The following is a 452,852-nucleotide window of genomic DNA, read 5'->3' as shown; positions in this document are numbered from 1 at the left end:
GTGGATCACCGCGGCGGCTTTGGGGGCGGTGGTGCCCTGTTTGATGGTCCAGGCGCGGACCTCTTTGACCCCGGCGGTGAAGTAGCTCATCAGCCCCAGTTTTTCGAAGCCCTTGCGGATGATCTGATCGAGGCCCGACTCTTCGACGCCCAGGGATTCGAGCATCTCCTGCTTCTCCTCCTCGTCGAACTCCACCATCTCCTCTTCGATCTTGGCGCAGAGCTTGATCACTTCGCGGTTGCGCTCGGCGGCGTAGGCTTTGAGGGCCTGGACATACTCGTTGTCTTCGGCGAGGCCCTCTTCGTTGACGTTGGCGCCGTACATAATCTCTTTGGCCGTCAGGAAACGCAGATCCCGCACCAGCTGTTTGAAGGCGTCGTTCTCCTGATCTTCGAAGGTGGAGACGGGCTGCTCATTTTCGAGGTGTTCCAGAAGTTTCTGGGCCACTTCGAGCTGGGCTTTGGCTTCCCGGTCGTTTCCTTTTGCCCGGCGCTGCAGGGCGGCGATACGTTTTTCCAGGGCATCCATATCGGCCAGGAGCAGTTCGGTCTCGATGATCTCGATATCCCGGACGGGGTCGATGGAGCCTTCGACGTGGGTGATGTTCTCATCTTCGAAACAGCGGACGATCTGGAGGATCACCTCCGTTTCACGGATGTTGGAGAGGAATTTGTTCCCGAGCCCTTCGCCTTTGCTGGCCCCTTTGACCAGCCCGGCGATGTCCACGAAATCCAGCGTGGAGTACTGGATCCGCTCGGGGTTGACGATCCTGGCCAGCTCATCCAGACGCGGGTCGGGGACCGGGACGACGGCTTTGTTGGGTTCGATGGTACAGAAAGGGTAGTTGGCGCTCTCGGCGTTCTGCGCCTTGGTCAGCGCGTTGAAGGTTGTGGATTTGCCCACATTGGGCAGCCCCACCAGTCCGATTCCTAAGCCCATAGTGCTTGTCCTTTGAAAAAATTTTTGAAATTATATCCAAACAGCTTCCGGGAGGCTTCAGCCGAGCTGTCCGGCGATATGATGGAGAAAGAGGGCCAAAAGGGCTAGCAGACTGATGCCGGCGGGCTTGGAGTACATCCGGTTGGCGGTAATGAAGACCAGCATCAGGGTTGCGGCGACCATCGTGGCGATATCGAAGAGATAGTGGTGCAAGTCGACTTTCAGATCGTTGACGAGGGCGGCGCTGCCCAGGACCATCGTGATGTTAGCCATATTGGAGCCGATGATGTTTCCGATGGCCATATCGGCTTTGCCTTTGACGGCGGCGACGATGGAGACGATGAGCTCGGGCATAGAAGTTCCCATCGAAACCAGGACGATCCCGATGATCCACTCACTCACTCCCAGGCTCTTGGCGATGCTCGAGGCGCTTTCGACGGTAAATTCGGCCCCCACGATGACCAGGACAAAGCCCAGTGCCAGCATGAGGAGCACCTTGGGCCATCGGAACGGAGCATGCTCGATCTCTTCGATCTCCTCATCTTCCAGCGTCAACACTTCGCTGCCGTTGTTTTTGAGAAAGAGAAGGTACGCCCCCATCAGAAGCAGCAGCAGCACGCCGTCGAAGCGGGTAAACTCCCCCTCCATCGCCATCACCACGAAGAGCAGCACCGGGAAGAGAGCCCAGGAGCTGTCTTTGGCGAAGAAGTCTCTGTGGGGATCGACCTTTTTGGCCAGGAGGAAGACACTGGCCAGGACGAGGGTGATATTGAGTATATTCGAGCCGATGACGTTGGAGACGGCCAGCTCCGGTTTGTGGTCGAGGCTGGCGGCGATGGAGGCGGCCATCTCCGGCAGGCTGGTCCCCAGGGCGATGAGGGTGGCCCCGATCACATATTCGGAGATATTGAAGCGCAGCGCGATCCGCTCACTCTGGGCGATAAGCACATCGGCTCCCCAGATCAGGGCGGAGAGGGAAATGACAAAGATCAGATAATCCATCATTCGCCTCCTTCGGTTCGGACGATGAGACTCTCGGGGAGTCCGAATCGGCGGATAAGCTCCGCCTCTTTGGCCCGCATCTCCCCGCGGTCGGTCTCGTGGTCATAGCCCAGCAGGTGCAGTAGCCCGTGGATGAAGAGCAAAGCAAGCTCCTCTTCGGGGGCGTGGCCCAGCTCTCCGGCCTTTTGCACTACGTGGTCGAGGGAGATGACCAGGGATCCCAGAGGCTGACCGGGCAGATCCCCCTCCAGAGGGAAACTGAGCACATCGGTGGCTTTGTCTTTATCCCGATGCTCCCTGTTGAGCTCCCTGATCGTCGCATCATCGGTGAGGATCACTTCGATCTCCCGATCGGTCAACGCTTTGGCAATGGGTTCGAGATGCGCCGTCTCGATGGCGGTGTCGGTTTGGTTTTCAAGTAAAATCATGGAGGCCGATTTTACCCAAAAGAGTGTAAAATCATAATAGAAAGAGAATGGGTAGTGAGTAGATTGAAGATTGAATCAATTTTCCATTATCGATAATCAATAGCGAACAATTTATAAAGGAAACGATGTGAAAAAAGCCGTCTGCATTATCTCCGGCGGAATGGATAGCGCCGTGAGTGCCGCCCTGGCGAAGAGGGAAGGGTATGAGATCATCGCCGTGCATTTCAATTATGGACAACGCACGGAGCGCAAAGAGTTGGAGTGTTTCCGGCTGCTCGCTGAGGATCTGGAAGCGGTGGAGCGCTACGAGATCGATCTGCCCTTCTTTACCCAGATCGGCGCTTCGGCTCTGACCGATCCTTCGATCGACGTGCCTACCGAGGGGTTGGAGCCCGGGGTGCCGGTGACCTATGTCCCTTTTCGCAACGGGATCTTCCTCTCCATCGCCGCGGCCATCGCCGAAAAGCATGGAGCCGAAGCGATCGTCATCGGGGTTGTCGAGGAGGACAGCAGCGGATACCCCGATTGCCGGGAGAGTTATATCCGGGCGATGGAAAAGGCGATCAACCTCGGTACCAAAGAGGAGACGAAGATCACGATCAAAATGCCTCTGGTCCATCTGCGCAAATCGGAGATCGTCACCAAGGCGCTGGAGATCGGGGTCGACCTCTCCCACACCTGGAGCTGCTACAAAGAAGAGGAAGCGGCTTGCGGAGTCTGCGACAGTTGCCGGCTGAGGCTGGAGGGGTTCAAACAGGCCGGGGTGGAAGATCCCATTCGCTACGCAGAATCAAAGAACGATTAACGATACCCCGGGATCAATCCGGGTAGCGGATCACCTCGGGGTCGTCGGTGATGTGCTGCCGGAGCTGAGGGGTGGACCGCTCCTGCGACTCATCGAAAAGGGGCCGGTCGGGTGTCCGGATGGTAGAGCTCTTTCGACGCTGACGTGGAACGGGATGGTAGGAGTAGGTGGGATCGTCGCTCCAGTGTTGAGGGCGGCAGACGGTGCGTCCTTTTATCCAGCCCGCCCGATAGTTTGGCGAAGAGGCGGAGAGACGGTAGTCTTTTCGGAAGGTTCCGCTGCCGGTTTTGCAGCCGTCCCGAATGCCCTGCCGCAGAGCCGGATCGTCGACGCGTCCGAAGTCGTGGCCCTGGACACAGAGGTGACCGGCCCTTTGGCTGCCGGGGGAACAGGGGGGCAGAGAAGGGGCACAGCCCTGAATCAGCGGTAACAGCGTGGCAATCAAAGTGCCTGTTTTTATATACTTTCGCATAGGGACTCCCGGAATTTTTATGATATTCTATCGCAGAGACGGAAAATTTCTGTATTAAATTCTATGAATATTCAAAGGTGACCATGCGCTATCTCCTTGCGATTTCTTTGCTCTTTTCGCTTTCTTTGCCGGTGCTCGGCTTCGATCGGGGAGGGGCCAAAGCGGTCAATCTCCTGCGGCGCAGTGCGGGGATGATCCCTCTGAAAAATGATTATACCCTCTCCCGTTCGGCCTACCATCACGCCAAATACCTGGGCCGCCTCCATCGCAAAGGGCATCTGGAACGTCCCGGCTCCGCCTACTATACCGGCCGCACACCTTTTGACCGGATGGTTCAGGCAGGGTATCCCTCCCGGGCCGGTGTGGAGAATATCTCTTACGGCGATTCCACTTATACCCATTCGGTGGGGGTATTGATGTCGACCCTCTACCACCGGCTCGCTTTTCTCGATTTTCGTATCGACAGCCTGGGCAGCAGTGAATACGGCAACCGTCGGGGCCGGATCTATGTCTACGATATGGCCTCTTCGGCGGTGGCGAAACTCTGCCGGGAGCATCCCAAAGGCGGAGGCCGGGAGGTCTACGGAGTCTGCGCCAATGGGCAGGGCTTGCCGCTGGGTCCTTTCCGGCAAGCCCTGGCGGAGGTGGAACGTCGCAATCCCGCCCTGGTCCTCTGGCCGCCGCCGGGAGCCCGGAGGGTGCCGCGCACCTTTATCCGGGAGACACCGGACCCGATTCCGGGGATTTATCACGCGGGCTATCCCGTGACGGTGCAGTTCAACCCGGCCCGCTACCGCCGGGTTCGGATGAAGAGTTTTCGTCTTCTCGACGGAAAGGGCAGAGTGGTTCCTTCCAAGATCCTCACATCACGGAACGATCCCCATCACAAACTCTCCCCTTATGAGTTTGCTTTGATCCCATTGCGCCGCCTTGCGCCTCATACGCGATACACTGCGGTATTTACCGGGACGGCTGACAATAAAAGGATCGAGAAACGGTGGCAATTCACGACAGGGGGCTAAGGGGTTTTTGTGAAAAAGATTGAAGAGTACGGAACCCCTTTTCAGCGCGAAGTCTGGGAAGCTTTACGTTGGATTCCCCAAGGTTTTGTGACGACCTACGGAGCGATCGCGCAGTACCTGGGCCGGCCTCGGGCCGTGCGGGCTGTGGGAACGGCCGTGGGCCGCAATCCCTACGCCCCCGAGGTCCCCTGCCATCGTGTCGTCCGTGCCGACGGGAAGGTCGGGAATTACAGCGGCGGAGAAGGAGTTGCGACCAAGATTGCTCTTTTGGAAAAGGAGGGAGTGGAGATCAGAGAGGGGCGCGTCGTGGATTTCGCGAAACGTCTCTACCGTTTCGACGATCAGCAGGTGACGAGGTCGGAGGGGAGCTGATCCCTCTGGTCGGGGAAGATACTCTCCACGTTGAGCTCGGGGTGGATCAGCTCTCTGAGTTTTTTCTGGATCACCATTTTGGTAGTCATAACGCTCATAGAACAGCCGTTGCAGGTGCCGCCGAGCTCCACATAGGCCGTTCCGTTCTTGACTCCCAGGAATCCCATGGTTCCCTCATGGGATTTGACATACTCTTCGATGGAGGGAAGGTAGTTCTTGATAGCGACACAGAGGTCTTCATCGCTGAAAGGCATCATCGGAGAATCTCCTATATCTGATAAATTTTGTCAGAATATAGCCAAAGATGTTTAAAGGAAGCTAAAAGTGCGTTGTCTCAGTTGTCGAGGTTGGAGTCGTGATGTGATCTGCCCTGTCTGTCGGGAAACGCTGCTGGCCCCGAAGGTCTCCACACGCAGGATCGGCAGTATGGATGTGGTGAGTTTTTTCCGTTATCAGAATATCGATCAGCTGCTTCTGAGTAAGCACAAAGCCCTGGGATATCGGATCTATCGCTTCTTCGGCCGGAGGTATCTACGCCCATTCCTCCAGGCTTTTGCCGAGGGGTTGGAGGCGCCAGCCCATCTCCTCCCCGTGGACGATCTGCCTCAGGGGGGATACTCCCATACAGCGGCTATGGCTCATACCGTCGCCGTAGAGAAGATCCGTCCGCTCTATGGAGCACTTCGTGCCCAAAACCGGGTCCGCTACGCCGGGAAGAGCCTACGCTTCCGGCTGGAGAACCCAAGGGATTTTCACTATTCGGGCCCCAAAGGGGTCGATGTGATCCTCCTCGACGATATCATCACCACCGGCTCGACCCTTTCCGAAGCGAAGCAGGTTCTTACAGCCGGCGGGGTCAATGTACTTTTCGCACTAACGATCGCTGATGCAAGGGAGAACTAGCTGCCTAATGACGCTATAACCTCTTTGAGTTGTTCTGGAATGCGTCGTGGTCGGCCCATTACCACATAGACAAGCAGTACCTTCATCGAGAATATCCTCTCCTCTCCCCGAAAGATCTGCTGTTCAAGTAGGATACTGCTGTGTCGCTCCTCCAAAAGATCGGTACGCACCTCCAATAGATCCCCGAGCTTCGCCATCCCGACAAAGTCCGCTTCGACTCTCCGCACCACAAAACCGATCTCCTCTTCGCCATAGGGCATTATCCCCCGCTGAAAGAAGATTTCGCTTCGGGCACGTTCGCAGTATTTCAGATAGTTAGCGTGATAGACAATGCCGCCGGCGTCCGTATCCTCATAATAGATCCGTATTTTCACTATCTAGCCCCCGTATATTGGGCATTTTAAAGGCTCCCATCTTCGAGTGTGCCCAAAACTGTGCCCATTTTTTTCTATTTTCTTAAGCCGTATCTCGTCATAAAAAATTAATCTTTGCTTATGTTGTCACGTGGAAGGGTTGTCCTGATCTGCTTAGGCATGTAATATCTAAATTGTTTGGGATAGATGAAAAAGTCCACATTTCCACATTGCTCAGAAATGTTGTTCCAGGATTGTATATTCAGATGGAGTTTTAAGACACCGAGGGTCGGAAATTTTCCAATATTATCTTTGACTAAAAAATTAGCCAACTCAGTCAAAGCAGGATTGTGCCCGACTATAAAAATTTTATTATAGTTGTCTTCTTGAAGTGTCAATGTATTCAAAAGTGTTTCAGGGCGTGTGTTATATAGTTCATTCATATAATGAACTTTTCCCGAATAACCGATTTTATCGGCAAGATAATCAGCTGTTATTTGAGCCCTGAGCGCTGGGCTGGAGAGAATCAGATCCGGTTTGATATTTTGTAGCGACATATATGAGCCGATCGTTTTGAGGTCTTTAAAACCTCTTTTTTTCAAGCCTCTCTCAAAGTCACTTAGCTTTCCATCGCTCCAGTCCGATTTTGCATGACGTATTAAATATAAAGTTTTTATATCACATCCCTTGCTTCATTTGATTCTAAACAACTGAGATTGTTTAAAGTTCTTTCATGGCCTGTGACATATTTTTGACCGCTTTTTCCATAATCATTTTGGCAAGAGCAACATTGCCGTCATCTCTAAAAATAGCAAATGTGGTTAGTTTGGAAAAGTTATCTCCAGAAGTATCCCCCGAAGAGTTTACCAAAAAGACATGACCGTCCTCTGTCCTCGCTTCAACCAAAGAAGCCTCGGCAAAACCGACGTCTAATGAGGATTCTGAAATCATTCTAAAGGCATCGTTGAAAATACTTGCGGAATATGCGATATCAACATTCGTATTTTCCTCATCCATGTACAAAGTTTCCCCTGAGAAATTAAGTACGGCTGAACCAAGATATCCGTTTACGGAACGGAGTCGTTTCATTGCTTGATCGAATTCAATCATTTCTTATCCTTTTATTTAAATTTATGCATTAACTATTTTGGATTTTATCCATCACTTCATTAAATGTATCAAATGAAGCACCTTGTTCTTCCAAAAATTCTTCGAGAAGTTTGGCAGAGGCTTCCATACCTCCTTCCTTTTCCGCCTCTAAAAGCTTTTTATAGAGTGGTTCAATTACTGTTCTGGCATTTGGGGATACTGCCTTTCTTGTAGAAACATAATTCCTGAAAGATCCATCAGGATTGGTGGCTACTCTCACATGTGCATAGACCCAGTAGTAAGCCCCATCTTTGGAGAGATTTTTTACGAAGGCTTTAACGTCTTTCCCTGCCTTGATTTGGTCCCAAAGAAATTTGAAGATGATTTTTGGCATATCCGGATGCCTTACTATTGAGTGAGGTTTATCCAATAATTCACCTTGAGTATATCCTGACAGCTTCACAAAAATCGGATTAGCATAAGTAATATTTCCTTCCGCATCACCCTTCGTAACGATAATGTCGACCTTTTTGACTTCATGCTCTATATCGGTTGGTGTCGTGCTCACAAAAACTCCTTCTGTAGAATTGTAAAAATTGTGTTTAATTATAATTTATAATTGGAATTATAGCTTGAAAAGTATATTATACTATATAAAGCTATAGAAGTCATTTAAGATTATTCCTGCCTCAATAATTTTCATATTCGGAGAATATTTTTTTAATATCCATAATTTTAAATGGCTTTTTAACAAATGAATTATAAAGATTCTTCTCCTCTTCTGTCAAAGTAATGTCACCTGTAATGGACACAGAGTATATTGGCTTTATATGTGTATGTTTTGACTCAAGTTCTCTATAATATTTTAATAATTTTGATCCTATTATTTTTGGCATATTTTGGTCTATGAAAACAATATCGTAAGGTTCCCCTTTTTTGAGTGCATTGTACATCATCTTTATTGCATTCTCCGCATCTGTTTCATATGTTGGATCGCAGTATATTCCCTCCAACATAAATTCTAACAATTTTATATTGACTTTATTATCATCTATAATAAGCACTTTCGGTTTTTTCCTTGACGAAACGAAACTATATAAAGTGTCATAATAGTATGAATTTTTAGATATTATAGTAAAATCTTTGAATTTTTCTTTAGAAGAAACGGACAATAATTTCTCTTCAAATATTAAAAGTTTGATTTCTTTCTCTTTGGATAGAGAGACAATCTCATCATTTAATTTATGTTCAAAACATATGAGATGAGTAGTGTTTGTAGCTATCTTGTCGGATATAGTAATTTTATTATCAGGAATCCCTGATTCTTGCAAAAATTTTGATATGTAATAAATATTTGGATCATCGGCGTTGTTTGTATATAATAAAATATTTTTATTAATGTTTGTGAATTTTGGATAAATAGGTTCATAATTTGCGATCTCTATAGGTATATCAAAATAGAAAATACTGCCTCTATCTACTTGACTCTTGAGTTCGAGCCTTCCTCCTAAATCTTTGACATATTTCGAACTGATAGCCAGACCTAGTCCAGTTCCTCCATAGTGAATTTTCGTATCTTCGTCTGCTTGTTTAAAAGCCTCAAAGATCTCCTGTTGTTTATCCTCTGGAATGCCGATACCTTCATCTTCAATAGTAAATTTCATACGTTTCATTCTTTTATCAAATGTAACTTCAAATTTTATACTCTTTCCAGGAGGAGTGAATTTGTATGCATTCCCTATAAGATTTATTAAAATTCTTTTCAGTTTTATGTCAAAAATCCTAATCCCTTTAGGAATATTCGGATCAATAGAGACAATATAGTCGATGCCTTTTTCCGTCATATTGGCAGTAAAAAGGTTTGAGATGTCCGAAAGGTATTTTGAAGTGATAATTTCTGATATTTTTGTATTTTCAGTTTCATTTTTTGATTGTAAATGTTCCAAGATTCCATCTACTAAAGTATTAATGTATTCTGCGCTCTCTTTTGCTCCAGACAAAAGTGATATTAATTTTTTATTATCAAGATGTTCTTCCATCAATTCCAAAAAACCTGAAAGATTATTGGCCGGTGTTCTTATATCATGAATAGTATTGGCCAAAAACATTAAAATATCTTTGGAATCTCCATTGGAATTTTCCTCCTTTTCTTCAACCGCTTCGTTGATTAAATCAACAATCTCGGATTCCTCATATTCAATACCTCCCTTTTTTGTATTCAAGAGAATGGATACCAATTTGATTAAATAAGGGGAAAGTGATTCAAGAAGATCCAGATCTTTTTTTGTATAAGATAGAGAGTTTTTTATACTGCGTGACAACCTCACAATCGCAAGAATATTGTCATTCTCAACGATTGGGTATACGAGTTGAGATCTAATTTTAAAATTTTCAGGGTTATCGATAGATTCCTGGAAATATTTTTCACTCTTTACATGATTATAAAGACCAGGCTTCTTTGTTAAATAGCTTACACCGAGCAGGCCAGTGGGATTGTTCATAGAAATTTCAATAGTTTTATCTCCTATCTCATATAGTGTATTCTTTTCCTTATTCACAATAAAAAACGATACATAATCTGATAAAAACATTTCAGATAATATATTTCTTATTATCTGGTTTATTTCGACAGGGTCTTCAGTTTTGGAGATTTCCTGCATCCCTTTTATAAGTACGTTGATTAAAGCTGTCGCGTTTCTCAAGGTAATCCTTCTTGATTCAGATACTTTAATTCGAAATTATATTATACATAAAACTAATAAAATATGTATATAAATCCAGTATTTCAAGTTTTTTCTGAATAATATATTTTATTATATTCTAGCGTTCGATCGAATACCCTTCCGATTCCCGGTCGATGACCTTTTGCATCTCATCCCGGATCTGTTCATACCAATCTTTTGGGGCTTTGGAGACATCCACCGCCGGGAGATAGATCACTTTGACGGTGCCGTTGTGGGCGGTGCGGTTGTGTTCGTTGAGGACCCATTTGCTGCCGATGATGACGACGGGCTGGACGACGAGTTTCAGCTTCTGGGCGATGAACTTGGGGCCGGGTTTGAAAGGGAGGAGTTTTTGGCCCGAGGCCCGGGTTCCTTCGGGGAAGATGGCGACGGCGCGGTGTTTCTGCTCGATGCATTCCTGGGCATCTTTGAAGAGCTTGACCAGGCCCGCTTTGTTCTGTCGGTCCACGGAGACCATGTCGCCTTTTTGTAGGAGTTTGCCGAACCAGGGGACTTCGAAGAGCTCTTTTTTGGCGACCCAGCACCAGTGGACGTTTTCGATCGCTTCCATCGTGATGATGTCGATGATCCCCTGATGGTTCATCAAAAAGAGGTTGGCCCGGGGGTCCCGCTCTCCCACCTTTTCGATCTTCGCACCGATCAGGAAGAGGATCACCCGGTTGAGCTTGTGCATAATCGTACCCTTGTATTTCGGGAAGAGGTGGATGAGGGGGATCATCCCCAGGCCGACGACCGTCGAGATGACAAACGCCCCCCAGTAAAATCTAATTTTTGCAAAGGTCGTCATTTTTGATCCATCCTGTAATACCGTGTTTGTATTCGACTTTGTAATAGTTTCCGTACCGATGAAGTACCGGCAGCCTGGTCCTCTGCTCGATGGTGGTCCCGACGGTGGAGGTGGAGACCGGCAGGATATACAGGGGTGCCCCCTCTCGGATGCAGATCTTCTTCAGGGGAATGAAGATTAAAACCAGTGCCGCGACGGAGAAAATAAGCAGCAGCAGATAGAATCGATCCCGATAGATCAAGAACATCACGAGAAAGAAGAGGCTCAGGGCGATGAGTGCGTATTTCTTGAGCTTGGTGAAGCCGCTGTCCTTGGGGTTGAGGTCGACCTGGGCCGCCACCTCTTTGTGCCGATAGCTGGTGGAGACGGTGAGGGGGACGAATTGCTGTTTGATGGCGTTGTAGTAACTGAAGGTGATGCGGTCCACATTAGCGGGAATAACGAAATAGTATTCCCCACTCACCAAAGAGCCTTTTCGTTTGAGTTTTTCGATGCCTCCCTCCACGACTCCGGGGATCGCCATATCCTCCAGATTGGCTTCGTGGGCTTCGATGCTCAGGTAGACCAGGTTGTTTTTCTCGTCGAAGGTCGAAACCTGGGAAGTGCGGATTTTGAAGTCCGAAGCGATGACGCCGCAGAAACGATCCTCCGGAGCTGCCTGTAGGGTTTGGACGGGGATGACATAAGAGGGGAGGGTAAAAGTGCGGCTCTCATCGACGATGGTGAGTGCCGGAAGGTGGAAGTCCTGTCTGCCTGCCTTGAAATAGAAAGTATAGAAACGGTCTTTGCCGTTTTGCATAATCAGAGGAGAAAGCTCCAGGGGTTTGGCGGAGGATTTGGGGTCGAAACGGAATTCGGGCGGCCGGGTCGTTTCCGCATCGGTCGCCATAATCGTCACCGGAAAGACTTGCCCGGCATAGAGTTGTTTGGGGACGTAACTGTAGCGATACTCGGTCTGGGCCTCGGCTCCGTGAGTCAGCAGGGTGACGAAAAAGAGCAGACCGAGCAGGAGGGGCTTCATCGATTGGCGAAGCCTTCCAGCATTTTGCTCCCGTCCTCCGAGCCGAGGATATGCTCCATTGCCCGCTCGGGGTGGGGCATCAGGCCGAAGACGTTCTTCTCTTTGTTGCAGATGCCGGCGATCTGGCGCACCGAACCGTTGACGACGGTGGGATTACCCTCGGCATCGCAGTAGCGCAGAAGGATCTGCCCGTTCTTCTCCATATCGTCCAGGGTTTCATCATCGACGAAGTAGTTGCCGTCAGCGTGGGCGATGGGGATATTGAGGATCTCATCCTTTTCGCAAAGGTTCAAAAAGGCGTTGTCGGTCGATACCACTTTGAGATGCTGGAATTTGGAGATGAAGTGGAGGTTGGCGTTGCGTTTGAGGGCCCCGGGAAGCAGGTGGGCCTCGGTGAGGATCTGAAAACCGTTGCAGATCCCCAGTACCCGACCGCCTTCGCCGGCATAGGCCTGGACCGCTTTCATCACCGGAGAGAAGCGGGCGATCGATCCGGCGCGGAGGTAGTCACCGTAGCTGAAGCCTCCGGGGACGACCACCAGGTCGGTCGCTTCGGGAAGAGACTCCTCCTTGTGCCAAACCAGGGTCGTGTCGTGTCCCAGGCGTTTGAAGGCATAGACCGTATCGTATTCGCAGTTGGTACCGGGAAACTGCAAAATGGAGACGTTGAGCTTTTTCATTCGGCGATCTCGATGTCGTAATCTTCGATGACGGTATTGGCCAGGAGGGTTTCAGCCATCTCTTTGAGCTCCTTCATCGCTTTTTCCCGGTCGGTCTCGTCGAGCTCCAGGACGATCTGCTTGCCGATACGGACCTCTTTGACATTATTAAAGCCCAGAGAGCCCAGGGCGTGATGGACAGCTTTGCCCTGGGGATCCAAGACTCCCTCTTTTAGATAGACGTTGATGATCGCTTTCATATTCTCTCCTTGCGTGATTTAGCGGTTTTTGATGCGGTTGAGGACTTCGGCGTAGGCTTCGGCCAGGCCGCCCAGACCCTGACGGAAACGGTCCTTGTCCATCTTTTCGTTGGTTTGGGCGTCCCAGAGGCGGAAATTGTCGGGGCTGAGCTCATCGATGAGGATGATGTTGTCGTTTTTGTCCCGGCCGAACTCCAGTTTGAAATCGACCAGTTTCAGATCCAACTCCCGGTAGAACTCCTGGAGGAAGCGGTTGATCTTGCGGGCCATATAGCGGATGTAGTCCAGCTCGGCAGGCTCTCGGACCAGGTTCAGGATCAGGCAATGCTGGTCATTGAGCTTGGGGTCGCCCAGCTCGTCGTTTTTGTAGTCGAACTCCACCAGGGTGAAAGGGAGTTCGGTCCCTTCGGGGATGCCCAGGTTGCGGCTGAGGCTTCCCGCTGCGATATTGCGGACGATCACTTCGATCTTGATCACCTCGGCCCGCTTGTGGAGCATATGGGTATCGTCGAGGAGCTTCACGAAATGGGTGGGAATCCCCTTCTCGTTGAGATATTCGAAGAGCTCGGCGGAGATTTTATTATTGAGAGCTCCCTTACCCGCCTCTTCAGATTTCTTTTCGCCGTTGAAGGCGGTGAGGGAATCTTTGAACTCGGAGATCAGCAGATCGGGATCTTCGGTCTCCCAGATCTTCTTGGCCTTCCCTTCATAGAGGAGTTTGGTCTTTTTCGGGGTCATCGCTTGCTTCCTTTCACTTACTTGTTGCCGTGGGTGAGAATCAGGGCTTTGAGGACATCGACAGCCGTTTTGAGCTGGAGGTCTTCGTTGATCTTCTCGTCGGTGATCAGGTTTTTGTCCGCTTTGCTGGCATTGTTCTCAGACGAAGCGGTGGCATTGTTCTCGGCCTTGGGCTTTTCGATCTTGAGCAGCTCGGCTTTGAGGTGCTTTTTGAGATCTTTTTCTTTGATGCTGAACTCATCCTCTTTTTTCGTCGTGACCTTGCCGGGGAGGACGATGATGTCCGGAGTGACCCCTTTGTTTTGGATGGTGCGGCCGCTGGGGAGGTAGTAGCGGGCGACGGTCAGTTTGACTCCCTCTTCCTTGCCGACGGGGACGACGACCTGTACGCTTCCCTTGCCGAAGGTCTTTTCTCCGACGATGACGGCCCGGCGGTCATCCTGCAGCGCTCCGCTGACGATTTCGCTGGCACTGGCGCTTCCGCCGTTGACCAGGACCACGATGGGGGTCTTGGTGTCGGTCCCCTTGGCGTGGGCCTTGTAAACCTGGTTCTCCTCTTTGTTGCGTCCTTTCTGACTGACAAGAGGCCCTTTGGCGATAAACATATCGAGCAATCCGACCGCCTGATCGAGCAGGCCGCCGGGGTTGTTGCGCAGGTCGATGATGTAGCCCTTGGCGTGGGGGTGCGCCTTGATCGCCTTTTTGACTTCGTCGACTACGTGGGCGTCGAAAGAGCTGATCTTGAGATAGAGGACTTCTCCCTCTTTACCCAGCTTGATCACCTTGGGTTTGACCGATTTGATCTTGATGATGTCCCGGACGATCTTGACCTTGATCGGTTTGGGCTCGCCTTTGCGCACCAGGGTCAGGGTGATGGGGGTGCCGGGTTTGCCCCGCATCAGGCTGACCGCTTCGTCGATACTCATCCCCAGAGTGGCTTTGTCGTCGATCTTGAGGATGATGTCCCCGGCTTTGACCCCGGCCTTGGCGGCGGGGGTGCCGTCGATGGGGGCGATAACGGTCAGCGCTCCGTTGCGCATCCCCACGACGATTCCCAATCCGCCGAATTCCCCTTTGGTTTGGATATTGAGGTCTTTGAAATCCTTGGCCGTCATAAAGGCGGAGTGGGCATCCAGATTCTGCATCAGCCCTTTGAGGGCTTTGTTGATGAGTGCGGTGGTATTGACCTCGTCGACATACTGGTTCTCGATGAGGTTGAGGATCTGGGTGAATTTGATGTAGGCTTGAAGCTTGCTTTCACGGGTTGAGTCGGAAGAGCCTTTGGCCATAAGTGTCGGTCCGGCGAAGAGCAGGGCGGCTAATAGGGTGAGGCCGAATCCGGCGAAGATCGCTTTGAAATTTTTCTTGTACATAACTGTTTATATCCTTATGATGATGGATTCTGAAGAGCTCCAATGATAACCACCGAAGGTAAACCCCGATTAAAAGTCCTGTATTTTATAGAAAACTCTCTTAGTAAATGCCTCTGTGTTTTGTCTTGGCTCTTCTAGAGTCCATTGAAAGCTCATATATTAAAAAGAAAAATTTCTAGCAAATTTTTTTTAGGATGCAATCTAGGTAGCAAAGGGTTTGAGCCTTCTTGGCTATAGTTACAGACAAGAAACGGGCACTGCCCAGAGACACAGGAGGAAAAACAATGAGTAACATTCTAGAAAGATTGACCCATCAGATGACCGAAACCATCGAGTCGGCGCTCTCCTTGGCGCTGCACAACAAAAACCCGGAGGTAGAGCCGATCCATATGGTATGGGCTCTGCTGACCAACAGTGGTTCGGTCCTGAATCAGGTCCTCAACAAGATGGGAGTCGACAAGGCTGCCATCGAACTGGACGTAGTGAGCCAGGCCAAAAAGCTGCCTACGGTCAGCACCATCACCAAAGAGAACATCAAACTCTCCCAAAACACCGTCCGCTCCCTGCAAAACGCTGAGGGAGTCATGGCGGCCAACGGAGACAAGTATCTCTCCGTCGATACCTGGATCGTGGCCAACCTCAACGAGCCCTATTTCCGTGAGACACTGGGCAAATATGTTGATCTTATGGAGCTGAAAAAAGAGCTCGAGGCGATGCGGGGCGGCAAGCCCATCGAGAGCCAGACCGACGATGAGAAGCTTGAATCTTTGGAGAAATACGGTGTAGATCTGACCCAGAAAGCCCGTAACGGCGAGCTCGATCCTGTGATCGGACGGGACGAGGAGATCCAGCGGGTCATGCAGATCCTGATCCGGAAGACCAAGAACAACCCCATTCTCCTGGGAGAACCCGGAGTCGGTAAAACCGCGATCGTCGAAGGCTTGGCCCAGCGCATCGTGGACAAAGAGGTTCCCCTGAGCCTGCAGAACAAGCGGCTGATCCAGCTGGAGATGAGCTCCCTGATCGCAGGGGCCAAATACCGCGGTGAATTCGAAGACCGGCTCAAAGCCGTCGTCGAAGAGGTACGCAACGATGGAAACATCATCCTCTTCATCGACGAGATCCACACCATTATCGGTGCGGGGGCCAGCGAAGGAAGTATGGATGCCGCGAATATCCTCAAGCCGATGCTGGCCCGGGGTGAGCTGCACACCATCGGTGCGACCACCCTCAAAGAGTACCGCAAGTACTTCGAAAAAGATGCGGCGATGCAGCGGCGCTTCCAGCCTGTAATGGTCGATGAGCCGAGCCAGGACGAAGCCCTGCAGATCCTGCGGGGAATTCGCGAGCGCCTGGAGGCTCACCACAATGTGCAGATCCTCGACAGCGCTCTGGTAGCCGCCGTCAAGCTCTCGACCCGTTATATTACCGACCGCTACCTGCCCGACAAGGCGATCGACCTGATCGACGAGGCGGCGGCCGAGCTGAAGATGCAGATCGAGAGCGAGCCCTTCGAGCTCTCCAAGGTCAAGCGGGAGATCCAGCGCCTGCAGGTCGAAAAAGAGGCGCTCAAAATGGAGCTGACTCCCAAGAATGAAGAACGGATCAAAGAGATCGAAAAAGAGTTGGCCGATCTCGAAGAGAAGAAGCGCCAACTCGAGCAGCAGTTCGAGACCGAAAAGGAGATCTTTAACAAGATCGCCGAGATCAAGCAGAAGATCGAAGAGAAGCGGCGTGAAGCCGAGCTGGCCAAGCGCAACGCCGACTTCAACAAAGCCGCGGAGATCGAATACGGCGAAATTCCCGCGCTGGAGAAAGAGCTCGAAGAGCTCAACGCCAAGTGGGATGAGATGCAAAAGCAGGGCACCCTGCTCAAGAATGCCGTCGACGAGGAGATGATCGCCGAGATCGTCAGCAAGTGGACCGGTATTCCTGTGAGCAAGATGCTCCAGAGCGAGATCGAGAAGATCCTGCATATCGAAGACTACCTCAAAGAGGAGGTCGTCGGCCAGGACGAAGCGATCAAAGCGGTCGCCCGGGCCATCAAGCGGAACAAAGCAGGTCTGAGCGACGTCAACCGCCCCATCGGAAGCTTCCTCTTCCTGGGGCCCACCGGTGTCGGTAAGACCCAGACGGCCAAAGCGCTGGCGAAGTTCCTCTTCGACAGCGAAAAGGCGCTGATCCGTATCGACATGACCGAATATATGGAGAAGCACTCCGTCAGCCGCCTGGTGGGTGCCGCTCCCGGTTATGTGGGCTATGAAGAGGGTGGACAGCTCACCGAAGCGGTGCGCCGCAAGCCCTACAGCGTCGTCCTCTTCGACGAGGTCGAGAAGGCGCATCCGGATGTCTTCAACATCCTGCTCCAGGTCCTGGATGACGGACGGCTGACCGACAACAAAGGGGTGACGGTGGATTTCAAAAACACCATCATCATCCTGACGTCGAACATCGCCTCCGACAAGATCATGGAGTTCAAAGATCCCGTCGATCGGGAGAAGGCGGTCCGGGACGAGTTGAAGAACTACTTCCGTCCCGAGTTCATCAACCGCCTGGACGATCTGATCATCTTCAACCCGCTGGGCGAAGAGCAGATCGTCAAGATCGTGGACGTGCTCTTCCGCACGATCCAGAAGAAGCTCGAGGAGCGCGACATCACCGTCAAGCTCACCGACGCCGCCAAAGCGCTGGTCGCCAAAGCCGGCTTCGACCCGGTTTACGGTGCACGGCCCCTCAAGCGGGCCCTGGCCGAGATCGTCGAAGACCGCCTGGCCGAGATGATTCTCGAAGGCCAGGTCAAAGAGGGCGATACCGTCATCTTCGACGCCCAGGGCGACCAGATCGTCACCCGGGTCGAATAATCCGGCCCGGACCGGGATTCTCGGCGTTTTGCTACGAATCCTGGCTTTTTCTCTCCGAAACAGATATACTGTCACCAATCGCTCATCGGTCTGCGATGATTTACGAATATATTTACCCGCTTATACAGCTTCTGAATATCTCCTGAATCCACCCAAATTTTTTTTCGAGCCTGGACCGAGCATAGAATCTATCTGCAGGCTCCACCCATAAGGTAACTTTTGAACAACACCACGACTACATTCGACACCCTCGGACTCGACCCTGCCATTCTCAAAGCCGTTTCGGCCGAGGGTTACACCACCCCCACCCCCATTCAGGCTCAGGCGATCCCCGCCGTGCTGGAGGGGCACGACGTCCTGGCGGCGGCCCAAACCGGTACCGGCAAGACCGCCGGCTTTACCCTGCCGCTGCTGGAGCGTTTGATCCAAAATCCCCGCCAGATGAAAGCCCGTCAAGTCCGGGCCCTGGTGCTTACCCCCACCCGGGAGCTGGCGGCCCAGGTAGCCGAGAGCGTGCGCACCTACGGCAAAAACCTCAAGATCCGCTCCACCGTCGTCTACGGCGGCGTGGGCATCGAACCCCAGAAGCGGGCCATCGCCCGCGGCTGCGAAATCGTCATCGCCACGCCGGGCCGCCTGCTCGATCTGGCCAATCAGCGCGCCATCGACCTGAGCGCTCTGGAGACCCTGATCCTGGACGAAGCGGACCGTATGCTGGATATGGGCTTCATCCACGATATCAAAAAGATCATCGCCCAGACCCCCAAAGAGCGTCAGACCCTGCTCTTTTCGGCCACTTTCTCCCCCGAGATCAAGCGTCTGGCGGCAGGCATGCTCAAAGATCCGGTCCTGATCGAAGTGGCACGGCAGAATACCACCGCCGAGCAGGTGAGCCAAAAGGTCCACCACGTCGATCGCCACCGCAAACAGGAACTGCTGATCCGGATGATCAAAGAGAAGGGCTGGAAACAGGTCCTGGTTTTCACCCGCACCAAGCACGGAGCCAACAAACTCTCCAAGCAGCTCGACCAGGCCGGCATCCCCTCCGAGGCGATCCACGGCAACAAGACCCAGAACGCCCGGATGAAGGCCCTCAAAAGCTTCAAAGAGAACCGGGTACGCGTCCTGGTGGCTACCGATATCGCCGCCAGAGGTATCGACATCGCCGCGCTGCCCCACGTGGTCAACTTCGAGCTGCCCAACGTAGCGGAGGATTATGTCCACCGCATCGGCCGGACGGGCCGTGCCGGCAGTGAAGGGGAAGCCCTCTCCCTGGTCTGTGTCGATGAGCATCAGCTCCTGCGTAACATCGAGCGCTTCATCAAGGCGGAGATCCCCAAGATCGCCACACCCGGTTTCGAGGTCGATCCCTCCATCCGCCCCGAACCGATCCAGAACGGCCGCAACAACCGCGGCCGGGGAAACAGCCGTGGCCGTCAGAGTGCCGGGCGCTCCTCCGCCGGACGCCGCCGCAGCGCCCGCTAGGGTTCCCCGCTCCACTCTTTCCCCTTTCTGCATCTTTTCCAAACCCTCCATACTCTCAGATTTCACTCCGAAGAAGTGCTAAGATATAAAAACGCTTTTGATGAGGAGTTTCCTATGATCCTGGCCCAGGCGATCATCCATTTGGAACTTCCCGAAGTCCACACCCTCAAAGGGCGTCGAAGCGTCATTAATTCTCTAAAAGATCGGCTCAAAGCGTTTAACATTTCCGTGCTGGATATCAGCGGAAGCTACGCTAAAGAGGCCGATATCGCCCTGGCGTGGCTGGCCCACGACGCAAGACAGTCGGCCCAGATCCGCCAGAGCGTAGAGCGGGTGCTGGAGCGGCACTTCGGCGAATACCTTTGGGATCTGGAGTTCGAAGAGCTCTGATTTGGATAGAATATCACCCATAGAAGAACCCGGCCCCCAATCAGGGCCGCAACAAAGGAGTGAAGATGAAAGTATTACTGATCAAAGATGTAAAGAACGTCGGCAAAGCCGGAGAGATCAAAGAGGTCAAAGACGGCTACGGACAAAACTTCCTGGTAGCCAAGGGGTACGCCAAGATCGCCACGCCCAAGGTGGTCGAAGAGTGGAAGGCGGAGCAGGAGCGCAAAGCGGCCGAGGAGGCTGCAGAGATCGAGCGGCTCACCGCCGAGAAGGCCAAGATCGAAGCGGGCACAATCCGCATCGAGAAGCCTGCCGCCCCCATCGGCATCCGCGGCTCCGTGACCAACAACGACATCGCCAAAGCGATCAAGGAACAGCTGGGCTTCGAGATCGACAAGCATAAGGTCGATCTCAAAAAGCCCATCAAATCCGAAGGGCTGCACACCGTCGAAATCAAACTGGGACACGGGATCAACGCCGCGGCCAAGGTCGACGTCGTCGCTGTCGAGGGCTGAGCCGATGTTCGAGGCGACCACCATCCTGGCTTACCGGGGTGAAAATCATGCCGTCATCGGCGGTGACGGGCAGGTGACCTTCGGCAATACCGTCCTCAAGGGCAACGCCACCAAGATTCGCACCCTCTACCACGACAAGATCCTGGCGGGCTTCGCCGGCAGCACTGCCGACGCTTTCACCCTTTTCGATATGTTCGAAGGGATCCTCAACGAAAAGCGGGGCGACCTGCTCAAATCGGTGATCGAGTTCTCCAAAAAGTGGCGCCAGGACAAGCATCTGCGCCAACTCGAAGCGATGATGCTGGTGCTCAACAAAGAGCACATCTTCATCCTCTCCGGCACCGGCGACGTGGTCGAGCCCGAAGACGGAAAGATCGCTGCCATCGGCAGTGGCGGCAATTTCGCCCTCTCCGCCGCCAGGGCCCTCGACCGCCAAACCGACCTCGATGCCGCCACGCTGGTGCGCGAGAGCCTGCAGATCGCCGGAGAGCTCTGTATCTACACCAACACCAACATCAAACTCCTGGAGTTGAAGCCGTGAGTGAACCGATTATGACCCCCCAAGAGATCGTCGAGTATCTCGACCGATACGTGATCGGCCAGCAGGAAGCCAAAAAGACCATCGCCATCGCCCTGCGCAACCGCTGGCGCCGGATGCAGCTCGACGAAGAGATGCAGCGGGACGTGGTGCCCAAAAATATCCTGATGATCGGAAGCACCGGGGTGGGAAAGACGGAGATCTCCCGCCGCCTGGCAAGGATGATGAAGCTCCCTTTCATCAAGGTCGAAGCGAGCAAGTTCACCGAGGTGGGCTTCGTTGGCCGGGATGTGGAGTCGATCATCCGCGATCTGACCGTCACGGCGCTGCAACTGGTGCGCGAAGAGGAGAATGAGCGCAACAAAGAGAAGATCGAAGCCTATGTGGAGAACAAGATCATCGAAAAGCTCCTGCCGCCGCTGCCTGCCGGTGCCAGTGAGCAGAAGCGCCAGGAGTATGAAGCCTCCTTCGCCCGGATGCAGGCGAGGCTGGAGCGGGGTGAGCTGGATCATCTCAAGATCGAAGTGGAGATGCCCCCTCCGGGCGTCGATCTGAGCGGCGGCAATGTCCCGCCAGAGATGGCCAATGTCCAGGAGTCGATCCTCAAAGTGCTCGGCGGCCTGGGCAAAAAAGGGCAAAAGAAAGAGGTGACCGTCAAGGAGGCCCGGAAGATCCTCGAAGCGGAGGCGAGTCAGGAGCTGCTGGATGAGGAGAAACTCAAAGCCAAGGCGATCGAAAAGGTGGAGCAGGGCGGCATCGTCTTCCTCGACGAGATCGACAAGATCGCCGTTCCTTCCAACGTGACCGGCCGCCAGGACCCCAGCAAAGAGGGGGTCCAGCGCGATCTTCTGCCCATCGTGGAGGGTTCGACCGTGACGACCAAGATCGGCCCGGTCAATACCGACCACATCCTCTTCATCGCCGCGGGTGCTTTTCATCTGAGCAAGCCCAGCGACCTGATTCCCGAGCTGCAGGGGCGTTTCCCCCTACGGGTGGAGCTGAGCAGCCTGGACGAGGAGGCCCTCTACCGCATCCTGACCGAGCCCAAAAACTCTCTGATCAAGCAGTACAAGGCCCTGATGGCGGTGGAGGGAGTGACGCTGGAGTTCGAAGAGTCCGCTTTGAGAGCGATCGCCCGCTACTCCGCCCTGGCCAACGAGAAGACCGAAGATATCGGCGCCCGCCGCCTCCATACGGTGATGGAGCGGATCCTGGAGGATCTGAGTTTCGAAGCCGACAAGCGCAAGGGCGAAACCATCGTCATCGACGTAGCCCACGTGGAGAGCAAGCTCGAAGAGCTGGTCGAGAACGAGGATACGACGCGATACATCCTCTGATTATTGAGAATGGAGAACGGGTGGAGGAGAGAGAAAACGAAGGGATGATCGAGGCGGGAGCACAGCAGTTCATCCACGAGCATCTGATGACTTCCGCCTTGCCAAGCAAAGAGGATTTCGCCCGGATGGCGGCTTTGGGATTTCACACCGTCATCGATCTGGGCACATCCCGAGACAGCGTCAGCCTGCCCGATGAAGACACGTTGGTCGCTGCACAGGGAATGAACTACCTCCATTTGCCGGTGGACTTCTCTGCTCCCACTTTTGAAGATTATGAACTTTTGCGGGACTTGCTCAATGCCCTCTATCCCCGAAAGGTCTGGCTCCACTGTGCGCAGAACAAGCGGGTAAGTGCCCTGATGTTCCTCTACAATATCATCGACCGCTCTATGCCTATCTCCGAAGCGAGAGCCCGTCTCCATCTCGTCTGGCAACCCGATGAAACCTGGCAAGCCTTCCTCGATGAGGCCCTGGAGAAATATGTCTATCAATATATTTAAAGTCGCACGTCGCAAGTACGGGGCTTCGCCCCTCAAGTCGCAAGTTTTTGGGTCATTGGGTTTTATTGTGCTACGTGCTACGTGCTGCGTGTTAAGAATTGATTATTCTCTTACTCTATTTTTCTTAATCCAAAATCCAAAATCCAAAATCCATAATTCGCGATCCTCAAGGATCGCGTTATGATTTGCGTCATCGGCGCCGGGATTGCGGGGATAATGGCGGCCTATTTCCTCCGGGAGGCGGGAGAGGAGGTGCTGCTCATCGACCGCAGCGATGTGCCGGCTTCGGGGGGTAGCGGGGCGGCGGGGGCCTTCATCTCCCCCAAGATCGGCAAGGGCGGTCCGCTGCAGGAGCTTACCAACGAAGCCTTCGCTTTCGCCCACTTTTTCTATCGGGAACGCTTCGCTGAGCATTTTCATGGTGACGGGGTCTTGCGTATTCCCAAAAACCCCGAGGATGAGGAGCGTTTCAAACTCTACGAACCTTTCAACTACCGCCCCTATGAGCGTTGGGATCATGCCAAAGCCGAAGCGGTCGGGTTGCACAACGTGCCGGGAGGCTTCTATTTCCCCGAGGCGGGGGATGCCGATGCCCCGGAGCTCTGTCGGGCCGTCGTCCGGGAGCTTAGGTTGGAGCAAATGGATGTAGAGGCGCTGGAGTACCGGGAGGGGCTTTGGCATATCATCAGTGCGGCCCGCAAGATAAAGGCGGAGCACGTGGTCCTGGCGACAGGGTATGAGAGCGAACTGCTGGACCTTCGCTATATGGGGATCAAAGGGCTCTGGGGCAGCCGGGGGGATTATGCCACCAGGCGGGAGTTTCCCATCAGCCTGCATAAGGATTTCTCCCTCTCTTCCACTCGCAGAGGCCGCATCAAGCTGGGGGCGACCCACGTGAAGCATCCGAACCCCTGTATGGCCTGTGACGGCCGTCCGCTGGCGAGCCTGGAAGCCAAAGCGGCCCAAATCACCGACACTTCGGATTTCCGGCTCATCGAAACTTTCTGCGGGATGCGCTCTACGAGCCGGGACCACTTTCCTCTGGTCGGCCCGGTGGTCGACGTGCCGGCGATGCTGGCCGAGTACCCCGCCATCACCCGGGGGGCCAAGGCTCCGCTGCGGTATCTGCCCAACCTGAGTATCTTCAACGGTCTGGGCGGACGGGGTTTTGTCTTCGCCCCTTTGATGGCCAAGCGCTTGGCCGAGCACATTACGACGGGCACCCCCCTCGATCCGAGGATCCACCCCGACCGGCTCTTTTGGAAGTGGGTGCGAAGGATCGAGAGATATACCCAGAGGGCCTGACTATCCCGATATGAGATAAATCCTACTTTTTCTCCAGAAGCGCTTTGACCTTCAAAAGATCTTCCCACGCCTGCTTTTTGGCCGAAGGATTACGCAGCAGATAACTGGGATGGAAAGTAGGGACCAATGTGTAATGATCGCTTTGGATGATATGCCCCCGGACACGGCTGATCGGCGTTTCGTCGTTGGTGAGGTAGCGGTAGGCGGTGGCGCCGAGGGTCATGATGATCCTGGGACGGATGATCTCGATCTGCTTGAGCAGATAGGGACGGCAGGTGAAAGCTTCGGTGGGGGTGGGGACCCGGTTGCCCGGTGGACGGCATTTAACGATATTGGCGATGTAAACCTCTTCGCGCCTGAGATGCAGGACATTTTCGATCATCCTGGTCAGCAGCTCTCCGGCCCGTCCGACAAAGGGGCGTCCGGTCTGATCCTCGGTCGCACCGGGGCCTTCGCCTACGAACATCAGCCGGGCGTGGGGATCACCTTCGCCGAAGACTACCTTGTGCCGGCTCTTGGCCAGATCGCAGAGATGGCACTGCTCCACCAGGCGGCGAAGCTCCTCCAGATCATCAGGGAGCTGAGCCGGTTCGGGGTCGAGGTCGGAGGGTTTGACATCGGTATAGCGATAGCCCATCTGCTTGAGGAGGGCGAGCTGTTTGAGTTGCAAAGCATTGTGTAATCGTCTCATGGGAGTGATTGTAGCATAGAAGATTAATGGGGAATGAGTGGGTAGTGGGTAGAGAGATAGTGGGTAGATGGAAGATTAATTGAGAATTGAAAATGGAGAATTGAGAATGGGAGATTTTGGATTGAGTGGATTGACGGATATATGAATTAATTGGTGAACGGTTAATCTACAACGTTTAATAACAATGACTAGCGGGGCGAAAGCCCCGTGCTTTAGTCTTCGACGGTGACTTCTACGGGATCGCTTTCCCAGAGGCCATGCTTGGTGCAGTAGCTCATTGCGGTGAGCTTAAGCTTGCTCTTCTGGGGGACGATGTAGAAATCGACTTCGGCATGGGCGCACTGGTTGCCCATGGCGCCGGGCTGCCAGTTGGTCTGAGCCAGGAGGGTTTCTCCGTCCCAGAGCTGAACATAGGCGATGTAGTGGTCGAAATCATCGGGATGGCAATACTCGTTTCCCATCTTTACTTTGACTTTAAACGGCTCACCTTTTTTGGCGGTGCTTTCGCAGTGAACGAAGGGAGAGTGGCGATCGATGTAGTCTTTTTTGGCTTCTCTGTCGATAGTGGAGATGTCGACATAACGGTTGATCTTGGGCATATTAGCTCCTTTTTCTTGATTTATGTCAAGAAGTATAACATAAATTTCCGTTAAATGGGATAATTTTTGTCAGATTTATTATGAGAGTTGAGAGTTGAGAGTTGAGAGTTGAGAGTTGAGAGTTGAGAGTTGAGAGTTGAGAGTTGAGAGTTGAGAGTTGAGAGTTGAGAGTTGAGAGTTGAGAGTTGAGAGTTGAGAGTTGAGAGTTGAGAGTTGAGAGTTGAGAGTTGAGAGTTGAGAGTTGAGAGTTGAGAGTTGAGAGTTGAGAGTTGAGGCAGCGGATAAAAATTACTAGTTACTAGTTACTAGTTACTAGTAACTCGGTTACTCATTACTCGGTTACTCGGTTGCTCGGTTGTACCCCCTACTCCTCGTCCTCTTTGACGTGGGAGAGGGCCCACTTTTTGATCATTTGCCGCTCCTGGGGAGTGAGTTTGGCTTCATCGTGCATCCACAGATAATCTTCCGGAGGCATTTGCCAGTCGATGGACTTGGCGATGTCTTTATAGAGTTTCTGCTTTTTCTCCTCGGAATATTGGTTCCAGATGGAGAAGTTGAGCCAGGCTCTTCCCTCTTTGACATGGGATTTGACCTCCAGGGAGACGGGGGAGATATGGCTGTACCAGGGCCAATCGGTGTGATTGGAGTGGCAGTCGTAGCAGGAGCGTTTCAACAGAGCCATGATCTCTTTGGGGGCTTTGATTTCGTCGCCGGGTTTGGCTTTGGGCGGTTCGGGAACCTTGATCTGGATGAACTGGATCAGCAGCAATCCGGCGATGAGCCACCCCAGAAAGACCTTGAGGGTCTTCACTGCTCTTTATCCTTGCCGAGGATGGTGCACTGGCCCGTGATGACACAGGCGGGGCAGATCCCTATGATTCCCGCGATGAGGGGGATGACCCCCAGATAGAACCATTTGATTCCCGTGTAGTATCCTGCACCGATGAGTGCCAATCCCAGAACGATTCGGAAAGGACGGCAAAACTTTCGCATCTTTTTTGCATTGATAGCCATGATAACTCCTTCTTAAGATTATGATTAGAAAACTTCTCTGGAAGTTTAGCAAAAGATTGAGTTGGGAACCGTTAAGCTTTTCTACTCAAACCGATTTTTGTCGCTTCCAGGAAGAGATACTCCCGACCGGTGATCACGACGCGGTATTTGTGCTGCTGGAGATACTTTTTGATCCAGAAGAGATCCTTGATGACCAGGGAGAGTTCGCTGAAGGGGTAGTTTTTGGGCCGGGCGCCGTAGAGCAACTCCCCGTCGATCCAGCGGGCATTGGGCCAGCCAAGAAGCAGGGCTCCCTTTTGAGTCAGATGCTTTTGCACCAGCTCCATCATCAACGGTTTCATGTCGATGCCGGGGCTCTGGAGGGTGCCGATGGAGAGGATGAGCTCATAGCGCCCCAGATCGAGCTCTTCGAGGCGATTGAGGTCCAGACAGTGGGTAGTGAGGGCCGGGCCGAAACGCTTTTGGGCCAGCGCGAGTGCGTCGGCATCGAGATCGATGCCTGTGACTTTCGCTTCGGGATTGAACCGGAGGATCGGTTCGAGTTCGTCTCCCCGGTTGACGCCCAGGGCGAGGATCCGGGGGCGGTGAAAAATTTCCAGACGCTTCAAGGCCTGGAAGTAGGGGAGATAGTAGGCGGACTCTTCGTTTTTGTGAATGCGGGCGAAGGGAGAACGGGATGAGTATTTGTCACTCTCGTTGTCGGTGTGAAAACTCCGCTCCCTGGTGACGGATTCGAAGGTCAAGCGTAAGCGGGTTTTGTCGTAGCGTTCGGGGGTGAGGAGTCTGTATCCCAAATGGGAAGCGAGGTCGACCCAGGCTTTCCAGGAGCGGCAAATAAGCTTTTGCCCGTTACGGTCGATTCTCTCTCCAGCGTAGTATCCCCGGCAGAGATCCGGATCGGCGATGAGAAAGTTTATCGGAGTTTCGTTTTTGGAATCGTTGTCGAAATAATCGAGAATCTGATGAAGCGGTGCAGCGGAGAAATCGGGAAGATCGTTCATCATCTCTCGCTGTAGCTTTTGAGGATTAAAACTTGGCGATCATAAAGCCGACACTTGCTTTCCAACCCTTTAGGTCATTATCACCGGTCGTTCCCTGAAGATTGAAGGAGAGTTCCGTATCTTTGAAGGCGTCGTCGAAGAGGTGGATCATCGGTCCCACCTTCCAGAGCAAGCCGGCGCCGGCATGGTAGGCGTGGTCAAATCCGGTGACGTCGGAAAGATCGTTGTCGAGAAAGCTTGCCGAGACATAAAAACGGGCCCGCACCGGCAGATCCATCCAGGTGGTGAGGGTGGGGGTATAGGTTCCGACGGCCAGATCGCCGTTCCAGCCGCTGGTGGAAGAGAGGTCGAAGTCATAGTCGATATTCAGATAGTGAAGGGTGAGTTCGGCATAGGGTTTGAAACCGTTGATCTCCATATGGTAGTTGGCGCTGCCGTAGAGATCGTAGAGCGATGTGTCGCTGTCTTTGCCGAAATAGGCTCTCAAGTCGGCATTGTTGCCGTTGTAGTCTCCGTCGCTATGCATCCAGAGGCCGGTCGCACCCAGTGCCAGGCTTAAGTTGGCTGTGGGGTTGTAGTTGATGCCGCCGCCCAGTTTGAGGTAGGTGGAGTCGAGTTCGACATCACCCAGATCCCCGCTGCCCAGATTGACGTGATCCTGCTCGATGTCCGTGAAACCGAATCCTCCGGTGACAAAGGGGCGCCAGGTATCGCCCAGTTGGCCGAAATAGTAACTGCCGACGAAATTGGCATTGCTCAGGTCGGGCTTGTCCCCCGTGCCGTCGCTGCCCAGGTCATACCAGCCGGTCTGGAGATAGAGGTTATTGGACGTAAAGATGCCGGACCCGACCAGGTGGCGGTAGTGATCGGCGGTAGATCCTGCACTCAAAGATGTGGCGGATGCCAGGGCAAGGAAGAGGCCGATTTTCCCGAGCTTTTTCATTGATTCCCTTTCAAGGAGGTCTTTGACTCATTTGATTATAACCTAATCCCTCTTCAGTCGATTTTCAAAGCTTCGGGACTCTCCAGATCTATCACGTTCCAGGGAAGCCCCTGCCTGTTGAGTTCCTCCATAAAGGGGTCGGGATCGAACTCTTCCATATTGTGGACCCCCTCTTCATACCAGACCTTCTGAAGCATCAGTTTCGCTCCGATCATCGCCGGCACGCCCGTGGTGTAGCTGACCCCCTGGCTGAGCACTTCTGCGTAGCAATCCTGGTGGTCTTTGACCTGGTAAATGTAGATGGTCTTCTCTTTGCTGTCCTTGATGCCGTGGACGACGACGCCGATATTGGTCTTGCCTTTGGTGCGGGGCCCGAGGCTGGCGGGATCGGGGAGCAGGGCTTTGAGCACATGCAGGGGGATCACTTCGCAACCGTCCACCTCGATGGGGTCGATGCGGGTGAGGCCCACATTGTCCAGCACCTTCAGGTGGGTCAGGTAGCTTTCACCGAAGGTCATCCAGAAGCGGATCCGCTCCAGGCCGGGGATGTTTTTGACCAGGGACTCCTCCTCTTCGTGGTAGAGGAGGTAGCTGTCTTTGGGGCCGACTTCGGGGTAATCCCAGACCATTTTGATCTCCATCGGTTCGGTCTCTTTCCACTCGCCCTTTTCCCAGTAGCGGCCCTTGGAGTTGACTTCGCGGATGTTGATCTCGGGGTTGAAGTTGGTGGCGAAGGGGTAGCCGTGGTCTCCGGCGTTGCAGTCGAGGATGTCGATAGTTTTGATCTGGTCGAAGTAGTGTTTGAGGGCGTAGGCGACGAAAACGTTGGTGACTCCGGGGTCGAAACCGCTGCCCAGAAGCCCCATGATCCCTGCTTTGCGGAAGGCGTCATCCCGGGCCCACTGCTCCTTGTATTCGAATTTGGCGGTATCGGGGTGTTCATAATTGGCGGTGTCGAGGTAGTCGGTGCCGGTGGCGACGCAGGCGTCCATAATGGTGAGGTCCTGGTAGGGCAGGGCGACATTGATGACGATCTCGGCATCGGTTTTGCGGATGAGGTCGATCACCTCCTCTTTATGGTCGGCATTGACCTGGTCGGTTTTGATGGTGACGCCGGTCCTGGCTTTGACGTTTTCGGCGATGGCGTCACACTTGGATTTGGTCCGGCTGGCGAGGGTGATTTCACCGAAGGTATCGGCATTCATGGCACACTTGAACGCGACGACGTTTCCGACGCCCCCGGCGCCGATGATGAGAGTTTTGTGAGACATCGTTTCCCCTTTTGATGAAAATTATGTGATTATATCAGAGCTTTATTCGTATTAAACCGGCAAGCATTATTCTCATTCCAAGCGGCGCTTTCACTCGATAGCTCTGGCAGTCGCAGACACCTACGGTGCCCCTGCGGGGTTGGGTGCTCCTTTGTCGCCATCGAGTGAAAGTTCCATCACAAATTGTTGGATTACTGAATGCTGGAGTAAGAAAAATGAGTTCTAAGGAAATGGAATGTATTGGCGTCGAAGTCTCAAACTCGTTATGGTCTTGATGATCCTTTTTCTCTTCTTGGGTTCTTTTGTCCGCCTCTACCGGGTCAGCGATATCAGTATGAACGATACGCTGATGGATGGGGATCTGGTCTGGGTGGAGAATCTGACGGCGGGTTTTCATATCCCCTCCTGGGGTTTTTATATCGATCAGCACCTCTGGGATCGGGAGGAGGGGATTCACCGGGGGGATCTGCTGGCCTTCCGGCATCCCCTCGACCGTCGGCTCTACCTCAAGCGCTGTGTTGCTCTGCCGGGAGATAGAGTGATGGAGAAAAACAAGAATTTCTATCTGCAAATCGGAGCCGATCCTGCCAAAACCCGGGCTTTCGCTGCCCGCTACCGTCTGCCTTTGGTCCGCAGTGAAGGATCGCTGTGGCTGCTTAACCCCTATCAGCACTTTTTCAATGTCCGTCACGACCCCACGGTGGTGGGGCCAAAGGAGTTGATTGACTATCCGCCGACGATTATTCCGCCCCACCGCTATTTCTTTATGGGGGATTACCGAGACAATTCTACCGACAGCCGCTTCTTCGGGCCGGTGCCCTATGACTATATCTATTACCGGGTCTTTTGGATTTGGCAACGCCCTCGGAGCCTCGAAGAGATGGCTTCCATCCGCCATTTCGACCCGAAACACCCCAATGTGATCCGCCAAAAATATTAATTACTATTAATGCTTTTTCTGTTATACTCGCTTCTGACGATTCAACGGTTGTAAACCGTAATAGAAGGATAAAAAATGAAAAAGATCCTGCTCGCACTTTGTGCCGTCTGGAGCCTGCAGGCGGCGGATCACGATCTCTATACCCATTCGGTGGAGGCCGTCGGCAACTACTCCTTCAACGATGACGATATGTATCTGAAGGATGGCTGGGGCTGGGGACTTCGCTACAACTATAATTTTTCCACAATCAATTTCTGGGAAGTGGGTGCAATCCAGGCCTCCTTTGATTATCAATTCAACCAGGATTATGTAGGCGGTGGAGACAGTGCCGTCTATCGCTGGGGGGTCAATGCCCTCTGGTATGCCGACAACGCCAGTGAAATGACCCCCTACGCTCTGCTGGGTGTGGGAGCGCAATTCTTCACCCACAACCTTCACGGAACGGATGACGGCCTGTTCGCCGCGATCGGCGGAGGGGTCGAGTACCAGTTACGCGGGGATTTCGCACTCTTTGGCGAAGGGAAATACCTTTACAGCGGCGACGAGAGCAGCCTCGTGACCTCCATCGGTATCAAATACAGCTTCGGTCAATAGACCCCGGCCGTCGTTTTGGAAGATATTCTTCATAATTTAGCCATTTACGGCTATATCATTCTTGCGTTTTACTCTTTCGGCGGAGGGATGGTGGCTCTGGCCGGGGCGGGAATCCTCTCAGCTCTGGGAAAGATGGATATCACCCTTTCGATCGCCGTGGCGACCGTCGCCAACTTCCTCGGGGATACCTTTCTCTTCTATCTCGCTCAGACCAACAAAAAAGAGGTGCTCAAATATCTGAGAAAGCACCGGCGGAAGATCGCCTATACCAATCTTTTGATGCGCAAATACGGCTGGATGGCCGTTTTCCTGCAAAAATACATCTACGGGGTCAAAACCCTGGTGCCCATCGTTATGGGGCTGAGTCGATACGATTTCAAAAAGTTCGTTGTTTTGAATTTCTTCGCTTCGATCGTCTGGGGATTGGTCGTGGGCTTGGGGAGTTATTACTTCTCCGCGGCGGTGCGGAGCTGGTTTTCCTGAAAAGGAACCGGTTTAAAAAGACTCAGCTTCTCAACTCTTTGACGAATTTCTCGATCCGTCTTACCCCTTCGCGAATGGTTACGATATCGGCGGCATAGGAGAAGCGGAAATAACCTTCGCTGCCGAAACCGATACCGGGAACGACCGCCACACCGTACTTTTTCAGAAGCTCCTGGCTGAAGGTCATCGAGTCGATGCCCAGATCTTTGATATTCACGAAGAGGTAGAAGGCCCCCTTGGGGCGCAGAACGCTGATGCCGTCGATGGCGTTGAAGAGTTCCACCGCTTCGTGCATACGCGCTTCGAATGCCTGGCGCATTGTTTCGATCTCGTCATCCACCTCTCCCAGCAGAGGAGGGATGGAGGCGTATTGGGTGATGGTGTTGATGTTGGAGGTGCTTTGCGATTGCAGCGAAATCATCTTTTTGACCAGCTCGGTATCGGGCGTGGCCAGATAGCCCATCCGCCAGCCGGTCATCGCGACCGATTTGCTCAGGCCGTTGACGGTGACGGTCCGTCGGTAGAGGTCTTCGCTGATGGAGGCTGTGGCGACGAACTCCGTCCCGTCGAAGACCAGTTTCTCGTACATTTCGTCGCTGACGACGGTAACAGGGGTTCCCTCGAGGACTTTTCCCAGTGCTTCGAGCTCTTTCCCGTCATAAACGGAGCCGGTGGGATTGGAGGGGGAGGTGAGGATCAGCATCTTGGTGCGGGGGGTTATGGCCGCTTCGAGTTGATCCGGGGTGATTTTGAAGCCGCTGCGGTCGTCGGTGTCGATGATGACGGGTTTGCCGCCGGCATAGCTGACCAGTTCGGGATAGGTGACCCAGTAGGGGGCGGGGATGATCACCTCGTCTCCTTCGTCGATCAGGGCTTGAGTCAGATTGAAGAGGGACTGCTTGGCCCCGTTGCTGACCAGGAGGTGCTCTCTGGCATACTCAAGCCTGTTCTCACGGCGGAATTTTTCACTGATGGCATCCAGGAGCTCGGGGATCCCGGCCACGGAAGTGTATTTGGTATGGCCCTGGCGGATGGCGTCGATCGCCGCCTCCTTGATGCGTTCGGGGGTGTCGAAATCGGGTTCTCCGGCGGAGAAACTGAGGATGTCTTTGCCCTGGGCCTTGAGTTCGCGGGCCAGGGTGGAGACGGCAATGGTCATTGACGGGGAAAGCGATTCAATCCTACGGGAAAAACGTGATGATGCGGACATAGATACCTTTCGACCTGATGGTTTGATACAATTATACCTAGCTCCCCCTTTTACGGATATTGAATTTGGCCGTTCTGGATGAGTTGTGGTGTACCCCCATCACTCAATTAGATTTAAAATAAAATATGTAGAATAGGCTGTTTCGATGTTAAGGCCAAACCCGCCGTGAGACGGGGACGGAAAGCCATGGGTCTAAGGAGAGTGTCTTAGATCGCCAGGTTGCCAGAAAGAATTTTCCACTTTTGCCCTCTGCCTTATATATCTAAGGTAAGAGAAATTGTGGGATATCCTCTGTATCGTTCTCTGTTCCTGTCCCCATTTTACTGCGAGTTTTAAACCTGATTCATGATACAATCTATTAAGTCAGTCTTATACTGATTGATTAATAAGGAGAAGAAATATGAAGCGGATGAGAAAACTCCTTTTCCTCGTGGTGAGCCTTGGTTTATTTACGAGTATGGGATGTGCCATCGAGATCAAAAGTCTCGCCCAGGCAGTCAATGAAGCGGGCCGGCAGCGGATGCTCACTCAGCGGATGCTCAAAGATTACACTATGATCGGTATCGGAGATACCTTTGGCAACCCCAAAGAGGATTTGAAAAAGGTAATGGAGACTTTTGAGGATCATCTTCAGGGATTGACCGCTTTTGCCAAGGACGAAGAGACCAAAAAGAGCCTTGAAGAGCAACGAAAGCTTTGGGAACCGATCAAAAAAATGCTCGCCGAGCCTCCCACCAAAGAGAAGGCGACGGAGTTGCAGGAGAAATTGGACCAGTTGCTCAAAGCAGCTGACCATACTACTAAGCTCTTCGCGAAACAGACGGGCAAAGAGTCCGGAGAGATTATCAATATCTCCGGCCGTCAGCGGATGCTCTCTCAGCGGATGGCGGCACTCTATATGCTCAAAGTCTGGGGCATTAATGATCCGAAATTCAAAGAGAAGATGGATGCGGCGATGAAACTTTTCGGGGATTCCCTGGAGCGTCTTAGAAAATCGGATCTTAACACTGACCAGATCAATCAATTGTTGGATCGTGTCAAGAAAAATTTTATGTTTTTCCAGGTTATGAACAAGTCACAGAACCGTTTCATTCCCTCGTTGATTTACAAGAAGTCCAACGATATCTTGAAGGATATGAACACAGTGACCGGCCTCTATGCGGCTCAAAAAGTGAAATAAGCAACTCAAAAGGAGAGTGGAATGAAAAAGTTGTTCAGGTATGCGGTTTTGGCGCTAGGAGTCATGATTTTTGCCGGTAATGGTTTAAACGCCGTGGAAGGTGGGGAGCAGAAAGTCAATGCTCTGGTCAAAAAGGATGCCATTGAGTTGATTAATGTCGCTGGTAAGCAGCGGATGCTCTCTCAGCGCATCGCCAAGGATTACCTCTATCGGGGAATGAAGATCGCTGTCTCCAAAGCAGACAAGCAACTCAAAGAATCCCTCAAAGAGTTCAAAGCCAACCAGGCAAAATTAAATGAAATGATCAACGATCCCGAGATCAAGAACCTACTTGCCTTTGTCAATATGAGTTTGGACGAATTGGAGGGGATCGTCAAGAAGCCGTTTAACCTTGACAATGCCCAATTGGTCCTGGACCTCAGTGAATCGATGTTGGAGGGGAGTCAATATGTGGTCGATTCCATCAAGAAACTGGCGAACATCAAAGAGTCCAAGGTCATAGCGAGATCCGGTAAAGAACGTATGCTGGCCCAACGGATCGCCAAATACTATATCGCTTATCAGGCAGGGATCAAAGACAAAAATACCGTGGACCAGATGAATGCGGCCGTTAAAGAGTTTGACAAAAATCTCAAATTCCTGATGAACAACAAAGACAATACCGCCAGCATCAATCAAAAACTGGCACAGGTCGACAAACTGTGGAAGATCGTTTACAAGTTCTATCTGAATATCGAGAAGGGAGGCTTGCCCTTCATCGTCTTTACCACGACGGATGAGATCACGAAAAAGATGGACGATGTGACACGGCTCTATGTGAAACTCTATGAGAACAAATAAGCGAGGGAAAGCCTGATGAAAAAACTCCTGTTGATCTGCGCACTGTTATTGGGACTGCTGCCCAATCTGCTCTCGGCTTCCACCCGAGCAGAGGTCAATGTCCTGGAGGCGACGGAGAATATCCGATACCTGAGCCAACACCTCACACGGAACTATCTCTATCTCTATGCCAACCCCAAAAAGGTTGAAATCGAAGAGATTCTGCGCAAGGATCTCGATAAATTGGTGGAGAACATTCGGACCATCTCTTTGACGACCAATGATGAAGATACGAAAAACATTTTGGAATTCCTCACTTACAGCAAGGACCAGATCGAAGAGCTCTTGCAGAAAAAGCCCAACAAAAAAGACGCTTCGCTGATGTTGGATTACAGTGAGACTCTGTTGGAAGGGGCCAACTCCATCGCCAAAGCCCATGCCTATAAATTCAGCGAGAGTGAAAAGATGCTGATGATCAGTAAAAATATGGAATTCCTGGCGGAGCGGAGTGCCAAATATTATCTGGCTCTGGGGATCGGCCTGGGGACGGAGATCAATCGTCGGCAGATGCAAGAGGCGCTCGGCGCCCTGGAAAAGGATCTCAAAATTATCGATCAGTACTCTTATCCTCTTGAGTTACTCAAACAGCGCGAAGCGCTCGGTCGTTTTTGGGAAGTCAGTAAATCTTTATACAAGCGTCTTGACCAATTGTTTGTCTCCAACCTTTTGGTGCTTTCTACCGATCAGTTGGAGACATTGAGTAATCACTTTGTACTCTATCATCGTAAAAATCAGTAAAGGCGGACGGATCAATGAATAAACGATTTCAAAAGAGTATTTTTTCCATCATCCTTTTTCTGCTTGTCCTTTTGATCGGAGGATTGGGTTGGTATGCCTATCAGAGCTATCTCAAATATCATAAAGATCAAACTGTTGCCAAGCAGGTCCACTCGATCGAAAATGGAGATACGTTCATTCAGGCATTGAGCCGTGAGCGTATGCTGAGCAGTGTCTATCTGGCCCGGAAGGACAAGACCACACTCTCAGAGCTCAAAAAGGTACGGGTCAAAGTCGATCAGCTCCTGGAGACGTTGAAAGCGGATGCCAAACAGTTCGGAAACTCCGATCGATATATTCGGACGCTCGGTACCATCGCTTCGGAGATACGGTCAGTACGGTCAAGAGTGGATGCTCTCTCCCAGGAATATGGGGACATCCTGGCCAATGAGTTCGAACAGAGGATTTTCAGACCGGTTGTGTCGGCTTATCAAAAAGTCGCCGCAAGTTTCGTGGAACCCTCTTTGAAATCCTCCTTTGTCCTGGGGGCGCAGTTGAGCTCCGTCTATGCCACAGAGGATCTGGAACGGGATTATCTGCTCTACAAGATCATCACGGGACGCAAGATGAGCAGAGAGGATCTGAAGACCTGGGATCGTCTGATCTCCATCGATGCCCTTCCTCTTTTGGCAGAGATCAAGGATGCCGAGCTTCGTAACAAACTTCTGAATACTCTGCAGCCGCTCCTGTTTGCCGAAGAGATCAATCCTAAACGCGAGAAGCTTCTTTACGGGATCAATGACGGAAAATACCCCCTCGATGCCAAAAACTGGACGGCGGCAACCGACAAGCGGCTCAACAAATTGGCCCTGGCCAGCAGCAACATTTACAAATTGGCTACTGAGCGGATCAATACCCGGCTGGAGACCGAAAAGAGCCGGATGATCCAATATGCGATTGCGGCTGTCTTCTTCCTTATTCTGCTGATGATCCTCGCGGTGATTTTCTATAATGTCACCAAAGAGTCCCGCCTACTCGACGAAACACTCAAAAACATTCAGTTCGAGCTTGATCCGCAGAAAAAGAGAGAGCTGCAGCGCATCGTCGCAAGTCGGGATCTTGCTGCGATCTACAAATTTTTGGGAGAGACCATCGTCGAGGCGAACAAAGCCAAAGACCTCTTCCTGGCCAATATGTCTCACGAGATCCGCACCCCGCTCAACGGTATCGTCGGCTTTACTCAGCTGCTGAAGAATACGCCGTTGAGCCCTGATCAGCAGGAGTTCATCTCGGTGATCGAAAACAGTTCGGACAACCTGTTGAGTATCGTGAACGATATTCTGGACCTCTCCAAGATCAATGCCGACAAGATCGAGTTGGAGCAGATCGCGTTCAATGCCATCGAGAAATTCGAGGATGCTGTCGAATCCTACGGGGCCAAGGCTGCCGAAAAGAATATCGACTTTGGATTGTTTGTCGATCCCAGCATCCCCAAGACCCTGGTCGGAGATCCGACCAAAATTTCCCAGGTCATCGTCAACCTGGTGAGCAACGCGATCAAATTCACCAATTCCAATGGAGATGTCGAAGTTCTCATCGAAAAGACCAACGAAACCGACAAAGACGCGACGATCTATTTCGCGGTGCGCGATACGGGAATCGGGATTACCGAAGAGCAGAAGGCGAAGATCTTTGGCGCCTTTTCCCAGGCAGACGCAGGGACCAGCCGGAAATACGGCGGAACCGGTCTGGGGCTTGCCATCTCCAGCAAACTGGTCGAAAAGATGGGAGGCAAGCTCGATATCGAGAGTGAACCGGGCAAGGGATCGACCTTCTTCTTTACGCTGACACTCCCCAAAGGACCGGATCAGGCGAAAGAGATTCCTGATTTCCACGGTGTCAGTGCAGCAGCCGTTCTCCCTGAAACAGTCAAGGAACGGGTTACAATGCGCAATCTCCAGCGCTATGCGGAATTCCTGGGTATCGATTTCAGGATGCTCTCCTATTCAGAGCTCTTCGCCCTGCCGGCAGAAGAGTTGCCCGACGCTCTCTTTATTGAGCATCAGTACGCCCGTCGTGGTGAAGAATTGAATAAATTTCTGGATCTGGATACCCGTGTGGTCCTGATTACGACTGGTATTCTTAAAAAAGCGGCGGAATCCGTCCGTGATCGGGTTAGCAAAATCATTTACAAGCCTCTGAACTATCATAAGACGGTTCGTGCTATCGAGAGTGCCTTGGAGTGGAAAAAACAGCCCAGGCCCCAGGCAGCCGCACCTCAGAAGGAGGAGGAAGAGGGCTTCAAAGATCTCAAGATCCTGGTCGCCGAGGACAATCCGATCAACCAGAAATTGATCCGGACGACTCTGGAGCAATTCGGTGCCGATGTCACCCTGGCTTCTAACGGAAAAGAGGCGTTTGAACTACGGAAGCAGAATGACTACGATCTGATCTTTATGGATATCCAGATGCCGGTAATGAACGGGATCGAAGCGACGCGGGAGATCCTGCACTATGAGCAGGTGAATCATCTGCCTCATATCCCCATTGTCGCGCTGACTGCCAACGCGCTGACGGGAGATCGGGAACGATATCTCGAAGCTGGACTGGACAATTATATCCCCAAGCCGATCAACATTCCCGAACTGAAACAGATCATCAGCCTCTATTATCAGGAAAAGCCCAAGCACCCGTCTGCGCCCGAGAAATCCGAAAAGGGTAAGGGTATTGAGCGCGAGGCCGCCCACCAGACCAAGCGTACCGAGCAGAGAGAAGAAGCGGCTACGACGCAGGAAAAGGTGGCGGAGAGTGAAACGGCTGTCATAGAGGAGACTCCTAGCCAAGAGCCTCGGGAAAAAGGGAAAGAGGTAGACGTCTTGCTCTATGTCCGTTCTCCGATCCTCGAAAAGATCTATGAGCGGATCTTGCAGAAGCAGGGGTTCAGCGTCGAAGGGGTGAGCGATGAAAACGATCTTATCGAGGCGATGGATCGAAAGCGATACCGTTACATTCTCATCGACAGTGCCAACCTCGATCCGGACGATTCCGAATGTCTGCTGATCGAAACCCTGGTAGAGGCCGGGGTCGAACCCTATATCCTGGTGAACGACGGAGAGAAATTGCCCTATAACTGTGCGGAGACGATCCACGTTCCCCGCTTTGCCGAGGAAATCAGGGAACAATTGCAGAAGGCAAGCTAAACTTTTCTCCAATGCAACCTAGGTAGATTTCTCCGGGCTGTCGGATCGTTATAATTTGAAAAAAAACGGATTCGTCCGGATCCGACCTCAAGGAGAAATGATGTCTACCATTCAAGTCGTATGCCCCCATTGCCTTAAAGTCAACAGACTTCCAAAAAAAGATCATTACAACAAAGCCAACTGCGGTTACTGCAAACAGTCGCTTTTGGACAACAAGCCGATCGAAGCCGATGCGCAGACTTTTCAATATATTCTGGAGAAAAGTGATCTGCCGGTCGTCGTCGATTTCTGGGCGCCTTGGTGCGGTCCCTGCCGTATGATGGCCCCGGCCTTTGCCGAGGCGGCGGCCAAGATGCCGCTGCAGGCCCAGTTCGTCAAAGTCAATACCGAGGAGAATCCCCAGGTGAGCGCCCAGTTCGGTATCCGGGGAATCCCCACGATGATCCTTTTCAAAAACGGCCGGGAAGTGGACCGCATTAGCGGTGCGCTTGGAGCCGATCAGATCATCCAGTGGATCCGCAGCCGTGCTTAGCGCTTAGCGCTGAGAGCTGAGCGTTGAGCATTGAGATTTCTTCTCAAGAGGCACAAAGATTTGGCGGAATTTGAGGCTTTTTCTCCCTGAGAGAATATGCTACAATCTCTCAAACCTCCCCCTAAAGGGCGCCAATGGCATCAAAAAAACTTCTGGTATTGGAAGATGACGCCAATTTGAGTGCAACGCTTTGTGATTATCTGGAGAGTGCCGGATACGAGGTTGTCCCGGCCTATGACGGCGAAGAGGCCCAGGACCGCCTCTATGAACAATCCTTCGACCTGCTGCTGCTGGATGTCAACACGCCGGGGGTCAACGGATTCGATTTTCTCAAAGAGGCCAGAGAGCAGGGGACGGAGACACCGGCGATCTTCATCACGGCACGCCGGAGTGTGGAGGACCTGGAAGAGGGCTTCCGCAGCGGTGCCGACGACTATCTGCGCAAACCTTTTGAACTCAAAGAGCTCAAAATTCGGATCGAGACCCTTCTGCAGCGCCGCGTAAAACACCCCGCCTCTTCAAGGATCTCTCTGGGGAACGGCTGGGAATACGATCCCGCTTCGGGACGGCTTTTCGGCTCCGGGGGTGAAGAGGAGCTGCTGGGGCGCAAAGAGGCCCGCCTATTGGAGCTTTTCGTCACCCATCCCGGGGAAGTGCTCTCCCATGAACGGATTTATGAGCGGCTTTGGGATTATGGGGAGAACCCCAGCGACAGCGCTCTGAGAACCTACATCAAAAACCTGCGTAAACGCATCGGCAAAGAACGGATCGTCAGCCTCAAAAAACAGGGGTATCTCTATCGTGCTGCGGAGTGAACGCAAGAGCCTTCGGCGTTTTCTTTTTCTCTACAGCCTCCTGATGTTCGGACTTTTTGTACTGGGAAGCACCCTCTATTACCGCAATCAAGAGCAGCTGATGCTTCTGCGGACCAAAAGCCGGATGATGGAGTACGCCACGGAGCAGATCCACCGGCTCAGACGCCTCCATGAACATTTTCCGAAAGAAAACCGCTATCCAAGGGACGAGCGTTTCCGAAGCGCCATCTACGACCTGGAGCATGTCAGGATCTTCTCCACGCTGCGCAACCCTCACGTCGATTTCCTGGGAGATATCTACACCGTCGGGGATGTGATCCACTATGTCAAAGTCCTCGACCTCTACTATCTGGGGGCTAAATACCTCTTCATCGAAGTGCCCAGGGATCACTCGTGGATGAACGGGGTTTGGCGACGCATTCTTCTCACCGGTGCCGTTTTGGGATTGGTCTTGGCGCTGCTGGGGTATTATCTGGCCCGTCTTTTTGTGCGGCCTATGCGCCAGTCGATCCGGCTTTTGGACGATTTTATCCACGATACCACCCACGAGCTCAATACCCCCCTCTCTTCGATCCTGGCCAATATCGAGATGATCGATGCCGCCTCGATGCCCCCGGAGGATCGGCGACGCCTGGAGCGTATCGGGGTGGCGGCGCGCACCGTCTCGACCCTCTATGAGGATCTGAAATTCGTGACCCTGGAGCGCCATCGCCCCACCCGGGATGAAAATCTCGATCTGGATCGGCTGCTTGGAGAGCGCCTGGACTATTTCGATCTGCTGCTGCGTTCGAAAAACCTGAAGCTCGAAAGCCATATCCAACCCGTCACGATCCGGGCCGATCGACGACTGCTGGCACGGGTCCTCGACAATCTCCTCTCCAATGCCGTGAAATACAACCGCCGGGGAGGCACGCTCCAAGTCTCTCTCACGCCCGGAGAGTTGAGGGTCGCCGATACGGGCGGGGGGATGGAGCCGGAGGAGGTCGAGCAGATCTTCGAGCGCTACCGGCGTTTCAACGACACTGAGGGGGGCTTCGGCCTGGGGCTCGATATCGTCAAAGGGATCGTCGATCATTACGGCTGGAAGATCGAAGTACATTCACAAAAGGGTAAGGGGACGGAAGTGATCTTGCGATGGGAGGCCAATCGTGAATAGATGGCGGTTCACTCTGGTGCTAGTGCTTGGACTCAGCGGGATGCTCTCGGCGGGAAGCTTCGATCGCAACTGTGTCCCCTGCCACCGTAAAGAAGGGGTCTCCCTGCGCAAGACCTTTATGAATGCCCTCCTGATCTACAGCGGGGAGCACAATATGAAGGCGGGACTCAAATATTTCCTCCGCCACCCTTCCAAAGAGACGTCGGTCATGGGAGAAGAGTATTTCAAAAACCATCGGCTGATGCCCCCAAGCACCCTGTCCGATCGTGAGCTCGAAGAGGCTCTGGATGAGTACTGGGAGCGCTACAAAGTGATCGGTCGGCTCCGTTAAACGGTGAAGCATTACCTCCATTACACAATAACTTCACAATTTTTCTGCTACAATTACCGTTGTAATTAAACACAAGGAGTCAACATGAAGAAAATTGCATTGTCCATGATCGTTGCCGGTGCTGCACTGATGGCAGCCGATGGTGCCGCTCTGTTCGCCAAGTGTGCCGGATGCCACGGCCAGGACGGTAAAACCAAAGCTCTGGGTAAATCCGCTCCCATCGCCGGCAAAGCTGCTGACGAGATCGTCAAAGATCTGCAGGGCTACAAAGCAGGTTCTCTCAACAAGTACGGCATGGGCGGCGTAATGCACGGCCAGGCCGCTGCACTGAGCGACGACGACATGAAAGCCCTGGCTGACTACATCAGCAAACTCGGCAAGTAATGACCCTTTCACCGCTTCGGCGGTGATTCTCTTCTCTTTTTATCTCTCCATATTTTTCCTATTTATCCGTTTTGATTTCCGTGATACAATGCCCTACATTTGTGTAACGGAAGGAAGCTCTTATGCGGTATCACTTTTTGAAATGGGTATTTTTGCTCATCGCTACCCTGGGGTGGATGAGGGCGGAACCCGTCAATGCACTGATCCACGAAGAGTCTCCCTACCTTCAGCAGCACGCCCACAATCCGGTCCATTGGATGCCCTGGGGGAGAGCGGCCTTCGAAAAGGCCAGCCGGGAGCATAAACCGATCTTCCTCTCCATCGGCTACAGCACCTGCCACTGGTGCCATGTGATGGAGCATGAATCCTTCGAGGATCCGGAGGTGGCGGCGGTGCTCAACCGTTATTTCGTCCCGATCAAAGTGGACAGGGAAGAGCATCCCCAGATCGACCGATACTATCAGCAGGTCCACCGGATCATGACCCGCCGCTCCGGAGGCTGGCCCCTGACGATCCTTTTGACCCCGGACCGTAAACCTTTTTTCGCCGCGACCTATATTCCCAGAGAAGAGCGATACGGTCAGCCCGGCCTGCTCGATCTCCTTCAAAAAGCGGCGAAGCTCTGGCAAAAAGAGCCGGGCAGACTCGGGCGTATCGGCGAAGAGATCACGACGCTGATGCAGCAGGTCAGCCAAAGAGAGAGCGCTGAGGATGGAGTGAGGATCAGGGAGGATCTGAGCCGCCGTTTCGTCAAAGCATTGGAGCAAGACTTCGACCGGGAGCACGGCGGATGGGGGAGCCGGCCCAAATTCCCCAGGGCGACGACGCTGACGGCCCTGATCCAGATCCACCGTCTGACGGGGAACAAAGCCGCGCTCGATATGGCGGAAAAGACATTGAAGGCGATGGCCAGGGGAGGGATCTACGACCAGATCGAGGGGGCATTCTTTCGCTACAGTACCGACGGAAAGTGGCGGATCCCCCATTTTGAAAAGATGCTCTATACCAACGCAGAACTCCTGGAAGCCTATGCCCTGGCCGCCGAGCTTACGGGCAAAGCGCTCTACCGGCGTATTGTCGAGGAGACTGTTTCGGTGCTGGAGCGTCACTATCGGGACAGGAACGGCCTTTTCTACGGGGCCAGCGATGCCGACAGCCTCGATCCCGAGACACATAAAAAGGAAGAGGGCTTCTACTTCACCTTCGCTTACGACGAAGCCCTCAAAGCCCTCAAAAAAGCGAAGATCCCCGAGCCGGAGAAGGCACTGGAAGCGTGCGGGATCAGCGAAGATGGGAACAGGGCCGATTTTCGCTCCAACCCCTACCTGAAAGAGGGGGCAGCGTGCCCTGCGTCCGACAAGAGGGTTTTGGCGAAACTCCGCGCCAAGCGTCCCTATCCCTTCATCGACACCAAGCTTCAAGCCTCCTGGAACGCTATGCTGATTCACGGGCTCTTTACGGCGTCAGACCTGAAAAGCAAATACGCTCAAACGGCTCTTGCCACTTTGGAAGCGCTAAAAAGAGAGCTCTACCTCCATGGGCGGCTCTATCACCAGAAACTGCCGGGCCGCACCCCAAAGGTTCCGGGCCTGTTGGAGGATTACAGCTTCACCATCGCCGCGGCGCTGGACGCTTATGAATGGAGTCAGGACCCCGCCTGGCTTGACTGGGCCAAGGCCCTCTATGCACAAGCGAAAAAGGAGTTTTACGAGCGGGGGATCTGGTACGACGCCCAGGGCTCTTTCCGCAATCCTCTGAGCCTGGAAGGAGGCTCCTACCGCAGCCCGCTGGCGGTGATGGCGGATAACCTCCTTCGTCTTGCCGTGTTGACGGAGGATCTGAAGTATCGGCAGGATGCAAGGGAGATCCTGACGCGCCAGAGCCGGGTTTTGGCCCGCTATCCGCAGACGGCACCGATGGGGGTTTTGGTCTGGCTGGCGGATCGCTACGGCTATGTGGTGCTCAAGATCCCCGCAAAAAGGCTTCCCGCTTTGCGGCACGAGATCACGCGCTACACCGCTTATCCCTTTTTGCTTTTCAGGGCGGTCGAGGAGAGCCTCTATCAGGCGTGCCGGGTCGACCGCTGTTTCCTTTACGACCGGGATGAGAAAGGCTTTTTGGAGAAACTGGCACGGAGTTTGAAGGTCAAAAACTAGCCGTCGCTCTTTTCCAGTCGCTCCTTTATCCGCTGGAGGAAGGGTTCCATCGGCGGCAGCTCCAGAGTGCTCTCTCTTTGTTTACTTCCCCACATCGGTTCGGGGAAGTAGCTGTCTTCTTGAAAGCGGGCCATAATGTGCCAATGCTGCCGGGGCAGATAGTTGCCGAAGGAGGCGATGTTGATCTTGTGAGGGCGGTAGTAGGAGAGCATCTCCTCTTCGACGGCGCAGAGCAGATCTATAATCCGAAGGCGCAGCTTCCTGGGGAGTTCGCTGAATTCCCGATAATCCTTCTGGGGATGAAGGATCAGCCAGGGGATTTCACTCTCGTGGAGTTCCAGGCGCAGCGCATCATCCTGCCAAACGATCTTCTCTTTCATCTTTTCTCCTTTCGTTTTTCCCCGGCTTTGATAAAAGGGAACAGCATCGGCACTCTGCGGCGGTAGTCGGCATAGGGCTTGCCCAGGGTACGCATTAGGTCCCGCTCCTCGAAATAGAGGCCGATGAGCACATAGATCGTGAAGCTCAGAGCAAAAAGTAGATGCCCGGTGCTCATCACCGGCGTAGCCCAGAGCCCCAACAGGGTGCCGGCCTGGATGGGGTGGCGGATCCAGCGGTAGAAGCCCCGTTCTGTAAAGGCCGCTTCGGCTTCCCCCAGCCCCAGCCATCCCCGCCACGCCTGATAGAGCCCCAGCATAGCGAAGTGGTTGATCATAAAGGTAGCGATGACCGCCACGCCCCAGCCCAGGAAATAAAGCAGGGTCATCACCCACCAGCCAAAACTCCCCGGCTCGAAGTGCCAGAGTATGCCGGGGAGGGGTCTCCAGCCGACGAGGATCAAAGCCAGGAAAAAAGAGGAGATGAGGGTATAGGTGGGGCGCTGTGCCCCGTAGGAGACATAGCAGTCGAACCAGGCTTTGAAACGGGGACGGACCATCAGGGAGTGCTGCACTCCAAAAAGCAGGATCAACCCCAGATCCCAGAGTAGTGAAGGCAGAAGGGGTCCGGGCTTTGGGCTGTCGATGCTCGTAGGCATCCAGCTCCAGGGATAGACCCAGAAGACCAGATAGAGCAGCGTCCCCAGGCCGATCAGATAGGCGACGATTCCGTAGAGCAGGAACAGATGGCGTTTCATAGGTTTGCGATCCTCTCCATCAGGGCGGAGCCCAGGACTTTGTAGCGGATGGGTGCTTCGAAGCGATCTTCCCAGCGGACCCCTCCGATGAGGGCCACGGGATGGCGGGAGAGTCGGGCGAGCTCCAGGAGGGCTTTGCCGCTGACGCCGGCGTCGGCCTTGGTGGCGGTGGAGCGGTAAGCCCCCAGGCCGATGTAATCAAGGTCCAGAGCGTTGGCTGTTTCGATCTCTTCACGGTTGTGGGTGGAGAGCCCCAGGAGTTTGGAGCCGATCTGCCGACGCACCTTCGATACTGCCGCTTCGGAGTCCGGATCGATGGCGGCCAGGTCCTCCTGCCCCAGATGGAGCCCGTCGGCCAGCCCGGCCAGTCCGAGACGGTCATTGACGATCAGGGTGCCGCTGTAGTAAATTCTTAGCTCCTCCAGGGCCCGGGCGACATCAGCGTCGGAGGCTTCTTTGTCCCGATACTGGGCGATGGGGATCTTCGCCTCTTCGAGGAAACGGCCCACTCTGGCCAGGCTCAGATCGTAGCGTCGGAGCAGCCGGCTGTCGATAAGCGCGTAGATTTCGGTCTCTTGGGGCATAGGATGGCTCCTGGAAGCTCTTTTTCGGCATTATAGCGTCTCAGAGAAACCGGGAGGTGGAAATGGTGATGATCGAATTGGGGCGCTTGGCGCTTATGGCGGTGCCGGTGTGCGGGGTGCTGTGGATCTTTTGGCGCTGGAGCCTGGGCGCGGGCAATGCCCTCTACGCCCTGGGGCGTATGCTGCTGCAACTCTCCCTCATCGGCTATTTGCTGCTCTATATCTTTCAGGCGAAGTCGGGGTGGATCATCCTGGGAGTGCTGGGGGTGATGCTCTTTTTCTCCTCCTGGATCGCGCTGCGGACCGTAGGGGATCGGCGGAGGAAATGGTTTTTTGTGACGCTCATTTCCATCGCCCTGGGAGGAGGGGTGACCCTGGGCTTCGTAAGCTTCGGGGTGCTGGATCTGAAGCCCTGGTATGCGCCGAGGTATTTGATCCCCCTGGCCGGGATGGTCTTCGCCAACGCGATGAACAGCGTCTCGTTAGCGGCGGAGCGCTATCTCAATGAACGGCAGGAAGGCCGCTCTTCGCCCGAAGCCCGCCGTCAGGCGATGAACGCGGCAATGATCCCGGTGCTCAACGCTCTCTTCGCCGTCGGCCTGGTCTCACTGCCGGGGATGATGACGGGGCAGATCCTCTCGGGCGTCTCCCCGCTAATAGCAGCCCGCTATCAGATTATGGTGATGCTGATGATCTTCAGCGCTTCGGGACTTTCGACGGCGCTTTTCCTGCGTTGGGTCTCCGCCAAAAGCTAGTCGAGCTTATTTTTTCTTTTTCACCACAAAGGAGATTTTGGCGACGACACGATAGACGGTGATCTTGTCACCATTGACCTTGGCACTCATATCCTTGATATAGACGGATTTGATGTTGTCGACGCTCTTGGCAACCTCTTTGACGGCATTGGCCGCGGCATCTTCCCAGCTTTTCTTGGATTGGGCGATCACTTCGATCACTTTGACGACACTAGACATTTTTGACTCCTTCTGTGGGAATATTTCATTATAGCGCAATGCCGGAGAGGGATTTATGCTGTTTTTGGGTGGTTTTTGATGGATGATAGGAATATTGAGAAGATTCTTTGAAAGAACTTTTGAGGATTGTAACAGGGTGGGGTTTTGAGGGGTCTTAAAACAAAACTTCAAGCGAAAAGCCGCACCGGGTCATTGTAACAGGGTGGGGTTTTGAGGGGTCTTAAAACAAGTATTTACAGGCAATGTCGAAAGCCCTGATTGTAACAGGGTGGGGTTTTGAGGGGTCTTAAAACACGACACCGACCGCAAGATCCAGGAGATCAATTGTAACAGGGTGGGGTTTTGAGGGGTCTTAAAACAGGATGTCTTTTTTAAGTCGTTTAATCTTGATTGTAACAGGGTGGGGTTTTGAGGGGTCTTAAAACAGTTCAGGAGTGTCAATCTTTAACAATACAATTGTAACAGGGTGGGGTTTTGAGGGGTCTTAAAACAGGGAGAGGGAGGCAAAAAGAGAGAAAAATATTGTAACAGGGTGGGGTTTTGAGGGGTCTTAAAACCAGGTCTTTCGGGATATTCCACTGTCCATTTATTGTAACAGGGTGGGGTTTTGAGGGGTCTTAAAACACATCGTCCCAAACGTGCTTTCTGAATTGGATTGTAACAGGGTGGGGTTTTGAGGGGTCTTAAAACCGGTTGATGTCGATCTGTCCGACGCTACCAATTGTAACAGGGTGGGGTTTTGAGGGGTCTTAAAACTTAGTGGTGAAGGCTATATTCATATAGATAATTGTAACAGGGTGGGGTTTTGAGGGGTCTTAAAACCATTAAAAAATCTCAAAGTTTTTGAAAATTTTGGTGATTTTCATCGAAATTTGCATCTACAGTAAGGTTTTTGCTATAATTTCTAACCGTTGTAACAGGGTAGGGTTTTTTGAGGGGTCTTAAAATCAAGAACTGTTACAACAGTTCCATTCTAGGGCCCATCTTCGGACGGGCCTCAGCCTCTATTTACTACTTCTATTTACAGATCAGAATTTTTCTTCATCAGAAATCGAAAAGTGTCGGTTGTGTGATCTCTTCCTGTGAACTTTGTTCCCCTACGACGATCTCCATCTTCCCAAATTGTGCGTCGGTAAAGAGCAGCATTCTGACATTTCCCTTTTTGACATTGATATGGAGGAATTCTTTCATCCTTTTTTTGCCGTGGTTGGCGGATTGTAGAGAGTTGAAGACTTTGGCATAGACGGAGTATTGCAAACGGATGAAGCCCTGCTTGTCAAGATAGCGGGAGAGCCATCGGTAGCGTTTGCGGTCCTTCTTTGATTGGGTGGGGAGGTCGAACATCACTACCAGCCACATGATCCTAAAAGCACTCACGAAGCGCCCCGAAATCGATGGTGGGGAAATGGAGATTCTCTATTTTTCTGCTACGGACCACCGCTTTGAATCCCTGGATATATCGGGTGGCGACGGTGCGAAGGGTGGAGCGGCCCGCGTCATAGATGAGGTATTCACTGTCGAAGATGGAGATGATGGCTTTTTTGAACTCAGGGGTGAGGTACTCCTCGTCACAGAGCGGCAGGAGGAGATAGACCGCCGCATCGACGATCGGCCGGAAGGGTTCCATCAGGTCGTCGCTGAGGTTGAAGGCATTGTAGCGGTTGTCATGCCAGAGGCCCAGTGCAGGTAAGAATCCCGCTGCGCTGAGGTCGCGGGTGATGAGGCTGCGGAGGATGGCGTAGGCGTAGTTGAGGGCCTGATTGCGTACATCGAGGGAGTCTGCTTCCCGTTTGAGACCGTCGAAGAGCTTATTCCAGTAGAGCCGTGCGCTCTTGGCCTCTGTCCGATAGGGGTCGCCCGGCCGGATCTGTTCGGCGTATCTTTCGAGTTTGGGATTTTTCTTTGCGAAGTGGCTAAGCACGGCCGATTGGTTTAGGATCTTGACCCGGATGATTTCCTGCCAGAGCCGGTCGCGCAGGTCATCGGGGAGGGAGAGCTGGGCCTTGAGGGTCTCTGTAGCCAGGGAGCTCTGGTGATAGGGGTGGAGGATGGCGGTGGGCATATAGTACTCGTCGCAAAAGAGGGTAGCGACCTTATGCCTGCTCAGGGCGGCAAGCACCTTGGCGCTGAGAGTGAATCGGTCTCCCTCGAAGATGATGCTGTCGGTATCGGAGAGGGAGAGTTTGAATCTCACTTTCTCATCCTCGACTACGAGATTACCGTTCTCTATGCTGAGCCGGCAGGGCTTAGTGATGCGGATCGTCTTCCACGCGGCCATAGCCCGACTCCTCTTTGAACCACTCTATGGACCCTTCGGGCAGGGTGCCGAAAACCTCATAACTCCTGACATGCCCGTCGAGATCGAGATGGGCCTTGATGATTCCTGTAGCGCTGCCGATACCTACCTGTTTGATTTTACTGTCTGAAGTAAATTTTGAGGGTTGGGCTTTGGGATTGGCTGGGAATCGCGGGTTGAATAGTGCAATATATTTGGAACCTTGACCTTTCTCCAGATAGCTTCTCAGACAACCATAATGTATCAAGCCTTTTTTGTTGAAAATAAAAAGCATCTCATTGAGATAGCAGAGTATCCCGGACCTCTCTTTTTGGAGTTCATGGGCGTTGTTGACATCCATGCGACGGAAGATGAGCTTCTCATTGGGGCCCTTGGAGATATGGATACCCAGCATATTTTTGTCTGTCTCTACCAGCCCCCGGTCGATCTGCATAGCATTGAGCTTGTCGTAAACGAAACGCATTTTCCTCAACAGTTTTCCGGTCACTTCGATGGGGGAGGTAATGAGCTCTTTGAGCGCCTGCTGAAACTTCTCATCGATCTCCTTGTCGTTCTGGGCATCCATGAGCTGATAACGGGTGAGTATCTGGGCGATTTGAGTCGCCCGTTCCTCTACGGCACGGTAGCTCTCGTCGTTGGTATTGCCGATACGATGCAGCCATAGCTTTTGACGGATCTCCTTATCATAACGTTTCATAAACTCCTCTGTCGTGAGCTTATGGCGGTCTTTGATGACATTGAGGCTGTCAAAAGCCTCGAGGATATTTTTACGCAAAGTAGGGACTTCATGGCGGGATGAATAGACGGTCTCTTTATGGGAGGAGGCGGAGAGGGGTTTCTTGTCCACCCAGTAGGAGATACTGCGGATCGTGTCGAACATGTCTCTGTAAAAGAGGCTTTCTTCCCCTTTGGACATGAAGCGGCGAAACGCTTCGTCGATATAGTCGGCCAGGGTGAGCCCCTCGATGTGAGGCATGTATTTTTTCCAGAGTTCCTTGAGCTCCGCTTCGCTTTTGCCGTAATTGTCTCGCAGCATCCGATGGAGGCGGTTCTGCCAGCCCCTGGTGAGGGTCGAGAGGATGAGGGCATCTTCGGCGTGGTGGAAATTGGTCTCCCGGCTTTTGGATTTGATCCCAAGGAGAGACCGTGTCTTACTGGTGACCTTGCCGGGGATCATTCGGACCCCTATGCCGTTCTTTCTCAGCTCAGGATCCGGAAAAGGATAGTAACGTTTGAGAACCTGGGCGACTAAAGCTTCGAGATAGCTGGTGGCGCGGATCCCCTTGCTATGGGTATTTTCGGTGTAAATCTCGTCGAGGGATTGGGCAAGGAGGTTTTTTCGCTTTTTCCAGTCGATCAACCCCTTCTCAGAGAGCATCCCGATCCGTTCCCGATAGTCGGGATTTCCGGCGAGCCAGTCGCCGGGGAGCCGGTTGCCTTTGGCCGCATTAACACTTTTGAGCGTGACGATGGTATTGTAGTCTGTGCTCAGACCGCCCAGGCTTTGGGGAACGATATGTTCGATATCGGCGCTACCATCGAGAAGCTGGGAAAGGTTGATGACCTTTCCGCTGTAGAGATCGAGTCCTTTTTGGCGCTCCCAGAGCTGGATCTTCCTTGCCAAACGCTTATCGATGGAGGGGAACTCTTTTTTGTATTTGCCGATGATCTTATCGAGAGCTTTCTCCCGTTCTCTCATGGCCTTATCGATCTCCTTGCGGATCTTTTCCGGGAGGGCGTCCCGGGTCGTTTCCAGGATGATCTCATCGAAGGGGCCATAACGCCAACTCAGGTCGGCAATAAGCCCCAACGCCCAGGAGGCGAGGGATTTGACAGCATGGTTGTTGATGGGATTCTCCTCTTTTTCAAAGAGATTCCCCTCCCGTAGGTGTAGATGGCGTAGGGATTTGGGATAACGGGAGTAATCTTCACGATCATCGAATCCAAGGATCCTCTGGACCTCTTTTTCGTCATACCCTTCAAGGAAAAGGGGCAGTGCTTCGAGGATATATCTATGGGAGAGTTCACGTGTTCCGGATCTTTTGTTTTTGAAGAGCTCCAGCAGCTCCCGGTCGTCTGTGTCGATCCCTTTTCCGGCCATCAAGGCACGTAGCCGATCCAGGGCCTCCTGCGGGGTTTTGGAACGCTGGAGGATCTCGGCCAGTTCTCTGAATATCTGCAAGGCATCCGGATGTTTCTGGATACTGGCAAAAAGCTCTTTGAACTTCGCGATATCTGCGAGAAAGAAAAAGGGGACGAAGGTTCGGGGCTCTTTTTTGCCTTTGACAATACGCTCATCTTCCACACCGAAAATTTTTTGCTCAGGGGCGAGTCCGAGGATTTTACGCAGATCCTTATGGGTAATCTTTTTGAGATTTTTCCCTTGGGCTATTTTCTTTTCTACCCATTCAATAACCTTTTCCCGGTCTTCCTGTGTCACTTCATAGCCGTCAATGTTTAAATCGGCAAGTTTTTTGTACAGGCGATAGAGATCGTAGAGATAACTGTATGCCGGAGCAGCAAGTTCATCTTTGTAAAAGGTGCATTTGCCAAAAAGGGATTCATCTATTGTGGGCATCTCCTGGTCGGTTATACAGGCTTTGAGCTCGTCGATGAGCTCGGAAACCTGTTCTTCGGGCAGTCCGAGGGCTCCCAGTTCGGCCTGGCGAAGAAGGACCTTCTCGATCTCCTCTTCGATATCTTCGCGCCGGATCATCTTTTCGTAATCGTCATGGTTTCGATAGGAACGAAGATCACCTGCCTCTACGGCCCGGTGGATCGTCTGGGCGATGGTCTCTCCGCCATATTTTTTACGCAGCTCCTCCAGATGGCGCAGAGCGTTATAGACTTGGCGTCGTTCATCCGCTTTTTTCTCCGACTCTTTTTCCGGGTCGTTGAGACCGAGCTCAAGCTCCAGTTCATAGATGAGATCTTCCGTAGCGATCGATTTGTATCCCCTGTGTTTGGCCATATGGGCGAAGATGGCGAAGAGCTCTTGCGGGCTAAGTGGACGCTTCCAGGCATCCACCGCACGGAGCTGCCATCGGTTTTTGATGGGATTGTTTTTGGGGTCGTTGATCTTCATCGTCTCCGAATAATCAAGAATTCCATAACGTTCCATGGTTTGTGCCACACATCGGATGCGCTTTTTGCGTTTCTCTATGAGGCGACGCATGCTCTTTTGGGTTGAACGTATCGACTGGGACGATTCGCCACTCTTTTCGTCATAGGGGTTGTTGCGCATTACGACAGAATTATCCAGACATCGATATAGATCTTTTCCAGTCTCTTGCAGGATGGCATAACCAAAAGAGGTAATGCCCAGATCAACGCCCAGAATTTTTTTCACGATCCGATCCTCCATTCCCAAATATAATTTTTATATAGTATCAAAATAATATTTCTAAATTAAATTTTATGATTAGTTGTATCTGATTGGATAAAATACGTATGTTTATCATGCCTTTCGGCATTCCCCCTCCAGCCACTCCAAATACCCCGCCGACCCCTCGACGACCGGCAGGGCGATGATCTCCGGTGTCTCGTAGGGATGATGCCGGAGGATCAGGCGTTCCAGGGCGGGGTAGCAGCGGAGGAGGGTCTTGATCTCCAGGCGGTATTCGCCTGCCGATTCGATGGCCCCCTGCCAGCGGTAGAGGCTGTGGATGGGGATGATCTGCACGCAGGTGCCCAGGCGGGCTTCGAGGAGGGTGCGGGCGAGGAATTCGGCGTGTTCTTTCGTCTCGGTGGTGGTCACGACGACCAGGGCATTTGGTGCTTTCATAGCGCTATTCTAGCACGCTTGCCCAAGGTGCTGTTTATCATAACGGGATAGAATATCTTCCATTCAATTCAACAGGAAGCGTAGCGATGACCGATCTGCTGGTGGAGTTTCTCAAAGAGTACAGCTATCCCATTCTTTTTATCTGGAGCATTATGGAGGGGGAGACCGGCCTGGTGATGGCGGGGATCCTTTCCCATACCGGAGATATGAACCTCTGGCTCTCGATCCTCACGGCGGGGTTGGGAGGCTTCACCGGGGATACCATCTACTTTTTCATCGGCCGGTGGAATCGGAAATATGTCTACCGCAAGTTCAAGAACCAGCGGCGCAAATTCGCCCTGGCGCACCTGCTTCTTAAAAAATACGGCTGGCCCATTATCTTCATCCAGCGCTACCTCTACGGGATGCGCACCGTCATTCCCATCGCCATCGGGATGACCCGCTACCCCACATCGAAATTTTTGCTCATCAACTTCCTCAGCGCGATGGTCTGGGCGGCGGTGACGATCCTGCTGGCCTGGACCTTCGGTGAGCATATCCTCCATCTGCTCCACTGGGCCCGCGACTACTGGTACATTGCGCTCCCCTTCGGTGCCCTGATCGCCGGGGGGATCTACTACTACTTCCACAAAGCGACCCAAAAGGTGGAAAAGAAAATTCTCCATAACCCGAAATCCCCAAAGGAGGGCTGAATGCCCCGACCGAAGCTCGTCTATTTCTTCTCCCAGCCCCATCAGCCCTTTTTCGCCTTGGGGCTTTTCAACGCTCTGGCGGTGATGCTCCTCTTCATCCCGGCGTTTAGAGGTATGCTCTCCATCGATGCCCGCCTGCTGCACGCTTACGGAATGATCTTTCTCGTTTTTACCAACTTCTTCTACGGCTTTACCTATACCACCTTCACCCGCTTCAGCGCCCAGCCCCCTATCGAGGAGCGGCGCTATCTGCGGGTCTGGGTTTTGAACCTGTTGGCGGCTTTGAGTTTCTATGTTTCTCTTTGGATGCCGCCTCTTTTCTATGTCGCGGCGCTCTTGATGGCTCTTTCATTCGCCTATACCCTGCGGATCTTTATGGGGATCTACGCCAAAGCCCCCGAGCCCAAAAAGGATCAATACTGGATCATCGTGGGTTTCGGGATGGGGGCTTTGGCGGATCTGCTCTTCCTTTTGGCCCAGATCCCCTGCCGCCACTGCCGTTCGGGGCTCTATTTCGATATGGGGGTGGAGGTCGGGATCTATCTCTATCTGATCTTTCTGCCCGCGGTGATCGCTTTTCGGATGGTGCCCCATTTCAGCCGCTGTATGAACTACCGCAAGAGCCGGGGTTTTGACGGGGTGCTTCTGCTTTTGCTGCTGGCCCACGTGCTGCTCTCCCAAGCCTGGCCGAAGGGGCTCTTCGCCGTGGACCTGCTTGCAGCCCTCTGGCTCGGGCGGGAGCTGTGGCGGATGGAGCTTCCTTTCCCCAATCCCGATCCGCTGCTCTGGGGGCTGCATCTGGCGCTCTTTTGGCTGCCGCTTGGCTTTTTGGCGGGAGCGGCGGTGGAGTTTTTCGAAGCCTGGTTCGGTTACGCTTCCCTTTATCTGCCTTTGCACCTGCTCGTGCTGGGATTTTTGACGACGATTATGATCGCCTTCGGTACCCGGGTGACCCTGGGGCACGGCGGAGCAGTTTTGGGGATGGACCGCTGGGGCGCGTGGCTGCTCTGGATGACCCAGGTGGTGGTACTGGGGCGCCTGGCCCTCTCTCTGGCGGCGGCGCAGGGGAGCATCAGCCCCTGGTTCGACATCAGTGCCACGCTGTGGATAGTGCTCTTTGTGCTCTGGACGGCGAAGTATGGGAAGATCCTCGTCCGCGGAGCACGATAGTTTCGACAAATCTCCAACGGGAGGTGATTGATGACTCAATTGCGCCAGGAAGATTCGAAAGTCGAAGTGAGCGGCTTTGAAGCGAAGTATTACGATACGCTGATGGATCTGATCACTCTGGGCTGGTACCCCTCGTTCATACGCAGGGCGATCGCTGACCTCGGGCTGAAACAGGGCGACCGGGTGCTCGACCTGGGAGCGGGGACGGGGCGCAACGCTCTGCTGATGCGGGAGTATGTCGGAGAGGAGGGGCAGATCGTCGGCCTGGAGATCGGCGAAGAGATGCAGCGCCAATTCCTCCGAAAGACCGGGCCCTATCCCAATATCGTGATGGTGGAGCGGCGTATCGATGAGCCCTTGCCCTACGAAGAGGAGTTCGATCTGGCTTTCATCTCCTTCGTTCTCCACGGTTTTATCCAGGAGAAGCGCGACGCCATCATCGCCAATGCCACTCGGGCCCTGAAACCGGGCGGTACCTTCGCCATTCTCGATTACAACAATTTCGATGTGGACCAAGCCCCGGCCTGGGTCCGTTTTGCCATCCGCAAAGTGGAGTGCCCTTTGGCTGAGGATTTCATCCGCCGGGATACCCGCAAGATGCTCGAAACCCACGGCTTTGGGGACTTTTCCCAGACGGAGTATTTGAAAGGCCACATTCGTCTGCTGCAAGGGAAAAAACTCTGATCAATTCTCTTCGCGCTCTGCGATGATTCTCTCCAGGCGTTCGACACGCTTACGCAGATCGCGGATCTCCTCCATCAGTCGATTGGTTTCGAGAGGATGGAGGGGATGGGCTTGCGGTGCTACTTTTGGCTCTTTTTTGACTTCATCGGAAGGAGTTTCGAGCAGGACATATTGCACCTTTCGGCCGTTTTCTTCGACGGTTTCTCCTTTCAACTCTTCATTGTTGATCTTTTTGATCACTTCAAAGAGGCTCATTCGGTGACGTCTGGCATATTCTCTGACAGGAATTTTTTCCATATTTCGCTCCTCCGAAAAAGATTTTATCGGCGCTATTTTATTACAACTCCCGTGGTGAATCTGCTATGATGAGAACAGTTGATTAAAAGAGGATGCAATGGCCTATTATTTGGCGTTGATGGAATTCATATTCGCTCTGATGGCCCTCTGGCTGCTTTGGCAGGCTTGGCAATGGTACAAAAGAGTGCGCCTGATGAAGTGGATCGAAAAGGAGCCTTTCCCCCAGGAGTGGGAAGCGTGGCTGAAGCGGACACCCCACTATCGGCTGTTGCCGGAGCAAATGCGTAAGCGGGTGAAAAAAAGCCTGCGCTATTTTATGGAGACCAAAGAATTCCGTCCCATAAAGACGGAGCTCGATAATGAGATGAAGGTGATCATCTCTTTCTACGCCTGTCTGATCGTTCTGGGGCGTGAAGGGGAGTGCTACGGGATTTTGCAGACGGTCCTGATATATCCCAATGTGGTTGTCGCCCCCCGCAGGGAGCAAAACGGTTGGATCGTGCGGGAAGAGGAGGCGTTGCTGGAGGGGGAGTCCTCCGGTGACACGGTGGTGATCGCCTGGCACGAGGCACGGCGGGATGCCTATCACACCTGGCCCCATAATGTGATCATCCACGAGTTCACCCACGTGCTCGATTTCGAGGATGGGGCTGCCGACGGGGTGCCTCCGCTGATGCAGCGAAGCCGCAAGGAGTGGCTGCAGGTCGTTTCGCGCCGTTACGAAGAGCTCAGAGAGCGGGCGGAAGAGAACAGAGACTGGGGAGAATACCGGCTGATCGGCGCCTATGCCGCCACCAACGAGGCGGAATTTTTCGCCGTGACGACGGAACTCTTTTTCCAACGTCCGGCTACGCTCAAAAAGCATTTTCCCGACCTCTACGGGGAGTACCGCGCCTACTATCATCTCGATACGGCCGCTCTCTTCGGGGATCTCGATCGCCGGCTGCCCCGTTGGCCGCAGCCGGGGGATTGAGCTTGAGTTAAGATAGAGAGATTATACTTTCACATACATCTGAAAGAAGGAGCGTTTGTGATGAAAAAGGTAGCGATCAACGGATTGGGCAGGATAGGAAAAATGGTTCTGTGGCACTATGTGACCAACAAACCGGAAAATGTGGAGATCGTCGTTGCCAACGGCGGCAGCGGCACCCCGGAGGATCTGGCCTATATGCTCAAGTTCGATTCGATGCACGGCCGTTTCCCCGCAGAGATCAGTTATGACGATACGAGCCTGACCGTAGGAGGGCAGAAGATCGCTATTGTCGACGAGCGTGATCCCGCCAAGCTCCCCTGGGCCGAGATGGGCATCGATATCGTCCTGGAGTGTACCGGCCACTTCACCGACCGTGACGGAGCGGCTAAGCACCTCGAAGCCGGAGCCAAAAAAGTCCTCATCTCCGCTCCCGGCAAGAATGTGGATTTGACGGTGGTTCTGGGGGTCAATCAGGATCAATACGATCCGGCGCAGCATCACATCGTCTCCAACGCCAGCTGCACCACCAACTCTCTGGCCCCGGCCATGAAGGTGCTCGAAGAGCGCTTCGGTGTCGAAGACGCCCACATCACCACCACCCACGCCTATACCTCCAGCCAGGTCACCATCGACAAGAAAAAGCCCGGCAAGCATCGCCGTGGGCGCGCGGCGGCGGTCAACATCATCCCCACTACCACCGGAGCCGCCAAGGCGACCGTGGAAGTCCTGCCCGAGCTTCAGGGCAAGATGACCGCTATGGCCCTGCGGGTGCCCGTAGCCGACGGTGCCATCACCGAGATCGTCGCCAACCTCAAAAAGGAGACCACCGTCGAGGAGCTCAACGCCGCCTTCGAGGAGGCCGCCAAGGGTGAGCTCAAGGGGATTCTGGAGTTCAGCACCGAGGAGCTGGTCTCCAGCGACATCCTGGGCAACCCCCACTCCAGCATCATCGACGGCCTCTCGACGCAGGTGCTCAACGGCAAAATGGTCAAAGTGATGGCCTGGTACGACAACGAGTTCGGATACTCCGGACGCCTCCTTGAATTGGCCGATCTGGTCGCCTCCAAAATGTAAGAAGTGGGGGCTCTCTGCCTCTGCGATTGATATCTTCTTTTTCCCTCTCTTGTTCCCACGCTTGGCGTGGGAATGCATACTGAATGTGACATTACCTGCAAAAGAACTCAAAATGGGAAGAAGCCGCTATAAAATCCAGGAACCGACATATCCTTATTTTATGACGTGTACAGTCTTGCACTGGATTCCTCTTTTTACCCGCAAGGAGAGTGTCGAAATTTTACTGGAGAGCTCCCGTTACCTGTAGAAGCACGATCAATTCAAAATCTATGCTTATGTGATATTGGAAAATCACCTTCATCTCATAGCGCAAAGTGATGATATCGCTCAAAGTATGGCGAAATTCAAACGACATATGGCAAGAGAATTACTCAAACTGCTTCAAGCAAACGGTATAAAGACGATTCTGGATCAGCTGGCCTTCTATAAAAAGGTACATAAGTCCGATAGAGAATATCAAGTATGGCAGGAGGGATTACAGCCGAAATTGATCCATTCAGATGAGATGATGAGAGCCAAGATTGACTACATTCACCAAAACCCTGTAAAACGGGGGGTATGTCGATAAGGCTTCCCATTGGCGCTATTCGAGTGCCAGGGATTATGAAGGGCAAAGAGGGCTTTTGGAGATTGAGCGTTTTGGGCAAGTCGGGCTGAGGTATGCATTCCCACGCCAAGCGTGGGAACGAGGGGGAGTAGAAGGCAGAGCTACTAGCGCAGGCGCCGCAGCAACTCCTGTGTCGGATAGCCGTCGGCGGGAAGACCCAGCTTCTTCTGGAGATCCTTGACCGCCAGGCGGGTCTTTTCGCCGATGATGCCGTCGATCTTGCCTACATCGTAGCCCCGTTTGGCCAGGAGGCGTTGGAGGGTCTGGATCTGGCGTCCGGAGAGGGAGGCGATTTTGGCCCGGTCGGGGCGCATAGCGGGGGCTCCATCTAAGCGGGTGGCGAAGTAGGCCGCCGTTAGGGAGTAGAGCAGGGAATTGTTCCAGGTCAGGTAAGTGTCTTTGAAATTGTCGAAGGCGAGGAAGGCGGGGCCGTCCTTGCCCATCGGCAGGAGGAGTGAAGCGTTGAAGCTGCCGTGCAGGGGGCGTCCGTTGCGGTCGGTGACGCCCAGTTTTCCCCAGTAGGAGAGGGAGTGGCTATGCTCCAGGCCGCTTTCATCCCAGGGCATTTGACGGGGGACGATGACTTCTCGGATCCAGGGCTCTCCGGGCTTCCAGCCCAGATGGCGCAGATAGTTGGCGGTCGAAGCCAAGGCGTCGGCGCTGCTGTGGATGAGGTCCCGGCGTCCGTCCCCGTCGAAATCGACCCCGTATTTGAGATAGTAGCTGGGCAGAAACTGGGTCTGTCCCAGTTCACCGGCCCAGGAACCCCGCATCTGCCGGGGTGTCAAATCCCCTTCATCAATGATTTTAAGTGCAGCGAGGAGCTCTTTTTGGAATTCATCGCTGCGGCGGCAGTCGTAGGCGAGGGTCGCCAGGGAGCGCAGGGTATTGTCCTTGCCCATATAGGCGCCGAAATCACTCTCCAACCCCCAAAAGGCCACGATCACGGGGGCGGGAACCCCGTATCGTTTTTCGATAGCTTTGAAGAGTCGGGCCTTTTTGTGGATCAGCTGCTTGCCTTTGCGCAGGCGGTAGGGGGAGATGATCCGCTTGGCGAAGGTGCGGAAATCGTAGGAGAACTGATGCTGCCTGCGGTCCCGGCGGATGACGGAAGGGTCGTAAGTGATACCGTCGAGAGCCCTATGGACGGTATCGGGGCTGATCCCCTGGGAGACCGCGTAGCGCTCGAAGGCTTTGAGCCATTGGGGGAAAGGTTTGCCCCGGCCGCAATCGAGGGCGCTGAGGGGAGCAAGGAAGCCCAGCGTGAGCAGGAAGGGGAGAAGGAGTCTAAGGAACATCGGTCTATCCTTTCGAATTTTTGAGTCTTTGGAAGTATCTTATCATAGACTCTTTTCGATCAGGGCGAGGAAAAAGCCGTCCATCTCCTCGGTGGGGAGGACACGCCGGGCCCGTTCGAGTTCCGGGGCGAAGCGCTTTTTCTCCCAGCCGACGAGCCCCTCCATCTGATTGTCAATGGGGAGCTCGATCGGCAGAAGCTTCGCGTCGGGGGCTTTGCCCAGGAGATGATCGACGACCGCTTCGTTCTCCTCGGGGGCGAAGGAGCAGGTGGAGTAGAGCAGCCGTCCTCCGGGGCGCAAGCTCTGCCACGCCGAGAGGATGAGGCGCTTCTGGAGGCGCTGGCTCTCCTTGACTTTTCGGGGGCTCCAGTAGGCGTAGCTTTTGGGGTTGAGGGTGGAGAATTTGGCCTCCGAGGAGCAGGGGGCATCCAGCAAAACCCGGTCGAACATCGCCGGACAGGCGCGTCCTACGCTCCGGCCGTCTTTCATATAGGTGTGGACGATTTCGGCGCCGGCGTTCTCGATATTGCGTTTGAGCCGATGGAAACGCTCCTTGACCGGCTCGACGGCGCTGATCCACCCCCGGTTTTCCATCATTCCCGCCATCATCAGGGTCTTGCCCCCCGGGGCGGCGGCCAGGTCGAGGACCTGCTCCTCGGGTCGCGGGGCCAGGATCAGAGGCGCCAGCATGGACGAGAGGTTCTGGATGTAGAGCCGGCCTTCATAGAAGGCTCCGCTCTCGGTCAGGGCCCGGCGCTGATCGGGATCGAGCAGGCGGAAAGCTCCGGGGAGCCAGTCGACCGCTTCAATCTCGAAACCCAGGGACTCCAACTCCTTTTGCAGGCTCGAAGCATCGGTTTTGAGGGGATTGACCCGGAAGGTGGTGGTTTTGGGAGAAGAGAAGCTTTGCAGGACCCTTTCGTAGATATGGGGAGGAAAGAGCCGCTCGAGGCGTTGGGTAAATTCAGGCGGAAGAGTAGCCGGGTCTCGGGACGGGTTCACAGAGTCTCCTTCGGGGATATGATCATCTCTTTTCGTTGTCGCCGCTCTTGCTCTTTGCGGTGCTTCTCTCGATGGACCGAGAGGACCCAGAGACGGTTGATGAGCAGATAGACCAGGTAGCTGATGATGATGGAGTAGAAGGCAGTGCCCACATAGAGGGGCAGGAAGATATCCTCCAGATGGTGTTTGAACCATTCGATGCTCAGCTCCACGTTCTCCAATCCGGGAAGCCCCAGGAACAGATTGCCCGTTTTGTACTCCATATAGTACATCGCCGGCATGGTCAGGGGGTTGGAGAGCCAGACCATACTGATGGCGATGGGGACATTGAAGCGCAGGAGGGGGGTGGTAAAGATCACCGCCAGCATTTGAAAGGGCATGGGGATAAAGCCCCAGAAGAGTCCCACCAGGACACCGCGGGAGACCATCCGGCGGTTGATGGCGAAATACTCTTTGGGGATGTGATACTTCTCGAGGACTTTGCCGAGCTTACTGTCGGGGTCGTGGCTTTTTCTTTTGAAGAGTCTCCGGATCATCGAGGGGAGGGATCACTCCGCAAAGAGGGCGGAACCGATGCGGACCATATTGGAGCCGCACTCGATGGCCAGCTCGAAATCGCCGCTCATACCCATCGAGCAGATCTCGGCGCCTTCGCTTTGAAGCTCGTCGAAGATCCTTCGGGTGGTTTCGAAACTCTTGCGCACCGTCGCCTTGTCGTCGGTATGGGCTCCGATGGTCATGACGCCGCGCAGGTCGATGCGGGAGAAGCGCTCTTTGATCTCACGGTAGACGTCCACCGCCGCTTCCGGGGCGACGCCGGCCTTGCTCTCTTCGCGGGCGCTGTTGATCTGCAGGAGGCACTCCATACGCTTTTCCTTGGCTTCCAGCCGCTTGTCTAGAGCCTCCGCCAGATCCAGGGAATCGAGGGATTGGAGCAGAAAGGGGTCCAGATCGATGAGCTTGTTGATCTTGTTCTTCTGCAGGCGCCCGATCATATGCCACTCCAGGGGCAGATCCTCCAGGGCGTGGACGCGCTCTTCGAGCTGCTGGACCTGATTCTCTCCAAAGGCCCGCTGGCCCAGGTCGTAGAGGGTGGCGATGTTTTCGATCGCCGTGTATTTGCTTACGACCACCATTTTGACGATGTGGTGCTCATCCACTTTGATGCGGGCCGCTTCGATCCGCTGGATCACCGCCTCGAGATTTCGGGCCAGGGTTTCCCGGCTCAGGATTTTATAATCAGCCATGTGTGCCTCCCATTAGTCGTTGAAAATCGTTGAAAAGCCCCAGGAACATAATCCCGCCCAGGAGCACCCAGCCCAGGACCGTCAAACGGTAGTAAGCCACTTCGCTGGGTTCGTGCCGGGTGATCATCTCATAGAGGTTGAACATAATATGCCCGCCGTCCAGAGCCGGGATCGGCAGGAGATTGAGGACGCCGAGGTTCACGGAGATGAGGGCCATGATGAAGAGTAGATAGACGAAGCCCGCCTGGGCGAATTTCATCATAATGTCGAAGATGGTGATGGGTCCTCCCACATTCTCCGTGCCCACTTCCCCGGTGCTCATCTTTTTGACGCCGGTGGCAATGAGGAGTGTGGCCTTTTTGGTCTCGTTCCAGGCGTAGAAGAGGGCTTCGGAGGGGGCGAAGCGGATGATCGTATCCTTGCTGACTTTGGGAGAGATGCCGATGATACGGCGCTTGATTTTCTCTTTGAACTCGTTCTCCCCCTCGACGATCTTGGTGTGGAGCTTGAGGGTGAGCTCTTTGCCGTGGCGCAGGATCGTCACGAGGATCGGCTCTGGGGCTTTCTGGATCGCTTCGCCGATCTGATACCAGTAGCGCACGGGGGTTCCGTCGATCGCCAGGATCCTGTCCCCGGGCTGCAGACCGGCTTTTGCGGCGGGAGTGTCGGGGGCGACCTGGCCCACGACCGGCGGGATGTAATCCCGGGCGGCGATCAGGGGGGCGCCGTGCAGGGCGATAAAGAGGTAGAGGAAAAAGGCCAGCACGAAGTTGGCGCCGGGTCCCGCCAGGAGGATGAGGATCCGTTGCCAGGGTTTTTTGGCATTGTAACTGTCGGGGTCGCTGCTGCGCACGGTGGGGTCGCTGTCATCCTGGCCCTTCATCTTGACATAACCGCCCAGGGGAACGGCACTGAAGGCCCACTCGGTCCCGCAGCACCGCTTTCGGGTGAGGATCTTGCCGAAACCGATGCTGAAACGCTCGATCTTGACCCCCATCAACCTGGCGACGGTGAAGTGGCCCAATTCGTGAAAAAAGACCAGCACCGATAGGGCGAAAAAAGCGACGAATAGATAGAAAATAAGCGACATAACGCTCCTAGATTTTTTTGAGAAATTATATCGAAAACGTCTCGAGGGACTTTAGGATAATTTGTTACAATTGATCGAAGTGACATCAAAGGAGAGAAATGATGGAAAAAGAAGTCGGGAAAAAGGAAGAAGAGGTCGCGGAAGCTACGGAAAATCCGGAAAAAGGTACAGAAGAGGCGGCGTCTGAAGCTGTCAGTAAAGAAGCGGAGACGCCGGCCCCTGAAAAAGTGGAAGCGGGAGCCGAAGAGCAAAGCGGAGCGAATTCCGACTCTGAGGAAAAGGCAGTGGAGTCCGAAAACTTCGAACCGGCCGGGTGTGAAGTGATTATCCCGCCGGCAGAAGGGGATCGCCACACCCGGGCGCAGAAACAGGTGGAGGCTGCCCGTTCCCTGGTGGAGAATGCCGATTCGGAGATCGAAACGTGCCTGGAGAATATCCGCCGGGATCTGGAGGCGTTCGAGCAGTATGAGGAGACGGCCCTCAAACCGGTCGTGGATGAGAGCCGTCGGCTCCTGGCGGAAGTGGGAGTGGAGGGGCTCCCGCCGCTGCCCGAGGCGACTGCGGTGGACCTGGAGGCTCCCGACAAGGAACGGCTGGAGATCCGGGACCTCTCATCGGGGAAAGGGATGGCCTTTTTCTGGGGGCTAGTCGTTACGCTGGCGGCCCTGGCGGGCTGGTGGGTCTACGGGGCACAGAAAGCCGGGCTTCCGATCCTTCCCACCAAGGTCCCCGGTCTGGAAATTCTGGAGAAGATCTCCGGAGCGATCTCCCTGCTGCTCGGACCGGCGGAGAATGCGCCGGTCGGCGCGGCGATTGCGATTGTCTCTTCCCTGGTGCTTGGAGGGCTTGTCTATTGGATCCTGCTGAGTATGCGGGCGGTGAAGAATGAGAAAGTCGCCCAGGAGATCGCCCAGGAGGCGGGCTTCTACTGCCGCAAGAAAGAGGAGTGCAAGGAGAAGATGGCTCAGGTGAGAGAACACTTGAAAGAGCTCAAACGCACGGTCCAGAAGTATCAGGTGCTCCTGGATGAAAAGAATGCGGCGTTGCGGCGGGCCATCTTCATCGAGCAGGCCGATTCCCTGGAGAAGCTCCACGCCAAGAGCCGTCAAACGGTCGAAGAGATTCGGGAACTGCTCCAGCAATTGGAGCGGACTCTGGGAACCCCGATGGCGAGAGAAGGGATGCTCACCGCCGAGAGCGTCGAAGCGCTGCGCCAGGCCAAACGGGTCGTCAACGACCATATCCTCCACCTTTACAACTGATCTTCCCCTTTGAAAAGTACAAAAACCGTCGATCTGGCCATCCTGGGGGCGGGAGCCTCCGGGCTGATGCTGGCCTCCCTTCTCCAAAACAGGAAAAACGTCTGTCTCATTGACGGCAATCCCGCCCCCGGTGCCAAGATCGCCGTCAGCGGAGGGGGACGCTGCAACCTCTGCAACGCCCATCTCGATCCGAGTTATTACCGGGGGGATGCCAAAGTGCTCCGGTCGGTCTTTGGGCGTTATGATCAGCACTGGCTGCTGCGCTGGTTTCACGAGCGCGGGGTCGAGACCCGTCTGGAGAAGGGGTCGCAATATTTCGCCAAAGAGCGGAGCCGGGCGGTGCTCGATGCTCTGCAGCGGGCGGCGCGGGGGGTCGAGACCCTCTACGGTTTCCGCGTCAAAGAGATCCGGAAGGAAGCGGAGGGTTTTTCCCTGATCCCCGAACGGGGCAGGGCTCTGCGCTGCCGGCGCCTGGTGATCGCCAGCGGGGGGCTCAGCTTCCCCAAACTGGGTGCCAGCGGGATCGGGCTGGAGTTTGCCAAAGAGTCGGGCCATCCTGTCGAGCCTACCGCTCCAGCGCTGGTGGGATTTACCCTGCAACCGGCGCAGGCTTTTTTCAAATCGCTCAGCGGCGTGGCCGTGGAGGCGGAAGTGCGGGTCGCCCGTCGCTGCTGGCGGGATCGTCTCCTCTTCGCCCACCGGGGGATCAGCGGCCCGGCGGTGCTCAACGCTTCGCTCTGGTGGGAGCGGGGAGAGATCTCCATCGATTTCCTGCCGGGCTTCGATCTGAATGAGATCCGGAGTGAGCGGAAGAACCTCTCCACACTCCTGCCTCTGCCCAAACGGGCGGCTCTGGCTTTTCTGAAAGTCCTGCAGATCCGGGATCGGCCCTGCCGTCAACTCGGGCGAGCCGAATGGGAGCGCCTGGAGGGTTTGCACGATTATCGCTTTGCCCCGGCGGGGACCTTCGGCTACTCCAAGGCCGAGGTGACCCGGGGAGGGGTGGGCCTTTCCCGGATCGATCCGCTGACGATGGAGAGTCGCCTGGTTCCGGGGCTCTACTTCCTGGGTGAAGTGTTGGATGTCACCGGGGAGCTGGGAGGATACAACTTCCAGTGGGCTTTCAGCTCTGCCGCTGTCTGCGCCGAAGCGCTCAATGAATGAAGCTAAATCTGTTAAAATACAGCAGATTTTTCTCCGGAACCAATCAAATATTTTTTATTCTCAGGACAATCGATGAACTATAGATGGATCAGAGGCCTGTTGGCCGGTGGGATGTTGCTGTGGCTGGCAGGCTGTACGGGCGGCCCGCATTTCGGGGATGCCCAGGGGTGGAGTTCCGATCAGAAACGGGAATTTCTGCATATTCTAGGGACGGACCGCTACGCCTCCCTCTGCGGACTCGAACCGATCTATCAAAAGTATCTGCAGACCCGTGATTCCCGTCTCCTCTCCCGCTTGCTGGTCGGCTATACCAAAAACCTGGCCAACAGCTGCATCGATCTGCCCAGTTTCGAAGCGGCGCAGCGGGAACGTGAAGCCCGCAAGATCCACACCAAGTTCACCCCCTACCTCCAGTCGGTTTCCGCTTCGTCGCTGATGGCGCAGCTACGTGATGGGCGGCGCGTCGAGGATATTCTCAAACCCTACATACCGCCTACGCCCCAGTTCGACCGTCTCCTCTCGGTTTGGCACGGCGGCGGCCTGAGTGAGGCGCAGCGCCGCAAAGTCCGCTTGAGCCTGGAGCGCTCCAAACTGATGGACCCCGATCCTACCCATTGGCAAACCTACTTCCTCGTCAACATCCCGGAGTTTCGGGTCCGTTTCTTCGAGAACGGCCGGCTCGCCTTCGTCAGTGATGTTGTTGTCGGCAAAAAGAGTTGGCAGACACCGATCTTCAGCGCCGCGATGAAATATGTGGTCCTCAACCCCACCTGGAATGTGCCCGACAACATCGCCCGGGCCGAAGAAATCCCCCATCTGCTTCGGGACCCCAACTACTTCAAACACAAGCGTATGATCGTCCTGCGCAGTTACGATCTCGACACCACGCCGGTCAACCCCCGCAGTGTCCCCTGGCGCAAATACCTGCGCCCCGAGTGGAAGAAAAAGGATCTGCCCTACAAACTGATCCAGCTTCCGGCCAAAGGCAATGCCCTGGGGCGGGTCAAGTTCCTCTTCCCCAACGGCAATTCGGTCTATATGCACGATACGCCCGCCAAGAGCCTCTTCAAACGCAAGATCCGCGCTTACAGCCACGGCTGCATCCGTCTCGCCCGCCCCATCGAAATGCTGCGTTATCTGGCACAGCACGGCTATCTGAGCAAAGATTGGACTCAGGTCGAGGAGGAGCTCAAGAGTTGGAAACGCCACAATGTGAGCCTCAAAGAGCCGATCCCGGTACACGTGGGCTACTTTACCGCCTATGTCTCCCAGGGGGGCGGTGTGCAATTCTTTCCCGACATCTACGGCTACGACCAGATCATGCACCTCAAAAAGGCACAATGAGCAATGGCGCTTCGACAGATTCATTACGGCGGCCACAATTACGAGCTCGCCTATACGCTCCAAAATCCCTCCGCAGAGCCCACGATCCTTTTCCTCCACGGCTGGGGGAGCAACAAGGAGCTGATGCAACAGGCTTTCGGCAAGCATCTTCAAGGGTGGCGGCACCTCTACCTGGACCTTCCCGGTTTCGGCCAAAGCCCCAACGACCGCTTTTTGCGCACGAGTGACTATGCGGCCATCGTACGGACCTTTCTTCACGAGCTGGGCATCGAGCCGAGGGCCATCGCCGGCCACTCCTTCGGCGGCAAGGTCGCCACACTGCTGGATCCCGAGTGCCTGGTGCTTCTCTCCTCCGCCGGCATCCAAGTCCCCAAGCCCCTCTCGGTGCGGGTGAAGATCGCCCTCTTCAAGCTCCTCAAGCCTCTGGGGCTCAGTAAACTTCGCACCCTTTTTGTCAGCGAAGATGCCAAGGGGATGAACGAGGGGATGTATGAAACTTTCAAAGCCACCGTCAACGAGGATTTCGAGGCGGAGTTTGCCAAGGTCCACGCAAAAGCGCTGCTCTTTTGGGGCAGGGCGGACACCGCCACCCCCCTCTGGACCGGTGAGCGGATCGCCGAATCGATCCCGCAGGCGACGCTCTATCCTCTCGAAGGAGACCACTACTTCTTCCTCAAACCCGACAACGCAAAATTCGTCGCCGAGACGATTGAGAGAGAGTGCGGCAAGGAGCAGAATCTTGTATAGAAAACGTCATTGGTCATTAGCCATTGGTCATTGGGAGCGGAGATTGCCTTTGGCAATTATATTGATAGGAGCGTTGCGCAGCAGCGCAAACCATAATTCCTCATTCCTCATTCCTCATTCCTCATTCAATAACTCCTCACTCACCCAAAGGGTTCATTCATGCTGACCGTCATCAATCTCATCGCCTACTTCCTGATGCTGGGAATGTTGGGCTACTACATCATCACCACCCTCCAGTGGTACAGTTATCGGCTGGAGCGGGTCGTTTTCCACCATACCAAACCCTGGTGGAACTATCTCTATTTTCTCGTCCCCTTCATCACCTACGATTTCGTTATGGCGGTGACGCAGAAGCGCTACGGCTTTATCGTGGTGCTGCTCTATGCCCCTCTTTTCTATTACTGGTGGCGGGGGATCGACAAGCGGCTGGTCTTCACCGGGCGGGTCAAGCGCTTTTTCGCCGCTTTGGCGCTTTTCGGAGCCTTTTTTGTCTTCGCCCTGCATCTCTACAGCGTCTTCCTGCCCATACTGCTGGCTTGGCTGGTCTCGGCGGGGATCGAAAAGATGCTCTTCGGTGCTTTTCGCCGTCGGGCAATGAAACGTCTGAAGAGCCTACCCGATCTGAAGGTGGTGGGTGTCACCGCCAGCTACGGCAAGACCAGCATCAAAAACTTCATCGCCACGCTGCTGGCTCAGCGCTACCGCACCTATGCCACCCCCCGCTCGGTCAATACCCTGGGCGGGGTGATGAAGGATGTCAACGAGGAGCTGCCCGAAGAGGCCGAAGTCTATGTGGTGGAGATGGGGGCCAGAGGGGAGGGGGATATCGCCGAGATCACCCGCTTCGTGCAGCCCCATTACGCCGTGGTGGGCAAGATCGGCCCGGCCCATATCGAATATTTCAAAACCCTGGAGCGGATCCGAAATACCAAGATGGAGATCCTCCAATCTCCCCGGCTCATCGAAGCCTGGGTACACGAGAGCGCCCGGATCAAGCCAACGGAGATGATCCATATCTTCGGGCCGGAGATCGAGGAGGTGGAGGCGACCCTGGAGGGGACCTGCTTCACCCTGGAGGGGGAGCGCTACTGCGCCAAGATCCTTGGAGCCTTCAACGCGGTGAACCTGGCGGCGGCGATTCACGTGGCGCGGGCGCTGGGGCTCACTCCCGATGAGATCCGCGCCGGGCTCGAGAAGATCGAGCCGGTCCCCCATCGGCTCCAGCGGATCGATGCCGGGGGCAAGGTGATCCTGGACGACAGTTTCAACGGCAACATTGACGGAATGATGGCCTCCTTCGACCTGGCGGCGACCTGGCCGGGCCGCAAAGTGCTCATCACCCCGGGCCTGGTGGAGGCCGACGAGGCGCTCAACCGGCAGGTGGCCGAGCGCGCCGAAGAGATCTTCGACCGGATCATCGTCACCGGAGATTTGAACTATGCCATTTTCAAAGAGATCGTCTCACCGGAAAAGCTGCGTCATTTGGAACGTAAGTCGGAGATGGAGCAGATGCTGGTAGAGGAGACCCGGCCGGGAGATCTGATCCTCTTCGCCAACGATGCTCCGAGCTTCATCTAGGGCAGATTGGAGTTTATTTTTTTCGTTAGCGGGAGTGGGCGAAAATCAGAAAGCGCGTAACGCGCGGTCACTTTCTCTGCTGCCCAGAAGCAGCTTTCCCCCTTTGGCCTTTGCGACCGTTTTGAATTCCGCTTCGACCCCGGAGGCCATAAGTTGCAGGTCGTTATTATCCACCGTGACGACGGGCCGGTCGTCGGCTCCGTTGCCGGAGAAGCGGATAGCTCCCAGATCGATCTGGCTGCCGCGCAGATAGACGAGGGTACTGAGGTTCCCCCGATAATCGCTGAAGGTCACCGGCCGCATCCCGCGCCGGGGATCGGAGATCCAAAGCCGGCAGGCCAGATCCCGGGGGAGTGACAGCGAAAAGCGCGCCCGTCCCACACCGGGAACCTGGCTGGAAGTTTCGTAACTTCTTCCGTCATCACAGGTCAGGAGCAGGGAAACGGGATGGGGTGTGGACCCCTGCAGTGTCGTTCGGTCGGGGCCGCTCTCCTCTGTCTTTGCTGTTGAGCTCTCCTGGCAGCCGACCGCCGCCATCCCTACGATCATAATTCCCAATAATACCGATGCCCTCATCTGATGCTCCCCCTTTCGATAATCTCTATCGAAAGCATAGCGCTTGAGCGTTACTTGAAGATGTCTTCAGAGCCCTTTGAGGATGAGGCGGTAGAGGTAGTCGATCTCCCGATCATCGAGCCAGGTGGTTTTGCCCGTTTCGAAATAGTTTTGTAGCTGGGATCGCGGGATCGCCGGGCCGTAGATACATCCCGGATGGGTCGGCAGCAGAGCGGTCATCAGGGCCACCTCCTCACCCAGGGGTTTTTCGCAGATGTAGCAGTGGGTGGGAGGATGGAGCCGCCCTTCAAACCTGAGCAGCCGATGGGCCGCTTCGCAGATGACCCGCTTGGGGTTTTGCTTCTCCCAGCGGTGGGCGGCGTCGAGCAGGAGATTGAAATAGAAGGGATCCAGACGCTCGGTATCTCTCAGGTGAGGTTCGAAAAGCCGGACGAACTGCTGCCAGAGCATCAGGCGGTTTCGCCGAAAGAGCCAGGGGAATCCCAGATGGCTGACCTTTCTGAGTCGGGGCATATAGCGGCTCTCCTCTTCACTCTCGTAGTCAATGAGATACCCCAGCTGCAGGATCGAGTGGCGCGCTCCGTAGAAGCGGTAGTAGCTGCGCAGGGCGTGCTCTTCCAGCAGAGTGACGATGAGGTCCTCGTCCCGGGCGGGGCGGAGGGAGACGATGAATCCTTTCATTTCCAACTCTCCGCGGAAATGAAAGGGATGGAAGATGGAGGATGGAGGATGGAAGATTTGAACGAGGGTTTATCGTCAGTGGATGAATTATTAGTGGGTAGTGAAAAGTTATGAAATAGAGTGAATGGTGAATGGTGAATGGTGAATGGTTGTGGTTTGCGTTGCAGCGTAATGCAGACTGTTGAAGAAACTTGCGACTTGCGACTTGCGACTTGAGACTTATCGCATTGCGTCTCCCAATGCCCACTGCTCAATGCACGGTATCGAAAATATCGGTTGCTCAGTTGCTCGGTTGCTCGGTTGCTCATTGGTCTTTAATCCGCTTTTCGATAAAATCTAGGGCTTTGTAGGAAAAACAGGACCCTACTAAAATACTCTTTAAGGTTGGCTTATGAGAGATCTTTTTACCGCGTTCAAGGACAACTGCGGCTTCGGTCTGCTGGCGTCCATCGACAATATCCCCTCTCACAAAAATCTCGACGATGCCGTGACGGCTCTTTCACGGATGATGCACCGCGGCGCTATCGCCGCCGACGGTAAGACCGGCGACGGCAGCGGACTGCTGCTCTCGATCCCCCGCAAATTCTTCGCCAAAAAGGCCGAAGAGGAGGGGATCACCCTCCCCGAGACCTACGGTGTGGCGATGATCTTCCACAAAAACCCCTCGGATCTGGAAGTGGTCAAAGAAGTCTGCGAAGCCAACGACCTTCGGGTCTGCTTCCAGCGGGAAGTTCCAGTGGATACCAACGCCCTGGGTGAGCAGGCCCTCGAGACCCTGCCGACGATCACCCAGATCTTCGTCGCGCCCAACTCCCTCATCGGCACCCGCCGCTTCGACGCCCTGATCTACCTCTCCCGCAAGGAGATCGAAGCGCGCCTGAAAGAGGATCCCGATTTCTATATTCCCTCCTTCTCCTCCAGCGTGGTCTCGTATAAAGGGTTGGTGATGCCGACCCATATCAAAGAGTTCTACCGGGATTTACAGGATGAGGACTTTGAAATCGCCTACTGCCTCTTCCACCAGCGCTTCTCCACCAATACACTGCCCCAGTGGAAACTGGCTCAGCCCTTCCGCATGATCGCCCACAACGGGGAGATCAACTCGGTCACCGCCAACCGTTTCAACGCCGAGGCCAAGAGTGAACATCTGATCAGCGATGTCTTCACCCAGGAAGAGCTGGATCGCCTGTTGCCCATCATCCAGTCGGAGATGAGCGACTCGGCGAGCCTGGACAACTTCCTCGAGTTCCTGCGGGTCAACGGCGTGGACTTCTTCAAAGCGGCTCGTGCCGTCATCCCCGCCCCCTGGCAAAACGCTCCCCATATGGATGCCGACCTGCGGGCTTTCTATGAATATACCAGTACCTGCTTCGAGCCCTGGGACGGCCCGGCAGCGGTGAGTATGTGCGACGGCCGCTACATCGGCTGTGCCCTGGACCGTAACGGTCTGCGCCCCTCCAAATACATCATCACCAAAGACAACCGCCTCCTGATCGCCTCCGAATACGGCGTGTTGCAGATCCCCGACGAAGAGATCGTGGAGCGGGGGCGCCTGCAGTCGGGCGAAATGATGGGGGTCGACCTCAAATACGGCATCGTTCTCAAGAACGACGACATCAACGACTACCTCAAACACCGCCAACCCTACAGCCAGTGGCTCAACGCCAATATGGTCTATCTCCAGGAGTATATGAACGACCCCTTCTCCACGGTCGAGACGCCTCCGGCCCCGGTGATGGAGGCACGGCAGCGTTACTTCAACATCACCCTCGAAACCATCGAGCAGGTGATCGAGCCGATGGTCAAAGAGGGCAAGGAAGCCACCGCCTCGATGGGAGACGACACCCCGCTGGCGGCCTTCAGCGAGAAGCAGCGTAACTTCACCGACTTTTTCCGCCAGAAGTTCGCCCAGGTGACCAACCCGCCCATCGACCCGATCCGGGAGCGGGTGGTCATGAGCCTCAACACCGGCTTCGGCGAAGTGCGCAACATCCTCAACGAGGATGCCGAGCACGCCAAGCGTCTCAAGACGGTTTCGCCGATCCTCAGCTACGAGAAACTGATCATCCTCGAAGAGTTCGGTACCGCCACCGATCCCAAATACGATCCCAGCTACAAAGCCAAGCGCTACTACACCGGCTTCAAAAAGGATCTGCGTTCCAGCCTCAACGGCCTGGTGAATCAGATCGTCCGCGAAGTCGCGGAGCAGGGGGTCCGCACCATCATCCTCGATGACCATACCCTCAACGAAGAGACGATGCTGATGCCGATGCTGATGGTGGTCAGCCGGCTCAATCACGCCCTGCTGGATGCCAAGATCCGCCATCTGGTGAGCATCGTCTGTGTCACCGGCGAAGTCTATGATTCCCACGCCGCCGCGGCCCTGATCGCCTTTGGCGCTTCAGCGATCCATCCCTATATGCTCTTCCAGACCGTCGCCCAGATCGAGCGGCGCAAAGATCCCGAAGTGGATCTGGCCCCGGTCCTCAAAAAGGTCCGCAAATCGATCAACGCCGGTCTGCTCAAAATTATGTCCAAAATGGGGATTTCCACCATCTCGAGCTACCGCAACTCTATGCTCTTCGATATCATCGGCCTGGGCAAGGAGATTACCGACGAGTGTTTCCCTAGAGCCAACGTTTTGCTTGGCGGACTGGGCTATGCCGATATCGAGGAGCGGATTCGCCGCTATCACTCCGCGGCCTTCGACAAAGAGACGGGAAATCGGATCTTCCCCCTCAATGTGGGCGGCTTCTACAAATACATCGACGGCACCGAATACCACGATTTCGCTCCCGCTACGGTCCACGCCATCCACAAACTGGCCATCAGCGGCAAAAAAGAGGACTACGCCGTCCTCAAAAACCGCATTGAGAACCGGGATAAGAAGTTCATCCGTGACTTCTTTGAATTCAAGAGTGACCGCCAGCCGATCCTTGTCGATGAGGTCGAGCCCGTCGAAGCGATCTTCAAACGCTTCTGCACCGCGGCGATGAGTCTGGGATCCATCTCACCCGAAGCTCACGAGTGCCTGGCCGAGGCGATGAACCGCATCGGCGGACGGAGCAACTCGGGAGAGGGGGGTGAAGATGCCGCCCGCTTCGGTACGATCAAAAACTCCAAGATCAAGCAGGTCGCTTCCGGGCGCTTCGGTGTGACTCCGGCCTATCTGCGCAGTGCGGAAGAACTCCAGATCAAAGTGGCCCAGGGAGCCAAGCCCGGCGAGGGGGGGCAGCTCCCCGGTCACAAGGTCAATGCCCTGGTGGCCCGGCTGCGCCATACCACCCCGGGCGTGACACTGATCTCTCCTCCGCCCCATCACGATATCTACTCCATCGAGGATCTGGCGCAGCTCATCTTCGACCTCAAGCAGATCAATCCCGACGCCAGGATCGCGGTCAAGCTGGTCTCCACCGCCGGAGTCGGGACCATTGCCGCCGGAGTCGCCAAGGCCTATGCCGACAAGATCATCATCTCCGGAGCCGACGGCGGAACGGGAGCGGCGCCCATCGGCTCCATCAAATTCGCCGGTAACCCCTGGGAACTGGGGCTCGTGGAAGCCCACAACGCCCTCAAGGCCAACAATCTCCGCGGATTCGTGGAACTGGAGACCGACGGAGGGCTCAAGACCGGAATGGACGTCATCAAAGCGGCGATCTTCGGGGCCGAGAGCTACGCCTTCGGTACCGGCGCCCTGACGGTCATCGGCTGTAAAATCCTGCGGATCTGCCACCTCAACCGCTGTACCGTGGGGATCGCCACCCAAGAGAAAAAACTCCGGGAGCACTACGAAGGAAGCGTCGAGCGGGTCATCAACTACTTCACCCTCCTGGCGGAGGATGTGCGGGAGATCCTGGCCTCTCTGGGTTACAAGAGCCTGGGTGAGATTATCGGCCGCACCGACCTGCTGAAGGTGATCGACGACGAGTTGGCCAAGAAGTTCGACCTGGAGAGCCTGCTGGTGCGCCTGGACGGTCCCGATACCTGCCAGGTGCCCAGCAACGAGCCTTTCGACAAGAACGAGTACGAAAAACAGATCCTCAAAGAGGTGATGCCCGCGATCAAAAACCCCTCCGAAGGGATCGTCCTCGAAAAAGAGATCAGCAACCTCAACCGGAGCTTCGGAACCCTGATCTCCGGAGAGATCGCCAAATATTACGGCGACAAAGGCCTGCCCGACAAGACCATCGAGCTGCGGCTCAAGGGGACAACCGGACAATCCCTGGGTGCCTTCCTGAGCAACGGAGTGGCACTCTATGTCCACGGTGCCGGCAACGACTATGTGGGCAAGGGAATGCACGGCGGACGCATCGTCATCACCGGTGACAAGAGCGGCGAAGAGTTCAGCCTGGCGGGGAACACCTGCCTCTACGGCGCCACCGGCGGTAAACTCTACGTAGCCGGCCAGGTGGGCGAGCGTTTCGGGGTGCGCAACTCCGGCGCCATCGCCATCGTGGAAGGAACGGGAGACCATCCCTGCGAATACATGACCGGCGGGGTCGTGGTGATCCTGGGACGCACCGGGGTCAACTTCGGTGCGGGAATGACCGGCGGAGCGGCTTTCGTCTACGATGTGGAGCACGAGTTCATCGAAAACATCAACCAGGAGCTGGTCGAAGCACGCCGCATCGACACCGAGGATACCGACATCGAGCGCTACTACCTCAAGAAGCTGCTCAAAGATTACTACAACGAGACCCGAAGCCCCAAGGCCAAAGAGATCCTGGACAACTTCCGGGTGGAGATCCGCAACTTCTGGCTGGTGCGCCCCAAGGATATGAAGGCGCCCTTTAAGATGATCGTCGAGGAGGGAGAATAAGATGCTGAGATTTTTTGAACTGGAGCGCATCGACGCCGTCAAGCGCAATGTAGTCGAGCGGATCAAGGATTTCGACGAGATTTACGAAATTTTCAAACCCGAAAAGGCCGCCGAGCAGGCCGACCGCTGCATCAACTGCGGCGATCCCTACTGCCACAATGGCTGCCCCCTGCACAACTTCATCCCCCACTGGCTCAAGCGCACGGCGGAGCAGGACCTGGAGTTCGCCTTCAACCTCTCGAATGAATCCTCTCCCTTCCCCGAAGTGATGGGGCGCATCTGCCCCCACGACCGCCTCTGCGAAGGCTCCTGTACCCTCAACGACGGTTACGGCGCCATCACCATCGGTTCCATCGAAACTTTCATCAGCGAAGAGGGTTTCAAACGGGGCATGCGCCCGAAATTCAGCGAAGAGAAGTGTGGCAAGAAGGTCGCCATCGTCGGCGCCGGCCCCGCCGGACTCTCCGCCGCGACTTTCCTGCTGCGCGAAGGGGTCGATGTGGAGCTCTTCGACAGGCAGAATCGCCCCGGTGGACTGCTTACCTACGGGATTCCCGGTTTCAAACTGGATAAAAAAGTGGTCGAGCGTCGGGTCAAACTGCTGGAAAAGGCGGGAGCTGTCTTCCATCAGAACACCGAAGTGGGCAAAGATGTGAGCTTCGAGAACTTGGTCGAAAACTTCGATGCCGTCTTCATCGGCGTCGGGGCCACCAAAGGGCGCCGTCCCGGGATCAACGGCGAAGACGCCAAAGGGTGCTACCTGGCGATGGAGTTCCTGGTCGATATTCAGAAGAAACTCTTCGGCGAGCCGAGAGATAAAAATATCGAAGTCAAAGGCAAAAAAGTGGTCGTCATCGGCGGCGGTGACACGGCGATGGACTGCGTGCGCACCAGTCTGCGGGAGCAGGCGGCGAGCGTGAAGTGCCTCTACCGCCGGGATGCCCACAATATGCCCGGCTCCCGCAAAGAGTACATCAACGCCAAAGAGGAGGGGGTCGAGTTTGAATTCTACTGCGCTCCCAAAGAGATCCTCAAAGACGAGAACGGTGCCGTCGTCGGGGTAGAGATGATCAAGACCCGCCTGGGTGAACCCGACGAGAAGGGCCGCCAGCGGGTCGAAGAGATCCCCGGCAGCGAATTCACCGAGCCCGCCGATGTGGTGATCTTCGCCCTGGGCTTCGATCCCGTGCCCTATCCCTTCCTGGCGGAGAACGGAATCGAGACCGACCGATGGGGCGGGATCCTCGTCGATGAGAATTACGAGACCACCAAGCCCGGCGTCCATGCCGGAGGCGACTGCCAGCGCGGAGCCGACCTGGTCGTCACCGCAGTGCGTGACGGCCGGGAAGCGGCCAAGGCGATTGTCCGCAAGATCCGTGCCGCTCACTGACGCTCGGCGATGAATCCCTTTTACACCGCCGCGCAGCAGGCCGCCCGGAAAGCCTGGGACTTCCTGCGCACACCTCCCCCTCCCGAACTTTTCGAAAAAAACACTCTGATCGGTGCCGGCGGGGACCGCAGCAGCGGCCTCGACCTGGCGCTGGAGCGGATCTTCGTCGATGCCCTGGGCTCTTTCGGGCGGATCGATTCGGAGGAGTCGGGGAGCATCGGAGAAGGGGAGGCGACGATCATCCTCGATCCCCTGGACGGCAGCTCCAACGCCCTGAGCCGTTTCCCCTACTACGGCGTCTCCATCGCCCGGCTCGACGGTCAGGGGATTTTGCGGGAAGCCTTCGTGGCCAACCTGGCCAACGGAGACCTCTATCGTCTGGATGAAGAGGGCGAAGCCCTCAAAGGCTCTCTCTTTGAGAGCGAATGGAAACGCCCCATTCCGTCCCCCCATCCCGAGATCGGCCTTTTCGAAAAGGCTTACGCCCAGCCCGAGATCGTGGCGGCCCTGGACCGGGCGGGGCTCAAGTTCCGTGCCCCCGGTGCGGTGGCCCTCTCCCTGGCTTACGCCCGGAATACCAACTATTTCCTCTTTGTCGGCCCTTTCCGCATTTACGATTTCGCCGCGGGCCTGGCGCTCTGCAAAGGGATGGAGATCGCCGTCGAAGAGGAGTATGTCCTGGTCTCCAAAGACCGGGAGGTCTTCGACAAGATCCGTGATATCCTGAAAGAGTGTGGCCTTTAAACCCTCAGGTCATCTTCCCCCATTTCACTCTCCGGTTCTTGGCAAATCAGGATCCTTCCCGGAGATTTCCCCACCCATTCTTTTATAAGTTTTACAGAACCGGACCAGTCGGTCAAAAATTGACTATAATTGAGAGAACAGAGGTGAGGAGTCCACGATGAAGAGACATTACAAGAGATTTTTTGCAACTTTGCTGTTGGGGGTCGCTCTTTTCGGGCTTTCCGGCTGTGTGGGCCGGCCCCGTCCCGTTCTTCACGATGTGGGAGGGTGTTTTTTCATCGTAGGTGATCCCGACTGTGTGCAGTTCAAGCGGACCAAAAATCCCCGCTATGTTCTCTGTATGGATGCCCAGGGACACGTGAAGGGAAAACGCCGGGCTATGACCAATCAGGAGTTGCTGATGTATACCCACTATCAACAGATGCGGCAACTTCGCAGCATCGAAGCGGAGTTGATGTTTCAGCGGATGACCTACTGGGATCCCTGGTATTGGTAAAAAACTTTTTAAGACAGCGGATATTATTTCCGAATCCAAACTGCGCATTTACTCGATAGCTCTGGCAGTCGCAAAGAGGAGGAGCATATAGCCGACTCAAACTGCTTTGAGTCGGCAGCTCCGCACGACGCTCCGTTTTTGCCTAAGGCAAAGGAGACGGCTAAAGGCGCCCCTTCGGGGTTGGGTGCTCCTTTGTCGCCATCGAGTAAACGCTCCGTAAAACATCAGGTTGATACCTGACGGAGTAATAGTGAACCTATTCGATCTTCGATCTTCCCGTTTGAAAGGGGTGTGATGGCCAGTGGATTTTTCGCACTATTTGACGATATCGCTTCGTTGATGGACGATGTGGCAGTGATGGGCAAAATTTCCGCCAAGCATACGGCGGGGGTCCTGGGGGATGACCTGGCGGTCAATGCCGACAAGGCCGCCGGTTTTCCTCCCTCCCGTGAGCTGCCGGTGCTCTGGGCCATCACCAAGGGCTCCTTTCTCAACAAGCTGATCCTTTTGCCCCTGGCCTTTCTCCTCAGCGCTTTCGCGCCCGGGGTCATTGTGCCGATCCTGATGCTGGGCGGCCTCTATCTGGCTTTCGAGGGAGCGGAAAAGATCATCGAATGGCTTTTTTACCGAGAGGAAAAGCACGAAGAGGAGGAGGAAGAAAACGCAGATCCCTTGGAGGCCGAGCGCAAAAAGATCCGCTCCGCCATCGTCACCGATTTTATCCTCTCCATCGAGATCGTCATCATCGCCCTGGGGACTGTCAGTGACCAGCCTCTGAGCGTACAGATCCCCGTGGTGACCCTGGTGGCCTTCGCCGCCACAATCGGGGTCTACGGCCTGGTGGCGCTGATCGTGCGCCTGGACGATATCGGCGCCTACCTGATCCGAATGAGTGGAGACAAGGGATTCGGGGCAGCATTGGGGCGATTGTTGGTCGCCGCGCTCCCCAAAATCATCAAAGCCCTCTCCATCATCGGAACGCTGGCGATGCTCCTGGTCGCCGGCGGGATTTTCTTGCATCATATCCCCCGGCTTCACGAGCTCTTTCACACCTGGCCCTCTTTGGTAGCGGAACTGCTCATCGGGCTGGCGTTGGGGTTGGTCGTGACGGCACTGCTCTGGCCTATCCAAAAGCTCATCGGCTTTGTTGACAAATCCAACGCAACACGTTAATTTTGTCAAAATCTTGTATAACAGGAAGAGGGATGAAGGCCAAGAATAATTTTAAATCTTTGATCGACAGTGTGTGTGATGAGGCTGAAGAGATCATCGCTACCAAAAACGAGAATAGTGCCGCATTGATTTCCAAGGTTGCCAAGTCGATTGAAGAAGCGAATCGCGGAGATGTCATCGATATCGATACAGCATTTGAAAAGGCGAAAAACATCTATCGTGACTAGGATCGTTTTTACCCGGGAAGCGACGAGAGAGGTTCCCGGAATAAACTCAATATCTTTACATCCAAAGTCTTGAGATTCAAAAAGCCGACGCCTATTTGGAAAGGATGTAATCCTTTATCAAAGAGACGTTGGGAAGCTTTCCCAAAGCAGGACGCCCGGCAGAAGAGTTTGGTAGCGGAGTGAGAAAACTGGTCTATCAGCGCTATTCGATCCTCTATCGCCTGGAATCCAAACAAATCACTATACTTGCAATTTATCGGGAGAATCAGCCCAGGATATAATCACTCAGCGCCACTCTGCCCCCACCGCTTCGCTGATATTGCTGAAACCGTCGGCTTTGAGCAGGCGGATGAGCCCCCGGTTGATGTCGCGGATGAGTTTAGGGCCTTCGTAGATGAGCAGGCTATAAACCTGCACCAGGCTCGCGCCCATGCGGATGCGGCGGTAGGCCTCTTCGGCGCTGTCGATCCCGCCTACGGAGATGAGCAGGGTTTTGTCGTGGAATTCTTTGCCGATGGCGGCGAAGAGCTCTCTCGATTTTTCGGTCAGCAGCGTGCCGCTGATGCCGCCGAACTTTTGGGCGTTGGGGGTGAGGGAGTAGTCGACGGTGGTGTTGGTGGCGATGATGCCCGCCGCACCCGCTTCGACGGCGACGCGGCAGAGCTCCAGGGCCTGTTCGGCACTCATATCGGGAGCGATCTTGAGCAGGATCGGCTTGTCGGTCAATCCCGTGCCGATGCGGAAGACTTCGCGGATGAAGGCTTCGTTTTGCAGGTCCCGCAATCCCGGAGTGTTGGGGGAGGAGATGTTGATGACGATGTAGTCGCTGTAATCCCGGAAGGTTTTGAAGAGGGTTTCATAATCGTTCAGAGTTTCCCGCTCCGGGGTCGTTTTGTTTTTGCCGATGTTGATGCCGACGGGATAGTCGAAAAAGCGGAGCCTCTTGAGGCGCTTGACCATATGGTAAGCCCCCTTATTATTGAAGCCCATAGCGTTTTGCACGGAGCGCTCTTCGACCAGGCGGAAGAGGCGGGGCCTGGGGTTGCCTGGCTGGGGACGGGGGGTCACGGTACCGATCTCGGTAAAGCCGAAGCCCAGGGCCGGCGTGCCTTTGACGTAATCCCCGTTCTTGTCGAATCCCGCCGCCAAGCCTACCGGATTGCGAAAGGTCCGGCCAAAAAGCCGCTGGTGCAGCACGGGATCGTCGACGAAGTAACGATCGATCATACAGTTCCACGCCGGCGGGCAGAGGGGGAGGGCGCGAAGCCCCAGGCCCGCGATGCTGTGGGCGGTTTCGGGATCGAGTTTGAAGAGCAGGGATTTGACGGTTTCATAAGAAAAGAGGGACATAGTAAGAGCTCCTGAATTAGAGGAAAGTTGCGGCAATTATAGCAAGATTGCCACGCTCAAGATTTGCGGTTATGAGGATGATCGTTCTGAGGGGTGGCGACGTTAGTCACCGAGACCAGGCAGTAACTTTAGGGGCTTTTCATTTAATGCGGCTGAAGCCGCATCCCCATTATTCTGTATCGGTTCGCTTAGTTGTAGACATCGCTCATATCGAAATCATCCTCAGGCGGGATCGTCGGCACACTCTCTATTTCCTTGGGCGAAATCTTTTTGTCGCTGAGGTTGTAATCTTTGCCCTCGTAAAAGGCTTTTTCCTTGGCATACTTCTTCTCCCGCTCCTGCTGCTCTTTGATATGCTTGAGGGTGAGGTTTTGCTCAGAGAGAGAAGCGTTGTGCTCCTGGGAAGGGCGAGTTTGATTGCTCTCCCCGGCAATGAGGAACGAGGCGGCGATCAGGATAAAGAGTGGAAACTTTTTCATACTGAACCTTTTATACGATTTTCTGATAAAAATCATAACGTATTTTTTCCTTTTTGCACTCCACTCAAGGGAAACCGGAAAATAATATACTCTCTCCAGACGGAGGTTTCACTCAATAGCTCTGGCAGTCGCAAACACCTACGGTGCCCCTTCGGGGTTGGGTGCTCCTTTGTCGCCATTGAATGAAACCTCCGTAAAATATATCAGATTAATAATTATCGGAGTAATTTAATTTTTATATGTGTATAACTCATTTTCTGGTTACTCGGTTACTCAGTATCCCGTTACTAACCATTCACTCTTTCACCCGATAGACCACCGCATACATCAAGGGCACATAGATGAGATTGAGTACGGTGGCCCAGGCGATGCCGTAGCCGAGGCTGACTGCCATAGGCTGGATGATGAGTGCCTGGCCGCTGGCGAAGAAGATCAGAGTGATGAGCCCCAGGACGGTTGTCAGAGAGGTCAGGAAGATCGGCCGCAGACGCATACCGGCCTTGACGACCATCTCGTCGTAGTCACGGGATCCCCGGATGAAGTCGAGCATAATCAAAGCGTCGTTGACCACCACTCCGGCCAAGCCCACCATCCCCATCACGCCGGGCATTGTGAGATTGATTCCCATCAGCCAGCTCCCGATCAGGGCCCCCAGGATAGAAAGGGGGATGACGGAGATGGTGATCAGGGGCAGGACGAGGGAGTTGAACATCCAGACCAGGGCGATGAAGATGAGGAAGATGGCAATGATAGCTGCTTCGCCCATCTCCCGTTTGACCTGGCGGTTCTCTTTCTCTTCTCCTTTGACGATCACTTTGATCCCCTCTTTTCTGAGCTTTTGAAGTATGGGAGTGATCCGCTCCATCACCTCACTGGGGAGGATGCGCTTTTTGTCGGTGAGGGCGGTGACGGTCCAGACCCGCTCGCCGTTCTCTTTGTAAATCTTGAGCATACTGCGTTTGTAAACGAAGTCGGTGATCTCTTTCAGCAGGACGCTGTGTTGTCCGTCCGGGGTATTCAGGCGCAGGTGGGCGATGTCGAAGTTGCGGTCTTTCCCTTTGGCTTCCAGCCGGATCCGCACCAGGCCCTTTTTGTCAAACATCTTGTCCATCTCCGCTTCGAGGAAGAGCCCGCGAAGGGCTTCGACCAGATTGCCTTCGTTGAAGCCAAGCTTCTGTCCATAGTCGTTGACACGGAGCTTGAGTTCCTGGGGCCCCTCTTTGGCATTGTCGGCGATGTCGAGGACGCCGGGGATCGAGGCGAGCTTCTTTTCGAGCTTGCGCAGGGCGGCGATGGCTTTTTTGTCCTTGTCGGCGGAGAGGCCGATCTCGATATCGTGGCCGACGATCCCCGCCTGGGGGACGAAGGCGGTCAACTCTTCAAAGACCGGTGTCGTGCTTCCTACTTTGAGGTTTTTGAAAGGTTTGAGGACCTGCTGGGCCTTTTTGAGGATCTCCTGGGCGCTGTGGGTCCGTTTCATATCGCTGTCGTCATACTCCAGTGACAACCAGGGGTTGATGTATTTGTCGAAGAAGTTCTGGGGTTTGCGCTCGTGGAGGTTGAGGAAGATATGAAAGAGGTTCTCTCCACTCTCGAAACTCTGATCGGGATTGAATCTAATCCCTACGATGGAGGTGATGGAGGAGACGTCTCCGCTCTCTTTGAAGGCTTTGAGCAGGGCCTTTTCGATCCGCCCCATTGTTTTTTCTGTCTCTTCGAGCTTGCTGTTGACATCGACCTTGCCGCTGATGTAGATCTGGCTGGCGTCGAAGGCGGGGAAGAGTTGGAATTTGCTGATCCTGAGCATCCCCCAAGTTCCCAGGAGTATGGCGCTGACCATCACCAGGAGTGAAAGCTTTTTGTGCCGCAGCAGCCGTAGAAGGAGCCGGCGGTATAGCAGGGCGGCCCTGTCCCAGAAGGGGCTCGGTTCGTGGTGGTCGATCCGGTGGCCGAAGCTGAAGAGCTCTTTGGCGTGCAGGGGAAGGAAGTAAAAGGCTTCAAAGAGGGAGCTAAGCAGCAAAATGGTGATCATCACCGGCAGGACTTTCATAAAGACCCCCAACTGGCCGCTCATGATCAGCAGGGGCAGGAAGGCGAAGACGGTGGTCATCGTGGCGGTGACGACGGCGGGGAACATCTCCACCGCTCCATCCAGGGCCGCCTGTTTTGGGGTTTTGCCCATCTCCAGGTGGCGGTAGATGTTCTCCGCCACGACGATCGCTTCGTCCACGAGCATCCCCAGGGCGATGAGGGCTCCCAGCATCGTCAGCATATTCATACTGTAGCCCAGCATCTCCGCGCCGATGAGGGCGATGAAGAAGCTAGTAGGGATCCCCAAGGCTACCACGGCGGCGATCTTCCAATTGACACTGAGAAAGAGGGCCAAAAAGACCAGGATCAGCCCGAAGAAGATATTGGAGCTGACCAGGTTGATGCGGTTCTTGATCCAGATGGAGGTATCGGTATAGACCTGGAAGATGAGGTCGGGATAGCGTTTGGCGAAGGTGCGTAGGTCTTTGCGGATCTGGCGGCTCAGGGCGATAGCGTTGCCCTCTTTGGTCTTGGTGAGGTTGAGGGAGATGTTGGCTTTGCCATTGAAGTGGGAAATTTCGCCGGGGGTACTGAGCCCGAAGCGGACCCGGGCCACATCCCCCAGGCGGATACGCTTCTCCCCCACGCCCAGGATCGTATCGGCGAGTTTCTTGGCCTCTTTTTCCCCGTTGATGGTCGAGAGGTAGAATTCGTTGCCCCGGCGTTTGAAGGTCCCGGCGGGGTAGATGGAGGCGAGCCCCTGGATCGCCTGGTAGAAAAGGCTTTTGGGGATGCCGTAGACTTCGAGGCGTTTTTCGTCGAGAATGATCTTGACCTCGTGGTCCGCATCGCCGCGGATGTCGATATTGTTGAGGGCTTTGTAGCGGGAGAGATAGCTTTTGAGGGCTTTGGCTGCTTCCAGGAGGCGTGCCTGATCGGTATCGCCGGAGATGGCAATCAGCAGCAGCGGGAAGCGGTGAATCACCACATGGGCGATCGGTTCATCCATATCGGGGGGCAGGTCCCGCTTCACGGTGGTGATGACATCCTTCACATCGCCGAGGACCAGCTGTTTGTCGGCTCCCGGTTTGATGTCGGCGGTGATGGAAAAGGTGCCGTTTTGAATCACCGTGTCGATGTCCCCGAGGTTCTCGACGCTTTTGAGGTCGTCTTCGATGGGCTGGACCGCCATCTTATCCAGCAGGTCGGCGCTGGTTCCGGGGTAGCCGCCTCGGATGGAGATCTTCTCCAGGTCGGCGGGCGGAAAGATCTCCTTGGGGATCTTCTGGTAGGCAAAAAGCGCCAGAACCATCACCAGCAGAAAGAGGATATGGTTGAGTACCGGCCGATCGAGGGCGAAGGCGATGAGACGACGGATCACTGCCGGGCCTCCCCCTTGGGAGCTTCCGGCGCATCGTCATCGAGGCTGAAGAGGGTGTCGGCGATGTTGATCTTGTATTTGAGTTTTTGGACGTGGAGTTTGAGCAGACTGTTCTCCTCTTTGAGTGCGGCCACTTCGGTGCTGAGATTGTTGATGGTGCGGCTCTCGCTGTAGATCCGGTTACTCAGATAGACTTTGACCAATGCCAACATCACGACAATCGTCATAGCGATGAGGGCGATGGCCAGGGTGCCCCCGGTGATCCCCCGGGGCGGTCGTCTTTTCATCGATCGGCTCCCTCGTAAAAGCGGAAACTTCGGAGTTTGGCGCTCCGGCTGCGGGGATTGGAGCGCAGCTCTTCCTTCGAAGCGCTCCGCGGTTTGCGGCTGAGCATCTCTCCCAGGGCGTGGTTGCCCCCGCAGGTGCAGCGGATCGCCTCGGGAGGGCAGATGCATTTTTGGCTCCAGGCACGGAAGCGGTTTTTGACCAGGCGGTCCTCCAGGGAGTGGAAAGTGATCAGCGAAACGATCGCTCCGGCAGGCCGTTTCGCCTCCAGGGTATCGAGGAGGCGCTCGATCTCTCCCAATTCGTCGTTGACTTCGATGCGTATCGCCTGGAACATCTGGGTGGCCGGGTGGGTCTTGCCTTTGCCCCGTAGGACGGTCTTAGCCAATTCCGCCAGCTCCTGAGCCGAGGAGATGGGCGCATTGGCTCTCGCTTTGACGATTGCTGCCGCCAACGCTCCGGCGGGGCGGATCTCCCCGTATTCCCGGAAGAGATACTCTAGCCGCTCGAGGGGATAACCGTTGACCACATCGTAGGCGCGAAGCGGCGCTTCGGGGTTCATCCGCATATCCAGGTTTTCACTGGCGAAGGAGAAGCCCCGCTCTTTCTTGTCCAACTGTAGGGAACTCACTCCGAAATCGGCCAGGATTCCGACGACAGGCTCCTGATCGATCAGAGAAGGAAGCCGTTCCGAGAAAGAACCGTGCTCCAGACGGACCCGATCCCGATAGGGGGCGAGCCTTTGGGCGGAGAACTCCAGGGCTTCGGGATCCCGGTCGATCCCGATCAGCTTCAATTTGGGGTGGGCTTCCAGGAGGGCGGAGCTGTGTCCGGCATATCCGAGGGTGCAATCGATCAGGACTCCCTCATCAAGCGAAGAGAAGCTCTCCATTACTTCGGGAAGGAGTACGGGAATGTGGGGAGTCTGAAGACTCGTTTTGCTGCTGTGTGTGCTCATCGTCTCTTTCGTGGCTGAAAAGTGTCGATATAATACCAAAATATTGAGTCCACAACTTTCTATATTTTTTAACATAAATTATAGAGAGCTATGCTATGATTTCGGAAAGTACGGGGAAAAAACCCTGGGAATTGGGGAGGCTATGGAAGAGATCACCAAACGTTTTGAGATTGTCAGATTGGCGGTTCAGTTGGGAGATGTCCGAACGATCGAAATCCAATGTGATGCACTGCGCAGCCTGAGTCTGAACGAAGAGCTCGATGAGATCATCGAGCTGCTGGAGAGTCGCAATTACCGTCAGGCCCTCTACGAGATGAAACACTACACCGAAAAGGTCAAGGACGAATTTTTCGAAGTGGAGGCGCCGAAGGCACAAAGCCCGAAAGGTGCTCAACGTGCTTCGGATCGGGCGATGGCAGGGCTTTTCGATCTGGAACCGGTCGCTGAAACACCTTCCCGGGAGGAGCGTGTCCTGGATGTTGAAGATCTCCTGCGCCTCTCACGAGAGAACCGGAAGTCCACGGTCAAAGAGTATGTGCCGGCTCCCACTTTCGATCTGGAGACGGAGGAGGTCGAATCGGAAGAGAAAGCGACCGAAACGGCAGCGGCCCCGCAACAGGGATCTGTAGTTTCGGAGAGTGAATCTGACATACAGGTATCGCAGGAAGAGAATGAAAATGTGACGGAAGAGTCGGCGGAGAGCAGGCAAGTCGAGGAGCCTGCTCCGGCCGAGGAGCTGTCGTCGGAAGAACCTGTCGCCTCCCCGATCGTCGAACGGGAAAGTGAAGCGCAGAAGGTTGTCGAAGAGAAAGCCGCATCTATATCATCTTCTCAAACGGCGCCACCGGGCCAGGCGGGAGAAGAGCGCTACGCCCCCATCCCCTATATCGGCCAGAAGTTTCGCAATATGATCCATCAGTTCCCGCCGGTGGAAGAGGCGGAACGCGTCCCCGCCGTGGTGGAGGAGATGCAGAAGAAGATCGCCAGGGAAGGGTACAGCGAATCGGAGATCGAAGCCTTCCTGAATCATTACCGACGTTACAAAGAGGAGGGACGCAAAGGCGAAGCGGCGCTGGTGCTCCTCCTGGCGGCTGCTACGGAGTCTCAGTTCGCACAGTTCCTTTTGGCGCGGGAACTCTTCAAAGGGGAAATCATCGAAGAGGACCACGCCGAAGCCTTTACCCAGATCAATACTTTGGCGGATCAGAATTTCCCCGAGGCGATCTGCGACCTTGCCCAATTCTATGAACACGGAGTCGGCATCGGCAAGGACCGTCAGCTCGCTCTGCTCCTCTACGAAGAGGCGGCCGAGATGGGCGTGGCGAGGGCGGCCCGCCACTATCAACGGCTCAAAAATTCCCGGGGGCTCAAAGGGTTGCTCGGGAAAGTGAAGCTCCCCGATCTTCCCCTGAAACTCCCCAAAAAATCATAAGGCTCCCCGGCCTACGCTTTTCATCCCCTCATAGGCGACCTCCATCATCAAATCGATCTGCTCTTCGGTAATGACGTAGGGAGGCATAAAGTAGATGACATTCCCCAGGGGACGCAAAAGCACCTCGTGCTCCAGCCCGTAGCGGTACACTTCCAGCCCTTTTCGCTCCTGTGCCGGATAATCGATCATTTCGACTGCGGCAATCATTCCGGTTTGGCGGATGGATTTGACGGTGTCAAGCTCCAGGAAACGTTGCAGGTTCTGTGCCATTCTCCGGGCCTTGGTATGGTTGACTTCCAGGGTGTTTTCCCGCTCAAAAAGCTCCAGGGTCGCCAGGGCGGCGGCGCAGGCCAGAGGATTGCCGGTGTAGCTGTGGGAGTGGAGAAAGGCTTTGTATTCGCTGTAGTCGCAGTAGAAAAGCCCATAGATCTCATCCAGGGTCATCACCACGGAGAGGGGCAGATACCCGCCGGTCAAGCCCTTGGAGAGGGTCATGAAATCGGGGGTGATTCCCGCCTGCTCACAGGCGAACATCGTTCCGGTCCGCCCGAATCCGGTCATGATCTCGTCGGCGATGAGGTGCACCCCGTATTTCCGGGTCAACTCCCTGGCTCCTCGGAGATACTCCGCACCGTACATATGCATTCCCCCCGCTCCCTGGACCAGAGGCTCCACGATAAAAGCGGAGATCTCTTTCCCACGCTCGGCGAGCAGGGCTTCCAGCGCTTTCAGAGCTTCGCGGCTCGCTTCGGGGCTCGTGTCCCTGGGGACGGGGGTCTGGATGTTGCGGATGAGCAGGGGTTCGTAGGTCTCTTTGTAAAGCTCCACATCCCCCACGCTGAGGGCTCCGAGGGTTTCACCGTGGTAACTGTTGCTCAGGGAGAGGAAGAGGGAACGCTCCTCTCCCCGGTTGCGGTGGGCGTGGTAACTCATTTTAAGCGCCACCTCCACGGCGCTGGATCCATTGTCGGCGAAAAAGACTTTCTCCAGTCCCCGCGGGGTCAGGTGTGCCAGCTTCTCAGCCAGCTCCACGGCGGGCGCGTGGGTGAATCCGGCGAGGAGTACATGCTCCAACTGCCTTGCCTGGCGGGAAACTGCTTCACTGATATGGGGGTTGGCATGTCCAAAGAGGTTGACCCACCAGCTGCTGATGGCATCAAGATAGCGGCGCCCGTCGAAATCGTAGAGCCAGACGCCTTCTCCCCGTTTGATAGGAATAAGCGGTAGCGTTTCGTGATCTTTCATCTGGGTGCAGGGGTGCCAGATATGCCGCAGATCACGCTCCATCAGTTCCCGGTTTGTCATATCCTTTTCCTCCCCGCTTGACAGGTAATCCACCCTTAATCACATCTTTACTAGAATATGAGGCAAATTCTAACATAAGGCAGAGCGGAATGATCGCATGGATGCAAAAGCACAACAAATATCTGGTGGTGACGATCTGGATCGCCACGATTGCGTTTATCGGAGCGGGCTTCGTCGGCTGGGGAACGTACAAATACGGCTCGAAGGCCAGCTCGATCGCCCAGGTGGGAGACGTCTCCATCACCCAGGAGAAGTTCAATTTCACCTATCAGAATCTCTATCGTGAGTTCGCTCAGAAGCTGGGCGGGAAATTCGACGACGCCAAAGCCAAAGAGATGAAACTGCCCCAACTGGTGTTCAACCGGCTCGTGATGCAAGCCTATCTCCTGAACCTGGCGAAGGAGTATGGGATTATCGTTTCCGACAAAGAGTTGGCGGAGGCGATCGCTTCTCTCCCCTCTTTTCAGTCCGGGGGTGCCTTCGACAAAAAGATCTACGAAACCTTCCTCAGCTCCAGAAGGCTGAGCGCCAAAGCTTTTGAATCGATCCTGCGGGACGATTTGACCATCGAAAAGCTGATGAAGCTTATCAGCAAGGGTTCCGTCCCTTACGAGCGTGAAGTGACGGCAGCCGCGCTCAGCGTCGCCGACAAGATCCGCTATACCGTCCTCAGCCCCTCCGATGTCAACGTGAGTGTTGACACCGCAGCGGTCAAAAAATATTGGGAACAACATAAAGAGAGTTACAAAACACCCCGGCGCTATAAACTGGAGATTCTCTGGACGGATACATCCGCGATCAATCCCGATGAAAAGGAACTCGAAAAGTTTTATCACAAAAACAGTTTCGACTACACCGATGCCCAGGGAAAAGAGCTGAGTTTCGAAGCGGCCAAAGCGCAGGTCCTTAGAGATTACCGGATCAAAGCAGGGAAAAAAGCGGCTCTGCTCGATTACATCGCTTTGAAAAAAGGGAAAAAACAGGCGAGCGAAGTCAAAACTGTTGCAGAGGGCAGCCCCGAGCTTTCTGACGAGCTTTGGAAAGAGATCAAAACCCATTCTTCTGGATCGCTCATCAAGCCCAAGCCTGTCGGTGATCGTTATGCGACCGTCAAGGTTGATCAGGTCATCGAACCGAAGATTATGGATTTTGATACCGCTTCAAAATTGGCAGAAAAAGATTGGTTGGCCCAGGCAAAGCGCGAAGCTTTGAATAAAAAGGTGGAAAATCTGATGAAAAACCCAGCAGCACTCACTCGGCAGAGCGCTTATCTGAGCTTGACAAAAACCGAGGAGCTTCCCCCGCTAAATCTGGGAGAAAGTTTACAGTTTTTACAAAAATTATTTACATCTAATGATAAAAACGGTATCATTGACCTCAATAAAAAGAAGGTGGTCTACGCGATTGTGGATCAAAAATTTGAGAAGGGTGACGAAAACCTAAGTCGAAGTATTAAAGCGACGGCAGATCGGATCAAGAAATCCGAATTCGAAGAGAACCTGCTCAAAGAGCTCTCGGCAAAATATCCCGTGAAGAAATTCGTGAAAGGAATCTGAATTGGCAGAGACGATTCTGGCGATTGACATCGGTTCAACAAAAATTGCCGCTGTCATTGCCGAAGTGGCGGATGACGGCAGTATCACAGTGACCGGGCACGGCGTCGTCCGCTCCCAGGGAGTCAAAAAGGGGATCATCACCAACATCGAGCTGGCATCCAAATCGATCAAAAAGGCGGTCACCGACGCCCGGCGGATCGCCGGAAAAAATATCTCCAACGCCACGGTCTCCATCTCCAACGCCTATGCCCGGAGCCTCAACTCTACCGGCATCGTCAACATTCCCCATCAGGACATCAGCATCAAAGAGATCAAACGGGTGATGGACACGGCGCTTTACAACGCCAACATCCCCAACGAGTTCGAAGTGATCCATGTCCTCCCCTACAACTTCAAAGTCGATGAGCAGGATTTCATCGAGGATCCCTACGGGATGAACGCCAGCCGGATGGAAGTGGATGTCAACATCATCATCACCCAGAAGTCGGCGCTGAGCAATTTGACGAAGGCGGTGCGTTCGGCCGGCCTGGAGATCGACGGGATCGTTCTCAACAGTTACGCTTCGGCTTTGGCGGTGATGGGTGAGGACGAGCGGGAGCTGGGAGTCTGCGTCATCGATATGGGCGGCCAGACCAGCAGCCTGATCGTTCATATCGGCAACTCCATCCGCTACAACGATTTCCTGGCCGTCGGGTCCAACCACATCACCAACGACCTCTCGATGGCACTCCATACGCCGCTGGAGACAGCCGAGAAGGTAAAGATCCGCCATGGGAATCTCTTGGAGAAGTCCAGCGAATCCATCGAATTGCCGGTGATCGGGGACAGCGAAAACCGCAATACCATCTCCCTGGAGATCGCCCACAGCGTGATCCTGGCCCGAGTCGAAGAGGCGTTGATGATCCTTTCCAAATCCCTGGACAAGAGCGCGCTTAGAGAGCAGATCGGTTCAGGGATCGTCCTGACCGGCGGGCTGACAAAGCTCAAAGGGATTCGGGAGCTGGCCCAGGCGATTTTCCACGGGATGCCGGTGCGCATCGGTTACCCGAGAGAGCTCGGGGGGATGTATGAGGAGTTGAAGGATCCTTCCTTCTCGACGGTGATCGGTCTTCTGCTCTATAAAGCGGGAGAGCATACCCAGTACGAGATCGATCACAGCAAAACTCTTCTGCATCACAAAGAGATCCAGACGACCAATGTGACCGACATCGCCGAGTTCGACAAAAAAGAGACGGCTCCCAAAGAGCTGAAGCAGAAGAGAGAGCCTATCGATCTCGGGCTCGACCTGGGTGAAGGGATCCAGCAGAACACTCTGGATCTCGATCAGGAAGGGGATCTCTTTGCCGCAGCCGGCAAAAAACGTGAAGGAAATCCTTTCAGCCGATTCGTCAATTGGGCGAAACAACTATTCTAAAAACCATAAAAAGGGGGAGAGAGACTTATGGAAAACTTTGAAATCGAAGTCGAAACGACAACAGCGGGCAGTTCGGAACTGGAGGGTGCGAAGATCAAAGCCATCGGCGTAGGTGGCGGTGGCGGCAATATGATCAACCATATGATCTCCGAAAATGTCAAGGGGATCGACCTAATCGTTGCCAATACCGATGCCCAGGCCCTCGATTCTTCTATGGCTCCCATCAAGTTGCAGTTGGGATCCAACGCGACCCGTGGGCTGGGTGCCGGTATGAAGCCGGAGATCGGCCGGGAAGCCGCGCTGGAGAGCTTCAGCGAAATCAAAGACACCCTGGCGGGGGCCGATATCGTCTTCATCTCTGCCGGACTCGGCGGCGGTACCGGGACGGGAGCGGCTCCCATCATCGCCCAGGCGGCCAAAGAGGTCGGAGCGCTGACTGTCTCCGTTGTGACCACTCCCTTCAAGTTCGAGGGACGCAAACGCCAGAAACTGGCCAAAGGCGGCCTGGAGGAGCTCAAACGCGAAAGTGATTCCATTATCGTGATCCCCAATGAACGGCTGCTCTCGATCGTGGAGAAAAACCTCGGCATTAAAGAGAGCTTCCGTCTCGTGGACGATGTGCTTTGCCAGGCGGTATCGGGGATCTCCAATGTCATCCTCTCTCACGGCCCCAACGATATCAACCTCGACTTCGCCGACGTCAAGACCGTCATGAGCCATCGCGGCCTCGCCCTGATGGGTTCGGGCAGCAGCACCGGTGCCAACGCCGCCTACGATGCGGCCAAAGCGGCCATCGACTCTCCGTTGCTGGACAACATCTCCATCAACGGGGCCAAAGGAGTCCTGGTCCATTTCCATATCCACCCCGATTATCCCATCCTGCAGATCTCCGAGGCGATGGAGATCATCGAGGAGCATGCCGACGAGGATGCCAGCGTCATCTTCGGTACCACGACCGACTCCAATCTGGAGATCGATCAGGTCAAAATTACCATCATCGCTACCGGCTTCGAAGAGCCCGAAGCGGTCTCCGCTCCCTCCCAGGCGGAGAAGGTGCAGCAAGCCTCCGATCTCCTGGGTTCGCAGAGTGCCAACACCCCCAACCCCTATCATACCTATCAGGGGCGCAAGATCGTCGGAGGAGAACCTCTGGACGAGGATATCCTCGACGTGCCCACCTTCCTGCGCAAGCAGATGGATTGATCGGGCCTCTTTCCCCCTCTCTTCTCTCCCAAATCCCCGTCTCTTTTGCTATCATACTCCCATTCAAGTACCGTACGAAATATATTGACAGAAAATGACAACGAAGGAGATTTATGCGTTACATCAAAAAAGCTTCACAGATCGGTGCCCTGGGGCTGGGTGCACTATTGGCCGTAGGCCTGAGTGCTTGTCAGCAGCGCAATGAAGGGCAGCAGGCGGTCCAGCCGCAGGAGAAGAACGCTTTCGTCGTGATCGAAGAGGTCAAACCGGGCAAGTACAAGATCGCCGAAGAGTTTCCCGCCAAGGAGACCCGCATCATCCTCAAAAAGCTCGACGGGACCGAAAAGGTCCTGACCCGGGCCGAGATGGATGCATTGATCAAAAAGGAGGAGGCCAAGATCGAGAACGGGACCTCACCTTTGACGAGTCCCGAAGGGGCACAGGTGGCCCAACAGGGCGGCTTGAGTCTCGGTGAAGCGATCCTGGCCAGCGCCGCGGGAGCCATCATCGGCTCCTGGATCGGCAGCAAACTCTTCAACAACCCCAATTACCGGCAAAACCGTCGGGCCGGTTACAAGACCCCTTCTGCTTATAACCGCAGTGTCAACAGCTTCAAAAAAGGCTCGACAGCTACACGGCGGAACACGACTCGGCGAAGCGGTTTCTTCGGCGGTCGCAGTGGCCGCAGCGGCCGTAGCGGCTTCTTTGGAGGATGAGATGGTTTCCCTGCTTCCCGTAGAACCCCTCGACAAGGCCTATCTCGAATCCCTGGGTTTTGTCTGGCACACCGACAGCGACGAGACCCCCTACCTGGCCGATGTGCTGGTGCAGGTGAGCCCCGAAGAGGCCGAGGCTTACTACCGGGCCGGCAACGAGCTCTACGATATGTATGTGGCGGCGGGGGAGTATGTCATCGAGCACAACCTCTTCCACGAGATCGGGATCCCCTTCAACCTCGTCGAACTGATCAGGGAGAGTTGGGAGAGTGAAGTACACTGGCACCTCTACGGCCGTTTCGATCTGGCGGGTGGGATCGATGGAAAACCGATCAAGCTCCTGGAATTCAATGCCGATACCCCGACGGCCCTTTTCGAGACCGCCATCGTCCAGTGGGCGATCCTCAAAAAGAACGATTTGGATGAAGCGGCCCAGTTCAATGTCGTCTACGATGCCCTTTTGGAGAATTTCAAGCGAATCGTGACCCTGGAAGAGAGTGTCGAAGCTTTCAAAGAGCGCTACGAAGGATGGCGCTTTCTCTTCACCTCGGTCCGCGGCAATCCCGAAGAGGAGAATACGGTCCGGCTGCTGCAGTACATTGCCGACGAAGCGGGTTTCGAGACGGGGTTTGCCTACATCGACGAGATCGAATTCGATGCCGAGGAGGGGATCTTTTACCGGGATGTCAATTACGAACTCTGGTTCAAACTCATCCCCTGGGAGGATATCGCCCTCGAAGAGCCCGATCTGGCGATGCTGCTGACTCAGATCGTGCGCAATCAAAAGGCGATCATCTTCAATCCCGCCTATACGCTGATGTTCCAGAGCAAGGGGATCCTCAAAGTGCTTTGGGACCTCTATCCCGGACATCCCCTTTTGCTGGAAACTTCGCTCAAACCGATCCCGGGCAAGATGCAGGTGCGCAAACCCCTCTTCGGCAGGGAAGGGGGGAATGTGGCGATCCTCGAGAGTGACGGTGAGACGGTCGTCGCCGATATTCCGGGGGAGTACGGGAACTATCCGATGATCTATCAGGAGTATGTGGATCTTCCACAGGATGTGGAGGGCCATCGCTACCAGGCCGGCCTCTTCTATGCCTATGAATCCTGCGGGCTGGGCTATCGCCGCGGCGGTTTGATCCTCGACAACCTCTCCAAATTCGTAGGGCACATCATCCGATGACGCTACGTTTATTGCTACTCTTCGCTTTCGGCAGTCTGATCTTTGCCGCCGGGCCTTCGGCCTTCAAAGCGGTCTCCGAGACGGTGCAGAGCCTTTCTGTCTCCAAGAAACCCTCGATCCCCAAAGCTCAGAAGGTTCTGATCATCAAATCGGAACGAAAACTCTATCTCTTACGGAATGGCAAGCCCTACCGGGAGTATCATATCGCCCTGGGCAAACATCCCGTCGGGCCCAAGCGCCGGGAACATGACCAGAAGACGCCGGAGGGGAACTATACCCTCGACTTCAAGAAAGCCGACAGCAGCTACTATCGGGCGATTCACGTCAGCTATCCCAACAGTACCGACAAAGCGCGGGCCAAACGGTTGGGGGTCAATCCCGGCGGAGCCATCATGATCCACGGCCAGCCCAACTGGTTCGGCTGGCTCTCCATTATCCGCCAACGCTTCTACTGGACGGCCGGTTGCATCGCGGTGAGCAACGGCGATATGGATGAGATTTGGCAGGCGGTCGACCCCGGCACCCCCATCGAGATCCGCCCTTAGGAGAGACTATGGCCAAACCCTCTGCGATCTACCTGACCCTACCCATCGACTATCCGGCGGAAAAGCGGGAGCGTCTCCTCAGACGCTACGGTATCAAGCCCGGCAACATTTCCCGGACCTGGGAAGCGGACGGGTTTGTCCTCTACCTCCTCAAAAGGGGCCTGGTCCCCAAGGTGCCGCCCGAGTGGATTCCCGATGAGCGGCGGCGTCATCGTATCCGCCGTATCCACGACTACATCGAAGAGTACCGGCAGCTCATCGAGTTGGAGCGGGAGGCGGAGCGGCGTAGCCGTATCGAAGAGATCAAGCGCTTCAGCGGCAGGGAGCTCGAGAGTTTCGGGCGGGCGATCCTGGGTTTGAGGGGGCGACGGGCCGGGACTCTTTTCGATCTGCATCTGGTCCGTTACGGACGGGACCGTAGGATCGAGACGGAGATCTCCGGCGGCGACATCGTCCTGGTGAGCCGGGGCGAACCGCTCAAGAGCGATCTGAGCGCCACGGTGATGGGGGTAGGGCGCAACTACATCGAGCTGGCCTTCAGCCAGGTTCCTCCGAAGTGGGCACTGAAAGAGGAGGTCCGTCTGGATCTCTTCGTCAACGATGTCACCTTCAAGCGTATGGAGAAGAATCTGGAGTCGATGCGCCACCTTCCCGATCCCTATCGGCGCCTTCGGGACATCGTGCTGGAGCTGGAGCCCTGCGGCGAAGCCCCTATGGCAAAGATTGAAGAGGTGGAAGGGCTCAACGAACCCCAGCTCGAAGCCCTTCGGCGCAGTCTGGGGATGGAAGAGCTTTTCCTGATCCACGGGCCTCCGGGTACGGGAAAGACCACGACCCTCACCCGGGTGATCCAAGCCCACGCTTCGAAAGGAATGCATATTTTGGCGACGGCCGATTCCAATGTGGCGGTGGATAATCTTCTGGAGAAGTTGGCAGGCGATGGAGATTTACGCCTGATCCGGGTGGGCCATCCTGCGCGGATCGATTCGAGTCTGGAGCGCTTCAGCCTGATGCGTCAACTGACGGAGGCGCCGGAGTATCAGGAGATCCGGGAGCTTCAGCGCCAGGCGGAAACGGCCGCCCGAGAACGAGCCCGATACAGCAAACCCACCCCGGCGAGGCTGCGGGGGATGAGCCGGGATCGGGTGCTCAAACTGGCCAAAGAGGGACGAAGCTCCCGGGGAGTGAGCGCCGAGACGATCCGCTCTATGGCCCGATGGATCGAAGAGGATAGTAAGACCGAGGAGGCCTTTGAGCGCTTGAGGAGCCTGGAGAGCGCTACGATCAGCCGGCTCCTGGAGGCGGCGGATGTGGTGCTGGCGACCAATTCGATGGTGGGCTCCGACGCTTTGGAGGGGATGAGCTTCGATTTGGCGGTGGTGGACGAGGGGAGTCAACAGATCGAGCCCTCGACCCTGCTGCCGCTCCTGCGTGCGCCGCGCGGCGTCTTGGCGGGGGATCACCGACAGCTCCCTCCCACAGTGTTGAGCGATCTGGAGATCCTGAAACGATCCCTCTTCGAACGCTTGATCTCCCGCAAGCTAGTTCCCGCTACGATGCTACGGGTCCAATACCGGATGCACGAAACGATTATGGATTTCCCCAACCGCTTGATGTATGACGGCGCATTGGTCGCCGATCCTTCGGTGGCCCGACGCACACTTCCCGTCGAAAAGCCCCCCGAAGATCCTTGCCTCGATCCCTCCTTCCCGGTGGTCTTCGCCGATACATCGGAGATGGAAGCCTCCGAACACCTACCGGAGCGTTCCACTTCCTATGAAAATCCCACAGAGGCGGGCCATCTCCTTCGCTGGGTGACTGAGCTTGTCGCCTGCGGGATCGCCCCCGCCCAGATCGGGATCATCACCCCCTATCTGGCCCAGGTCAAACTCCTGCGTCGCCTCCTGGAAGAGTTTCCGGATGTGGAGGTCAAGAGTGTGGACGGCTTTCAGGGGAGGGAGAAGGAGGTGATCCTCATCTCTTTCGTCCGGAGCAATCTGGCCCAAAGTGTCGGCTTCGTCTCCGATCCCAGGCGGCTCAATGTCGCGATGACTCGGGCAAGGAGCAAGCTTCTGATGATCGGAGACCGCTCGACCCTGGAACCCAACGAGCCCTTCGGCAAACTCTTCGAATGGTTGGAGAGCCGGGAGGATGCGAGGATTATCAAACTTGGAACAACCGAGCAATTGAGAAACCGAGCAACCGAGTAACCGATTGGCTAGGTAAGGACTTATTCTCAATTTCAAGATTAGTTCAGGTGAAACTCATAGCTCCGCAGCGCTTTGCGGCGGGCTTTCCAGTCGGGCATCCAGCGCTCGACCAGAGCCCAGAAGGCCGCGGAGTGGTTTTTGTGGCGAATGTGGCAAAGCTCGTGGAGAACCACATACTCCTGAAGCTCGATGGGGCAGAGCAGGAGTCGGGTGTTGAGGCTGAGGTTGTTGCGGGAACTGCAACTCCCCCAGCGGCTCTTGGCCTTCCGGTAGCCCACCTTGGCAGGCACGATCCCGGTGCGGCGGCTCCACTTTTCCACCAGGGGCGGGAGGAGTCTCGGGGCGTGGAGTTTGTAGTAAGCCTCATAGAGAGAACGGATCTCTTCCGTCCCAGGTTCATAGGGGGCTGAGAGCAGGGCCGATTCCTCTGAATCGTCCAGGCGAAGCGTAAGCCGACGCGCCCCTTCTTCGATGGAGATCTTCAGAGGGAGCCTCTCTCCGTTCCAGGGAAATTCTTTGCGATAGTCGAAGCGGGGCGAAGCTTCGGAGAGCTTTTTGAGAATCCAGGGCTCTTTGGCCCTCAGGACTTCATCGATACTCTCCAGAGGTGTTCGCGGCCCGCATCGCACTTCCAGGCGGGGGAGGGGATCGTGACGGATGTAGAGGTAAATGTGTTTGATCCCTCTCCTGCGGGTGAGGGTGAAAAAGATCGTTTGGCCGTCACAGAGGTAGTGGATCAGCTCCCGGGTAGAACTCATTGGGAAGTGTCATCCCCTTCGCTGTAGGGGATATCACGTTCCTCCAGGGCTTGCACGAAGCGATCGTAAGCCTCCTGTACCGCTTTAGGATCCTCTCCACTAAGAGAAATGACGACTCTGGGGCCGTCGCTGTAGAGTTTGGGGAGGCTGGAGAGCTCCACCCCTTCGGGGAGATGCTCCATCACATCGATCAGGGCACTCTCCCGCGTCAGCGCCGTCAGGGTTTTGCGCACACTTTTTTGCTCCTGGTGAGGGAAGAACCGATCCAGCGCCTCCAGGATCATCGGGTGGGCCATCTCCGGAAATCCGGGGACGAAGAAGAAGCGGTCATCGAGATAGAAACCGGGCATTCCGTTGACCGGATTGTTCTTCAAAAGCCGGGCCCCTTCGGGCAGCTCGGCCATCCGCAGAGGATAGCGTTTGTCGGGGACCTCCATCGTTTTGAGGCGTTCCTCGATGATCGCTTTCGCTTCGGGCTGGGTTACGAGCTTGCCGTCTCTGAGGGCCTCGGCGGCGGCCAGGCGGGTATGGTCGTCCGGCGTCGAGCCGATCCCCCCGAAGCTGAAGACCACCGACTCGGGGATCTCGGCGAGAAACTTGAGTGTTTTGACGATCAGTTCCGGATCGTCCTCGATGGTGAAGCTACCGCTGAGTTTGTATCCCCGCTCCAGCAACGCCTGGCTGACGAAATCGAAGTGACGGTCCTGCCGGCGGCGGTTGAGGATTTCGGTCCCGATGATGAGGAAGAAGAATTTCGGTTCGTTGTGCTTCAATTGCTGTTCCTGATAACCAATGACCAAGGACTAATAACCCGAGGAGTGAGCCTTGCCTCACTCCTCGATATAGTTCTTGAGCTTTCTACCCACTTTGGGGTGTTTGAGCTTTTTGATGGCGCTGCTTTCGATCTGGCGGACCCGTTCGCGGGTGACATTGAGCTCTTTGCCGATCTCTTCGAGGGTCCGGTCGCTCATATCTTCGAGCAGGCCGAAGCGCATCCTGATGACCGCCTGCTCCCGCTCGTTGAGCTGACCGAGCACTTCGTCGATCTGCTGGTTGAGGTCGTCGTTGAGGACCGCCTCGGTGGGGCTGATGGAGTTTTTGTCCTCGATGAAATCCCCGAAGCGTCCGTCATCCTCGTCCCCGACCGGGGTCTCCAGGCTCACGGGCTCCTTGGTGATCTTGATAACGTTCTTGACCTTGTCCACGCTCAGGCCCACCTCTTCGGCGATGGTCTCCAGATCGGGCTCTTTGCCGGTCTCCTGGAGGTGTTTGCGGATGATCTTGTTGATCCGGTTGATGGTTTCGATCATATGGATCGGGATCCGGATGGTGCGGGCCTGGTCGGCGATGGCACGGCTGATCGCCTGGCGGATCCACCAGGTGGCGTAGGTGGAGAATTTGTAACCCTTCTGATATTCGAACTTGTCCACCGCCTTCATCAGGCCGATGTTCCCCTCCTGGATCAGATCGAGGAAGGGAAGCCCCCGGTTGGTGTAGCGCTTGGCGATGGAGACCACGAGGCGGAGGTTGGACTTGGCCATCCGGGTTTTGGCCTTTTCGCTTTTGGCTTTGCCGATGCGGATCTGCTCCAGAATCTCTTCGAGCTTCTCGGGAGGGAGGTCGAAACTGTTCTTGCTCGCTTCCCGGGTCTCGAAGAGCTTTTTGATCTGCACGTAGGTGCTCACCATCGTCGTCTCGGGGACCGCCGCGGCGATCTCCTCTTTGGACATATTGACGATGTTCTCCAGAATCTTCCGGTGGTTCTCCCTGAGCTGATCGTTAAAGAGCTGCAGCCGGTACTCCAGGCGTTTGAGCTCCTTTTCGAAGCCGTCGTCGCTCTTGAGGGCCGTCTCCATCGCTTTGACCAGCTCGTTGATCAGTTTGCTGGTGGGCCCCAGGTTGATCAGGGCCTCTTTGAGTTGATGCTTACGGAAGGCGACTTTGAGCCGCTCGTGGAAGATGGTCTCTTCGTCCGCTTCACCTTCCTCCTGGAGTTTGAGGAGTTTATTGCGCTCTTTGAGCCAATCTTTCTTGGCTTTCTCCAGGGCTTTGAAGCTTTCGACGACCTGCTTGACCCTTTTGTCGGCTTTTTTGGCTTTGCCGGCGGCTTCGTCGAGCCCTTCGTCCTCGTCGTCGCTGCTGCTGTCTTCGAAGCTTTTAAAGAGCTCTTTGACCCGGCGCTCCCGATTGAGCAGGGGCTCTTTGTAGTTGAGGATGTAGTCGATGAGGTAGGGGACGGAGCAGATGGCGTCGATGATGATGTCTTCACCCTCTTCGATCTGCTTGCTCAGTTCGATCTCCTCCTCTTTGGTCAGGAGGGGGATCTTGCCCATTTCGCGCAGGTACATCCGCACCGGGGAGTCGGAGCGGCTCCACTCCATCAGCTCCTTCTCCTTGGTGATGTCGAACTCCTCTTCCACTTCACCCTCGCTGAGCCGTTTGAGCCGCTCTTTGCGTTCCTTGGCCTCTACTTCCGTGAGGTGTTTGGCATATTCGGAGGCGGAGACGACCTTGATCCCTTTTTCGTCGGCCATTTTCTTGATCTTCCTGGCCTGGGCGGCGGTGGGGGCTTTGTCGAACTCTTTGGCCAGGTTCTCAAAGGTGACCAGCTCGCCCTTCTTGGTCTTGTCGAAAAGCGCTTCAAGCGTCTTCATCGTCTCTTTTTTCTGTGTCTTCTTGGGGGGCATCTGTCGGAATCTCCTTTGGATATAGGACTGAGGTTTTGGAGGGAAATTAGGGTGGATTATACCGAAAAATCGATCAGGGCTGCTCAAGCCCCATTCCACGGCAACTTTAATTTTAAGCTATAATAATACAAAAAGTGAGGGTATGGGACGGCTCAAAGCGCTTTTTCTCGATCGTGACGGGGTGATCAATATCGACCACGGCTATGTGGGAAGCATCGAAGATTTCCAATTCGTCGAAGGGGTCCTGCCGATGATCCGCTTGGCCCAGGAGGCGGGGTATCTCCCCATCATCGTGACCAATCAGTCGGGGATCGGGAGAGGGTACTACTCCCGGGAAGATTTTGAAAAAGTCACCCGCTTTATGATCGAAAAGATGCGTGAAGCGGGCATAGAGATGAATCGGGAGCAGGTCTTCTTTTGCCCCCATACTCCCGATGAGGGCTGCGCCTGCCGCAAGCCGCGCCCGGGGATGCTTCTGGAAGCAAAAGAGCGTTTCGGTCTCGATATGGAAGCCTCCTGGATGATCGGTGACAAAGCCGGCGACATCGAAGCGGCCCGGGCCGCCGGGGTGGGCCGCCGGGTCCTGGTCCAGCCCAACCAAGCACTAAACTGGAAGGAACTCAATGGATTTTAACCACAAAACGATTCTGATTACCGGAGGGGCCGGATTCATCGGTTCCAATCTGGCCTTCTCTTTTCAGGAGAACTATCCCGAGGCTAACGTCGTGGTCTTCGATCTCTTCCGCACGGGAGAGACCTTCGCCAACGGCAATCTGCGCAGCTTCGGCCACTACAAGAACCTCCAGGGCTTCCGGGGAGAGATCATCACCGGGGACATTACCGATCCGGAGGACCTCAAGCGCCTGAGGGATTTCAACTTCGACTATATCTTTCACGAGGCGGCCATCAGCGATACGACGGTGAACGACCAGAACATTATGATGCGCACCAATCTGAATGTTTTCAAAGATCTCCTGAAAATGGCCAAAGAGATGGACGCGGCGATGATCTACGCCAGCAGCGGAGCCACCTACGGCAACGCCCCGGCGCCCCAGACGGTCGGCAGGGAAGATCCGGCCAATATCTACGGCTTCAGCAAACTGGCGATGGACCATCTGGCCTATGAGTGGATGAAAAAGAGCGATCGGCCCATCGTGGGGCTGCGTTATTTCAACGTCTACGGCCCGAGGGAGTTTTACAAAAACAAAACCGCTTCGATGGTGCTGCAGTTCGGCCATCAAATCCTGGCCGGCAAACGCCCCCGGCTTTTTGAAGGGAGTGACAGGATCCTAAGGGATTTCATCTATATCGACGACATCATCCAGGCCAATGTCAAAGCCTGCGATCCCAAAGAGAGCGGAGTCTACAACGTAGGTACCGGCAAGGCACGCAGCTTCCAGGAGATCGTGGATATTCTCCAGAAGGAGCTGGGCACCGATCTGGAGTGCGAATATATCCCCAACCCCTACGTTGGGCAGTATCAATTCTTCACCCAGGCCGACATCGAACCGACCCGTGAGTATCTGGGCTACGAACCGGAAGTGAGCCTTGAAGAGGGGATTCGGCGCTATGTGCCGGAGATCGAGCGGCTTTATGAGACGGAAGTCAATGAATAATGAGGAATGAGGAATTAGGAATGAGGAATTTCGGTTTGCGTTGCGTTGCAACGCTTTTTTTGAATCTTAGAGATTGTTTCCTATGAAGAACTATCAGCGTTGTCAGCCGAAGATTTTGGTACTCGGTGATCTGATGATCGATCACTATCTCTGGGGCAAGACCGAGCGGATCTCTCCCGAGGCGCCGGTACCGGTTATCGATGTGCGTGAAGAGAGCGAAGTGCTCGGGGGTGCCGGGAATGTGGTGAACAATCTCGTGACCCTGGGGGGCCGGGTCGAGGTGGCTTCGGTCATCGGGGCGGACGGCAATGGGAAGCGCCTCAAAGAGATGCTTGAGGCCCTGGGGGTGGGGAGTGAAGCCTTGATCGAGGAACCGGGGCGCAGCACCACCCGCAAGAGCCGGGTGATCGCTTCCCATCAGCAGGTGGTCCGTTTCGACAGCGAAACGCGACAGCCCATCAGCCGGGAAAGTGAGGAGGAGCTTCTGGAACGGATCGAAGCCCTTTTGGATGAGGGGATCGATACGATCCTGATCTCCGACTACGGCAAGGGGGTCGTGACCGAAGGGCTCACTCAGGGGACGATCGCTCTAGCGAAGCAGCGGGGTATGCGGGTGATGGTGGATCCCAAGGGGAAAGATTATTCCAAATACCGGGGAGCGACCGCCATTACCCCCAACAGGAAAGAGGCGAGCGAAGCGACGGGGATCGCCATTGCGGATGAAGCGAGCCTGAGAGAGGCGGGCTTTCGCCTCAAAGAGGAGCTGGAGTTGGAGCGGGCCATCATCACCCTGAGCGAAGAGGGGATGGCGATCTTCGGGGAAGAGATGCAGATCATTCCCACCGTGGCGAAAGAGGTTTATGATGTCACGGGCGCCGGCGATACGGTGATCGCCACGCTGGGTTTCGTGCGGGCCTGCGGGGGAAGCATCGACGAAGCGGCCCGCATCGCCAACGCCGCCGCCGCCGTGGTGGTGGGCAAACTGGGAAGCGCCACGGCGAGCTGGGAAGAGATCATCGCCTATGAGAAGAGCCTGCACGAGTCGGGGACCGAAGATCGGATCCTGGATCGTGAGGCATTGGCCCGCAGGGTCGAGCGCCTGCGCCGGGAGGGAAAGCGGATCGTCTTTACCAACGGTTGCTTCGATATTCTCCATCTGGGGCACGTGAAGTATCTGCAAAAGGCCGCCTCGTTTGGCGATGTGCTGATCGTGGGGCTCAACAGCGACGATTCGGTCCGCCGGCTCAAAGGCCCGGAGCGCCCCGTCAATCCCCAATACGACCGGGCTTACCTCCTGGCAGCGCTCGAGGCGGTCGATTACGTGACGATCTTCGACGAGGATACCCCCTACGAGCTCATCAGGACCGTCCGGCCCGACGTCCTGGTCAAGGGGGGTGACTACGCCGGCAGGGAGGTCGTCGGCAGCGACATCGCCGGGGAGCTTCGCCTCGTGGAGTTCGTGGAGGGACGGAGCACCACTGCCACCATCGAAAAAATGCGAAAGGAAGCGCAATGAAAGCCCTGATCTACAAGAGCCTGGCGGCCCACCGGGAAGCCCTGGACCTGCTGGAGACCCAAATGCAAGGCAGTATCGAAGCGGCGGGCCGTCTGGCGATCGAGGCCCTCAAAGAGGGGAAGAAGATTCTGCTCTGCGGCAACGGCGGCAGCGCGGCGGATGCCCAGCACATCGCCGCCGAATTTACGGGACGCTTCGTCAAGGAGCGGCGGGGGCTTCCCGCCGTGGCGCTGACCACCGATACCTCTGCCCTGACCGCCATTGGCAACGATTACGGCTTCGAGCGTATTTTCGAGCGTCAGGTTGAAGCGCTGGCGGTGGAGGGGGATCTGCTCATCGCCATCTCCACCAGCGGCAACAGCGCCAATGTCCTACGGGCTTTGGAAAAGGCCAACGATCTGGGCTGCCTGACTCTGGGGCTTAGCGGTCGGGACGGGGGAGCGATGAACGATCTATGCGATTTGAATCTGGCCGTTCCGGTGGAGGAGACGGCTCGCATCCAGGAGATGCATCTCCTCATCGGCCATCTGCTCTGCGCAATGGTGGACGAGAATTTCAATTAAAAGTTAGGTAAGCAAACTTCTCAGCGCTCAGCGCTCAACGCTTAACACTCAATTCCAGATCTTTGAGAAATCGAAGTCGATGACGCAGTCACCAAGCTTGAAGGTGAAATTCTCTTTTTGAGCGTCGAGGGCTTTGATATAGCGCCCCTCACTGAGCTGGAAGATTTTGGCCATTTTTTCGTCGGGATAAACGATCACGTAGTAATCCACGCCTTCTTTTTCATAGAGCGCATATTTGAGGTGTTCGTCTTTGGCGGCGGTGGAGGGGGAGACCACTTCGAAGATGAGGGAAGGGGCTTTGCTGATGTAGCTTCCCTCCGGCTCGTAGCAGAGTACCAGATTATCGGGTTGCACGACGGTATCTTCGGCGATCTTCCAATCGATCGGCAAATAGGCGGAGCATCCAGGACACTCATCTAGGGTTTCATCGAGCTGGCGTGCGATTTTATTACTGACTTTTTGATGTTTTGGTAAAGGAGCCGGGCTCATCGCATAGGCTTCTCCCTCGATGATTTCCCATCGTCCCTCCCAATTTTGATAATCACGGTAGGTATAGTGAGGTTTTAATTCATAAGCTAAGCTCATAGCCTCTCCTTTTATATCGCTCCATAAATTATAACATTTAGGCATTTATCGCAGAATCATTCATGTTTAAAAGCATCTCCTGAGCAGCTTCAATGACTTCCTGAGGGGTGATCTCTTTCATACAGGCGTGATGTTTGAGGTGGCATTGGCGCTTCATGCAGGGAGCGCACTCCAAATCGTGACGTACGATGTGGCTGTGGGGATTCATCCACTGGGAAGTCTCCAGCCATTTGGTGGGGCCGAAGATCGCGACGCTGGGGACTTGATACGCCGCGGCGATATGCATCGGACCGCTGTCGCCCGTGATGAAGAGGTCGAGCCCGGCGATCTGGGAGCAGAGCCGGGGGATGGTCGTTTTTCCCGCCAGGTTTTCCAGGTTTTTTACACCTTTTTCTCGGATCATCCTCTCGATATCCGAAGCGATATCAGTCTCACCCGGCCCTCCGAAAATGACGATATCGAAGCGATCGGCCAATGCAGCGGCGACTTCGGCGAACTTCTCGGGATACCAGCGTTTGGCGCTGCCGTAGGTGGCCCCCGGGTTTATGCCCAGTGTGGGGCGGGGATACTCCGCTTTGGGCCAATAGAGCTTCAGGGGTCCAGGCACGTCTTTTCGGCCGGTGATGCTGTTGATGAAGGCTTGGTAGCGCTGGACATGATGGAGCGTTGAGCGTTGAGCGTTGAGTGTTGAGGGTTTGAATTGATGGATTTTTTTCGATCCGGTGAGGATGAGTAGGAGTTTTGAAGAGAAATGGCTGCGGAACGTGATGGCGAGATTGTGTGGGCCGAGTTCTTTGGCCAGCTTGTAGATATTCAGGGGGCGAAAGCCGCGCGATTTCGTTCTGTCTACGACGACCCGATTGACCCTCGGATGGGCGCGGAGGGCTTCGGTGGATAGATAGGAGCCTGTCAGTGTAATCTGTGCCTTGGGATAGGCGGCAAAGAGATTTTCCAGAGCAGGAGTGCTCATCACGGCATCACCGAGCCAGGTGGGAAGTTCGATGAGAATTTTCATATTTTTCCGATCGTTACCGTGGCGATTTTTGGCATGCTTTCTCTACTTCATTATTTATTGATCGGACTGTTTTTCTTTAAATCCTTCAACAAATTCCAAAAAGAAAGCCAAAAAGACAGAGAGCATCAGGCCAGTAATAAATGCTACAGTAATAATGAGTTTCTTTTTAGGCTTGATAGGATGGTCCAGTACTTCCACTTTTCCGACTATACTACTTTTCTGAATGTTTAAAGGAGAAATAGAAAGGTTTATATTTCTAAGTTGATTTTTCAATTGAAATATCTTATACATGAGAGAATTGAGTTCTGTCTGTTTTTTTCCAATTTCTATAGAATAGATACCAGCCAAAGCGGCATCTTCCTTGGAAATACGCAATAGCTTTTCTTTATAGTCGGCAATATCTTTTTCAATTTGCTTAACTAACGTCTGATATCTTTCTAAATCTCTTTTTATCAAATGTATATTTTCCATTTGTGTTTGGATGTATATATTGAGTTCCTTATTCTGTAACGCAGAAAGATAGGCTACGACCTCTTCCAGTTTTTTCTTTGCAGAAGAATTGCTATATCCATTAGTCGTAATTACAAGAAGGCTTTTTGATTTTTTTGGTAATTCAATGCTTTTTACAATAGGCAGTTCTATTTTTTTATTTTTTTCATTTACATCAAATATGAATTCTAACTTTTCCTTGAGATCATTTGGATTCTTTATTGGTTGTTTATTGATCTGTGCGAGTTCTACAATAGTTTTTGCTTCATAGATTGGTTTGGCTATAAAAACATACATAATTGCAATCAATGTAATGAACCCGGCAATTAGCCATATAAGTTTTCTGCGCTTTTTTAATATAGCAAGTAGTTCGTGTAGATCTATTGTGTCTTCATGTATGCACTGCGCATTATTTTCCAAGACATATTCCTTTCTATTTTCAATAAAAAATGTAGTATTGTCTCATAAAAACACTTTAGTATGCCCCATCCCGTTTGAGCACGACTTTGACAGTCTTTAACAAGATAACAATATCCAACCAAAGTGACCAGTTTGAAACATACCATTTATCAGTTTCTACTCTAAAGTCATAGTCTGTGTCGCTGCGACCGCTGACTTGCCAGAGTCCTGTGATTCCCGGTTTGACCATAAAGTAGTATTCGGCGTCATCTTTATAATATTGTTCTAGTTCTTGCTGAATAACCGGTCTAGGCCCTACAAAATTCATTTCGCCTCTCAAGACATTGAAAATTTGAGGGAGTTCATCCAGAGATGTTTTGCGAAGGATGGCGCCGATCTTCGTCACTCTTGGATCATTTTTGAGTTTAAAATTTTTCTCCCACTCTTCGCGGATCGGCGGATCGGTTTCAAGCAGCTTTTCCAAGCGGTCCTGTGCGTCCTGATACATACTTCTGAATTTTAGAGTGGGAATGAGCTTTCCTTGCTTACCCACTCGCATATGAGCGAAAAATACAGGACCGGGGGATTCCCGTTTGATGAGGATAGCTATGATCCCAATGATCGGAAGCAGTATAGGCAATAGGAGAATAGCAAGTAGGTAGTTGAATGTGATATGGATAATTTCCCTATATTTACTTTTTAGGCGATTTTTATAGACGATAAGATTGGTTCGCGTATTTGATAGTTGATAGATCGTCGACTGGGTCAGATCATACTCGTTGATGAGAGGTATGAAGATCACTTCATCGCTCTTTTTTGTCTTTTCTGCTATGAGCTTATGGAGTTTTTCCACATCGGTATCTACTGAATTGATAAAAACTGTTTTCTCTTTATCTTTGTCAGATTCGGTATATCCGAGATAATAATTGTCAAATATCTCTTTGGTAACAAAAGGATCGTTCCCGTACACAGAAGCTGGCCTCTGCCATAATCCCATATGATAGAGGAGTTTTTTGGTGACAATCTTAAGGAGTGGAATGATCAGCATCATACAGGCAAAGATAAAGATTATCGTCGCCCTGGAGTACTCCTGTATAGACTTGGTCATTGCCAAAAATGCCAGGACGAGAATGAAAGAGAGGATCAACGCTTTGATGATCTGCCTGGTTTCATGCCAAAAATCGTATCTCTTGGTATATATTCCTTCATAGGCGAGCATGGAAAGGGTGGTGATGTAGATGAGAGGAAATTCCAAATACATCGATAGACTATGTCCAAATGTATTTGCAAATGAATCATCCAGGAAAACTCTCAATTGATATCCGACGATAATAGACAAAACAATCGCCAGAGTATCCATCAATATTAATATAATTTTTGAATATAGTTCTTTCATTAATTATCTATCATCTTATAAATTGATATCAAAAAATCAGTCTCGTCTGAAATCATCTTCAATACGAATGATATCATCCTCACCTGTATATTCTCCAACCTGGACTTCTATCAGGACCACCGGAATGATGCCATCATTGGCCAATCTATGGACTTCCCCCATCTTTATATAAGTTGACTCATTGGGGCGTAGGATTTTTGTCTCTTCTCCTATCGTCACTGTCGCTGTACCGCTTATTACGATCCAATGTTCGTTGCGATGGTGGTGTTTTTGTAGACTGAGGCGCTTTCCGGGTTTAACCACGATACGTTTGATCTTATATCCTTCGGCCTCTTCGAGGATGGTATAGGTACCCCAAGGCCTATGTCCGGTAAGATGTATATGGTGAAGTTCCGAATCTTTACGTATTTCTTCGACGACCTTTTTTACTTTTTGTGATGATCCTTTTTTGCTGATGAGAAGTGCATCACCTGTATCTACTACGATAGTGTCTTCTATATCGATCGTAGCGATCTTTCTCTCATTTCCATAGATCAGATTATTTTTGCTATCGATGGAGACAAGGTTTGGATTGAGTGTATTTCCGTGTTTATCTTTTGGCAATTCTTCGTATAGACTGTCAAAACTACCCAAATCTGACCAGCCTATGTCCGAAGCCACCACTTTTACATTACCTGATTTTTCCATAACTGCATAATCGATACTGTTTTCAGGAATGGCAAGCATATCTTCAAGCTTGATTCGAACAAGATCCTTTTTATCGGCATTCTTATATGCCTTTAATGATGCCTTGAAGATATCAGGGGAGTGTTTTTCCAACTCTTCGAGAAACACTCCCGCTTTAAACATAAACATACCGCTGTTCCAATAGTAATTGCCCGCCTCCAGATAGTCGGTAGCAGTATCCAGGTCCGGTTTTTCGTGAAATGCTTTGACGTTTTCCCCGTCAGCTTCAATATATCCAAAGCCTGTTTCAGCAAAGTGAGGCGTGATACCAAATGTCACAAGGTGATCCTCTTCCGCCAACTTTTGAGCTCTCTGTAAAGCTTTCTTATACTCGGTTTCATTTTTGATGAGATGATCACTGGGGCTCACAAGTACCAACTCTTCAGGTGCTAATGCCATACAGGCCAAAGCTATCGCCGGAGCGGTGTTTCTACCAATGGGTTCCAGAATATATGAGTTGTTGTGCTGACCGATTTCCTCAAGTTGATCCAAAGCAAGAAAATATTGCTCTGCATTCGAGACAATCAATTGTTTGTCACATACATTACTGTTTCTTTCTACAGTGAGCTGAAAGAGTGATTTGTTTTCGAACAGTTTGACGAACTGTTTAGGCATCAGTGTCCTGCTGATAGGCCACAGCCTTGTTCCGCTTCCCCCACATAGGATGACGTTTGTCATATTTTATAACCTCTCTTTCAAAAATTCATCATACTTTGCATTGACAAAATTTTCTATCTCTTTTTCAAAACGGACTTTAGAGAATTTCAAAGCATGCTCTCTGATTCTCACAGGATCAAATTTTAATGATTCAAACCTCTCGATAGCTTTCAATAGGTCTTCGACAGTCTGCTCTTTAAAGTGGACCCCGGTCTCTCCATCTATCACGGTTTCTTTTGTACCACCTTTGCCCAAACATATGACAGGGGTACCGCAAGCCTGGGCCTCAACAGGAACTATGCCGAAGTCTTCCTCTGCTGCGAAAACAAAGGCTTTAGCCTTTTGCATATGCTCGAGTAAAACATTATCACTTGCAAAACCAAGAAATTCAATATTTTCACCTGCAAAAGATTTTATCTTTTCCATATCAGGCCCTGTGCCTATAACGATAAGTTTTTTGTCTGTTTTGGAAAAGGCCTCGACAATAAGGTCGATCTTTTTATAGGGGACCATTCTTGAAGCAGTTAAATAAAAGTCCTCTTTGGATTCCTGTAGTTCGAATCTATCGACATCGACAGGAGGGTAGATAACCGTTGACTCCTTCCCATAAATCTTTTTGATTCGTCGTGCTATGTAGTGAGAATTGGCGATGTAATAGTCTACTCGATTGACTGTACTGATGTCCCAGAGACGAATCTTGTGTAAAAAATACTTCGCTAGTTTTCCTTTTAGCCCTCTATCCAAACCACTTTCTCTCAAATACTGATGATAAAGATCCCAGGCATAACGAATGGGTGTATGGACATAGGATATGTGTAGTTGATTAGAATTGGTGAGCACGCCTTTCGCCACTGCATGAGATGAAGATAAAATGAGATCATACTTACTTAAATCAAATTGTTCGATGGCCAGAGGAAATAGTGGTAAATAATTCCTATATTTATCTTTTGCTTTAGGAAGGTTTTGTATGAAGCTAGTTTTTGCTTTCTTCCCATTTAATATTATGTCTCTATCTCCATCGGTCAGGAAATCGATAAGACTGTATACTTCAAAATCGTTCCAAATGTTGGTAAAACTCTCCACGCATTTTTCCGCTCCAGCATATACAGAGAACCAATCATGCACCAACGCTTTTTTCATATTTATTTTAATCCCTCAATGATTTCTATAATTTTGTTCGCAGATTTTTCCCAGCTGAATCTTTTGATATTTTCAAAGCCTTTTCTTCTTAATTCATTCTGTAATTCTTCATTATACAAAACCAGTTCTATTTTATCTTTGATATCCTGCACATTGTATGGATCAAAATATACTACACTATCTGAACAAACCTCTGGAAGGCTCGCAGCATTCGAGCAAATGACAGGGCATCCACAAGCTTGAGCTTCAAGAGGTGGGATGCCGAAACCTTCATATAGAGACGGATACACAAAACATGTTGCATTTGAGTACAACTCAACAAGTTCTTTATCGTCCACCCTACCTTTAAGTATTATATTCTGATTTTTATCTATTTCATCAAGAAGTTTTGTTGAAGCAAAATTCCTATTAATACCACCAACTAAATAAAGTTTTATATTCTTATCAGCAATCTGATTAAAAGCATCTATCATAGAATGAAAATTTTTTTGATTATTCAAAGAAGAAACTCCCAATATATATCTTTGATTGTTTTTAATCTTTATGGGTTTGAATATCTCATTTATAGCGTTGTATACAATATTTATTTTATTAGAATCTATTTTATACAATTCTTCAATTTCTTTTTTTGAAAATTTGCTTACAGTGAAAATATGTATTGATGATTTTAATATATGAGGAATAGCGAATTTATAAAATGTTTTGAACTTCCAGTTAAATGTATCTGGAAATTTTTCGTAAGCTACATCATGAAGTGTACTTGTTTTATTTTTGTAGAAAATCGGTGCAGTATTTCCTAGATTTAAGAGCATAGGTGAATTGTGTTTTCTTAAAAATATAGGTAAATCAATCTGCTCCCATAAATGCCCAGTAAATATGCCAAATTCTATTATATTTAATTCTTTTGCAATATGTGAATGAATGATATTTTTTGGAGCAATAAATTGGACTTTTTCCCCTAGAATACGTTTAAGGCTTCTAGATAACTCGATTGAGAAGCGTTGTACTCCCGTGATTTCCTGTGATAGAAATCTAGAATTAACAAACAGTATATCTTTCATTTATTTAATTTCTCACTTTCTTACTTATATAATTCACATTATTGAAAACTAATAATATGATAAAAATAATTACATATATTACACCTGTAGTAGTTGATAGTAAATATTGATTTGTAAAAGAGCCTAATATCAAAGAAATATATATTGAAAATGTTAGTAATATGGTTCTATTAGTTATATTTTTTAAAAAGAAATATAATATAAAAATATTTAATAAAATAAACGATATGCCAAATTGCATTAAAATAGAGACAAATTGAACTTCATATGAAAAAGGCATGGATCTATCTCTTATAAGTTCTAAGGAATATGCTCCAATTCCTCTTCCTAAAAAAGGTGATTGTGACCAACTATTTAAGAGAGCGTGTGTCATTATAATGCGCCAACTGTCACTATGTTCTTGATTAACAAATCGCTGAAAAATAATCAATGAAATATCTTTATGAAAAACGATGCTAAATAATATACCAATAATAAAAGCTAAAATTATTGTTTTATAGTTTTTATTCAACAAAAATACAATGATTAATAATATAGGGAAAATAATGAATATAAATCTTGAATAAGCTGAAAAAATTGATATAAATAAAATAATTGAATAAAAAAATTCGATAAATAATGGAAATTTAATATAAATTATTTTGTTTCTAAAATAAATATATAAAATGAAAAGGGCAACTGATAAAAAATCCATTGTTACAAATGAGAATCTTGGTGCACCAATAATTATATTTAAACCAACTGGCTTATAATTGATAATTGGAAATATTACGTCTTTCATAAGAGAGTAATCATATAATTTAAAATATATCATTAAAAAAAAATAACTTTTTATAAATAAATATATCATTGATCCATAGATAGTATAAATTATAACATTTCTCAAAAAAAATAGTTTATCATCAACAAATAAATACATAAAATATGTTATTAAAAGCATTAAATATATTCCAAATAGAAATTTAAATTCCAACAAAACTGAAGTGAATTCATAACCATTTATATTTCCAAGCAAAGTGTAAAAACATATTATAAATGTAACAAAGAAAATTACAGAAACATCGTTTTTTTTCATCTTCAATTTAAATAACATTGGAATAGAAAAAATTATTAATAATATAAATATGTATATTTTAATATTAAAATTATAAATTGTACCTGATGGCAACATTGAACATATAAATAAAAAAGATAAATATAATTTTAATAATAATGTTCTATATATGGTAAATGTATTATATTGAATCATATAAAACCTTCAATATCCTATTTGAATGACCTCGTTTTACTCTTTTCATAAAAGCAATCATAATACCAAGCCAAAGGCTGATTCCTCCACCCAAGTACTTTTTGTGAAATTTAATACGATTTTTTAAAATCAAAACATCACTAAAATCATTCTTATTATTTGAGTCTCCGCTTGCTCCAGTGCTATTCCCTTCCTTATGATAAACCTTGCTATCTACACATACTCCAAGTTTAAAATCATTATTTCTAGCATTAAAACAATAATCTGTTTCCTCATAATATAAAAAATACTCCTCAGGTAATAATCCAATTTTGTGTATCACCTTTTTACTTATAAGGAAAGAAGCCCCTACAACATAATCAAGTTTTTTTTCTATTTCATCCTGATCCAGTATATGTTTACTCGTTCCAAAAAATTTATTTATTGTTCCTCCATAGGCTTGTACCATTTTTGGATTATCATAATACAAAAGGGTTGAACCACTTATACCAAGATTATTTTTGGATGCATAATTCACCAACGAGCTTAAACTATTTTCTTCTATAACTGTATCATTATTTAAAAGCCAAATGTACTCAAAGTCATTTTTTGCAAGAGCATATTTAATTCCAATGTTGTTCCCAGCTGCAAAACCACCATTTTCTCCTGCTTGAATTAATATCAATGGATTATTATTTAGCTCCAATTCTTTTTCTTTTTCGCCACCCTTTAGGGCCTCTTCTTTTTTATAATAAATATATTTTAAAGGCTTTAATTCAAACGGTTGGCTCAGATGTCTGAGTTGTGAATTTTCATCATAAACAATTTCTTGTTTACCTTCTGCCCAGTTAATGATATATTCCATTGAATTATTTGGTGAATCATTATCTACAACTATAATTTGATAATTATCATAATCATTTTTCAGAACACTTTCCAAACACTCTATCGTGTCTTCCCAGCCATTGTAATTTAGTAAGACAATATATACTTTTTTAGTCATTTAATTCACCAGTTTTAAGATTTCTCTATAAACTCTCTCACAACTATTGCCATCTTGATATTTATGAAATCTATCTTTTACTTCTTTTCTTTTTTCTTTGTACAACTCAGGATTTTCTTTAAATTTTATAATCCATTCTAAGACTTCATTCCAATTACGGCATTTGGGTCCAGGAGTTACATCATCATATTTATAATAAAGTTCTCTATCTTTGGTAATATATTTTTTGTAATCAAATGGTGCAAAAATTATAGGTCTATCAGTTAGTAAATAATCAATATATAATCCTGAATAGTCACTTATTATGATACTGTAATCTTGCAATATTTCATTTATTTCCATTTTGGATTCTAAGAACCGGATATGTTTTGATTTTACAGAACTCTTAAATTTTTTATCTATTTTATTTGCTGGATGCATTTTTATATCTAAATAAATATTATTCTCTTCTAAGAATTGTAGAACTATATTACTATCAAAACCAAAATCATCGAACAAATTCACTTCATCATCCACCTTATCCCTTAAAGTAGGAGCGTAAAGTATTTTGAACTCTTTAACTTCATAATGATTATTATAAAATACGTCATTCCTCGGATACCCTGTTAATTTTACTTGACTTAAAGCAGCATCAAATGCTGAAGCCATATTAATTCGATCACTTTCAGAAGAAGAAATGATAAGTGAATATTTTTCAATCAAAAAAGGAAATATAAAAAATTTAATTTTGTTTTTTATATTTTGATGATTATACCTATTGTCATCTTTACCTATTTTTTTTATTGGAATCCCATGCCATAATTGGACTACTTTTCTCGTTTTATTATTTATGAACGGGTATAAATCAGTTAAAGTAGAGTGTGATATTAAATAGACTTCTGCAATAATAGAAGTCATGATTGCTTTTAATGAATATTTGTATAAGATAGTTTTATTATTGCATATCGCTTTATCTTTTGTTATCCAAACCACATTAACTTGTGGATTATTTTTTTGAACATATTCAAAAAGAAATCTGGGATTGTCAAAATATTTTTCACCATACCATGCACCAAAAACCCATAGATTTCTTTTAGGAGGAATTAAAAACATAAAATAATATAGAGGCAAATTCATAAAATATATAAAAATCTTTTTTATCATATTGCTACCAAACTGTTTTCAGCTCTTTGAATTTTATCCAAAGAAGATTTTAAAAGTTCCAACTCTTCGTCATAAATACCATAGTCACTAAATACTGTAGATATATTTAGAACTTTTAACATTTCTCTTAGTGGTTTAGAACTGCATTCTCCAAATATTTTGATTAATGCTTCGTCAATAAAATCATATTTACCTATTATATTATCAATCAGCATAGGTAGTGTAAAACTACAAGCTATTCCATGAGGTATATTTTTATGTGCAGTCATATAATAACTCATGGCATGAGCGACAGCCGTCTGTGTATTAGAAAAGGCCAATCCTGCATACATACATGCTTTCATAATATTATCTCTATATTCTAAATTATTTAAATTTTCTAAAAGTAATGGTAAATTATCTACTATCAATTTTGCGGATTTTATAGCGTAATTGATGGTTATTTCATTCGCATTTTTATTCCAAATGGATTCTAGTGCATGTGACAATGTATCAAGTCCTGTTTGAATAGTTACATCTTTTGGAACTGATAAAGTTAAAGAAGGATCATAAATAGCTATTTTACTAAAAAGCTCTGGTAAATATAGAGAATATTTTTTCTTTTCTTCCATATCCCAAATAGTAGCCCAAGGTGTTATTTCACTTCCTGTTCCTGCTGTGGTCGGTACAGAAATAAAAGGTTTTATGAAATAGTCAGTATTAATTTGGTTTTTTATCAATTTTGTTACAAAGGTTTTATCTTTATTATTATTATAAACTGAAAGATATTTAGCACTATCAATTACACTTCCACCACCAATAGCCAGTATGATATCAAAATCTATGTCTAATATAGATTCATAGATGGATTCTAAATTTTTAAATTCAGGATGAGTATCGATATTATCTATTACATGTGTTATATTTACATTTTTAAGTTTATTCAATAAACCTCGTTTTATATGCCCGGCTGATGTCACCAATAAAACTGTTTTATCGTCTATATGCTTTTTAATATCAACTAAGGCTTTTACTTTATATATGATTTTTACAGGCATATAATAATTAATTTTTGTCATTTTTATACCTTGTTTATAGCAACTGCTTCTACAGGCGGTCTTGGAGTGACTTTATCATATCCACATTTTACATGTAAGAAATTCAATCCATTATCCCTAATTGAATTTATCATATCAGATGAATTATAAATAATTTTTTCATAAACATGAAATCCACAATTTTTAGCTATACCAATATAGTTGATATGATTTTGATATGTTGCTTGTCCACCTGTTGATTTATTTGATTCATTATCAAAAAGTATATAATTTAAATCTAAATTTTTGTATCTTCCAGCAGTTGTAAGTCCTCCCATGTGCATTACAAATTCTGCATCCCCACCAAGAACTATCACTTTTTTACCTGCTTTTGCCATGCCAACTCCAACAGATAATGCACCTCCCATATTGCCTACCATATAAAAATTTTTTGTATCTGGCATAAAAGTATACATCTCTCTTGCAGTATTTCCTGTTGTTCCTATAAATATTGTATTGCTATTTTTATACTTTTTATTTAAAGTTTTCAAAAATACACTTCTTGGAATATAATCTAATTTTAATTTATACTCCTCATATAATTCAATATTTGAAAATGTATCTTTTTTTAAAATATTAATCAAAAAATCATTATTTGAATTATTTATTTGAGAAATCATTGTATCTAAATTATTCTGTTCTAGAATTTGATATTTATATCCATATGTTTCTATTAATTTTGGAAGTGCAGTAGCCAAGTGTTTGTGTTGTACCTCACTATCACCTTCTTTATATGTTCTCCAACTTGTAATAATTGGAAAAGTTATACCATAAGGCAATAACATACTTGTAATACAGCTTCCCATATTTGTCAAACCTGAACTTTGTACAACAACTATAGGCTTCTTTCCAGACATTCTAAGTCCAGCAGCTATACTTACTGCAATAGCTTCTGAAGCACTTGGAATATATTCAATATTTTCATTATTAATAATTTCATTTATTAAATTTTTAGCGAAACTACAAGGCACAGCACAAATATGAGTATAGCCATTCTCTATCAAAGAATTGACAAATTTTTTAGTATCTACCATTATTTCGTACCCGGTATAAGCTCTAAAATTTCTTTTATTGAAAGCAAATCTTTTTCCGCTTCTAAACTTCTATCATGTTCTAAAATAGATTTAGCTACATTAATCATGCCTGGATATGCTGCTCTTAGCATATGGTTTGCATAAATAACTATGTTGACTCCCGCTTCGCTTAATTCTGTAGCTGTAATTTGATTATAAGATGTTGGCACAACAGCAATAGGAATATCATTATATTCTTTTCTAAAAATTTTACAAAATTCTAAAATTTCAGTAGGTTCTTTTTGTCTTGAATGTATCATTATCCCATCTGCACCAGCTTCAACATAAGCTTTTGCACGAGTAATAGCATCATCCATACCTTTTTCCAAAATTAAACTTTCAATTCTTGCAATTATCATAAAATCATCTGTAATTTGTGCTCTTTTCCCCATATTAATTTTATGACAAAAATTTTCTATACTATCTTGAGTTTGTGTAACTTCATTACCAAAAAGAGAATTCTTTTTTAAACCTGTCTTATCTTCAATTATAACAGCGCTCACACCAATCCTTTCAAGATTTCTTACTGTAAAAACAAAATGTTCGGCAATTCCTCCAGTGTCGGCATCAAAAATCATAGGTTTTGTTGTAACTTCAAATATTTCATTTACTGTACTTATTCTACTTGTAATATCAACAGCTTCTATATCAGGTTTACCTTTTGCAGTTGAATCTGTTAAACTACTACTCCACATTCCATCAAATTCAATATTGTTAACTTTTATATTTTCAACAATCAATCCACTTAAAGCATTATGAACTTCCATAATCCTTATTGTGTCTTTTGCTTTTATTAATCTTCTAAGTCTTGCCCTTCGTATATCAGGAGTAGTACCAATTTCTTTTAAAGATTGATTCAATTTTGTAGATGAAATTCCTTTAGTATATTCTGGTTCAACTAATTCACCTCCCCATTCTTTTAAAGTCTCTATGACTTGTTCTCTTACCTTTGCCTGAACTCCTTCTCTCCAATCTGTTCCATGAACCACATAGTCTGGTTTTATTTTTCTTAAATTATATCTATAATCTAAAGTCTCTTGCGGAATAACTTTTGAAACTCCTTTTATGTTTTCTAAAACTTCTTTTCTTTGTTCATAATTCATATAAGGAAGTCTTTTATAGCTTGCTATAGCCTCATCAGTTAAAAGACCTATTATTACTTCTCCTAACTTTGATGCTTCTTTTATTATATTCATATGCCCCGGATGAATTAGATCTGCACTCATTCCTACATAAACTTTTTTGTTCACTATTTACTCCTTTTAAATATTAGATTAAATTTTTTTGCATAATAAATTCTGGTTAAAAAAACTGTAGTTTCAGTAATTAAAACCATATACGCAACATTGTAGATTGTAATCATCTTCAATATGGTTAATATGCCTAATCCTATCAAATGTATAATAGAACTTTGGATAACTGTTAGATTTGCATATTTTGGATATCCAAATGCTGCCAAAAGTGGATAACCAAGTAATATGGCTGGTACATGTAAAATAGACGATGTTACAAAAATCAATAAAACGGTATTGACTTCCATACTTTTAATTTTAAAAATTATATCTATTATATCATTTGAAAATAGATATATAAATATTACACCAATTGTATTAATAATAGAAATTATTATAAATAATTTATTATAGAAAAATATATTTTTAGTTTTTGATAAATAAGGATAAATAGTGTTTATAATTGGATGATATATTCCTGACATAGCCTGGTATAACTTTTCTGCTATAGAATAGTAACCAACTAATGTGGTATTTGTAAATAATCCTAATACAAAGGTATTTGCTGATGTATAAATAGATAGAGACACTCTTGACAAAAAGAATTGGGAGCTATCTTTAAAGTACACCATCATAGTTTGAAAACTTTGAATTTTAAATGTTAGATTAAAATATTTATATATCATCCATAAAGAGATTATACCACCTAAGATAAAACCTAAACTATTTAAGACAGGCACAAGTATGTAATCATTTTTATTTCGTATAAATACAAATATAAATATGGTAAATAAAAGTTTTGAAAATACATTGACAATGGTGATATATTTCATCCTCTCCATACCTTGAAAATACCATATTGGGAAAAATGCTTGTCCTATGACAAAAAGAAATGTCAAATAGTAAAGCTTCCAATCATTCGAAAATTTTTCAAAAGTAAAGACTATAATAGAGAGTATAATAAATGACACTACTATAAGAATAAACTTTATTTGCATGACACTACTAAATATCTCTGTGATTTTTTCTTTATTATCTCTATGAATTGCTATCTCTCTCGTGGCTGATAAATTAAATCCATAATCTACCAAAATAGAAAAAAACATGATAAATGATTGTGCAAACATAACTAAACCAAACTTATCTGCTCCCAAAACTCTTACTAGGTAAGGTAACGTAAGAAGAGGTAATATATATGTAAATGCTTGCAATAAAGATAATGAAAGAAAATTTGATAAAAGTCTTTTTTTATCTTCAGTATTGACTATATTTTTTATACGACTAAACAATTATTTAGTAACTCCATATTTCTTCAAATACCAGTCCACTGTTTTTATTATGCCGGACTCGAAATTCTCATCCGCTTTCCAACTAAGTTCACTTTCGATCTTCGTTGCATCGATGGCATAGCGTCTGTCGTGGCCAGCTCTGTCTTCAACGAATGTAACCAACTTCTTATAACTTTCGCCATTTTTTCGAGGAACTTTTTCGTCCAGTATCTTACAAATCCTATTGACGATTTCCAGATTGGTCCTTTCGTTTCTTCCCCCGATATTATAGGTTTCGCCCTTTTTACCGTTATGGTACACAAGATCTATTCCTTTACAGTGATCGAGGACATAGAGCCAGTCTCGGATGTTTTTCCCATCACCGTATATGGGGATTGGATTACCCTGAAGGGCATTTCTTATAATGGTAGGAATCAGTTTTTCGTCATGCTGTTTAGGGCCGTAGTTGTTTGAGCAGTTGGTGATGACGCAGTTCATCCCGAATGTTTCTACATAGGACCTGACGATCATGTCGCTCGATGCCTTGGATGCCGAGTAGGGGGAATTCGGAGCGTAGGGTGTCTCTTCGGTAAAGAGCTCATTTGGATCTTCGCCAAGTGTTCCATAAACCTCGTCGGTCGAGATATGATGGAAACGGCAATTTTGGTAATCATCTTTGTATGTGAACGGTTTTTCCATCCAATGGTTTTTGGTTACGTCGAGGAGTGTATAAGTTCCGTTGACATTGGTCTCGACAAACACACCGGGGTTTTTGATACTATTGTCGACGTGGGATTCAGCCGCAAAATGGATCACGCCTCGAATATCATACTCGTTGAAGATGAAATCTACGAGTTCACGATTACAAATATTTCCTCTTATAAATTTATAGCGTGGGTGGTTTTCGACCTCTTTGAGATTTTCAGGATTGCCTGCATAGGTAAGAAGGTCGAGATTGACTAGATTGTATTCGGGATATTTATCCAGAAAATATGGAATAAAGTTACTGCCTATGAATCCGGCTCCCCCCGTTATCAAAATGGTCTGATTGTCGTTGTCGAACATTTATTTTCTTTCTCCCATGGTCTTCAAGCATTCGTCCAGGCTGTCTTTCCAGTAGGGAATGGTTAGACCGAACTCTTTTTTGATTTTTGATTTGTTGAGCACTGAATAGTGAGGGCGCATAGCCGGTGTCGGATACTCTTTCGTTTCGATCGGCTTGATCGTACAATCGAGTTTCGCCATCCGCATAATCTCTTTTGCGAAATCATACCAGCTGACTACTCCTTCATTGGAATAGTGATATATTTCCACTTTCTCGTTTTCGATGTTTGGCAGTATGCTAAGAATGGTTTTTGCTAAATCTTTTGCATAGGTGGGGGAACCCACCTGGTCAAAAATCACACCAAGATCCTTCTTCTCTTTTCCAAGGCGCAGCATCGTTTTGACGAAATTCGCTCCGTAACCGGAATAGACCCACGATGTCCTGATGATAATGGAGTTTTTGGGATTGATATCACGCATAGCTTCTTCGCCTGCAAGCTTCGTGGCTCCATAGACTCCATTGGGGTTCGTTCTGTCCTCTTCAGTATAGGGCGTGTAGTTTTTCCCGTCGAAGACATAATCCGTGGAGATGTGAAGCAGTTTGATATCTTCTTCCTTTGCAATCTCCGCCAAATAGCGAACGGCCAAATGGTTGACCTTGTCGGCGTTAATTTTATCCTCTTCCGCCTTATCGACGGCGGTATAGGCTGCACAATTGATGATGGTGTCGATAGAGTTGCTTTTTACAAATTGCGTGATCTGCTCTTTATCGGTAATGTCCAGGATATTTTGATCCGTAAAAAAATATATGTAGGGGAAGAGAGATGAAAGTTCCCTTATTTCCGAACCGAGTTGACCGTTGGCACCGGTGACTAAAACGTTAGCCATAGTAATTAATCCCATATTCGAAGAGATCATCTGTATCGCTCAGTTTGGGCTGTGCCTTGTCTTTTGCCGAGAGTATGAGCTTGTCGTGCGGGATCCTCCAATCGATACCGATCTCGGGGTCATCAAAGGCAATGCCCCGGTCGCATTCAGGGGAATAATAGCTGTCGACCTTGTAAGCGAAGACAGTATCGTCTTCAAGCACGAGAAATCCGTGTGCAAAGCCACGTGGGATCAGAAGTTGCTTTTTGTTTTCTTCGCTGAGTTCGACCGCGACATATTGACCGAAGGTCGGTGAGCTTTTTCTGATATCTACGGCTACGTCAAGGACTTTTCCTTTGATGACACGCACTAGCTTGGTTTGTGCGTGGGGCGGGAGTTGATAATGTAATCCGCGAAGGACCCCATAAGAACTTTTTGATTCGTTGTCCTGGCAAAAATTTATTTTATAGCCGAGAAACTCTTCAAGTTTGTCCGCTCTGTATGTTTCTACAAAGTAGCCCCGCTCATCGCCATGGATTTTCGGTTCAACGATGATGACATCCGGGATATCGGTTCTCACAAATTGCATTATCTGCCCATTCCTCTCGGTTGATTGGCCCGCTTGATCAGGTATTGTCCATACTGGTTCTTTTTCAGCGGTTGTGCAAGCTTCAAAAGCTGTTCTTTGGAGATATAGCCCATTTCATACGCTATCTCTTCGATGCACGAAACTTTTAAAGATTGACGTTTCTCGATCGTTTGGATAAATTGGCTCGCTTCCAGCAGTGATTCGTGTGTCCCCGTATCCAGCCAGGCGTAACCGCGGCCCATGAGCTCCACTTTGAGACGCTCTTCTTTGAGGTACATCTCATTGAGTGTCGTAATCTCCAACTCTCCGCGTTCTGAAGGTTTGACCTCTTTGGCTTTTTTTACCACGTCGTTGGGGTAAAAGTAAAGTCCCACTACTGCATAATTGCTTTTGGGGTCTGTCGGTTTTTCTTCGATACTTATGACGTTGCCGTTCGTATCAAATTCCGCCACCCCGTAACGCTGAGGATCATTGACATAATAGCCGAAGACAGTGGCTTTATTCTCATCTTCGGCATTTTTGACGGCCGTAGCAAGCATCTTGGTCAGTCCATGGCCGTAAAAGATGTTATCACCCAGGACGAGGCAGGCATCATCTCCATCGAGGAACTCTTCACCCAATATAAACGCTTGAGCTAATCCATCCGGACTTGGTTGAATGACATATTCAAAACGCATTCCGATCTCATTACCATCACCGAGAAGATTTTTGAAGTTGGCTTGATCCTGGGGTGTGGTGATGATAAGTACTTCTCTGATTCCGGCAAGCATAAGCACGGAAAGAGGATAGTAGATCATCGGTTTGTCATAGATCGGTACCAATTGTTTGGAGACCCCTTTTGTTATCGGGTAGAGTCTAGTACCTGAGCCACCTGCCAGTATGATGCCTTTCATTTAGCAGCCCTTAAATGAGCTGTAAAAATAATTCGTAGCCTCGACAAATCCATCCACCGCTCCACAATCAAAACGTTTGCCTTTGAATTTATAGGCGATGACTCTTCCCTTTTTTGCTTGCTCAAGTAAGGCATCGGTGAGCTGGATCTCTCCGCCTTTACCTGGTCGCGTGTTTCGCAAAATATCGAAAATGTCAGGAGTGAGGATATAGCGTCCGATGATTGCCAGGTTGCTTGGAGCATCTTCAGGATTCGGCTTTTCTACCATATCGTCCACTCTATACGTGTCATCTGTGCCATCGATGAGATTCCCTGCAATGATACCGTATTTGTCTGTCTTGTCTGCAGGTACCTCCTCTATAGCCACCACGGAACAGTGATATTTTTCATAAATAGACACCATTTGCTTAAGCACGGGGGCGTCACCGTCGTTATAACAAAGATCATCAGCAAGAATAACGGCAAAAGATTCTTGACCTATGAGAGTTTCCCCGGTGAGGATGGCATGTCCCAAACCTTTCATTTCAGTTTGTCGGGTATAGGTGAAGGTGCATTGGTTGATGAGTGCACGGATCTCATCGAGCAGAGGCTCTTTACTCGTTCCTTTGATCTGGTGTTCCAACTCGTAAGAGATGTCAAAGTGATCTTCGATGGCACGTTTGCCTCTACCTGTGACGATAGCCATCGTCGTGATACCGGCCTCAACCGCTTCCTCTACACCATATTGGATGAGCGGTTTGGTTAGGACGGGAAGCATCTCTTTTGGCGTTGCTTTGGTTGCTGGGAGGAAGCGGGTTCCATATCCGGCTGCCGGGAATAGACATTTTTTGATCACAAAAATCCTTCTTACTAAAAATTATCTATAATTTATCGTCAATAATTATTGATATTGTAGTCAAATACCATTATCGATATGTGCCTGTAGATCAATAGAGTTTACCTATCTATTTATTGCCGATAATACCTGTCTGACAAGCTCGTCTGAATAATTTTGATTATCTGTTTCTACATAACACCTGAGCTCTGGAGCATTGCCCGATGGCCGCAAATGTATGATGACATCATTGTCCAGTGTCATCCTCACACCATCGGTTCGATCAATTTCAACAACTTTCTGATTAGTCAATCCAAAAGTTTCTATCATCTTATTTGGATTTGAAAGCACTTGCTCTATAAGTGACAAGCTCTGGTTCTTTGGAATATTCTGGATTCTGTCACTGGAAGTAAATCTTCGGGGAAGTCGTACGACAAGTTCCGACAGAGGAATTTTTTCTTTCGCTATGTGACTCGCTAAAACCATGAAGGGTAACAGTGCATCCCTGGTTGGAAGTGAGCGTAGAGTATTCCCGGAATCATTTAGATCCGAGCCTAACAAGAATCCACCATTAGCCTCAAATCCTGCAAATGAATGATAGGTTTTTAATTCTTTGAAGGCCTCTATCACATAGGGTGAACCGATCCTGGTCCTCTTGACCCCCTTAAAAAAACCACTTTTTTCAATAGCGGTATTGCAACTAACAGGAACCGCCAAAGCTTCGATACCAAGCAGTTTCGAGGTGAGTATTCCTACGATATCTCCCCTGAGCCAATTTCCTCTCTCATCAGCTATGAGCGGTCGGTCCCCGTCTCCGTCTGTGGAAAATATGAGATCAAAACCATGCTCTTCTGACCAGGATTTGGCACGTTCCTTATCCAAATCCGATACCGCTTCTGTATCAATGGGTACAAATTCATCGGATCTACCCAGGCACGTCACTTGTGCGCCAAGAGCAGTGAAAAGTTTGGCATACAAATCCCTTCCTGCACTTGAATGTTCATAGATACCTATCTTCAGACCATTCAGGCATTTGTCTCCGAAGTAGTTTTTATATCTATCGTGATAAGTGATTTGGGCAGTATTTTTTGTTTGAGGCAATTTCGGATTTACAGTTATAAACGGGTTTGAGTTATTTAAAATTCCAACTTCATCCTTTTTGCTTATTTCACCGTCTGGTCTATAAAATTTTATGCCGTTTCGATCGAAGGGGATGTGACTGCCCGTAATCATGATAGAGGGCACGTTGTCCATCATGGATTGCAAAGCCAGTGCTGGAGTCGGTAACACTCCATAGAAATCGACATCATAACCGCAAGATTCGATAGCGGCGCAGACAGATGCTGCCATCTCGGGACTACTCGGCCGATTGTCCATGGCGACTGCCACCCTTTGGAAGGTATAGTCTTTTTCAACGGTTTTCAAAAAGGAGATGGTAAAAGCGGCGCAAACGTCAGGTGTGAAATCTGTGACCAAACCTCTTGCACCGCTGGTTCCGAATTTGATACCGCTTTCTCCAATCACATTTTTATTTGTTTTCAAAAGATACCCTTTTGGTTTTTACTGTCATTTCGCGGAGATAATCAAAATATTCCAGAGTAGTTTGTCTGAAATTTATCGGATCCCTTCCGGATTATTGGATTGGAAGTTCCACGTATCTTCACACATTTTTTCCAGGCCGTATTGCGCTTCCCACCCCAGAAGCTCTTTTGCTTTTCCGGGGTTGGCGTAACAGGTGGCGATGTCTCCGGGGCGACGGGTGGTGATGCGGTAGGGGACCTTTTTGCCGGAGGCTTTTTCGAAGGCTTTGACTACATCGAGAACACTGTAACCCTTGCCGGTGCCGAGATTGACGGCTTCGCATTGGGGGGCGCTTTCGAGTGTTTTCAGGGCGGCCAGGTGGCCCCGGGCCAGATCGACGACGTGGATATAGTCGCGGACCCCCGTTCCGTCGTGGGTGTCGTAATCGCCGCCAAAGACTTGCAGCTCATCTCTGCGGCCCACTGCCACCTGGGAGACAAAAGGCATGAGATTGTTGGGGATTCCCCGGGGATCCTCCCCGATCAGGCCGCTTTCGTGCGCTCCGACGGGGTTGAAATAGCGCAGGATCGAGATACGCCAGGAGGAGGGATCGGCACGGTATAGATCACGGAGGATCTCCTCGATCACCAATTTTGTCTGTCCGTAGGGATTGGTGGTCCGGAGAGGGTGTTCCTCGGTCAGGGGGAGGAACTCCGGATCGCCGTAGACGGTAGCCGAAGAGCTGAAGACGATCGCTTTGAGACCGATCTTTTGCATACTCTTTAGCAGAGTGACTGTGCCGCAGACGTTGTTGTCGTAATATTCCAGCGGCTTCTCGACCGATTCACCCACCGCCTTCAAGCCCGCGAAATGGATAACGGCGTCACACCCTTGCATCGCCTCTTCGAGCGTATCGCCATCACGGATATCCCCTTTGACGAAGGTCAAAGGTTTGCCGGTGATCTTCTCGACACGACGCAATACCTCTTTGCTGGCATTGGAGAGATTGTCATAAACGATCACGTCGTATCCCGCATTGAGAAGCTCTACACAGGTATGTGATCCGATATAGCCGGCTCCGCCGGTAACAAATATTTTTTGCAAATATAACCTTTTTGCTTGCACCTCAGCACACTACACATTATTCAATTAGAATTGAAATAAATCTATAAGTCAACATTAGTTTTACTTTTATGTATTATAGGATTCTATACATTAATCAAGGATTATTTTAATGACTATAATAACGCAGGAGGATGAGCCAGGTAGAGGTTGGTGAAGAGTTGCATACCGTTTCAATCGTTTCCGAAGAGATCGCGGGTGTAGACTTTCTCTTTCACATCCTCCAACACTTCACTCATACGATTGGCCACGATGACATCACTGCGCTCTTTGAAACTGTCCAGATCCCGCACCACTTCCGATTGGAAAAAAAACGCTCCTCCTTCAGACTGGGTTCATAGATAATCACTTCGATCCCCTTGGCTTTGAGTCGTTTCATGATTCCCTGAATAGCGCTGGAACGAAAATTGTCACTGCCTTGTTTCATCACCAGCCGGTAGACTCCCACCGTGCCGGCGGGATAACCGAAAGAGTCTTTGGGAAGGCGATCTATGATCCGATCGGCGATGAAATCCTTTCGGGTTCGGTTGGCATCGACGATGGCGCGGATAAGATTGCTCGGTACATTAGCGTAGTTGGCCAGGAGCTGCTTAGTATCTTTGGGTAGGCAATAGCCCCCGTATCCGAAGGAGGGATTGTTGTAGTGCATACCGATCCGGGGATCGAGACCCACCCCCTCGATGACTTGTCGGGTATCCAGGCCGTGGGTTTCGCAGTAGCTGTCGAGCTCGTTGAAATAGGCGACGCGCATCGCCAGATAAGTGTTGGCAAATAGTTTGATTGCCTCGGCTTCGGTGCTGTCGGTCAGAAGGATCGGGACCTCTTTGTCTTCAGCCCCTTCCAGGAGCAGATCGGCAAAACGTTTCGCCCGCTCGCTACGCTCCCCGACTACGATCCTGGAAGGATGCAGATTGTCATAGAGCGCTTTGCCCTTGACCTGCTCCCAAATTCAGATCCAACCCCAGAGTTAGAGTTCGATTGTATATCAGGCGGCATTTTTCCTGCCTGAAACCTTGGTTGGTGGCTGATAACCCAAGGCACTGTGCGGTCGTTCCTGGTTATAGTATTGACGCCATCGTTCAATAATGACTTTTGCCTCTTTTCGGTTATGAAACCATTCCCGGTTAAGGCACTCATCCCTGAACTTTCCATTGAAGCTCTCCACATAGGCATTCTGCCAGGGAGAGCCCGGTTCGATAAAAGAGGGTCCGATCCGATGTTCTTTTAGAGTCCCCCATCGGGGATCCGTAAACCCCACGCCTTTAGGCGGCCGGGATATGGTATGCTTGAAAGATGCAAGAGTATAGAAATGGTGGGCATACAGTATGGGACTGTAAATACCATCTCGTGTGGACGACAAAATACCGTTATCCCGTCTTAAAAGGGGATGTGGGGTACCGATGCCGAGATTTGTTACGTGAGATTGCGATGAGTCGGGAGATGGTGATTTATGCAGGATCCATCAATCGGGATCATGTACATTTGTTGATAGGGATACCGCCAAATATGTCCGTATCAAAGGCAGTGCAATATTTGAAAGGGAAGAGTTCGCATAAATTGATGAGTGAATTTCGGATGCTGAAGAAGCGGTATTGGGGGCAGCATTTGTGGGCGAGAGGATACTGGGTTGCAACGAGTGGAAATGTGACCGATGAAGTCTGGATGGAATATATCAAGAACCAACAACCACCAGAGCTTGATGATGAGTTCCGAGTTGTCTGATCAACCGACGGCCTTCAGGCTGAATGACCGGCTTTCAGCCGTAATCTGAAGCCACCGGCTATTAGCCGGTGGAGACATTCACCCACTCTTTTACCACATTGGCCGTGAACTCCGGACCGTTGTCGCTTCGAATGAACTGAGGTTTCCCGTACAAGGTCATCAATCGGGAGAGGGTCTCGATGAGATGAGGGCTTCGGATGGAAGCGGCTACTTCCAGGGCCAGACACTCCCGGGTGTATTCATCCACGACAACAAGGATCTTGAGCTTCTGGCCGTTGGCGGCCCGGTCACTGACGAAATCATAACTCCAGACCTGATTGGCATGTTCGGATTGGAGTTTGATCGGATCGGAGCCGGGGCGTCTACGTCTGGGCCGTTTCTTTGGCAGTTGGAGATTCAATATCTTCCACAGGCGATAGACTCGTTTTGAATTGACCTTTTCCTTCATCTGTCGGCTCAGCATCACCGTGATACGCCGATAACCGAAACGGGGATACTTCTCGCTGAGTGCTTTGATCGATTCGGCTAGCGGCTTATCTTTGAGAGCTTGTTTCGGTTTATAGCACAGAGTCGATCGGTTCAGACCGATCTCTTTACAGGCCCGCCGCTGCGAAACGTTCCGTTCTTGCATCATCCGCACGGCTCTACGCTTCTGCTCGGGCCTTACCACTTTTTTTCTACCACCTCCTTTAAAGCCTCATTGACGAGCATCTGTTCCGCCAATAGTTTCTTGAGTTTGGCGTTCTCTCTTTCGAGTTCTTTGAGCCGTTTGACTTCAGAGACGCCCATCCCACCATACAGCTTTTTCCAGCGGTAAAAAGTCGTATCGGAAATATTATATTTCCGGATGATCTCCTGGTCTGTCTGGGCCCGTTCTGCTTCCTGCAAGATCCTAACGATCTGCTCCTCGGTAAATCGTTTCTTCATTCTTGGCTCCCTTTGTCAGAAAAATTATATTCTAACTCTGGAAGTGGATTGGATTTTGGGGAGCAGGTCACCCTCTCGAAGGAATTCGGGAGAGAAGATGATGTTATAGGTTTGAAACTTTTCCCGGACTGCTTGAGTGTATCCGACCGGTACGGTAGATTTGATGACCATAACCGCTTCGGGATTGATCGCCAGGACATCGGCGATGACCGATTCGACACTTTTGGTGTTAAAGTAGTTGTTTTGCGGATCATAATCAGTGGGTGTGGCGATAATCACATATTCAGCTTCCCGGTACGCCTCCTCCTTGTCGAGGGTAGCCCGAAAGGAACCTCGCTCAATCATTTGGGGTAAAAAGGCTTTGATCTCCCTATCTTCGATGGGAGAGATTCCCTGATTGATCTTTTCGATCTTCTCGGGAATGATGTCCAGGGCGACGACTTCATTGTGTTGAGCAAGAAGCAGGCCGTTGGAGAGGCCTACATATCCGGTTCCTGCAATGGCGATTTTGGACATGGTTTTCCTGTTTTTAGATTTAGATATTGATGGACTGTAATTTTATCCAAAGTCATTGTAAATAAGTTTCAGGGATTCTCCACTTGAGCTGGATTAGAGAGAATCCAATTTATGCTTTTTCATCGTTTGGTAAATTTGATATAAAGTAACCTATGACTAAGCCGAACAGTCCTGAAGTATAACTACGTAAAGGAACATCGGTGAAAAAAGAGAATAAGAAGATCACGAGAACTCCATAAAAAATACTTCGCTGGTCTTTTCTGAGTTTTTTTGTTTCGAAAAAGAGTGAGATAAGAAAAGCGAGAAATAGAAAAAGGCCGATTATTCCTGTTTGCATAGTGATTTGGAGATATTGATTATGGACATGTAGAACGTTTTGTAAAAAAGAGTATTTTTTGAGAGGTGTTTTGCGAAGAGTTTTTCTAAAAGCTTCTTTGACATCTCCGACTCCATTCCCGATAAACGGATGTTGAGTGATATTTTGTAGAGAGATTTCTATCATCGCAACACGATATCCCCAAGAATTATCGAGTTTTCCCTGCTGGATATTGTGTATATCGCTCAAGCCCTGAGAGATACGATTTTGAAAATTTGGACTAAGCAAATAGGCGCCAGAGAAGACTCCCGCTAGTATAACGAGTGTGAGAGCAAAGGTTTTGATTCTCATACCATAGCGTGTAACAGCAAAGGTAATGACACCAAGAATCATTGCCAATTGTCCGGTTCTCCCGCCATTGATAAAGAGATTTCCGGTGACGGAAAGCAGAAAGAAAAGTTCCAATATCCTGAGCCATTTATGATTTTTTGTATTGAAAATATGTCCCAAAAGGAGAATGATCGTAATTGCCAAAAAAATACTGTAGATGACATGGTGCATAAAAGGGGTGGGGTTTTGCGGACTACCTCGTTTGGTTTGCCACAAGTCGAAATAGATACCGTAGGAGATGACTTCACTGATAAACATAGCTCCCAGAAAAGTGTAGATGATCCAAAAAGAGAATTTTTTGTCAAGAGAGGTATATAGAGTACCCATAACAATGGCAATGGCAAAGTAGTATTTGAGAATATGCATACCGTCATGAATGTTACCGGTCCAGCTTAGAGATAAAAAGGAAAACCCAAGAAAGAGCAGCCACCATACAATAACTTTTTCATTTAATAACATACGAATTTTTTTGGGAAGATTTCCCTCCAATAGCCAAAACAATAGAAGTAGCCAAGGACCTGTATGGGAGCTGAAGGCGTCAGAAAAAGGAAGTAGGGCGGCATAGATAAGGAATAGAATATTTAATAGTAGATGGAAACTTGGATGGAAAGTTTTGAAATAGGAAAAAATATTTGAGAAATAGTTATTCATAAAAGGTTTCCTTGTTAGATATCTTATCTATAAGTGTCATATATTCTTTGGCTACATTTTCAACAGACAAATGAGAGAGACCGAGCTTCGAAATGTCCGGATAATATTCAAGTGCTTTTAGAATGTTTTCGGCTAGAGCGTTGCTGTCTCCTGGAGGTGAGAGATAGGATTGCAAAGAGCCCGTAAGGATCTCTGCCGGGCCGCTGGGGCAATCAGTACTCACGACAGGCGTTCCTGCGATCAATGCCTCAGCCAGAACCCTGCCAAAGCCTTCGAAATCCGATGAGAGGATCAATAATTTAGCACGTTTCATCCAAGCGTATGGATTGGGGCTATGTCCTTGTAAAATCACCTTTCCTGAAAGATTCATTTTATGGATCAGCGTTTGAATCTCTTCTCTATCCTCTCCTTCTCCTACAATATAGAGCTTGAACGCAACAGAGGCTTTTTTGTATGCCTCCAGCAATAGATCGTGACGTTTGCTGCTTATATCCAGTCTGCCTACATGCAAGAGGTAGGGTTCTTTTGGGAGCTCTTCTAAATTTTGCAGAGCTGCGTTTTGAATTGCGTTGATCTCAAAAGGATTATAGATAGTCTGAATCGTTTTAGGGTGGGCGTTGAGATCATCAAGAATATAACGCTGCAATCCCTTGGAGACGGTGATGAGCTTTTTCCCGTTATAAAGCCGGCGATACTTATTCTTTCTTAGAATATCTTTCAGCACTCCTAATGGTCCGGTGTAGTTTTTGGTTTCGGCGCTGTGGACGATATGATAGGCGTTGGGAAGATCGAGAAATGAAAGGATTTTATTTGAAGGTGTTGAATTGGAAAAGATCAGATCGACGGAACCTATCTGATCGATATACTTTTTAAGCGCTTTGGCAAGGGATCTTTTGGGAGCTCTGGGATTGAGAATATGGAGTGAAAGTTCCGGAGGAAGATCATATTCTGTTTTCTCTTCGAGAATAACGATATGGACGGAAACTCCCTCTTCGGCCAAGGCATTGGCTAATGTAATGATGAATTTACCTGCTCCACCTGAGAGATCAATGTTGAAGAGAACTACCTTGTACATCCAAAGACTTTATAAGTATATTTTATGGTACTAATATCATAGTCGGAGGTTAAGAGATTATCAAAGTTTTGTGATTCTCCAACTCTTTTTAATAGTCTTTTTTCTCTAGCTTCCTCATCAGTATGAAGAACCAAAACAATATCAGCCTTATCTATCCTTTTTCCGGGAAAGCTATTTATATAAAAGATTATCTTTTTTCTTTTCGGCAATAATTTCAAAAACGGTGCTAAGTTGTCTGGAGTGGATGAAGGAGACTTCATCTTTGTTCTGATGAGCCCAAACAAATGTTCTCTACTCATTACATCATCATCAATAACAGAGATCTCTGACGGTGAGAAATTCCCAAACCCCTTTTTTCTAACGAACTTTCCAAAGGTACTTTTGCCACATCCCGGTTTGCCTGTGACTAATATAATAATCCTATGTTTTTTCTTCAATAATAATTCTGATTTTGATTCCAATTCTGACAAAAAGTTATAATCCGACTCTTTTATAGTAAATTTTTCATACTTTAAAGTCTTTTCTCTTTTCATAGTTCAATCTTCTGAATGAATTGATAAATTTCATTTTGAATTTTTCTCTGATTCAATTTTATCAGACAGTCACTAACTCCACTATTATTACATCCCTTGGCATCACAGGGGACACAATCCCAATCTTTTTGAATGATTTGATGTTTCCCCATGCGCTGATTGCCCCGGTAGCAGCGATAGCCGTTGTGCATCATTGTATTGTCCCACGGTCCCCAGGCGTAGGGGATACTGGGGCCGAAAAAGGCGAGGGTGGGCGTGTCGTTGGCGGCGCTGATATGCATAATGGCGGTATCGACGCCGATGTAGGCGTGGCTGCGTTTATTGAGCGCGGCCGTCTCTTTGAGGCTCAATTGACCCGATAAATCGATGGGAGTGCTTTGGCAGTGTCTCAAAATGGCTTGCACTTTGTCTCGTTCTTCTTTGATAGGAGCGGCGGTAATGACTACCGGGAGGCTGAGCTCATTTTGGCAAAAATCGATCAAACTTGCGGCCGTCTCGTCTGCGAGGCATTTGAAAAGCCAGCGGGAAACAGGGTGAAAGTGGATGAATTTCTTCTCTTCGAGTTGATGATCTTTTAAAAGTGTGTCGATCTTCTCATCAGTGCTTTCACTCCAAAATATTTCTACTCTTTTGGAGAGAGGTTCTCTATCCAGGACCCTTAGGGCATCGAGGTTGATATCGACCCAGTGCCGGTGGTGCAGCCGCGTAAGGGCTTTGTCTACAAAGCGGTTGAGCCAGGGATTTTTTTCAGAAAGGAAACTGACTATTTCTTTGGCGCCTGAATAGGCGGCGATCATCAAGCCTCGATCTCCCCGGGTCAGGTTGATGAGTAGATCGTAGCGTTCTTTTCGAATTTCCTGAGCATAGGCCAATTCCGCTTTTAATCTCTGAAGAGGTGGAAGTTTTTTGATTTGGCTGCGTCGATAAATATGGAGGCGATTGAGGGCCGGGTGCAATGTGAGCATCTCTTCGGTTCCCTCATTGAGTGCCACATCGATGGAGGCATCGGGGTAGTAGTGCTTTAGATTACTTAAAAGAGGGGTGATGAGCAAAACATCGCCGATGTGCATAAATTTACTGATAAGGATCTTCATCGTTTCTCTTCTGTGATCTTTTTGATTAAGCGGAGAGTTTCATCGATATTATGCTCTATAGTATATCGGCTTGCGATTTGATAGTTGTCCTTTTGAACCTTTTGGCGTATTTGGGGATTGTCGATGAGCTCGCGCAATAGTTCGACGGCATGGGGGTCATCAGATTTATCGAGGAGATAGCGGGAATCGATCAACTCCCCCGCGCCGCATTGACGGGTAGTGATGACCGCGTTTTTATAGTTCATCGCCTCCAATACGACATTGCCGAAGGGCTCGTAACGGGTGGGAAAAAAGAAAATATCACTTGCCGCGTAAAAACGCTCGACATCTTGCCTGGGGCCGGTAAAGCTAATATGCTCCTCGATGCCAAGCTCTCGGCTAAGAAGCCGATAGTATGAAAGTTTGCTCTCTTTGCCGACGACAAAAGCGTGAAAGGGGCGTTGAAGCTTGGACAGAGCCTGGAGAAACTCACGGACTCCTTTGCGCTTGAAACCGCTTCCGACAAAGAGAACGATCGGAAGATCCGCATCGATACCGTATTCGTCAAGAACTTCCCGGCGCATATTTTCAATGGCCCTATCGTCGATCGTTTGGAAAGGGATGCCGTTATAGATCACACTGATTTTCTCGGGAGGGATCTTGTAGTGCCGCAGGATATCATTTTTGACCATTTGAGAAACTGCGATGATGCGGGTGGAGTTTTCAAAGGTCTTTTTTTCCAACCGGAGATAGACGGGATGCAGGGGATTAAGCGTGAAACCTTTGTGTTTGAGGAATTCCCGGTGGACCCCTCCTCCGGCGTTATAAAGTTCCAGGCAACTCAGGCGATCGAGAGAGTAGTAAAAGCGGTCTTCCTTCTTTTTGCAAGCCTGGGCGTTGTAAAGCAGCATTTTTACCCAGGAAGGCAACCAGGAGGGTTGAGAGAATTGAACAATCTCCACATCGGCTCCCCGTTTGCGCAATCCTTCATACAATGTTTGTAAAAAGAGTTCTCCTCCTCCGAAACGGCTAAATTGCCGGCGTACCAACGACAGTTTCATTGGGCACCTCCATCAGGGTCAATAAAGCGGTTTACTCCATCTACGGCAATAGTGCAGCGTCGATTCAGGGTGTGTTGGAGTCTTTTGTCGTTTTCAGCCAAGGAGCGTCGCGTGACTTCAGGATGATAAAGATGCGCGGCCAATGCAGCGAATTTTAGTTCCCGGCGGCGAAGACCACTATGCAACAAACGTGCGGCAAACTCACTATCTTCCCGCCCCCAACCCGTAAAACGGTTGTCAAAACCGTTGACACGGAGAATATCTTTTCGAAAAAGCGAAAAGTTGCACGTGCGAATCCCTTTGAGGGTTTGGGAACCTTTTTGGGCAATGAGCTTTGCGAGTATCGGCAGGCGTAAAGCGTTGAGCCGGTTGGAGATGCCGGGTGAAAAGAGGTGAGGGAAGGGGTTGTCTGTTTCGATCATCTTTTTGGTCTCTTCCGGTGATAGGAGTATCCGCCCTCCTTGCAAAAAAGTCCCCTCACGTGCTAAAAGCAAGTGATCGTGGATAAATTCGGGGTGCAAGAGCATATCGCCGTCGATCATTACCACATAGTCCCCCCGGCTCATAGCGAGTGCCCGGTTTCTTGCCATTGCGGCACGAAAGTCCTCGTCGGGCTGCCAAGCGTGCAAGAGGGGGATGGGGCTTGTTTTTCTCACTGCTTCAATCGTCTTTCTTGTTTCCACTCCACTTCCGTCATCGGCAATAACAATCTCATCAGGCAGGTGGGTCTGTTTGAGCGCGCTTTGAAGAACCCGTTGCAGGGCATCGGGGCGATTGTAGGTACTGATCAACAGGGTACAGGTCACGATCGATCTCTTTGTTTTTCATAAAGTTTGATGTATTTGTAGAAGATACCGTTGGCATTGGAAACGCTAATAAGTAAGCCCTCATAGCCGCACAAAAAGCCCTTTTGCAAAAAATAGTTTTTGAAAAACCCGAAACCGGCCCGAACAAAAGCTTTGAAGGGGCTGGAGGGCTTGGTGTGTTCCCGGGCGTAGAGGGTAGAATAGCGCTGCATCTTCTCGATCAGCTCTTCGGTGCTGTCAAACGGGTAGTGCAAAAGCTCGGCATTGAGGAGCTTCTTATGGGCATCCGGCGGCATAATAAGGCTTTCGTGGACTTGGGCATCGCTAAAGTGGGTAAAGCGTTTGTTGTAAATGCGCGTCACGATATCCGGGGACCAGCCGCAGCAGCGTACTACCTTGCCGCGATAGTGATTGAGGCGGGCAAAGGCGTAAAGATTTTCGATCCGGGAGGGATCGAGTTGCCCGATCTCTTTGATCAGTGCAGGGGGAACGATCTCGTCACTGTCGATGGAGAGGATCCAATCGTGTTTGGCCTTTTGGGCTGCCAGGTTTTTCAAAGGCCCAAAGCCGATAAAAGGGTGCTCAACCAACGTAACATTTGGAAAACTCTTGGCGATTTCGATTGTTGCATCACTCGAGCCGTTGTCAAGAACAAGGACTTCATCAAAAGGGCTCAATGCTTCCAGGGACGCTTTGAGATAACGCTGGGAGTTTTTGGTCAGCATTGTTACACTGATTTGATCAAGCATATTTCGCTCCCAGACTTTCGTAAAGATCAGCCATACGTTCTTTCATCACTGAGCGTGAAAAATACTTCTTGGACAGAAGACGGTTTTTCTCTCCAAGTTTTAGGCGGTATTGGGGGTCGTTTATCAAGGTTTGGAGCACTTCGGTTAGTGCATGGGTATCTTCACTGGGAACCAGCGGGAGATTGTTTTCGGCATTGAGTTCGGCGATGCTGCCTACGTCGGTAGAGACACAGGGCTTGCCCATCATCATCGCCTGCATCAGTGCTTGGGGCACGCCCTCTTTTCTGGAAGGGCAGATATAAAGATCGAGCGCTTCTAAAAAATCTCGGGCATCGGTGTGTCCTAGAAAAAGAATCTTTTCTGCGATCCGGTGCCGGTGTGCCTGTTGCATTAAAGACTCGAGTGCCGACTGATCAATATTGCCTGCGAGCAAAAGTTGAAGGTTCGGATATCCGGGAGACAAAGCTGCAAAAGCCTCCAATAAAAGATCGACCCCTTTTGCCTTGGCAGTTCCGGTCATTGCTCCAAGCAGGAGGGTCGAATCATCGAAGCCTAGATCGAGGCGCATGCGTTGCCGTCGGGAGGGTTCGGGGGAGAAATGTCTCTCGTCCGGATAGCTGGGAATAGAAACGATTTTGGGCTTTTTGATGTTTGAAACCTTGAACTGTTCGGCTACTTTTTCTCCGGTAGTTACTATAGCGTCCACGATGCGATAGATATGTCCAGGCGCTTTGCTCAATTCGCTATGACGGCTTCGCACAACTCTTTTTCCCAAAAGTTTGGCCGGGTAGGTTGCTAAATAACTGTCGATACTGCTGTGGGTATGGACGATGTCGATTTGGCGACGACGGATTAGTTTGAATATCTCTTTTGCCGTAAAAAGATCGGTTCGGCTTTTAAAAGGTAGATCAATGACTTCGATCTCCAGTTTACGGGCCTCCCGGGCGATCCAGTTGGCTCCCTTGCAAGCCAAAATAGGGTGATGCCCCAGTTCCCGTATGATTTTGAGGTCTTCCAGGACTCTCAGCGATTGCCCGCCGATAACTCCCATCTCTTCGGTATGCAAAATCGTCACGTTTTTCTCCCTTGGTAGAGATGGGGATACTGGTTTTTCCATCGTTGATGGAGCCAGAGCCAGGGTTCCGGATGACAACGGATGACTGCTTCGGTCACTTTGGCTTCCCTCTGTACGTGCCGGAGAATGTCTGCGTCGGGGTCATCGCTTTTTTCCATAGGGATCGGATCATAAAAGCTGATCCTGTAACGGCCCCGGCCGATGGGGCGGTCGAAGACGGGGATGACGATGGCGTCGAATTTGCGGGCCAGGATGGCGGCGGAGGGGGTGTGGCGGGCCGGATGACCGAAGAAATCGATCAGGAGTCCCTGTTTGGATGAGGTATTCTGGTCCACTACGAGCCCGAGGGCACCCTTTTGCTTCATTACGCCGATCATCGCTTTCATCGCTTGGCGTTTGGGGATCATCCGCACGCCGAATTGCTCCCGGGTGGCTACGAGGATTTTGTTGGCCCGCTCCCAGTCAAGAGGACGACCCACCACCGAAATGGGCAGGTCGAATTTCGCGGCGATGGCCAGCGTGCCCAGTTCCCAGTTGCCGTAGTGGGCGGTGATGAAGATGATGGGACGGCCGGTGGCTTTCGCCTCCTCGAGGATTGCGGGATTTTCAAACTCTACGAGATCGAGCAGCTTCTCTTTGCTGATCCCCTGGAGAAGGATCGTTTCCATCGCCACGGTGATGAGGTTACGGTAGGCAGAGAGGGTGATGGCCTTTTTCTCTTCGTCAGACTTGCTCGCGCCGAAGGCCATATCGAGATTGACCCGGGCGACTCGGGTATGGCGGCGGTCGAGATGATAGGCCAGACGGGCCAGTCCCGAGGCAAATCTATCACGCCCCTGTGCTCCGAGCATCCGCAAAGTTCCCTGAAGGATGCGGAAAGCGAACGGTAGAGAGCTCGGTTTCGGTTGATCGTAAGAGATTGCCATCGACTCTGTTTCACATCCTTCGTTGATGATTCTTCGGGATTGGAGGGGTTTGGAAGGTAACATTATAGCATCCGCTCCAGCGCTCCAAGAATTTTCCCGGGAGGGATGTTGGCGATGCTCCGGTCGTTTTTGTCGAAGCGGCAGGGGTGGACATCCGCTCCTGAAGTGATCGCGATATTCCGCTCGGTTTCAAACATCATCGTCGGAGGGGTGGAACCGAAGAGCAGGATGGAGGGGCGGTTCATCGCCCAGGCGATATGACTGGGGCCTGTGTCGCCCCCCAGGAGCACCTCGGCACGGGAGACGGCATATTTGAGACCATCCAGATCGAGCGGGGGGAGAAGCCGAGCGGTAGTGGCTTCGGCGATCTTTTCCGCTTCCCGGCGTTCATCTGTGCTGCCTGCTACCAGAAGGATATTGACACCCTCAAGTTCGCGGATCACTTCGATCCACCCCTCTGTGGGGTAGGTTTTGCTCGGCAGGCTGGCGCCGGTGATGATAAGGAGATTGGGCTGACCCGCTTTGAAAAATGTGTCGATCCGGGATTGATCTTTCTCGGGATCGAAGAAGAGATAAGGTTTTTTGCCCGCCATCATTTCACGGCTGATCTCGATTCCCAGCGACTGGGCGATGAGGGAGGCGAAACGCATCGGGGCGATGCCGGCGCAATCGACCCTGTGGCGATGGCGGTAGAGCAGGGAGGCGACCCCTTCCCGGGCGGAGCGGTGATCGAGGCCGTGGAGATCACGCCCCGCCAGACGCCCTACGACGGCCGATTTGACAAGTCCCTGGACATCGATGACACTGTCGAGGGGTCCGGAGGAACGGACGGTTCCGGCAAGGGCTTTGATCTTTCGGAGACTTGCTCCCTTTTTCAGGCTGTGGAGGTTCAGTGCAACGATGCGGTCGATCTGGGGATTGTGCTCCAGGATGGGGGCGAATTTCTCTTCGACGAACCAGGTGAGTTCGCATTGGGGCAGGGCAGCTTTGATGAATTGGACCGAAGCGGCGGTATGGATTACGTCGCCCATCGCGGTGAGGCGGACTAGGGCGATTTTCATGAAAAGTTCCTTTCATGAAAATCGCAGTGAGGAGTGAGGAGTGAGGAGTGAGGAGTTTTATGATGATGAATAGTGAATGGTGAATGATGAATGGTTTTGGTTTGCGTTGTTTGACAACGCTTTTTTAACTGAGCAACCGAGCAACCGAGCAACCGAGCAATTGACCAGTATTTTGTACTTAATTTCGCTTCCTCATTCCTCATTCCTCATTCCTCATTCGCTGACCTTGGTCAGCGTCACGCTTTTTTTAGGAACTCGGTCTTGAGGAAGATGGTGGTGCCGTTGACTTTGCCCTGGATGTGGGTGGGGTCGTCGGTGAGGCGGATGTTGGTGACTTTGGTCCCCTGCTTGGCGGTGAAGCCGGCTCCTTTGACGGGGAGGTCTTTGAGGATGACGACACTGTCGCCGTCGCTGAGGGGATTGCCGTTGGCGTCGCGGACGACCGGGGCTTCTTCGCTTTCGCTCTGAAGACCCTCTTCGGCCCAGGCCTGGACTTCGGGCTCGAGGTAGAGCATATCGAGCATATCCTGGGGCCAACCTTCGCTGGCAATGCTCTTGAGAATACGCCAGGCGGTGACCTGAACGGCGGGAACGGGGCTCCACATACTTTCGTTGAGGCAGTGCCAGTGGTTGGGGTTCTTTTCGGGATTGTCGATGAGCTCATCGCAGGTTTCGCAGACCAGGATGGCGGTTTCGGCGCTGCCGTCGGCAGGGGGGACTTCACGGACTTTCAGGTTCTCTTCGCTGCCGCAGAGTTCACATTTGTTTTCGGCACGTTCACGGAGTTGGGTTTCGAGGCTCATAATTTTCCTTTGACAAAAATTAGAAATCAGGAATTAGAAGATAGGAATTTTTCCGATTCCTCTTTTGGAGTCGGGATTATAGCATTTTCGGTAAAATTGCCTCATTATGAAGATATTTGACGGTAAAAGTCGCCTCTATGGGAGAACGCCGGAGCTTTCTCTTGACAAGTTGCGTGAATGTTTCAAAGACAGGGAGCTGGAAGGGGTCGAATATGCCGTGCTCTTCGGTTCGCGCGCCCGGGAAGATGGGGGAAGCCGGAGCGATTACGACATCGCCGTTTACGGTCACGTGGATTCTCCCTGGGGAATACAGAGTCTCGTCTGGGATGTTTTGACGCGTCGATGCGGCTTGGCCGACTGCGATTTGGACGTCGTGGACTTGCGCCGTGCCGATCGGGCGCTTTTGGGAAGTGTGACGGAAAAATATCTGATGCTGAAGGGAGAGGGAGATGGATTTTCACGACTACTTGGAGAGTTGCGGGGAGACTGCGGAACGGGAGAGTCGACTGCTGGAGGAGTTGGCGGGGAGCGGTGAACTCTCGTTTTTGCAACGCAGGGCGGCTCGAAGCTCTCTTCAGATCCTTATCGAGAATGCGATCGGGAAATCCCGCAGGATACTCAAACATTACAATTGTCCCACGGTGCCCAAAACCGGTCGTGATGCCGCGAGTTTTCTCTATGAGACGGGGGTGATCGATGATGAGCTCTATCGTGAATTGAGTGCCGCGATCGGGTTTCGGAATGCGATGATTCACGACTATATGGACTTCTCTGAAGAGCTCCTGGAGGAGATGGTTCATTCCGGTCGCTGGAGAGTGCTCGTCGATTATCTGAAGTGGGTGCCCGAGTTGACGGAGGTTCAGGTCCATAGAATCGAAGGTTTCCTCCTGTAGGAGAGCATTTCGCTAAAATCCTCTCAATTTATGAACAGGGAGTGTGCTCTTTATGAAAACCATCACCGTCATCGACACCTTCGCCTTTTTCTTTCGGGCCTATTTCGCTCTGCCGCCGCTGAAGAACTCCGAAGGGTTCCCCACCGGGCTGCTGACCGGGTTCGTCAACTTCATCCATCAGCTTCAGAAAGATCACGCTACCGATTACATTGTCTTCGCTATGGACAGCGAGGGGCCGACTTTTCGCAAAGAGATTTACCCTGAATATAAAGCCAACCGTCCCGCGCCCCCGGAGGATCTGATGCAGCAGCTCCCCGTCGCTATCCGCTGGGTGGAGATGATGGGCTTTGCCAACCTGAGCAAAGCCCGCTACGAAGCCGACGATGTGATCGCTACTTTGACCAAATGCGGCAAGGAGCAGGGGATCGTTGCCAAGATCGTCAGCTCCGACAAGGACCTTTACCAACTGCTCGATGACGACCGGGTCTACATCTACGATTGGGTCAAGAAGAAGGCGGTTGATGAGAAGGGGTGTCTGGAGAAATTTGGCGTCCATCCGAGGGATTTCGTCGATTTCCAGGCCCTTATCGGCGACAGCTCCGATAACGTTCCCGGCGTACCCGGCATCGGCCCCAAGACCGCTTCGAAGCTGATCAACGAGTTTCATACCCTGGAGAATCTCTATGCCCATATCGAGGAGGCGGGAACCCCCAGAATCCGAAAGCTCCTGATCGAGCACGAGGAGCAGGCTTTCCTCTCCCGGGAACTGGTGCGCCTGGTGGATGATGTTTTCGACAGTTGCGCGCTGGAGGAGTATGCCTTCGAAGATCGCAACTATCTGGCGGCGCTGAAAGAGGAGTTCGAAAAGTATGAGATGCGCCAAGCTTTGCGCTGGGCTTCACAGGAGGGATCGGGACGTGCCGCTTCCGCCAAAGCTTCGCAGGCCGAGGAGCCCGCTGCTTCTGCGGTTTCGGCTCCGGCCCCTTTCGAGGCGGTGCTGCTGGAGAGCGAAGAGAAGCTGGAAGCGGTCTTTTCTCAGATCCCCGAAGAGGCTGTCGTGGCTTTCGATACCGAGACGACGGGGCTGGATACCCGCAGCGCGAAGATGGTGGGCTTCTCCTTCGCCTTCGAGGAGGAGAAGGCCTACTATGTCCCTGTGGCCCACAGTTATCTGGGGGTGGGGCCCCAGGTCAGCCTCGAAGCGGCCAAGAAGGCGATCGAAAAACTGATGCGTCATCGGATCGTGGGGCAGAACCTCAAATTCGATCTCTCTCTGCTCTACAGCCATCTAGAGATGGAACCCATCGAGCCCGAAGCCGATACGATGATCCTGGCCTGGCTGCTGGATCCCGGCTCCCGGGTGGGGCTCGATATCCTGGCGCAGAAGTTTCTGGGCTATCAGATGAAATCTTTTAAAGAGACGGTCAAGAAGGGAGAGGATTTCTCCAGTGTCGCTCTGGAAGAGGCGGCCTTCTACGCCGCCGAGGATGCCTGGGCGACCCGGCAGCTCTACTTCCGCCTCACAGAGCTTTTCAAGAAAGGAGGGCTGGAGCATCTGCTCAAGGAGGCGAAGGAGGTGGAGTTCCCCTTCATCAATGTGCTTATCGCGATGGAGCGTCTGGGGATCCGGGTGGACACGAAGCATCTGCGCAGCCTCAAAGAGGAGCTCAGCGCCGAGCTGGCTCGATTGACACAGGAGATCCATACCCTGGCCGGCACCGAGTTCAACATCAAATCGACTCAGCAGTTGGGCAATGTGCTCTTCGGCACCCTGGGACTCAAAGGGGGCAAAAAGACCAAAACCGGCTACAGCACCAACGAATCGGTCCTGAGAAATCTCATCGGTGAGCACCCCATCGTGGAGAAGATCCTGGAGTACCGGGAGCATCAAAAGATGCTCAGCACCTATGTCGACCCTCTGCTCAAGCTGGCAGAGAAAGACCCCGAGGGGCGCATCCACACCACCTTCGTCCAGACCGGGACCGCTACGGGGCGCCTGGCCTCCAAAGATCCCAACCTCCAGAATATCCCCGTGCGCAGTGAACTGGGGCGCCGGGTGCGGCGGGCTTTTGTCGCCCAGGAGGGCTTTCGGCTCGCCTCCATCGACTACTCCCAGATCGAGCTGAGGCTTCTGGCCCACTTCAGCGGGGATGCGGCATTGAGGGAAGCCTTCGAAAAAGGTGAAGATATCCATATGGCCACGGCGATCAAGCTTTTCGGCCCCGAGGAGGCGGCGGCCAAACGGAATTTCGCCAAATCCATCAACTTCGGCCTGCTCTACGGAATGGGATCGCGGAAACTGGCCGACGAACTGGGGATCACGACCAAAGAGGCCAAGGAGATCATCGAAGCCTATTTCGCCGCTTTCCCCACCGTACGCAGCTACCTGGAACAGATCCAGCAGCAGGCCAAGGAGCAGGGCTACGTGGAGACGCTGCTGCGGCGTCGGCGGGTCTTCGACTACGAGGGGGCGTCGGGGATGATGAAGGCGGCGATCCTGCGCGAAGCGGTCAACACCGTTTTCCAGGGGAGCGCAGCCGATCTGATCAAGCTGGCGATGCTCGATATCGATACGATGATCCGGGAAGAGGGCCTGGAGGCACGGATGCTACTGCAGATCCACGATGAGCTGATTTTCGAGATCCCGGAGGCACAGGCGGAGGAGACCGCGGCACGTTTCCGGCATACGATGGAGCATATCTATCCTCTGGAGGTTCCCCTGAAGTGTTCGGTGAGCTTGGGCGGAAGCTGGGACGAATTGAAATAGGGAAATCGCACCTTAAAAAGAGCTGTGTGATAATAAAGTTTAATAATGAAAGATGACGATTAAATCTTTCCCGCTACAATTGCCATATTTTTTATCCACAACACTAAAAAGGTGATATAGGCATGTCCAAACTCTTCGACAAACTTTTCTCAATGAAAGTGGCGGTCGCTTTGATGCTGATCTTCGCCATCGCGATCGGAACCGCTACCTTCATCGAGAACGATTACGGAACCCAGACCGCCCGTGCCCTGGTCTACAATGCCAAATGGTTCGAAGTTTTGCTCTTCTATTTCAGCGCGACGATCCTCTACAACATTTTCCGTTACCGGATGTACCGTCGTGAAAAGTGGGGGCAGCTGACCCTTCACATTGCCTTTTTGCTGGTGGCGGTAGGGTCGCTGGTGACCCGCTACGAGGGCTACGAAGGGATTCAGCATATCCGTCAGGGCCAGACCAGTCAAAGTATGGTCAGCGATGTGATGATGCTCAATGTGGCGCTCAAAGATCATAAAAAGATCAGCGAATACACCCGGCCCCTCTATCTCTCCTCGATGACGAAGAATCACCTTTCTGATACACTGGAACTCGACGGGAAAAAGGTCAAGCTGGAGCTGCTGCGTTATCTCCCCGCGGCCCGGCAGGTCGTGCTCCCCGATCCCAAGGGCAAGGGGGTGCTGGAGCTCAAAGTGGCCGCCGGGGCCCAGGGGGAGAATCTCCTCCTTCCCGAAGGAGGCGAAAAGGATATGGGAAGTTTTCTCCTCTCCTTCGAAGGGCGCAGATCGAGTGTCAAACCGACTCTGTATGTCCGGAACAAGGATGGGAATCTGACCCTGGAGACCCCCGTGGCGATGCAGACCCTCAATATGACCGACCGCACAGGAGGCCGGATCGCTCCCGGGGTCCATCCCTTCCAGGCACGGCAACTCTATACCTTTGCCGGTAACTCCATCGTTTTGCGCCAATTCATCCCCCACGGCAAGATCGCCTGGCAGAACACGGCGCTCAAACCCGGCGGACGCACCCCCCAGATGTTGGAGATGAAGGTTTCGCACAATGGAGAGAGCAAGATCGTGCATCTGCTCGGATACCGGGCCCAGCCCGGCACACCCGTCATCGTCAATTTTCCCGACATCGGCGTCAAGCTGAGCTATGGGGCCAAGATTATCCCTCTGCCCTTCGGGATCCGGCTGGATCGTTTCGAATTGGAGCGCTATCCCGGTTCGATGAGTCCCGCTTCTTACTCCAGTTACGTGACGGTCATCGACAAGGAGAAGAATGTCACTATGCCCTATCACATCTATATGAACCACGTGCTGGATTACCGAGGGTTCCGTTTCTTCCAATCCTCCTACGATATGGATGAGAAGGGGACGGTCCTCTCGGTCAACCACGACCCCGGCACCCTCATTACCTATCTGGGCTACCTCTTGATCGCCATAGGTTTCCTCTGGAGTTATCTCAGCCCCAAGGGTCGCTTCCAGGCACTGCGGCGCAAACTCCGCAAACTGGAGCAGCCGGTGGCGGCGCTGATGGTGACGGGACTCCTCTTGTTGGGGGGTTCCCCGCTGCAGGCGGCTTCCATCGACGCTTCCAGTCTCAGTCCCAAAGAGCTCAAAACCATCCGGGGGATTAGCCCGGAGCACGCCCTCAATTTCGGAACTCTGGTGGTCCAGGACAACGGCGGCCGGATGAAACCGGTGGACACCCTGGCTCACGAGGTCCTCTCCAAGATTTCCCGCAAAAACGAGCTTCTTGGAATGAGTGCCGATCAGGTCTTTTTGGGGATGATCATAGAGCCCCAGGTTTATCAAAAATTAAAAATGATCAAGATCGCCCATCCCCTCATCGCCAAAAAACTGGGCTTGCCCAAAACGGCGCGCTACGCCTCCTACAACGACTTTTTCGACAAGAAGAAGGGGACCTATCTCCTGCAGGAGGATGTGCTCAAGGCATCGCGCAAAAAAGCGGCGGAGCGGAACCAATACGACAAAGAGCTGCTCAAAGCGGATGAACGCCTCAATATCACCTATATGATCTTTCAGGGTTCGCTGCTGCGGATCTTCCCCAAACCGGGGGACAAAAACCACACCTGGTACTCCCCTCTCGATGCGATGAAGAAGTTCCCTCCCAAAGAGGGAAAACTGGTTCAACTGCTCACCGCCAACTATTTCAGGAATGTAGAGCAGGGGATCGCGACCCAAAAATGGGAAAAGGCGGACAAGGCTCTGGGGGTGATCAAAAAGTATCAATACTTCTATGGCGGGGAGATCATTCCCTCCCAGAAACATATCGCCTTTGAGATCGCCTACAACAAGTTCAATATTTTCAACCGCCTGGTCCCGGTCTATCTCCTGGCGGGCCTGCTCCTGCTGGTTTTGGCCTTCATACATATCATCAGACCCGCGTTCTCTCTCAAATGGCCGGTACGGATCACGATGGCGGTGCTGATCCTGGCTTTTGCGGCTCATACGGTCGGCCTGGGGCTGCGCTGGTACATCGCCGGGCATGCCCCCTGGTCCAACGCTTACGAATCGATCCTCTACATCTCCTGGGCTACGGTCCTGGCGGGCTTCGTCTTCTCCAAGCGTTCTCCCCTGACGATGGCGGCTACGTCGATCCTCGCGGGGATCTTCCTCTTCGTCGCCCATCTCAATTGGCTCGATCCCCAGATCACCAACCTGGTCCCCGTGCTCCAATCCTACTGGTTGATGGTCCATGTGGCGGTGATCACCGCAAGCTACGGTTTCCTGGGCCTGGGTGCGCTGCTGGGAATGCTGGTGCTGGTGCTCTTCATCATTCGGGGCAAGGGGGGCAACCCCAACATCGACCGGGCGATCAAAGAGTTGACCATCATCAACGAAATGACCCTGCTCATCGGCCTGGGGCTCATCACCGTCGGGAACTTCCTCGGCGGCGTCTGGGCCAACGAATCCTGGGGCCGTTACTGGAGCTGGGACCCCAAAGAGACCTGGGCCGCAGTGACGATCCTGGTCTACGCGGCAGTGGTCCATATGCGCTTTGTCCCGAAGCTGAGGGGCATCTACGCCTTTAATGTGGCGGCGGTACTGGCCTACAGTTCCGTCATCATGACCTACTTCGGGGTCAATTATTATCTCAGCGGGATGCACTCCTACGCCGCGGGAGATCCGGTCCCCATTCCCGGCTGGGTCTGGCCGGCGATCGCCTCAGTCTTCGCTCTGATCCTGCTGGCGGCACGGAATCGGAAGATCTCATGAGGAATGAGCAACCGAGTAACCGAGTAACCGAGTAACCGAGTAATTTTTTTACTTCTTAATAGTCTCTAATGTTTTCTAACGACCGACGACTGATGACTAACGACCAAAACACTTGGGACTTGAGGGGCGAAGCCCCGTGTTCGCGACTTGCGACTCTTTAAGCCCTCGGAGGGTATCATTTCACGCCTCAAAGCCCCCATCGCTTAACAGGATAAAGCAGGGCCCTCCTAAGGCCTAGCTGGAGGTTCGAGTCCTCCTGGGGGTACCATGCTCAACGATTTTCAAAAGATCTTCAGCACTTTTTGGTATAATTCGCGTCCAAAGTCCTGATGAGTCTCTTACCGTCAAAGAGAGTTGTCAGAACTTTTGAAATCATATTCGCAAGGAACAAAAATGACCGTTATCAGACTTACCCGCATGGGACGCAAAAAGAAACCCTTCTACCGCATCGTTGTCACCGACAGCCGCAAGCGCAGAGACGGCGGTTGGATCGAATCCATCGGATACTACAACCCCATCTCCAAAGAGAAAGAGGTCAAGCTGGATGAAGAGCGCCTCAACTACTGGCTCAGCGTCGGTGCTCAAATGAGCCCCACCGTCAAGCGCCTCGCCGGCAAGAAGTAAGACCTCCTATGGTCCGGGATTTTATTCTCTCCTACGCCCGGCTCATTGTCCTCCACCCCGAAAAGCTCCAGATCGAAGAGCGTCCGCTGGACGAGAATTATAATGAGATCGTTCTCTATGCGGACGAGGAAGATGTGGGCAAGCTGATCGGCAAGGAGGGGCGGATGATCAATGCGATCAAAACCGTGATCTCCGGCTGCAAAGCCAAAGGCGGCAAAAGCTACCGTGTCAGCGTTCGCGCCGCGGAGTGAAGCAGTGAAAAAAGAGCGATTTTTCATCGCCCAGGTCGGGCGGATCGTCGGGCTCGGCGGTGATCTCAAATTCCATCTCCACACCGATTTCCCCCAACAGTTCAAACCTGGTATCACCCTTCAGAGCAGCCGCGGCCCTCTCACGATCAGCTCTTACAATCCCAAACGCGGATTGATCCGTTTCGAAGGATACGAGAGCCCCGAGAAGGCCCGGACACTGACCAATACCAAGATCTACAGCGACGAAGAGCAGACGCGGGAGCTCTGTCCCCTCAAAGAGGGAGAACACTTCTGGTTCGAGGTCCTGGGGGCCGAGGTGGAAGAGGAGGGGGAGCCCCTGGGCAAAGTCCGGGACATTCAGCGTATGCTGGATGTGGATTATCTCCAGATCGATACAGATCCGGCGCTCAAAGAGGCCGGATTTCCCTCTTCGTTCCTCCTTCCTTACATTCCCCGTTATATCCTCTCTTTCGATCCTGAGAAGAGGGTGCTCCATACCCGGGACGCCAAAGATGTCCTGGAGGCGAGCTGATGCGCTTTACCTTCGTGACCCTTTTCCCCGAGATTGTCGAGGGGTATTTTGGCGCTTCTATTTTGGGACGGGCTCTGGAGGCGGGGCATATCGCCATCGATTACCGCAATCCCAGAGACTACAGCGCCAGCCGCTACAAAAAAGTGGATGAGCCGATGATCGGAGGTGGAGCGGGGATGCTGATGTCCCCCCAACCCCTGCACGATACCCTCAAAGAGCTCCGCTCCCAATCGCCAAAGGCCCACGTCATCTTTCTCTCCCCGGTCGGCAAACCCTTCCGCCAGAACGATGCCAAACGGCTGGCGGGCAAAGAGCATCTGGTTCTGGTGGCGGGACGCTACGAGGGGATCGACGAGCGGATCATCGAACTGCACGCCGATGAGATTTTCAGCGTGGGCGATGCCGTGCTCACCGGCGGCGAACTGCCGGCGATGATGGTCTGTGACGCGGTGAGCCGTCTGCTGCCGGGGGTCCTGGGAAATCAGGAATCCCTGGAGGTCGAGAGCTTCGAAGCGTCACTCCTGGAAGCACCCTCGTTCACCAAACCGGACGAGTTCGAAAAAAAGCGTGCGATTTCAGAGTTCCTAAAGGGGAATCATAGTAAAATCGCAGCCATTAAAAATCGGATGGCTTTGTGTAAAACGAAGTACTTCCGACCCGATCTATATCAACGAGCGAAGGCAAAAGTATGAAAAACAAATACATCGAGAGCTTTGAAAAAGCCCAGGTCGAAGGGAAGAACATCCCTGAATTCCGCGCCGGTGACACTGTCCGTGTCGCGGTCCGTATCAAAGAGGGCAACAAAGAGCGTGTCCAGAACTTCGAAGGTGTCTGCATCTCCATCCGCGGCGAAGGTACCGGTAAAACCTTTACCGTCCGCAAGATGGGTGCCAACAACGTCGGTGTAGAGCGGATCTTCCCCCTCTATTCCGAGAGTATCGAGAGCATCGAAGTGGTCCGCCGCGGTCGTGTCCGCCGTGCCAAGCTCTTCTATCTGCGTGATCGTAAAGGGAAAGCGGCCCGGATCAAAGAACTCCGCCGGAAGTAATCTTTTGTCCCGCTTTGCCGCATCTTTGCGGGAGCGGTTCAGTCACTTACTTAGTGTAAGCTCCTTTACCACAACCCGCAAATCTACGACAAATCGAAACAAAATCTTTACTTCCGACGTATTTTCTATTATTCATTTATTTACTTTGAGCAAGCTCCTTCGCAACAACCCACAAATCTACAGCAAATCGTAACGAAATATCTACTCAAATTTCACGATCAAGAGTCTTTTTATCAAATTCAGTCACTTACTTAGTGTGAGCTCCTAACCATATTCTACGAATCTACAGCAATTCGAAACAAAGCCTTGATTTCCGTTATACTTGCAAAACATTTTTCTCTCAGGGTTCTTTATGAAAGATCTTCTCTATAAAATTCTTCTTCCCATCCAGTATCTACTCGTTTTTCTCTTCATCGTCTTTGAAGAGTTTATCTGGGAGGGGATCGCCAAGCCTGTGGCTCAGTATCTTGCCTCTTTGGGGATTCTGCAACGCCTGGAGCGACTCATTGCGGGGGTGAACCGCTATGTAATCCTGGTCTTTTTCGTTTTGATCTTCGTGGCGGTCGAGCTGGCGGGGGTCACGGCAGGAGTCTTGATGGTTCAGGGGATGTTTTTGCCGGGATTGATGATCTATGCCCTCAAGATCCCCATCGCGGCGTTTACCTTTTGGCTCTTTCGGGTCAGCCGGGAAAAGCTGATGTCCTTTGCCTGGTTTGCCTGGGCCTATGAACGGTTGGTCTATTGGATCGACCGACTCAAAGCGACGAAAATTTACCGACGTTCATTGGAGATATTCGGAGAAATCAAAATCTTTTTAAAAAAGATCAAAGAAGAGCTCAAGGAGCTTTTCTTCCCGGAGAGTACAGGAGAGGGATTTGTAACCCGGCTTAAGGCCCTCTATCGGAAGCTCAAGGCGGAGATTCGGCGCAATAGGCTCTAATAATCGCGGTTTTTCATCGCCTGGGCGGCTTCCCGCTCCATGGTGCGGCGTTTGAGGGTTTCGCGTTTGTCGTGGAGTTTCTTTCCCTTGGCTAGGGCGATGGAGAGTTTGGCCCGGTTGCGTTCGTTGAAATAGAGCATCAGCGGCACGATGGTGAGCCCTTCGCGACTCACTTTGCCGTAGAGGGAGTGGAGCTGTTTTTTGTGCAGCAGCAGCTTTCTTGGGGCCCGCTCATCTCTGGCGAAGTGGCGGTTGGCGGTATCGAGATGGCCGATATGGGCATTGAGCAGCCAGAGCTCCCCTTTGATGAAGCGGCAGTAGGCATCGTTGATGTTGACCCGCCCCTGGCGCAGGGCCTTGACTTCGCTTCCCTGCAGCTCGATCCCCGCTTCATACTTCTCGAGGATCTCGTATTCGTGTCTGGCTTTTTTGTTCTGTGCGATGATTTTGATGGCCATGGATGCCTTTTATCCTTTGTGACTTTGACGGAATTATAACAGGAAGGGAAAGAGGAGACCACAAAATTTTCTCACTCAAGGCAGAGCTTTGAATAGATAGCTCCATAAAATGTCGGGTTAACACTTTGCGGAGTAATATTGTATTCTGAAATTTATTTTGACTTCGGTCGAAACAGAAGGATAAACAGCGTGGATTTGGAACGGGTGGAGCGGGAATTGAGAAAAAGGCTTGACTACCCCTATCGCTGGGGGAAAAAGCAGTCTGACGATTGGGACAATCGAACCAACTTCATCTATACAACCTACAGCTTCAGAAGATTGTTGGAGAGAACAGCTGCTTTTGATGGAGCCTTAAGGGATTACGCCTTAAACAGATGGTATAACTTTTGGAGCGCGAAGGCGGTTGAATATATCTTTTCCCTGCACGGAAATGTCGAGCCTAATATCAATAAATATGACAAAAGGGTCGATTTTTATATCGAAGGCATTCCCTTTGATCACAAAACCTCGGTTTTTCCGAAAGGTTTCAAGAGGTCCTATGCGTATGCGAGAGCCCACGAAGAGGAGTTGATCTATTGGCTCTATATGAATCAGAGCCAGGAGAAGAGGAAACATTTGAAAAACAGGCTTTTTGTCATCCTCTACGACGGTAAAGATATGCAGCATTGGAAATTAAAAGCGTATATCGGATTTTTGAAACACAAGATAGATACTTATATGGGGCATTTTTCCAAAAATAATTTGCATATTTTCGATTTTGGAGAGGGCAGAGTCTATTCGGATATTTTGTGGGTTTATAGAGATAAATAGTTAGATAAAAAGCGTCAATAAAGATTTGAAATGAATTATATCGGAAGCAAACAGCGGCTCTCTTTATGGATCAAAAGAGAGATAGAGGATGTCGTCGGCGATACAAACGAGAAAATATTTTGCGATATTTTCGCCGGGACCGGCATCGTCGGAAGGATCTTCAAGACAAGTGTAAAAAAGGTAATAGCCAACGATGTCGAATTTTACTCTTTCGTATTGAATAAAAACTATATAGAAAATCACGAACCAATACCGAGGTCTGAAGAGCTCATAACGAAGCTGGATTCTCTAGAGGGCAGAGAGGGGTTTGTTTATAATCATTACTGCCTGGGGAGCGGAAGCGGTCGACAGTATTTCAGTGATGAAAACGGAAAGAAGATCGATGCGATAAGAAGTGAGATCGAAAAGTGGCATCTGTCGGGAGAGATTGATGAGCGTGAATACTATTTTTTACTTGCCAGCCTCCTGGAGAGTGCCGACAAAGTCGCCAACACGGCCAGTGTGTACGGCGCCTTTTTGAAACAGCTGAAAAAAAGTGCCCGGAAGCCTATGACATTGGAACCGGCGCTTTTTGAAACCGGCGATAATGGACACAAGGTCTATCGCGACGATGCCAATCGACTCATCAAAGAGATCGAAGGAGATATCCTCTATCTTGACCCTCCCTACAACCACCGGCAATATGGAGCCAATTATCATATCCTGAACACGATCGCAGAGTATAAACCCTTCGAGCCCAGAGGGAAAAGCGGTCTTCCCGAATATTACAAATCGAACTATTGCAGAAAAAGAGAAGTGGCGAAGAATTTTGACCAATTGATAAGAGATGCGAAGTTCAAATATATCTTCCTCAGTTACAACAACGAGGGGTTGATGAGTGAGAATGAGATAAAAGAGATTATGTCGCAATACGGTCAATACTCTCTGCTCAAACAGGAGTATCAAAGATATAAAGCCGATAACAACCGGGAATATAAAGAGGAAAAAACCTACGAGTATTTACATATTTTGATCAAAGAGTAGGACTTAGGACTTCTTTGCAAGCCTGAAAAAGCTACTTCCGCTACCGCTGAAGAACCATCCCTCCCTGGCATGCTCTTTGAGCCTGGGGCAAGTCAGCAGGGCGGCGGGATAGAGGTCGTTGAGCAGGGCGGGATCGTCGATCCGCTCCAAAAGTCCTTTGGAGGGGAGCTTTTCCCAGCTGGAGAAGGATGCCGGATCGATTCCGGAAAGGAAGTGCTCTTTGAAGGTTCGATAGACTGCCGCAGTGTCGCAGGCGACAGGCGGGGTGTAAATCTCCAGGGGAAGGGGGGCTTCGTCGAAAGGCTCGACGATTTCGCCGAAACCTGAGACATTGGCGCTGGGATAGTCGTGGACGAAAAAAGGGACATCGGCCCCCACGCTCGCCCCGATCCGGGCCAGCTCCTCCAGGGAGATTCTGAGATCGCAGACCCGATGGGTCAGGCGTAAAAAGGCGCCGGCATCGGAGCTGCCGCCTCCCAGACCCGCCTGGGAGGGGATGCGTTTTTCTACGACCACTTTATGATGATAAAAATATTCCAGTAGATCGAGGTCCCCGGTCGCTTCGTTGAGGGCTTTCCAGGCCCGGTAGATGGTATTGGATTCTCTCGGGACCTCGGGGCATCCTTCGATAGTAAACGTGTCGCACTCGGCAGGAACGAAGTAGAGGGTATCGTAAAGATTCTCTACGCGCATAAAACGGGAGAGGATGGTGTGATAGCCCTCTCGGTATCCGGTGATTTTGAGGAAGATGTTGACTTTGGCGTGGGCGTCGATACTCGTCACGGGAGAGTCCCCCGGTGACGAGTATCAACGAGTGAGGAGTGAGGAGTGAGGAGTGAAGAGTTTTTGCGTGCCGCGAAGCGGCAAAATATTATAGGGGTCATTCTTTGCTCTCCTTCATAAACTTCGGCATGCGATTGAGGCGGTATTTGATTTCGCCCTCTTTGAATTCGAGGATGGAGAAGAAATCGTCGGTTTCCACGACATAGAGGCCCTCTTTCTGATTCTCGAAGAAGCGGGGTTGGAGTTTTTTGCCCAGTTCCAGCCATTGGGGATCTCCGAAATAGCGGTTTTTGGGCGGGGCGAGGTACTCCAGGGGATCGAGCGCCTCTTCTTTGCCGATTTGGAATTTCCCTTCGTGAAGGCGCCGCAGGCTGCTCAGGGTCCCCGGAACCCCCAGCACCTCGGCGATCATTTCCCCCAGACTCCGGATGTAGGTGCCTTCACTCACTGTCGCTTCAAAGGTGATGAAGGGATGGCGGTAGTGGAGGAGTTTGAGCTCATAGATTTCCGAGCGCACTTTTCTGAGCTCGATATCCCCACCCCGGCGCATCACGTCGTAGGCCCGCTCTCCGCCGATCTTTTTGGCGCTGTATTTGGGGGGCAGATACTTCAGCTCCCCCTCCAGCGAAGCCAAAATTTCCCACAGTTTCGTTTCATCCACTTTCGCTGTCTCGACGATTCGGGTGATATTCTCGATATCGAGACTCGCCGACTCCGCTCCCAGCCAGAGGGTGGCCCGATAACTTTTGGGCGTTTTTTTCAAATATTGAAAGAGTCGGGTGTATTGCCCCGTAGCCACGATCAGACAGCCGGTGGCGAAAGGGTCCAGCGTGCCGGAGAAGCCCACCTTCTTAGCGCCGTATTTCCGTTTGATGACGTTCATATAGCGGTTGGAGGAGATGAAGATGGGCTTGTCCACCACAAAAAGGCGGTTCACAGGGGGCTCCTCTTCGAGGAGCAATGAGTAATGAGTAATGAGTAATGAGTAATTAAGGTAAGCGTTGTTTTACAACGCTTTTTTATAGAATGGAAGATGGAAGATGGAAGATGGAATGTTAAATCATCGCATCGCAAAGCGATGCCCCATAATTTCTCATTTCTCATTTCTATTTTCTCATTCGCTTACGCTGGTTGGACGAAAGAGCTGAGGATCTCTTTTTTGGTGCCGCCGAAGTTGATTCGGAGTTTGTACTCTTTGCCTGATTTGCTTACCGCCTGGACCCGGCCGATGCCGAAGATTTTGTGTTTGACCAGGTCGCCTTTTTTGTATTCGGCGTTGCGGGTCACTTTGAGGCTGGCGTTTTGGATCAGGCCGGCTTCGCCCAGGAAGCGGCTCTTTTCCAGTTGCTTGCGGCGCCCTTTGTAGAAGCGGCTGTCGCTGTAGCAGAGGGTCAGATGGGTCTTGGCCCGGGTGATGGCGACATAACCGAGCCGGCGCTCCTCTTCCATATTGCACCCGTCGCCCAGCAGGGGGAAGAACTCCTCTTCCATTCCGATGACGTAGAGGTGCTCAAACTCCAGCCCCTTGGCGGCGTGGATGCTCATGATGGTGATGGCGTCTCCCTCCACTTCGTCCTGGTCGCTTTGCAGGGAGATGTCGTTGAGGAACTCGTCGAGGGTGAGCTCAGGGTTTTTCATTACCGAATCCCTCAGGTAACCGTAAAATTCGTCGATGTTAAGGATCCGCTCAAACCCATCGACCATAGAGCCGTAAAAATCCTTTAGGCCAATCTTCTCTTCGAAAAAGTCGACGAAGTTGTAGAGGGATTTTTCCGCCTCATCCTGGAGTTCGTGGATCGTTTCGTTGAGCGTTTTGAGGGTTTTGGCGGCCTTTTTGCTCACCGCGGAGGCGAGCTCCGCTTCGCTGCTGCTCTCGATGGCCTGGTAGAGAGATTGCTGACGCTCGTGGGCCAGGCGCATCAGCTTGTCGATGCTGGTCTTTCCCAGGCCCCGCTTGGGTTTGTTGATGATCCGAAGGAAGGAGAAGTCGTCGTGGGGATTGGAGAGGACACGGAAGTAGCTGATGATGTCCTTGATCTCCGCACGCTCGTAGAAGCGCATCCCGCCGATGAGCTTGAAGGGCAACCCTTCCCGGCTGAATCCCTCTTCGAGGGAACGGGAGAGGGCGTTGATGCGGTAGAGCACGGCAATCTCGTCGGGATCGACCCCCTCGGCGAGCAGGCCCTTGATCTTCTGGGCGATGTTGCGCGCTTCGTGGGCTTCGTCGAGAGAGTGGAGCAGTTCCACCTCGGGTCCGTCGCCTCGGTGGCTGACGAGCTTTTTGCCCAGGCGTTTGCTGTTGTGTTCGATGAGGGCGTTGGCGGCTTCGAGGATGGGCCTGGTGGAGCGGTAGTTGGTCTCCAGCTTGACCACCTTGGTATTGTCGAAGTGCTGGTGAAAATCGAGGATGTTTCGGATGTTGGCTCCTCGCCAACCGTAGATGCTCTGGTCGTCGTCCCCCACGACACAGAGGTTATCGTGTTCGCTGCAGAGTTGGCGCAGGAGTTTATACTGCAATTCGTTGGTATCCTGATACTCGTCGACCATAATGTATTGGTAGCGTTGGCTGGTCTCTTTGCGAAGATCCTCGTTCTCTTCGAGGATGCGGTAGGTGAGCATCAGCAGATCGTCGAAGTCGACGAGGTTGTTCTCTTCGATGTTCTCCTGGTAGAGCTGATAGATCCGGGCGGCTTTTTTGTAGTCGGGGAGCTCCGCCTTGGCGACCACCTCTTCGGGGGTCAGGAGGGTGTTTTTGTATTTGGAGATCTCCGAAGCGAGGAAAGAGAGGTTGAGGTCGATCTTCTGATCTTTGGCGAGAGAACGGATGAGGCGCTTCTTGTCGTCGCTGTCGATGATGACGAATCGGTTGTCCCGTCCCAGGCGTTCGATATGGAATTTGAGAAAGATCAGGCCGAATTTGTGGAAGGTGCAGAGCAGAGGAGGGTAGGCCGCTTTGTCCCCGATCATACGCAAAGCCCGGTCACGCATCTCTGTAGCCGCTTTGTTGGTAAAGGTGAGGGTGAGGGTATTGGCGGGATCGATTCCCACTTCGCCCAGGAGGTAGGCCAGTCGGGTCGTCAGGGTTTTGGTCTTGCCGCTGCCCGCTCCGGCGAGGATCAAAAGCGGGCCGTCGATATGGGTGGCAGCTTCACGTTGAGCGTCGTTCAGTTCATCGAGCATAAAATCATCTTTCGTTTGCCATTTTGATTTTGTGGCCTTAAATTGAAATTATTATATCGTCTGGGCTTTAAATTTTGATGGAGAAGCCGGGTTTTCGGCATTCAAAGTGATTGATGAAAATAAGGATAGACCTCCGAATGGTAATAAGTTTGACTTATGCTTATATTCGTTAGAATGTTAATGGATTTATAAGGCAAGTGACGGAAGGGGGAGTAGAGGGTTATGCTGAAAGATTTTACAAAACTGGAAACGTTTTTGACGGTAGTGAGGGAGCGGAGTTTTTCCCGGGCGTCGGCGAAACTGGGAATTTCCCAGCCCGCGGTGACGCAGCAGATCAAATTCATCGAAAACTATCTCGACACCAAGGTGATCGAGCGGAAGAAAAACGGGATCCGCCTGACCAACGCGGGAGAAGAGCTCTATAAGGTCGCCGTGCAATTGGAAAAGTGCATCCACGAAGCCGATGCCGATATTCTGAGGATTATCAACAAGAAAGTCACCTTCCACCTGGGCGCCTCCTTCACCATCGGAAACTACGTCATCCCGGGCGAGTGTCTCAATACTCTGAGCGAAATGATCAACAACGATGTGAAACTGGATGTCGATGTAAGCAAACATATCGTCAAGGGGGTTAAGGACCACAAGATCGATTTGGGCCTCATCGAGGCGCACATCACCGACGACGACCTGGTGATCCGGGAGTGGCGGGAAGATGAATTGGTGGTCTTCAGCAATGTCCCCATCCCCAAGGTCCTGCGTCCCGAGGATCTCTACGAATTCAAATGGGTGTGCCGGGAAGAGGGGAGCCAGACCCGGAAGGTGGTGCAGGAGGTCTTCGAGGATCTGGGCGTGCGGTGCAAAGACTTCAACGTCCTTTCGGATGTTTCAAGCTCCACGGCGGTTTTGCAAACGGTCAAAAAGAGCAAAAAAGATGCTGAGCATCCCACCGTCTCCATTATTTCCCGTTACGCCATCGCCGATGAGGTGCAGGAGGGGACACTCTATGAGGCGCGGCTTCAGGGGTATACGATGCTCCGGAAATTCTACATCATTTACCACAAAGACAACAAGCACAACGCCTACGTCAACAATACGGTCGACTTCATCCTTTCGGGAAAATGCTGATTGGTCGTTAGTCGTTATGGCAGCGGATAAAAATTACTAATTATTAGTTTCTCGGTTACTCATTACTCGGTTATTCGGTTACTCGATTATTTTTAGGTTTGATGACCGGCTTGCCCAATTCTCTCCATCCATATTCGATGCCCCCTTTGAGCTCATAGACTTTTTTGTAACCCAGTTTTTCGCTCAGCCACTTTCCCAACGCCTTGCTTCGGTTGGCGTGGGCACAATAGAGGATAAAGGGACGGTTTTTGTCCGGGACCAGTTGTGAAAACTTTTCCATCCATTGGCGGATATGGGGATGCCCTTGAGCGTCGAAAAACATGATCAGATGGGCCCCGGGGATGATCCCGCGCTCCTGCCACTCGGCCGGAGTGCGGATGTCGATGAGTGGAACGCCGCTCTTTTGCATTTTGATCACGGTTTCCGCATCGACGGTTCGAAACTCCGCCCAGGCCGCGAAGGTCATTAAAATCAGAATGAAGTAGATTCTTTTCATCGTGTTTCCTTATCGGCGATTTTGACATGTATCCTATCCAATCTCTGTGAAACGATATTATAATAATAGGAAGGAGGGGACAATGATGAGTGGAATTTCCTATCCGGTCGAAGAGCATTTTGTCCTCGACGGGAAGACGAAGGAAGCATTGCGGCAGCGGCCGGTGCGTTTCGGATTCGGAGCGTTCGGTGAAACGGTCTATTATCGTACCTACAGCCGCCTGAAGCCCGATGGGAGCCAGGAGCACTGGCCTGATACGGTGATCCGCGTGATCGAAGGGGTCTTTTCTCTGCGTAGAGAGCATTATCGGAGGAATAATCTTGACTGGGATGAAGAGCATTGGCAGCGCTATGCTTCGAAAATGGCCGAAGCGATGTTCGAAATGCGTTGGCTTCCGCCAGGCCGGGGACTCTGGGCTATGGGGACGAAATTTGTCTACGAGCGGGGGAGTGCGGCGCTCAACAATTGCGGGGCGGTGGATACCACGGATCTGATTGCGGCTGCCGACTGGCTCATGGATATGCTGATGTGCGGGGTGGGTGTAGGCTTCAATACCGCCTGGCCGGGTGAACTCGTACACTTCCCTGAAGGGGCGGAAAAACTTTACCGCATCCCCGACAGCCGGGAGGGTTGGGTTGCCTCGGTGCGACTCTTGATGGAAAGCTATCTGCGGGGAGGGCCCCGCTACCGTTTTGATTATTCACAGATTCGTCCCGAGGGCTCTCCCATCCGAGGCTTCGGCGGAACCGCTGCTGGGCCGGAGCCGCTTAGAGAACTTCACAGTGCGCTTGAGAAGATCTTCCGTAGTTATGCAGCGGGAACGATCGATAGGACCCGCTGTATCGTGGATGTGATGAATTCTATCGGCAAATGCGTGGTCGCCGGCAACATCCGGCGTAGTGCGGAGATGGCTCTGGGCTCTATCGACGACCGAAGCTTCCTGGAACTGAAGGACTATCGCAAACATCCTGACCGGGAGGCGATCGGATGGATTTCCAACAATACGGTGCTCCTGGAGAAAGCAAAAGACTTTGAGAAGCTTCAGCGCGTGGTCCCCGGTATTCTCGACAATGGCGAACCGGGCTTGATCAACCTGATCAACGTGCAACGATACGCCCATTTCGGGGAGGAGTCTCCTGACCGGGCCTGGCTGAGCAATCCCTGTGCGGAGATTCCCCTGGAGAGCTTCGAACTCTGTAATCTTGCCGAGGCCTTTCCCACCCGATGTGATGATGAAGAAAGTTTTTTCCGTGCTTTGGAATTTGCCACTTTTTATGCCTCCACCGTTACGCTGCTGCCGACCCATCGCCCCGAGACCAATGCCGTTGTGGCGCGCAACCGGCGTATCGGTGTGAGTGTTTCGGGGATTGCCGACCTTCTGGACCGGAAGGGTGCAGCGAAACTGATCCGCTTGCTCAAGAAGGGGTACCTTCATGTGCGCCAGCTCAATCAGCAATGGGCGGAGGAGGCGGGAGTTCCCGCCTCGGTACGCGTTACGACCGTCAAGCCTTCCGGGACAATCAGCCAGCTGGCGGGCGTGAGCTCCGGGATGCACTTTCCTCCCTTTCGCTATGCAATCCGCCGAATCAGGATCGGTGATGACAGCAAAATCTCTGCGCTCCTCAAGGAGGCGGGAGTTCCCCATGAACCGGATCGCTACAGTGAGGAGACCAGTGTGTTCGAATTTCCGATCGACCAAGGGGAAACAAGGGAAGTCTCCGAGGTCTCCGCATGGGAGCAGTTTACCCTTCTAGCGACACTTCAGCGGGAGTGGAGCGACAATATGGTCAGCTGCACCATCAGCTTCGATCCCGAAAAAGAGGGGTCACGAATTGAAGAGATGCTGGCCTTTTTCCTTCCGATGATTAAATCGGTTTCGATGCTTCCGAGGCGGGAGGGTGGCACCTATCCCCAGATGCCCTATGAAAGGATCAGCGAAGAGGAGTACCGTCGGCGTATGACTCAAATGCCGCATATCGATTGGAACCGTCTCGGTGGATACGAAGGAACAGGAAGCCGCTACTGTAGTGACGAAGCATGTGAACTCTGATGAGAATGAGAGTAAGTATATAAGTATACGGTCTATTTTCTCTCAGAGTCGCTATTCCCCCCTTTCTTTTTGGGGCTTTTGAGGATCCAGAAGGCTGCCACAAGGATCATTAGCATCAGCCCGCCGTTGATATACTCTCCAAGTAGACTTGTCATAGTCGCTCCTTTCCGAGGCGAAATTGTTTTTATCTCGGTTTGAAATTATCTTTGCTCTTGCAATACTCCGTGAGAAAACAGCGCTCACATTCGGGTTTGACCGCTTTGCAAATGTAGCGTCCGAAGAGGACCATCGCCTGATGGAGGCGATGCAGATCGGTTTTGAATTTGCGGACCAGGTCCTCCTCCGTCCCCTCAGGGGTCGTGGCGTTGCTGAGGCCCAGCCGGTGGGCGACCCGGAAGACATGGGTATCGACCGCCATCAGATTGGCGCCGGTATATTCGATGAGGACCACGTGGGCGGTTTTCTGCCCGACGCCGGGGAGTTTGACCAGTTCCTTTTCATCGAGGGGGATCTCTCCGCCGTACTGCTCCTCCACCATACGGGCCATCGCCACCAGGTTTTTGGCTTTGTTGTTGAAAAAGGAGCAGCTTTTTATCAGCTCTTTGACCTCTTCGACATCGGCTTGGGCCAATGCGTGGATGTCGGGGTATTTTTCAAAGAGGGCGGGGGTGATGATGTTGACCCGTTTGTCGGTGCATTGAGCTGAGAGCATCACGGAGACCAGCAGTTCATAGAGGTTGCGGTAGTGAAGCTCCGTCACACTGTCCGGATAGTGCTCCAGCAAAAGCCGTTTGATCTCTTCGATCTCTTTGCGGGTTGCCAACTTGACCTTCTTGACCTTGCCTTTGGGGAGTGCCACCGTCGCTGTCCTCTTCATAAAATTACCCGAATCTTAGCATAGGATCGGGCAAGAGCGCTAATAACAGTTAATAAATGATTTAATATGAGCCGATATACTTCAAGCAAAGTAAATCAAAAAACAGAAGGATGAATCGATGAAGAGAAAATTGCTGGCAACCGCACTCAGCTTCAGTATGGGAGCGACGCTTTTGAGCGCATCGGATGTCATCGCCGTCGTCAACGGCCACAAGATCACCAAGGCGGAGGTCAATACCTTCCTCCGCCAGAGTATGCCCAATCAACCCATTACCTATGATATGCTCGATCCCAAGACCAAAAAGAAGGTTCTCGACGGCCTCATCGAGACGGAGATCCTGGCCGAAGCGGCCCAGAAGGCCGGGGTGGAGAAGAACCCCGAGTTTCAGCAGATGCTCGATATGGCGAAGAAGAAGCTGATGATCAACGCCTGGGCGAAAGATGAGTTTAAAAAGATTATCGTCAGCGAGAGCGAGGCGAAAGAGTTTTATCAGAAACACCAGGATAAGTTTACACGCCCGGCTCAGGTCCACGCCCGCCATATCCTCGTCAAAAGTGAAAAGAAGGCCCAGGAGATCATCGATCAGCTCAAAGGGCTCAAGGGTGAAGCCCTCCAAAAGAGATTCATCGAGCTGGCCAAGAAGGAATCAACTGGGCCCACAGGCCCCAAAGGGGGAGATCTGGGCTATTTCGGCAAAGATCAGATGGTCCTGCCTTTCTCCAAGGCCGCTTTTGCCTTGAACAAAGGGGAAATCACCACCAAACCGGTCAAGACCCAGTTTGGATGGCACGTGATCTATGTGGAGGATAAAAAGCCGGCCCAGACCATTCCTTTTGATGCGGTCAAGGATCGGGTCATCGCTGCGCTCAAGCAGCAGCGCTTCGCCGAAAAGATGAAAAAAGAGACAGAACTTCTCAAAAAGAAGGCTTCGATTACCATCGAGGGTGCCGAAAAAGCCGCCGAGGAGACCCCTTCCAAATAATGAAACTCAGCCGTATTTTCACGGTTTGAGTTTACAATATCCCCAAGAACCCAATTGCAAAGGAAAGTCAGGATGAAACGAATCGCAGGAATCGCATTGATCGCAGTGACGATGGGCGTGACAGCCCTGTCGGCCCAGGTGATCGCCACAGTTAACGGCTATGAGATCACCAAAAAAGAGGCGGACGCATTTGTCAAGCGTGTGACACACGGAAGAGCCACCTTCAATATGCTCAAGAAAAAGGACCAGAAACGGGTCATCAAAGAGCTGGCGACCCAAAAGCTCCTCACCCGTACCGCCGCCAAAGAGTTGAGCAAAAAGGAGAAACTGGCCATCTGGACCGACCTCTATATCCGCAAACACTACAAAGAGCTTCAGCAGAAGGCGAAAAAAGAGCTGAGCGTTCCTGAGAAATATATGGCCGACGCCGAGCTCTGGGTCCGGAAAAACGCCGCCAAGATTCCTGTAACGGATGAGGAGCTCAAAGCCGAGTATAAAAAACGTAAAAAGCTTTTCAAAGACCCCAAGACCGGAAAAATCCTGCCTTTTGAGAAGGTCAAACCGCTGATCGCCTTTGAAGTCAAAAAGATGAAATTCGTCAAAGAGTTTATGAAAAAGGCCAAGATTAATTACCATCCCAAGGCCAAAACGGCGAAATAGAGCGGCAGAAGTGACGCGAAGAAATAAGTTGAAAGTGTAGGAGGCAAAAACGTATGAGTCAGAAAATTTCCGAGTTGGTACAGCCCGGTGTCGTCACAGGGGACGATCTGCAGAAGATCTTCGAAGTGGCCAAGGCGGAGGAGTTCGCTCTGCCGGCGGTCAATGTGGTGGGAACCGATTCGGTCAATGCCGTGATGGAAGCGGCCGCCAAGGTCAATTCGCCGGTCATCGTGCAGTTTAGCAACGGGGGAGCCTCTTTCTATGCCGGAAAAGGGCTCAGCAACGAGAATGAAAAGGCGGCGATTCTCGGGGCGATCAGTGGAGCCAAGCATGTCCACACCCTGGCCGAAGCCTACGGGATTCCGGTCATTCTCCACACCGATCATGCCGCCCGCAAACTCCTGCCCTGGATCGACGGACTCCTCGAAGCCAGCGAAGAGCATTTCAAGCAGTACGGCAAACCGCTTTTCTCTTCCCATATGATCGACTTGAGCGAAGAGCCCCTGGAGCAGAATCTCGCTACGTGTGAAGAGTATTTGCGTCGGATGGATAAGATGGGAATGACTCTGGAGATCGAACTGGGGATCACCGGGGGAGAAGAGGACGGTGTGGACAATACCAACGTCGACAACGCCGCGCTTTACACCCAGCCCGAAGAGGTCTGCGAAGCTTACGAACGTCTCAGCGCCATCAGCCCCCGCTTCACCATCGCCGCCAGCTTCGGAAACGTCCACGGGGTCTACAAGCCTGGGAATGTCCATCTGGAGCCCAAGATCCTGCGCAACTCCCAGGAGTACATTCAGAAGAAACTCGGCACCGGCCCCAAGCCGGTCAGTTTCGTTTTCCATGGCGGCAGCGGCTCCAGCCCCGAGGAGATCAAAGAGGCGATCAGCTACGGCGTGGTCAAGATGAATATCGATACCGATACCCAGTGGGCCTTCTGGGACGGCGTGCGGGGTTATGTGGCGAAATACCATGACTATCTCCAGAGCCAGATCGGCAATCCCGAAGGGGAGGACAAACCCAACAAGAAGTATTACGACCCCCGCAAATGGCTCCGTGCCGGTGAAGAGTCGATGCGGGACCGGGTGGTCAAAGCTTTTGAAGAGCTCAACTGTATCGATCGGTATTAGCCGCAAGTCCCAGGCACGGGGCTTCGTCCCTCACGTCGCAAGTAATTTCAATCCGGTGTAAAATCGGCAATCAAAAATTCTCCATTTTCAATTCTCGATTAATCTTCAATCTTCTTTTTCTCCAGATATCTATGCGTTTCTGTTCCTTTCTTTCTTCTTTGTTTCGCCCCAAAGAAGAAGAGAAACGAACCCAAAGAAAGAAGAAAGGGCGAGGGACTGATGTCACTGAAGGGCTCCCACTGGAAAAGTTCTCCAGGAAAAAAGGGTGAACTTTTTTAGGCTTTCAGTAAGAAAAAATCTAGATTTTATGAAAGAATGGGAGAGCGAAGAGGCTTTTCCAGCCCCCTGGGATCAGAAGTCGTCCAGGTCGAGGCTGTTTTTGGCGTAGTTGGCTACGTTGCTCTCGAAGAAGTTGCTGCGGACATCGTTCATCTTCAGGTGTTTTTCTACGAGCTTCTGAAGGTAGGTCTGGGGGGTCTCTTCGAAGATGGGTTCCAGGCCGATTTTGTTGAGCCGGTCGTTGGCATAGTTGTAGACAGTCTTTTCCATCAGCTCATCGGTCAAGCCCATAATAGGGTAGTTCTCCAACAGGTATTTCCCGTATTCCAGTTCGATATCCACCGCTTCCTGGATCATCTCATAAGCTTTGTCGACGATGGAAGCGGGGATCTTGTTCTCTTTGTAAATCGTTTTGAAAATGTTGGCAAAAAGCGGCAGGTGAGTGTTGATCTCGTCCCGGGCGATGAATTTGATCATATCCCGGGCGCCGGGGACCTTGTCGCCCAGGACATAGATGTAGCTGAAGCCCAGCAGGAAGTAGATCCCCTCCAGGTTGACGCTGGCCATAGCACTAAGCAGCATCTCTTCGGCGGAGTTGCCGTCGATGTAGCGGGCGAACTGGTTGGCGATGCGCTGGTTTTTGCGGTTGAGGGCCGCATCGTGTTTGTAGAGGTCGAAGACTTCGTCGGAGTTGCCGGCGGCATCGAGGAGGACAGCGTAGCTCTTGGAGTGGTTGACCTCCTGCATAATCTGCAGGCTCAGGGCTGCTTTGACCAGGCGGTTGTTGGCCAGGCGGCGGAAATCGCTTAAGTACTCCTCCTGGGCGCTGTCGTTGAAGCTGAGCTGGGCGAAGGTGAGTTTGTAGATCGCCTGCTCATTGTCGGTGAGCAGGTCGAAGTGTTTCTTCTCGTTGGCGGTGTTGACCTCCGAGGGGAACCATGTATTGGCATTCATCAGGTCGTAGAGGTTGACGCTCCATTTGTAGCGGGGACGGTTGAAATCGACGAAGCCCGTCGGATTTCCACCGTAGATCTTCTCATCGAGGATCGGCTCACCGTTGGGATTGTAATAATGTTCGGGTTTCATCTGTTGCTTATCCTTCTCTTTTATAGTCTGGAAAATGAGGTATTATACGACAGAAATCTAAAGTATAGGTCGGGTCCTTTCATAGTGCCCAGTGTGGGGGGATTTGTATGGAGTTGGAACTTGCTGCACCCACTCCGGTTGAATCGATTGTCATTGAGGGAAAGCATTTCTACCTGAAGCGGGATGATCTGATCCATCCCGATTTTTCCGGGAACAAAGCTCGCAAGTTTCATCACTGGCTCCGGGCCGATCTGCCCCGGATAAAGCGTGTGGTCTCCTACGGCTCCGTACAATCCAACGCGATGTACTCCCTCTCGGTCCTGGCGAAGATGCGGGGTTGGGAATTTCACTACTATGTCGATCACATCCCCGGGTATTTGCGGGAGCATCCCGTGGGGAATTACCGGGCGGCGCTGGAGAACGGAGCAGTTTTTAATGAGAAAATAGAAATGAGAAATGAGAAATTCGGGGAAGAGACACTCTTTGTCGAAGAGGGAGGGCGTCAGCCCGAAGCCGAGGAAGGGATCGCCCTTCTGGCGGGGGAGATATCGCAGTGGCAGCGTGAAAACGGCATTGAAAAGCTGACCGTCTTTCTCCCCTCCGGCACCGGCACCACCGCACTCTATCTCAATAAATCTTTCTCAACGCTCAACACTCAACGCTCAGATCTGACGACGAAAGTCGTCACCGTTCCCTGTGTGGGAGATGCCCGATATCTGCGCAAACAGTTTGCCATGCTTGAGCCGGATGAGGATTTGTGGCCCCGGATCGTTGATCTGCCCAGGAAATATCACTTCGGCAAGCTCTACCGGGAGTTTTACCAACTTTGGCTAGAATTGTATCGACAGACGGGGGTGGTCTTCGACCTGCTCTACGATCCCAAAGGATGGCAGACGTTGTTGCAATACCGTGAGGACCTGGATGGGGCGCTGCTCTATCTCCATCAGGGCGGGCTCAAAGGCAACGAAAGTATGCTGCCGCGCTACCGGAGAAAATTCCCCGATCTTGAAAAAGAAAACTGTGGAGAGAAGTGATGAAGATTTATAACAGCAAGGATGAGCGTTTCCCGGAGATTTTCGAAGAGTTGCTGGGACGCGGAGCCATGGATATCGACCAGGTGACCGAGACGGTGGCCGCTCTGCTCAAAGAGATCCGCGAGGAGGGCAACGCCGCTCTGCGCCGGCATATCGCCCGGTTTGACCGCTGGGAGCCTGCCGACGACGCGGCCTTGCAGGTCGATCCCGCGGAGATGGCTATGGCCTACGAAGCGATCGCCCCCGAGCTTCGCGATGCCCTGCACCTGGCCTATGATCGGATCAAGGCTTATCACGAGAAACTCCTGCCCAAATCCTGGTTCGAGTATGAGAAAAACGGCTCGATGCTGGGGCAGAAGGTCACACCGGTAGACCGGGCAGGGCTCTATATCCCCGGCGGCAAGGCGGCTTATCCCAGCTCTCTGCTGATGAATGCCGTGCCGGCGATCGTGGCGGGGGTCGAAGAGATCGTGGTCTGCACCCCCACACCCGATAACGAGATCAATGTGCTCCTGCTGGCGGCCTGTCATCTCTGCGGCATCAAAAAGGTCTTCAAAGTCGGCGGCGCTTCGGCCATCGGGGCGATGGCTTACGGCACCGAAACCATCCCCAAGGTAGATGTGATCACCGGCCCCGGCAATATCTTCGTGGCGACGGCCAAAAAGCTGGTCTACGGCGAAGTCAATATCGATATGATCGCCGGCCCCAGCGAAATCGGGATCCTGGCCGATGGCAGTGCCCGTCCCGATTGGGTGGCGATGGACCTGCTCAGCCAGGCCGAGCACGACGAGATGGCCAGCTCCATTCTCATCACCGACGATGCGGAGCTGGCCAAGAGGGTCGTGGACGAAGTGGAAAAAGCGCTCTCGAAGCTGGAGCGTGAAGCGATCGCGCGCAAATCGATCGAGGAGCGGGGAGCCATTATCGTCACCTCCGATATGGCCGAAGCCATAGACCTGATGAACCAGATCGCCCCGGAGCACCTGGAGGTGATGACCGCCTCGCCTATGGAGCTTCTGGGGAGCATCAAACACGCCGGCGCCATCTTTCTGGGCCACTACACCCCCGAACCCATCGGCGACTACATCGCCGGGCCCAACCATACCCTGCCCACCGGAGGCACGGCGAAGTTCTATTCACCTCTGAGCGTGGAGCATTTCCTCAAAAAATCCTCTCTGATTATGATGACCGAAGCGGGGGTGCGGGAGCTCGGCGATGCCTGTGCTCTCTTGGCCCATACCGAAGGATTGACGGCTCACGAGGCCAGCGTGCGGATCCGCCTGGAGGAAAAATAGTCCATTCAGATCATTCGTCGGATGCTCCCCGTCCTTTTTGCGGGAGGGGGATCGTCAGAGTAAAGCGTGCTCCCTCCCTCGTATTTTCCACCTTCACACTGCCGCCGTATTTCTCTTCGATGATGGTTTTGACCATGTAGAGACCGACTCCGGTTCCTTTTTCCCGCTTGGTACTGAAATAGGGTTCGAAGATCTTCTCCAGGTGCTCCTCCGGGATCCCTCCTGCATTGTCGGAGAGTTCGATCTTCAGTTCATCCTTTTCACATCGGACCTCGATGCGGATTCGCGGGTCGGGGATCTCCCGCTCCATCAGAGCGTCTCGGGCATTGACAATGAGATTGAGAAAGACCTGGGCGAACTGGGTCATCATTCCGTGAAGCTCGACTCTTTCATTCTCCAGGTACTCTATAGAGATGTTCTTATGCTTCAGGTCATAGCCGACGATCTCCATAACCTTGGTATAAGCCTCTTTGACGCTGAAGTTCTCCGCTTCGGTAGCCGGTCGGTAGAAGTTGCGGAAATTCTCGATGGTGTCGGACATAAAAAAGATCTGTTCGTTGGCGATGCTCAACATTTTTTCGAGCTGCTCTTTGTCCAGGCGGTCTTTTTTGTTGAGCGCTTTGAGATTCTGGAGGATCAGGCTCAGGCGGGTGAGGGGGTGGCGCCACTGGTGGGCGATGTTGCCGATCATCTCTCCCAGCTCGGCCAGGCGGGCCTGGTGGATGATGAGACGGTCTTTGCGGGCATTTTCCTCGGTCTTTTCCCGGACCCGATCTTCGAGGGTGTGGCTGAACTCTTCGAGCTCCTGACGCTGCCGGGCGACGATCTCGAACATATGCTCCGTGGGGCGGGCCAGGAGCCAGGAGAGAGGCAGAGCGAGAAGGATCAGGAGGAGGAGCATAATCCCCGCCGCCTGGTAATCCTCTTTTTTCAGGGTCAGGGCGGTGCCGGGTTTGAGTCGGTAGGCGACATAGAGGGTGCGGGTTCCCATCGGCATCGCTTTGACGTAGAAGCGGTGCTTCTCCGAGAGGTATTCGTCGGAGAGTTTTCGGGGAAGTTTCCCGGGAGGTAGGGGGAGGATCTCTGTGAGCTTTTTGGGTTGGTATTTTCTGTCGTAGAATTTCCCTTCGGCGTAGATGACGTAGCCGTCTTTGTCGAAGATGATCGTATCGAAGATGGGGGAGCTGGTGAAAAGCTCGATGATCTTCTGGGCAAAGGTGTTGATGGTCAGCACCCCTTTGAATTTTCCTTCGAAATAGATGGGAGTGGAGACCCGGAAGACCGGAACGATGGGGTGGACGACTTTGCCGTTCTCGATGTTGTAATCGATCTTGGAGGTATGGATTTCGCCCTCTTTGAGCCTGGCGGTCTCATAGAAATAGTAGCGTTTGGATTTGTCCTGGAGTTTGCCGACTTTGTAGGGGTAGCCCTCCGGACTGTCCCGGTCGAAACGCAGGCGCTCTTTGCCGTCGGCCCCGAGAAAACGCAGCTGCATATAGTCATCGTGCTCGAGCATAATGGTGAGGAAGAGGAACTCCGCCGAGTTGAGGTATTTCGGATCGACGACGTAGCTCATAAAATAGGGATTGTAGGCGATGGAGCGAAGGCTGCGGGAGAGATGGGTCAGGTAGAGATTGAGGAAACGCTCTTTGTTGGCTGCCTCGAGCGTCACCTCGGATCGGAATTTCTCCCGCTCCTTTTTGTCGATGAGCCAGTGGCTGAAAAGGTAGAAACTCAGCATCAGCAGGATGCCGTAGATGAAAAATGAGAGGGCCAGAACGGTCGTGAACTTCCGGCGGCTGATGGGGCGGGGCTCAGGCATGGCGGATCCGGTAGCCGACTCCGCGAAGGTTGTCGATGAAATTCTCTTCCAGCTTGTCGCGCAGTTTTTTCATGGTCGTGCGCAGGGTATTGTCGCAGACCTCCTGATCTTCCCAGAGATAATCTTTGATACGCTCTTTGCTGACGATATGGCCACGGTTTTTGAGCAGGAGATGAAGTAGCTGCCGCTCTTTGCGTCCCAGGGGAACTTCGCGCTCACCGTCGAAAAGACGCTCGTTCTTCATATCGAAGCGGTAGCGCTCGGTGACGGCGATCCAGCGCTCGGTTCGCCCCTTGACCAGGTGTTCGATGCGGATCTCCAGCTCCTCGATGTCGAAGGGTTTGCGGACGTAATCGTTGCAGCCGAAACGGTAAGCCTGCTTGAGGTAATCCAGGTCGCTCATCGCGGTAATGAAGATGGCCGGAGTGTCGATGGAAAGATCCCGGAAGCTTCGGAGCACTTCGATGCCGTTGAGACCCGGGGTGTTGATATCCAGCAGCATGATGTCGTAATGGGCGGGGTTGGCTTCGTCGAGGAGCTGTGCCCCGTCGCTGTAGTGATCGACGCGATGATCGAAGAGCTCGAAATAATTCCGGATCTGTTCGGCGATGATGGGGTCGTCTTCCAAAAGCAAAAGTTTCATGGTTTTTTCACACACTCCAAATATTTTCCGACCAGTTTACTGTAATCGGTCAGGATATAATCCGCCACCGTCGTATTGAGCTCGGTGGCATCGTCGCGCACGCCGTAAACGTGGACGTTCAGAGTGATGTATTTGTCACCGACTTTTTGTCGCACATCTTCAGGCAGCATCCGCAGGATGTATGCCCGGTTGTCATAATCCGCAAACAGGTCTCCGACACTGTCGTTGATGGTATTGAAGGCTTCGCTCTCAGAGAGCTGCCGCGGTTCTTTCAGAAGCAGATGCACGATCGTGATCCCCTCACCGGGGAATTCCACCCGCCAGATACCGGAGCGGTAGGGATACCTCCTGCGGCCGCTTTGGATCATGGCATCGGGCCGCTGGTAAAGGCCGGGTTTGATTCGGACGAGTCCCAGCCGTTTCAGGTCGCTTTTGCTGGGGAGAAAAGGGAGTTTGGCATCGGTGAAATATTCATCGACGAAGTCGAGCAGTTCATCGGAGGCCTCTTCGAAAGAGGCCGGAGTGTAATCGTCCGGGCACTCGCCCCTCCCCCCAGCCTGGAGGAGAAGAGCGCTAATAACAGGTAGGAATGCTCTCCGAATCATTGGCGAACTCCTGCAGAAATTTCAAAAGACGATCATGCTCTTTCCCGAATCGGGGGCTTTTGAGGTATTTGATGACCTCCGTCGTATTCTCTTCACCCTCGTGGAGCTCGATCAGCTCTTTGGCGTGATGGTCCAGGAGTTCTTTCCACTCCGCCTGTGTCGCCATATTGCCGCCGAGCTTGCCGGCACCGTGGCAGGCGGAGCAGGCTTTGAGGTAATACTGTTGCCCGATCTTCTCTTTGACGACATGTGTTCCTCGGGGGCGGGCCTGGGTGATCGTGCCGGTCAGCAAAAGGGCCAGTGACACAGCCGGTAAGAATCGTCCGGCGGGAAAACCCTCAAGGCTTTTCATTGCTTTTCCTCCCATAGCGATCACCGTAGAGTTTGTCAAAACGTTTGAGGGCCTCTTTGCCCCATTTGATCAATTCGTCCGCTTTCCAATATCCGTAAATGATCATGTGTTTTTTCCCTTTGCGGTAGAGTTTCTCCTCCCTGGGGCCCATGAAGACAAAAGCCGGTGTCATCGTCACGATGAAACGCTCAGGCGCCTGGTCGGCGGTCTCCTCTTCAATACTGTCACTTCCGGTGGCGGTATCCAAAGAGAGGAGGATGAAATTCTCTTTCAGGAATTTCTGCAATTGGGGATCGGGGAAAACCTCTTCGATCATCTTGGGACAGTAGAAACAGCGTCGGGAGTGGAGAAAGAGGATGATCGGTTTTTTCTCCTGGAGTGCCAGCTCTTTGGCATCGTCGAGATTGCTCATCCAGGCGAGTTCTCCCCCCTTTGCCACTCCCGTTGCCAGGTAGAGACAGAAGATCAATGCAAACACGATCCGTTTCATTTCACTTTTCCCCCTCTTCCCACAAATTGTAGGTGTTTTTTTTTAAGCGATTCTTAGAACGATCCGGCACTTTGGGGGCACTTTATCAACGTATGATGGCGGGTAGAGGATTCCGTCCTCAAGCCCAAAAGGAGGAAAAGATGGTTGGCAATGTGAAGATCGCGCTGATAGCCGCGATCGCAGGGAGTACGATGATGCTCTCCGCCGCGATGCACGAGAAGGGGACGATGACGCCTCCGAAAAGTGTGTCGGGCGGAGACAGCTGTGTGAAATGTCACCAGGGGATCGAGTCGATCCGCGATCCCAAGTCGGATATGATGAAACAGATCGTGGCCATGGGCAAAGGGATGGGTGACAGCGGCGGATGTGTCGTCTGTCACGGAGGAAATCCCAAGGCCGGCACGGCCGAAGAGGCCCACAAAGGCGCCCCGAAGGCCCATCCGGGCTCGTTGACCGCCTTTGTTCGTGATCCGGGCAGTTATTGGATCATGGACAAGACTTGCGGGATTTGCCACGCCGATACCGTCGCCAATATGAAAAAGGCGTTGATGGCCACCGAGGCCGGAAAGATCCAGGGGAACCTGCATACCTGGGGAACCGAGCCGACGATGAAGGTGAAGTTCGCCAACTATGACATCAAAGACGAGGATGGCAAAAAACCCGCCTGGGGAACCAAGGAGTACAAGAAGTACATGGTCGCGATGATCGACAAGTATCCCGACCAGTTCCCCACGGAGCTCAAGCAGCTCCCCATGCCTCCCAAGAGTGAGGCCGATCTCACCCGGAAACCGGGAGAGAGCGAAGAGGCATATCAGGCCCGGGTGGCTTATCACGCTTCGATCACCTACCAGCGCAGTGACTGTCAGCGCTGCCACATCGGGGTCCGCGGCCGCAAAGGCCGGGGGGACTGGCGCGGCATGGGCTGTTCGGCATGCCATATCCCCTACGGGAACGAGGGGCTCTACGAGGGGGGTGATCCCACCATCGATAAAAAAGAGCACGGCCACCTGCTCGTGCACGAGATCCAGGGAACCCGCAAAGCCAAGGTCCATGTCCCCAGTACCGGGGTGACCTTCAGCGGGATCCATCCCGAGACCTGCAACTCCTGCCACAACCGCGGCAAGCGGATCGGTGTCAGCTATATGGGTCTGATGGAGCAGCCCTACAGTTCGCCGCTGATGCCCGGCGGCAAGGCCCAGCTCAAGACTCACGGCAAGCGCTATAAGCACATCAAGGAGGATCTGCACTTCAAAGCCGGCATGACCTGCCAGGATTGCCACACCTCCATCGATATGCACGGAGACGGCACGCTCTACGGTTCGACCCTCGGACAGGTGGAGATCGAGTGTAGCGACTGCCACGGAACGACCCGCAAGTTCCCCTGGGAGCTGCAGATGGGTTACGGAGAGAAAGAGTTTGCCATGGGCGCCAAGAAAGGCCCTCGCGGACTGAGCAAGAAGCTCCCCGCCTGGATGCGGCAGGGAACGGTCTACAAGCCGATGGACGGCTACCTGCTGACGGCCCGGGGCAACCCCTTCGGCAACGTCGTCAAAAAAGGCAACAAGGTCATCGTCCACCTCGCCAGCGGCAAGGATCTGGAGGTTCCGCTGCTCAAAGAGAAGCATATGAAAAACTCCTACAAGTCCGAGGCCGGCAAGGTCGCCATGGATGAGATCCAGGCGCATATGGACAAGCTGGAGTGCTACAGCTGCCACAGCGATTGGGCGCCCCAGTGCTACGGCTGCCACGTGAAGGTCGACTACACCAAAGGCAAGACCAAGATCGACTGGATCGCCAGCGGCAGTACCCACTTCGCCAACGGTGAGACCAGCGAATCGGTCCTGGGAACCAAAGGGAAGAAGCAGATCGGCAAAGCCCACGAGACCCGCAGCTATCTGCGCTGGGAAGATCCGATCCTTGGAATCAACGGCGAAGGGCTCGTAACGCCGATCATCCCCGGATGCCAGGTGACCTACACCATCATCGGGCCTGACGGCTCCACCGTGACCCTGAACAAGCAGGCACGGGTCAAGGACAATGGCCAGATCGTCGACGCCATCGATATGTCGCCGGTCCAGCCCCACACCACCGGCCGCAAAGCAAGGACCTGTGAGAGCTGCCACAGCAATCCCAAGGCCCTGGGCTACGGGATCCAGGATGGACAGTTCCTGACCGACCAGGACAAGGATCTGAAAGTGGATCTCCAGGATCTGGCGACCGGCAAGTTCGCCTCCAAGCATACGACGATCCAGATCAAGGCGATCCCCGGTATGAACTTCGACTGGTCCAAGGTGGTCGACCGCAAGACCGGCAAGCAGCTGGTCAACGTGGGCTCCCACTGGCCGGCTTCCCGCGCATTGGACAAAGATATACGTGATAATATGGAGCGTACCGGCGTCTGCATGGGCTGCCACAAGAATATGACCAACCGGAAACTCTGGGAGAAGGTCAACAAGACTCCCGGCATCCTGAGCGACAAGCAGCACCAGGAGGTGATGGACAAGCTCCTCCACGCCGGAGCGAAAGCAGGTATGAAGTAACGGGTAGATGTGGAGCCCGGCTCCGCACCGATCCGATTCTTTAGCTATGGGCAGTTCAAACCTCCGCTGCCCAGATTTAAAGGATTGACCCTACAATTTATCCCATTTGAAGAGAAGGATCCAGACCGTGAAAACGATAGCCATCGCCCTTTCCCTATCCGCACTGTTGCTCTCCGGCTGCGGTGAACACAAGAGTGAAGCCAAAGTACTCAAGGAGGCGCCGGCACCGACTCTCCAGGAGCCCGCTATGCCTTCTGAGACGCAGCAAAAGACGTCGCCCAAATCGAAAATGCAAAAGGCGGAGGCTCCCAAAGCCCGGCTCTCGAAGTTCTATCGAATCTTCAAAGACGGGGCCAAGATCGCGCCGGAGGGCAAACCGATGCTGCTGGTTTTCGGCCAGCCTGCCGACCCCTATACGCAGAAGCTCCAGGCAGATGTGGTGGAGCATCCCGAATTGGCCGAAGCGATCCGGGAGGATGTGACCCCGATCTATATCGATGCCCTGGCACAGAAACGGCACAAGTTTATGCACAACGGCGAAGCGATGGAGGTGGATACCAAGACCCTGGTCGGCATCTACCACATCGATGCGACACCGACACTGATCTTCACCGATGAAAAGGGTCGCTCGATCTTCATCGTCCCCGGCTATATGCCTCCCAAGCAGTTCGAAGTGACCCTGCAATTCGTCAAAGAGGGGGCCTGGAAGGGAAAAGACCGAAAAAACGGAGAGGTCTATAAAGCGCTGAAAGCCTATTACGATGCCCACGGCATCAAAGTGGGAGGTCCAAAAAAATGAAAAAGTTCTTCGCACTTCTCTTTCTAGCCTCATCCCTCCTTTTTGCCGGGGGAAGCGAGAGTAACACGACGGCGGCGACTCCGGAAAAATCGGAAGGAATCGTCAAATTCTCCAAGACGATCCCCTATACCGGCCGTCCGATCATGCTGATCTTCGATTCACACACCTGCCCCTACTGCGATAAGATGAAACGGGAGCTCAACGAGGATCCGACGCTGAACAGGATCGCCCAGGATTTCGATATCTACCGCATCCCCCGCGACGATCAATTCGCCTATACGGTCCTCGGCGTTCCCACGACGACCCAAAACCTCCAGATGCTCTACAAGGTCAAAGTGACCCCCTACGTGGTCCTCCTCAACCCCAAAGGCAAAACGATGTGGAAGCTTCCCGGTTACGTCAAACCCTACGTTCTGGGAAAGATTATGGAGTTTGTCGAAGGGGTCGACAAAGGGACGTATAAAAAAGAGCAGTGGAAAGAGTATCTGCGGAAAAATGGAATAATCTGAAGCTCAGAGCCTCAGATTATCTGTTATTGGTTATTCGTGTATTGGTCTATTGGGGAGAGGACTACAATTTCCAATACACTAATAACCAATACACCAATAACAAAAAAGAGTCTTTATGAGACCTGTTTTTAACTTTCTTTTTTCCATCAAGACCACCTTGCTGCTGCTGGCGATCCTCGGGATCGGTGCCGCGGCGGCGACCTTTATCGAGAACGATTACGGGACCTCCACCGCCCGGGTGCTGGTCTACTACAGCTGGTGGTATATCGGGGCGCTCTTTCTGGCCGGGATCAACCTAGCCGGGGTCATCTGGCGCTACAGGATGTGGCGGCATCCGCCCCGTTTTCTCTTCCATTCCGCCTTTTTGCTCATCGGGATCGGGGCGGCGACGACTCACTACTTCGGCCAGGAGGGGATTCTCCACATTCGCGAGGGCAAAAGCGAAAATCGGATGCTGACTGCCGAGCCCTATCTGCAGGTAACGATCCATACACCCAGGGGGAGCTGGTACCAGGAGTTTCAAAAGGATTTCTCCGCTATCGGCGACAACAGTTTCAGGGAGATCATCCTCTTTGACGGGGGCAAAGAGCTGACGGTCCAATTTGTCGACTACAAGTTCGCCAAAAAGGGGCGTGCGACGATGGGGCTGCTGAGCGTGAAGGTCTGCTATGAGGGAGATTGCAAAGTGACCCGGTTGGTGGGGCGGCGGGGAGGCAAAGGTTTTCCCAAGACCCTCGATTTCGGCGACGTGAAGGTAACCGTGGAGTTCGGCTCCAAAGTGGTTCATCTTCCCTTTGCCCTGAAGTTGCGGGATTTTCAGCTGGAGCGCTATCCCGGTTCGATGGCACCCAGCTCCTACGCCAGCGAAGTGACGGTGATCGATCCGAAATCGGGAAATTTCGACTACCGGATCTATATGAACCATACCCTGGACCATCGGGGCTACAAGTTTTTCCAGAGCTCCTACGATCAGGATGAGCGGGGGACGATCCTCAGCGTCAACGACGATCCGGGCAAATGGCCCACCTATCTGGGATACATTCTCCTGGCCCTGGGGCTGCTATGGAACCTCTTCGATCCTACGTCCCGTTTCGGAAAGCTGGTCCGCTACCTGAGAGCGACGGCACCGTTTCTGGCACTTTTGGTGATCCTGGGCACAGGTTTTTTGCCTGTCGAGGCGGCGACTCCGTCCGATTTCGAGCGCTACCTGCCGGGCTATCGTCAGGGCTCCGCGGCGACGGCTGGGAACTTCGGCCGGCTGATCGTCCAGTCCCCTATGGGGAGGATGGAGCCGGTCAACTCCCTCGATACCCAGCTGCTCTACAAACTCCACGGCAGCCTCTCCTGGAAGGGGATGGATCAGGACCAGGTGTTGATGGGGATGCTCAGCCGCCCCGAACTTTGGCGCTACGCCAGACTCCTCAAGGTCAAATCACCGAAACTCCGTAAAGTCCTGGGGCTTCCCGACGGAGAGAAATACGCCGCCTTCGCCGATGCTTTCGAGGGGAAAAAGGGTTACAAACTCAAGAAATATGTGGAAGAGGCCAACCGGATCAAGCCGGGGGAGCGGGGGACCTTCGAGCGGGAAGTGATTGCCTTGGACGAGAAGCTCAACGTCATCTATATGGTCTTTTACGGCAACCTCTACCGGATCTTCCCGATGCCGGGCGATCCCCACAACACCTGGTACAATCCCCTGGAGGCAATGCAGAAATTCGCCGGAAAAGAGCGTGCCACAGTGGAGGCGCTCACCCGCCATTTCATCGACGCTGCGGCAGCGGGGGATTGGCAGGCGGCCGACCGGATGGTCGGGCAGATCCGCCACTACCAGCAGCGCTACGGAGCCTCCCTCATCCCGCCCAAAGAGAAGATTGACGCAGAGCTTCTTTACAACCGGCTCCATCTCTTTCCTCGGCTGGTGGGCCTTTATCTGCTGCTGGGGCTGGTGCTGATCCTGGCGGGCTTCGCCGAGATATTGCGGGAGAACCCCGGACCCTGGTTCCGGAGGATCCGGTTGGGTGCCGGGGCGGTGTTGATCCTTCTCTTTGCCCTGCACACCTTCGGCCTGGGGCTGCGCTGGTACATCGCCGGGCACGCTCCCTGGAGTGATGCCTACGAGTCGCTTCTCTACATCTCCTGGTCGGCGATGCTGGCGGGGCTGATCTTCTTCCGCCATTCGCTGCTGGTATTGGGCGCGACGGTGATGGTGGCGGGGATTTTTCTCTTCACGGCGCATCTGAGCAACATCAATCCCCAGATCACCAACCTCGTCCCGGTGCTCAAATCCTACTGGCTGACGCTCCACGTCTCGGTGATCACCGCCAGCTACGGCTTCCTGGGGCTGGGGGCGCTGGTCGGCTACATCGTGCTCTGGCTTTTTATCCTGCGCAACCCGGCCAAGCGTCCCCAAATCGACCGGGCGATCCGCCGGCTGGTCGCCGTGGATGAGGCCGCGCTGATCCTCGGCCTCTCGATGTTGACGGTGGGCAACTTCATCGGCGGTGTCTGGGCCAACGAATCCTGGGGCCGCTACTGGGGCTGGGACCCCAAGGAGACCTGGGCCTATGTCAGTATCATCGTCTATACCATCGTCGTTCATCTACGCCTGATCCGCCGATGGGACCGTCCCTTTATCCTGGCGACTGCCTCCTTCCTCGCTTTCGCTTCGGTGATCATGACCTATTTCGGGGTTAATTTCTATCTCAGCGGAATGCACTCTTATGCCTCGGGTGAACCGGTGCCCATTCCCGGCTGGGTCTATGCGGTCACCGTTGCCGCCATCGTAACCATCCTGTTGGCCTGGCCCAAAAGGGATCTGGGACCTGTACTGAGGGGAGGGTCGTCTATAAAATCGCCGGAAAGGTTTGGGAAAGAAGTTTAAAGGTTAAGTCAGTAAGTTTAATGAGAGCGGAGGGGCTTAGATGCAGCCCATCTCTTCGTCTTCCTCCGCCTGGGGAGCGGCGGGTTTGGCGGCGGGAGTTGCAGCAGCGGGAGCCGCCTTTGCTTTAGTGCCTTCTGCGGCGCCGTTGTTTGCTGCCGGCGCTGCCGCGACTTTGGGGCAGGAGGCGAGGGCGATCTTTTTGAATTCGCTCAGCGCCTTCTTGTTTTTGGGGTCGACGACCAGGGCCTCTTTGGCATATTTCTCCGCCTTGGAGAGATCCCCGGAGCTGAGAGATTTCTCTGCCAGGGCGACGTACTTCTCTACCGCTTTGGCTTTGGCGGCGACGAGGGCCGCTCCGTTGGTTCCGGTGTAGAAGGCCAGGGCCAGCCCACCGATGAGGATCAGGATGCCGCCGGCGACGGCCACTTTACTTGTAGTCATTATTTCTCTCCTTTGTTGGTCAATGTTTGCAAAAGCATCAGGAAGCCGATGATTCCTGTCTCCAGGGCTACGGTCAGGATGTAGGAGGTGTATTCGTTGCCTCCGAAGAGATCGTGGAGCTTCAGGACACCGAGGTTGCCCGAGCTGACGAAGCCCGAGATCAGGGGATAGAGGAGGAAATAGATGAAAGCTCCTCCAAAGAGACCCAGCAGGAAGACCAGGGCATCGCTCTTGCCGCTTCCCAGGCCTGCGACAGCGGTTCCCGGACAGTACCCCGACATCACCATTCCGAAGCCGAAAATGATGCCGCCCACGACATAGGGCCAGACATAGGTAGAGGGGGTGAAGAGGGCGTTGAGATCGATCCATCCCATCCAGGCGAAGAGGATGAACCAGGTCGTCGCCGTAATGACGGTGACCCCCATGATCTTGGGCACCGCCAGGTTTCTGAAGTAGAAGGTGTCGGCGATGTGCTGGGCGCGGGTGAAGCCGGTGCGCTCCAGGACAAAACCGAAGGCGAAGCCCATGACGATGGCGAAAAAGAAGTTGGCTTCCGGTGTGAGAAAGCCGTTTTTATAGAGAGGAAGGATCAGATCGTTCATCACTCACCTCCCTGGGAATCGTCGACCCATTGTTTGCGGAAAAAGGGTGAGAAGATCAGTGCCGCACCGAAAACGGAGAACATGAAGATCCAGGTCCCTACCGAGAAGGTAGCCATTCCGTCGAGCCCCTGGCCGCTGGTGCAGCCCCGGGTGATCCGGGTGGCGAATTCGATGATCATGCCTCCGACCAGGGCCCAGAGAAAGCGTTTGGCGAGAGGGTAGTTGTGCGCCTTGTCGGGGCGGATCATCAGACGGCCTGCCAGCAGGGCGCTAACAAAACCGCCGAGGAAGATTCCGATAGTCTCCACGACCGTCCAGTTGAGCAGGGCATTGTCTCCGTGGCGGAAGTAGCTGGCGATGTAGGCGTTATGAAGCCAGCTCTTGTCGCTGTCGACCAGCAGCTGGGCCGTCGCCCGGGAAAAGGTCCCGCTGGCGCCGAACCCCTGGGAAGCGATGGCGAAGGTCAGAAAGAGCAGCGTGCCCAGAACGACCCCGCCAAAGTAGGGATTCCAATATTTTTTCTCCATGATAAGGACTCCTTTATTGTATGGCTTATGTAAGTGTAATTCTATTGTATTTATATAAATAAAGCCTTACAATAAATATTATTTATATTTATTAAACTCATCAGTGGAGGTGATCCCGGGCCTCAATCGAGGATCTGTTCTTCCCCGGCGATCCAGACCCGTTCGGCGTTTTGGGTGTGGAGGATGGTTTGAAGGGCCAAATCTTCCATTCGCTCCAAACGCTGGGGGAGACGGATCAGGGCGAAATCGGCAGGGGCATCGGGGGTGATGCGGCCGGCGTCGCTTCGGACGGATCGGGCCGCTTCGGAGGTGACGGCGCGGATCAGAAGCTCCGAGAGTTCACGAAGAGGGGCCTGGTGGTGGAGCATCAACGCCGCGCGCATCTCGTCAAAGAGGCTCAGCGACCAGTTGGAGCTCAGCCCATCGGTAGCCAGGGCCACAGGGACCCGGCGGTCCTCCAGAGGATAGCGGCCGCAACCCAGCAGCCGGTTGGAGCGGGGGCAGTGAGCCACATGGTGCCCCTGTTCGGCCAGGTATCCCCGCTCCTCTTCGGTGGTCTGTACCGCATGGACGAAAAGACTGGGGTAACCGTCGAAATGGGAGAGAAACTCCTCGATACCGGTGACGGGCCGCTCGCTTTTGAGATAGTTTTTGAAGAAGGGTTTGAAGCCCCCTTCCGCTTTTTCGAGCCACTCGCGCTCCTCGGGAGATTCGAGAAAATGGCACGAAAGGGGCAGCCCATCCTCCCTGGCGATCCCGACGGCGCGGCGGACGGCGACGGGGTGGACGGAGTGGGGGGCATGGATCGCTACGGCCGGAGTGATGCGCTCTTCGGGCCGGGTGTCACGGGAGGCGGCCAGACGCTGGAGGAAATCCTCGTAGAGCACGTCGATAGCGGCGGGGTTGGAGCCGATGATCTCGTTGAAATAGACCACCCGCTGGGGAACCCGGCGGCAGACCTCCAGGTCGGTCCCGAAGGTGGAGACCGCCCCGAAAGAGGTGATCCCGTCGCGGAGCATTTGACGGCAGGCGGCTTCCATCAGGGCGTTGTCCGCTTCGTTGACCAGCTCGTCGCGTTCCCGGATCACGCTCTCGAGCCAGCGCATGAATTCCCCGTACTCCAGCCGCGTTTTGTTGGCAGAGTATTCCAGGTGGGTATGGACATTGATGAAGCCGGGATAGAGGATCGTGTCGCTTCCCGCATCGATGAAGGAGGCTTCGGGATAGCGCTCCCGGAGAGCCTGCGGGGTATCGAGCGCCAGGATCTTTTCATCGAAAGCCACCGCCGCCTCTTTGCGGTACCCGTCAGGGGTATAAATGTATTCAGCCTGGAGGATCGTAACCATCAGGGCTCCTTTTGGAAGTTTTGATGCAATTATATCGGCATTGAGCGTTGAGACCGCAGGAAAAAAATTGCTAGTTACTAGTTTCTCGGTTACTCGGTTGTCGAGTCGTTTTCAACGCCGCTTAACCCCATTTCTACTAGAATATTGACCATTTTAGATTTATCGAAAAGGAACGAACAGTATGAAAGTTGTCGTCATTCAAGGTCCCAATCTCAATATGCTCGGTGTCAGAGAGCAGCACATCTACGGTCCCATGAAACTGGAGCAGATCCACGAGCAGATGAAACGTTTCGCCCAGGAGAACGGCCTGGAGATCGAGTTTTTCCAGAGCAATCTCGAAGGGGAAATCGTCGACCGGATCCAGGAATGTATGGGGGATGCCCAGGGGATCATCATCAACCCTGCTGCCTACAGCCACACTTCCATCGCCATCCGTGACGCCCTGGCGGCGGTACAGATCCCGGCGATCGAAGTCCATCTGACCAACATCCACGCCCGCGAAGAGTTCCGCCGCAAGTCGATTACGGCGGAGGTCTGCGCCGGAGTGATCGCCGGTATGGGGCCCTTCGGCTACCATCTGGCTATGATCGGGATCACCCAGATCATGAACGAGATCAAAGCGGCCCAGGAGGCCCAGAAGCAGATGCAGCAGCAGGGCTGAAGCGGTGAAAAACATCCTCCTGCGTGATGAGAGCGCTCTCTACTACGAGTGCGGCTACAGCTGCGACAACGCGATCTATCTGCAGCTGGGGGATGAAGCATGGTTTTTCACCGACGGCCGCTACGGCGTCGAAGCCAGGGAGGCGGTTCGGGGGGCCGAGGTGGTCGTCGCCTGGGATATCCTGGCTGCCGCGGCCAAGCGTTTGAAGAGATCGAAGGTCAAACGCTGTGCCTACGATCCTAAAGAGTGGGATTGCTACGCTTTCGGGCGTCTGCAGGCTGCCGGCGATATCCGCTGGAAAGCCGAGCCGGACTGGTCCCACCGCAAACGGATCATCAAACGCCCCGAAGAGATCGAGCTGCTGGCCAAAGCGGCCCGTCTGGGGGCCAAATCCTTCGACAAAATCGCCAAAGCCTTCAGCAAAGAAGGCTTCGGCGAAGATGAACGGAGCCTCCATTTCCTGGCGGAGCGGATCTTGCGCAAGGAGGGCAAACGGGAGTTGAGCTTCGACCCCATCGTCGCCATCGGCCCCAACGCTGCCAAACCCCACGCCCTGCCCACCAGGCGCAAGCTCAAAAAAGGCGACCTGCTCCTGGTGGACGCCGGGATCAAATACAAGCGCTACTGCTCCGACCGCACCCGGACCGCCCGGGTGGTCAAAGGTTTCGATTTCGGGACCCTCCAGAGATTCAAATCCCGGAAGATGCAAAGGGCTTACGATACGGTCCTCAAAGCCCATGACAAGGCGATTGAAAAGGCCCGCAGCGGGATGGAAGCCCGCAAAGTGGACGCTCTGGCCCGCGACGTGATCGAAAAGGCGGGCTTCGGGGAGTATTTCGTCCACTCCACCGGCCACGGCGTGGGTCTGGATATCCACGAGATGCCCTACATCTCCTCCCGGAGCCGCACCCGGATCGAGGATGGGATGGTTTTTACCGTCGAGCCGGGGATCTACCTGCCCGGAGCGTTCGGGATCCGGATCGAGGATATGGTGGTGATGCGCCACGGCCGGGCGGAGATCCTCTAGGCGATGGCGGTTCTGCGCAAGAGAATCGGCCCCGGGCTGACCCTTTTGCGCACCGAGCTTTTTCCCTGCCGCCTCCCGGCCCAAACGCTCCGCCGCGGTGAACGGGAAGCCTGGATCGGGATCGGGGGGAACCTGGGGGATGTGCCGCGGCGTTTCGAGCATCTCCGGCATGCCCTGGCCCGCTCGTCCGGGATCAGGGTGCTGGAGTGTTCTCCGATTCTGATCAATCCCCCCTTCGGATACCTGGAACAACCCGATTTTTACAATGCGGTGCTGCGCATCGCCACGACGCTGAGCCCGATGGAGCTTCTGCGGCGGCTTCAGGGGATCGAACGCCGTTTCGGACGTGTCCGAACTTTCAAGGATGCGCCGAGGACCCTGGACCTGGATATCCTCTTTTACGGGGAGCAACGGGTCGACCTTCCCGATCTTCAGATCCCCCACCCACACTGGCAGGATCGGGATTCGGTGCGCTTGCCGCTAAGCTGGATGAGAAGCAGGCTCCCCCTGCGAGCGATCAGGAAGCTGAAAAGGAGAAGAGGCGAGGCCGATACGGCCCCCTAGCAGAAAGGAAAAGAGAAGATGGTAGAAGAGACCTTTGAAGCCCCTACCCCCAAAGAGGCTTATGCCCTGGCGAAGGCCAAATATCCCCACTTGGAGCGTCTGGAGCTTCTGCAGGCGCGTCAACGCGAAGACCGTGACGGCAAGCTCTCGGCTGAGATTACGGTCGCCGTGCCCGAAGAGGCTTATCTGGAGAGCCTGGGGATGAGTGAAGAGGAGGAGCTGATCCGGGAGATCCAGGAGCTTCAGGATCAGATGCATCGGATGAAAGCGGCGGCGGGCCTGACGACGGCTGAAGATGAAAAGGTCCAAAAGGTCCTGAGCCTTTTGGAGTCCAAAGGCTTGCGCCGGGAGTGGCTCGAAGCGCATCTGGAGCCGGTGCTGGGGACTCCGGTGGCCGCCGACGAAGCACTGCTGCTGAGCTATCTCCTCGAAGAGATCGACGAGGGCCTGGAGGTGGTCCCCGAAGAGCTTTCGACTCCCCGGGTGATGATGATGGTGGGGCCCACCGGCGTGGGCAAGACCACCACCATCGCCAAACTGGCCGCCCGATACAGTTATTTGCTGGATCGGGAATACAAGGTGGCGCTGATCAACCTGGACACCTGGCGGGCGGGGGCCTATGAACAACTGGACAATTTCGCGAGGATCCTCCACCTGGAGCATCGCAGAGCGGAGCGGATCGAAGAGTTCGCTCAGCATCTCGACGCGTTGAAAGATTACGATGTGGTGCTGGTGGATACGGCGGGGATCTCTCCTTACGATACCGACCGGCTCATCAAAACCATTGAATTTCTCAAAAGTGTGCAGAACCGGGAAATTACGACGAGCCTGGTGATCTCTGCGACGGCCAAGTACGAAGACATCCGGGAGATCTATGAACATTTCAACTTCATCCGGGTAGACAATGCCATCGTCACCAAATTCGACGAGACCCAACGGGTGGGGGATCTCATCGCCTTTTTGACCGAAAAGCATCTGCCGGTGAGTTACATCAGCACGGGGCAGAAGGTCCCCGACGACCTACTTCCGGCGAGCAAAGAGCGGATACTCGAAGCCTTCACGGGGGAGCTCCATGCTTGAGACCCAGGCAAGGCGGCTGAACCGTTCCCGACTCTTGCACAGCAAAGTCCTGGAGCCCTGTCTGGCTCTGGAGCCTCTGAGCCTCAAGGAGAAGCATCTGGCCAAATTGAGGGCGGGGGATTGGATCGATCTGGGGGAGCATCTGCCCAGGCTTCAGATCCGCAGGGCAGGGCGCAGGGTCGCCGAGGTCCGGTGCGAGGGAAGCGAGTGTTTCGTGAGCCGATTGTGTGACGGGGAGGCGGAGATCCCGGAGCGCAAGCGTGTTCTTGTGGAGAGTCGTATCGCGGTAGTGCCCGAAAGTGAAGTTCGGGAAGGGGGGCGCCTGGAGCTTCCCGATCCGGTGCTGGAACAGATCCTCCTCTTCGTGGGCGAAGAGCCTCTGGCGATCGCCCGGCTGGTACGAGGCGGCAACGGGCACTACGCCCTGGAGATCAGGGAGCGGATCGATGGCTGAGAAGAAGGTTCTGGTAGGAATGAGCGGCGGGGTGGACTCCACCGTAGCGGCGCTGCTCCTGCAAAAAGAGGGCTACGAGGTTGTCGGCGTCTATATGAAGCTCCACGACAACGAGGCTTACCACCGGGAGAATTACGCCAAGGCCCGAAGGGTGGGGGAGTATCTGGGCGTGGAGGTCCATTTCCTCGATATCTCGGGTGATTTCCGGCAGGAGGTCTACGACTATTTCGTCGAGGAGTACCGCACCGGCCGCACCCCCAACCCCTGCGTGGTCTGTAACCGTCAGATCAAATTCGGCCGGATGCTGGAGTTCGCCGACTCCCTGGGGATCGAAAAGGTCGCCACGGGTCACTACGTCCGAAGCGACGGCCGCTATATCTATATGGCGAGGGACCGGAGCAAGGATCAGAGCTACTTCCTGGCCCAGGTACGCAAAGAAGTGATCCCTCGACTTCTCTTCCCGCTGGGAGAGTGGCTCAAAGAGGAGGTCAAAGCCTACGCCGCCGAGATCCCGGTGCTGCAGGACCTGGCCACCCAAAAGGAGAGCAGTGAAATCTGTTTCGTCGAGAACGATTACACCGAAGTGCTCCAGCGCCATATGGAGATCGACCGGGAAGGAGAGGTGCTCAACGAAGCGGGTGAAGTGGTGGGCACCCACAAGGGCTATATGCACTACACCATCGGCAAGCGCCGGGGCTTTACCGTGCGGGGGGCTCATGATCCCCACTATGTCCTCTCCGTCGACCCCGAGCGCAACCGCATCGTCGTCGGGACGCGGGAGAAGCTGGAGGAGCGAAGCTTCGAGATTAGTCGGATCAACCTCTTCGAGGATTTGACGGAGTTTGACTGCCAGGTCAAAGTCCGCTACCGCACCCGGGCCATCCCCGCCCACGTCGTTATCGACGGAGAGCGGGGCCGGGTAGAGCTGGGTGAACCGGTCTACGGCTTGGCGAGGGGACAGTTCGCCGTTTTTTATGATGGAGAGAGATTGCTGGGAGGCGGGGAGATTCTCTGAGTCCCGTGTTTCGCAGTTGAAGCACGAGTGTTAGACGCTCGATAAAAATTATGCCTTGTGGACGAAAATCCCTTTTTCACGATCCTTGACGATCCGATCATAGGGAAGGACCAGGCCGTGCATCGCGATAAAGACTCCCGGAGCATCATTGCCAAGCAGCCAGCCGATCGCCGAGGCGAAGTTGGCGGTGGCTTCCACCGGGTCGATGGAGTAGGGGATCATCGCACCGGCAAGTACGATCTGCCGATCGGGGCAGTGCCGGGCTAGATGGGCGCCACTGAGGTCCATTGTGTCGGTGCCGTGGACGATGAGGATCTTTCGCTCCGGCCGCTCTTGAACGGTCTGCGCCAGGAGTCGGCGGTCCTCTTCGTTCATCTCCAGACTGTCCTTGCCGATGATATTGATGAGGGGCGCTTGGCACTTCCAGTGCTTCAAAAGCTCTTGGACGGCTTGGGAGTGGGGATCGACTCTGAGCTCCCCGGCGATCGGATCGTAGATCTTGTTGAAAGTCCCGCCGGTGGAGAGAATGGCGATTCCTTCAAGGGGATTGCTGAGCCGGGGCATTATTTTGCTCCGGGGTAGGCGGCTTCGAGTTTGGCATAGAGCTCTTCGGGCCCGATGCCTCGGTTTTGGGCGAGGATCTCCTGCATCACAACATTGTCTTCACGCCCCTCCCACTCTTTGAGATAGCTTCCCTCTTTGTAGCCGTGATCCTGGCGGAAGCGGTTGAGGATGTTCTTGCCCACGTAGAGGCTGTAGAGTGTATTTAGATCCAGCTCCCCCAACGCCGCCACATCGAAGAAACGGGCGGTAAGTTCCTCGATGGGTGCCTGGGCGAAGAGGGCGGCGACGAAGGATTCGACGGTAGCGATCTGTTTGTAGATATCTTCGGGCCGCTTGAGCGCTCCCCGGGCGAAATCGCAGTAGCTCTCCGTCTCGGCGATGCGTCGGGCCAGTTTGGAGATATCCCCGTCTCCCTCGAGCCGGTTCAAACGCAGCGCTTCACTCATCACAAAGTGCCAAATGTCGACCGCTTCGATGCGGATATTATCGTAATCGGGCGCCGCGTCGATGTTTTTCCAGTGTTTCCAGGGGTAGCTCTCCACCAGCTCCGCCGCTTCGAGCCAGATGCAGCGCCGCCAGTCGATCTTTTTGCCGCGGTTGGTGAGGCCCTCTTCCCAGCCGGGGCCGTTGGTTTCGTCGTTGAGTTGTTGTTGGAGTCGGAGCATGGTTTCGAGCATGGGAATCCTTTGAGTAACTAGAAACTAGAAACTAGTAACTAGGAATTTTGGTTGGCGTCGCCTTGCGACGCTTTCTCTTAAAAGAGGGCGAAGCCCCCACCTTTCCCTAATAACCAATGACCAATGACTAATGACACGCGTGGTACACGCGTTAGAACAACGTTCGCTCTTCCCGCATCTGTTTGAGCATCTCCCGGTCGAGGGAGTAGACGAAGGCGTAGTTGAAGTGGGTGTTTTTGAGGATCTCTCTCGCCTCTTCGGGGGTGTGGAACCAATAGGGGCGCTCCACGTTTTCCACCTTGGTTTTGGGCGGGGTGAGGACGATGCTCCTGGCCCAGCTGCTCTGGTAGCGGACATACTCCCGTGCCTGGACGATGTCGGGGAGATTGTCGACGAAGATTACCACACGGTCGGAGCTTCCCTTGGGGATGCTCTCGAGCTTTCCATCCACGAAGACAGGCTGGAAGTGGCGGGTGTAGTGAATCTTGTCCAGGGAGTAGGGGAGCTCTTCGCGGTCGCAGAAGTCCACCACACGCAGCAGATGGCTCAAATGGAAAGGGGCCATCTCCTTTTGCTGGTAAATGTAGCCGTGGACTTTGAAGGTGGAGCGAAAGAGGGTGTCGCTGATCATCTGCCCCTCGGCCTCCTCTTCCAGGCGTATCGGTTCGGGGGTGATGGTCTCGAGCAGTTCCCGGTCACTGCCGACGAAGAGCCGCTGATCGCTGTTGAGGATCATTTCGAAGGCTTTGGTCCACTCTCTCGGCAGAAAGGCGATGTTGCTCTTGTGGGTGAGGATCATCTTGAGGAAGCTCTCCTCGTGGGGGCGCAGCAGGACCACTTCGGCCTCTTTGCGCAGCATCACGTAGCGCAGGAGCCTGAAGGCCGCCTCTTTGACCGAATCGACTTCGATCCAGGCGATCTCTTCGTCGAGGTCTCTGGGACGCTCTCCCGCGTAGATGACGGCGTAGGCTCCCCGCTCCACCGCCGCGGGGATGTCCTCGTTGCGTGCGGCGAAAAAGAGATCACCTCTTTCGACCTTGGAGGGGAAGACGGTCGCGCTCTCGATCGCCTGGACCTGAGGCTCGTTGTCCAGGGTGCCGCCGGTGATGTTGATGAGGTCGGATATTTTCATTTTCACCCGATCGGTGTGCCAGGTTTTTTGGGCTTTTCGGGGCGGATCAGGGCCAAGCCCTCCTCATCTTTGGCGGCCAGAAGCATCCCCTCCGAGCGCAGGCCCATCAGTTTGGCGGGTTTGAGGTTGGCCACGACGCAGACCTGGGTGCCGACCAGGTCCGCCGGGGCATACCACTCTTTGATCCCGGCGACGATCTGGCGCGGCTGCTCTTCGCCCAGGTCCACCTGGAGAAGCAGGAGCTTTTTGCTCTTGGGGACCTCTTCGGCTTCGAGCACGGTGCCGACTTTGAGGCTGGTTTGGAAAAACTGGTCGATGGTGATGAGCCCCTGGGGCTCTTCGCTCTTGGCCTTCTCTTTTTTGGATGCCTCCTTCTTGGGAGCGGCTTTCTCTTCGGCGGGAGTCGCTTCTTTGAGCAGCTGCTCTTCGATGCGGGGGAAGAGGGGTGGGACCTTTTCGATGGTGAAGTCGCTGAGGAGGTCTTTGCGCTTGATCAGGTCTTCATAGGCGGTCTGGTTGATCGTGAAGCCCAGGGCCCGGGCGATGGTATCGGTGGTCTTGGGCATGACGGGGTGGAGCATCACGGAGACCTTGGCCAGGATGTTGGCGATGAGCCCCAGCAGGGCCAGGGCCTCTTCGGTTTTGCCCTCTTTCATCAGCACCCAGGGTTGGTATTTGTCAATCGATTTGTTGGCGATGGAGAGGGGCTTCCAGAGCTCTTCGAGGTAGCGGTGCAACTGCATTTCAAAGAGCAGCGGCTCTAGCTTGTCCAGGGAGTCGTGGACTTCCGCCAGCTCGTCGCCGTAGAGTTCGGCCACTTTGGCGCTGCTGACGGAGCCTTCGCTGTATTTGCCGCTCATACCGATGAGGCGGTTGAGGAGGTTGCCCAGATCGTTGCCCAGGTCGGAGTTGATCCGGTCGATGAGGGCCTTTTGGCTGAAATCTCCATCACCGCCGAAGGGGACCTCCCGGAGCATAAAGTAGCGGAAGTTCTCCAGGCCATAGGCGTCGGCCACCTCTTTGGGGTTGATGACGTTGCCCTTGGATTTGGACATCTTCTCCCCGTTGCGGGTCCACCAGCCGTGGGCCGCGATGTGCTTGGGCAGGGGCATATCGAGGCTCATCAGAAAAGCGGGCCAGTAGACGGCGTGGAAGCGGAGGATATCCTTGCCGATGAGATGCACGCGGGCGGGCCAGAAATCGAGGAGCTTCTCGTCGGTGCCGTAGCCCAGTGCGGTCAGGTAATTCATCAGCGCATCGAGCCAGACATACATGACGTGTTTGGGGTCGTTGATCTCCGGCGGGAGCTTGACCCCCCAGTCGAAGCTGGTGCGGGTGATGGAGAGGTCATCGAGCCCTCCTTCGACGAAGCGCATCACTTCGTTGCGGCGGGTCTTGGGGAGGATGCACTTTTCATTCTCCCGATACCACTCCAGGAGCTTGTCCTGGTATTTGCTCAGCCGGAAAAAGTAGCTCTCCTCCTCAACGATCTGGGTCGGCTTGCCGCATTCGGGACAGAATTCGCCGTCGACGAGCTGGGTCTCGGTGAAGAAGGCTTCGCAGCTGATGCAGTAGTGGCCCCGGTAGACATCTTTGTAAATGTCCCCCTTCTCATACATCTTTTTAAAAGCCGCCTGGACCCCCAGTTTGTGGTCTTCATCGGTGGTACGGATGAACTTGTCGTAACTGATGTCAAATTCGTCCCAGAGGGCTTTGAAGCGTCCGCTGATCTCGTCGGCATACTCCTTGGGGGATTTGCCCCGCTTTTTGGCGGCCTCTTCGATCTTTTGCCCGTGTTCGTCGGTCCCGGTGAGGAAAAAGGTCTCCAGGCCGGCCATGCGGGAGTAGATCGCCAGGGTATCGGCGATGATGGTGGTATAGGCATGGCCGATGTGGGGAATGTCGTTGACATAATAGATCGGAGTGGTGATATAGGCTTTTTTGCAATGCTCGGACATGGAACGCTTCCTTCGTGGATAGTGTGAAATGAGTTGGAGTTATTTTAGCCAAAAGTTGCTGTCGGAGACGTTTTTTTCAATTGCCGGGCACCGGGCAGTGGGGAGAGAGTTCACCGGAGAGATTTTCGAGTTTGTAGCCCACTCCTCTCATGGCAATGATCAAAGGGGTGGCGATTTTCTTGCGGAGTTTATAGACGAGCACTCTCAGACGGTTTTTATCACCGCCGTAGCCCCAGATATAGTCGATCAGGGTCTCTGCCGAAATAAAGGATCCTCTATAGCGAGCGAGAAGATGGAGGAAAAGACCCTCCTGACGGCTGAGGGTTACCGGGACCTGTCGGTGAGTCAGTTCGTTTTTGTAGAGATCAAAACTGTATCCGTTTCTCAGTGTTACGATTCGGCCACGATCCGGTGTCTCCCACTCGATCCAGAAGGTGAGTTTCATCAAAATCTCTTTATTGGTCACCGGGGGTTTGATGTAATCCGAGCAGCCCGCTTCGAGGCAGTTTCCGATCTTGGAACTGCTGTCGAAATGATCGATGGCAATGATTGGGACCCGACTGCGATATCGGCGGATTTTGCGGATTGTCTCGAGATAATTCTGTACGGTACCCGGCGTTGTCATGGAGACGATGACGGCTTCATACCTGCTTTCCTGCAGGTCCTTTTCTGTCAACTCTTCTCTCTTTTTGATCCGGAAGCGGATGCCCAGCAGAGCCCCCTCTTTCACAAGTGAATTGTAATGGCGACTACTGGAACTCAGTAACAAGACTCTCATACGGATAATTCTATCTTAAAATTTTCAAAAATTAATTTTTAAGACATCTATTAAAGTGACAATAAAATGTATGAGGTGATTGAGTCGTCTGTGAGCAGACCGGTTGCGGAGAAAAGGAGAAAAAAATGTTACAAAGAAATATAATGCTGTCGATGGCGGCGGTGTCGGTTTTGATTTTGAGCGGTTGCGGAGGTGGAGGAAGCGGAGCGAGGAAAAGCGCTCCCGTCGAATCCGGAAACTCTGGGGTCGGCATCAATGCAAATGGAGGAAGCGGAGAAATCGCAGGATCAAAGGGCGGCTCGATAGAGATCGATAGTGGCGTCAATCTGAAGATTACAAAAAGTGGTAAAGTGGATACCACGTTCGAAGTGCCGACACATACCCCCGATTTCGGTCAAATCCCGGCGGAGATCAGCGCAGATACGGTGATCCCCATTCGGGACAGTAATGACAGCCATCTGATCGGTGTTCCTTTCTATTCTCAGGATACAAAGCTGATGGTGAATGTCGGAGAGGATGCCGACACTTCCAACGATCGGAATGCGACCGGCCTTCGCATCGATCACGGTGTTACCGTGCTGGCAGAGGGGGATGACTCGACCCGATACAGCTTCGTTTCGGATGTGGTGATCGATGGTGTGTTGAAGGTTGTGAGGCAGGAAGAAGACGAAGCCGGAAAACTCGTTGCAGAGAATAGGCCCGCTAACCTGAGCATTACAACGGAAGGCGGTTGGATTATTATCAGTGAAGAGGGAAAGATCGATCTCGGAAGCCATGACGTCAGCGATCCACAGGAATCGGGACATCTTGATTTGTATATTGAGGACCAGGAAACTGCAGATACAGACAATAATGAGCAACGGGCTCTGGTAATCGCAGGAACGATCGATGCACGTGGGAAGCATGGAGGACGTCAGGCGGATATTTATTTGAACACAGAGAATCAAGCCGCAATCTACATAACACAGACAGCACGACTGCAGGCAGACGCTCTCAACGGCTATGATGGCGGCGATATCCATATCACCAGTTACGGCGGCCTCTATACAGCCGGGACCATTTCGGCCAACGGGGGTGATATGGCTGATGATGATGCTGGCGATGGCGGTCGAATATATCTCAGCGACAGGGATGGTTTTCCGTTTATCCTCGCAGGGAAAATCACGGCAAATGGCGGGAAGTACCTGAGGGAGGATGTATCAGACGCTCCCGGCACTTTGGGGAAACGGCCTGACTTACGAAGAGGCGGTGATGGTGGATCTATCGCTTTGGGTTTCCGATCTGAGAATGATTTCAAAGGCTTCGCCACGGTAGAAGCCGAAGGTGGGGATGCCCCGGAAGGCCAAGCCGGTCGGGGCGGGGAACTACGGATCGATATCCATGCGATTGGAGATAAGAAAGAGATCGCGCAGTTGGGCGGTCCGCTGAGCGTCAACGGAGGGGACGGCCGTATCGGAGGGGATGGAGGAGAGCTCTCCATCGAACTTTCCTACGAGAATCGGGACGATCCGAGTGCAGTTCCCGATGTTCTTCTGAAGGGCTATACCTATATCGCAGCCAATGGAGGAGCGGGAACAGATGTGGCCGGACGGATCGGAGATGATCACGGCGAGATCGATTTTGACTTCGGCAATAAAAGTGATGTCCCCCAGGTATTCGTCAATGAAGCGGATCTCTACCTTTATGGTGCGGATGCCAATGAAGCGGAAGATCAGGAAGATTTCAGCGGTGCAAAGGGTGGCAATGGAGGATGGCTCTATCTCTATGCCGATGTAGCGATGACCGTTACCAATAGCGGGAATATCTATCTCTATGGCGGAGACTCCTGGGGTGATGCCAACAACAGTGACGGTGGAACGCTCACCTACTGTTTCCATGAAGATGTAGATGGAAACTTCACGTCCAATGTCGATGTCACGCTCTCTCCGGGAACGGGAGGAAGCGGAGCGCCCGGCAGTGCCGGGAGAATTGTGAATGAGTGTGATGGGTAACTGGTGCAACACGCTTCCTGGGTGACACAAAGATGAGCACGATCCTGGATCTCTGGAGCATCGGGGATGCGGAGGAGGTGACCGTGGTGCGTGCCTATGGAGAGGGGGGACACCCGGAATTGCATCTGGAGGGTCTGATGCCGATACTGCAGCTTCTGGATCCTCAAAAATATCCCCGTCGTGTTCTGGTACTTGGCAGTCCTTCTGCCGGTTCGCCCACTCCGGGATTCACTCCCGCCCTGATCTGCAACAGTATATGTGATCCCGACAGCAACCGAGAGGGGCTCGAAGCGGCGGAACGGGTGATCGGGGCTTATCCCGGTGTCCGGGTCGTCAATCCTCCCGGAGCGGTGCGAAACAGCTCCAGGGAACGCCTAGCCTCTCTGGCGGTTGGTATTGCGGGGCTGCGGGTGCCCAAAACGGTGCGGATTGCTCCCCTGTCCTCCGCTGAGCTTCCGGAATGGGTGGAAAAGTATGGCATGGAGTTCCCGGTGTTGTTTCGTCCCGTGGGAGGCCAGGAGGGGAGAGCCCTGATCCGGATCGACAGCGCGGAAGAGTCCGGGAAGCTGGAAGCCTATGCCCTGGACGGACGGGAATTCTATCTGAGTGAATTCGTCGATTTTCGTTCGTCCGACGGATACTACAGAAAGTACCGGTTTTTCATCATCGCAGGGAAGATACTTCCGGGACATGTGATCTATTCCAAACACTGGAAGATCCAGAGAGACACGATCGCAGAGCTCCCGCCGGCCCTGAAGAGAGAGGCCGTCGACTTTCTCTCTTTCAGTGAGGAAGAGGGGGTGGCTTCGCTTGGGGTGCTTGCCGAAAAGATCGGTCTCGATTTTATGGGGGTCGATTGTTCGTTCCTGGCGGACGGGAAGATCCTTCTCTTCGAAGCCAATGCATGTATGAATCCCTTCTCCGAAGAGAAGGAACCCGGCTACTACACCGAAGCTTGGCGGAAGCGGATCGTCACCGCTCTGGAGAGCCTGATGGATGCCAAAATCTCTACAGTAAAAAGTGTCAAACGATGAGGCTTCTGAATCTCGTCGGAATCCCTGACAGCGGCAAGATCCGGGTCCTGCAGAACCGGGGTGATCTCTTTCGGAGTGATTTTCATTTTCCGGGGAATCTTCCTCTCTTGGAGTATCTGGGCCGCACCGGTGCGTTGGAAGTGGTCACGCTGCTGCTGGGCGGGTTGAAAAGCTCGGAGATACGGGTAGGTCCGACGGACCTCATTTTCAATTCCATCTGCGATCCCGACATCAACGCACACGCCTTGAACGTGGCCGCAGAAGTTATCGAAGCGCTGGAGAAGCCGGTGATCAACGATCCCCGCTGGATCGTGCGCAGCGGCAGGGAAAATGTTGTCAGACTTCTGGAGGGTGTGGAAGGGGTGCGCCTTCCGTCAGTGATCAGGACAGTAGCCCGAAGTGCAAACGAGTTGATCGAAGCGGCGGAACGTTCCGTCAGATACCCCTTTCTGGTCCGTGAAGCGGGGAAACACGGGGGAAAAACGTTCCTGAAGATCGACCGTCCTTCCGAGGAGTGGAAACTGCATTGCTTTCCGTTCGATGGGAGAGCCTATTATCTCTCTTCCTTCGTAGAGACCCGGGGAGAGGACGGGTTGTATCGTAAGTACCGGATGGTCTTCATCGACGGAGAGCCCTGGCCGAGGCATATGATCGCTTCGAGAGAGTGGATGGTCCACGTCGGAAGCCGGCGGGAATTGATGGCAAACGTGGCGTCACTGCGCAGAGAAGAGGAGGAGTTCCTGACTGAAGGGTCCGAAAAATTCGCTCATCTGTGTGCGGAGATCGGGCACCGTGTCGGACTTGACTTTTTCGGGCTCGATTTCGGGATCAATCGGGAGGGACAGCTGGTGCCCTTCGAGCTCAATGCCTGTATGAATGTTCTGGGAGGCGGAACCCATCCCGCGCCGTTTGACTATCACAACCGACGGAGCGATGAGATCCGCCAGTCGATCTTTGCGATGATGCGCCGCAGGGCGATCGGTCACTGAGCGGTATAGCCGCCGTCTACGGGAATCCGGGCCCCTGTGATGAATCCCGCTTCCGGAGAAGCGAGGAAGAGCACCATCGCCGCGACCTCCTGCGGAGTCCCGATGCGGCCCAGAGGCTGCTGAAGAGCTGAGTGTCTTTCGGCTTCCCGGAGGTCGCCGCCGTATTCTTCGGCGGCGATCTGTGCAATGGCCTGGCGATAGAGGTCGGTGTCGATGGTCCCGGGACAGACACAATTGACCCGGATCTTTTCCGGGGCGTAATCCAGTGCCAGAGATGCCGCCATCTGGCCGATGGCCCCCTTGGTAGCCCCATAGGCGAAACTACGGCGTTTCCCGATAAAGCTCTGGTCGGAACCGATGAGGGTCATGCAGCCCCCGTGTCGTGCGATGAGATGCGGCAGGGTTGCACGGAGGGTATTGTAGGTTCCGGTGAGATTGATATCGAGGAGTTCCTGCCAAACTTGGGGATCGGTTTCCAAAATGGTGCCGAGCCGGTGAATCCCTGCATTGGAGACAACGAAATCCAATCCGCCAAATCTTTCGACGGCTTCTTCCGCCGCTTCCTCCATCCTCCGGGCATCCCGGGTATCCCCCGCTATGTAGAGCAACCGTTCGGAGTTTCCCTGTTTCCGGAGAAAGGCCTTCGCAGCGGACTCGTCGCGATCGACGAAGCAGACGGAGGCTCCTTTTCCGAGAAAGGCCTGGACGGTCGCTGCACCGATCCCTTTCGCCCCACCGGTGATAAAAAGGGTCTTTCCCTCCCACCAATTCTGTTCCGCACTACCCATCCGCTCTCCTTATGTACCTGCTTTCAAAACCATTGTATCCGGTTTGTTCCGAAGGGACGAAATCGTGGGGGAAAGGAGGTGTGCTATGTCAAATCGCGCAAGGCCAGATCCACCGCCTTTTGGGCGTGGATATGTGTTGTGTCGAAGAGGGGGATGCCGGTATGTTCGGTTTTGACGAGCATACCGATCTCCGTACACCCCTCGATGATCCCTTCGGCCCCCCGGTCGGCAAGTTTGTTTATGATCCGAAGAAATTCGGCCCGCGACTCTTCCCGCACGATCCCGAGGACCAGCTCTTCGTAGATGATGCGGTGGACGATCTCCCGATCCCGCTTCTGGGGGGTCAGTACCTCGAGTCCCCATTTTTGCCGTAAACGTCCGGCATAGAACTCCTCTTCCATCGTAAAGCGGGTTCCCAGCAGCCCAATAGTCCGGGTCCCCCGGTCACGGATCGCTTTGGCGGTGGCATCGGCGATGTGAAGGAGAGGGATGGAGAGGGCCTCTTCGATCCGGGGAGCCACCTTGTGCATCGTGTTGGTGGCGATGAGGAGCAAGTCGGCTCCCGCGGCTTCGATACGCCGGGCGTCAGCGGCCAGCAGTTCCCCCGTGGCATCCCAGTCGCCTCTATGCTGCAGCTTTTCAATCTCCTGGAAATCGACGCTGAGCATTACGCATCGGGCGGAGTGGAGCCCGCCCAGGCGTTTTTTGACCTCTTCATTGATGATCTCATAGTAGAGTGCGCTGCTCTCCCAACTCATCCCGCCGAGTATGCCGATGGTTTTCATGGCATATCCTCCGGTTGGTTATTTTGTGGGCGGATCTTTTGTGAGCCGCTACAGAGATCGCCTTCTTCCGCTCCCCACAGCCACTGCTTCAAAAATCTGATTCTTTCGAGAGTCAGCTCTCTTTTGAACATCGCCTCACACATGGGAAAATCACTGCCATAATAACCGGGTTGGCCTTTATGGGGAAACTTCAGCAGGAGGTCGGCATCTCGTAGTTTTATCCATGTCTGTTGTGCCCTTTTGAGTTTCTCGAGAAAGAGTTTGTCATCTTTGTAAAGAGCCTTTATTCTCTTGTAAACTCTGTTCAATTCCGCATCGGCCTTTCGATAAGACTCGAGTGCGCATCGATTCATCGCTCCCTGGGTCGAGGCTCTCTCCATACAGCTTTTGGGTTTGCTTGCCTGGAGGGAACTCGCAAGGATCAGACTCGCTGCGAGAGCCGTTTTTACCTTGATGTTGAGACGGTTCATCTATCTAGCTCCTTCTTCTTACCGACAGATTCTACTAAATCTTCATAAAAAAGCTTTTGGAACTTCCAGTCCAGTTTGTCGAAGTCCTTGATCTCGGAGAGCGTGATCAGTTGACCCCATTTGATACAGCTCCATCTCTCGATGAACCTTTCGTCTCCGCCTTGTGCGTTTTTGTTGGTATTGATCCGGATGAGTTTCTTTTTTGTCAGGAAATTGATGCTGATAAATTTCTCCACTACGGGGCCATGGTTGATACTTGCGTCGTATCCGATCAGTTCAAAATGCGAATGGTGATAGCGAAAGACATATTGCCAGTATCCATATCGACCGTGGAGATACTCGATGTAGAGTTTCCCCTTTTTGATCTCGATCCACAATTCCGGAGGAAAATAGATTCCGCCTTCTTCGTTTTCGGAACTGAAGCAGTCGGTATTCCTGGCGGCGAGTCTGTAGCCGTTTCTGCTTTTGAAGAGGATGATGATCCCACGCCGATTTCTGTCGACCTTCTGACCGGCGAAATCGGTGACAATGTTTCTTTTGTCGATTCTTTTTATGATCAGTACCAGATCATCCCTCCCGTCACCGTTCAGGTCACCTTTGTACCGCTCAACTTCCCGATAGCCCTTGGGAATAAAATCGCCGGGCTTTGTCTGTGATGTCCATGCGAGGGCTGTGAACATCAGAAAAAAGATCAACTTGGGAAATAGGCGCATCATCGATCCATTTCTTTCGATTTTATCGTGGGGATTATTCCTGCTGACGAGCCTGAAGGTTTTCAGAGAACATTTGGTAATGCAACACCTTCTCTCCAGCAGGAAATTATTATCTTCCGAATAGTATTTTGCCTTTTCGTGATCTTCTACGAAATTTTTATCATCTTTATGATGCCATAAACCGAGAATATGACAAGGGTCAAACAACCCGCATCCGCTCTGTGGTATCATTGAAACAGACAGAAACAAAAGTAGGAAGTTCTATGACTCGCCTGATTCTCATCCTTCCATTCCTTTCTCTCACCATCAACGCCGGCGAAGCCGACCCCCGTATCGCCCGGATCCGCAAGATCTTTCGGCAGATCGAGGCTCAGGTCAAAGATCAGGCATTTCTCTATAAGAAAAAAGAGCGATATGATGGATACGAAGTTTCCCAGGCGGTGATCTACATCGACGAAAAGGGGAGGGTGCGCAAGCTCCATTGCGAAGGCGGCACCGAAGACAGTGCCGGATCGGGAGATTACTACTTCCGCAAGGACGGGACGATCTTTTTCAGTTTCGTCCGGGGAGGGAGCGTTCACGGCTGCGAGAGCGAGGTTCGCAGCTATTTCGATTCTACGGGCAGACTCATCAAACGATTGAGAAAAGACGGCAAGCAGTGCCCGGCGATGTGGTTCTATCCTCTGAAAATCGGTGATCCCGAGAGAGCTTATGCGAACTGTTGCTTTAGGAATTAGAAAGCTGTTTCCATCTCTTTGGCTCGGGGCGGTGATCGCACAGGCAGGGGCCTTGCAGCAGGCCATTGACCGGGTGGAGCCCGGGGCGATGATCGAGCTGGGATCTGGCGTGATCGAAGAGAGCGTCACCATCGACAAGCCGCTGACTCTCAAAGGAGTGGAAGGCAAAACTTTGCTTCAGGGACCCGGCAGGGGAACGGTAGTGACAATCGGCTCTTCTCATGTGCATTTGGAAGGTTTGACGATCCAAGGAAGCGGCCGTCGGAGGGAGAGGCTGGATGCGGCGGTGAAGATGGACGGGGTGTCGGATGTAAGCATCAAAGGGTGCAAAATTGAGAAAAGCCTCTTTGGGATCATCGCGGAGCGGAGTGCCCATCTGGAATTTTCAAGAAATAGTATTCGCTCTTATCCTGAGAAGGTAGTCGATAACCGCGGGGATTTCATCCGGCTCTGGGGCAGCCACGACATCAAAGTGCGGGGCAACCGCTTGGAGCACGGGCGGGATCTCTCCGTAACCCGTTCGCACAATGTCCTCCTTGCCGATAACCGCATCCGAGAAGCCCGCTACGGAATCCTGGCCTCGATGGATACCAACCTCACGGCCCGAGGCAACGATATTCGGAACATTTATGCCGGTTTTTTTATCCGGGGCGGTCGAGACCTCAATGCCACCGGCAATACCGTCTTCGATACCCGCACCGCCACGGGGACGGGTATATTGCTGGCACACGGCAGGAATATCCATATCTCGGACAATCTATTGATGGCCTGTGCCCAGGCTCTCTACATCGACGCTTCGCCCGTGGAGATCGGGATGCGCCGTTACATATACCACAACGCCGTTGTTGACAACGTAACCGCGCTGCACTTTCACGCCGCCCTGCGCAACAATACCATCCGCGACAACGACTTCGTGGGCAATCTCCACGACGTGGAGCGGGACATCCCCAAAGCCAAACGGGAGCACAATGATATCGCTCTGAACTACTGGGACCGTTACGAAGGCTTCGACCGTGATAGAGACGGAGTGGGGGATACCCCCTACCGGGTACTTATCTACGCCGACAAGCTTTGGCAGGATGATCATCGGCTGAAGTTTTTCTACGCAACGCCGATCCTCTCGCTGGTCGATTTCATCGAACGTTTGGCTCCCTTCGACGCGCCGGAGGAGCTGCTCAAAGATCCCCGGCCCCGAATGCAGCGGAATATCCATTCAACGGCAATTGAGGTAAAATGAAATCTTTTCAATTTCGTAGAGTGGATACCGAAGAAGAACTGCATCTGCTTTACGAAATGGTGAAGGAATTGGCAGAGACAGAAGGGCAGACAGAGCTCTTCGTCGCGACCTTCGATCAGTATTTGCAAACCTTTCTCGGAGAGTCTCCTGTGGCGGAAGGCATCGTGATCTATGCCGATAGGGAGCCGATCGGTTTCGCCGTGATCCTGCGCAAGTTCGCTACCTATCTCGGGAGGGAAACGGCTTACATCGAGGATCTCTATCTACGTACGGGATTGTGTCACGGTGAGTCACGTCTCAGGGTCTTATCCGGTCTTTGCGAGAAATTCCGTAGTGAGGGATATGTACGGGTCGAAATGCGTGTGTTGAAACGCTTCAATCTCGGTGAAGAGGTTTTGCAAAAGGCCGGTTTCAATCCGGTCGATAAATGGCAGGTTTGGCGCTGCCCGCTATAATTCTTTTCAAAAAGGGTCCTCTTCCTATGAAACCTTTCTACCTCACCGACCTGGACAAGACCTTTCTGCGCAGCGATCTGAGCATCTCCGCCTACAGCCGGCGGGTCTGGAACGAATCCATCAAGCAGGGGGCCAGGCTCTCCGTCGCCACGGCCCGGAGCTTGACCGGAGTGCGCAAGCTGCTCGAGGGATTGGAACTTCGGGAGCCGCTGATCCTGCTGGACGGGGTGGTGATCGCTACGATCGACGGGAAGCTCATCGACGTGGCGGCGTTGGATCGGGAAATCGGTGACGGGATCATCGAGCTGGCCCGTGAGGAGTTGGATATGGAGCCTTTGTTGGTGGGGATGGAGGCTGATGGGCAGGAGAGCTTCATCTACCCAGCCCATCCCAACCCCTATCAGGAGGAGCTTCTGAGGACTATGCACAATGACCGCCGGGTCAAGGATGTGCCCAGGATGCGGGCGATGGAGCGGAACCTCAAGATCGTCTATATGGAGAGTGAGGCCAAAACGGCCGAACTGGAGCGGCTCCTTCGCCGTCATTTCGGCGATGCCATCGAGATCAAATGCTCCGCCGACCCCTACATCGACTGCTGGTTCCTAACGGTGCTCCACCCCGAAGGGGACAAGGCCCACGCCCTGAGCAAGCTCGAAAGACTCGAAGGGGTGGACAAGGACCACACTACGGTTTTCGGCGACAGTCACAACGATATCGGCCTTTTTGAGATGGCGGGGCGGAGGATCGCTGTGGCCAACGCCATCGAGGAGCTCAAAGAGCTGGCCGATATCGTACTGCCCTACAGCAACGACGAGGATGCCGTCGCCCGCTTTCTCGAAGAGGAGATCCTTCGGCCGTCAAAGCTCTGAAAGGGTACGGGCGTATGCTATAATGGCTTCCAGATTTACCAGAGGGAGGTGTAGGATGGAGATCAAAGAGTGCAGTTCTCTCGAAGAGGCCCGCAAAGAGATCGACAAGCTCGACGATCAGATCGTGGAGCTCATCGCTGCGCGTAACGCGTACATCCGTCAACTGGCCCACTTCAAGGATTCGGTGGATGAGATCAAAGCCGAAGACCGGATCGCCGACGTAATCAACCATGTCCGATCCAAAGCCATCGAACTGGATCTCTCGCCCAATCTCATCAACGACCTCTATCTGCGGATGATCGATGCGATGGTCGATACGGAAGTGGCCGAGTTCAAAAACGCCAAAAATTTTTAATTTACCTTTACAATGCCCGAAAATCGGGCATTCTTTCCCAACTTTTTCCCAAAATAAGACAAATTTCCTCCGATTTAAAACTTTTTCTGCTAAAATGGCTTGACATGGGTGTTTCGCTTAGGCTATAACACCGGAAAAGAGTTGAAAAAGGATTGTCATGGCACAAGAAGAGCTGGACAAAGCGGTCTCGGGCGAGTATGCCCTCGGCTTCGAGATCGATATCGAGGAGGACAAGGTCCCTCCCGGGCTCAGCGAAGAGGTGATCCGTTACATCTCCAAAAAGAAAGACGAGCCCGATTGGATGACGGAGCTTCGCCTCAAAGCCTACCGGAAGTGGCTAGAGATGGAGGAGCCCCACTGGGGGCACCTGGAGTATGAACCGATCGATTATCAATCCATCTCCTACTTCGCCGCGCCCAAGAAGGGGCCTGAGAGCCTGGATGAGGTCGATCCCAAGATTCTGGAGGCTTACGAGAAGCTGGGGATCCCCCTGGAGGAGCAAAAGCAGCTCGCCGGCGTCAAAGTGGCCGTCGATGCCGTCGTCGACTCCGTTTCGGTCAAAACCACCTACCAGGAGGAGCTGGCCGAGAAGGGGATCATCTTCTGCTCCATCTCCGAAGCGATTCGGGATTACCCCGAGCTGATCAAAAAGTATATGTTCAGCGTCGTTCCGATGAATGACAACTACTTCGCGGCGCTGAACTCGGCGGTCTTTACCGACGGAACCTTCGTCTACATCCCCAAGGGGGTCCGCTGCCCGATGGAGCTGAGCACCTATTTTAGGATCAATGCCCTCAATACCGGGCAGTTCGAGCGGACATTGATCGTAGCGGATGAGGGGAGCTATGTCAGCTACAACGAAGGATGCTCCGCGCCGATGCGGGACGAAAACCAGCTTCACGCCGCCGTGGTGGAGCTGATCGCCCTGAAAGATGCGGAGATCAAATACTCCACGATCCAAAACTGGTACCCCGGTGATGAAGAGGGCAAAGGGGGGATCTACAACTTCGTGACCAAGCGCGGGCTTTGCGAAGAGAACGCCAAGATCTCCTGGACCCAGGTGGAGACCGGTTCGGCGATCACCTGGAAATACCCCAGCTGTATCCTCAAAGGGGACAACAGCGTCGGTGAATTCTACTCCGTTGCCGTGACCACTCTGGCCCAGCAGGCCGATACGGGAACCAAGATGATCCACCTGGGCAAAAATACCAGCTCCACGATCATCTCCAAAGGGATCAGCGCCATGAAGGGGCAAAACACCTATCGGGGACTGGTCAAGATCGGCGCCAATGCCGAAGGGGCCCGCAACTACAGCGAATGTGACTCCCTGCTCATCGGCGACAAGTGCGGGGCCCACACCTTCCCCTATCTGGAGAGTAAGGACGCCCACGGACAGGTGGAGCACGAAGCGACGACGACCAAGATCAGCGACGAGCAGCTCTTCTATCTCCGCCAGCGGGGGATCACCGAAGAGGATGCGGTGAGTATGATCGTTCATGGTTTTTGTAAAGAGGTCTTCAGCCAGCTGCCTATGGAGTATGCGGTCGAAGCGAAAGCACTGTTGAATTTGACATTGGAAGGAAGTGTAGGATGAGTAACGTTGTGATGAATATCGAAAATCTCCATGCCCGGATCGGCGAAAAGGAGATTCTCAAGGGATTGAACCTCCAGATGGAGGAGGGGAAGGTCCATGCCATTATGGGGCCCAACGGAGCGGGGAAATCGACCCTCTCCAAGGCGATCACCGGCCATTATGATGTGGAAGTGACTGACGGAGCAATCAATTACAAAGGGCAGGATATCGTCGACTGGGAACCCGAGGATCGGGCGCTGGAGGGGATCTTCCTCAGTTTCCAGAACCCGGTGGAGATCCCCGGCGTCAACAACGCCTACTTCCTGCGCACCGCCGTCAACGCCAAGCGCAAACACCTGGGCCTGCCCGAGCTTAATGCTGCGGAGTTCCTGCGGGAGATGAAGCGCCTGGTGACCGAGCTGGGGATGAAGCCCGAGATGATCAACCGTTCCCTCAACGAAGGCTTCTCCGGCGGAGAGAAGAAGCGCAACGAGATCCTGCAGATGATGATGCTCCAGCCCGATTTGATCATCCTCGACGAGATCGACTCCGGCCTGGATATCGATGCGCTGCGCGCCGTCAGTGAAGGGATCAACAAGATGAAGGACGGCAAGCGCAGCTTCCTGGTCATCACCCACTACAGCCGGATCCTGGATTACATTGAGCCCGACTATATCCACGTCCTCAAAGACGGCAGGATCGTCAAAACCGCCGGCCCCGAGCTGGTCGCCGAGCTCGAGGAGAAGGGTTACGGCGCCATCGAGGAGGCGTGATGAGACCGATGCTGCTGGGGGAGATGAGCCCCGAAACCCTCATCGAGGAGCTGGGAGCCAACCCGACACGGCTTTTGGCGGCCCGCCGATTGGCCGAGCTGGGGATGCCCACCCGTAAAAGCGAAGCCTACCGCTATTTCGACATCGAGCCTTTGATGGAGCACGACTGGGAGGTGGTGCAGATCGCCCCGACAGGGGAGATCGCCCGGAGTCGCAAAGAGATCGTCATCACCGACGGTGTGGTGACCGCTATGCCTGAAAGCGCTGAGATCGTCGTGGGGTGCAGCGATGCCGTAGAGATCGACGGGGACCATTTCGATCCCCTCTATTATCTCGGCCATCTGATGAGCAAGGAGATCATCTCCATCCGCTTCAAACAGGATGCCAAAGTGACGATCGTCCACCGCTTCACCCGGCCGGGCAAATTGCTGGCCTATCGGACAGCCCTCTATGTCGATGCCAATGTCCGGGTGCAGGTCGATGAGCGCTATGAGGGGGCCGAAGCCTGCGGCGCTTTGGTGCTCGGCGGCTATGATGCTTTCATCGCCCGGGATGCCGATCTGAGGCTGATCAAAGATCAGACCCTGAAAGTAGGGGATTACACACCGATCCTCTCCCACCGGATCAAAGTCGATTCCCAGGCCCACTGCGGCCTGCACACCTTCGACTTCGGCCAGGGAAGCGGACTTCAGCTGATCCGGGCCGAACTGCACAAGCATGCTGGCATCGACGCGGATCATCTGCTTTATGCCGCGGACCATGCCCGCCGGGGCACTGTGAGTCAGATCGTCCATATCGGCCAGAGCTCTCTGAGCAATCAGCGGGCCAAGAATATCCTGGCCGAGAAGGCACGGGGGATCTTCGATGCGCTGATCAAGGTGGAGCATACCGGCAAATACACCAAAGCCCACCAAAACTCCAAGGCGATCCTCCTCAACGACGGTGCCTATATGGCCAGCAAGCCCCAGCTGGAGATCTACATCGACGACCTGGAGGCGAGCCACGGTTCCACCACCGGACAGCTCGACGAAGCGCAGCTCTTTTACCTTCGCAGCCGGGGGATCTCCAAGGATGAAGCGCGCAAGATGCTGATTTTGGGCTTTGCTAACGAGCTGATCGACGCGCTGGAAGACGAGGGGCTCAGAGAGCGTATCCACGCCAGCTTCGAGACCGCCTACTGGGGGCAGACGAGTGTGAGCTGTATGGAGACTTGCCACGGTTGCGAAGACGCAGCTGCGTCTTCATAATAATGAGAAAATAGAAATGAGAAATGAGAAATTATGGAGAGCGTTGCGATGCAACGCTTACAATAGTTTCTATTTTCTATCTTCTAATTTCTAATTTTTTCCAAAGGAAAACATTATGGGTTCCATCGACGAAACTCTGGCGCGTTATAAAGAGGATTTCGACCTCTTCGAGACGCCAAATGAAAAATTCGAATACATTTTCGACCTGGGAAAGAAGCATACGACCCTTCCCGAGGGGGAGAAGAACGACGCTACCTTCATCGAAGGGTGCGCCTCTCCCGCCTGGCTGGTGGGAGAGTGCAAAGACGGCAAGCTGATCCTGCGGGGAGAGGGAAGCAGCGAAATGGCCAAGGGGATGCTGACCCTGCTGTTGGACATCTTCAACAACCGTACGCCCGATGAGATCCTCGACTTCGATCCCAAAAAATTGAACGATCTGGGGATCATCGAGCATCTCTCCCCGGTCCGTCAGAAAAGTCTGCAAGCCTTCCTGGAAAAAGTCTATACTTATGCCAAACGATGCAAGGAGCAGAACCAATGAGCAAAGATCCCCGTGAAGTAACTCCCGAAGAGTCGGAAAAGAGATTGATTGAGGAGCTGCAGAAGATCTACGATCCCGAGATCCCCGTGGACATCTACAACCTGGGGCTCATCTACGATGTGAAATGCGAAAAAGACCCTGTCAGCAAGCTCAACAAGTGCAAAGTGGTGATGACCCTGACCTCCGCTACCTGTTCGATGTCGGAAGTGCTCGTCGACCTGGTGAGGACGATCCCCAGCCGCATCGAGGATCACTCCATCGAAGAGGTGGATGTGGAGCTGGTCTTCGATCCCCCCTGGGATCAGTCCAAGATGAGCGACGAAGCCAAATTGCAGCTAGGACTATTGTAAATGAGGAATGAGGAATTAGGAATGAGGAATTGTGGTAAGCGTTGCTGCGCAACGCCATCCATAATTTCTAGTTACTAGTTACTTTATAAAAGGCAATTTCTATGACCATCTCCCTTGACTATCTAGGTGACAATAAATTCAAGGCCAAAACCGGTGAGTATGCCTTTTTGATCAACGCCAATGAGATTACGCCGGTGGAGTATTTCGCGGCGGGGATCCTGGGATGTACGGGGATCGATATCGCCGCTTTTGCCGAGCGGGATGGCTATGAGCTACGCGATTATTCGGTGGAGGGGGAGATTGAGCGGCGGATGGAGCCGCCGGTCAAGTTCGAGTCCCTCCATATCATCTACCGATTCTCCGGCCGCTTCGATCCCGTACGGGCCCGGCGCTATGTGCTCTCTTCGCTGGAGAGCTACTGCACGACGGTCAACTCCATCCGTGACAGCGTCAAAATCAGCTACTCCATCATTTACAACGGTGAGACTATCGTCGAGAAGGAGGAGATCCTCTCCGGCTGCGATACGGAGCGTCCCCATCTGGAAGACGGCTTCGACGGGGTCTGTTGCCGCTCCTGAATGATGAAAAAGCTCAGCTCCAACGATCCCTGCCCCTGCGGCAGCGGGGTCAAGTACAAAAAATGCTGCGCCCGTTTTCACAAAGGGGCCCTGGCTCCCGACGCTCTGAGCCTGATGAAATCCCGCTACAGCGCTTATGCCGTGGGGGATGCCCGCTACATCATCCGCACCACCCATCCGGAAAATCCCGATTACAGTGAAGATCGCAAGGCGTGGCGGGAAGAGATTTTGAATTTTTGCCGGGCCAACGATTTTTTGGGCCTGGAGATCCTGGATTTTTCGTCCATCGATGAGAAGCGCGCGACGGTGGAGTTCGTCGCGACACTCTCAGGCGGGGTGATCCGGGAAAAGAGCCTTTTTCTTATGGAAGATGGCGAATGGCTCTACCACAGCGCTTTGGAGATCAACAACTAAAAAAATCTTCAGAGCACTAACTTCAACATCTTCGCATACTGCTCGGGAATCTCGAAACGCTGCCCTTTGAGAAAATTTTCTGCGACAATATTGATCCACTCTCGGGAAGTGACGATCTCCTGTGCCAGAAGATACCAATGCCCCTTTTCTTCGATCACTTCATATTCGTTCACCGTCACTTGGATCGGTTCTTTCTCCCCTTTGAGCAGGATTTCGAGTTCGATGTTTTTTTGCTTACTGTCGACTTTGAGATTGAGCACTTTTCCGTAGCTCTTTATGCGGCTGTTGATGAGCAGGGTGAGGCCCTGGGAGAGGGTGCTGTCCTTGAGCCGCCGTATCATTTTCGTCTTTTGCGAAACTCGTCGGTATAACGGGGCAGATGGAGCACGGAGACCAGGTCTGTGAGGCGGATGGGATAGCCCAGCTTGTTGAGATAGATGACGTAATTGGTGAGGACTTTTTTGCCGTAGTCGTTTGCCTGATAGTTGGCGACCCGTTCCAGACTGATCCAGGGGTCGTATTTGTTCCGGTTCTCGAAGAGGTCTTTGCGCCGGATCAGGCGCTTGGTGAAGCCGATACCGGCATTGTAGGCGTAGGCGACGAAGAGAGGGTGGTGCAGCCAGCTCGTCAGATAATCCATATGGGTATTGGCGTATTTGAGGGCGGTGATGGGGTCGAAGAGATCGTCATAGTCGATCCGCTCGTGCCGCACCTTTTGGAGATGGTCGACCAAAAAGGGCATAATCTGCATCATCCCCAGGGCGAAGGAGCCGGAGACCGAGGCGGGGACGAAGCGGCTCTCCTGTCTGGCGATGGCATAGAGGATCGCCTGGCGCTTGACGGGAAGCTTTTTCATAAAATCCCGGTAGGGCATCGGGAAGTATTGGGGCTTGTCGTGCCCGGCCTTGGTCATAATGTAGCAGTAGTGGCCGACGGTCTCGTCGGTTTTGAAACGCTGAGCCAGGGCCTCGAGGTCGCTGTGGGGATCGAAGATCTTCTGTTTGAGGCTGTGCCACTGGATCGGGTCGCGGATATCGAATCCGGGGACATGCCCCCGGGGAAGCTCGGGGGTGATCCCCAGGTCGTATTTCATCTTCAGGGCGTCCCGGGCGGCAAGGGTGTAGAGGTTGATATCCCAGCTCTTAGCCAATTTTTTGAGGTAGTCCCGGTCATCGTCCGCTTTCCAGGCCCAGAAGAGGGCCCGGTCGGCCAACTCCCGCTTGCGGGCGCGTCGGGCGGCCTGGGCGAAGTCGTACTCCGCCAGGCTCTCGTCGCCGCGTCGGAGCGCTTCGAAGCTCAGGCGCATCAGATAGTCGTAGCGGAGACGGTTGTCCTGGGCGGGCTTGTAGCGCAGGATGCGGGAGAGCTTTTTGAGCCGGTCGCGGCGCAGATAATAGAGCATCAGGTTGGCATCGGGATAGCGGCTCAGCTCCTGCCACTCTTCTTCGCTTATCTTATAATCAAGGGTGCGGCGCCCCCGGGTTCCGGCGTGCTTGAAGACGAAGAGCTTCATCTCGGGGTCGAGCTTTTGCCAGGCCGAGAGAGGATCGGGGGATCGTAGCACCTGCCGTGCGATCGCCAGTTTGCGCTCCAACTCCTGCTTCTGTCGGGGGCTCAGGCTCGGTTTGGGCCGGGGAGGGATCGGCGGGTTGTGTCCGGTCTTGCGGCGGTAAGCCTTTTTGAGGTTGGGATTGATCCGTGAAGCTTCGCGGATGATTCGCCGCGCCTGGGCCTTGGTGGTACTCTTTTGGCGGATGAAGCGCCAAATGTAGTAATCCTTCTCCACACCCTGGGGGAGGGAATGGACCTGGGCGTAGCTGAAACTCTTGGCCCCCAGGGGGATCAGGAGCAGCAGAAAGAGTGCGAAGAGCGCTCTCATCCGAAGACGAGCCTCAGGAGAAAGACATCGAGAAACTGCAGAGCCAGCAGGATCACGATGGGGGAGAGGTCGATCCCTCCCACGACCACGAAGGGCATCTTGCGCCGAACCCAGGCAAAGGCGGGCTCGGTGAGGCGATAGAGCCCGAAAATGAGGGAGCGGACGGTGGGATTGGCGGGATTGGGCTGGACGAAGCTCAGCACCGCGGCGATGATGATCATCCAAATATAGAGATTGATGACAGTGTGGATTACCTGTACCAGAGCATAGATCAGGGCTGACATTTCGCGACCTCCGTGATGTAGGGATTTATAGTTTCATAGATTTTATCCAGTTTCGGGCCCTTTGGCGAACCGGTGATGAGCAGGCGCAGGGGTGTGCGAAGCTCTTCCCCCTCCAGAGCGCTCTGGGCCGTCAGGTAGGCTTCGAAATCTTCGTAGCTTTCGATCATGGGAGCACGCCGGATCAGCTCCGAGAGCTTCCGCATCCTTTCTCCCTGGGGTCCATCGCATCTTTTTGGGGAAAAGATCGCACTGATGCGTTCATCCAGCTCCTTGACGGTGGCACACTCATCCAGGTAGAGCTTCGCCAGACGCCCGATGTCCCGGTCGGCGAAGCGGAAGATGCGGGAGAGGGCCAGGTCGTCCATTCGCTGCAGATGCTCACGGTTGATGCGCCGAAGCTCTTGTATGTCGAAGCGGGCCGGCTCCGCTATGAGGAGTTTGGGATCGAACCACTCCACCGCTTCGGGGAGGGTGAAGATCTCCCCGGGAGCGTCGATCCCCAGGGTCAGGAGGTAATTGATGATGGCGTCAGGGAGGAAGCCCTCTTCGAGCAGATGGAAGAGGGTTGCGCTCCGGTCGTGGGGGGAGAGCCTTTTGCCCTCCGCATCGCGAAGGGTGGGCGGATGGAGGTAGGCGATCTGACTTTCCATTCCCAATGCTTCACGCAGGTAAATCTCCCGGGCGGTATGGGGGGTCAGATGCCCCTCATCGCGGATCACCAGGGTGACCCCCTCCATCAGATCGTCCACGGCCGTGGCGAAATCCTCCGTGGGGGTTCCGTCAGCACGCTGGAGGAGAAAGTGGTCGACTTCGTGGGGCTCGCTTTGCTGCTCTCCGAGTAAAAGGTCAGTGAATGTGACGGGCCGGGCAGGTTTGCGCAGTCGGATCGTGAAGGGGATTTGTTCCTCTTTGATGCGGGTGATCTCTTCGGGAGGAAGATCCAGGCAGTGCCCTCTGTAGCTATGGGGAAGGTTTTGCCGGGCCGCTTCCCGGCGCTCCTGTTGCAGATCCTCTTCGCGGCAGATACAGAGAAAGGCCTTTTTCGATTCAAGCAACTGAAGGGCCAGACGCTGATAGCGGGCCGGGTGGCCGCTCTGGTAAACCGTTTGATCGGGCTGCAGGGCGAACTTTTGTAGGAGGCGTTCGTGTTCCTGCTCTTTGCCTTCGATGTTCCGGGTTCTGTCCAGATCCTCGAAGCGGAGGATGAAACCCTCATTGCGCTGTCGGGAGACGATATAGTTGATCAGGGCGATCCGCAGATCGTTGACATTGAGATCCCTGTCAAGGGGAGGTGCAAAGCGTAACATCGGTTCTCCGGAGATAAATTTGGCGAATTATAACTTAAGAGCATCTCTTGTGAAAATTCACGTAATATTTAAGACCTGTGCAAGATAAGGAAGGATAGACTTTTTCATAAGATAAATTGACGAGAAGGATCCGTGGTGAGCGATCTGATCGAAGGGTATCTGGGTAAGAGGGCGGATGGGACCAAAAGCCGTATGCCGGCGCTGCTGGACCGGTGGCAGAGTATCACGGGATTGATCCTGGGGCTTTTCATCATCGGGCATATGTTTTTCACGTCGTCGATCCTCCTGGGCAAAGAGGCGATGTACAAAGAGACGAAGCTCTTCGAGGGGAGTCTCTTCCTGGAAAAACCCGAACCGGCACTGGTGTCGATCGCCGCTGCCTTGATCTTTCTCGTTTTCATCGTCCACGCAGGTTTGGCGATGCGCAAATTCCCCTACAAATACCGCGAATACAAGATGCTCAAGACCCACGCCGCCCATATGGGGCATACCGATACGATTCTGTGGATGCTTCAGGCCGGGACAGGTTTCGCTATGTTTTTCCTCGGTTCGGCCCATCTCTGGACGATGGTGGCGATCCCCGACAAGATCGGCCCCTACGCTTCGGCGGACCGGATATACAGTGAACATTACGGAGTGCTTTATGCCCTGCTGATCGCTGCGGTGGTGATCCACGCGATGGTGGGTCTCTACCGCTTGAGCGTCAAATGGGGCATCGCCGTAGGCCCCCGGCCCAGAGCGGGGCGACGACGCAACAAAAAGATGATGTGGGGAGCGATCCTCTTCTTTTCCCTGATGGCCTATGCCGCGCTGGCGACCTATTGGCAGATCGGCCGGGAGCATCGGGGAAGCTACGGAGAGCGTTACACCCCATCCGCGATGCAGAATAGGGGAGATGTATTATGAAGATCCATTACTGTGACGCCCTGGTGATCGGGGGGGGATTGGCAGGGCTGCGGGTGGCGGTGCAGACGCAGGAAAAGGGGCTCAATACCATCGTCCTCTCCCTGGTCCCCGTCAAACGCTCCCACTCCGCCGCCGCGCAGGGGGGAATGCAATCGAGCCTGGCCAATACCGTGATGGGCGAGGGGGACAACGAGGATGTCCACTTCGCCGATACGGTCAAAGGGAGCGACTGGGGCTGCGATCAGGTCGTCGCGCGGATGTTCGTCACCACCGCCCCCAAGGCGACCCGTCAGCTGGCGGAGTGGGGGGTGCCCTGGACCCGGGTGCGCAAAGGCCCCAGGGAAGTGGTCATCAATGCCCAGCGCACTACGATCGTGGAGAAGGAAGAGGCCCACGGCCTGATCAACGCCCGGGATTTCGGCGGGACCAAGAAGTGGCGCACCTGCTATACCGCCGACGCGACGGGGCATACGATGCTCTACGGGGTGGCCAACCGGGCGATCCGGGATGAGGTGGAGATCCACGAGCGCAAGGAACTGCTGCGCCTGATCGTGGAGGAGGGGCGCTGCTACGGAGGGATCGTGAGGGATCTTATCAGCGGGGAGATCGAAGCCTATGTGGCCAAGGCGACCTGCATCGCCACCGGAGGCTGGGGGCGGATCTACCGCACCACCACCAACGCGGTCATCTGTGAGGGGACCGGCCAGGCGGCAGTGCTGGAGACGGGTCTGGCGGCCCTGGGCAACCCCGAGGCGGTGCAGTTTCACCCCACCCCCATCGTCCCGTCGGGCATTCTGCTCACCGAAGGGTGCCGGGGGGACGGCGGGGTGCTGCGGGATGTGGATGGCCACCGCTTTATGCCCGATTACGAACCGGAGAAGAAGGATCTGGCCAGCCGCGATGTGGTGAGTCGGCGGATGATGGAGCATATCCGCAAGGGCAAGGGGGTCTCTTCGCCTTTCGGGGAGCATCTCTGGCTGGATATCTCCATCCTGGGGCGGGAGCATATCGAAAAGAACCTCCGGGATGTCCGGGAGATCGCGATGACCTTCAACGGCATCGACCCCGCCGACCCCGGCCCCAAGGGGTGGCTGCCGGTGCGCCCGGCCCAACACTACAGTATGGGGGGCATCCACACTAAACCCACCGGAGAGAGCCCCGATATCGCCGGGCTCTTCTCCTGCGGGGAAGCGGCCTGCTGGGATCTGCACGGCTTCAACCGCCTGGGGGGCAATTCCGTGGCGGAGACGGTGGTCTCGGGAATGATCGTCGGCAGCTATATGGCCGACTATTGCCGCCGAGAAGAGCTGCGGATCAATACCCGGCTGGTCCGAGAGTCTATGGAGCGGGAAGAGGCGCAGATGCGTTCGATCCTGGCACGCCCGGAGCGGAACGGGATGAGCATCTTCGATATCAAAAGAAGAATGCAGGTCATTATGGATGAAAAAGTGGGGATCTTCCGCAGTGGCGATACGCTCCAAGAGGCGGTGGATGAGCTGCAGGAGCTGCTCAAAATAAGTCAAAAGGTATCGGTGCGTTACAAATGCCCCAAAGCCAATCCCGAGCTGGAACAGGCTTACCGGGTCCCCAGGATGCTCAAGATCGCCATCAGCGTCGCCTACGGAGCGCTGCTGCGCACGGAGAGCCGCGGGGCCCACTACCGGGAGGATTACACCAAGCGTGACGATCTCCATTGGCTCAAACGGACCCTGGTGCGCTGGAGGGATCCCGAAGCGACCCTTCCCGAGGTGGACTATGAAGCTCTGGAGATTATGAAAATGGAGATGCCCCCCGCCTTCCGGGGCTACGGGCGCAAGGGGCAGATCATCGAAAATCCCCTCTCGGCCAAGCGTCAGGAGGAGGTGGAAGCCATCCGCAAGAGACTGGAGGCCGAAGGGAAAGATCGCTTCGAAATTCAGGAGGCGCTGATGCCCTTCGAGCTGCCGGAAGATTACAAAGCCAAAAACGAACGCCTGGGGGTGGGATATGCCTAAGACCAAGATCATAACGAGCGATCAGAGCGAGGGGCGGGAGCTGACCTTTGAAATATTGAAATACAACCCCACCGATCCCGAGTCCAAGCCTCATCTGGCTACCTACAAGATCCGGGAAACCCCCGGGATGACCCTTTTCGTGGCCCTGAATATGATCCGGGAGGATCTGGACCCGGACCTGGCTTTCGACTTTGTCTGCCGGGCGGGCATCTGCGGCAGTTGCGGGATGATGGTCAATGGCAAACCACTGCTCGCCTGCCGGACCCGCACCGCCGACTACCCGGAGGGGAAGATCCGCCTGATGCCGATGCCGGCTTTCGAGCTCATCAAAGATCTCTCGGTGATCACCGGGCAATGGATGGATCGGATGAGCCGCCGGGTGGAGAGCTGGGTCCATAAGCAGGAGGAGCGAAACTACAGTCGCATCGAAGCTCCGGTGGAGCCCGATCGCGCCGATGCCACCTTCGAATTGGACCGCTGTATCGAGTGCGGGATCTGCGTGGCCGCTTGCGCCACGGCGCTGATGCGGCCGGATTTCGTAGGCGCGGTGGGGCTCAATCGGATCGCCCGCTTCGAGGCCGACCCCCACGACGAGCGCAATGATGCAGACTTCTATGAACTGGTGGGGGATGATGCGGGGATCTTCGGCTGTATGAGCCTTCTCTCCTGTGAAGACCACTGTCCGAAGAATCTGCCGCTGCAGGAGAAGATCGCCTATATGCGGCGAAAACTGGCTTCGGTGAAATAGGGGACTCTTTCCCGGAAAAACTACCGTATCGAGGGGCAGCGACTTCAGTCGCTGAAAAACACTTTTTCAATTCAAGGGCTGTTTATTGTACGACTAAAGTCGCCTCACCAGGTTCATATAGCCTTTGTTACTCCTCGTCTTTGCCGCCGCTGACGGTATCGACGACGGCTCCGCCGGCCGCTCCGACCATATGAAAGCCCGCCCCAACGACAGAGCTGGCCACATCGATGGGTGCGGTGACGATACTGGTACACCCCTGCATCCAAAAGAGGCCGGAGCCCAGGAGAATCAATACTTTTCTTTTCATAGATAAAATTCTACCGGAGTGTGGAGATATTCCCTTGAAAGGGTTTGCCGGGGCATCGATTTTCGGCTCCTCGATGGCACGCCCCATCTTCTCGGGAAACGCTTATCGGATAAAAGGGATATCCAGCGTTACCGAATCGGGCTCCAGAAAGGCGGAGATCTGCAGGGAATCGGCCAGCCGCTCTATGTCGGGATCCCCCTCGATGAGACGATGATCTCCCCGGAGGATGAGCCGCAGCACCGGATAGCGCTTGGCGTCGATCCGGATAAATTCCCCCAGGGTCATTTTGAAGGAGCCATCGATCCGCTCCGATTCCCGGAAGCTCTCCAGGACTTTGCGCAGGAGTTTGGAAAAGCCGTTCTGGTCAATGCGGCTCTCGGGAAGCTCCTGATCCACCAGCAGACTCAGGGGCCGGTCATACTCCATACGGAAGATCCCGATGGCCGCTTCGAGCAGGAGGTTGAGGTTGGTCGGAAGAAGCCTGTCGGGGTCGATGTGGCGCTCTTCGTGGGCTTTGGGCCGGTAGTAGAGACGCAGGGCGATCCACTCTTCGGAGTTGTAGGCGACTTGAAAAGCGTAAAAGTTCAACTGGCGGTAGTGAAGCTCCCTCAGGATCGTCTGATGGCCGAAATCTTTGGGGGCGTGGGTGAGTGCCAGCTTGAAGAGCTCCTTGTGGTCGGTGTAACCCAGCAGGATCTCCGCTGCTTCGTTGAGCCAGAGGATGTGCCCCTTGTGATCGAAGACGATTAGGGGGGAGATGTCGCTTTCGAGGATGAATTGCCAATCAATCGATTCGATGCTCATGCAGTTTCTTTCTCAAAGTGTTCCGATTGATCCCCAGGGCCTCGGCGAGTTTGAGCTGGGAGCCGTATTTCCTCAATCCGGCGCGAAGCAGAGGCCGCTCTAGGAGTCCGAGATTCTCCCGATAGGCATTGTTGCCCTCCAGGTTTGTGTCGAAATGGTGTTCCAGAGCCCGCTCCAGCTCCTCGGCATCCAGGGATTGCAGGAGCATATCTCGGTAGATCGAGGCCCGTAGAGATCGGAGGTTCTCGGTAAGGTCGAGATAGGCTTCCCGGGGGGCGATCGCTTCGGAGAGCATCAGATCCCGGCGGGCCTCTTCGGCGAAGTGGCGCGTAAGCACCTCCAGATCCTCCGGCCGCTCACGGAGCGGGGGCATACGGTAGATGAAGGCGAACTTCTCATCCAGAAGAGCCGCTTCGATGCTTTGATCGGCGATGGCGATGATCCGCTTGTTTTGGAAATCGAGCTCCGAGGGGCGGTGGACCGCTTCGAACTCGGTGATGATGAGTGCCTGCTCCCGCTCCAGTGTCGCGAGGAGCCCCTTTTCGTCACGGCCCGATATGGTGGGAAGCTCGGGGAAAAGCTCATAGACCAGGGTGCGCTTGCCGGTATGGGGCTCCCCCCAGAGGATGGATGCGATCTGGAGCTTTTGCGTCAACTCCAAACCGTGCCTTATCTGTTCCACCGCCATACTCCGGCACGGAACTACGGACGATCGACCCATGCGTCTCCTCTGATGCTGTGATGAAATATTATACAGCCTTTGGATTAAATCGTCGGCGTGGTCGTTGGTCGTTGGTCGTTGGTCGTTGGTCGTTGGTCGTTGGTCGTTGGTCGTTGGTCGTTGGTCGTTGGTCGTTGGTCGTTGGTCGTTGGTCGTTGGTCGTTATGGCAGCGGATAAAAATTACTAGTTACTAAATTGCTCGGTTGCTCGGTTACTCGGTTGCTCATTTCTCAAGATCCAAATTCTCCATTCTCCATTCTCAATTTACTCCCCCTTTGTCCCTTTAGCCCCTTTTGAGTAAAATATCCCCACTTTTACCTACGATGCCAAAGGAATCCAATGAGCAGCACCCAAGCCCTGGAAAAGATCGATGAGGTTCTTGCCGCCCACAAGCTGAGCCGGGAAGATTACGAGCATATCAAACAGATCCTCGGACGTGAGCCCAATCTGGTGGAGATCGGGATCTTCAGCGCTATGTGGTCGGAGCACTGCTCCTACAAATCTTCCAAAAAGTATCTCAACGGTTTCCCCACCAAAGCCCCCTGGGTGATCCAGGGGCCGGGTGAGAATGCGGGAGTCATCGATATCGGCGGCGGGATGGCGGCGGTCTTCAAGATGGAGAGCCACAACCACCCCAGCTATATCGAGCCTTTTCAGGGGGCTGCGACCGGAGTCGGCGGAATCCTGCGTGATATCTTTACGATGGGAGCCCGCCCCGTGGCCAATCTCAACTCCCTGCGCTTCGGCGATATCGACGGCGAAGGGGAGACCGAGCGCTACCAGCGCCATCTGGTTCGTGGAGTCGTCGAGGGAATCGGCAGCTATGGCAACTGTATGGGGGTCCCCACCATCGGCGGCGAAATGAGCTTCGAAAGCTGCTACAACGGCAACATCCTGGTCAACGCCTTCAGCCTGGGGCTGGCCAAAGCCGACGAGATCTTCTACGGCAAAGCCGAAGGAGTGGGCAACCCGGTCATCTATGTGGGCTCCAAAACGGGCCGCGACGGCCTGGGCGGGGCGGTGATGAGCTCGGACAGTTTCACCGAAGAGTCCAAAAAGCTGCGCCCCACGGTCCAGGTGGGCGACCCCTTTACCGAGAAGCTCCTGCTCGAGGCGTGCCTGGAGCTCTTCAAGACCGATTACGTCATCGGGATTCAGGATATGGGGGCAGCAGGGCTCACCTCCAGCTCCTTCGAGATGGCGGGGCGAAGCGGCAGCGGGATGATCATGCATCTGGACAAGGTCCCCGCCCGAGAAGAGGGAATGACTCCCTACGAGTTTATGCTCAGCGAATCCCAGGAGCGGATGCTCATCTGTGCCCGCAAAGGGACCGAGGAGAAGATCATGGAGATCTTCGAGAAGTGGGATCTCGACTGCGCCGTGATCGGGGAAGTGACCGATACGGGACGGATGGAGCTCTTCTGGCACGGCGAAAAGGTAGCCGATGTCCCGGTGGACCCCGTCAGTGAAGAGGCGCCGATCCTCGACCGCCCCACCAAGCGCCCCGCCTACCTGGACGAGATCGCCGGAGTTACGATTGACGATTTCGACCGGGTGGAAAACCAGGAAGCTTTCGAGAAGCTCGTCGCCAGCGAAGAGGTGGTGGACAAGGCATGGGTCTACGAGCAGTATGACTCGATGGTCCAGACCAATACCGAGAAGCACCCCGGCAGCCTGGACGCCAGCGTGATCCGGGTCAAAGAGACCGGCGTCGCCCTGGCGATGAGCAGTGACTGCAACCCCCGTTACTGCTATATCGACCCCTTCAAAGGGGCAGCCTTGGCGGTCTTGGAGAGTGGGCGCAACGTCGCGATGAGCGGCGCCAGGCCTCTGGCGATCACCGACTGCCTCAACTTCGGCAACCCCGAGAACCCCGAAGTGATGTGGCAGTTCGCCCAGGCGTGCGAAGGGATCAAAGAGGCGTGCAGCGAGATGGAGACCCCCGTCGTCAGCGGCAACGTCTCTCTCTACAACGAGACCAACGGTGTGAGTGTCTTCCCCACCCCCGCCATCGCGATGGTTGGCGTCAACGACAGCGAATACCGGGTCCTGCCGAGCCATTTCCAGCAGGAGGGCAATACCCTGGTGCTGGTGGGCGAGACCAAAGGGGAATTCGGCGGATCGCTCTATATGAAAGAGGTCTGCGGAGCCATCGCCGGCAGCCTGGCTGATATCGACTACGCCGCTGAAGCGCGGCTCTGGCAGCTGGTGGCCCAGGCCAATAAAGAAGAGCTCCTCAGCGCCGCCAAAGATGTCAACGTCGGCGGCCTGGCGATCGCTCTGGCCAAGATGGCGGCCCGCAGCGGCAAGGGAGCCGATGTGAAGATCGATTTCCCCGACAGCCGCTGGATCTTCGACGAGACCCAGAGCCGGGCGATCCTCGAAGTGGCTCCCGACAAACTTCAGGAGCTCGGTCGTCTGGCGATGGACCTGGGGCTCAAAGTCCAACCCATCGGTACCGTCGGCGGTGAAGAACTGAAGGTCAACGATGTGGTAATGCCTCTGGATAAGCTCAAAGAGGTCTATTTCGGAGAATTCAAGAAAGTGATCGAACAGGATCTTTAATATATTGGTAGGAATTTTCTTCATATCAGGTGGAGCTTTCACTCGATAACTCTGGCAGTCGCAAACAGGAGGAGTGTAAAGCCGACTCAAACTGCTTTGAGTCGGTAGCTCCGCACGACGCTCCGTTTTTGCCGAAGGCAAAGGAGACGGCTAAAAAGTGCCCCTGTGGGGTTGGGTGCTCCTTTGTCGCCATCGAATGAAAGCTCCATAACAAAAATAATGGTCTAATGATTGCTAGAGTAATAAAAGAAGATGAAAGTGGAGCTGATAGCGGGACTCGAACCCGCGACCTCTTGATTACGAATCAAGTGCTCTAGCCAGCTGAGCTATATCAGCGTAGAAGGAGCGCAATTTTACTCCGTTCCTTCGAAAAAATCAAGCATCGGAGCCTAGGTGAAAGAGCGACTTACCCGATTGGTTACTCCCGAACGTCTGGCGCGGATCGAAGCGCTTTTGGCGGCCAAACAACCCTGCCTGCAAATTTTTCTCGATGATGTCCACGACAGCCGCAATATGTCGGCGGTGATCCGCACCGCCGATGCCGTCGGAGTGCTGGATATCTTCTATGCCCGCAACAATCCCCAACATGTCCCCGTCCATACCCTGGTGACCCAGGGGGCCCATCGTTGGCTCCGCCGTCACCGAATCCCTTATGAAGAGCGTGCCGAATTTTTGAGGAAAAAACGGGAGGAGGGGATGCAGATCGTCGTGACCCATCTGGAGGAGGCCAGCCTCGATTTTCGTGATGTCGACTATACCCGTCCCACGATGCTGGTTCTCGGTAACGAGAGGGAAGGGGTCTCTCCCGAAGTTTTGGCGGAGGCCAGCCATTCGGTCATCATCCCTATGCACGGGATGGTCCAGAGCCTCAACATCTCCGTCGCCGCGGCGCTGATCCTCTACGAAGCGGAACGCCAGCGCAAAGCGGCGGGCTATTACGAAGAGGCGCGGATGCCCGAACCGGAGCGCCGGGCGCTCCTGGAGGAGTGGCTCCGAAGGGACACGCTGGTGCGGCGGAGCAAGGGGAGGGTTAGAGTAATTGAATAACCGAGCAACCGAGTAATGAGTAATGAGTAACCGGATAATGGAGAATTGAAAATTGAGAATGGAGAATAGCTGTTCGGGGGAATAGGTAGTTTGGTGGTGCTTACTTGTTTTGGACTTGGGTGAATATCTCTTTCCACTCTTCGAGCATTCTTTGGTAGTGGTCGCCCGGCCAGTAGATGCGCTGGCAATGGGGGCAGGTTTTGAATGTGTGGAAATGTCGGCTGACAAGGGGTGGGACTTTGCCTCTTACTGCATCGGCTTCGATGGGCTGGAGCTCAGTGTTGCAAACCATACAGCGGGTGAAGGGATCGTAGGTATCCGCGAGGTCGAAGGTTTCGGCCAACTCTATTAGCGCGGGGAGAAGCTCTTCGGCCTCGAGGCGATGAAGCCGAACCCCCTTTCCGAGGTGGATCCCCCGGTCACGGGTCAGCAGGATCCGCTCCTGTATTCGTGCCAGGTTCAGCAATTCCCCGTCGGCGATCGAGGGGAAGTAGAGGGTATCCCAACCGCCGAAGCGCAGATGGCGGGCGAGTTTCCCCAGGTGGGCATCGGCGATGAAGGCGGGTTTTGCCCTGCTGACTCTATCATCTCTCATTAAGCTCTTTTCCGATAAAATCCCGTCCATATTTTTCTCCCTCCTCCCCTTTGAGAAGGGATGGAGAAATGACTATTCAAAGGATATCCAAATGAAACGAACCTATCAACCTCACAACACTCCCAGAAAAAGAACCCACGGTTTCCGTGCCCGTATGAAAACCAAGAACGGCCGCAAGGTTATCAATGCCCGCCGCGCCAAAGGTAGAAAAAGATTGGCCGTCTAAACCGATTCCAGCGTATCACGCAGCAGCGTGATTTCGACCGGGTCTACCGACGCGCCGACAAGGTATGGCACACTCCCTGGTTTGTCCTTTTCTACCAAAAGGGCTCGCGATACAGTGTCGCCTTCGTCGCCGGGAAAAAGGTAGGCAAAGCGGTCGCGCGCAACCGTGCCAAACGCCGCCTTAGAGCGCTCTTTCAGGAACGGATCGCCGAGTATCGGCCCGGAAGTTACATTCTGGTGGCCAAAGCGGCGATCCTCGACGTAGAGTACGCAGAGTTGCAACAGGCGTGGAGCAAGGCGTTGGAACGCTCCGGGGCTATTCAGCCTTCAGCGCGACGTGCCGTCCGTTCCTGAATTTCCTCCCACTCTAAAACCCTCCCCATATTTCAGCTTCGATCCTCCATAAAATTGTAATCCAAAAGAGGGTATAATCCCGCCCTATTCGTAAATTACTCTCAAAGGCACTATTTTGGAACAGATGGATATGAATAAGCGGTTGATGATCGCTCTCGTACTCTCCTTCGTCATATTGATAGGCTTCAGCTATCTGATGCCCCAACATAAAGCGACGGTGGATCAAAACGGCACCGCCGCCCCTTCCGCTCAGGCCGCTCAGCACTCTCAGGCTCCCCAGGCCCCGGCACCTGCCGCTTCCGGTACGGCCCCCGAAGCCTCGGCGGGTACCGCACCCGCCGCCCAGACCGCTGCGCCGGTCAGTGTGGACAAAGTCATCAGCACCGTCGAAACCAAAAAATATACGCTGAAATTCGACCAGTTCGGCCGGATCGTCAGTGCCGTGCTCAAAGAGCCCAAATATCGCCAGGATGACGGGAAGCCTCTGGATCTCATCGATCCCAAGCGCACCCGGCCCCTGGAAGTGCGTTTCAAAGACCCTGCGATCAACAAAGCGGCTTTCGAAGTTCCCTACAGCGCTTCTGCCGGCACCCTCGATGCCCGTTCAGGCAAAGCGGTCCTGACTCTGACTCAGAAGCTTCCCCAACTTACCCTTACGAAGACTTTGACCTTCTATCCCGAAGGGCACTATGACCTGAAGGTCGAGCTCAGCCGCAAGGTTCCCTACTTCATCACCACCGGCCACCGCCCCGAAGCCGATCACTCCCGCTATATGATCGTTCGGGGTGTACTGGTCCGTAACTCCAAGGGGGTCATCACGACCGTCGAGGATGGAAAGGCCGATCAGACTGTCAAAATCCCCGATGCGACGATTCTCTCCTCGTTTGATCGTTATTACGCGTCCCTCTTTTTCGATTTTAAAAAGCCTTTTTCCGTCATCATCACTCCCGACGAGAAAAAAGATCCCCTTCCTTTTGTCGTGACAGACTCGAGCCTCCAACTCCACGGCTATGTGGGCCCCAAAGAGTGGAAACTCTTCGAGAGTCTCGATCCCCGTTTGACCGATGCCATCGAGTTCGGCTGGTTTACTTTCCTGGCCAAACCCTTCTTCCGGATCATGCTGGCGATTTACAATTTTGTCGGCAACTGGGGATGGGCGATCGTTCTCTTTACCCTGCTGGTGAAGCTCGTGCTCTTCCCCCTCTCTTACAAAGGGCTCCTCTCGATGCAGAAGCTCAAGGATCTCGCGCCCAAGATGAAAGAGATCAAAGAGAAGTACAAAAGCGATCCCGCCAAAATGAATCAGCAGATGATGGCGCTTTACAAGAAGCACGGTGCCAACCCGATGGGCGGGTGTCTGCCGATGCTGCTGCAGATCCCGGTCTTCTTCGCCCTCTATCGAGTTTTGCTCAATGCTGACGAGCTCCAGGGGGCTCCCTGGATCCTCTGGATCCACGACCTCTCCCGGCAGGATCCCTATTTTATTCTCCCGATCCTGATGGGTGTGACGATGTTTATCCAGCAGCACATTACTCCCAACACGATGACCGATCCGATGCAGCAGAAGATCTTCAAATGGTTCCCGGTCATTATGACCTTCTTCTTCCTGACCTTCCCTGCGGGTCTGGTGCTCTACTGGTTGACCAACAACATCCTCTCCATTGCCCAGCAGTATTACATCAACCGGGTCTACGATAAGCACAAGGCCAAGCTCAAAGCGGCGAAAAAACAGAGTTGAGGAGGCTGTCGTGAAAAAGATCGAAGCCCCCACCCTCGAAGCCGCCTACCGCATTGCCTGTGACACGTTCGGTTGTTCTATGACCGAGTTGAAATATGAGATCGTCCAGTATCCCAGCAAAGGATTTCTGGGACTTTTTTCCAAGCCGGCGATCATCGTCGCGATGGCGGAGCCCCGCGCATCCGAAGCTGCGCCGTACACCGAACCTTCAGTTGTTCCCGAAAAGCAAGAGTCCAAAGCGGCACGGGAAGAGCCGGTAAGTGTGAAGGAGGAGGAAGCCCCTTCGGCCGTCGAAGAGGCGGTAGAAGAGGTCGAGGAGACCGAAGAGGAAGCGAACAGTTCCGAAGAGATCCTCGACCGTTTCTTCTCCGAAGAGTCGGCAGGATCGGCTCAGGAAGCCGGATCCGAGACGGAAAAGAGTGAAGAGGCCCTGGCCCGGGAGATAGAGGAGACGATCCGGGATATGATGGAGCAGAGCTGCTTCGATATCGACACCGTCGAAGTGGATGTGATGGAGGGGACTGCCTACATCTTCCTCGACGGAGAGGATGCGGCGCTGCTCATCGGCAAAGAGGGGTACCGCTACAATGCGCTCTCCTATCTGCTCTACAATTGGATCCACAGCAGCTACGGCCTCTTCGTCAAACTGGAGGTTGCCCAGTTCCTCTCGACCCAGCAGGAGATGATCCGCCATCATATCCAGCCGGTGATCGAGCATGTCCGTCAGGAGGGGTGGGGACGCACCCGCCCTCTGGACGGAATTCTGGTGCAGATCGCCCTGGAGCAGCTGAGAGAGGAGTTCCCCGACAAGTATGTCGCCATCAAACGGCAGCGTGACGGCGGACGCTACGTCCTCATCAACGAATTCAACAGCCGCAGGAAATGAACGACACCATCGCGGCGATCGCCACGGCTCACGGTGTCGCCTCCATCTCCATCATCCGCCTCAGCGGCCCCCAATCCCTCGACATCGCCCGCAAGATCGCTCCCAAAGCTACCTTCACCCCCCGATATGCCCAGCTCTGTGACCTCTTCGATGCCGAAGGGGTTCTGATCGACCGGGGGATCGTCCTGCGTTTTCAGGCTCCCCACTCCTACACCGGGGAGGAGATCGTGGAGTTCCAGGTCCACGGCGGCCTGGTGGTGGCGGAGCAGATCCTGGAGAGCGCGCGTCGTCATGGGGCACGCCTCGCCGAACCGGGAGAGTTCAGCAAGCGGGCTTTTCTCAACGGCAAGATCGACTTGAGCGAAGCGGAAGCCATCGCCAAGATGATCGAAGCCAAGAGTGCCGATGCGGCCCGGATTCTGGCTCGGCAGATCAAAGGGGAGCTGGGGCGTTTTGTCGAGGAGAGCCGCGAAAAGCTTCTGCGGGCCCTGGCCCATTCGGAGGTGATGATCGATTATGCCGAGGAGGATATCCCCGAGGATCTGATCCGGGGCCTGGAGGCGCAGCTCGTGGAGTTGAAGGATTCCCTGGAGCGGATCGTGCAGAGCAGCCGCAGGCGCCGGGGATTGATCGAAGGCTTTCGCGTGGCGATCGTGGGCAAGCCCAATGTGGGCAAGAGTTCTCTGCTCAATGCGATGCTCAGTTACGAGCGGGCGATCGTCAGTGACGTCGCCGGCACGACCCGGGACACCATCGAAGAGCAGATCCGTATCGGTTCGCATATCGTGCGGATCATCGACACCGCAGGCATCCGCCAGACCGAAGACCGGGTGGAGCGCATCGGAGTGGAACGCTCCCTGGCTTCCCTGGAAGAGGCGGAGGTGGTCATCGCCCTCTTCGACGCTTCCCGTCCCTGGGAGAGGGAAGATGAGCGGATTCTCGAGCGGATCGAAGCCCTCCGGGACAAAGAGCTCATCGTGGCTCTGAACAAAACCGACTTGCCCCGGCGTCTGGAGGAGCCGCGTCTGGAGAAGTTTCATCCGCTGGAGATCAGCGCCCGGCGCGACTTCAGCCATTTGATGGAGGAGCTTCAGAGGCGTTTGGACGCGCTGGGGCAGGATGAGGAGCTCATGCTCGCTTCGGAACGCCAGATCGAAGCGGTGGAGGAGTGCGCCCGTCAGATTCGGGAAGCGGTCGCACCGCTGAAACAGGGGGAGTTGGAGTTTTTCAGTTATCACATCCAGGAGGCGGTCCAGGCTATCTCCCGGATCACACGCCCCTACGAGAGTGAACAGATACTTGACCGAATGTTCGGTGAATTCTGTCTGGGGAAGTAGAAATTTCTTTCCATTTATCCCCTCTAATCTTCTTGGGGTATAATTATGCGCATTACACGATCTTGTCAAAAACATAGATTATTATCAATATATTTGAAAAAAAAGGAAAGCCGATGTCAAAAATTCTCAAGAGTCTGGCTGCGCTGTTTTTTGCCTTGGCTCTCAGCGGCTGTGTGCATCAGGAGCTGATCCTTCCCAATTTCAACGGCGAATCGGGAAGTGGCACGCAGCAGAGCACCGTGGATGTTTCGGACCTCAATACGACAGTCCAGAGCGAGGGGACGGTTCCCCGTATCCCCTTTCCCCAGGAAGAGTACAATCGCCTGGCACGCACCGGCAATGCGACGGTCTCCGGGACGATCTATGTCGTGACCGCCTCGGGTCAGCGCATCGTCGGTAAACAGACCCGCCTCTATCTCAATCCGGTCACCAGCTATTCCCGCCAGTGGTATGAGCAGAGTTACCTGGGCGGACGGAAAATGGACAAGGCCGATCCGCGGCTCTTCAATTACCTCCGCTTCACCACTTCCGACGCGACGGGGCACTTCGCCTTCTACGGTGTGCCGGCAGGACGCTACTATCTCATCGGTGTGGTCCGCTGCGGTCAGGAGTGCGGTTATGACACCCCCCAGAATATCCGCGTCGCCAAAGAGATTAGTGTCGGCTCGAGCGGGACGGTCAATGTGGAGCTGAGTAAGCAGCTTTGACTTTTAGCAATAATTTTAGTTTATAAAACCAATTATATTATATTGAATTCACTAAGGTACATTTATGACGAATTTCAAACAAAAAGCTGACCTGATCTGGGATATTGCCGGGTTGTTGCGTGGTGATTATAAACGTTCCGACTATGGTAAAGTGATTCTGCCTCTGACGGTGCTGCGGCGTCTCGATGCAGTACTGGCACCTACGAAAGAAAAGGTACTTGCCGCATTGCCCCGTGTAGAGAAAATGTCTGAGAATGCCAAAGATCTCTATCTCAACAAGATTGCAGGCTACAACTTTCACAATCGAAGCCGTTTTGACTTTGCGAAAATTGTCGCTGACCCCAATAATGTAGCGATGAATCTGCGTAATTATATCAATGGATTTTCTTCCAATGCTCGAGAGATCATCGAGTATTTCAATTTTGACGATCAGATCGATCGGATGGATGACCCAAAATCAGATCTACTCTATCAGGTGGTCAAAGCCTTTGCCGAGATGCCTTTTGACGATGTGGACAGTATGCAGATGGGGTATATTTTTGAGGAGTTGATTCGTAAATTCGCCGAGCAAAGCAACGAGACAGCCGGTGAACACTTCACACCCAGAGAAGTGATTGAACTGATGGTCAATCTACTTTTCAACAGTGATCGGGAGATATTCAAAGAGGGTATCGTCAAGACACTTTACGACCCTGCGTGCGGAACGGGCGGGATGCTTTCTATCGGGGAGAATCACATCAAAAGGCTCAATCCCGATGCCAAGTTGGAGTTGTTCGGGCAGGAGATCAATCCGGAGTCTTATGCCATCTGCAAATCTGATACGTTGATCAAGGGGGAGAATCCATCCAATATCAAATTTGGAAACACTTTTACCGTCGATGGTCTCAGAGACGAGAAGTTTGATTATATGCTTTCCAATCCTCCTTTTGGGGTTGAGTGGAAAAAGGCAGCCAAGACGATTAAAGCCGAGTATGAAAATTTGGGCTTTGCCGGTCGCTTTGGGGCCGGGCTGCCGAGGATCAACGACGGTTCATTGCTCTTTTTACAACATATGATCTCCAAGATGAAGCCTGAAGGCAGCCGTATAGGCATCGTTTTTAACGGTTCGCCGCTCTTTACCGGTCAGGCGGGAAGCGGAGAGAGTAACATCCGCCGATGGATTATCGAGAATGACTGGCTCGAAGCGATCGTGGCATTGCCAGATCAGCTCTTTTACAATACCGGCATTGCAACCTACATCTGGGTGCTAAACAACCAAAAAGATGCAAAGTGCCGAGGAAAGATCCAACTCATCAACGCCACAGGCAGCAAAGATGAAGCACTGATGGAAGAGGGCAAAAGAGACTTCAACCGCTTTTGGGAGAAGATGCCTCGCAGTTTGGGAGACAAGCGAAAGCGGATCCCGACTAATGATGATGAACGGGGGATCAACTACATCACGAAGCTCTACGGTGAGTTTGAGGAAGGAGAGTTTGTCAAGATCTTCCCCAATGACTATTTCGGGTATTGGCGCGTGACGGTAGAGCGACCCTTGCGAGATGAAGCCGGTAATATCGTCACAGATACCAAGGGCAGACCCAAGCCCGACAAAGAGCTGCGAGATACAGAAAACATCCCCTTTTTGCGCGAGGATGAAGAGGGGAACTTGGTGCCTCAGAGCATTGAGGAGTATTTCGAAAGAGAAGTGCTTCCTCATGTGCCCGATGCATGGATCGATGAGAGCAAAACAAAAATAGGCTATGAGATCAACTTCGACAAATATTTCTACGAGTTCAAACCCTTACGCTCACTCGATGCTATCAGGGCTGATATTTTGGCACTGGAGGAGAGTAGTCGAGAACTAGAGAGACAGGTGCTTCAATGAGACTTGATCAGGTCAATGGACTTGACATTAGTGCACTGGTATTGTATAATAGTCTCAACATATCTCCTCCACCTCTTGCCTTTGGCAATGTGCAAATCGGGGAGATTTTATGAAGCTTTCCTATACGAAATCCCCATTAACTTTTTCAGAACAAGTTCACCTGCTCCAAGAGAGAGGGCTGATCGTTCCCAATTCTGCTTACGCTGAATTAAAGCTCGCCCAAATCAATTATTACCGTCTCAGTGCCTATATGCGCTTTTTTCAGGATGATGCATCGCACTGCTTCAGAGAGGGAACGACTTTTGAACAGGTGATACGCCTCTACTATTTTGATAAAAAGCTTCGCAATCTTATCTTTTATGCGATGGAAAAGCTTGAAGTCTATTTCCGTACGACGTATGCCTATCACACAGCGATGGAACCTACTCTGGGAGCCTTTGGCTATACCAAGAGCGCCAAAATGCACGATTTGGAAAAACACGCTTCGATCTTGGAGGCGATACGACGGGATGTGGATCGCTCAAAAGAGGTTTTTGTCACCCATTTTTTCTCGAAATATGATGGAGATTATCTGCCGGTGTGGATGATGGTGGAGGTGATCTCTTTTAGTACGCTTTCTCGGCTTTATGGCAATCTCAGAGCCCCGGTACAACAAAAAATCGCTGATTCGGTGAATCTGAATGCCAAAGTCCTGGCGGGATGGCTGCATTCGCTGACCTATGTGCGCAACCTCTGTGCCCATCATGCCCGTACCTGGAACAAACTCTTGGCGATTCGCCCTATGGTTCCTCGCGGGAACCCTGCTTTTAGCGGACTGAACAACCGCAAAATCTTTTTTGTTCTGAGTATGATCCGCTATCTGCTTGAGGCGATCGATGGAGATGAGTATGATTTTCGCGGTGAGCTGATGCGACTGCTTGCTGCCTATCCTGATGTTCCGCTTTACAATATGGGCTTTCCAGAGGACTGGAAAGCGCGTACGTTGTGGGTAGAGAGCAAAGAGGAGAAGATGTGATGAGTGCTATGACTCGGTACAATCATTACAAAGAGAGCGGCATTCCATGGCTTGGGGAGATACCGGAGCATTGGGTGATTTATAGATTAAAAACCCTGATACCTAAAACAAGTAATGGCGTTTGGGGTTCTGAAGCTCAAAATGATGAAAATGATGTCATTTGTATACGTGTTGCAGATTTTGATATGGAGAGTTTAGGTGTCGACAAAAGCAATTTAACTATAAGAAATATAGATGACAACCAACTTCATTCCAAGGTATTGAACTTTGGGACTTAAAGCGGGTTTTCGGGTTGCTATTTCATTGCTTTTTCTAGGAAATCAGTGATGAGTTTCTTCTTCATAGAGTCTCCAATACCCCGATGGATTTTCAATAAGGATTTCAGCGGTGAGAAAAGTCCACCATCGAGTGCATTGGTCGTATTGGCGATGTCAAGATTAGGGTGGGTTTTGTAGGTGAAGAGATAAGGAAGATTGCGTTCAAGACTTCGATAGGCCGAGCGGAGTCGATCATGGGTGTAATGCCATCCACGTGGAGAATCATCCGGGGTTTTCTCTTCATAGAATTTCCTGTGTCGTAGAAGCCAGGCTTCCAGCATATAGCGAAAACGGCAGAGAGTTGTCTGGCCAAGATAGGAGGCGATACATTTGAGATCCTTGGAGGCTTGATAGGTAGGTTTGCGTGTTAGATAACGGGTCAATATCGCCTGTTGATGGAAATGGCACATTTGAACCGGAAGGTCGGCAAAGAGCCCAAATAATCCCCGTCGCCCATCGACGGTCACTGCCTGAATCACAAAGCCCTGATCGAGAAGGTTTTGCCGGATCATTGCATATTCAAAAAGCGTTTCAGTTTGAATGAAACGATACGCTACCGGTTGGCCACTCAGGACATCCTTGGCCACAAGTACACCAAAGCCTTTGACCCGTTTTCCGAAAAATGTCGCATCGATAACCAGCGTGATCGGTCTGGGACGAGCTAAGCTCTTTCGTGGTTCATAGCTATGAATCTGACGTTGAATCCACACCCGATCTCTATGATAGGTCCGAGATAAGGCTTTGCGCGTTTGGTGTTCATAGAAGTAGGCATTAAAGAGTTGTTTCTGTATTCTGGAGGGACGTCTACTTGAAGAAAAACTATGCCGACAGTTTAGACATAAATAGCGCTGAATTCCAGCTCTTTTCCCATTCTTTTTCGTCTGCCGGGAACCGCATACAGGGCACTTTTTTACAAGCCATCTGTAAAAAAGTCCTTTTTAAAGCCCATATTACCGAAGTTCTGAAAGGTTTTTAGCAACCCGAAAAGCCGCTTTAGCTCAACTTTGGTGATCTTCTTATCGAGAAATCAGGAGGAGGCGAGAAACAAACTGTCGGTCGTGTTATACAAAATGATTTGGATGAAAGAGCAGTTTATTCTAATTTTATAGGAAAACTATTCACCAATAAAAAAATGATCGACAATAGGTTTCTCCTGTATTATTTCACAGCCTTGTATTCTTTTAGGGTTAATACTAGATCTATCAAACAGACAACTGGAATTCAAAATCTTGATATAGGAAGTTATCTTAATGAAAATATTGCAATTCCAACAGATATTAAAGAACAACAAACCATCGCAAAATTTCTTGATCGGAAAACAGTAGAGATCGATACGCTGATCGCCCAGAAAGAGCGTTTGCTTGATCTCTATGAAGAGGAGAAGCGTGCCGTCATTAACTATGCCGTCACCAAAGGAATCGACCCCGATGTTCCGATGAAAAAGAGCGGTATTCCATGGCTTGGGGAGATACCGGAGCATTGGGATGTGAAGCGATTAAAATTTATTGGTGAAGCAATTATTGATTTAACATATAAACCTGAAGAAATTGTATATGATAAATCTGGGAAATTGGTATTAAGATCATCAAATATACAAAATAATAAATTGAGTCTTAAAGATTGTGTTTATGTAGAAACAAGTATTCCAGAAAAATTATTATTGAAAAAAGGGACCTAAAGTAAAGAAACGTGTGTCTAAAAACCTTTAAGAACTTCGGTAATATGGGGTTTAAAAAGGACTTTTTTACAGATGGCTTGTAAAAAAGTGTCCCTATTGCGATTCGAGACACACAAAAAAGTACGGTCACTTCCGTGGAATACAACGCTACTATTGCCTTGAATGCCGTCGGACCTTTTCTTCCTCGAGGCGTCAGAGACGATTGACTCGCCGCCTTTTTGAAGAGTATTTCTATCACCGAAAGACACTCAAGGAACTGGCCAAAGAATATGGGCATTCCCGTGCCTGGATTCAAGAGAGAATCCATCAATACGGACCCTCTGTAAGAGGACGTCATCCCCGACCTGTCGTCCTGGTCATAGATGCCACCTTTTTCGGGAAACGTCAGGATAAATTCGGTGTACTTGTCGCAAAAGATCCCCATAGATCGGAAGTGATCGCATACCGCTTCATCACGTCTGAAACCCTGGAAGAGTACCTACTGCTTCAAAAGAGCATCGAAGCAAAGGGCTATGAGATCAAAGCGGTCGTTACCGATGGGAAACCTGGATTATTTGGGCTCTTTAGAGATATCCCTGTTCAAATGTGCCACTTTCACCAACAAGCCATTCTGACCCGTTATCTGACTCGAAGTCCAAGGATGAAAGCCTCAATAGATCTCAAGAGAATAGGAGGCTATCTGGGAAAGGTCACTCAAAGGAGATTCACTCTTCTTCTGGATGCTTGGCTCAGCAGACATCAGAGCTTTTTCGATGAGAAGGTTCCAGATGATTCCAAACGGGGCTGGCACTACAAACACAAACGGTTACGTTCCGCCTATCGCAGTCTCAGAAGGCATCTTCCTTGGCTTTATACCTACCGGAGATATCCTGAACTCAAAATCCCCAATACTACTAATACACTCGATGGAGGAGTCTTCTCTCCATTGAAAGATCTTCTCAAAGTTCACAGGAGGGGTATCAGTCAGGATCTCAAGAGAAAATTGATCATTGACTATCTGGGAAATGGCCCCAAATAGCCACACGAAACTTTACTTTAACTCAAAAAAGGCGATATTTTAATATGTTCAAGAAATGGTAGCAGAAATCTGATTGGAAAAAATATTACAATCGATGAAAGTATGGTGGGAAATACATTTGGTGCTTTTATGACTGTATTTAGAACTAAGTATTATAAGTTTGTTTCCAAATATTTTAATTCGCAAGTTTTTAATGGCCAATCAGGATTGTTTCTTACGTCCACTGTAAATCAGTTGACAATAAATGTTTTAAATAATTTTTTTATTGCATTACCTCCTCAGAAAGAGATGGATACAATTGTAAAGTTTATTGACGAAAAACTTACCACAATAGACCAAAAAATAGCAAAAACTAAAAAGATCATCGCACTGCAAAAAGAGTATAGAGCTGCTCTGATCAGTGAGGTTGTGACGGGCAAGATCAAGGTTGCGGAGGAGAAGTGAGATGTCGTTGTGCGTTGCGTGGCTTAGAGAAGAAAATGGTAATCAGGAAATGATTTTTGCTACAGACAGCTGCCTGTCTGCAGGAGAAAGATGGCATTATGGTGTTAAATTATTTGAATTGCCTAGAAAAGATTGTTTGATAAGCTTTGCTGGTGATACGAAACGTACATACACACTCATTCTCAATTTAATTTCTTCTATAAAATTTGACAAACATTTATCAAGCCCAAGTACAGATATAGAAGAGATCCTTGAGTATTTAAGTAACCTTTTTACAGATTTGTCTAATTCTATTACAAGTTATGGAACACAATCATTTGATGATGCTGTTGGCAATTTTGAGTTTTTGTTTGGTGGATGGTCATGGAAACAAAATAGGTTTAGGTTGTGGAAACTTGAATATAAGCACGATCTGCACGCTGTTGGACATGATGAGATCACACAGGACACAAAGCTTTTTGCTTTTATTGGTGATGAAATTGAAGTAGCAGAAGATCTTTTGAAAACTGAAATAAGAAACTTGGGTAGAGAATTTTCAAGAGAATTTGACATGGAACCGCTGAAGGTGCTTGTTGAAATGATTAGGAAAGAAGAATATGACTATATTGATGGTGCAATACAGTTCGCCAAAATATATCCACCTGGAGAAACTGAATTTTTTGGAGTAGTTTGGCCATCTATCGATGGTAAAAAAACATTTTTAGGAAAAGATGTTACATATAAAAATAACCCTCATGTAAGATACATTGATCCAGACACTGGAATAGTGCTCAATGAAACAATACCTCAAAAATTAAGTGAATTACCTTCATCGGTAAATAGTTTTGATATGACTTTTATAGAGAAATGTTACATCGGTGATAACTTGAAGTTAAAAGAAGGCGTTTCTATAAGGGAACAGTCTATGCTCAAACAAATTTTTGAAGAGATGTTATACCGAAAATTTTTGGAAGAAAATAATGGTGTAGATGATGAACAATTTAACGACTGAAAATACCTTTGAGTGTGCTATCGTAGATGCACTCTGCAAAGATGGTGGATACCGGCAGATAGAAGGAAGTGACTATAGCGCTGAGATCGGAATGTTCAAAGAGGAGGTGATCGCCTTTTTGCGTGAGACACAGCCTAAACGCTGGGAGAAGATCTCTGCCATTCACGGAGAGGATGTCGAGAAACGTGTCTTGGCGCGCCTCTACAAAGAGCTTGACTTGCGAGGCAGTCTCGATGTCCTGCGCAACGGTTTTACCGACTATGGCGTCAAATTTCGTATGGCCTATTTCGCGCCGGAAAGCCGACTTAATCCCGAGACGATCGCCCTGTATGAACAAAACAGACTTGCCGTTGCAAGACAGGTCTACTTCAGCCGCAAAGACAAAAAGTCGATCGATCTGGTTATCGTTCTCAACGGCATACCGGTATTGACCATAGAACTCAAAAACCATTTTACCGGGCAGAGTACGGACGATGCCAAAAGGCAGTACCGAAACACCCGTGACCCCAAAGAGTTGCTGTTTGCTTTCAAAAAGCGGGCATTGGTGCATTTTGCTCTCGATGACGAAGAGGTCTATATGAGCACCAAAATCGAAGGCAACAAAACCTTCTGGCTCCCTTTTAACAAAGGCTACAACAACGGAGCCGGAAATCCACCAAACGATGACGGATACAAAACGGAGTATTTCTGGAAAGAGATATTACAGCGCGATAGCCTGCTGGAGATCATTGGCAGGTTTATCCACCTGCAAAAAGAGGAGATCACTGTTGAGGGACGCATCTATACCAAGGAGAAGATGATCTTCCCGAGGTACCATCAACTCGATGCTGTACGACTCCTGCGTAACCGTGCACGTAAGGAGGGAGCCGGGCAGAACTATCTCATACAGCACTCTGCCGGATCGGGAAAGAGCAATACCATCGCCTGGCTGGCCTACCGCCTCTCCAGCCTACATGACGAACAGGATGAACGTGTCTTTGACTCGGTGATCGTCATCACCGACAGACGGGTACTGGATAAACAACTACAAGATACCATCTATCAGTTTGAACACAAAACAGGCGTCGTGCGAAAGATCGACAAAGACAGCACTCAGCTAGCCGAATCGATATCGAGAGGTATCCCCATCATCATCACGACACTTCAGAAATTCCCCTATATACTTGAAAAAGTCGGTGACATACCGGGGCGAAACTATGCCGTTTTGATCGACGAGGCTCACAGCTCCCAGGGGGGAGAAGCGAGTAAAAAGATGAAGGAAGTCCTCGGGATGCCTGTACTTGATGAAGTGACGAAAGAGGATGAATATGATGATGAAGATCGTATCAACGACATGGTGGCAAAATCTGCAAAAGCCCGAGGAAAACAGTCCAACCTCTCCTTTTTTGCATTCACTGCCACACCCAAGGAGAAGACGCTATCGATTTTCGGAGAGACAGGGGATGATGGCAAACCAAGGCCGACACATCTCTACTCGATGAGACAGGCGATCGAAGAGGGATTCATCCTCGATGTATTGCAAAACTACACGACTTATGAGCGTTTTGTCAAGATTACAAAAGCGATCGAAGAGGATCCAAAAGTCAACAAAAAAAAGGCGGCTAAAGCGATACGGTCGTTCATCGATCTGCACCCCCATAATATCGCGCAAAAAACAGAAGTGATAATCGAACATTTTCGTAGTGTTGTCGCTCACAAGATCGGCGGTAAAGCCAAGGCGATGGTCGTTACCTCTTCACGGCTTCACGCCAAACGCTATTTTGAAGCTTTTGAAGCATATATCGAAGAAAAAGGGTACGAACAAGAGCTAAAAGTGCTTGTGGCTTTTTCCGGCAAGATTATCGATCCTGAAGATTTGACATACCCTGATGGTGTTTCTGAACCTCAACTGACAGGGTATGGTGAAAAAGAACTCCCCGAAGTTTTCAAAAAAGATGAGTACCGTATCTTGATCGTGGCCGATAAATACCAGACTGGTTTCGACCAGCCACTGCTACATACAATGTATATCGATAAAAAGCTCTCGGGAGTCAAAGCGGTACAAACCCTCTCACGGCTCAACCGTATAGCACCCGGTAAAGAGGATACCTTTGTACTTGACTTCATCAATGATCGAGAGACAATTCTCAAATCGTTTCAAGATTACTATGAAGTCACGTCGATCGAAGAAGACAACGACCCTAACCACCTGTATGATCTCAAAAATACGTTGGATGCTTTTCAGGTATATTGGCCTTCAGAAGTAGAGGCACTGGCACATATCTATTTCGACCCCGCTTATCAGCATAATGCCAGAATGCAATCAAAACTCTATGCACTGATCGATCCCGCAGTAGATAGATTTAATGTTTTGGATGAGGAACAGCAGGATAGTTTCAAAAAATCTCTGAGAACTTGGACAAAACTTTATAGTTATTTTTCACAGGTTATGCCTTTTTGGGATGCGGAGTTTGAGAAATTTTACGCCTATGCCAAACTCCTGCTGAAAAAACTTCCAAAAAAAGAGTTGGGTGAGAGTTTGCAATTTGAAGATGAATTGGCACTGGAGTATTATCGTCTCGAAAAGATTAAGGAGGGTCGTCTGGAGTTACAAAAGGGCGAAGAGGGTGTCTTACAGGGAATTAGTGAAGCAGGACTCCACAGAGAAAAAGATGAGAAAGAGGCACTTTCGGAGATTATCAAGATTCTCAATGAGCGCTTTGGTACAGAATTTGAAGAAGCCGATCGACTTTTCTTTGAACAGATAGAAGAAGATCTCGTTGCCGATGAGACATTGCAAAAACAGGCTAAGGTCAATAAACTGGATACATTCAAATATGCCTTTAATGATATGTTTACAGATAAACTCATAGAACGAATGGATCAAAATCAGGATATATTTGAGAAGATTCTTGAAGATAAGGATTTTGGTGAACTTGTTAAAGGAATGATGATGAAGAGTGTGTATAGAAGGTTGAAAGACATGAAATAATCGATCAGACCCCAATCACAAGCTCCAGAACCTCTCCATAATCAGCTCAAATTGTAATACAATTAGAGAACTTAATCGGATCAAAAAAGGAGTGTGTGTATGGCCAAGATCAAAAAGTGGGTTTGGTAACATAAATATTCCCCCGATTTTCAATTCAATTGCACCGCTCTCGGCCTCTTGATATCGCAGGTTTCCAGAATCAGATCAAACCATCCAGCAGCCTCTTCTCTTCTTCCTTAGTAAGAAAACGCCACTGACCGCTTTCGATATCGAGATCGAAAGTTCCGATGCGGACGCGTTTGAGATCGAGGACCTTTAATGGCGTTGAAAATTTGGGATCTTTCAACGCTCCGAAGAGGCGGCGGATGTGGCGGTTCTTTCCTTCGTCGATGACGACTCGGAGTTTGGTCTTTGCGCCGCCGGTACCAAGCTTCTCAACGGAGAGTGCTTTGAGCAAGCCCTGTTTGCTTTCCACACCCTTTTTGGCTGCCGCGATGTGTTCATCGGTCACATAGCCTCTCACCCAGATCTCATAGACCTTTTTGCAATTTCCGGGCCGGGTGAGGGCATCGCCGATCTTTCCGTCGGTGGTGAAGAGCAAGAGCCCCTTGGAGTCCATATCCAGGCGGCCCACAGGCATCCACCCATTTTCGAACGCCCAATCGGGCAATAGGTCATAGACCGTTTTTCGGCCCAATTCGTCAGAGCGGGTGACCACATAGCCCTTGGGTTTGTGGAGGGCCAGCAATTTTGGCGAATTTTTTAGCGTCCTTTCCATAAAGCCTCTATCGCTCAACCGTTGTCGCGTTTTCGGTAAAACTTCCGTTTGAATTCCGCGAATTTCCCCTCCAGGATCGCTTCGCGCATCTGACGCATCAGGTCGAGATAGTAATAGAGATTGTGGATCGTCGCCAGGCGGAAGTAGGTGAGCTCTTTGGCCCGGAAGAGGTGGCGCAGATAAGCCCGGGAGTAGGTGCGGCAGACGATACAGCCGCACTCCGGGTCGATGGGCTCTTCGTCGGTGGCGTAGCGGGCGGCTTTGATGGTGACCTTGCCGAAGCTGGTGAAGAGGGTCCCGTTGCGGGCGTTGCGGGTGGGCATGACGCAGTCGAACATATCCACACCACGTTCCACATTCTCCACCAGATCCTCCGGCGTGCCCACGCCCATCAGGTAGCGGGGCTTGTCCGTGGGCATAAAAGGCGTCGTCCACTCGACGGTATCGTACATCTCCCGGTTGGCTTCACCGACGCTGAGCCCCCCGATGGCGAAACCGTCGAAGTCCAGGGCGCAGAGCTCCGTTGCAGAGATCTTGCGGAACTCTTTGTCGGTGCCCCCTTGGATGATGGCGAAGATGTTTTGATCGACACCGATGCCCTCCATCTGTTTCCGGCGGTGGTAGTCGATGGAGCGCTGTGCCCAGCGGGTCGTCCGCTCGATGCTCTCCCGGATGCGCTCCCGGGTGGCGGGGAGGGCGACCAGGTCGTCGAGGATCATCATAATGTCACTACCCAGGTTGTACTGGATATCCAGGACTTTCTGCGGGGTGAAGTGGTGTTTCGAGCCGTCGATGTGGCTGCGGAAGGTGATGCCGTCCTCTTCGATCTTGACATTGTCGCTGAGGCTGAAGGCTTGAAACCCTCCGCTGTCGGTCAGGAAGCTTTTGGGGAAGCGGGTGAAGCCGTGCAATCCCCCCATCGCTTTGACGATCTCGTCGCCGGGCCGGAGATAGAGGTGATAGGTGTTGCCCAGAATGATCTGGGGGCTGAGATGGTTTTGCAGGTCCAAAGCATCCAGGGCTTTGACCGCTCCCACGGTGCCTACGGGCATAAAAACCGGTGTCTGGATCACCGAATGGGCTGTCTGGATCGTCGCGGCTCTGGCGGCCCCGTCCTGCGCGTCTATACGGAATTGCATTGTGTTATAATGCTCCCTTTCTAAGCGCCCCTGTGGGGCGGAGTATTGTCGGATTTTAACGTAAAAAGAGTGGAATGAAGCATATCCTTATTCTGGCCCAGGGCTTGGTGGCCGAAGAGTTCGTCCGGATCGTCAACAGCAAACGCATCCCCGATACCGCCTATACCGTCGTCACCCCGGGAGAATTTGCCTTCCCCGCCAAAGCCCAGATCCCTATGGAACGGCTCTCCTTCGATCCCACCAGCTACAGCAAACTCCGCCAACTCTTCAATCGGCAAGATTTCACGATGGTCTTCATCCTCCTCGATACCCTCGAAGAGGCGGGAGAATCCCTCAAAAACATCCGCCGGATCGACGAGCGTATCCGGGTGCTTCTGCTCGATCAGTGGAACGCCTTCGGCAAGCTCAAACAGAACAACACCCAGGTCATCAACAGCAATGAGCTCCTCGCCAATCAGCTCTACAACCATCTTCCCGGTGTCCCGGTCATCGCCCGCAACGTGGGCCTGGGGGAGGGGGAGATCATGGAAGTGCTCGTCCCCTTTGGCAGCTCCTTCGCCTATCGGCATGTCGGTTCGATCCAGCAGATCAAATGGCGTATCGCCGCCCTCTATCGTGACGGCAAACTGATCCTCCCCAACAACGCCACGATGATCCGTCCCCAGGATATTCTCCTCCTGGTGGGGCGTCCCCAGGTCCTGAGCAACCTCTATCAGCGCATCCAACAACGCACCGGAATGTTCCCCGAGCCCTTCGGCCGGCACCTCTATCTCTTCCTGGACCTTTCGCGTGACAAAAATGAAGCGTTGGGTTATTTGGACCAGGCCCTCTATCTTGTGGAGAAGCTCAAAGAGCGGGAATTGATCGTCCGGGTGGTCAATCCCGGGGATTTCGAGCTGATCCGTCAGATCAAAGCCAAAGCCTCCGAGCGGGTCGATCTTCGGATCGACTATACGGCAGAGAATATCTCCGAAGTGCTGACCGGGGATATCCAGCGTTTCGACATCGGCCTGATCTTCCTTTCGACGGCTTCGATCAAGCGGGAAGATCTCTTCGAACAGGTTCACGATCTGAAAAAGCTGGTTTACCTTTTCGGCAGGACACCGCTGCCCGAGCTCAAACGCGCCGTGATCCTGATGGGGAAACAGGAGGAGATGGAAGCGATCTCATCGACGAGTTTCTATGTCGCCGAGACCCTGGAGCTCGAACTCTGCCTTTGCAATTTCGATCCGGAAGGGGACTTCGAAAGAGGCAAGGCGATCGAAGAGCATTTCGAAAACCTCTCCCATATTTTCCACTACCCGGTGAAGATCGAAGAGCAGCAGGTCAACCCCGTGCGTGCCCTGGCCAAAATGGAAGGAGCGCTTCAGATCACCCCCTTCGTGCGGCGCCTGAAACGGCGTTGGCGACTCCCCTTTCTCTCCACGGATGTGGAGCACTATCTTCTCGAAGGGCTCGAACACCCTAAGCTTCTCGTGCCCGTAGAGATGGGTTAAACGATTTTCCGCTAAAATAATTCAAATTTGACCCAAAAGAGCGCCCGTATGATCGTCCCTATTGAGATCCGTCAACCCGAGTTCAAACGCTACGACATCACCATCGACACGCTGCCGAAACTGCACTACGATCGCAAAGTGGCCATCGTAACTAACACCACGGTGGCCCCGCTGCATTTAGCCAGAGTGATGGAGCGGCTCGAAGCTCCGCAGATCGAAGTGATCGAGTTGCCCGACGGCGAAGAGTTCAAGACGATGGAGACGGTGCTGAGCATCCTCGATCGGCTTTTCGAGGCGCGCTACGACCGCAGTTCCCTGCTCATCGCCCTGGGGGGCGGGGTGATCGGGGATATGACCGGTTTCGCCTCCAGCCTCTATCAGCGGGGGATCGGCTTCGTGCAGATGCCCACCACGCTGCTCAGCCAAGTCGATGCCAGTGTCGGGGGCAAGACGGGGGTTAACAACCGCTGGGGCAAGAACCTCGTCGGCGCCTTCTATCAGCCCGAAGCGGTCTACATTGACCCCGCCTTTCTCGAGACACTGCCGGAGCGGGAGTACGCCGCCGGGATCGCTGAAGTGGTCAAGATGGCGGTGATGTTCGATCGGGATTTCTTCGACTTTCTCGAAAAGAGCGACCTCAAAGCGCCCGAGACCGCCGTGGAGATGATCGCCCGATCCGTCTCTCTCAAAGCCGATGTGGTCAACCGTGACGAGAAAGAGGCGGGAGTACGCGCCGTGCTCAACTACGGCCATACCTTCGGCCATGTCATCGAGAATGAGACCGGCTACGCCCGCTACCTGCATGGAGAAGCGGTCGCCATCGGGATGGTGATGGCCAACGAACTGGCCGTGGATCTGGGCCAGCTCAGCCGCGAAGAGGCGGAGCGGATCCGCGTACTGCTGGAGAAATGGGGCTTGCCCACCCGCTACCGGGTCGAGAATCCCGAAGCCTTCTACGAGCACTTTTTCCTGGACAAAAAGAGCCGCAACAACCGGATCAAATTCATTCTTCCCGGCGGGTCGATCGGAAGCTATGTCATGCGGGACGATATTCCCAAAGCCCAGGTCCTCAAAGCCCTGGAACGTTTCAGGGAGTCTTGAGTTATGAAGAGACTCTGGATCGCTCTGCTGCTCACCCTCTCGCTGCTGCAGGCCGAGGACAATGTCAGCACTCAGGCGGAAAGCAATCGCACATCTGCGACATCTCAGAAGGTTCAGGCAAGCTCCCCGGCCCGGTCGGTGAGCCCGGCGGCCCAGGACCGGCTCAATCGTCTCGGAATGCAGCTTCGCACTCTGACGGCTCAGGGGAGTGAAGGGAATGTTTGGACTAAGATCTACAGCAGCTACAAGACATACGAGGCGCTGAGAAAGCGTCAGGATCAGCTCATCCGGGAGATCTTTCGTCTAAAACACAAGCCGACTCTGACCCCCGAGGAGCAGAAAGAGCTGGAAAAAGAGATCCTGGAGCGTCAGACCAATGTAGGAAAACTCCAACTCCTTAGCGAATTCCAGCACGATCCCTTCAAAAAACTCCTGGAGCCCCCGGAGACGGGTGACGTTCCCGTCATCGGCAACCCTTTCGGGATCATTTCTGCCATCAGTTACCTCAAAAAGCTCCAGAGTGACCGGCAACTCTACGAAGAGAATTTCAAAAGCCTTGAAGCGACCATCAATCGTCTGAACCGGGAGCGAAAGATCCTTCGTGAAATGCTCAAATACCGTCCGAAGGACCCGGAGATCACCCGGCGTCTCAAAGAGGTCAGCGAAGCGCTCGACACCCTCCAACCTACCTATGAGATCTTCAAGACCACCCGGGAAGTCTACAACAAAAAGATCGAAGAGATCCGCCTCAAGGTCAACGGCGAAATCCGAAGGGAAGCCGAAAAGGCAGCCACCATCGGAGGGATCATCCTCTTCCTCTTCCTCCTCTTTCTGATTTTCAAGCGGCTGATCCGAAAATATATGGCGGACAAGGAGAGTTTCTATACCGTCAACAAAGTCTCCAACCTTCTCTTCATCACGGTGATTCTTCTGGTCCTCCTCTTCGCCTACATCGAAAATGTCAACTACCTGGTGACGATCCTGGGATTCGCCTCGGCGGGAATCGCCATCGCGATGAAAGATTGGTTCATGTCGATGATGGGATGGTTCGTCATCGTCCTGGGAGGAAGCATCCACGTCGGCGACCGGATCAAAGTGGTGCGCAACGGCACCGAGTATGTAGGGGATGTGGTGGATATCTCCCTGCTGCGCATGACGATCCAGGAGGATATCACCCTGACGACCTATATGCACAACCGGCGGGCGGGGCGGATCATCTTCGTGCCCAACAATTACATCTTCACCGATATGATCGCCAACTACTCCCACGCCGGGCTCAAGACGGTCTGGGACGGGATCGATTTCACCATCACCTTCGATTCCGACGGGGCCAAGGCAGCCTCCATCGCCAAAGAGATCGCCAAAAAGTATTCCAAAGGCTATACCGACATCACCCGCAAGCAGCTCAATAAGCTCCGAAGCTCATATCACTTGAAAAACACCAACGTCGAGCCGCGGGTCTTCACCTTTATGGAGGAGTACGGGATCCGGGTCAGCGTCTGGTACCTGACCAACGCCTTCGCCACCCTGACGCTGCGCAGCACGATCAGCAGCGAAATCCTCCAGCGCATCCGCGAAGAGAAGGAGATCGCTCTGGCCTATCCCACCCAAGCCATCTATATGCAGCATCCCATTCCCCACGCCGTCCGCAGTGAAGAGCCGGAGCCCAAGGCCCCGGCCACAGGGGCTTCCCGGGAGGAGCCGCTATGAGCCGCCAAAAGGTCTATTTCAAAACCTTCGGCTGCCGGACCAATCAGTTCGATACCCAGGTGATGATGAGCCGCCTGAAGGATTTCGAACTCTGTCTGGAAGAGAGCGAAGCGGATGTGGTGGTGGTCAACTCCTGCACCGTCACCAACGGCGCCGACGCCACGGTGCGGGGCTACATCAACGCTCTGCGGCGGCGTCATCCCGAGGTTCGGGTGGTCCTGGCGGGGTGCGGCGCCCACTCCAAAGGAGAAGAGCTTCTCAAACAGGGAAAGGTCCACGGGGTGATGGGCCATTCGGAGAAGGAGCGGATCAACGAGATCCTCCACCGCCCGGAGGGCTTCTACGAGATCGGGGACCTGGAGCATGTCGATTCGACGGTCGTGAGCGAATTCGTGGGCAAGAGCCGGGCCTTTATCAAGATTCAGGAGGGGTGCAATTTCCGCTGTAGCTACTGCATCATCCCCTTCGTGCGGGGCAATGCCCGCAGCCACGACGAGGAGCAGATCCTCGAGCAGGTGCGGCGCCTGGCGGCCAACGGCTTCGGGGAATTCATCCTCACCGGGACCAATGTCGGCAGCTACGGCCGGGACCGGGGCACTTCCCTGGCGAAACTGCTCAAACGGATGAGTCAGATCCGGGGGGTGCGGCGGATCCGGATCGGATCTTTGGAGCCGATCCAGATCGACGCGGAGTTTATGGAGCTGCTTGCTGAACCCTGGATGGCACGGCATCTTCATATCGCCCTGCAGCACACTTCCGATCGGATGCTGGAGCTGATGAACCGGCGCAACCGTTACCCCGAGGATCTGAAGCTCTTCGAAACCCTCGCCGCGAAAGGGTATGCCCTGGGGACCGATTTTATCGTGGGACATCCGGGAGAAGGGGAGGCGGAGTGGCGTGAAGCGATGGAGCGGATCGACGTGCTGCCCCTGACCCACATCCATGCCTTTACCTACTCTCCCAGAGAGGGGACCGCCTCCACGTCTCTGGAGCTTCCCCGTCCCCGGGGCGATGTGGCCAAGGCGCGGCACCGTGAGCTCACCGAGGCGATCAGACAGAAGAACCTCCGCTTCCGGCGCAGCCACAACGAAGGTTTGACGGTCCTCGTCGAGACGCAGCGGCAGGACGGCCTCTATCAGGGCTTCGATCAATATTACAACAAAGTGCTCATCGAGAGCTCCGAAGATTTGAACAACACCTGGGTCTACCTGGCCGAGGTGGAAGCCGGAGAGAGGGAGAACCATGCCCGATTTACGCTCTAAAAACGTCAGAATCATCGCCGCTTTGGTCCTGGTGCTGCTGATCCTGGGGCTTTTTCTGATCCTGCGGGACTCTTCCCGCCTCATTACCGCCGATCAGCTCGACATCCTGGCGCAAAAAAAGCTCATCACCCGCGTAGTCCGGGAAGATCCCTACCTCTATGTGCGGACATCACGGATGCTTTATCGTGTGCCGGTGGATGCGGTCGATTTGAAAAAGCTGGGCCGTGAATTTCCCATCGAGATCCGCCAAAAGTGGAATCTGATCAATCTGGGGTTGATCCTCCTGCTGCTGATGCTGGTCGGTCTGGCGGTGGTGATCTACTACCTCTCCCGCCGAGACCGGTTGGAGTCGACGCTGAGGCAAGGCTCGAAAGAGACGTATACTTCCGCTCCTTCGGAGGAGCCGCTCAAGCCGACGCGATCCAAGGTCCGTTTCGACGACGTGGCCGGCTCCGAGGAGGTCAAAGAGGACCTGCGGGAGATCATCGATTTTCTCCGCCATCCCGCCCGTTACAAAAAATTCGACATTCGCCTCCCCAAAGGGGTCCTCCTGGCAGGGCCTCCCGGCGTGGGCAAGACCCTGATGGCCAAGGCGGTCGCCGGCGAAGCCAAGGTTCCCTTCTTTTACCAGAGCGGGGCCAATATCGTTGAGATCTATGTGGGGATGGGCCCCCGCCGGGTCCACGAGCTCTTCCAGGCGGCCAAAAAAGCGGCGCCCGCCATCATTTTCATCGACGAGATCGATGCGGTGGGCCGGAGCCGGGGCAGTCTGCGCAACGAAGAGCGGGAAGCGACGTTGAATCAACTGCTCACTGAGATGGACGGCTTCGAGAGCGACAGCGGCGTGGTGGTCCTGGCGGCGACCAACCGTATGGAGATGCTCGATCCCGCGCTGCTGCGCCCCGGGCGTTTCGACCGCCGGGTCCATCTCTCCCTGCCCGATCAGCAGGACCGGCGCGCGATCCTGGAGCTCTATCTGAAGCGCAAAGCCCACAATGTCGATCTGGAGGCTCTGGCCCGCTCCACGGTGGGATTCAGCGCCGCGGCCCTCTCGACCCTGGTCAACGAAGCGGCTCTGCACGCCCTGCGCCGGGGGAAAAAGGTGATCGATCAGGAGGATTTCGACGCGGTAAGGGAGACGGTGATCTCCGGCAAGCGCAAGATCCTCAGCTTCAGCGATGAGGAGCGCCGGATCCAGGCGGTGTACCAGTCGGGCAAAGCCCTGGTGGCCACCTGGCTCGATGTCCCTTACGAGCGGATCGGGATCGTGACGACCCGGATGCGCGAGGCGGACCGGGAAATCATCTCCCGCAGCGAAATGCTGGCACGGATCAAAGTGCTTTTGGCGGGCTCGGCCGCCGTGGAGATGATCTTCAAGGAGCAGTACAGCAACGGCGCCGAGGACCGCGCCCTGGCGATCTCGGAAGTACGGCGCCTGGTGAGGGAATTTGGCAGCGGAGAACGCCTCGTCGCCGGGGAGGAGGAGGCGGAGCGCCTGCTTACGGAGCTCTACCGTGAAGTCCGCCTGATGCTAGAGAAGCTCGAAGAGGTCCGCAAAACGATCGAAGCCTGGTTGCTGGAGCACGAGAATATCGGGGAGGAAGAGGCGAGGAGGATCCTGCGTGATCTATTTTAGCGGCTTCGCTCTCCGGGGAGAAGAGCGGCTCTTCGCTCCCTGGCTGATCGAAAGCGACTATGCCGTCGCGGGATTCAGCTATGGGGCGATCAAGGCTTTGGAGTTCGCCCTGAACCATCGGGGACGGCTCGACCGTCTCCTTCTCTTTTCCCCCGCTTTTTTCCAGACACGCCCGAAGCGTTTTGTCAAGATGCAGCTCGAAGCCTTTCACCGGGACCCGGAGCTCTATCGCCGCCGCTTCCTGGAGAATGTCGCCTACCCGGCCAAAATCGATCTGAGCCCTTATCTCCACGGAGGAAGCGAGGAGGAGCTCGAGGAGCTTCTGCGCTATCGTTGGGAAGAGGAGAAATTGAAAAGAATTATGCAACGGGGCACCATTGTGGAAGTCTTTATCGGCGAGCGGGACCGGATCATCGATGCCAAGGGGGCCTTGGAGTTTTTTACCCCTTTGGCGACGGCGACCTATCATTTTCGGGAGGCGGGACACGTTTTGATAACCGAGTAATGAGTAACCGAGTAATGAGCAACCGATGAACTAGTAACTAGGTCTCCAGTTTCACCACGTTGTTGATGGAAGGTGTGAGCTTGGGTTCAATTTGAAATTCAAGAGAGGAGTGATAGGCTGAGACATCTCAGAATAAGGCAAAGGAGAGATGAAACAGCACTATCATTGCAATGCGAGGACCAACTCGCATATACGCCAAAGTATACAGAAATCCAAGGCAAGCAATCAAGAGTTGGCCCGACGTTTCGGTGTCAGTGTTCAGACAATCAGTAAATGGCGGAACCGTCAAGAGACACAAGATCGTAGTAGTAGGCCCCATACGATTCATTATGCGCTAAATGACCTGGAGCGGGAAATTGTACGCATCGTGCGAACCTGTACCTGGATGCCTTTGGATGATCTGGTAGAGATCCTGAGCAGTGTGCTTCCCGGTATCAGTCGTTCTGCCGTGTACCGAACACTCAAGGCACTGAAGATCAGCCGTGTTCCCGAAGAGAATCGGGCCAAGGCAAAGAAGTTCAAAGAGTATGCTCCGGGCTTTGTCCATATGGATGTGACCTATCTGCCAAAGATCGATGGAGTCAAATACTATCTCTTTGTAGCCATCGATCGTGCGACACGCTTGATGTACTACAAGGTCTACCGATGCCGAAGTGCCGGTAGTGCAATGGATTTCCTCGAAGAGTGCCGACGTTTCTTTCCCTTTACGATCACTCATATCCTGACCGATAATGGAATGGAATTTACCGACCGATTCAGTCAGGGACGAAAGGAACCGACCGGAAACCATCGCTTCGACAAGCTCTGCAAAGCGTTAAAGATCACCCATCGTCTCACGGAACCCTTCACTCCACAAACCAACGGAATGGTCGAACGAGCCAATGGTCTGATTAAAGAGCGAACCATCAAAGTACAGAACTATGAAAATGTGAATGTCTCCACCGGCTAATAGCCGGTGGCTTCAGATTACGGCTGAAAGCCGGTCATTCAGCCTGAAGGCCGTCGGTTGATCAGACAACTCGGAACTCATCATCAAGCTCTGGTGGTTGTTGGTTCTTGATATATTCCATCCAGACTTCATCGGTCACATTTCCACTCGTTGCAACCCAGTATCCTCTCGCCCACAAATGCTGCCCCCAATACCGCTTCTTCAGCATCCGAAATTCACTCATCAATTTATGCGAACTCTTCCCTTTCAAATATTGCACTGCCTTTGATACGGACATATTTGGCGGTATCCCTATCAACAAATGTACATGATCCCGATTGATGGATCCTGCATAAATCACCATCTCCCGACTCATCGCAATCTCACGTAACAAATCTCGGCATCGGTACCCCACATCCCCTTTTAAGACGGGATAACGGTATTTTGTCGTCCACACGAGATGGTATTTACAGTCCCATACTGTATGCCCACCATTTCTATACTCTTGCATCTTTCAAGCATACCATATCCCGGCCGCCTAAAGGCGTGGGGTTTACGGATCCCCGATGGGGGACTCTAAAGCAGATGATAATGGATTTGGATAAGTTCCTTCTTTACTATCTCTTTACCAGACGCCACGGAGGACTCAGAAAGGAATTGAAAGTCAAAACACCTTTTGAAGCATTGCGCTACTGGTATAATCTGGAATCTGATCTATTCAGGAAATCTCCTGAGATGTTCAAAGCCGACACACTGCTCTGGCTTCAACAACGTGGTGAAACCTGACAACTAGGTAATAGAAAAAGATCGATGATTTTTATTGTAACACTTAGCACGTAACACGACTCAAATCTTGCGACGTGAGGGGCGAAGCCCCGTGCTTGCGACTTGCGACTACTTAAATGAGGTGACAAAAATGAGTGATGAAACAGTGAAACAAGTACAAAAGAAAGATCAACCCGTCGTGGTGATCACCGGTTGTTCCAGCGGGATCGGGCGGGTGACGGCGGAGTATCTGCGGGAGCGGTTTTGCACGGTCTATCCTACGGCGCGGACCGATGAGGAGGTGCGGGAACTCGAGGAGGCGGGGTTTGAGGGGGCGATGCGTCTGGATGTGCGCAAGCCTGAAGAGATCGCGGCGGTGATCCGGGAAGTGCTCAAACGAGAAGGGCGGATCGATGTCTGGTTCAACAACGCGGGTTACGGTCAGATGGGCGCGGTGGAGGATTTGCCCCTCGAGGCGCTCAGGGAGCAGTTCGAGACCAACGTCATCGGCTTGCACGAGTGTACCCGGCAGATTTTGCAGGTAATGCGGAAGCAGGGCCGGGGCAAGATCATCCAGCACTCTTCGGTACTGGGTCTCGTGGCTCTGCCCTTTCGCGGGGCGTACAACGCCAGCAAATATGCCGTCGAGGGGCTCACCGACACCCTGCGCCTGGAACTGCACGGTAGCGGCATCTATGTCAGCCTGCTCAACACCGGCCCCGTCACCAGCCGATTCCGTGAGAATGCCATTAAAACTCTCTCTAAGATTGATATCGACAAATCACGCTGGCGCAGCACGTATTACAAGGCACTGCGGGGCGAAAGCCGGAAAGTGCCTTTCAATCTGCCCCCGGAGGCGGTGGCTTCGGTGGTCCATCAGATTGTATTGAGCGATCGTCCCGCCCCCCGCTACTACATCACCAAGGCCACCTGGATGCTGGGCATCGCCAAGCGTCTTTTGAACACCCGTTTGCTCGATCGGCTCCTCTTGCGGGTATAATAAAACAAAAACGTCAAGGATACGAAGTATGGATAAGATCAATATCGGAGTCGTCACCACCAGTGACCGGGCCAGCCAGGGGATCTACGAGGATGAATCGGGCAAGGCGATTATGGAGACGATGAAAGAGTATCTCAAAAACGAGATCGAGTTTTACTACCGCTGTGTCCCCGATGAGAAGCACATCATCGAGGAGGCGCTTTTGGACCTCTCCCGGGACAAAAAGTGCGACCTGGTCGTCACCACCGGCGGGACGGGCCCGGCGCCCAGGGATGTGACGGTGGATGCCACACTGACGGTCTGCGACAAGATCCTGCCGGGCTTCGGGGAGCAGATGCGGGCGGTGAGCCTGCAGTATGTCCCCACGGCGATCCTCTCCCGTCAGACGGCGGGGATCTGCTGCAGCACCCTTATTATCAACCTTCCGGGCAAACCCAAGTCGATCCGGGAGTGCCTCGACGCGGTTTTCCCCGCGGTCCCCTATTGCCTCGATCTAATCGGGGCGGGCTATATGGAGGTCAATGAAGAGGTGATCAAGGCGTTCCGACCCAAGGGAAAATAGTTTTTGATGGAAGATTGAAGATGGAAGATTTTGGATTTTGGATAGAAGGGTAGGGCGATATGCAGATTGAGTTTATAGAAGAGAAGTTCAATGAGATTTTTGCGGAACTGGAAAAGGAAGTGATGGAGATTCTTCAGGATCAGAGCCTGGACAAGAAAAATACGAACCTCCGTATGAAGCCGCTCAGCTCTACCAAACAGATTCTCCAGAATGCCCTGGAGAGTATCCGCCTGGTGGACCGGCTCAACAGAGAGGGCCGAGAAGAGGGCAAGGAAGGCTGAGATGCCCGGCGAAGAGCAGGAGGAGAAAAAAATCCGAAAATTTTTTGTCCACGACGGGCCGATCGAGGAGCTCCCCGAAGAACTGCAGACGGGGATCGCCGAGCGGGAGTGGCACTATCTCGACGACAAGGCCTTTTTCCAAAGCCGATTGGGCCCCGAAGACCGTGTGGTGGCCTACGGTTCGCTGAAGTTTTTGAAAGAGGCGATCGTCAAGGCTGAAGCGGAGGGATACTCTCTGGGCCTGATCCCCACACCGAAACAGCGCAAACTGGCGCGGATTCTGGATATAACGGGCTCTTTGCAGGAAAATCTCGATTTTTTGGAAAGGGCAGAACCCCAATCCATCGATCTCCTCTATTGTGAAGAGGAGCTGGTGATCTTCAATGCCCTGGTGGGCGATGCGCCTCCACTCTCCCTGCACAACGCCTTCCTCCACGATGACATCGAGACGAACAAATTCGAGCTTTTCATCGAAGCGATCCGAAAGACCGTATCGCTCAAACGGGTGCGGACCAAAGTGACCACGGCGAAGGGCCAGCAGATCGTCACGGCGATCACGGGATCGCTGATCTTCAACCGAAAAACCAGTACCTTCGCCGCCAACCTCCTGCCCGATAATACCTACAACGACGGGCAACTCCGGGCGATTTTGATTTCACCCCTCTCCATCGTCTCCTACATCTATCACGTCTTTATCACGATCTTCACCCGATATCACAAACAGACTCTGCCCAGTTCCGTCGGCCTCATCAAGTCCCAGGCCCTGACCTTCGAGTGCGATCCTCCACTGCCGATTTCCATCGATGGGGAAGAGAAAGGGACAACCCCGGCGACTTTTCAAATCCATCCCAAAGGGGTCCGTTTCTGTGCCGGCGAAAAGTTTTGGGAGCGCAACAAGCCCACCCAGACCGACAAGGAGACGATCCGGGTCGACCATCTCCCCCAGGGAGACGAGGCGGTGGAATATGCGCAGAAACGCCTGCCGCTTTTGACCCACGCCAGCGAGCAGGAGTACAAAGAGCTCTTCGCCACGCTGCGGGAGGAGGGGAAACTCACCAGCACCTTTATGATCCTGATGATCTTCAGTACGCTGCTGGCGACGGTGGGGCTGTTCCTCAACAGTGCCTCGGTCGTGATCGGTGCGATGCTTCTGGCCCCTCTGATGCAGCCGATCGTCACCTTTTCGATGGGGATGCTTCGTTGGGATAGTACGCTCTCATACGGTTCGCTGCGCACCGTCCTGGTCGGTGTGGGGTTGACGCTTGCCAGTGCCATGAGTGTCGCCTGGCTGCTCCCCTTCCGTCAAGTGACGGCTGAAATGGCGGGCAGACTCCATCCGACGCTTCTGGATCTGATCGTCGCCGTCGTCTCCGGCGCGGCGGCGGCCTATGCCAAAAACAATCCCAAAATCAGCGGCTCCCTCGTCGGGGTCGCCATCGCCGTCGCTTTGGTCCCGCCCCTCTCGACGGCAGGGATCGGCCTGGGCTGGGGCGAACTCTCCATCTTCTATCACGCCTTTCTCCTCTTCCTCACCAACTTCGCCGGCATTGTCCTGGCAGCGGCGTTTATCTTTATGCTGATGGGCTTTTCGCCGATGCACCGGGCCAAAAAAGGTCTGGGGTTCAGTCTGGGGATTGTCGTTATGGTAGCGATCCCCTTGACGCTCTCCTACCGTCAGATGGCCTGGGATGCACAGCTGATTCACCGCCTTCAAAACCAGGAGTTTCATATCGGGAAAAAGGTGGCGACCCTCGACCGTCTGGAGATTCGCCACGCCCGGGGTGATCTACTGATCTGTGATCTGGTCGTTTCCAGTCCGCTTGAAAACGAAGAGATCAAGAAACTCAAAAAGCAAATCGACACGATCGCCGGCAAAAAGATTGAGCTGGAATTCGTCCAGCGCATCCGTCTCAAAGATTGACCCGTCTCAATAGGGTGGATGAGGTGCTTAGGTAGAATAGAGCAAGCCAAAGAAGGAGGAAACTATGGATACCAGCTTTGATATGTTTATCGAAACAGAAGTGCCCGAAAATGAGCTCATCATCTCCCGAACCGATCTCAAAGGCATCATCACCTATGTCAACGAGACCTTCGCCCATATCTCGGGCTACGAGCCCGAAGAGCTCATCGGCAAACCCCACAACATCATCCGTCACCCCGATATGCCCAAATCGGCTTTTGCCGACCTCTGGGCTACGATCAAAGCGGGCAAGACCTGGGAAGGTTATGTGAAGAACCTTCGCAAAGACCGGGGATATTATTGGGTCTACGCACGGGTCTCTCCGATGATCAAAGACGGCAAAGTGGTGGAATACAAATCACTCCGTGAACCTGTCCCGAGAGAAAAACGGATCGAGATGCAGCGGCTCTACGACAAGATGCGTGCCGAAGAAGAGGGGACCAGCCGGGTGGTGATGTATGTGAATAATGAATTTCTCGATGCGCTGAAACAATATGAGCTCTGACAAAATATATTTGTTCATGCATATTTAATTTTTATTTGACATAATTAAATAAATTTTTTAAAAAGAAAGAGATTAAAGAGATTATATGAAAGCAATTGTAGTATCGGTTGTAGTATTGGTGGGATTACTGACGTTGGGGTATGCCGGCGTCGCGACAGAGGTGGTCAAGCACAAGGTTAAAAAAGGCGTCAAAGAGGGCGTCAAAGAAATGGGCAAATCGAGCGTCGAGAAAAAGGTTGACAAAAAGGTCAAAAAAGAGAAGCGTAAAATCGAAGCTGACATTGTGAAAAAGGTACTGTAATGAAGAGACGCGATTTCATAAAAGGTGTCGCGCTGGCTGCCGGAGCGATGAGTGTGGGTCTATCCGCTTCCGAGGCAAAGCCAAACATTTCCGAAACTGCCCGGAGCGTTTCGCTCCAGGATCTGGCCAAAGCGACGAATGCGATGCCGGAGATCACTATCTACACCGCCAAGAAGTTCCTGACCATGGACCCGACGAATCCCGAGGCCAAGGCCGTGGCCGTCGTCAATGACCGTATCCTCGCCGTGGGTTCTCTCGACGAGCTCAAGGCGATGGCCAAGGGCCAGCCCTACCGGGTCAATCACAGTTTCGACGGCAAAATTGTCACTCCCGGCTTTATTGCCCAGCATGTACACCCTTTTCTGGGAGCGCTTGCTCTGGAATCGGCCATCATCTCCATCGAAGATTGGGACTTGCCCGGTGGCTATGTGAAAAAGGCAAGGGGCCACGACGAGTATATCGCTCATTTTAAGGAAGAGTTAGCCAAACTGGACAAGAAGGATCCCGAAAAGAAGCTTCCGCTTTTTACCTGGGGATACCACCAGACTTTTCATGGCAAACTCAACCGCAAGATTATGGACGCGATCGAGAGCAAGCGCCCTATCTTTGTCTGGCATCGTTCCTGCCATGAATTTATCCTCAACTCCGGCGCGATCAAGCTCACCGGGATCACCAAGGAGTTCATCGATACGCTGCGCCCCGAAGCCAGGGCGATGACTGACCTGGAGGACGGCCACTTCTGGGAGACAGGGCTCTTTGGGGTCCTGGGCAAGCTGGCTCCCTATGTGGCGACGACCGATCAGTTCCGGCACGGCCTCAAGACCTTCCGGGATTACCTTCACCGGCAGGGGATCACCTCCGCATCCGAACCGGGTGGGGTCATTTCCAAACCGATGACCGAGATCATCAACTCTATCCTCGGAGACGAGAGTACTCCCTTCCGCTTCTATTTTCTGCCCGACGGCAAGAGCCTGGCGGAGCGCTTTGTCGACGGAGACCTGATCGATGAGACGGAAAAACTGCTCAGTTGGGGCAAAGGAAAATGCTCCTACCAGCCCAAGCAGGTCAAACTCTTCGCCGACGGGGCGATCTACTCCCAGCTGATGCAGCTGCGCGAGGGCTATACCGACGGGCACAAGGGTGAGTGGATGATGACGCCGGAGCTCTATGCCAAAGCCTTCCGGAAATACTGGGATGCGGGCTATATGATCGTCACCCATGTCACAGGGGATGCCGGCTTGGATATGATGCTGGACAATCTGGAACTCAATATGCGCCGCAATCCCCGTTACGACCACCGCACCACGGCGGTTCACTTCGGGGTGGCACAGCCCGACCAGATTAAGAAGATCAAACGTCTGGGTGCCATCGTCAGTGCCAATCCCTATTACGTGACGGCACTGGCCGACAACTACGCCAAGCACGGTATGTCCCCCGAGCGAGTCAAACGGATGGTCCCAGCGGGTGATCTGGAGCGGGCGGGGGTCCACTTCTCCTACCACTCCGATATGCCGATGGCTCCGGCCCAGCCGCTCTTTCTGATGGATTGCGGCGTCAATCGCATCTCCACCTCGGGCAAGGTCTCCGCTCCCGAACAGCGGGTCTCCCGGATGGCCGCGTTGCGTGCGGTCACCATCGAAGGGGCTTACTCCTGGCGGATGGAGAAGGAGTTTGGCAGCATCGAAGCAGGCAAATTGGCCAACTTCACGATCCTGGAGGAGAACCCGCTCACTGTGGAGAGCCGCAAGATCAAGGATATCGCGGTCTGGGGGACCGTGCTCGAAGGCAAGGTGCTCCCCGTTAAGCCCAACGCCAAGCCAAAAAGCGGGAAGGACACGGAAGAGAGCCTGGTTTCGGCGGCTCCTTTCTTCTCTTCCGGTGCTGCGACTTTCGGAAAAGAGGACGACCATTTCATGGAGCATGGTGACTGCGTCTGTGCCCTCAATCATCGATTCGCCCTGGCGATGATGGATGCTGCTCAAAAAAGCAGATGAATCAAGGAAGAGGTATGAAACGTTCACTGCTTATCGGCATACTCTCCCTGGCCGGCCTGGGCCTGACGGCTTGCAATGCGACGGGCGGCTCTCCCTCCGCTGCGGTGGAGGCCCAGCGCCCCGCGAAAGCGGGGGCGGACCGGGATGCGCACGGCTGCATCGCTTCGGCGGGCTACCGCTGGTGCGCCAAGACCCAAAAGTGCGAAAGGCCCTGGGAACTGGCAAAGCGTGAGGGTTTCGCCAAGACCGAAGAGACCTTCGACGATTTCTGCGGAAATCGATAATCTTCGAAAAGGATCCACTTTAGATGAAAAACAGTTCCATGATCCAAAGAGTTCAGGCCTTTCGCCGTATCGGCGCTATCTGCCTGAGCGTGCTCTCCCTACAAGGCTCTCTGATGGCGGGCCAGGCGGGAGCGGCCGCCAATGCTCCGGCACAGGGGAGGCAGACCCACGAAGAGGCGGAACTGGCGAAGCAGCTCGCCAACCCCATCGCCACGCTGATCTCGGTCCCCTTCCAGCTCAATTACGACCGTGGCTTTTTCGGAACGTCCGGCAACGATAGCAACAAGTGGACTCTCAATATCCAGCCGGTCATTCCTTTTTCCCTCAATGAAGATTGGAATGTGATCTCCCGAACCATCCTGCCGGTCATCCGTACCGACAATTATCCCTTGGGAAGCGGGATCGACGGAGGAGTGGGCGATATCGTCCAGAGCGTCTTTTTCTCCCCGAAGGCTCCGAGCGATAGCGGATGGATCTGGGGGGCAGGCCCGGTCTTTCTCTTCCCTTCGGGGACGGAGCAGTCTGCCAAGAAATGGGGGGCAGGTCCCACGGCTGTCGCTCTGAAGCAGCAGGGACCTTGGACTTACGGTATCCTTGCCAACCATATCTGGTCCTATGCCGGGAGCGACGAGAGGGTCGATCGTATCAATCAATCCTTCGTCCAACCCTTTCTCACCTATACGACTCCTAGTGCGCTTTCGGCGACCTTTATGACCGAGTCGACCTATGACTGGACAGCCGAAGGAGGGGAACGCTGGAGTGTGCCCCTCTACCTGACGGTTTCCCAGGTCGGGAAGATCGGCAAACAGCTTGTCAGTTACGGCGGCGGTGTGAAATATTATGCTAAAAGCCCTGACAACGGCCCCAAAGGCTGGGGAGTGAGACTGGTCTTCACTCTTATGTTTCCCAAATAATTCAGCTCAATCAAAAATCAAAGGAGAAAAAATGAAAATCAAACAACACGCCAAAGGATTGGTCACAGCGGCCGCCGCGATTATGTTGCTGGGCTTCAGCCCCGCCGATGCCTGTACCGGCTGCCAGATCAAGACCAAAGACAACGCTGCCATCAACGGTCGGACTGTTGAATTCGGCGTTTTCCTCGATACCAGTGTCGTCGTCGTTCCCCGGGGATATAAGTTTACCGGTACCACGACCCTCGGGCCCGGGAAGCAGTGGACTTCCAAATATGCTTCAGTCGGGATGATCCTCGTTGACAACGAAGTGATCGTCGACGGGATGAATGAAAAGGGCCTGGCGACCGCCAGTTTCTATTTCCCGGGATACGCGAAATATTCGGTGACCACCAAAAAGAACCAGAAGATCTCCCTCTCCTCCTCTGACTTCACCCAGTGGATTCTCTCCCGCTTTGCGACGGTCGACGAGGTCAAAAAGGCGATCGAAAATAACGAAGTGGCGATTTCACCGGTCCTCACCCCCGGCTTCCCTCCCCAGGTACAGCCCTTTCACTTCATCGTCTATGACCGCACGGGCAAGAGCATCGTCATCGAGCCCCTCAATGGCAAATTGAAGATCTATGACAATCCCATCGGTGTCATCACCAATTCCCCGACCTTCGATTGGCATATGACCAATCTGCGAAACTATGCCAACCTGCTGGCCCACACACCGAAGGAGGTCAAACTCTTCGGTATGACGATCAAACCCCTCGGACAGGGGGCGGGTATGCTCGGTCTCCCCGGAGATTTTACTCCTCCTTCCCGTTTCATCAGAGCCGCTGCTTTCGCCGCAACTACCATTCCTGCCAAAACAGCCGAAGAAGGGGTAATGCAGGTCTTCCACATTCTCAACAACTTCGACATCCCTGTCGGTGCGGCCCGGACCATCGAAGACGGCAAAATCTTCTCCGACTATACGATGCTGACACTGGTCAGAGATACCAAAAACCTGCGCTTTTATTACAAGACTTATGACGATCAGAGTATCAAAGTGGTCGATCTGAAGAAGTTCAACCTTGACGGCAAAAAGATTTTGCGGCTGCATACCAAAAGCGATCAGCGCTTCATCGATGTCAGCAAAAAGCTGAAGTGACTCCGGCGATCAAGCACTGCGCTCTTATCGCAAGGCTTTCCGGAGTTCTGTTGCGGTTTTGCCGGCATAGTCTTGACCATTGGCTTGGCTGCTTTGATGATGATCTGTGCAATGATCGGGTGCCTGATTGAAGGCTTTGGCTCAATTCAGATCCAATGACTCCTTTATGAAATCGAGATAGCGACGAATATCATCGAGTTTTTGCAGCGCTTCATCGCAGATGAGAAGATAATCTATTTTCTGACTTAAAGCGGGTTTTCGGGTTGCTATTTCATTGCTTTTTCTAGGAAATCAGTGATGAGTTTCTTCTTCATAGAGTCTCCAATACCCCGATGGATTTTCAATAAAGCTTTCATAGGAGAGAAGAGTCCACCATCCAAAGTATTGGTTGTATTGGCTATGCCAAGATGAGGATGGGTTTTATACGTGAAGAGATAAGGAAGATTGCGTTCAAGACTTCGATAGGCCGAGCGGAGTCGATCATGGGTGTAATGCCATCCACGTGGAGAATCGTCAGGGGTTTTCTCTTCATAGAAATCTTTGTGCCGTTGGAGCCAGGCTTCCAGCATATAGCGGAAACGGCAGGGGGTTGTCTGTCCAAGATAGGAAGCGATACGCTTGAGATCCCTAGAGGCTTGATAGGTAGGTCTGCGCGTCAGATAACGAGTGAGAATGGCTTGTTGATGGAAATGGCACATTTGAACCGGAAGGTCGGCAAAGAGCCCAAACAATCCCCGTCGGCCATCGACGGTGACGGCCTGGATGATAAAGCCCTGATCCAGAAGGCTTTGCCGAAGCATCGCATATTCATTGAGCGTCTCAGTCTGAATGAAACGATACGCTACCAGTTGGCCACTCAGGATATCTTTAGCTACAAGAACACCAAAGCCCTCTCCCCGTTTTCCGAAGAATGTCGCATCGATAACCAAAGTGACCGGTCTGGGATGTGGTGAAGTCTTTGGCGGTTCATAGCTATGAATCTGACGTTGAATCCACTCCCGATCCTTATGATAGGTCCGGGATAAGGCTTTGAGGGTTTGGTGCTCATAGAAGTAGGCAGTAAAGAGTCGTTTTCTGAGGCGGGAGGGACGTCTACGAGAAGAGAAGCTCTGCCGGCAACTTTGGCAAAAAATAGCGCTGAATTCCTGCTCTTTTACCATTCTTTTTCGTCGCTTTTGAACCACAGATAGGGCACTTTTTTACAAGCCATCTGTAAAAAAAGTCCTTTTTAGGCACCATATTACCGAAGGTTTAAAGGATTTTTAGCAACCCGAAAAACCGCTTTAGCTCTATTTTCTCATAATCGTGAGCCAGAAAATTTCTAAATGAGGAGATTTTGGCAAAATCATAGGCAAACTCCCTGGGGATGATCCCTCGTTCTCCCAATGTGTCGATCGCTTCGTAATAGCTCTGCGCCCGGCCGATCTTTAGCTTTTTTAACAACATCTCCACCAGGGAGACAGCCCCATCGCTGACGAGATAAAGATAGTGTAGAAGGGCCCCTTCGAACATCGGATCGCTTCTGAAGCGTTCTTTGCAATCATCCCGGTAACTCTCCAGCAGCTCGAGATAGTATTCGATCCGTTTAATCTTCGCTTCGATTCTATGCCGCATCGATGTATCGCTTGAAGTTTTTGAAATCGATGATTTCATGCCCTTTCAAGACTTCGAAATAGTCTCTCTCCGGGTGATCTTTGACCACGATTCCCTCATCGAGAATCTTTTCGAGCAGATAAATGTTTTTTAGCTCATTGAGGCAGAGAAGATCGACATCACGCCGCAATGCTTTTTCAAGTCTATGGTGAAGCTCCAGTCTTATGTCGAAGCTACACTCTTCGAGATAGACCGCAAGATCCACATCGCTCTTTTCGTCGGCATCTCCCCGAGCATAGGAGCCGAATAGATAGGCGAATCGAACATTTTTATCTCGAGACAGGAGTGTTTTTATCTGGTCAATCATAGAGAGATTATAACCTATGAAATGGAAGTTGTTAGATTTTGGATATTGAATTAAATGGAAATCCTCTACAAAATTCCGTGAAGTGAGAGACGCAGCCCGATGTTCGTGACTTGCGACTCTCAGTAATCCCTCGCCACCTTATACCCCGGATCATCCTCCTCCTGGGTGATGTTGGCCCGGGCGCGTTTGAGGACCGCTTTGCAGTCATCGCTGAGGTGGCGCAGCGTGAGTTTCTTGCCCGCCTTCGCGTATCTTTCCGTCAGTTTTTCGATCGCTTCCACTCCCGATGAGTCCATCACCCGCGCGTTTTTGAAATCGATGACGACCACTTTGGGATCGTTCTCCACGTCGAAGGTGTCGTTGAAGGATTGGACCGAGCCGAAAAAGAGGGGGCCGGAGAGTTCGTAGAGTTTGGCGTTTTTGCCCAGCTCTTTGGTACGGGCGTAGATGCGGGCGTGTTTCCAGGCGAAGACCAGGGCCGAGATGATCACCCCGATAATGACGGCGACGGCCAGGTCGAAAAAGATGGTGATGACCGTTACGACGACCATCACAAAGGCATCTTCGGGCGGCATCTTCTTCAGATGGCCGAAGCTGCTCCACTCAAAGGTCCCGATGCTCACCATAAACATAATCCCCACCAGCACCCCCACGGGGATGATGTTGAGCAGGTCGGTCAGGGAAGCCACCAGCACCATCAATCCGATGGCGGCGGTGGCCGAAGAGAGGCGGCCCAGCCCGCCGGAGGTGAAGTTGATGATCGACTGGCCGATCATGGCACAGCCGGGCATGGCGCCGAAGAAGCCGCAGGTGACGTTGCCTACTCCCTGGGCGACGCACTCCCGGTTGCCGCTGCCCCGGGTACCGCTCATCTCATCCAGCACCGCCAGGGTCAGCAGGGATTCGATGAGACCCACCAGAGCGACGATGAGGGCGTAGGGGGCCACCATCTTGATCGCTTCCCAGCTGAAGAGGGTCGGCGGGATGTGGAAGGATGGCAGCTGCCCTTTGAATTCGCTGAGGTTGGCCAGATCGCCGATGAGCAGGGTATGAATATGCCCGAAATAGACCACGAGGGTCATCACGACGATGGCGACCAGGCCCGCGGGGACCGCCTTGGTATAGCGGGGGAGGTAATACATAATGAGCATGGTGGCGATGACGATGGAGACCATCACCCAGTCCTGACCGTGGAAAAACTTCAGCTGGGAGAGGGCGATGACGATGGCCAGCCCGTTGACGAAGCCGTAGATGGCGGGTAGGGGGACCAGGCGGATAAATTTGCCGAAGCGCAGTACCCCAAAGAGGATCTGGATCAGCCCCGCCAGGATAGCGGTGAGGAAGATATACTGCAGTACTCCAAGCTCCAGGGCGTCACCGCTGAGGCCTGCATGCTTGAGGATCGCCGAGGCGGCCACCGCCAATCCCACCAGGACGACCGCCACCGAACCGGTCGCGCCGCTGATCATCCCCGGCTTTCCCCCGAGGATCGCCGTGACCAATCCCAGGATAAAGGCGGTATAGAGACCGATGATGGGGTTGATGCCGACGATGAAGCTGAAGGCGATCGCTTCCGGCACCAGGGCCACGGCGACCACGAGCCCGGAGAGAAGGTCGTTTTTGAGATTGTCCCGGGCATAGTTGCGCAAGGGGATCATAGGGATTTTCATAGTTGGGATTCCTGTTGTGAGTCTGCTCGAATTGAAAATCCGGAATTCTACCATAAACGAAAGACAAACGGGACGCAGAGGTATAATAGAGGTATCACACAAAAAGGAGTCCAATATGTCCATCGAAATCGATACCCGAGGGGTGAACATCACGATCAAGGCAGACGGAAAGCACGAATATGTGGAGATCCGAATGCAGGGCAAACTCCATCACCGGGACTATCAGGTGATGATCCCCGTTATGGAACATGCCATCGAGGCGGCCCGGGACAAAGAGCTCGATATCCTGGTGGATATGCGTCAATTCGAGGGTTGGAGCTTCGAGGCGGCCTTGGATGATATGAAGTTTGGCCTGAAACTGCGAAACGCCTTCAAAAAAATGGCCATCGTCGGCGATAAAAAGTGGGAGGAGCTCTCTATAGAACTCTTCAAACATTTCAGTAAAGGGGAGATACGTTTCTTTAGCGATTACAACGAAGCGCTTGAGTGGCTGCGTTCCGATTCCTGATCATCGTTACGGGTCAATGAAAAAGCTCGGCCTGTGCCGGAGAGACGCTATGGCCCTATGATATACTGAAATCATCAGTATCCCAGGAGGCAAAAGATGGGCAAAAAGACGATGACTCTGATCGACAACCGCAACGGCAAACACTATGAGTATCCCATCCTCGAAGGGAGCCGGGGGCCCGCGGCGGTGGATATGCGGAGCTTTTACCGTGACAGCGGGATGTTCAGCTACGATCCCGGTTTTACCTCCACGGCGAGCTGCCGCTCCGAGATCACTTTCATCGACGGCGAAAAGGGGGAGCTGCGTTATCGGGGGATCCCCATCGAAGAGTTGGCCACAGGCCACAGCTATCTGGAGGTTTGTCATCTGCTTCTTGAAGGGAAGCTCCCCACCGAGGAGGAGCTGACGGCTCTGGACCTGGAGCTGCGGCACCGGGCCTTTTTGCCCGAAAGCCTGGTGAAGCTTTTCGAGACCATGCCCGACAATGCCCACCCTATGTCGACCCTCAGCGCCGGAGCGACGGCACTTTCGGCTTTTTACTACGAGCACCTGAAGCTCGAGAGTGACGAGGATTACCGCGAGATGGCCCACCGGATCATCGCCAAGATGCCCACTCTGGCAGCCTTCGCCTATCGGCACAGCCTGGGGGCCACCTATATCTATCCCGATATCGACCGGAGCTTCACCGAGAATTTCCTCTATATGCTGCGGGCCTATCCCGGAGGCAAGCTCCACCGCGACCCCTCCGGGCCCAGGGAGATCAAGCCCATCGAAGTCCAGGCCCTCGATACCATCTTCACCCTCCACGCCGACCACGAGCAGAACGCTTCCACGACGGTGGTGCGCAGCGTCGCCTCCACCGGCGCCCACCCCTATGTTGCCATCGCCTCCGGGATCGCGGCGCTCTGGGGGCGGGCCCACGGCGGAGCCAACGAGTCGGTGATCGAGCAGCTCAGGATGATCGGCAGCGTGGAGAATGTGGACAAATTCATCGCCCGGGCCAAAGACCCCAAGGACCCCTTCCGGCTGATGGGCTTCGGCCACCGGGTTTACAAAAACTTCGATCCCAGAGCCCGCATTCTCAAGACGCTCCAGGATCAGCTCGTCGAAGAGCTCGATCTCGATACGGAGCTGATGCGTATTGCCCGGCGGATCGAGGAGATCGCCCTGAGCGACGAATATTTCATCAAGCGCAAGCTCTATCCCAATATCGACTTCTACTCCGGTATCATCCTCACCGCCCTGGGACTGCCCCGCTCTATGTTCACTCCCGTCTTCGTCATCGGACGGACCGTGGGTTGGGTGGCCCAGTGGATCGAATTCCGCAAATCCCCCGAAGCGAAGATCGCACGGCCGAGGCAGCTCTATATAGGGAAATGAGGAATGAGTAACCGAGCAACTGAGCAACCGAGCAACTGAGCAACCGAGCAACCGAGTAACCGAGTAATGAGTAACCGATTAATTGAGAATGGAGAGTTGAGAATTGAGAATTGAGAATTGAGACTTAAAGCGGGTTTTCGGGTTGCTATTTCATTGCTTTTTCTAGGAAATCAGTGATGAGTTTCTTCTTCATAGAGTCTCCAATACCCCGATGGATTTTCAATAAAGCTTTCATAGGAGAGAAGAGTCCACCATCCAAAGTATTGGTTGTATTGGCTATGCCAAGATGAGGATGGGTTTTATACGTGAAGAGATAAGGAAGATTGCGTTCAAGACTTCGATAGGCCGAGCGGAGTCGATCATGGGTGTAATGCCATCCACGTGGAGAATCGTCAGGGGTTTTCTCTTCATAGAAATCTTTGTGCCGTTGGAGCCAGGCTTCCAGCATATAGCGGAAACGGCAGGGGGTTGTCTGTCCAAGATAGGAAGCGATACGCTTGAGATCCCTAGAGGCTTGATAGGTAGGTCTGCGCGTCAGATAACGAGTGAGAATGGCTTGTTGATGGAAATGGCACATTTGAACCGGAAGGTCGGCAAAGAGCCCAAACAATCCCCGTCGGCCATCGACGGTGACGGCCTGGATGATAAAGCCCTGATCCAGAAGGCTTTGCCGAAGCATCGCATATTCATTGAGCGTCTCAGTCTGAATGAAACGATACGCTACCAGTTGGCCACTCAGGATATCTTTAGCTACAAGAACACCAAAGCCCTCTCCCCGTTTTCCGAAGAATGTCGCATCGATAACCAAAGTGACCGGTCTGGGATGTGGTGAAGTCTTTGGCGGTTCATAGCTATGAATCTGACGTTGAATCCACTCCCGATCCTTATGATAGGTCCGGGATAAGGCTTTGAGGGTTTGGTGCTCATAGAAGTAGGCAGTAAAGAGTCGTTTTCTGAGGCGGGAGGGACGTCTACGAGAAGAGAAGCTCTGCCGGCAACTTTGGCAAAAATAGCGCTGAATTCCTGCTCTTTTACCATTCTTTTTCGTCGCTTTTGAACCACAGATAGGGCACTTTTTTACAAGCCATCTGTAAAAAAGTCCTTTTTAGAGTCCCCCATCGGGGATCCGTAAACCCCACGCCTTTAGGCGGCCGGGATATGGTATGCTTGAGAGATGCAAGAGTATAAAAGTGGTGGGCATACAGTATGGGATTGTAAATACCATCTCGTGTGGACGACAAAATACCGTTATCCAGTCTTAAAAGGGGATGTAGGGTATCGATGCCGAGATTTGTTGCGTGAGATTGCGATGAGTCGGGAGATGGTGATTTATGCAGGATCCATCAATCGGGATCATGTACATTTGTTGATAGGGATACCGCCAAATATGTCCGTATCGAAAGCGGTGCAATATTTGAAAGGGAAGAGTTCGCATAAATTGATGAGTGAATTTCGGATGCTGAAGAAGCGGTATTGGGGGCAGCATTTGTGGGCGAGAGGATACTGGGTTGCAACGAGTGGAAATGTGACCGATGAAGTCTGGATGGAATATATCAAGAACCAACAACCACCAGAGCTTGATGATGAGTTCCGAGTTGTCTGATCGACTGACGGCCTTCAGGCTGAATGACCGGCTTTCAGCCGTAATCTGAAGCCACCGGCTATTAGCCGGTGGAGGCATTCACGCACCATATTACCGAAGGTTTAAAGGATTTTTAGCAACCCGAAAAACCGCTTTAGCTCAGAATTGAGTGTTGAGAAACGGGACGGCTAGCAACCAAATTGATACCAACGACTGACGACTAAAAACTTGCGACGTGAGGGCCGAAGGCCCGTGCTTGCGACTTGCGACTTTAACTTAAGTGTTCTCCGATTACCCATTCCGTGAAGGGGAGGGCGCAGGTGAAGGCGGGGGAGACGGCGTTGAGGATATGGAGGCTCTTCTCATCCCCTTCGACGATGAAATCATGGACCAGCTCCAGGCTCTCTTTGTCGAGGAGCTGGGCGCGGATGCCGGGGGTGCTCCAGGTGTCGAAGCGCTCGGGCTCGATCTGCTGCACCATCTCCGCGGCGAGGGCGGCCAAATGTTTTTTGGAGTATTTGCGAAACTCTTCCAGGGCCAGGCGGCGGAAGCCGAAGCTATCACTGAGGAAGAGTTTGGCGTCGTACCAGAGGATTTCGCTCAGCTCATCGGGGCGGAAGCGGCTAAGCCCCTGATAATTCTCCCGCCAAAAGGCGGGGATGGCGGTAGGCCCGATCTTGACCGTGCCGTCGACGGTCACGGTGTAGTGGACTCCGAGAAAGGGATTTTCGAGCTTGGGGACGGGGTAGATGTTGGTGCGCAGCGGCGCGGGGCTGCCGCTGTATTTGAGGTAGATCCCTTTGAAAGGGAGGATCGTATAGCGCTCCCCGAAACCGTAGGCCTGGGCGATGCGGTCGGCGTAGAGCCCGGCGCAGTTGATGATGCGGCCGGCGGTAATGCTGTGGGTGCGGGTGAGGATGTGATTGTTGCCCAGGTTCCCCATCCAGGGATTGCCCAGCATGAGCCGGGTCCCTTCATCGGTAACGATCTCCCGCAATTTCCTCAGCACCGCTTTGGGATCGACAGTCGCCGTAGTGGGGCTGTGGAGGGCCTCCCGGTATGTGCGGCAGTTGGGTTCGATCTCCCTCGCTTCCTCTTCGCTGACGATTCGCACATCCACGCCGTTGGCCTCTCCCCGTCGCAGCAGTTCGTGGAGGGTTTGGCGTTCTGATTCATTGCGGGCGACGACCAGCTTGCCGCATTCGTTGATCGCCAGGCCGTGCTTATGGCAAAACGCCCGCATCGCCGCGTTTCCTTCCCGGGTGAAACGGGCTTTGAGGCTTTCGGCAGTGTAGTAAAACCCGGCGTGGAGCACCCCGCTGTTGCGGCCGCTGGCGTGTCGGCCAAGCTCCGGCTCCTTGTCGATGACGACGATGGAAGCTTCGGGATAGCGTTGGCGCAGGTTGTGGGCCATACTCAGGCCGATGATCCCGGCACCGATGATGAGAAAATCGCAGGTCATACACGATCCTTTGGCAAAAAAGGGGCTTTGAATTCGTGATTATAGCGAAGGAAGGGGAAGAAAAATGGGTGGATGATCGCAAAATACGGGCCCGGAAGGCCCGGTAGGAGAAGCTTAGATTTTGCCGTCGAGGTGATCGGCGAGGCGCTGAAGCTTGGCTTTGTAGGCGTCGAGGTCGAACTCTTTGACCCGGGCGACCCCGTCTTCGACGGCAGCCTGGGCGACGGCGGAGGCGACATAGACCAGAACGCGGCGATCGAAGGGAGAGGGGATGATGTAGTCGGGTCCAAACTCCATCGTTTCACGCCCCTGGGCTTTTTTGACGTGCTCGGGCACGGGCTCTTTGGCCAGGGCGGCCAGGGCTTTGGAGGCGGCCATCTTCATATTTTCGGTGATGCGGGTGGCACGCACGTCGAGGGCTCCGCGGAAGATCTGGGGGAAGCCCAGGACATTGTTGACCTGGTTGGGGTAGTCGCTGCGGCCGGTACCGATGATAATATCGGGGCGTGCCTCTTTGGCCAGTTCGGGCTTGATCTCGGGGTTGGGGTTGGCGCAGGCGAAGATGATGGGGCTCTCTTTGCTCATTGTTTTGACCCACTCGGGTTTGATCAGGTCGGGGCCGGAGAGGCCGAGCACCATATCAGCGCCCTTCATCGCGTCTTCGAGGGTGCGGTCGGGTGTGTCGAAAGCGAACTCCTGCTTGTATTTGTTCAAATCAGTCCGTCCGCTGTGGATGACTCCTTTGGAGTCGAGCATCGTGATGTTTTTGACGCCGAGCTGCTTGTACATACGGGCACAGGCGATTCCGGAGGCGCCGGCACCGATGACGACCACTTTGAGGTCTTCGGGTTTTTTGCCGGTCATCTCCAGGACATTGATGAGGCCGGCGGTGGTGATGACGGCGGTACCGTGCTGGTCGTCGTGGAAGACGGGGACGTTACAGATCTCTTTGAGCCGTGCTTCGATCTCGAAGCAGCGGGGAGCGGAGATGTCTTCCAGGTTGACTCCACCGAAGCTGTCGGCGATGCGGGCGACGGTCTCGATGATCTCATCGGTATCTTTGGTATTGATCTCGATGTCGACGGCATCGACGTTGGCGAAGGTTTTGAAGAGAACGGCTTTCCCTTCCATGACGGGCTTGCCCGCCAGATGGCCGATGTCACCCAGGCCCAGGACTGCGGTTCCGTCACTGATGACGGCGACCAGGTTGCCTTTGTTGGTGTATTCGTAGGCTGCCTCTTCATCCTTCTCGATCTCGAGGCAGGGGTAGGCGACGCCGGGGCTGTATGCCATAGAGAGCTCTTTTTCGGTGTCGCAGGGTTTGGTGATCAGGGTGCCGATCTTCCCGTTGGTATCGAATTCGTTACGTGCTTTATGGTACTGAAGGGATTCTTCTCTGAATTTATCGTTGCTCATGGCATCTCCTGTGATTGTGAAATAGTGATACAGTATCTTACATTGAAGAGCTTTAGAATGGAGGATTCGCTTCCGGGAAAGGGATGGCAAATCGCTGAAGTGTAACGAGATTACGCAGAAGGGAGTGTTGAGAGCTGAGCGTTTCGCTCAACGCTCAATAAGCTTCGCACAGAGCTCGAAACGGTTGTGGGTCATCAGGTGGACCTTGGGGTGCAGGGCCATGATCTCGTCGAAGATCCGTTTGGAGAGGGTGAAGCCAACCTCCTGCTCTTTTTCCACACCGTCCATAGCGGCCAAGTTCATTTCGTCGATGATCCTTTTGGGGACGTGGATGCCGGGGACTTTGTCGTCGATGAAGGTGGCAGTGCGGGCCCGGACGATGGGGAACTGTCCCAGGATCAGCCGGGCTTCTTTGGCCGTTTCGCGGATGCTTTTGCCCTTGGCCTCTTCGAAGATCTCCAGGAGTTCCCGGGCATTGTCCAGGTCGAAGACAGGCTGGGTGATGATGGCCCGGGCGCCGTAGTCGAGCTTTTTGACCATCCGTTTCATCAGCTGCTTCATATCTTTGGCATAGGCGTTGCTCACGGCGAAGGGGTAGATGGGCCTGGGCTTGGGGTCGAGCTCCTGGCCGGAGTAGTCGTAGCCGTTGTTGAGGCGGTAGATGATGCTCAGCAGCAGGGTGCTGTCACGCTCCAGGACCCCTTTGACCTCGGGTTGGTCGGAGAACTTGGCTGGGTCACCCGTCAGGGCCAAAATCAGGCGGATATCGAAGTCGTTGGCCCCAAGCAGCGAGGATTGCAGGGAGAGTTTGTTGCGGTCGCGCATACTCATCGTGGCGATGACGGGCTTGCCGAAACGCTGCTGGACTCGGATGGCGCTGAGGATCGCTGACATTTTGAGGCGGGCAAGGGGATTGTCGGTCACGGAGAAGCCGCTGATTTTTTTTTGCACAAGCCCCGAGGCTTCGATCGCTTCGAGAATGGGGTCCATCGATGCGCCGTGCGGCGGTGTGATCTCCACGGTGATGAAGGGAGAAGTCCCCTGAAGGTTCTGGCAGAAGGTATCGAACATATAGGCGTCTTTCATTCCCGGGCGGGTTGATTTGGCTATAATTCTACCAAATTTGAGCAAAGAGAGCTGATGAAAAGACTGGCCGTATTCGATTTCGATTCGACACTGATGGATGGGGAAACCATCGATTTTCTCGCGGCGGAGCTTGGGCTGGAGAAAGAGGTCGCCGCCATTACCGAGCAGGCGATGGCGGGGAAGCTGGACTTCTTCAAATCCCTTCAGGCCCGAGTGGCGCTGCTGGAGGGGCTGCCCGCCGTTCGGGTCAAAGAGATCTGCGAAGGCCTCCCGCTTATGCCCGGGGCCAAAGAGGCGGTCTCGGGGCTCAAAAAGCGGGGCTACAAAGTGGTCTGCTTCTCCGGAGGCTTCCGCCAGGCGACCCACCACGCCGCGGAGGTCCTGGGTCTCGATGCCGATTTCGCCAATTATCTCCACGATGACGAAGGGATCCTCACCGGCAAGGTGGGGGGCGAAATGATGTTCGGCGACTCCAAGGGACGCATGATCGTGCGGCTGCAGAATCTCCTGGAGGTTCCTGTCGAAGAGACGGTCGTGGTGGGTGACGGGGCCAACGACCTGAGTATGTTCGCCCATGCCGCCACCCGGATTGCCTTTTGCGCCAAGCCGATCCTCAAAGAGGCGGCGACGCATACCATCGAAGAGAAAGATTTGAGTCGGGTCCTGGAGATCGTCGACAGCCTCCAAGGCAACTCCCCCTCGTGACCATGCGCTCCTGCCGGATCGAGGGATTGCTGCGCCGGGCGCTGGAGTACCGTTCGGCATTGATCCGCGGCCACATCGCGGCGGTTTTGGCGACCTTCCTTACCGTAATGATCCCCCTTTTCATCCCCATTCTCGTAGATGAGCTTCTGCTCAAGAAGAGCGATACAATGACCCATTGGGTGGCGACCCATATCCATCCGATGAGTTTGGAGGGGTATGTCTTCTTCTTCCTGGGGGTGGTGATCGTCCTGCGGGGGCTCGGCTTCCTGCTGAATGTCTATCAGGTCAAAACCTTTTTGGGGATTTCCAAGGACCTGGCCTACCGCCTGCGCCGCTCCGCCATCGGGCATCTGGAACACGTCTCTCTCAAAGAGTACGAGACCAGCTCTTCCGGAGCCATCGCTTCGCGGCTGGTGACCGATATCGCGACCGTCGATACCTTTATCGGGACCACGGTGAGCAAATTCGTCATCTCCGTGCTGACCCTGGTGTTGACCGCGGTCGTGCTTCTGATCATCGATTGGAAGCTGGCCCTTTTCATCCTGGTGACCAATCCGGTGGTGGTCTTTTTTACCGCCAAACTGGCCCGAAACGTCGGTCGGCTCAAGCGGGAGGAGAACCGGGCGGTGGAAGCATTTCAATCGGCGCTGACGGAGACTCTGGAGCTTTTTCATCAGATCCGCGCCGCGAATAAAGAGGAGTATTTCTTCTCCCGGATCATCCGGGAAGCCCTGGGGCTTCGGGACCGTTCGGTGGAGTACGGTTACAAGAGCGACCGGGCAATGCGCCTCTCTTTCCTGATCTTCCTCAGCGGTTATGAGCTCTTCCGCTCCGTCAGTATCCTGGCGGTGGCCTACGGCGGGCTGAGCGTGGGCTTGATGCTGGCGGTTTTCGGCTATCTGTGGATCATGATGACCCCCACCCAGGATGTGATCAATTTCCAATACGCCCTGGCATCCGCCCGGGCCGCCTGCAAGCGGATCAATACGATCTTCGAAATGGAACGGGAGCCGGAGGTCGCCGATCCGGTCGATCCCTTCAGCGGGAAGACGACGGTTGCCATCCGCACCGAGAACCTGGGCTTCTCTTATCGGAAAGGCCGAAAGATATTAAAAAATATTACTATGGAGATCCCCGCCGGGACCAAGGTGGCCATCGTAGGGCCCAGCGGCAGCGGCAAGACGACCCTGGCCAACCTGATCGTCGGTTTCTACCCGGTGGAGGAGGGGAGGATCCTCTATGACGAGGTCCCCCACGACCGGATCGCCCTGCCGACGATCCGGGAGCACGTGCATGTGATCCTTCAGCACCCCAAGCTCTTTAATGATACAATGCGGTTTAACCTCACGCTGGGCAGGGACGTGCCCGAAGAGAAGATCGCCGAGGCGATCCGGATCGCCCAGCTGGAGGATCTGATCGAGACCCTGGAAGCGGGGCTCGACACGATGGTCGGACGCGACGGAGTGCGACTCAGCGGCGGTCAGCGTCAGCGGGTAGCCATTGCCCGAATGATTCTGCTCGACCCGGAGGTGGTCATCTTCGATGAATCCACGTCCGCACTGGATGTGCACACCGAAGCGAAGCTTTTTGAAGCGCTGCAGGCTTATCTGGCTCCCAAAACCGTCATCACCATCGCCCACCGCCTCAGCACCATCGAAAAGGCGGAGTACGTCTTCGTCCTTGAAGACGGGCACCTGGCCGACCAGGGGAGACCCGAAGAGTTGATGGCCAAGGAAGAGGGATACTTCGCGAGGATGATTTAGCGAGGCTCTGCCTCGAATGAGGAACGAGGAGTGAGGAGTGAGGAACGCGGGAAGATTTTGGATTGAGAAAATATCCTACATAAAAATCCTGCGACGTGAGGGGCGTAGCCCCGTGCTAGCGACTTGCGATCGGAAAGTGAAAACTTAACACGTAGCACGTAGCACTTAACACAAATTAGAGAGTAAAATGGACTATTTCCAATCAATTATCATCGGAATCATCGAGGGCTTTACCGAGTTTCTACCTATCTCTTCTACGGGGCATATGATCGTGGCGGAGAAGTTTCTGGGGGTGGCTCAGAGCGATTTGACCAAGGCTTTTGACGTCATTATCCAGTTCGCCGCGATCCTGGCGGTGATGCTGGTCTATCGCGAAAAGCTGAGTTTGCGCCATCTCGAATTGTGGAAGAAGTTGATCCTGGCCTTTTTACCTCTGGGGATCGTGGGCTTCATCTTCCGACACCAGATCAAAGCGCTCTTCAGTGTGGAAGTGGTGGCCTGGATGTTCATCATCGGCGGGGTGATCTTTTTGATCGTGGAGTATTTCTACGACGAGGAGTATCCCCACCGGGTGCGGGATGTGGAAAAAGTCAGCTACCGCCAGGCGCTGGCCATCGGCATCGCCCAGGTCTTCGCCCTGATCCCCGGCACCTCCCGGGCGGGAGCGACGATCATCGGCGGGCTGCTTGCGGGGCTTGACCGCAAAGCTTCGGCGGAGTTCTCCTTTTTGCTGGCGATCCCGGTGATGGCGGCGGTGAGCGGTTTCGATCTGCTCAAACACTATCACGAGTTCGCCCAGGCTGATTGGGGGGTCTATCTGGCGGGATTCGTCACCGCCTTTGCGGTCGCCTGGATCACCATCAAACTCTTCCTGGCCTTTCTCTCCCGATTTACCTTCGTTCCCTTCGGCATCTACCGGATACTCTTCGGGGCCTTTTTGCTTTGGTACTTTTAGTGGATGGAGGATTGAGGATTGAGGATGGAAGATGGAGAATTGAGAAACTAGTAACTAGTAACTAGGAAACTAGTAACTAGTTACTAGAAATTTCTATTTAATGCCGTTAATGGTCTATGACTTTGGATTTCTTCAGTCTCTTTAGAGGGATTGAGGAGGTTCAAAAGAATGGAATCACTTCGTGAAGTCTGCTTTTGAACGAAAGAGGGGATCTGCCCCTGAACGAGAAAGGAATGTATATGACATTTAAAGATTTTGACTTGCACCCGGAGGTGGCCAAGGGAGTCCGCATCGCCGGCTTCAAAGAGCCCAGCCCGATCCAGAAAGAGGCGATCCCCATCATCCTGGAGGGGCGTGATCTGGTGGGTCAGGCCCACACCGGGACCGGAAAGACCGCAGCCTTCGGTCTGCCGATCCTCGACCGGATCGCCCGGGGAGAGATCGAGCGGGCTTTGGTAATCACCCCCACGCGGGAGTTGGCGACCCAGGTCAGCGATGAGCTTTACCATTTGGGGCGCTTCGCCGGGATCCGGACTCTGGCGGTCTATGGCGGCGTAGGCTACGGTCGGCAGATCGCTCTGATCCACCGGGGCGTGCAGATCGTCGTGGCAACCCCGGGACGGCTCAAAGACCTCTACCAGAAGGGCAAAATCGATGTCTTTAACCCCGAAGTGGTGGTTTTGGACGAGGCGGACGAGATGCTCGATATGGGCTTTCTCGACGATGTGCGGGAGATCTTCGAATACATCCCCCAAAACCGCCAGACGCTGCTTTTCTCGGCGACGATGCCCGATCCCATCAAAGAGCTCGCCGATACGCTGCTCTATGAGCCGGAGTTCATCTCCGTCGTCGGGGAAGAGACCACCAAAAACGTCGATATCGAGCAGTATTACTATGTCATCAATGAAAATCAGCGCGACGAAGCGATCGTCCGGCTGCTGGAGACGGAGAATTACGACAAAGCCCTGATCTTCTGCCGGATGAAGCGGGAGGTGGACCGCCTGGCCGAAGAACTCAAAGCCCTGGGCTTCAACGCGGCGGGGCTGCACGGCGATATCGACCAGATGGAGCGGGATGCCATCGTCAAATCCTTCCGGCGGGGAGAGACCCGGATCCTCATCGCCACCGACGTCGCGGCCCGGGGACTGGATATCAAAAACGTCACCCACGTCTTCAACTACCATATCCCCTTCGATCCCCAGAGCTATGTCCACCGCATCGGCCGGACGGGCCGGGCGGGCAAGCGGGGCCGGGCCATCACCCTGGCTTCGACGGAAGAGTTCCGGGAGCTTCAGCGCATCCGCAAAGAGGTAGGAGCCGACATGAAGCTGGCGACCCTCCAGGTAGCCGGAAGCGGCAGCATCGGCGACGAGCAGATCGAGATGCTCAGCCAAAAGCTTCAGGAGACCGCGCTGCACCCGATGGTGGACCAGGTCCTGGCCAAAATGTCCGATATGGACCAGAGTACCTTTATCAAAAAAGCGATCAGCTATATCCTGGAGACCGAAGAGTTCGACGAGAGCGATCGGATCGGCTATGACGAAGAGGAGCTCGAAGCGCTGCTCGGGGAGTTCGAAGCAACCCAGCGCCAGAGCAAAAGCGGCAAAAAGCGAAAAAGAAGACGCTAAAGAGATTCCTTAAGAGTCATAAAGGTTAATCTATCCTACAATAACCCATCGCCAACGCAAAGGAGAGGGGATGGAAGTCCATCTCGTCGAGGAGAGTATCAAGTTTATGATACTGGGGATGGGGATCGTCTTTGTCTTTCTCTATATCCTAGTGCTTTTGATGCGCCTCCAGGCTTGGATCATCGAACGCTTTTTCCCGGAAAAATCTTCAAGACAGAAGGCTGCTCCGGCGCTCAAAGCGGACGATGAAGAGGGGGCCCGGGTCGCGGCGATCGTCGCGGCGGTGGCTGAATACCGCAAAGCCCGTGCCGGAAAGGCTTGATCATGGCGAAAAAGTATATCGATGTGATGGATACCAGTTTCCGGGACGGCTTTCAGTCGGTCTTCGGCGGGCGGGTGCTGATGGAAGACTTCTTCCCCGCGGTGGAAGCGGCTCTGGAAGCGGGGATCACCCACTTCGAGTTCGGCGGGGGTGCGCGTTTCCAAACCCTCTACTTCTATCTCCGGGAAGACGCCTTCGAAATGATGGACCGTTTCCGGGAGATGGTGGGCCCCAATGTCAATCTCCAGATCCTCGCTCGGGGAATCAATACGGTGATGCTCGATACCGGCAGCCGGGAGATGATTGACCTCTTCGCCAAACTCTTCGCCAAGCACGGGACCACGACCGTGCGCAACTTCGACGCCCTGAACGATGTGCAGAACCTCCAATACAGCGGCGCCTGCGTCAAAAAGCACGGCATGGCCCACGAAGTGGTGGTGACGATGATGGATCTGCCGCCGGGCTGCAAGGGAGCGCACGATGTAGCCTTCTACGAAAAGGTGCTCCGGGAGATTCTCGAGAGTGACCTGGTCTTCGACAGTGTGGCCTTCAAAGACGCCAGCGGCACTTCCAACCCCCATAAAGTCTACGAGACGATCCGGATGGCACGGCAGCTTCTGGGAGAAGATACCCATATCCGCCTCCATACCCACGAAACGGCCGGAGTGAGTGTCGCCGGCTACCTGGCGGCTCTGGAGGGGGGCGCCAACGGTATCGACCTGGCGGCGGCACCCGTGAGCGGCGGAACTTCCCAGCCCGACATCCTGACCCTGATGCATGCCCTCAAAGGGACCGACTACGATCTGGGCGGCCTCGATCTGAACAAGGTTCGGCGCTATGAAAAGCGCTTTCGGGAGTGCCTGAAAGATTATTTCATCCCGCCCGAAGCGACCCGGGTCAATCCCATCATCCCTTTCGCCCCGATGCCCGGAGGTGCCCTCACTGCCAATACCCAGATGATGCGCGACAGCGGCAACCTCGACAAATTCGACGAAGTGATCGAAGGGATGACCGAGGTGGTGGAGAAGGGGGGCTACGGCACTTCGGTGACGCCGGTGAGTCAATTCTATTGGCAGCAGGCTTACGCCAACGTGATGTTCGGCCCCTGGAAGAAGATTGCCCCCGGATACGGCAAGATGGTGCTGGGCTATTTCGGCCGCACCCCGATGCCTCCCGATCCCGAGATCGTGGAGCTGGCCCGAGAGCAGCTCCATCTGGAACCGACCGAGGAGAATCCCCTGGATATCGCCGACCGGGACGAAAAGAAATCCATCGCCTACTGGAAAGCGGTGCTCCAGGCCGAGGGGATCGAAGCGACGGAGGAGAATATTTTCATCGCGGCGGCCTGTGACAAGAAGGGGATCGCCTACCTCAAAGGGGAATCGCCGCTGATGGTGCGCAAGGGTGCCCAAAACGAAACGAAGCAAAGCGAGGGAGCAGAGATGGCAGGGAATTACACCGTAATCGTCGACGGCAAGAAGTACAGTGTGCAGGTGAGCGAAGGGGAAGGGGAGATCACGGTCCAGCCGGCCGGGGAATCCTCCGCTTCCGCCAAAGAGAGCCCGGAGGCCAAGCCGGCGACTCCCACCGGCGGCAAAGGGACGATCGAAGTGGAGGCCCAAACTCCCGGTACCGTCTGGAAGATCCTCAAAAAACCCGGCGATCATGTCGACGAGGGGGAGCCGATTATGATCCTGGAGGCGATGAAGATGGAGATCGAAGTGGCCGCGCCCATGCAGGGGACCGTCGCCACCATCGATGTGGAACCCAACGAACAGATCGAGGAGGGGCGTCTCCTGGCGACGCTGGCATGACGATGATCCGACATCTCATCTTTCCGTTTTTGATCCTGCTGGGGACGATGCAGGTTTGGGCTTCGGGCTCTTCCGCTCAGCCCGCCGCCGCCTCGGAACTCTCCCAGGCTCCCGCCCGGGAGCTGGCCGTCAAAGAGACCCACGTCTCCAAACCCCTGACTCAGCTGCTGAAAGATTTTTTCAAGACCACCGGCATCTACGCCCTGGTCAAGCCCAAAGAGGGAGCCAAAAACGGCCAGGGGGAGGCGATGAGCCGTTTCGCCCAGAGTTGGGGGCGGATCATTATGTTTCTGGTCGTATTCGTCCTCTTCTATCTGGCGATCGTCAAAAAGTTCGAGCCGCTGCTGCTGCTTCCCATCGGCTTTGGCGGCCTGCTGGCCAACATTCCCGTGGTCAATATGACGGCGCCTGATAACTTTCTGGGCATCATCTACAATATGGGGATCGCCAACGAATTTTTCCCGCTGATCATCTTTATGGGGGTTGGGGCGATGACCGATTTCGGCCCTTTGCTCTCCAACCCGAAGACGGCCCTGCTGGGCGGAGCGGCCCAGTTCGGTATCTTCGGTTCGCTGGTGGGGGCGGCGGCCCTCTCCCAATATACGGGCCTGGTCGATTTTACCCTCAAACAGTGCGCCTCCATCTCGATTATCGGCGGGGCGGACGGGCCGACGTCGATCTTCATCGCTTCGGCGCTCTCTCCGGAGCTGCTGGGAGCCATCGCCGTGGCGGCCTACTCCTATATGGCGCTGGTCCCGGTGATCCAGCCGCCGATTATGAAGGCGCTGACGACCGAAGAGGAACGGCGGATCGTGATGCCGAGATTGCGCAAAGTGAACAAACGGGAAAAACTGATCTTTCCGCTGCTGATCGTGATGCTCTCGGCGATGCTGCTTCCGGAGTCCACCCCGCTGATCGGTGCCTTCGCCTTCGGCAACTTCGCCAAAGAGTCGGGGGTCGTCGATCGTCTCAGCCACGAGATGCAAAACTCCCTCATCAACATCACGACCATCTTTCTGGGCCTGGGTGTGGGGTCCAAGCTCCAGGCAGACAAGTTCCTGGTCCTGGATACGATGGGTATTCTCGTCATCGGGCTGGTCGCCTTCGCGGTGGGAACTGCAGCGGGAGTTTTGTTGGCCAAGCTGATGAACTACTTCAGCAAGGAACCCATCAACCCCCTCATCGGCGCGGCAGGGGTCTCCGCCGTGCCGATGGCGGCGAGGGTCGTCAGCAAAGTCGGCGCCGAGGCCCGCCCCGGCAACGTGCTGCTGATGCATGCCATGGGGCCCAATGTGGCCGGAGTGATCGGTTCGGCTGTGGCCGCCGGCGTACTGTTGTCGATCTTCAATTAAGATACGGCATAATTGCACATCATCTGCAGAGGAGATAAAAATTATCATGCAACCCAACGGATTGGACAAGCTCGACATCGAGAATATCGGGAAAGTGATCTACAACCCTGATTACGCGAAACTCGCCGAAGACGAAAAGGTCAAAGGGGAGTGTGCCTTTACCGACAACGGTACGGCTATGGTCGATACCGGGATCTTTACCGGCCGCAGTCCCAAAGACAAATACTTTGTCGAGCAGCCCCCCTCCAACGAGCATATCGCCTGGGGGTCCATCAACCAGCCTCTGACTCCCGAGATTTACCAGGAGCTTCGTGAGATTACGATGAAGCAACTCTCGGGCAAAGATCTCTACATCATCGACGCCTACGCCGGGGCCAGCCCGAGCAGCCGCAAGGCGATCCGCTTCGTCACCGAGATCGCCTGGCAGGCCCACTTCATCGAAAATATGTTCATCATGCCCAGCGAAGAGGAGCTAAAAAATTTCGAGCCCGACTTCGTGCTCTACAACGCCTGCAAAGCCACCAACCCCAAATTCAAAGAGCAGGGCCTCAACTCCGAAGTCTACGTCGCCTTCAATATCGAGCAGAACGAAGCGATCATCGGCGGTACCTGGTACGGCGGAGAGATCAAGAAGGGGATTTTCACGATGATGAACTATTGGCTCCCCTTGGAGGGCAAGCTCTCCATGCACTGCTCTGCCAACATCGGCAAAGACGATGACGTCTGCCTCTTCTTCGGCCTCTCCGGTACCGGAAAGACTACGCTTTCCACTGACCCCAACCGCCGCCTGATCGGTGACGACGAGCACGGCTGGGACGATGAGGGCGTCTTCAACTTCGAAGGGGGCTGCTACGCCAAGGTCATCAACCTCGACCCCAACAGCGAGCCCGAGATCTACAACGCCATCCGCCCCGGCGCGCTGCTCGAAAACGTCGTCGCCGACGAGCAGGGCCACGTGGACTACTCCGACGACTCCAAGACGGAGAACACCCGGGTCAGCTATCCCATCGAGCACATCGAGAACCACGAGTGCACTCTGATGGGCGGCCATCCCAAAAACATCATCTTCCTCACCGCCGACGCTTTCGGTGTGCTTCCTCCGGTGAGCAAACTGACCAAAGAGCAGGCGATGTACTACTTCCTGAGCGGCTACACCGCCAAAGTCGCCGGAACCGAGCGGGGAATCACCGAGCCGGTAGCCACCTTCAGCGCCTGCTTCGGCGAAGCCTTCCTCCCCCTGCATCCCACGGTCTATGCCGAGCTCCTGGGTAAAAAGATCGACGAGCACGATGTCAATGTCTATCTGGTCAACACCGGCTGGACCGGCGGCCCCTACGGCGTGGGTAAGCGGATGAGCATCAAAGACACCCGCGCCTGCATCAACGGCATCCTCAACGGCTCCATCAACGAAGCCGAGTTCGAAACCCTGCCGGTCTTCGACCTCCAGATCCCCAAAGCCCTCGAAGGCGTTGCCGACAACGCCGTCCTCAATCCCCGCAACACCTGGGAAGACAAAGAGGCTTACGACGAGCAGCTACGCAAACTGGCGGCGATGTTCATCGAGAACTTCAACCGCTACAACGACCGGGGGAGTGAGTTCGATTACTCTTCGGCGGGGCCGAAGCTCTAAGAGAGGGCTTCTTCTCTACTGCGTATCTTTTCTCCTTGCTGGTTCCCACGTTAAACGTGGGAACCACTACGATATTTACAATACATGAGGGCAGGCACGTTCAGCTAACCCTTATAATGTGTTTCTTTATACTTGTTTCTTTCGATTATTCAGAGAGAGATCTACCAATGATGTTTATTAAGAATAGTATATTATAATAAAAATATGAGAATCAAACATGATCCCATACATACTGATATTATATTAACGCCATTAGAGAGCAGGGTGATCAACTCGGGTCTTTTTAATCGTTTGCAATATATTATGCAGACATCAACTTCTTATTTTTCTTTCCCTTCTTTGAAACATAGTCGATATTCTCACAGTGTTGGTACAATGCATGTAGCAGGTGTCATGTTTTGTAATATTGTTAAAAATACTGATGTAGAAACTATTAACACTCTGCTCCAAAAGGTAGAAACTATTATAAACAATCATATATTGGACTCTAGAATTATTCAAGAGTTAAAAACAGGATCTGATAATTTTAAAAAAGAGCTAACAGGTTTTTGTGTCGAAAATACAAAACCTATAAACTGTGAATATTTTTATAAAAGTAACAATTCATATATTTTAAATGAAACATTAAGTATATTTAAATATTCGGATGACAGGAAGTTGTTTCTCTATCAAATTCTTCTGGAGTCTATACGAATTGTAGGGTTGCTACATGATGTTGGGCACATGCCGTTTAGCCATTTATTTGAAAACGTTTTAAAAGAGATATATGGAGACTTAATTGATTTAGATAGGAATAGTGATTTAACAGAGAAACAGAATTATTATTATGAATTACTGAAATCACTTATTGAAAATAATAAAAATAATAAAAAAATACCTATTCATGAGTTTCTTGGAGAAAAGCTTGGTTTATTGATTTTTGATGAGATACTTGATGATTGCATAGAGATAGAAGAAAAAATTATTATTTATATTATAAGAGAATTAGTCTCTATGATTTTTCAAGAAAAGGTTATAGAAGAGTTTAAATTTAAAAAATTGCATCAAATAGTTGATGGAGCCATTGATGCAGATCGTATTGATTATGTTCAAAGAGATGTATTGCATAGCGGGTTGAAAATATTGGCTTTTGATCAAAATAGGATAATTAATAATATAAAATTTGATAATAATTTTAATTTATTATTCCCAAACTTTGTTCTTTCTACTATTGAGAACTTTTTTGTTTCAAGATATGAATCTTATAATGAAATTATTTTCCATCACAAAGTAATTAGAACAAATATGTTATTGGAAGATATATTGATATATCTGATAAAAGACTATCTTGTTCAGCAAAATGACTCTACCGATAAAGCTGGTTCGCGTATTACATATCTTCTTGAAGATAATATTACAGGACTTTTTAATGTACTAGAATATGTTTTGAATAATAATATTTTGGATATGGTAAAAATGGCTTTAATAAATCAATTCGAAGAAAATTGGCTTTTAAGATTATTGAAACACTTTAGATATGAATTAGAAGAAAAAAATACAAGAAGAAATGATATTGAAAACTATTTATTGGATTGTCTAAAAGATGTTTTAGATGATGAAGAAAACTTTATTACTATATGGGATAATAAAGAATTATTCAAAGATGATTTTTTTTCATTAATGAGAAATTATTTTGATGTTAAAAACGATGATTTTATAGACGATTTTTTTTATACTTATGTATCTGTAAATAATTTAAAGGAAGATGATGAAAGTATTAAAGGAATTGTTCATAAAATAAATTCTAAATTATCAGGAAATAAAAGACTATTATACACTATCCGTGATTTCAAACTCGGCACTCCAAATGTGAAAGATAATATTAAAATTGAATATAGTGATAGTATAAGAGACTTCGAAGAGGTATCAACGGTAGATGAAAGACTTAAGAATAGATTTTTAGAAAATATGAAAATATTATTTTTCACTAACGAGGATCATGAAAAAGTTGAGGAATTAAAGAAACAACTTTTAATAGAGCTTGGGTTGCATTTTGTCAGTTTTTATAATAGTACATCTTTAGTGTATTATTTGTTAGATGAATCTATTGAATTTGTCAATGCACGAATAGATAGTGAAAACATTAAAAATACACTAATGCAAGCTATGAGAAAAGTTGAGACTTTAAAACGTTTTTTAGTACGAAAAGAAATCGATGTGACTTCAGAAAGAGGAGAAGATATAATCATGACCCAAGTGGAAAAAGTAAAAGATATAATTAATGGTTTAAGTATTGTTGAACAGATTGAGATATTCAATTTTATGTCTGAAGAAGGCTATAGTGTAATTTTAGTAAAGGAGGAAGATTATGTGTAAGGCATATGATGCTACCGCAAAATTATTTGATGAGATTTTGAGAGTAAATCTTATTAAAAAAAACAACCATTTAAGCTATGATGAATTCATACATATAATAAAAAATAACAGCTATATCAATTATCCATATGACTATTCTACTCGAGAAACAATTTTTGATAGACTGGAGTATTTGAGAGCATCAGGGGAGATTAGCCTTGATGAAGATGGAAAATACTATAGGTCACCAAGAAAACAATTTTTTCGGAAAAGGTCATTTTTTTCAAAAAGAAAAAGAGAGTTTACTTAATAATAGTGTCTCCATCGGAGATGGTTGAAATCCCTCGTTTTCATAAAGATAGAGGGGTCAGGTGATAACTGATAACATCCTTGAAGGAAGAAATATGGGAATCGGTTACTATCCAAATCTTGAAAAGCGAAAAGACTTCAAAAAAGAGGATCCAAAGTTTTCATAACCGTTTGATGAATCTTCTGAAGTAGAGTGAGCTCTATAACCCCGATCTTTTCTACAAAACGATCATCCGAGAAATTTTTAATCTGAAAGCAATCGATTGCTGAGGGCTTTGAGAGGCCGTTGGTGGAACTTGGAGTGATTGGAATCATCCAGGGGTAGTGCTCATATGAGGGCTTCCAATCGGTGACGGGAACGATGGTTTTAAGCGGGAGACGACCGATTGTATCGTGACTGATAATGATGGCCGGACGCAGTTTGGATATATCGCTACCGACTTGAGGGTAGAAACGAACCATCCACACTTCCCCCTGCTTGGCCTCAATACTCATGCAGTGATCCTCCATCTGCACCCAGCTCTTTGTTTAGCGCTTTATATTCCGAATCTTTCAAAGCCATCGAGACGCCTTTTTCCCACTTTTCCAACTCTTTTTCCCGGAGATACTTGGTTATGGCCTCGTTATAGAGACTTGAGAGTGAAACATGAAGCTCATTTTTCAAGGCAAGCAACCTCTCTTTGAGTTCAACCGAGATATTGAATGTTACCTTTTCTGTCTGTTTGCCATATGATTGTGCCATATGATTCTCCTTCCCTATATAGATGGTATATTAATACATTGCCCTGTTTTTGTCAATGCGTAAATTTGATCGGCCGGCAAAAGGCCATTTAAGACTGGTCAAAGATTTCAAAACTGATGTATAATCAAAACACTTTGAGATTCAATGGAGAGAACGGAGGTAAAGGTGGAGAGTTATCGCTTTATCGTTCACGGAAGAGTGCAGGGGGTCTTTTACCGCAAGTTCGTCGCCCAGAAGCTCAGGGCGCTGGGGATCCAGGGCTATGTGCGCAATCTGCCCGATGGGACGGTGGAGGTGGTGGCGCGGCTCAGTGAGGATCAGCTCGATGCGGTGCTGCAAACCCTCAAAGAAGGGTCGCCTATGAGTGAGGTGGAGGATATTACCGTGGAAGTCCTCGACGAGGACGATCTCCTCTACGACGGTTTTGAAATACGCTACGAGTAGGAGGCGAAGATGGCGAGTGGATGGGGATGCCAACATCAGACGACGCACGAGGGGATCGCCGACTGGTGCCGGCTCCTGTCGCACCCCTGCGATCCGGGGTGCAAGGGGTGTGTACTCTATGGACATAGGCTGTTTAGCGTGAGCGATACGCCCTCCAATGCTGCTTTTGAGCGGCGGAAAAAGAAAGAGCGGAGTGATAATCCTTTGGGGGATAGGTGAGCTTTTCGGGAGAGTAAAGATGATATGCTGCTTCTTATCCTCGTTTACTCTTAGGGGTAGCGACTTCAGTCGCTAAAATCAAAGCATCATCCTTCTTTACCAATGCGACTAAAGTCGCATCTGCTGGTTCATTGCACAGTCTTTAGTGCTTGACCTTCTCCGGGAATTTTTCACGTACTTTGAGGACCTTGGGGGCAACGACCACTTGGCAGTAGCCATGATGGGGGTTTTTGGCGAAGTAGTTTTGGTGATACTCTTCGGCGGGGTAGAAGTTTTTGAGGGGCTCGATCCTGGTGACGATCTTTCGCTCCAGCCCTTTTTGCACCTCGGCGGTCACTTCCTCGGCGATCTTTCTCTCTTCTTCGTTTTGGTAGAGGATGGTGGAACGGTATTGACTGCCGAAATCGGCTCCCTGGCGGTTGAGGGTGGTGGGGTCGTGGATGGCGTAGAAGATCTTCAGCAGGTCCCGGTAGCTGATCTTGCTATCGTCGTAGAGTACTTTGACCACTTCGGCGTGGCCGGTGGTGTCGGTGCAGACTTCTTTGTAGGTAGGGTTTGCAACGTGGCCGTTGGCGTAGCCGCTGATCACATCCACTACCCCGTCGACTTGCCGGAAAGCCGCATCGAGACACCAGAAACAGCCTCCGCCCAGGATCGCTTCTCTTATCGCCATTCTTGACTCCTTTTTAGAGTTTCTCCCACTTGGTCCCCTCGGGGGTATCCATCAGGGCGATCCCCTTCTCTTTAAGCTCATCCCGGATGGTGTCGGCTTTGGAGAAGTCTTTGGCCTTTTTGGCCGCGTCGCGTTCGGCGATCTTCGCTTCGATCTCCTGGCGCTCCTCCTCACTGACCCCGTGCTGGAACCAGGCGTAGGGGTCGGAGCCTCCGAAGCCCAGCAGCTCGTCGATGAAGGCGATGTTGCCCAGCAGGGTGCGTTTGAGGACTTTGTCCCTGGGGTTGGCGTCGAGGGCTTCGTTGGCGGCGGAGACCATCTCGTCCACGATGGCCAGGGCTTTGGAAGTGTTCAGGTCGTCGGCCATCGCTTCTTTGAGCGCCTGGACGAAGCCCGCTTCCGCTTCCCCGACCTTGCCGGGAGTGAGGCGTTTTTTGAGACGGTAGAGTTTGTCCAGGCGTTTTTTGGCTGCCTGGAGGTCCACTTCGTTGAAGTTGAAGTCGTTGCGGTAATGAACGCCGATGAGGTAGAAGCGCAGGAGCTCTCCCGGATAGATCGCCAGGGCGTCTTTGAGGAAAAAGCTGTTGCCCAGGCTCTTGGACATTTTTTCCCCGTCGATCTGGACGAAGCCGTTGTGCATCCAGTATTTGGCGATCTCGTGGCCCGTGGCGCAGCGGGTCTGGGCCGCTTCGTTTTCGTGGTGGGGGAAAAGAAGGTCGGCGCCGCCGCCGTGGATGTCGATGGTGTACTCTCCGTTGCCCTGGAAGTGCTTCTCGATCATCGCCGAACATTCGATATGCCAGCCGGGGCGTCCGCTGCCCAGCTCGGTGTCGAAGCAGACATCCCCCTCTCCGGAGCAGGCTTTCCAGAGGGCGAAGTCCCTGGGGTGGCGCTTTTCTCCGGTCTTGATTTCGCAGAGGCGGCTGCGGGCCTCTTCCTCGTCGCCCAGCATATGGGAGATCTCGCCGTAGTGCTCGTCTTTGCACGTATCGAAGTAGACATCCCCGCTCTCGGTGCGGTAGGCGCAGCCCTTTTCGATGAGCCCTTCTACCATCGCCTGAATGGCGTCGAGCGATTCAGTGGCTTTGGGTTCGATGTCGGCCCGGCGTACGCCCAGAGCCGCCATCTCTTCCAGGTAGCGTTGGATGTAGTAGTCGGTGAGCTCTTGGAGGCTTTGGCCCGTTTCGTTGATCTTTTTGATGATCTTGTCGTCGATGTCGGTGAAGTTCTTGGCCAGGGTTACTTTGTAGCCCAGGGACCGCAGGGTTCTCGAGAGCAGGTCGAAGCTCAGGGCGCTGCGGGCGTGGCCCAGGTGGGCTTCGTCGTAGACGGTGGGGCCGCAGACGTAGATAGAGGCTTCGCCGGGACGGATCGGTTCGAAGGGGACTTTGGCTTTTTTGACGGAATCGAAGATTTGCATTTGCATCGGCTGTTCCTGAGGGGAAAGTAATAGGGGGATTATAGCGCATAGGAAGTGGATGGAGGATTGAAGATGGAAGATGGAAAATAGAGTTGAGAGCTGAGCGTTGAGTGTTGAGGGAGATTATATGATTTTTTTCTGGTTCCCACGTTCAACGTGGGAATCCATACGGGAGACAGTGGTACAGTTTTCATATGGCGTCAAGCTTACATAGGCATTCCCACGCACGGCGTGGGAACGAGAGCAGGGCATTATGCTACTTGGGTCGGCTTCTCCGATCCGGGATGTCGCTACAATAAGAGAAAAATTCTATTTCAATAATCAAAAAGGTTTTACCAAAGATGCAAGAGAAGAAAAAACATATCGCAATGCTGATCGACTGCGACAACGCTTCCCCCTATGCCATCAAGGGGATACTCAAAGAGCTTTCCAAATACGGCGAAGTGATCGTGCGGCAAGCCTACGGCAACTGGAACAGCCAGCAGTTGGCACCCTGGATGGAGCGTCTGCTGGAACATTCGATCAAACCGATCCAGCAGTTCGACTATACCAAGGGGAAGAATGCCACCGATATCGCGATGGTGATCGACGCGATGGATATTATGTACACCAAGGATCTCGACGGCTTCGCCCTGGTTACTTCCGACAGCGACTTTACCCCCTTGGCCCAGCGCCTGATGTCCAACGGCTTGACCGTCTACGGGTTTGGGGAAAAAAAGACACCCAAAGCCTTTATCAACTCCTGCAGCCAATTCATCTACACCGAGAACCTGGAAAGAGAGGAGAAGAAGTCCAAGAGCCGCACCGAAGAGGTAGTCAAGAAGAAGCGCATTACCAAAAAGAGCCCCAGCGAAGCCGAGAGTAAAATCGACCGGGTGCTGGAGGATGAGGAGTTTATCGATCTGCTCCTGACCGGCCTGCGCAAGACCGCCGGAGAGAATGGTTGGGTCAATGTCTCGGACCTGGGGCAGTACCTGAGCAACAACTCCGCCTTCAGCCCCGTCAACTACGGCTATGAAAAACTGGGAGCCCTGCTGCGCAACATCCCGTTCCTGGAGAGCAAGTTCGAGAATAACAATTCGATTATGTATGTGAGGGAGAAATGAGTGTTGAGTGCTGAGCGTTGAGGGTTGAGGAAATTTTCAGCTATTCGGTTACTCGGTTGCTCATTACTCCGTTACTCGGTTACTCGGTTATAAAAGGTTATTCCGGCGGTTGGTCGGCGAAGATGGCGATGGCATAGATGACGATCGTTGCGATCAGAATCAGGGGGATGAGGTTGATAGGGTCGCTGAGATCGACCTTGAGCAGTTCACTGATCTTTTCCATTATGACTCCTTGATCTATCATAGCATTTTGACCCGTGCGATAGGTTAGAATATCTCTCAACGCTTGACAAAGGAGTCTTATGACAATCGATTATCAAAAGATCAGTGCCTCTGATCGCTACAAGCTGATGGCCCAGTCGGTTGTGCCCCGGCCTATCGCCTGGATCGTGACCGAAGATGAGGGGGTGCTCAATGTGGCGCCTTTCAGCTACTTCACACCCCTCTCTTCAGAGCCGCCGAGTCTGGTAGTCTCCGTGGGGCATCGTCCCGACGGTACGCCCAAGGATACCCTAGCCAACATCCGCAAGCACGGCCGCTGCACCCTCTGCTTGGTTTCACCGGAGCTGCTGGAACCGATGCACTTCAGCTCCAAGGCCCTGGCTCACGATGAGAGCGAAGCCGAGCACTTTGGGATCGAAATGGAAAAGCGTTTCGAAGGATTCCCCCCGGCGGTCAAAGAGGCTCCCGTCGCCTTTGCCTGCACACTTTTGCAGGAGGTGGACCTCCCCGGTAGCAAGACCCGCCCGCTGATCCTGCAGATCGAAGCGCAGTACCTTGCCGAAGGGTGCGTGAAAGATCCCGAGCGTCTCTATCTCGACTGTAGCGGCTTGGTTGCCAGGATCGGGCCCAACTATGCTTTGATGGGGGAGAAGGTGGCGGCTCCGGAAATAGCGGAATAACCGAGTAACGGAGTAATGAGTAACCGAGGAGTGAGGCGATAATGGCGAAGATCGGGCCTTTTGAGGAGCATACCGAAGCTTACGAGGAGTGGTTTGAGAAGCATCCCGATCTCTATCGCTGGGAGATCGAGGCGATCCGGGAGCTTTTGCCTCCCTTTGAGAAAGGGGTGGAGATTGGGATCGGGACGGGGCGTTTTGCCCTGCCGTTGGGGATAAAATTTGGGATCGAGCCATCACCAAGGATGGCGGCGCTTGCCGGCAAGAAGGGGCTGGAAGTGACCCCCGGTACCGCCGAGGAGATTCCACTGCCCGATGAGAGTGTCGATTTTGTCCTGATGGTGACGACGATCTGCTTCGTGGACGATCCTCTGAAAGCTCTCAAAGAGATTCACCGGATTCTGCGTCCCGGTGGATGGGTGATCGTGGGCTTCGTGGACCGGGATACTCCCCTGGGGCGATTCTATCTGAAGCACCGGAATGAGAGCCGTTTTTACGCGCCGGCAACCTTTTTCAGTGCCGATGAGGTGGCGGAGCTTTTGCGCCGGGCGGGCTTTTCGGAGCTCAAGGCGGTGCAGACCCTCTTCGGCCCTCGGCTGGATGAGATGGAAGGCGGGGTGAAACCCGGTTACGGGGAGGGGGCCTTTGTAGTGATCCGGGGGAGGAAGGAATGAAGATGATAAATTTTGGATTTTGGATTTTGGATTGTTGAGTATGGAGGCTGGATGAGAAAGCATCGGGGGCCGGCGCCGGAGGATGTACTCTTTCGTGACGCATCCCGGCTGAAACGCCTGCGGGAGGCGGTGGCGGATTTGAGCTGGCTGCTGCGCCGGGGTTATTCGGCCAAAGCGGCGTCGGAGCTCGTGGGCAACCGCTATCAGCTCAATGCCAGAGAGCGCCTGGCCCTGAGCCACGCCAGCTGGGACCGAAGCGATCGGCCGGGCCAGGTGGCACCGGAGGAGCTCAAAGGCTCTAGGGTCTGCATCGACGGATTCAACCTCCTCATCACGCTGGAGACCGCCTTGGGGGGCGGGGTGCTGATCCGGGGAGTGGACGGCCGGATAAGGGATCTGGCGGCGGTGCATGGCAATTATGCCCTGAGGGCGGAGACGGAAGAGGCGATCCGCCTGAGCCTGGAGACACTGCAGGAGCTGGGGGTGAAGGAGAGCCTCTGGTATTTCGACCGTCCCGTCTCCAACAGCGGCCGCCTGGCGGCCCTGGTGCGAAGTATCGCCGAGGAGCTGGGTGTCAAAGCGGAGGCACGAGCGGTGGATCGAGTGGATAGCCTTCTGAAGCACTGTGATGGGATCGTCGTCACCGCCGACGCGGCGATCCTCGACAGCGGGGTGCGCTGGTTCGATCTGGCCGGTTATCTCATCGCCGGGAAGATTCCCGGGGCCTGGATCGTCGATCTGGGGAAGGGAGTGGGTAGAGAATAGTGGGTAGTGGGTAGAGGGCTTTGTCGCCTTTGAAGTGATGAATCGGTTTGCGACGTTTTTTGAGACCCTCAAGATTGGTTGCTATCGTCTTTTTTTTGGAAGTCTTTCCAGAGTTTTTGGGCGTTCTCTTTCGGCGGGGCACTTTTGGAACGGTTGTCCGCGGGGGTGACGGTGAGGTTTTTGCGGCCCAGAAGCCAGCTGGGGGGCGGGTTTTTGCTGCCGTTGGCAAAGTTCCATCCCCGGAAACTCCAGATCGGGCCGTGGCCGTTGAAGTGGAGCCGCCCCAGGGGCGTGTCGATCAGATCCCCGTCTCTGCGGGGGCAGACTTCCTGACCGTTATGGGTCAGGAGCCCGAATTTCCCTTCGCTTCGGGTTCCTTTCTGCATATACCAGACCTTTAACTCCCAGCCCCCTTTTTGATATCGGAAGTCGGGTGAGTGTTTGGGGACGGAGTCGTAATAGGGTGGGCAGGCGGCGAAAAGCCAAGCGCCCAGAAGCAGTGTGATCACCGTTACCTTTTGCTGAACATTCATCGCCGATCCTTTCTCGCTTTTTTAGGATCATAACAAATAAGCGTAAAAAGTGCTATGCTTTTTATCATCAACGATGCCAAAGGAAAAGAGAATGAAATTGACGATCCTCTTCGACAATGTCCCTTTCCGGGAAGATATGCAGCCGCTCTGGGGCTTTGCCTGTTGGGTGGAGGATGAGGGGAAGGCTCCCTGGCTCTTCGATACCGGGAGCAACGGCCGGGTGCTGCTGGCCAACGCCCAAAAAGCGGGAGCCGATCTGAGCCGTGCCGCGGCGCTGGTGATCTCCCATCCCCACTGGGATCACGTGGGCGGGATCGATTCGGTCCTGGAGATCAATTCCGGCTTGCACCTCTATCTGCCCGAGAGCCTCTCGAAACACTGGATCGAAGATTTGGAAAAGATGAGCGGCGGAGTGACGGTGGTGGGGGAAGAGCCTCAGCCGCTTTTCGACGGCGTGGTATCGACGGGCATTATGTCAGAAGTGGGAGAGCAGGCGGCGATCATCCACAGCGACAAAGGCCCCGTGGTTCTCACCGGCTGTGCCCATCCGGGGATCGTGGAGATCGTGGCGCGGGCGACGGAGCTTTGCAAAGAGCCGCTGGCCTTACTGATGGGTGGTTTTCACCTCTTTCGCAGCGACGAGGAGGAGATCGCCGAAGTGATCGAAGGGTTGATCGCCCTGGGGGTGAGGCAGGTCTGTCCGACTCACTGCACCGGCGAGCGGGCGACGGCGATGTTCAGGGAAGCCTTCGGTGAGGATTGTCTGCGCGGCGGTGTGGGGGCGGTGGTGGAGCTATAGCCCCTGGCGGTCCATCGCCTTTTTGCTCTTTTGGGTGGGCCGGGCGCTGAGGGGATCTTCGGGCCAGTAGTGTTTGGGATAGCGCCCCCGCATCTCTTTGCGCACTTCGGGATAGATCGCTTGCCAAAAGTTGACCAGATCCCGGGTCACGGCCAGGGGACGCCCGGCGGGGGAGAGGAGCCGCAATGTCAGGGGGAGACTCCCCTCCAGGATTCGTGGGGTCTGTGTCTCTCCCAGCAGCTCCTGCAGTCGCGCTTCCAGGGCGGGGGCCTTGGGCTCGCTGTAGTCGACGGGGGCCCGGGTGCCGGTGGGAAGGGTCCAAAATTCCGGCAAAAGCTTCTCCAGCTCCTGGAACCGTTCCCAGCCCAGATAGCCTTTCAACGCGGCGTTCAGATCCAAGGCTTTCAGCTCATCGAGAGAAGTGACCCCCTCCATCCAGGGCAGCAGCCACTCTTCCAGATTGTCCAGCAGCGCCTCTTCGCTCCAGTCGGGGAAGGCTTCCCCCAATTGCTCCCCGGCACAGCGGACTCGCTCGATGAGCCGGCGGGCTTTGGGGCTCGGGGCGAGAGCTAAGATGCCTTGCCGCCGGATCTCCTGGAGTAGAAGAGGCGCCGCTTTTTCGGATTCGGGTTTGGGAAGGCGTTTCTCTTCGAGGACCAATCGTCCGAAACGCAGCCGCTCCCACGCTTCGATACGGCCGCTCGCTTCGTCGAGTCGGAGTTCCTCTTCCCACTTGAGGGTTTCGGGGTAGAGGGTTTTCAGCTCCTCCAGGCTCAGGGGAGCCGCACGGAGGATCCGTCCGCTTTTCCCAACTGTGCTGCTTTCGGCTAATCCCAGGAGAGGATGGCGCGCCAGGGGATCACCAGGATCGAGGCGCAGGCCCCGGCCCGCGGCGCTGAGATACTCCCCCGCACCCTCTTCCCGACGTGCAGCCACCCGCTCTGGATAAGCCAGGGCGCAGAGGGTTCCAGTGGCCTCAAGATCGGGAGCCTCTTTGGCTTCGATGTCCAGAAGCCGCAGTAGACTCTCGTAGCGGCGCCGGAGCAGGCTGCTTCTTTCGCGTCTGAGCAGCGTGTCGAGGGCTTCGAGTGTTTCGCGCAAATCCGTGCCTTTGCCCAGAGAAGGGCGCTCCGTCAAGAGGAGGGTCAGTAAGATCCCCTCATACCCAAAGCCTAGTTCTACGGCCCGCAGGAGCATATGGGCGATGCGGGGGTGTTCCCCCAGCTTCAGGGCCCGCTCCCCGAGGGGTGTGATGCGCCCCTCTTCATCGAGCATCTCCAGTCTGCGAAGCAGGGCGTTCGCTTCCGCAAGACGTTCCGGCGAAGGGGAGTCGATCCAGGCCAGCTCCTCCGCCTCGGCTCCCCAGCGGGCCAGCTCCAGGCATAGAGGGGTCAAGTCGGCCTGGAGGATCTCCGGTGTGCTGCGGGGCGGGAGGGTTCTGTGTCGGTGCCAGAGGCGGTAGCAGACACCGGGAGCGGTGCGTCCCGCCCGTCCCGCCCGCTGCCGGGCCGAATCGGCGGCGATGGGCCGGGTGCGCATCCGCTCCATTCCCAGAGTCGTATCGTAGAAGACTTCCCGGCGATAGCCGCCGTCGACGACGATGCGGATCCCGTCGATGGTGAGGCTGGTCTCCGCGATGTTGGTAGCGAGGATCACTTTGCGTCGGCCCTCGGCGGCGGGCCGGAGCGCCTGGCGTTGTTGTTCAGGGCTCAGCCCCCCGTAGAGAGGGCAGACTTCGACCGCATCAGGGAGGGATTCCAGCGCCCGGGCACAGCGGTGGATCTCACCGGCTCCCGGCAGAAAGGTCAGGAGGGAGCCTTTATACTTCCTCAGAGCTTTTTTGACGGTGTCAGCGGTAAGCCGGGGAAGGGTCTCGGGGGTGACGAGGGGGGCGGTAGCGTCGAGGTAATGCAGGCTCACTTCGTGGCTTCGCCCTTCGCTTCGGACCAGGGGGGTCTCGGGGCCGAGCAGATGGAGGAGTTCTTCGCTCTGAAGGGTGGCCGACATGATCAAGATCCGCAGATCCTCCCGCAGGAGTTCTTGGCTTTGCAGAGCCAGGGCCAGCCCCAGATCGGCGCTGAGGGAGCGCTCGTGAAACTCGTCGAAGATCAGCAGCCCCACCGCTTCGAGCGCCGGATCCTCTTGCATCAGGCGAACAAGCATCCCCTCGGTGACCACTTCGATGCTGGTCCGGGGCCCGGTGCAAGATTCTCCCCGCATTCGGTAGCCCACCCGCTGCCCTGCCTTTTCATTCAGCGTCTCCGCCATACGGGTCGCCACGGCCCTGGCCGCCAGGCGGCGGGGTTCGAGCATCAGGATCTTTTTCCCCGCCAACCAGGGTTCATCCAGGAGCTCCAGGGGTACGATGGTGCTCTTGCCCGCGCCGGGATCGGCCTGGAGGATGACGCGATTGTGTGCTTTCAGCGCTCTTTTTAGCTCGGGCAGTACCCCGTAAATGGGGAGCAGGGGCTTCATCGGCGTTCGCGCTCCTCCGCTCTGCCGAAGAGTTTGCGCCAGCACTCCCGGGAACGGGGGATCAGAGGAGTGCGGCTGCGATAGCGGCGGTAATCGTCACCGAATTTGGCGATCGCTTCCCGCTCTTCGAGGGTCAAAATCATAATGAGAATGAAAAGCGCCTCCGCCGGAGCGACGAAAAGGATAAAAGTCGGCGAGCCCAAAAGGAGGGCCACGGCCATTGGCAGGGCCATCAATCCGAAGAGCATCGGATGGCGGGTGCAGGCGTAGATGCCGCCAGTGACCAACCGGTTGGTCTCCAGCCTCGGTAGATCGCCCTCTCGGCCGCTTCTAGCCAGCTCCCGCCCTCCGGCTGCTGCGGCGCGGAAAGAGAGGCGCAGGAGCAGGAGCCCGGCAAGGAGAGTCAGCAAATGAAAAGGAATACTGCCAAAAAGTTTGGGGAAACGGTGCAGGTCATTCGTGATGGAAATGTAGGCTCCGCCAAGGAGCATCACAAGCCAAAGCAGGATGCGGATAACGACCGAGGGGGTGGTGGAGATTTTCACCGGCTTAGATCCACTTCTGTTTCTTGAGCCAGCGGAAAATGAGCCAGGCGATGAGAATGTTGACGATCCAGACGGCCAGGTAGCCATATTTCCAGTCGAGTTCGGGCATGTATTTGAAATTCATTCCATAGTTGCCGACGATAAAGGTCAGAGGGAGGAAGATGAGGCTGATGGCCGCCAGGCGCTGCATCGCCTGGTTCATTCTATTGCTCATAAAACCCATAAGCAGGTTCTGCAGGTAGCCTGTGCGGTCGAGGTAACTTTTGGATTCGTTGATGGTGTAGGAGAGGTGCTCCTTGAGGTCGATGAATTCATATTTGAGTTTTTTGCGCACATCGACGGGAAGGTGATTGTAGATTTTGTTGATGACGTCGGTGGACTGTACCGAGAGTTTGGAAATACGGTTGAGGGTGCGCCGGGCGAAGTAGAGGTGCTTCTGGACCTCCTGCTCATCCAAATCGTCGGCGAAGATCCGATCCTCGATTTCCTCAAGCGTATCGTCGATCCGGTCGATGATCCACATCGTGTGGTCGACCATAATATCGATTACGGTATAGGTGATATATGGAAGGCTGTCGCTCTGCCTGTAGCGCCGATAGAGTTTGGCGGTGATGGCTTTGATCACCTTTTCACTGCGAGCCAGGAAGATGAAGGTGTTTTCCGTGACGATAATGACGACATTCTCATCCTGGTAGTGGAGCTCATCCTCCTCATCCCGGATGAAATATTTGAGAATGATGAGCTTGAAACGCTCGTGTTCTTCGTAGGTGATACTCTGTTCCTCACTGCGGATATCCTCGATAAAACTTTCGGGGAAATCGTGTTCACGCAGCCAGTCGAGGATGGTTTGGTTGTTGATGGTGGTGAAGATCACCTGTTTTTTGGAATCGTCGAGGACGATTTCGTCTTTTCGGTAGAGACGATCGGAAAAGAGATACATATCAAGCCTCCTTGGCCGGCAATAATTTACAAAACTCTTCTCGGGGAAGAGGGTGGCCGAAATAATATCCTTGACACATGATATTTGGGCTGATTTCAAGGAGTTTTTGCATTTGAGCTCTGCTCTCGATGCCTTCAGCGACGACCTGGTAACCGAGTTTGGCAGCGATATCGACGATATGGCCTATCAAAAAGGCCGCGTTACTGCTTGTTACCATCGAGGTAATGAAACTTTGATCAATTTTCAGAATGGAGAAGGAGAGCCGTTCGAGATAGGAGAGGGAGGAGTACCCGATCCCGAAGTCATCGATGGCCCATCGAACGCCTGCTTTTTTCAATGTTTCGAAAATTATGTGATAGCGCTCAAAATTGTCGATCAATGAATTTTCGGTAATTTCCAGGACCAGGTTGGATGGATCGAGATCGTATTTCTCCAAAAGATCCAATATTTCTTTTGTAAAGTTGTTGTATCCCAATTCTCGTGCATCTACATTGGTAGAGATGAACTCCAACGGACACCCGTTTTCCCGAAAATAGATGAAGGCTTTACAAGTTTCTTCTCTAATCCAGTGACCGATTTTTTGAATTTCGCCGCTTTCAATTGCCAGAGAGATGAACTCGGCAGGCGTCAAAAGACCCAAAGTGGGATGGTGCCAGCGAATCAGGGCTTCGGCTCCGACAAGCTTGCTGCAACCGAGTGCATGGAGGGGTTGGAAATAGAGCACCAGTTGATTGAGAAAATCGTTACGGGCCATCTCCTGATGTATAAAGAAATTTTTTCTCTGGTTTTCATCCATACTACTGTCATAAAAAGCATATTCGAGATGCCGGCTCTTGGCCTGGTACATAGAGATATCGGCCCGGCGAATAATTTCGTCACTGTTATGCATTTGGGGAGTGATGACGATGATCCCGATACTGGCGTGTATCGAGAGACGATAATCCCCGATGATTAACTTTTTGGAAAGGGTTTTGTTGATTTTTCGGGCAAAAACAGCCCCCCGTTTCCGAGCCTCTTCTTCTGTCGGACAGCATTTGGGATGGAGGATGACAAATTCATCTCCGCCAAGACGAAAGACCATTGCTTCATCCGGAACCAGGGATTTCAACAGACGAGAAACCTCTTTGAGTACCAGGTCTCCAAAATGGTGGCCCAGGGTATCGTTGATAGGTTTAAAGTGGTTGAGATCTAGATAAAAAAGAAGGGAGAGGAGATCTCCCTTCTTTTGTTCATCGACGAGATGCTCAAGGTGCTGAAGAAAACTCCGACGATTGCCCAGCTCGGTCAGAGGGTCGAGTGTGGCCAACTCTTCAAGGTATTCGATACTTTTGATCTCCAGTGTCCTGTCCTGGAAACTGGCGATCCCCCCGATTAATTCTCCTTCGTCATTAAAGAGCGGAGCAATTTTTGCCCGGAGCCAATAATCCTTAGATGTAAAAGTGGAGAAATAGGGGCCGTCATATTCTCTCGGTTCACCACGTTTGAGAACCTCACGCATCATTTCAACCGCTTCCTGGGATTTAAGTTGCGTGAGATCAAAGCCATCCAATGTGGTTTCGGATGATATTTCAAAAAAATCCTGAAATGCTTCATTATATTTTTTGATCTTCAATTCCTTGTCAAAGTAGAAAATCGGTGTGGGAGTCTGTGTAAAAAGTGCATCGAGTTCTTCTTCTTTCATTTGGAGCTGTTTACGTTGTTGATAAACCTCCAGCATATAACTTTGCGTTACTTGAGCAATCGAGGTCAGTACCACGACCAGCATAAATATGGCTAGTGCGCTTATGAAAGCGTAGGTATCCGGCAATGTCAAAAAATAACTTATGAGAGGGAGCGTAATGAAAAGGGTGTAAGTAACTGCGAGCAGGGTACTGGGGAAGAGTGCGGCAGTAGCACCGGCAGCGATACCGATGATGAAAATAATGAGCACGAAATGGAGGAAAACATTATGAATATAAGGGATGAAGAGCGGAATGACCATTCCGAGTAGAATGGAAGTTACAACGGCACTCAGGAAAAAGAGAAGATATTTACGTTGGTTTTGTGCCTGATCGTTCCTTTGCCTGTCCATCTTTTTCAGGGACTGCTTGACATAGACAATCCGTAAAATAATCACGATCAGGATACTTCCCGCCCATAGTAAGAGCGGTAGAGCCGGTACTGATCCAGCCGAGAAGAGGACGATGGCCAGGCTTAGGGTCGAGAGTAATAAAAACCATAGACTCCGACAGGCATGGGTAAAGAGTTGCAGCACCACAAAAGGGAGAATTTCCTTCTGACATATGGGAAGAAATTTGCATAAGGCATTTTTGATATTTCGCTGAGAGGGACCTTTTTTCATAAAGATGATTGTATCAAAAAGTATTTATTATCGCACCAAAGCACCGGCGCGCATCTCGATGGTGATGGGAGTGTTTTTCGTTCTTGATCTAGGCAAATTCTAGAAAACCTCAATAACCTCTATGGCATCAGGCCTGTCTCGGATATCCAAGGCTCTTTTATTTATTCTTGGAGTAAAATATACCCTCAAATTACACTCGCCAAGGGATCGAAATCATGAGTAACTATATGCTCTTCTCCGGCACTGCCAATCCTCCGCTTAGCCAAGCCATCGCCGATTATCTCGAGATGCCTCTCTCCGGAGCCACCATCAACCGTTTCTCCGATGGGGAGATCAATGTTCAAATTGCTGAAAGTGTCCGCGGGAAGGATGTTTTCATCATTCAACCGACCTGTGCTCCCGCCAATGCGAATCTGATGGAGCTGCTGATTATGACCGATGCCCTCAAGCGCTCTTCTGCCAAATCGATTACGGCCGTCGTGCCCTATTACGGTTATGCCCGTCAGGATCGCAAAGCGGCTCCCCGGGTTCCTATCACTGCCAAGCTCGTGGCCGATATGATGGAAAAAGCGGGGATCACCCGAGTCGTCACCGTCGATCTGCACGCTTCCCAAATCCAGGGATTTTTTGATATTCCTGTCGACAATCTCTACGGATCGATTCTTTTCATTGATTACATTCGTTCCAAGAATTTCGCCAATCCCATCATCGCTTCTCCCGACATCGGCGGAGTGGCTAGAGCCCGCTATTTCGCTTCGCGCCTGGGGATGGATATGGTGATTGTGGACAAGCGTCGGGAAAAGGCCAATGTCGCCGAGGTAATGAACATCATCGGTGACGTCAGGGGACGGGATGTGATTTTGATTGACGATATGGTGGATACTGCCGGTACGATGGTCAAAGGGGCCGCCGCTCTCAAGGAAGCCGGGGCTACCAGCGTTATGGCCTGCTGCACCCATCCCGTCCTCTCCGGCCCTGCCATCGACCGGATCCGCGATGGAGCTCTCGATGAATTGGTCGTCTCTGACACGATTCCGCTTAAAGCTGAGTGCAAGAAGATCAAAGTGCTTTCTACCGCTCAGATGCTCGGTGAAGTGATTCGTCGTGTTCAAAACAATGAAAGTGTCAATTCACTCTTCGCCACCACATAAATCCCTGACTGGCAGGGGTTTCCCAATCAAAATATTTACTCTTTAAAATTTTTTCTTCACTTCATAAATATGATAGAATCAGCTTAAAAGGCTAGAGACGCAGTAAAGAGGAGAAAGAGTGAGAACAGAACTATACACTTTTCGTGGAACGTGGAATCGCCCATTGAATTTGGATTTTGATTCGTGTAATACCCTGATTCTTGCTTTTGGGGCGATGGGGAGGGATCATAAAATCGATACCGCCTTGCAAGAGCTTCGAGATACTTTTCCCCGTAGTGTCATAGCCGGATGTTCCAGTGCCGGTGAAATTTATGAAGAGGAACTATTGGAGAATAGTCTCGTTGTAGCGGTTGCCAAGTTTGAGAAGACTGAAATTCGCAAGGTTGAAGAGCCGATTCATACACCGGAGGATTCCCGTAAGATTGGAGAAAAGATCGCTCGGGAACTTTTGGATTCTCGTTTGAAAGGGGTGTTGATTCTCTCAGAAGGTTTGATGATCAATGCCACGGAGTTGACCAGAGGCCTGAACAATGTATTACCCGAAGAGGTGACGGTTGCGGGTGGCCTCGCCGCCGACGGGGCGCGATTCGAAATCACTTTTATCCTGGATGAGAGGGGCAGACCGACACCGGAACTGATTACAGCCGTCGGGTTTTATGGGGAGGAGATACAGTTTCTTTCCAGCTTTCGGGGGGGATGGGACAAATTCGGAATCGAGAGGGAGATTACTTCGGCCCGGGAGAATGTCCTCTATACACTCAATGATGAACCGGCTCTAGCCGTTTATAAAAAATATTTGGGAAAGTACTCCAAGGATCTCCCTGCCAGTGGGCTTCTCTTCCCTCTGGGAATACGGGAGAGTCTGGACTCCGAAGAGATTAAGGTTCGGACCATCCTCGGTGTTGATGAGAAAGAACAGTCCATTACCTTTGCCGGGGAATTGCCTGAGGGAGGATATGCTAGCTTTATGAAAGCCAATGTGGAACGTCTGATCGATGCAGCCTATGAGGCGGGTGAAGATATTTTGCCCGTTTCGAGGCATAAGGGAGAAGCTTTATTAATTGCTGTAAGTTGTGTCGGGAGGAAGCTTCTTTTGAAACAACGGACTGAAGAGGAGCTCGAGGCGATTATGGAGCTGATGCCGGAAGGGGCGCATCAAATAGGCTTTTATGCCTATGGAGAAATTTCTACCAACGAGTCGGGGCGCTGTGATTTGCACAATCAAACTATGACGTTATCATTGATTATGGAAGAGTAAGATGCATCGATTACTTGAACGAATTTTGAGAAAAGAGGGGCTTAGTCCCGAGCGTGCCCCCGATCCGGATAAATGGAGAAGTTTTCTCAAAAAGATAGAACGGTTTTTCATCAGCGCTGATGAAGACCGTTATCTCCTGGAACGCTCCCTGGAGATTTCTTCTCAGGAGATGCAGGAGCTTATCGCTCGCTCGAAGGAGGATTCCCGGCAGCGGATCACTGCATTAGTCAGTGCCATACCCGACTTGATCTTTTACGTGGCGGAAGACGGAAGATACCTTGATATCCTCTCAAGAAATAATGATAGTTTTCTCTATCTTCCTAGAGAACAGATTATCGGAAGAAAAATTTCGGAAATTTTTCCTCAAGGCTATGCTGTTTTTTTTATGAACGCCATCCGGGAAGCGATCCAAAGTAATACCCTTCAAATCATCGAATACAGTATGCCGGTTCAAGGTGAAAAGCAATACTTCGAAGCACGAATTATGCCGACTAATTTGAAAGAGGAGGGTAAAAAGACCGTTGTGGCCATTGTACGTGATATGACGGCATCCAAACGCTCAACAGACTATCTCAATGTAATCAAGAAGATTTTTGAAGATGCGACGGAAGGAATCTTTATCACATCCTATGACGGATCTTATGTCGAGGCGAATGAAGCTTTTTACCACATCCTCGGTCTGGAGGACAAAGCTCTACCCGGTATCAGACTGGATGATTTCCAATCTCTGGTAGATCCCCGGACTTATCAGCATATAGTTCAAAGTCTGGAAATAGATAAATCTTTCCACGGCGAGGTACAGATTCGCAATGAATCGGGGCATGATAAATTGATCTGGTTGACCATTGATACGATTTACAATGAATATGGAGAAGTTGAATATCGTGTGGCGATGTTGACCGATATTTCCGAATTGCAGAGATCCAGAGAAAAACTTCGTTACACCGCCACCCACGATATACTGACGAGGCTTCCCAACCGGGCTCTGCTCTTCGAGCGGTTGGACGAGGTATTAAATCAGAGTCAGAGCAACGGTTCAGAGGGAGCACTCTTTTTTATCGATTTGGACAATTTCAAAATCATTAACGATACGGTCGGTCATGCGGTTGGAGATAAAGTTTTGGTTGAGTGTGTCGAACGCATTATGCGTGTTATAAGAAGGGAAGATATCTTCGGTAGGCTCGGCGGTGATGAATTTTTGTTGATCGTTGAAAATATCAAGGATCATGATGTGCCGATGTATCTTGCACAGAAAATACTTGAGGAAATACGCAAACCGATGGAGTTTGAAGGGGAGAGATTTGAGATTAGCGCCAGCATCGGTATTGCGGTTTTCCCCAAAGACAGTTTGGAGAGAGAAGAGCTTATCCGTTTTGCCGATATGGCAATGTACCGTGCCAAACAAGAGGGGAAAAACCGATTTTGCTACTATTCCACAAAGATGGATCAAGCTATCAGAAAGTACCATCAGATCGAGCGTCAATTGAAAGAGGCCCTCAACTCAGAGGGTTTCTATCTGATCTATCAGCCTCAAGTAGATATTGCATCGGGGAAGATTGTTGGGGTCGAGGCACTTTTGAGGGTTGACGAGTACATCGCTCTCGATTTTAATCCGTCAGAATTTATCCCAATTGCTGAGGAGAGTGAACTGATCAATCGGATCGGTGAGTGGGTCTTTCACGAATCTTGCCGCCAAGTGAGGCATTGGCTCGATGAGTCGGGTACGGCACCTTTGGTGGCAATCAACCTCTCCCGACGTCGACTTTTGGATGAGTATTTCCCTGAAAGATTGACTGAAATTATTGCAGGATACGATCTTGAACCCTGCCACTTTGAATTGGAGATCACCGAGACAATCTTCTCACAGATGAGTGAATCAAATTGTCAAGTGATCTCCCGTTTGCAAGAAATGGGTTTTTTGATTGCCATCGATGATTTCGGCACAGGCTACTCTTCTTTGGCCAATCTGAAACATTTCAATGTCGACAAGCTCAAGGTTGATCGTTCTTTCGTGTCGGACATAGCAAAAAACGAATCGGATCGAGCCATTACCGAAGCCTCGGTTAATTTGGCTCACAGCCTGGGCCTGAAGGTTATCGCTGAGGGGGTTGAGACACGAGAGCAGTTGGAGATTCTGCGTGAGATGGGCTGTGATGAAATGCAGGGACATCTCTTTTCTCCCCCTATACCTCCTGAGAAGATTCAGCAAATGATATTAGAACACTCTTTGGAAAATCTATGGTAAAAACGTGATGGCGTAGAGTCTGAAGGTTTACATATTTACGCTAAAATACCGCCACGATTTTCTGCTCACAAAGGAGCGCTCTTGGCCGCCAAAGTTCCCCAGTCCCATATCCGTAACTTCTCCATCATCGCCCATATCGACCACGGCAAATCGACCCTGGCCGACCGAATCATCCAGGAGTGCGGTGCTGTCACCGATCGGGAGATGAGTGCCCAGCTGATGGATACGATGGATATCGAGCGGGAGCGGGGGATTACTATCAAGGCCCAGTCGGTGCGCCTGGACTATGTCAAAGACGGGGAGCATTATGTTCTCAACCTTATCGATACTCCGGGCCACGTGGACTTCTCCTACGAAGTGAGCCGCTCCCTGGCCTCCTGCGAAGGGGCTCTGCTGGTCGTCGATGCCGCCCAGGGAGTTGAGGCTCAGACTATCGCCAACGTCTACATCGCCATAGAGAACGACCTGGAGCTGATCCCCGTCGTCAACAAGATCGACCTCCCTGCCGCCGATCCCGACCGGGTCTTGACGGAATTGGAAGAGGCGATCGGCATCGACGCCACGGAGCATGCCCTGGTCTCCGCCAAGACGGGCCAGGGGGTCAAAGAGCTCATTGATATGATCGTGGAGAAGATCCCCGCTCCCGCGGGGGATGAAGAGGCCTCGGCCAAGGCGCTGATCTACGACAGCTGGTTCGACAATTACCTGGGGGCCCTGGCGCTGGTCCGGGTCTTCGACGGGACCATCGAGAAGGGCCAGAAGGTCCGGATCATGGGTACCGGCGAAGAACATCAGGTGCTGGATCTGATGTATCCCCACCCCATCAAGCCGATCAAGACCCAGAGCCTCTCTGCCGGAGAGGTTGGGATCGTGGTCACGGGCCTCAAGACCGTCGAAGCCCTGCAGGTGGGGGATACCATCACCGATGCCAAGAACCCCACCGCTGAGCCGATCGGAGGCTTCGAACCCGCCAAACCCTTTGTTTTCGCCGGGATCTACCCCATCGAGACCGACAAATTCGAAGACCTGCGCGACGCGCTGAACAAGCTCAAGCTCAACGACGCCGCATTGACCTTCGAGCCCGAATCCTCCGCGGCCCTGGGGTCGGGATTCCGGGTCGGTTTCCTGGGGATGCTCCATATGGAAGTGGTCAAAGAGCGGCTGGAGCGGGAGTTCGGCCTGGAGCTCATCGCCACCGCTCCCAGCGTCGTCTATAAGGTCAAGCTCACCAACGGCGAGGAGATCACGATCCAGAACCCCTCCGAGATGCCCGACGCTTCCAAGATCGACACCATCTACGAACCCTACGTCAAAGCGACGATTCTGACGCCCAACGACTATGTGGGCAACCTGATCAAGCTCCTCAACGACCGCCGGGGGATTCAGGTCAAGATGGATTATCTCAATGAGAACCGGGTGTTGATGGAGTACGATATTCCGATGAACGAGATCGTGATGGACTTTTACGACCGGCTAAAAACGGTTACCAAAGGCTACGCCAGTTTCGACTACGAGCCCATCGGCTTCCGGCCGGGAGACCTGGTGAAGCTGGATATCCGTGTCGCCGGTGAAGTGGTCGATGCCCTCTCGATCATCGTCCCCAGGGACAAGGCACGCAGCCGGGGCCTGGCCTTCGTGGAGAAGCTCAAAGAGCTGATCCCCCGACAACTCTTCGAAGTGGCGATCCAGGCGAGCATCGGCAACACCGTCATCGCCCGCTCCAACGTCAAATCGATGGGCAAAAACGTCACCGCCAAATGCTACGGCGGCGATATTACCCGGAAGCGAAAGCTCCTGGAGAAGCAGAAAGCCGGTAAGAAGCGGATGAAGGCGATCGGAAAGGTCAATGTGCCCCAGGAGGCCTTTATGGCCGTATTGAAAATCGATGAGGATTAATTAGCATGTTGGTCATTAGTCATTGGTCATTAGTCATTGGTGATTGGAGATTCTCGAAAAACAAATGTCGACTTGTTCATTCTCTATTTCTCCACTATTCGGTTGCTCGGTTACTCGGTTACTCATTACTCATTCCTAATTATTCGTTCCTCATTCCTCATTCCTCATTCAATTCATCGCTTTCCGGAGGAAAACGATGAATTGGCTGACCGAGTGGGCTTTTCACCTTCATCTGCTCATGGCGATCTCCTGGATTGGGGGATCGGTCTTTATGTTCATCCTCGGAGTTACCCTGAGGGATAAAAAGGCACAGCAGTCGGTCTATCCCTATGTGGGCCCGATCTTTGGTTGGTTCGAAGTGGGATCGCTGATCATCCTACTGGCGACCGGGTTCATTCTGGGATACCAATACCACCTTTTCAGTTTGCTGCTCCATCCCAATGGAAGTGAAGTTTCGCAAGCTCTGGTAAAAAAAGCGATCCTGGTGGCGATCCTGACGGTGGCGACGGTGGTCCATTTCGTCATCGCCTACCGCACCAACGGTAAAGAGCGGACGAAATGGCAGCATTTCTTTTCCCGTGGTTCCTCGATGCTTATCTTCTTCCTCAATCTTTTCGTCATGCACTACGCCATCGTGCTACGGGATATTCTCTAGTCGAATCCCTCAGTCGAGATACTTCTCCTTTTTGAGCTCTTTTTCTTTGAAGATCTCTTTGAGGATCATTGCGACGATCCCGATGGCGACGACCGCCACGGCCGCAGTGACGCTGATTTTGAAAAAGAGCTTCCACTCCAGCCACTCGTCCCAGATCTGCCCTACCAGTAAAATGGCGTAGAGCCCGATGATCAGAGCGACCAGGTATCCGGCGATTTGCATAATCTTCACGAGCGTTTCTCCCTTTTCATAATGACGACATACCCTTCACGACTCCAAAAAAGGAGCATCCTGCGTATATCCTTTTCCATCGTCACCACTTCCCACCCGTCCTCGGCATTGGCGTTGAGAAAGGCGCTGAAACGCACCGGATCGATCTTGGACTGTCCCAGCAGGAGGGAACCGAGCATACTCTCTTGATAGAGTACAGCTTTATATTCATACATATCAAACTCCGGAATTTCTCTATTTCAAGGGATTATAGCCAAAGGATTGTGGGTCGATCGTGGAGAGGCTCAGGGGCGCAGGTCGTGGCGCATACGCTCGTAGAGCTCTTTGGGGTTGAACTGGGCGATGCTCTCTCCGGTCAAGCGGTTGGGGATATATTCGAAGAGAAAATAGAAGGCCCAGATCATGGGGTAGAAGACTTTGTACTCCCGGCTAAAGGCTTTGAAGGTGTAGCGTTCCCTGAACCAGCGCACGGCGCTCTCGACCCGGTTGTGGTAGAGGAGCATCTGGATGGCGAAGACCAGGCCCCAGACCAGGTAGGTCATCACGATGACGATGACGCCGGCTTCGACCCCGTAGATCGAAACGGCGATGGCCAAAAAGAGGGCCATAAAGAGGGCAAAGGAGTGAAAACCGAGGGCCGCGACGACCACGACGACCGAAAAGACGAAAAGCAGAGCCCCGAACATCACGATCGCTTCGATATAGCTCTGCTCTTCGGCGAAGGTGGGGCTGGTCCACGCACCGGCGAGCAGGAGGAAAAAGGCGGCGACGACGGCGAGGATGAAATAGAGAGACTCTTTTTTATTCATAGGAAAACCTGGGGAAGGAATGAGGAATGAGTAATGAGTAATGAGTAACCGAGTAACCGAACGATGAGAGAATTGAGAATTCTGGATTTATGATTCTACTTGCGACTTGAGGGGCGAAGCCCCGTGCTTGCGACGTGCGACTGAATTCCATCACTCCATCCCGTAGAGGCGGATCAGGGATTCGAGCCTGGCTTTGCGGCCGAGCCATTGCTGGTAGAGGCTGCTCATCTCTTCGCTGCCGCCGCGGCTGAGAATATGCTCGTAGTAGCCCTGGGCCATTTTCCGGTCGAAATTCCCCTCCGGGTCGAGGCAGGCGAAAAAGGCGTCGGCGCTGAGGACTTCGGCCCATTTGTAGCTGTAGTAGCCCGCGGCGTAGCCTCCGGCGAAGATGTGGGCGAATCCGTGCTGGAAGCGGTTGTAGGCGGGGGGCTTCAGCAGCGCCGTTTTCTCCCGGACCCAGTCGAGGAGCTCCTGGACTTCATCTCCCTGATAGAGGCGCTGGTGAAGCTTGAAATCGAAGAGGGCGAACTCCAGCTGGCGCAGCATCCCCAGTGCCGCCTGGAAATTCTTGGCGGCTTTGATCTTGGCCAGGAGCTCCTCGGGCATCGCTTCACCCGTTTGATAGTGGCGGGCGAAGCGGCGCAGGATCGGCGCTTCGTAGGCAAAATTCTCCAAAAACTGGCTGGGGAACTCCACCACATCCCAGGCGACGCCGTTGATCCCGCTGACGGAGCGCTCGGGAACCCGGCTGAAGAGATGATGGATGGCGTGTCCCATCTCGTGAAAGAGGGTCACCACATCGTCGTGGCGCAGAAGGCTGGGCTGATCCTCGCTTGCGGGTGGGAAGTTGGCCACGACGAAGGCGCTGGGGAGATGGTCCTCCCCCCGGCTGTCTATGAAACGGGTCTCCCAGTCGTGCATCCACGCGCCGCCACGCTTCTCTTTGCGGGCTTCCAGGTCGAAGTAGATACGCCCGGAGAGCTCTTCGGCGCGGTAAATATCGTAGGCTTTGACGCTGGGGTGCCAGCGGGGGACCTCCATCGCTTCGAAGCGCATCCCGAAGAGTTCGCTGACGATCTGCAGAAGCCCGTTCAGGACGGCTTGCTGTTCGAGATAGGGTTTGGTTTCACTCTCGTCGAAGTCGTAGAGGTGCTTTTTGAGCTTTTCGCCGTAGTAGGCGACATCGTAGCTGGCCAGGTCTTCGATCCCGTCGAGTTCCCGGGCAAAACGCCGCAGCTCCTCGAGCTCGGCACGCCCCTGGGGGAGGGAGAGCTCGGTGAGTTTTTCCAAAAAGTCGGTCACTTCCCACTCATCCCGGGCGTCCCGCGTTTGCAGGGCATACTCGGCATAGTTGTCAAAGCCCAGTAACTTGGCTTTCTGCTGCCGCAGCTCCAGGATCCGGTCGATCACCTGGGCATTCTCAGGGGCCCGGGTGGTGTAGGCACGATAGAGCTCTTCTCTCAACTGACGATTGGGGCCGTAGGTCATATAGGCCAGATAGCTGGGGATCTGGAGCGTGAAGCGCCACTGGACCTTGCCATCCTCTTCGAAACGGGCGGCGGCCAGATCGCTCTCGGGGATCCCGGCTACATCCTCGGGATCTTCGATGATGAGCTCATAAGCCTTGGTGGCATCGAGCAGGTTTTGGCTGAAGCGGTTGGAGAGTTCACTCAGCTCCAGGTCGATGCTTTCGAGCTCCTTTTTCTTATCCAGAGGAAGCTCGGCACCGCTGAGGCGAAAGTCCCTGATCTCGTTTTCCAGGACCTTTCGCTGCTCAGGCGTGCGGGCCTGCAGCCGCTTGAGCTTGGTATAGAGGGCTTCGTTCTGGGCAATTTCGCTGTGGAACCGGCTCAGCAGGGGGAGAGAGGCTTCGTAAGCCTTCTGGGTCGCTTCGGAGTTGAGGACACTGTTGAGATGCGAGAGGGGGGTAAAAAAGAGGCTCCGCTCCTCATCCAGATCCTCCATCGGCTTGAGGACCGCTTCGTAGCCGTCGCTCTCGGAGGCCGCCAGGGTATTGATGGCCTCTTTGTGGCGTTTGAGCAGCTCTTCGAGGCGCTGGGGAAAATCGTTGAGTTCCTGATCTTTCAGCGTAAAAGTTTGAAACATAATTCTTCCATTCTTTATAATTTTATGCGTATGGATGATTGAGCGAATTGTAGCACAAATAAAGCGTCAGCTTTTTTCGGGTGTATCGCTCAAAAAGTCCCGAAGCAACGGCCAGAATCGGGGTGAATCGACGATATCGCCGTGGGTAGTGCCCGGAAGGGTTTCGACGAAGACCTTTGCCCCTCTCAATGCCCGGATCAGGCGGCGGCTATGCTTTGGGGGGATGATCGAATCGTGCTCAGCCAGAAGGATTAGAGTAGGGGCATAAACGTCGGGGGCTTCCCGGATCGCTTCGAAGGGGTCCTTGCTGAGCCATCGGACGGGAAAGAGGGGGTAACGCCTCTGACCCAGTGCGGCGATGGAGTCGTAGGGGGTGATCAGCACCAGTCGATGAATTGGTCTATTTGCCGCCAGATGGAGGGCGACGCCGCTGCCAAGGCTCCGTCCGACGACGTCGACGAGGCTGTGACGGGAAGCTATGTGGTCATAGAGGGCCAGTGCGGCTTGGTAGATAGTCTCCTGGGAGGGAGCGCCCTCACTGGCCCCGTAGCCGGGGTAGTGGAGAAAATAGAGGGTAAGGTCGGGCAGGTGTGCGGCGATAGTGTCGGGATCATCCCACCAGTGCTCGGAGTTGCCGGGGAAATAGAGCAGAGCCTTTTCCCGGCCCGAATGGCGGACTTCGACCCAGACTTTTCCACCGGGGAGGCGGAGGAAGAACCCCTTTTGGGGTCGGGTTTCACGGGTGGGGTGGAAGAGGATCCTTCGCTGAAAGAGATAGAGCCAGAGCATTCCGCCGAGATAGAGTGCAAGCAGGAAGAGTGCCAGGAGGCCCGCCGCTCTCATCCTTTGCGCTTCCTGGAGTGTGAAGGTTCGGGTGCCAGAGGGTGCTGGGCCAGCTCTTCGAGCAGGGTGGTGGCATAGGCACCGGGAGGCAGGGTGAATTCCAGCCAAAGCCCGCGGCGCTTTTTGTCGTATTCGCCGCCGACATCCCCGGGCCAGATCCAGGCATCTCTGCGGTCGCCGGGCAGGGCGGTGAGCTCTTCGTCGTCGTAGGGCGCCTCCAGGTGCCGGGCATCCTGCCGGGCCCGCCAGACTTTCGCTCCGGGGAGGAGCCCGGTGACAGTCACTCTCTTCTCTTTGAAGGGCCGGGAGGAGGCCAGCGGGTCTTTGCAGCTAAAGAGCTTTTGGGTCTTCCGGTCCCGAAGGAGATCGCCGCCGAAGAGTTTGAAGAATTGAGGTTGTTTTTTCAACGCTTCGACAAGCTCTAGGGGCCATTGGAGCTTGTGGGAGGCATCACGGATGGAGCGTTCCCGGATAAGTCGGCTAGCGGCGACACGGCGGCTGAGCCACTGGTTGAAAAGCCGGCTTTGCCACGCGGCGACGAGGAGGCGCTCCCGGCTTCCCTTGAGCCGTTTGCCCGAGTGGGCGATGGCGCGTCCCTGTTCCCAGGCCAGGCCGTCTTCTCCAAAACGCTGGTAGCCGAAGTAGTTGGGGAGGCCGAATTCCTCCATTTTTCGAGCCTCATCGAGCAGACGTGCGGCCTCCTTTTCGTCGATCCGATCCAGAAAGATCCTGAAACGGTTGCCGAGCAGGGCCCCGGTCTTGAGGGGATGGCGGGTGCGTTGCTTCTGCAAAAGCTCCACCCGTTCCGTCTTGAGATTTTTGAGCCCCTTTTCATAACGGATGGGGAGGGTGAAATACTGGATGGTGGTGGCGGCCTTGTCTTTGAGGCCGGCGTAGCCGATCTCCCGCTCACTGGCCCCGGTGGCGGCGCTGAGAATGTTGAGCAAGCGGGAAGTGCTCAGATCCTGTTTGCGGAGTTTGAGCAGCAGGTACTCTCCCCGTCCGGTAGCGGGAGCAAGAGGGATCTCTTCGACATAAAAACGCTCAACACTTTGGAAAAAACGAAAGGAAAAAGGGGCAAAATCCCCGGCATAGGTATGATTCATAGGGGGATTATAGCGTTTTGGAGGGAAAGGGGGGCGCTTAGGCCAGATTGGTGTAGACCACCTGGACATCGTCGTCATCTTCGAGTTTGTCCACCAGGTTGGTTACATCGTCCATCTCTTCGTCGCTGAGCTCCAGAGGCGTGCTGGGGATACGCTGGAGCTGGGCTTTGGTCACTTCGATCCCCCGCTCTTCGAGGGCCTTGGAGAGGCTGCCGAAATCTTTGTAATCTCCGTAGAGACGGATGATCTCTTTGTCTTCGCCGTTCTCCTGGGGAATTTTGTCCTCTTCGATCTCTTCCAGACCGTAATCGATGAGATCCAGCTCCAACTCTTCGAGGTCCAGATCGGGCTTTTTGTCGAATTCGAAGACCGCTTTGCGGCTGAACATAAAATCAAGAGAACCGCTGGTGAGCAGCTCCCCACCGTTGCGCACCAGGATCGCTTTGACATTGGCGACGGTACGGGTGGGGTTGTCGGTGGCGCACTCGATATACATCAGGGTGCCGTGGGGCCCCTTGGCTTCGTAGGCGATCTCCTTGATATCGGCCGCATCCTTGTTAAACGCCCGCTTGATCGCCGCTTCGATATTCTCTTTGGGCATATTCTGGGCTTTGGCGTTGGCGATGGCGGTGCGGAGTTTGGCGTTCATCTCCGGGTCGGGAGAGCCCCCTTCTTTGGCGGCGATGGTGATCATACGCCCCAGTTTGGGGAAGATGCGCGACATTTGCCCCCAGCGCTTGAGTTTGGCTGCTTTGCGGTATTCAAAAGCTCGTCCCATTTGGCTTACCTTTGGAGAAATTTTTTGGAATTATACCCTAGTTCCGTTTACCGCGGAGTATTAACGGATCCGCCGGATCCGCTCCTTGCCTAGGCGCAGAATCGGCGAGGGGGGAGCGGGGGTTCCGAGGGGTTCGACGACCACGTCGGCGTTTTGGCGGGCGAAGTTTTCGTCATAAGGGGCTCCGGCTCGGTTGGCCGAGGTGGTGTACGCCCATCCCCCCAGTCGCGCAAGCAAGAGGAGATGACGGGGATCGCGGATCAGGCGAAAAGAGTTCCCGTTGGGGAGGATGAAGGTCGTCCGTTTACGGCGCCGGACGAGGCGACGGTGTTTTGCCGGAACACGGCCCAGACGGCGGAGGGTATGCAGAGAGTCTAGAGCGTGAATGTAGCGTTTATGCCCGGGGCGCCCCTTGATCCGGTCGAGGCGGGAAGTGTCCTGGCTGAGGAAACCCACCGTCGTATCGGTATCGCTGAGAAAAACCAGTTTTCCCAGAGGCGCCTGCGGGAGTTTCATGCCTGGGAAAGGTAGTCCTGCAGGGCCTTGGGTTCGATGGCGCCGGAACTCTTTTTCAACTCCCTAATCGCCAGGGCCGCCGCTTTGGCCGCCGCCAGGGTGGTGAAATAGGCGACATGGTTGGCCAGGACCGACTGGCGGATCTTCTTGGCGTCCTCTTTGGCCGCTTTGTTGTCGGAGGTGTTGATGGCAAGAGCGATCTCTTCGTTGCGGATCATATCGTCGACATTGGGGCGGCCTTCGCTGATCTTGAGCACCTTGGTGCTGGGGACTCCGGCGGCTTCCAGGGCGGCGTGGGTCCCGGAAGTGGCGACGATCTCGAAGCCCAGCTCTGTGAACATCAGGCCGATCTCCCCGGCGTAGGGCTTGTCGGTCTCCGTCAGGGAGAGGAAGACTTTGCCCTCCAGAGGGATCAGGTTCTTCGAGGCGAACTGGCTCTTGGCGAAGCTCATCCCGAAGGTGCCGCTGATCCCCATCACTTCGCCCGTCGATTTCATCTCGGGCCCGAGGATCAGGTCGGAGCCGGGGAGCTTGTTGAAGGGGAAGACCGCCTCTTTGACGGCTATGTGGTTTTTGAGTCTCGGCTCCATCGGCACGGTGTCGTAGTTGACCACTTTAAACGTGTCGTAGAACTCCAGGGCTTCGCGCAGGTCGCCCCTCACCATGACCCGGGTAGCGACCTTGGCCAGGGGGACTCCAGTGGCTTTGGAGACGAAGGGGACGGTCCGGGAGGCGCGGGGATTGACTTCGATCAGGTAGATTTCACCCCGGTGGATGGCGTACTGGATATTAAGCAGGCCCACGACTCCGAGCCCCAGGGCAATCTCCATCGTTTGGCGCTTCACCTCTTCGAGGAGTTCGGCATCCACGGAGACCGGGGGGAGGGAGCAGGCGCTATCTCCCGAGTGGATCCCCGCCTCTTCGATGTGCTGCATCACCGAGCCGATGTAAACCTCTTTGCCGTCACTGATGGCATCGACGTCGAGTTCGACGGCATTGTCGAGGAATTTGTCGATCAGGACGGGAGAGTCGTTGGAGACCTGGACCGCCTCGTCCATATACTCCCGCAGTTCGGCGTCGTTGTAGACCGTGCGCATCGCCCGTCCTCCCAGGACGAAGCTGGGGCGCACCAGGACCGGATAGCCAATGCGGTTGGCGATGGCGATGGCTTCCTCTTTGGCGAAGGCGGTGCCGTTGGCTGGCTGCTTGAGGCCCAGTTTTTCGATGAAGGCGCTGAACTTCTCCCGGTCTTCGGCCAGGTCGATGACCCGGGCGGGGGTTCCTATGATCTTGGCGCCGATGGCGGTGAGGTTTTTGGCCAGTTTCAGGGGTGTTTGGCCTCCGAAGTGGACGATGACCCCATCAGGTTCCTCGGTTTCGATCACTTTACGGACATGCTCGAAGTCGATGGGCTCGAAGTAGAGCACGTCGCTGGTATCGTAATCGGTGGAAACCGTCTCGGGGTTGCAGTTGTACATCAGGGAGTCGATCTTCATATCCTGCAGGGCGAAGGCGGCGTGGACGCAGCAGTAGTCAAATTCGATTCCCTGGCCGATCCGGTTGGGGCCTCCGCCGATGACGAGGACCTTCTTTTTGCCCGCTTCGGGTTTGCGGCCCGCGTCGGGGAGGGGGGTGATGTTGGTGGTGGAGTAGAGGTAGGGGGTGAGGGCTTCGAACTCGGCGGCACAGGTGTCCACCTCGTTGTATTGCTGCTCAACGCCCAGCTTTTTGCGGGCGGTGTAGATATCGTTTTCGGTGAGGCTGAGCCCCTCTTTTCGGTTGAGGACCGCCGCGATCATCGCATCGCTGAAGCCGTCGCATTTGAGGCGGTGGAGCTGTTCGGCGTCGTGGAGGGTCTCCAGGGTGACGGCGGCTTCAGCGGCGGCTAACTCTTCAAACTGATAGAGGAACCAGGGGTCGATGCGGCAGAGCTCGTGGATCTCTTCGACACTCTTGCCCCGGCGCAGGGCTTCGAAAACGTAGCGGAAGCGCTCGGCATTGGGGCGGCGGATCTCCCGCACCAGGGTCTCTTCGTCGCAATCGACGGGGTCGAAACCGATGAGCCCCGTCTCCAGGGAGACCAGGGCCTTTTGGAAAGACTCTTTGAAAGTCCGCCCGATGCTCATCACTTCGCCCACCGATTTCATTGCGGTGGTGAGGGTACTGTCGGCCATGGGGAATTTTTCGAAAGTGAAGCGGGGGATCTTGGTGACGATGTAGTCGATGACCGGCTCGAAACTGGCGGGGGTACCGGTGATGTCGTTACTGATCTCATCGAGGGTGTAGCCCACGGCCAGGAGAGTGGCGACCTTGGCGATGGGGTAGCCGGTGGCCTTGGAAGCCAGGGCCGAGGAGCGGGAGACCCTGGGGTTCATCTCAATGACAATCATACGTCCCGTCTCGGGATTGACGGAGAATTGGACATTCGAGCCGCCGGTATCGACGCCGATCTCCCGCAAAATGGCGAAACTGGCGTCCCGCATACGCTGATACTCTTTGTCGGTCAGGGTCAGGGCCGGTGCGACGGTGATGGAGTCGCCGGTATGGACGCCCATAGGATCCAGGTTTTCGATGGAGCAGACGATGATGCAGTTGTCGGCGCGGTCGCGGATGACCTCCATCTCATACTCTTTCCATCCCAGGAGCGACTCTTCGATAAGGATTTCATTGATGGGGCTGGCTTCAAGCCCACCTTTGGCGATCTCTTTGAACTCGTCCATATTGTAGGCGACGCCGGAACCCCCGCCGGCGAGGGTATAGGAGGCGCGGATGATCAGGGGAAAGCCGATCTCTTTGGCGGCGGCGATCGCTTCATCCATATTGTAGGCGTATTTGGAGATGGGAAGGTCCATCCCGATCTTTTGCATCGCCTCTTTGAAGGCTTGGCGGTCTTCGCCTTTTTTGATCGCCTCGGGATTGGCGCCAAGGAATTCGACCCCGTCGAGCATCCCCCGCTCATACATCTCCATCGCGACGTTGAGGGCGGTTTGGCCTCCCATCGTGGGGAGGATGGCATCGACCTTCTCTTTTTCGATGATGCGGGCGATGATCTCGGGTTCGATGGGTTCGATATAGGTGCGGTGGGCAAACTCGGGATCGGTCATAATGGTCGCCGGGTTGGAGTTGATCAGGACGACCCGGTAGCCGAGCTCCTTGAGGGTCTTGGCGGCCTGGGTACCGGAGTAGTCGAATTCACAGGCTTGGCCGATGACGATGGGGCCGGAGCCGATCAGTAAAATGGTTTGGATATCTTCGCGCTTGGGCATAGAGAGCACCCCTTCGGTTTTAGTTGGATATTATACTCGAAAGTCCCATAGAAGCGTATTAGTTATTTTCAGAGAGCTGAGAGTTGAGAGCTGAGCGTTGAGCGCTGAGAAGATTGGTGCCATTGACTTCCGAATCCCAAATCCATAATCTTCAATCTTCTATCTTCCATCCCACTCAGGGGCGGGTTTCGTTTAGGATGTCGAAGGGGGAGGGATGATGGCGTTTTCGGGGTGCTTTTTTCTCCGGGATGGGTTGCTGTTGGAGCGGTCCCATATTCTCTTTCGGGAGCGTCTGTTGTTGGGTCGGCAGGGTCTTGGCTTTCGGCAGGGTAGAGCTTTTGGGGTGTTTTTTGGGTTTGTTGATCCTCACGGGTTTGGGTTCGGGTTCCTGGGGGATCTCAAACTCCGCGGGATTGATCTCCAACTCTTTGGTCTGGACCGCTTCGGGAATACTGCTGATATTGTGATCGGCCTGGCGGGGTGCCTGGTGGGCATAGGGATACTCTTGCCCGGGGAAGGAACGGTTCTGATCGTAGGAAGAGGCCAGATAGGGCTTGGCATCGGTGATCAGGAAGAAGAGCCTCGGGTGCATCGTATCGGCATAAGGGCGGACGTAGGCGGTTTTGTAACTCCCCTCGATGGCGACGCGGACCACTTCTCCCACGGGGACATAGGCGAAGAAGATCCCGTCGAGCCCGCTGGTCTCGACCCGGTCACCCGGTCGGATTTTAGCCCATTTTGGGATGTATTTGACGGCGATGAGCTTGTCGCCGGTTCCCATAGCGATTCCCGGGTAGCGTTTGGGCCCGGTATAGACGCTGAAACGGCTTTTGGGATTGGTGATTAGATAGCCGTAGAGGATCCCCTTTTTGAGTTGGGCGGTTCCGGCGACCACTTCATCCTGGATCAAGCCATAGACCTTGCCCTCTTCGAGGGGGGTCTTTTTGGGAAGGCTGAGGAGGATTTCGTCGAATTTGTTGAGCTTGACATAGGAGACGGTATCGACAAGGGTGATGTTTCTGTAGGGAAGCTTCTGCAAAGAGGGAAGCTTGTTATAAATACTGGCGATCTGCCGCAGGTAATGGGTTTGGTCGAGGAGGTATTTTCTCAGGACCCGATTTTCCCGGGTGAGCTTCTCGATCTGCTCTTTTTGCATCAGGTAGCTGTGGCTCTTGTCACTGAGATTGCGAAGGATGTTTTTGTATCCCGTTTTGATGGGATTGATGAAACCGATAAGGCTGCTTCGGATTCCCTGCCTGTTTTGACCCAGGAGCACAAAGAGGATCGTCGCCAGGAGCAGGAGGAGAAGGAGACGGGACTTCATTCAGTATCGGAAAACGACGATCAATCGTCGAAAGCGGCCTGCTGGAGAAGATCCAGCTCATCCAGGGCTTTGCCGGTACCTTTGGCGACCGCCAGAAGCGGGTCTTCGGCGATGTAAACCGGAAGCTTGACGATATCGGAGAGGTATTTGTCCAGGCCGCGGATCAGGGCCCCGCCGCCGGTGAGGACCACTCCGTTTTCCACGATATCTCCGGCCAGGTCGGGAGGAGTTTGCTCCAGGACGCTCTTGAGGGCTTCGGCGATCTGCTTGAGCTGTTCAGCCATCGCTTCACGGATATGCTCACTGGTGATCTCTACGGACGTTAGGGTCCCCTCCACCTGGTCACGACCCCGCACAGTGGTGATGAGCTCCTCATCGAGTTTGATGGCGGTCCCGATCTTGATCTTGAGCTCTTCGGCGACCCGATCCCCGATCAGGAGGTTGAATTTCTTTTTGACATAATCGACGATGGAAGCGTCGAGTTTGTCCCCGGCGACTCGGATCGATTTGCTGATGACCAGGCCGCCCAGGGAGATGACGCCGATCTCGGTGGTTCCGCCCCCGATGTCGACGACGAGGTTCCCCTGGGGATCTTTGACCGGCAGGCCGGCCCCGATGGCGGCGGCCATAGGCTCTTCGATCAGGTAGACATAGCGGGCGCCGGCATTGAGGGCGGACTCTTTGACCGCTTTGCGTTCAACCTGGGTCAAACCGTAGGGAACGCAGATGACGACCCGGGGAGAGGAGAAGCTTTTTCGCCCATGAACTTTGCGGATGAAGTATTCGATCATCATCTCGGTGACGTGGAAATCGGCGATGACGCCGTCTTTCATCGGGCGGATCGCTTTGATGTTCCCCGGGGTTTTACCGACCATGTTTTTGGCTTCCTGGCCGACGGCGAGGATGTGCTCCTGGCCGTGCTTGTCCACCTGGATGGCGACGACGGAGGGTTCGTTGATGCTGATCCCCTGGCCTTTGACCAGGACCAGGGTGTTGGCTGTCCCGAGGTCGATGGCCAAGTCTTTGGAGAAGGCCCCGAAAATGTTTTTGACAAATCCGAACATGCTGATCCTTTATGCGCTTTTTTTCTGTTTGAGATAGAGAGGCTGTGCTTTCTTCTCCACGACATCAGGGGTGATGACCACTTCGTACCCTTCCAGCTCAGGTAGTTCGTACATGATATCCAGCAGGATCTCCTCGAGAATGGAGCGTAGACCCCTGGCCCCTGTTTTGCGCTCGATGGCTTTTTGAGCGATCTTCTCCAGGGCTTCGGGCTGGAAGGTCAACTGGACCCCGTCGAGCTCGAAAAGCTTCTGATACTGCTTGACCAGAGCGTTTTTCGGCTCGGTGAGAATGCGGACCATATCCTCCACCGTGATAGGGTTGAGGGTGGCAATGACGTGCAGACGGCCTATGAGCTCGGGGATCAGGCCGTAGTTGACCAGGTCGTCGGGCTCCACGAAACGCAGGAGGTTCTCCTCCTCGTTCTTGCTGTGCTGCTTTTGCCCGAAGCCCATAATGTTTCCACCCAGGCGACGTTTGATCATTTCATTGAGTCCGTCAAAAGCTCCCCCGCAGATAAAGAGGATGTTGGACGTATCGATCTGGATGAAATCCTGGTTGGGGTGTTTGCGTCCTCCCTTGGGCGGGATGTTGACGACGGAGCCTTCGATGATCTTCAGCAGGGCCTGCTGGACCCCTTCACCGGAGACATCCCGGGTGATGGAACGGTTCTCACCCAGGCGGGCGATTTTGTCGATCTCGTCGATGAAGACGATTCCCTTTTCGGCTTTGTCCACGTCTCCGTCGGCGGCCATTAGGAGTTTGGTAAGGATGTTCTCCACATCTTCGCCTACATAACCGGCTTCGGTGAGGTTTGTCGCATCGGCAATGGCGATGGGCACATCGAGGAAGCGGGCGATACTCTGGGCCAGGAGGGTTTTCCCGCTTCCGGTGGGGCCGATGAGCAGGATGTTGGATTTGGAGATCTCGGTATCGTCGTCTTCAATATGCTTGAAGAGGCGCTTGTAATGGTTGTAGACGGCGACGGAGAGGGTCTTTTTCGCTTCCTCCTGACCGATGACGTATTCGTCGAGAAAGTGTTTGAGTTCTTTGGGGGTCAGGAGTTTGGGGTTGAATTCCCTTGCCGGCTGCTGTTCCTCTTCATCGCCGAAGAGGATTTTGTAGGCGGAGATGACACAGTTGGAGCAGATGTAGGCATTGTTGCCCGCAATGAGGGGATTCTCTTCCCGTTCGAGGCTTCCGCAGAAGCTGCATTTTTTTGGTGACATTATTGTTTCCTTTTAAAGGGAATCCCGCGTTGGGATTCCAGAATGAAGCGGCAGAGATTGGCGACGGCGGGATGCTCCGTCGACTTCCGTAGGGATTGGGCCGTCTCTTTGAGCGGCTTGCCGCTTTCGAAAAGTTCCCGGTAGGCCTGCTTGAGTGCGTCGATGGTTTCCCGCTCCATTTTGCGGCGCAGGCCGGTGAGGTTGAGGCCCCGCAGGTGGGCCCGGTTGCCCTCGGCCAGGCAATAAGGAGGGATATCCTGGCTCAGGGCACTGGCCCCGGCGATCATCGCATAGTCGCCGATCCGGACGAACTGGTGGATCGGCGTCATCCCGCCGACAACCACATGGTCTCCCAGCTCCACATGCCCGGCCAGGGTTGCCGCATTGGCGAGGATGCAGCGGTCGCCGATCCGGACATCGTGGGCGATGTGGACATAGCCCATCAGGAGATTCCCGTTGCCGATACGGGTGACTCCGCCGCCCCCTTCGGTCCCCGGGTTGATGAGGGTGAATTCCCGGATGATGTTCTCATCCCCGATCTCCAGGCGTACCTTTTCTCCGTGGTATTTCAGATCCTGGGGGATCGACCCGATCACGGCGTGGGAAAAGATCCGGTTCTTTTTACCGATGCGGGTCGCTCCCTCGATAAGAGTATGACTGCCGATCTCGGTCCCGTCGCCGATGCTGACTTCCGGTCCGATCACGGTGTAGGCTCCGATGCTGACCTCTTCACCGATTCGGGCTTTCGGATCGATCAGTGCGGTAGGATGGATAGAGTTTGCTGACATCACTTGTCCACGATCATCGCTTTGAGCTGGGCTTCCGCCACCAGTTTCTCATCGACGTAGGCTTTACCGTCGAGGAACCAGACGGCGCCTTTGTTTTTGACGACCTCCAGACGGTAGACGAGCTTGTCTCCCGGTGTGACGGGAGCACGGAACTTGGCTTTGTCGATACTCATAAAGTAGACCACCTTGTCCTGGGTCGCTTCCTGCCCCTGGCTGTCCATACTTTTAAACGCGAGCACTCCGCCGGCCTGGGCCATTCCTTCGATGATCATAACGCCCGGATAGATGGGGTGATCGGGGAAATGGCCCTGAAAGACCGGTTCGGAGATGGAGACGTTTTTGTACCCTTCGACCGAGCGTCCCGGCTCCAGGGCCGTAATGCGGTCCACCAGCAGGAAGGGGAAGCGGTGGGGGAGGATCTTCTGAATCTCGATGACGTTGTAGAGCGTTGCTGACACGGATGACCTTTCGGTGGGAATCTGCTCCGGAACACCGTCGGAGCATAATGAGCAATATTTTATCGAAAATAGGTAAAGAAGCCGTTTATCTTTCGAAGGGAAAGATCAGCCGTTCCCGGACATCCTCGAAGAGGCGGGTCTGGAGGGTCAATTCGACCTTGTTCTCGGGGATCGACTCCACGACGAGCAGGGCGCTGAGATCGTAGGGGCCGGGGAGGAGCTGGTGCCGCAGCTCGAGTTCCTCCTCGAAGGTGGGAGGATGGAAGATCAGTTCGGTGACATCACGATAGTTGCGGCCGCTGAGGCGGTTGTAGCTCTCCAGGGTAATGAATTTGACTTCATCCCGGTTCATTATGGCCACTTCGCCGATTAGCTCTTCGATCCGTCCCCGGGTATAGGAGCGTTTGAGGGTGGAATAGGGGAGGATATGGGCGGGGACGGGACTTTTTCGCACCCTGAGCAGCCCGGAGAGCAGCCGCCAGTTGAGGAAACGCTCTCTGACGATGCGGTATTCGAGCCCCTGCGCTTCGAGTTCGAGACGCCGGGTGTAGAGCTCCAGACGCTCTTCGATCGATTCGGGTTGGATCTGCCCCGAGATCGGTACCATCAGCTCATCGGCCAACTTCTCCTGCTGTTGGCGCTGGATGGTCAAGCCGAAGAGGCACCCGCAGTAATCCTGTCGGTAGAGCTGGGCCTCTTTGGCCATAATGTTTTGCTCCTGGGTCCCTGACGCCTTGCGGTAATCGGGGGCGATGAACTCCAGGCCGTAACGTCGGGCCAGGCGTTCTCCCTCTTCGCGGAGTTGCTTGAGGGATTTTTTGGGAGAGGTCAGCAGGGTGGAGGTGAAGCGCCGCTCACCCAATTCGGCTGCTTTGGCGGCAGTCACTTCAAAGCGGCGGTCGAAACAGACGGCGCAGCGCCGCCCCTTCTCCGGTTCATTCTCCAGGCCGCGCACCGCTTCCATCCAGCTTTCGAAATCGTAAGGGCCCTCGATCAGCTCGATCCCGAGTTGACGGCAGCTGCGCTCGACTTCCAGTAGTCGTAAACGATATTCACTATAGGGATGAATGTTCGGGTCATAGAAAAAACCGATGAGCTTCTCTTCGGGGAAATCCTCTCTGAGTTTTTGGAGGAAATAGTGGCTGTCGACGGCGCAGCAGATGTGGACTAGCATAATTTTTCCTTTTGGGAAAAATTATGGAATGAGGAATGAGGAATGAGGAATGAGGAATTTCGGTCTGTGTCGCTTTGCGACACCTTTATTGGAGTTATTCGATCTTTCATTGTCAGCCTTATTCGGTTGCTCAGTTACTCATTACTCGGTTACTAGTTATTAGTGTTATCCCATCTTGAGCCCGGCGAAGAAGCCGGCGACGGAGGAGGTGCCTCCTGCGACTCCGAGGCGGGAGAGGCGCTCTTTGAGGAAGAGGGCGAAATGTTGGAAGAGGGTCGAGCCCTCGGAGACGGTTTGGGTGAGGCCCTCTTCATTGAGGGTGATGAGGTGCTGATGCTCCAGGATGAAAAGCAACGCTACCGCCAGTCCTCCGAAAAAGAGCAGGATTTTGAAGCTCTTTTTGATTACATAGCCGACGGAGAGGCCGATGAGGAAACCGCTCCCCATCTGCAGCCAGGGAAGCCCCGGCAGATGCTCCTGAATGACACGGGTCAGATTCTCATCCATCGCTTATCTCCTCACACTGCTCAGCCAGCGGATCATATCAGTCGAGAGCCGGAAAATGGCCCGGTTGGCCGCTTCGACGAATCCCCGGGCGTCGGTCTGGGTGCAGGGGATGCTGTAGTTGAAGATTTTCGAAGCGATCAGCTTCTTGTCCTCGGTACGGATCAGTCGCAGTCCGATGGAGATTTCGGCCGTGGAGCCCTGGGGGGTGATCTGGTGTTCGAAACGGTAGACGGTGCATTCGAGTTCATAGGGGGCATCGGCCTGGGACGCGTAGTCGAGGACATTGCGCGCGATGCCGCTGCGTTGAAGGGCTTCGATGAGGTTGGCCATCAGGATCCGGTTGAGGGATTTGCTCCACTGGCTGTAGCCGTAGTAGGATTGGGTCAGGTCACTCCGGCTGAAATAGATACGGGTCCCCATCGTATCCTCGATCCCCTTGGGGTAATCGACACGAATGGCACTGAAACGGGGATGGACTCTGGGAAGATTTCCCGCTGCGTCGAGGGTATACATATGGATCGTTTTGCCGCTGCATCCGCCGAGCAGAAAGAAGAGAGCGCCCGCAATAAGCAGAGAGAGTAGATTTTTCATTCACCGGGTCCTTTGGGTGGGCTTCCCGCACCGAAGATCAGGGAGCTGGGATGCCGGCTCAGGTTTTTCAAATCTTCAGCGAGCTCCTGGTAACTGTAGCTGAGCTCTTTGATGTCGATCTGTATGGGACGGATCATTTTGCGCAGATCGTATTCGCCCCGTTTCAGACGACGGTCAATCCCTCTGGCAAGGTCGGCGATATTACGGCCCGCTTCATCCACATGATCCATAAGGGGCGGGAGCTTCTTTTGCAGTGTATCGGTCACCTGGTCGACGGAATCTACCAATTGGGCGCTGCGTCGATCGAAATGGGCCAGGGTACGGTTGAATTCATCGGAGAGAGTGATGAGTCGATTCTCTACGGCGACCGCTTTGCCGGTAGCTTCGGCCGTATTGTTGAGAATCTTCGTCAATTGCTGTTGATTATGTTGACTGAAAAGTTTGTTGAGGCCATCGGCAGTGTGCTGGAGTTTGTCGAGAAATTTCGGAGCGCTTTCGCTAAGCCGGTGCAGAAGTGACGGGTGGGTTGGGATGACCGGGATCTGTCCCTCGGGTGCCGTCAAGCGAGGTGCCCCCTTTTTGCCCCCTTCGATCTGGACATAGGAGAGGCCGGTGATCCCCTGGAGCTTGAGCAGGGCGTACATCCCTTTGACGATGGGGGTTCCCGCTTTGAGGCGGATCTTGACCCGGATCCGCTCGACATTGGTGGGATCAATTTCGATGCGGCTGACCTTGCCCACATCGACCCCCTTGAGTTTGACGGTGGAGTCCATCGTGAGCCCGTCAACAGGTTCGGTGAAATAGAGATAATAGTAGTCGTATTTTTCCTCAAAGCCGTATTTGGCGAGCCAAAAGGCGAAGGCGAACGCCAGGATGGTAAAGAGCAGCACAAAGAGACCGACAAGAGTATAATTAATCTTACTGTACATCGCTGGCTCCGCTCCCGGCTGAATCTTTTGCGTCTATTTTACCCATAAATCGTTTGGAGATGTATTCGTTCTTGAAAAAGCGTTGCACAAAAGGATGATCTGTCGCCATCACTTCCTGGAGGGTCCCCTCGGCGACGACGTGTTTGTCGGCCAGGACCGCCATACGGTCGACAATGGTGAAGATGGAGTCGAGGTCGTGGGTGATCATCACCACGGTGATGTCCAGGGCATCCCTGAGATCGACGATGAGCCGGTCGAAGGCCCGGGCGCCGATGGGGTCCAGTCCCGAAGTGGGCTCGTCGAGGAAGAGGAGCTTGGGGTCCATGGCCAGGGCCCGGGCGAGGGCAGCCCGCTTGATCATCCCACCGCTGAGCTCGGAAGGGTAGAGAGCCGCGGCCCGGCTATGGAGCCCCACCATCTCCAGCTTTTCCCGGACGATCTTCTCCCGCAAATCCTTTGGGATAGAGGTGTACTCTTTCAAAGGCAGAGCGATGTTCTCTGCGACGGTCAGGGAGGTGAAGAGGGCCCCGAATTGAAAAAGCACTCCCCAGCTTCGCCGCAGCTGATGCCGCTCGACGTAGTTGAGATGAGAGAGCTCCTTGCCCAGGACTTTGATCGTGCCGGAGGTAGGCCGTAGCAGCATAATGATCTCTTTGACCAGGACCGATTTTCCCGCGCCGCTCTCTCCGAGGATGCCGTAGATTTCCCCCGGATAGACCGTCAAATTGACCCCGTCGTGAATCACTGTGTCGCCGAAACGGGTGACGATGTTGCGCATTTCGATGATCGGTTCGGCCATGCTCAATATCCCAACTGAGTGTAGATGACGGCAAAAAGAGCGTCGCAGGCAATGACGAAAAAGATCGCGTGAACCACACTGGCGGTGGTTTCGATCCCGATGCTTTCGGTATCTCCGGTCACCCGAAAGCCGTGAAAACACCCTGTCGCGGCGATGATCAGGGCGAAGAAGGGCCCTTTGACGATTCCCAGGATGTAGTGCTTGGCCGCCAGGACTTCCTGCAGTCTTTCGATAAAGAAGGTGAAGGAGAGATCGACCTGGACCTTGGTGGCGATCATTCCTCCCAAAATTCCGATCACATCGGAGAAGAAGATCAGCAGGGGCAAAGCGATCATCATGGCGACAATCCGGGGAATGACCAGGAAGTAGAAGGGATCGAAGCCCAAAGTCTGCATGGCGGCGATCTCTTCGGTGATCTTCATCGTCCCGATCTCCGCGGCATAGGAGGAGGCGCTGCGTCCCGCGATGACGATGGCGGTGATCATGGGCCCCAGCTCCCGGGTAATGGCGATGCCGATCCCGTCGACGACGTAGATATCCGCCCCGAACTGAACCAGCTGCACGAGACTCTCGTAGGCGATGACCAGCCCCACCAGAAAAGAGGTCAGGCCGATGATGAAAAGGGCATTGACGCCGGAGTGCTGGATGTGGTAGACGGTTTCGCGCATACGGAAGTTGGAGGGCTTGAAAAGCAAGCGCAGGAAACTGACGGAGAGTTCCCCCAGGAAATGAAAGAAGTCGCGCACGACTTTGAGCTCTTCGACGGTGGCTTTGCCGATACGCCAGAGCAAACCTTCCCGCCGTTTGGGCAGAGGTTCTTCACCGTATCCCCGCTCGATGAGGTGCAGCATTTTCTCTTTTTTCTCATCGAGACCGGTGATTTCGCACGCTTTGCCCGCCTTTTTCATTCGCTCCCGCAGCTCTAGAAGCAGGAGGATTCCCGCGCTGTCGAAACGCTGCACCTTTCCAAAATCGATCCGGCAGCGTGGAGTCTCGGGGAGGGGGAGGCGGCGGAGCTCCTTTTCGATGAGTCGGGCCTGATCGAGAGTCCAGTCTCCCTGACATTCGATAAGGGTCTCTTCGCCGTTTTTACGGAGTTTCAGCGGGCTTTGATTCATAGGCAGATTATAGCGTCATAGTTTTAATCGGCTTCATTTCCAGGGCTTGCCTATAGGGGAAATCGGCTAGAATCACGCAGCGAAAAGGAGCAAATATGAACCGGCAGATCCTCCGCCTGGCCCTTCCCAATATCCTGGCCAATATTTCCGTTCCTCTCATCAGCTCCGTCGATACGGCGCTTATGGGGCATCTCTCGGCAGCCCATCTGGCGGCGCTGGGGATCGGGGGGATGATCTTTATGTTCCTCTACAGCAGCTTCGGTTTCCTCCGGATGGGCACGACGGGAATGACGGCTCAGGCTTTCGGAGCTGGGGACGGGCACACGCTCAGCGCGACCCTCTATCGGGCGATGATCCTGGCATTGATCCTGGCGCTCCCTATGATCATATTTGAAAATATTATTTTTGGACTCGCCGCTGAGTGGATGAATGTGGAGGCGAGCTACCGCTCTTTGGCCCAGGAGTATTTCTCCATACGAATATGGACGGCGCCCGCGGTGCTGTTGATGTTCGTTCTGACCGGCTTTTTCTTCGGGATGCAGAATTCCCGCTACCCCCTCTATGTCACCGTGCTGGTCAATCTGGTCAATGTGGGGCTCAGTATCTTTCTGGTCCGGGTTTTGGAGTGGGGGATCGCCGGGGCGGCCTGGGGGACGGTGGTGGCTCAATATGCGGGATTGGCCTACGCCTTTTGGCTGCTGGGGCGTTACCGCGCTTCCATACAAAGGGTTCGGCGCAGGGAGCTGCTGCGCTGGGAAGCGCTTTCGAGATTCTTCCACGTCAACCGCAATATCTTTATCCGGACGCTGGCGCTGACCTTTTCTTTGGCTTTTTTCTATGCCCAGGCGGCCAAGGGCGGCGAAGTGACCCTCTCGGTGATGATCCTGCTGCTGCAATTTTTGATCTGGAGCAGCTTCGCCATCGATGGCTTCGCCAATGCCGCAGAGAGCCTGGTGGGCCGATACTACGGAGCGGGGGACCGTCGATCTTTCGCCGCGGCGGTCAAATACTCCCTGCTCTGGGGAGGGGGCCTGGCGATTCTCTTTTCCGTATCCTATGGCCTATGGGGCGGGGCGATCCTGAGGATCTTCACCGACAGTCCTCCGGTCCTCGAAGCGGCCGAGAGGCTCTTGCCTCTGGCTTCGCTGCTGCCTCTGTTGGCTTTCGCCGCCTTCATCTACGATGGGATTTTCATCGGGATGACCGCTGTCAAAGCGATGCGCAACGCCGTCCTGAGCGCCACGGCGATCTACCTGGGGAGTTATTACCTCCTCAAGAGCTTTTTACCTCTGGAGTGGGCGCTTTGGATCTCTTTCTTGGGATTTTTCTTTTATCGTGGGGTATTGCAGTGGTGGATGTTTCGGCGCAAAGGATGGGAGCTGAAGTAGCCTGAGATAATATAGGAAACAGCGTAAGAGAGTGAAGTTTCGATCTTCTGGAATGAAAAAGGGTGGGAACTCGGAATGCAGCTATGCTATAAAATGAATAGGTCAATTGAAAAATGTGTAATTTTATTATTAAAAGAATGTTTGAAGTGATGGCTCCGGATGCTGGAGCGATTACAATTCCCAAAATATGGGCGCTCAACCCAGGGTGTCGGCTACTTTGTCAGTAGCTTTTTTGTTGAATGGGTCAATTTCGCGGCTGATCTTGAGGTGCTGCTCATTGATGAACCGCGCGTAACTCTGCATGATCTGTTGGGCGTTTTTGTGCCCGACGATCTGCGCCAATTCCAGAACCGACAATTCTCCACTCATTAACATGTGGGTGATGAACGTGTGCCGCGTCGTATAGAGATCGCGGTATTCTATTCCCAGCCTCTCCATCAGGTTTTGCCAGTGATACATCACTTTTCGCGCCCCGTTGTAGTGGCCTCCCCTCGGTGACTCGAATAGCCATTCCCCCGCCTGCATAAGCTGGCCCCGGAGGTAGGGCAGCAGCGGATCAAGGATCGGCACGGAGCGCACGGAGTAGGCCGTCTTTGGCGTCGTCACCTTGCCGTGCCGGATGTTCCGCTCGATGCGGATAACCCGGCGCTTCAGGTCGATGTCCTCCGGCTTGATCGCCAGGATTTCCCCAGGTCGTGCGCCGGTGTAGAAGGCGACGGCCAGGTAGTTTCTAAACCACCCGGCAGCACTCTCCAGGATCAGGGCCACCTCTTCGGTGCTGAATGGCGTGCGGTTCCTGGTAGGGGCCGTCTTACCGGGCAGCTTGATCCCTGTGGCCGGATTGACCTGGATTGCTTCATAGTCCTTCGCCATCTCCAGGATGCCGCCAAGGACGTTTACATATTTGCGGGTAGTAGTGGGGCTTATCGTTTTCAGTAGCCCCATTGCCCAGTCTCTTACCATCCCGCGTGTGATCTTGTCCACGTCGGTTGATTTGAACTCGGCTTCCACCCGCTTAACCATCTGCAAGAGTTCCCAATAGGTCTTCAGGTGCTCTTTGCTCTCCAGGTATTTTGCGGCATAATGTGAAAGAGCTTTCGGTATCTCGTCGCGGCGTGCTTCTTCTGCAAGTGCGCCACTTTCGATGCGACGCTCAAGCTCCGGGATCACCCGCTCCCTGAGATACTTCCTATTTGCCGGGGTATCATCCAGCCCCGTGCTCTTCTGTTTTCTTTTCCCGTTCACGGTATATTGCAAGTATAGCCGTGAACCACGTTTGTAAATACTGACCATTTTATATCCTTCTGGTCAGCCGAAAACCGGCTATTCATTATAACAGTTGTCTTTTAAGACACCTTTTTCAGAATGTCTTCTGTCCGCTCGTCGCGTTCTTCGGAGCGCACCCAGGCTTCCATCGCCGCTACGTCCCAGAACGGCTCTCTCTCTGTGGGCGGCTGGTGGTAGTGCTTGCCCTTGATGAAGATTACGTCCTTGTTCTTCTTGATCCAGCGGACGGAGCGGCCAAGGAACTCTGCCATTTGTGATGTTTTGAGGTATTTGGGTTTAGTGTTCATTTTTGTGCATCCCCCCGTTTAGGTTCAAATTTATCACTGTAAAACCACTTGCACATACCGCAAGCAGGGCTATTTTTGTTGTAGTGCTTGCAGTTTTCGCATAGCGGCAATATCTTTTCTTCGCACCCACCGAAAAATGGAGAAATGTTAAAACCCTTTATCCCCCTCTGTTCTCTATATTTCTGATATACGTCATTGTCGATAAGCGCGCAAAACGCGTCATCAAGCGCATCACGAATCGCAATACTGTCATAGCACGTCAAATAGTTGTTTATCCCTTGGGCGGCTTGAAAAAACCGACCTATCGCATACTCCTGCATCCCCTTGTGCGCCCTTGTCTTAGTGCTCATCTTTCTGCCTCCTTATCCGGCATTGAATGACGCACAGATGACGCCAGGCTTCACGTCTCTATCTGTAGTCCCCAAAAACTTTACTTTGATATTCTCCAGCTTATTGGCCCAATCACCTCTTTCCTCCGGCTCTGCGCATTTTTGTTTATGGGGAAGGAAACACCACCCATTATTCACCCAGGCATATGCTCCATCAGGAGATATCTTCCTGGCCTGATCTTCGTCTTCGGCATAGACCACCATCGAATCGTAGGTGTCGTACCCGGTGTTCTCGTCCTGTGAAAGTAGATATATATTCATCTATGCCTCCTTTGCTTTTCATCCCATACCTTTTTGCTGCCACTGTATCTGGCGACAACTCTCTTGCTACCGTCCTTTTGGATGGCGTAAACCTTGTCGTCCACTGCTAGTCCGATGATCCAGCCTTTTGCCATTTCTTTCTCCTCATTCTCGGCCTCTTGAAGTGCCGGGACCCGCTCAGGTCCTTCCGTCGTGTCGTGGCCCGTATGTCACGGATATAGACGCCTCTCGTCATTTCTCCGTTATGTCTTTCCGAGTGCTCAAGGGTGGCACGGAAATAGCCGCCGATCATATTGTCTGTATTCAGGATCACTCTGCCTCCGGCTTCCCTGACGTAACACTCTTCGCCAATGGCTGCGGCGATCTGGTGGAGTCTGCGGAAATGCCGGGGATAGAATTTCTCGATGTGATACTCTTCCCATTGATTGACGAATTTCACATCAAGGAACTCGTCGCCTCGCTCGTCCACCTTCTCAAGCATCTCGATGATCTTGAGTGTCTGCGGCCCCGGGCGGGCGTTGTAAACGATCTCGCTCTCGAACTCCGTGACGTCTATTTCCATCGTGCCTTATCCTGCCTTCTCGAAAAACTCGTGGAACGTGCCTACCAGGACGAAGTGCATCACGCCCCGGTCCCTGATCTTTACGAAGCCGTCAGGGGAGAGGGCCTTGACCTCCACAATCCCGCCATCACCGAAGCGCCTCTTGTAGCGCTCCCCAACTTCCGGGGGCGGGAGCAGGGGAGAATCAGACGGGGATCTCTTCGCCTGCATATCCGGCCTCCTCATTGAATTGCTCGATCAGGGCGCGTGCCGCTCCGTCGTCGGCAAAGAACTCTCGGACGTTTTCGGGGGTCAGCCCGGCCCAGGCGATGAAGGCATCCACGTCGTCAATGTTCAACCCCCTGGCTACGAACATTCCGCGATACCGGGCGAACGCCAGCTTGGGATCAGGTGCGGGAGCGGGAGCCGCTTCGGGTTCCGGTGCGGGCTCCGGCTGCTCTTCTACCTCTGCCTCGGTGAACTCCGGCTCTTCATTCTCCTCGATGCCGTAGTAGTCATTGATATAGCGTTTGATCTCCGCGTCGGTCTGGGTAAAGAACTTCTCTACTTCGGCCTCCTGCATTGCGGTGAAGTCCATATGTTCCGCGAAGTCGCGGAGGTCTTTCTTTTGCACCCCCAGCTCTTCCAAGCGGGGATAGTGCTTGGAGATATACCGGGGCATACGGGAGCGCTTGGGCTTCTCTTCCACTGGAGCTGGCTGCACTTGCTCTTTGGGCTCTTCAGGGACGGGCTCGGCCTCCTGGATGGGCTGTTCTGCTTTTTTTGAAGCCCCTTGGATCAGGGCGGCATTGATGTCGTTCACATTCTGCGGCTCGGCGGGGATGGGCTCGGCCTCAATATCCTCGACCTCTCCCTCGACCTTCATCCCCATCAGCACGTCAGGGGCATAGAGGCGGGCGAACCAGGCGGCGGCGCGGTAGCGTGCCATTTGACCTTTCATTGTTTTCCATTTCGGGTTACTCAGCCATCCCTCCGCCTGGATCAGGGCGTCGTCGATCCAGGGGCCATCGATCTTCTCGCCGTCGATGTAGGTATAAGCCCGAACTCCCCAGGGCTTTTCGCGCTCCTCGAACATAATGGGCTTGTCAAACTTGCCGCTCTGATTCATCAGGGCGATTGCTCCCTGGCCGGAGAGCTGGGGGGTTCCCTTGACGACATAGAGCTGCTGTGCCAGCATTACCATAGGGACATTGAGGCTCCGGCTCATTTCATTCAGGATCAGAATATCTCCGATGTTCTTGTATCTCTGGGGAAGGATATTCGATGTGATGTAGGCTTTCGCCATCCTCTGTTCCAGTTCAAAGCGCTTTGCGATTGCGTCTGCCGTGCTTTCCATTTGTCTTACGATTGCCGTGCTCATTTCTTTCCTCCTTCATTTTCTCCGCTTGCCACCATCGTGGCTCTCTTGATTTCCGTAATCCGCTTCTTGATTTCAGTCAAGCGCCGCCGGGCTCTTTTGGCAGCGCTCTTCTGCCCGTATCCAGCCTTTGCCGCGCTCTCCATGGCTTGCGCCGCCATCTTCAATTCATCCGCGAAGTCAAGGACTTCTTCGATTGCTTTCTCTCTCATTCTTATTTCCTCCTTTGTGAGTTTTTGGGTTTTTCTTCCGAATACAACGTGGTAAAGCACCTCTCCAGGCATCCCCGGCAAGGGGGGGGGATTTCCCAACAACCCGGAGCATCTATTCCTCCTTGAATCCCCAGTCGGGGATTGAAATGGGCTTGACGATATTCGCCACGCCTTTGGTCTTGTAATTGTGATATTGCGCCAGCAGAGTGTTGTAGTTTTCCCGTCCCGCTTCGATGGAAAGAGGCTCGATCTCCCAGATGTCCACCATATAGGGCTTGGACGTTTCGACCGTGATGAAGATGAAGGTCTCTGCGTTATGCCCGGCCATTTGCATTGTGTCGAGATACCAGGCGGCTTGTCGGTGGTAACGGTATTGATAGAGGCTCTTTGCGAAACCCCGCTCGCTTCCGTCTGCCGTAGTCTTGAGATCAATGACGATCCCCAGATCGGGCCGGTAATAGTCCGGGCGGCACTTGCGGCGCACCTCATAAAGCTTGTCGTCAGCAAAGATACTTTGCTCTGCCTTGCCGCCTTGCAGCAGGCCCCCGGCGATCGCCATAACGTTTCGGGCCATCGCTTCGGCCTGCTCCCAGACATTCACCGGGACGACGGTCTTGCCTTGGCACTCTTCCAGAAAGAGGGCGTTGGCCTCCTTGTAGGCTTTGGAGTTTTTGTTCAGCTCACAGCCCTCGAAGTCCTCTTTGACGAACTCGTCACCGAGAGTGTCGGGCTCCAGCACCATTTTGTGAACCAGGGTGCCGAGATTGAATTGCGGCCCCTCCAGCTTGAAAAGCTCTTTGTGCTCGTAATGGAGCGGGGATTTTTCCAGCAGCCGGAAGTCGCTTGCGCTGATCCCTTCGGCGGCGTGGTATTCTGCGTTTGTCATTATCTTTATGCCTCCTTATGTTTGATGTATAGATCAACTTCTACACTCCGAAAGTATGGCACAGATAAACTTAAATTAAAATAAATCTTGTTGATTTTTAGGTCAGAAAGTAAAAAATAGGCATTTTGCCTATTTCTTTAGAGGGATTTGAATACCTTGGTGCAGCGTGCCGTATAGAGTTCAGCAACTCGATCTTTTGGGATGACTATTGGGGTACAGCCTTCGCAAGAGGTATTGTCCGGCAACAGGATCACGGAACCGTCGCTTTGCCTCTTTACCCGTTTGATTCCGCTTTCTCCATCGAAAGTATAGTGGACTACCGAATTATCTGAGGGTGGCCTTTTTGTATCGCATACCACGATCTCACCATCGGCTATTGTGGGCCACATACTATCTCCTGATGCCTTTACTGCGTAGGAACTTGATGCATCGACGCCAGGGGGGACGGCTATGTATTCATCCGATTCATAGAAGGCCCCCGTAGGCACGCCGCAAGATGCTTCGCCGATCAGAGGGATATATCTATTTAGAGGTATCTCCTGCGTTTCGTCGAGCAGATAGTCAACTGTTACATTGAGGTAATTGGCTACAGCTTTTAACTTCGATTTCGGAATTTCCTGTTTCCCGCTCACCCATCTACTGACAAAGCCCTTGTCCTCATTCAGCATTTCAGCGAGCTTTGTCTGAGCACCGCGCCCTTTTTCTCTCAAGAGCATTTTTAGCTTTTCGTGTGTTTTCATTATGTCCTCCTTCCACATCACTTTAACTGGAATTGGCTTATCGGTCAATTAAACAATAATAATGTAAGGATTGATTTATCGGACAACCAATTAATAATTAATTAAGTATATGTGTGAGATAATTGACCTCTGAATCAAAGAAGGAGGCAGAAGTATGGCACAAGAGAAAAAGAAAAAGCGTATAAAGCAGCTTGATATTGTAGAGAAGACTGGGATTGATAAGTCAACTATCAGCAGATATCTCAGCGGAGAAAAGACCCCTTCACTTCGCATTGCAAAATACATTTCTGACAAAACGGGACTGCCGATGGATATTTTCCTGTCGAGGGCCGCACAGCAGATTCATTTAGGAAAAGTTTATCTCAAACACGATGTTTTTATTGGAACAAACAGTAAAGGGGCTAAAAATGTTGAAGGGTGAATGGGCCGAAGCCCGAAGATGTGTCACTTTACGTTGGAGGCATAAAGATAAACACGTGGCAATTATAACACGCCCGGTGTCGAGTGTCAAGACTGGAGGCAGAAGATGATAATCAAAAAACTAAGAAGCGACTACACCCATATCCCGAACGAGATCATTACAGACCCCAATGTGACCGACAAGGCACTTCGCATCTATTGCTACATGATGAGCAAGCCGGATCGGTGGAATTTCTACCGTGACGACATCAAGAAGCAGGTAGGCATCAAAACAAACGAAGCGGTAGCTAAAGCGTTGAAGTGTCTCATCGATGCAGGGTGGATAACCCGGAGCAAGGCTACGCCCAACCTTGCCAAGAAATACGGGTGCAACAACGGCACATACATCTATACGATTTTCGACGTTTGCCGAAAAGTCGGGGAAGCCGAAAATACGGGTGAACCCGAAAATTCGGTTGGACCGAACATTCGGGAAACCCGAACACATAGTAAGACTGATATATCCAGTAAGACTGAATTATCAAGTAAGACTGAAGGGGAGAGCCTGCCTCCTTCGGTGAACAAGAAGGCGTGGGCGGAGTGGATCGCCTACAAGGGCAAAGGCTACAAGGGAGTATCCAAGACCAAGGCAATAAATCTGCTGTCGAAGTTCACATACGAAGAGCAGCAGGAAATGGTCGATACGGCGATAATGAGCGGCTGGAAAGGCATATTTCCGCCGAAACGCCGGCCAAAACAAGAAACCCAGCCGGAGTTGATCCTATGCTGACCGACAATCTTGAGCTGGCCGTATTGTCGTCATTCCTGTTCGCCGGGGAGGACGGAGAGCGTTACGCCTACGAGCTTGAGCCTTCGATGTTCTCCACTCCGTTCCGTCGTCGCGTCGCTGAGCGCATCAACGAAGAAACTGCGGGGGACAGGGCCTATCAGGTGCTCTCCACGATCCTGGAGGAGTCGGTGGACGGGACCAAATACGAGCACGACATGATCGAGATACTGGGGGCCTCTCCGTTTGACCTCAAGTCGTCGAAGCGTATCTACGACGAGATCGTAAGAGCGAGAAAGCTTGAAGCGGCAAGGGGGCTGCTGTGACACCAAAACAGATCAAAGAGCTGGCGGACAAGGCCAACCGGCTGCGGGCTGAATACTCCAAGCTGTATGAGCTGGGTGACACCCATAAAGCCATCGGGCTGGAGCGCGAATATCTCAACCTGCGGCGGCGCGTTATCGACGAAATCTCAAGCGAGGTGAGCCGAAAGCGTGCCGTGCCGTTGGCTGAGGTTAAACGCCGGGTCAGAGAACGGCCAAAGAAGCCGCGATACGCCACAGGGATTGACGTTCTTGACCGGGAGCTTGTCCCCGCCAAAGAGTACAACGGCTACAACGTCGGCGGATTCACTTTGGGCAACCTGATCCAGATCGTCGGGGCCAGGGGCAGCGGGAAATCGTCGATCATGATGAAAATTCACGGGAATATCTCCAGAAGAGAGCCCGTGCTGTGGGTGGACTTCGAGATGGGTGAAGCGCGGGTGGTCGAGAAGATCGAAGACTTCCCCCACGACGAAGAGAATCTGCTGTATTACAACGCCTCCCGTGAGATCGACGACATCATCGACGAGATCAAGATGCAATATGCGTCCGGCTGCCGGAATGTGGTGATCGACTCGGCAATGAAGATCAGGGCCGGCAGACTCCAGGGTTACGAGCGGGCGAGCTTTGTCAGTGACAGGCTTTCTGAGCTGACGAGTACGCTTGAGATCAACATTTTCGTAATCAATCAGCTAAGCCAGAATTCGGAGCACGAGGGCCGGGCGGCCATCAAGCACGGCAACGACGCGGAATATGACGCGGACTTTATCTTCTTCGTCGCCAAGCTCCCCAAAAAGGATACCTCCGGCAAGCCGATGAAGGACGAAATCGGGGCTCCCGTAACCGACGACAGCCGGCGGTTTCTGGTCTGTGCCAAAAACCGCCAAGACGACAGATTATTCAAAGTGCAAATCACAAAAGCCGACATTTTCGGTGGTGGCGCGGCCCGCGCTTCCCCACGCCACGAAGAGGTGGTTTTTGAACCGGGGGACGACGGCACGCTATTTGAATCAATAACAAGACAACGAGAGGAGTTGGAATGAAGCAATATATCGGGACAAAAATCATCAATGCAAAGCCTATGACCTTGGGGGGATACAACAATTTTCGGGGCTGGGAAATTCCGAAAGACGAAGACCCCGCACGGGAGGGGTATTTGGTTGAATACACCGACGGCGGGGAGCCCAATACTGCCGAGTATAAGGGCTATGTGAGTTGGTCGCCCAAGGAGGTATTTGAACGGGCATATCGCCTGAATGGGAACCTGACCTTTGGAGACGCACTTGTTTATCTGAAGGACGGCAAGAAGCTGGCTAGGAGAGGTTGGAATGGCAAGGGGATGTTCATATTCCTTGTCCCCGGAAGTACCTTCAAGGTGAATCGCTCCCCTCTCTTGGGGATTTATCCAGAGGGGACAGAGGTGCAATATCACGCTCATATCGACATGAAAACTGCGCAAGGCTATATCGTGCCCTGGTTGGCATCCCAAGCAGATATGCTGGCCGAAGATTGGGAGGTGGTCGAATGAAAAAGATCGCATTGGTCGTAGGACACCGAAAGAACGCACAGGGAGCCTGGGGAAATGCCGGGGTGAGCGAGTTCAAATATAACTCCCATCTGGCCGAAGCCATCAAGGATAAGCTGGATCAGGTTGGCTTTGGCGGTGAGGTAAAGATTTTCTTCCGGGACGATCTGCCCGGCGGATACGGCGAGAAAATGAAGCGGCTGCATAAACGGATCGACGAATGGGGTGCCGACTATTCGGTCTCGATGCACTTCAACGCGGCGGGGCGGCAGGACGTGAACGGCCACGAAGTCCTCTACTGCTCCAAGACGGGCCGCAAAGTGGCCGAGATTTTCGATGAAGCGCTGGACCACTCCCTGAAAAACAAAGACCGGAAGATCAAGAAAAAGACCCGCAAGGATCGCGGCGGGGGCTTCCTGTGCCGCGGCAAGAGCGTATGCGTGCTGGTGGAGCCCTTCTTTGCGGCGCACCAGAAGGAGTATATGCCCGGTACCCCCGGCTACGACGCGCTCCTGCACGCCTACGCAAACGCGATCATCCGCACGGCGAAAGAGGTGTGACGTGAACACCGTTATCGTGTTGGGGACATTGACTAGCGATGTGGACCTGCGTTTCAGTAAGTCCGGCAACGCTATCGGGAAATTCTCTCTGGCTTACAACAAGAAATATAAGGCCTCCTCCGGGCAGATGGAAGAGAAAGTGAGCTTTTTCGATTGTGTCGCCTTCGGGGGCCGCGCCGAAACGATCCAGCGCTACTTTCAAAAGGGGAGCCGGATACTCATTCAGGGGGAGTTGGAGCAGCAAACTTGGACGACAAACGACGGCGGCAAGCGCAGTAGGGTCGTCATAAACATTCTGGGCTTCGACTTCGTCGACCGCAAAAGCGGCGGGCAGTCCCCCCGACAGCCACAGACACCGCCGGGTGGTCAATACGCCGACATTCCAGATGATGAAATCCCGTATTGAGGTTGGGAATGGAAACGATCAAAGAATATGAATCTTTCAGCACCGACGCCCAGGAGATTGCCAATGAGCTGGTGATCGAGGAAGTGGCAAGCACTCCGATTCTGGTGCTGGTGGACGAGCGCGATTGGCACTTGCTGGAAAACTCCGAGAAAGTCGAAGCGGTTGAAGTACGGGGAGGGCCGAAAATGACAGTCGGTGAGCTGAAGAAGAAAAAGGTCGTCTTCTGCACAATCAAAAAGCAGGACGCACCGCTCATTGACCTGGTGGCGGAAGATTGGGAGAACATTATCGAGGGCGGGGTGGTCAGACTGAAGATCGTCCCGGCCCTCGGATTGATCTAGGAGTGAAAATGCGAAAAGAAATCTTGATTTTCGACATCGTCCCCGTCCCGGCTCCGCGCCCGAGAGTAACGAAAAGCGGCGCGTATATGCCGGAGAGTTACCGTAACTTCAAGCGGATCATCGGCTATCTTGCCCGTCGGCAGCTCAAGGCCCCCTTTACCGGAGCGGTCAAAATGAACATCTTGTTTCAGTTCAAGAAGCCCAAAAGCTGGAGCAAGGCGAAGCGGAAGCGGGCATTTTGGCACACGCAAAAGCCGGACAAGGACAATCTGGAGAAGTCCATAAAAGACGCGCTGGAAGGCATAGCGTACCGTAACGATTCGGCCGTTGCGAGCGGGTCGATACACAAGGTCTGGGGCGACTGTAACCGGATCGTGGTAGAATTGGAGGATTTGAGCGACGAAGAGCGTCCTGAAATGTTTTATCAATATGCAAAGGAGGAAGGAAGATGAAAAGATTTTTAAAGGTGGCCGCCGTTGGTTTGATTTTTGGGGCGGGCTGGGCAAATGCTGGGAATATGGCGCCGCCTGAGATAGAAAAATACAGATTCTCGGATTTTCCATACAAGGGGGCGGAGTGGGTCGATAAAGATCAAAATATCAAGGATTCAAATAAAGTCCCTATGCAAAAAGCGGAGAGTATGGTGATATACCAGGGGCTCTACAAAAATGATCTCTACAAAATGACAGGAGGGGGAGAACCTAAAAGGAAAATAGTAATCAGACAAAAAATCCCCTGTTATGTCGTTCCCAAAAACTGGGCTATTGCTGCTAAGGGTCCTTTCAAGGGTAATCGGAAATTTGGCAGAAGGACAGAGAAGATAGATAGCCATACCGTCGCTGTTTACAAAGAAGGCAATGGGGGGCTCCAAAATACTACTCTTACGGGCCAGCACCGGCGTGGACTGATCGATATGAAACTGAGCGGCGGCACATTGACGGACATCACGCCGAAGAAGCTGAATAAGAGCAATTCGACGATCATTCTCGGAGATAACCTCTCGTGCCTGAATAAGCCTAATGAGGAGACGTGGAACGTATATTGGAAGCTGAACGGTAAGTGGGTGCATATGGCGCGGGAGAAGTTTTATCTAAATCAGTAAATAATGCGTTCTAGCGCTAAAAAATTAACTAATTTAATAAAATATTAAGATTACAACTAGTAATATGCAGATGGCGGCTACCTGAACCGCCTCTCCGAAAAAGCGGCTGATTACCGCTGGAGAGACGGAATGAGGTGCAGCGCTGTGGATTAGCCCCCTCTTGATTGAGTGGCAGGCCCCATTAGTCTCAAAAGAGGCTGGTGGGGCTTTTTTTTTGGAAAATTTTGGGTTGAGGGGTGGGGATCTCAGTTAAGGGGGATCGTATGATAGAGCTAATCCACAGCGTCGTGACACCTCACAGGGTCGCATATGTCGCCATAGCCATCATTTATCTCTACCTTGCTTGGGCTTCCAGGTAGGGTAAGAGATGCGCGGGGGACTCATCACCCCCCGCGTTATTTATTTGAATCAGCAGATAAAGCCCTTCAGCGTGAAGGATTAATTAGAAATTAAGATTTTATAGAGCATACTTGCAGAGGTGGCCCTTGAACACCTACCACCAACCTCGATGAAAACGAGGATCATATCGGGCTGGTTACCCGGTATAGGTATGGTGGCTGGGCAACCGGTGAGTAGCATGTCCCTCATAAGATGGGTTCCCCCGGTCATCCTTGGATGGTCGGGGTTTTTTTTTGGTTGGATTTTGCCGGGATGCGGGGTGGTATCCCAATCTTATGAGGTGCAACATGCATCAATTATTACTTCTACTCACCGGCTTAACCAGCCACCAAGTCGCCTATATCATCGTAGCTTTATGCTACTTGATTATGGTTCTCGTTTATCTATTTCTTGCCTTTCACGGTTAAGGGGTAGATAAGAGCGGCGGCCTAACCAACCGTCGCTTCTCTCTTTATGCCTCCAAACAAATTCACTTAATCAAAGCGTGCGGAAACAGCGTATCTCCCAGCGCAATGAAGTTTCCGCCCTCCTGGGGCTTTTCGTCGAAGAAGCGGGAGAGTGCTTCCAGTTCCCGGACATACGGGCGGCCAATGGTTCCCAGCTCTTTTTCTATCTTGTCCCGAAGTTCCTTGATGCGCCGGCCCAATTCGGGAATGACGCCTTTAATGTAAAGCTTCGCCAGCTTTTCATCCAGTTTGGGAAGCTGGCGGTCGTTGTAGGTGATCCGGTTGATGGAGCGGCGGAGTTCGGTGTTTTCCCGCTGAAGGGCGTAAATCCGCTGCTCCAGCGTGGCGATCCGCTCGGCGGCGAAGGTGTCGGGGGCGGACTTTTTGCTCTTTTGGCGCCAATAGGCGTTGATTACGGCGAAGGTTTCCCTCTGAAATGCTATAATACGGTCTCGTAAATCCTTCCGCACACGGTTAGGGTTTATCGAGTAGAGAAACGCGGGGAGATGGTCAACCGCCAAGCTAAGCATCTCCTGCGTTCCGCCCTTTGTAACAAAAGGGATACACATAAGTGAATACCTTGTATCATTCTTTATCTTTTCCGATTGCCTCCCCCAAGAAAGCCCCATACTTTCTACAATAGGTTTAAGTGCAACGTAGATGACGCCTGTCTTTTCATCTTTCGCTGTTAGTAGATTTGCACCTTGGAAGTCAATCAGCGCGGTTTGAAGGTGTGACATAATCTCTCCTTGTGGTTTAATAGTCGAAGCCGACATTCGAAGTATAGCCGGTCGCACTTGTCAAAAAAAGAACGATTGCTAAATTGTGGCTTCGGGAGGGATTATATCACTAAGATAGTTATTATGTCAAGATATAAATAGCTAAATTAGCTATTTATTGCAGAAGGCTTTTTTTGCCTGTTCATATTTTTTCTCCTTGTGGAGGAGTTCAATCATACGCGGAACCCATCGGGGGGTATCAATAACACCTCTTACCCATTGGCTTACGGTGTTCTCTGCTACCCCGATATTCGCGGCAAACTCTTTCTGAGTCATTCCGAGACTTTTGATCTCTTCTTTCAGGTTGTAATCGTTCATTTTGTTGCTCCTTCAGTAAACATTTGATAGCCTTAAAAGAAAGGATTTCTTATGGCTATGATTGTGGCATTTATTATAAATGCGGCCCTCTTTATTGTTTATGCGGTAGGAACCTATACCTATATCTGGCATAATGTGATCGCTGCCGCCGTCGCTGCGCTTGTTCTTTCCGCCTTGTCGCAAAACATCGTTTTGGCGTTTATCGCTTATCCGCTGCTTGAATATTTTACCGTTGGGCACTTGACGGAGTATAGTGTAATGTCAATCGTACTTAATGCTATACTGGCTATCTACTTGCTTTTGGTTGTGTTGTTTAGAAGGCAGCCGGTTGATGAATGGTGATTTCTATTTACCTATCTTCTCCTTAGTTTGCTGCGTATTCTTGCTTAACCTGTCTTGGGTTAGCTCCATAATTTTGCCAAATACCCAACGCAATCCGTCCCACATATCCCGCAGGAGAGCGAACGGGTAGCGGTTGAGCGGGTAGGGGCGCTTCATACCTCCTCAGCGTAGGTGTTCCAATATTCAAGGAGATCATGGATAGTATGTTCTTCAAACTCTATCCCCTCTACATCATAGAGAGATACTCTTTGGTCCATCCCTACCAATACTTCCATATTGTCATATGTCAGAACATCGCCATTTTTCGTGATTAGCCCGCTGGGGTTATCACCAAGATCGACTTCCTTTACTGCCTTATCCTGGAAGATTAAATCGCCTTCCAGGGCCTTTATTCTGCTAATTTTGATTGCTTCCATTTTATGCCTCCTTGCTTGATTTGTTAATTATAGCCGCTCTCACCGAAAAGAGCGGCATTTTTTCGATTTGAGCTATATACCGGATACACGCTTCCCGGCTGGTTGCTCGAAGAAAGCGGCGCACCTGCTCGCGCTCCTCGATCTTCCCGCGCTTTTTCTCCTGGATCGCACTCACACTCTCCAGGAGATAGCGGGCGGTCGGCTCCCAGCCTGCCGGGGGCTCCTCTTGCCTGATCCGGTAGCGGCTCCCCCTTATGATGATCTCCTGCATCTGCTCGCCTATGAAAGCATTTGCAGGATCACGGCGGCGGCGATGATGTGCCAAAGTCTCAGCGCCCAGCGGATCGCCCAGGCTGCCGCGTCTTTAGCGGCTTGGAGTACTTCGGCTTTCATCTGATCCCCTTGTTTCTCCTGATCCTGGCCCAAAATCGGGCCAACTGTGCGGCTGTCCTGCATCCGGCGGCTATGGCCGTTTTGAGTTGTGCAGCGGTCATTTTCTCGCCTCCTTTTCGTAAAGACTGAGTGCGGTTTTGAACGTGTGCGCCTTTTGTAGGGACTTTTCCCGCATTTCATCCGTCCAAAGCTCACGGTCGGAATCCTCTAGGTGGTATAGGTATTTCTCGCGGGCCTGCTGGCGGGTGTAAAGATTGCCTTCGATCTCCTGGATCACGACTTTCCCTATCTCTCGGTTTATAAAGTCGGAGATTTTCCCGTTGTAGATTAGCTCTTTGTTGTCGGTCCCGATCTCGATCTCTTGCGCGATGATCGTTAATTCCTGGGTGTTGATTGTGTATCTGTATTCTTCGCCACCGGTCACGTCGTCGAGGTCGCAGTTCGTGTAATTTGCCGCGATGAATGCGTTTAGCAGTCGCGCGGACCGCAGTGGCTCCGGGTGCAATAGCTTCACAGCCTCCAGCAGCTTATAAGCCATTCCCTCCGGGTATCCGTCATAGTGGCTATAAATCCTCGTGCCGTCTATTGTGATGATACTTCGTGTTGCCATCTTTACGCCTCCAAAGTTTATTAGTTGACCTGTTAATCAACTGAGCGAAGTATGACACGATATAGCTTAATTAAAAATAAAAGCAGATGAGTTTTCAGTCAATTTCCCGTAATTCGTTTAAGAGTAGCCATAAAATGGGGATTTATTAGGGTGTTGAAATGCGCTATAACTTGGCTCCTGGTGGCCTTCTGCGGCTGTTTTGGCTTATTTTTGGCGGCTTAATTGTAATTCATAGGTCAACTATGATAAAATGGTTTTCAGATATGGGGGGATCAGGGGGGTTAGTATGCGTTCCTGTTGTTTAGGATCGTTCCCCGCGTTTCTGCTTTTCCCCTCTTGGTTACCGGTGTAATAGGTTGTTAAACGTGGAAAGTGTAGCCCGGTGATTATTGAGTCAACCGGGTAAGGAAGGAGTGTTAAGAGTGGAGCCAGTTGTTAGGAGTTTGGCGTTAAGTGGGGAGAGCGGGAGGAGGAGCGGGGCCGGTCTGAGAAAATGCAACGCCTCACGCACACACGCGAGACCGGATCACCTGGAGCCCATCGAGGCACAAAAAAGGGCCGGATTAGCTGACAGTTTAGCCGACACTAGCGCAAGAGTGCCCATTTTACGGGGCTTTGCATCGGATGCCCTATCCGAGACACCGAAAAAGAGGGGATCGAGGGCGGCAGAGAGGGCAACGATCCAGGCACTCCAAAGCAAAACCCACCCCCACCCCCCGCGCGTGGCCGTTTGTCATATATATCACCCCACACCGACCCCGCACCAATTTTCAAGCTCTAAGCAAGTTGGCTTTTCAATCAACTCCGCAAAAAGGTTCGCACTATGAAGATAGCCACACTATTCTCCGGTATCGGTGCTCCTGAAATGGCGGCACGTCACATATTCCCAAGTCACGAGATCGTCTTCTCCTGCGAAATCGACAAGTTCGCGCGAAAGAGTTATGCCGCGATCTACGGTGAAGAGCCTCTTTATCACGATGTGCATAATGTCCCGGCGATCTTCTATCAAGGTCATATCGACCTGCTGGTGGGCGGCTCCCCCTGCCAGAGCTTTTCTGTGGCAGGTATCCGCAAGGGCGTCAATGATCCGCGTGGAGCGCTGATCTATCAGTTCTACCGGGTGGTGGACGAAGCACGGCCCAAAGTATTCCTATTCGAGAACGTCAAGGGCTTCAGGAGTATCGACAAGGGACAGACGCGCGAAGAGTTTGAGCGGGCCTTCCGCTTACTGGGATACACAGTTCATTCCGCCGTGCTGAATACCAAACATTACGGCCTCCCTCAAAACCGGGAACGGTATTTCCTTGTCGGCTTCAAAAGCAAAACCGCCGGGGAGCGGTTCCGGTTTCCGAAAAAAGTCCCCCTGAAGCTCATCCTTTCAGACGTGCTTGAAAATAAGGTGGATGAAAAATACTACCTGACCGACAAGGCTCTTGAGTATATGAATCGTGATACCGGCGACGGGCGGACGAATTGGGATAAGGGGCTGCATTACGACACGGCTAAAAAAATCGGCAGTGCCGTACCCGCCAATATGCACAAGGGACTGCCCTATGCCGTCCTGCTGCAAAGACCCAGAGGGAAGAACGCCGGAGGACTGAAGGCCCTCGATGGGGTATGCCCGACATTGGACAGCTCATATTTCGAGCATAACAACCACATAGTGGAACCGGGTGAGCCGATGATTGAGCGCTGGGCAAACTCGAAAATAGGTTCTGTTTTGGACACTATTGCCCCAACGATCAAAGCCAATTCCATGTATTCGGACATCAGAAACCGTCCGAGGATTCATAAGAATGGACATATCAGAAAGATCACCCCGAAAGAGTGCTGGCGACTGCAAGGCTTCCCGGATTGGGCACACGATTCCGCCAAAGACGCTGGAGTAAGCGATACGCAGCGCTACAAGCAGGCTGGAAACTCTATGAGTGTCCCGGTGATCGAGGCACTGTTTCGCTCAATCGCTATTGCAACGGGCATAAAGTCAGAGGAGGTGGCCTATGCCTAAAACTCCCCCCGCCAAAAACTACCTGACGAAAATGGAAATCCGGTACCTGCATCGCTTCGCGGAGCTTATGGACGAGCGTAAGGCGTTGAGGGAAGTGTTCGGCCCATATACCCCCAGGAAGCGCCACGACGAGATTATGGCGAAGCCCCTGGCGCAAAAGAAGCTGAAGGAGATCGTCGATAACGGGATAGCGGATATGGAAAACGCCGCGTATTCCGCGATGAAGAAGCTGGTGAACATCCAGAATACGAATATCGCCGACATCCTGGACTTGCAAACGGGGCAGATAAGAGAGGACATTGACCCCGCCTATGCCGATGCGATCAAGAGCATCAAGTATGACCCGGAGACAGGGGCCGTGGTGCAGGTCACGCTGGCCGACAAGCTCAAAGCGGTTGAAACGACGCTCAAATTCGCGGGCAAGCTGAACAAGAAGGTCGATATGAACGTCAATGTTTCGATCACCGATCAGCTCAGAAACGCCGAGATCCCCGACGAGGAAGTGGACGGCTTCATCAAGCAGATGCTGGGAGCGCCTGACGACGCCATCGAAGCCGAGGTAGAGGAGGGTGGCGATGAATCCAAGTGAGCTCCAGGCCAGGACTTATCTCTTTTTGGAGTACCTGCGCCACGAGTGCGGGATCAGCTACTCCAAAATGGCGCGCAAGGCCGGCCTTGCCATTCCCCCCGTCGCGAAGCACGAGCTATCGAATAAGAGCTGCTATCGCCTCTGTATGGCCTTCAGGGAATATGTGGACGGCTTCGACGAATACTACGGATGGAGGAAATCGGCGTGACCAAAGAGGACATCCTGATCGTCAAAGCCGGGGCCAAGAGCCTTGAGTTCTTTGTGCGCGTCATACTCAAAGCGAAACCCACAAAGCAGCAGATGAAGGCGATCAGGGCCATAGACCAGGGCAAAAAGAAAATCTCCATACGCTCAGGTCACGGGACTGGGAAAACGACACTACTTGCCTGGATCGTCCTATGGTGGGGGCTGGGGAGGGAAGATGCGAAAATCCCTATGACCGCACCGACCGGACACCAGCTTTACGACCTGCTGATGCCGGAGATCAGGAAATGGCGCGAAAAGATGCCCGTGCAATACCAGAACGAAGTCGAGGTCAAGACGGAAAAGATCGACTTCGCCAACGGAAACTTCGCCGTGCCGCGTACCGCCCGGAAAGATCAGCCCGAAGCACTCCAGGGATTCCACGCTACCAATCTGGCGTTTATCATCGACGAAGCCTCCGGTATCCCCCAGGTGATCTTCGAGGTGGCAGAGGGCGCAATGACCGGGGAGAGCACGCTTGTCATTATGGCGGCCAACCCGACGCGGACAGAGGGCTACTTCTATGACAGCCATCATAAGAACCGCTGGCAATGGGAGTGCTTCCAGTTCAACGCCGAAGAGAGCGAGAACGTATCAAAAGAGTGGATTGAAGAGAAAAAGCGGCAATACGGCGAGGATAGCGACGTTTACCGCGTCCGTATCAAGGGGGAGTTTCCCCGGCAATCCTCAAACGCCGTCTTTTCGCTGCAAGAGGTGGACGACGCGACGACGCGCGAGATCGTGGACGACAGCGGGGCAGAAGTATGGGGCTTGGACGTTGCCGACTTTGGGGACGACAAATCGGTCCTGGCGAAGCGAAAGGGCAAGCACTTCCACGAGATCACCGCCAGAAGCGGCTTGACCCTACCCGATCTTGCCGGATGGCTGATCTACGAATACAACCAGGCCAAGCGTAAACCCGCTGTGATCTTCGTGGATGCCATAGGTATCGGCTCCTCTCTGCCGGCAGTCTGCTTCGAGAAGGGCCTGGACATTGTGATTGGGGTCAAAGGATCGAATAGCGCTTCTAACTCCGAGAAATATCACAACAAGCGCGCAGAGTGGTACTACAACCTCAAAGACCTGCTGGAGGATGGGAAAATCCCCGACGACGACGAGCTAGTCGGAGAGCTTATGGCCCAGAAGTACCAAATCTCATCCACCGGAAAGATCCAGCTAGTAGAGAAGAAAGAGATCAAAAAAGAGCTGGGCCGCTCCCCGGACAAAGCGGACGCCTGCGCCCTGACGTGTGAACGGATGATCTATGTCGAGGAGGAGAACGACGACATCCCGGAAGCCGATATGGAGGATGTGAGTGGAACCTATGGGCTGGGAGGTGCGGCGTGGTAACGAGCCTGGATATTTCAAGACACCAGGTGCGCGAGCTTTGCCGGGGAAATCTGCTGGCGCTTTATAAAGCCGTGCTGCGTCACGGTGATATGCGTATAAGTATTTTCCGGCGATGGGCGATAACACATCTCATAAAGACAATGGCGGAAGCCGGGCTAACCGATACGCAAATCGCCGCCGCTTTGGATATGCGGCCCCGTGCTGTGCGTCTAAGAAAGAACAGCCCAACCCCAAAGGCGTTCCAGAGAACACTAAAACTATTTGGCAACCCCCTATCGGCGCTAAAAGCAAGCCGGGAGTGGGCATGTGAGGTATATGTGTCCCGCCAATTTGTCGAGTATCTGCTGATCGAGGATATGGCCCGCGCCGGATGGACCACGCGGCAGATTGTCGCCGCGACAGGCTTCGGGGAACGGCGCGTCCAGCGGATCGTCAAAAAAATAAGAGAGGAGCAAGAATGACAAAAAAAGAGCTGATACTCAGCATGATCGACGAGGCAAAGAAAGGTTTCGACCTGTACCGGGACGACTTTTCAATCCTTGAAGCGGGATACCTCAACCTCCTGCCGGAGGAAACGGTGAAGTCCCTGCGAAGGCGTCGCAAAAGCCATATCACTCCGAAGATCATCAAGGCCAAGGTCCGCAAGGTGGCAATCTCCGTGATGAAAACATACTTCGAGAACGAGGAGTTTGCCAAGTTGACGCCGCAAGTGCCGACCCCGGAAAGCATCAAGGATGTGCAGAAGCTCCAAAGAGCCTTGGATGAATGGACGACAAAGCGGATCAATCTCTACACCCGCTTCAAACCCTCAGTATTGGACGCATTGATCTACGGCACGCCGATTATGAAAATCTACTGGGCCGACGGGCAGCTCCGTATCGAGCGCGTGAAACTGAAGAATATGTATCTCGACCCCAATGCCTCCAATGTGTTTGACATCCAGTATTGTGTCCACCGGGTCACAACGACCATCGGCAACCTGCGACAGCAGTTTGGGAGGAAGTTCAAGTGGAAAAACTATATCGGCGACAGCGAAGACGGTACCAGTTACCTCTCAAGTGCCGACCTTGGGGATGCAAGCCGCATCGAAGTCCGGGACGTTTACCGCTATCAGAGTGGGAAGTGGTATGTCTCCACCGTTCTCCCGGGCGATGCGTTCGTGCGGCTTGACGAGCCACTGAAAGACGGCCTTCCCTTCATCATCGGGAGCGTCGAGCCTCAGTTTGTCCGCCTGGATGAGAGCAACGCGGTGGAAGCCTACGGTGGAAGTTTCATCGAGCCGATGATTCCCCTCCAGGAGGAATACACCGTCACCCGCAACCAGCAGATCGACGCGATAGCCGAGAGTCTTAGTAAGCGATTTTTGGCGACGAAGACCTCCGGGCTGAACGAGAAAGACCTCTTGAGCAATCGCACGAAGATCAGCGTCTCAAGTCTCAATGAGGTCAAGGAGCTACAGGCTCCGCGTATCGACCCCAGTATCTTCGGCATCGACCGCCTAGATAGTGAGATGCAGGAGGTGAGCGGGATCACCAAATACAACCAGGGCCTCAACGACCCGCACAACCTCAATCAGACGGCCACAGGCGTCTCCATCCTGACCGAAGAGGGCAACGCCGTGATCGCGGACATCGTTCGAGCGCTCAACGAAAGCTTTTTCGAGCCCGCGATCCGGCGGATGGTCCGGCTGATCTACAAGTATGGAGAGAGCCCCATTTTTTACGGCCTTGACCGGACAAAAGACCTGAGATTCTACGTCACGATCAACGCCGGAGTAGGGGCGGTAAACAACGAATTGCTACTCAATAACATCGCTGCGGCAGAGGGCGCCGCCCTCCAGAACGTCAAGCTTGCCGCCGAGCTTCAAGATGCGGAACGTGCCAAGCGGTATATGGACGTACTCGACGAGCTTTTCAAAGAGAAGTTGAAAGCGCTCAAGCTTAGAACACTCATCCCAACACTGAAAGGAGAAACAGACGATGAACGAAGAGACACCGGAGACGGAACAGACGGAGGTACCGGAGGAGCTGGAGCTTCAATCCCTCAAGGGGGAGCTGAAGTCCCTGACGGAGCTGCACAACTCGGCGGCGTTCCAGGCGTACCTGGAGAGGCTGACGGAGAAGTACAACCAGCTCTACCGTGACGCCGTAACCGACCCCAAGATCGACGACCACGTTATGCGCCGGAAGATCGAGCAGCAAAGAGGTGTCGCCTATGCGATCAACCTTGTCCCTATGATGATCGACGATATCAGGGGCGAGATCGAAGCTATTGAATTTGAGGAAAAGGAGTAGACAATGGCACCAAGACCCACTAAAGCAGAAGCAAGCAAGCCCGCTCAAAACGAGACCAAACCCAAAACCGAGGAGGTGAAAGAGGAAGAAGCGAAGATCGAAGATCCCAAACAGAAGACGCCTGAAAATGCTGAAGATACCCCTGTACCGGTTCCTGAACCTACACCCGATGAAGCGACCGAGAAAACAGAAGGGCTGAACATCCTGGAGGCTCTGGAAGCTGCCGGACGCTCCAGAAAGGTTCGGCGTGCCGGATGGCCCAAAGAGCTGAAACACCACTACGTCACCATCTATCGGGGCGAAACGCGCCCCACTATGACCAACGGCAAGAGCGGTAGCCCCTACGCCCCTTCGATTGTGGACGTAATGGCTAAAGACTGGCAAATCATCATCGACTAAAGGAGAACACGATGCAAGAGACACCCCCTATGACCCCTGAAATGTACGCGGAGCTTATGCAGCAGCAAGGACAGCAGCCCGAAGGAGGAGTGCCGCCCCAAGCCCCTGCTACGGACCCCGGCACGATGCAGCCTCCCGCCCAACCCGCACCGGCAGCCCCCGCCGCCCCCCAAGGCGAGCCCTCTCCCGAAGAGATCGAGCAGGCGAGAAAGCTCCTGGGGCTTGACAAGGTGGATCAGATGGAACAGGAGTTCAAGCAGCTCAAAGCCAAGGCCATCAAAGATCAAATGCACGCCAAATTCCCCAACGTCCCGGACGACGTGGTGGAAGAGGAGATCAAAAAGTTTGAGGCGGTAAACCCTCAGCTGGCCGAGGCGATGCGCACGACCCCCGAGGGTATGGAAATGGCGTACAAGGCGGCCCTGGCCTCAATCAGGCCCAACGAGAAACCCGACAACCTGACAAAAGGCAGCGAGACGGGAGAGAACGAAGGCAAGGACGACCTGGCCGAAAAGGTCAAATCCGGCAAGGCCGACGAGGTTGATCTGGGATCCTTTATTCTCGGCGCGTAAAATTCGGGGGATTTCTACTCCCCCGACACTTTTCTATTTCCCCATACACCACAATCCTGAAAAAATGCACGATATACATCAAACTATAAGGATTGTGAAATGGCATTGACCACTTACAACAACACCGTGAATCAGAAACCTTCGGTTCTCGATTCGATCATCCTGCAAGGGCCCAGCCAGGTTCCCTTTCTCAAGTGGTTTGGTCGAGGCGATGTGAACGCCCCCAAGCACGCCTGGATCACCGACCGGCTGCGTGACCCCAAGCCCAACTACAACCTGGAGATCACCGGGCTGGAGGAGGACACCGAAGACACCAAGGTGATGCTGGACAATGTGACCCAGATCGTGAAAAACGAGTTCGGGCTCTCCCGCAAAGAGCGGAGTACCGCCCGTTACGGACAGAAAGAGTGGCCCTACCGCGTCGGAAAAGTCGGCAAGGAACACGCCAAGGACCTTGAATTCAACCTCCTGGGACTGCAAAACGACTCCGTGTTCGACAACTATGTCCCCGGAAGCGACACGACCGAGGCGCGGATGGCCGGGATTTTCCACTTCATCCCCAGCGAGCACCGCAAGGACCTCAAGGACGCCAACGGCAATCCCACCGTGCTGACCTACGACAGCCTCTCCGAGATCATCGAGCCGGTATGGGAACGCGGCGGTATCGAGGATGAGAGCTTCATGTTGATCTGTGGTACCTCCGTCAAGCGGGCGATCAACCGTTTTGCCGGAGATCAGTTCTTCCGCAAAGTGAGCGGTAAAGAGAAGTTCGACCCCACCCTCTTTGAGCTGGAAACCGACTTTGGAACGGTTCAGGTCAAAATTCACCGTCTCTTCAACCAGGAGAAACTGAGAGACAAAATCCTGGTGGGCAAGCTCTCCGAAGCCCGCATTATGTTCCAGACTTCGACCGAGTTCACGGAAGTCCCCACGGACAAGACCGCCAAATTCGGGCGCTACTACACCGACCTGACCCTTGAGGTCAAAAACCCCGACTATTTCGCCTGTGGCGAAGGACTGAAGTAATGACCTACGGGGAAGCCAAAGAGTTTGTCTCCGGCTTCCTGCTGGGGGATAACTCAAACCCTGAGATCAGGCCGCTTCATTTCAAAATGGCGATGACCGAAGTAGGGATGCTGTGCGTTCCCGAAAAGCTCAAGGCCGAATACACCGGGGCGGAAACGGACGTGCTGCGCCTGCTCCCGTCCGAAGAGGTGGAGAGAGACGGCGAATACAAGACGGTTCAGCACTACGTGAAGATGCCGCCGGTGTCGCAAGCCATCGACGACGCCGACTCTATGCCCATCGACGAGCAACTTTCGATGGCGGTGATCTTTTTCGTCTGCTCCTACCTGAGCAAGAAATACACCGACCGCTATGAGAAAAAGGCGGCAGCAGCCGTCAGTCTCTACGTCTCAAACGTATTGGCGGCCTGACACTCTGGCCCCGATATGCCACGGCATATCGTAGCGAGCGTGTCGCTCCAACATACAACCAAAGGATATACAAATGGCAGACAATGTAGTTCAAACCCTGATCGAGCAGATCGGGAAACACTGGGGATGGGAAGTCGGTGACAAGGTTCGCCAGGAGATCAACGCGGTTGTTTCCGCCCAAGATGTGGACATCGACCAGCTTCAGGCCGCGATCCAGACGATCCAGCAACTCCTGGACGCCGACCCTGATACCGAAGAGTTCGATGTAGGGCAGAACATCGTAACCCAACTGAGCGACCATCTGGCGCGTATCACCTCCCTCGAAAGCGATATGGCGACGCTCAAGGGTGATGCGACCACCGTCGGCTCCGTAGCCTACGCCGTCAAACAGGAGCGTGATCGTGCTACCGCAACTGAAGCCGGGCTTCAGTCCGATATCGAGACCCTGAACGGCGATGAGACCGTCGAAGGATCCGTCGCCAAAAAGGTCAAGGACGCCGTGGATTCCGAAGCGGCTGCACGCCAAAGCGCTGACGCCAACCTCCAGTCCCAGATCGACGATCTGACCGGCGGAGCTGAAGGCTCCATCGCTTCCGTCCAGAGTGAAGTCGATGCAATCGAGACCGGCGCTGGCTTGAACGACAACGGAAGCTATACGGCCAAATCCGATGCCAACTATATCGCCGACGCCACAAGCCTGAAAGACGCTGACGACAAACTGGATGCCGCCATCAAGAGCACAAGCGACGCGACCGCCACAGCTCAGGCAAAAGCCGACGCCAACGAAGCCGCCATCAATACCCTCAATGGTGACGAGACGGTAGAAGGCTCCGTAGCCAAAGCCGCCAAAGCCGCCCACGACAGCGCGGTGGCAGATGCTCAAGCCTATGCCGATGCCACCTTCGTAAGCAAGCAGCAGATCGCCAACATCAGCGCCGCTACCCTGGCCTCCATCTTCCGCCAGGCACTCGACTGTGGCTTCGACGGCAAGCCCAAAGACGATGTTCTGAACGGAACGGGTGACTGTGCGACTGCCAGCGGTGACGATGGTGGTGACGGCGCCGTCATCTAAGGGGGACTGAATGGCCCTCTATAAAAAGGAAGTCCTGGTAAGGCCCAATTCTTCGGCCGATTTTGAAGCGGCGATGAATTTCGCGCGAGACTGGTTGATGAATAGCTTTCAGGACAAGCCGGAAAACAAAGACGAGAACGGGAATTACATCGACTACTTTTTTGCGGCGGTCACGTTCGCCAAGGGGCACGCGACAAACGGCGGACAGATTTGGCTGATCTTCGCGCCGCCTTGCGAGCAGAAGTATTCAATGACCCCCGATCCCAATACGGGACGGATCGAGTTCATCACGGCAGACCTTGACGGCGTGAACGCACGCATCGAAGCAGTCGAGCAAACCGTAACCGAGAACAGTAACCAGATCGAAAATCACGAGGTGCGCATCGAAGCACTTGAGAACACTTCCAACGACGAAGTGGAAGCAACAGTAATCTAACAAATAAGGAGAAAGAAAAATGCATACACCTACACCGGGGCAAACAGCCACAAGAGATATGAATGAAATGCTTGCTATGGTTTTCGGATTCACCCCGCGATCAAGGGAGGACGCTCCGCTCACTTATGAGCAGCTTGACGCAAATATGGAGAGCTGCCTTGTCGCAATGGTGTTCAAGGAGCTTGCCCACGATAGCCTGCTTGAACTCCCCGCAATCAACAATGCACAGATGCCACCTAATGATGGCGAGGAGGTTGCTCTCACCCCGATTATGGGGTATGCAGCTATTCTCTTAAATGATCCGCTTGGTGGTGGCTCAAGTTTTTCCGGGACACTGAATTTTAGCGAGGACGTCTCTGGATGGTTCTACTCCCCTGGCTATGAGACGGCCAGAAAATTCTCTGGGCAGTCTGTGTCTTGCAGTGGGGACGACTTTGTTTTGGTGGTAGCAACAGGCAACAACAACGTAACAGTATCCGTTCCTGACGCCAGCGCATCCTAACTAAGTAACTCAGAAAGGAGGTGCACAATGGGGAGATACGAGCAGGCGGAGCATATTGAACCTGGGTATAGCCAAAGCGGGTATGTAGAGGGAGATAGCGCAGGGTTCCTCCCTGATGGAATCTCCGGCGTCTCAATGAGGTTCTTTGTTTCAGATGGGAAGGATAATGGCCCGTCCCCACTTGACACGGTAAAAGGGCTCATTTCGGAACAGCAGGTAGGGCTTTTGCTCTATCCTGAAACTGGTGATATCGTTTTAACGTCGAAAACCGAATCTGCAAAATTTTCCGGTGTTACCGATGATATTAAACAAGCGATAGCCGATTTGCAATCAAGGGCCCCCACAATTCTCCAACCAAGCATCGTGAATGCAGATGGTGAAGAAGTCGCAGGGGCCACAATCACCCAGACAGGAAACAACACCTTTGAGGTAACAGTCCCGGATGATCTGGTCGCTACCGGGTATAGGCTGAAATTTTCGGCTGTGGGGTGATTTAAGATGGCAAACAAGTACATCGAGATAAAAGCTGACGGATCGGTAGTTGTCTCTCAAGGCATCTTGGATGAATACCCAGAAATAAACGCCTATATCGACAACGGGAAGCTCATCGTGGAGAACGTTTGGCACGAAGAGTTTTTAAGGACAATCGGGCCTGGGGTATTCTGGTGCGAGGCACAAGAGTTTGAAAGCTACGGCGTGCTCTTTAGAGATGGGAACAGGGCCGTTGTCGATTCAGTCGATGGGCTTGTCGTACGATATATGAGTCATAACCCCAGCGATCTTGCACTAGAGGGGCCTATTGCGTCAGAGAATATGGAGCGCCTTATTTCCCCCTATGGTGGCATTGCTATCGACATAAGGGGAGAGCTCGAAAAATATGTCAGTGGAGGGCTTTCGCTAGATAGCCTTGCGACAATCGCCGCCGGGAAAATAAGGAGCGGAAAATTCGATTCTGTGCTAGATGGGAATGCAGTCAAGAGCGCAATCGCCGAGAATATTCAAGTGGTCCCCAAAAGCGAGATAAGCAAATTTCTCAACTCTGCTATAGATACGACAGAGATTTTGTCAGGGTTCTCGTCTATGGTGGGAGGAGAAAGATTCTCAATCACCGGATATGGGAACGACGGGTATATTCATATTGACGTGGAATCAGCCGGGAAGATACAGCTTGATTCTGATGATACTCCAAAGGATGTATCGGCGATTGAAAGATACTTGATTGACAACCATTTTTCTTTTTCCGGCGGGATGGGTGCAATACTGAATCCAGTTCCTCTTGGAGTAATAAGGGGGATGAGCGATGGTGGGATTCATACACTCCTTGGAAAGCACATCCAGAACGGAGATATACTTCATCGCATCGTCGTCACAAGCAAGGCTGGGGCAACAATGGACGGCAGTCTCGATAATCCAGCCTTTGACGCAGAAATGCCATACGTTGACCTGAATTATGACGCTGGGGTTACACCAATAGAAACAGTTGCGGAAATGATTGTGCAATTTTTCAGAGCGTATGGTGAAGCACGCGTATTGAGAATCAATGGCGGGGCCGCAGTATACAAGCCAGATACGATAGCCGCCAATGATTCTACTCCCGAAAATCTCACGGTCCTAGGAAACGTCAGGTTTATTATGGGCGCGTTCGCGTTGGCGCTTCAAAGTGGTGCGCCATTGCAATTATCGTCATTGTCTCTAGTCGGTGATCTATACATTCCTGAAAAAATTGCAGGCGGGATTACTCATCTTTATGTGAACGATTCCAGAGGGCAGTATCAATTCGACTACTCTATTTTGCCTGACAACATTGAAATATCCGGCGGGGGGTGGGATATTTCGCCGGGTGGGACACTGACAATAAGCAGCCCAGAAGGAGCGGCTATTCTTAAAAACGGCTCAATCATGTCGCGGGTATCAAACATACATATCCCGTCCCCCAGTACTGGAGATGGGGCATATTTGTGGAATATCGATGATCCCAGTATCCCCGTATCAATCAACGGAATTGAAGAAGTTGGACCACTCCCGGACACAGAAAATGCGCGATTGACAGAAATACAATATGCAAGATACTGTATTTCCACCGGGAAAACATCCTTCAACTGCTTATCTTCTGAAGTCGCTCTAGCAATTGATAGTACAGATGGGTTAACAATCGCCCATCAAAGGGACGATAACACTGAGGCGCTTTTCCTGGTTGGTGCTTTCAAAAAGGCATACGATGGCACAGATGTGAGCGCCGGGATAATTGGCTCCGGTATCCAAGGGTGGAGAACGGCATTGAGGGATGTTTCGGTTAGGGGCGCCAGACTATTGGGTCCTGGACCAGAGTCTAACCCATCCCCCATTGCGGCGGATATGCTGAGAGAAGGATTGTTGTCGGACGGAGATGTTACTTGCCCCCACGCAATCAGGGCAGAGGACAAGGCTATTATCAAGGACATCTTGAACGCCTTGGCTACTGCGTACATAAACAATATCAGATGGGGCGGATATGGCGGCGGATCACAGATACCAGAGGATAAAAGCAAAAACCCCACCAATATTCTGCGCGAGATATATGACAAAATTTTCTCAGATGAAGGCAGAATCGAAGCATTCACACGCGGTGAAACAATAGATTATACGTCACATGATGGGTATGTATCATTGCACATTTCCCGTAACGGGATATTGCAAGACCCGGCAGCGTTAGCGTTTGGGAAATTGATTGTTGATGGTGACAATATATCCCTCACATACGATGATCCCCATGACTTCAAGGCCAGCAACGGGATCATAAGGGCAAGAATGTGGGATACAGGAAGAGCAGACGGTGGTTTTTCTTACGCGGCTGATACTGTCGCAATGACGGAAAAATATGTTTCAGGCATCCATGTTGATCCAGATGGGAGCATTGATGATATCCCGTATATTGATCCGCCACAACCTGGCCCATACAAGCCATCAATAAGAGTTGAATACACGCCCACAAAAAAAGATGACGGGACAATCGTTGTCTCATATGCCGCGTATGATGAAGACGACAACGATATAACCGACCAATTCTCAACCATTACGATAGGTGATGGGTTCCTTCACAAAGAGGAGGTATAGCATGGGACGGCACGTAAACTACGGCGATTACCGATGGGAGTGGGACCCCGACAACCACACCATAACAATCACCCCGAAGCATATTGATAGAGCTGGCAGCACGGGCAAGTTTGGTCTGGGTAACGCTGTAATCGACTTAAATATTGCACATCCTGAGACAAAGCTTACGCAACCAATAACTGGAGAAACAACATCTGACGGCCTAATCCCCCCGGATTTTTCGCACATTAGGCGCTGGCACGCCTATCCAACACAAATGGCAAGCGTAACCAAGGAGCTTACTGGTTACAACGGGTGGAAGCATGAAATGACCTATATGGAAGCCTCGGCTTGCCGCGTTGTAGAGGTCTCCGCGTCAACAGTCCGTGAAGAGGGTTACTCGTGTAAAAGGGCGGGTGGCTGGTACAGGCTGGACAATGGTGGGCTGGCTCAGGGCGGGGTCTTTTACCCTGTCTCCGTTGGGGGAAGTGTCGGTGCCGCCGATCAAGTTGTGAAAGTCGGGGAGGATATATTTTTATTGTCTGGTGGGGCCGTGAAATGGTGCAGAAGAAGCCTAATCTCTGAAACCGGCCTCTCCTCCCCCAGCACAATTAGTGGAACCATGCTCAATCTAATCGAGAGAGAGAAGGGTGGAATGCTGCCCCAGGATTTTGAAATTCTAGAAATCGCAGGTGGTGGCACTTTGAAAGCCAGATGCTCGGATGGGGTAGCATACATTTTCAGCGTAGAAAACCCTAGCAGGCCGGCAATTGTTGGAAGAGTTGACAACGCAGGAAGAGTAACTAGCCACGGAATTTATGTGTACGACAGCATCGGGAAATATTATCGTACAGGTGGTGGAACGGCTCCGCTTGCGCCATACCTAGAAGGGGAAGTCGTGATGGTTAAAGAAGGGGCTCATAGCGATGCCATTATTAGAAAAGATGATGTTGCTGGTGCCAGTTCACCAATCGCCGACAAAATTTCAGACGTAATTGTCACGGGAACACCGGGCGCTTACGCGGTTAGGGGGACACAAGTTGATGCCTATGGGGTGATTGTCCAGAAGAGAGACGCGCTGGGAGAAATAAGGGTCTGGAAGTCTGGCTCTCCTGTAACGCCATCTGATATTTTGCCGCCTTCGCAAGCAGATTACTTTGCTAACAATAGACAAGATTGGAAGACTGAATGGGCTGGTGCGGGGAAAACAGGCAACGTTGTGGGCGAACCGGATACGTGGTATTCCCTCCTCACGGCTCCCCATTCATCCGAAAGGGACATCTCGATGCTGGTTGTTTCGCGCGGCGGAAAACTGTATGACGCCAGCGATAGCACGTGGAAAGAGCTTGAGACCACCACAGAAAAAGGCGCGGACTTGATAAGCTATATCTACGCTCACGATATGAGCAATGTATATGCAATTGATCCAGGTGCCCTAACCGACATAGAGCCCTTTGACGTTGACGGGCTTATCTTCACGTATTCGGACAATAGGTGGGTCGATGTGGACCTCAATCAGCATTAACATAAGAAAGGACAGAATATGAAAACATATCAAGTAAACCAGAACTTTGTGGAAGCACTCAGCACGCGCCGGACACTCTTCGGTGCACCGGCTACGGATTTTGTGGTGTATTACGCACCCCTCGACAATTTGGCCCAGACGACCGTGATCGACGGTGGAATGACCGAGGCGGTGGAGGAGATCGGAACGGCGCACACCGCCACGACTACGGCAGCCTCTCCCTATGGAAGCCGGGTGCTGCATATCGACAGCGCCAACGGCACCCTGGAAGAGGGCGACGTGATCGAGTACGCAAGCGGAAAATACGCCTACATTATGAAGATCGCCGGTGACAAGGTGTATCTCAAAACGAAACTGAGAGCGAACGTCGCAAGCGGCGCAACATTGACGCAGGTGGGGAACACCGGGGAATATGCCAGTGGCACCATCGCTATCCCCGCTGCCGGGGAATACTCCCTGACCATCGAAAGCCCCTCTCACGGAATCGTCGTTACCGACCGCGTGCGGATCACCGAAGAGGTCACGAGCGCACCCGACACCGACGCACCCGAAGAGGACACGGTAGCCGTCGCCTACTAATGCCGGGGGCTTGCTCCGCCCGACACTTTTCTATTTCCTTCTACACCACTCCTTCCCTATCCTCTTTTTATGATTGTGCGCATTGATACTACCAACATTGCCAGGGGCCGGGAGTTTTCTCTTTACGCGAAGAACTCCAATGGTCTCCCCGTAACAGTCCGGGCACTCAAGCCAAGTACCGGAGAGGTGACGGCTATCGAAATGCAGCACGGCACGGCGGGAGGTTTCGACGTTTATACCGGCACGGCACCGATTCTCGATGGCTACCTGATTGCCACAATAGGCAAACAGAAGATCGCAAAGAAGATCGGCCATCCGCTTCCGTCTTTCGTCTTGGGCTACAAGGACGGATATACCGTGCCATATGAAGCCTACGACATCCACGGTAGCGTGATCGCATCAGGCAATCTGACCGACATCGGCGGGGGCTATTACTACACGATGATCCCTCCTGAGACCCTGGTGGTGAAGGCTCTCAAAAAGCATTTTCTGGTGAACAAGAACCTACTCAAGATGGAGTATGAAATCACGATGGAGGGCGGTGCTCTCAATTCGACATTCGACAATGCTCAGATGGACAACCTCACCCTGCCGGATGTGGAGCTGAAAGATGTGACCCTTGGTGACGCCCAACTAGACAGCACTCTGCCAAACGTAACAATCAAGGAGCTTTGATATGAGTATGGACTTACAGCTTTACAAGGACGCCATCGTCCAGACGATGAACGTCATAAACTCCGATCCAGACTCGGTGATGGCGAAAGCCGAAGCCCAGGTAAAACAATACCTGGAGGACAATACATCAATCACCGATAACGAGCGGGCTTCCATCTACGCCCAGTTTGTGACGAACGTTACGACCAATGCTGTTACGCAGGCTATCAGTGCCGCGACGCAAATCGCCATTGAGGGGCCGGTAAGCGAACAGAAAATCCTCAATATGCAGGGTGAGCTTGCCATCGAACAGGCCAAGAGCGATAGTGACATCGCGGTAAACAATCAGAAGATCGCGTCGATGCAGGCTGAGGATACCGCGAGAAAGAACGAAGTCGCGGCAAAAGTAGCCAAAGCGAAGATCGAGATCGAGCAGCTAATCCCTTCCCAAATTGCCATCAACGATAAAGAGCTTGAGATCAAGGGGAAGGAACTCTCCCTCAAGGATAAAGCGATAGAGCAGATGGACGCCGAGATCGCGCTGAAGCAACAGCAGGTGGCGGTAGAGACGAAGAAGGTCTCTATGATGGATCAGGAGATCGCCCTTAAAACCAAGCAGGTCGCCGTCGAGGAAAAGAAAGTGGGGCTTATGGGCGAACAGCTCAACGTCGAGCGGGAGAAGGTACCGCTGATCCGTGCCCAGGCGCAGGTGGAGGCGAAGAAGGTCTCCCTGATGGAGGCCCAGGTGGAGGAGATGCACAAGAAACTCTCCCTGATGGAGAAAGAGATCGCGGTGGAAGCCCAAAAACTTCCGCTTATGCAGGCGCAAACGGAAGTCGAGCAGAAGAAAGTCTCCCTTATGGATCAGCAAATTTCCGTAGAGAAGGAAAAGGTCAATCTGCAACGCGCCGAAGTCGATCTGCGCTATGCCGACATTTACTACAGACAGCAGCAGGCAAAGACCGTCGCAAACAGCCTGATCGTCAACGAGCGCATCGAGAAGATGAAGGCAGAAACCCAGCTCAAGATCGCCACAATCCAGGCGGCTTCAATCTAACGCAAAGGATAGAGAATGACCGTAGATACCGCATTGCAGACGATGCAGAAGATCATCGACAATACCCTGGAGGAGTACAATCAGTCCCCGGACTCCAAGGACGATCAGGGGAACCGTATCCCGCACCCCCTCGACATCGTAGATCAGGATGACGAGTTATTCGCCCTCGACATCTCCCTGAAAGAAGTGGCGCTCAAGGCGGCCCCCGTCTCTCTGCTTGAGACAAGCGGCAGTACAGCTCCTGAGCTTCGGCGTGTATCGACCGACTACTACATTCGTGTCCCGGCGGAACCGCAGACGGGGCAGAACCTCGACATAGACGATGGCCTATCCTATGCCGTCGTCTATCGAGCTTTGGGTAAATTGTGGCGTGAATACAGCGAGTATGAGCAGGAGTCCGAAGCCATTGTGAGCACTTATATCCAGGCTTATCGAACCTATATGGACGCCTTGATCGCCGGAACGGTGCAGAGTGACGCAGAGGCATATATCCGCTTCAGCGCAGACGGCAGCGAGTGGCACGACAGTTACACCCCCGGGGACATCTATATCAGCTTCCGCAAGATCGACACCGATAGCTGGACTCCGGCGATCCGTTTTGTGGGACAGGACGGACACGATGGGGAGGACGGCCAGCCTTGCAGCGATACGCAATTTGTCGCCCTCCAGGATACTCCGTCGGGTTATGATGGAATGGCGGGCAAAGTTGTGGCCGTCAAATCATCGGAAGACGGGGTAGAGTTTATCGACGCTCCAAGTGGCGGTGGCGCATCCAAATTCACCGACCTACAGGATACCCCGTCTGCCTTGACCGCCGACAAGTGGCTCAAGGTCAACGCGGCAGGCGATGCCATCGAGCTTACCGACGCGCCGAGCGGTGGAGGGGCGGTGACGCAATTCGGTGATAAAGTCTTTTACAGTGAAGACAGCGGTGATGTTGAGTTGGACGCTGAGACATATAATAGTTTTTATTTATATCCATCAGACAATACTACATACTCTTTCAAAAAATTCGATGATGACAATGACACGAGCACAGATCAAGTTTCCGGATGGTTTGGAACGACGTACACCCTTGTAATCGTAAGCATCGGAAACGTTGCTGTGTCTTTCGATACAAATGAGCAATTCTATGGGGACGTGAGCGTAGAGCCTGGCAGCAATAGTAATGGGACGAATATCTCGGCTACGGTCCTTGATCTGTATTATGATGGGGCGGGGTGGATAGTAAAAAATAGGGTAGTTATCACAGATTACAACGCATAGCTATGAAAAAATATGAAAAAGTGCCGTACCCGCGCCCAGACTACACCGACCCGGACCTAATCTCGGCAGAGATGGCAAATGGAACATTCGCTAAGGCTGTGCTTGATGATGTATCCCATTTTCGTCCGGTACTCGATAGATACAACGTCACAGAAGACAAGCTGGTGGAGCGGAGTGTGGAGAGTGGCGCAATCAAGCCGGAGGACTATGACCTATCAATGCGTGATGTGACGCTTGCCGGAGTTAACGAAACTGCCTGGCAGCCGTACTATGTTGAGTTGGAGGATCCTGAACCTGAGATAATTTATAACCCGATTGATTTCTACACGATGGTTGAGTGGCACGGCAGGAACAGTACAGAGCTGCCGGGGATCGCTTCGGATGATACGACTGGCTACCACCTGAGCACGATCTGCTATGACGACGAGAAACCAGGTCTCTTCGGCTTCAAAGAGATAAAAGATGAGGACGGCAATATCATAGAGCGTTACGCCGCCTATTACAGCCTGATTACGGAAACGCTCTCCATCCTTGGGAGGCTGCCGGACGGATACGACATCCAAGACGCAACCTACATCGGCTATGTGAGGGGTGCCTACATCCTGAACTTTGCTGGTGGACGATATGTCAGCTTCCTCTTTGACGGATCGGTTCTCCAGGCGGATGGCTACTCCGACCGCTTTGCCCCGCTTGGGGAATATGGATGTTTCGCCGTGACGGACGGGAGTAGCACCTATATTCTGAACACAAGATTTGAAAGACAGCTATTCGCTCCGCCGCTTGACGACCCCGGCGCCGTCCCGACAGACTCGATCCCAGGCGACTTCTGCGCCGCCGCTATGGGGCTATCTTCCGGCCCTACCAAATATCCTTTTGGTATCAGGGTGGGCCGCTCCCTTTACGTGGCGAAGGATAACAACTCTTCATACCGTTATAGGAACACCAAGAGGGGATGGATGGTGGCGACGGTCAACACCCCGGTATGGAAATACGGGAAGATGCTGAAATACGACTACGCGACAGATAATTGGTTCCATTCACCGCTCAAATTGCTACATTACAACATGATAGCTCACGGGATTTTTACCAGGCCGACTGTGCCGCCCCACAACTCGGTGGGAGAAGTCTCTTTCCCAAACTCTGACAGATATGGCGACTTCGCTAAGGTTGGGGATACAGTGTGGCATACCTACGACTTTAAGAAGTGGGAAAAAGTGACGGGAGACGGAGCGGATCAACTCTACGGATGCAGCGGAAGGGTATGGACGAAAGGCAGGAGCGATGGAATAGTGGGGCTTATGCCATACGCTATCGAGATAGTAGATGCGATTGATCCAAAAGGTGGGAGAAAAACCGTCCTTGTGTTTGAGGGCTTTATTTTTAGAGGAGGAGCGTAATGGCCTACTTCATCGACAGACAGAAAGACAAATACCGCCAGGGCATTTCCACCCAGCAGGGAACGAATGGGGTAGCTCAGGGCGGAGAGGGCTGGAAGAGCCAATATGGGCAGCAGACAAACTCCATCATCAATACGCTCACGTCCGCCGCCCCAAAATTCCAGGCACCGGAAATCAAAGATTCCCTTCTTTCTCAAAAAGGGTTCAATCAGGCTCTCGGCGTTGTCCAGGCGCGGAACAATGCGAAGCTGGATATGATGAACCGCCGCAACCTTTCCGGGGTTTTGGGTTCTCTCCTGGGGAATGAGACGAGACGGTACGGCATCGACACCCAGGCCGGAACACAGCGCTACGGAATCGACACGCGGGCAAAGACCCAGCAGGGAATCGCCGCACTCAACGCGAAGACCCGGATAAGGGGGCAGGACCTTGATGCGAAGATGAAAGACAAGGCCCTGCAGGAATCTGCCGCCTATCACAAGATCATGCAAGACTACTACACCGGTCAGCTCACAAATCAGCAGGCAAAACTCCAGCTTGAGCAAGCGAAACTCAATGCCCCCAGGAGAATCAGCCCCATTGATGAGCAGTATAAGCGGGCCAGGATACTCAAGAGCGCCGGGGGGATTGACGCCTTGATCGCAGATGAACACGCAAAGAATTTGACTAACGAGCAAAAAAACTACATCACCGCGCAATACATCCAAAAGGGAACACTCCCCGCCGGGCTAAAGCTGAAAGAAACGCATATTATTGGCAAAGACGACTACGAGCCGGTATATGTTCAGCCTAAGCAGCAAGAACCGGCGCCACAACAGCAGGCCCAACAGCAAGCCCCGGTAGTCACGGGGAAACTCCTGGACTCTCTATCCAAAACTATGGGGGTGGATAGAAGCAAGTTTAGGATAAGCGACGACGGGAGAGGCGTTGTCTTCCCAGACGGTAGTGTAATTCCCGCCTCTGAAGCCAGAAAGAGACTCGGAGTATAGAGAATGACAATGGCAGAAGAGTTTTTGAAAAGGACACAGAGCAGCGACCAGGATCGACAGCCCACAATGGCGGATCAGTTTTCGAGCAGCCATCCAATACATGAAAAAACAATGGCTGAAAAGTTCCTGGAAAGAACGCCACATCCTCCCGCTCCAAAGGCCCCAGCAACCACAGACACAAAGCGCTATGAAGCCAACGATCCCCGCGTACATCTGTCCAAGGCAGACGTGAAAGCTGCCGAAGCCAACAAGCAGGGGGTATTGGGCAGCTTCGCCAAGGGCTTCACTCACAACTTTGACGAGTATGCTTCGACGATCAATGACGCCGCAGATTGGTGGGCCGACAAGATCACCGGGCGCGATACCAAATTCTTTGAAACCAATAAGCGGTATTGGAACCGCCAAAAGCACATGAACGAGATCGAGACGGAAGATCACCCCATAGCTAAACTCGGTGGCGAAATCCTACTTGACCCCGTGAACCTGACACCAGCAGGTATCGCCGCCAAAGGAGCCAAGGCCGCAAGGATCGCCAAATCTGCGGCAATGGGAGCGCCTATCGGGTATGCGACCTCAATGGTGAAGAACGCCGGGTCGGATACGAAGCCGGAGGCCGTAAAACAGGATGAGAACGAGGTGAGTGCCGGAATCGTGGCGGCATTGAACGGTGTGATCGCGGCATTGACAAAGGGGAAAGTGACCGATGCCATTAAGGACGGCGAACACCTCCGGCAGGTGATGGCCCCACATCAGGGCAAAAGCAAAGATGGCAAAACTATCGGTGGTTTCGTGACAGGGGGAGAACATAGAGCACCTCGGAGAGACCAGCCCGGAGAGCTTGCAAAAGCGGCACTGGACACCTTGGCTTATAGGCCAGAGGCTCTTGGGATGAGCCGGGCAAAGGCAGACAAGATTCTTGATGACGTCAATCACGTTTTAGTGGGAGAGCCGAACCCCAAAGCTCTCAAAGAAGAAGCGCGGCTTAGGGCGCAAAAATCCAAAGAGATGAGAGAGGTTTATAGAGGGAATCTACCCGAAGCGTCCTATAAAGATGTGACTCTAACTGGTGGACAGGCTAAATATGGAGCCGAAAAGATCGAACGGAGGCATGGAAACAACACTCAAAGAGGATGGGTAAACGCCGAAGAGAAGTACGGCATTCCATTCCAGATTGACAATAAAAATAAGGTAGTCGATTATAGGGGTGATACTTATGTGACGAATGGGGCAGATGGAGCTACCATAAACTTAGGTGTTAGAGATTTTGGTGGGAAGAAAGAGGTAGTTACACTACATTCGGACAGAGGGCTGGAGGGACGCAAGCTTCCCCTCACTCTCAAGCCATCCGACAAAGCGGATGCGGGCTGGCCGTCCTCACGATTTTCCAGCCGTCAGCCCTCTGTATCTGAAAGTATAGCACAAAACGAAACACCGCCGCAAATCAATCCGTTCTCCGATCCGCTTGAAAAGATCATGCAAGACCCCATTTTTTACCACGCGCTTGAGCTGGCAAAAAGCCGTGAGGCGGCCTCGATGCGTTATGGGAAGATCAGAAATGCCCCACGGGATATCAGACAAGTAAACAACGGCAATGGCTGGGAAACACAAGTGACGAAAGAGCACGATATCCCGAACCCCAATGCGGACTTTTACTTGAGCAAAGCGGACGTGAAGAAGATCGAAGCGGGTAAGATCACTCCGGAGATCGAGGAGAAGATCAGGAACGACGTAGGGGTACTCCTTAATCATCCCGATTGGTCTGAGGATGCACACCGTATGCGGGAAGAGGCATACAATATCTTTGCCAATGGAGGCCACAACCTTGCAGCCGGGGCCGGACTTGGGACCCTGAACGCCGTATCGGGAGAGTATGACCCGAATCAAGACCTGACGACCCAGGTGGCCCAGAAGTTTATGGAGGGGATGGCTGCCGGTGTCCTGGGAACCGGAGCCGTGAAGCTCCTGGCTAAGCAGCGCCCCGAAGTGTATCAGCGGCTCCAGGAGCTAATCAACAGCCACGAGAACGGCGGAACACGGCTGGGAATGTTTGCAGGCTCCAAGGCGACCGGCTTCAAGGACGCTGAGGAGGCAGGGCGCGTCCATCCCGGCAAATACGACCTAATGCCGCGCTTCGAGATCGACGATAGCAAGTCTACTATAAAGTCTATTGAGCCTGGAACACACCGGCTTGAGGACGTTTTGCAACACGATGAGCTTTATAGGAATTACCCGGAGCTCAAAGATGTAAAAGTCACGTTTGCAGAAATGCCGAAGGGCGAAAAGGGATATTACGAGCCGGGAAAAAATGAGATCGTCCTAAACTCCACTATGCCCAAAGATGAGATCAGATCCTCCCTGCTTCACGAAGCACAGCACGCCATCCAGGATACAGAAGGTTTTGCCGGCGGAGGAAGCTACGACCAGGCACTACGAAAGATCGAAGGACGGATTTACGACTTAGAGAAAAGGAGCAGCCTATCCCCGCTTGAGGCGATGCGCTATAAAGATCAACTCGACGAGCTGAAGCGAGCCAAGGGTGAAAAGGCATTTGAGCTTTATCAGAAGATGGCCGGGGAGATCGAGGCACGGGAAGTCCAGGCGCGACAGGGGCTCACACCCGAGGAGCGCAACATCATACCCCCGTATGAGAATACAGGCACGCTGGCTCAAACCGGAAGTCCAGAAGCCTACAACTCCGCTTTTATGGCCGAACTTGACGGACGGCTTGCCGACCATAACTCTGCTGGCATCCACCCGGATGAGGCCACACTTGATTTTTCCGGCAGCAGGGCGGCCTCTATGGAGCGTCCCGGACGCAAAGGCTCAAAGAAGCTGGAGCATTTGGAAAGCTTGGTGCATAAAGAGTTTGACAGGGATTGGGCCGACATATCCAAGGGGCTCAAAGGGGATTTCAAAGTCCTCTTTACTGACACATTCTCCGGAGCATACCACGAAGCGAGGGACGCGGCTCAGGCAGCGAAACAGGCGGCGGCCAAGAAAGCGGCCAACATCCATCACGCGCTCAAACAGCTTCCGGAAGATAGCCGCGTCAAGCTCCATGAGTATATTGTAGGGGACATTCCCCCCGAAGCCGTGCCGCCCAAAATCCGGCAGATTGGAGACAATATCCGTGCTACGGTCAGAGAGATCGGGGATCAGCTAGTGCAAAACGGCATAGTGCCCCAGGAAGCTATCGACGCCTGGGGAGAGAACTACCTGAAGCGGATTTACGAACCCCACTTCCTCAAGGACAAGGCGCAGCAGATCGCCAACCGCCTCACCAAGCCTGTGATGAAGCGGCGCGGTAAGGTGATGGAAGTGACTAGGGGGCAGCTTGAGCGTATGCACGTAAGCGGCGAGATAGACCCGGAGCTTGTCGGTAAGCCGCTCAAGGAAGGAGGGATCGAAATAAGAAAACTCCCGAACGGAAAGTATGAGGTGCGCAGGGATTGGACGAAAGCAGAGCGCGAAGAGATGGGGGAGATCAAAGATGCCGCCGTGACGATCCCAAATACCATCGTTCACATGCACCAGCTCTTGGAAAACGCCAAGCTCCTAAAAGAGATCGCCCATATCGACGGAGCGGTATTGACCCCGGATATTGCCAAGCAATTCAGCCCGGAAGAGCTGGCCGAAAAAGGATACAGGAAACTCCCGGCAGACCCGCGCTTTGGGGCACTATTCGGGCAATGGGTGAGGAAGGATGTGGCAGATGATGTGACATATCTCAATGACACGATCCTGGAGCGCTACCTTGGAAGTGATAACGAAGTCGTCAAGGGGGCCGGGAAGCTGCTGAATTTGTGGAAGAAGGCCAAAACGGTGTGGAACATCCCGACACATTTTAACAACCTAACATCCAATATGTTCCTTATGCACTTGGCTGGTCTGAACCCGGCAGATATTGCGAAGAACCTGGGCTCTGCCGGGAAGATGATGATAAAAGCAAAGCGGATGAATGAGCTTGAGAAAAAGGAAGTGCTCAATGCTCTCAGTCGTGGAGAAAGACAGGAGCTATCCGGGCTCAGGAATGAACTCAAATACTACCGCGAAGCAGAAAACGCTGGATTGCTCAATACGAGCTATCTGGAAGATATGGGTGGCCTCGGCAACGACTTCAGGGAGCGCGGGACGCTTGGAAAAGTGGATGAACCCCTCTCAAAATTCTACCAGGCCGAAGATGCGGTGAATAAGCTGGCGATGTTCAAATTCCTGCGAGAGCAGGGCTGGGACGTCAAAGAAGCAAGAAAAGCCGTCGAGTCGGTTATGCCGGATTATTCCAGACCGATGGCAAAGGGGTGGAGGGCATTAAGGGACGCTGGGATTTCCCCTTTTATTGCCTGGACTTACTTCACTTTCCCGAAAATGGTGAGGATGCTGGCAAGTAAACGAGGGGCGATCCAGGCGGCGACCGCCCTTGGCGCACTTTATGGATTCTCGAAGCTTGCAACGGGCATAGGGAACCCATACTCCGACGAGCTACCGGACGACTTCAAAATGTCCCGTATCCCCTTCTACCGGGATGGCAGTCAAGTTACTACCTGGAAGGCCGATAAGGTTGTTCCTTATATGCAGATTTTCCATCCACTCCAAACAGCAAGAGAGATCGCCTTCCAGGGGCCGCTTATGCAGCTTGGTAGTGCGGCTGCGGGGATAAAACTCTACAATGGCCGCCCGATCACCAACCCGCATAAGCCCATATCTCAGCAGGCTTGGGACTGGACGAAGTATCTGGCTAATCAGTTTACCCCGGTTCCGGGGCAGGTGATGAATGCTGAGAGTTTGATTGAATCCCTGGTGCGAGACAAAAAGAACCGAAAGAGATCAAGCGACATCGTTCCCAGATCGACGCTCCAGGAGCTGCTTAAATTCTTCCCCGGCATAAACACGCTGACCTATGATGTTGATAAGCTCAAAAAAAAGAGAGAGCGACAGAAATAGGTTTCCTTTCGCCGCTTCAGAAGGATAGGATTCAAATAAAAAGGGATGATATGGGATTACTCGATTTCAACCTTGGTGACATCGGCGACGTGCTAGTAAAGGCAAGAGAGGCCCTGACCGGCAAATCCATCGAGGACCCGGTTAAAAAGGCCGAGATCGCCCTTCAACTCCAGCAGCTTGAACAGGCTATCAATATGGGGCAGATTGAGGTTAACAAGGAAGAGGCGAAGAATCCGAACCTCTTTACTTCTGGATGGCGGCCGGCAATCGGCTGGGTAGGGGCTATCGCCCTTGCCTACACCTACATCGTCGCACCTACGGTTGTATGGATCGCGGAGCTTAATGGCGTAGTGGCGAAACTTCCCACGATTGATACCGGAGTGCTCTTCAACTTGATCCTGGCAATGCTTGGCTTTGGCGGACTGCGAACCTATGAGAAGATCAAAAATGTGCAGGATAAACACTGATGAACATTGAAATAAAAGAAGCTATCGAGGCTATCGCTTTTGTCTCCGGGTGGGTGGCTGCGTTTACGTCTGTCAAAGTAAAAAACAACCAGGCTCTTAAAAAGCTTGAGGAGATCAAGCAAGAGATGGATAGAGAGGATAGATTGCTGCACGAAAGGTTGTCCGAGAAAAAGAGGATATTTGACGATTTCCGGCAGTCGGTGATGGCTGAGATTTCAAAAATCAAAAACGACAACCACAAGTTTCTGGAAACGGATCACGCAGAACGCAAATTCGCCACAAAGACTGAACTTGAGCTGATGATTAAGAATGTATCCACGCAATATCAGGCATTGTCGGATAAGATGGATTCTTTGATGGAGAGACTGCCAAAAAGGTAAACAAGTGTCGGCTAACTGTCAGCTGGAGTGTCAGTAAATTTGCACGAAAATGCACGGTTTTCGACTGACATTTGTTATTTTGTTTGAGTTAAAAGTGCCATAAAATGGGGATTTTGAGTGTAGTGGCTCCGGATGCTGGATTCGAACCAGCGACCAAGTGATTAACAGTCACCTACTCTACCACTGAGCTAATCCGGAATGGAAGAAGACATTTCATCGCTGAAATGTGGGTGGGATTATAATAAAAAATCCCAGCCCTGTCAAGAGTTTTCAGGCCGGAACGTAAAATTTTACTCCATTATTTTCCAAAATTTTGATTTCACCCTTTTCCAGGAGTGTTTGTAGGCGTTTTTGGCTCTCCGGGTCGAAGAGGATCGAAACATCCTCGGGAGTCAGGGGGCGTTTGGCGAGGGTGGTGAGGATCTCTTCGTCGGTGTAGCCCGAAGGGGTGATCCGGGCGATATCCCGCCGGCTGGCGATGTGGACGCTGAGGGAGGGGTCGAAGAGCAGGGAGAGTTCCCTGAGGCGTTCGTAAGGCACGGGGGCTACCCGGTAGGCGGGAGGGCGGTCGATGGTCCCCAGGTCGATCCGGTCGGGGCGCAGTTTCAGGAGGTAATCGTTGAGGGCTTCGATTTCGGAGGCTTTGTCGTTGATTCCCTCCACGACGAGGATCTCCAGGATCAGGGCACCGGAGAACTCTTCCCTGAAGCGCAGCATTCCCTCTTTGATCGCTTCGAGCTCGATTGAGGAGGCGGGGCGGTCGATCCGTTTGAAGCAGCGGGGGGTGGCGCAGTCGAGAGAGAGTTTGACCGTATCGAAACGGCGAAGTGTTTGGCGGATCTCGGGCCGGTCGATCGTCGAGGCGTTGCTGAGGATCAGCAGCCGGGGGCGATCGGGGATTGCTTCCAACCCGGCGACGACTTCGTCGAGATGGGGGTAGAGGGTCGGCTCCCCGTTGGCGGTGACGGTGAGCACGTCGATATCGGGGAACTCATCGAGCCCCCGGCGGACCGCTTCGAGGATCTCTTGGGGCGGGAGGGCCTCTTCGTAACGCTCCATAGGCTTGGCCGGGTCGAGTTCGCAGTAGACGCAGTCGAAATTGCACTGTTTGCGGCCGGGGCTCAGGTCGATGCCCAGGGATTTGCCGAAGCGGCGGGAGGCGATGGGGCCGAAGATGATCGAAGACATAGTTAGAGACTCCTTAGGGGGCGGTGATGATGGAGATCTTTTTGAAGCCCTGCTTCTTGAGCAGGTCGACGACGGTGACGAACTTTTGGAATTGGCTCTTTTGATCGGCATTGAGGGTAATGAGGTCTTTGACCGGATCGAGCCTTTTGAGGCGTTGGCGGAGCTCTTCCAGGGTGACGGGGCTGTTTTGGAAAAAATAGCGCCCTTTGGCATCGATGGTGATGCTGATGCTTTTGGGCGGGATCTTGGCTTGGCTGCCCGACTTGGGGAGGTCGACGGGGAGCTCGTTTTTGACGATGAAGGTGGCGGTGGCCAGGACGATGACCAGCAACACCAGGACAATGTCGATGAAGGGGACGATGTTGATCTCGGTAAAAGGACGCCGGCGCATCAGTCCTCACGCTCACTGCGGTGAATGATCTCCCAATGGGTCAGCAGGCGGTCGACCCGGTCCATCAGGATATTGTAGAAGACGGTGGCCGGAATGGCGACGATAAGCCCCGCGGCCGTCGCTTTGAGGGCCAGGGCCAGGTCTTTCATGATCTCTCCGGTCTGGATGGCGCTTTTTCGCTCACCGATGACGTAAAAGGTGAGGATGATGGCGATGACCGTTCCCAGCAGTCCGATATAGGGAGCGCTGGAGCCGATAGTGGCCAGGGTCCCCAGATGGCGGCTGAGATCGAGCTCGAGGAGTTTGCGATCGGGGTAGCGGTAGAGGTCCACACTGCGAAGATAGAGCCAGCGTTCGATGGCATAGGCGAAGGTGGCGATACTCATAAGGATCAGCACCCCGATAATCCCGTAATCGACAATGCTTTTGAGGGTCTCGACAGGCAAGCGGCGTTCCTTTTTGGCCAAATTATATCGTATAATCCTATTAATGGCTCATTTGAAGGAGGGACGGATCCGCCAGCAACTCATCGCCTTTCAACAGCGTTTTCCCTATCTCTCTTTGGCTCAGCTTCTCGAGTATTTCGCGGTATTCGGCGGGAGGGAAGAGGGGGTGCACTTCGAGTTTTTCGAAGATCTGGAGCAGAGTGTCGAGCGGATCTACGGCCGGAAGTATGCCCGGAGCCGGGAGTGGATCCGCCCCTCCTATCTCCTCGAAGAGCCCTATCGTCGGCTGCTCATAGCGGTAGCAAAAGGAGACGGCAAACTCCACAATGTCCTGCGTCGTGCCAGGCTGGATGAACGAACCGGCGGACGTCTCATCGATGAGCTGGTCTGCCTGGGAGTCTTGCGCTTCGAGGAGAGCCGCGAAGCGCCGCTGCACTCCCGTCCGGGCCGCTGGCTGCCCAGAGAGCTTCGTCGTTACCGCATCCAGGACAAACTCCGTTTCCGCCGACCTTTCGACCGTTTCTGGTTCGGCTTCGTCGCGCCCTTTGCCGGGGATTTGGAGCGGGGGAAGACACAACGCTTTATGGAAGGGTACCGTCAGCATAGGGATCGGGCCTTTTCCCTTCTCTTCGAGCAACTTTCGGCGGAACTTCTCGAGCTCCATTTCGCCGGAGAGGATCCGCTGTCCAGTCTGGGGAGTTACTGGGATCTACACAATGAATTTGACCTCCTGGTCCTCACAGAATCGGGGGAGTTGATCCTGGGAGAGTGCAAATACAAAGGCCGCCCCGTCTGTGCCAAGGAACTGCACAAGCTCAGGGAGAAGGCGAAGGTATCCGGACTCAAGGTCAGTCGCTATGCACTTTTTTCCCTCAGCGGTTTTTCCCGGGAGCTGAGGGAGCGGCGGCAGGGGGATCTGTTGCTTTTCGAGCTGGAGGATTTCCGCCGTCTTTTGGAAGCCGGGTAGGGTTGCGCTTTTTCTCTTTATGAGCCTTTTTGATCTGGCGGCGTTTTTTGCGGACCTCTTTGAGGTGGGCTTTGTAATTTTTGAAAAAGTCGTGTTTTCCCCGGTTGTTACGGAAAAAATATAGGTAGTCGGTTTTTGCGGGATGCAGAGCCGCTTCGATGGCCGTGGTGGAGACGTTGCACACGGGTGCTTTGGGAAGGCCGCGGTGTTTATACGTGTTGTAAGTGCTGTTGTCTTCCCGGATCCGCTCGGGGGTGACCCGCACGTGGGAATAGGGGCCATAGTTGAGGGTGCCGTCCATCTGCAGGCGCATATGTTTGGCGAGGCGGTTGTAGATGACCGAGGCGACCCGCGGCATCTCCCGGCGATCGGCCGCCTCTTTCTGGATGATGGAGGCGATGGTGAGGATGCGCTGCCAGCTTTTGGGGTCGTAGCTGAGATTGGCGTCGGCGGCCAGCTTGCGGTAACGCTTCTGACTGAGGTTGACCAGATAGCTGATGATCTTCGATTCGGAGTAATCGAGGGGGATGTTGTAACTCTCGGCGAGGATCCCCCCTTCGGGGTAGGGGCTGCTTTTCCGGTAGGCTTGTCGGAGTTTCGTCGCGTTTTTGTCGAGGGCTTTGGCCAGTTGCCCGAGGAAGATGACCGTGGTTTCACCGGGAATCAGGGTCACCGCTTTGAAGCGCCCGCGGTCGGAGCCGATGGTTCGGAGAAACTCCAGCCGATCCATAGTGCTGCGTCCCAGGTAGAGCCATCCTCTTTTCGGCGGCGGCATTCGGCGCAGGATCAACCGGTCGATCACCCCCACTTCGACCCCCTGTTTTTGAAGCTTTGATATAATTGAATCAATGGAACTGTCGCTGATTTGAAGGTTTTTCGGCGGGTGGACCGGAAGGCTGAGATAGTAAAGAAACGAGAGGAGCAGCACGAGAATAATGGTTTCCAGGCGGTTGATCAGGCGCAGCATCTTACTCCTCTCGCCCTTGATATTGGTGGGGTTCGGATGGTGGGCTCTCCATCGGGGAATCCATCTCGGGCATCTCTCCCTCTTCGGGTATGAGTCGGAAAAATTATATCTCAAACTGAATAAAAGGCTGACGCTCAAGATCGCCCGTCTCCGCCTCCCCCAAAAGCATACCGCAGCTTCACAGGACGGCCTGAAAAAGGGGCTGGATATCCTTCACCGTTTTCTCAAATATTTCTATGTCGTGGAGATCGGTGCCCTGGAGATCGGAGGCACACCCTATCAGATCCTCTATCGTGACAATATCCTCTATCTCAAAGGGGGGGATTATGAAGTGGCGGGGATGGTCTACGACCGGGGAGATTCGATGGAGATTCAGTTGCCCCTGGTACGCATCCCTTCCCACCGTCTGACCCTCTCGGGAGAAGTACACTATCACTATCGGGACGGCCGGCTTTCCGCCTCGGGATACTATGCGGTAGCGGATATGGACGGCTCTTTCCGTGTGGAACGGGAAGGGAAGCGTCTGCAGTTCCATCTCGATTCGGATCCGACCAAAACGCTGCAACATCTGCAGGGTTTGGTTCCCCTGAGCCCCGTCGCCAGGGAGTGGCTTCTTGAGCGGCTTCACGCTTCCCGCTACCGTCTTGTCTCATTCGACGGAGAGGGGGAGTTGGATTTGGCACACGGCACCGTCAAGCCGGTTCTCTCTTCGCTGCACGGAGTGGCGGAGCTGCGTGATGTGGCCCTCCGCTTCCACGATCAGCTCAAACCCATTACCGCTCCGAAGGCGCGGGTGATCCTGCAAAAGGGCGCGCTTTATTTCACCCTCCAGGCTCCCCGCTACGGCAAACACAGGGTCGATGGAAGCAGCGCGGCGCTTTTGAGCCTCTTCGAGCCTTCCAAACTCAAACTTCTCCTGCGCCTGCGCTACACGGGACGGGTCGATTGGCAAATCCTCAAGATCCTCAATACGTACGGTATCCGTGTGCTTCTCGGGCAAAAGCAGGGCAAAGCGGTGGCCAAGGTCGATATCGACGCCCCTCTGGTCAAGGGGCCTGTCAAGATACGGGGGATTGCCCGGCTCAGTCCCGGAGTGCTGGAATACCGAAAAAAGACGCTTCGCGTCGGTGGAGGCGTTGTGGCTTTTACCAGCCGAGTGCTGGAGTTGAGAGATTTCGCCGTCAACGAACGGGTCTTCCGGGGAGTGCTCAACGGCCGGATCGATCTCAAGAGCCGGGAAGGTGATTTGCGGGTTCTGGTGAAACGTCTCAGTCCCCGCTTTCCCGTCAAGATCTTTGAGATGCGCAATGTCCGGCTGCCGGTCAAGATCCACTGGGGGGAGAAGGGGGTGAAACTTGCTTTCCCCACATTCAAGAGCGGGCTGCGGATCGATCCCCGGGAGCGGCTGCAATTCGAGGCCAAGGATCTGGCCCTTTGGCACCCCTATCTCCGGGGGCTCCTGCGCCTGGTGGACGGCGGTAAGATACGTATCGAAACGGCCGGAGCGAACTCGTGGAAAGTGAGCGGGACGCTGATGTGGAAGGGGAGCCCTTTCTATACCAAGAGGGGGGTGCTTACCCGTTGGCCCTTTGTCGCGGTGATCACGCCCCAGGGTGTGGAGATCGATGCCCTCGATGGGAAGCTGCATTACAGTTCCAAAGAGCAGCTTCTCCAACTGCAGGGAATCAATGTCGATGCCGAAAAGCTTTTGGCTGCGATGAAGCAGATCAAGGGGAGTGCTGCCGCAAAAGGCCGCCTTGTCGTCCTGGGGAAAAAGAGCCTGATCCGTTACGGCCCCTATGTCCTGCTGACGGATAATTATCGCCTGGTCAAACGGGGAGAAAATATCGACTTTGCCGGCGCGCTCGGCTCGGATCGCCTCAGCTTCCAAAAGCATGGAGGGGATTTGAAGATCATGGCCGAGGGGATCGGGGATCGGATGCTCCACGCGCTGATTCACTTCAACGGGATCCAGGAGGGACGTTACACGATTCACGTAACCGGCAATGATAAAAAGGGATATACCGGTGAGATCCTGATCCACGGCGGGGTTCTGCGCGGGTTCAAAGCTTATAACGATCTGATCGCACTGATCAACGCCGTGCCGGCTCTGGTGAGTTTCTCCAGTCCGGGATTCAGCCACAAGGGGTTTGAGCTCAAGCAGGGGACGATCCTCTTCACCCTCAAAGGGAAGCGCCTCAAGCTCGGTCGTATCCTACTGGTGGGCAAGTCGGCTACCGTGGCGGGCAAAGGGGTGGTGGAGCTTGACTCGAAACGGCTCGATGTGGATCTGGCGATTCGGACCGCGCGGGAGATGGGCAAAGCGCTTTCGACGATTCCGGTCGTCGGCTATATTCTTTTCGGCAAGGACAAGAGCCTCACCGCCGGCGTGAAGATCACCGGCACGCTGGACCATCCCAAAGTCCACACCAATCCCGTAGGCGAAGCGCTCCTTTACCCCCTGGAGCTTCTCAAACGCACACTGACCGCGCCTGCGCATCTCTCCGAGCCCGAGGAGGATACGGAATTGCTGACGACGCCTCCGCCGGAGCAGGCCGCACCGCTGCCGCCTCGGTTCCGGGGAAGTTCAACCCCGGAGAACAACACTTCCAAAAAACAATCCGATAACTACTGATCTGCGGAGTTATTCGTTGCGAAGCACCTTGAGGGGGTCGGTCGATGCCGCTTTCTTGGCGGGATAGAGCGCTGCGAGCAGGACGATGACGGCGGTACCCGCCAGAATCATCGCCAGATCGCTCCAGAGCAGGTCCACCGGCAGGCGGCTGGTGCCGTAGACATCGGCGGGAAGGGTGATGATGTCGAAGTGGGTGAGGACCCAGATCCCCAGGAAGCCCAGGAGCGTGCCAGCGACGATCCCGGCGGTGCCGATGGCGACGCCAAGGCGGAAGAAGATTTGCCGGATCTCCCGGCGGGTCGTTCCCAGAGTCCGCAGCAGCGCGATCTCCTTGCGGCGGCTCATCACGGTCATCAGCAGAGAGCTGACGATGTTGAGGGCCGCCACGAGGATGATGAGGAGCAGGACCAGGAAGAGGGCCTTCTTCTCCATCTGCATCGCCGAGAAGAAGTTGCCGTTTTGTTGCCACCACCCTTCGACATCGGCGTCGTCGGGGAGGAGCGCTTTGATCTCTTTGATGGCACCGAAGGGGTCGTCGGTGTAGAGATGGACTCCGTCGTAGCGGTCGGGGGCTTTCTTGAGGATTTTGTGAAAGGCTCCCAGTGTGGTATACATCAGGGCTTTGTCGTAGGCTTTGAGCCCCGAATCGAAGGTGCCCCGGAGCACAAAGCGCTTTTGCAGGGGGAGGGTTCCCAATCCGGCCGCCTGATATTGGGAGAAGAAGAGGGTGATCTTTTGCCCCGGGCGGGCGTCGAGGACCATCGCCAAATCATCGCCGGTGATCAAGTCATAACGCCCCGGCCGGGTGATATTGTGCTCTTTGAGGGTCTTGGCGAAGATCGGGTTGATGGCGGCCTCTTTGGCGAAATCGACCCCATAGAGGATTCCCCCCTCCAGGGCTTCGCCGTTGCGGGCGATCACCTGGGTGGTATAAAAGGGACTCATTTTCATTTCGGGGAAGCGTTGACGGATCTTTTTGAGGGTCGCGCGGCGCACACCGCCCGAGTAGCTGATGATGGTCAGGGGGTAATTCATGACGAAGAGCTTTTTCTCGAACTCTTTTTGCGTGCCCGTCATGATTCCCATAGCGATCATCAGGACCATCACCCCTGCCGCGATGCCCAGAAAGGCCAGCAGAGCCGAAACGAAGATAAAGGGGTTTTCGGGATCGTAGCGAAGATAGTGACGGACGATCCGCCGGACCAGGCGGGAGTCGGCGGGAAGTGCCATCAGGCGAGGAGGCCCTTCTTGGGGCCGCTTTTGCCGCAGCAGTTCTTGTATTTTTTGCCGCTGCCGCAGGGGCAGGGGTCGTTGCGCTTGGGTTTGTGGGGCGCGACGTAGGGAGTGTTCTGTGCATCGGTCGTATCGGAGGGGAGCTCCTGATATTCGTTGCTGATGAGCTCCTCTTCGGGCGGTTCGAGCTCTTCGAGCATCTTCTCGGCGGCTTCGAGCTCCTCTTCGGGGGCACTGAAGTCAAACTGGACCAGATAGAGCAGTTTGAGGGATTCGAACTTGATCCGGCGGACCAGAGCTTCGAAGAGGCGGTAACTCTCCTGTTTGTACTCGACCAGGGGGTCTTTTTGATTGTAGCCCCGCAGGCCGATTCCGGTTTTGAGCACATCCATCTCGTAGAGGTGTTCCCGCCACTCGGTATCGAGGACCTGGAGGATGAGGATCTTTTCGATCTCTTTGCGCTGCTCTTCGTCGAAGATGCTGAACTTGGCTTCATAAGTCTCTTTGAGAATTTTCAGAGTCTCTTCGCGGATCTCGTCGGCCTCTTTGCCCTTGAGCCGCTCGGGGGCGATCTCCAGGCCGGTGTACTCTTTGACCAACGCGATATAGCGATCGAGGTCGTAATCTTCGCTGGGTTGCCCGGCAAAGATCTCCGCTTCGTGGAGCAGATAATCGACCAGCTCTTCGAGGTTCTGTTGGATCTTGCCTTCGATGTCGTACTCGGGGTCGAGGAGCTGATTGCGGAAGGCATAGATCGCTTTACGCTGGTAATTGGCGACATCATCGTATTCGAGGATGTTCTTCCGCGATTCGTAGTGCATCGCTTCGACCTTTTTCTGGGCCTTTTCGATGCTGCGGGTCACCAGCTTGGATTCGATGTATTCCCCTTCCTCCATTCCCATGGAGTTCATGATCTTACCGATCCGTTCCCCGCCGAAGATCCGAAGGAGATTGTCTTCGAGGCTGAGGAAGAATTGGCTCTCTCCCGGATCGCCCTGGCGTCCGGAGCGTCCCCTCAGCTGGTTGTCGATCCGGCGGCTCTCGTGCCGCTCGGTTCCCAGGATCGCCAGGCCGCCCAGTTCACGGACTTCATCGTCGATCTTGATGTCGACCCCGCGTCCCGCCATATTGGTCGCGACGGTGACGGCGCCTTTTTGGCCGGCATCTTTGATGATCTCCGCCTCCTGCTCGTGGTTCTTGGCGTTGAGGACATTGTGAGGGATCTTCTCTTTTTTGAGCAGCTCGTGGAGCATTTCACTCTTTTCGATGGAAGCGGTTCCCACCAGGACGGGCTGGCCCTTTTCGTGGAACTCTTTGATCCGGTTGACGACCGCGTTCATTTTGTCTTTTTCAGTCTTGAAGATCAGGTCGGGCTTGTCGATACGCTTGACCGGGACGTTGGTGGGGATGGTGATGACGTCCAGGCCGTAGATTTGGCTGAACTCCGTTGCTTCGGTCTGGGCGGTTCCCGTCATTCCCGCCAGCTTCTCGTACATCCGGAAATAGTTCTGATAAGTGATCTCCGCAAGGGTCTGGGACTCTTCCTGGATCTTGACCCCTTCTTTGGCTTCCAGGGCCTGATGGAGCCCCTCACTGTAGCGGCGCCCTTCGCTGAGGCGCCCGGTGAACTCGTCGACGATGATAATTTCACCGTCACGCACGACATAATCGACATCTTTTTCAAAGAGGTTGTGGGCTTTGAGGGCCTGATCCAGGTGGTGGACCATCGCGGCGTTTTCCAGACTGAAGAGGTTGTCGACCTCGAAGAGCTTTTCCGCCTTCTCAAGCCCCTCTTCGGTCATGACGATGGTACGGTTCTTTTCGTCCACGACGAAATCGCCGGTGGTCTTCTTGGGTTCGCCGGGCTTGGTGGGGAGCTCTTCGCCCCGGACCAGTTGTCTGGCGACCGCATCGGCCTTCATATAGAGGCTCTGATCCCGCTGGGCGGGTCCGGAGATGATCAGCGGGGTCCGCGCTTCGTCGATGAGGATGGAGTCCACTTCGTCCACGATGGCGTAGTAGTGGTCCCGCTGGACCTTCTCTTCGAGGCGGACCTTCATGTTGTCCCTCAGGTAGTCGAAACCGAATTCGTTGTTGGTTCCGTAGGTGATGTCGGCATCGTATTGGGCTTTGCGCTCGAAATCGTCCTGGATCTCACTGGTGATGCAGCCGGTGCGGTAGCCGAGGAATCCATAGATCTTCCCCATATCGGCGGCATCCCGCTTGGCCAGGTAGTCGTTGACGGTGACGACGTGGACGCCGCGCCCCAACATCGCATTGAGGACCACGGGGAGGGTGGCGACGAGGGTCTTTCCCTCACCGGTTTTCATCTCGGCGATGTTCCCCTCATGGAGGACCATCCCCCCGACGAGCTGCACATCGTAGTGGCGCAGGCCCAGGACCCGTTTGCTTACTTCCCGGGTGATGGCGAAGGAGTCGTAGAGGACATCGTCCAGGCTCTTCTCCCCGGCCTGCACGGCCTGCTTGAGCTCGTCGAAGGAGGCTCTGAGCTCTTCGTCGCTCATCTTTTCATATTTGGGCTCCAGGGCATTGACCCGCTCGGCCCGTTTCATATACCGTTTGACCTTCCGATCGTTGGCACTTCCGAAGACTTTCATTACTGTATTAATCATCGTGCTTCTTTTACCTTCGTATAATATCGGGTAATTTTATCGAAAATGGGTTAATCCATGATGGCTCCACGATGGAGCGGGATAATTCGCTATGATTTCGATAAGAAAAGGAGCCCAATGTTTTTGAAATATTCTTTAATATTAATTGCACTTTTATTCACATTGAATGCCCAGGGGATCACGCTGCCCGCTGCGATGGAGGCAAAGTTCGTTCAGAAGGTCACCAACCCGAAGAAAAAAGTGATCCGCTATGAGGGAAGATTGGTGATGGATAACAAATCCCGCTTCAAGTGGAGTTACCTCAAACCGAGCAAAAAAGAGGTTTGCAGTGACGGCAAGAGGGTATTGGTGGTCGATCACGACCTGGAGCAGGTGAGTACCTACCGGATGAACCGGGGTTTCGACCTGGCGGCGGCGCTGAAGCGGGCGAAGCACTATAAAGGGCGACTCTACACCGCAGCCTATCAGGGACGAACATACACCATCGCCGTAGATCCCAAGGGGTATATCGAACAGATCGCCTACCGTGACGATATGGACAATGTGGTCAACATCCATCTCTACAATGTCCACACATACGCCAAGCCTATGCCGGCCGGACGTTTTCGCTGCACCTACCCCAAAAGCTATGACGTGATCGAAGGATAGGTGATGGAAAAAATCTTTGCCCAGTTCAACATCGACGCGATGGTCTTCGGGGCGATTGTCGCCTCGGTGGTGCTCGCCTTTATCCTGGTGGTGGTGATCTTTTCGGTCCGCTACAAGAGCCAATATGAAAAGATCGAAGACCTCAAAGAGCGTCTCAAAGAGCGGGAAGAGAAGATCGCCATGCTCGAAGAGAGCCTCAGAGAAGTCCAGATCCTCAACGCTTCCCAACGCCAGGAGATCCAGCAATACCAGGACATCGAAGAGCGCTACAAAGCCGAAAAGGCGAAGGTGGAGGAGCAATTGGCCCTTGCCAGAGAGCGCATCGAAGCCCAGCGGGAGAAGATCGCCGATCTGGAGGGGAAACGCAAAGAGTTGGAAGTGACCCTGGAAAACACCCGGGAGAACCTGGCCAAGGCCAACGAAGAGATCGAAAATGTCCGCAAGCGCAACGAATTCTGGGTGGAACAGCTCTCGGAGCTGCGCACCAAACACGAAGCGATCAAGTCGCGGCTGAGGCGTTATGAGAGCTGAGCGTTGAGCGTTGAGTGTTGAGATTATGACGTTCTATCGATGATATATCGGACGGCATTGAGGTAGCTTTTGGTGTTGAGTTCTGCTCTCTTGTAGGCGATGTCGAAGGCTGTGCCGTGGTCGACGCTGGTACGCAGGATGGGCAGATTGAGGGAGACGTTGATACTCTCGTCGAAGTGCAGGGCTTTGAGGGGGATCAGGCCCTGATCGTGGTACATCGCCACGAAATAGTGAAAACGGCGGCGCATAGCGGGGGTGAAGGCGGTGTCGGGAACCAATGGCCCTTCAAAGGGCCGATTTTGGATTTTGGATTTTGGATTTTGGATGATGCGGTTGGCGTTGTCGATGGCGGCTTCGATGATACGCTCTTCGTCGCCCAGGACGCCATGATCCCCGGCGTGGGGGTTGAGGCCGAGCACGGCGATCTCTTCGGCGCCGGTTTCTCGTTGAAAGTCGAGGAGAAAGCGGGTGAGCCTCTCCTCATTCATCGCTTCGGGGACCTCCTTGAGAGGGATATGTTCGGTGTAGAGTCCCACATACATCTGGGGGCAGCCGAGCATCATAATCGCTTCCCGGCCGAAAAAATCCCGCAGGGCATCGGTGTGCCCCTTGTAGGGGATCCCCGCCAATTCCCAGGCTTTTTTGTGGATGGGCAGGGTGCAGACCGCGTCGGCGTGCCCTTCGGTGCAGAGCTCCACGGCGGCTTTGAAAGAGGCGAAGCTGTAACTTCCCGCCGCCGCATCGACGACACCCGGACGGATGGTGAATGGCTCTGCACCGGGGGATTCCAGCACGAAATCTTCGGGGATCTCCAGCCCCAGCAGCTCGGCCGCCTGCTCAAGCATCTCCCGATCGATGAGATAGAGGGGCTCTGCGAGCTTGCGTACCTGAGAATGGCAGCGCAGCGCCAACTCGATGCCTATCCCGTTGAGATCACCGATGGATATTGCGACCTTTTTCATAAGGCGGGTGCCTTATGAAAAGGAGTGAGGAATGAGGAATGAGGAATGAGGAACTTTGGTTTGCGTTGTTTCACAACGCCTTTATAACCGAGTAACCGAGTAACCGAGCAACCGAGCAACCGATCCACTATTTTCTGCCTTTCTTTACCCAGTCCCCAATCTTCTACAATGAGAACACGATTTAACAGCAGCTTTCGGTTACTCATTACTCATTACTCCGTTACTAATTAGTTCTTTCATCTCCCTCACCGCGTTTTCCAATCCGGTAAAGACTGAGCGGGCGATGATGCTTTGGCCGATATTGAGCTCTTCGATCTCTTTAATGGCGGCGATGGGGGCGACATTTTGATAATTGAGCCCGTGGCCGGCGGCGACGCGGAGATGGATGCCTTGGGCGTGTTGGGCGAGATCCTTCAAGACGTTGAGCTCTTCATCGAGATGCCGTTTGAGTTCGTGCCGGGGGAGTTGGAGCTCCGGGATGGTGTGGTGGGTACGGGAGAGATTGCCGTAAAGCATCGCCCAGAGGTTGGCGTAGCGTCCGGTGTGAAACTCGATCCAGTCGGCTTCCAGCTCCTTGGCGGCCAGCACGGCGTCAGGGTGGGGGTCGATAAAGAGGGAGACTTCCACTTCGGCTTCGTGGAGGTGTTCGATGACCCCTTTGAGCCCCGTGGTGTCTCCGGTGACGTCGAGGCCCCCTTCGGTGGTGACCTCTTCACGTTTTTCCGGCACCAGGGTCGCCCGCAGGGGGCGGTGTCGGCAGACGAAGTCGATAATGTCGGGAGCCTGGGCGCACTCCAGATTCACCGGCAGGGGGGAGTGGCGGATGATCGCCGCGGCGTCTTCGTCATGGATGTGGCGCCGGTCTTCTCTCAGATGGATCGTGATCTGATCGGCCCCGGCCCGGGCACAGATCCCAATAGCCTGCAGAGGATCGGGGTCGTTGATGCGGCGGGCTTCCCGCAGCACGGCGATATGGTCGATATTGACTCCCAGTTTCATTGTTCTACTCCCTCACTCAATGTCATTGAGAAGATTATAGCATTCGCAACGTTTCTATAAAAAGAGTTGTGATAAAATCTCCCAAATTTTCAGTGTCCGCTTTTCGGCGGGCCTATAAGGATAAGGGATGTCCAAAAAAGAGATCAAAAAAGCGGTCCTGGCCTATTCGGGAGGGCTTGATACCAGTATCATCCTCAAGTGGCTTCAGGATGAGTACGGCTGTGAAGTGGTGACCTTCACAGCCGACCTGGGGCAGGGCGAAGAGGTAGAGCCGGCCCGCCAAAAGGCACTGCAACTGGGGATCAAGCCCGAGAATATCTTCATCGAAGACCTCAGAGAGGAGTTTGTGCGGGATTTCGTCTTTCCGATGTTCCGCGCCAACGCCATCTACGAAGGGGAGTATCTGCTGGGGACCTCCATCGCCCGGCCCCTCATTGCCAAAAAACAGATCGAGATCGCCCACAAGACCGGGGCCGATGCCGTGGCCCACGGCGCGACCGGCAAAGGCAACGACCAGGTGCGCTTCGAGCTGGGGTATCTGAGCCTCGATCCCGAGATCGCTGTCATCGCCCCCTGGCGGGAGTGGGATCTCAACAGTCGGGAGAAGCTCCTGGCCTATGCCGAGAAGCACGGGATTCCCATCGACCGGAAGGGGAAGAAGTCTCCTTATAGTATGGACGCCAACCTGCTCCATATCTCCTATGAGGGGCAGATTCTCGAAGATCCCGCCGCCGAGCCGGAAGAGGATATGTGGCTCTGGACCACCGCCCCCGAGAAGGCTCCCGACGAGCCCGAATACATCACCATCGGCTACAAAAAGGGCGATCCCGTCTCCATCAACGGTGAAGAGATGTCTCCGGCGACGATCCTGGAGACTCTCAACACCTACGGTAAAAAGCACGGGATCGGCCGGATCGATATCGTGGAGAACCGCTACGTGGGGATGAAGGCCAGAGGATGCTATGAAACCCCCGGCGGGACCATTATGCTCAAGGCTCACCGGGCGATGGAGTCGATCACCCTCGACCGGGAAGAGGCTCATATGAAAGATGAGCTGATGCCCCGCTACGCCACGCTGATCTACAACGGCTACTGGTGGTCGCCTGAGCGGGAGATGCTCCAGGCCGCCATCGACCGCACCCAGCGTTTCGTCGAAGGGGAGGTACGCCTCAAGCTTTATAAAGGTAACGTCACTGTCGTAGGCCGCCAGTCGCCCAAGTCTCTCTACTCACCCGCCCACTCCACGTTTGAAGAGGACGATGTCTACAACCAGAAAGACGCCGAGGGCTTCATCCGCCTCAATGCCCTGCGCTTCATCATCGAAGGCAAGCAACAGCCCGAGCGCCGTCAGGAGGAGCTGGAGGGTTCCTCGGACGATGTCTGCCAGATCGAGACCAAATCGGTCAGCCTCTGTCAAAAGATCAAGAACTTCTTCGGCCTGGGAAATACCCGGAGCTGATCTTCCGGAGCCTGCAAGTAAGGCTCTTTGGCTAAACTCTGCGTATGCCACGTCTCTTTTCTCTTATCATTCTGATTTTCATTTCGACCCTATGGGGCTGCGGCGAATCTCCCCGGCCGAAAGCGCGCCGCTTCTACGTCGGGTTGGCTTCACACTATGGCCCGGAGTGGGAAGGGCGGCGCACCGCCAGCGGGGAGATCTTTCACAACAAGGCAATGACCGCCGCCCACAAAACCCTCCCTTTCGGTACCCGGGTGAGGGTGACGCTGCTCTCCACGGGCAAAAGCGTCACCGTCCGCATCAACGACCGGGGCCCCTTCGTCAAGGGGCGCATCATCGATCTCAGCGACGAAGCGGCCCGCCGCATCGGGATGGGTAGCCGGGGGGTCGCCCCAGTGCGCCTGGAGGTCCTGGGGAATTAGACCCCAAGTTTCTTTTACCCTCTGAGATCATCTCTTTTTTCCGACGACCCCCGCCTTGCGCATCCGATACATTTCGTAATCCTCGTTCCAGAACTCTTCATAGTGAAGCAGCTCGAATTCGATTCCCAGGAGTCTGGGGAGCTCTCCGGGTTGCAGGAGATAGTCCGGATTGCCGTTGGGCTTTTCATTGTCGGGATGCTGCATATAGGTTTCGACGACGAAAATTCCGCCACGTTTCAAAGCCGGGATTATCCGCTCGATCAGCTCCCGGTCGAGGTAATTGGTCATCAGGATCAGATCGTAGTGCTCCTCGGGAGCGCTGAAGGTATCCAGATCCTCCATCGAAGTACGGATCCGATCGGCGAGGCCGCTTTGCTGAGCCTGTTCGGTGAGGATTTGCAGGGCGACGGGCGACAGGTCGACGGCATCGACTTGCCAGCCCCGGCGGGCGAGGGCGAGGGTATTGCGCCCCGTTCCGCAGGCAAGATCCAGGGCCAGACCCGGTTGATGGGCCGGGAGCCGCTCCAGGGACTTCGCCGGAGGACGGGGCGTGCGCAGCCGGGGATTCTCCATATATTTTCGATCCCATTTCTCCTGATCTTTCTGTGCCATATCTGTTTCCCTTTTTTTTCGAGAGCATAGCAAAACTTGCACAAAGTGATATTCCCGCCTCTCTCCTGACATATCCGCTATAATTCATTATAAATCAAGTAGCTTCGCTGACACATAACGCGGAGTTTTCACTTGATGGCGACAAAGGAGCACTCAACCTCGAAGAGGCACCCTCCTTTATGGCTTTGCTTCGCTCCGACCATTTCGGTTCCGAAGCTACAAAGGATAAGCAGTTATCCTTTGCTTACGCTTCTCATATTTGCGACTGCCAGAGCTATCAAGTGAAAACGTGGTCTGGCGTGAGATGTCGGTTGCGTTGATAACTATCTATTACATCAAATACTATAAAACGGAGCAATGAGAATGCCGGATCATTACTATTTTGTCTCCTGGAACGTCAACGGGATCCGTTCGGTCGCCAAAAAGGGCGCATTGAAGTGGGTGGACAAAGAGCCGCCCCATATCCTGGGATTGCAGGAGGTCAAGGCGGAAGAGGATCAATTCCCCGAGGATCTTTTCGAACACCGTTATGCCCATCGCTATGTCAGCAGTTCCCACAAAAAGGGGCAGTCGGGGGTAGCGCTCTTTACGGATCTGGAGCCGGAATACTACTCCCCCTGCTACGAGGTGGACATTCTCAAAGAGGGGCGGATCAACGAGATCCACTTCGATAAGATCGCCTTCTTCAATGTCTATTTCCCCAACGGCAAGCGCAACGAAGAGCGCCTGGCCTACAAACTGGAGTTTTATGACCGCTTCTTCGAGCATATCGAGGGATTGCGCAAAAAGGGGATGTCGATCATCTTCTGCGGGGATGTCAACACCGCCCATCGCCCCATCGACCTGGCCCGGCCCAAGGAGAACGAAGGTATCTCGGGCTTCCTGCCTGTGGAGCGGGCCTGGATCGACAAGCTGATCGAGCACGGATACATCGATACCTTCCGCTATATCCACGGAGACGAACCGGAGCGGTACAGCTGGTGGTCTATGCGCACCAAAGCCAGAGAGAGGAATGTGGGCTGGAGGATCGATTACTTCTTCGTCTCCAAAGATCTCAAGGAGCGTATCCTCGACGCCGACATTCTGGCGGAGATCGAGGGGAGCGATCACGCTCCGGTTTCACTGCGATTGGCCAAGTAGTCGGCTGAAATATTTGTAAATATCAAGGAAGTATAATGAATAAGGATCGATTGCAGAAGATCGAATCGGCCGGTTTCGTTCTCAAACCCGATTCTCCGGAGATCAAACCGATCTTCCAGGAGATCCGGAAACTTTTCGAAGAGCGGGGGATCCGCGTGGCATTGGCGGAGCGCTCCGCCGCGATGATCGGCGAGCGGGGGACTCCCTTTGAGAAGATGTGCGAAGAGAGTGATTTCCTGGTCTCCCTGGGTGGAGACGGAACGCTTCTCTCCCTCGTGCGGCGCAGCTACCCCTGGCACAAACCGGTGGTGGGGATCAATGCCGGGAACCTGGGTTTTCTGGCCGACGTGACCATCGAGGAGGTGCCGATCTTTCTCGACCAGCTCTTCGACGGGCGCTACCGCATCGACTGCCGCCTGATGATCGCCGGCCATATCGAGAAGGCGTCGGGGGCCAAGGTGGAGTTCTTCGCCCTCAACGACGTGGTAGTCAGCAGCCCCATCCCCTCCAAGATGGTCATCGTCAACGCCTCCATCGAAGAGGAGCGTTTCAACACCTATCGCGGCGACGGGCTCATCATCTCCACACCGACGGGTTCCACCGCCTACAACCTGGCTGCCGGAGGCCCGGTGGTCTATCCCCTGACCCGGGCCTTTATCCTCACCCCCGTCCTGGCCCATTCCCTGACCAACCAGCGGCCCTTGGTGGTCCCCGCCGATTTCGCCATCGAGCTTGATACTGAAAAATATGAAGCCATCGCCACCATCGACGGACAGGAGCGTTACGAGATCGAAGAGGGGGATCGGGTCTTCATCTCCGTCGCCAAAGAGGATGCCCGGCTGCTTCACCGCCAGGAGAGGAACTATTTTTCTGTTTTGCGGGACAAGCTTCATTGGGGAGACAGGAACTGGTGAAAATAATGAGTAACCGAGTAATGAGCAACCGAGTAACCGAATGATGGAGAAGTGATGATTTTGGATTTTGGATTGATGAACAGCAAAATAATAACTTTGAATGATGACAATCAATCCCAAATATTCATTGTCCAAAAATCTTGCGACTTGAGGGGCGAAGCCCCGTGCTTGCGACTTGCGACTTTTCAAACGGAGTTTGAATGATTCATCGCCTTTATCTTAAAGATTTGCTCGGTTTCGACGAGGTGGAGCTGGAGTTCGCTCCGGGGCTGGTGGTCTTTACCGGGCCCAGCGGGGCGGGGAAGTCGGTCTTGATGGGGGCGATGCTGGCGGCTCTGGGGCACGGCAGCGCCGAGGCGGCCCTTTGTGAAATGGAGTTTGACCGTCCGGAGGGTCTGGAGAGTGAAGCCTACGCGCTCGATGAGATCCTCTCGGTCAAAACCCTGCGCAAGGGGAGGGTCGCCTATTATCTCGAGGGGCAAAAGATTTCCAAAAAGGCCCTCTCCTCGATGCTGGCTCCCTATTTCCGGACGTTGAGTGTCCGGGATCGGGGCGGGCTCGAGAGTGAAGTGCTGCTGGAACTGCTCGATCGGGCTTTGGGGGCCAAAGATGCCGGATATACCCGGATCTTGGAGGAGTTTTCCCGGCGTTATGCCCAATATGCCGCGAAGCGGGCGGAGTTGGACGCGATCGAAGCCAAAGAACGGCAGATGCGTGAGCGGATCGAATTTCTGCGTTTCGAGATCGAGCGGATCGATGCCGTCGCACCCAAAGAGGGGGAGTATGAGGAGCTCCTGGAGATCAAACAGCGGCTCTCCCGGATCGACCGGATCCGCGAAGCGATGGATCGGGCCTCGACGATTTTTGAGCTGGAAGGGGCCGTGGACGAGGTCTTCGAGTTGATGGGCAAGGACGGCAGCTATTTCAGCGATACGATGAACCAGCTGCGGAGCGATTTCGAAGATATCGAAAACCTGGCCGAAGAGTTGGCCGAGCTGGATGTGGAGCAGATCCTGGACCGTTTGGAGCAGCTGAGCGGTCTCATTACCCGTCACGGCTCCATCGAAGAGGCGCTGCGTTATCGGGATGAGAAGGCGCAGAAACTCGCCGGCTTCGAGCATATCGAGGAGGACAAAAGTGCGCTGGAAGCCTTTTTGGAAGCGGAGGAGCAGGCACTCGGGAAGCTGGCCGGAGAGATTTCGCTCCGGCGCCAGGCTGAGGCTGAAGCGGTGGCCAAGGCGATGGCCCCCAATCTGGAACGCCTCAAGCTCCCCGGTGTCCGCTTTACCTTCGAGCATTGTGCGCTCGGCTCTGCGGGGGTCGATCGGGTCGGCCTGGAGTTGACCAACCGCTCGACGGTGGCGACGCTCAGCGGCGGGGAGTTCAATCGCCTGCGCCTGGCCCTGCTGGCGGCTACCGCCCTTGGGACGGCCCCGGGGGAGGGGGTGATCTTTCTTGATGAGATCGATGCCAACGTCAGCGGGGACGAATCGATCGCCATCGCCGAGATGATCACCCGTCTGGCTTCGGTCTATCAAGTCTTTGCCATCAGCCATCAGCCCCATCTCAGTGCCCGTGCCCATCAACACATCCTCGTGAACAAAGAGGGGGATCGCAGCCGGGCACGAAGTCTGGAAGCCCCGGAACGGATCCGGGAGATCGCCCGGATCGTGGGCGGGGAGAAGGCCGATGCCGAAGCGACGGCCTTTGCCGAAAAACTCTACAGGGAGGCGCAGAATGCTGGTTGATATTCCTAAATATAAAACCCTCGATCTCCATACGCTGGTCCTGGACTATAACGGCACCGTCGCCCTCGACGGCCGCTTCAAAGAGGAGCTCACCTGGCAGTTGGAAGATCTGGCCCTTTCGCTCAAGCTCTATGTCCTCACCGCCGATACCTTCGGTACGGTGGCCGAGGAGCTCTCGGGACTGCCGGTGACGCTGCATATTCTGCAGAGTCAGGATCATACCGCCGAGAAGGCGGCTGTTGTCGAGCGTCTGGGGGCAGAAGGGGTTATAGCCATAGGCAACGGCAACAACGATGCGGCGATGCTGGAGCGAGCGGGTCTGGGGATCGCCGTATTGGGCGAAGAGGGGCTCAGCATTCGGGCGCTCAATGCCGCCGATCTCCTGGTGCCTGACATCGCTCGGGCACTGGAGTTGCTGCAGCAGCCCAAGCGGCTGATCGCCACTTTGAGACGCTAAGCGAAAGCTTACGTTGCGGGAAGCAGCCTTATGTTAGAATAACGCCATTTGACCACAAGGAGAGTATCGATGCTGATGAAGGGAAAAAAGGGGATCGTCCTGGGGATCGCCAACAAAAAGTCCATCGCCTACGGGATCGCCAAAGCGTGCCGGGATCAGGGGGCCGAGCTGGCCATCACCTATCTCAATGAACGTTTCGAGAAGAAGCTCGCACCCATCGCCGAAGAGCTGGGGTGTGCCGAGCGCCTCTACCCCTGCGATGTGAGCAAACCCGAAGAGATCAAAGCGCTGAGGGAATCCCTGGAGCGGGATTTCGGGCAGATCGATTTCATCGTCCACTCCATCGCCTTCGCCCCCAAAGAGGGGCTCAGCGGTCACTTCACCGATATCTCCAAAGAGGCCTTCAACGTCGCGATGGATATCTCCGTCTACTCTCTGATCGAAGTGACCCGGGAGCTCAAGCCGATCCTCAGCGACAAAAGCGCCGTGCTGACACTGACCTATTACGGCGGAGTCAAATACATCCCCAACTACAACCTGATGGGGGTTGCCAAAGCGGCTCTGGAGATGACCGTCAAGTATATGGCCGAAGACCTGGGCCGTGACGGGATCCGGGTCAACGCCATCAGCGCCGGCCCCATCAAGACCCTGGCCGCCGCCGGGATCGGGGATTTCTCCTTTATGCTCAAATGGAACGCCGCCCACGCCCCCCTCAAACGCAACATCACCATCGAAGAGGTGGGTAACAGCGGAATGTACCTCGTCAGTGATCTCTCCAGCGCCGTGACCGGTGAAATCCACTATGTCGACGGTGGATTCAATATTATGGGGATGCCGGCGGTGGAGTTTGACGAGAACGGCAAGCCCCATATCGCGTGGAATGGGGAGGACCGTTGAGCAAACGACACCTGCGTGTCGTTTGTAGGTCCGCACGGCGATCCGTTTATGCGCGCGAAGCGAGCATCGGAGACGCCAGGAGAGAGCTGAGCGTTGAGTGTTGAGTGTTGAGAAAGTAGCAGTAGTATGAAATGTGAACGTTTGGATGTCTGGAAAAGAGCCTGCCGTCTCAGTGTTGATGTTTACAGACATCTATCGGAGTTGAGAGATTTCGCGTTCAAAGATCAGATCACCCGAAGCGCATTATCGATTGCAAGCAATATTGCCGAGGGGATTGAAAAAGATTCCAATCGAGAAAAAGTTCGTTTTATAGAGAGAGATTGCAAGGGGCTCTGCCGCAGAGTTCATCACTCAAACCTATATCGGAATAGAGATAGCATATATCGATAGAAAAGAAGGTATGCGATGGGTGAAAGAGACAGATGAACTCTCTCGTATGCTAATGGGGCTCAAGAAAAACTATGGCTGAAAAAAACTCAACGCACAACGCACAACGCACAACGCTCGTCTCCTATGAGGAGAAAAAAAGCTTTTATGAAAAAGTCCTGACAATCTACGGTCGGAATCCGGTGCTCGAAGCACTGGAAGATCCTTCGCTTCAGATCCATAGGCTGCATTTGAGTGAGAGTAATAAGCCCTCCAAACAGCTCGACCGAATGGTGGCTTTGGCCAAAAAGCGGGGGATCGAGATCCGCACCCACGAGAAAAAGGCCCTCTCCCGTATCTCCAAAAATTCCCGGCAAGACCAGGGGGTGGCATTGGATGTGGTGCTGGAGAATCTGACGACGCCCGACGCCTTTTTGAATGAGCATAAGCGCTTCCGCCTCATCGCTCTGGACCGGGTGACCAACCCGCAGAATGTAGGGATGATCATCCGCTCCTGCGCGGCGGGACGGATCGACGGGATCGTGATGTCGGCCAAGGGCAACGCCCCTCTGGTCTCGCCCCTGACCATCAAAGCCAGCGCCGGAACCCTCTTCAAGATCCCCATCATCCGGGCCGATTCGCTTTTGGGGACTCTTCGGCTCTTCCGGGAAGCGGGCGCGAAGCTCTATACCCTCGATTCCCACGCTTCGACCGATTATCGCAAACTGGATCCCACTTCCCGAGAAGTATTTATCCTTGGAAACGAGAGCGAAGGGGTCAGCCCGGAGATCGCCGCCCTCAGCGACGAGCGGATCGCCATCCCGATGAACCGGGGAGTGGAATCCCTCAATGTGGCGGTGACCGCATCGCTGTTGGCCTTTTGCCTCCCCGAAAATTCAAAATCATAGGAGTATCGATGAAAGTTCTCTTCAAGGCACGTTCAACCTTTTTTGCCCTGCTTTTTGGCATCACAACGGTTCAGGGAGTCGCCAGTACCTCTCTGACCCCTTACAAGTCCACGATGCAACTGGGCGGTGACCTGAGCGTGGACCGTATGCGCCAACAAAACCTCAATGTAGTCCGCAAGGCGGTGGAGGGGATGCGCGAAACCCTTCCCCAGAAGGTCGATGCCTACACGACGCTGGTGGGCGTAGACAGCAACGGCACCAGGCTGATCTATACCTTCGAAGTCGATGCAGGGCCCAAAAGCGATGAGGCGCTGCGCAAAGAGGGACGGGAACGGATGGCTCCGGTGATCAAACGTGGGGTCTGTCAAAACGCCAAACGCTTTCTCCAGGCGGGAATCAACATAAGCTACCGCTACCTGAACAAAACGGGAAAAAATGAGATTTTGCGGGTGAACGTGAGCAAAAATGATTGTCCGAACCTGAAGCATATGAATGACAAATAAAAAGTCCGGGGATTTTGGGGAAAGTAAAGAGGGATAGTAGGTTGAGAAAAGGCTCCTTCCGGCTTTTGCCGGAGGAGTCGACAATCAGCCGGCTTTGTTGAAGCCGCCCATAAAGCCATTGAGCTTTTCGAGGAGATCGTCGAATACCCCTTTGGTCTCTTCGCCTCCCTCGAGTTTCTTCTCGATGGCATCGACCATCTCCAGAAGCTCTTTGTAATCTTCTTCGACTTTGCCGTATCCCAGAGCCTGGGCCAGCAGAAGCTGCTCTTTGGTGTAAGCCAGGAGCTCTTCGAGCTCTTTTCGGTCGGCTTTCTTGCTCTCGTCGTTGGCGGCTGCCGCAGCGACTTCCACCGCTTTTTCAGCTCTGACGATGGGCAGAGGGATGACCACTTTCTGCAGGACCAGTGTCTCGAGGACCTGGACCAGAAGCGCGGTGGCTTCGTCGTATTTCTCCTCTTCGATCAGAGGCACGATCGCTTTCAATGCTGCCGGATAGGTACCGATGGGCAGTGCCGTGATGTAGATATCCAATTCGCTGGCCAGGGTGAGCATCAGCTCTCTGGCCGCCTGGAATTCATCTTTTTCGATCAGCTCTTTGACCGTTTTCTTGGCGGCGACTACCTCTTCGACGGTTCCGGGATAGTCGACGACCTGCTCCTGGACATCGACCGGGAAGAGTTGCAGATCCGGATCTTTGGCGACCAGGACTTCCAGTTTGCCCAGGGCTTCTTCGATGCTTTTGACAGCCTCTTCTTTCTTCTTCTCTTCGACCTGTTTCAGAACCTGTACGACCAGGTTGACGGCGTCGATCGCCTCCTGTTTGACCTGTTCGTTGCGTTCATCCACATAGCCGCTTTTGGCTGTTTCGACTCTCTCTGTGACTTTGCTTTGCTCTTGGCGTCTCTTTTTCTCGCTCATTTCATCTCCTTTGAATTGATTGGTAGGTTGAAGATGAATTATATAGTTTAGTCAGCTATGCTAATGCTACTTTAGTAGCATTAGCTCAATATTTGCAGGGAAAAATGATACAGACCCACCACCAAAGGCGGGCGAGGAGAAGAGAGGAATTAGAATCGATAGCTCAAGGAGCCGATGAAGATGTCGATCCCGTCGTTGGGTTTTTTGATCCCGGCGTTGGAGTAGTGCATATAGCGGAAGCTCAGATCCCAGTTGCCTATGCGTACTCCGGCACCGATACGATCTTCGAAAAGAAAATGAGTCGAGAGGTCCCGAGGGCCCATTTGGGTCTTGGAGAACCAGGAGACGCCGATCCCTCCTTCCAGATAGGGGGTGAAAGTGCCTGAGGTATTGAAGAGATAGGTAAAGACAGGGGAGAGGGCTACCCCGTAGTTGTGGGTTCCGTAGCCGTCCCAGTAGTTGAGAGAGCCTTCCCAATACCCCGAGAGATATCCCAGATCGCTCTGGAACCATCGGCTCTGGAAATCTTTACGCAGGTAGAGGCGGTAGATATCGATATTGTCCTTGCTCTGACCGTAACTGATGCCGATTCCGTCGATCCAGTCGGAGGATTGGGCTGCGGGAGCGGGTGCGAGATCACCGCCTGCCCAGATCGCCGCAGGCAAAATGACTGCCGCGATGGTGTTTCTAAGAATCTTATTCATCTCACTGTCCTTTTTACATATACATAATAGAAAGATTCTATCCCAGACCTTCTGAAATATTCCAAAATCCACCCGATGATTTGTCACAGATCTCAACAATAAGGTAAGATATAGCGATAAATTTTGTCCTGGAGTCATCGTGAAGCCAAAAGAACGTTATGAAAAGCTCAAAAAATATCTCAGTGCGGAAAACCCCGTACTTCTGGATGTGATTCAGGAGTATCAGGAACTCGACTCGGTCGCCCGGAGCCTGGGATTGATCGATGCCAACGAAACCTATACGGCCAGGATCTCCTGGTGGCCTTTGATCTCCATTCTCGGGACTTTCTCCTCGGGTAAATCCACTTTCATCAACGATTATCTCGGGATGCCGGTCCAGCAGAGCGGCAATCAGGCAGTCGATGACAAGTTTACCGTGCTCTGCTATGGGGCGGGGGACAAAGTGACGACCCTGCCCGGCCTGGCCCTCGATGCCGATCCACGTTTTCCTTTCTACAACATCAGTGAAAAGGTGGAGCGTGTCGATCCGGGGGAGGGGAGCCGCGTCAACCTCTACCTCCAGCTCAAAACGGTGCCTTCCGAGAATCTCAAAGGAAAGATCCTCATCGACTCTCCCGGCTTTGATGCGGACAGTCAGCGCAATGCCATCCTGAGGATCAGCAGCCATATCATCGAAATGTCGGATCTGGTTTTGATCTTTTTCGATGCGCGCCATCCCGAGCCCGGTGCGATGCGCGACACCCTGGAGCATCTGGTGGCCCGCACCGTGGAGCAGCGCGACCGTGACAAGATCCTCTACATCCTGAATCAGATCGATACCACAGCCCGAGAGGACAACCTCGAAGATGTCATCGGTGCCTGGCAGCGCGCACTTTCGCAAAAGGGGCTCATCGCTGGTAATTTCTATGCCATCTACAACGAGAGCGCCAAACAGCCCATTGACGATCCGGCCATCGCCGAACGCCTGGAACGCAAACGCAACGAAGATTTGGCGAAGATCTATGAGCGGATGGAAGGGGTCAAAGTGGAGCGGGCTTATCGGATCACCAAAGCCCTGGAGGATTTCGCCAAAGAGATCGAGAACAAGAAACTCCCCGCGATCCGCGAAGCCCTCCAGCGCTGGGGCCGACGGGTTTTGCTGGCGGACTTTTTGATGGCACTCTTGCTGGCGGGCGGGGCCGCCTCTCTCTTCGTGACGGGAGTGCTTCCTGGGACCTTGCCCCTGATCGCGGGTGCGGGTGCGGTCGGCCTGCTTCTGCTCATTCTTTTCCATTTTATGATGCGTGCCAAAATCGCCCGCTCCGAAATCAAGAAGGCAGAAGCCCAGGATCCGAAATTGGCCGGGGCACTGCGAAAACGCACACGCTGGTACCGGCCGATCCTTTCGCTCTGGTCGGGAGGGTGGTTCCGCCGGACCGAAGAGCGGCTCGCAAACATCATCGAGTATTCGCGCGCCGCGATCCGTCGGCTCAACGATCAGTATGTGACTCCTCTGGATACGGTGGATCAAGAGGAAAATAAGCTTTGAATAAAGAGTCAATAATTTTTGCCATTGCCCCCTTGGAAAAGGAACGATATGAGTTTCGACAAGAGAGCTGAAAACTGGGACGCCCTGGACCGGAGACAGGCCCTGGCCGAAACGGTTGCCCGGGTCATTATCCAAAAGATCGATCTGAATCCCTCGATGCATCTGCTCGATCTGGGGGCGGGGACGGGGCTTTTGGCACGGCGGCTTGCCCCTTACGTGGGAAAGGTCGTCGCGGTGGATACTTCGTCGGGTATGTTGCAAAAACTCTCCGAAGTCGCGCCCGAGATCGAAAGGGTCCACTCCGATATACTCAGTTACCGCCCGGAGGAGAAGTTCGACGGAATCGTCAGTTCGATGACCCTGCACCATATAGAAGATACGCAGCTTCTGATGCGGCATTTGCGCTCCCTGCTCAAAGAAGACGGCTTCATCGCTTTGGCGGACTTGGCTCCCGAAAAAGGTGATTTCCACGATGGGGGCAACGAAGGGGTTTACCATTTCGGTTTCGACGAGGCGACGCTGAGCGAAGCGGCCCGAAAGGCGGGATTCGGGAATGTCAGCTATGAATTGGTGCATACTGTAAATAAAGGTGAGGGCAGGGAATACGATATCTTTCTCCTGACCGCTTGGGCAGGCAATAAATGAATGGCGGATCTCAGTTTCGGTATTGGTTTCATCGTGGCCTTTACCGTATTATGCTCACGGCCGTTACCGACATTGTTGGCTTTTTCAGTTTCTTTGGCTTGGCAGCGATCTTCTTGGGTGTTTATTCTTTTGAAAGATTTTCTTACAATTGATGACGGATGATCCGTTCTCCCAATCCCACTAATAAATTAGAGAAAGTTCCTGACCAATTACACGGTAGATTCGCGTGCGATGAAGGCTGGGACAGCATCCGGGGTCATTAGGTCCCGGTTCAATGAGTGAAAGGACGATTTTACTGTCCCGAATCGTGGCGGAATCTATTTTGCTGCGGTCGGGCAGAGAAGCCGGCAGGGAGCTAAAGAAAGTCCCTTTATCCTGAAAGACAACAAAAAGATAGGGGAAAATCCCTGAGCCTCCACCGTTGAAATAGACGGTGACAACATAATCTGTATCACCGTCACCATCCATATCACCGCTTGTCAAAAGTCTTCCGAAATCGACGTAGGCATATTCGGCGGAATTGTGATAGCGACCGTTATATAACCGATACCGTTTTCCTTCTATGGTGTACTCCATATTTTTAAGTCGCCGAATCAATTCGAATCGGGGAAGAGGAGACTGTGAAAGTGCATCTTTTTTCACTCTAATCGGATAATGGGTTTTTACTTGGTAGGGGAAGTGATTTTCACTCGTTGGGGAATATGCTGAGTGGTGCATTCTTTGTGTCGCTGGAGTGATACGCTTTGGCCTGTCAATTCGTTGACGGAGTTCTACAATGCGAGATTTTAGATGCTCCCTAAGGCAGAACCGCCCGCCGTATCCGCAATCTTCCCTTAAACGACGCAGCCATGCTTCCTGATTCCAAATTATTTTTTCGGAATCGCTTGTCCGGCTTTTGGCGACAAAGAGAAGATCTTGGATAGAACTCCATAATGTGCTTAGTTCCCGATCGCTGCATATCGTTTGTGAGAGGAGGCCCAAATTGCCGCTTTTACATCCGGAATGGAAGTTGAATCCATAAAGACTTTGTATAAATATAACAACGGATAGGAAGAGTGAAAAACGCATAGAATCCCTTTATAAATCTATAGTGATTTCGTATGGGAAATTATATGTCAAGAGTGCTAAATGCGCCAGACTAGGAACAGGCGTATCTGCTATATAATTTTTCAGAGTAAACGCGTGGTAGAATAGACAGCAAATCTTGAAAAGTTACGAGGTGAAAAGAGAAGAATGCCAAAACTGAAAATCACCGACCATCTTTCCCTCGACGAAAATGATGTGGAGTTCTCCGCCATCCGCGCCCAGGGCTCCGGCGGTCAGAAGGTCAACAAAGTCTCAGCCGCAGTGCATCTGCGTTTCGACATCGCCGCTTCGTCACTTCCTGAATTTTACAAAGAGAAGCTTCTCGCTCTCAAAGACAAAAGCATCAGCAAGGAAGGCATCATCGTCATCAAATCCCAGCAGTACCGAAGCCTGGAGCAAAACAGAGAAGAAGCTCTCGAGCGCTTGATAGAACTCATCAAAAGTGTTACACGCACACAAAAAAGGCGGATACCCACCCGGCCGACCAAGGGCTCGGTCAAGCGGCGCATCGAGGCCAAGAAAAGGCTCGGTGGCAAAAAACGTCTGCGGGGCAGAGTGAGGGAGGAGTCCTGATGGCCCGCATTGATCAGATCGCCTTTTACGATGAAAAGCTTCGTACGTATGGTCTGAATGCCGAAGGGGTGGCCTGGGATTCGGCCCGGACCCAGCGGCGGCGTTTCGGGGCGATCGCCTCCTGCCTGGGAAGGCTGCAGGGGGATACGCTGGTGGATGCGGGCTGCGGACTGGGGGACTTTTACCTCTACCTCCAGGAGCAGGGCAATCTGCCCGGCCGCTATATCGGCATCGATCTGCATCCCGAGATGGCGGCCGCCGCCAGAGAACGCACCGGATGCGAAATACTCCGCCGGGATATCCTGCGCCAAAAACTTCCGCTTGCCGACTGGTATGTCGCCAGCGGCTCGATGAATCTGCTCACCCGCACCGAGACGGGGATCTTTATCCGTCGTTGCTTTGAGAAGAGTAGAAAAGGTTTTGTCTTCAATCTGCTGGAAGGGCGGGAACGCTCAGGAGAATTTGGCTACTGGAAACCAAGGGAAGTGATCGAACTCTGCCGACCACTCGGGGCCACAGTCAGCATCAAAGAGGGGTATCTGGAGGGGGATTTTACGGTCTTTCTACACTCTTGAGTAATGGCACCTACAGGTGCTTGACACCCCTTTTTACAACGGCTAGCGCAGGCCGGCAAGCTCCCCTTTGACCTTCTCTAGCTTCTGCTCCGCTTCGGCCAGGGCTTTGCGGTTCTGCTCGATCACCTGTTCGGGGGCATTGGCGACGAATTTTTCGTTGCCCAGCATGCCCGAGAGTTTGGCGATCTCTTTTTCGAGTTTGGCTTTTTGCTTCTCGAGCTTTTCGATGATGGGGCCCATATCGATATCGGCGGTGGAGATGTAGCTCTCCAGGTGGTCGCTGACGTCGGTGACGGCCTGTTCGGGCTTGTGGCGGACGAATTCCACTTCATCCACTTTGGCCAGCTTTTCGATGAAGGGTTTCATCAGTTCGGTATCGAGATCCTCGGCATTGAATTTGACGTAAGCTTTCTCGATGCGCTGGTTGGCTTTGTCCACCAAGGTTTTGCAGCGGCGGATGGAGACGATGGCTTCGATGGCCAGGGCAAACTCTTCCATAATCTTCTCATCAGGCTCTCCCGCCTGGGGGTAGGGGCGGATCATGATCGATTCGCTCTGCTCCAGGTCGGTGCTGCCGAGGCGCTGATAGAGATACTCAGTGAGGTAGGGCATGAAGGGATGCAGCAGCTTCATCGATTCGCGGTAGATGCTTCCCAACTCGGGCACGCTGGCGCGGTCGGCTTTGCTCAGCTCGATGCCCCAGTCGCAGAACTCACCCCAGAGGAAGCGGTAGAGGATGGTCGCCGCGTCGTTGAAGCGGTACTGGTCGATGTAGTTGCGGGTCTCTTCTACGGCCAGATAGAAGCGGCTGAGCATATAGCGCCCCAGAGGGGTTTGGATCTTCTCGGGATCGAGCTCATCGAAGCACTCGACGTTCATCAGCAGATAATTGGCGGCGTTGTAGAGCTTGTTGGTGAAGTTGCGGCTCTGCTCCAGCTTCTCTTCGCTGAGGCGGATATCCCGCCCCTGGACCGCCAGCACCGCCAGCGTAAAGCGCAGAGCGTCGGCGGAGTATTTGTCGATCATCACCAGGGGGTCGATGACGTTGCCCTTGGATTTGGACATCTTCTCCCCCTTCTCGTCTTTGACCAGGGCGTGGAGATAGACGTGGGGAAAAGGAAGCTCGCCGGTGAGCTTCTCACCCATCATCAGCATCCGGGCTACCCAGAAGAAGAGGATATCAAAGCCGGTGATGAGCAGGGAGTTGGGGTAGAACTCTTTCAGATCGTTTTCGAACCACTTGACCCCCTTCAGCGCTTCGCCGTTGCCCCAGCCCAGGGTCGAGAAGGGCCAGAGACCGGAGCTGAACCAGGTATCGAGAACGTCGGGGTCCTGATGGATATTGTGGCTGCCGCATTTGGGGCACTCAGTGGGCCGCTCTCCTTCGAAGGCCCACTGATGGCCGCAGTCGTCGCAGTACATCACCGGGATCTGATGGCCCCACCAGAGCTGGCGGCTGATGCACCAGTCGCGCAGGTCTCGCATCCAGGCGTTGAAGCTGTTGATCCAGTGCTCGGGGAAGAAACGGACTTCCCCTTCATTGACCCGGCGGATCGTATCGGCGGCAAACTCTTTTTTGACGAACCACTGCTTGGAGACATAGGGTTCCACGATGTTTTTGCAGCGGTAGCAGTGGCCGACTTGGTGGCGGTGCTCTTCAACCTTTTCGAGGTAGCCCTCCTCTTTGAGCTTTTCGACCACGGGTTCTCTGGCTTCCAGCCGCTCCATCCCGGCGAATTCCCCGGCGTATTGATTGAGGATACCGTTCTCGTCGAAGACGGTGATGAAGTCCAGGCCGTGGCGCAGGCCCACTTCGTAGTCGTTGGGGTCGTGGGCGGGGGTGACTTTGACCACACCGGTCCCGAACTCCATATCGACATGCTCGTCGGCGATGATGGGGATCTCCCGGCCGACCAGGGGCAGGAGGATGCTTTTGCCAACAAGATCTTTGTAGCGTTCATCGGCGGGGTTGACCATGACGGCGGTATCCCCGAAGAAGGTCTCGGGACGGGTCGTAGCTACTACCACGTGCCCGCTGCCGTCGCTCAGAGGATAACGGATGTAGTAGAGTTTGCCCTCGTGCTCTTCGTATTCGACTTCGATGTCGCTCAGTGCCCCGTCGTGGGTACACCAGTTGATCATATAGTTACCCTGGACGATCCAACCTTCGTCGTACATCTTCTTAAAGGCGTGCTTGACGGCGTTAGCCAGGCCCTCATCCATCGTGAAGCGCTCCCGGCTCCAGGCGGGGGAGACCCCCAGGCGCCGCAGCTGGGCGGTGATGGCGTTGCCGGAGTTCTCCTTCTGCTTCCACGCCAACTCCAGGAAGGCTTCCCGGCCGATCTCCTCTTTGGTTTTGCCCTGCTCGAGGAGCTGCTTCTCCACGACATTCTGGGTGGCGATACCGGCGTGGTCGGTGCCGGGCTGCCAGAGGGTCTTGTAGCCGTCCATCCGCTTGTAGCGGACGATGATGTCCTGGAGGGTGAAGGTGAGGGCATGACCGATGTGCAGATGCCCGGTGACGTTGGGCGGGGGCATCATGATGCAGAAGGTCTTGCCCTCCTGCTGGATCGCTTTGTTGCCGTCGATCTCGAAATAGCCCCGATCTTCCCAAAGGCGGTAGTAGTCGCTTTCGACCGCTTTGGGATCGTAATGATTCTTCTTGTTTTCACTCATGCTTTGTCCTTCTCAATGCCGGGCGCCGGGCGCCGGGCACTCATAAATTGACGCGATTATATCCAAGAGGGGGTAAAAAAGCGATGGGGCCGGGTCGTTTGAGGCATTGGAATGGCTTATGCAGTGACGAAAAGAGCGGCTGAATGTTTTATGTGCTTTGCCTAGATGATTTATTTGCTGCCACAGAGATAGCAGCAGTCTTCGGGCACATAGGCGCTGTGAGGTGTGTCGGGCGCTGAATCGAGTCGGTCGCCGCTTTTGAGACGAAGGGTCATTCCCCCTTTGATGATCTCTAGGGTGCCGGAGAGGACCCAGCGCACTTCCTGATGAGGATGCGTATGCTCCCCGTAACGGGTGCCGGCGCTGTCGCACCATCGGAAGATGTTGGTATAGCCTTCATCGCGCAAGATCCGGCGGATCTCCTCTTCATCGGTGATCCCGGTTGAAAGGACACGGCTCATAGCTGGTCAGCTACAGCGGTACTCTTCGTCGATGGCGTTGATCTTTTCGACACGTCGCTCGTGGCGGCCGCCTTCGAATTCGGTTTCGATGAAGGCATCGATCATGCTCTGGACGACCCCCATACCGACGACCCGCTCACCGAAGGCGAGGATCTGGGCATTGTTGTGGGCGCGGGCCATGGTGGCGGTGTAGGCATCGTGGCAGAGGGCCGCCCGGATGCCGGGGACTTTGTTGGCTGACATGGAGATGCCGATCCCGGTGCCGCAGATGATGATCCCGAAGCTTCCTTCGTCGGCTTTGACCGCTTCGGCGCATTTGCGGCCGTAATCGGGATAGTCGACCCGGTCGGGGGTGTAGGGGCCGAGATCCTCGATCTCGTGGCCTTTGGATTTGACATACTCGATGACTTCGGCTTTGTAGTGGTATCCGGCGTGGTCGGTCGCGATGTAGAATTTCATGGTTTCTCCTTTTTTAATGAGTAATGAGTAATGAGTAATTGTGGTAAGCGTTGCTACGCAACGCGATCTATGCACTGTATTTTTGTGACTTTCAATCATCGTCATTACCCTGGAATGATCCATTTGAGGATCCAGCCGACGGGGGCGAAAAGTATATCTGCCAAGGGGGTGAAGAGGATGGCGAAAAGGATGATCATCCCGTAGGGATAGATCTTCTCGTAGGCTTCCACGAAGCCTCTCCAACCCATCTTCGCGGCGAAAAAGCGCAGGGCCTGGGAACCATCCAGAGGCGGGATGGGCCAGAGGTTGAAGACCCCCAGCACCACGTTGATCATCACACTCTGGGCCAGGAAGAGGTAGACAAAGGCCCCCAGCATCCCGTGGGGCGGCCAGGCCAGAGGCAGAAGGGTCGCCGCCAGGATCGCCAGGGCGAAATTGTAGGTGATCCCGGCGAGGCTCACGGCGACGGCAGCGCCGTAACCGCCCTTGCGCAGGACGGTGTTCATATCGATGGGAACGGGCTTGGCCCATCCGAAGAGGAAAGGAGCGTGCATCGCGTAGAGCAATGCAGGAACGAGGATGGTCCCCACAGGATCGATATGCCGGATGGGGTTGATGCTGAGACGCCCCTGGAGTTTGGCGGTCATATCCCCGTAGCGGTAGGCGACCCATCCGTGCATGATCTCGTGCCCGACCACGGAGACGATCAGCGCCAGGATCGAGGCGATGATCTTGAGGAGCTCCAATTCACTCATCAGTCATCCTTGGGGACTTCGAACTGAAAACGGTCGACGTTGCGCCCAACCCGGTCCCAACGGACGGTGAAGCGGTGTTTGTCCCAGGCTTCGCGGCATTCCTTGGAGTCCAGAGGCAGATCACCGCAGACTTTGCGAAGCGCCTGATGATCGCGGCCGCCGCCTTTGCCGTACATGACCCGGTCGTAGCTGCGGTATTCGATGCTGAAGTAGATGACCCAGGGCTTGCCGATGATGAGGCTGTAGGGGACCGATCCCCAGAAGCGGCTGTCTTCGGAATTGTCCCGGTTGTCCCCGATCATATAGTAATGATCAGGCTCCACCTTTTTGTAAAAGACATTCACCGGGGTGCCTCCCATGCTGTAGGCCGGAGCCTTGAGTTCGGGGAGGAAGAGGGGTTTCATATCGACCTGGGGGCTGCGATAGAGGAGCATCAGGAAGCTGTTGCCGTTGTACTCGGGTTTGTACTGGATGCCGGGATATTTGTCCTTGTAGGGGTTGACCACCCACAGTTTGCCGAGGACGGTAACGATCTTGCGGGCGGGGTAGTGGCTGCGGATGTACTCGTCGCCCTCGTGGAAATGGATCAGCAGGTGTTTGTCGTAGTAGAGAATCTCATCCCCGCCCACCGCGACACAACGTTTGACGAAATGGGTTTTGCGGTCCTTGGGGACGTAGAAGATGACGATATCTTCCCGCTTGGGACGGGGCCCGTCGATCAGGTGGCCGTCGCCGCGGAAGTCGGGCAGGAGCTTGAGCCCCACCCAGGGGAGCTCGGGAATGGTGATCCCGTAGCTGAACTTCTTGGCAAAGAGGAAATCCCCGATGAGGAGGGTGCGCTTCATCGAACCGCTGGGGATGACGAAGGATTGGGCGACGAAGAAGATCAGAAGGAGGACGATGATGATCGTCCCGGTCCAACTGCTGGAAAAACGGTAGAGGCCGCGGGCAAATTTTTTCATCGAGCGATCCGCTGCTTGGCCGCTTTGAGGGTGTTACTCAGGAGCATGGCGATGGTCATGGGGCCGACCCCGCCGGGAACGGGTGTGATGTAGCTGCATTTGGGGGCTACGGCGTCAAAATCCACATCCCCCACCAAGCGGCCGTCCTCGAGGCGGTTGATCCCGATGTCGATGACGACAGCACCCTCTTTGACCATATCGGCTTTGATGAGGCCGGGGACACCCACCCCGACGATGACGATATCGGCCCGGGACGTATGGGCTTTCAAATCTTTGGTGTAAATATGGGTGACGGTGACGGTGGCATTGGCGTTGAGGAGGAGGGCGGCCATGGGTTTGCCCACGATGTTGCTGGCCCCGACGACGCAGACATCCTGCCCCTGCAGGTCGATGTCGTAGGCTTCGAACATCTTCATCACGCCCAGCGGTGTGCAGGGGACGAAGCCGTCGAGGTTGGTCACGAGGCGGCCGACGTTGTAGGGATGGAAACCGTCGACATCCTTGGCGGGGTCGATCACTTCGAGGATCCGGTTGGTATCGATGTGCTCGGGCAGAGGCAGCTGCACGAGGATCCCGTCGATGCGGGGGTTGGCGTTCATCATTTCGATGGTGGCGACGATCTCCTCCTGGCTGATGGTCTCAGGCATCTCATGGACGATGGAGTAGAAGCCCACCTCTTTGCAGGCTTTGGCTTTCATCTTCACATAGGCTTGGCTGGCGGGGTTGTTGCCCACCAGGATCACCGCCAGGCCCGGGACAATGTCGTGTTCCCGGTTCAGGACTTCCACTTCCGCTTTGACCTCTTGGCGGATTTTCTGGGCCAGAGCTTTACCGTCGATGAGTTGCATGGTTACTCGCTTTCGTCTATGCCCCGACATCTCGATGATTGGGGGCCGAAATTTTTGGGGTATTATATCGAATCGACTTAAACACAAAGGGTTGCCGGCGATGAAAATCTGGGGAATGCTTCTGCTCCTGGCTACGGTGCTTTGGAGTGACGATTTTATCTCTGAATTCGAATACGGACAGATGCTCTATCAAAACCCCCGAGGGGTCAGTTGCGCTCCCTGTCACGGGGATCACGGAGAAGGGGCGATCATCGCCCGATATAAAGAACACGGCAAAGCGAAAGTCCTGCAAGGCCCCGATATCCGTCACAGCGATCTGGCGACTCTTCGTCGGGCGGTTCTCAAAGGACGGGGAGTGATGCCCCGCTATTTCCTGACGGAGAAGGAGATCCACGCGCTCTACCTCTATATTCAGAAGGCCAATGCCGCCGAAGAGAGCGAAGAGAATAATGCGTCGGAGGCCCAATGAAAAGCCTGTTTGAGAGATTTGGAACACTCCTGGGAATTTTATTGATGAGCTCTGCACTCCAGGCCGGCAGGCTCCCTTCGGATACCCGCCAGCTCCTGGTCGTGGTCTCTCCAAGTTGGCAGGCGGACCACGGGACTCTCACCCGGTGGGAGAGGCATGGCAGGAGCTGGAAGCGTGTCGGCGCCGCGATCCCGGTCAAGCTGGGCAGCCGCGGGATGGCCTGGGGGCGCAGGCTTCTGCCGGCCCCTGCCAGAGGAGCGCTCAAGCGTGAAGGGGACAAGCGCTCCCCCGCGGGGGTCTTTGAACTGCCTTTTCTTTTCGGAGAGGGTGCGTCCGAGTTTCGCTATCCCTACCGGCGGATGGATCGCTTCAGCCGCTGTGTCGACGATCCCCACTCCCGCAGCTACAATCGGATCATCGACAGCCGCCGCGTTGGGCTCGATTACCGCAGCTACGAGCGGATGAAATTCCCCAGCGGGCTCTACCGCTACGGGATCTTTGTCGCCCACAATCCGGGGAGGATCCCCGGAGCCGGCAGTTGTATATTTATGCATATCAAACGCAGGGACGGTAAGCCAACCGTGGGGTGTACCGCAATGTCCGTCGGTGATTTGCGAGGCATTATGCGTTGGCTCGATCCCCAAAAGCACCCCCTCCTGATCCAGGCACCCCGTGAAGCCGTCGGTGCCTTACTTCCCGATAATTTTCAGTTAACCAATCTTCGCTAATCTTTCGCCATATTATCTATATTCAAAGGAATCAAATGATCAAAACTTCGATGAAAACGCTCCTGGCAATTTCCCTGCTCTTCGGTGGCTCCGCACTGATGGCCGGTCCCAAAGAGGCTCCCGCGGCCAAAAAAACACAGGCTCCCAAGCTCAAGCCCCTGACCCCCGAAGCGGAAAAAGCGGCTTATGAACTTTTCAAGGCGCTGAAAATGAAAGAGGGAATCCGCACGGCGCTTGACCGTTCCCTGGAGATCCAGCTCAAGCGTCAGCCCGCGATGGCTCCCTACGAGGATATCTACAAGGACTTTTTCCACAAATATACCAAGTGGGAAGATATGAAAAAGGATTTGGCGAAGCTCTACGCTCAGGCGTTTAGCCCCGAGGAGATGCACGAATTGGCCAAATTCTACTCCACGAAACTGGGTCAGAAATCCCTAAGCGTTCTGCCCCGCCTGACCCAGCTCAGTATGCTCCTGGCTCAGCAGCGCATCGCCAAGCATGCCAATGAATTGAAAAAAGCGGTCGCCCAACGGGCCAAAGAGCTCGAAGCGAAAGCCAAGAAGTAAGAGAGCCTCAACTCTTCTCCCACTCCCGGGGAATGAGGTGAAGAAGCACTTTCGCCTTACCCGGAGCGATCTCCCTCCAAGAATCCCCATCGATCTCGAGAACGACGACCGCAGCGGTCGGTAGCCACGAGAACGCGTCCTCACCACTCAGCATCACCGCCAATTCACTGATGCCGGGATTGTGGGCGACGACCATCAGTGTTTGGATCTTGTCCTCCGTTTTTTCGATTTCTCGGAGAATCTCCCGGGCATCGGCCGCATAGAGTGCCGGGTCGAGCTGAAGGTCGATTTTCTCTTTATCCAGGGCTTTTAAAACCCGTTTGGCGGTGGCTCGGGCCCTTTTGGCGTCGCTGCTGAGGATCAAGTCCGGAATGATCCCTTTTTCGGCGAGGGTCTTTCCGATCATCTTCGCCGCCCGTTTGCCCCGTTTGTTGAGTGGGCGTTCTTGATCGGGCAATGGCTCTTTCCAGCTCGATTTTGCGTGGCGCATCAGGATCAACTTTTTGCTCATCAAGCCTCCTCTGTTTTCATCTCTTTTCACTCATATTTTTTCTATAAAAGCTTTCACATAAATATAGCGCAAAGATAGGATAAAATATTAGAAAAAATCGAGCGCATTATCAGAGGAGTGAAGATGGAAGGTTTTTTGCAAAAAGCGAAAGCGAGCAGCGCGGTCATCGCGACACTGGATGGAGCGACCAAAAGTAGAGTTCTGCGAAAGATGGCTGACGCTTTGGAAGAGGAGATGGAGAGCATTTTGCAGGCCAATGCCAAGGATATGGCAGCGGCTGAAGAAAATGAGCTGAGCAGCGCTCTGAAGGATCGCCTCTTTCTCGACGAGAAACGGGTGGAGGCGATGGCCCGTTCCCTGCGGGAGATCGCCGCACTTAGAGAGCCGGTAGGGCGAGTCCTGGAAGGGTGGCGCAACGACGCCAACCTGCGGATCGAAAAGGTCTCCGTCCCCATCGGAGTGGTCGGGGTGATCTACGAATCCCGCCCCAACGTCACCGCCGACGTGGGGGCGCTCTGTTTCAAAAGCGGCAACGTCGCCATCCTCAAAGGGGGCAAGGAAGCCGAACACTCCAACCGGGCGATTGCGGAAGTGCTTCAGGGGGTGTTGGAGGCGGAGGGGCTGCCGAGGGAAATCATCTCCCTGCTTCCCGACAGCAGCCGTGAGGGGGTGGCCTATCTCATCAGGCAGGACCGCTATGTGGACCTGATCGTCCCGAGAGGCGGGGAGACACTCATCCGCTACGTCTCCGAAAACGCCACCGTCCCCGTGGTCAAGCACGACAAGGGGCTTTGCCATACCTACGTCCACCGGGCCGCCGATCAGGAGATGGCGCTCAAGATCGCCCTCAACGCCAAGTGCGACCGCCCCGGGGTCTGTAACGCGATGGAGACGCTGCTGGTCGATCGGGCCATCGCCCGGGATTTCCTCCCCAAAGCTTACGAAGCCTTCCGCGCGGCGGGAACGGAACTGCGGGCCGACGAGGAGGCGTGCGGGATCATCGACGCGGCGCTGGCGGCCGAAGAGGATTGGGATACCGAGTATCTGGCCAATATCCTGGCGGTGAAGGTGGTGGAGAACATCGACGAAGCCATCACCCATATCCGCCGTCACGGTTCGGGCCACTCCGAAGCGATCATCACCGAGGATTACCGTGCGGCGGAGAAATTCCTCGACGAAGTGGACGCCGCCTGCGTCTATGTCAACGCTTCGACCCGCTTTACCGACGGCGGGGCCTTCGGCTTCGGTGCGGAAGTAGGGATCTCCACCAACAAACTCCACGCCCGCGGCCCGATGGGGATCAACGAGCTGACCACTTACAAATACAAAATCTACGGTGAGGGGCAGACGCGCTAGTGCGAAAGGAAGAGGAGACCGTATTGCGGATCGAAGGGCTGAGTTTCGCCTATCCCGACAGCAGGCAGATCTATGACGGATTTTCCCTGGAGCTGAGACGGGGAGAGTGTCTCGGGATCGTCGGTCCCAGCGGCAGTGGAAAATCCACCCTCTTCGAGCTGATCGCCGGAAACCTCAAACCCCAAAAGGGCCGCATCGAGCACGGGCGGCTCGGCTGGATCTTCCAGGACCCCTACAGCTCCTTCCACCCCTCCTATCCCATCGACCGCCAGATCGACGAGGTGGCGACCCTGCCGGAAGATCCCAGGCAGGTGGCGGCGCTGGGCCTGGATAGAGATCTCTTGGGCAAATATCCCCACGAACTCTCCGGAGGACAACTCCAGCGCTGCAGCATCCTCAGAGCGCTGCGGATGGATCCGGATCTCCTGCTTTGCGACGAGCCCACCAGCGCCCTGGACAACATTACCCAGCTGGAGACGATGAAACTTTTGATCAAACTGTTGGACAGGGTAGGGATCCTGCTGATTACCCACGATATGGACCTGGCCCGCTGGGCCTGCGACCGGATCATCGACCTGAGCCTTTTGCAAGAAAGCTCCGAAAGGCTTGGCGTATGACGCTCGCTCGCCTTTTTCTTTTTATCCTGGCGTTGACGCTCCTCTCGGGGACACTCGAAGCTGCCCCTGACCCCTCCGAGTCCAATAGCTCCGTCAAAGAGGAGAAAACGGTCCGCAAGGTTCCCGTCGAAGTCAAAGGGCTCAAAGAGCTCGATCCCGACGAACTGCTCAAAGTCATCGGAGCGGAGGTCAATCCCTGGTATATCTTCTGGGGGGACCATACCCCCAAAATCCCGGAAAAGCTCATCCCCGCTATTCCCGATACGTTGCGGGGATGGCTCGACAGCCAGGGGTATTACGATGCCACATTCGAAATCAAAAAGAGTCCCGACAAACTGATAATCATCGTTCACGAGGGCAAACCGGTCGTCGTCAAGGATATTAATGTCAGCAGCGACTTCCCCATCGAAGACTACATCACTTTTCACAAAGGCGATCCTTTCAAAACGAAGCAGTTTGTTGATATCAAAAGCAAGATAAAGACTGCTTTGCTCAAAGAAGGGTATTGCAGTTACGACCTCGATACCAAAGCCTATGTGGATCTGGACCGACGGAGCGTAGACCTGGTCTATCGATTGAACAAAGGGGATCTCTGCCATTTCGGGAATACGACGATCAAAGAGAAGCCCGAGGGGCTTCGGGATGCGGTGATTCTCTCTCGGATGCGCTACCGCCCCGGCGATCTCTTCACCACCGAACGGGTCAATGAGAGCTACGCCGCGCTCAATCAGCTGGGGATCTTTGGCCAAACGGTGATCAATACCGATATCAAATACTTCAACGAAGTGCGCCCCGAAGTCTATGCCCGCTTGAAACAGAAGATGCAACGCTACACCGTTTCGGTCGGTTACGACACCGTCGACGGTTTTCGGGCCCGGGCGACGTATGACCATTTCAACTTTATGGGCGACGGGAGAAAAGTGGGGGTCGTGGCGCAATATTCCGCCGAAAAGAGTGAACTGACGGTCAACTTCTTCCAGCCGGCTCTTTTTCAAGTGTGGGACCGCTATATCGATCTCTATGCCGACGGCGGTTATCGGAAAGAGGCCTACGATTTTTACGACGAACAGATGCTCTATCTGGATACGAAACTGGGCTATGACGATGGAGAGTGGTCGTATGATCTGGGGCTGCGCTATGAATTTTTGCGTATCTCGGAAACAGAAACTCCCGATCGATCGGAAGAGAAGGATTTCTATCCGGGAGATTTCAATCTGTTCTATGGATATATGCATCTGAACTACGATCGCAGGGATTCCAAAACCGATCCCCGCAACGGCTATTATCTCTCGGGATATCTGGAGTATGGATACAGTATGGGTGACGAAGAGAATACTCCCTACTACAAAGCCATTCTGGAGGGGCATTACATCAAGAGTTTCGGCCTGTTGACCCTTGCCGGGGTGGGGAAGGCCGGAGTGATCGAAGATACGGGGACCCTGCTGCCCGCTTCGAAATATTTTTATGCCGGCGGAGAGTACAGCAACCGCGCCTACGGAGAGCGCGACATCGGATTGACCGTAAGCCCCACCCGCGACCGCGGCCTTGGCGGCCGGACCTGGCTCAATTTCACCGCCGAAGCCCAATACCCCATCTGGGGTGACCTCTACGGCGGGATCTTCTACGATGCGACCTTGATCGCCGAAGACCCCTACAGTATCACCGGGGCCTCCTGGATCCAGACCGCCGGAGCAGGGATCCGCTATATGACGCCCGTCGGGCCCCTGAAGCTCGATTTCGGGGCCAATATTCACGACCCGGGGATCAATCGTATTTCCATTATGATAGGACAGTCCTTTTGAAAAAGTTTCTCATCGGTACAGCTCTGGTTATCTTTCTCCTCTTTACGGCGCTCTACCTGACGGTAAACTCTCCCTATGTCATCGACAAACTCGCCGGAAAATATTTGCCCCGATACCATATCGACTATGAGAAGATCAGAGGAAACCCGCTGAAGGGGATCGAGATCGACAATCCCAGCTACCGCGGGAAAAGATTGGCCAGCCGGATCAAAGTCCGCATCAATCCCTATACACTGCTGAAAAAAACGCTCACCCTCTCACAGCTGCAGGTTTTGGATGTCAATGTCTCCGCCTTGGAGGAGATGATCAAAGAGTTCACGGCTCCTTCCGAGGGTCAGAGTGAAGAAGAGACGGAATCAAGCGGTTTTTCCCTCCCGCTGAATATCGAACTCGAGGATATCCGACTGACACTCCTGCCCTTCGATCGGTACGGGATCCACGTCTCAAAAGAGGAGCTCAGTATCGATTCGATCTACTACGACGGCGAACGCTTCAATGTGGGCACGCTCAATCAGCTCGCCGAGACCTCGATCGGCCAGGTGGCGTTCGAAGGCACTTACCACAAACGCTTTCTCGATGTGCGCTATCTGAACGTCGACGGATTGGATATGACGCGGCTGGAACATCTCATCGCCTATCTGGGATCGCAAGAACCCACAGCGGCCTCATCGACGAAAAAAGTGGAGCCGTCAAGTGAAAACAATGTGACGGCCGCTCCGGCATCCGAAGATATCTTCCTCCCCAAACGGATCCACGCCGGAAAGGTTCGGCTATCGATGCGCCCCTATGACGTAATGAAGGGGGTCCATCTCCAAAAGACAGCTGTCGAAGGGCAGGGCTTGGATGTGGACCTGGAGCATCTGCGTATCCGCGAAGGGGCGATGCGAGCCGAGTTGCAAAGCAATCTGGCTCAGATCCGACTGAAACTCCACGCCAAAAAAGGGCGCCTCATCCTGGATAACGGAACCGTCTCCGATCTGGATGCCAACGGAATGATCGCTTTGGCCGGATCGAAGGAGACAGAGAAGAACGCTACAGCCACAGCCAGGCCGGCTCCTGAAACTCATCCCACCCCGGCGAAAAAAACGGCTTTGGATTCGCTCCCCTTTGTCCCCCGCACGATCGAGATCAGGCAGTTGCAGCTCAAGCTCAAGCCTGAAGAGATCGAAGGGCTTTCGATCCGTTCCGCCACAGCGAAGATTGAGAATGCCAAATTGGACCTCCACGAGGAGAGGGCGCTGGCTAAGCTCCTGGAAGCGTCGATCGATACGCCGTTGGCTCATACGGCTCTGAAGGCATCGCTGGAGCCCAAGCTTGTGCATATCGAGAATTTTGCCTTGAGCGATGTGGATCTTGAGCGGATCAGGCAATGGCTCAAACGGTTTCAAAAGCCGAAAGCTTCAGCAGCGACGCAAAAGGTATCCGACAATGCCCCTATCTCCCCGAAAGAGAAGGGGGCAGTCAGCAAAGGGTTGAAACTCCCCTTCCTCCCTTCGACACTGCTCGTCGATCAAGCATCGGTCGAGACAAAACCCTTTCATCTGGAGCCCTTGCAGACACGGCGCTCCCGGATCGAGCTGGAGCAGATGTACGTCGACTTGACACAGTTGCTGGCCAAGAGTGGAAAGCTCCACGCCCGGATCGAATCCAACCTGGCAGATATGGAGCTTACGGGCGTCATAAAGGAGAACCGGCTTCTTTTAAACCCTCCCGGAAAAAACCGTATTCTCCTTGCCAAATCGCTCTTCTCGACTTACCGGCTCCCGCTCCGTGCGGAGGCCTTTAGCCCGATTGTTCTTAGCGGAACGGCCGATGCCGAGAATGTCATCCTGCAAGCCTCTTTCCACGCCGAAAAGATCTTGGCGGATCGCAACAGCAGCTTCAACGTGGATATCAATCGTTCAGTAACACAGTTTCATTTCAATCTCGCCAAAGGGCGCTTCTCGGTCTCGAACGATGCGAATCTCTCGACCCCCTATGCGCCTCTGAAACTCCACGCCGAACTCAAACCTGGCACCAGGGGAGCCTTGGGCTATCGGGGATACCTCGAAACCCCGGGAGTCGAATTGGGCGATCCCAAGATCCAAAAGTTGCTCGGGGCGCCGCGGATCGATTTTGCGGGGGATCTCCACTCCGTCCTGGCGAAGCTCGATGCCGGGGCATTGCAGGGCTCTTTTGTCAGCCGAGACTTCAAAAAGGGGCTCTTGAAGCTCGAGAGTAAAGCCCCCATCCGCTTGGCCCGTTATATCAAGCTGCCTCCGAAGCTGCAGGGTGCGCAACTCTCTCTCGATCTTCGCACGCCGGTCGATTTTGCCAAGCCGCTCCCGCTGGATACGGCGATCAAACTCCATTCCAATGTCGCAAATCTCGATGCCCACCTTCTCTACGACGGCAATGTCACCTTGAGCGCACTTACCCGCTTCCCGAAAGATTCTCTGCTCAAAAAAGCCCTGCCCAACCTGAATCTCTCCGCCCTCGATCCCCTCAAGCTCAAGGGAAAAATGGACAAAAGGGTCATCAAACTCTCCCTGGCGAGCAAAGCGATCAAAGCCGATGTGGAGTACGATACTGCGGCAGAAAAAATTGCGGGGCTCATCGATTTGGCGGGAAGCAAGATCAAAGTGGCAGGAAACCCCAAAGAGACGATCACCGCCACGCTTCTAACCCCATCGGTCAAAACATTGACCAAAAAACTCACCGCTATCTACCGTGTGGAGATCCCCAAACTCGACGGTGACCTGAAGATGAAATTGAAGATCGAGAAACTCTCCAAAGCAAGCCTCGAACTCAAATCCAAACAGTTCGTGCCCGATGACAATGCCCGGATCAAAGCGCCGATCAAAAATATCGATATCGTGCTCGGTGCCGACGTGAAAAACAAAACGCTCATCATCAAGAAATACTCTCTTGAAACGGCGGGAATGAAGATCTTCGCCACCAAACCGAGCCGTATCCGAATGGCAAAAGATCGTATTGTAATCGACGCCTTCTGGGTGAACGATTCACTGAAGGTGACCGGGGCCTACGATCTCAAAAAGAAAGAGGGTGAGATCGTTGCGAAAGCGGCCCGTTTCAAAGTGATTCACGAAAATGCGAAATTCGATGCCGCCATCGACATCAAAACGAAGATCAACGGAGATAAGATCGATACGAAGGGCACCGTGACGATCCTGGGCGGAAACGTGATGTACGATTTGCAGGCGAAACATTACGCGACGGATGAAGATATCATCATCGTTCAGCACCAGAAAAAAAACGAAGAGAGTTTCTTCAGGAAAAATGTGCAGATCACCTTGTTTATCAAGACCAAAAAGCCGCTCTTTTTCAAGCAGAAAGATGTCTTTGTGGAGATTCGCCCTCAATTGAGCGTCATCAAACCATACAACGGGGATTTGCAGCTTCTCGGGTCTGTAAAACTGGCGAAAAACGGCTACTATATTTTTGAAGGGAAAAAATTCGTTCTCGAAGAGAGCAGCGTCAATTTCACCGGCAAACCGACCCAGCCGCTTCTGGATATCAACCTTGTCTATCGTCGCTACAGCAAAACGATCTATATCCGAGTCAACGGCGTGGCTACCGAACCGAATATCAACTTCTCCAGCGACCCCTATATGACGCAAAGCCAGATCCTCTCTTTTATCCTTTTCGATACGGAGGATACGGGCAACAATGCCGAAGATATGATGTCGATGGTCGGCGGAGGAATCGCCAAGTCGATTCTCGGAAATATCGGTCTGAAAGTCGATACACTCATCGTGACAACCGCGGGATTCGAAGTGGGCAAAAAGATCACCAAACGCATCACCATTCTCTACGATCAACGTTCACTGGAACCCAAGGTTATCGTGCGGATCAAACATTCGGAACATACCCAAACAGACATCAGTATCGGAAGTGAATCGCAGAGTGTGGATATTATTTACAAAAGGGAGTTTTAGCGATTAAGAAAGGTTCACTTTTTTTGTGCTAAGATTCATAAAAATTTTATAAGAAAGGTTATGTAATGTCACTACTGGAAAAAGCGAAAAAAGCGGTAAAAGAACAAAAGAAAGAGACACTTTCCCCTATGGAACAACTCCTGAGAGATCCCGAGGTGAAAAAGACCGCCCGCTATCTGGTCAAACATATGTCGATGACCGAAGCGCGCAACAAACTCAACGAAATTCTGGAAGAGGAGGGTAAACTCCCCGTTCGCAAGAATGGAAAAGTGGCCAAAATCACCTACATCCGTTTCAAAGAGCTTCTGCCCAAACCCCGCAAGAAAAAAGAGGCCTGATCCTCAAAGCTCTATCTGCATCAGATCGGATGCCAGGTAGAGCGTTCCCTTATAACACTCCCTTATCTCTTTTTCGATCTCATCCATTCTATGAGCCGTATCATATCGCGCACTGAAATGTGTCGCCGCCAGGGCTTTCATTTTCATCTTTTTCGCGGCACAACCCAATTGCAGAGCCGTCGTGTGTTTGAATTTCCGCGGCAGACGGTCGAAGTCTTTCTGGGTATAGGTGGCTTCGTGGATCAGCAGATCGGCGCCCGAATAGGGGCTGAAGCGCTCGGGCCGGTCATTGTCCCCGCCGATGAGGATGCGCCGTCCCGGCCGGGGAAGGGAGAGGACCTCTACTGGCTCTATGATCCTTCCGTTTGGCAGGAGCACCGGTTCGCCCGCCTTCAGGCGGCCCAGCATCGGCCCCTCAGGGATACCCAGTTCCGCGGCTTTGTCCCGGTCGAGCTTTCCGGGCCGATCTTTTTCGATAAAGGCGTAGCCGTAACAGGTGATGGAGTGGGACATCGGCACCGGCTCGATCCGATAGGAGCCGAATTCGAGCCGCTCGGTGCCGTTTAGCTCCCTAGTCTTCACCTCGAAGGGCAGATGCAGCTGGGAAAGTCGCATCACGCTCTCGAGCATCTCTTTGAGCCCCGGCGGACCGTAGATCTCCAGAGGTGTTTCACACATCAACATCCCCCGACTCGCCAGCAGCCCAAAAAGCCCATAGACGTGATCCCCGTGGAGATGGGTGATGAAGATCCGCTCCAGGCGAAAGAGACTGAGTGTACTCTTCATAATCTGATGCTGCGTCGCCTCTCCGCAATCGAAAAGAAGCCATCCGCCGCTCTGCTCCGGCCGTAGCGCCAGGCCCGAGACATTTCTGTGGCGGGTGGGAACGCCTGCGGAGGTGCCCAGGAAGGTGAGTTCGATCATTGTTGTCTCCTCATTTAACTGCATTATCTTGGATTTTAATTTAATAATAATTGTCTATTAATACTTCAAAAAAGAGTGTACCTTTATACAAATCTTCATTTTTTATAAAATGTAGTTTGAATGTATTTATCTTTTAAAAAACATTTTATCTTTATCAGGTTGAGGAGATATTGAAGTTATGCCATGTATCTTTGTTGGTGGGATTATAAATGGTTTAAGATAATGAACAGAACTACATATTGTGTAAAATAATCTATAAAAATCTAGATATATTTTTAACAAAAAATCAATATCTATCTTATCAACTGATTCCAAAAGATAATCTAAATTATCTTTAGTATCAATATGTGCACAAAGTTTATTTCTGATAATTCTAATTTCGTTTAAACTTTCTATATTATAGATGTCCAAAAATGAATTTAATATATTTTGAACATTTTCTAGTTGTGTATCTGTTTTATAATCATATTTTGTTTGCTTTAATAGTATAAAATTACTTAGCTTATTTGTTTGATATTTTAGATACATCCAAGGTCGAATTTGTTTGTCAATTATTTTATCTAGGCCAATGTATTTTGACCCTTCCCTTGTAATTAAGTTATCTATAAAATTTACAATATCAGTGATTAATATAATAAATATGAGCTCTTTATAAACTTTAGTCTGCAATACATAGTAAAGGGAAACTTCGAAATCTATCATTAAATGAATACTATTTAATGATAAAACCTTATCTTGTATTGGATGACAAGGTATTATTGAAACTGCATTGGTTCTAGTTATGGATAAAATATCATTTGAGAAATGAGGTTCTTTTTCTATATTTTTATTATTTACTAATTTTTTTATTCCTCTAATGTCATTTGAAGATAATTTCAAATTTTCGGTTAATATGTCTTGAAAAGCACATTCGTGTTTCAATAAGTTATAAATTTCCAAAACATTAATGTAAAAATTATCAATTTTAGTTTTTGTTATTCTTGACCAAGCATCGGCTCTATTTATGAATTCTAAATCTTGAAAATGTGCACTGAATTTATGTCTTTGAATTTTTAGTTTATCTTCGAATTCATAAGACAATGAGTTTAATTTATTTTTTAATATTATTTTTAAATTATAATCAGTAATAAAGGCATTATTATACTGCCTTGTCAAAGTAATAAAATCATATAATCTGATAATTATCTGTCTTGATAAGACTCTTGAAAAAAAATCAGAATTAATTTTTTCTAATAGAATTTTAGTCATTTTAATTTGAGAAACACAATAATAAATTTTTTTCAATTTCCATTCTCCTTATTAATGTAAAAAATTATTAATTAATGTAAAAAACTTTGTATCATATTCTTTCAACGTCTCCAAACGGTACGATTTTTAAAATGTCTTACTGCTCCTCCCAACCAATATTGCAAATCATCATATATCAAATATATTAACTAGATTTCCCCAGAAATACCTTATATTATGATGTCATTCTATTTATGATGTCATTCTATTGGTTCTAAGACATTATCCGTGTATTTTGTACGTATAATGGGCGATACTTTAAGAGCTTAACTAAATACTCTATTGTGGAAAATGACTTATTTCAGCTATAAGAGAAGAGATAGTGTCTTTTTGGAGAGACTAAGACAATAGTCCTTCTTTTGGTTATTGTTATAGACGGATAGCTGAAGGGTAATAGGGAGATTTTGTAGAGACAGTGCTACGAGACATGCACCGCCATCCCCGTATCGATAGAGAAAGTCCAAAGAACAGTTTTCCCGAATATGCTACCATTCCCCAAAACAAGACAAGGTCATAATGAGAATGAAACGCGCCGTGCTGCTGCTCAATATGGGAGGCCCCAACAACATAGAAGAGGTGGAGCTCTTCTTGCGGAATATGTTTGCCGACAAAAATATCCTGCCGATGAATCCCTGGATGCGGCGGATGATCGGGAATATGATCGTCCGCAAGCGGCTGGCCGAGGCGCAGGAGAATTATCGTCAGCTGGGGGGCAAATCTCCGCTAACGGAGATCACCCTCTCTTTGGAGGCCAAGGTAGAGGAGGGGACGGGGATGCCGGTGCGTCCCGCGATGCGCTATGTGCCACCTTTTGCTGACGAAGCGCTGCGGGAATTTCAGGCGGAGGGTGTCGAGGAGCTGATCCTCTTTCCGATGTATCCCCAATATTCCACCACCACGACCAAATCTTCGCTCGAAGATGTGCAGGAGCGCTGCGAAGCGATGGGCTATGAGCCCAAAATCCGCCTCATCGAGCCTTATTATGACGACTACGACTATGTGGCGATCCAGGCAGAGATGATCCGCCAGGCCGCCAAAGGGATTGATACCAGTGAATATGACCTGATCCTCTCGGCCCACGGCTTGCCGATGAGTATCATCAAAGCGGGTGACCCCTATGAGAAACAGATAGAAGCCAATGTCTCGGCCCTCAAAATTTATCTGAGGGAGCAGGGGATTATATTTAAAAATATAAGACTGGCCTACCAATCCAAAGTGGGCAATGCCGCCTGGCTGGAGCCCAATCTGGCCGATCTCCTGCGCAAGCCGGACAATCTCAAGGTCCTGATCTTTCCCCTGGCCTTTACCGTCGACAACAGTGAAACCCTCTTCGAGCTGGACCGGGAGCACCGGGAGATCGCCGAGAAGATCGGCTACGAGGATTACCGGGTCGCCCGCTGCCCCAACGATACCGATGCCTTCGCCCGATTTATCGGAGAGAAGATTGCGGCCTCTGCCTAGACCGCTCTCCTGGAAGCGGCTTTTCTGGCTTGCTTTGGCGATCATCGCCTTCCTGGCGCTGATGCCCTGGACCCAGGAACTCCCCAAGCCTTTCCGGTGGTCCGACAAACTCAACCACTTCGCCGCCTTTGTAGTCCTGGCCTGGCTGCTGATGGCTGCCTATCGGCCGGGTTGGCTGAGGAGCTGGGGGCTGCTGGTCGCTTACGGGGCGGGGATCGAAGGCATCCAGTACTTCCTCCCCTGGCGCAGCGCCGAATGGGCCGATCTGGGGGTGGATGCCCTGGCGGCGATGACGGGTTTGATCCTCTATCCCTTTTTTGTTTGGACGGTAAATAAAATTCTGAGTATAATGCCGCCCTATAAAATCGATAACGAAGGACAATAAGATGAAAAGTATGACCATCAAAGACACCTATCCCATCCAGGCGGCCGAGATCGGCAAAGATGAAGCGAAATTCTCCAACACCGACGAGATCATCGCTTACCTCAAAGAGGCGATCGAAGCCCACCCCGTCGCTACCTATATCGCTACGTTCGACCACTACACCCACACCAAAAACCTCCCCGATCACAAAATGGACGAGAAGATCAAAGATGTCAAACTGATCGTCTTCTGCTTCGGCAAAGAGCTTCCCATCCCCCAGATGGCGGCTGTCCGCCCCCGCAGTATCGCCGTCGTCGAAGAGGATGACAAGTTCACCGTCAGCTTTATGGACGCTCCCAATCCCCAGGCTCACGAGACGATGATCGCCTGGGTCCAGGGGATCCGCAAATAGTTCCGATAGTCATCGGAATCCGGTTTTTTGCTATACTCCCGGTATGAAAAGACTCATCGGTTTCAAGGGGCGTTATTTCCGCCTCAGCGCCATCGCCGCACTCAACGGTTCGATCCGCATCGCGGAGGATCATGTGCGCACTGTACGCCACCATCGGTGCCAAAAGGGCGGTGAGACCGATGAGCGGTCCGAGGAGCCGCCGCCTTTGGAGCTCTCCGAGCTCTATGAGGCCGTCACGACCCGGGTCGCCCGGAAAGCTTGCCACTGCAACTGTATCTTCCGCCGAAAATTCCGCCGACTCTGGCATCTCTATAAATTTTTCTTCACCCCTCCCGGACGCTATTTCAAAACAAAAACCGGCACTTCTCCACCGTACTTTCTCTTTTCCTAATTCACCCTGAACCCCAAACAAGAGCGATTTGCTGTAGGGAACCCTATAGCCTTTGTTGAAATATTTATAAATATCAAGGATAAGAAATGTCACGGATTGAGACGTGGAATATAGGTTTCGGACGCATCGGCGAAAAGCGTGAGCTCAAATTCGCCCTGGAAAAGTATTGGAAAAAAGAGAGCTCTCTGGAAGAGTTGGAAAAAACCAGCGCCCAGCTGCGCCGCCGCCATTGGGATTATCAGTGCGCCGTGGGAATCGATGCGATCAGCTGCAACGATTTCAGCTGGTATGACCAGACCCTGGATATGATCGTCGCCCTGGGCCTGGAGCCCGAGCGCTTCCGCACGATCAGCGATCCGGTCGAGCGCTATTTCGCGATGGCCCGAGGGGATGAAAGCCGCCCCGCGATGGAGATGACCAAGTGGTTCAATACCAATTACCACTACATCGTGCCGGAGCTCAGTGCCGCTTTGCAGGGGAGGGCGGACGCTTCGGGGATCATAGCACGCTACGCCGAAGCCAAAGCGCAGGGGATCGAGCACCCCAAGATCAATCTCATCGGGCCTCTGACCTTCCTGGCCAACGCCAAACGGCCCGATTCTCCCGACGTGGACGCCCTGGGGCTTTTCGACAGGATCCTGCCTCTTTATGAAACGCTGCTGACTCAGCTGGCCCAGTTGGATGAGGAAGAGATTATCATCCAGATGGAAGAGCCCGTGTTTGTTACCGACAAAGCGGCGCAGATGGGACTGTTGATCCGAAACGCCTACGAGCGCCTGGCGAGCATCGACTCCCGCTTGAAACTCTATGTCGTGAGCTATTTTGATCACGCCGTCGAGGCGGCCCGCGTGCTGGCACAAACCCCGGTTGCGGGGATCGGGCTTGACTTTCTCTATGACGAAGGGCAAAACAGGGAAGCCCTCCAGGCGATCGCCGATTCGGGCAAAACTCTGATCGCCGGTGTGATCGACGGACGCAATATCTGGCGGACCGATCTGGACAAGCGTCTGGAACTGCTCGAAAGCATAGCGCAGACTGTCCCCGCCGAACGCGTCATTCTGAGCCCTTCGTGCTCTTTGCTGCATATTCCCTTTACCCTGCGCTACGAAGAGAAGATGGATCCCGCGGTCAAAAGCTACCTGGCCTTCGCCACGGAGCGGCTGGAGGAATTGAATGTACTCAACGCGCTTTTCCGCAAAAAGTCTTTGGCTGAGTCACAGCACCAGGTTCTGGAAGAGAGCCGCTGTGCTTTGGCTAAACGGCGCGAAAGCTCCCACGTCACCGACCCGGCGGTGCAGGAGCGGATGAAAGCCCTCGATACTCTGCGCCGGAAACGCAAGACCCCCTTCAAAGAGCGGATCGTAACGCAGCATCGGCGCTTCGGGTACAAACCCCTGGCGACGACGACCATCGGCAGCTTTCCCCAGACGCCCGAGCTTCGCAAGATGCGGCGGGATTACAAGGAGGGCAGGATCGATGCCGAAACCTATGAGCGCTACATCGAAGAGCAGATCAAAGCCTGTGTGGAGTTTCAGGAGCGCATCGACCTGGAGATTCTGGTACACGGGGAGTTCGAGCGTAACGATATGGTGGAGTATTTCGGCGAACAGCTCTCTGGAGTCGCCTTTAGCGAGAACGGCTGGGTACAGAGCTACGGAAGTCGCTGCGTCAAACCCCCGCTGATCTACGGGGATGTGAGCCGGCCCGCACCGATGACGGTCCGCTGGAGCACCTTCGCCCAGAGTCTGACCGAGCGTCCGATGAAGGGGATGCTCACCGGGCCCGTAACCATTCTCAACTGGTCTTTTGTGCGCGACGACCAGCCCCGATCCGAGACCTGCTATCAGATCGCCCTGGCGATCCGGGACGAAGTGGACGATCTGCAAAAGGCGGGCATCGGGATGATCCAGGTGGATGAGGCGGCGTTCAAAGAGGGCTACCCCCTGCGCTCGGCCAAACGGCCCGAGTATGAGCGCTTCGCTCTGGAGAGTTTCTGGATCGCTACCAATGTCGCCGAGCCCGAGACCCAGATCCATACCCATATGTGCTACAGCGAATTCAACGACATCATCGACACCATCGAAGGGATGGATGCCGACGTCATCAGCATCGAGACGGCCCGCAGCGGCAATGTCCTGTTGCGGATCTTCAAAGAGCGCGGCTATGAGATGGAGATCGGCCCCGGCGTTTACGACATTCACTCCCCCCGCGTCCCGAGTGTGGACGAGATGGTCGATCAGATCCACGCCCTCCTGGAAGTCCTGCCGCCCCGGCAGCTCTGGATCAACCCCGACTGCGGCCTCAAGACCCGGGGCTGGCCGGAGGTGGAGGCGAGCCTGGCCAATATGGTCCAAGCGGTCAAAGAGGTGCGTCAAGAGCTGGGGATCTAGATCCCTCCTTGGCTTATGAAAGAGCCCTGCCTCTGGGGCTTTTTATCCATCTTTACCCATCCTTCCTGTAAACTCTCCCTATGCAAACGGTTTCCCAAAGTTTTTTCGCCGAGACGATCGTCAAACGATCCAAGTTTCTCAGTTATCTCGTTCCCATCGCCGATTTTGAAACGCTTCACAGCCGGTTGCGAAAGGAACACCCCAAAGCCAACCATATTGTCACCGCCTACCGCCGCTTCAACGAACATCGGCAGATCGTCGAACACTCTTCCGACGACGGCGAGCCCAAAGGCTGCGCCGGTGTGCCCACGCTCAACGTGCTGCGCGGCAACGACCTCGTGGAGTGCGCCATCCTGACGGTCCGTTATTTCGGCGGGATAAAACTGGGCACGGGCGGGATGGTGCGGGCCTATACCCAGGCGGCAAGCAGCGTTATTGATTGTGCGAATTTGAAGCATTGGGTGATGAAGGAGCGTTATCATATCGGCTGTGCTTACAGTGCATTGAACCGATTGGAGTGCCTTATCAATGAGTTGGATATCGAAGTGCTTCATCGGGATTTCCCAGGCTATGAAGTCCGTTTGAAACTCTCTGCAGATCCGGGAAGCTACGCGATGCTTCTTAAAAAGGCAAACGGATTGTTATTAAAAGAGATGTTTTGATGTAGTTTGTCATGGACAATGATAAGTTATATTCACTTATCACTATTGTTTCATATACTTTCCTGTTTGTGCAATTCTGGATACAAGTTACCTGTAATTAATTGCGTACAGTATAGTCTATGATCATTTTCATATAATTCAAAGGTATAGTCTTCTTTTGATAGGCTACCTAAGAAAAAAATATAAATATCATCTGTTTTAATTTTTTTCCGTTCTTCTTTAGATATATCTTCGTATGATTTGTTCTTTTCTTTCATGATTTTTTTAGTCCTACAGAAAATTGTGTTTTGACTTTATCTTTCAAATCTTCAATATCATTGACCACTTCATTTATTTTTCTGTCGCTCCAATCAGATACATCTATTTTTAATGTTATATCTTTCTCTTTATCAAAAAACCTAAACATAATATTGGTACCGTTGTTTTTTACACTATCCTTTGCAAGACTCAATTTCCCAAGATAGATTCTTCTGATTGAATATTTTTCTAAGAACTCTTGATCACTGGTTTCATATGTGCTTATTTTTTTAAAGGCGCTTTTATAAGTATCAAAATTTATCATTGGTATTTCCAGTTCTAGAGTCCCCCATCGGGGATCCGTAAACCCCACGCCTTTAGGCGGCCGGGATATGGTATGCTTGAAAGATGCAAGAGTATAGAAATGGTGGGCATACAGTATGGGACTGTAAATACCATCTCGTGTGGACGACAAAATACCGTTATCCCGTCTTAAAAGGGGATGTGGGGTACCGATGCCGAGATTTGTTACGTGAGATTGCGATGAGTCGGGAGATGGTGATTTATGCAGGATCCATCAATCGGGATCATGTACATTTGTTGATAGGGATACCGCCAAATATGTCCGTATCAAAGGCAGTGCAATATTTGAAAGGGAAGAGTTCGCATAAATTGATGAGTGAATTTCGGATGCTGAAGAAGCGGTATTGGGGGCAGCATTTGTGGGCGAGAGGATACTGGGTTGCAACGAGTGGAAATGTGACCGATGAAGTCTGGATGGAATATATCAAGAACCAACAACCACCAGAGCTTGATGATGAGTTCCGAGTTGTCTGATCAACCGACGGCCTTCAGGCTGAATGACCGGCTTTCAGCCGTAATCTGAAGCCACCGGCTATTAGCCGGTGGAGACATTCACATGCCTATCATGTGGAAAATTTATAAAATGTTTCACAATTGGACGTATGGTTGAACTGATGCGATGATGCTTACCATCGACAGTAGTATGTACAGTATGTTGTTGATAACTTTTAATCTCTTTAGTATCTATATTCTCTTGATTTTCTTTACTTGAAGCAATTTTACGATTTTTATTTATTAAATATAGTTTTGATGGGTAGGGAACAGGAAAACCATCATTACTACTTATTTTTTTCTTTTTCCCTATTTGGACTAATTCTTGATATTTTTTAACCTCACACTCTTTTTCATGCTCTAACACTTTATAATAAGGTCGTCTTAAATTATTAGGCTTATATGAACAGGGAATGGATTTTGCATTACATCCCAAGCAAATAAAACTCTCTTTATCTAATTTCCCATCATTGTACGAATTAGGCAGTTCTTCACTATATACAATTTCATTTCTACTATCTTTTATTCTTGCAGCAGAATTGATATCTTCTTTCATGACTTTCCTTTTTTGAATTTTAAAAATGGTAGCATATTGTTACATTAATTTAACCCATAAGTACAATTTTTTATAAACGCCAATTCAAATCAAAAGTGCAATTTTCCGAATTGAGGTGTGTAAGAGAGGGTTAACCGGAGCTCGGTTATCCTTGTTTTCGACCAAAAAGATAGGAGGTTGTATGAGCTATAGCCAGTTAACCCTGCAGCAACGATACCGTATTTCAGCTTTCCGTAAGATTGATTACAGCCAGAAGGAGATAGCCCGGAAACTAAAGGTTTCCCCATCAAGCATTAGCCGGGAATTGAGACGGAACGGTAATCTCGATGGGCATTACGATCCGAAGTATGCGGCCAGTGAAGCGAGACTGCGTCAGCAGAGAAAACGGAAATATACTGTGTGGACTCCGGGAGTGGAACGATACGTTCGGGCGAAATTGAAGCTGGAATGGTCCCCCGAGCAGATTGCCGGAAGAATGAAGCGTGAGAAGAGTTGGGATAGAAAAACGTCCGAAGATTGTAGAGAAGAAATTTAGAGTCGGAGATTGGGAAATTGATACCGTTATCGGTAAAGGGCATCAAGGAGTTTGACAAGCATATTACGATCGCCGAGGAACTGGAAGCCGGTTTCTATTTCGCCAATCCCTACCGCTCCTGGGAACGGGGACTCAATGAGCACACCAATGGACTCATCCGGCAGTATCTACCCAAGGAAAAAGAATTCCTGACGGTAACAAAAAGAGAACTGGCCATGATTCAGAACCGGCTTAATCATCGTCTACGAAAAGCTATGGGGTTCAAAACGCCTTACGAGGTTTTCTTGGGGGAGTTTCTTAAAAAGTTTGCGGCATGATTAGAAATGAAAATTGCACTTATGGTGTGAATGGGCCATCTATTTAAAAGTCCGCTTTAAATCAAGCTTTCAAAGACTTTGGTAATTGAGGTTTTTTTGAAGATCAAGGTTTATCAATGGGGGTTTGAATGGCGGAGACGGAGGGATTCGAACCCTCGGTGCCCGTTAAGGCACGCACCCTTAGCAGGGGTGTGGTTTCAGCCAGCTCACCCACGTCTCCTTAAGGACGCAGAATTATAGTCGAAAATAGTTGAATCAAAGCTGAAAATAGGCTACAATCGCTTCACGTTCACTACGAGCCTAAAAGGAATCGGCAATGTTTCAAAAAATTGCACCGCTGATAGTGTTGGCACTTTTTGTCATCGCCACTATCTTTATTATGCAGGGATTGGAAAAGGCCAGCGCCATGACCCATCCCAAACCCAAAATCACCCATCAACAAGGAGAATAGAAATGTTCGGAAAAGAACTCAAAGAGTACAACCTCAGTCCCGAAGAGCTTGAAAAGCTCCAATACGCCCTCATCAAAACCCCCAAGGGGACGATCAAGATCAAACTCTACCCCAAAGAAGCCCCCAATACCGTGGCCAACTTCGCCCATCTGGCCAACAGCGGTTTCTACGACGGGCTCAAGTTTCACCGGGTGATCCCCGGATTTATGGCCCAGGGCGGTTGCCCCCACTCCAAAGACAACCCCAGACTCGCCGGGACCGGCGGGCCCGGTTGGGCGATCCGCTGTGAAACCGACAACGGCATCCCCCACAAGCGGGGAGCCCTCTCTATGGCCCACGCGGGCAAAGATACCGGCGGAAGCCAATTCTTCATCACCTTTGTCGATACGCCCCATCTCGACGGGGTCCATACGGTATTCGGCGGGATCGAAGAGGGGGACACCGAGAGTTTCCGGGTCCTCGACAGTATCGAGATGAATGACGATATCGATGAGATCAGAGTCGTGGAGAGTACCGACTGATCGAGAGGATCAGAGGGTAATGACCGAGTAGACGGGGGCGTCGATCCCTTCGCGCCCTTTGAGAAAGGAGAGTTCGAGAACGAAACAGCACTCGACACACTCCGCTCCCACTTTGCCGATGAGGCGCGCTGCGGCAGCGGCCGTGCCTCCGGTGGCGATCAGATCGTCGATGAGAAGCACTTTGGCCGGATGCTCCCGGCACATCCCTCCCTCCCCAAAAGCGTCGATATGGATCTCCACCTCATCGAATCCGTACTCCAGTGAATATTTTTCCGAGACGGTCGTGTAGGGGAGTTTGCCCTTTTTGCGCACCGGCACGAAGCCGATCCCGAGTCGGTCGGCTAGGACACTGCCGAAAACAAATCCCCGGGCCTCGATCCCTGCCACGTAGTCGAGCTCATAATCCCGGTATCTGGCTTCCAGATGGTCCATCAGCAGTTTCAACGCTTCGGGATTGTTGAGCAGAGTCGTAATATCCTTGAATTGGATACCCGGCTTTGGAAAATCGGGGATGGTGCGTATGCTCCGGAGGATCTTTTCCTTCTCTTCTTCGGTCAGAGTCTTCATCTTGGCTCCTTGCTTGGTATCAGAATTCAAAGCCGCCTCCCTGGCCTTTGTTCATACTCTCGTAGACGGCGGTGACGTAGCTTTCCCGGATTTTGCAGCCGAGGATCTCCGGACACTGCAGGCAGCTGGAGAGGTTGTGAGCGCTTTGGCACTCTTTGAGCCGCTCCAGCTCTCTGGCCAGCGCCTCTTCCCATTGATCGGCAGGGAAGGGCCGGGAAGCGGACTCAGAGGACACCGTAAGCCTCCTTCATTTTATGAATCTCGTAACGGGATCCGAAGAAGCAGGGGCTCGTGTCATGAATATGTTTCGCTTTCAGCTCCAGGAGGCGTTTTCCCTGTTCATTGACCGCTTCTCCTCCCGCCGTTTCGTAGATCAGCGCGAAGGGGAGGACTTCAAAAAGAAGGCGGAGCTTACCGTCGGGTTTGTCGCTCGTGCCCGGATAGCTGAAGAGGCCGCCCCCTTTGAGAAGGATCTGATGCAAGTCGGGAACCATCCCACCGCTATAGCGCAGCCGATAACCTTCGGCAAAGAGGGAATCGATGAAGGCTTTGTGGTGGGGCGGCCAATTTTTCTGGGTGCCGCCGGGAGCGTTGAGTTTGCCTTTCTCCTCCAGGCGCACCGCTTTATAGCAGAGATTGAAGAGTTGGCTGCTGCCCGATCGGTAGTGCTGGACTTCGCCGCCGCGCGTCACCGTGACCATCTCGATCCGGGGGCCATAGACGATGTAGGCAGAAGCGACGAGGGTTTCCCCGCTGGGCTCTCCCTCATAGATCCCGAAGATCGTCCCCACCGAAAGGTTCACATCCACAATGCTCGAGCCGTCGAGGGGGTCGTAACAGATGGTATATTTCCCTTCCTCGTGCACGGGCATGACATCCTCTTTCTCTTCACTGATGATCGCTTTGACGAGAGGAAGCTCCCTCAGGCCGTATTCGACGAGTTCATCGGCATAGACATCCAGTTTGAGCTGGTCGTCGCCTGAAGCGTTACACTGCTCACTGTAACCCATCTCCTGGTCTTTGATCGCCTGATCGACCTTGAGGGCGATCTCTTTGATCTTTTGAAATATTGTCTGCATTTTTCAATCCTTTTTCAATAGGGTGGCGTGGCGATCGATCCATCGGATAATGGCATCGATGTCGTTGAGATCCAGGACCTCTATTCGATCGGGCAGTGCCGAGAGCTCTTCATCCGGGACCGTTTGGTCCACGGCGACCGCCTGGAGGACATCGAGATAATCAGGATCGATCGTTCCGCGAAAGATACCGATACGGGGCAGGGGAAAGTGCTTCAGCCCCTCGACCATCAGGAGATCGAACTCCCCGAAAAGTCGGGCGACCTCTTCGATCGTGCGGGGACGGTGGGAAAAGAGGGTCGTCCGTGTCGGGGAGAGGACCGCGGTTTCCGCTCCGGTTTTGAAGAAGCGGTCACTGTCTTTGCCTTCGCGGTCGAAGCGGGCTTTGTCCGACGGGTCGTGTTTGATGATGGCGACGGCTCTGTCGGGAACCAACTTTTTGGCTATTTTTTCGATCAGGGTCGTTTTTCCGCTGTTGGAGGGGCCGGTGAACGCTACTGCTTTGTACTCCATATTCGCCTTTGGAGGAGGAATCTATTTTAAAGGGATTGTAGTATATCTCCCCTGAACAGTAGGAGGGGCCGCCGATTCGCCCTTATGCTACAATTGTCCATCAAAGTCGATAGAAGGTGGACGGATGACCGCACGATTGGTGAGAGTAGGTGGAGGTGCCGTTATTTTGGGCTCGCTGCTTTGGCTGGGGGGATGTGCCGCCAAAAATGATCGGCACATCTATGATCGGCTTCATAAACATCGCTCGGACTTTTCGATGCTCCAACAGAGCGAAAAGATTCTCTTCCGACACGGAGAGGGAAATACGACGGTCGCCATCGTCAGCTATTTGCCGAAGGAGTCCAAAGAGGGAGAACGCTTTATCCTCTCCGTCTATCCGGAGGAGTGTGTGGCCCTGCGCAGGATGAAGCTCGACGGTCAAGCTCCCCGAGCCATCGAAAAAATCTCCCATACGAAACTGCCGGAGGCTTTGCGACGACATACGCCGGGCTGGTTTGACTCCTATCGGATCCTCTTCCCCCATACTTCCGACAAAAAGCTGACTCTTTCTATGGAAGATGCCGTGACCGGCGAAGTGCAAACACTTCTATTCGCCAAGGGTCCCAGGTATCTCGTCACCAAGCCGAAATTCTGACAAAGATCATTACCGCACCGAGTAAGTATTTCCGGCTTAAGCTTTCATCTTATACAATCTAATCACTACAAAACAAAGGGAGAAAAATGAGAAGGATCAACATATTGGCTATGGCAGCCATTTTGTCGCTCGCGGGAATCGAAAGTGCCGAGGCGAGTTTCGGCGATGCGGTTGTCGGCGGGGTCGTCGGCGGGGTCGTCGGATCGGTCATCACCAATGAGGTGTATCGTCACGGACGACGTCACTATCGTCACAGAAGACATCGTGCCGCCCCGGCTGTGCAGGAGAATCACAGTGATGAGATGAAGATCCAGATCGCCCTGAAAAACCTGGGCTACTATCACGGGCCAATCGATGGGCAGGTCAACTCCTTTACGACACGCAATGCACTTCGCGCCTTTAACCAGGCCTATGAGATCGGGGATACTCCCTATATGAGCCCCCAGGAGCGTGATGCTCTGATCTATCTCGGAACGCTTTTGCAATTCGATCGGAATTTGGCGGCCCAGGGAAGCGACCGGCGGACACGGACACGCCGGGTCCAGACGGCATTGAAAATCCTGGGATTCTACAACGGCAAGCTCGACGGCTCCAACGGCCCGATGACCCGACGGGCCATTGCGGAGTACCGCCGCGCCAACGGACTGCCCGCCGGCTACAATCTCGACTATGAGACCGAATATCGCCTGATCAATACGGCCAAACAGTCCAACGACAATTACATTCAGGAGACTTTGGCTTCCCTGAAACGTCTCGGTGGCTCGGCCAACCGTCTGGCCCAGCCGAGAAACCCGATGCCCGCTCCCCGACAGCCGGTCATCCTGCAACCCAGCAATCCCCGGGTTCCGGTCCAGCCCACCATCACCCAGGAGGCTCCTGCTCCCGTAGTCCGGCAGAGCGCTCCCGTCGTTACGGCTCCGGCGCCGTCCGCGCCTGCCCAGCCTGTCCAGCCGCAGAATATGCAGCCGTCTGCTCAACCTGTCGCTCCTGCCCAACAGCCTCAGGGACAGTGAGCTAAAAAATTTGGAGTAAAGAGATGAAAATCTTTCCCCGTTTTATAGCCGGAGTTTTTCTCTCGACGGCATTGTGGGCGATGCCCTCCGACTATTGTCCGCAGCCCCCCTGGTGTTCGACGGACTGGAGTCTCCTTAGTCCGGGAGAGCGGACGGTCTGCAGTGATGAAATATTGAGTATCGAAGACAATCTGCTCTCCTCCATCTACCGGCATCTCCAATTCTATCCTTCCATCGATGTCGATGCCCTCCGTCTGGAAGAGAAAGCCTGGCTCCGACGTCGCAACCGGATCGCCGATCGTGATGAATTGATGCTTTTTTATCTGGAGAGGATCCGTGTCCTGGCGGAACGCCTGGCACGTGCACGGAGAATGCGATAGGGCTTATTCGCTTTTTCGGGTGATCGTCGCTCCCAGGGCTTCCAGTTTGCCCTGCAGATCTTCATAGCCGCGGTCCAGGTGATAGATGCGTCGGACGCGTGTCGTTCCTTCGGCGGCCAGCCCGGCCAGGACAAGCGCGGAGCTGGCACGCAGATCGGTCGCCATTACATCGGCACCGTAGAGCTTCTCGACCGGACGCACCGCCGCCACATTTCCTTTGAGCCAGATATCGGCTCCGAGACGGTTCAATTCACTCACATGCATAAAACGGTTTTCAAAGAGCCGTTCCTCGATGAGACTCTCCCCGGCGGCCAAGGTCGCGACCGCCATGAGCTGTGCTTGCATATCGGTGGGGAAACCGGGATATTCCGCCGTGACGATGTTGACCTCTTTGAGCCCTCCTCGGGCGGGGAAGATCGTGACACTCTCTTCGGAAGGATATTCGAAACTGCATCCCATCGCTTCGAGTTTGTCGATGGTGCTTTGCAGATGCTCGATATTGACCGCCTCCAGTGTGATCTGGGAATAGGTGATCGCTCCGGCGCAAAGATAGGTACCCGCTTCGATCCGGTCGGGAATGATCCGTATCGATTCCGGGAAATGGAGGAGGGTGCCGCCGGTCCCTTCGATGGTGAGGCGCCCGGTCCCGATCCCCTCGATGTTCACCCCTCCGGCCTGGAGCATTTCACAGAGCTGGACGATCTCCGGTTCCCGGGCGGCATTGATGATCTCGGTCGTCCCATGGGCGAGTGCGGCTGCCATCAGCGTGTTTTCCGTGGCCCCGACACTGACTTTGTCGAAGACGACTTTGGCCCCCTGCAGTCCCCCTTCGGGAGCGATGGCGCGGACGTAGCCTCCCTTGATCTCAATTTGGGCCCCCATGGCTTCCATCGCTTTGAGGTGCAGGTCGATCGGACGCTGTCCGATGGCACACCCGCCGGGGAGGCTCACTTCGCATTCGCCGAATCGTGCCAGCAGCGGCCCGAGGACCAGGATCGAAGCACGCATCTGTGCCACGATCTCATAGACGGCGCGGGTCGAAGTGATGGTGCCGGGATCGATCCTGGCGACATGCCCTTCGTGCTCCACTTCGGCGCCAAGCATTTCCAGCAGTTTCAGAAGCGTGCGGATGTCTACGACGTTGGGGAGGTTTTCCAGGACGACGGGCTGATCACTCAGAATCGTGGCAGCTATAACGGGTAGGGCGGCATTTTTCGCCCCGCTGATTCTGATCGATCCACTCAGTCTCTTTCCACCTTCGATTTCCAGATAATCCATTGATACCCACCATACATTTATTAATCTATATTGGCGACATTGTATCCAATCGAGTTGAAGCGTTCTCAACGCTTGAATACTTATTAACTAATATGATCCCATATTTTCTAATAGTATTGTTGATATTTTTAGATATGTTTAATAGAAGGCGTGCTACTATATTACTTAATATTCAGGTGAAGACCTGCTGAAGTGGATGGAAAATATGAGCGATACACTGGATAGACTTAAAGCACTCAACAGCAAGCTCGAAGAGAAACTCAGCGCGAAGAAGGGGACGAAAAACAAAGAGTCGACCCCGCCGAAGGCGACGACAGTGCCTCCCAGAGAGGAGGGGAATGAACCTCCCCGGCCCAAAGAAGTCAAACCCCGACAAGCTCAAGCCGCTGCTGCAAAGGATGCAGCGCGTTCGGAACAGGCTTCGGCAGGGGAAACGTCGCACGATCTATCGTTGCTGGCCCGGACACTTTATACCCATTTGGGGGTCGACCCACACAGCGAACCGGTCCGTGCCCGGAACCTGGAAAGGCTGGCCGAACTCTATCTGGCCCTCGATATTCGCAAAAAGGTAGAGCCGATCGAGGAGCTTTTCATCTACAAAGCGATGAATATCAGCGGAATCGGGCTCAAAGAGGAAGATTTCGGTGAAATTCGCGAGGGCAAGTATGTCCAGGTGATCGCCATCACCTACGAACCGGACAAAAACGGCAAGAAAAAGGCGAAAAACATTTCCCTGGGGTATTTCGGCAAAGCCGAGACCCTGGAGCCGAGCCGCAAGAACCAGGTCATCGAGTTTGTCCTGCGCTGGCGTTACGAGAAAGCCTTTCAGAATCTCGAGCACTATCGGATGCTTCTGGCCAAGGTCGAACCCCGGGAGACACTCTTTTAGAAGTCCCCTCTAATGGAAGATTTGCTAAAATCCGCTCACCAAAGATCAAGAGCGAGGTATTGAATGAATATTGAACTGACTCCCGAAAACCTGCTGATTCAACTCGGCTATCCCGTCAAAGAGGCCACACTGGCCCAGATGCAGCGTATTATCGACAACACACCCGGCTTCGAGAAATTCGCCAAGCACATCCTGACCCTCAACGATGAAGTGAAGCGCTTCGCCGGAGTGGTCGCGATGTCCAACTCCAAAGATTATCTCAAGGTCAAGACCGACAGCACGAACCCCGAAGAGATCGAAGCGTTCAACGAGTATGTCAAGCAGTGGGCCGAAAAGTACAAAGTGGCTCTTCAGAAAGTGGAAGGAAAAAACACCTACTACATCCTCGGCCACAAGTAACCCTCCATGCCGCTGAGCAGGCTCAACCCGGAGCAGCGTGAAGCGGCGACCGCCCCCTTCGGCCACAATCTCATCATTGCCAGCGCCGGAACGGGAAAAACCTCCACTATTGTCGGACGAATCGCCTATCTTCTGCAGAAAGGTGTTCCTCCAGAAAAAATTCTTCTCCTTACTTTTACCAACAAGGCCGCCGGAGAGATGGTCACAAGGCTCAAACACTATTTCCCCGCCCAGATCGTCGATCGGATCGAAGCGGGGACTTTCCACGCAGTCTGCTACCGCTGGCTCAAAACCCGCTTGCCCCAGGCGACCCTCAAGCAACCCGGTGAGCTCAAGACCCTTTTTCGCAGTGTCTACGAAAAGCGGGATATGAAGCGTGTGGGCTACGATGTGAAGCCTTTCTCTTCGACCTATCTCTACGAACTCTATCAACTCTACCAAAACGCGGCCCTGGGGAGTTTCGACGAATGGTTTCTGGAGCGTTGTCCCGAGCAGGAGGTCTGGATGGATATCTATGTGGACATCTGCGACGAGTTCGAACGCACCAAGGAGGAGTACGGTTTTCTCTCCTTCAACGATTTGCTGCTTCAGGTCAAAAAGCGCCTGGAAGAGGGGGAACGCATCCCTTTTCAGGAGGTTCTTGTCGATGAATACCAGGATACCAACACACTGCAGGGAGCTTTGATCGATGCGCTGGAGCCGGCTTCCCTCTTTTGCGTCGGGGATTACGACCAGAGCATCTACGCCTTCAACGGCGCCAACATCGCCAACATCGCTACCTTCACCGAGCGTTATCCTGATGCCCGGGTCTATACCCTGCGGACCAATTATCGTTCCGGTGCGGCGATCCTCGCCCTGGCCAACCGGGTGATCCAGCGCAACGAACGGATCTACCCCAAAGAGCTCATCGTCGGAAAATCGGGGAAGAACCATCCGCCCAAACTCCTGGTTTTCGAGGAGCTCTTCGAGCAGTATCAGGGGATCGCATCCCAGATCGCCGAATCCGCCACACCCCATACTTACACCGCGGTGATCTTTCGCAACAACGCCAGTGCTGACGGGATCGAAGCCAGCCTCCGGGAGCGGGGGATCCCCTGCCGCCGCAAAGGGGGAACCAGCTTTTTCGAAGCCAAAGAGGTGAAGTTTCTCCTGGACCTCGCCAGCCTGCTGGTCAACCCCAGGGATATGATGGCTTTCATTCATATCTTTGAATATGGAAGAGGGATCGGCACAGCCCTCGCCAAAGAGATCTTCCAGTGCCTGATGCATTTCGGGGAAGGGGATCTCAGAAGAGGGCTTCTGCGCCCCGCGATCACGACACTCCCCAAGCTCAACCCCAACAAAAACACGCAGCTGGGGCTCTTCGATGACGATCTGGAGATCGGATCGGTCACCCGCTTCGCCCAGATCGAAATGGAGGAGGAGATTCGCGCCCATCCTCTGCTCAAACACCCGAGGCTCAATCAGGACAGCCTGAGGTTCTTCATCAAGTTTTACCGCTTTTACCGGAGCATCGACCGGAGTCAACGGCCCGCCACGATCCTGCGCAAAGCGATCGCATCGCCTCTCTATCAGGAGATCGTGGATCAGCTCTCGGCCCAGAGGGGTCGGCTCAAGAGCGGGGAGATCGACGAGGAGAAGCGGGAGCTGGCCAGAGAGCGGATCCTGCGCAAGGCGCGGCTGCTGACGGATCTCGCTTCCCACTACCGGGAAATGTCCCGCTTCGTCAACGCGATGATCCTCGGCGGCGGAGAGATGAGTGAGGGGGAGGGGGTCAATCTGTTGACGGTCCATGCCTCCAAAGGCTTGGAGTTCGAAGATGTCTATGTGATCGATCTGATGGACGGGCGCTTCCCCAACCGCAAACTGATGGAACGCACCGGAAGTATGGAGGAGGAGCGCCGGCTTTTCTATGTGGCGGTGACCCGGGCCAAGAGCCGGCTTTTCCTCTCGATGGCCAAATACGATCGCGTCAAGAAGATCGATTTCAAACCTTCGCCCTTCCTGGCGGAGGCCGGCCTCGTTCGGGAAGAGAACGCTTCGCTCCTTACGGAGCCCGTGTGATATAATGCCAAGAAAAAAGGATGAGGAAATGGGTAACAAACTGAAACGTGAAGAACACTTGCAAAAGATCAAAGATGCGATCGCCAATTCAGATCTGAGTGAAGAGGAGAAGAGTAACGCGTGGAAACATATCGAAGAGTGGTACGCCGAGGACCAGGCATTCGGAACCCTCTATGAAAAATTGGCGGAGATCTCTCCCAAGATCGAAGCGCTTCTGGAAGAGCTCGGCTTGATCTAAACCTCGATACATCATCCGTCATTTCCTCCGTAGAAGGGAATGTCGGACAACTTCCGCGCGGTTTATAAACAATCGCACTCACCTATTTCCATATTTATAAATAAGACCTTTACACCATTACGCAAAATCTTTGCTTTCACCCCAAATAATTTTTCATCATAGAGTTTATCATATTATTTGAGCTAAAGCGGTTTTTCGGGTTGCTAAAAATCCTTTAAACCTTCGGTAATATGGTGCCTAAAAAGGACTTTTTTACAGATGGCTTGTAAAAAAGTGCCCTATCTGTGGTTCAAAAGCGACGAAAAAGAATGGTAAAAGAGCAGGAATTCAGCGCTATTTTTGCCAAAGTTGCCGGCAGAGCTTCTCTTCTCGTAGACGTCCCTCCCGCCTCAGAAAACGACTCTTTACTGCCTACTTCTATGAGCACCAAACCCTCAAAGCCTTATCCCGGACCTATCATAAGGATCGGGAGTGGATTCAACGTCAGATTCATAGCTATGAACCGCCAAAGACTTCACCACATCCCAGACCGGTCACTTTGGTTATCGATGCGACATTCTTCGGAAAACGGGGAGAGGGCTTTGGTGTTCTTGTAGCTAAAGATATCCTGAGTGGCCAACTGGTAGCGTATCGTTTCATTCAGACTGAGACGCTCAATGAATATGCGATGCTTCGGCAAAGCCTTCTGGATCAGGGCTTTATCATCCAGGCCGTCACCGTCGATGGCCGACGGGGATTGTTTGGGCTCTTTGCCGACCTTCCGGTTCAAATGTGCCATTTCCATCAACAAGCCATTCTCACTCGTTATCTGACGCGCAGACCTACCTATCAAGCCTCTAGGGATCTCAAGCGTATCGCTTCCTATCTTGGACAGACAACCCCCTGCCGTTTCCGCTATATGCTGGAAGCCTGGCTCCAACGGCACAAAGATTTCTATGAAGAGAAAACCCCTGACGATTCTCCACGTGGATGGCATTACACCCATGATCGACTCCGCTCGGCCTATCGAAGTCTTGAACGCAATCTTCCTTATCTCTTCACGTATAAAACCCATCCTCATCTTGGCATAGCCAATACAACCAATACTTTGGATGGTGGACTCTTCTCTCCTATGAAAGCTTTATTGAAAATCCATCGGGGTATTGGAGACTCTATGAAGAAGAAACTCATCACTGATTTCCTAGAAAAAGCAATGAAATAGCAACCCGAAAACCCGCTTTAAGTCTATTATTTCATGTAACATATTAATTAATATATGCTAGAAGAGGGTGGGTGTGTGATTGCTGAGCTTCACCGAATCCCAGAATAGATCCACATGTTTTTCAAACATCGTGACCGCGGCGGATGTGGATTTGCCGTCGAGTTTCAGGAGTACTACCTGCATCTGATAAAAGAAAAGCGGAGCGAAGAATTCGTTGGCCAGGAGCAGGGGGTCCGAAGAGCGGATCAACTCCTCCTGCATCATTTGGAAAAGATAGGTCGAGAGCCGTTTGACATTCTGCTGATAGAAGTGTTCGTGATAAAGTTCCCGCACCTTTTCATTACGAAAGAGCTCCTGCATCATCAGACGGAAGAGGGCTTCATTCCTTGGATCGAAACTGATGAGTTTGAAAGTGGTGGCGATTTTGGCCAGGAGTTGCTTTCCCTTTTTCGGGTCGAGATCTTTGTCGAACAGATGTACCAGGGCGGAGTCGGTCAAGTCCGCTATGAGGCTTTCCAGGATGGTTTCTTTGCTTTTGAAGTGGTTATAGATCGCTCCCTGCCTCACGCCGACCTCGGCGGCAATATCCCGCATTGTCGTGGCTTTGTAACCTTTCGTCGAAAAGAGCTTTAGAGCGCTTTCGAGTATTCGTTGCTTCGTTGAGACCTTTTCTTTGTCCATTTTATGGCACCTCATCAAGTTTTTCATCATTATAGTGAACAAATGTTCATAAGTCAATGTGTTAGTCTGATATCCTGGTGAACAACTGTTCATATTGGGGATATCACATCATCTTTTTATGTGAACAAGTGTTCACTTTACTTTAGAAGACCTGCTGCAATCTATGAACATTTGTTCATCCTGCTGCTTCATAGTGTTTCCATCTATTCGCTTACGAAGTGCTTTGTCTATTATTTTGGGCGAGATGTTCTGAGGTGACAGAAGTGACTGATCTGCATATGGTCGTCGAGAAGAGACATGCTCGTCGTTATAAAGAGTTTTGCTTGATCGCGAGAAATGCGCCTCTATAATCAAGAGGGATTTTTGGTGGAACTATATTTTATGTGAAATTGGAAGTCTTTAGTTTCCCTAATCTTGGAAGATATTTATCGATTCGATTTCAAGAGTGAAAATTTTGAAGTTGGTAGCGGCTTTTCAGGCAGGTTGGGTCAGTCCGGAATGCCCTGTGATTTTGTTACAGAGAATATATATTATGTTAACCAATATATATTTTACTGAATATGATAGCCCCTGATACCCAAAGCATCGAGAGCCCGGTAAATATCAACGCATCCTCAGAAGTTTCAGCGGATTGGTATGGGCTGTGCTTGAAGAGTCAGCCAAATGGGGAGTTTCTGCAATTTGCTTTTCTTGTACCTGATTGACGATAGTCGATGTCTGTGATCGGGCGCTGTAATAATTTTTGAGATATCTCTCGATTCCGCCGCGGTTGTACCGCTTGGCGGTATACAAGGCATTTTCCCCTCGAGCATCTTTTATCATCGGATCGGCCCCGTGAGCGAGGAGTTTTTTCACGAGATAGATACTGTTGGCTTTGACGGCGCTATTGAGAGCGATGTGCCCGTAGCTATCCGGCTGATTGACGGAGGCGCCTTGATCGATAAGGTGCTCCACCTCTTTTGCGTTGTAGCGGCGTATCGCTTCGATGAGACGGTTTTGCATCAGTCCCTTTCCGTTTTGGGCCGTTGGACGGGGGGAAGAAGAGGATCGGTTAATGCTCTCTACTCCCCTATTCTCTTGAACAGGACGAAACGATCGTTGTTTGTTTGCGGCATACAGTTCTTTCGGGCTGTGTCCGTAATATTTGGCTACATAGAGGGGCTCCGGTTTGTAGCGGCTGTAGTGTCGAATCGTATGAAAACTCCAGCCTCGTTGTTTCATCAGACGGATAAAGCGGCGGAGTCGGGAGGCGCCGGCCTGGGTCCGAAACATAAAATCGTGTGCCAGCAGGATCACTTTTCCCGGTTTGGCCGAGCGGTGGCGCCTATAGAGATGATCGATCTTGGCGGCCACCTTTTCCGGGCTCTCTATAGGTTTGCCTGTGGCGTGATTGTAGTGCCACTCGGTATCCCATCCATATATATAGAAACCGTCTTTTGAAATGCTGTCATACTCGGGGACTTCCACACGACCTCTCAGCGCCACGATCGCCAGGTCGTCGCGCTTTATTTCGGGAGTACGCCAGACATTGCGCCCGGCGAGACGGAGGTATTTTCTCCCTCCGAGGATGAGTTGGGCGTGTTCGATATCGCTCAGAAGCCCGAAAGTATTGCTGTAAAAACGTCTATAGTGACCATTGGCGTGGGAATAGGTATGGTTGGCGATGAGAAGGTTGGGCATAGAGAGCTCTTCTTGAAGCAGCCCGGGATGTTGCTGGGCATGGCGCCCTACGCAGAACATCGTCGCCGGCACCCCCTCCTCTTTCAAAATTTTCAGGACATTTCCCGTTCCTCTGAGCGGTCCGTCGTCGAAAGTGAGGTAGAGCTCTTTGGTCCCGGAACGATTGAAATTGTTCCCCGGGATATTTTGTGTGTTTGGATTGGTTTTGGGAGTGATGGCTTGTCGGTGGGTGTCGGTTCTTGTCTGTGACTCGGGGGATTTTACGGAACCGGTTCCCAGGGCTTCGGAGTTGACATCGGATCTCAGGAGATCTAGAGGCGTGGATTCATTATGCCGGGGAGAGCTGATGTGCATCGTCATTCCGGGGCGCACGAGGGTGAGGCTGCCACTCTGAGCCGTAGCGGGGGGGTGTACCGGCGTAGCCCAGGCCGACAGTCCGGGTAAACATATCAAGGCAAGTAAGCTCATTCCCACTGAGTATTTCACGTCCAATCCTGTATTATTGAATTATTTATCGTATTTTACCAAAACTTTACTATATTTTTTAATAGAACAATGGCTTGCCAATCCTGCCCATAAAATGGATATCTTCTATAGCCAATATTATAAAATATTGCAACTAGGGTAGCATAAACTTATGGATATATTAAGTAATATATAAAAAATAACAGATGAGAGTGATATAATTTGCAAAATATCTCATCGATTTAATATTAAAAGATAGAAAGCAAAAATATGGCAAAGAAAAAAAGAAGACACTACATTAAACTCAACAACAGGATCAAAGAGCTTTTTTCAGGGCTTCCCTTCGATGAAGCGGTGACCCAATTGGATGACGAAGTGCTGATGGAGCTGACAATGCTCCTGGGACTCCAGCTCCCCTCCTCCGATCGTGAAGAGATGATCCGGGCTTTGCGGCGGGTCTGGAGCGACGGAGAATATCCCGTACGCAAACAGATCGTCGATTATCTCCTCCAGAGGAAAAAAGGGATCAGACGCTCAGAAAATACCGGTGCCGTAGTCCCGGACAAAGTGGAGCATATTCTGGCGATGCTGGGAGACGAGGCCCATACGCGGGAAGAGGAAGAGGCGCTTTTGGAGCATTTCCTGCCGATGCGAAGCGCCAAAGTGACCCGGGAAAAGGTATTGAACAAATTGGCTTATCTCCGCCTGCAGCGTCGGCTCGAAGAGCTGGAGAAGGCCATCGACGCGGAGATCGATGCCGAGAACCGTCTGAACTTCGTCCATCCGTTCAAATTCGTGCTTTTCGACAAAGAGTTCACACGGCACCTGATGGTGCGCAGCGAGCCGGTGGATCTGGAGCATCTGCTCGACCTGGAGGATGAAGAGGCCCGAAAGAGACTCGAAGAGGTCAAACAGAAGGCGATCGAAATACGCCAGGTGGAGATCGATAACTTCCTGGCGACGCTGGAGGATCACCCCTATCTCACTCCGGAGGAGATATACGATCATCTCCGCCGCACCCCGATGGAGGGTGAGCTGCGTCATACGCCGATCGAGTTCGGAGTGGTGGAGCGGATCATCCGAAGTCTCGACAGCAAACTTTTCGTCATCCTCGGAGGAGACCATTTCATTCTGGAGCGGGAGAAGGAGCTGGAGCTCTTCGACGCGAGGATCCCCTACAAGCTCTCCCTCTCCTACGAACGGAACTTTATCTACGCCACGATCTGGGATGGGAAGGATCTGCCGGTCCTGGAAGACCTCGAAGCGCTCAATGAAACGACACTGGAACATTTCCACGTCGCCGTAGAGACTCTGGAAGAGCGGATGCGGGAGATGTCGGAGGGCCTGGAAGTGGACGAAGCGACACTCCGGCGCTTCATCCTGCAATTCCTCGAGCCCCAGTTGCTGGCTTCGGGCAAGCTCAAGGTCAAGGAGAAGACAAAACGTCGTATTCTCTACCATTTCGGCGAATACCTCCGTCCCCTGCGCGAAAAGAAGATGCGCGAAGAGCTCCTGGCCAAGACGATCCGGGATTTCAAACAGCTCTTTCCCCTCGCCCGACGCCTTAAGCGCAAGATTACTTTCCACGCCGGGCCCACCAACAGCGGCAAAACCTATGCGGCGATGGAGCGGCTCAAAAAGGCGGAAACGGGTTACTACCTGGCTCCCCTGCGCCTGCTGGCCCTGGAGGGCTACGAGGATCTCAGACATTCAGGCATCGCCGCCTCTCTCATTACCGGTGAAGAGGAGATCGTGGATGAGGAATCGACGCATATCAGTTCCACGATCGAGATGCTCAATACCGAAGTGGAGGTGGAGTGCTGCGTCATCGACGAGATCCAGATGATCGACGACCGTGATCGGGGCTGGGCCTGGGCCAACGCCCTCATCGGCGCCCCGGCCAAGGAGGTGATCCTGACCGGCTCTGAAAACGCCATTGAAGCGGTGCAGGAGGTCTGCGACTATCTGGGCGAAGAGCTGGAAGTGATCCGCTTCGAGCGCAAGAACCCTCTGGAGTTGATGAAGCATCCCGTCTCGACCAAAAAGATCGAGCCCAATACCGCCATCGTCGCTTTTTCCCGCAAAGAGGTGCTCTCACTCAAACAGCAGCTCTCCAACCGCTACAACGTCTCGGTAGTCTACGGCAACCTCTCTCCCGAGGTGCGCCGGGAAGAGGCGCGGCGTTTCCGTGAAGGCGAGAGCCAGGTGTTGGTGGCTACCGATGCCATCGCGATGGGGCTCAATCTGCCGATCCGCACCATCCTCTTCGCCAAGGACAACAAATTCGACGGGCTCAGGCGCCGGGAGCTGACCACTTCGGAGATCCTTCAGATCGCGGGCCGGGCCGGGCGCTACGGGCTCCACGAGCACGGCTATGTGGGGGCACTGGACGCCGGGACACTGCAGACCATCGCCGCTCGGTTCCACGCCCCCCTCCCCCCGATCCGTCTGCCTTTTTCGGTGATGGCGAGCCTGGAGCACGTGCTGCTCATCGGGGAGATCCTGGAGACGGACAAGCTTCTGGAGATTTTGGAATTCTTCGCCCAGAATATGGAATTCGAGGGCCCCTTCCAGGCGGCGAACATCGATTCGATGATGGAGGTGGCGGCCATCGTGGACGAGTATGAGCTGGATCTGCGTTCCCGCTACCACCTGGCCTGCGCCCCGGTGAGTATCAGCTCCCCCTATATCGAATCGGTCTTCCACCGCTATCTGGGCCATCTGGAAAAAGGAGAGCCGGTGCCCTACATCCCCCCGAGGGAGCTGCCCGACTTCGCCGTGAGCAACGAAGAGCTCCTCAACGCCGAAGACCGGGTCAAAGAGGTCTCCCTCTATCTCTGGCTCTCCTTTAAATTTCGGGAGCAGTTCCCCGATACCGAAAAGGCCAGGGAAGCCAGGGAGCGCCTCAACCATTTCATCGAAAACTCCCTCCAAAAGGGCGATTTCGTCAAACGCTGCCGCCGCTGCGGGCGGGAGTTGGATTTCAGCTACCGCTTCAGCATCTGTGAAAGCTGCTACCAAAAGGGGAAACGAGGCTCTTTCCGCTCCACGCGCCGCCGGCACAGTTCCCACAAAAAGGAGACGAAATGAGAGGCCGCATAGCACTGCTATCGGTAATCGCCGCCCTGATTTTTAGCGCCTGCGCCTCCCGCGCACCCGCACCCGTCGATGAGTGCACCGCCTGCCGGGCCGTCACCATCCCTCCTCCTCCCTCCGAACGATAATCATTCGTTCAACTCCTCCCTGCTACAATCTTTGCATAGCAGTCAAAAGGAGGAATCGATGAAACACCAGTATCTCAAACACCAGCCCGATGAAGAGGGATATTTTGGAGAATACGGCGGATCCTTTCTCCCGCCGCAGCTCGTGGAAGAGTTCGACCGCATCACCGAAGCCTATATGAAATTGAGAAAGTCCCACGATTTTCTCAGCGAACTGCGCCGCATCCGCAAGCACTACCAGGGGCGCCCCACTCCGGTCTATCACGCCAAACGGCTCAGTGACGCCGTGGGAGGCGCCCAGCTCTACTTCAAACGGGAAGATCTCAACCACACCGGCGCCCACAAGCTCAACCACTGTATGGCCGAAGCCCTCCTGGCCAAATATATGGGCAAGACCAAGCTCATCGCCGAAACGGGTGCGGGGCAGCACGGGGTCGCCCTGGCGACGGCGGCCGCCTATTTCGGCCTGGAGTGTGAGATTCATATGGGAGAGGTGGACATCGCCAAAGAGCACCCCAACGTGGTGCGTATGCAGATCCTAGGTGCTCAGGTGGTGCCTGCTACCCACGGGCTGCGCACCCTCAAAGAGGCGGTGGATTCGGCCTTCGAATCCTATGTCAAGCAGCTCGATAGCGCCCTCTACGCCATCGGTTCGGTCGTCGGCCCCCACCCCTTCCCCCTGATGGTGCGGGATTTTCAGAGCGTAGTCGGGATCGAAGCGCGGGAGCAGTATATGGAGATGACCGACGGGGAGCTGCCCGATCACGTGGTGGCCTGCGTGGGGGGAGGCTCCAACGCGATGGGGATCTTCAGCGGATTCATCGACGATCCGGTAGAGCTCTACGCCGTGGAGCCTCTGGGCAAGAGCACCCGCCTGGGAGACCACGCCGCTACGCTGGAATACGGCAAAGCCGGAGTGCTGCACGGATTCAAATCGATCCTGCTCCAGGATGAGAAGGGAGAGCCCGCCCCCGTTCATTCTGTCGCCAGCGGGCTCGATTATCCGGGGGTGGGCCCGGAGCAGGCCTATCTCCACGGCATCGGTCGGGTCCACGTGGCCGGAGCCACCGACGAGGAGACCATCGACGCCTTCTACGCCATCAGCCAATACGAGGGGATCATCCCCGCCCTGGAGAGCGCGCACGCCATCGCCTACGCGATGAAGCTGGCCCGCAAACACCCCAACGACGCCATCCTGGTCAACCTCTCAGGCCGGGGCGACAAAGACATCGACTATGTGGTGGAGACCTTCGGTGTGCGGGAGTGGTCGCCGGAAAAACTGAATAATGAGTAACTAGTAACTGAGTAATGAGTAACGGAATAACCGAGTAACCGATGAAGGCGGAGCCTTCACTAATGAGGAGTGAGGAATGAGGAACAGAATAACCGAGTAATGAGTAACGGAATAACCGAGTAACCGATGAAGGCGGAGCCTTCACTAATGAGGAGTGAGGAATGAGGAACAGAATAACCGAGTAATGAGTAACCGAATAACCGAGCAACCGAAGAAAGGGAAGAATCTTAGCACGTAACATGTAGCACTCAACTCTCAACTCTCTCCTAAAAGATTCAACGTATCCCAGTAGATCGGTTCGTCGATGAAGCCGTAGTGTTTTTGCTCTGGTTCCCACGTTTTACGTGGGAATCCATACTTCACTCTATGCGTCAGGGCAGGTATACACTCCCACGTGCAACGTGGGAGCGAGAAGAAAAAATCCAACGACCAACGACTAACGGCCCCCCCTTCAGCTCTCAACTCTCAATTAAATGATGATCCCGGCAGGGGAAACGTCGGTCATTCTCCTCCACGCGGGCAAAAACATTCAGAGGCACTCCCTCTTTTCGTGCGCACTCCCGGAGGGCTTCGAGATTTTCCGGGGCGACGGCGACGAGCATTTCGTACTCTTCGCCGCTGCTGCCGATCGCTTCGGGGATCTCCTGGAGCAGCTCCATTCCCAAACCGTTGTAGTCGAGTAGTTTGTCGGTATCGCAGTAGAGGCCGTCGGAGAGGTCCATTCCGGCGCGCAGATATTTGCGGCATTTGCGCACGAAATCCCGGCGCAGCACCGGCTCGTAGAAGCGGGAGTCGGACGGGATGTTTTCTCCTCGCATCAGGGCTTCCAGATTCCGTTTCGACTCCCCGAGGGTGCCGGTATAGGCCAGCAGGTCTCCGGGCTGAATCCCGCCGCGCAGCAGGGGGGCATCGCTGCAGGAGATCAGGGTGACGGAGAGATGGAGCTCCTCCCCCGCCACGGTATCCCCGCCGATGATTTCGCAGCCAAACTCCGCGGCTGTCTGCTTCAAAGCTCCGGCCAACTCATCGATCTGCCCGGGGCCGAAGTCCCGGGGGAGCATCACCGTCACCAGGGCATAGAGGGGATCGGCGTTCATCGCCACGGCATCGGAGAGATTGACCAGCATCGCCTTGCGACCCACCTGGGCGGGGCTCATCCACTCCCGTAGAAAATGGGTCCCCTCGCAAAAGGCATCGGCGCTGTAGATCAGCCCATTGACCAGGGCGGCGTCATCTCCGATATAGAGGCTTTTGATTTTGCTGATGAATCTCGCTTCGGGGTTAAAGGCTTTCATGCCGGGATTGTAGCATAGACGGGGAAGCTCGCTATAATCCATTTTGATGAACTCTAGCTAAGGAGCCCTTTTGATATTTGAAAATATATCCGCCATCGAATCCCTGAGTCCCGTGGAGAGGCAAACGTGTATCGGCAGTGGCGGCAAAGCCCTCTGCCCCCGGCGCCGCCACCGCTCCAATATGATACTCAATCCATTGATGCTAAAGCATATGAACCGCCTGGATGAGCTGGAGGCAGACTGGGTGACCCTCAATCTCGAAGATGCCATCGCCCCTTCCCGTAAAAAGGAGGCTCTGGTCAATATCGCCCTCTTCCTCTCCCATCTCGAGCGCTCAAACTCCTGCATCGTCGTGCGGGTCAATCCCCTGGAGCTTGGAGGAGAAGCAGAGATCCGATTTCTCAACGATTTTGCCATCGATGCCATCCGCCTGCCCAAGGTCCGAAGCAAAGCGGAGATTGAAACGGCCCTGGCCCTGCTGCCGGAAGACCGTGAGCTACATATTTCTCTGGAGACCAAAGAGGCTTTTCGGGATCTGGCCCATTGGGGCGGGATCGATCCCCGCCTGAGCACCGCCAACCTGGGGATTTTGGATCTGCTGGCGGATCTGGGGCTTCCTCAGCGCCTCGTCACCCAAGGCCCGGGCAATCCTACCGCCGAGGCGATCCTCACCCGTTTCCTGGTCGATGCACGGATCGCCGGTTTGCTTCCGGTCTCTTTTATGTATCAGGATTACAAAGATTTGGAGGGCTTCCGCCGCTGGTGCGAACGGGAGCGGGAGATGGGTTTCGAAGCCAAAGCCTGTATGGGCCCGGCCCAGGTCGCGATCGCCAACGAGATCTTCGGCCCCGACGAAGAGGCTCTGCACAGGGCACGGGAGATCAAAGAGGCCTTCGAAGCCGCCAGCGCCAAAGGAATACACGGCTTCATGCACGAACGCTATGGCTTCATCGACGAACCGATCTATCGGGATGCGTTGAATCTTTTGGGAGAGAGTTGAGCGTTGAGCGTTCAGTGCTAAGTGTTACGTGTTACGTGTTAAGATTTATCCTTTCCTTGTTCTTCTCGCTCCCACGTTACACGTGGGAGTGTATATTTATCCTGAGCACAGAATGAAGTATGGATTCCCACGTAAAACGTGGGAACCAGAGGAATTCGGTTACTCATTACTCGGTTACTCGGTTGCTCGGTTATTCTCACATTCCCGCATAATCTTTTTCCAATCCCGGTCGAAATGTTTCAGGATGAAGGATTTTCGGTGGGGGAGCAGGCACTCGGAGCAGTCGAGGTGGAGGGCTTTTTCACTCTTGAAATAGCGGGCCTTTCGTGAACCGATGGCGCAGAGGCTGTAGCGGATCTTTCCTCCGATCCGGTCGATCCCCTCGTCGCAGAAGCGAAAATAGGGACAGCCGCAGAGGTAGCAGTTGAGCTCTTCCATCTCGTGGCATTTTACGCCCTGGGCATAGAGGGGACAGAAGTCGGGATGCTTCTCTTTCATATTTTCATAGCTGAAATAGTCCACGATCTCTTCCGGGCTCATATCCGGCGGCAGAGATTCGACGATCCTACGGTGCTGCTTGGCATGTTCCGCAAACCATTCACGATAGGTCATGCTCCCTCCCCTTCCTTTTGAGTTTTTGGCTAACCATTCCTGCTTTTTCTTTACCATTTTATGCATTTTTCGGTTACTCGGTTACTCGATTGCTCGGTTACTCGGTTAGACTAAGGTTATAATTAAGCATAGCAAAATCAAGGCCAAAGTATAGATGGAACTTTCACAATATATAGAATCGAAGATCGACAAAGCTCTGGGCAAGCTTCGCAGTAACGAGGAACTGGAGTGGGTGTTGCGTCGGCGTCTGACCAAAAAGGAGTTCAAAGTCCTCAAAGGTGACATCGAAGGCCATTGCGAAGATGCGATCAAAAGCAAATTGAAACTCGACGATGAACGCCTGGCCCAGATCCGGGAAAACATTCGCCATAAGCTCAATCAGGACCGCATCAAACGGGAACTCTACACCAGTGCCGGAGCGGTCGAGTGAAACTCCTGGTCAGCGCCCTGGAACATTCGGCCAATATCCATCTGGCGGCTCTGAACGAGTATCTCCCCGAAACGGTGGAAATGACGGGGATCTTCAGCTCCGAGCTGGGAGAGCCCATCGTGGACCTGCGCTCCCTGGCGGTGATGGGCTTCGTGGACGCGGCGAAAAAGCTCCCCTTTTTCTTCAAGCTGGCCGACCGGATGGTCGAATTGGCCGCCGACGCGGACAAGGTCCTGCTGATGGACTCCTCGGGCTTCAACCTGCCCCTGGCCAAAAAGATCAAGAAGCGCTATCCGAATAAAGAGGTGATCTACTATATCCTTCCCCAGGCCTGGGCCTGGAGAAAGGGCCGGATCAAGACTCTGGAACGTACCTGTGACCGGCTGCTTTCGATCCTCCCTTTTGAAAAAAAACATTACTCTCCCAACGCTCCCATCAAGTATGTGGGGCACCCTCTTCTCGACGAGATCGGCAGGTTCCGCCGGGGGGAGTGGGAGCGGGAGTCGGAGAGATGGCGCTATCTTCCCGCCGAAGGAGAGGAGAGGCTCGCAGCCGAGGGGAGGCTGGAGCGGATCGCCTATCTCCCCGGCAGCCGACGTGGGGAGATCCGGGCGCTCATGCCCTATTTTCACGAACTGCGTCGGCTTTTGCCTGAGCACGAAGCGCAGATCGTTGTTCCCCCCTACTTCACGCCGGAGCAGATCAACGAACTTTACGGAGATCTGAGCAGTTTCGAGATCCGTCACGATACTCATGCCACTCTCTATGAGAGTGATTTTGCCTTCGTTTGCAGTGGCACCGCCACCCTCGAAGCGGCGCTTATCGGCACCCCGATGGTGCTTGCCTACCGGGCCAAGGCATTGGATTATTTCCTGGTCAAAAAACTGACCGACCTGCGCTATGCCGGTCTGGCCAATCTCTTCAGCCTTGATTTTCAGCCGCGCCCTATGCATCCCGAGCTGATCCAGGAGGAGCTGAGCACTGCGAACCTTCTGGCAGCTTATCGGACACTGGATCGCCGCCGCTTCACCCGGGACAGCCGGGCCCTACGCGACTATCTAGGCGGGGGGAGCGCCGCCCGGGTCGCTTCGATACTTATGCAGTAGATCAACCCGGATTATTATCGCTCTTCGGCCCCTTGTCAAATCGTAACATTCCCGTTCTCTTGGCGTAAAAGTGAGAGTTATTCAAGTAGCTTATATTTCATCGGCGCTATAATTGACGCAAATTCATCAGAAGGATCAGGTCATCATGGAAGTAAACGACGTGAAAATCTATGAGTATGACGCTGTGGTGGTGGGGGCCGGACTGGCGGGCCTCGCCGCAGCCAAAGAGCTCAAAGAGGCGGGCAAAAAGGTCGCCGTCATTACCAAGCTTCACCCCCTGCGCAGCCACTCCGGCGCCGCCCAGGGCGGGATCAACGCGGCGCTTGGCGCCGAGGACAGCACCGAGCTGCACGAGTTCGATACCGTCAAAGGAAGCGACTATCTGGGCGACCAGGATGCCATCGAGCTGATGTGTTCCAAAGCTCCCGAGACCATCCGTTGGGCCGAGCGTATGGGAGCGATCTTTTCCCGGACCGAGGACGGCCACATCGCTCAGCGTCCCTTCGGCGGGCAATCCAAGCCCCGTGCCTGCTATGCTGCCGACCGGACGGGCCTGACCCTGCTGCAGACCATCTACGAGCAGGCTTTCCGGGCCGGGATCGAAGTCTTCGACGAGTGGTACTGCGCCGACCTGCTCTATGACGGCAAAGGCAAGGTCAAAGGAGTCGCCGCCTACAACATCCGCAACTCCGAGCCGGCGATCTTCAATGCCAAAGTGACCATGTTCGCCACCGGCGGTTACGGCCGGGCTTACAAGATCAACTCCAACGCCCACGCCAACACCGGGGATGCCCTCTCCATCGTCGCGCGGCGCGGCCTGCCTCTGGAGGATATGGAGTTCGTCCAGTTCCACCCCACCGGGCTGGGCGGATCGGGGATTCTCATCTCCGAAGCGGCCCGGGGTGAAGGGGGACGCCTCTTCAACAGCGAGGGCGAGCGCTTTATGAGCAAATACGCTCCCAACGCCATGGAGTTGGCGAGCCGCGACGTCGTCAGCCGGGCGATCATGCAGGAGATCCGCGAAGGCCGCGGTGTCGGCCCCAACAAAGACGCCGTCTATATCGACCTGACCCACCTGCCCAAAGAGACCATCCTGACCAAACTCCCCGAACTGCGGGAACTGGCCATCACCTTCCTCGGCCAAGACATGCTCAAAGAGCCCATTATGATCGCCGCCACCGCCCACTACTCGATGGGAGGGATCCCGGTTACCAAGCGCTGCCAAGTCAAAAAGAGCCCCGATGAGACCGTCGAAGGCTTCTACGCCGCGGGCGAGTGCTCCTGCGTCAGTGTCCACGGCGCCAACCGCCTGGGAGCCAACAGTCTGCTCGAAGCCCTCTTCTTCGGCCGCGAAGCCGGCAAGGCGATGCTCGAAGATATGGAGAAGATCGAGCTCGAACCCGCCACGGCCGCCGATGCCGAGCCGATGATCGCCAAGGTCAACCGGATCAAGGGCAACAACGGCGAGGAGCGCGTGCCGGTGCTGCGCAACGAGCTCCAGGAGAGCATGACGATGGATGCGGGAGTCTTCCGCACCGAAGAGTCCCTGCTCAAGCAGAAGCAGAAGCTCCAGGAGCTCTACGAGCGCTATCAGAACATTCGCATCGACGACAAATCCCATACCTTCAATACCGACCTGCAGGAGGCGATCGAACTGGGGCACCTGATCGATTTCAGCCTCTTCATCGTGGAAGGGGCCCTGGCGCGCGAAGAGAGCCGGGGAGCCCACTACCGTGAAGATTTCCCCAAGCGTGACGATGAGAACTTCCTCAAACACACCTACGCCAGGTTCAGCGGAGACTATGAACTCGATCTGAGTTACGGCGATGTGGTCCTGGGCAAATTCGAACCTCAAGAAAGAAAATATTAAGGAGCGGTGATGAGCAACGAAAAGAACAACAGCGGCGCAACCCGGAAAGTGACCGTCAAGGCCTTCCGTTTCAATGCCGAGACCGACTACCTCCCCTACTACAAAACCTACGAGATGGAAGTGGGCAAAGATGAGCTGATCCTCGATCTGCTCAACCGCATCAAGTGGGAGCACGACGGTAGCTTCAGTTATCGCCGCAGCTGCCGTCACGGTATCTGCGGTGCCTGCGGCATCAAAGTCAACGGCAAACCGGTACTTTCGTGTAAGCAAAACGCCCAGGAGCTCGTGGAGCTTTTCGGCGACGAACTGGTCTTCGAACCCCAGAGCAAGAAGCGCGCCGTCAAAGATATGATCATCGACAAAGGTGACTTCTGGGAGAAGCATGCCGCGGTCAAGCCCTATGTGGAGGCCGAGGTCGATCCCCATCCCGAGAGCGAAACCATTATGACCCCTGAGCAGGTGGAGAATTTCCTCGATGCCGACTACTGCATCCAGTGCGGTGCCTGCCACTACGCCTGCCCTGTCATCGAAGTCAACGAAGATTACCTCGGGCCCGCCGCGTTTGCCGCCGCCTACCGCTTCACCGTTGATCCCAGGGACGAAGCGACCATCGACCGCCTGGAGACCACGGCGGAGCTGGGCAGCGGAGTTTGGGATTGTGTCAAATGCTTCGAGTGTGCCGAGGCGTGCCCCAAAGATGTCAACCCCATCGAGAAGATCACCAAACTCCATAACCTGCAGTTCGAACACCACGTGGCCGAGCGCAACGTCGCGACCAAGCATGCCGAAGGTTTCGTGCGCTCCATCAAAAAATTCGGCTACCTGGACGAGCAGGATATCGTGCTCTATTCCGAAGGACTCGGTGTGGTCAAGCACCTGAGCGAAGCCTTCAAAATGATCAAGGCGGGCAAGGTGCACCCCTTCGACTTCCAGAAGAAAAAGATGCCACGCAGCAAGAATCTCGAAGAGATCCAGAAGCTGATCGAAATTTCCAAAACACACGAACTCTAAGAAGGAAGCGACATGAGCAAACTCAAATACGCACTCTATACCGGATGTACTGCCCGGGAATCGACCCCGGAGCTGCTCTCCTCCACCCTGGCCGTCGCCGAGAAGCTCGGTATCGAACTGGTACTGCTGGACGAAGCCAGCTGCTGCGGTGCGAGCCACCTGCAGGATTTCGATGAATTCCTCTCTCTGGTCCTCAACGCTCGTAACATCTGCTATGCTGAGAAACTGGGCCTGCCGATGGTCACGATCTGCAACACGTGCCAACTCAATAGCGTGATGACCAAAGAACGTCTGGACCACGATCCCGAAATGCGGGCAAAAGTCAATGAGAAGTTGGCGGAGGTCGGCCTGGAGTACAAAGGCACCAGCAGCGTGCGCCACTTCCTCTATGCCCTGATCGATGACTACGGCCTGGAGAATATCCGCGAAAAGGTGGTCAAACCCCTGAGCCACTTCAACATCGCTCCTTTTTACGGCTGCCACAATATCCGGCCCAGTCATATCCATTACAAACACAACAGCCAGACCCTCCCCCCCAAAGGAGAGTTCGATGTCGGTGAAGGCGGCGGAGAGGCTCTGCACCACGAAGAACCTTTGATGAGCAAGTACAGCCACGAAAACCCTTACGTCCCCACTTCACTCGACCGCCTCATCGAAGCGCTAGAAGGCAAGCCGGTCGACTACGAGAGCAAGAACAAGTGCTGCGGTTTCCACGTGGATCTGCAGGCTCCCGAAACCAGCAATGCCCTCACCGGTACCGCTCTGAGCGATGCCATCGACAACGGTGCGGATGTGGTCGTGACCCCCTGCCCCCTTTGTCAGCTCAATATGGACCTCAAGCAGGAGAGTGCCGGCAAGCAGCTGGGCCGGGATATTGAAATTCCTGTTCTGCACATGCCCCAGATGGTCGCCCTGGCCCTGGGATGCAGCCCGGAACAGATCGGCCTCAAATACAACGTCACCAAAGCGACGGAACTGGCCTAAGGGCCTTTTTTCACTCCTCTATACCAGGAACCGGCAAACCTTTTGCTGCATGTTCCAACGACCCCAAAAACCCCACCAGATCAATCAACGGTTTGGCAAAGACCCCATCGATCTTCAATCGTGCCGCTTCGTGATGAAGCCGGGTATCGTTGTGGGCCGAGAGCCAGAAGATCGGGATTTTTTCATCTTCGGCTCTGATCCTTTCTGCCAATCCGACGCCATCGAGACCCGGCAAAGAGATGTCACTTATGAGCAGATCGGGAGCCGACTCCCGGTAAATGTCGAGCCCCTCTTCTGCGCTGGATACCGGACAGATCTCTCTGAAGTATCCTTCCAACAATTCGGTTAAAAGTGCCAAAGCCTCCGGGTGATCTTCTATGAGGAGCACTTTTGCATCAGAAAGCAACATGGTGCCACTCCCCTTTCAGCGTAATGGTAAAGCAGGCCCCCTGAGTGGTATTTCGTACAGAGATAGTGGAACCCATGTGCTCGACGATCATCACCCGGGTCATATAGAGTCCTAGCCCGGTGCCGTTTTTGTCCTGTTTGGTGGAGAAGTAGGGATCGAAGATCTTGTCGATGATCCCTTCGGGGATTCCTCCGGCATTGTCGCAAATTTCTAGCACAATATCCTCTTCAATATGGCTGAGGCTGAGGCGAATCTCTTTGTGCTCAATCGAACCGTCACGATCGGAAAAGGCATCCTTGGCATTGTTCATTATGTTGAGGATGGCGTGAGCCAGTTCATTGGGGTGTCCCTTGTAATAATAATCGTTTTTCGCATCAAAAACAATATTGATATTCTTGGCGGAAAAACTCATCCTGGTCAAATTGATTAAATGCTCGATGCTTTCATTGACACAGAAAATCTCCGGTTCCTTTTCTATTTTGTAGAAATTTCGGAAATCATCGATGGTTGTAGACATTTGATTGATTTGTTTGAGGGCATTGTTTTGGAAATAGTCTATGGATTCTCTGTCGAGTTTCCCTTTTTTGTATTTGGAGACCAGGAGTTGGATCAATAAGGAGAGGTTATTTAGGGGTTGGCGCCACTGATGGGCGATCATTGCGATCATTTCCCCCATTTTCGCCAAACGGTCTTGTTGGAGCATAAAGAGTTCCTGCTCCCTGTTCTTTTGCAGAGCCTCTTCGATGCGTTCCTCCAGTGTATCGTTGAGCTCTTTGATCTTGCGGGAGAGTTTGCGTTGCCGCCAATAGGCGAAAAGAATGATCAGTATGATGAGAAGTGCTACGCCGACGATCAGGGCGATCGTACGCCAATCAACCTCTTTGAGAATACGCTTTGAGGTCCATTTGTCACTGATGGCATAGTAGGTCTCTTTGGGCATCACGTTAACGATCTTGTTGAAAATATTGTAGAGGGTGAGCTCATCCTTCCGCACTCCGATCGTCAGAGAGGCTTTGACCGGGGCAACCCCTGCGATTTCGAGATCGTCTAATTTCAAAAGTCTCTTTTGATAATTGAAAACAGGCCGCGCCATCAGAGCATAATCGACGCTGCCGTCTCGGACAGCTTCCAGGATCTCTTTGGGCGAGGAGAATTCGAGAATTGTCATCTTTGGATGTGCCTTTTTAAGTTGCCGGAGAGCTGGATCACCCTTCCAACCTGCGAGATGTTTCCCCCCGAGACTGAGCTCACCGCTATTGGGTTTCCCATTGTGATGAGCAACGAGGACTTCATCGTATTCGAGGTAGGGTTTGGTGAAATAGAGGAGTTTGGCATTTTGGGGTCCGCGGCTCGCTGCCGCGATAATGTCACAGCGGCGTTCGCGGAGCATCGCGAGCTCCTGAGGCCTGTCTTCAGCAGGTAGATAATGAAGGTTGAGATGAAGTCGTCGCGTCAATGTGTCAATAACTTCTACGGCTATTCCCTGAGCTTTGTCCCGGTCGAAAAATTCGATAGGAGCTCTCTCCTTGAGAACACAGACGGAAAGATCCCGATGACTGGAGAGGTAGCGCTCCTCATCGGCACTCAACAGCTCCTTGCTATCAAGTAATGGGTTGATTCCGAACCATTTGTGCTTGAGTTGATCGAGTTCTTTTCTGGTGACTGTTTTCTGAGCCTTGCTAAGAATTCGGGCAAGAATCTTATCCTTTTTACTTACACCGAGTGCGACATGGCTGATCGTACCGGGATCCTGAACATAACTGGTGGCAATGATATTGGAGATGAGATATTGGCGCATCAGATAATCCACAACAACCTGCTTGCCAATCACGGCATCCACTCGCCCTAGTGAAAGCAGTTTTAGAGCGCTCAGCTGGTCGGGGACGAGAACCTGCTTGATCCTGGGATAGTGTTTGGCCAGGTATTGCTGGATAAAAAAACCTTGGACCAATGCGACCTTTTTGCCGGCTAGATCCTTGAGGGAGAAATAGACCTGATTATTCACTTGGGTATAGATGGCATGACGAAGATCGATATAGGGGTGCGTAAAGCGGACGAACTTTTTCCTATCCTTCGTGATGGCGATATTGTCGATAACATCGAGTTTGTCGCTATTGATCATTTGGAGGAACTCATACCAGGTATAGCCGCTGACGTATTTGACCTTGACCCCGATCTTCTCGGCGATCAGATTCATATAATCAATGGAAAAACCCTTCGCCTGTCCGTTTTCATTAAAGTTGAAGGGCGGCCAGTTGCTCTCATTGTGGGCCTTGATGACAGGATGAGTTTTGAGATAGTCCCGTTCGGTTTTGGTCAGGATCAAAGGGGACATTTCAACCCCTCCGCCGAAGAGATATTTATTCAGATGTCTTTTGGCTTGAATATCCCTCTTAAGTTTGAGATCCCTTTTGATTTTCAGCAGCAGAAGGTGAGTATCGATCGAGCCGATAGGATAGAGATCTGCCTGGATCAGACGTTTAACGATACGGTATTCGTAACTTAGCTCTTCTAAGGTTTTATGCGGTGCATACTTTTTCCGAATGATATCGATGATCTCGTAAGGATGTTTAAGAGCATATTCCCAGCCTTTGATGGAAGCGTTACGAAAGGCCAGCGTCCGTTCGGGATAATTTTGGGCAATCTTTTGGGTCGTAAACAGCTCCTGTTGGAGTGTTAAATCACTATAATCTCCGGGATTGATAATCGTATAAGGCGTGTTCAGAGTCCCGAGGCGATAGAGCTGGCTTGGGAGGAAAAGAACGATTGCGTCCACCTTTCCCTGAATAAAGGCATCCAGTGAGTAGGGGGAAGTTGAAAGTTTGATACTGGAGATATTCACATCCCGTTTCCGGAACATATCCCCAAAATTGAGCTCGAAGTCATGCCGGGAAAAAGGGACCATAATTGTCTTGCCTTTGAGGTCCTCCGGCTGTTTGATTCCCGGTTTGGCAACGATAAAGATGGAAGGCGTTTTGAAAAAACTGGCGACGAGTTTGACCGGTTGCCCTTGGAGAAAGCAGTCGAGTAGTTTCGAACTGTAGAGTCCATAGTCAGCTTTTCCCTTGAGTACCTCGTTGACGACATCCATTCCCGTTTTGAATTTACGGAAAGTAACATCGAGTCCGGCATCGCGGTAGAACCCTTTCTCCTTAGCTGCGATGAATCCTGCCAATTCAAAACTGTATAACCAGTTCAACTGAAGGGTAACCGGTTCGAGGGTTTCCCCGACTTTGGAAGTAGAAGGCGATGCAGCATAGCTCCAGGAAGAGCAAGTCAGGAGTGTGACGATCAGGATTTTAAAGAATTGTTTCATTCGGAGTCCCACCGTTCTTTTATTTTTGACCAATTATCATGATATTGTTTTATTAACAAAAAAATTATTTTTATCCTTGTTTCAATATTAAACTTCATACAATTATGATGATACAATACAATTCTAAGCAAAATCTGGATAGAATCTGTAGAACCTGTAAAACAAAATGAATAAAGGTACATGTATGAATGAAGAAAGCAAAGTAAAAATTTTGTTAGTAGAAGACGATGTGGAAACATCGGAGTTTTTATCGACCTTCCTTCGGGATAGTGGATTCGACGTGGATACGGTCTTTTCCGTCACTGATGCCCTCTCCCATCTCAAGCAGAATCCCTATGATATTTTATTACTCGACGTCAACCTTCCCGACTATAGTGGAATGGAACTTCTCAAAAGCATCAAAGGAGAGCTCTCGCTCCCCACAATTATCTTGAGCGCCTATGGAGACACTCGATCCAAAATCATGGCGTTCCGTTACGGAGCGACCGATTATATGGTCAAGCCTATCGACCTGGAAGAGCTTGAAGCCCGTATTTGGGTCCAGCTGGGCAAAAACTCCAAAATCCCCTCGGATTTCGAAGAAGAAGCTTTCCGGATCGATACCAGCGACATTCTCCTCTATGGCAAACCCCTCGGGTTGACCTGGACCGAATTCAAAATCCTTCAGCTTCTGTTGCAAAACAAAAACCGTACCGTTACACGAGACCGCCTGCTCTCGATTCTCTCGACAGTGAGCTCCAACCGCTCATTGGACAACCACATCAAGAATATCCGCAAAAAAATCGCTGCCCAGGGCGGTAAGAACTTCCTCAAGACTGAGTACGGAATGGGCTACCGTCTGATTGACAACCCATGACCCTCGCCTGCCGTTCCGGAGCGTAGCTGGGGCGACGGCATACCGATATAGCTTCCCTGCATTCTATCCACACGCCTCTTCAGCGATTCAAAGAGCGCTTTGCTACTGACATATTCCGCAGCGGTCTTTATGCCGAAACTGTCGGAAAACTCCAGTACCGAGTGAAGGAGCCTTCCCATTTTCTGTTCTTTCAAGGAGTGCTTGACGATCGAGCCGTCGATCTTCACCATAT

Annotated in this window: 463 protein-coding genes, 4 tRNA genes, 6 pseudogenes, 1 CRISPR repeat array and 1 riboswitch (2 of these 475 cut by a window edge); of the genes and pseudogenes, 255 read left to right on the top strand and 218 right to left on the bottom strand. The window is 53.2% G+C overall.

Going from position 1 to position 452,852, the window contains the following annotated elements; translation table 11 throughout:
* The 3 genes in view from ychF to ybeY are tightly spaced (at most 57 nt apart) and all read right to left on the bottom strand, a layout consistent with a single transcriptional unit that may run on beyond the window.
* Positions 1–939, bottom strand: partial view of a redox-regulated ATPase YchF gene (gene ychF / locus NITSA_RS07740; RefSeq protein ID WP_013554465.1) — the 5' portion only. The gene continues 165 nt to the left of window position 1, outside the view; the window shows 939 of its 1,104 coding nt (coding positions 1–939); its start codon is at positions 937–939; the stop codon falls past the left edge of the window.
* 57 nt (positions 940–996) lie between these two features.
* Positions 997–1,941: a calcium/sodium antiporter gene (locus tag NITSA_RS07735; RefSeq protein ID WP_013554464.1), complete on the bottom strand. Its 945-nt coding sequence runs from the start codon at positions 1,939–1,941 to the stop codon at positions 997–999.
* Positions 1,941–2,369 (bottom strand): rRNA maturation RNase YbeY, encoded by a 429-nt coding sequence (ybeY, locus tag NITSA_RS07730; RefSeq protein ID WP_013554463.1) that lies wholly within the window; start codon positions 2,367–2,369, stop codon positions 1,941–1,943. The genes NITSA_RS07735 and ybeY overlap by 1 nt, the downstream gene beginning before the upstream one ends.
* Positions 2,370–2,496: 127 nt before the next feature.
* Between ybeY and queC the strand changes: the two genes are divergently transcribed.
* On the top strand, positions 2,497–3,174 hold the full coding sequence (queC, locus tag NITSA_RS07725) for a 7-cyano-7-deazaguanine synthase QueC (protein ID WP_013554462.1): 678 nt from the start codon (positions 2,497–2,499) through the stop codon (positions 3,172–3,174).
* A 13-nt stretch (positions 3,175–3,187) separates the two neighbouring features.
* Here the strand turns inward: queC and NITSA_RS07720 are convergent, their stop codons facing one another.
* Positions 3,188–3,646 carry a hypothetical protein gene (locus NITSA_RS07720; RefSeq protein WP_013554461.1) on the bottom strand — a complete coding sequence of 153 codons (459 nt, stop codon included), beginning with the start codon at positions 3,644–3,646 and terminating at the stop codon, positions 3,188–3,190.
* Between the two features lie 83 nt (positions 3,647–3,729).
* Between NITSA_RS07720 and NITSA_RS07715 the strand changes: the two genes are divergently transcribed.
* The gene (locus NITSA_RS07715; protein WP_013554460.1) at positions 3,730–4,668 is read left to right on the top strand and encodes a CAP domain-containing protein; all 939 of its coding nucleotides are present in this window, start codon (positions 3,730–3,732) and stop codon (positions 4,666–4,668) included.
* A gap of 9 nt (positions 4,669–4,677) precedes the next feature.
* Positions 4,678–5,040 carry an MGMT family protein gene (locus NITSA_RS07710; protein WP_013554459.1) on the top strand — a complete coding sequence of 121 codons (363 nt, stop codon included), beginning with the start codon at positions 4,678–4,680 and terminating at the stop codon, positions 5,038–5,040.
* Here the strand turns inward: NITSA_RS07710 and NITSA_RS07705 are convergent.
* Positions 5,010–5,297 carry a NifU family protein gene (locus NITSA_RS07705; protein WP_013554458.1) on the bottom strand — a complete coding sequence of 96 codons (288 nt, stop codon included), beginning with the start codon at positions 5,295–5,297 and terminating at the stop codon, positions 5,010–5,012. The two genes, NITSA_RS07710 and NITSA_RS07705, sit on opposite strands and share 31 nt — an antisense overlap.
* A 67-nt stretch (positions 5,298–5,364) precedes the next feature.
* Between NITSA_RS07705 and NITSA_RS07700 the strand changes: the two genes are divergently transcribed.
* Positions 5,365–5,943 carry a ComF family protein gene (locus tag NITSA_RS07700; protein ID WP_013554457.1) on the top strand — a complete coding sequence of 193 codons (579 nt, stop codon included), beginning with the start codon at positions 5,365–5,367 and terminating at the stop codon, positions 5,941–5,943.
* Here the strand turns inward: NITSA_RS07700 and NITSA_RS07695 are convergent.
* The 11 genes from NITSA_RS07695 to NITSA_RS07645 all read right to left on the bottom strand — a co-directional run bounded on the left by NITSA_RS07695 (position 5,940) and on the right by NITSA_RS07645 (position 14,967).
* The gene (locus NITSA_RS07695) at positions 5,940–6,317 is read right to left on the bottom strand and encodes a YbgC/FadM family acyl-CoA thioesterase (RefSeq protein WP_013554456.1); all 378 of its coding nucleotides are present in this window, start codon (positions 6,315–6,317) and stop codon (positions 5,940–5,942) included. The two genes, NITSA_RS07700 and NITSA_RS07695, sit on opposite strands and share 4 nt — an antisense overlap.
* 107 nt (positions 6,318–6,424) lie before the next feature.
* On the bottom strand, positions 6,425–6,955 hold the full coding sequence (locus NITSA_RS07690; protein WP_148224962.1) for a SixA phosphatase family protein: 531 nt from the start codon (positions 6,953–6,955) through the stop codon (positions 6,425–6,427).
* 61 nt (positions 6,956–7,016) lie between these two features.
* The gene (locus NITSA_RS07685) at positions 7,017–7,406 is read right to left on the bottom strand and encodes a hypothetical protein (RefSeq protein WP_013554454.1); all 390 of its coding nucleotides are present in this window, start codon (positions 7,404–7,406) and stop codon (positions 7,017–7,019) included.
* Positions 7,407–7,434: 28 nt separating this feature from the next.
* Positions 7,435–7,953, bottom strand: coding sequence for a PAS domain-containing protein (locus NITSA_RS07680; protein WP_013554453.1), 519 nt, complete (start codon positions 7,951–7,953; stop codon positions 7,435–7,437).
* A 121-nt stretch (positions 7,954–8,074) separates the two neighbouring features.
* On the bottom strand, positions 8,075–10,087 hold the full coding sequence (locus NITSA_RS07675; protein ID WP_013554452.1) for an ATP-binding protein: 2,013 nt from the start codon (positions 10,085–10,087) through the stop codon (positions 8,075–8,077).
* A 118-nt stretch (positions 10,088–10,205) separates the two neighbouring features.
* On the bottom strand, positions 10,206–10,916 hold the full coding sequence (locus tag NITSA_RS07670) for a lysophospholipid acyltransferase family protein (RefSeq protein ID WP_013554451.1): 711 nt from the start codon (positions 10,914–10,916) through the stop codon (positions 10,206–10,208).
* The gene (locus NITSA_RS07665) at positions 10,894–11,937 is read right to left on the bottom strand and encodes an SH3 domain-containing protein (protein WP_013554450.1); all 1,044 of its coding nucleotides are present in this window, start codon (positions 11,935–11,937) and stop codon (positions 10,894–10,896) included. Before NITSA_RS07665 ends, NITSA_RS07670 begins: the two co-directional genes overlap by 23 nt.
* Positions 11,934–12,617 (bottom strand): phosphoribosylformylglycinamidine synthase subunit PurQ, encoded by a 684-nt coding sequence (purQ, locus tag NITSA_RS07660; protein WP_013554449.1) that lies wholly within the window; start codon positions 12,615–12,617, stop codon positions 11,934–11,936. The genes NITSA_RS07665 and purQ overlap by 4 nt, the downstream gene beginning before the upstream one ends.
* Positions 12,614–12,856, bottom strand: coding sequence for a phosphoribosylformylglycinamidine synthase subunit PurS (gene purS, locus NITSA_RS07655; RefSeq protein WP_013554448.1), 243 nt, complete (start codon positions 12,854–12,856; stop codon positions 12,614–12,616). Before purS ends, purQ begins: the two co-directional genes overlap by 4 nt.
* A gap of 18 nt (positions 12,857–12,874) precedes the next feature.
* Positions 12,875–13,594, bottom strand: coding sequence for a phosphoribosylaminoimidazolesuccinocarboxamide synthase (gene purC / locus NITSA_RS07650; protein WP_013554447.1), 720 nt, complete (start codon positions 13,592–13,594; stop codon positions 12,875–12,877).
* A 17-nt stretch (positions 13,595–13,611) separates the two neighbouring features.
* Complete coding sequence (locus NITSA_RS07645) at positions 13,612–14,967, bottom strand: S41 family peptidase (protein ID WP_013554446.1); 1,356 nt, start codon at positions 14,965–14,967, stop codon at positions 13,612–13,614.
* A 284-nt stretch (positions 14,968–15,251) separates the two neighbouring features.
* Between NITSA_RS07645 and NITSA_RS07640 the strand changes: the two genes are divergently transcribed.
* The 8 genes from NITSA_RS07640 to NITSA_RS07605 all read left to right on the top strand — a co-directional run bounded on the left by NITSA_RS07640 (position 15,252) and on the right by NITSA_RS07605 (position 23,898).
* Positions 15,252–17,828 carry an ATP-dependent Clp protease ATP-binding subunit gene (locus tag NITSA_RS07640; protein ID WP_013554445.1) on the top strand — a complete coding sequence of 859 codons (2,577 nt, stop codon included), beginning with the start codon at positions 15,252–15,254 and terminating at the stop codon, positions 17,826–17,828.
* A 219-nt stretch (positions 17,829–18,047) separates the two neighbouring features.
* A complete protein-coding gene (locus NITSA_RS07635; RefSeq protein WP_013554444.1) occupies positions 18,048–19,313 on the top strand; it encodes a DEAD/DEAH box helicase in 1,266 nt (421 codons plus the stop codon).
* A 114-nt stretch (positions 19,314–19,427) separates the two neighbouring features.
* Positions 19,428–19,703 carry a DUF503 domain-containing protein gene (locus NITSA_RS07630; RefSeq protein WP_013554443.1) on the top strand — a complete coding sequence of 92 codons (276 nt, stop codon included), beginning with the start codon at positions 19,428–19,430 and terminating at the stop codon, positions 19,701–19,703.
* A 65-nt stretch (positions 19,704–19,768) separates the two neighbouring features.
* Positions 19,769–20,218, top strand: coding sequence for a 50S ribosomal protein L9 (rplI, locus tag NITSA_RS07625; RefSeq protein WP_013554442.1), 450 nt, complete (start codon positions 19,769–19,771; stop codon positions 20,216–20,218).
* 4 nt (positions 20,219–20,222) lie between these two features.
* Positions 20,223–20,759, top strand: coding sequence for an ATP-dependent protease subunit HslV (gene hslV, locus NITSA_RS07620; RefSeq protein WP_013554441.1), 537 nt, complete (start codon positions 20,223–20,225; stop codon positions 20,757–20,759).
* Between the two features lie 11 nt (positions 20,760–20,770).
* Positions 20,771–22,093, top strand: a complete 1,323-nt coding sequence (hslU, locus tag NITSA_RS07615) for an ATP-dependent protease ATPase subunit HslU (protein ID WP_013554440.1) — start codon at positions 20,771–20,773, stop codon at positions 22,091–22,093.
* A gap of 20 nt (positions 22,094–22,113) precedes the next feature.
* Positions 22,114–22,593, top strand: coding sequence for a protein tyrosine phosphatase family protein (locus NITSA_RS07610; RefSeq protein WP_013554439.1), 480 nt, complete (start codon positions 22,114–22,116; stop codon positions 22,591–22,593).
* Between the two features lie 180 nt (positions 22,594–22,773).
* Entirely contained in the window at positions 22,774–23,898 is a 1,125-nt protein-coding gene (locus NITSA_RS07605; RefSeq protein WP_013554438.1) for an NAD(P)/FAD-dependent oxidoreductase, read from the top strand.
* 22 nt (positions 23,899–23,920) lie between these two features.
* Here NITSA_RS07605 and NITSA_RS07600 read toward each other — a convergent pair whose 3' ends face one another.
* From NITSA_RS07600 to NITSA_RS07570, 7 genes are all read right to left on the bottom strand, one after another.
* Positions 23,921–24,589 carry a uracil-DNA glycosylase gene (locus NITSA_RS07600; protein ID WP_013554437.1) on the bottom strand — a complete coding sequence of 223 codons (669 nt, stop codon included), beginning with the start codon at positions 24,587–24,589 and terminating at the stop codon, positions 23,921–23,923.
* 212 nt (positions 24,590–24,801) lie between these two features.
* Complete coding sequence (locus NITSA_RS07595) at positions 24,802–25,188, bottom strand: class II SORL domain-containing protein (protein ID WP_013554436.1); 387 nt, start codon at positions 25,186–25,188, stop codon at positions 24,802–24,804.
* A 364-nt stretch (positions 25,189–25,552) separates the two neighbouring features.
* Positions 25,553–25,999, bottom strand: a complete 447-nt coding sequence (locus NITSA_RS07590; RefSeq protein ID WP_013554435.1) for a heme-binding domain-containing protein — start codon at positions 25,997–25,999, stop codon at positions 25,553–25,555.
* Complete coding sequence (locus tag NITSA_RS07585) at positions 25,996–26,202, bottom strand: YgaP family membrane protein (protein WP_013554434.1); 207 nt, start codon at positions 26,200–26,202, stop codon at positions 25,996–25,998. The genes NITSA_RS07590 and NITSA_RS07585 overlap by 4 nt, the downstream gene beginning before the upstream one ends.
* Before the next feature lie 71 nt (positions 26,203–26,273).
* Complete coding sequence (locus tag NITSA_RS07580) at positions 26,274–27,206, bottom strand: methyltransferase domain-containing protein (protein WP_052296615.1); 933 nt, start codon at positions 27,204–27,206, stop codon at positions 26,274–26,276.
* Positions 27,207–27,228: 22 nt separating this feature from the next.
* Complete coding sequence (locus NITSA_RS07575; RefSeq protein WP_013554432.1) at positions 27,229–28,146, bottom strand: OmpA family protein; 918 nt, start codon at positions 28,144–28,146, stop codon at positions 27,229–27,231.
* A 53-nt stretch (positions 28,147–28,199) separates the two neighbouring features.
* Entirely contained in the window at positions 28,200–29,417 is a 1,218-nt protein-coding gene (locus NITSA_RS07570) for a saccharopine dehydrogenase family protein (protein WP_013554431.1), read from the bottom strand.
* A gap of 235 nt (positions 29,418–29,652) precedes the next feature.
* On the opposite strand from NITSA_RS07570, the gene lepB (NITSA_RS07565) reads away from it, so the two are divergent.
* From lepB (NITSA_RS07565) to NITSA_RS07555, 3 genes are all read left to right on the top strand, one after another.
* Positions 29,653–30,357 carry a signal peptidase I gene (lepB, locus tag NITSA_RS07565; protein WP_013554430.1) on the top strand — a complete coding sequence of 235 codons (705 nt, stop codon included), beginning with the start codon at positions 29,653–29,655 and terminating at the stop codon, positions 30,355–30,357.
* A gap of 75 nt (positions 30,358–30,432) precedes the next feature.
* Positions 30,433–30,951 carry an outer membrane beta-barrel protein gene (locus tag NITSA_RS07560; protein ID WP_013554429.1) on the top strand — a complete coding sequence of 173 codons (519 nt, stop codon included), beginning with the start codon at positions 30,433–30,435 and terminating at the stop codon, positions 30,949–30,951.
* Between the two features lie 15 nt (positions 30,952–30,966).
* A complete protein-coding gene (locus tag NITSA_RS07555) occupies positions 30,967–31,434 on the top strand; it encodes a DedA family protein (RefSeq protein WP_148224961.1) in 468 nt (155 codons plus the stop codon).
* Between the two features lie 22 nt (positions 31,435–31,456).
* On the opposite strand, the gene NITSA_RS07550 is transcribed toward NITSA_RS07555, so the two are convergent.
* Positions 31,457–32,644: a pyridoxal phosphate-dependent aminotransferase gene (locus NITSA_RS07550; RefSeq protein WP_013554427.1), complete on the bottom strand. Its 1,188-nt coding sequence runs from the start codon at positions 32,642–32,644 to the stop codon at positions 31,457–31,459.
* A gap of 143 nt (positions 32,645–32,787) precedes the next feature.
* A riboswitch (cyclic di-GMP riboswitch) is annotated at positions 32,788–32,871 on the top strand.
* 173 nt (positions 32,872–33,044) lie between these two features.
* On the opposite strand from NITSA_RS07550, the gene NITSA_RS07545 reads away from it, so the two are divergent.
* The 10 genes from NITSA_RS07545 to NITSA_RS07500 all read left to right on the top strand — a co-directional run bounded on the left by NITSA_RS07545 (position 33,045) and on the right by NITSA_RS07500 (position 43,994).
* Complete coding sequence (locus NITSA_RS07545; RefSeq protein ID WP_013554426.1) at positions 33,045–33,824, top strand: type IV pili methyl-accepting chemotaxis transducer N-terminal domain-containing protein; 780 nt, start codon at positions 33,045–33,047, stop codon at positions 33,822–33,824.
* Between the two features lie 21 nt (positions 33,825–33,845).
* Positions 33,846–34,664, top strand: coding sequence for a type IV pili methyl-accepting chemotaxis transducer N-terminal domain-containing protein (locus NITSA_RS07540; protein ID WP_013554425.1), 819 nt, complete (start codon positions 33,846–33,848; stop codon positions 34,662–34,664).
* A 15-nt stretch (positions 34,665–34,679) separates the two neighbouring features.
* Positions 34,680–35,441: a hypothetical protein gene (locus NITSA_RS07535; protein ID WP_013554424.1), complete on the top strand. Its 762-nt coding sequence runs from the start codon at positions 34,680–34,682 to the stop codon at positions 35,439–35,441.
* Between the two features lie 14 nt (positions 35,442–35,455).
* Positions 35,456–38,620, top strand: a complete 3,165-nt coding sequence (locus NITSA_RS10925) for an ATP-binding protein (protein WP_013554423.1) — start codon at positions 35,456–35,458, stop codon at positions 38,618–38,620.
* A 100-nt stretch (positions 38,621–38,720) separates the two neighbouring features.
* Complete coding sequence (gene trxC, locus NITSA_RS07525; protein ID WP_013554422.1) at positions 38,721–39,152, top strand: thioredoxin TrxC; 432 nt, start codon at positions 38,721–38,723, stop codon at positions 39,150–39,152.
* A 134-nt stretch (positions 39,153–39,286) separates the two neighbouring features.
* The gene (locus NITSA_RS07520; RefSeq protein WP_013554421.1) at positions 39,287–39,967 is read left to right on the top strand and encodes a response regulator transcription factor; all 681 of its coding nucleotides are present in this window, start codon (positions 39,287–39,289) and stop codon (positions 39,965–39,967) included.
* Positions 39,954–41,123 (top strand): sensor histidine kinase, encoded by a 1,170-nt coding sequence (locus NITSA_RS07515; RefSeq protein ID WP_013554420.1) that lies wholly within the window; start codon positions 39,954–39,956, stop codon positions 41,121–41,123. The genes NITSA_RS07520 and NITSA_RS07515 overlap by 14 nt, the downstream gene beginning before the upstream one ends.
* On the top strand, positions 41,116–41,454 hold the full coding sequence (locus tag NITSA_RS07510; protein ID WP_013554419.1) for a hypothetical protein: 339 nt from the start codon (positions 41,116–41,118) through the stop codon (positions 41,452–41,454). The genes NITSA_RS07515 and NITSA_RS07510 overlap by 8 nt, the downstream gene beginning before the upstream one ends.
* 129 nt (positions 41,455–41,583) lie before the next feature.
* Positions 41,584–41,838: a c-type cytochrome gene (locus NITSA_RS07505; protein ID WP_245526292.1), complete on the top strand. Its 255-nt coding sequence runs from the start codon at positions 41,584–41,586 to the stop codon at positions 41,836–41,838.
* Positions 41,839–41,960: 122 nt separating this feature from the next.
* Positions 41,961–43,994, top strand: a complete 2,034-nt coding sequence (locus NITSA_RS07500) for a thioredoxin domain-containing protein (RefSeq protein WP_013554417.1) — start codon at positions 41,961–41,963, stop codon at positions 43,992–43,994.
* On the opposite strand, the gene NITSA_RS07495 is transcribed toward NITSA_RS07500, so the two are convergent.
* The 3 genes from NITSA_RS07495 to NITSA_RS07485 are packed head-to-tail and all read right to left on the bottom strand — an operon-like array spanning position 43,991 to position 45,713.
* Positions 43,991–44,374 carry an HIT domain-containing protein gene (locus tag NITSA_RS07495; protein ID WP_013554416.1) on the bottom strand — a complete coding sequence of 128 codons (384 nt, stop codon included), beginning with the start codon at positions 44,372–44,374 and terminating at the stop codon, positions 43,991–43,993. The two genes, NITSA_RS07500 and NITSA_RS07495, sit on opposite strands and share 4 nt — an antisense overlap.
* Positions 44,371–45,129: a methyltransferase family protein gene (locus tag NITSA_RS07490; RefSeq protein ID WP_013554415.1), complete on the bottom strand. Its 759-nt coding sequence runs from the start codon at positions 45,127–45,129 to the stop codon at positions 44,371–44,373. The genes NITSA_RS07495 and NITSA_RS07490 overlap by 4 nt, the downstream gene beginning before the upstream one ends.
* Complete coding sequence (locus NITSA_RS07485; RefSeq protein ID WP_013554414.1) at positions 45,126–45,713, bottom strand: thiamine phosphate synthase; 588 nt, start codon at positions 45,711–45,713, stop codon at positions 45,126–45,128. Before NITSA_RS07485 ends, NITSA_RS07490 begins: the two co-directional genes overlap by 4 nt.
* A 62-nt stretch (positions 45,714–45,775) precedes the next feature.
* Here NITSA_RS07485 and NITSA_RS07480 point away from each other — a divergent pair, with 62 nt between their 5' ends.
* A complete protein-coding gene (locus NITSA_RS07480; protein WP_013554413.1) occupies positions 45,776–46,468 on the top strand; it encodes an ABC transporter permease in 693 nt (230 codons plus the stop codon).
* 6 nt (positions 46,469–46,474) lie between these two features.
* On the opposite strand, the gene NITSA_RS07475 is transcribed toward NITSA_RS07480, so the two are convergent.
* The 5 genes from NITSA_RS07475 to cutA form a co-directional block, all read right to left on the bottom strand.
* Complete coding sequence (locus NITSA_RS07475; RefSeq protein ID WP_013554412.1) at positions 46,475–46,687, bottom strand: dodecin family protein; 213 nt, start codon at positions 46,685–46,687, stop codon at positions 46,475–46,477.
* A 125-nt stretch (positions 46,688–46,812) separates the two neighbouring features.
* Positions 46,813–47,509: a CRISPR direct-repeat array (repeat unit 36 nt; unit sequence ATTGTAACAGGGTGGGGTTTTGAGGGGTCTTAAAAC).
* A gap of 222 nt (positions 47,510–47,731) precedes the next feature.
* Entirely contained in the window at positions 47,732–48,046 is a 315-nt protein-coding gene (gene cas2, locus NITSA_RS07470; protein ID WP_013554411.1) for a CRISPR-associated endonuclease Cas2, read from the bottom strand.
* Between the two features lie 4 nt (positions 48,047–48,050).
* Positions 48,051–48,965: a type II CRISPR-associated endonuclease Cas1 gene (gene cas1, locus NITSA_RS07465; RefSeq protein WP_013554410.1), complete on the bottom strand. Its 915-nt coding sequence runs from the start codon at positions 48,963–48,965 to the stop codon at positions 48,051–48,053.
* Positions 48,934–52,332 carry a type II CRISPR RNA-guided endonuclease Cas9 gene (gene cas9 / locus NITSA_RS07460; RefSeq protein WP_013554409.1) on the bottom strand — a complete coding sequence of 1,133 codons (3,399 nt, stop codon included), beginning with the start codon at positions 52,330–52,332 and terminating at the stop codon, positions 48,934–48,936. The genes cas1 and cas9 overlap by 32 nt, the downstream gene beginning before the upstream one ends.
* 108 nt (positions 52,333–52,440) lie before the next feature.
* Positions 52,441–52,767 (bottom strand): divalent-cation tolerance protein CutA, encoded by a 327-nt coding sequence (cutA, locus tag NITSA_RS07455; protein ID WP_013554408.1) that lies wholly within the window; start codon positions 52,765–52,767, stop codon positions 52,441–52,443.
* Between the two features lie 86 nt (positions 52,768–52,853).
* On the opposite strand from cutA, the gene NITSA_RS07450 reads away from it, so the two are divergent.
* Genes NITSA_RS07450 through NITSA_RS07440 form a run of 3 tightly spaced genes read left to right on the top strand, consistent with a single transcriptional unit; the run spans position 52,854 to position 55,313 of the window.
* The gene (locus NITSA_RS07450; RefSeq protein ID WP_013554407.1) at positions 52,854–53,459 is read left to right on the top strand and encodes a DedA family protein; all 606 of its coding nucleotides are present in this window, start codon (positions 52,854–52,856) and stop codon (positions 53,457–53,459) included.
* Positions 53,460–54,629, top strand: a complete 1,170-nt coding sequence (locus NITSA_RS07445; protein WP_013554406.1) for an NnrS family protein — start codon at positions 53,460–53,462, stop codon at positions 54,627–54,629.
* Positions 54,630–54,659: 30 nt separating this feature from the next.
* Complete coding sequence (locus tag NITSA_RS07440; RefSeq protein ID WP_013554405.1) at positions 54,660–55,313, top strand: class I SAM-dependent methyltransferase; 654 nt, start codon at positions 54,660–54,662, stop codon at positions 55,311–55,313.
* Here NITSA_RS07440 and NITSA_RS07435 read toward each other — a convergent pair whose 3' ends face one another.
* Positions 55,314–55,610: a hypothetical protein gene (locus NITSA_RS07435; protein ID WP_013554404.1), complete on the bottom strand. Its 297-nt coding sequence runs from the start codon at positions 55,608–55,610 to the stop codon at positions 55,314–55,316.
* Positions 55,611–55,707: 97 nt separating this feature from the next.
* On the opposite strand from NITSA_RS07435, the gene NITSA_RS07430 reads away from it, so the two are divergent.
* Positions 55,708–56,583 (top strand): M90 family metallopeptidase, encoded by an 876-nt coding sequence (locus tag NITSA_RS07430; protein WP_013554403.1) that lies wholly within the window; start codon positions 55,708–55,710, stop codon positions 56,581–56,583.
* A 60-nt stretch (positions 56,584–56,643) separates the two neighbouring features.
* Entirely contained in the window at positions 56,644–57,657 is a 1,014-nt protein-coding gene (gene gap / locus NITSA_RS07425; protein ID WP_013554402.1) for a type I glyceraldehyde-3-phosphate dehydrogenase, read from the top strand.
* Between the two features lie 711 nt (positions 57,658–58,368).
* On the opposite strand, the gene NITSA_RS07415 is transcribed toward gap, so the two are convergent.
* The 5 genes from NITSA_RS07415 to rseP are packed head-to-tail and all read right to left on the bottom strand — an operon-like array spanning position 58,369 to position 62,901.
* A complete protein-coding gene (locus NITSA_RS07415; RefSeq protein WP_013554401.1) occupies positions 58,369–59,562 on the bottom strand; it encodes a lytic murein transglycosylase in 1,194 nt (397 codons plus the stop codon).
* Positions 59,563–59,604: 42 nt separating this feature from the next.
* Complete coding sequence (locus NITSA_RS07410; protein WP_013554400.1) at positions 59,605–60,564, bottom strand: RsmB/NOP family class I SAM-dependent RNA methyltransferase; 960 nt, start codon at positions 60,562–60,564, stop codon at positions 59,605–59,607.
* Complete coding sequence (locus NITSA_RS07405) at positions 60,561–61,100, bottom strand: DUF2062 domain-containing protein (RefSeq protein WP_013554399.1); 540 nt, start codon at positions 61,098–61,100, stop codon at positions 60,561–60,563. Before NITSA_RS07405 ends, NITSA_RS07410 begins: the two co-directional genes overlap by 4 nt.
* Positions 61,101–61,112: 12 nt before the next feature.
* The gene (locus NITSA_RS07400) at positions 61,113–61,811 is read right to left on the bottom strand and encodes a YggS family pyridoxal phosphate-dependent enzyme (RefSeq protein ID WP_013554398.1); all 699 of its coding nucleotides are present in this window, start codon (positions 61,809–61,811) and stop codon (positions 61,113–61,115) included.
* Complete coding sequence (gene rseP, locus NITSA_RS07395) at positions 61,804–62,901, bottom strand: RIP metalloprotease RseP (protein ID WP_013554397.1); 1,098 nt, start codon at positions 62,899–62,901, stop codon at positions 61,804–61,806. Before rseP ends, NITSA_RS07400 begins: the two co-directional genes overlap by 8 nt.
* Before the next feature lie 98 nt (positions 62,902–62,999).
* On the opposite strand from rseP, the gene NITSA_RS07390 reads away from it, so the two are divergent.
* The 5 genes from NITSA_RS07390 to NITSA_RS07370 all read left to right on the top strand — a co-directional run bounded on the left by NITSA_RS07390 (position 63,000) and on the right by NITSA_RS07370 (position 68,996).
* A complete protein-coding gene (locus tag NITSA_RS07390; RefSeq protein WP_042203867.1) occupies positions 63,000–64,163 on the top strand; it encodes a hypothetical protein in 1,164 nt (387 codons plus the stop codon).
* Between the two features lie 9 nt (positions 64,164–64,172).
* Positions 64,173–65,327, top strand: a complete 1,155-nt coding sequence (locus tag NITSA_RS07385; RefSeq protein ID WP_013554395.1) for a BaiN/RdsA family NAD(P)/FAD-dependent oxidoreductase — start codon at positions 64,173–64,175, stop codon at positions 65,325–65,327.
* Positions 65,328–65,399: 72 nt separating this feature from the next.
* The gene (locus NITSA_RS07380; protein WP_013554394.1) at positions 65,400–66,671 is read left to right on the top strand and encodes a L,D-transpeptidase family protein; all 1,272 of its coding nucleotides are present in this window, start codon (positions 65,400–65,402) and stop codon (positions 66,669–66,671) included.
* Between the two features lie 3 nt (positions 66,672–66,674).
* Positions 66,675–67,418: an alpha/beta fold hydrolase gene (locus NITSA_RS07375; protein WP_013554393.1), complete on the top strand. Its 744-nt coding sequence runs from the start codon at positions 66,675–66,677 to the stop codon at positions 67,416–67,418.
* A 159-nt stretch (positions 67,419–67,577) separates the two neighbouring features.
* Positions 67,578–68,996 (top strand): Mur ligase family protein, encoded by a 1,419-nt coding sequence (locus tag NITSA_RS07370; protein WP_013554392.1) that lies wholly within the window; start codon positions 67,578–67,580, stop codon positions 68,994–68,996.
* A gap of 45 nt (positions 68,997–69,041) precedes the next feature.
* On the opposite strand, the gene NITSA_RS07365 is transcribed toward NITSA_RS07370, so the two are convergent.
* Both NITSA_RS07365 and recO read right to left on the bottom strand, forming a co-directional pair.
* Positions 69,042–69,572: a hypothetical protein gene (locus tag NITSA_RS07365; RefSeq protein WP_013554391.1), complete on the bottom strand. Its 531-nt coding sequence runs from the start codon at positions 69,570–69,572 to the stop codon at positions 69,042–69,044.
* A gap of 66 nt (positions 69,573–69,638) precedes the next feature.
* Positions 69,639–70,253: a recombination protein RecO gene (gene recO / locus NITSA_RS07360; RefSeq protein ID WP_013554390.1), complete on the bottom strand. Its 615-nt coding sequence runs from the start codon at positions 70,251–70,253 to the stop codon at positions 69,639–69,641.
* A gap of 391 nt (positions 70,254–70,644) precedes the next feature.
* On the opposite strand from recO, the gene gltB reads away from it, so the two are divergent.
* The 7 genes from gltB (at position 70,645) to NITSA_RS11310 (ending at position 79,383) form a co-directional block, all read left to right on the top strand.
* Positions 70,645–75,072, top strand: coding sequence for a glutamate synthase large subunit (gene gltB, locus NITSA_RS07355; protein ID WP_013554389.1), 4,428 nt, complete (start codon positions 70,645–70,647; stop codon positions 75,070–75,072).
* Between the two features lies 1 nt (position 75,073).
* Positions 75,074–76,462, top strand: coding sequence for a glutamate synthase subunit beta (locus NITSA_RS07350; RefSeq protein ID WP_013554388.1), 1,389 nt, complete (start codon positions 75,074–75,076; stop codon positions 76,460–76,462).
* 9 nt (positions 76,463–76,471) lie between these two features.
* A complete protein-coding gene (locus tag NITSA_RS07345) occupies positions 76,472–77,206 on the top strand; it encodes an inositol monophosphatase family protein (protein ID WP_013554387.1) in 735 nt (244 codons plus the stop codon).
* 157 nt (positions 77,207–77,363) lie between these two features.
* A complete protein-coding gene (locus tag NITSA_RS07340) occupies positions 77,364–77,702 on the top strand; it encodes a hypothetical protein (protein ID WP_013554386.1) in 339 nt (112 codons plus the stop codon).
* A gap of 294 nt (positions 77,703–77,996) precedes the next feature.
* The gene (locus NITSA_RS07335) at positions 77,997–78,875 is read left to right on the top strand and encodes a DUF808 domain-containing protein (protein WP_013554385.1); all 879 of its coding nucleotides are present in this window, start codon (positions 77,997–77,999) and stop codon (positions 78,873–78,875) included.
* 32 nt (positions 78,876–78,907) lie between these two features.
* Positions 78,908–79,102, top strand: a complete 195-nt coding sequence (locus NITSA_RS07330; RefSeq protein WP_013554384.1) for a hypothetical protein — start codon at positions 78,908–78,910, stop codon at positions 79,100–79,102.
* 128 nt (positions 79,103–79,230) lie between these two features.
* Entirely contained in the window at positions 79,231–79,383 is a 153-nt protein-coding gene (locus NITSA_RS11310; protein ID WP_169308538.1) for a type II toxin-antitoxin system RelE/ParE family toxin, read from the top strand.
* A 4-nt stretch (positions 79,384–79,387) separates the two neighbouring features.
* On the opposite strand, the gene NITSA_RS07325 is transcribed toward NITSA_RS11310, so the two are convergent.
* The 5 genes from NITSA_RS07325 to rsmH all read right to left on the bottom strand — a co-directional run bounded on the left by NITSA_RS07325 (position 79,388) and on the right by rsmH (position 85,586).
* Positions 79,388–80,452 (bottom strand): quinone-dependent dihydroorotate dehydrogenase, encoded by a 1,065-nt coding sequence (locus tag NITSA_RS07325; protein WP_013554383.1) that lies wholly within the window; start codon positions 80,450–80,452, stop codon positions 79,388–79,390.
* Positions 80,453–80,640: 188 nt separating this feature from the next.
* A complete protein-coding gene (locus NITSA_RS07320; RefSeq protein WP_013554382.1) occupies positions 80,641–80,931 on the bottom strand; it encodes an MBL fold metallo-hydrolase in 291 nt (96 codons plus the stop codon).
* Positions 80,932–81,226: 295 nt separating this feature from the next.
* Positions 81,227–84,343, bottom strand: a complete 3,117-nt coding sequence (locus tag NITSA_RS07315; RefSeq protein ID WP_013554381.1) for an efflux RND transporter permease subunit — start codon at positions 84,341–84,343, stop codon at positions 81,227–81,229.
* A complete protein-coding gene (locus NITSA_RS07310) occupies positions 84,340–84,630 on the bottom strand; it encodes a hypothetical protein (protein WP_013554380.1) in 291 nt (96 codons plus the stop codon). Before NITSA_RS07310 ends, NITSA_RS07315 begins: the two co-directional genes overlap by 4 nt.
* On the bottom strand, positions 84,627–85,586 hold the full coding sequence (rsmH, locus tag NITSA_RS07305) for a 16S rRNA (cytosine(1402)-N(4))-methyltransferase RsmH (RefSeq protein WP_013554379.1): 960 nt from the start codon (positions 85,584–85,586) through the stop codon (positions 84,627–84,629). The genes NITSA_RS07310 and rsmH overlap by 4 nt, the downstream gene beginning before the upstream one ends.
* A gap of 142 nt (positions 85,587–85,728) precedes the next feature.
* Between rsmH and NITSA_RS07300 the strand changes: the two genes are divergently transcribed.
* Positions 85,729–87,018 carry an SEL1-like repeat protein gene (locus NITSA_RS07300; protein WP_013554378.1) on the top strand — a complete coding sequence of 430 codons (1,290 nt, stop codon included), beginning with the start codon at positions 85,729–85,731 and terminating at the stop codon, positions 87,016–87,018.
* Here NITSA_RS07300 and NITSA_RS07295 read toward each other — a convergent pair.
* Positions 87,013–88,323: an adenosylmethionine--8-amino-7-oxononanoate transaminase gene (locus tag NITSA_RS07295; protein ID WP_013554377.1), complete on the bottom strand. Its 1,311-nt coding sequence runs from the start codon at positions 88,321–88,323 to the stop codon at positions 87,013–87,015. The two genes, NITSA_RS07300 and NITSA_RS07295, sit on opposite strands and share 6 nt — an antisense overlap.
* Positions 88,324–88,412: 89 nt before the next feature.
* Between NITSA_RS07295 and NITSA_RS07290 the strand changes: the two genes are divergently transcribed.
* From NITSA_RS07290 to NITSA_RS07260, 7 genes are all read left to right on the top strand, one after another.
* The gene (locus NITSA_RS07290; protein ID WP_013554376.1) at positions 88,413–89,879 is read left to right on the top strand and encodes a peptidylprolyl isomerase; all 1,467 of its coding nucleotides are present in this window, start codon (positions 88,413–88,415) and stop codon (positions 89,877–89,879) included.
* A 1-nt stretch (position 89,880) separates the two neighbouring features.
* Entirely contained in the window at positions 89,881–91,293 is a 1,413-nt protein-coding gene (gene ftsA, locus NITSA_RS07285; protein ID WP_013554375.1) for a cell division protein FtsA, read from the top strand.
* 27 nt (positions 91,294–91,320) lie between these two features.
* Positions 91,321–92,496 carry a cell division protein FtsZ gene (ftsZ, locus tag NITSA_RS07280; RefSeq protein ID WP_013554374.1) on the top strand — a complete coding sequence of 392 codons (1,176 nt, stop codon included), beginning with the start codon at positions 91,321–91,323 and terminating at the stop codon, positions 92,494–92,496.
* A 113-nt stretch (positions 92,497–92,609) separates the two neighbouring features.
* Positions 92,610–93,212 carry a UPF0323 family lipoprotein gene (locus NITSA_RS07275; protein ID WP_013554373.1) on the top strand — a complete coding sequence of 201 codons (603 nt, stop codon included), beginning with the start codon at positions 92,610–92,612 and terminating at the stop codon, positions 93,210–93,212.
* Between the two features lies 1 nt (position 93,213).
* Entirely contained in the window at positions 93,214–94,395 is a 1,182-nt protein-coding gene (locus NITSA_RS07270) for a glutathionylspermidine synthase family protein (protein WP_013554372.1), read from the top strand.
* The gene (locus NITSA_RS07265) at positions 94,392–94,940 is read left to right on the top strand and encodes a L,D-transpeptidase family protein (protein WP_013554371.1); all 549 of its coding nucleotides are present in this window, start codon (positions 94,392–94,394) and stop codon (positions 94,938–94,940) included. The genes NITSA_RS07270 and NITSA_RS07265 overlap by 4 nt, the downstream gene beginning before the upstream one ends.
* 8 nt (positions 94,941–94,948) lie before the next feature.
* On the top strand, positions 94,949–97,150 hold the full coding sequence (locus NITSA_RS07260) for an IGHMBP2 family helicase (protein ID WP_013554370.1): 2,202 nt from the start codon (positions 94,949–94,951) through the stop codon (positions 97,148–97,150).
* Positions 97,151–97,188: 38 nt separating this feature from the next.
* Here the strand turns inward: NITSA_RS07260 and NITSA_RS10920 are convergent, their stop codons facing one another.
* From NITSA_RS10920 to rpoD, 3 genes are read right to left on the bottom strand one after another with little or no spacing between them, the layout of a single operon-like run.
* A complete protein-coding gene (locus tag NITSA_RS10920) occupies positions 97,189–97,908 on the bottom strand; it encodes a M48 family metallopeptidase (protein ID WP_013554369.1) in 720 nt (239 codons plus the stop codon).
* Entirely contained in the window at positions 97,905–98,681 is a 777-nt protein-coding gene (locus tag NITSA_RS07250) for a competence/damage-inducible protein A (protein ID WP_013554368.1), read from the bottom strand. Before NITSA_RS07250 ends, NITSA_RS10920 begins: the two co-directional genes overlap by 4 nt.
* 57 nt (positions 98,682–98,738) lie before the next feature.
* A complete protein-coding gene (rpoD, locus tag NITSA_RS07245) occupies positions 98,739–100,595 on the bottom strand; it encodes an RNA polymerase sigma factor RpoD (protein ID WP_013554367.1) in 1,857 nt (618 codons plus the stop codon).
* A 142-nt stretch (positions 100,596–100,737) separates the two neighbouring features.
* Here rpoD and gmhB point away from each other — a divergent pair, with 142 nt between their 5' ends.
* From gmhB to gmhA, 4 genes are all read left to right on the top strand, one after another.
* Positions 100,738–101,229, top strand: a complete 492-nt coding sequence (gene gmhB / locus NITSA_RS07240; protein WP_013554366.1) for a D-glycero-beta-D-manno-heptose 1,7-bisphosphate 7-phosphatase — start codon at positions 100,738–100,740, stop codon at positions 101,227–101,229.
* On the top strand, positions 101,219–102,211 hold the full coding sequence (gene rfaD / locus NITSA_RS07235) for an ADP-glyceromanno-heptose 6-epimerase (protein WP_013554365.1): 993 nt from the start codon (positions 101,219–101,221) through the stop codon (positions 102,209–102,211). Before gmhB ends, rfaD begins: the two co-directional genes overlap by 11 nt.
* An 82-nt stretch (positions 102,212–102,293) precedes the next feature.
* Positions 102,294–103,727, top strand: a complete 1,434-nt coding sequence (gene rfaE1 / locus NITSA_RS07230; RefSeq protein ID WP_013554364.1) for a D-glycero-beta-D-manno-heptose-7-phosphate kinase — start codon at positions 102,294–102,296, stop codon at positions 103,725–103,727.
* Positions 103,724–104,290, top strand: a complete 567-nt coding sequence (gene gmhA, locus NITSA_RS07225) for a D-sedoheptulose 7-phosphate isomerase (protein ID WP_013554363.1) — start codon at positions 103,724–103,726, stop codon at positions 104,288–104,290. The genes rfaE1 and gmhA overlap by 4 nt, the downstream gene beginning before the upstream one ends.
* A 48-nt stretch (positions 104,291–104,338) precedes the next feature.
* Here gmhA and NITSA_RS07220 read toward each other — a convergent pair whose 3' ends face one another.
* The 23 genes and pseudogenes from NITSA_RS07220 to NITSA_RS11305 form a co-directional block, all read right to left on the bottom strand.
* Positions 104,339–104,875 carry a Uma2 family endonuclease gene (locus tag NITSA_RS07220; protein WP_013554362.1) on the bottom strand — a complete coding sequence of 179 codons (537 nt, stop codon included), beginning with the start codon at positions 104,873–104,875 and terminating at the stop codon, positions 104,339–104,341.
* Positions 104,876–104,912: 37 nt separating this feature from the next.
* A complete protein-coding gene (locus tag NITSA_RS07215) occupies positions 104,913–105,890 on the bottom strand; it encodes a glycosyltransferase family 9 protein (protein WP_013554361.1) in 978 nt (325 codons plus the stop codon).
* Between the two features lie 54 nt (positions 105,891–105,944).
* Complete coding sequence (locus NITSA_RS07210; protein WP_013554360.1) at positions 105,945–106,799, bottom strand: Wzz/FepE/Etk N-terminal domain-containing protein; 855 nt, start codon at positions 106,797–106,799, stop codon at positions 105,945–105,947.
* 55 nt (positions 106,800–106,854) lie between these two features.
* Positions 106,855–108,138: an exopolysaccharide biosynthesis polyprenyl glycosylphosphotransferase gene (locus NITSA_RS07205; RefSeq protein ID WP_169308537.1), complete on the bottom strand. Its 1,284-nt coding sequence runs from the start codon at positions 108,136–108,138 to the stop codon at positions 106,855–106,857.
* Positions 108,139–108,210: 72 nt separating this feature from the next.
* Positions 108,211–109,578, bottom strand: a complete 1,368-nt coding sequence (locus NITSA_RS07200; RefSeq protein ID WP_013554358.1) for a mannose-1-phosphate guanylyltransferase/mannose-6-phosphate isomerase — start codon at positions 109,576–109,578, stop codon at positions 108,211–108,213.
* Between the two features lie 3 nt (positions 109,579–109,581).
* Positions 109,582–110,697 (bottom strand): glycosyltransferase family 4 protein, encoded by a 1,116-nt coding sequence (locus NITSA_RS07195; RefSeq protein ID WP_013554357.1) that lies wholly within the window; start codon positions 110,695–110,697, stop codon positions 109,582–109,584.
* Positions 110,698–110,699: 2 nt separating this feature from the next.
* Positions 110,700–111,758, bottom strand: a complete 1,059-nt coding sequence (locus NITSA_RS07190; RefSeq protein ID WP_013554356.1) for a glycosyltransferase family 4 protein — start codon at positions 111,756–111,758, stop codon at positions 110,700–110,702.
* Between the two features lie 4 nt (positions 111,759–111,762).
* Positions 111,763–112,833: an O-antigen ligase family protein gene (locus NITSA_RS07185; RefSeq protein ID WP_169308536.1), complete on the bottom strand. Its 1,071-nt coding sequence runs from the start codon at positions 112,831–112,833 to the stop codon at positions 111,763–111,765.
* 160 nt (positions 112,834–112,993) lie between these two features.
* Entirely contained in the window at positions 112,994–113,989 is a 996-nt protein-coding gene (locus NITSA_RS07180) for a glycosyltransferase family 2 protein (protein WP_013554354.1), read from the bottom strand.
* On the bottom strand, positions 113,990–115,132 hold the full coding sequence (locus tag NITSA_RS07175) for a CDP-glycerol--poly(glycerophosphate) glycerophosphotransferase (protein ID WP_013554353.1): 1,143 nt from the start codon (positions 115,130–115,132) through the stop codon (positions 113,990–113,992).
* The gene (locus tag NITSA_RS07170) at positions 115,129–116,190 is read right to left on the bottom strand and encodes a phosphonoacetaldehyde reductase (protein ID WP_013554352.1); all 1,062 of its coding nucleotides are present in this window, start codon (positions 116,188–116,190) and stop codon (positions 115,129–115,131) included. Before NITSA_RS07170 ends, NITSA_RS07175 begins: the two co-directional genes overlap by 4 nt.
* Before the next feature lie 2 nt (positions 116,191–116,192).
* Positions 116,193–117,242, bottom strand: a complete 1,050-nt coding sequence (locus tag NITSA_RS07165) for a thiamine pyrophosphate-dependent enzyme (RefSeq protein WP_013554351.1) — start codon at positions 117,240–117,242, stop codon at positions 116,193–116,195.
* Positions 117,242–118,531, bottom strand: a complete 1,290-nt coding sequence (gene aepX, locus NITSA_RS07160; RefSeq protein ID WP_013554350.1) for a phosphoenolpyruvate mutase — start codon at positions 118,529–118,531, stop codon at positions 117,242–117,244. Before aepX ends, NITSA_RS07165 begins: the two co-directional genes overlap by 1 nt.
* On the bottom strand, positions 118,531–119,802 hold the full coding sequence (gene rfbX / locus NITSA_RS07155) for an oligosaccharide flippase family protein (protein WP_013554349.1): 1,272 nt from the start codon (positions 119,800–119,802) through the stop codon (positions 118,531–118,533). The genes aepX and rfbX overlap by 1 nt, the downstream gene beginning before the upstream one ends.
* Positions 119,803–120,846, bottom strand: coding sequence for a dTDP-glucose 4,6-dehydratase (rfbB, locus tag NITSA_RS07150; protein WP_013554348.1), 1,044 nt, complete (start codon positions 120,844–120,846; stop codon positions 119,803–119,805).
* Entirely contained in the window at positions 120,847–121,713 is an 867-nt protein-coding gene (gene rfbD / locus NITSA_RS07145; protein WP_013554347.1) for a dTDP-4-dehydrorhamnose reductase, read from the bottom strand.
* Positions 121,706–122,281: a dTDP-4-dehydrorhamnose 3,5-epimerase gene (gene rfbC, locus NITSA_RS07140; protein ID WP_013554346.1), complete on the bottom strand. Its 576-nt coding sequence runs from the start codon at positions 122,279–122,281 to the stop codon at positions 121,706–121,708. The genes rfbD and rfbC overlap by 8 nt, the downstream gene beginning before the upstream one ends.
* Positions 122,281–123,174 (bottom strand): glucose-1-phosphate thymidylyltransferase RfbA, encoded by an 894-nt coding sequence (rfbA, locus tag NITSA_RS07135; RefSeq protein WP_013554345.1) that lies wholly within the window; start codon positions 123,172–123,174, stop codon positions 122,281–122,283. The genes rfbC and rfbA overlap by 1 nt, the downstream gene beginning before the upstream one ends.
* Positions 123,175–124,008, bottom strand: coding sequence for a UTP--glucose-1-phosphate uridylyltransferase GalU (gene galU, locus NITSA_RS07130; RefSeq protein ID WP_013554344.1), 834 nt, complete (start codon positions 124,006–124,008; stop codon positions 123,175–123,177).
* 105 nt (positions 124,009–124,113) lie between these two features.
* The gene (locus tag NITSA_RS07125; RefSeq protein WP_013554343.1) at positions 124,114–125,529 is read right to left on the bottom strand and encodes a phosphomannomutase; all 1,416 of its coding nucleotides are present in this window, start codon (positions 125,527–125,529) and stop codon (positions 124,114–124,116) included.
* 72 nt (positions 125,530–125,601) lie between these two features.
* Entirely contained in the window at positions 125,602–126,612 is a 1,011-nt protein-coding gene (gene galE / locus NITSA_RS07120) for a UDP-glucose 4-epimerase GalE (protein WP_148224957.1), read from the bottom strand.
* 253 nt (positions 126,613–126,865) lie between these two features.
* Positions 126,866–127,525, bottom strand: coding sequence for a UDP-glucose 6-dehydrogenase family protein (locus NITSA_RS07115; protein WP_281031948.1), 660 nt, complete (start codon positions 127,523–127,525; stop codon positions 126,866–126,868).
* A gap of 90 nt (positions 127,526–127,615) precedes the next feature.
* Positions 127,616–127,834 (bottom strand): annotated as a pseudogene (locus tag NITSA_RS11305) (integrase core domain-containing protein); the annotation flags it as partial.
* Positions 127,835–127,923: 89 nt separating this feature from the next.
* Between NITSA_RS11305 and tnpA (NITSA_RS07110) the strand changes: the two are divergent.
* Positions 127,924–128,352, top strand: coding sequence for an IS200/IS605 family transposase (gene tnpA, locus NITSA_RS07110; RefSeq protein WP_013553795.1), 429 nt, complete (start codon positions 127,924–127,926; stop codon positions 128,350–128,352).
* 61 nt (positions 128,353–128,413) lie between these two features.
* Here the strand turns inward: tnpA (NITSA_RS07110) and NITSA_RS07105 are convergent, their stop codons facing one another.
* The 14 genes from NITSA_RS07105 to NITSA_RS07040 all read right to left on the bottom strand — a co-directional run bounded on the left by NITSA_RS07105 (position 128,414) and on the right by NITSA_RS07040 (position 140,314).
* Positions 128,414–128,986, bottom strand: coding sequence for a DDE-type integrase/transposase/recombinase (locus NITSA_RS07105; protein ID WP_042204331.1), 573 nt, complete (start codon positions 128,984–128,986; stop codon positions 128,414–128,416).
* Positions 128,987–129,015: 29 nt separating this feature from the next.
* On the bottom strand, positions 129,016–129,279 hold the full coding sequence (locus NITSA_RS07100; protein WP_013554340.1) for a transposase: 264 nt from the start codon (positions 129,277–129,279) through the stop codon (positions 129,016–129,018).
* 24 nt (positions 129,280–129,303) lie between these two features.
* Positions 129,304–129,795, bottom strand: coding sequence for a UDP-glucose 6-dehydrogenase family protein (locus NITSA_RS07095; protein ID WP_083799864.1), 492 nt, complete (start codon positions 129,793–129,795; stop codon positions 129,304–129,306).
* 109 nt (positions 129,796–129,904) lie between these two features.
* Positions 129,905–131,152 (bottom strand): O-antigen ligase family protein, encoded by a 1,248-nt coding sequence (locus NITSA_RS07090; protein WP_013554339.1) that lies wholly within the window; start codon positions 131,150–131,152, stop codon positions 129,905–129,907.
* The gene (locus NITSA_RS07085) at positions 131,145–132,227 is read right to left on the bottom strand and encodes a glycosyltransferase (protein ID WP_013554338.1); all 1,083 of its coding nucleotides are present in this window, start codon (positions 132,225–132,227) and stop codon (positions 131,145–131,147) included. Before NITSA_RS07085 ends, NITSA_RS07090 begins: the two co-directional genes overlap by 8 nt.
* Positions 132,215–132,760 (bottom strand): AAA family ATPase, encoded by a 546-nt coding sequence (locus NITSA_RS07080; protein WP_013554337.1) that lies wholly within the window; start codon positions 132,758–132,760, stop codon positions 132,215–132,217. Before NITSA_RS07080 ends, NITSA_RS07085 begins: the two co-directional genes overlap by 13 nt.
* On the bottom strand, positions 132,757–133,854 hold the full coding sequence (gene rfaQ / locus NITSA_RS07075; RefSeq protein ID WP_013554336.1) for a putative lipopolysaccharide heptosyltransferase III: 1,098 nt from the start codon (positions 133,852–133,854) through the stop codon (positions 132,757–132,759). Before rfaQ ends, NITSA_RS07080 begins: the two co-directional genes overlap by 4 nt.
* Positions 133,851–134,894 carry a glycosyltransferase family 4 protein gene (locus NITSA_RS07070; RefSeq protein ID WP_013554335.1) on the bottom strand — a complete coding sequence of 348 codons (1,044 nt, stop codon included), beginning with the start codon at positions 134,892–134,894 and terminating at the stop codon, positions 133,851–133,853. The genes rfaQ and NITSA_RS07070 overlap by 4 nt, the downstream gene beginning before the upstream one ends.
* Positions 134,891–135,700, bottom strand: coding sequence for a glycosyltransferase family 2 protein (locus tag NITSA_RS11520; RefSeq protein WP_013554334.1), 810 nt, complete (start codon positions 135,698–135,700; stop codon positions 134,891–134,893). Before NITSA_RS11520 ends, NITSA_RS07070 begins: the two co-directional genes overlap by 4 nt.
* Positions 135,697–136,449 (bottom strand): glycosyltransferase family 2 protein, encoded by a 753-nt coding sequence (locus tag NITSA_RS11515; protein WP_013554333.1) that lies wholly within the window; start codon positions 136,447–136,449, stop codon positions 135,697–135,699. The genes NITSA_RS11520 and NITSA_RS11515 overlap by 4 nt, the downstream gene beginning before the upstream one ends.
* On the bottom strand, positions 136,442–137,524 hold the full coding sequence (locus tag NITSA_RS07055) for a glycosyltransferase family 4 protein (RefSeq protein ID WP_013554332.1): 1,083 nt from the start codon (positions 137,522–137,524) through the stop codon (positions 136,442–136,444). Before NITSA_RS07055 ends, NITSA_RS11515 begins: the two co-directional genes overlap by 8 nt.
* Complete coding sequence (locus NITSA_RS07050; RefSeq protein ID WP_169308535.1) at positions 137,521–138,450, bottom strand: lipid A biosynthesis lauroyl acyltransferase; 930 nt, start codon at positions 138,448–138,450, stop codon at positions 137,521–137,523. Before NITSA_RS07050 ends, NITSA_RS07055 begins: the two co-directional genes overlap by 4 nt.
* Positions 138,451–138,512: 62 nt before the next feature.
* Positions 138,513–139,511, bottom strand: coding sequence for a lipopolysaccharide heptosyltransferase I (gene waaC / locus NITSA_RS07045; RefSeq protein WP_013554330.1), 999 nt, complete (start codon positions 139,509–139,511; stop codon positions 138,513–138,515).
* A 236-nt stretch (positions 139,512–139,747) separates the two neighbouring features.
* Positions 139,748–140,314: a PhnA domain-containing protein gene (locus NITSA_RS07040; protein WP_013554329.1), complete on the bottom strand. Its 567-nt coding sequence runs from the start codon at positions 140,312–140,314 to the stop codon at positions 139,748–139,750.
* Between the two features lie 106 nt (positions 140,315–140,420).
* On the opposite strand from NITSA_RS07040, the gene NITSA_RS11130 reads away from it, so the two are divergent.
* The 11 genes from NITSA_RS11130 to NITSA_RS06985 all read left to right on the top strand — a co-directional run bounded on the left by NITSA_RS11130 (position 140,421) and on the right by NITSA_RS06985 (position 150,605).
* Positions 140,421–140,849, top strand: a complete 429-nt coding sequence (locus NITSA_RS11130; protein ID WP_083799862.1) for a nucleotidyltransferase domain-containing protein — start codon at positions 140,421–140,423, stop codon at positions 140,847–140,849.
* Positions 140,764–141,207: a type VII toxin-antitoxin system HepT family RNase toxin gene (gene hepT / locus NITSA_RS07030; RefSeq protein WP_013554328.1), complete on the top strand. Its 444-nt coding sequence runs from the start codon at positions 140,764–140,766 to the stop codon at positions 141,205–141,207. The genes NITSA_RS11130 and hepT (NITSA_RS07030) overlap by 86 nt, the downstream gene beginning before the upstream one ends.
* 52 nt (positions 141,208–141,259) lie before the next feature.
* Positions 141,260–143,974, top strand: a complete 2,715-nt coding sequence (gene polA / locus NITSA_RS07025; protein WP_013554327.1) for a DNA polymerase I — start codon at positions 141,260–141,262, stop codon at positions 143,972–143,974.
* Positions 143,975–144,096: 122 nt separating this feature from the next.
* Positions 144,097–147,210 carry a cytochrome c biogenesis protein gene (locus NITSA_RS07020; protein WP_013554326.1) on the top strand — a complete coding sequence of 1,038 codons (3,114 nt, stop codon included), beginning with the start codon at positions 144,097–144,099 and terminating at the stop codon, positions 147,208–147,210.
* Between the two features lie 192 nt (positions 147,211–147,402).
* A tRNA-Arg gene (locus tag NITSA_RS07015) sits at positions 147,403–147,478 on the top strand.
* Between the two features lie 125 nt (positions 147,479–147,603).
* A complete protein-coding gene (gene rpsP / locus NITSA_RS07010; RefSeq protein ID WP_013554325.1) occupies positions 147,604–147,834 on the top strand; it encodes a 30S ribosomal protein S16 in 231 nt (76 codons plus the stop codon).
* 8 nt (positions 147,835–147,842) lie between these two features.
* Positions 147,843–148,085, top strand: a complete 243-nt coding sequence (locus NITSA_RS07005) for a KH domain-containing protein (RefSeq protein WP_013554324.1) — start codon at positions 147,843–147,845, stop codon at positions 148,083–148,085.
* A 4-nt stretch (positions 148,086–148,089) separates the two neighbouring features.
* On the top strand, positions 148,090–148,617 hold the full coding sequence (gene rimM / locus NITSA_RS07000) for a ribosome maturation factor RimM (protein ID WP_013554323.1): 528 nt from the start codon (positions 148,090–148,092) through the stop codon (positions 148,615–148,617).
* Positions 148,617–149,309 carry a tRNA (guanosine(37)-N1)-methyltransferase TrmD gene (gene trmD, locus NITSA_RS06995; RefSeq protein ID WP_013554322.1) on the top strand — a complete coding sequence of 231 codons (693 nt, stop codon included), beginning with the start codon at positions 148,617–148,619 and terminating at the stop codon, positions 149,307–149,309. Before rimM ends, trmD begins: the two co-directional genes overlap by 1 nt.
* Entirely contained in the window at positions 149,306–149,665 is a 360-nt protein-coding gene (gene rplS / locus NITSA_RS06990) for a 50S ribosomal protein L19 (protein ID WP_013554321.1), read from the top strand. Before trmD ends, rplS begins: the two co-directional genes overlap by 4 nt.
* Before the next feature lie 352 nt (positions 149,666–150,017).
* The gene (locus NITSA_RS06985) at positions 150,018–150,605 is read left to right on the top strand and encodes a hypothetical protein (protein ID WP_013554320.1); all 588 of its coding nucleotides are present in this window, start codon (positions 150,018–150,020) and stop codon (positions 150,603–150,605) included.
* Here NITSA_RS06985 and smpB read toward each other — a convergent pair.
* Positions 150,602–151,063: an SsrA-binding protein SmpB gene (gene smpB, locus NITSA_RS06980; RefSeq protein WP_013554319.1), complete on the bottom strand. Its 462-nt coding sequence runs from the start codon at positions 151,061–151,063 to the stop codon at positions 150,602–150,604. The genes NITSA_RS06985 and smpB overlap by 4 nt on opposite strands.
* A gap of 189 nt (positions 151,064–151,252) precedes the next feature.
* Here smpB and NITSA_RS06975 point away from each other — a divergent pair, with 189 nt between their 5' ends.
* Both NITSA_RS06975 and NITSA_RS06970 read left to right on the top strand, forming a co-directional pair.
* Positions 151,253–151,873 carry a hypothetical protein gene (locus NITSA_RS06975; protein ID WP_013554318.1) on the top strand — a complete coding sequence of 207 codons (621 nt, stop codon included), beginning with the start codon at positions 151,253–151,255 and terminating at the stop codon, positions 151,871–151,873.
* A gap of 30 nt (positions 151,874–151,903) precedes the next feature.
* Positions 151,904–152,896 (top strand): DNA adenine methylase, encoded by a 993-nt coding sequence (locus NITSA_RS06970; protein WP_013554317.1) that lies wholly within the window; start codon positions 151,904–151,906, stop codon positions 152,894–152,896.
* A 3-nt stretch (positions 152,897–152,899) separates the two neighbouring features.
* On the opposite strand, the gene NITSA_RS06965 is transcribed toward NITSA_RS06970, so the two are convergent.
* The 3 genes from NITSA_RS06965 to NITSA_RS06955 all read right to left on the bottom strand — a co-directional run bounded on the left by NITSA_RS06965 (position 152,900) and on the right by NITSA_RS06955 (position 156,859).
* Positions 152,900–153,679, bottom strand: coding sequence for a 4-(cytidine 5'-diphospho)-2-C-methyl-D-erythritol kinase (locus tag NITSA_RS06965; protein ID WP_013554316.1), 780 nt, complete (start codon positions 153,677–153,679; stop codon positions 152,900–152,902).
* A 97-nt stretch (positions 153,680–153,776) separates the two neighbouring features.
* Positions 153,777–154,616 carry a tRNA pseudouridine(55) synthase TruB gene (truB, locus tag NITSA_RS06960; protein ID WP_013554315.1) on the bottom strand — a complete coding sequence of 280 codons (840 nt, stop codon included), beginning with the start codon at positions 154,614–154,616 and terminating at the stop codon, positions 153,777–153,779.
* Between the two features lie 185 nt (positions 154,617–154,801).
* On the bottom strand, positions 154,802–156,859 hold the full coding sequence (locus NITSA_RS06955; protein WP_013554314.1) for an ATP-dependent helicase: 2,058 nt from the start codon (positions 156,857–156,859) through the stop codon (positions 154,802–154,804).
* Positions 156,860–157,081: 222 nt separating this feature from the next.
* Here NITSA_RS06955 and NITSA_RS06950 point away from each other — a divergent pair, with 222 nt between their 5' ends.
* The gene (locus tag NITSA_RS06950) at positions 157,082–157,984 is read left to right on the top strand and encodes a LysR family transcriptional regulator (RefSeq protein WP_013554313.1); all 903 of its coding nucleotides are present in this window, start codon (positions 157,082–157,084) and stop codon (positions 157,982–157,984) included.
* Positions 157,985–158,054: 70 nt separating this feature from the next.
* On the opposite strand, the gene NITSA_RS06945 is transcribed toward NITSA_RS06950, so the two are convergent.
* Positions 158,055–158,480: a rhodanese-like domain-containing protein gene (locus NITSA_RS06945; RefSeq protein ID WP_013554312.1), complete on the bottom strand. Its 426-nt coding sequence runs from the start codon at positions 158,478–158,480 to the stop codon at positions 158,055–158,057.
* 82 nt (positions 158,481–158,562) lie between these two features.
* Here NITSA_RS06945 and NITSA_RS06940 point away from each other — a divergent pair, with 82 nt between their 5' ends.
* A complete protein-coding gene (locus NITSA_RS06940; RefSeq protein WP_013554311.1) occupies positions 158,563–160,530 on the top strand; it encodes a glycyl radical enzyme family protein in 1,968 nt (655 codons plus the stop codon).
* Between the two features lie 32 nt (positions 160,531–160,562).
* On the opposite strand, the gene NITSA_RS11720 is transcribed toward NITSA_RS06940, so the two are convergent.
* Positions 160,563–160,685: a hypothetical protein gene (locus NITSA_RS11720; RefSeq protein WP_013554310.1), complete on the bottom strand. Its 123-nt coding sequence runs from the start codon at positions 160,683–160,685 to the stop codon at positions 160,563–160,565.
* Positions 160,686–160,714: 29 nt separating this feature from the next.
* Positions 160,715–161,407 carry an endonuclease III gene (gene nth, locus NITSA_RS06935; RefSeq protein WP_042203852.1) on the bottom strand — a complete coding sequence of 231 codons (693 nt, stop codon included), beginning with the start codon at positions 161,405–161,407 and terminating at the stop codon, positions 160,715–160,717.
* 118 nt (positions 161,408–161,525) lie between these two features.
* Between nth and NITSA_RS06930 the strand changes: the two genes are divergently transcribed.
* The 3 genes from NITSA_RS06930 to fbaA all read left to right on the top strand — a co-directional run bounded on the left by NITSA_RS06930 (position 161,526) and on the right by fbaA (position 164,182).
* Positions 161,526–162,389, top strand: a complete 864-nt coding sequence (locus NITSA_RS06930) for a peptidylprolyl isomerase (RefSeq protein WP_013554308.1) — start codon at positions 161,526–161,528, stop codon at positions 162,387–162,389.
* A 72-nt stretch (positions 162,390–162,461) separates the two neighbouring features.
* Entirely contained in the window at positions 162,462–163,049 is a 588-nt protein-coding gene (locus NITSA_RS06925) for a hypothetical protein (RefSeq protein ID WP_013554307.1), read from the top strand.
* A 53-nt stretch (positions 163,050–163,102) separates the two neighbouring features.
* The gene (gene fbaA, locus NITSA_RS06920) at positions 163,103–164,182 is read left to right on the top strand and encodes a class II fructose-bisphosphate aldolase (RefSeq protein WP_013554306.1); all 1,080 of its coding nucleotides are present in this window, start codon (positions 163,103–163,105) and stop codon (positions 164,180–164,182) included.
* A gap of 351 nt (positions 164,183–164,533) precedes the next feature.
* Here fbaA and NITSA_RS06915 read toward each other — a convergent pair whose 3' ends face one another.
* A complete protein-coding gene (locus NITSA_RS06915; RefSeq protein ID WP_013554305.1) occupies positions 164,534–165,547 on the bottom strand; it encodes a ribonucleotide-diphosphate reductase subunit beta in 1,014 nt (337 codons plus the stop codon).
* Positions 165,548–165,654: 107 nt separating this feature from the next.
* On the opposite strand from NITSA_RS06915, the gene NITSA_RS06910 reads away from it, so the two are divergent.
* A complete protein-coding gene (locus NITSA_RS06910; protein WP_013554304.1) occupies positions 165,655–166,581 on the top strand; it encodes a 1-aminocyclopropane-1-carboxylate deaminase in 927 nt (308 codons plus the stop codon).
* A complete protein-coding gene (hisD, locus tag NITSA_RS06905; protein ID WP_013554303.1) occupies positions 166,581–167,876 on the top strand; it encodes a histidinol dehydrogenase in 1,296 nt (431 codons plus the stop codon). The genes NITSA_RS06910 and hisD overlap by 1 nt, the downstream gene beginning before the upstream one ends.
* Positions 167,877–167,886: 10 nt before the next feature.
* Here hisD and NITSA_RS10915 read toward each other — a convergent pair whose 3' ends face one another.
* Genes NITSA_RS10915 through NITSA_RS06880 form a run of 5 tightly spaced genes read right to left on the bottom strand, consistent with a single transcriptional unit; the run spans position 167,887 to position 171,788 of the window.
* The gene (locus NITSA_RS10915; RefSeq protein WP_013554302.1) at positions 167,887–169,698 is read right to left on the bottom strand and encodes a sensor histidine kinase; all 1,812 of its coding nucleotides are present in this window, start codon (positions 169,696–169,698) and stop codon (positions 167,887–167,889) included.
* Positions 169,691–170,356 carry a response regulator transcription factor gene (locus tag NITSA_RS06895; RefSeq protein ID WP_245526291.1) on the bottom strand — a complete coding sequence of 222 codons (666 nt, stop codon included), beginning with the start codon at positions 170,354–170,356 and terminating at the stop codon, positions 169,691–169,693. Before NITSA_RS06895 ends, NITSA_RS10915 begins: the two co-directional genes overlap by 8 nt.
* Positions 170,338–170,946, bottom strand: a complete 609-nt coding sequence (locus NITSA_RS06890; protein WP_013554300.1) for a hypothetical protein — start codon at positions 170,944–170,946, stop codon at positions 170,338–170,340. Before NITSA_RS06890 ends, NITSA_RS06895 begins: the two co-directional genes overlap by 19 nt.
* Entirely contained in the window at positions 170,915–171,298 is a 384-nt protein-coding gene (locus NITSA_RS06885; protein WP_013554299.1) for a cytochrome c, read from the bottom strand. The genes NITSA_RS06890 and NITSA_RS06885 overlap by 32 nt, the downstream gene beginning before the upstream one ends.
* Entirely contained in the window at positions 171,285–171,788 is a 504-nt protein-coding gene (locus tag NITSA_RS06880; RefSeq protein WP_013554298.1) for a thioredoxin family protein, read from the bottom strand. Before NITSA_RS06880 ends, NITSA_RS06885 begins: the two co-directional genes overlap by 14 nt.
* A 140-nt stretch (positions 171,789–171,928) precedes the next feature.
* Between NITSA_RS06880 and NITSA_RS06875 the strand changes: the two genes are divergently transcribed.
* The 4 genes from NITSA_RS06875 to ccsA all read left to right on the top strand — a co-directional run bounded on the left by NITSA_RS06875 (position 171,929) and on the right by ccsA (position 178,517).
* The gene (locus tag NITSA_RS06875; RefSeq protein ID WP_013554297.1) at positions 171,929–174,328 is read left to right on the top strand and encodes a hypothetical protein; all 2,400 of its coding nucleotides are present in this window, start codon (positions 171,929–171,931) and stop codon (positions 174,326–174,328) included.
* 127 nt (positions 174,329–174,455) lie between these two features.
* On the top strand, positions 174,456–175,127 hold the full coding sequence (locus tag NITSA_RS06870; RefSeq protein WP_013554296.1) for a thioredoxin family protein: 672 nt from the start codon (positions 174,456–174,458) through the stop codon (positions 175,125–175,127).
* The gene (locus NITSA_RS06865; protein ID WP_013554295.1) at positions 175,124–175,636 is read left to right on the top strand and encodes a thioredoxin family protein; all 513 of its coding nucleotides are present in this window, start codon (positions 175,124–175,126) and stop codon (positions 175,634–175,636) included. Before NITSA_RS06870 ends, NITSA_RS06865 begins: the two co-directional genes overlap by 4 nt.
* Positions 175,637–175,751: 115 nt before the next feature.
* Complete coding sequence (gene ccsA, locus NITSA_RS06860; protein ID WP_013554294.1) at positions 175,752–178,517, top strand: cytochrome c biogenesis protein CcsA; 2,766 nt, start codon at positions 175,752–175,754, stop codon at positions 178,515–178,517.
* A gap of 36 nt (positions 178,518–178,553) precedes the next feature.
* Here ccsA and NITSA_RS06855 read toward each other — a convergent pair whose 3' ends face one another.
* From NITSA_RS06855 to mqnF, 4 genes are all read right to left on the bottom strand, one after another.
* Positions 178,554–178,958 carry a hypothetical protein gene (locus NITSA_RS06855; RefSeq protein ID WP_013554293.1) on the bottom strand — a complete coding sequence of 135 codons (405 nt, stop codon included), beginning with the start codon at positions 178,956–178,958 and terminating at the stop codon, positions 178,554–178,556.
* Entirely contained in the window at positions 178,958–179,560 is a 603-nt protein-coding gene (locus tag NITSA_RS06850; RefSeq protein ID WP_013554292.1) for a YeeE/YedE thiosulfate transporter family protein, read from the bottom strand. Before NITSA_RS06850 ends, NITSA_RS06855 begins: the two co-directional genes overlap by 1 nt.
* Positions 179,560–180,087 (bottom strand): YeeE/YedE thiosulfate transporter family protein, encoded by a 528-nt coding sequence (locus NITSA_RS06845; RefSeq protein ID WP_013554291.1) that lies wholly within the window; start codon positions 180,085–180,087, stop codon positions 179,560–179,562. The genes NITSA_RS06850 and NITSA_RS06845 overlap by 1 nt, the downstream gene beginning before the upstream one ends.
* Positions 180,088–180,209: 122 nt before the next feature.
* Positions 180,210–181,433 carry an aminofutalosine deaminase family hydrolase gene (mqnF, locus tag NITSA_RS06840; RefSeq protein ID WP_013554290.1) on the bottom strand — a complete coding sequence of 408 codons (1,224 nt, stop codon included), beginning with the start codon at positions 181,431–181,433 and terminating at the stop codon, positions 180,210–180,212.
* A 181-nt stretch (positions 181,434–181,614) separates the two neighbouring features.
* Between mqnF and aroQ the strand changes: the two genes are divergently transcribed.
* Genes aroQ through mnmA form a run of 6 tightly spaced genes read left to right on the top strand, consistent with a single transcriptional unit; the run spans position 181,615 to position 186,234 of the window.
* A complete protein-coding gene (gene aroQ, locus NITSA_RS06835) occupies positions 181,615–182,094 on the top strand; it encodes a type II 3-dehydroquinate dehydratase (RefSeq protein WP_013554289.1) in 480 nt (159 codons plus the stop codon).
* 4 nt (positions 182,095–182,098) lie between these two features.
* Complete coding sequence (locus NITSA_RS06830; protein ID WP_013554288.1) at positions 182,099–183,121, top strand: M24 family metallopeptidase; 1,023 nt, start codon at positions 182,099–182,101, stop codon at positions 183,119–183,121.
* A gap of 3 nt (positions 183,122–183,124) precedes the next feature.
* The gene (gene folK / locus NITSA_RS06825; protein WP_013554287.1) at positions 183,125–183,685 is read left to right on the top strand and encodes a 2-amino-4-hydroxy-6-hydroxymethyldihydropteridine diphosphokinase; all 561 of its coding nucleotides are present in this window, start codon (positions 183,125–183,127) and stop codon (positions 183,683–183,685) included.
* An 18-nt stretch (positions 183,686–183,703) separates the two neighbouring features.
* Complete coding sequence (locus tag NITSA_RS06820; protein ID WP_013554286.1) at positions 183,704–184,765, top strand: flagellar biosynthesis protein FlhF; 1,062 nt, start codon at positions 183,704–183,706, stop codon at positions 184,763–184,765.
* Positions 184,758–185,219 carry a hypothetical protein gene (locus NITSA_RS06815; RefSeq protein ID WP_013554285.1) on the top strand — a complete coding sequence of 154 codons (462 nt, stop codon included), beginning with the start codon at positions 184,758–184,760 and terminating at the stop codon, positions 185,217–185,219. Before NITSA_RS06820 ends, NITSA_RS06815 begins: the two co-directional genes overlap by 8 nt.
* Positions 185,212–186,234, top strand: a complete 1,023-nt coding sequence (mnmA, locus tag NITSA_RS06810; protein WP_013554284.1) for a tRNA 2-thiouridine(34) synthase MnmA — start codon at positions 185,212–185,214, stop codon at positions 186,232–186,234. Before NITSA_RS06815 ends, mnmA begins: the two co-directional genes overlap by 8 nt.
* Positions 186,235–186,282: 48 nt before the next feature.
* Here the strand turns inward: mnmA and NITSA_RS06805 are convergent, their stop codons facing one another.
* The 5 genes from NITSA_RS06805 to NITSA_RS10910 form a co-directional block, all read right to left on the bottom strand.
* Positions 186,283–186,798 carry an asparaginase domain-containing protein gene (locus tag NITSA_RS06805; RefSeq protein ID WP_013554283.1) on the bottom strand — a complete coding sequence of 172 codons (516 nt, stop codon included), beginning with the start codon at positions 186,796–186,798 and terminating at the stop codon, positions 186,283–186,285.
* A complete protein-coding gene (locus tag NITSA_RS06800) occupies positions 186,798–187,475 on the bottom strand; it encodes a dUTP diphosphatase (protein ID WP_013554282.1) in 678 nt (225 codons plus the stop codon). Before NITSA_RS06800 ends, NITSA_RS06805 begins: the two co-directional genes overlap by 1 nt.
* A 151-nt stretch (positions 187,476–187,626) precedes the next feature.
* Complete coding sequence (locus NITSA_RS06795; protein ID WP_042203846.1) at positions 187,627–188,607, bottom strand: hypothetical protein; 981 nt, start codon at positions 188,605–188,607, stop codon at positions 187,627–187,629.
* Between the two features lie 2 nt (positions 188,608–188,609).
* Positions 188,610–190,565 carry a methionine--tRNA ligase gene (gene metG, locus NITSA_RS06790; RefSeq protein WP_013554280.1) on the bottom strand — a complete coding sequence of 652 codons (1,956 nt, stop codon included), beginning with the start codon at positions 190,563–190,565 and terminating at the stop codon, positions 188,610–188,612.
* Positions 190,566–190,641: 76 nt separating this feature from the next.
* Complete coding sequence (locus NITSA_RS10910) at positions 190,642–191,295, bottom strand: response regulator transcription factor (protein ID WP_052296612.1); 654 nt, start codon at positions 191,293–191,295, stop codon at positions 190,642–190,644.
* Positions 191,296–191,468: 173 nt separating this feature from the next.
* Between NITSA_RS10910 and NITSA_RS06780 the strand changes: the two genes are divergently transcribed.
* Genes NITSA_RS06780 through NITSA_RS06770 form a run of 3 tightly spaced genes read left to right on the top strand, consistent with a single transcriptional unit; the run spans position 191,469 to position 195,357 of the window.
* Entirely contained in the window at positions 191,469–193,334 is a 1,866-nt protein-coding gene (locus NITSA_RS06780; protein ID WP_013554278.1) for a hypothetical protein, read from the top strand.
* Between the two features lie 32 nt (positions 193,335–193,366).
* Positions 193,367–194,368 carry an ATP-grasp domain-containing protein gene (locus tag NITSA_RS06775; protein WP_013554277.1) on the top strand — a complete coding sequence of 334 codons (1,002 nt, stop codon included), beginning with the start codon at positions 193,367–193,369 and terminating at the stop codon, positions 194,366–194,368.
* Positions 194,365–195,357, top strand: a complete 993-nt coding sequence (locus NITSA_RS06770) for an ATP-grasp domain-containing protein (RefSeq protein WP_013554276.1) — start codon at positions 194,365–194,367, stop codon at positions 195,355–195,357. Before NITSA_RS06775 ends, NITSA_RS06770 begins: the two co-directional genes overlap by 4 nt.
* On the opposite strand, the gene NITSA_RS06765 is transcribed toward NITSA_RS06770, so the two are convergent.
* The 4 genes from NITSA_RS06765 to NITSA_RS06750 form a co-directional block, all read right to left on the bottom strand.
* Positions 195,351–196,145, bottom strand: a complete 795-nt coding sequence (locus tag NITSA_RS06765) for an SDR family NAD(P)-dependent oxidoreductase (RefSeq protein WP_013554275.1) — start codon at positions 196,143–196,145, stop codon at positions 195,351–195,353. The two genes, NITSA_RS06770 and NITSA_RS06765, sit on opposite strands and share 7 nt — an antisense overlap.
* Before the next feature lie 83 nt (positions 196,146–196,228).
* A complete protein-coding gene (locus NITSA_RS06760) occupies positions 196,229–196,930 on the bottom strand; it encodes an aspartate/glutamate racemase family protein (RefSeq protein ID WP_013554274.1) in 702 nt (233 codons plus the stop codon).
* Positions 196,927–197,400: a lysozyme inhibitor LprI family protein gene (locus tag NITSA_RS06755; RefSeq protein ID WP_013554273.1), complete on the bottom strand. Its 474-nt coding sequence runs from the start codon at positions 197,398–197,400 to the stop codon at positions 196,927–196,929. Before NITSA_RS06755 ends, NITSA_RS06760 begins: the two co-directional genes overlap by 4 nt.
* Entirely contained in the window at positions 197,397–198,116 is a 720-nt protein-coding gene (locus NITSA_RS06750) for a hypothetical protein (protein ID WP_223162224.1), read from the bottom strand. The genes NITSA_RS06755 and NITSA_RS06750 overlap by 4 nt, the downstream gene beginning before the upstream one ends.
* Positions 198,117–198,376: 260 nt before the next feature.
* On the opposite strand from NITSA_RS06750, the gene NITSA_RS06745 reads away from it, so the two are divergent.
* The 12 genes from NITSA_RS06745 (at position 198,377) to NITSA_RS06690 (ending at position 207,242) form a co-directional block, all read left to right on the top strand.
* A complete protein-coding gene (locus NITSA_RS06745; RefSeq protein WP_013554271.1) occupies positions 198,377–198,850 on the top strand; it encodes a hypothetical protein in 474 nt (157 codons plus the stop codon).
* 31 nt (positions 198,851–198,881) lie between these two features.
* The gene (gene nosD / locus NITSA_RS06740; protein ID WP_223162223.1) at positions 198,882–200,087 is read left to right on the top strand and encodes a nitrous oxide reductase family maturation protein NosD; all 1,206 of its coding nucleotides are present in this window, start codon (positions 198,882–198,884) and stop codon (positions 200,085–200,087) included.
* Positions 200,084–200,542, top strand: a complete 459-nt coding sequence (locus tag NITSA_RS06735; RefSeq protein ID WP_013554269.1) for a hypothetical protein — start codon at positions 200,084–200,086, stop codon at positions 200,540–200,542. The genes nosD and NITSA_RS06735 overlap by 4 nt, the downstream gene beginning before the upstream one ends.
* Positions 200,543–200,568: 26 nt before the next feature.
* Entirely contained in the window at positions 200,569–201,411 is an 843-nt protein-coding gene (locus NITSA_RS06730; RefSeq protein WP_013554268.1) for an HAD-IIB family hydrolase, read from the top strand.
* A gap of 55 nt (positions 201,412–201,466) precedes the next feature.
* Positions 201,467–201,766 carry a chorismate mutase gene (locus NITSA_RS06725; protein ID WP_013554267.1) on the top strand — a complete coding sequence of 100 codons (300 nt, stop codon included), beginning with the start codon at positions 201,467–201,469 and terminating at the stop codon, positions 201,764–201,766.
* 157 nt (positions 201,767–201,923) lie between these two features.
* Entirely contained in the window at positions 201,924–203,360 is a 1,437-nt protein-coding gene (sufB, locus tag NITSA_RS06720) for a Fe-S cluster assembly protein SufB (protein WP_013554266.1), read from the top strand.
* On the top strand, positions 203,357–204,112 hold the full coding sequence (gene sufC, locus NITSA_RS06715; RefSeq protein WP_013554265.1) for a Fe-S cluster assembly ATPase SufC: 756 nt from the start codon (positions 203,357–203,359) through the stop codon (positions 204,110–204,112). Before sufB ends, sufC begins: the two co-directional genes overlap by 4 nt.
* The gene (locus NITSA_RS06710; RefSeq protein ID WP_013554264.1) at positions 204,112–205,359 is read left to right on the top strand and encodes a SufD family Fe-S cluster assembly protein; all 1,248 of its coding nucleotides are present in this window, start codon (positions 204,112–204,114) and stop codon (positions 205,357–205,359) included. The genes sufC and NITSA_RS06710 overlap by 1 nt, the downstream gene beginning before the upstream one ends.
* A gap of 115 nt (positions 205,360–205,474) precedes the next feature.
* Positions 205,475–205,900 carry a SufE family protein gene (locus NITSA_RS06705; protein WP_013554263.1) on the top strand — a complete coding sequence of 142 codons (426 nt, stop codon included), beginning with the start codon at positions 205,475–205,477 and terminating at the stop codon, positions 205,898–205,900.
* Entirely contained in the window at positions 205,897–206,250 is a 354-nt protein-coding gene (locus tag NITSA_RS06700) for a metal-sulfur cluster assembly factor (RefSeq protein ID WP_013554262.1), read from the top strand. The genes NITSA_RS06705 and NITSA_RS06700 overlap by 4 nt, the downstream gene beginning before the upstream one ends.
* A gap of 101 nt (positions 206,251–206,351) precedes the next feature.
* Positions 206,352–206,828 carry an OsmC family protein gene (locus NITSA_RS06695; RefSeq protein WP_013554261.1) on the top strand — a complete coding sequence of 159 codons (477 nt, stop codon included), beginning with the start codon at positions 206,352–206,354 and terminating at the stop codon, positions 206,826–206,828.
* On the top strand, positions 206,829–207,242 hold the full coding sequence (locus NITSA_RS06690; protein WP_013554260.1) for a YchJ family protein: 414 nt from the start codon (positions 206,829–206,831) through the stop codon (positions 207,240–207,242).
* Positions 207,243–207,250: 8 nt separating this feature from the next.
* On the opposite strand, the gene NITSA_RS06685 is transcribed toward NITSA_RS06690, so the two are convergent.
* The 4 genes from NITSA_RS06685 to NITSA_RS06670 are packed head-to-tail and all read right to left on the bottom strand — an operon-like array spanning position 207,251 to position 210,712.
* Positions 207,251–207,583, bottom strand: coding sequence for a hypothetical protein (locus NITSA_RS06685; protein WP_013554259.1), 333 nt, complete (start codon positions 207,581–207,583; stop codon positions 207,251–207,253).
* Complete coding sequence (locus NITSA_RS10905) at positions 207,580–209,121, bottom strand: transglycosylase SLT domain-containing protein (RefSeq protein WP_013554258.1); 1,542 nt, start codon at positions 209,119–209,121, stop codon at positions 207,580–207,582. The genes NITSA_RS06685 and NITSA_RS10905 overlap by 4 nt, the downstream gene beginning before the upstream one ends.
* Positions 209,118–209,405 carry a YggT family protein gene (locus NITSA_RS06675; protein WP_013554257.1) on the bottom strand — a complete coding sequence of 96 codons (288 nt, stop codon included), beginning with the start codon at positions 209,403–209,405 and terminating at the stop codon, positions 209,118–209,120. Before NITSA_RS06675 ends, NITSA_RS10905 begins: the two co-directional genes overlap by 4 nt.
* Complete coding sequence (locus tag NITSA_RS06670; protein ID WP_013554256.1) at positions 209,393–210,712, bottom strand: glutamate--tRNA ligase; 1,320 nt, start codon at positions 210,710–210,712, stop codon at positions 209,393–209,395. Before NITSA_RS06670 ends, NITSA_RS06675 begins: the two co-directional genes overlap by 13 nt.
* A 135-nt stretch (positions 210,713–210,847) precedes the next feature.
* Here NITSA_RS06670 and NITSA_RS06665 point away from each other — a divergent pair, with 135 nt between their 5' ends.
* The 3 genes from NITSA_RS06665 to NITSA_RS06655 are packed head-to-tail and all read left to right on the top strand — an operon-like array spanning position 210,848 to position 214,360.
* Positions 210,848–211,618 carry a fumarate reductase cytochrome b subunit gene (locus tag NITSA_RS06665; RefSeq protein WP_013554255.1) on the top strand — a complete coding sequence of 257 codons (771 nt, stop codon included), beginning with the start codon at positions 210,848–210,850 and terminating at the stop codon, positions 211,616–211,618.
* On the top strand, positions 211,615–213,612 hold the full coding sequence (locus NITSA_RS06660; protein ID WP_013554254.1) for a fumarate reductase flavoprotein subunit: 1,998 nt from the start codon (positions 211,615–211,617) through the stop codon (positions 213,610–213,612). The genes NITSA_RS06665 and NITSA_RS06660 overlap by 4 nt, the downstream gene beginning before the upstream one ends.
* Positions 213,605–214,360: a fumarate reductase iron-sulfur subunit gene (locus NITSA_RS06655; protein ID WP_013554253.1), complete on the top strand. Its 756-nt coding sequence runs from the start codon at positions 213,605–213,607 to the stop codon at positions 214,358–214,360. Before NITSA_RS06660 ends, NITSA_RS06655 begins: the two co-directional genes overlap by 8 nt.
* A 127-nt stretch (positions 214,361–214,487) precedes the next feature.
* Here the strand turns inward: NITSA_RS06655 and NITSA_RS11295 are convergent, their stop codons facing one another.
* The 3 genes from NITSA_RS11295 to NITSA_RS06645 all read right to left on the bottom strand — a co-directional run bounded on the left by NITSA_RS11295 (position 214,488) and on the right by NITSA_RS06645 (position 216,192).
* Positions 214,488–214,667, bottom strand: coding sequence for a hypothetical protein (locus tag NITSA_RS11295; protein ID WP_148224954.1), 180 nt, complete (start codon positions 214,665–214,667; stop codon positions 214,488–214,490).
* A gap of 102 nt (positions 214,668–214,769) precedes the next feature.
* Positions 214,770–215,471 (bottom strand): PAS domain-containing protein, encoded by a 702-nt coding sequence (locus NITSA_RS06650; RefSeq protein ID WP_013554251.1) that lies wholly within the window; start codon positions 215,469–215,471, stop codon positions 214,770–214,772.
* The gene (locus NITSA_RS06645; RefSeq protein ID WP_013554250.1) at positions 215,452–216,192 is read right to left on the bottom strand and encodes a helix-turn-helix domain-containing protein; all 741 of its coding nucleotides are present in this window, start codon (positions 216,190–216,192) and stop codon (positions 215,452–215,454) included. The genes NITSA_RS06650 and NITSA_RS06645 overlap by 20 nt, the downstream gene beginning before the upstream one ends.
* 340 nt (positions 216,193–216,532) lie before the next feature.
* Here NITSA_RS06645 and purL point away from each other — a divergent pair, with 340 nt between their 5' ends.
* The gene (gene purL, locus NITSA_RS06640; RefSeq protein WP_013554249.1) at positions 216,533–218,758 is read left to right on the top strand and encodes a phosphoribosylformylglycinamidine synthase subunit PurL; all 2,226 of its coding nucleotides are present in this window, start codon (positions 216,533–216,535) and stop codon (positions 218,756–218,758) included.
* Between the two features lie 259 nt (positions 218,759–219,017).
* Here the strand turns inward: purL and NITSA_RS06635 are convergent.
* Positions 219,018–219,094, bottom strand: a tRNA-Thr gene (locus NITSA_RS06635).
* 57 nt (positions 219,095–219,151) lie between these two features.
* On the opposite strand from NITSA_RS06635, the gene NITSA_RS06630 reads away from it, so the two are divergent.
* The gene (locus NITSA_RS06630; protein ID WP_013554248.1) at positions 219,152–219,805 is read left to right on the top strand and encodes a TrmH family RNA methyltransferase; all 654 of its coding nucleotides are present in this window, start codon (positions 219,152–219,154) and stop codon (positions 219,803–219,805) included.
* Positions 219,806–219,905: 100 nt separating this feature from the next.
* Here the strand turns inward: NITSA_RS06630 and NITSA_RS06625 are convergent, their stop codons facing one another.
* Positions 219,906–220,400, bottom strand: a complete 495-nt coding sequence (locus tag NITSA_RS06625) for a Mut7-C RNAse domain-containing protein (RefSeq protein WP_042203839.1) — start codon at positions 220,398–220,400, stop codon at positions 219,906–219,908.
* A 91-nt stretch (positions 220,401–220,491) separates the two neighbouring features.
* On the opposite strand from NITSA_RS06625, the gene rpmH reads away from it, so the two are divergent.
* From rpmH to NITSA_RS06580, 9 genes are all read left to right on the top strand, one after another.
* The gene (gene rpmH, locus NITSA_RS06620) at positions 220,492–220,626 is read left to right on the top strand and encodes a 50S ribosomal protein L34 (RefSeq protein WP_013554246.1); all 135 of its coding nucleotides are present in this window, start codon (positions 220,492–220,494) and stop codon (positions 220,624–220,626) included.
* Positions 220,614–220,979: a ribonuclease P protein component gene (gene rnpA, locus NITSA_RS11125; protein WP_013554245.1), complete on the top strand. Its 366-nt coding sequence runs from the start codon at positions 220,614–220,616 to the stop codon at positions 220,977–220,979. The genes rpmH and rnpA overlap by 13 nt, the downstream gene beginning before the upstream one ends.
* Positions 220,980–221,103: 124 nt before the next feature.
* Positions 221,104–222,717 carry a membrane protein insertase YidC gene (gene yidC / locus NITSA_RS06610; RefSeq protein ID WP_174254515.1) on the top strand — a complete coding sequence of 538 codons (1,614 nt, stop codon included), beginning with the start codon at positions 221,104–221,106 and terminating at the stop codon, positions 222,715–222,717.
* 10 nt (positions 222,718–222,727) lie between these two features.
* Positions 222,728–223,603: a Jag N-terminal domain-containing protein gene (locus NITSA_RS06605; protein WP_013554243.1), complete on the top strand. Its 876-nt coding sequence runs from the start codon at positions 222,728–222,730 to the stop codon at positions 223,601–223,603.
* Positions 223,600–224,940 (top strand): tRNA uridine-5-carboxymethylaminomethyl(34) synthesis GTPase MnmE, encoded by a 1,341-nt coding sequence (gene mnmE / locus NITSA_RS06600; RefSeq protein WP_013554242.1) that lies wholly within the window; start codon positions 223,600–223,602, stop codon positions 224,938–224,940. Before NITSA_RS06605 ends, mnmE begins: the two co-directional genes overlap by 4 nt.
* Before the next feature lie 113 nt (positions 224,941–225,053).
* A complete protein-coding gene (locus NITSA_RS06595; RefSeq protein ID WP_013554241.1) occupies positions 225,054–225,647 on the top strand; it encodes a peptidase associated/transthyretin-like domain-containing protein in 594 nt (197 codons plus the stop codon).
* A 64-nt stretch (positions 225,648–225,711) separates the two neighbouring features.
* Positions 225,712–227,511, top strand: a complete 1,800-nt coding sequence (locus NITSA_RS06590; RefSeq protein ID WP_013554240.1) for a type I restriction-modification system subunit M — start codon at positions 225,712–225,714, stop codon at positions 227,509–227,511.
* Between the two features lie 109 nt (positions 227,512–227,620).
* A complete protein-coding gene (locus NITSA_RS06585) occupies positions 227,621–228,526 on the top strand; it encodes an Abi family protein (RefSeq protein ID WP_013554239.1) in 906 nt (301 codons plus the stop codon).
* A complete protein-coding gene (locus tag NITSA_RS06580) occupies positions 228,523–228,804 on the top strand; it encodes a hypothetical protein (RefSeq protein WP_148224953.1) in 282 nt (93 codons plus the stop codon). Before NITSA_RS06585 ends, NITSA_RS06580 begins: the two co-directional genes overlap by 4 nt.
* A gap of 17 nt (positions 228,805–228,821) precedes the next feature.
* Here NITSA_RS06580 and NITSA_RS06575 read toward each other — a convergent pair.
* A pseudogene (locus tag NITSA_RS06575) lies at positions 228,822–229,739 on the bottom strand (IS256 family transposase, variant Zn-binding type); the annotation flags it as partial.
* A 122-nt stretch (positions 229,740–229,861) separates the two neighbouring features.
* Here NITSA_RS06575 and NITSA_RS06570 point away from each other — a divergent pair.
* From NITSA_RS06570 to NITSA_RS06550, 5 genes and pseudogenes are all read left to right on the top strand, one after another.
* On the top strand, positions 229,862–230,521 hold the full coding sequence (locus tag NITSA_RS06570) for a restriction endonuclease subunit S (protein ID WP_083799860.1): 660 nt from the start codon (positions 229,862–229,864) through the stop codon (positions 230,519–230,521).
* A gap of 97 nt (positions 230,522–230,618) precedes the next feature.
* Positions 230,619–231,539 (top strand): annotated as a pseudogene (locus NITSA_RS06565) (IS256 family transposase, variant Zn-binding type); the annotation flags it as partial.
* A gap of 102 nt (positions 231,540–231,641) precedes the next feature.
* Positions 231,642–231,983 carry a restriction endonuclease subunit S domain-containing protein gene (locus tag NITSA_RS06560; protein ID WP_042203828.1) on the top strand — a complete coding sequence of 114 codons (342 nt, stop codon included), beginning with the start codon at positions 231,642–231,644 and terminating at the stop codon, positions 231,981–231,983.
* A 1-nt stretch (position 231,984) separates the two neighbouring features.
* Positions 231,985–232,974, top strand: coding sequence for a hypothetical protein (locus NITSA_RS06555; RefSeq protein WP_013554236.1), 990 nt, complete (start codon positions 231,985–231,987; stop codon positions 232,972–232,974).
* Positions 232,952–235,945: a type I restriction endonuclease subunit R gene (locus NITSA_RS06550; protein ID WP_148224952.1), complete on the top strand. Its 2,994-nt coding sequence runs from the start codon at positions 232,952–232,954 to the stop codon at positions 235,943–235,945. The genes NITSA_RS06555 and NITSA_RS06550 overlap by 23 nt, the downstream gene beginning before the upstream one ends.
* Positions 235,946–236,144: 199 nt before the next feature.
* On the opposite strand, the gene NITSA_RS06545 is transcribed toward NITSA_RS06550, so the two are convergent.
* Together NITSA_RS06545 and tgt are read right to left on the bottom strand one after the other, a co-directional pair.
* Positions 236,145–236,723, bottom strand: a complete 579-nt coding sequence (locus NITSA_RS06545; protein WP_013554234.1) for a pseudouridine synthase — start codon at positions 236,721–236,723, stop codon at positions 236,145–236,147.
* A gap of 14 nt (positions 236,724–236,737) precedes the next feature.
* Positions 236,738–237,862: a tRNA guanosine(34) transglycosylase Tgt gene (tgt, locus tag NITSA_RS06540; protein ID WP_013554233.1), complete on the bottom strand. Its 1,125-nt coding sequence runs from the start codon at positions 237,860–237,862 to the stop codon at positions 236,738–236,740.
* 74 nt (positions 237,863–237,936) lie between these two features.
* On the opposite strand from tgt, the gene NITSA_RS06535 reads away from it, so the two are divergent.
* From NITSA_RS06535 to NITSA_RS06505, 7 genes are all read left to right on the top strand, one after another.
* A complete protein-coding gene (locus tag NITSA_RS06535; protein WP_013554232.1) occupies positions 237,937–239,358 on the top strand; it encodes a COG3400 family protein in 1,422 nt (473 codons plus the stop codon).
* Between the two features lie 48 nt (positions 239,359–239,406).
* Positions 239,407–240,459 (top strand): 3-dehydroquinate synthase, encoded by a 1,053-nt coding sequence (gene aroB / locus NITSA_RS06530; protein ID WP_013554231.1) that lies wholly within the window; start codon positions 239,407–239,409, stop codon positions 240,457–240,459.
* Positions 240,460–240,462: 3 nt separating this feature from the next.
* A complete protein-coding gene (locus tag NITSA_RS06525; RefSeq protein WP_013554230.1) occupies positions 240,463–242,169 on the top strand; it encodes a mechanosensitive ion channel family protein in 1,707 nt (568 codons plus the stop codon).
* The gene (gene mtaB / locus NITSA_RS06520) at positions 242,166–243,431 is read left to right on the top strand and encodes a tRNA (N(6)-L-threonylcarbamoyladenosine(37)-C(2))-methylthiotransferase MtaB (protein WP_013554229.1); all 1,266 of its coding nucleotides are present in this window, start codon (positions 242,166–242,168) and stop codon (positions 243,429–243,431) included. Before NITSA_RS06525 ends, mtaB begins: the two co-directional genes overlap by 4 nt.
* Complete coding sequence (locus NITSA_RS06515; RefSeq protein WP_013554228.1) at positions 243,412–245,067, top strand: AAA family ATPase; 1,656 nt, start codon at positions 243,412–243,414, stop codon at positions 245,065–245,067. Before mtaB ends, NITSA_RS06515 begins: the two co-directional genes overlap by 20 nt.
* Complete coding sequence (gene bioV, locus NITSA_RS06510; protein WP_013554227.1) at positions 245,054–245,572, top strand: pimelyl-ACP methyl ester esterase BioV; 519 nt, start codon at positions 245,054–245,056, stop codon at positions 245,570–245,572. Before NITSA_RS06515 ends, bioV begins: the two co-directional genes overlap by 14 nt.
* A gap of 148 nt (positions 245,573–245,720) precedes the next feature.
* Positions 245,721–246,521, top strand: a complete 801-nt coding sequence (locus NITSA_RS06505; RefSeq protein WP_013554226.1) for a DDE-type integrase/transposase/recombinase — start codon at positions 245,721–245,723, stop codon at positions 246,519–246,521.
* 61 nt (positions 246,522–246,582) lie between these two features.
* Here the strand turns inward: NITSA_RS06505 and tnpA (NITSA_RS06500) are convergent, their stop codons facing one another.
* Positions 246,583–247,011, bottom strand: a complete 429-nt coding sequence (gene tnpA, locus NITSA_RS06500; RefSeq protein WP_013553795.1) for an IS200/IS605 family transposase — start codon at positions 247,009–247,011, stop codon at positions 246,583–246,585.
* A 65-nt stretch (positions 247,012–247,076) separates the two neighbouring features.
* On the opposite strand from tnpA (NITSA_RS06500), the pseudogene NITSA_RS06495 reads away from it, so the two are divergent.
* From NITSA_RS06495 to NITSA_RS06445, 11 genes and pseudogenes are all read left to right on the top strand, one after another.
* Positions 247,077–247,286 (top strand): annotated as a pseudogene (locus NITSA_RS06495) (DDE-type integrase/transposase/recombinase); the annotation flags it as partial.
* 130 nt (positions 247,287–247,416) lie between these two features.
* A complete protein-coding gene (locus tag NITSA_RS06490; RefSeq protein WP_013554225.1) occupies positions 247,417–248,265 on the top strand; it encodes an SDR family NAD(P)-dependent oxidoreductase in 849 nt (282 codons plus the stop codon).
* Positions 248,266–248,293: 28 nt separating this feature from the next.
* The gene (gene mog / locus NITSA_RS06485; protein WP_013554224.1) at positions 248,294–248,827 is read left to right on the top strand and encodes a molybdopterin adenylyltransferase; all 534 of its coding nucleotides are present in this window, start codon (positions 248,294–248,296) and stop codon (positions 248,825–248,827) included.
* A 59-nt stretch (positions 248,828–248,886) separates the two neighbouring features.
* Positions 248,887–249,108 (top strand): hypothetical protein, encoded by a 222-nt coding sequence (locus NITSA_RS06480; protein WP_013554223.1) that lies wholly within the window; start codon positions 248,887–248,889, stop codon positions 249,106–249,108.
* 1 nt (position 249,109) lies between these two features.
* Positions 249,110–251,029 (top strand): TIGR00341 family protein, encoded by a 1,920-nt coding sequence (locus tag NITSA_RS10900; protein ID WP_013554222.1) that lies wholly within the window; start codon positions 249,110–249,112, stop codon positions 251,027–251,029.
* 64 nt (positions 251,030–251,093) lie between these two features.
* Positions 251,094–251,573, top strand: coding sequence for a PAS domain-containing protein (locus tag NITSA_RS06470; protein WP_013554221.1), 480 nt, complete (start codon positions 251,094–251,096; stop codon positions 251,571–251,573).
* A gap of 85 nt (positions 251,574–251,658) precedes the next feature.
* On the top strand, positions 251,659–251,874 hold the full coding sequence (locus NITSA_RS06465; protein WP_013554220.1) for a hypothetical protein: 216 nt from the start codon (positions 251,659–251,661) through the stop codon (positions 251,872–251,874).
* Positions 251,874–253,868, top strand: a complete 1,995-nt coding sequence (locus NITSA_RS06460; RefSeq protein WP_013554219.1) for an amidohydrolase — start codon at positions 251,874–251,876, stop codon at positions 253,866–253,868. The genes NITSA_RS06465 and NITSA_RS06460 overlap by 1 nt, the downstream gene beginning before the upstream one ends.
* A 14-nt stretch (positions 253,869–253,882) precedes the next feature.
* Positions 253,883–254,152 (top strand): hypothetical protein, encoded by a 270-nt coding sequence (locus NITSA_RS06455; RefSeq protein ID WP_013554218.1) that lies wholly within the window; start codon positions 253,883–253,885, stop codon positions 254,150–254,152.
* Between the two features lie 23 nt (positions 254,153–254,175).
* Positions 254,176–255,066: a hypothetical protein gene (locus NITSA_RS06450; protein WP_013554217.1), complete on the top strand. Its 891-nt coding sequence runs from the start codon at positions 254,176–254,178 to the stop codon at positions 255,064–255,066.
* A 31-nt stretch (positions 255,067–255,097) separates the two neighbouring features.
* Entirely contained in the window at positions 255,098–256,201 is a 1,104-nt protein-coding gene (locus tag NITSA_RS06445; RefSeq protein ID WP_013554216.1) for a linear amide C-N hydrolase, read from the top strand.
* A 266-nt stretch (positions 256,202–256,467) separates the two neighbouring features.
* Here the strand turns inward: NITSA_RS06445 and NITSA_RS11120 are convergent, their stop codons facing one another.
* The 5 genes from NITSA_RS11120 to NITSA_RS06425 form a co-directional block, all read right to left on the bottom strand.
* Positions 256,468–257,361, bottom strand: a complete 894-nt coding sequence (locus tag NITSA_RS11120) for an IS256 family transposase, variant Zn-binding type (RefSeq protein WP_245526289.1) — start codon at positions 257,359–257,361, stop codon at positions 256,468–256,470.
* Complete coding sequence (locus NITSA_RS11775) at positions 257,294–257,440, bottom strand: transposase-like zinc-binding domain-containing protein (protein ID WP_425357268.1); 147 nt, start codon at positions 257,438–257,440, stop codon at positions 257,294–257,296. The genes NITSA_RS11120 and NITSA_RS11775 overlap by 68 nt, the downstream gene beginning before the upstream one ends.
* A gap of 12 nt (positions 257,441–257,452) precedes the next feature.
* The gene (gene hepT, locus NITSA_RS06435) at positions 257,453–257,815 is read right to left on the bottom strand and encodes a type VII toxin-antitoxin system HepT family RNase toxin (RefSeq protein ID WP_013554215.1); all 363 of its coding nucleotides are present in this window, start codon (positions 257,813–257,815) and stop codon (positions 257,453–257,455) included.
* The gene (gene mntA, locus NITSA_RS06430) at positions 257,805–258,161 is read right to left on the bottom strand and encodes a type VII toxin-antitoxin system MntA family adenylyltransferase antitoxin (RefSeq protein ID WP_013554214.1); all 357 of its coding nucleotides are present in this window, start codon (positions 258,159–258,161) and stop codon (positions 257,805–257,807) included. Before mntA ends, hepT (NITSA_RS06435) begins: the two co-directional genes overlap by 11 nt.
* A gap of 119 nt (positions 258,162–258,280) precedes the next feature.
* Positions 258,281–259,831 carry a SulP family inorganic anion transporter gene (locus NITSA_RS06425; protein WP_013554213.1) on the bottom strand — a complete coding sequence of 517 codons (1,551 nt, stop codon included), beginning with the start codon at positions 259,829–259,831 and terminating at the stop codon, positions 258,281–258,283.
* Positions 259,832–259,946: 115 nt separating this feature from the next.
* Between NITSA_RS06425 and NITSA_RS06420 the strand changes: the two genes are divergently transcribed.
* A complete protein-coding gene (locus tag NITSA_RS06420) occupies positions 259,947–260,339 on the top strand; it encodes a SpoIIAA family protein (RefSeq protein WP_013554212.1) in 393 nt (130 codons plus the stop codon).
* A 96-nt stretch (positions 260,340–260,435) separates the two neighbouring features.
* Entirely contained in the window at positions 260,436–261,719 is a 1,284-nt protein-coding gene (locus NITSA_RS06415) for a citrate synthase (RefSeq protein WP_013554211.1), read from the top strand.
* Between the two features lie 145 nt (positions 261,720–261,864).
* Here the strand turns inward: NITSA_RS06415 and NITSA_RS11115 are convergent, their stop codons facing one another.
* Positions 261,865–262,785, bottom strand: a complete 921-nt coding sequence (locus NITSA_RS11115) for an IS256 family transposase, variant Zn-binding type (protein ID WP_083799710.1) — start codon at positions 262,783–262,785, stop codon at positions 261,865–261,867.
* Positions 262,786–262,893: 108 nt separating this feature from the next.
* Between NITSA_RS11115 and tnpA (NITSA_RS06405) the strand changes: the two genes are divergently transcribed.
* Positions 262,894–263,322, top strand: coding sequence for an IS200/IS605 family transposase (gene tnpA / locus NITSA_RS06405; RefSeq protein ID WP_013554209.1), 429 nt, complete (start codon positions 262,894–262,896; stop codon positions 263,320–263,322).
* Between the two features lie 250 nt (positions 263,323–263,572).
* On the opposite strand, the gene lhgO is transcribed toward tnpA (NITSA_RS06405), so the two are convergent.
* The 3 genes from lhgO to NITSA_RS06390 form a co-directional block, all read right to left on the bottom strand.
* A complete protein-coding gene (gene lhgO, locus NITSA_RS06400; RefSeq protein WP_013554208.1) occupies positions 263,573–264,763 on the bottom strand; it encodes an L-2-hydroxyglutarate oxidase in 1,191 nt (396 codons plus the stop codon).
* A 114-nt stretch (positions 264,764–264,877) separates the two neighbouring features.
* Positions 264,878–266,179 (bottom strand): malic enzyme-like NAD(P)-binding protein, encoded by a 1,302-nt coding sequence (locus tag NITSA_RS06395; protein ID WP_013554207.1) that lies wholly within the window; start codon positions 266,177–266,179, stop codon positions 264,878–264,880.
* Positions 266,180–266,326: 147 nt separating this feature from the next.
* On the bottom strand, positions 266,327–267,250 hold the full coding sequence (locus NITSA_RS06390) for a methylenetetrahydrofolate reductase (RefSeq protein WP_013554206.1): 924 nt from the start codon (positions 267,248–267,250) through the stop codon (positions 266,327–266,329).
* 66 nt (positions 267,251–267,316) lie between these two features.
* On the opposite strand from NITSA_RS06390, the gene serB reads away from it, so the two are divergent.
* From serB to NITSA_RS06340, 10 genes are all read left to right on the top strand, one after another.
* Positions 267,317–267,970: a phosphoserine phosphatase SerB gene (gene serB / locus NITSA_RS06385; RefSeq protein ID WP_281031946.1), complete on the top strand. Its 654-nt coding sequence runs from the start codon at positions 267,317–267,319 to the stop codon at positions 267,968–267,970.
* A gap of 2 nt (positions 267,971–267,972) precedes the next feature.
* On the top strand, positions 267,973–269,733 hold the full coding sequence (locus tag NITSA_RS06380) for an ABC transporter ATP-binding protein (RefSeq protein WP_042203819.1): 1,761 nt from the start codon (positions 267,973–267,975) through the stop codon (positions 269,731–269,733).
* A 187-nt stretch (positions 269,734–269,920) separates the two neighbouring features.
* A complete protein-coding gene (locus NITSA_RS06375) occupies positions 269,921–270,688 on the top strand; it encodes an undecaprenyl-diphosphate phosphatase (RefSeq protein WP_013554203.1) in 768 nt (255 codons plus the stop codon).
* A gap of 239 nt (positions 270,689–270,927) precedes the next feature.
* Entirely contained in the window at positions 270,928–272,316 is a 1,389-nt protein-coding gene (locus NITSA_RS06370; RefSeq protein WP_013554202.1) for a DEAD/DEAH box helicase, read from the top strand.
* Between the two features lie 70 nt (positions 272,317–272,386).
* Positions 272,387–272,638 carry an OadG family protein gene (locus NITSA_RS06365; protein WP_013554201.1) on the top strand — a complete coding sequence of 84 codons (252 nt, stop codon included), beginning with the start codon at positions 272,387–272,389 and terminating at the stop codon, positions 272,636–272,638.
* A 2-nt stretch (positions 272,639–272,640) separates the two neighbouring features.
* A complete protein-coding gene (locus tag NITSA_RS06360; RefSeq protein ID WP_013554200.1) occupies positions 272,641–274,452 on the top strand; it encodes a biotin/lipoyl-containing protein in 1,812 nt (603 codons plus the stop codon).
* On the top strand, positions 274,449–275,804 hold the full coding sequence (locus tag NITSA_RS06355) for a sodium ion-translocating decarboxylase subunit beta (RefSeq protein ID WP_013554199.1): 1,356 nt from the start codon (positions 274,449–274,451) through the stop codon (positions 275,802–275,804). The genes NITSA_RS06360 and NITSA_RS06355 overlap by 4 nt, the downstream gene beginning before the upstream one ends.
* 46 nt (positions 275,805–275,850) lie before the next feature.
* On the top strand, positions 275,851–277,434 hold the full coding sequence (gene pckA, locus NITSA_RS06350; RefSeq protein ID WP_013554198.1) for a phosphoenolpyruvate carboxykinase (ATP): 1,584 nt from the start codon (positions 275,851–275,853) through the stop codon (positions 277,432–277,434).
* Positions 277,435–277,638: 204 nt separating this feature from the next.
* Positions 277,639–279,789, top strand: a complete 2,151-nt coding sequence (locus NITSA_RS06345; protein WP_013554197.1) for an HD domain-containing protein — start codon at positions 277,639–277,641, stop codon at positions 279,787–279,789.
* Entirely contained in the window at positions 279,782–280,078 is a 297-nt protein-coding gene (locus tag NITSA_RS06340) for a hypothetical protein (RefSeq protein ID WP_042203814.1), read from the top strand. Before NITSA_RS06345 ends, NITSA_RS06340 begins: the two co-directional genes overlap by 8 nt.
* 137 nt (positions 280,079–280,215) lie before the next feature.
* Here NITSA_RS06340 and NITSA_RS06335 read toward each other — a convergent pair whose 3' ends face one another.
* Together NITSA_RS06335 and NITSA_RS06330 are read right to left on the bottom strand one after the other, a co-directional pair.
* Positions 280,216–280,572: a type II toxin-antitoxin system PemK/MazF family toxin gene (locus tag NITSA_RS06335; RefSeq protein WP_013554196.1), complete on the bottom strand. Its 357-nt coding sequence runs from the start codon at positions 280,570–280,572 to the stop codon at positions 280,216–280,218.
* Entirely contained in the window at positions 280,562–280,819 is a 258-nt protein-coding gene (locus NITSA_RS06330; protein WP_013554195.1) for a type II toxin-antitoxin system CcdA family antitoxin, read from the bottom strand. The genes NITSA_RS06335 and NITSA_RS06330 overlap by 11 nt, the downstream gene beginning before the upstream one ends.
* Before the next feature lie 165 nt (positions 280,820–280,984).
* On the opposite strand from NITSA_RS06330, the gene NITSA_RS06325 reads away from it, so the two are divergent.
* The gene (locus NITSA_RS06325) at positions 280,985–281,263 is read left to right on the top strand and encodes an acylphosphatase (RefSeq protein ID WP_148224950.1); all 279 of its coding nucleotides are present in this window, start codon (positions 280,985–280,987) and stop codon (positions 281,261–281,263) included.
* 9 nt (positions 281,264–281,272) lie between these two features.
* Complete coding sequence (locus NITSA_RS11110) at positions 281,273–281,482, top strand: hypothetical protein (protein WP_013554193.1); 210 nt, start codon at positions 281,273–281,275, stop codon at positions 281,480–281,482.
* A gap of 142 nt (positions 281,483–281,624) precedes the next feature.
* On the opposite strand, the gene msrA is transcribed toward NITSA_RS11110, so the two are convergent.
* Together msrA and cysS are read right to left on the bottom strand one after the other, a co-directional pair.
* Positions 281,625–282,155, bottom strand: a complete 531-nt coding sequence (gene msrA, locus NITSA_RS06320; RefSeq protein ID WP_013554192.1) for a peptide-methionine (S)-S-oxide reductase MsrA — start codon at positions 282,153–282,155, stop codon at positions 281,625–281,627.
* Positions 282,156–282,168: 13 nt separating this feature from the next.
* On the bottom strand, positions 282,169–283,575 hold the full coding sequence (cysS, locus tag NITSA_RS06315; protein WP_174254513.1) for a cysteine--tRNA ligase: 1,407 nt from the start codon (positions 283,573–283,575) through the stop codon (positions 282,169–282,171).
* 341 nt (positions 283,576–283,916) lie between these two features.
* On the opposite strand from cysS, the gene NITSA_RS06310 reads away from it, so the two are divergent.
* Positions 283,917–284,681, top strand: a complete 765-nt coding sequence (locus NITSA_RS06310) for an NYN domain-containing protein (protein WP_013554190.1) — start codon at positions 283,917–283,919, stop codon at positions 284,679–284,681.
* A gap of 97 nt (positions 284,682–284,778) precedes the next feature.
* On the opposite strand, the gene NITSA_RS11715 is transcribed toward NITSA_RS06310, so the two are convergent.
* Positions 284,779–284,904, bottom strand: coding sequence for a hypothetical protein (locus tag NITSA_RS11715; RefSeq protein WP_013554189.1), 126 nt, complete (start codon positions 284,902–284,904; stop codon positions 284,779–284,781).
* 79 nt (positions 284,905–284,983) lie between these two features.
* Between NITSA_RS11715 and NITSA_RS06305 the strand changes: the two genes are divergently transcribed.
* Genes NITSA_RS06305 through NITSA_RS06295 form a run of 3 tightly spaced genes read left to right on the top strand, consistent with a single transcriptional unit; the run spans position 284,984 to position 287,019 of the window.
* Positions 284,984–285,583, top strand: a complete 600-nt coding sequence (locus NITSA_RS06305; protein WP_013554188.1) for a flavin reductase family protein — start codon at positions 284,984–284,986, stop codon at positions 285,581–285,583.
* A gap of 41 nt (positions 285,584–285,624) precedes the next feature.
* Positions 285,625–286,254 carry a class I SAM-dependent methyltransferase gene (locus tag NITSA_RS06300; RefSeq protein ID WP_013554187.1) on the top strand — a complete coding sequence of 210 codons (630 nt, stop codon included), beginning with the start codon at positions 285,625–285,627 and terminating at the stop codon, positions 286,252–286,254.
* Between the two features lie 51 nt (positions 286,255–286,305).
* Positions 286,306–287,019, top strand: a complete 714-nt coding sequence (locus tag NITSA_RS06295) for a DUF434 domain-containing protein (RefSeq protein ID WP_013554186.1) — start codon at positions 286,306–286,308, stop codon at positions 287,017–287,019.
* Between the two features lie 68 nt (positions 287,020–287,087).
* Here NITSA_RS06295 and NITSA_RS06290 read toward each other — a convergent pair whose 3' ends face one another.
* The gene (locus NITSA_RS06290; RefSeq protein WP_013554185.1) at positions 287,088–287,552 is read right to left on the bottom strand and encodes a hypothetical protein; all 465 of its coding nucleotides are present in this window, start codon (positions 287,550–287,552) and stop codon (positions 287,088–287,090) included.
* A 91-nt stretch (positions 287,553–287,643) separates the two neighbouring features.
* On the opposite strand from NITSA_RS06290, the gene NITSA_RS06285 reads away from it, so the two are divergent.
* Positions 287,644–288,351, top strand: a complete 708-nt coding sequence (locus tag NITSA_RS06285) for an MBL fold metallo-hydrolase (RefSeq protein WP_013554184.1) — start codon at positions 287,644–287,646, stop codon at positions 288,349–288,351.
* On the opposite strand, the gene hrpB is transcribed toward NITSA_RS06285, so the two are convergent.
* The 4 genes from hrpB to NITSA_RS06265 are packed head-to-tail and all read right to left on the bottom strand — an operon-like array spanning position 288,346 to position 294,652.
* Positions 288,346–290,826 carry an ATP-dependent helicase HrpB gene (gene hrpB / locus NITSA_RS06280; RefSeq protein ID WP_013554183.1) on the bottom strand — a complete coding sequence of 827 codons (2,481 nt, stop codon included), beginning with the start codon at positions 290,824–290,826 and terminating at the stop codon, positions 288,346–288,348. The genes NITSA_RS06285 and hrpB overlap by 6 nt on opposite strands.
* Complete coding sequence (locus NITSA_RS06275) at positions 290,823–291,371, bottom strand: methyltransferase family protein (RefSeq protein ID WP_013554182.1); 549 nt, start codon at positions 291,369–291,371, stop codon at positions 290,823–290,825. The genes hrpB and NITSA_RS06275 overlap by 4 nt, the downstream gene beginning before the upstream one ends.
* Positions 291,372–291,375: 4 nt before the next feature.
* Positions 291,376–292,311, bottom strand: coding sequence for a magnesium transporter CorA family protein (locus NITSA_RS06270; protein ID WP_013554181.1), 936 nt, complete (start codon positions 292,309–292,311; stop codon positions 291,376–291,378).
* Position 292,312: 1 nt separating this feature from the next.
* Positions 292,313–294,652, bottom strand: a complete 2,340-nt coding sequence (locus tag NITSA_RS06265; protein ID WP_013554180.1) for a putative bifunctional diguanylate cyclase/phosphodiesterase — start codon at positions 294,650–294,652, stop codon at positions 292,313–292,315.
* A gap of 215 nt (positions 294,653–294,867) precedes the next feature.
* Here NITSA_RS06265 and NITSA_RS06260 point away from each other — a divergent pair, with 215 nt between their 5' ends.
* The 5 genes from NITSA_RS06260 to NITSA_RS06240 all read left to right on the top strand — a co-directional run bounded on the left by NITSA_RS06260 (position 294,868) and on the right by NITSA_RS06240 (position 301,857).
* Positions 294,868–295,803 carry a ribose-phosphate pyrophosphokinase gene (locus NITSA_RS06260; protein ID WP_013554179.1) on the top strand — a complete coding sequence of 312 codons (936 nt, stop codon included), beginning with the start codon at positions 294,868–294,870 and terminating at the stop codon, positions 295,801–295,803.
* Between the two features lie 118 nt (positions 295,804–295,921).
* Positions 295,922–297,061: an FIST signal transduction protein gene (locus NITSA_RS06255; RefSeq protein WP_013554178.1), complete on the top strand. Its 1,140-nt coding sequence runs from the start codon at positions 295,922–295,924 to the stop codon at positions 297,059–297,061.
* A gap of 1 nt (position 297,062) precedes the next feature.
* Positions 297,063–299,306: a putative bifunctional diguanylate cyclase/phosphodiesterase gene (locus NITSA_RS06250; RefSeq protein WP_013554177.1), complete on the top strand. Its 2,244-nt coding sequence runs from the start codon at positions 297,063–297,065 to the stop codon at positions 299,304–299,306.
* A gap of 81 nt (positions 299,307–299,387) precedes the next feature.
* Positions 299,388–301,202 carry a translation elongation factor 4 gene (gene lepA / locus NITSA_RS06245; RefSeq protein ID WP_013554176.1) on the top strand — a complete coding sequence of 605 codons (1,815 nt, stop codon included), beginning with the start codon at positions 299,388–299,390 and terminating at the stop codon, positions 301,200–301,202.
* Positions 301,203–301,398: 196 nt separating this feature from the next.
* Complete coding sequence (locus tag NITSA_RS06240; RefSeq protein ID WP_013554175.1) at positions 301,399–301,857, top strand: hypothetical protein; 459 nt, start codon at positions 301,399–301,401, stop codon at positions 301,855–301,857.
* 9 nt (positions 301,858–301,866) lie between these two features.
* On the opposite strand, the gene NITSA_RS06235 is transcribed toward NITSA_RS06240, so the two are convergent.
* The 20 genes from NITSA_RS06235 to NITSA_RS06140 all read right to left on the bottom strand — a co-directional run bounded on the left by NITSA_RS06235 (position 301,867) and on the right by NITSA_RS06140 (position 321,491).
* Entirely contained in the window at positions 301,867–302,088 is a 222-nt protein-coding gene (locus NITSA_RS06235; RefSeq protein WP_013554174.1) for a hypothetical protein, read from the bottom strand.
* On the bottom strand, positions 302,085–302,303 hold the full coding sequence (locus NITSA_RS06230; protein WP_013554173.1) for a DUF4177 domain-containing protein: 219 nt from the start codon (positions 302,301–302,303) through the stop codon (positions 302,085–302,087). Before NITSA_RS06230 ends, NITSA_RS06235 begins: the two co-directional genes overlap by 4 nt.
* A gap of 69 nt (positions 302,304–302,372) precedes the next feature.
* Positions 302,373–302,897, bottom strand: coding sequence for a hypothetical protein (locus NITSA_RS06225; RefSeq protein WP_013554172.1), 525 nt, complete (start codon positions 302,895–302,897; stop codon positions 302,373–302,375).
* A gap of 150 nt (positions 302,898–303,047) precedes the next feature.
* Positions 303,048–305,003, bottom strand: coding sequence for a M3 family metallopeptidase (locus tag NITSA_RS06220; RefSeq protein WP_013554171.1), 1,956 nt, complete (start codon positions 305,001–305,003; stop codon positions 303,048–303,050).
* Positions 305,004–305,069: 66 nt separating this feature from the next.
* The gene (locus NITSA_RS06215) at positions 305,070–305,846 is read right to left on the bottom strand and encodes an alpha/beta hydrolase (RefSeq protein ID WP_013554170.1); all 777 of its coding nucleotides are present in this window, start codon (positions 305,844–305,846) and stop codon (positions 305,070–305,072) included.
* Positions 305,843–306,952 (bottom strand): tRNA pseudouridine(13) synthase TruD, encoded by a 1,110-nt coding sequence (locus NITSA_RS06210; protein WP_013554169.1) that lies wholly within the window; start codon positions 306,950–306,952, stop codon positions 305,843–305,845. The genes NITSA_RS06215 and NITSA_RS06210 overlap by 4 nt, the downstream gene beginning before the upstream one ends.
* A gap of 37 nt (positions 306,953–306,989) precedes the next feature.
* Positions 306,990–307,730, bottom strand: coding sequence for a YebC/PmpR family DNA-binding transcriptional regulator (locus NITSA_RS06205; protein ID WP_013554168.1), 741 nt, complete (start codon positions 307,728–307,730; stop codon positions 306,990–306,992).
* A gap of 60 nt (positions 307,731–307,790) precedes the next feature.
* The gene (locus NITSA_RS06200) at positions 307,791–308,246 is read right to left on the bottom strand and encodes a hypothetical protein (RefSeq protein ID WP_013554167.1); all 456 of its coding nucleotides are present in this window, start codon (positions 308,244–308,246) and stop codon (positions 307,791–307,793) included.
* A complete protein-coding gene (gene carB / locus NITSA_RS06195; protein ID WP_013554166.1) occupies positions 308,243–311,512 on the bottom strand; it encodes a carbamoyl-phosphate synthase large subunit in 3,270 nt (1,089 codons plus the stop codon). Before carB ends, NITSA_RS06200 begins: the two co-directional genes overlap by 4 nt.
* A 175-nt stretch (positions 311,513–311,687) precedes the next feature.
* A complete protein-coding gene (gene mreC, locus NITSA_RS10895) occupies positions 311,688–312,836 on the bottom strand; it encodes a rod shape-determining protein MreC (RefSeq protein WP_013554165.1) in 1,149 nt (382 codons plus the stop codon).
* A 20-nt stretch (positions 312,837–312,856) separates the two neighbouring features.
* Positions 312,857–313,900, bottom strand: a complete 1,044-nt coding sequence (locus NITSA_RS06185; RefSeq protein ID WP_013554164.1) for a rod shape-determining protein — start codon at positions 313,898–313,900, stop codon at positions 312,857–312,859.
* Positions 313,901–313,909: 9 nt separating this feature from the next.
* Positions 313,910–315,127: an ATP-dependent Clp protease ATP-binding subunit ClpX gene (gene clpX, locus NITSA_RS06180; RefSeq protein ID WP_013554163.1), complete on the bottom strand. Its 1,218-nt coding sequence runs from the start codon at positions 315,125–315,127 to the stop codon at positions 313,910–313,912.
* Positions 315,127–315,915 carry an acyl-ACP--UDP-N-acetylglucosamine O-acyltransferase gene (lpxA, locus tag NITSA_RS06175; RefSeq protein WP_013554162.1) on the bottom strand — a complete coding sequence of 263 codons (789 nt, stop codon included), beginning with the start codon at positions 315,913–315,915 and terminating at the stop codon, positions 315,127–315,129. Before lpxA ends, clpX begins: the two co-directional genes overlap by 1 nt.
* Complete coding sequence (gene fabZ / locus NITSA_RS06170) at positions 315,915–316,373, bottom strand: 3-hydroxyacyl-ACP dehydratase FabZ (protein WP_013554161.1); 459 nt, start codon at positions 316,371–316,373, stop codon at positions 315,915–315,917. The genes lpxA and fabZ overlap by 1 nt, the downstream gene beginning before the upstream one ends.
* An 85-nt stretch (positions 316,374–316,458) precedes the next feature.
* Entirely contained in the window at positions 316,459–317,547 is a 1,089-nt protein-coding gene (locus NITSA_RS06165) for an epoxyqueuosine reductase QueH (RefSeq protein WP_013554160.1), read from the bottom strand.
* A gap of 165 nt (positions 317,548–317,712) precedes the next feature.
* A complete protein-coding gene (locus tag NITSA_RS06160; RefSeq protein ID WP_013554159.1) occupies positions 317,713–318,054 on the bottom strand; it encodes an FUN14 domain-containing protein in 342 nt (113 codons plus the stop codon).
* Positions 318,055–318,057: 3 nt separating this feature from the next.
* Positions 318,058–318,645 carry an ABC-type transport auxiliary lipoprotein family protein gene (locus tag NITSA_RS06155; RefSeq protein WP_013554158.1) on the bottom strand — a complete coding sequence of 196 codons (588 nt, stop codon included), beginning with the start codon at positions 318,643–318,645 and terminating at the stop codon, positions 318,058–318,060.
* Positions 318,642–319,574: an MlaD family protein gene (locus NITSA_RS06150; protein WP_013554157.1), complete on the bottom strand. Its 933-nt coding sequence runs from the start codon at positions 319,572–319,574 to the stop codon at positions 318,642–318,644. Before NITSA_RS06150 ends, NITSA_RS06155 begins: the two co-directional genes overlap by 4 nt.
* Positions 319,564–320,373, bottom strand: coding sequence for an ABC transporter ATP-binding protein (locus NITSA_RS06145; RefSeq protein ID WP_013554156.1), 810 nt, complete (start codon positions 320,371–320,373; stop codon positions 319,564–319,566). Before NITSA_RS06145 ends, NITSA_RS06150 begins: the two co-directional genes overlap by 11 nt.
* Positions 320,374–320,375: 2 nt before the next feature.
* A complete protein-coding gene (locus tag NITSA_RS06140; RefSeq protein ID WP_013554155.1) occupies positions 320,376–321,491 on the bottom strand; it encodes an ABC transporter permease in 1,116 nt (371 codons plus the stop codon).
* Positions 321,492–321,586: 95 nt separating this feature from the next.
* On the opposite strand from NITSA_RS06140, the gene NITSA_RS06135 reads away from it, so the two are divergent.
* The gene (locus NITSA_RS06135; protein WP_013554154.1) at positions 321,587–322,879 is read left to right on the top strand and encodes an MATE family efflux transporter; all 1,293 of its coding nucleotides are present in this window, start codon (positions 321,587–321,589) and stop codon (positions 322,877–322,879) included.
* 195 nt (positions 322,880–323,074) lie between these two features.
* Here NITSA_RS06135 and NITSA_RS06130 read toward each other — a convergent pair whose 3' ends face one another.
* The 11 genes and pseudogenes from NITSA_RS06130 to NITSA_RS10885 form a co-directional block, all read right to left on the bottom strand.
* The gene (locus NITSA_RS06130; protein WP_245526288.1) at positions 323,075–323,824 is read right to left on the bottom strand and encodes a site-specific integrase; all 750 of its coding nucleotides are present in this window, start codon (positions 323,822–323,824) and stop codon (positions 323,075–323,077) included.
* Between the two features lie 201 nt (positions 323,825–324,025).
* Positions 324,026–324,172: pseudogene (locus NITSA_RS11770) on the bottom strand (Arm DNA-binding domain-containing protein); the annotation flags it as partial.
* A 53-nt stretch (positions 324,173–324,225) separates the two neighbouring features.
* On the bottom strand, positions 324,226–324,453 hold the full coding sequence (locus NITSA_RS06125; RefSeq protein ID WP_013554152.1) for a hypothetical protein: 228 nt from the start codon (positions 324,451–324,453) through the stop codon (positions 324,226–324,228).
* Positions 324,450–324,803, bottom strand: a complete 354-nt coding sequence (locus tag NITSA_RS06120) for a hypothetical protein (RefSeq protein WP_013554151.1) — start codon at positions 324,801–324,803, stop codon at positions 324,450–324,452. Before NITSA_RS06120 ends, NITSA_RS06125 begins: the two co-directional genes overlap by 4 nt.
* 12 nt (positions 324,804–324,815) lie before the next feature.
* Positions 324,816–325,103 carry a hypothetical protein gene (locus tag NITSA_RS06115; RefSeq protein WP_013554150.1) on the bottom strand — a complete coding sequence of 96 codons (288 nt, stop codon included), beginning with the start codon at positions 325,101–325,103 and terminating at the stop codon, positions 324,816–324,818.
* A 106-nt stretch (positions 325,104–325,209) separates the two neighbouring features.
* On the bottom strand, positions 325,210–325,665 hold the full coding sequence (locus NITSA_RS06110; RefSeq protein ID WP_013554148.1) for a hypothetical protein: 456 nt from the start codon (positions 325,663–325,665) through the stop codon (positions 325,210–325,212).
* A gap of 6 nt (positions 325,666–325,671) precedes the next feature.
* Positions 325,672–325,875, bottom strand: a complete 204-nt coding sequence (locus tag NITSA_RS06105) for a hypothetical protein (protein ID WP_013554147.1) — start codon at positions 325,873–325,875, stop codon at positions 325,672–325,674.
* The gene (locus NITSA_RS10890; RefSeq protein WP_013554146.1) at positions 325,850–327,025 is read right to left on the bottom strand and encodes a recombinase family protein; all 1,176 of its coding nucleotides are present in this window, start codon (positions 327,023–327,025) and stop codon (positions 325,850–325,852) included. The genes NITSA_RS06105 and NITSA_RS10890 overlap by 26 nt, the downstream gene beginning before the upstream one ends.
* Positions 327,022–327,234, bottom strand: coding sequence for a hypothetical protein (locus tag NITSA_RS06095; RefSeq protein ID WP_013554145.1), 213 nt, complete (start codon positions 327,232–327,234; stop codon positions 327,022–327,024). Before NITSA_RS06095 ends, NITSA_RS10890 begins: the two co-directional genes overlap by 4 nt.
* A 112-nt stretch (positions 327,235–327,346) precedes the next feature.
* Positions 327,347–328,120: a PD-(D/E)XK nuclease-like domain-containing protein gene (locus NITSA_RS06090; protein ID WP_013554144.1), complete on the bottom strand. Its 774-nt coding sequence runs from the start codon at positions 328,118–328,120 to the stop codon at positions 327,347–327,349.
* Positions 328,121–328,257: 137 nt separating this feature from the next.
* Positions 328,258–328,860, bottom strand: coding sequence for a LexA family transcriptional regulator (locus tag NITSA_RS10885; RefSeq protein ID WP_013554143.1), 603 nt, complete (start codon positions 328,858–328,860; stop codon positions 328,258–328,260).
* A 154-nt stretch (positions 328,861–329,014) separates the two neighbouring features.
* Here NITSA_RS10885 and NITSA_RS06080 point away from each other — a divergent pair, with 154 nt between their 5' ends.
* The 10 genes from NITSA_RS06080 to NITSA_RS06035 all read left to right on the top strand — a co-directional run bounded on the left by NITSA_RS06080 (position 329,015) and on the right by NITSA_RS06035 (position 334,303).
* Positions 329,015–329,281 (top strand): helix-turn-helix domain-containing protein, encoded by a 267-nt coding sequence (locus NITSA_RS06080; protein ID WP_013554142.1) that lies wholly within the window; start codon positions 329,015–329,017, stop codon positions 329,279–329,281.
* Positions 329,282–329,386: 105 nt separating this feature from the next.
* Positions 329,387–330,049 carry a helix-turn-helix domain-containing protein gene (locus tag NITSA_RS06075; protein ID WP_013554141.1) on the top strand — a complete coding sequence of 221 codons (663 nt, stop codon included), beginning with the start codon at positions 329,387–329,389 and terminating at the stop codon, positions 330,047–330,049.
* Between the two features lie 23 nt (positions 330,050–330,072).
* Positions 330,073–330,372, top strand: coding sequence for a hypothetical protein (locus NITSA_RS06070; RefSeq protein ID WP_148224948.1), 300 nt, complete (start codon positions 330,073–330,075; stop codon positions 330,370–330,372).
* Positions 330,369–331,412, top strand: coding sequence for a DNA repair protein RadA family protein (locus NITSA_RS06065; RefSeq protein WP_013554139.1), 1,044 nt, complete (start codon positions 330,369–330,371; stop codon positions 331,410–331,412). The genes NITSA_RS06070 and NITSA_RS06065 overlap by 4 nt, the downstream gene beginning before the upstream one ends.
* Positions 331,409–331,897 (top strand): DUF2829 domain-containing protein, encoded by a 489-nt coding sequence (locus NITSA_RS06060; protein ID WP_013554138.1) that lies wholly within the window; start codon positions 331,409–331,411, stop codon positions 331,895–331,897. Before NITSA_RS06065 ends, NITSA_RS06060 begins: the two co-directional genes overlap by 4 nt.
* The gene (locus tag NITSA_RS06055) at positions 331,894–332,454 is read left to right on the top strand and encodes an N-acetylmuramoyl-L-alanine amidase family protein (protein WP_013554137.1); all 561 of its coding nucleotides are present in this window, start codon (positions 331,894–331,896) and stop codon (positions 332,452–332,454) included. Before NITSA_RS06060 ends, NITSA_RS06055 begins: the two co-directional genes overlap by 4 nt.
* A gap of 1 nt (position 332,455) precedes the next feature.
* The gene (locus NITSA_RS06050) at positions 332,456–332,860 is read left to right on the top strand and encodes a single-stranded DNA-binding protein (protein WP_013554136.1); all 405 of its coding nucleotides are present in this window, start codon (positions 332,456–332,458) and stop codon (positions 332,858–332,860) included.
* Between the two features lie 8 nt (positions 332,861–332,868).
* Positions 332,869–333,201 (top strand): hypothetical protein, encoded by a 333-nt coding sequence (locus NITSA_RS06045; protein WP_013554135.1) that lies wholly within the window; start codon positions 332,869–332,871, stop codon positions 333,199–333,201.
* Positions 333,202–333,209: 8 nt separating this feature from the next.
* Positions 333,210–333,653 (top strand): RusA family crossover junction endodeoxyribonuclease, encoded by a 444-nt coding sequence (locus NITSA_RS06040; RefSeq protein WP_013554134.1) that lies wholly within the window; start codon positions 333,210–333,212, stop codon positions 333,651–333,653.
* A complete protein-coding gene (locus NITSA_RS06035) occupies positions 333,650–334,303 on the top strand; it encodes a hypothetical protein (RefSeq protein WP_013554133.1) in 654 nt (217 codons plus the stop codon). The genes NITSA_RS06040 and NITSA_RS06035 overlap by 4 nt, the downstream gene beginning before the upstream one ends.
* Before the next feature lie 868 nt (positions 334,304–335,171).
* On the opposite strand, the gene NITSA_RS06030 is transcribed toward NITSA_RS06035, so the two are convergent.
* Both NITSA_RS06030 and NITSA_RS06025 read right to left on the bottom strand, forming a co-directional pair.
* Positions 335,172–335,888, bottom strand: coding sequence for a phage antirepressor N-terminal domain-containing protein (locus NITSA_RS06030; RefSeq protein WP_013554132.1), 717 nt, complete (start codon positions 335,886–335,888; stop codon positions 335,172–335,174).
* A gap of 150 nt (positions 335,889–336,038) precedes the next feature.
* Complete coding sequence (locus NITSA_RS06025; protein WP_013554131.1) at positions 336,039–336,245, bottom strand: helix-turn-helix domain-containing protein; 207 nt, start codon at positions 336,243–336,245, stop codon at positions 336,039–336,041.
* A gap of 51 nt (positions 336,246–336,296) precedes the next feature.
* Here NITSA_RS06025 and NITSA_RS06020 point away from each other — a divergent pair, with 51 nt between their 5' ends.
* Positions 336,297–336,587, top strand: coding sequence for a hypothetical protein (locus NITSA_RS06020; RefSeq protein ID WP_013554130.1), 291 nt, complete (start codon positions 336,297–336,299; stop codon positions 336,585–336,587).
* Positions 336,588–336,739: 152 nt separating this feature from the next.
* Here the strand turns inward: NITSA_RS06020 and NITSA_RS06015 are convergent, their stop codons facing one another.
* From NITSA_RS06015 to NITSA_RS06005, 3 genes are all read right to left on the bottom strand, one after another.
* The gene (locus NITSA_RS06015; protein WP_013554128.1) at positions 336,740–337,003 is read right to left on the bottom strand and encodes a hypothetical protein; all 264 of its coding nucleotides are present in this window, start codon (positions 337,001–337,003) and stop codon (positions 336,740–336,742) included.
* A gap of 1 nt (position 337,004) precedes the next feature.
* Complete coding sequence (locus tag NITSA_RS06010; RefSeq protein ID WP_013554127.1) at positions 337,005–337,274, bottom strand: hypothetical protein; 270 nt, start codon at positions 337,272–337,274, stop codon at positions 337,005–337,007.
* A 219-nt stretch (positions 337,275–337,493) separates the two neighbouring features.
* Positions 337,494–338,006 (bottom strand): hypothetical protein, encoded by a 513-nt coding sequence (locus NITSA_RS06005; protein WP_013554125.1) that lies wholly within the window; start codon positions 338,004–338,006, stop codon positions 337,494–337,496.
* Positions 338,007–338,829: 823 nt separating this feature from the next.
* Here NITSA_RS06005 and dcm point away from each other — a divergent pair.
* From dcm to NITSA_RS05875, 25 genes are all read left to right on the top strand, one after another.
* A complete protein-coding gene (gene dcm, locus NITSA_RS05995; RefSeq protein WP_013554124.1) occupies positions 338,830–340,014 on the top strand; it encodes a DNA (cytosine-5-)-methyltransferase in 1,185 nt (394 codons plus the stop codon).
* Positions 340,007–340,603 (top strand): hypothetical protein, encoded by a 597-nt coding sequence (locus NITSA_RS05990; protein WP_013554123.1) that lies wholly within the window; start codon positions 340,007–340,009, stop codon positions 340,601–340,603. The genes dcm and NITSA_RS05990 overlap by 8 nt, the downstream gene beginning before the upstream one ends.
* Complete coding sequence (locus NITSA_RS05985; protein ID WP_013554122.1) at positions 340,590–340,811, top strand: winged helix-turn-helix domain-containing protein; 222 nt, start codon at positions 340,590–340,592, stop codon at positions 340,809–340,811. The genes NITSA_RS05990 and NITSA_RS05985 overlap by 14 nt, the downstream gene beginning before the upstream one ends.
* Positions 340,808–342,196 (top strand): terminase large subunit domain-containing protein, encoded by a 1,389-nt coding sequence (locus tag NITSA_RS05980; protein ID WP_013554121.1) that lies wholly within the window; start codon positions 340,808–340,810, stop codon positions 342,194–342,196. Before NITSA_RS05985 ends, NITSA_RS05980 begins: the two co-directional genes overlap by 4 nt.
* 317 nt (positions 342,197–342,513) lie before the next feature.
* Positions 342,514–342,657, top strand: coding sequence for a helix-turn-helix domain-containing protein (locus tag NITSA_RS11405; protein ID WP_169308532.1), 144 nt, complete (start codon positions 342,514–342,516; stop codon positions 342,655–342,657).
* On the top strand, positions 342,654–344,339 hold the full coding sequence (locus tag NITSA_RS05970) for a portal protein (protein ID WP_013554119.1): 1,686 nt from the start codon (positions 342,654–342,656) through the stop codon (positions 344,337–344,339). The genes NITSA_RS11405 and NITSA_RS05970 overlap by 4 nt, the downstream gene beginning before the upstream one ends.
* Before the next feature lie 154 nt (positions 344,340–344,493).
* Positions 344,494–344,889: a Thoeris anti-defense Tad2 family protein gene (locus tag NITSA_RS05965; RefSeq protein ID WP_013554118.1), complete on the top strand. Its 396-nt coding sequence runs from the start codon at positions 344,494–344,496 to the stop codon at positions 344,887–344,889.
* 11 nt (positions 344,890–344,900) lie between these two features.
* On the top strand, positions 344,901–345,461 hold the full coding sequence (locus NITSA_RS05960) for a hypothetical protein (protein ID WP_013554117.1): 561 nt from the start codon (positions 344,901–344,903) through the stop codon (positions 345,459–345,461).
* A 99-nt stretch (positions 345,462–345,560) separates the two neighbouring features.
* Complete coding sequence (locus NITSA_RS05955; RefSeq protein ID WP_013554116.1) at positions 345,561–346,487, top strand: SU10 major capsid protein; 927 nt, start codon at positions 345,561–345,563, stop codon at positions 346,485–346,487.
* The gene (locus tag NITSA_RS05950; RefSeq protein ID WP_013554115.1) at positions 346,487–346,897 is read left to right on the top strand and encodes a hypothetical protein; all 411 of its coding nucleotides are present in this window, start codon (positions 346,487–346,489) and stop codon (positions 346,895–346,897) included. Before NITSA_RS05955 ends, NITSA_RS05950 begins: the two co-directional genes overlap by 1 nt.
* A gap of 73 nt (positions 346,898–346,970) precedes the next feature.
* Entirely contained in the window at positions 346,971–347,969 is a 999-nt protein-coding gene (locus NITSA_RS05945; protein WP_013554114.1) for a hypothetical protein, read from the top strand.
* Between the two features lie 10 nt (positions 347,970–347,979).
* Positions 347,980–348,405: a hypothetical protein gene (locus NITSA_RS05940; protein WP_013554113.1), complete on the top strand. Its 426-nt coding sequence runs from the start codon at positions 347,980–347,982 to the stop codon at positions 348,403–348,405.
* A 19-nt stretch (positions 348,406–348,424) separates the two neighbouring features.
* Positions 348,425–348,907, top strand: coding sequence for a hypothetical protein (locus tag NITSA_RS05935; protein WP_013554112.1), 483 nt, complete (start codon positions 348,425–348,427; stop codon positions 348,905–348,907).
* Positions 348,908–348,934: 27 nt separating this feature from the next.
* Positions 348,935–349,399, top strand: a complete 465-nt coding sequence (locus NITSA_RS05930; protein WP_013554111.1) for a hypothetical protein — start codon at positions 348,935–348,937, stop codon at positions 349,397–349,399.
* A 6-nt stretch (positions 349,400–349,405) separates the two neighbouring features.
* The gene (locus tag NITSA_RS05925) at positions 349,406–352,000 is read left to right on the top strand and encodes a hypothetical protein (protein ID WP_013554110.1); all 2,595 of its coding nucleotides are present in this window, start codon (positions 349,406–349,408) and stop codon (positions 351,998–352,000) included.
* A gap of 1 nt (position 352,001) precedes the next feature.
* Complete coding sequence (locus tag NITSA_RS05920) at positions 352,002–353,504, top strand: hypothetical protein (RefSeq protein ID WP_013554109.1); 1,503 nt, start codon at positions 352,002–352,004, stop codon at positions 353,502–353,504.
* An 18-nt stretch (positions 353,505–353,522) separates the two neighbouring features.
* The gene (locus NITSA_RS05915) at positions 353,523–354,083 is read left to right on the top strand and encodes a hypothetical protein (protein WP_013554108.1); all 561 of its coding nucleotides are present in this window, start codon (positions 353,523–353,525) and stop codon (positions 354,081–354,083) included.
* A gap of 69 nt (positions 354,084–354,152) precedes the next feature.
* Positions 354,153–354,758 carry a hypothetical protein gene (locus NITSA_RS05910; protein WP_013554107.1) on the top strand — a complete coding sequence of 202 codons (606 nt, stop codon included), beginning with the start codon at positions 354,153–354,155 and terminating at the stop codon, positions 354,756–354,758.
* A gap of 1 nt (position 354,759) precedes the next feature.
* Positions 354,760–355,794 (top strand): coiled-coil domain-containing protein, encoded by a 1,035-nt coding sequence (locus NITSA_RS05905; RefSeq protein WP_013554106.1) that lies wholly within the window; start codon positions 354,760–354,762, stop codon positions 355,792–355,794.
* Between the two features lie 15 nt (positions 355,795–355,809).
* On the top strand, positions 355,810–357,060 hold the full coding sequence (locus tag NITSA_RS05900) for a hypothetical protein (RefSeq protein WP_013554105.1): 1,251 nt from the start codon (positions 355,810–355,812) through the stop codon (positions 357,058–357,060).
* Positions 357,061–357,062: 2 nt separating this feature from the next.
* On the top strand, positions 357,063–358,457 hold the full coding sequence (locus tag NITSA_RS05895) for a hypothetical protein (protein WP_013554104.1): 1,395 nt from the start codon (positions 357,063–357,065) through the stop codon (positions 358,455–358,457).
* Positions 358,457–359,446, top strand: a complete 990-nt coding sequence (locus NITSA_RS05890) for a hypothetical protein (RefSeq protein WP_013554103.1) — start codon at positions 358,457–358,459, stop codon at positions 359,444–359,446. The genes NITSA_RS05895 and NITSA_RS05890 overlap by 1 nt, the downstream gene beginning before the upstream one ends.
* 9 nt (positions 359,447–359,455) lie before the next feature.
* Positions 359,456–364,387: a DUF6782 family putative metallopeptidase gene (locus NITSA_RS05885; protein WP_148224947.1), complete on the top strand. Its 4,932-nt coding sequence runs from the start codon at positions 359,456–359,458 to the stop codon at positions 364,385–364,387.
* A gap of 50 nt (positions 364,388–364,437) precedes the next feature.
* Entirely contained in the window at positions 364,438–364,854 is a 417-nt protein-coding gene (locus NITSA_RS05880) for a 3TM-type holin (RefSeq protein WP_013554101.1), read from the top strand.
* Positions 364,854–365,234 (top strand): hypothetical protein, encoded by a 381-nt coding sequence (locus NITSA_RS05875; protein ID WP_013554100.1) that lies wholly within the window; start codon positions 364,854–364,856, stop codon positions 365,232–365,234. The genes NITSA_RS05880 and NITSA_RS05875 overlap by 1 nt, the downstream gene beginning before the upstream one ends.
* A 123-nt stretch (positions 365,235–365,357) precedes the next feature.
* On the opposite strand, the gene NITSA_RS05870 is transcribed toward NITSA_RS05875, so the two are convergent.
* The 4 genes from NITSA_RS05870 to exbB all read right to left on the bottom strand — a co-directional run bounded on the left by NITSA_RS05870 (position 365,358) and on the right by exbB (position 367,259).
* Positions 365,358–365,432: transfer RNA gene (locus NITSA_RS05870), tRNA-Asn, on the bottom strand.
* A 72-nt stretch (positions 365,433–365,504) separates the two neighbouring features.
* Positions 365,505–366,422 (bottom strand): radical SAM protein, encoded by a 918-nt coding sequence (locus tag NITSA_RS05865; protein ID WP_013554099.1) that lies wholly within the window; start codon positions 366,420–366,422, stop codon positions 365,505–365,507.
* 13 nt (positions 366,423–366,435) lie between these two features.
* A complete protein-coding gene (locus NITSA_RS05860; RefSeq protein ID WP_013554098.1) occupies positions 366,436–366,813 on the bottom strand; it encodes an ExbD/TolR family protein in 378 nt (125 codons plus the stop codon).
* Positions 366,813–367,259, bottom strand: coding sequence for a TonB-system energizer ExbB (gene exbB, locus NITSA_RS05855; protein WP_013554097.1), 447 nt, complete (start codon positions 367,257–367,259; stop codon positions 366,813–366,815). Before exbB ends, NITSA_RS05860 begins: the two co-directional genes overlap by 1 nt.
* Positions 367,260–367,302: 43 nt before the next feature.
* Between exbB and NITSA_RS05850 the strand changes: the two genes are divergently transcribed.
* On the top strand, positions 367,303–368,226 hold the full coding sequence (locus tag NITSA_RS05850) for a DUF234 domain-containing protein (protein ID WP_013554096.1): 924 nt from the start codon (positions 367,303–367,305) through the stop codon (positions 368,224–368,226).
* On the opposite strand, the gene mltG is transcribed toward NITSA_RS05850, so the two are convergent.
* Entirely contained in the window at positions 368,132–369,193 is a 1,062-nt protein-coding gene (gene mltG, locus NITSA_RS05845; RefSeq protein WP_042203792.1) for an endolytic transglycosylase MltG, read from the bottom strand. The genes NITSA_RS05850 and mltG overlap by 95 nt on opposite strands.
* A gap of 25 nt (positions 369,194–369,218) precedes the next feature.
* Here mltG and NITSA_RS05840 point away from each other — a divergent pair, with 25 nt between their 5' ends.
* A complete protein-coding gene (locus tag NITSA_RS05840; RefSeq protein WP_169308531.1) occupies positions 369,219–371,828 on the top strand; it encodes a YhdP family protein in 2,610 nt (869 codons plus the stop codon).
* A gap of 9 nt (positions 371,829–371,837) precedes the next feature.
* On the opposite strand, the gene NITSA_RS05835 is transcribed toward NITSA_RS05840, so the two are convergent.
* Positions 371,838–373,058, bottom strand: a complete 1,221-nt coding sequence (locus NITSA_RS05835; protein ID WP_013554093.1) for an ABC transporter permease — start codon at positions 373,056–373,058, stop codon at positions 371,838–371,840.
* Positions 373,058–375,694, bottom strand: a complete 2,637-nt coding sequence (gene secA, locus NITSA_RS05830; protein ID WP_013554092.1) for a preprotein translocase subunit SecA — start codon at positions 375,692–375,694, stop codon at positions 373,058–373,060. The genes NITSA_RS05835 and secA overlap by 1 nt, the downstream gene beginning before the upstream one ends.
* Before the next feature lie 117 nt (positions 375,695–375,811).
* Between secA and lolA the strand changes: the two genes are divergently transcribed.
* Both lolA and NITSA_RS05820 read left to right on the top strand, forming a co-directional pair.
* Positions 375,812–376,342 carry a LolA-like outer membrane lipoprotein chaperone gene (gene lolA, locus NITSA_RS10880; protein ID WP_013554091.1) on the top strand — a complete coding sequence of 177 codons (531 nt, stop codon included), beginning with the start codon at positions 375,812–375,814 and terminating at the stop codon, positions 376,340–376,342.
* A 3-nt stretch (positions 376,343–376,345) separates the two neighbouring features.
* Entirely contained in the window at positions 376,346–376,873 is a 528-nt protein-coding gene (locus tag NITSA_RS05820) for a hypothetical protein (RefSeq protein WP_013554090.1), read from the top strand.
* A gap of 23 nt (positions 376,874–376,896) precedes the next feature.
* Here the strand turns inward: NITSA_RS05820 and pdxA are convergent, their stop codons facing one another.
* Together pdxA and NITSA_RS05805 are read right to left on the bottom strand one after the other, a co-directional pair.
* Positions 376,897–377,835, bottom strand: a complete 939-nt coding sequence (gene pdxA / locus NITSA_RS05815) for a 4-hydroxythreonine-4-phosphate dehydrogenase (protein WP_013554089.1) — start codon at positions 377,833–377,835, stop codon at positions 376,897–376,899.
* Between the two features lie 198 nt (positions 377,836–378,033).
* A complete protein-coding gene (locus tag NITSA_RS05805) occupies positions 378,034–378,834 on the bottom strand; it encodes a pyridoxine 5'-phosphate synthase (RefSeq protein WP_013554087.1) in 801 nt (266 codons plus the stop codon).
* Between the two features lie 127 nt (positions 378,835–378,961).
* Here NITSA_RS05805 and NITSA_RS05800 point away from each other — a divergent pair, with 127 nt between their 5' ends.
* On the top strand, positions 378,962–380,293 hold the full coding sequence (locus NITSA_RS05800) for an argininosuccinate synthase (RefSeq protein ID WP_013554086.1): 1,332 nt from the start codon (positions 378,962–378,964) through the stop codon (positions 380,291–380,293).
* Positions 380,294–380,337: 44 nt separating this feature from the next.
* On the top strand, positions 380,338–380,715 hold the full coding sequence (locus tag NITSA_RS05795; protein WP_013554085.1) for a septal ring lytic transglycosylase RlpA family protein: 378 nt from the start codon (positions 380,338–380,340) through the stop codon (positions 380,713–380,715).
* Positions 380,716–380,742: 27 nt separating this feature from the next.
* Here the strand turns inward: NITSA_RS05795 and NITSA_RS05790 are convergent, their stop codons facing one another.
* The gene (locus NITSA_RS05790) at positions 380,743–381,327 is read right to left on the bottom strand and encodes a class I SAM-dependent methyltransferase (RefSeq protein ID WP_013554084.1); all 585 of its coding nucleotides are present in this window, start codon (positions 381,325–381,327) and stop codon (positions 380,743–380,745) included.
* Positions 381,328–381,690: 363 nt separating this feature from the next.
* Between NITSA_RS05790 and xth the strand changes: the two genes are divergently transcribed.
* From xth to NITSA_RS05755, 9 genes are all read left to right on the top strand, one after another.
* Positions 381,691–382,467, top strand: coding sequence for an exodeoxyribonuclease III (gene xth, locus NITSA_RS05785; RefSeq protein WP_013554083.1), 777 nt, complete (start codon positions 381,691–381,693; stop codon positions 382,465–382,467).
* Positions 382,468–382,502: 35 nt separating this feature from the next.
* Positions 382,503–383,381 (top strand): NAD(+)/NADH kinase, encoded by an 879-nt coding sequence (locus NITSA_RS05780; RefSeq protein WP_013554082.1) that lies wholly within the window; start codon positions 382,503–382,505, stop codon positions 383,379–383,381.
* Positions 383,382–383,581: 200 nt separating this feature from the next.
* Positions 383,582–385,129, top strand: a complete 1,548-nt coding sequence (locus NITSA_RS05775; RefSeq protein ID WP_013554081.1) for an AAA family ATPase — start codon at positions 383,582–383,584, stop codon at positions 385,127–385,129.
* Entirely contained in the window at positions 385,119–385,586 is a 468-nt protein-coding gene (locus NITSA_RS05770; protein WP_013554080.1) for an HAD family hydrolase, read from the top strand. The genes NITSA_RS05775 and NITSA_RS05770 overlap by 11 nt, the downstream gene beginning before the upstream one ends.
* A gap of 69 nt (positions 385,587–385,655) precedes the next feature.
* Positions 385,656–386,483, top strand: a complete 828-nt coding sequence (gene fabI, locus NITSA_RS05765; protein ID WP_013554079.1) for an enoyl-ACP reductase FabI — start codon at positions 385,656–385,658, stop codon at positions 386,481–386,483.
* A gap of 126 nt (positions 386,484–386,609) precedes the next feature.
* A complete protein-coding gene (locus tag NITSA_RS11105; protein WP_245526287.1) occupies positions 386,610–386,873 on the top strand; it encodes a four helix bundle protein in 264 nt (87 codons plus the stop codon).
* A complete protein-coding gene (locus tag NITSA_RS11745) occupies positions 386,803–386,952 on the top strand; it encodes a four helix bundle protein (RefSeq protein ID WP_342626803.1) in 150 nt (49 codons plus the stop codon). Before NITSA_RS11105 ends, NITSA_RS11745 begins: the two co-directional genes overlap by 71 nt.
* Positions 386,945–387,757 (top strand): TrmH family RNA methyltransferase, encoded by an 813-nt coding sequence (locus tag NITSA_RS05760; RefSeq protein WP_013554078.1) that lies wholly within the window; start codon positions 386,945–386,947, stop codon positions 387,755–387,757. Before NITSA_RS11745 ends, NITSA_RS05760 begins: the two co-directional genes overlap by 8 nt.
* 8 nt (positions 387,758–387,765) lie before the next feature.
* Positions 387,766–388,260 (top strand): hypothetical protein, encoded by a 495-nt coding sequence (locus NITSA_RS05755; protein ID WP_013554077.1) that lies wholly within the window; start codon positions 387,766–387,768, stop codon positions 388,258–388,260.
* An 84-nt stretch (positions 388,261–388,344) separates the two neighbouring features.
* On the opposite strand, the gene NITSA_RS05750 is transcribed toward NITSA_RS05755, so the two are convergent.
* Both NITSA_RS05750 and NITSA_RS05745 read right to left on the bottom strand, forming a co-directional pair.
* Positions 388,345–389,178: a YfdX family protein gene (locus NITSA_RS05750; protein ID WP_013554076.1), complete on the bottom strand. Its 834-nt coding sequence runs from the start codon at positions 389,176–389,178 to the stop codon at positions 388,345–388,347.
* A 149-nt stretch (positions 389,179–389,327) separates the two neighbouring features.
* The gene (locus NITSA_RS05745; protein WP_013554075.1) at positions 389,328–389,882 is read right to left on the bottom strand and encodes an acyloxyacyl hydrolase; all 555 of its coding nucleotides are present in this window, start codon (positions 389,880–389,882) and stop codon (positions 389,328–389,330) included.
* A gap of 139 nt (positions 389,883–390,021) precedes the next feature.
* Between NITSA_RS05745 and NITSA_RS05740 the strand changes: the two genes are divergently transcribed.
* Entirely contained in the window at positions 390,022–391,410 is a 1,389-nt protein-coding gene (locus NITSA_RS05740) for a dynamin family protein (RefSeq protein ID WP_013554074.1), read from the top strand.
* A gap of 48 nt (positions 391,411–391,458) precedes the next feature.
* On the top strand, positions 391,459–392,055 hold the full coding sequence (locus NITSA_RS05735; protein WP_013554073.1) for a class I SAM-dependent methyltransferase: 597 nt from the start codon (positions 391,459–391,461) through the stop codon (positions 392,053–392,055).
* 180 nt (positions 392,056–392,235) lie between these two features.
* Here the strand turns inward: NITSA_RS05735 and NITSA_RS11290 are convergent, their stop codons facing one another.
* Complete coding sequence (locus NITSA_RS11290; protein ID WP_013554072.1) at positions 392,236–393,123, bottom strand: hypothetical protein; 888 nt, start codon at positions 393,121–393,123, stop codon at positions 392,236–392,238.
* Between the two features lie 165 nt (positions 393,124–393,288).
* Between NITSA_RS11290 and arfB the strand changes: the two genes are divergently transcribed.
* Positions 393,289–393,714: an alternative ribosome rescue aminoacyl-tRNA hydrolase ArfB gene (gene arfB, locus NITSA_RS05730; RefSeq protein ID WP_013554071.1), complete on the top strand. Its 426-nt coding sequence runs from the start codon at positions 393,289–393,291 to the stop codon at positions 393,712–393,714.
* Positions 393,714–394,289 (top strand): class I SAM-dependent methyltransferase, encoded by a 576-nt coding sequence (locus NITSA_RS05725; RefSeq protein WP_013554070.1) that lies wholly within the window; start codon positions 393,714–393,716, stop codon positions 394,287–394,289. Before arfB ends, NITSA_RS05725 begins: the two co-directional genes overlap by 1 nt.
* A gap of 42 nt (positions 394,290–394,331) precedes the next feature.
* Here NITSA_RS05725 and NITSA_RS05720 read toward each other — a convergent pair whose 3' ends face one another.
* From NITSA_RS05720 to folD, 6 genes are all read right to left on the bottom strand, one after another.
* Positions 394,332–396,965 carry a valine--tRNA ligase gene (locus NITSA_RS05720; protein WP_013554069.1) on the bottom strand — a complete coding sequence of 878 codons (2,634 nt, stop codon included), beginning with the start codon at positions 396,963–396,965 and terminating at the stop codon, positions 394,332–394,334.
* 170 nt (positions 396,966–397,135) lie between these two features.
* The gene (locus tag NITSA_RS05715) at positions 397,136–397,426 is read right to left on the bottom strand and encodes a cupin domain-containing protein (RefSeq protein ID WP_013554068.1); all 291 of its coding nucleotides are present in this window, start codon (positions 397,424–397,426) and stop codon (positions 397,136–397,138) included.
* Between the two features lie 6 nt (positions 397,427–397,432).
* Positions 397,433–397,885, bottom strand: a complete 453-nt coding sequence (gene rpiB / locus NITSA_RS05710; protein ID WP_013554067.1) for a ribose 5-phosphate isomerase B — start codon at positions 397,883–397,885, stop codon at positions 397,433–397,435.
* Between the two features lie 104 nt (positions 397,886–397,989).
* Positions 397,990–398,640 (bottom strand): site-2 protease family protein, encoded by a 651-nt coding sequence (locus NITSA_RS05705; protein ID WP_013554066.1) that lies wholly within the window; start codon positions 398,638–398,640, stop codon positions 397,990–397,992.
* Positions 398,640–399,602, bottom strand: a complete 963-nt coding sequence (gene lepB / locus NITSA_RS05700) for a signal peptidase I (protein ID WP_013554065.1) — start codon at positions 399,600–399,602, stop codon at positions 398,640–398,642. The genes NITSA_RS05705 and lepB (NITSA_RS05700) overlap by 1 nt, the downstream gene beginning before the upstream one ends.
* The gene (gene folD / locus NITSA_RS05695; protein ID WP_013554064.1) at positions 399,599–400,450 is read right to left on the bottom strand and encodes a bifunctional methylenetetrahydrofolate dehydrogenase/methenyltetrahydrofolate cyclohydrolase FolD; all 852 of its coding nucleotides are present in this window, start codon (positions 400,448–400,450) and stop codon (positions 399,599–399,601) included. The genes lepB (NITSA_RS05700) and folD overlap by 4 nt, the downstream gene beginning before the upstream one ends.
* Positions 400,451–400,550: 100 nt before the next feature.
* Between folD and NITSA_RS05690 the strand changes: the two genes are divergently transcribed.
* From NITSA_RS05690 to NITSA_RS10875, 3 genes are read left to right on the top strand one after another with little or no spacing between them, the layout of a single operon-like run.
* A complete protein-coding gene (locus tag NITSA_RS05690; RefSeq protein ID WP_013554063.1) occupies positions 400,551–400,919 on the top strand; it encodes a c-type cytochrome in 369 nt (122 codons plus the stop codon).
* The gene (locus NITSA_RS05685) at positions 400,916–401,647 is read left to right on the top strand and encodes a L,D-transpeptidase family protein (RefSeq protein ID WP_013554062.1); all 732 of its coding nucleotides are present in this window, start codon (positions 400,916–400,918) and stop codon (positions 401,645–401,647) included. The genes NITSA_RS05690 and NITSA_RS05685 overlap by 4 nt, the downstream gene beginning before the upstream one ends.
* Before the next feature lie 35 nt (positions 401,648–401,682).
* Positions 401,683–402,213, top strand: coding sequence for a DUF2059 domain-containing protein (locus tag NITSA_RS10875; protein ID WP_013554061.1), 531 nt, complete (start codon positions 401,683–401,685; stop codon positions 402,211–402,213).
* Between the two features lie 7 nt (positions 402,214–402,220).
* Here NITSA_RS10875 and NITSA_RS05675 read toward each other — a convergent pair whose 3' ends face one another.
* On the bottom strand, positions 402,221–402,724 hold the full coding sequence (locus tag NITSA_RS05675; RefSeq protein WP_013554060.1) for a SixA phosphatase family protein: 504 nt from the start codon (positions 402,722–402,724) through the stop codon (positions 402,221–402,223).
* A gap of 123 nt (positions 402,725–402,847) precedes the next feature.
* On the opposite strand from NITSA_RS05675, the gene NITSA_RS05670 reads away from it, so the two are divergent.
* From NITSA_RS05670 to NITSA_RS05650, 5 genes are all read left to right on the top strand, one after another.
* Positions 402,848–404,080, top strand: a complete 1,233-nt coding sequence (locus tag NITSA_RS05670; RefSeq protein WP_013554059.1) for a glutamate-5-semialdehyde dehydrogenase — start codon at positions 402,848–402,850, stop codon at positions 404,078–404,080.
* On the top strand, positions 404,080–404,697 hold the full coding sequence (locus tag NITSA_RS05665) for an ABC transporter ATP-binding protein (protein WP_013554058.1): 618 nt from the start codon (positions 404,080–404,082) through the stop codon (positions 404,695–404,697). The genes NITSA_RS05670 and NITSA_RS05665 overlap by 1 nt, the downstream gene beginning before the upstream one ends.
* Positions 404,694–406,499, top strand: coding sequence for an autotransporter assembly complex protein TamA (locus NITSA_RS05660; protein ID WP_013554057.1), 1,806 nt, complete (start codon positions 404,694–404,696; stop codon positions 406,497–406,499). The genes NITSA_RS05665 and NITSA_RS05660 overlap by 4 nt, the downstream gene beginning before the upstream one ends.
* Positions 406,496–410,437, top strand: a complete 3,942-nt coding sequence (locus tag NITSA_RS05655) for a translocation/assembly module TamB domain-containing protein (RefSeq protein ID WP_013554056.1) — start codon at positions 406,496–406,498, stop codon at positions 410,435–410,437. The genes NITSA_RS05660 and NITSA_RS05655 overlap by 4 nt, the downstream gene beginning before the upstream one ends.
* 65 nt (positions 410,438–410,502) lie before the next feature.
* The gene (locus tag NITSA_RS05650; RefSeq protein ID WP_013554055.1) at positions 410,503–410,775 is read left to right on the top strand and encodes a hypothetical protein; all 273 of its coding nucleotides are present in this window, start codon (positions 410,503–410,505) and stop codon (positions 410,773–410,775) included.
* Positions 410,776–410,778: 3 nt separating this feature from the next.
* On the opposite strand, the gene rnz is transcribed toward NITSA_RS05650, so the two are convergent.
* Together rnz and NITSA_RS05640 are read right to left on the bottom strand one after the other, a co-directional pair.
* Positions 410,779–411,699 carry a ribonuclease Z gene (gene rnz / locus NITSA_RS05645; protein WP_013554054.1) on the bottom strand — a complete coding sequence of 307 codons (921 nt, stop codon included), beginning with the start codon at positions 411,697–411,699 and terminating at the stop codon, positions 410,779–410,781.
* Positions 411,700–411,825: 126 nt separating this feature from the next.
* Positions 411,826–412,983, bottom strand: a complete 1,158-nt coding sequence (locus tag NITSA_RS05640) for a hypothetical protein (protein ID WP_013554053.1) — start codon at positions 412,981–412,983, stop codon at positions 411,826–411,828.
* Positions 412,984–413,508: 525 nt separating this feature from the next.
* On the opposite strand from NITSA_RS05640, the gene hemH reads away from it, so the two are divergent.
* The 6 genes from hemH (at position 413,509) to NITSA_RS05610 (ending at position 418,666) form a co-directional block, all read left to right on the top strand.
* Complete coding sequence (hemH, locus tag NITSA_RS05635) at positions 413,509–414,447, top strand: ferrochelatase (RefSeq protein ID WP_042203784.1); 939 nt, start codon at positions 413,509–413,511, stop codon at positions 414,445–414,447.
* Positions 414,431–414,832, top strand: a complete 402-nt coding sequence (locus NITSA_RS05630) for a VanZ family protein (RefSeq protein ID WP_013554051.1) — start codon at positions 414,431–414,433, stop codon at positions 414,830–414,832. The genes hemH and NITSA_RS05630 overlap by 17 nt, the downstream gene beginning before the upstream one ends.
* A 1-nt stretch (position 414,833) precedes the next feature.
* Positions 414,834–415,223 carry a DUF6858 family protein gene (locus NITSA_RS05625; RefSeq protein WP_013554050.1) on the top strand — a complete coding sequence of 130 codons (390 nt, stop codon included), beginning with the start codon at positions 414,834–414,836 and terminating at the stop codon, positions 415,221–415,223.
* 43 nt (positions 415,224–415,266) lie between these two features.
* Positions 415,267–415,614: a hypothetical protein gene (locus tag NITSA_RS05620; protein ID WP_013554049.1), complete on the top strand. Its 348-nt coding sequence runs from the start codon at positions 415,267–415,269 to the stop codon at positions 415,612–415,614.
* 86 nt (positions 415,615–415,700) lie between these two features.
* Positions 415,701–418,004: a 5-methyltetrahydropteroyltriglutamate--homocysteine S-methyltransferase gene (metE, locus tag NITSA_RS05615; RefSeq protein WP_013554048.1), complete on the top strand. Its 2,304-nt coding sequence runs from the start codon at positions 415,701–415,703 to the stop codon at positions 418,002–418,004.
* Positions 418,005–418,084: 80 nt separating this feature from the next.
* Positions 418,085–418,666, top strand: coding sequence for an IMPACT family protein (locus NITSA_RS05610; protein ID WP_013554047.1), 582 nt, complete (start codon positions 418,085–418,087; stop codon positions 418,664–418,666).
* A 50-nt stretch (positions 418,667–418,716) separates the two neighbouring features.
* Here the strand turns inward: NITSA_RS05610 and NITSA_RS05605 are convergent, their stop codons facing one another.
* Positions 418,717–418,923: a hypothetical protein gene (locus NITSA_RS05605; RefSeq protein ID WP_013554046.1), complete on the bottom strand. Its 207-nt coding sequence runs from the start codon at positions 418,921–418,923 to the stop codon at positions 418,717–418,719.
* Positions 418,920–419,228, bottom strand: coding sequence for a hypothetical protein (locus NITSA_RS05600; RefSeq protein ID WP_042203781.1), 309 nt, complete (start codon positions 419,226–419,228; stop codon positions 418,920–418,922). The genes NITSA_RS05605 and NITSA_RS05600 overlap by 4 nt, the downstream gene beginning before the upstream one ends.
* A gap of 83 nt (positions 419,229–419,311) precedes the next feature.
* On the opposite strand from NITSA_RS05600, the gene tnpA (NITSA_RS05595) reads away from it, so the two are divergent.
* Positions 419,312–419,740 (top strand): IS200/IS605 family transposase, encoded by a 429-nt coding sequence (gene tnpA, locus NITSA_RS05595; protein ID WP_013553795.1) that lies wholly within the window; start codon positions 419,312–419,314, stop codon positions 419,738–419,740.
* 61 nt (positions 419,741–419,801) lie between these two features.
* Here tnpA (NITSA_RS05595) and NITSA_RS11285 read toward each other — a convergent pair whose 3' ends face one another.
* Positions 419,802–420,314, bottom strand: a complete 513-nt coding sequence (locus NITSA_RS11285; protein ID WP_148224946.1) for a hypothetical protein — start codon at positions 420,312–420,314, stop codon at positions 419,802–419,804.
* 181 nt (positions 420,315–420,495) lie between these two features.
* Here NITSA_RS11285 and NITSA_RS11765 point away from each other — a divergent pair.
* Positions 420,496–421,166, top strand: a pseudogene (locus NITSA_RS11765) (IS30 family transposase).
* Between the two features lie 129 nt (positions 421,167–421,295).
* Here NITSA_RS11765 and NITSA_RS05580 read toward each other — a convergent pair.
* A tRNA-Ser gene (locus NITSA_RS05580) sits at positions 421,296–421,386 on the bottom strand.
* A 96-nt stretch (positions 421,387–421,482) separates the two neighbouring features.
* Here NITSA_RS05580 and NITSA_RS11710 point away from each other — a divergent pair.
* Both NITSA_RS11710 and NITSA_RS05575 read left to right on the top strand, forming a co-directional pair.
* Entirely contained in the window at positions 421,483–421,617 is a 135-nt protein-coding gene (locus NITSA_RS11710) for a hypothetical protein (RefSeq protein WP_013554045.1), read from the top strand.
* 2 nt (positions 421,618–421,619) lie between these two features.
* Positions 421,620–422,138 (top strand): peptidylprolyl isomerase, encoded by a 519-nt coding sequence (locus NITSA_RS05575; protein WP_013554044.1) that lies wholly within the window; start codon positions 421,620–421,622, stop codon positions 422,136–422,138.
* A gap of 9 nt (positions 422,139–422,147) precedes the next feature.
* Here the strand turns inward: NITSA_RS05575 and NITSA_RS05570 are convergent, their stop codons facing one another.
* From NITSA_RS05570 to mobB, 4 genes are read right to left on the bottom strand one after another with little or no spacing between them, the layout of a single operon-like run.
* Positions 422,148–422,705, bottom strand: a complete 558-nt coding sequence (locus NITSA_RS05570; protein WP_013554043.1) for an adenine phosphoribosyltransferase — start codon at positions 422,703–422,705, stop codon at positions 422,148–422,150.
* 19 nt (positions 422,706–422,724) lie between these two features.
* Positions 422,725–422,940 carry a hypothetical protein gene (locus NITSA_RS05565; RefSeq protein ID WP_013554042.1) on the bottom strand — a complete coding sequence of 72 codons (216 nt, stop codon included), beginning with the start codon at positions 422,938–422,940 and terminating at the stop codon, positions 422,725–422,727.
* Positions 422,930–423,784, bottom strand: coding sequence for a class 1 fructose-bisphosphatase (locus NITSA_RS05560; RefSeq protein WP_013554041.1), 855 nt, complete (start codon positions 423,782–423,784; stop codon positions 422,930–422,932). Before NITSA_RS05560 ends, NITSA_RS05565 begins: the two co-directional genes overlap by 11 nt.
* Before the next feature lie 3 nt (positions 423,785–423,787).
* Complete coding sequence (gene mobB, locus NITSA_RS05555) at positions 423,788–424,294, bottom strand: molybdopterin-guanine dinucleotide biosynthesis protein B (protein WP_013554040.1); 507 nt, start codon at positions 424,292–424,294, stop codon at positions 423,788–423,790.
* 124 nt (positions 424,295–424,418) lie between these two features.
* On the opposite strand from mobB, the gene NITSA_RS05550 reads away from it, so the two are divergent.
* The 3 genes from NITSA_RS05550 to NITSA_RS05540 all read left to right on the top strand — a co-directional run bounded on the left by NITSA_RS05550 (position 424,419) and on the right by NITSA_RS05540 (position 426,321).
* Complete coding sequence (locus NITSA_RS05550; protein ID WP_013554039.1) at positions 424,419–424,928, top strand: hypothetical protein; 510 nt, start codon at positions 424,419–424,421, stop codon at positions 424,926–424,928.
* An 86-nt stretch (positions 424,929–425,014) separates the two neighbouring features.
* Complete coding sequence (locus NITSA_RS05545) at positions 425,015–425,941, top strand: peptidoglycan-binding protein (protein ID WP_013554038.1); 927 nt, start codon at positions 425,015–425,017, stop codon at positions 425,939–425,941.
* Between the two features lie 23 nt (positions 425,942–425,964).
* Positions 425,965–426,321 (top strand): lysozyme inhibitor LprI family protein, encoded by a 357-nt coding sequence (locus NITSA_RS05540; protein WP_013554037.1) that lies wholly within the window; start codon positions 425,965–425,967, stop codon positions 426,319–426,321.
* 3 nt (positions 426,322–426,324) lie between these two features.
* Here the strand turns inward: NITSA_RS05540 and murA are convergent, their stop codons facing one another.
* Positions 426,325–427,599, bottom strand: coding sequence for a UDP-N-acetylglucosamine 1-carboxyvinyltransferase (gene murA / locus NITSA_RS05535; protein ID WP_013554036.1), 1,275 nt, complete (start codon positions 427,597–427,599; stop codon positions 426,325–426,327).
* A 205-nt stretch (positions 427,600–427,804) separates the two neighbouring features.
* On the opposite strand from murA, the gene NITSA_RS11480 reads away from it, so the two are divergent.
* From NITSA_RS11480 to NITSA_RS11095, 5 genes are all read left to right on the top strand, one after another.
* Positions 427,805–428,488 (top strand): hypothetical protein, encoded by a 684-nt coding sequence (locus NITSA_RS11480; RefSeq protein ID WP_013554035.1) that lies wholly within the window; start codon positions 427,805–427,807, stop codon positions 428,486–428,488.
* Between the two features lie 63 nt (positions 428,489–428,551).
* Positions 428,552–428,887 (top strand): hypothetical protein, encoded by a 336-nt coding sequence (locus NITSA_RS05525; protein ID WP_013554034.1) that lies wholly within the window; start codon positions 428,552–428,554, stop codon positions 428,885–428,887.
* Between the two features lie 6 nt (positions 428,888–428,893).
* Entirely contained in the window at positions 428,894–430,951 is a 2,058-nt protein-coding gene (locus NITSA_RS05520) for an ATP-dependent helicase (RefSeq protein WP_013554033.1), read from the top strand.
* 28 nt (positions 430,952–430,979) lie between these two features.
* Positions 430,980–431,189, top strand: a complete 210-nt coding sequence (locus NITSA_RS05515) for a hypothetical protein (protein WP_013554032.1) — start codon at positions 430,980–430,982, stop codon at positions 431,187–431,189.
* A 280-nt stretch (positions 431,190–431,469) separates the two neighbouring features.
* Positions 431,470–432,390, top strand: coding sequence for an IS256 family transposase, variant Zn-binding type (locus NITSA_RS11095; protein WP_083799710.1), 921 nt, complete (start codon positions 431,470–431,472; stop codon positions 432,388–432,390).
* 57 nt (positions 432,391–432,447) lie between these two features.
* On the opposite strand, the gene NITSA_RS05505 is transcribed toward NITSA_RS11095, so the two are convergent.
* Together NITSA_RS05505 and NITSA_RS10865 are read right to left on the bottom strand one after the other, a co-directional pair.
* On the bottom strand, positions 432,448–433,071 hold the full coding sequence (locus NITSA_RS05505; protein WP_013554031.1) for a TetR/AcrR family transcriptional regulator: 624 nt from the start codon (positions 433,069–433,071) through the stop codon (positions 432,448–432,450).
* A 603-nt stretch (positions 433,072–433,674) separates the two neighbouring features.
* On the bottom strand, positions 433,675–435,204 hold the full coding sequence (locus NITSA_RS10865; RefSeq protein ID WP_169308530.1) for a polysaccharide deacetylase family protein: 1,530 nt from the start codon (positions 435,202–435,204) through the stop codon (positions 433,675–433,677).
* 282 nt (positions 435,205–435,486) lie between these two features.
* Between NITSA_RS10865 and NITSA_RS11090 the strand changes: the two genes are divergently transcribed.
* Genes NITSA_RS11090 through trpB form a run of 3 tightly spaced genes read left to right on the top strand, consistent with a single transcriptional unit; the run spans position 435,487 to position 439,731 of the window.
* Complete coding sequence (locus NITSA_RS11090; protein ID WP_013554029.1) at positions 435,487–438,306, top strand: helicase-related protein; 2,820 nt, start codon at positions 435,487–435,489, stop codon at positions 438,304–438,306.
* Positions 438,303–438,440: a hypothetical protein gene (locus NITSA_RS11400; RefSeq protein WP_013554028.1), complete on the top strand. Its 138-nt coding sequence runs from the start codon at positions 438,303–438,305 to the stop codon at positions 438,438–438,440. The genes NITSA_RS11090 and NITSA_RS11400 overlap by 4 nt, the downstream gene beginning before the upstream one ends.
* Before the next feature lie 58 nt (positions 438,441–438,498).
* Positions 438,499–439,731: a tryptophan synthase subunit beta gene (trpB, locus tag NITSA_RS05490; protein ID WP_013554027.1), complete on the top strand. Its 1,233-nt coding sequence runs from the start codon at positions 438,499–438,501 to the stop codon at positions 439,729–439,731.
* 458 nt (positions 439,732–440,189) lie between these two features.
* On the opposite strand, the gene NITSA_RS05485 is transcribed toward trpB, so the two are convergent.
* Positions 440,190–441,068, bottom strand: a complete 879-nt coding sequence (locus NITSA_RS05485; protein ID WP_245526284.1) for a thiamine-phosphate kinase — start codon at positions 441,066–441,068, stop codon at positions 440,190–440,192.
* 28 nt (positions 441,069–441,096) lie between these two features.
* Between NITSA_RS05485 and NITSA_RS05480 the strand changes: the two genes are divergently transcribed.
* On the top strand, positions 441,097–442,026 hold the full coding sequence (locus tag NITSA_RS05480; RefSeq protein WP_013554025.1) for an HpcH/HpaI aldolase/citrate lyase family protein: 930 nt from the start codon (positions 441,097–441,099) through the stop codon (positions 442,024–442,026).
* Between the two features lie 174 nt (positions 442,027–442,200).
* On the opposite strand, the gene NITSA_RS05475 is transcribed toward NITSA_RS05480, so the two are convergent.
* Positions 442,201–442,638, bottom strand: a complete 438-nt coding sequence (locus NITSA_RS05475; protein ID WP_013554024.1) for a hypothetical protein — start codon at positions 442,636–442,638, stop codon at positions 442,201–442,203.
* Between the two features lie 154 nt (positions 442,639–442,792).
* On the opposite strand from NITSA_RS05475, the gene NITSA_RS05470 reads away from it, so the two are divergent.
* The 5 genes from NITSA_RS05470 to NITSA_RS05450 all read left to right on the top strand — a co-directional run bounded on the left by NITSA_RS05470 (position 442,793) and on the right by NITSA_RS05450 (position 448,039).
* Positions 442,793–443,068: a hypothetical protein gene (locus NITSA_RS05470; RefSeq protein ID WP_013554023.1), complete on the top strand. Its 276-nt coding sequence runs from the start codon at positions 442,793–442,795 to the stop codon at positions 443,066–443,068.
* Positions 443,065–444,174 carry a lipid-A-disaccharide synthase gene (gene lpxB, locus NITSA_RS05465; protein WP_013554022.1) on the top strand — a complete coding sequence of 370 codons (1,110 nt, stop codon included), beginning with the start codon at positions 443,065–443,067 and terminating at the stop codon, positions 444,172–444,174. Before NITSA_RS05470 ends, lpxB begins: the two co-directional genes overlap by 4 nt.
* Before the next feature lie 145 nt (positions 444,175–444,319).
* A complete protein-coding gene (sdhA, locus tag NITSA_RS05460) occupies positions 444,320–446,044 on the top strand; it encodes a succinate dehydrogenase flavoprotein subunit (RefSeq protein WP_013554021.1) in 1,725 nt (574 codons plus the stop codon).
* Between the two features lie 9 nt (positions 446,045–446,053).
* A complete protein-coding gene (locus NITSA_RS05455) occupies positions 446,054–447,055 on the top strand; it encodes a succinate dehydrogenase/fumarate reductase iron-sulfur subunit (RefSeq protein WP_013554020.1) in 1,002 nt (333 codons plus the stop codon).
* A 12-nt stretch (positions 447,056–447,067) separates the two neighbouring features.
* Positions 447,068–448,039 carry a CoB--CoM heterodisulfide reductase iron-sulfur subunit B family protein gene (locus tag NITSA_RS05450; protein ID WP_013554019.1) on the top strand — a complete coding sequence of 324 codons (972 nt, stop codon included), beginning with the start codon at positions 447,068–447,070 and terminating at the stop codon, positions 448,037–448,039.
* Positions 448,040–448,049: 10 nt separating this feature from the next.
* On the opposite strand, the gene NITSA_RS05445 is transcribed toward NITSA_RS05450, so the two are convergent.
* Complete coding sequence (locus NITSA_RS05445; protein WP_013554018.1) at positions 448,050–448,448, bottom strand: response regulator; 399 nt, start codon at positions 448,446–448,448, stop codon at positions 448,050–448,052.
* A complete protein-coding gene (locus tag NITSA_RS05440) occupies positions 448,435–451,764 on the bottom strand; it encodes a transporter substrate-binding domain-containing protein (protein ID WP_013554017.1) in 3,330 nt (1,109 codons plus the stop codon). The genes NITSA_RS05445 and NITSA_RS05440 overlap by 14 nt, the downstream gene beginning before the upstream one ends.
* Positions 451,765–451,948: 184 nt before the next feature.
* On the opposite strand from NITSA_RS05440, the gene NITSA_RS05435 reads away from it, so the two are divergent.
* Positions 451,949–452,620: a response regulator transcription factor gene (locus NITSA_RS05435; RefSeq protein WP_013554016.1), complete on the top strand. Its 672-nt coding sequence runs from the start codon at positions 451,949–451,951 to the stop codon at positions 452,618–452,620.
* Here the strand turns inward: NITSA_RS05435 and NITSA_RS05430 are convergent.
* On the bottom strand, positions 452,596–452,852 hold the final stretch of the coding sequence (locus tag NITSA_RS05430) for an EAL domain-containing protein (protein WP_013554015.1). The gene runs 1,645 nt beyond the window's last position; 257 of the gene's 1,902 nt are visible here — the last part of the coding sequence; the start codon falls outside the window, past its right edge; its stop codon occupies positions 452,596–452,598. The two genes, NITSA_RS05435 and NITSA_RS05430, sit on opposite strands and share 25 nt — an antisense overlap.

The organism is Nitratifractor salsuginis DSM 16511 (genome assembly GCF_000186245.1).
GTDB lineage: Bacteria > Campylobacterota > Campylobacteria > Campylobacterales > Sulfurovaceae > Nitratifractor > Nitratifractor salsuginis.
Note: the sequence above shows the minus strand (reverse complement) of the source record. Positions and strands in the feature narration are given on the sequence as shown.

Coding starts and splice junctions, on each gene's coding strand:
- NITSA_RS07735 (WP_013554464.1), bottom strand. CDS start 1,941: ATGGATTATCTGATCTTTGTCATTTCCCTCTCCGCCCTGATCTGGGGA.
- ybeY (WP_013554463.1), bottom strand. CDS start 2,369: ATGATTTTACTTGAAAACCAAACCGACACCGCCATCGAGACGGCGCAT.
- NITSA_RS07720 (WP_013554461.1), bottom strand. CDS start 3,646: ATGCGAAAGTATATAAAAACAGGCACTTTGATTGCCACGCTGTTACCG.
- NITSA_RS07715 (WP_013554460.1), top strand. CDS start 3,730: ATGCGCTATCTCCTTGCGATTTCTTTGCTCTTTTCGCTTTCTTTGCCG.
- NITSA_RS07705 (WP_013554458.1), bottom strand. CDS start 5,297: ATGATGCCTTTCAGCGATGAAGACCTCTGTGTCGCTATCAAGAACTAC.
- NITSA_RS07685 (WP_013554454.1), bottom strand. CDS start 7,406: ATGATTGAATTCGATCAAGCAATGAAACGACTCCGTTCCGTAAACGGA.
- NITSA_RS07670 (WP_013554451.1), bottom strand. CDS start 10,916: ATGACGACCTTTGCAAAAATTAGATTTTACTGGGGGGCGTTTGTCATC.
- NITSA_RS07665 (WP_013554450.1), bottom strand. CDS start 11,937: ATGAAGCCCCTCCTGCTCGGTCTGCTCTTTTTCGTCACCCTGCTGACT.
- purQ (WP_013554449.1), bottom strand. CDS start 12,617: ATGAAAAAGCTCAACGTCTCCATTTTGCAGTTTCCCGGTACCAACTGC.
- purS (WP_013554448.1), bottom strand. CDS start 12,856: ATGAAAGCGATCATCAACGTCTATCTAAAAGAGGGAGTCTTGGATCCC.
- purC (WP_013554447.1), bottom strand. CDS start 13,594: ATGACCCCGAAAAAGACCAAACTCCTCTATGAAGGGAAGGCCAAGAAG.
- NITSA_RS07645 (WP_013554446.1), bottom strand. CDS start 14,967: ATGTACAAGAAAAATTTCAAAGCGATCTTCGCCGGATTCGGCCTCACC.
- NITSA_RS07640 (WP_013554445.1), top strand. CDS start 15,252: ATGAGTAACATTCTAGAAAGATTGACCCATCAGATGACCGAAACCATC.
- NITSA_RS07630 (WP_013554443.1), top strand. CDS start 19,428: ATGATCCTGGCCCAGGCGATCATCCATTTGGAACTTCCCGAAGTCCAC.
- rplI (WP_013554442.1), top strand. CDS start 19,769: ATGAAAGTATTACTGATCAAAGATGTAAAGAACGTCGGCAAAGCCGGA.
- hslV (WP_013554441.1), top strand. CDS start 20,223: ATGTTCGAGGCGACCACCATCCTGGCTTACCGGGGTGAAAATCATGCC.
- hslU (WP_013554440.1), top strand. CDS start 20,771: ATGACCCCCCAAGAGATCGTCGAGTATCTCGACCGATACGTGATCGGC.
- NITSA_RS07605 (WP_013554438.1), top strand. CDS start 22,774: ATGATTTGCGTCATCGGCGCCGGGATTGCGGGGATAATGGCGGCCTAT.
- NITSA_RS07600 (WP_013554437.1), bottom strand. CDS start 24,589: ATGAGACGATTACACAATGCTTTGCAACTCAAACAGCTCGCCCTCCTC.
- NITSA_RS07595 (WP_013554436.1), bottom strand. CDS start 25,188: ATGCCCAAGATCAACCGTTATGTCGACATCTCCACTATCGACAGAGAA.
- NITSA_RS07585 (WP_013554434.1), bottom strand. CDS start 26,202: ATGGCTATCAATGCAAAAAAGATGCGAAAGTTTTGCCGTCCTTTCCGA.
- NITSA_RS07580 (WP_052296615.1), bottom strand. CDS start 27,206: ATGATGAACGATCTTCCCGATTTCTCCGCTGCACCGCTTCATCAGATT.
- NITSA_RS07575 (WP_013554432.1), bottom strand. CDS start 28,146: ATGAAAAAGCTCGGGAAAATCGGCCTCTTCCTTGCCCTGGCATCCGCC.
- NITSA_RS07570 (WP_013554431.1), bottom strand. CDS start 29,417: ATGTCTCACAAAACTCTCATCATCGGCGCCGGGGGCGTCGGAAACGTC.
- lepB (WP_013554430.1), top strand. CDS start 29,653: ATGTATTGGCGTCGAAGTCTCAAACTCGTTATGGTCTTGATGATCCTT.
- NITSA_RS07560 (WP_013554429.1), top strand. CDS start 30,433: ATGAAAAAGATCCTGCTCGCACTTTGTGCCGTCTGGAGCCTGCAGGCG.
- NITSA_RS07550 (WP_013554427.1), bottom strand. CDS start 32,644: ATGTCCGCATCATCACGTTTTTCCCGTAGGATTGAATCGCTTTCCCCG.
- NITSA_RS07545 (WP_013554426.1), top strand. CDS start 33,045: ATGAAGCGGATGAGAAAACTCCTTTTCCTCGTGGTGAGCCTTGGTTTA.
- NITSA_RS07540 (WP_013554425.1), top strand. CDS start 33,846: ATGAAAAAGTTGTTCAGGTATGCGGTTTTGGCGCTAGGAGTCATGATT.
- NITSA_RS07535 (WP_013554424.1), top strand. CDS start 34,680: ATGAAAAAACTCCTGTTGATCTGCGCACTGTTATTGGGACTGCTGCCC.
- NITSA_RS10925 (WP_013554423.1), top strand. CDS start 35,456: ATGAATAAACGATTTCAAAAGAGTATTTTTTCCATCATCCTTTTTCTG.
- trxC (WP_013554422.1), top strand. CDS start 38,721: ATGTCTACCATTCAAGTCGTATGCCCCCATTGCCTTAAAGTCAACAGA.
- NITSA_RS07520 (WP_013554421.1), top strand. CDS start 39,287: ATGGCATCAAAAAAACTTCTGGTATTGGAAGATGACGCCAATTTGAGT.
- NITSA_RS07505 (WP_245526292.1), top strand. CDS start 41,584: ATGGCAGCCGATGGTGCCGCTCTGTTCGCCAAGTGTGCCGGATGCCAC.
- NITSA_RS07500 (WP_013554417.1), top strand. CDS start 41,961: ATGCGGTATCACTTTTTGAAATGGGTATTTTTGCTCATCGCTACCCTG.
- NITSA_RS07495 (WP_013554416.1), bottom strand. CDS start 44,374: ATGAAAGAGAAGATCGTTTGGCAGGATGATGCGCTGCGCCTGGAACTC.
- NITSA_RS07490 (WP_013554415.1), bottom strand. CDS start 45,129: ATGAAACGCCATCTGTTCCTGCTCTACGGAATCGTCGCCTATCTGATC.
- NITSA_RS07485 (WP_013554414.1), bottom strand. CDS start 45,713: ATGCCCCAAGAGACCGAAATCTACGCGCTTATCGACAGCCGGCTGCTC.
- NITSA_RS07480 (WP_013554413.1), top strand. CDS start 45,776: ATGGTGATGATCGAATTGGGGCGCTTGGCGCTTATGGCGGTGCCGGTG.
- NITSA_RS07475 (WP_013554412.1), bottom strand. CDS start 46,687: ATGTCTAGTGTCGTCAAAGTGATCGAAGTGATCGCCCAATCCAAGAAA.
- cas2 (WP_013554411.1), bottom strand. CDS start 48,046: ATGTGGCTGGTAGTGATGTTCGACCTCCCCACCCAATCAAAGAAGGAC.
- cas1 (WP_013554410.1), bottom strand. CDS start 48,965: ATGGCCGCGTGGAAGACGATCCGCATCACTAAGCCCTGCCGGCTCAGC.
- cutA (WP_013554408.1), bottom strand. CDS start 52,767: ATGAAAGCACCAAATGCCCTGGTCGTCGTGACCACCACCGAGACGAAA.
- NITSA_RS07450 (WP_013554407.1), top strand. CDS start 52,854: ATGACCGATCTGCTGGTGGAGTTTCTCAAAGAGTACAGCTATCCCATT.
- NITSA_RS07445 (WP_013554406.1), top strand. CDS start 53,460: ATGCCCCGACCGAAGCTCGTCTATTTCTTCTCCCAGCCCCATCAGCCC.
- NITSA_RS07440 (WP_013554405.1), top strand. CDS start 54,660: ATGACTCAATTGCGCCAGGAAGATTCGAAAGTCGAAGTGAGCGGCTTT.
- NITSA_RS07435 (WP_013554404.1), bottom strand. CDS start 55,610: ATGGAAAAAATTCCTGTCAGAGAATATGCCAGACGTCACCGAATGAGC.
- NITSA_RS07430 (WP_013554403.1), top strand. CDS start 55,708: ATGGCCTATTATTTGGCGTTGATGGAATTCATATTCGCTCTGATGGCC.
- gap (WP_013554402.1), top strand. CDS start 56,644: ATGAAAAAGGTAGCGATCAACGGATTGGGCAGGATAGGAAAAATGGTT.
- NITSA_RS07415 (WP_013554401.1), bottom strand. CDS start 59,562: ATGTTCCTTAGACTCCTTCTCCCCTTCCTGCTCACGCTGGGCTTCCTT.
- NITSA_RS07405 (WP_013554399.1), bottom strand. CDS start 61,100: ATGATCCGGAGACTCTTCAAAAGAAAAAGCCACGACCCCGACAGTAAG.
- NITSA_RS07400 (WP_013554398.1), bottom strand. CDS start 61,811: ATGGCTGATTATAAAATCCTGAGCCGGGAAACCCTGGCCCGAAATCTC.
- rseP (WP_013554397.1), bottom strand. CDS start 62,901: ATGTCGCTTATTTTCTATCTATTCGTCGCTTTTTTCGCCCTATCGGTG.
- NITSA_RS07390 (WP_042203867.1), top strand. CDS start 63,000: ATGATGGAAAAAGAAGTCGGGAAAAAGGAAGAAGAGGTCGCGGAAGCT.
- NITSA_RS07380 (WP_013554394.1), top strand. CDS start 65,400: ATGAACTATAGATGGATCAGAGGCCTGTTGGCCGGTGGGATGTTGCTG.
- NITSA_RS07375 (WP_013554393.1), top strand. CDS start 66,675: ATGGCGCTTCGACAGATTCATTACGGCGGCCACAATTACGAGCTCGCC.
- NITSA_RS07370 (WP_013554392.1), top strand. CDS start 67,578: ATGCTGACCGTCATCAATCTCATCGCCTACTTCCTGATGCTGGGAATG.
- NITSA_RS07365 (WP_013554391.1), bottom strand. CDS start 69,572: ATGAGGGCATCGGTATTATTGGGAATTATGATCGTAGGGATGGCGGCG.
- recO (WP_013554390.1), bottom strand. CDS start 70,253: ATGAAAGGATTCATCGTCTCCCTCCGCCCCGCCCGGGACGAGGACCTC.
- gltB (WP_013554389.1), top strand. CDS start 70,645: ATGAGAGATCTTTTTACCGCGTTCAAGGACAACTGCGGCTTCGGTCTG.
- NITSA_RS07350 (WP_013554388.1), top strand. CDS start 75,074: ATGCTGAGATTTTTTGAACTGGAGCGCATCGACGCCGTCAAGCGCAAT.
- NITSA_RS07345 (WP_013554387.1), top strand. CDS start 76,472: ATGAATCCCTTTTACACCGCCGCGCAGCAGGCCGCCCGGAAAGCCTGG.
- NITSA_RS07340 (WP_013554386.1), top strand. CDS start 77,364: ATGAAGAGACATTACAAGAGATTTTTTGCAACTTTGCTGTTGGGGGTC.
- NITSA_RS07335 (WP_013554385.1), top strand. CDS start 77,997: ATGGCCAGTGGATTTTTCGCACTATTTGACGATATCGCTTCGTTGATG.
- NITSA_RS07330 (WP_013554384.1), top strand. CDS start 78,908: ATGAAGGCCAAGAATAATTTTAAATCTTTGATCGACAGTGTGTGTGAT.
- NITSA_RS07325 (WP_013554383.1), bottom strand. CDS start 80,452: ATGTCCCTCTTTTCTTATGAAACCGTCAAATCCCTGCTCTTCAAACTC.
- NITSA_RS07320 (WP_013554382.1), bottom strand. CDS start 80,931: ATGAAAAAGTTTCCACTCTTTATCCTGATCGCCGCCTCGTTCCTCATT.
- NITSA_RS07310 (WP_013554380.1), bottom strand. CDS start 84,630: ATGAAAAGACGACCGCCCCGGGGGATCACCGGGGGCACCCTGGCCATC.
- rsmH (WP_013554379.1), bottom strand. CDS start 85,586: ATGAGCACACACAGCAGCAAAACGAGTCTTCAGACTCCCCACATTCCC.
- NITSA_RS07300 (WP_013554378.1), top strand. CDS start 85,729: ATGGAAGAGATCACCAAACGTTTTGAGATTGTCAGATTGGCGGTTCAG.
- NITSA_RS07295 (WP_013554377.1), bottom strand. CDS start 88,323: ATGACAAACCGGGAACTGATGGAGCGTGATCTGCGGCATATCTGGCAC.
- NITSA_RS07290 (WP_013554376.1), top strand. CDS start 88,413: ATGATCGCATGGATGCAAAAGCACAACAAATATCTGGTGGTGACGATC.
- ftsZ (WP_013554374.1), top strand. CDS start 91,321: ATGGAAAACTTTGAAATCGAAGTCGAAACGACAACAGCGGGCAGTTCG.
- NITSA_RS07275 (WP_013554373.1), top strand. CDS start 92,610: ATGCGTTACATCAAAAAAGCTTCACAGATCGGTGCCCTGGGGCTGGGT.
- NITSA_RS07270 (WP_013554372.1), top strand. CDS start 93,214: ATGGTTTCCCTGCTTCCCGTAGAACCCCTCGACAAGGCCTATCTCGAA.
- NITSA_RS07265 (WP_013554371.1), top strand. CDS start 94,392: ATGACGCTACGTTTATTGCTACTCTTCGCTTTCGGCAGTCTGATCTTT.
- NITSA_RS07260 (WP_013554370.1), top strand. CDS start 94,949: ATGGCCAAACCCTCTGCGATCTACCTGACCCTACCCATCGACTATCCG.
- NITSA_RS10920 (WP_013554369.1), bottom strand. CDS start 97,908: ATGAGTTCTACCCGGGAGCTGATCCACTACCTCTGTGACGGCCAAACG.
- rpoD (WP_013554367.1), bottom strand. CDS start 100,595: ATGCCCCCCAAGAAGACACAGAAAAAAGAGACGATGAAGACGCTTGAA.
- gmhB (WP_013554366.1), top strand. CDS start 100,738: ATGGGACGGCTCAAAGCGCTTTTTCTCGATCGTGACGGGGTGATCAAT.
- rfaD (WP_013554365.1), top strand. CDS start 101,219: ATGGATTTTAACCACAAAACGATTCTGATTACCGGAGGGGCCGGATTC.
- rfaE1 (WP_013554364.1), top strand. CDS start 102,294: ATGAAGAACTATCAGCGTTGTCAGCCGAAGATTTTGGTACTCGGTGAT.
- gmhA (WP_013554363.1), top strand. CDS start 103,724: ATGAAAGCCCTGATCTACAAGAGCCTGGCGGCCCACCGGGAAGCCCTG.
- NITSA_RS07220 (WP_013554362.1), bottom strand. CDS start 104,875: ATGAGCTTAGCTTATGAATTAAAACCTCACTATACCTACCGTGATTAT.
- NITSA_RS07215 (WP_013554361.1), bottom strand. CDS start 105,890: ATGAAAATTCTCATCGAACTTCCCACCTGGCTCGGTGATGCCGTGATG.
- NITSA_RS07205 (WP_169308537.1), bottom strand. CDS start 108,138: ATGGATACTCTGGCGATTGTTTTGTCTATTATCGTCGGATATCAATTG.
- NITSA_RS07200 (WP_013554358.1), bottom strand. CDS start 109,578: ATGACAAACGTCATCCTATGTGGGGGAAGCGGAACAAGGCTGTGGCCT.
- NITSA_RS07195 (WP_013554357.1), bottom strand. CDS start 110,697: ATGAAAAAAGCGTTGGTGCATGATTGGTTCTCTGTATATGCTGGAGCG.
- NITSA_RS07190 (WP_013554356.1), bottom strand. CDS start 111,758: ATGAAAGATATACTGTTTGTTAATTCTAGATTTCTATCACAGGAAATC.
- NITSA_RS07185 (WP_169308536.1), bottom strand. CDS start 112,833: ATGAAAAAAAACGATGTTTCTGTAATTTTCTTTGTTACATTTATAATA.
- NITSA_RS07180 (WP_013554354.1), bottom strand. CDS start 113,989: ATGACTAAAAAAGTATATATTGTCTTACTAAATTACAATGGCTGGGAA.
- NITSA_RS07175 (WP_013554353.1), bottom strand. CDS start 115,132: ATGATAAAAAAGATTTTTATATATTTTATGAATTTGCCTCTATATTAT.
- NITSA_RS07170 (WP_013554352.1), bottom strand. CDS start 116,190: ATGACAAAAATTAATTATTATATGCCTGTAAAAATCATATATAAAGTA.
- NITSA_RS07165 (WP_013554351.1), bottom strand. CDS start 117,242: ATGGTAGATACTAAAAAATTTGTCAATTCTTTGATAGAGAATGGCTAT.
- rfbB (WP_013554348.1), bottom strand. CDS start 120,846: ATGTTCGACAACGACAATCAGACCATTTTGATAACGGGGGGAGCCGGA.
- rfbD (WP_013554347.1), bottom strand. CDS start 121,713: ATGGCTAACGTTTTAGTCACCGGTGCCAACGGTCAACTCGGTTCGGAA.
- rfbC (WP_013554346.1), bottom strand. CDS start 122,281: ATGCAATTTGTGAGAACCGATATCCCGGATGTCATCATCGTTGAACCG.
- rfbA (WP_013554345.1), bottom strand. CDS start 123,174: ATGAAAGGCATCATACTGGCAGGTGGCTCAGGTACTAGACTCTACCCG.
- tnpA (WP_013553795.1), top strand. CDS start 127,924: ATGCAAGAGTATAGAAATGGTGGGCATACAGTATGGGACTGTAAATAC.
- NITSA_RS07105 (WP_042204331.1), bottom strand. CDS start 128,986: ATGATGCAAGAACGGAACGTTTCGCAGCGGCGGGCCTGTAAAGAGATC.
- NITSA_RS07100 (WP_013554340.1), bottom strand. CDS start 129,279: ATGAAGAAACGATTTACCGAGGAGCAGATCGTTAGGATCTTGCAGGAA.
- NITSA_RS07095 (WP_083799864.1), bottom strand. CDS start 129,795: ATGTCCAAAATCGCCATTGCAGGAACCGGATATGTAGGCCTCTCCAAC.
- NITSA_RS07090 (WP_013554339.1), bottom strand. CDS start 131,152: ATGAATAACTATTTCTCAAATATTTTTTCCTATTTCAAAACTTTCCAT.
- NITSA_RS07085 (WP_013554338.1), bottom strand. CDS start 132,227: ATGTACAAGGTAGTTCTCTTCAACATTGATCTCTCAGGTGGAGCAGGT.
- NITSA_RS07080 (WP_013554337.1), bottom strand. CDS start 132,760: ATGAAAAGAGAAAAGACTTTAAAGTATGAAAAATTTACTATAAAAGAG.
- rfaQ (WP_013554336.1), bottom strand. CDS start 133,854: ATGAAGATCCTTATCAGTAAATTTATGCACATCGGCGATGTTTTGCTC.
- NITSA_RS07070 (WP_013554335.1), bottom strand. CDS start 134,894: ATGAAACTGTCGTTGGTACGCCGGCAATTTAGCCGTTTCGGAGGAGGA.
- NITSA_RS11515 (WP_013554333.1), bottom strand. CDS start 136,449: ATGCTTGATCAAATCAGTGTAACAATGCTGACCAAAAACTCCCAGCGT.
- NITSA_RS07050 (WP_169308535.1), bottom strand. CDS start 138,450: ATGGCAATCTCTTACGATCAACCGAAACCGAGCTCTCTACCGTTCGCT.
- waaC (WP_013554330.1), bottom strand. CDS start 139,511: ATGAAAATCGCCCTAGTCCGCCTCACCGCGATGGGCGACGTAATCCAT.
- NITSA_RS07040 (WP_013554329.1), bottom strand. CDS start 140,314: ATGAGCCTCGAAACCCAACTCCGTGAACGTGCCGAAAACAAATGTGAA.
- NITSA_RS11130 (WP_083799862.1), top strand. CDS start 140,421: ATGAAGATATTTGACGGTAAAAGTCGCCTCTATGGGAGAACGCCGGAG.
- hepT (WP_013554328.1), top strand. CDS start 140,764: ATGGATTTTCACGACTACTTGGAGAGTTGCGGGGAGACTGCGGAACGG.
- polA (WP_013554327.1), top strand. CDS start 141,260: ATGAAAACCATCACCGTCATCGACACCTTCGCCTTTTTCTTTCGGGCC.
- NITSA_RS07020 (WP_013554326.1), top strand. CDS start 144,097: ATGTCCAAACTCTTCGACAAACTTTTCTCAATGAAAGTGGCGGTCGCT.
- rpsP (WP_013554325.1), top strand. CDS start 147,604: ATGACCGTTATCAGACTTACCCGCATGGGACGCAAAAAGAAACCCTTC.
- NITSA_RS07005 (WP_013554324.1), top strand. CDS start 147,843: ATGGTCCGGGATTTTATTCTCTCCTACGCCCGGCTCATTGTCCTCCAC.
- trmD (WP_013554322.1), top strand. CDS start 148,617: ATGCGCTTTACCTTCGTGACCCTTTTCCCCGAGATTGTCGAGGGGTAT.
- rplS (WP_013554321.1), top strand. CDS start 149,306: ATGAAAAACAAATACATCGAGAGCTTTGAAAAAGCCCAGGTCGAAGGG.
- NITSA_RS06985 (WP_013554320.1), top strand. CDS start 150,018: ATGAAAGATCTTCTCTATAAAATTCTTCTTCCCATCCAGTATCTACTC.
- smpB (WP_013554319.1), bottom strand. CDS start 151,063: ATGGCCATCAAAATCATCGCACAGAACAAAAAAGCCAGACACGAATAC.
- NITSA_RS06970 (WP_013554317.1), top strand. CDS start 151,904: ATGAATTATATCGGAAGCAAACAGCGGCTCTCTTTATGGATCAAAAGA.
- NITSA_RS06955 (WP_013554314.1), bottom strand. CDS start 156,859: ATGCTCGATGAACTGAACGACGCTCAACGTGAAGCTGCCACCCATATC.
- NITSA_RS06950 (WP_013554313.1), top strand. CDS start 157,082: ATGCTGAAAGATTTTACAAAACTGGAAACGTTTTTGACGGTAGTGAGG.
- NITSA_RS06945 (WP_013554312.1), bottom strand. CDS start 158,480: ATGAAAAGAATCTACTTCATTCTGATTTTAATGACCTTCGCGGCCTGG.
- NITSA_RS06940 (WP_013554311.1), top strand. CDS start 158,563: ATGATGAGTGGAATTTCCTATCCGGTCGAAGAGCATTTTGTCCTCGAC.
- NITSA_RS11720 (WP_013554310.1), bottom strand. CDS start 160,685: ATGACAAGTCTACTTGGAGAGTATATCAACGGCGGGCTGATGCTAATG.
- nth (WP_042203852.1), bottom strand. CDS start 161,407: ATGAAGAGGACAGCGACGGTGGCACTCCCCAAAGGCAAGGTCAAGAAG.
- NITSA_RS06930 (WP_013554308.1), top strand. CDS start 161,526: ATGAAGAGAAAATTGCTGGCAACCGCACTCAGCTTCAGTATGGGAGCG.
- NITSA_RS06925 (WP_013554307.1), top strand. CDS start 162,462: ATGAAACGAATCGCAGGAATCGCATTGATCGCAGTGACGATGGGCGTG.
- fbaA (WP_013554306.1), top strand. CDS start 163,103: ATGAGTCAGAAAATTTCCGAGTTGGTACAGCCCGGTGTCGTCACAGGG.
- NITSA_RS06915 (WP_013554305.1), bottom strand. CDS start 165,547: ATGAAACCCGAACATTATTACAATCCCAACGGTGAGCCGATCCTCGAT.
- NITSA_RS06910 (WP_013554304.1), top strand. CDS start 165,655: ATGGAGTTGGAACTTGCTGCACCCACTCCGGTTGAATCGATTGTCATT.
- hisD (WP_013554303.1), top strand. CDS start 166,581: ATGAAGATTTATAACAGCAAGGATGAGCGTTTCCCGGAGATTTTCGAA.
- NITSA_RS10915 (WP_013554302.1), bottom strand. CDS start 169,698: ATGCCTGAGCCCCGCCCCATCAGCCGCCGGAAGTTCACGACCGTTCTG.
- NITSA_RS06890 (WP_013554300.1), bottom strand. CDS start 170,946: ATGATTCGGAGAGCATTCCTACCTGTTATTAGCGCTCTTCTCCTCCAG.
- NITSA_RS06885 (WP_013554299.1), bottom strand. CDS start 171,298: ATGAAAAGCCTTGAGGGTTTTCCCGCCGGACGATTCTTACCGGCTGTG.
- NITSA_RS06880 (WP_013554298.1), bottom strand. CDS start 171,788: ATGAAACGGATCGTGTTTGCATTGATCTTCTGTCTCTACCTGGCAACG.
- NITSA_RS06875 (WP_013554297.1), top strand. CDS start 171,929: ATGGTTGGCAATGTGAAGATCGCGCTGATAGCCGCGATCGCAGGGAGT.
- NITSA_RS06865 (WP_013554295.1), top strand. CDS start 175,124: ATGAAAAAGTTCTTCGCACTTCTCTTTCTAGCCTCATCCCTCCTTTTT.
- ccsA (WP_013554294.1), top strand. CDS start 175,752: ATGAGACCTGTTTTTAACTTTCTTTTTTCCATCAAGACCACCTTGCTG.
- NITSA_RS06855 (WP_013554293.1), bottom strand. CDS start 178,958: ATGACTACAAGTAAAGTGGCCGTCGCCGGCGGCATCCTGATCCTCATC.
- NITSA_RS06850 (WP_013554292.1), bottom strand. CDS start 179,560: ATGAACGATCTGATCCTTCCTCTCTATAAAAACGGCTTTCTCACACCG.
- NITSA_RS06845 (WP_013554291.1), bottom strand. CDS start 180,087: ATGGAGAAAAAATATTGGAATCCCTACTTTGGCGGGGTCGTTCTGGGC.
- mqnF (WP_013554290.1), bottom strand. CDS start 181,433: ATGGTTACGATCCTCCAGGCTGAATACATTTATACCCCTGACGGGTAC.
- aroQ (WP_013554289.1), top strand. CDS start 181,615: ATGAAAGTTGTCGTCATTCAAGGTCCCAATCTCAATATGCTCGGTGTC.
- folK (WP_013554287.1), top strand. CDS start 183,125: ATGGCGGTTCTGCGCAAGAGAATCGGCCCCGGGCTGACCCTTTTGCGC.
- NITSA_RS06820 (WP_013554286.1), top strand. CDS start 183,704: ATGGTAGAAGAGACCTTTGAAGCCCCTACCCCCAAAGAGGCTTATGCC.
- NITSA_RS06815 (WP_013554285.1), top strand. CDS start 184,758: ATGCTTGAGACCCAGGCAAGGCGGCTGAACCGTTCCCGACTCTTGCAC.
- mnmA (WP_013554284.1), top strand. CDS start 185,212: ATGGCTGAGAAGAAGGTTCTGGTAGGAATGAGCGGCGGGGTGGACTCC.
- NITSA_RS06805 (WP_013554283.1), bottom strand. CDS start 186,798: ATGCCCCGGCTCAGCAATCCCCTTGAAGGAATCGCCATTCTCTCCACC.
- NITSA_RS06800 (WP_013554282.1), bottom strand. CDS start 187,475: ATGCTCGAAACCATGCTCCGACTCCAACAACAACTCAACGACGAAACC.
- NITSA_RS06795 (WP_042203846.1), bottom strand. CDS start 188,607: ATGAAAATATCCGACCTCATCAACATCACCGGCGGCACCCTGGACAAC.
- metG (WP_013554280.1), bottom strand. CDS start 190,565: ATGTCCGAGCATTGCAAAAAAGCCTATATCACCACTCCGATCTATTAT.
- NITSA_RS06780 (WP_013554278.1), top strand. CDS start 191,469: ATGTTACAAAGAAATATAATGCTGTCGATGGCGGCGGTGTCGGTTTTG.
- NITSA_RS06775 (WP_013554277.1), top strand. CDS start 193,367: ATGAGCACGATCCTGGATCTCTGGAGCATCGGGGATGCGGAGGAGGTG.
- NITSA_RS06770 (WP_013554276.1), top strand. CDS start 194,365: ATGAGGCTTCTGAATCTCGTCGGAATCCCTGACAGCGGCAAGATCCGG.
- NITSA_RS06765 (WP_013554275.1), bottom strand. CDS start 196,145: ATGGGTAGTGCGGAACAGAATTGGTGGGAGGGAAAGACCCTTTTTATC.
- NITSA_RS06760 (WP_013554274.1), bottom strand. CDS start 196,930: ATGAAAACCATCGGCATACTCGGCGGGATGAGTTGGGAGAGCAGCGCA.
- NITSA_RS06755 (WP_013554273.1), bottom strand. CDS start 197,400: ATGAACCGTCTCAACATCAAGGTAAAAACGGCTCTCGCAGCGAGTCTG.
- NITSA_RS06750 (WP_223162224.1), bottom strand. CDS start 198,116: ATGATGCGCCTATTTCCCAAGTTGATCTTTTTTCTGATGTTCACAGCC.
- NITSA_RS06745 (WP_013554271.1), top strand. CDS start 198,377: ATGACTCGCCTGATTCTCATCCTTCCATTCCTTTCTCTCACCATCAAC.
- NITSA_RS06735 (WP_013554269.1), top strand. CDS start 200,084: ATGAAATCTTTTCAATTTCGTAGAGTGGATACCGAAGAAGAACTGCAT.
- NITSA_RS06730 (WP_013554268.1), top strand. CDS start 200,569: ATGAAACCTTTCTACCTCACCGACCTGGACAAGACCTTTCTGCGCAGC.
- NITSA_RS06725 (WP_013554267.1), top strand. CDS start 201,467: ATGGAGATCAAAGAGTGCAGTTCTCTCGAAGAGGCCCGCAAAGAGATC.
- sufB (WP_013554266.1), top strand. CDS start 201,924: ATGGCACAAGAAGAGCTGGACAAAGCGGTCTCGGGCGAGTATGCCCTC.
- sufC (WP_013554265.1), top strand. CDS start 203,357: ATGAGTAACGTTGTGATGAATATCGAAAATCTCCATGCCCGGATCGGC.
- NITSA_RS06710 (WP_013554264.1), top strand. CDS start 204,112: ATGAGACCGATGCTGCTGGGGGAGATGAGCCCCGAAACCCTCATCGAG.
- NITSA_RS06705 (WP_013554263.1), top strand. CDS start 205,475: ATGGGTTCCATCGACGAAACTCTGGCGCGTTATAAAGAGGATTTCGAC.
- NITSA_RS06700 (WP_013554262.1), top strand. CDS start 205,897: ATGAGCAAAGATCCCCGTGAAGTAACTCCCGAAGAGTCGGAAAAGAGA.
- NITSA_RS06695 (WP_013554261.1), top strand. CDS start 206,352: ATGACCATCTCCCTTGACTATCTAGGTGACAATAAATTCAAGGCCAAA.
- NITSA_RS06690 (WP_013554260.1), top strand. CDS start 206,829: ATGATGAAAAAGCTCAGCTCCAACGATCCCTGCCCCTGCGGCAGCGGG.
- NITSA_RS06685 (WP_013554259.1), bottom strand. CDS start 207,583: ATGATACGGCGGCTCAAGGACAGCACCCTCTCCCAGGGCCTCACCCTG.
- NITSA_RS10905 (WP_013554258.1), bottom strand. CDS start 209,121: ATGAGAGCGCTCTTCGCACTCTTTCTGCTGCTCCTGATCCCCCTGGGG.
- NITSA_RS06675 (WP_013554257.1), bottom strand. CDS start 209,405: ATGTCAGCCCTGATCTATGCTCTGGTACAGGTAATCCACACTGTCATC.
- NITSA_RS06670 (WP_013554256.1), bottom strand. CDS start 210,712: ATGTTACGCTTTGCACCTCCCCTTGACAGGGATCTCAATGTCAACGAT.
- NITSA_RS06660 (WP_013554254.1), top strand. CDS start 211,615: ATGAAGATCCATTACTGTGACGCCCTGGTGATCGGGGGGGGATTGGCA.
- NITSA_RS06655 (WP_013554253.1), top strand. CDS start 213,605: ATGCCTAAGACCAAGATCATAACGAGCGATCAGAGCGAGGGGCGGGAG.
- NITSA_RS11295 (WP_148224954.1), bottom strand. CDS start 214,667: ATGAAAAGAAAAGTATTGATTCTCCTGGGCTCCGGCCTCTTTTGGATG.
- NITSA_RS06650 (WP_013554251.1), bottom strand. CDS start 215,471: ATGAGCATCGAATCGATTGATTGGCAATTCATCCTCGAAAGCGACATC.
- NITSA_RS06645 (WP_013554250.1), bottom strand. CDS start 216,192: ATGGGTCGATCGTCCGTAGTTCCGTGCCGGAGTATGGCGGTGGAACAG.
- purL (WP_013554249.1), top strand. CDS start 216,533: ATGAGCAGCACCCAAGCCCTGGAAAAGATCGATGAGGTTCTTGCCGCC.
- NITSA_RS06625 (WP_042203839.1), bottom strand. CDS start 220,400: ATGAGAGATGATAGAGTCAGCAGGGCAAAACCCGCCTTCATCGCCGAT.
- rpmH (WP_013554246.1), top strand. CDS start 220,492: ATGAAACGAACCTATCAACCTCACAACACTCCCAGAAAAAGAACCCAC.
- yidC (WP_174254515.1), top strand. CDS start 221,104: ATGGATATGAATAAGCGGTTGATGATCGCTCTCGTACTCTCCTTCGTC.
- mnmE (WP_013554242.1), top strand. CDS start 223,600: ATGAACGACACCATCGCGGCGATCGCCACGGCTCACGGTGTCGCCTCC.
- NITSA_RS06595 (WP_013554241.1), top strand. CDS start 225,054: ATGTCAAAAATTCTCAAGAGTCTGGCTGCGCTGTTTTTTGCCTTGGCT.
- NITSA_RS06590 (WP_013554240.1), top strand. CDS start 225,712: ATGACGAATTTCAAACAAAAAGCTGACCTGATCTGGGATATTGCCGGG.
- NITSA_RS06585 (WP_013554239.1), top strand. CDS start 227,621: ATGAAGCTTTCCTATACGAAATCCCCATTAACTTTTTCAGAACAAGTT.
- NITSA_RS06560 (WP_042203828.1), top strand. CDS start 231,642: ATGGTGGGAAATACATTTGGTGCTTTTATGACTGTATTTAGAACTAAG.
- NITSA_RS06555 (WP_013554236.1), top strand. CDS start 231,985: ATGTCGTTGTGCGTTGCGTGGCTTAGAGAAGAAAATGGTAATCAGGAA.
- NITSA_RS06550 (WP_148224952.1), top strand. CDS start 232,952: ATGATGAACAATTTAACGACTGAAAATACCTTTGAGTGTGCTATCGTA.
- NITSA_RS06545 (WP_013554234.1), bottom strand. CDS start 236,723: ATGGAAAGGACGCTAAAAAATTCGCCAAAATTGCTGGCCCTCCACAAA.
- tgt (WP_013554233.1), bottom strand. CDS start 237,862: ATGCAATTCCGTATAGACGCGCAGGACGGGGCCGCCAGAGCCGCGACG.
- NITSA_RS06535 (WP_013554232.1), top strand. CDS start 237,937: ATGAAGCATATCCTTATTCTGGCCCAGGGCTTGGTGGCCGAAGAGTTC.
- aroB (WP_013554231.1), top strand. CDS start 239,407: ATGATCGTCCCTATTGAGATCCGTCAACCCGAGTTCAAACGCTACGAC.
- NITSA_RS06525 (WP_013554230.1), top strand. CDS start 240,463: ATGAAGAGACTCTGGATCGCTCTGCTGCTCACCCTCTCGCTGCTGCAG.
- mtaB (WP_013554229.1), top strand. CDS start 242,166: ATGAGCCGCCAAAAGGTCTATTTCAAAACCTTCGGCTGCCGGACCAAT.
- NITSA_RS06515 (WP_013554228.1), top strand. CDS start 243,412: ATGCCCGATTTACGCTCTAAAAACGTCAGAATCATCGCCGCTTTGGTC.
- NITSA_RS06505 (WP_013554226.1), top strand. CDS start 245,721: ATGAAACAGCACTATCATTGCAATGCGAGGACCAACTCGCATATACGC.
- tnpA (WP_013553795.1), bottom strand. CDS start 247,011: ATGCAAGAGTATAGAAATGGTGGGCATACAGTATGGGACTGTAAATAC.
- NITSA_RS06490 (WP_013554225.1), top strand. CDS start 247,417: ATGAGTGATGAAACAGTGAAACAAGTACAAAAGAAAGATCAACCCGTC.
- mog (WP_013554224.1), top strand. CDS start 248,294: ATGGATAAGATCAATATCGGAGTCGTCACCACCAGTGACCGGGCCAGC.
- NITSA_RS06480 (WP_013554223.1), top strand. CDS start 248,887: ATGCAGATTGAGTTTATAGAAGAGAAGTTCAATGAGATTTTTGCGGAA.
- NITSA_RS10900 (WP_013554222.1), top strand. CDS start 249,110: ATGCCCGGCGAAGAGCAGGAGGAGAAAAAAATCCGAAAATTTTTTGTC.
- NITSA_RS06470 (WP_013554221.1), top strand. CDS start 251,094: ATGGATACCAGCTTTGATATGTTTATCGAAACAGAAGTGCCCGAAAAT.
- NITSA_RS06465 (WP_013554220.1), top strand. CDS start 251,659: ATGAAAGCAATTGTAGTATCGGTTGTAGTATTGGTGGGATTACTGACG.
- NITSA_RS06460 (WP_013554219.1), top strand. CDS start 251,874: ATGAAGAGACGCGATTTCATAAAAGGTGTCGCGCTGGCTGCCGGAGCG.
- NITSA_RS06455 (WP_013554218.1), top strand. CDS start 253,883: ATGAAACGTTCACTGCTTATCGGCATACTCTCCCTGGCCGGCCTGGGC.
- NITSA_RS06450 (WP_013554217.1), top strand. CDS start 254,176: ATGAAAAACAGTTCCATGATCCAAAGAGTTCAGGCCTTTCGCCGTATC.
- NITSA_RS06445 (WP_013554216.1), top strand. CDS start 255,098: ATGAAAATCAAACAACACGCCAAAGGATTGGTCACAGCGGCCGCCGCG.
- NITSA_RS11120 (WP_245526289.1), bottom strand. CDS start 257,361: ATGGTAAAAGAGCAGGAATTCAGCGCTATTTTTTGCCAAAGTTGCCGG.
- NITSA_RS11775 (WP_425357268.1), bottom strand. CDS start 257,440: ATGGTGCCTAAAAAGGACTTTTTTTACAGATGGCTTGTAAAAAAGTGC.
- hepT (WP_013554215.1), bottom strand. CDS start 257,815: ATGCGGCATAGAATCGAAGCGAAGATTAAACGGATCGAATACTATCTC.
- mntA (WP_013554214.1), bottom strand. CDS start 258,161: ATGATTGACCAGATAAAAACACTCCTGTCTCGAGATAAAAATGTTCGA.
- NITSA_RS06425 (WP_013554213.1), bottom strand. CDS start 259,831: ATGAAAATCCCTATGATCCCCTTGCGCAACTATGCCCGGGACAATCTC.
- NITSA_RS06420 (WP_013554212.1), top strand. CDS start 259,947: ATGTCCATCGAAATCGATACCCGAGGGGTGAACATCACGATCAAGGCA.
- NITSA_RS06415 (WP_013554211.1), top strand. CDS start 260,436: ATGGGCAAAAAGACGATGACTCTGATCGACAACCGCAACGGCAAACAC.
- tnpA (WP_013554209.1), top strand. CDS start 262,894: ATGCAAGAGTATAAAAGTGGTGGGCATACAGTATGGGATTGTAAATAC.
- lhgO (WP_013554208.1), bottom strand. CDS start 264,763: ATGACCTGCGATTTTCTCATCATCGGTGCCGGGATCATCGGCCTGAGT.
- NITSA_RS06395 (WP_013554207.1), bottom strand. CDS start 266,179: ATGAGCAACGATAAATTCAGAGAAGAATCCCTTCAGTACCATAAAGCA.
- NITSA_RS06390 (WP_013554206.1), bottom strand. CDS start 267,250: ATGTTCGATACCTTCTGCCAGAACCTTCAGGGGACTTCTCCCTTCATC.
- NITSA_RS06380 (WP_042203819.1), top strand. CDS start 267,973: ATGCGCTCCTGCCGGATCGAGGGATTGCTGCGCCGGGCGCTGGAGTAC.
- NITSA_RS06375 (WP_013554203.1), top strand. CDS start 269,921: ATGGACTATTTCCAATCAATTATCATCGGAATCATCGAGGGCTTTACC.
- NITSA_RS06370 (WP_013554202.1), top strand. CDS start 270,928: ATGACATTTAAAGATTTTGACTTGCACCCGGAGGTGGCCAAGGGAGTC.
- NITSA_RS06365 (WP_013554201.1), top strand. CDS start 272,387: ATGGAAGTCCATCTCGTCGAGGAGAGTATCAAGTTTATGATACTGGGG.
- NITSA_RS06360 (WP_013554200.1), top strand. CDS start 272,641: ATGGCGAAAAAGTATATCGATGTGATGGATACCAGTTTCCGGGACGGC.
- NITSA_RS06355 (WP_013554199.1), top strand. CDS start 274,449: ATGACGATGATCCGACATCTCATCTTTCCGTTTTTGATCCTGCTGGGG.
- pckA (WP_013554198.1), top strand. CDS start 275,851: ATGCAACCCAACGGATTGGACAAGCTCGACATCGAGAATATCGGGAAA.
- NITSA_RS06345 (WP_013554197.1), top strand. CDS start 277,639: ATGAGAATCAAACATGATCCCATACATACTGATATTATATTAACGCCA.
- NITSA_RS06340 (WP_042203814.1), top strand. CDS start 279,782: ATGTGTAAGGCATATGATGCTACCGCAAAATTATTTGATGAGATTTTG.
- NITSA_RS06335 (WP_013554196.1), bottom strand. CDS start 280,572: ATGAGTATTGAGGCCAAGCAGGGGGAAGTGTGGATGGTTCGTTTCTAC.
- NITSA_RS06330 (WP_013554195.1), bottom strand. CDS start 280,819: ATGGCACAATCATATGGCAAACAGACAGAAAAGGTAACATTCAATATC.
- NITSA_RS11110 (WP_013554193.1), top strand. CDS start 281,273: ATGGCGAGTGGATGGGGATGCCAACATCAGACGACGCACGAGGGGATC.
- msrA (WP_013554192.1), bottom strand. CDS start 282,155: ATGGCGATAAGAGAAGCGATCCTGGGCGGAGGCTGTTTCTGGTGTCTC.
- cysS (WP_174254513.1), bottom strand. CDS start 283,575: ATGCAAATCTTCGATTCCGTCAAAAAAGCCAAAGTCCCCTTCGAACCG.
- NITSA_RS06310 (WP_013554190.1), top strand. CDS start 283,917: ATGCAAGAGAAGAAAAAACATATCGCAATGCTGATCGACTGCGACAAC.
- NITSA_RS11715 (WP_013554189.1), bottom strand. CDS start 284,904: ATGGAAAAGATCAGTGAACTGCTCAAGGTCGATCTCAGCGACCCTATC.
- NITSA_RS06305 (WP_013554188.1), top strand. CDS start 284,984: ATGACAATCGATTATCAAAAGATCAGTGCCTCTGATCGCTACAAGCTG.
- NITSA_RS06300 (WP_013554187.1), top strand. CDS start 285,625: ATGGCGAAGATCGGGCCTTTTGAGGAGCATACCGAAGCTTACGAGGAG.
- NITSA_RS06295 (WP_013554186.1), top strand. CDS start 286,306: ATGAGAAAGCATCGGGGGCCGGCGCCGGAGGATGTACTCTTTCGTGAC.
- NITSA_RS06290 (WP_013554185.1), bottom strand. CDS start 287,552: ATGAATGTTCAGCAAAAGGTAACGGTGATCACACTGCTTCTGGGCGCT.
- NITSA_RS06285 (WP_013554184.1), top strand. CDS start 287,644: ATGAAATTGACGATCCTCTTCGACAATGTCCCTTTCCGGGAAGATATG.
- hrpB (WP_013554183.1), bottom strand. CDS start 290,826: ATGAAGCCCCTGCTCCCCATTTACGGGGTACTGCCCGAGCTAAAAAGA.
- NITSA_RS06270 (WP_013554181.1), bottom strand. CDS start 292,311: ATGTATCTCTTTTCCGATCGTCTCTACCGAAAAGACGAAATCGTCCTC.
- NITSA_RS06265 (WP_013554180.1), bottom strand. CDS start 294,652: ATGAAAAAAGGTCCCTCTCAGCGAAATATCAAAAATGCCTTATGCAAA.
- NITSA_RS06260 (WP_013554179.1), top strand. CDS start 294,868: ATGAGTAACTATATGCTCTTCTCCGGCACTGCCAATCCTCCGCTTAGC.
- NITSA_RS06250 (WP_013554177.1), top strand. CDS start 297,063: ATGCATCGATTACTTGAACGAATTTTGAGAAAAGAGGGGCTTAGTCCC.
- NITSA_RS06240 (WP_013554175.1), top strand. CDS start 301,399: ATGAATTGGCTGACCGAGTGGGCTTTTCACCTTCATCTGCTCATGGCG.
- NITSA_RS06230 (WP_013554173.1), bottom strand. CDS start 302,303: ATGTATGAATATAAAGCTGTACTCTATCAAGAGAGTATGCTCGGTTCC.
- NITSA_RS06225 (WP_013554172.1), bottom strand. CDS start 302,897: ATGAATAAAAAAGAGTCTCTCTATTTCATCCTCGCCGTCGTCGCCGCC.
- NITSA_RS06220 (WP_013554171.1), bottom strand. CDS start 305,003: ATGTTTCAAACTTTTACGCTGAAAGATCAGGAACTCAACGATTTTCCC.
- NITSA_RS06215 (WP_013554170.1), bottom strand. CDS start 305,846: ATGAGAGCGGCGGGCCTCCTGGCACTCTTCCTGCTTGCACTCTATCTC.
- NITSA_RS06210 (WP_013554169.1), bottom strand. CDS start 306,952: ATGAATCATACCTATGCCGGGGATTTTGCCCCTTTTTCCTTTCGTTTT.
- NITSA_RS06205 (WP_013554168.1), bottom strand. CDS start 307,730: ATGGGACGAGCTTTTGAATACCGCAAAGCAGCCAAACTCAAGCGCTGG.
- NITSA_RS06200 (WP_013554167.1), bottom strand. CDS start 308,246: ATGAAACTCCCGCAGGCGCCTCTGGGAAAACTGGTTTTTCTCAGCGAT.
- carB (WP_013554166.1), bottom strand. CDS start 311,512: ATGCCCAAGCGCGAAGATATCCAAACCATTTTACTGATCGGCTCCGGC.
- mreC (WP_013554165.1), bottom strand. CDS start 312,836: ATGAAGTCCCGTCTCCTTCTCCTCCTGCTCCTGGCGACGATCCTCTTT.
- NITSA_RS06185 (WP_013554164.1), bottom strand. CDS start 313,900: ATGTTCGGATTTGTCAAAAACATTTTCGGGGCCTTCTCCAAAGACTTG.
- clpX (WP_013554163.1), bottom strand. CDS start 315,127: ATGTCACCAAAAAAATGCAGCTTCTGCGGAAGCCTCGAACGGGAAGAG.
- lpxA (WP_013554162.1), bottom strand. CDS start 315,915: ATGTCAGCAAACTCTATCCATCCTACCGCACTGATCGATCCGAAAGCC.
- NITSA_RS06165 (WP_013554160.1), bottom strand. CDS start 317,547: ATGCTAGTCCACATCTGCTGCGCCGTCGACAGCCACTATTTCCTCCAA.
- NITSA_RS06160 (WP_013554159.1), bottom strand. CDS start 318,054: ATGGATGAGAATCTGACCCGTGTCATTCAGGAGCATCTGCCGGGGCTT.
- NITSA_RS06155 (WP_013554158.1), bottom strand. CDS start 318,645: ATGAAAAATCTACTCTCTCTGCTTATTGCGGGCGCTCTCTTCTTTCTG.
- NITSA_RS06150 (WP_013554157.1), bottom strand. CDS start 319,574: ATGTACAGTAAGATTAATTATACTCTTGTCGGTCTCTTTGTGCTGCTC.
- NITSA_RS06145 (WP_013554156.1), bottom strand. CDS start 320,373: ATGGCCGAACCGATCATCGAAATGCGCAACATCGTCACCCGTTTCGGC.
- NITSA_RS06140 (WP_013554155.1), bottom strand. CDS start 321,491: ATGAATCAAAGCCCGCTGAAACTCCGTAAAAACGGCGAAGAGACCCTT.
- NITSA_RS06135 (WP_013554154.1), top strand. CDS start 321,587: ATGAACCGGCAGATCCTCCGCCTGGCCCTTCCCAATATCCTGGCCAAT.
- NITSA_RS06130 (WP_245526288.1), bottom strand. CDS start 323,824: ATGGGGCTACTGAAAACGATAAGCCCCACTACTACCCGCAAATATGTA.
- NITSA_RS06125 (WP_013554152.1), bottom strand. CDS start 324,453: ATGAACACTAAACCCAAATACCTCAAAACATCACAAATGGCAGAGTTC.
- NITSA_RS06120 (WP_013554151.1), bottom strand. CDS start 324,803: ATGAGCACTAAGACAAGGGCGCACAAGGGGATGCAGGAGTATGCGATA.
- NITSA_RS06115 (WP_013554150.1), bottom strand. CDS start 325,103: ATGAATATATATCTACTTTCACAGGACGAGAACACCGGGTACGACACC.
- NITSA_RS06110 (WP_013554148.1), bottom strand. CDS start 325,665: ATGGAAATAGACGTCACGGAGTTCGAGAGCGAGATCGTTTACAACGCC.
- NITSA_RS06105 (WP_013554147.1), bottom strand. CDS start 325,875: ATGCAGGCGAAGAGATCCCCGTCTGATTCTCCCCTGCTCCCGCCCCCG.
- NITSA_RS10890 (WP_013554146.1), bottom strand. CDS start 327,025: ATGAGCACGGCAATCGTAAGACAAATGGAAAGCACGGCAGACGCAATC.
- NITSA_RS06095 (WP_013554145.1), bottom strand. CDS start 327,234: ATGAGAGAGAAAGCAATCGAAGAAGTCCTTGACTTCGCGGATGAATTG.
- NITSA_RS06090 (WP_013554144.1), bottom strand. CDS start 328,120: ATGACAAACGCAGAATACCACGCCGCCGAAGGGATCAGCGCAAGCGAC.
- NITSA_RS10885 (WP_013554143.1), bottom strand. CDS start 328,860: ATGAAAACACACGAAAAGCTAAAAATGCTCTTGAGAGAAAAAGGGCGC.
- NITSA_RS06080 (WP_013554142.1), top strand. CDS start 329,015: ATGGCACAAGAGAAAAAGAAAAAGCGTATAAAGCAGCTTGATATTGTA.
- NITSA_RS06075 (WP_013554141.1), top strand. CDS start 329,387: ATGATAATCAAAAAACTAAGAAGCGACTACACCCATATCCCGAACGAG.
- NITSA_RS06060 (WP_013554138.1), top strand. CDS start 331,409: ATGAAGCAATATATCGGGACAAAAATCATCAATGCAAAGCCTATGACC.
- NITSA_RS06055 (WP_013554137.1), top strand. CDS start 331,894: ATGAAAAAGATCGCATTGGTCGTAGGACACCGAAAGAACGCACAGGGA.
- NITSA_RS06045 (WP_013554135.1), top strand. CDS start 332,869: ATGGAAACGATCAAAGAATATGAATCTTTCAGCACCGACGCCCAGGAG.
- NITSA_RS06040 (WP_013554134.1), top strand. CDS start 333,210: ATGCGAAAAGAAATCTTGATTTTCGACATCGTCCCCGTCCCGGCTCCG.
- NITSA_RS06035 (WP_013554133.1), top strand. CDS start 333,650: ATGAAAAGATTTTTAAAGGTGGCCGCCGTTGGTTTGATTTTTGGGGCG.
- NITSA_RS06030 (WP_013554132.1), bottom strand. CDS start 335,888: ATGTCACACCTTCAAACCGCGCTGATTGACTTCCAAGGTGCAAATCTA.
- NITSA_RS06025 (WP_013554131.1), bottom strand. CDS start 336,245: ATGAACGATTACAACCTGAAAGAAGAGATCAAAAGTCTCGGAATGACT.
- NITSA_RS06020 (WP_013554130.1), top strand. CDS start 336,297: ATGGCTATGATTGTGGCATTTATTATAAATGCGGCCCTCTTTATTGTT.
- NITSA_RS06015 (WP_013554128.1), bottom strand. CDS start 337,003: ATGGAAGCAATCAAAATTAGCAGAATAAAGGCCCTGGAAGGCGATTTA.
- NITSA_RS06010 (WP_013554127.1), bottom strand. CDS start 337,274: ATGCAGGAGATCATCATAAGGGGGAGCCGCTACCGGATCAGGCAAGAG.
- NITSA_RS06005 (WP_013554125.1), bottom strand. CDS start 338,006: ATGGCAACACGAAGTATCATCACAATAGACGGCACGAGGATTTATAGC.
- dcm (WP_013554124.1), top strand. CDS start 338,830: ATGAAGATAGCCACACTATTCTCCGGTATCGGTGCTCCTGAAATGGCG.
- NITSA_RS05990 (WP_013554123.1), top strand. CDS start 340,007: ATGCCTAAAACTCCCCCCGCCAAAAACTACCTGACGAAAATGGAAATC.
- NITSA_RS05985 (WP_013554122.1), top strand. CDS start 340,590: ATGAATCCAAGTGAGCTCCAGGCCAGGACTTATCTCTTTTTGGAGTAC.
- NITSA_RS05970 (WP_013554119.1), top strand. CDS start 342,654: ATGACAAAAAAAGAGCTGATACTCAGCATGATCGACGAGGCAAAGAAA.
- NITSA_RS05965 (WP_013554118.1), top strand. CDS start 344,494: ATGGCACCAAGACCCACTAAAGCAGAAGCAAGCAAGCCCGCTCAAAAC.
- NITSA_RS05960 (WP_013554117.1), top strand. CDS start 344,901: ATGCAAGAGACACCCCCTATGACCCCTGAAATGTACGCGGAGCTTATG.
- NITSA_RS05955 (WP_013554116.1), top strand. CDS start 345,561: ATGGCATTGACCACTTACAACAACACCGTGAATCAGAAACCTTCGGTT.
- NITSA_RS05950 (WP_013554115.1), top strand. CDS start 346,487: ATGACCTACGGGGAAGCCAAAGAGTTTGTCTCCGGCTTCCTGCTGGGG.
- NITSA_RS05945 (WP_013554114.1), top strand. CDS start 346,971: ATGGCAGACAATGTAGTTCAAACCCTGATCGAGCAGATCGGGAAACAC.
- NITSA_RS05940 (WP_013554113.1), top strand. CDS start 347,980: ATGGCCCTCTATAAAAAGGAAGTCCTGGTAAGGCCCAATTCTTCGGCC.
- NITSA_RS05935 (WP_013554112.1), top strand. CDS start 348,425: ATGCATACACCTACACCGGGGCAAACAGCCACAAGAGATATGAATGAA.
- NITSA_RS05930 (WP_013554111.1), top strand. CDS start 348,935: ATGGGGAGATACGAGCAGGCGGAGCATATTGAACCTGGGTATAGCCAA.
- NITSA_RS05925 (WP_013554110.1), top strand. CDS start 349,406: ATGGCAAACAAGTACATCGAGATAAAAGCTGACGGATCGGTAGTTGTC.
- NITSA_RS05920 (WP_013554109.1), top strand. CDS start 352,002: ATGGGACGGCACGTAAACTACGGCGATTACCGATGGGAGTGGGACCCC.
- NITSA_RS05915 (WP_013554108.1), top strand. CDS start 353,523: ATGAAAACATATCAAGTAAACCAGAACTTTGTGGAAGCACTCAGCACG.
- NITSA_RS05910 (WP_013554107.1), top strand. CDS start 354,153: ATGATTGTGCGCATTGATACTACCAACATTGCCAGGGGCCGGGAGTTT.
- NITSA_RS05905 (WP_013554106.1), top strand. CDS start 354,760: ATGAGTATGGACTTACAGCTTTACAAGGACGCCATCGTCCAGACGATG.
- NITSA_RS05900 (WP_013554105.1), top strand. CDS start 355,810: ATGACCGTAGATACCGCATTGCAGACGATGCAGAAGATCATCGACAAT.
- NITSA_RS05895 (WP_013554104.1), top strand. CDS start 357,063: ATGAAAAAATATGAAAAAGTGCCGTACCCGCGCCCAGACTACACCGAC.
- NITSA_RS05890 (WP_013554103.1), top strand. CDS start 358,457: ATGGCCTACTTCATCGACAGACAGAAAGACAAATACCGCCAGGGCATT.
- NITSA_RS05885 (WP_148224947.1), top strand. CDS start 359,456: ATGGCAGAAGAGTTTTTGAAAAGGACACAGAGCAGCGACCAGGATCGA.
- NITSA_RS05880 (WP_013554101.1), top strand. CDS start 364,438: ATGGGATTACTCGATTTCAACCTTGGTGACATCGGCGACGTGCTAGTA.
- NITSA_RS05875 (WP_013554100.1), top strand. CDS start 364,854: ATGAACATTGAAATAAAAGAAGCTATCGAGGCTATCGCTTTTGTCTCC.
- NITSA_RS05865 (WP_013554099.1), bottom strand. CDS start 366,422: ATGTCTTCGATCATCTTCGGCCCCATCGCCTCCCGCCGCTTCGGCAAA.
- NITSA_RS05860 (WP_013554098.1), bottom strand. CDS start 366,813: ATGCGCCGGCGTCCTTTTACCGAGATCAACATCGTCCCCTTCATCGAC.
- NITSA_RS05850 (WP_013554096.1), top strand. CDS start 367,303: ATGGCTCATTTGAAGGAGGGACGGATCCGCCAGCAACTCATCGCCTTT.
- mltG (WP_042203792.1), bottom strand. CDS start 369,193: ATGCTGCGCCTGATCAACCGCCTGGAAACCATTATTCTCGTGCTGCTC.
- NITSA_RS05835 (WP_013554093.1), bottom strand. CDS start 373,058: ATGGCACTTCCCGCCGACTCCCGCCTGGTCCGGCGGATCGTCCGTCAC.
- secA (WP_013554092.1), bottom strand. CDS start 375,694: ATGATTAATACAGTAATGAAAGTCTTCGGAAGTGCCAACGATCGGAAG.
- lolA (WP_013554091.1), top strand. CDS start 375,812: ATGTTTTTGAAATATTCTTTAATATTAATTGCACTTTTATTCACATTG.
- NITSA_RS05820 (WP_013554090.1), top strand. CDS start 376,346: ATGGAAAAAATCTTTGCCCAGTTCAACATCGACGCGATGGTCTTCGGG.
- pdxA (WP_013554089.1), bottom strand. CDS start 377,835: ATGAAAAAGGTCGCAATATCCATCGGTGATCTCAACGGGATAGGCATC.
- NITSA_RS05805 (WP_013554087.1), bottom strand. CDS start 378,834: ATGAAACTGGGAGTCAATATCGACCATATCGCCGTGCTGCGGGAAGCC.
- NITSA_RS05800 (WP_013554086.1), top strand. CDS start 378,962: ATGTCCAAAAAAGAGATCAAAAAAGCGGTCCTGGCCTATTCGGGAGGG.
- NITSA_RS05795 (WP_013554085.1), top strand. CDS start 380,338: ATGCCACGTCTCTTTTCTCTTATCATTCTGATTTTCATTTCGACCCTA.
- NITSA_RS05790 (WP_013554084.1), bottom strand. CDS start 381,327: ATGGCACAGAAAGATCAGGAGAAATGGGATCGAAAATATATGGAGAAT.
- xth (WP_013554083.1), top strand. CDS start 381,691: ATGCCGGATCATTACTATTTTGTCTCCTGGAACGTCAACGGGATCCGT.
- NITSA_RS05780 (WP_013554082.1), top strand. CDS start 382,503: ATGAATAAGGATCGATTGCAGAAGATCGAATCGGCCGGTTTCGTTCTC.
- NITSA_RS05775 (WP_013554081.1), top strand. CDS start 383,582: ATGATTCATCGCCTTTATCTTAAAGATTTGCTCGGTTTCGACGAGGTG.
- NITSA_RS05770 (WP_013554080.1), top strand. CDS start 385,119: ATGCTGGTTGATATTCCTAAATATAAAACCCTCGATCTCCATACGCTG.
- fabI (WP_013554079.1), top strand. CDS start 385,656: ATGCTGATGAAGGGAAAAAAGGGGATCGTCCTGGGGATCGCCAACAAA.
- NITSA_RS11105 (WP_245526287.1), top strand. CDS start 386,610: ATGAAATGTGAACGTTTGGATGTCTGGAAAAGAGCCTGCCGTCTCAGT.
- NITSA_RS05760 (WP_013554078.1), top strand. CDS start 386,945: ATGGCTGAAAAAAACTCAACGCACAACGCACAACGCACAACGCTCGTC.
- NITSA_RS05755 (WP_013554077.1), top strand. CDS start 387,766: ATGAAAGTTCTCTTCAAGGCACGTTCAACCTTTTTTGCCCTGCTTTTT.
- NITSA_RS05750 (WP_013554076.1), bottom strand. CDS start 389,178: ATGAGCGAGAAAAAGAGACGCCAAGAGCAAAGCAAAGTCACAGAGAGA.
- NITSA_RS05745 (WP_013554075.1), bottom strand. CDS start 389,882: ATGAATAAGATTCTTAGAAACACCATCGCGGCAGTCATTTTGCCTGCG.
- NITSA_RS05735 (WP_013554073.1), top strand. CDS start 391,459: ATGAGTTTCGACAAGAGAGCTGAAAACTGGGACGCCCTGGACCGGAGA.
- NITSA_RS11290 (WP_013554072.1), bottom strand. CDS start 393,123: ATGCGTTTTTCACTCTTCCTATCCGTTGTTATATTTATACAAAGTCTT.
- arfB (WP_013554071.1), top strand. CDS start 393,289: ATGCCAAAACTGAAAATCACCGACCATCTTTCCCTCGACGAAAATGAT.
- NITSA_RS05725 (WP_013554070.1), top strand. CDS start 393,714: ATGGCCCGCATTGATCAGATCGCCTTTTACGATGAAAAGCTTCGTACG.
- NITSA_RS05720 (WP_013554069.1), bottom strand. CDS start 396,965: ATGAGTGAAAACAAGAAGAATCATTACGATCCCAAAGCGGTCGAAAGC.
- NITSA_RS05715 (WP_013554068.1), bottom strand. CDS start 397,426: ATGAGCCGTGTCCTTTCAACCGGGATCACCGATGAAGAGGAGATCCGC.
- rpiB (WP_013554067.1), bottom strand. CDS start 397,885: ATGAAATTCTACATCGCGACCGACCACGCCGGATACCACTACAAAGCC.
- NITSA_RS05705 (WP_013554066.1), bottom strand. CDS start 398,640: ATGAGTGAATTGGAGCTCCTCAAGATCATCGCCTCGATCCTGGCGCTG.
- lepB (WP_013554065.1), bottom strand. CDS start 399,602: ATGAAAAAATTTGCCCGCGGCCTCTACCGTTTTTCCAGCAGTTGGACC.
- folD (WP_013554064.1), bottom strand. CDS start 400,450: ATGCAACTCATCGACGGTAAAGCTCTGGCCCAGAAAATCCGCCAAGAG.
- NITSA_RS05690 (WP_013554063.1), top strand. CDS start 400,551: ATGAAAATCTGGGGAATGCTTCTGCTCCTGGCTACGGTGCTTTGGAGT.
- NITSA_RS05685 (WP_013554062.1), top strand. CDS start 400,916: ATGAAAAGCCTGTTTGAGAGATTTGGAACACTCCTGGGAATTTTATTG.
- NITSA_RS10875 (WP_013554061.1), top strand. CDS start 401,683: ATGATCAAAACTTCGATGAAAACGCTCCTGGCAATTTCCCTGCTCTTC.
- NITSA_RS05675 (WP_013554060.1), bottom strand. CDS start 402,724: ATGAGCAAAAAGTTGATCCTGATGCGCCACGCAAAATCGAGCTGGAAA.
- NITSA_RS05670 (WP_013554059.1), top strand. CDS start 402,848: ATGGAAGGTTTTTTGCAAAAAGCGAAAGCGAGCAGCGCGGTCATCGCG.
- NITSA_RS05660 (WP_013554057.1), top strand. CDS start 404,694: ATGACGCTCGCTCGCCTTTTTCTTTTTATCCTGGCGTTGACGCTCCTC.
- NITSA_RS05650 (WP_013554055.1), top strand. CDS start 410,503: ATGTCACTACTGGAAAAAGCGAAAAAAGCGGTAAAAGAACAAAAGAAA.
- rnz (WP_013554054.1), bottom strand. CDS start 411,699: ATGATCGAACTCACCTTCCTGGGCACCTCCGCAGGCGTTCCCACCCGC.
- hemH (WP_042203784.1), top strand. CDS start 413,509: ATGAAACGCGCCGTGCTGCTGCTCAATATGGGAGGCCCCAACAACATA.
- NITSA_RS05625 (WP_013554050.1), top strand. CDS start 414,834: ATGAAAAGTATGACCATCAAAGACACCTATCCCATCCAGGCGGCCGAG.
- NITSA_RS05620 (WP_013554049.1), top strand. CDS start 415,267: ATGAAAAGACTCATCGGTTTCAAGGGGCGTTATTTCCGCCTCAGCGCC.
- metE (WP_013554048.1), top strand. CDS start 415,701: ATGTCACGGATTGAGACGTGGAATATAGGTTTCGGACGCATCGGCGAA.
- NITSA_RS05610 (WP_013554047.1), top strand. CDS start 418,085: ATGCAAACGGTTTCCCAAAGTTTTTTCGCCGAGACGATCGTCAAACGA.
- NITSA_RS05605 (WP_013554046.1), bottom strand. CDS start 418,923: ATGAAAGAAAAGAACAAATCATACGAAGATATATCTAAAGAAGAACGG.
- NITSA_RS05600 (WP_042203781.1), bottom strand. CDS start 419,228: ATGATAAATTTTGATACTTATAAAAGCGCCTTTAAAAAAATAAGCACA.
- tnpA (WP_013553795.1), top strand. CDS start 419,312: ATGCAAGAGTATAGAAATGGTGGGCATACAGTATGGGACTGTAAATAC.
- NITSA_RS11285 (WP_148224946.1), bottom strand. CDS start 420,314: ATGAAAGAAGATATCAATTCTGCTGCAAGAATAAAAGATAGTAGAAAT.
- NITSA_RS11710 (WP_013554045.1), top strand. CDS start 421,483: ATGTTTCAAAAAATTGCACCGCTGATAGTGTTGGCACTTTTTGTCATC.
- NITSA_RS05575 (WP_013554044.1), top strand. CDS start 421,620: ATGTTCGGAAAAGAACTCAAAGAGTACAACCTCAGTCCCGAAGAGCTT.
- NITSA_RS05570 (WP_013554043.1), bottom strand. CDS start 422,705: ATGAAGACTCTGACCGAAGAAGAGAAGGAAAAGATCCTCCGGAGCATA.
- NITSA_RS05560 (WP_013554041.1), bottom strand. CDS start 423,784: ATGCAGACAATATTTCAAAAGATCAAAGAGATCGCCCTCAAGGTCGAT.
- mobB (WP_013554040.1), bottom strand. CDS start 424,294: ATGGAGTACAAAGCAGTAGCGTTCACCGGCCCCTCCAACAGCGGAAAA.
- NITSA_RS05550 (WP_013554039.1), top strand. CDS start 424,419: ATGACCGCACGATTGGTGAGAGTAGGTGGAGGTGCCGTTATTTTGGGC.
- NITSA_RS05545 (WP_013554038.1), top strand. CDS start 425,015: ATGAGAAGGATCAACATATTGGCTATGGCAGCCATTTTGTCGCTCGCG.
- NITSA_RS05540 (WP_013554037.1), top strand. CDS start 425,965: ATGAAAATCTTTCCCCGTTTTATAGCCGGAGTTTTTCTCTCGACGGCA.
- murA (WP_013554036.1), bottom strand. CDS start 427,599: ATGGATTATCTGGAAATCGAAGGTGGAAAGAGACTGAGTGGATCGATC.
- NITSA_RS11480 (WP_013554035.1), top strand. CDS start 427,805: ATGAGCGATACACTGGATAGACTTAAAGCACTCAACAGCAAGCTCGAA.
- NITSA_RS05525 (WP_013554034.1), top strand. CDS start 428,552: ATGAATATTGAACTGACTCCCGAAAACCTGCTGATTCAACTCGGCTAT.
- NITSA_RS05520 (WP_013554033.1), top strand. CDS start 428,894: ATGCCGCTGAGCAGGCTCAACCCGGAGCAGCGTGAAGCGGCGACCGCC.
- NITSA_RS05515 (WP_013554032.1), top strand. CDS start 430,980: ATGGGTAACAAACTGAAACGTGAAGAACACTTGCAAAAGATCAAAGAT.
- NITSA_RS05505 (WP_013554031.1), bottom strand. CDS start 433,071: ATGGACAAAGAAAAGGTCTCAACGAAGCAACGAATACTCGAAAGCGCT.
- NITSA_RS11090 (WP_013554029.1), top strand. CDS start 435,487: ATGGCAAAGAAAAAAAGAAGACACTACATTAAACTCAACAACAGGATC.
- NITSA_RS11400 (WP_013554028.1), top strand. CDS start 438,303: ATGAGAGGCCGCATAGCACTGCTATCGGTAATCGCCGCCCTGATTTTT.
- trpB (WP_013554027.1), top strand. CDS start 438,499: ATGAAACACCAGTATCTCAAACACCAGCCCGATGAAGAGGGATATTTT.
- NITSA_RS05485 (WP_245526284.1), bottom strand. CDS start 441,068: ATGGATTATAGCGAGCTTCCCCGTCTATGCTACAATCCCGGCATGAAA.
- NITSA_RS05475 (WP_013554024.1), bottom strand. CDS start 442,638: ATGACCTATCGTGAATGGTTTGCGGAACATGCCAAGCAGCACCGTAGG.
- NITSA_RS05470 (WP_013554023.1), top strand. CDS start 442,793: ATGGAACTTTCACAATATATAGAATCGAAGATCGACAAAGCTCTGGGC.
- sdhA (WP_013554021.1), top strand. CDS start 444,320: ATGGAAGTAAACGACGTGAAAATCTATGAGTATGACGCTGTGGTGGTG.
- NITSA_RS05455 (WP_013554020.1), top strand. CDS start 446,054: ATGAGCAACGAAAAGAACAACAGCGGCGCAACCCGGAAAGTGACCGTC.
- NITSA_RS05450 (WP_013554019.1), top strand. CDS start 447,068: ATGAGCAAACTCAAATACGCACTCTATACCGGATGTACTGCCCGGGAA.
- NITSA_RS05445 (WP_013554018.1), bottom strand. CDS start 448,448: ATGTTGCTTTCTGATGCAAAAGTGCTCCTCATAGAAGATCACCCGGAG.
- NITSA_RS05440 (WP_013554017.1), bottom strand. CDS start 451,764: ATGAAACAATTCTTTAAAATCCTGATCGTCACACTCCTGACTTGCTCT.
- NITSA_RS05435 (WP_013554016.1), top strand. CDS start 451,949: ATGAATGAAGAAAGCAAAGTAAAAATTTTGTTAGTAGAAGACGATGTG.